This window comes from Lentilitoribacter sp. JB5-8, from assembly GCF_055693385.1.
Genome location: NZ_CM146332.1, coordinates 3447843 through 3845552 on the forward strand (window position 1 = coordinate 3447843; position 397710 = coordinate 3845552).

The window sequence follows — 397710 nt, forward strand, 5'->3', positions numbered from 1 at the left end:
TTTTTTGCAATTGACCAAAGCACCAGTGCTGGATCCAAAGAAACAGAGGCAAACGAGTTAACAGTCATGCCTATTGGCCCCTGATCTGTCTTTGCCGTAATCAAGGTCACACCAGTGCCAAAACATCCCAAAGCGTCGCGAAAAGCGCGTTCAGTTTCTGCACTCGGTTTTACATTTTCAGTTTGCAAAACATGCACATTATTCAATATTGATGGATCAATATCATGCGATTGGTCATGCATGTTTTTAGCACCTTGAGTTTCGATTTTTTGCACAAGCATTATATGCCCTTTCAACTAAGCCACTTCGCGACCCAAAGCTAGCGTATAAATTTGATACCAAGTTATACGGTCCATGTTCACCTTCATCGCATCTGAGAGATTAGCGATTCTTGAAAGGTTATTTGTTCCCATAACCGGCAGAATTTTTGACGGATGCGCCAAGATCCATGCAACGGCTACAGCAGAACGATCTGTTCCAGTTTCCGCGGCAATTTTATCTAGTGCTTGCGTCAACTCAGTATCCGCAGTCATGAGCGCACCACCACCAAGCGGTGACCACGCCATTAAGTGCTCCCCATTTTTTTGATGGAACGCAATATCACCATTGGTCAAAGCTTCATGCGCTGACACAGAAAATTCAATCTGATTGGTCACAAGCTTGTTGCTCATCGCCGATTGTAGCAATTCCCAGTCGTAAGGCTTGAAGTTTGAAACACCAATATTTCCAACCTTGCCAGATGAAACAAGCGCATCAAGCGCTGCCCCCGTTTCATGGTGATCCATAAATGGGTCAGGTCGGTGAATAAGCAAGAGATCGATGTGATCAATCGCCATATAGGACAATGACGCATCCACTGAGCTGTTAATATGCGCAGCAGAAGTGTCGTAGTATTTTACAGGCTTGTCTGAATATTTGCCCATAGGTGCAACAATATCGCACTTGGTGACAATTTCCATCTTGGCGCGGAGCGATGGATTAGCTTTTAGCGCCTCACCCAACACTGCTTCCGCAACATAACCACCATATATATCAGCCTGATCAAATGTAGTGATCCCTTGATCAAGGCAGGCATTAATTTTCGCGTCAACATGCGCAACGGACGTATCAGCATCATCAGCAATACGCCACATACCATAAACAATTCGGCTCATTTCGAGTGAGCTTGAAAGACTAACACGTTCCATTAACGACGAACTCCAGCAGCAAGGGGTGTTTCAGGTGGACTTGAAGGCACACGATTATAAGCATGTGGCAACGAGCAAGTATCGAGATGCGGCATAACAAGTTTGCCAAAATATTCAGCTTCATCAATATGCGGGTAACCTGAGAAGATAAACGCACGCATGCCCATTTTTTTGTATTCTTCGATTTTCGATAGAACCTGATCGGCAGAACCCACCAGCGCTGCACCACAGCCAGAACGCGCACGACCAACACCGGTCCACAAATTGTCTTCGATAAAGCCATATTCATCTGCGATGTCGCGATTTTTAGCCTGATGCGACACACCTAGAGATGTGGCATCGAGTGCACGCTCACGAATCATACGGCCATATTCATCATCAAGTTTTGATGTAATATATTCAGCATATTCATTGGCTTCTTGCTCAGTTTCACGAACAATCATGTGAACGCGCAAACCATAGTCCAATGTGCGGTTATATTTCTCTGCAACCGCGTTAACCGCCTTCATCCGTCCGGCAAGTTCTTCCTGCTTTTCAGGCCACATGAGATAAACATCACAATGCTCACCGCATAAATCGAGCGCTGCAGGTGAATAACCACCAAAATATAAAAGCGGACCGCCATTTTGCTGATAAGGCTTAACAGGATCAGTCGTTAGCCCTTTAGAGAAGTCATAAACTTCGCCCTTGTAGGTAATTTCGTCTTGCGTCCAAGCTTGCTTTAAGATCTCAACAACCTCGCGCGAACGCTGATAACGGTAATTGCTATCTTCTTTTTGACCCGGGAAATCGGAAGAAATGATATTAATTGTCAAACGACCTTCAAGCATATGGTCAAGCGTTGCGATTGTACGCGCCAACATAATCGGCTGCATTTCACCACAGCGCACAGCAGCAAGAAGATTGATCTTTTCGGTAATTGGCGCACAACCCGCAACAAACGACAATGTGTCCTGTCCAACTTGATAAGATGATGGACATAAAATGTTGCGAAAGCCTTGTTTTTCAGCTGTTTTAACAATGTCACTGCAATGCGCCCAGCTTGAACGCAGACTACCATCTGGCACACCTAGAAACTGATAATCATCTGAACATAGAGCTGAAAACCAAGAGACTTCTGCTTGTTTTAAATCTTGCGATGAAATAGGTACGACTGACATCGCCAACTCCCCAAAAAAATATTTACTTGGGCTGAGGTTATCACCTTGTCTAGCTAGTATCAATAGTGTATCAATTTTTTTTAGCGCAATCTAATTAGGGGGAGATTTTTGTGATAAATTTGAATTCCAGTCCAAATAAACTTCCCATGTATGTCCAGATTAGCGAGCTGCTTATCCGTGATATTAGCGCCGGACGATTGCTTGATGGAGAGCGCCTGCCGCCGGAACGCGAGATGGCGCAATCTCTCAACACAACGGTCCGCACATTGCGCAAAGCACTGGCAATTTTAGTCGAAAAAGGCCTTTTGGAACGCGTTCAGGGCTCCGGTAATTACATTCGCAACAGCGGTGAGATCAATTCTATATACTCCATGTTTCGGCTTGAGCTGCCTGAAGGTGGCGGCCTGCCGAAAGCGGATGTACTCTCAGTCGATGCATTAAAGAAGCCGGAAGATTTGCCAGAATTTGGCACGGCAGATCACGGCACACGAATAAGACGATTGCGCTATTTGGATAAGACCATCATCGCAATTGAAGAGATATGGCTCGATGGGGGCGCAGGCAAAGTCCCCAAAAGCAAATTGTCTGATTCTCTGTATGATTTTTACAAAAAACAATTGGGGTTTTGGATCAATCGAGCAGAAGATCGCGTTGGGGTGGGCCACGCACCTGACTGGACCCCATCCATGTTTACCAAACAAGTTGGCGACACCACCGGATATATCGAGCGGCTTAGCTGGGCAAATGACCCAGAACCGGTCGAGTTTTCCAAAACCTGGTTTGATACGGACCAGGCGGTTTATGTCACACGTTTAAAATAGGAAAAAACAAGAAGAATGACCAAGATAGTAAAGTACGGCGTAGTTGGCGGTGGCATGATGGGCCAAGAACACATCAAAAATATTGCGCTGTTAAAAGACACGCAGGTGGCAGGTATCTTTGAGCCAAATGAGGAAATGGCCAAGATTGTATCTCATTTAGCACCAGACGCGCGCCTGTGCAGCAGTCTTGAAGATTTGCTTTCAATCGATGATTTGGACTGCATTGTTATTGTCAGCCCAAATCATGTTCACTTGGAGCAGCTAGAGCTGATCGCAAAAACACGCCCACTGCCGTTATTGGTTGAAAAGCCACTCTTTACAGACCCCACCGCATTTGATCGTGTCCTGGAGTTTCAAAAAAACTATCCGGCTCCTGTTTGGGTGGCGATGGAATATCGCTATATGCCGCCAATTGCGGCAATGTTTGACAAGCTAAAAAGCGCCGTTGGTGATGTTAAAATGCTCAGCATCAAAGAGCACCGTTTCCCGTTCCTCGCCAAAGTGAATGACTGGAACCGCTTTAACGCAACATCAGGCGGTACATTTGTCGAAAAATGTTGCCACTTCTTTGATCTTATGCGCCTCATCACTCAGTCTGAGCCCACACGCATTATGGCAAGCGCCGGACAAGACGTTAATCATCTTAATGAAAACTATTCAAACGGTAAACCTGACATTTTAGACAATGGCTTTGTCATCGTAGAGTTTGAAAACGGCATAAGAGCCATGCTCGAATTATGCATGTTTGCCGAAGGCTCTCGTTTCCAAGAAGAAATCAGCGTTATTGGTCCGGAAGGTAAAATTGAAGCACATGTGCCTGGCCCATCACGTTTTTGGCCTGAACATTTAGGTACGCCGCCAGTGCCTGAAGTCGTTGTATCCAAGCGCGATCCGAAAGGACCAGAAACATTGCTCATCCCTGTTGATCCAACATTGCTGGATGCGGGCGATCACAATGGTTCAACATTCTACCAACATGAAGGCTTTTTAGAGCTTGTGCGCGGTGAGCGCGATACTGCGGACGTGACACTTGAAGACGGTTGGAAAGCTGTGGCAATTGGCATGGCGGCACAATCGAGCATCGCATCTGGCCAAAGCGTTGAATGGAAATCATTTTTAAGTGAACTCAACGCAGCTTAGGGCTGCTGACCACTTAATTACATATCAGGATAATGAAAGCGCGTTTCTTACGAGGCGCGTTTTTTTGTGCGCAACGAAGAAGTCGCCATCAATCGAACTAGAGTGTATAAGTTTAGAAAATTTAAGAAATGGTGCCCAGGGGTGGACTGGACACCACTTTGGTAAACTACTGGCTTAAACATTAATTTAGAGTGCTGTTTGGTTTGTGTCTCAAGTATATGTCACACTTATACAACGAATTATGTATTTACCCGCAAAATATCATAATCACAAGAAACAACCTGTTCACCTCATGCCCCAAGTTTTTAAACTTCTTTATTGAAGATGGTTTATCAATGATTGAATGTTTCTCTTCTTACTTGCAACAAATTCTTTTTCATCTGCTTCAATGCTTTATCATCTGAACGTATAAATAGCGCATAGGAAACTTTACCTATCAACTGCTCTAATGTCCCGCTTGGGGATTTTGACTTAATATGTCTGGCATGCCCATATATCCCATATTTGTTAATGAAGTAGTGCTCCTGGCGAATTGATCTTAAGAAGTTAGACTCCAAGGACAACCGCTCATTAACTATCACCCCCGTAACTTTTTGCTTATTATTATTTTTCAGAATTTTCGTTTTTTTCTTGTTGATTCGGAGTGATTTTGATTTCAGTAGCTTGGCAATTTTTTCTATGACAACAGCAAAATCTAATTCACTCCCTGAAACCGTAACGTCATCGGCATAACGTGAGTATCTAAGGTTTAGTTTTCGGCAAAACTCCAGCATTTCAATATCAAAATCATATAGATATAAGTTGCTCAAATACCCGCTAGTCGCGGCACCTTGCGGTAGCACGCCATTTAAGCAACACAGCTTGGCCAAACCAATGGCAACAGTCTTTCGATATCCAAAACCCATGAAAATCTTGGTTACTTGATATTCATCAATTGAACCAAAAAAATTCTCGACATCAGTCTTTAAAACTTTTGGCTGTTTTCGGTGCAGTCTCGCATTAGTTTTAATAGATTGCTTTTTCATATAAGCTTTGGCTGCGGGATGACATGCTTTTTTTTCGAGGATATTCTCTAATATCCATCGCTGTACAAGCAATAACGTTGGAAGAGGGGCGTCGATTTGTCTAGTCCCGCCATTTGATTTCCGCAGCTGAAAAGTTCTGTAATAAGATTTTGGGGAATTAGTCATTCCAAACACATTTTTATCGTGCATGCGCATCATCAGGGATAGGTGTTCTAGAGAAACTATAGGAGGTGCACCACCTTCTGGGAAACTCGAAATATACTCAATTACGGCTTCTGCTTCAGCTTCCGAAACATCAGGAGAGACTTTAATTTTTGGGAAGTTCATAGTAAGGAGTTCTCTTTTTGTTACCAAACATCTCTATCAATAGCCTCCTAAAAGGCTATTGAACAAGGACGAAAGGACGCATCGGTCTGCCGTCGTCGCAGCTCCGCGAGGCGATGGTAGACCGAAGGCTCGTTCTAGGTCCGATCAAGGAACGCGACTCGCGTTCCCAGCAGGTGATGATTAATCACTTGCCATTTCTAACATCACGAAAAATTTCCGCAGCAAGAGAACTCCCAACTATAAACTCCTTAATTTCATTTTTTGGCAAAATCGCTTTGGTGTCAATATCTATCATTGGAGGCTTCTTATTTCCGCACAACCTATATATGTAATCGCGACCGGATTGTGTTAATTCGAGTGTTTCTCTAGTTTTGCGAGCTAAACGTAGCTCCAATAAAGCGTTTATTTCCGAAGAAACGCGAGGTGACAATCGGCCATAAATAAGTTCTGACGGTAATTGCTGACCATAAAATAAGGACCGAAGGACAAGAAAACGAACTCGTCTTACGTCGCTTTGCGGGGAAATGGTGCGGGCCATTTATTCTCTCCTTCACACCAAAAAATTGGAAGTGTATTATCTGGTGTTTTTTTCATAGTTACAGTAGCTTGACTATTCTTATAACCCATGCTCTCGAATGCACTACATCCCGTCTCCTTTTCTATATTTATATAGGCATTCTCAACATCCTTGTATTTGCCTGCTAAGGCTATTTTCTCCAAGGCCTTGGGTCGCACATGCAATGAGATTACAGTAATACCAGCCTTTTCAATTTTTTCCTTGCCTTCCTCTTGGATGACTAATGTTGCTAATATGTCAATTTTTGGATCAATATTCTCTTTAGCTAACCAATCCAGCATATCAATAAACTGATCACCGGTTCCAACAAAATCATCCACAAACACTTTGGCATCGTTATTACGCCAAAACTCCTCTTTAGTGGGATTGTCTGTAAAGATAAGTTGTTTACCTTCAATCATTCCTTGATTTGCATCCATGTCGTAAACTAAGGCATCACCACTTTTAACACGTACCGCACCCGGAACCTTAACAGGACAAAATCGAATCTTTTCTGCTGCAACGGCGTTGCATACTTGTTCGAGCAGCTCGGATGATGGACGGGTATAGTCCTTCAAAATCATGTAGTCCGAGAGCAACTTTAGCGCCAGCTTCCGATCAGAGCCCTTCATTGGGGTCAAAAAATTTGTGAGAACTTGTTCGACGGTATCTTTTCGACCTCCAAACATTCCATCAAAAGCAGACCAACCTTTATCATTAACCAACATACTAACTTGATCAAGCTCTGATGCATCCATCTAACCATTTTCCAATTCAAATCCACCAATCCTATCACTTCAACATCTGACATATACCGATGTTAAAAAACATTAAAACAAACGTTATTACAGTTAAGTCAATAGCAATCTGGAATAGTCCAATCTTAACATGCACTTCTTAACGCCTTTAAATGCTGATACATCAACCAAATTGGATATCTGAAGTAATAAATCCAATGTCGATATAGTGATAGATAGGAGCATAGTTTCAAGCGGGAGTATCCCACATGCACAGCATACTTAACTATTTAGATCTAAGGTCTTTGGTTTATTTAAAAATGGTGCCCGGGGGCGGATTTGAACCACCGACACGCGGATTTTCAATCCGCTGCTCTACCCCTGAGCTACCCGGGCAATCAATTGGAACTGTTGCCAAATTTTAAGTTCTGACATTGAGGTTTATCGTCAGAAGCGAGCGCGTTATACCACGTTGTTCATCTAAGTCTAGTGGAGATTTGCATGAATTCGCAATCTTTTTTCATCTGGTAAACAAGATGATATTGCAAGTCAGCTTTTTACCCTCGATCATCGTCATCCTGATCAAGATTTTCTTCAATTTCAGAAACTGGAATTGCATATGAACCATTGAGCCAACGGCCTAAATCCATGTTTTTGCAGCGTTCTGAACAAAATGGATGACAATGGCGATCAGATGGTTGCCCGCATTCAGGACACGGCACTGTTTTACGCATCGGGGAAACATTATCAGCAGTCATTAGATCGCAGTGCGCCCTTTCCAGTTTCGGCTAATATTATAACCCTCGCCGATCAATAGATTTGAGGTTTCATACAGCGGCAAGCCCACAACATTGGAATAAGAACCAACAAGTTTGACGACAAAGCTGCCTGCAATACCTTGGATGGCATATGCGCCCGCTTTACCACGCCATTCCCCACTATCAAGATAATGCTCGATCTCAGCTTTTGGAATGCGTTTAAATCGTAGCCGTGTTTCAACCACTTTTTGCCGCACGGAACCATCGGGCGTAATAATGCACACACCAGAATACACACGGTGATTTCGGCCAGATAATAAATGTAGCGCGTTATTTGCTTCTTCAATCATCTCAGCTTTGGGCAAAATACGCCGCCCAACCGAGACAACAGTATCGGCAGCGAGAATAAATGAATTGCCCCATTGAGGATCATTTTTAATGGCTTTGCGAGCAGCTTTCGCCTTATCGCCAGCTAAACGGCGCGCAAGAGACTTTGGATGCTCAGATTTTCCGGGACTTTCGTCCAAATCCATCGGCATAAGACGATCAGGCTTAACGCCGATTTGCTCAAGCAGCTCAACACGTCTTGGCGATCCTGAGGCCAATATAAGCTTTACATCGTCATCCATGAAACTGCCGCCTTTTTATATCGAGCGAATTACTTATAGCGATATGTGATACGACCTTTAGTCAGGTCATAAGGTGTCATTTCAACAAGAACTTTATCACCAGCTAAAACACGAATACGGTTTTTACGCATGCGGCCAGCAGTATGCGCAATAATCTCGTGTTCATTTTCAAGCTTTACACGAAATGTTGCATTTGGGAGGAGCTCAGTCACAACGCCCGGGAACTCAAGAACTTCTTCTTTTGCCATTATATTTTGATCTTCCTTTGTAAGATTTGATGCTTGTTATGCAGCATCTCGTCATCGATTTTCTGAATTGCTGCGGAAACTACACAATTGATAGGGATTTGTGAACTGATTTGATCAATCAATTTTACATACCCTTAAATAACTTGCATTTTTTACGGTAAAAACGCTTCGCGAATGCGTTTTGTCAGTGATTCTCGCACGTTGCGATATGCACCGAGCATCTGATCACGTGTGCCTTTCACCAAGGTTGGGTCTTCTGTCGGCCAATAAATCACATCAACGGCAGATGTTTTGGTAATATCTAATGCGCGTTTATGTGCCTCAGGGGTCAATGCAACCAACACATCGAAAAAGCCATCTGCCATTTCATTATAAATGCGCGGCTGATGATGGCGCAGATCAAGATTGATCTCTGCTAAGACCGCATCAACAAAATGATCGTGTTCCCCTTCTTGCAAACCTGCGCTCTGAACAAATACATCTTTTTTCAAAATGGATTTGGCAATCGCTTCCGCCATAGGCGAACGGATCGCATTCATGCCGCAGATAAACAAAATAGAGGATGGTTTCTTCATATATTCGATTCGCCCACTAACCTTGCCAATGCAAAACGCAAATGAGCGTGAACAAGCGGCGCGATGTATCGACATCGATATTAATCTTTCCATCCAAACGATCGGTCAGAATTTGCGCGCCTTCATTGTGAATACCGCGACGCCCCATATCAACTGCTTCAATACGATTTGGCGTGGCTGATTTAATCGCCTCATAATAGCTCTCACAAATCATGAAATAGTCTTTGACAATTTGGCGGAATGGGGTCAGCGATAAGATATGGGTTATTAAATGCTCGCCATCATCATTTGAAATATCAAACGCTAACCGTGTCTCGACCACCGAAAGCTTCAACTTATAAGGCCCCTGATCAAGTCCAACGAGCTCGAAGCTATTTTCCTCAATCAGATCAAATATCGCAATGGCACGTTCGTGCTCAATATCAGGTGTTGCGCGCCCGATGGATTCATCAAGAGCAACATCACTTAGTCTATGGTTACTTTTCTCGCCCATATACCTATCCTCTTGCATTCATCCGGATAGATATTGAACGCGCATGCGCACCCAATCCTTCCGTATCCGCAAGTGTCATTGCAGCAGGCCCCAATGCTGCGAGTTGATCTGCGCCTAATTTTAGCACAGAAGTTCGTTTTATATAGTCATATACAGATAAGCCCGATGAAAAACGAGCTGATCGCGCAGTTGGTAAAACGTGGTTTGATCCGGCGACATAATCACCAATAGCTTCGGGCGTATAATGCCCGACAAAGATCGCACCTGCATTGCGCACATGCTTGATGTAATCATCAGCATTATCAAGCGCCAACTCTAAGTGTTCCGCAGCTATTCGGTTTGCTAATGGAAACGCATCCATAATACCGCTGACCATGATAATCGCGCCAAAATCATTCCAAGACTGCAGTGCAATTTCACCACGAGGTAGTGCTTTAATCTGCGATGCAACAGCAAGTTCAACTTGTTCTGCAAGATCGGAACTATCTGTAATCAAGATCGCCTGCGCGCCAACGTCGTGCTCGGCTTGCGCAAGCAAATCAGCTGCAATCCAATCAGGATTATTGTTCTTATCAGCAATGATCAGAACCTCAGATGGGCCAGCGATCATATCAATGCCGACAGTACCAAATACCTGACGTTTTGCAGCCGCAACCCAAGCATTTCCTGGGCCAACAATCTTTGCAACAGGTGCAATGCTTTCAGTACCATAGGCCAATGCAGCAACGGCTTGCGCGCCGCCAATGCGGTAAATCTCATCCACACCTGCAATCTTTGCTGCAGCAAGAACGGCCGGATTAAGCACACCTTTTTGAGAAGGGGCCACCATCACAACACGCTCAACACCTGCAACTTTTGCCGGCACCGCGTTCATCAACACGGAGCTGGGATAACTTGCCGTACCACCTGGCACATAAAGACCAACAGCATCAATTGCTGTCCAGCGCGAACCTAATTCAACACCCAGCGGGTCTGTATAAAAATCATCCCCTGGCATTTGTCGTGCATGGTGGCTTGCAATCCGATCATGGGCAAATTGAAGCGCATCACGCACATCTTGCGGGGTAGCCTCAAAAGCTTCGTCAATCTCATCAGCGCTAACCGATAACCCTTTAGCTTTCGTATCATTCCCATCAAACTTTAGTGTCAGCTCATGAAGCGCCTCATCACCCTCGGCTTGCACCTTTTCAATGATCGCATTCACATCTGAAATGACATCTGGCGATACTTCACGTTTTGTTGTCAAAAACGCAGCAAAGTCATTTTCAAAGTCTGGTTGTTGGGCTGATAACTTAAGTACCAATTTGGTCTCTCCGGAGTTCGGGCTTTAAAGTGTCGGCTTGAAAGTATGATCTGGTGATAAAATTTTAAACACTATGGTGCGGCTTGGATTTGGCTTCCCACGCAGCACCAGTATCGGTCAATTGCACCTCAATACACTCAACGTCAAGCAAAATGCCTGCATCAGCTGCCAATACCAACTCAATTTCACCCTCAGGGCCTTCACCATTTTTGCGAAACTGTATCGCTAGCAATGACATCACAATCGCATTGTCTTTCAAATTGATGCCGCGTGTTTTGACATTTCGCACGCGTTTAAAGGCAACATTCACACGTCTGCGCTCATTGGTATGCGAGCGATCATCGCCCTTGCCTTCCCAAACGAACCTATTGGCAGCCAATAAAAACTGGCTGTTTTTGTGATCAAATTCCAGACCTTCAACTTTAAAAATAGCATCCTGCATTGTTGCGGAGATCACCGTTAGGTCTTCATCATCCAATGCAATAAGTTTAAGCTCTGTCATGGCCGAATATAAATCCTAGTCGCTCACGCGCTGCACATTTGCGCCGCATCGATTGAGTTTTTCTTCCAATTGTTCAAATCCGCGATCAAGGTGATAAACGCGGTTTACTTCCGTCACACCATCGGCGACAAGTCCAGCAATAACCAGTGCAGATGACGCGCGTAAGTCAGTTGCCATCACAGGTGCACCCGTTAGTTTTTCAACACCGGTAATTGTCGCTGTTTGGCCATCAAGAGAAATATCCGCACCTAAACGTGCTAATTCCTGCACATGCATGAAGCGGTTTTCAAAAATCGTTTCAGTGATCTTTGAAACACCATTGGCGCGCGTCATAAGCCCCATAAATTGCGCTTGCAAATCTGTTGGGAAACCCGGAAACGGATCTGTTGTGACATCAACAGGTTGAATGGCCCCACCATTGCGGCGAACGCGGATACCATTTTCAACCGTTAAGACTTCAGTGCCAGTCGCACGCAGTGAATCAAGCGCTGAATTAAGCAAATCTGAGCTTGTATCTTCGAGCACCACATCGCCACCTGTCATCGCAACAGCCATGGCATAAGTGCCGGTTTCAATACGGTCAGGCAACACGCGGTGACGTGCACCAGAAAGCGATGTGACGCCTTCAATAGTGATTGTCGATGTGCCTGCACCTGAGATTTTAGCGCCCATTGCGTTCAAACATTTTGCAAGATCGGAAACTTCTGGTTCACGCGCTGCATTTGAAATCGTTGTTGTGCCCTTTGCAAGCGTTGCAGCCATCATCATAACATGTGTGGCACCCACAGAGACTTTTGCAAATTCAAATTCGCTACCAACCAAACCTTGTTTGGCGTTGGCAATCACATAACCATTATCAATTTCAATTTCCGCACCAAGTGCGCGTAATCCATCGATAAACAGATCAACAGGACGTGTACCAATTGCGCAACCGCCAGGTAGCGATACTTTTGCAGTTCCCATTCGTGCCAGCAATGGTCCAATAACCCAGAAGCTGGCACGCATTTTCGACACAAGCTCATAAGGCGCTGTGGTATCTACAATGTGCCGGGCAGTGAAACTAACAGTGCGTGCATAACCTTCGCTTTGGCGCTCGCGTCGACCACTTACGGCAACATCCACACCATGATTGCCCAAAATGCGGGTCAATTGCTCAACATCTGCCAAACGCGGCAAGTTTTCCAGTGTTAGCGTATCATCTGTTAAAAGCGAAGCGATCATAAGCGGGAGTGCAGCATTTTTAGCGCCTGAAATCGGGATAACCCCATTAAGTTCATTTCCGCCGACAATTTTAATACGATCCATGGGCAAATAAGGGGCGCACCCCATCCTTTATTACTGTTTCAGCACGGTTTATCTGAACTTTCGCTGTGCTTCAACATGCGTGTTGAAATGAAGTTAATCGGATTGGTTACCGCCAGAATTTACATCTAAATTATTGTGGCTTTCATCTTCGTGAACTGCGGGCAATCCGCTCGTTTGATCTGCTTTTCCATTACGCGTTGCACGGCTTTGTCCCTTGCGGCGTTTGAGATTCTGCCGCAATTGCTCAGCCAGGCGCTTTTTCTTCAGCTCTTGTTGTTTGGATTGGTCGCTCATGGGACCCATTTAAACCACTTTCATGGCTAGGAAAAGACCAGATTTTGGCAACAATATGTTTTTGCCAAGCTGATGTGGGTTGCGCAGAAGCAAATCCTATGGCAATAGGCAACCAGAACAGATGAAATCAACAAATCGTTCGAAACTGCTGCCGTAGCTCAGGGGTAGAGCACTCCCTTGGTAAGGGAGAGGTCGGGTGTTCAAATCACCTCGGCAGCACCATAAAACATAAATAAAATCAATAGTTTAGCTTGTTGCGCTTTGTTGGTCAACAAAATCTGAATCATGCAACGCATGATTTTTATGTCGTTAATCGTCACTTTTGGTGGAGTTTGTTGGTCAGAGTTTGCTGAAATAAGCTCCTAATTTTTAACTGATTTAGCTCTGAAACTAATAGTTTTGTTGGTCCCACAAGAGGCTTTGTCTATTTTGCAGGCGCGAGAAGACCTACAGAAAACACAAGAGTACAAACCGAAATTTTTATCAGTATTAAATCGTGATGTATTATAAGAAAATGATGCAGACATAAAACTGTCTGTAGACGTGGACGTCATTCAAAGACACAGACACGGTTGAGATGCAGACGTAGACGCAGCTAACATGGCATGATCATGCCATGTTTTTGATAGAATTTTTAGTTTTAATTATTCGTAGTACGGATACCTAGTCAGCTAGCGGCAGCGAAAACAAATGCTTGCTCGCTACAATGGTTGTTTCTGGCTTAACATCTTCAAACATATCCGCAAGACGTTCAGCTTCCGCTAACGCCATTTTTTCCTCAAGATTGAGAGATTCAAAAACTTCTGAATAGCTGTCGAGTTCGCTAACATCTTTAAGTTTTTCCTCAACATCGATCACAAGGTTAGCCATTAGTATCTCCCTAGTTTTGAACATTTGCGTTGTGCAAATAAAATTCGAATCTGTTTCTATCCACAAATCCTGTTAGTGGATCATTATAGCTTCTTATAGCACTTCGCAAATCCAAATCATCCGAATAATCATCAATCTCTATACGAAGAGCTTTCAATTTATCTATATCCAGATTGCGCCCGTGCGACCGCCAACGCTTATGATCTGAAAGTGCTGTCGCTATCTCCTTTGCCCGCTTTCGTTTCTGTTCCGGCGTAACATCGGATCCCGGATTTGTGGTCCTGTGCTTATTCCATTCCTTAAACTTATACCGTACAAGCCAATCCTGAAGCAAATCAATTGATAAATCTTTACCTTGTTCAAATAAAGCTAGTTTCGCAAGATCTATGCTTTTTAGCAACACAACATCCGCAGGGGTCAGTTTTGATTTTCTAACAATCTCAGCGACTTTATCAATGTAACCCAACGCCGGGACTAGGTCGCCGGTTTGCGGTAATTGAACCTGCGGATCGATTGGACCGAGACTGCTTGCGTAATCCATATAAATCTTATCACCGGCCATACAAAAAATGGTGCCAGCCGACATTGCTCTATCTGGTACGATAAAGAAAATTTGTTCGTAATGTTTTCTCAAAACTGCAACCATTCTTTCAGTTGTTTCTGCCGAACCACCACCTGTTCTTAAAACAACTGATATCGCCCTTTCCTTGCGTGTGCTTTTATCAACGACCTCTTCAATAAAATCTCTAAACGGTCTAAATAGTGCCGGGTGAATTGGCCCATGATAAAAAATTACATCAGTACAAAGTTTATCTTCTAAATTCCTAGCCTGCTGATCGATAAAATTGAGCATTGTTTGATCATGGTTATCAGGATTCATAAGTCTTTGACCTTGGTTCGGTTTGCCGGGCGTATTGATATAAATTTAGTACTTCTGGTTTTCGCCATCAACGTGTTAGAAATTAAACCAACGGTTGATTTTCGCAGCGAATTAAACTATTACTAGCAATAGGTTTTAAAAACAATCAAATTCTATTATTAAGTGTTGACGCTTGTGCCAAACTATTCAGAGCAGTTAAGTTCAAGCGACGCATGATTTATCACGCAAATCATGTCAGTTTTGTCTGTTTTGTTGGTTTTCTGCCAACAAATTGACAGTTAAGTTATTGATTTTCGGCTCCAGACTTTGTCTTTTGTTGTTTATGAGACAGCTAAAAAGTTTTGGTAAGGGAGAGGTCGGGTGTTCAAATCACCTCGGCAGCACCATTTTCTTCTTAAAAACTCAAGATCCCACCACCAAGCGCATAGCAATTTTAAACTAACCGCCCCTTCCCTATCCGCAATCCACTCCCACAATTCATAACAAAAATTTATCTATAAATTTTGATTTGATTTTGAATCTTGATTATAGTGCAGTTAGATTTTGTCTTGGGAGCGCGCAATGAACATCAACTTCAAGCAGCTTGAAGCTTTTATATGGGTATCTGATTTAGAAAGCTTTCGCCGTGCCGCTGAGCGTTTAAACACCACGCAGCCTAATATTTCAGCGCGGATATCCTCGCTTGAAGGGGCGCTCAATACCAAACTGATGGAACGCGATGCTGGCTCTGTTCGTTTAAATGCCAAGGGTGAGCAATTGCTGCCCGAAGCTCGAAAAATTCTGCGCAGCGTTGAAAATCTCATCGAAGCCGCGGGCCAATCCAAACGTATCGAAGGTGTCATCAAGCTTGGCGTAACCGAGATGATTGTCAATACCTGGCTTCGGCAGTTTTTAAAACAGGTGAAAGACCTTTATCCTAATTTAAGGATCGAACTTCAAGTTGATTTATCTGATAACTTACGCCCCGCGCTTTTCTCCCGCAGCTTGGATCTAACTTTTCAAAACGGGCCTTTTAGGCGCCGCACCAGCGGCTCTGTAGACCTTGGCGCCTACCCATTTGTTTGGGTAGCTTCTCCTGAGCTAGACATTGCAAAAATCAAATTCCCCACTTTGGATGAAATGAAAGCCTGCCCGATTTTAACCCACACGCGCGGCACAAGACTGTTTGAAGAAATCGAAAACCATTTTCACAGCGCAAAAGGAAAAGCACCAACAATCATCCCCTCCTCCAGCCTGGCACCATGTCAAAACATGGCGCTTGATGGATTAGGAGTTGCATGCCTCCCCGCGGCAATGGTGCATCAAGATATCATCGATGGCAATTTAACGCATATCCAATACGCTTGGCATCCCACATCTTTGGAGTTTCTCGCACGATATGATGCAGACACTGCCCCCAATGCGGTGGAAAAAGTTGCCAAACTTGCAGGTGAGATTTCAATGTCTTATCCAAAAAACCTCAATTAAGAATAAAATATCTTTATCAAATAAATATAATTATTCGATTTTTATTTATGTCAGAGCTTTGATAAAATCTTGCACAATCAGCAACAAATGCGTTCGATGTGCAAGGGTCTTGTAAATGAATAAATCTAAAATCCGATTGGGTGTAGATATCGGCGGAACATTTACCGATGTTGTGCTTGAAGTGAACGGCACGTTGCACTCAACAAAAGTGCTGACCACCTATATTGCCCCTGAAAACGCCATCATAGATGGGATGAGACAAGTTTGTGAAAAAGCAAATACCACGCCTTCAGATATTGAACAAATTATCCACGGCACGACACTTGCAACAAATGCGCTGATTGAGCGTCGTGGCGCAAAGACAGCACTCATTACAACACGAGGCTTTCGTGATGTGATTGAAATGCGTACGGAATCACGTTTTGAACAATATGATTTAAATCTCAAACTGCCCGAACCATTATTGCCGCGTCAGATGCGCTTTACGCTGGAGGAACGCGTCGATGCGAAGGGTAATATCTTAATCCCACTACAGCGCGCAGATATTGAAACTTTGGTCGATGAGATCGCGCTTGGCAGCTATGAAAGCATCGCGGTTGGTCTCATCCATTCTTATCTAAATGACGCGCATGAGAAAATGGTGCGCGAAGTTTTGGAAGAAAAACTGCCGGATGTAATGGTGTCGCTTTCATCTGAAGTTTCACCGCAATTGCGCGAATATGAGCGCTTTAATACCGTTGTTGCCAACGCATATATCAAACCATTGATGAAATCATATCTTGGTCGCCTGGAAGGTCGCCTGCGCGATGAAGGTGTGAGTTGCAATATCTTCCTTATGCATTCGGGCGGCGGGATTATTTCCATTGAGAGCGCTGCTGATTTCCCCGTGCGTTTGGTTGAATCAGGACCCGCAGGTGGCGCAGTGTTTGCCGCCAATATCGCCGCCCGTTATGGACTGGATAAGGTTTTATCCTTCGATATGGGCGGTACAACAGCCAAGATTTGTCTGATTAAAAACCAAACACCTAAAACTTCACGCGTGTTTGAAGTTGCGCGAACATACCGCTTTAAAAAAGGCTCTGGCATGCCAATTTCAATCCCTGTCATCGACATGGTGGAAATCGGCGCAGGTGGCGGATCTCTGGCCCATGTCGATACTATGAAGCAAATCAGAGTGGGGCCTGAATCTGCAGGCTCTGAACCCGGGCCTGCATGCTATAATAGAGGCGGCGAAAAACCCGCAGTTACTGACGCAGATCTTGTCTTGGGTAAATTGGATCCGGATAATTTTGCTGGCGGCACAATCAAACTGAATAAAGACAATGCAGCAACAGCGCTTGATGATGCGATTGGCACCTCACTTGATATGGATGCGCAAACGGCAGCATTTGGTCTTGCAGAGGTCGTCGATGAGAATATGTCGAATGCGGCACGCGTGCATGCGGTCGAAAACGGCGAAGACTTATCAGAATATACAATGATTGCCTTTGGCGGTGCAGCACCCCTTCATGCAGGAAGATTATGTGAAAAGCTTGGTGTGAACCGTCTACTTGTGCCTCCGGGAGCTGGCGTTGGCTCGGCAATCGGGTTCTTACGCGCGCCATTTAGTTTTGAAGCAAACCGCTCAGTTTATATGAAGCTTTCTGATTTTGATGGTGAGTTGATTAAATCATTGCTGACGGATTTAAAAACTGAAGCTGTTGGATTTGTGCGCAATTGCGATCAAGATGCTGAGATTGTGTCGGAATACAAAGTCTATATGCGCTATACAGGACAGGGTTGGGAAATTCCGATTTCTTTGACCCAAGAGCAAGCAACAAATCCAGATGCTAAAACGTTCCAAGATCTTTTCGAAAAAGACTACACCAATTTGTTTGGACGACCTGTGCACGGCATGGATGTCGAAATCACTGTTTGGGCGGTCAATGCCACCACGCGGCCAGAGCCAGTTGCCCGCGTTCACGAAGAAAGCAAGGGCAATACAGCTCCCAAACAAGGAGCGCGGGCAATCTTTGATCCCGCAATTGGTGCGCAAGTGGATGCAGCTATCGTGCTTCGAGATGACATGATTTCAGGCATGACTGTTGAAGGCCCTGCAGCGATCACTGAAGACGAAACCACAATCATTGTACCATCCAGCCGAAAGGCCATTCGCCAGCCGGATGGATGCATTGATTTGAGCATCAAGGCTTAGGATGAAAACATGACAAAGCAACATTCAAATGTTTCCTATCAGGTCATGTGGAACCGCATGATTTCAGTGGTTGAAGAACAGGCACAAGCGCTCGTTCGCACGGCATTTTCAACCTCGGTTCGTGAGGCCGGTGATTTATCTGCAGGTGTTTATAATGTCGAGGGTCAAATGCTAGCGCAAGCCGTTACTGGTACGCCCGGACATGTTAACGCCATGGCAGATGCGGTTGGTCATTTTATTCGCCGCATTGGATGCGAAAATATCTTCGAAGGCGATGTTTATATCACCAATGATCCTTGGGAAGGCACTGGCCACCTTCATGATATCACAGTGGTTACCCCATCCTTTTTTAAAGGTAGCTTGGTTGGTTTTTTTGCCTGCACCGCGCATATCGTCGATATCGGTGGTCGTGGCTTTGGTGCTGATGCAGCGAGCGTTTATGAAGAAGGGCTTTATATCCCAATCATGAAGTTTGTTGAACGAGGCGAAGTGGATAAGACGCTGATCAGCATTGTTCGCGGCAATGTGCGAGAACCCGATCAATTGGTCGGCGATATGTATGCGCTCGCAACATGCAATGAAATTGGCCACCGACGCCTTATCGATATGATGGAAGAATTCAAGCTTGAAGATTTAAGTGGCATTGCAGAATTTATTTTAGAAAATTCTCGTAGAGCAACGATTGAACGAATAGCTGCACTTCCGCGCAATACGGCGGAGGGTGAAATGACCGTTGATGGTTTTGCAAAACCAATCACCCTAAAGGTAAAATTGACCATCAATGAAGATAATATTGTTACCGATTTTACAGGTTCTTCAGGCCTAGACAAAAAAGGCATTAACTGCCCGATGGTCTATACAAAAGCCTATGCATGTTATGCATTAAAATGCGCTATCGCACCTGAAATTCCAAACAATGCAGCCTCGTTAGCCCCATTTATCACGCATGCGCCGGAAAATACCATCGTCAATGCACTTCATCCGGCACCGGTTGCTTTGCGGCATATCGTTGGTCATTTTGTGCCCGACACTGTTTATAATGCGCTGGATAAAATCTTGCCAAATGTGGTTCCGGCGGAAGGTGCGGGATGTTTATGTAACTTCCAAGTATCGCTGCGACCAAGAACAGATGCACCCGCACCTGAAGACGCTACGCGTTCTGAAGTGCTGACATTTAACTCAGGCGGTTCGGGCGCAAGACCTGAACATGATGGATTAAACGCAACGGCATTTCCATCAGGTGTTATGACCATGCCAATCGAAGCCACAGAACATGCAGGCCCGGTTATCATCTGGCGAAAAGAGCTACGTCCGGATAGCGGCGGTGCAGGCAAGCAACGCGGTGGCCTTGGGCAGTATATGGAAGTTGGCGCAATGGAAGGTCATGAATTTGATTTCCAAGCCATGTTTGATCGCGTTGACCACCCGGCAAGGGGTCGTAATGGAGGCCAAAATGGCAGCGCAACAACGATTGCGCAAGATGATGGCTCACCGATGAATGGCAAAGGAAAACAATTTGTACCCCATGGGCGCAAAGTCGTACTCGCCTTCCCTGGCGGTGCTGGTTATGGTGACCCAAGTGAACGAGACGTTGAGCTTGTAAAACGTGATTTAGCACGCGGTTACATCTCTGTTGAAACAGCAAAAAGAGACTATGGATTGGCTGAAAAAGACATCGATGATGTTTTAGATGCAGTCAAAAAAGGAGAGGCAATATAATGGTTTTGAAAACACAAGCGCCAAAACAATCTAGCTATGATGTTGTCATTGTAGGTGGCGCTATCTTTGGCTCATCGGCCGCATGGTTTTTAAGTGATGACAAGGACTTTGATGGCAGCGTCCTTATTATTGAACGAGATCCATCCTATGAATTTGCCTCAACCAGCCGCACCAATAGCTGTATGCGTCAGCAATTCTCAGCTGAGATCAACGTGAAATGCTCACAATTTGCGGCCGATTTTGTCAAAAACCTGCGCCAATATATGGGCGGTGATGAGCGCGTACCTGAACTTGAGATCCAGAATTTTGGCTATATGTATCTCGCCGACAACGAAGAATTTGCAGACGTATTGATCGAAAACCAAGCCATGCAAGTTGCAGCGGGCGCCGGTACGCGTGTTTTAACACCTGAGCAAATAAAACAGGAATACCCGTTTTATAACGTCGACGACATCATTCTAGGTAGCATCAATACCGTAGACGAAGGTTACTGGGATGGAATTACGGTATTCGATTGGTGGCGAAAATCGGCGCGTGAACGCGGGATTGAATATTGCCAAAACGAAGTCGTTGCCATGACAAAAAGTGCAAATGGTGAACGAGTTGAAAGTGTGACTTTAAATTCTGGTGAGATCATTTCCTGCGGACAGGTCGTAAACGCATCCGGACCGCGAGCTGTTCTTACATCGCGCATGGCAGGTATTGAAATCCCCGTTGAGCCGCGCAAACGTTTTACATGGATCTTCCAAGCAGAACAACCACTTGATCGTCCCCTACCCTTAACCATTGATCCATCTGGTGTTCATGTCCGTCAAGAAGGCACAGAATACTATCTAGCAGGTGGTCATGCAGATTATGACCCAGCGCCAGATTATGACGACTTTGAAATGGATCATGAACTCTGGCAGGATCATATATGGCCAGTTATGGCGAGCCGTATTCCACAATTCGAAGCCATCAAGGTAACAAATGAATGGGCGGGTCATTACGCCTATAACACTTTTGATCATAACGCGATTTTAGGCCCTCATGATGAGGTGAAAAACTTCATCTTCCTCAACGGGTTCTCTGGTCATGGATTACAACAATCACCAGCCATGGGACGCGGCATAGCTGAGATCATCGCCCATGGTGAATATCGCACATTGGACCTAAGCGATTTCGGTTACGATCGCATTGTTAAAAACAAAGAATTTATCGAGAAAGCCGTTATCTAATGAAACTGGTATTAACAGGCGCTGCCGGACGTCTCGGCTCTTATCTTCGCGAACCATTGGCTCAGCTTGCTGATGAGTTTGTCTCAACAGACATCGTTGATGACATCGGAAAACTGTATGATGGCGAAAGCTATGTAAAAGCTGACCTTGCCAAGCTTGATGATATGATGACTGTATTAAAGGGCGCTGATATGGTCGTGCATATGGGAGCCTATGCCGATGAAGGTCCTTTTGAAAAACTACTCGGACCAAATTTCGTTGGTGCCTATAATGTATGGGAATCAGCTTACCAAAATGGCTTGAAGCGCGTCATTTACGGCAGTTCCATTCATGCCGTGGGCATGCATCCCAAAAATGAATTCATTGGAACCGATGCTCCGCACAGGCCAGATACATTTTATGGATTGGCGAAATGCTTTGCTGAAGATTTGGGTCGCATGTATTGGGATAAACGCGGCGTGGAAAGCGTCCATATGCGCATCTTGTCCTGTGCACAAGTCACAGGTGCGCGCGCGCTTGGTTCATGGTTATCTTATGATGATCTCATCCAATTAGTACAGCGCTGCATTGAAACGCCGGTAACCGGTTTTTCAGTCATCTATGGTGTGTCAGACAATGATCGTGTACCCGTAGATAATTCAAAAGCCAGTTTCATCGGCTATCGTCCAAAAGACAATGCTGAGCAATTTGCTGAGGAAATATTGGCAAATGATCCGCCAATGGATCCACAAAATCCGGAGCATATGTGTCATGGTGGACCATTTGCGTCTGTCCCCTTGGGCAATAGCGGTATCGCGCAGATGGATATCATTGACGATACGAAAAAGAGCTCATAGCTAATTTATAAAAGGAAAGATCATGGCAGATAAACCAGTGGCACTTATTGTAGGCGGCGGAAGTGGTATCGGCGCGGATAGTGCAAAGAAATTACGTGAAGACGGCTTTGATGTGGCTGTGATGTCGTCATCAGGCAAAGGTGAAGCATTGGGTAAAGAGTTAGGTGGATTGGGTTTCACAGGATCCAACCTTAATGTTGAAGATTTGGAAAAGTTCGTTGCGCTCACCATGGAACGTTTTGGACGAATTGATGCTGTGGTTAACTGCGCTGGCCATGGCCCTAAAGGCGACATCATGGAGATCAGTGACGAAGACTGGCACAAAGGCATGGATTATTACATGCTCAATGTTGTGCGCACGACCCGTATTGTTTTGCCGATCATGCAAAAGCAAGGCAGCGGTTCAATTGTCAATATTTCGACCTTCGCAGTGTTTGAACCGGATCCAGATTTTCCAACATCAGCCATCTTCCGAGCAGGACTGGCTGGCTACACCAAATTATTCAGCAGCAAATATGCGCGCGAAAACATTCGCATGAATAATGTTCTACCTGGCTTTATCGATAGCTTGCCTGAAAAAGAAGATCGCGTAGCCCGTATCCCAGCAGGTCGATATGCCAAAGTGCGCGAATTATCAGAAACCGTCGCATTCCTCGCATCTGATAAATCGAGCTATATCACCGGACAAAACATCCGCGTTGATGGCGGCTTGACCGCATCCGTATAGACATGAAAAAGCCGCGTTCGTTTTGTTGAACGCGGCTAAAATTCTTGTCACTTAGCGATAATAGAGTGACTGACCTTCGTGGAAGATCTGTACTTTTTCAGGTGACGCAGATACGCGTACGGACTTGCCTCTTAAATCACCGTGAATGCCAGGCAATTTACCGATCACAGGATCAGCGCCTCCAACCTTTTCAAAATATAAAAGAGTAACCTCACCCAATGCTTCGGTGATATTGACCTTACCTTCAAAGATATGATCATCTTTGGTTTCGATCATATCTTCAGGACGCACACCAATATTGACCTTCAAGCCTTTGTCTTCAGCTTTTGTTGGCACAGCTGAAACAGCGACGCCGCCACCATCGAGTTTCACGGTTGTTTGCTTACCCGTTTCTGTTATCTCGCCAGGTAACAAATTCATCGCAGGTGATCCAATAAACTGTGCCACAAATTCATTTTCGGGACGCTCATAAAGCTCAAGCGGCGTACCAACTTGCGCAATACCTTTATTGGCCAAAACAACAATCCGAGATGCGAGTGTCATCGCTTCAACCTGATCATGCGTTACATAAATCATTGTGCTTTCCGGCATAGATTCTTTTAGCTGAGCAATCTCAATCCGCGTTGCAACACGCAATGCAGCATCAAGATTAGATAGCGGCTCATCAAAGAGATAAACTTTTGGATCGCGGACAATGGAACGACCAATCGCAACGCGCTGTCTCTGACCACCAGATAGAGCTTTCGGCAGACGATCTAGATATTCTTCGAGTTGCAAGGTCTTTGCCGTACGCGCAATTGCTTCATCAATCTCCGCTTGAGGTTTCTTAGCAAGCTTAAGCGCAAACGACATATTTTCGCGAACCGTCATATGCGGATATAGCGCATAAGACTGGAACACCATGGCGATACCGCGTTGGGCAGGCGGAATGTCATTGACGACATCACCGCCGATTTCCAACGTACCATCGGTGATCTGTTCTAGGCCCGCTATCATGCGCAACAACGTCGATTTACCGCAGCCGGAAGGACCAACAAAGACAATCAATTCCCCTTGCTTAATATCAAGATTGATATCATTGAGAACATTGACTGTGCCGCCGTAGGTTTTCTCCACACCCGTTAGTTTTACGTCGGTCATATCTCCACCCTTTCAGATTCTAATGATCTTATTTCTGCCCAATGAAGACCTGCCAAGGTCCCATATTTATTGCACCATCGCTGATTGATTGAATTCCGCCCAGTTCATCACCAATCGGCAACCAATTTCCTTCCGGTAACTTAAACTGGCATGAGCCTTCACTCACATTGAATGCACACAAAAGTGTCTGCCCTTCAAGATGTCGCTGGAACGTCACCACGTCACCAACCTGCTTAAGTTCGCTATGTTCGCCAACCGATAACGCTGGATGCGTTTGACGGAATTGAATGGCTTTGCGGTAGTAATGAATGAGCGCAGAAGGATCTTTCTCCTGCTCCTCCACAGACTTTGCCAAATGTTCAGGCGCAACAGGCAACCAAGGCTTACCTTCCGAGAAACCACCATTTTGATTATTGTTTTGCCAAGCCATGGGCGTACGACATCCATCGCGCCCCCGATATTCCGGCCAGAATTCAATGCCATATGGATCTTGCAAATCTTCAAATTTGACTTCGGCTTCCGGCAATCCAAGTTCTTCACCTTGGTAGAGGCAAACGGATCCGCGTAGACAGATTATCATCGATGCAAACAAGCGCTGTCCCGCATCATTTAAATTCCAGCGCGAAGCATGTCGGGCCACGTCATGGTTTGAAAACGCCCAGCAGGCCCATCCATCACTGGCCACCTCATCAACCTTTTGCAGAACTTCAACTATGCGGCCAGCATCAGGCTGTTCTTGCGCCAAGAACTCAAACGCATAACACATCTGCATAAGCTCATCGCCCGCTGTATATTGCCCAAGAATTTCTAAACCAAATTGAGCATCGCCAACTTCACCAACAGCGGCGGCACCGAAAGGTTCCATCTGCGCACGGAATCTACGCAAGAAAGCGAGATTCTCAGGGCGATTTTTGTCATAAAGATGGTTTTGGTGATTATACGGGTTCACCGATGGTGCAATCGTCGCATTGCGCTCCTCTGGCGGCAATGGTGGATTATCTCTAAGCTCCTGATCATGGAAATAGAAATTAATGGTATCCAATCGGAAACCATCAACACCACGATCAAGCCAAAACTTCGCAGCATCTAAAAGTGCATCTTGAACTTCAATATTATGCAGATTGAGATCGGGCTGCGATGTGAGAAAGTTATGCATATAATATTGCTCACGACGCCCATCCCATTGCCAAGCGCTACCGCCAAAGATCGATAGCCAGTTATTCGGTGGTGTGCCATCAGGCTTTGGATCAGACCAGACATACCAATCCGATTTTGCATTAGTACGATCGGCTCTGCTTTCTTTGAACCATGGGTGTTGATCACTTGTGTGGCTCATCACCAGATCAATCATCACACGAATCCCGTGGCGATGGGCTGATGCAACGATTGCATCAAAATCAGCAAGGGTGCCAAACATTGGATCGACATCGCAATAATTACTGACATCATATCCAAAGTCTTTCATCGGCGAGGTGAAAAACGGCGAAATCCAAATTGCGTCCACACCCAATGTCGCAATATATGGGATGCGCTGGACAATACCAGCAAGATCGCCGATGCCATCTCCGTTGCTATCTTGATAGCTGCGTGGATAGATTTGATAGATGATGGCACCGCGCCACCAGTCTTTATTTGTAGCGTTATCCAACAAAGGAGCTGCTGCAAGATTCATAACAATTATTCCTATTTAACAGAACCAGCTAAAAGCCCACGAACGAGGTACTTTTGCATGGCAAAGAACACAATTAACGGCACAGCAATGGACACAAATGCTGCTGTTGCCAAGATCTCCCAATTTCCTCCCCGGGTTCCAAGCAATTCGACAATCTGATTGGTCATCACCGTCGTTTCGCCTGTTGCATCAATCAAGAACACTTTGGCCACCAGCAAATCATTCCACGTCCACAAGAACTGGAAAATGGCAAAAGATGCAAGTGCTGGGAAAGACAGCGGCAATATGATTTTGGTAAAGATCTGGAAATCCGTCGCCCCATCAACACGGGCGTTTTCGATGATATCCTTTGGCAATCCAACCATATAATTTCGAAGTAAGTAAATCGCAAGCGGCAGGCCAAATCCTGTATGCGCAAGCCATACCCCCAGATAGCCTTTTCCGATGCCAATACCCAAATGCAATCGTAAAAGCGGGATCAATGCCAGTTGCAATGGCACAACCAAAAGCCCAACGACAATTGCAATTAAAATAGCGCGCCCAGGAAAATCCATCCATGCCAATGCATAGGCGGCAAATGCAGCGATTACGATCGGGATAATGGTTGCCGGGATGGTCACAGTTAGCGTGTTAAAGAACGCTTTTGCCATACTATCGGTACTGTTGCCACTAAACAAAACATTATCATAGTTTGCGAAGGTAAATTCAGGCGGTGCTGTTGCGGTCACAAATACTCGTTGCCCACGACCTGTTAATTCCTCAGGACTAGTCCAACGATAGGTGCCATCTGAAAGGACGGTCATTGTTTCACCATCCTTCATCTCAGCAGTGTCACCGGCAACATTTGCGTCAATCGCACGCGATGAAGTACCCCATACACTAATCTCAGCATCACCCGCTTCACCAAAAAGATTTCCTTCAACGATATAAAGACCATCTTTTAAGACTTGATTGCCCTCATCATCAGGATCTGCAGCACGAAGTGTGAGATTTTGTTGGGTTGGGAAAAGCGAATCCCACCAACCCGAACTTGAAATTTGATCCGCTGTTCTGAACGAAGAAACCAACAGACCAAAAGTTGGAAACAGCCACAAAGCCACAAGCAGGACAACTGAAATCTGAACAGCCCAATTAAGGCTGGATTTTTTTCCGGCAATATTATCCATCACTTCATCTCCTTGCGGGCGTTATAAACGTTCCAAACCAAGATAGGGCTGACCAGCAACATGATGATCATTGCAGATGCAGATCCCACACCCCAGTCATTGGCGCGGAACAATTTATCAAACATGTAGTTTGCCAAAACCTGTGTTTCCCATTGTCCGTTTGTCATCGCAAATACGATATCAAAGACCTTTAACACCACCAGTGTAATCGTCGTCCAGACCACAACGATTGTGCCTGAAATTTGAGGCATCTTGATCTTAAAGAACACCTGGAACGGATTAGCGCCATCAACAATTGAAGCCTCAATTGTTTCTTCAGGGATACCCCGAAGTGCCGCTGATAAAATCACCATTGCAAATCCCGTCTGGATCCAAATTAGAACGACCATGAGCAAGAAAGAATTCCAACCGGGAATAGTGAGCCAAGTTTGCGGTTCACCATATGCATGCGCTGATGTAAATGCGCCAAGCGCCAAAGATAAAAATGAATAGGTGATATAGGCCAATAAGGCGATAGCAATACCGCGCAGAACAGCACCACCTTTTTCACGAATAGTGAGAAACATGTTGTAGGCAACATAGGCTGCAACTGCTGCTGCGCAGAGCATCAAGAGTCCAGGGATTAAACGCAGGATCAGCCACGAGCCAATACCGCCATCAAACTGCAACCAAACAGCATTTAAAACACCAATTTGTGCCTGATCGACCGGACGCGTGTCATAGATCAACTTAAAGATAACCGCCGCGCCAACAAATGAGATCGCCATTGGCATAAAGATGAGAGATTTTGCAATCGATCCCCATTTAATACGGTCAGTCAGCTGCGCAGCGAGCAATCCGAATGCGGTCGAAGCTGCAGGCACAATGATGAGCCAAAGCATGTTATTGCGCATCGCTTCCCAAAATTTAGGCTCAGCCATCATCTGTTGATAGTTTGCCAATCCAACAAATGCATCACCTTGATTTCGATCTGTTAAAGAGTACCAGAAAGTCGCCACAACAGGATATGCTAGGTAAATTCCAAGCGCTGCCATTGCAGGAAAAACAAACAACCATGGTCTAATCATATTGGCGCGATTAATATTGCGGCCAGCCATGGCACCTTTCGCTGGAAATAAAACTTTATCAAGAATTTGGTTCGACAGATAAAAATATAAAAGACATCCGCCAACACCCAAGAATATAGTGAGTAACCCTTTATAAGCAGCTTCCATCAGACACTCCCAATCCCCTGTCTAAAGTTTTATACATCGCTAAAAAACGAGGTCATAAAATAGCCCCAACCGGGTTGGGACTATTCGTTTTATATCTTATGAGATTACTTCAAAGCATCCCAGCTTTTTTGGATACCTGAGGCAACTTCACCAGCGTCTTTACCGCCAACATAGTCAACCATACCAGTCCAGAATGAACCTGCACCAACACCACCAGGCATTAAGTCAGAACCATCAAAGCGGAATGTTGTTGCGCCCAAGAGGATTTCGTTCATTTTTGCAGTTGATTTATCTGAGAACTTAGACACATCAACACCTTTATGTGGTGTTAGGAAACCGCCCAACTCCATATAAATTTCGTGCGCTGCAGGGTCTTGAAGATACGCAATTAGATCATGCGCAGCTTGGTTCTCATTTGTGATCGCCCACAACGTACCAGCACCAAGTACTGGCGAGCCAAGGTCTTTTCCAGCATAGGCAGGGAAGTAGAAGAAGTCAGCGTCTTCTCCCACTTCAGTGCCTTCTGGGAAGAATGCTGGAATAAACGATGCTTGACGGTGCATATAGCACTGTGGCGGTGATGAGAACATACCTTTTGGACTATCGCGGAAATCAGTTGAAGCAACTGCACCTGAACCACCAACAACATATTTGTCGTTCAATGCAAATGCACCAAATTCGTTGATCGCAGCGATCACAGCAGGATCATCAAATTTAAGTTCGTTAGATACCCACTTGTCATACATTGCAGGTGACTGTGTGCGAAGCATCATGTCTTCAACCCAGTCAGTTGCAGGCCAACCAGTTGCACCACCGGAACCCAGACCAATACACCAAGGTGTACCACCATCTGCAACAATCTGATCTGTTAGCGCTTTAAGCTCTTCCATTGTTGTTGGAATTTCATAGCCAGCATCTTCAAAGTTTTCTGGGCTATACCAAACAAGTGATTTCACATCCACTTTGTAGAAGAAACCATAAAGGTTATCAGCGCCATTCTCATCTGCATATGTGCCTAGATCAACCCATGAAGATCCTGCTGCATAATTTGCGTTTACCCAATCGGCTGTGCCGTCTTTAAGAGGCGTCAAGAAGCCGCGTTTTGCCATATCAGCTGCAAGGCCTGGCTGTGGGAACACAGCAACGTTTGGTGCAGAACCTGCTTCTGCATCAATCATGATTTGTTGTTCAAAGCTATCTGAACCCACATAGCGTACGTCATGACCAGATTTGGACGCAAAATCGCCAAGTACCTTTTCAATCTTCTCTTGGTCAGGTCCAAGCCAAGGACCAAATACAGTTAGCTGCTCTGCATGAGCAGATGCGCCCAATGCCATTGAGGCAGCGCCAACCAACAAAAATTGCTTCATCATAAGTTTCATAAGATCTTCTCCCGGTTTATGCATCCAAGTTTAAAAACGGTGCATATTTAAATATTTTCCAAAGCGCTTTGGAAAACTCATTATAGCAGCCATTTTGGACAACTTGTCAAGCGAGATATTTTTACCAATAAATTCAGATAGATAGAAAAACGTTGTTGTACTGATACGATTCTCTCATTTAGACATATATGTGAATATGACCAAAATATTCATTGATTTTGATAGCGCTTTAAGTAAAATCCTAGCATGAATTTAAAGGAACTTTCAGAGCTACTGAATCTTAGTCAGACCACAGTAAGTAGGGCCTTAAACGGCTTTCCTGAAGTATCCGAACGCACGCGTGAACGTGTTCAAAAAGCTGCAAAACAAAATAATTATGCACCCAATAAAGCCGCCCGCGGTTTGGCAACAGGGCAAGCTTTATCAATTGGGCATGTCATTTCAACCACCAATCAAAATGAAATGGTAAACCCGGTCTTTGGTGATTTCGTTGCCGGCGTTGGAGAGGTTTATTCCAAGCACGGTTATAAAATGCTGCTCTCTATTGTTCCCCCGGGCGAAGATGAATATCAGGTGTATCGTGAGTTTAAGGCACAAAGCACTGTTGATGCAGTTGTGGTTCAAAGCCCTTCTGTTGATGATGGACGGATTGAGTTTTTAAACAAACTCGGCATCCCTTTTATCGTGCACGGACGCGCCAGTGAATGCAAAGTTCCGTACGCTTGGCTTGACGTAAACAACAGATCCGCCTTTGTTCGTGCAACAGATTTTCTGCACGATTTGGGTCATCGGCGAATTGCCCTGCTTAACGGTCGTGAACACATGGATTTTGCCCATCGTCGCCAACAAGGTTATGAAAGTTCGCTTTTATCCCATGGCATAGAAATCGATCCGAGCATCATATTTTCATCTGATATGACAGAAAGCTATGGCTATCAAAGAACCGCTGAATTACTTAAATTAGAAAACCCGCCGACAGCAATATTAACAGCTTCGATCATTGTTGCCCTTGGCGCTCGACGTGCTGTGCAACAAGCCGGATTAACGGTCGGACAGGACATATCAATCGTCACCCATGATGACCGCCTCTCCTATTTCCACAATACAGCTGATGTGCCAATGTTCACGGCGACAAAATCATCTGTCAGAGAAGCAGGTCAACGCTTAGCAGAATTGCTCATTCAAATGATTGCAGACCCATTAATGGAGCCTCCAACGGAATTGCTCGAGGTTGAACTCACCATTGGTGATTCCACAGGCCCTGCCCCCACCCGTTGATTTAAAGAATAAACTTAGAAATATATTTCGACGATGACTTTGATGAGATCAATGTGCATGTGAGAACCATCTTATAACGCTAACTTAGCGCGTAACAAATTCTAACGCATTTTCAGAAAGTTCAAGTTCAGCTGCGTTGAGGTTTCGCTCCAAAGAAGACACTTTTCCCGTACCAAGCAATACGGAGCAAGCCGCCGGATGGCGCAGACCAAATTGGATCGCAGCTTCGGCCAGCGTTAAACCAACGTCTGCAGCGTTGGCTTCCAATTCTTCAACTTGTTTTAAGATATGTTCAGGTGCCGGGGCATAATTAAACCACGCGCCTGGATTTGGTCCGGTTGCTAATATTCCTGAATTAAAAATACCACCCAGAACCAAATTGGTTTCATGCTCAGCGCACAGGCCAAGCAAACCTTCCTCAGCTTCCCGATCAAACAGTGTCAGACGGCCAGCAAGCAAAATCGTATCAAGGCGTTCATGCGCCATGATATCAAGGCACACTTTCGTCTCATTAACACCAAGACCAATTGCACCTATTTTTCCAGCGCTTTTTAAATCATGTAAAGCTTTAAATCCGGACCCTAAAAGCTGATCTAGATATTGAGCACCTTTAACAACACCATGCGTATAATCGCCAATATCATGGACAAATATAATATCGATATGGGAAGTCTCGAGCAACTTGCAGCTATGCTCAAAGCTCTCCAAAATACCATCGGCTGTATAATCATAATGCACTGCATTGGGCAAAGGGTCAACAAACCCATCTGCTTCACAAAGCGATGGGCCGGGCGATAGAACACGACCAACTTTTGTCGAGATTACATAATCGTCTCTATCTTTGCCGGATAGATACCTGCCCAATCTTTGCTCCGACAAACCCCTGCCGTAATGTGGAGCTGTGTCAAAATAACGAATGCCTGCATTCCAAGCATGATCTAAAACATCATGCACGCTTTCATCGTCCACTATGCGCCCAAGATTGCCGATGCTTGAGCAGCCGAAAGACAATTCCGTTACATGCACATCAGTCTCTCCAACGCGATTTTTCCGCATCTTGGTCATTGATCTCCCTCCATATTTCGCGACGATCATCAGGAGTATTAGTTTTGGTGATATATCGCCTTACTCCTTTGTAAACGTCAACATAGACCAATGCGTCATGCGATTTTCTCAAGATGATCTTGCGCAATATCTACGTTGCGATGGTTGAGATAAGGATTGTTATCTGGTGCACGGATGGGCCAACCATTTAGCTTTTAACGATATTCATCCATCCAATTCAAATTGTCATCTGTCAAACCAACCGGTTTATACTCAGCACCAAGAGGTTTATCCCAACCAATTTGTTCGATTGTCGTGAATATCTCTATGTAGTTTAAATCGCCATGATCAGGCGCACCACGGTCTGGCACAGATGCAAATTGAATATGACCAATGATAGGGAGTAAATCCTTTAATCTTGTACTCACATCTCCTTCTGTGCGTCCAACGTGATAGCAATCAAACATCAATTTAAGATTTGGTCGACCAACATCCTCAATGATCTCAACCGCCTGATCTGTCGTGTGAAGAAAATAGCCCGGAGCATCATATTTATTAAGCGGTTCAATCAACATTGTGAGCTCGTGCTCACTACTGCGTTCGCAGGCATATTCTAAATTATCAATAAATGTGTGTCGGCCATCGCAAGTCTCATTAAATCCAGCCATGACATGAATGTTTTGAGCTCCTATCTTCAAAGCATATTCAATCGCCTGATCGATACTCGCCTTCGCATCAGCTTTACGATCGGGCAACGCAGCTAATCCATTTTGACCTTCTTCTCCACGAATTGTATTGAGCCCAAGCATGGTAAGGCCAGTTTCTTTAAGCGCTGCATCAACAAGTTCGGCTGGAGTTTCATAAGGCCAATGACATTCAACGGCAGAAAAGCCAGCAGATTTTGCGGCTCGAATTGCATCAGGTAGAGATTTTTCGGTCCACAGAAAACCCAAATTTGCAGAAAACTTAATCAATCATTCCACTCCACATTAAATCCATTCACCAATCTTGCACACATCGTTTACAATCATTCTGACAAAATCTTATTTGCTTGGGTAAAAAAGTCTGGCTGTCCAAAATTTCCAGATTTGAGTGCAAGAACAAGATTGTCATTGGCACGAAGTGCTGGAACCCCAGGCGCAATCTCAGGGCCAATTTCAAGCTGAGAAATATTCAACGCCTCGACCACGGCACCTGATGTCTCTCCACCAGCTGTGATAATGCGAGCAACACCGTTGGACACTAATCCGCGAGCGACATCAGCGAAGAAACCTTCCAATGCTTCCGATGATTTTTTCAAACCATATTCATCTTGAATAGCTTTAACAGCATCTGGATCCGCCGAACTATACGCAAGCGGAACACCATCTTGATTTAAGAACCAGTCGATAAGTGTTTTCGCACTTAACTCACCCTCGATAACATTGCGCGCACTGATCTCAAATGTTGGGCCAACATCTTTGTGCACGTTAATTTGCTCGCGAGTTGCGATTGAACACGATCCCGAAAGCGCTGCAACTTTCCCCCTCTGGCCACGCCATTGAGGACGCGCTGGTTGGCAACCGAAATTTCTTGGCAGTCCCAGCGCAACGCCGGATCCGCCGGTAATCAACGGCAATTCTTTTGCAGCTTGACCGATCGCGGTTAGATCATCATCCATAATCGCATCAACCACAATAAGGCGTTGCCCACGATTGTGCACCTCACCAAGTTTATGCGCAATTGCCGTTGGACCACCCTGCACTGCCGCGATGTCCACATGCCCCACATCATATTTTGATTGGTAAGACAACCAGCGCCGAATATCGGCATCCGTCATGGGAGTCAGAGGATGATTTTCCATTCCAGACTCATTCAACAATTTATCTTTGACAAACAAATGCCCTTGAAAGATGGAGCGTCCGGTTCCCGGAAATGCCGGACAAACTATGACTTTGTGAGCATCAAGTGCATCTGCCAAAGCATCCGCAACGGGGCCAATATTACCCCTTTTTGTTGAATCAAATGTCGAGCAATATTTGAAGAAAAATTGTGTACAGCCTTGCGCCTTTAGCCATGCAAGAGCTTCTAGCGATTGAGCCACCGCCTCGTCTGGATCAATAGAGCGAGATTTTAACGATACAACACCGGCTTCAACCCAATCTTGCGCATCCTCATTTGGAATACCCGAATATTGCACGGTCCGCATACCGCCTTTAGCAAGTGTATTTGCTAAATCGCTTGACCCGGTAAAATCATCTCCGATGCACCCAAGTTTCATTGGGTTTCTCCGGGAAGTTTCAGGCCAACATTACGGGCATACACTTTTGCAATAGCAGCATCATCTTGACCGCCCAGCCCCATACCCACTGCCACCATATATTGTTGGAGGGCTGTTGATGTAATTGGCGCGCTAAAACCGGCCTTTTTAGCTACATCAAGCACAATGCCAAGATCTTTCGGCCAGATATTAATTTGGCTCAAAGGTGTGTAATCCCCATTTGCAATATGTGGTGCGCGATTTTCCAGCATCCAACTTGACCCTGCACATTGCGAGATAACTTCGATGAATTTATACGGTGTCACACCTTGCGTCATACCAAAGGTTAGAGCTTCTGCCATTGTTGCGATATGTACGCCTGCAAGCAGTTGATTGACAGCTTTCATTGCAGATCCTGCCCCAGCTTCATCGCCAAGTTCAAACACAGTTTGCGCGCACGCATCTAGCGCGGGTTTTGCCAGTTGGAACGCTTCTTTTGAGCCCGATGCCATGATGGATAAATCACCCGAAGCTGCCTTTGCAGATCCGCCAGAAATCGGTGCATCTAAATATCCAACACCTTGTTCTGCACATCGCTTTTCCATATCTTTTGCAAATTCAGGCGGCACTGTCGCACATGCAATAATGACAGAACCCTCTATCATCTGAGCAACAATGCCATTGTCCCCAAATATAACATCTTCAGTTTGCTCAGCATTTAAAACACATACAACAGCAATAGAGATCTCAGCGCACGCATCTTCTATTGAGCCTTTTTGACCGCCATCAGATTGAAATTTTTCCATCTGTGCCGACACAACGTCAAAACCATAAGTCTTAATACCACTCCTTAACAAAGATGAGGCCATGCCATAGCCCATCGCACCTAACCCAAATACTGCCGCCGTTTGATGACCTGGCATGAACACTCCCACAATTTTGCGTTTATAACTTGTATGTTTACGTAAACATATTGAGTTAAAAATATATGTTTGCGCAAACATATGTCAAGATGCTATTATTAGATTTGAAAAGTTGAATAACTTCCAGATAGAGATATGTCGGATAAAAACAAGAAAAATCAATACTCTAATCCACCAACAATGCACGATGTTGCGCGCGTTGCAGGCGTTAGCCAAATGACCGTTTCCCGCGTCATGCGTGGCACAGGCTATGTCTCAAATGATGTGTTACAACGTGTACAAGATGCGGCCAGAAGCATTGGTTATGTGCATAATCGATTGGCCGGCGGCATGTCAAAATATGACAACCCTTTGATTGGCGTCGTCGTTCCCAGTCTGCAAAACCGGGTATTTACCGAAGTCCTATCCGGCATTAGCGATACTTTAAACAACAACAATTTACGACCCGTATTTGGTGTTTCGGAATATTCACTGGAACGCGAGGAGGAGATTGTTTTTGATCTATTATCCTGGCGCCCACGCGGGCTAATCCTTGCAGGTCTTGAACACACAGATGGCTTAAGACGAATCATCGAGCAAACCGGGGTTAAAACCGCTGAAATAATGGACGTGGACGGCTCTGCAATTGCTGCAAGTTTTGGTATTTCCCAAAAAGCAGCGGGAGAGCAAATGGCAAAATATCTCTTAGACAAAGGGTACAAAAATTTTGCCTATATCGCTTGGCTGGACGAGCGCGCAAGAAAACGCTTTGATGCTTTTAAAGCCTATATAGAAAACCACGGTGGTGTTATTTCGCAAACGCGAATTTCACAAAAAATGCTTTCTATGAAAGAAGGACGAGAACTTACGGCGGATGTCTTATCTGGTTCGGACAAACCAGACGTTATATATTATGCAAATGATGATTTGGCAGCTGGGGGGCTCATGCATTGCATTGCTGAAGGTCTGAAAGTCCCTGATGATATCGCTCTTGCAGGCTTTAATGGATTAAGCTTTTTAGAAGCGCTTCCCGTTCAAATCACAACGACAAAAACACCGCGTTATGACATTGGAGTAGAAGCTGCGAATTGGATTTCTGACAAGAATTCTGAACAAGAGAACAATCATACACACCAGTTTGATATTGAGCTTATTGAGGGTGAAACAACCTAGTTTGCAAGACCTATAAACCGCCCCTCGAGATATCATTAATCGCATTTTGCAACGTTAAATTCGATGTTTTGCGTAAATATAAAATTATTAGTTTCATACTAGAATGTTGGGTTACCTTAGGGGGAAAGATGGCCAACGAAAAGATACAAAAAGCTTTAGAACAAAATGATCGTCGCGGGGAATATGCCATTTCAGGCATTCAACTCCTTCTAGCGATTGCAATTTTTTGTCTTCACGCTTTTTCTGCATTTCGCAATGATTGGCATTCATTTTCCCAGTTCACAGCAGTCATTACCGGCTTTCTTTTGATATCATCTCTTTTAAGAGCCAATTTCGCAAAAGAAGTACCTTTAAGAAACAGACTTGCCTACACGCTGACTGTAATTGACGGCATTTTGTTGTTCTTACTCATCATCTCCTACAGCTTCGCCTATGATTTACCGTTTGAAACTGTATTTAAAACACCGTCAGTAATATTTTTATTGGTCTATACCTGTGTACGCACAGTGAGAATTGATGTTTGGTCTATTCTAACAGCCGCGATTACTGTTGTGACAGGCTGGATACTTCTCTTAATATTTTCCATTTATTCCGGCGCACAAATCACAACGTCATACGCTGAATATGTCACCAGTACCAAACTGCTCATTGGCGCAAATATAGAGTTCATGATCGGCTATATCGCCATCGTAGGTGTGCTATGTCTGGTGGTGACCTACGCGCGACAATTGCTCATGAGTTCAGCCCATGTCGATGATTTGGCCGAAGCGGCGACCGTTGCTGAAAACAGCCTTGCAAGAATGCGCTCTATCATTCGCTCTACAAGCGATGGTGTTGTCATCGTCAATGCCGACGGGATCATTGAGCACACAAACCCAGCGCTCGAAGAAATGTTTGGATATTCACGCGATGAACTAACAAACCAAAGCGTTGCAAAATTAATGTCTGAAAGAAACGCTGATTTGCTTCGCGCCGATATTCAGCAGTTTATCCATGAGGGTAAAAGCCAGCTCGTTGGGCAACCTTTTGAATCTATCGGTGTGCACAAAAACAATGAAACCATCCCAATTGAGTTGGCGATCAATAAGTTCGATAGCAGTGACAAGTTGAGCTTTGCTGGATTTATCCGAGATATCAGCGACAGAAAGAAAGCCTTAGCACAAGAGAAAAAAGCGCTAGCACAATTTGAAGAAGCGGTTCAATCAGCGCTTGATGCAATTATTGTCATTGATTCCAAAGATAGGATAATTAGCTTCAACCCAGCAGCTGAAGAGATATTTGGTTATTCTGCAGACGAAGCCATTGGCAAGAAAATGGCTAATCTGATTGTGCCTGAGAAATACCGTGACGCGCATCTTGCAGGAATGAAGCATTATTTGGATACCGGCGAAGGTCCTGTTTTAGGCAATCGAATTGAAATTGAAGGTATGCGCAAATCAGGAGAAGAGTTTGAACTTGAATTGGCAGTGCGCAATATTGATAGTCCCCTGGGCTCGATCTTCATTGGTTACGCGCGGGATATTACCCAGCGAAAAGCCGATGAAAAAGAACTACTAACAGCAAAAGAAAACGCTGAAGTTGCCAACAAATCCAAGGCGAGTTTTCTTGCAATGATGAGCCATGAAATTCGAACACCTTTGAGCGGTGTTTTGGGCATTTTGGATTTATTGAAAGATACCAAACTCACAACAGAGCAAAAGAACCATTTAGAAGTGGCAAACCAATCTGGCATTTCGCTTATGACTATTATCAATGACATTTTGGATTTCTCTAAGCTGGATGCTGGTCGTCTTGAGATTGAGCATGGGTCTTTCCATGTTGAAAATGCTATCTCAAGCGTCACAAGCCTGGTCAAAGCCAGCGCTTACAATAAAAATGTTGAACTAATCTCATCCGTAAACAGTGACGTGCCAGAATATCTCACAGGCGATCGCCACCGTATCAATCAGGTCCTCATCAACCTTGTGAGCAACGCGATCAAATTTACCAATGCGGGCAGTGTTGAGATCTTGGTTGAAAACAAAGGTTCAGAGAAAAAGCCCAACATACGTTTTAGCGTCAAGGATTCAGGTTTGGGAATTCCTGAGGACAAACAAGATCAACTTTTCACCGAGTTTGCAACACTAGACCAAGAATATTCAACTAAGTTTGGCGGCACCGGATTAGGTCTTGCCATTAGTAAAGCGCTTGTTCAAGCGATGGATGGCTCCATAGCATTTAAAAGCACCTATGGCTTTGGTTCAGAATTTTGGTTTGATTTGCCGCTGATTGAAGTTCGAAACGCTACGAAAGAACATCATGAGGAAACAGTTCTGAACGCAGAATTACACAACAACGAGCCACTTAAAGTGCTGGTCGCGGACGATAACGAAACCAATCAAATGATTATTTCAGTAATCTTGAAGCGGTTGGGATGTTATACAGATATTGTATCTGATGGGCGACAAGCTTTGGAGGCTGTTAAAAACAATTCCTATGATCTGATTTTCATGGATGTTTCTATGCCTAATATGGACGGATTAGACGCGACACGCCACATCCGAAATCTTGTGCCTGAAAAATCAAACATAAAAATCGTAGCGCTGACTGCTTACACACAAGAAGAAGACAAACTCAAAGTGTTTGATGCTGGCATGGATGCGTTTCTTTCCAAACCCGTCTTTAGAAATGATGTCGTAGCTGTCATTAACAATGTGCTGCAAACGCAAGCAGTTACGACGGACGAGCCGAAAACTGAAACCACATTGCGTACTGAAGATGTTTTAGATCAAGAAACTCTTTCGCAAGTGACCGATGGCATGGATGACGATGATATTTCAGAACTATTTGGCATGTTCGCGCGCGATTTAAATCGACATCTGAACAACGCAAACATTGCTGTGAAATCCGAAGACTTTGCGCTGTTAGAACGCTCCAGCCACGGACTTAAAGGGCTATCTGGCACATTTGGTGCAACGCAATTATTTGTGCATGCCAGCCAGACAAATGAGCAATGTATCAACGGTCAGGTAAACCTCACACAGGCTTATAAAATGATCGAAGAATCTGAAAAAATATTAACGTGGGTTAGATCTACGCACGTCAAACAAACAGTCGAATTCCGCGACGAAAATTGAGGCCATAATTATGACCAACCAGGCATCCGATGTTTTAATTGTTGAAGACACAGGTTCAGTTGCTAAAGTCATGCAAAACTGGCTGATCAAGGCCGGGATCACTGCCGACATTGCAGAAAGCGGCGAAGAAGCGCTGGCGCATATCGAACGCGGATCCGTTAAAACGATACTGCTCGATCTGCAACTACCCGACATGAACGGCTTAGAGCTGTTGGACATTGTTCAGCAACGCGAGTTGGAGATCAGTGTTGTCGTGGTTACATCCAGCGGATCGATCACCACGGCGGTCGATGCAATGCGCCGTGGGGCCTATGATTTTATCGTCAAACCAGCATCACAAGAACGCCTTCTAACCACAACAAAAAACGCATTAGAACGCGAGGTATTGCAAAAAGCTGTCCGCGAAATCCGTTCCACATTTAAAAAAGGTGATCACCACGGATTTATTGGTTCAAGCTTACCCATGATCGCGGTTTATAAAACCATTGAAGCGGTAGCACGCTCGAAAGCCAGCGTGTTTGTCACGGGTGAAAGTGGAACAGGTAAGGAAGTTTGCGCCCAAGCTATTCATAATGCCAGCCCCAGAAACAAAGCGCCTTTTATCGCACTTAACTGTGCTGCAATTCCCAAGGAACTTATCGAATCTGAGATTTTTGGGCACATAAAAGGATCATTTACTGGTGCGACTTCCGATCGTGTAGGTGCAGCGGTATCCGCAAATGGAGGCACATTGTTTTTAGATGAGATCTGCGAAATGGATCTGGATCTGCAATCAAAGCTTTTACGCTTTTTACAAACTGGCACCGTACAAAAAGTAGGAAGTGACAAATTAGAAAAGATCGATGTTCGCATAGTTTGCGCAACCAATCGAAATCCGATCCAGGAGGTAGAAGAAGGGCGCTTTAGGGAAGATCTGTATTATCGCCTGCACGTTGTTCCAATTGAACTTCCACCCTTGAGAACCCGTGAAGGTGATGTGATAGAAATTGGCCTTAATCTTTTGACCAACTTTTCAAAAGAGGAAGAAAAAGATTTCAAGACATTTAGCGAAGATGCAGAGGATGCACTTTTAAATCACAATTGGCCTGGAAACGTTCGTGAACTTCAAAATGTCATTCGAAACGCAATCATTTTAAATGACGGAGAAGAAATCGACGCCTCAATGCTAAACTTCGCGACACGATTGCCAAAAGCTTCGCATACAGAGGACGGAATAAGTACCGCAAACGCCTCTGCGCCAGGCACGGTTTCAAAGGGAGGTTTATCACTTGCTGTTGATCTTGAGAAATCATTTGCAGATATCGAGCGCGAAATTATCGAAGCTGCGATCAACGCTTGTGATGGCAGTATTCCAAAAGCATCTGAAATGCTCCAACTCAGCCCTTCAACAATTTACCGAAAAAAGGAAAGTTGGAGCGAATAAATCAGCTTTGACACTTTTTATCCCCCAGCACTTAACAAACGCTCGATATGATGTTTGGTATGAGAAGGATTTGGGACCGAAATTACTCGATTATAGATGCTGACCTCACGCAATCGTTCTGCGAGTGGTAAATCATGACCAAACTGAGAGATCCGATCACCAAAAAAGGTGATACGCTTCACGCCATGTCGCTCAATTAAATCATCAACAATCGCAGACTTATTTTGATCGCGCGGTAACACCTCGATATTTAAGTTACCGCTCAAAAACGCATCGTAACCCAGATCACTTTCGTTTAACTGCTCTATAAATCGCGTTCTTTCATTCACAGAACGATCCCAAACCATGTAACGGATACGCTCGGGCCTTTTTGAGTTCATCCCCACAACAGAGATTGTCAACGCCCCAGGGCGACGCTGGAAATGTCCACTGGTTTTAAATCTGAAATTGCTCTCTTCAACAAAATTCTCGCAAACTGATTTCAAAAACTTAGAGAACTTATGTTCTTTGCGATAAATGTTCACTCCGTTTTCATAATATTCAGAGCCGGAACTGCTATAGATACCTTTGCAGCTTTCCATGATTTTACTTGGCAGGATCTGCCGCAAATCTTTATAGGCTTTGCTAGTTGATAAATAGCTTGGAAAATTTTCAGCGAACTTCAAAAATTCTGTCGCAACTTCACTCGTGATGGCAGAGCCCTTGGGTGTTAAAGTTCCATCGACATCAAATAAATAGATATGCGTCATGACAACCTCCTAAGCGATATGGGTTTCATCGCGTGAAAATTCCTGCAGGTTAATGCTAGGGTGATACTGAAAGCCCGATTTTCTCACGGATGCAGTTTGCTGAACTTCGATAATTTCAACTGGCTCGTCGTTCAGGTTTTGAAGACAAAAACGGGTTTCAGCATTGATCTCAATACGTTGATTTGCAGAATATTTTTCAAGCTTGTTTTCACCAGCAAAAAACACTGTGCCCGATTTGATGAACAAGCTTTTTTCGTTCATACTGTAATTTTGATCTGATAGTTCTCTGTGAGGCAAAATCTTCAATGTGGATACCTGATGGGTGCCTGTATTGTGTAAAATTGTGCGCTCGCCCCAAATGTTTGATACCTTTGCATTGCTTTCAACAAGACCCACATTTTTAACCTGCATTTGCCCTACGAGTTTTTTCACAAGTTGGGTATCTTTGCGTGAGGTCACAAGGATCGCATCATTTTGCGCAACGACAACGACATCACTCAACCCAGAAACTGCGACAGCAGGACCATCAGAAATCACGAGAGAACCGCTTGTGTTTTCACAATAAGTTTCGCCGATAATTGAATTATCGTCTTTGTCTTTCTCATTGCGCTCCCACACAGCTTCCCAACTCCCCATATCTGACCATAAAATGTCAGCTGGAACCACGGCCGCATGCAAGGTGTTCTCCATCACAGCATAGTCAAAGGAAATCGGTGTAATCCCTTCAAACAACCAGCGGTCTGGATAAAACACCTGATCTTCTTGTTGACCGTGGCAGATAGCTTTCCGAACCTGCAAATATAATTCAGGAGCGTTGTTTTTAATCTCATCCTCCACCAATCGCGGATGGAACATAAAAATACCCGCGTTCCAGTAGATATTTTCATCCTGAATTAGTTCCTCGGCAAGCTCCTTATCCGGCTTTTCCAAAAAGATATCCAAGTCGTGAATATTCAACGATCCGCGCTTCTCCCCTGCTCTGATATATCCATAACCAGTTTCAGGACGCGTCGGCTTAATGCCAAACGTAACGATAGACTTACCATCCATCGCAGCATAGTTTGCTTGTCTGACAACATTCTCAAATTCACCCTGATTATCAATATGATGATCTGAGGGAAGAACAAGCGCTACATCCTCTTCAGGATGATCAAGCAAACTAACAGCCAAACCAATTGCGGCTGCCGTATCGCGGCCAGCCGGCTCGCATACAAGCAATCGCGCCTTGATACCGACCTCAAGCATCTGCTGATCAACAATGTCTTTGTGCTCTTCATTTAAGACGATGATCGGTGCGTTAAATAACGCATCGTTTGAAACCCGCTTCACGGTTTGTTGGAACAAACTAGCCGCTGTTGAAATCTTGCAAAACTGTTTCGGCATCGCGCCGCGCGATACCGGCCAAAGGCGTGTTCCTGAACCGCCAGCTAAGATAATTGGTGTAACTTTAAACGTATTACGCATCACGCACTCCTTGAATTTGATATTTGTTCAAGTAGCTGCAATTCGCAGGCCAGAATTTTATTAAGGATTAAATTTTGTAATTTTAATGAACAAAAACAATAAGTTATTTATTTTCTGGAATTTGGCACCGATCATTTAGCCCCAACAAAACCCTGATCAATATTTGCGAATTGCAATTTGAGATTCGCAATTCGCGGCAACATTCGCTTCAATTGGCAAAAAACACCCCCTTTTCCCGCAATTTAAGTTGGCATGGAAATTGCTGACTATAGGGTGAAGGAGTAAAACCTATGAAAATCGTCAGAGAAAGACCCTGTCAAAGAAGACATCATCGCGTAACGGCACCGCTTAAGGTGACATTACCAAGCGGAGAAGTCTTAACAGCCACAAACTGGAGTTTGGGTGGGTTACGTCTTGATGGTCTTTCAAGTAAGTTGCCGAGTGTCGATGATGTGATTGCTTTGGTGCTTGAACTCCCGTTTCAAGGCTTCGACATTTCATTTGAGGTTGAGGGCAAAGTTACCCGTTCAAAAAAGAAAAAGAAAATGCTCGGTATTGAGTTCGTAGAGCTCTCCGAGCGCGCGCATGACTTGATGGAGCATTTCATAAATGATCTTGTGCGCGGTCAAATGGCAACCATAGAAGATACAATTTGTCGAATTGATATCCCAGTTACGCCAATTTCAACAAAACCTGATGTAAACCCTGCCACCGAAGTACCCGTAAAGCGCTGGCCGATCAAAACAATTGCAATGTCGGCTTTTTACATTTGTCTTGGCATTTCTGTTTTCACCTATTTGGCGATTTTGATTTACTCAACCACAATGCAGCTAGAAATCGAAACCGCAGTTGTCACCTCGCAGTTAAAAACCATCAATATGCCGGTTGATGGCAAAGTAACCCCCATCAGAATGAATGTTGGCGATATCGTCAATAAAGGTGATGAGATTGCCACGATCAAAAGCGCGAAACTTGAAGCACAACTTGAAGCAAAATTGGTTGAATATAGCGAAAGAGAACGTGAATATGATTTAGCGGTTAAACGATATGACATTGAAGCGCAGCGTCTTGGTTTTTATCAAGTGGCCAATCAAACAGATCACAAGATTGCACAGGTAAGATTGCAAGCCGCAAAAATCGCGCTCAAAGCTGCTGATCAAGACATCGATCGTCTTAACTCGCGCACGAGCAACGACCCATCGCATCAAGCCAAACTCGCAGATGCAAAAGTACGTCAATCAGAAATGGAGTTACGCCTTAAAGAAGCTGAACTTGCATTTGAAAAGTCAGCTGTAGTGAATTCCATGTCTGACCGCCGTCAATTAACTGAGGTGGGTTTTGTCGCTGATTTAGATCTTCTGACATTAGAAATAGATGCAGCCAACTCCGCAATGGCCATAGTGCACAATCAAATTAAAAAGCTCAAAAACAAGCAGAAAGAGCTAATTATCAGAGCTCCGTTTAAGAGCCGTATTATGAAGGTCGCTGATCTTGATTTGCCCTCATTATCGCAAAACCAGCTCTTAGTTTCACTAGAGAAAAAAGAACAGCCTTTGGTCCAGGCGTTCATGTCCCAATCTGAAGTATTGTCTATTGGTTTGCGTGATACAGCCAGCGTATTCTTACCTTCAACCGGGGAAAGTATTTCCGCGAAAGTTGTCAAAATTGACCGAAAAGTTGGTCATATAAATGCCGAATACTCAAATTTCGTATGGCGGGAAAACGATGCCAAATCCGCATTGGTATTTTTAGAGCTCACCCCATCTGAGGATCAAAAAATCGCAGCAGGACTACCAGCTGTCGTGGTATTTTCAAAGCGTTCAACCAACCAGATTTATAGCACAATAGGTGATGTTGTAGCTGATGTTGCGGAGGTATTTTCCAATGACAATTCAGTATGATATCGCCAGCCAATTAGATGAACCGACAAATTGGCCAAAGGGGCTTAAAAAGTGGACACCTCTGGTGCTGCTTAAAATCTCAATTTATCTGGCTATCTGCCTCATCTTGGTTCTAACTTTTCCAAATTCCCTATTTGATGAAAAGACAAAAACCATCACCTTCACTTTGGGCGCATTGGGCATATGGCGTTATGGTTGGTGGTTCACCCATGCAGTCAGAGCACTGATTTATGGTCGCATTGTTTATCCAAAACTGCGTAAGAAAGGTCAAAAAATCTGGGATAGTGGTTGGCGTCCACGCCATATGCACTTCATGATGACAACCTATAAAGAACATCGCGAAATTACCGAAATGGTGGTTCGATCTATCATCAAAGAAATCGATGATTCCGGAGTACCTGGAACAATTTGGCTTGGATCTTCAGACCGTTTTGATGAAGATATCATTCAGGATTTTTTAAAGCGCGAAGCCGCAAATATTGACGTTACGTTGCGCATCATCCGGCAAAATGTTTCGGGCAAAAGAGCAGCCATCGGTCTTGTTTTGCGCGCAATGTGTCGCCTACCCGTTCGCGATGATGATTTGGTCGTATTTATGGATGGCGATTTCGTATTGTCAAAAGGTGCAATCAGTCGCTGTATGCCATTGTTTAAAATGTATCCAGACCTACAAGCATGCACCACAGACGAGGAAGTCATTTGCATCGGTCCAAGATGGATTGAAACCTGGCTGAAAATGCGGTTTTCCCAGCGACGCTTGGCTATGCAGTCACACGCATTATCCAATCGAGTTCTTACGCTGACGGGGCGAATGTCTGTGTTCCGAGCAAAGAATTTAAAACAGCTTGAGTTTATCCGCCTTCTTGAAGCAGATCACCTTAACCACTGGTTATGGGGAAACTTCAGATTTTTATCAGGCGACGATAAAAGCACATGGTATTACATGCTGAAAAGTGGCGCCCATATGCTTTATGTGCCCGATGCCATGGGCTACACAATTGAGGTAATCGAAGGTTCGGGCATGGATCGCATGGTTCAGAACTTCCGCCGTTGGTCAGGCAACATGCTTCGCAACGGATCGCGGGCAATCGCCTTGGGACCCCGCGCAATGCCATTTTTCATCTGGTGGTGTTTGGTTGACCAAAGGCTGTCCATGTGGACAATGCTGGTAAGCCCGGCACTTGCGGTTTCGGCAGCTGTTTTAGTCGGCCTCGATTACCTAATATCCTATGTCATTTTTATTGCGTTAAGCCGTTTGTTCTTATCGCTGATATTGTGCACCTATTCGCGCAAGGTCGAGTTAAACTATTCATGGATCTTGTATCTCAACCAGCTCATCAATGCTTCGGTGAAAGTTTATTGTATCTTCCGATTATCCAAACAGCGTTGGTCTAATCGAGGCAACCAAACCGCAGGCATGGACGGTGCAAGCTTGGTCGAAACAGCAAGAAACTGGATGGCCACATGGTGCACAACAATTGCTGTCGTACTGCTGTTTTTAGCCACCATTCACTATTCAAATCTCGTTGCGATCCCATCAAAACAGCAAATCATGAGCATGCTGTTCTGACAAAAGAAGAATCGCAAATTGCAAAATGCAGCTAGCATTTCGCAAATCCAAGCGCATATGAAATACTCAAAACATTGATTTTATTGAATAATTTTAATGGCACGTAACTTGCAACACTTTCAACAACAAACAGGAGTGTAACTATGCCGGTATCCAAACCGCCTAAAATTAATGCGTTGTCTTACACAATCGCTTTATGTACTGCATTTACTGCTGGTGCGATCCCTGCTGGTCTTGTCTTTGGTGTTGATCCATACGAGATGTTCCGTGCAACCGATCGATCAACAAAAATCCAGGACATTGCCGAAAAAGCGCATTATCCATTATGGAAATTAGCAAAATACCAAAAAGGTCAGTTCGATACAATTATTCTTGGCGATAGTCGCGCACGCTCGCTGCGTGATAAGTATTGGCATGAATTGGGTGTCGATAAAGCGCTCAATCTTGCCTATGGCGGTGGAACAATCCCCGAGATCTATTCAACTTTCCAAACCATCAAAAATGACCCTGCGGTTAAAAACCTCGTCGTTGGCATTCAACTTCGCAGTTTTGATGAAGATCACAAAGGAGATATGAACCGCGTCCCCGAGGCTGAATATATTGTCAACAACCGCATTGAATATCTCAAAAACTGGAGCATTTTCAAAACCGCATGGAAAATGATGTCAGTTGAAGAAAAGCAAACCTTTGAGAACTTTGATGCGTTTGCAAAGAAATTTTCTATATCGGCCAAAGCCGATGAATTTAAAAACATGTCAGAGTTTGACCCAACTGACCCGCAAGTCGACGTGGACTGTTTTGACTGCGATTTGAAGTCTGAACTGAACCTGCTGACTGTATCGGAGCGGTATCAAATCCTTGATAAGCATAATGCATTTCGAGTAGATGCGAACGCACCAATCAAAACCTCATTCACAATCGGAAATTGGTCAGACGTTTCACATCTTTATGCAACAAGCAACAAACTTGATCCGCTTCCAAAAAAGATGGCAAACCAAGTTACTCGCAATGCCAAATCGGATTGGGTAGGCTTTGAATTTTCATCGCGATACTGGTCATATCTTGTTGAGATTTCAACATGGGCAGAACAAAACAACAAAAACTTAGTTTTCGTTATACCACCGACCATTGAAGACATGCAGCGGACCATTTCCATATATGGAATGGAAAAGTCCAGTCATGAATTTCGCATGCGATTGGCAAGGCTCGGCAATGTTGTTGATTTCGATTATTCCAACGGACTCACAAAAGAGATCAGCAATTTTTCAGACGCATATCATTTCAATTCATCCGTTGCGAGAAAGATAGTTGGCGAAATCACTGGCTTTATAGAAGTGGATCCAACAGCACGAAAACTTGCGATCAAACGCGCAAACGAAATTCAATGTACAGCGTCTGAGGGCACGAATAAACCTACGAAAATCATTGACGACGTCGCATTAACGGACGTCAACAATTGTAGAGTATGGAGGGTGTTATGACACTGAAAACACGCATAGAACTTATATTTTTAGGGGTTGTTGTCACCGCAGTTATTATCGCAATTTTCTCTTTGATGATGTCCGCTCATCAAATGCTTGCCAGCGACAAGTTGGCCGAAGGTTTAGACCCGGCAACAGAACTAAAAAGCAGCCAACTTAATGTGGAAAGGCAAAATGCATTTTCATTAAATGGCACACGCGTTGCTCTCTCAAATCAAACAGATAACATTTTGGAATATGACAAAGCACGCATTCTGCTGCAGAACTTAAATACGGAAGCTGACATACTAAAGGCGCATGATCTTTTAATCGCGGCGACAAAAAACCAAGGAGCATCGCGCGCCGAAGCTGCTTTTGAGTTGGGCACGATCTACCGCATGTTTCCGACAGAAGATTGCCAGAAAGTTGCGTTTGTCTGGTTTCGTAAATCTGCGGAATGGGGTTTTCGTAAAGGTCATCTAGAATTAGCAAAAGCCTACCTTCGCGGTCTCGGTGTTGAAATTAACTTCGAAAAATCAGCACAACATTACCGTATTGCCGCCGAACGTGGGTCAGCAGCAGGTGCACTTGAACTAATTAAACTTATCCATCAAGGCACCCAAACAATGCCAGGTAATATTCGAGAAGCAGAAGCAATCCTTGTAGAGTTTTTGCCAATGCTGGAACAATCAGCGAGCAATGGCAACGCCCGTGCAGCGCGCTCGATTGGTCGGCTTTACCTAACAGGGAACCTATTAAAACAGGATTTGAAAATTGCGGCCGATTGGCTATCGCGTGGATCTGAATTCGGTGATGCAGCGGCCATGCATGATCTTGCACTCTTAAAGCTGGATCAAAAGGAATTTAACGACGCAAAGACAATCGTTTCGTTGCTAAAGAAAAGTGCAATACTTGGCTATTCTGGGTCGATGACGGCCCTTGGTCGGCTTCATCTTAAAAATCAATTTGGTTTACCTACCCAGGGATCAATAACTTGGTTTGAACAAGGCGCAGCAGCAGGACATGCAGGCTCAATGGAAGAGCTTGCCAGAATTTATCTTAAAGGAAATTTGGTCAAAAGAGACATTTCCAAAGCACGAGACTTTGCATTGCGCGGGGTCAAACTCAAACACGAAGGTTCATCAGAAATTCTTGCTGAGATCGACGAAGTGTCTGAATTAAAAGTAGCGGTAAAGGAGTAGCATAATGGTTTTTAGTTCACTGGAATTTATCTATCTTTTCTTACCACCGGTTCTGCTTGTTTATCTCATCTTGCGGGCGCTTAAGCTCGAAACAGGAATAATCCTCTGGCTGATTACCGCTTCGCTAGCCTTTTATGCTTGGTGGAACCCCTATTATTTATTGCTGTTACTTGGATCAGTTGGGTTTAACTATCTTGTTCACAAAGCACTCGTTAAAAACCCATCCAAGATGATATTTGCGCTGGGAACAGCTGCAAACTTGGCAACGTTAGGATTGTTTAAATATGCTGATTTTCTGATCGAAAACGTCAACTCGGTTGCAGGTTTATCAATACCACATTTAAATCTGATTTTACCGCTTGCAATCTCATTTTACACGTTCCAACAGATTTCATTTTTGCATGATTCATTGACTGGTAAATTGGTGAATTGCGACTTTAAAAGATATGTCTTGTTCGTCACATTTTTCCCGCAGCTTATCGCTGGACCGATTGTGATGCAAAAGGACACTATCCCACAATTCAAATTGAGTAACTTTTCCAACAAAGTTGTTACAAACCTATTGTTGGGCGCAACCCTGTTTTCCATCGGTTTGTTTAAAAAAATCGTTTTGGCGGATAGCGTAGCACCACTAGCAAATGTCGTCTTTACAGCAGCAGATTCTGGACAAGACTTAACAATGGTCGCAGCCTGGACAGGTTCGATTGCATATACATTCCAGATTTATTTTGATTTTTCTGGTTATTGTGACATGGCATTGGGCCTTGCACTAATGTTCGGCATTCGTCTGCCTATGAATTTCAACTCGCCCTATAAAGCGCTCAGCATTGTTGATTTTTGGCGCAGATGGCACATGACCCTATCTCGTTTCTTGCGCGATTATCTTTACATCCCATTAGGTGGAAATCGTTCCGGAATTCTTGGTAGCAAAGGTAACTTAATGATCACGATGTTATTAGGTGGTCTATGGCATGGCGCTGGATGGAACTTTGTTATTTGGGGTGGCTTGCATGGCGGCTATTTGATCGCAAATCATGTCTGGACGCACTCTTCAATAAGCTCTGTGACAAAAGGTATTTTAGGCAAACATATCTATACTATGTGTGCCTGGTCTCTAACAATGTTGGCAGTCATCATCGCTTGGGTTTTCTTCAGAGCAGAAACTTTACCCGGTGCTCTTTTGGTGCTCACATCGATGGCTGGCTTTAGCTCAGATATATCGATGATTTCTGGCACATTGTTTGCTGAAGGCATGGATCAAACACTTATGATGTTTGCGGCAATGTTTATTATTATTGTTTTCCTGCCAAACAGCATTCAAATAACACGCAGCCATCGCCCAATTATATCAGCTGCTGGCGATGTGAAAAAAATTAGCGGTAAGTTCAAGTCACTACGCTGGTCCATGTCACCACAATGGGCAACATTCACAAGCGTGATTTTCTTTGTCACCGTTATACAAATTTATAGATTAAACGGTTTGACCGAATTTATTTACTTTAATTTCTAAACTGAGATCAACTCAGCATCTAGCGGGCTCCCCAGCCCGCTTTTTTTGCGCTTAAACATGCAAATTGCAAATTGCGAAATTCATCTTCCCAAACTGCGAATATCCCGTGACTTATGTCACAACTAAAAACAATTAAGCTATTGTTTTTATTAGATAAAAATAGTTGGCATGGTTCTTGAATAGATACCTACAAGATCATACTAACGAAGGTAAAGAACATGAATTTTCACATCAATAATCTCGTTGCCGAACAACAAAATATCATCGAGTTGTTCAAAGTTGTAAAACCAAAACCAGCAATTTCAATCATTGGACTTGGCTATGTCGGAGCTGTCTCCACAGCCTGTCTTGCAAAATTGGGCCATGAAGTAATTGGTGCCGATCTTGACGAAATTAAAGTGAACCAAATTGCCCAAGGCATTTCTCCAATTCACGAAGAGAACCTCCAGAACTTGCTGCAAGACGGTGTCGAAGACGAACTGATTACAGCAACTACAGATGTCACAGCCGCTGTGCGCGAGACTGATATAACCTTCGTATCGGTAGGCACCCCCACCAAAAGCGATGGCGGCTGTGACGCGTCTTACATCATCTCTGCAGCGCAAATGATTGGTGAAGGTCTTAAGCAAAAAGATAAATATCACCTCGTCGTAATGCGCTGTTCAGTGCCACCAGGAACCACTCTTGATGTCATGGTGCCAGAAATCGAAAAAGCATCCGGACTAAAAATGGGTGAAGGCTTCGGTATCTGCTTTAACCCGGAATTCCTGCGCGAAGGCACTGCAATCGCAGACTTTGATGCCCCGCCAAAAACAGTGATCGGCGCCAACGATGAGCGTGCTGCATTGGCATTGACAGAAGTCTACTACCCTGTTGATGACAACGTCATTATCACAACAATTGAAGCTGCTGAAATGGTCAAATATGTCGACAATATTTGGCACGCAACAAAGGTTTGTTTTGCCAATGAAGTTGGCCGCATCTGTAAGCCGCTTGATATCGACAGTCATGAAGTGATGAACATCTTTGTTCAGGACACAAAACTAAATCTATCTCCTTACTACCTAAAACCAGGCTTCGCATATGGTGGCTCATGCTTACCAAAAGAAGTGCGCGCCGTTGTGCATTTGGGTGAAGAACTTGGCGTAGATCTGCCGCTTGTTAACTCACTGGCAGAGACCAATAAACAACAGATTCAATCAGCAGTGGATTTGATCAAAAAGACTGGCAAAAAGAAAATTGGTTTCCTCGGTTTGGCATTTAAAGCCGGCACCGACGACATCAGAGAAAGTCCAATTCTTGAAGTCATCGCATCCCTGCTTGATGAAGGTTTTGACATTGGTGTGCACGATCCTGCGATCGGCAAAGACACCTCAATTAAAGGTCAATTCAATTATGTGCGCAATGTATGTCCGCACCTTGAGCAAGTCATCGATGAGCTTCCTGAATTGATGGCAGCAAACACAGGCGAACTCCTAGATGATTGCGATGTTGTTGTTGTCACGCAGAAGAACGCAAGTTTCCAAATGCAGGTAGGCGCACGCTTAAATAACAAAGAGGTCATCGATCTTGTGCGTCTTTTCGATGAACTCCCAAACCACCAGTCATATCAAGGAATTGGCTGGTAACCCTCTGAAAAATAATAACAAAACTAACTAGGAATATAATATGACTTTATATGATGGTATGAATATTTCCCCGGTGCTTGGTACAAATTTAGCTGATAATATGCGTGGGACAGGACGATCTGAAGTCCTGTCCGGCGCCGGCGGAGATGATATAATCCAGGCCTTAAGTGGAAATGACGAAGTTTTCGGTGGAACCGGAAACGACACCCTCTACGGACAGGGTGGCAATGACACGATGTATGGTAACGGAAAACCAAAATACGTCGACATGAGCGATTTCAAAATTTCACAATCCACGCAAGCCACAGTCACCTTCCTCGATGAAGGTGCGGGTTTTCGTAATGCATTGGGTGTCTACGAAATTAATGCAGATGGGTCGTTCTCTAACGTTCAAATTCTGTTTCCCAACGCATCCAAGGTAGGCAGTGGCGGGGATTTGATCCCAGGTCAATCCAATGTTCAGTTTGATGTCTCTGAAGGTGCTCAATTGGGCTTTTTCGTTGTATCGAATGGCTACGGTAAAGGTTATTTAAACCGTGAAGCACTGTCAGCGGAAACTGGCCACTTTGAACTACGAAATTCAAATGGTGAAATTGGCTCAACATCAGATCGCAGTGTAGAATTATTCTACCTTGATCCCAATGGCGCAGAAACAGCCATTCGCAGCCAGTACGGCTATTCTTTGTTCCACTCTATTGGTACAGCTGAAAACGATTATAAACCAAACCCAGATGAGTTTGGTCATGTTGTTGGACGTGCCAATACAGTTAGCGGCGAAGTATTGATCGGCTTTGAGGACCTTTATGGCGGCGGTGACAAAGACTTTGATGACACCGTTATCTCTGTCGAACTTGGCCAACAAAATGTGGTTGGCATGTTGCCTCAATCATCTGGAAACGGTGGCGTTTTACCAGATGACGACATCATCTATGGCGGTGATGGCGATGACACGCTTTATGGCATCAGCGGTGACGATATGCTTTCCGGTGGTAACGGCAATGATGAGTTAAATGGAAACTCCGGCGAAGACATTCTTTATGGCAATGACGGAAACGACCTACTTAACGGCAATTCAGGCAATGACCAACTCTTTGGTGGTAATGGCAATGATGAGCTGAACGGGAACTCAGGCGACGATCAACTCCACGGAAATGCCGGCGAAGACGAACTCAACGGCCATTCCGGAAATGATGAGCTGTTTGGTGGAGATAACAATGACCGCCTAAACGGCGGGTCAGGTGATGACGCCCTTAGCGGTGGTAATGGCTCTGATATCCTCATCGGTGGCTCAGGCGTCGACACAATGGATGGCGGGTCAGGTAATGATACGTTATCTGCAGGATCTGGTGATGACACATTATCAGGTGGTTCTGGTGACGACACTCTGAATGGCAATAGTGGCAATGATGTCATGAATGGCGATTCTGGTGCCGATACGCTAAATGGTCACTCAGGTGATGATGAGCTGAACGGTGGTTCAGGCCAAGACCGTCTTGTTGGCGGTGGCGGAGCAGATACCTTAAGCGGCGGTGAACATAATGACCGTCTTTATGGCGGATCTGGCAATGACACCATCCAGGGTGATGAAGGCAATGACTACATCAATGCAGGTTCCGGCAATGATGATATCGAAGGTGGTAGCGGAAATGATAAAATGATCGGCGGTGGCGGATCAGATAACTTCATTTTCACAAACTCAAGCGACAGTTTGGGCACCGACTGGATCTATGATTTTGCGCTTGATGACACCCTCACGTTCTCAGGTTTCGAAATCACAGGTTTTGATGAGCTTATGGATCTTGCAAGCCAAGATGGAAGTAATGTTTCCATTGATTACGGCGCTGATGAATGTCTTAACATCAAAGACTGTCAGTTAGATTCGTTGCAAAGCGATATGATGATCTTTATCTAATCAAATATTGGTTCGGCTGCATTGTGGCCGGACCATTTATCTTAAAACTAAATATCTACTGAGTGGTGATAAGGTGCAGTCTTGCCATCGACCATGCCGCTGCATGATGTGTAATTGCAATTTCACCTGAAAACAGAGCAGCATCAACGTCTTCCATACTCAGTTCTAATAATTCCATCTCTTCTAAATCACCAGAATCTGGTTCTTGAACTTGACGGCAGCCCGTCTGAACGAAATATGTTCCGACACAGCCCCTTTGATTTCCATTGTCTGTGAACTCACCTAACCGATGAGTATGTGTCGCTTTGACCCCGGTCTCTTCCAGCAATTCCCGATCACATGCGTGCTCAGCAGCTTCACCTTTGTCTGCGAAACCTCCCGGAAATGTCAATGATGTTTTCCCCACACCATGTTTATACTGCCGCATCATCAAAACATTGCCATTCTCCATAAATGGCACCGTAATCACAAATGGGCGAAGATGAATTTGATAAAAATCATCAATGACTAATGTCTCATCGATTTGAACTTTTTGGCGAACAACTTTTAGATAAGGTTCAGCAGCAAAGACTGTATCTTCAGAGATAGTTTTCCAATTTTTTTGCAAGTTCGCACCGCCTTTCGCTTGCCGTAATTTTAATCGCTAAATTAAAGGCGTTACAAGCACATTTTATGCATGCACCGAATAGAAAAAGCCCGAGCCCTATAAAATAAAGGGCCCGGGCGACATAATTTTATCAAACAAAATTAGTTTGCTGAACTACGCACTGTCCATGTTTGATAAGCTGCCAGCGCATCGCTGCAAGCCTCAAGGCTAAGAACCTTAATTTGGTTTGCATCGCTGCGACCAGTACGCGTGGCTTCCGCAAGTGTAAAACACATCCCCTCAGCTGAGGCCGGAGAGATAACACCCTCACCTGTAAAGGCAAACGACTGCGCATCGCTTCCATCACAAGCAGCAAGATCAATGGATGTTCCGGCATCATTTGAAGCAACAGATGCACAAACATCAAATTCTGGCATATATAAAACACCATCAGCGAATTTTGCAGAATCAAAGGCCTGATCTACACCAAGCTCACCTGATGGGCTGTAGCATGTGTGTCCCTGAAGACCATCATCTGGGTTTGCTTTGTCACCCTGGGCCCGAGCAATATCAAGGCAATACCCATTTTGTACGTTATCAAGGATATCCGCTAGATAAATTTCAACTTTCTCTGCTTGCGCAGAAGACACATTCATAAATGCAAATAGTGAAAGCACGACCATTATATATTTTCGCATATCAAAATTCCTTTCAAAATTGATTGCTAATAGCTTACAACTAGTTTCTCGGTTCAACGCATGACTAGGACAAAATACATTTTACGTTGCGACCAATTAGGTTGGTGCATTTGAAACAAAATTGTGAAGTTAATGTGAAGCATGCGCCAAAAAAGCGTTTTACATAGAACTCGAAGTTTATTTTCACAGCTAAAGAATTTTGTTTAACAACGTTAAAAATGCGACCAACCGGGTGTCTATTCTCACAAGTTTTCAAGTTCTTGCCTAATGCTCAGGCCCGAAGTTTTATACTTTTCTATCGCTTGTTCACTGTGGAAAGCCATTATAGCATCTTCAAATGATGAGCGTTGTTTAAGCCTGTCCAGCCAATTTTCCAATGCACTGAACCTTTTTTCAGACCAATCAGGTTTTAAATGCAAAAACTCAATTCTCATCACAAACGGTAAAATGGCCAGATCAGCCAAGGTGACATTATCTGAACACAAAAATTCCGAGTTTTGCAGTTGCGTTTCTAGTCTTTGGAATATGTTCTGAAGGTAAATGACAGCCGAACTTGCAGCAATCCCTTCAAGGCCATTTTGAACGACATCATATAAACGCTGAGCACGCGCCTTATCTGGCACGCGATTAAACTTCTCGGTTAGCTCTTCTGGCGACATAGCCAAAAGCTTCTCTCGATTTAATGACAAAGTCGTCAATACATGGACTGCTTGATGGAAACGTACAGATTGATCAAGCCACCATGACACGTCATTGAGTTTTTTTTGGTCAATATTAAGGTGCTTGCTGACATTCTTATTCTGAACTAAATACAACATAATATCGTTAGATTCAGTCAAACATCTATCACCATCGACAAAAGCGGGAACGGACGCTTTTGGATTCAGCGACAAATATTGCGGCAGAAATTGTTCACCCTTTTTTAGATCAAGAAAAACCCCCTGCCACTCAACATTCAGTTCGGCTAATACAAGCCGAACCTTTTGTGAGCAAACAGAGGTTTTCGAATGATACAGTATTGGAATGTCACTGTTTTTCACCATGTGACCATTCCAATATCAGTTAAGATTAAGCTGCAGAGCTTGAACGGACACCTTCAACAATTGCAGTAAATTCTGCATCATCAAGGATATCACGTTTTTGGATACCGGCTTTTTTCACTTCAGCCAACATTTCAGCAACTTGTTCATCATTAGCAGCACCGAGATTTAACTCTTCAAGTTTGTAAAGAATTGAAGCCTTGCCACTTTTCTTACCCAGAACAACTTCGCCTACACGGCCGGTAAGTGCAGGATGGGTACCAAACATAACCAACGGGTCATGCATCACAAAATTAATACCAATGCCCGATTCACGCGTGAAATTACCAGAACCCAAAATAGGTTTATTGCGTTGAATTGGGATGTTGGAAAGTTTCGATAACAAATCACCCAGTTCCGGCAATTTATCCATACGGTAACCCGTGTCATAACCATAAAGAAGATCAAGACCGAGCATCAATTCTTCCAGCGCTGCATTACCAGTTCGCTCGCCCAAACCATTTCCGCAAGAATGAACACATTCTGCGCCAGCGGTCACAGCTGCAAGTTCAGTTGCAACGCCCATACCGAAATCATTATGTGTATGGATTTCAATCGGCAGTGACGTCATTTCCTTCACCCAACGAACCATATACTTGATCGCTTCAGGTGTTGCACAACCCATTGTATCGACAATGCCAATAGAGTCCGGCGGCGATTCAGCCATAATACCTTTACAAAGATTTTCTAGATCATCCGCGCGTGCTCGTGTCGTATCATAGGGAAAGAATACGGCGTGCAGACCATTTTCCTTCGCATAACGAATGATCGGCGCACTTTTGGCCAATACATCTTTCCATGTCCAGCCAAACTGTGTGACCAATTTCGGATAACCAATTGGCACTTCAATGATAACACCATCCGCACCGCACTCCAGAGCTTTGTCGATATCGGATTTCATTGCTCGCGCAAATGTGTAAATCTTGGACTTCAAGCCGAGTTTAGAAATTTGTTTGATGGCCTCCTCATCCTGAGGTGAAACCGCGGGCATACCAGCCTCAATACGCTCAACCCCAACCTCGTCCAGTTTCCGCGCAATTGCGATTTTATCATCGACCGAGAACACAACACCAGGTGTCTGTTCACCGTCGCGAAGCGTTGCGTCGTGAATCTCTACTTTTTCCGGAAGGTCTAGGGACTTTCTAACCTCTGGCACGAAGTTATACGGACTTACCCAATATTTGCCGTCTTCAAAATGATCTTCGCGCACTTTTATCTCCAATTTATTGTTAGCGTGGACTCTCAAATTAAATTCTAGAAGCTATTTTTCACATATATTTTAGGATTTCAACCAAAAATATCAATATTTTTAAATCTTTAAAATAATCAATTTGCGGCAATTAGCGAGATAAAAAGTTAAGACTTGTATCATTAAATAGCAAATATCTTATTGTTTTTGCTGTATAAATGTGAATTTGAACGAAAATTAGGCAGTCTCATTATTCGTAAAATAGCAACTTGTAATATCCACAAAATATCGATATTATTGCCTCATGATGCCAAATTCTTTTGCCATATCTAATTTTTTATCAGCTGTCGCGCACCGCGGACGGAACATTATTGGTATGTCCCGCGAGGACAGAAAACTCGTCACAAGCGAGAAAGTTATCGAATTGTGTCACAAACTTCTCTCAAGTAAGGGTGAAGCATCGGGCATAGCCCTGTCATTTGAAATTCTCGATTGTTATCAATATCTACCGCCAGAAGAAAAATTTCTATTCTTTAAAGCCTTGCTCAGCGAGTTTTCTGCGCCGCAAGAATTGGCGGTTCACGCAGCTCAAGCTTATCTAGAAAGCCCTTCTGATAGCAATTTAGCGCTTTTGTCCGAAATCAGCGAACCGATGCGACGACGTCTTATTCTAAGACTTAATCAAGCAGATAATGCGACTTTATTGCTCATTAAAATGCGCGAAGATCTGTTAGAATTCATCAAGGATGATCCAAGCCTTAAAGATGTTGATAGAGATTTCAAAAAACTATTCACATCCTGGTTTAACGGCGGCTTCTTAAATTTAAAGCGTCTTGATTGGTCAAGTTCAGCTTCTATCTTGGAAAAGATCATACGTTATGAGGCCGTGCACAATATGGCTGGATGGGATGATTTGCGTAAACGCCTTGATCCACCAGATCGCCATATCTACGGATTTTTTCATCCTCGCCTAAAAGAAGAGCCACTGATCTTTGTCGAGGTTGCACTGACCACTGACAAACCTCAGGAAATTGGATTTATTTTAGAGGATGAGCGGGTATTTTTAGAGGCTGAAACAGCCAAAACCGCCACATTCTATTCCATCTCCAACTGCCAAAAGGGCTTAAGGGGCATCCCATTGGGAAGCTTTTTAATCAAACAAGTCGTCGAGGATCTACGCGAAACCTTCCCAGCTTTGGAAGAATTCGTCACGCTCTCTCCGATCCCTGGATTTGCAAAATGGCTCAACACCCTTTTAGATAATGAAGCAATCGACTTGCCGTCAGATGTAAAATCTTCATTGTGGGAACTCAAAACAGGCGAATGGCTCAACGATGAGAACGCGATTGCAAGAATAACCCCAATTGTGCATTCAGCGATCGCTTACTACATTACCTTAGAAAAAGATCGCCGGGATCTTCCACTTGATTCAGTTGCTAAATTTCATTTAGGCAATGGTGCACGTTTAGAACGGACCAATTGGCCTGCTGATCTGTCTCAAGCCGGCTTAAAAAATTCATTTGGTGCAATGGTCAATTATGGCTATCGCCTCAACGAAATTGAACGAAATCATGAACGATTTGTTGAAAATGGTGAGATTTCTGCCTCTTCAACCGTAGCTCGGTCGGCAAAAACCTTTCAAAACAACCTAATCTTGTTGGAAACCGCTATCAATGATATTGCGTAGACAATCAAAATGGAGCTATGCATTTGGATTAAGCCCGGCCTGAACCTTTGACGAGATGTGAGCATTGATTTGAAAAACGTAGACAGAAAAATCGAAGAGTTGGACAAACAAGCATCAGCGGCTAATAATAGCGATGTCACGTCATCGCAATCAATGACAAGCCGAGCATATTCTCGATTACGTGATGATATCATTTCAGGGGTTTTAAAACCCGGACAAAAATTGAAAGTTGAAAAACTTCGTCAGGAATATGAGGTCGGTTCAAGCCCGGTTCGCGAAGCACTTAGTCTTTTAACTTCAGATCACTTTGTTGAACGTATGGATCAACGCGGGTTCCGTGTTGCATCCGTTAGCGCATCTGAGTTTGGGGAACTACTTAAAACCCGCTGCTGGCTTGAAGAACGAGCACTTCGTGAATCCATCAAAAATGGCCAAAGCGGCTGGGAAGAGCAAGTCGTACTCGCCACCTATCGTTTATCGCGCGTTCCTCGCACAGAAGATGGTGATCATTTCATCGCAAATGTTGAATGGGAAAAGCGCCATAAACACTTTCACATGACATTGATATCCGCATGCGGCTCAAGCTTTTTGCTTAAATTCTGCGACCAGCTTTATGATCAAAATGTAAGATATCGCCAGCTCTCCGGAAAAGCAGCTTACCCAATGCGTGATGTAACTGCCGAACATGGTGCAATTTGCGATGCAGTGCTCGCACGAGATGAAGATCTAGCAGCTAAACTGCTCATCAATCACTATGATAATACCGGCAATTTCTTGAAGGAGAACATGGCTGACTAATTAGTAAGTCAGCCATATCTAAATCGATCGCTAGGCTTGTTCTTTTCCAAGCACAAAATCAAAATCAACTGTGAAGAACGGCATGGTAACATTTTCACCGATTTCCAAACCTGCCGGAATTTTTGACTTATCAGTTTGCTCAACATATTCCATGATGAGTTTTTCTCTCACACCAAAGACTGCATCATTATCAAGATAAGGATCATCGCTTGGGAACACCTCTGTTACCAATGAGCGATAACCCGGCGCTGTGATAATAAAGTGCAAATGCGATGGACGCCATGGATGGCGACCGGTGGCCTTTAACATCTCACCAACGGATCCATCAATCGGCACAGTATAAGGCGCTGGGCGAACTGTTGTAAGCTTATAAACCCCATCTTCGCCAACCACCATGTGACCACGAAGATTATATTCCGGCTGCTCGTTGTCCTGGTTTGAATAAAGACCATTATCCGCTGTTTGCCAGATTTCGATCTCAGCCCCGGCAATAGGATTGCCCTCTGGGTCAGTTACCTTACCCTCAACAATCACGGTTGCTCCGTCATTATCGCGCTTTAAATCTCCGCCAACAGCTAGATCAGGTGCGCCGAGAATATGAAACGGCCCAAGCACACTTGAAGGTGTAACGCCCTCAGGGGAATGCACCATATCAACGAGGGACGAAAGTCCTAAAACATCTGATAAAAGCACAAACTCATTGCGCTCGTCATCGGTCATCTCACCGGTAAAGCGTAAAAACTCAAGCCCTCGTCTCCATTCGTCGTGGGATAGATTTGTTTCACGAACGAAATCATGCAGATGATGCACAAGACGATCCAAAATGAATTTTAAACGTTCATCTGTTTCCGGTTCGCAATAATCCAAAAATGCTTGGGTAATTGTATCTTTTGTTACTGTGCGCATTTAAGGCCTCCAATTTTCTAGTTCAAAATCCCGATAGATAGAACTGGGTATTTAATAATGAGAATAAGAACGAGCAGCATGATCACCGCAAATGGGAAGGCTCCCATAAAGACGTCTTTGAGAGAGATCTTTGGATCATTTAGCGTTGCTTTGATTACGAAACATGAGATGCCTAGCGGCGGCGTTAACAGCCCGATCTCAGCACCGATTACGGTCACAATCCCAAACCACACTAGGCTCAGCCCCATCGATTCAATCAGTGTTAAAAACAATGGCACAACAATCAAAATGATCGAGGCTGTATCCAAGATGGTTCCCAGGAATAGCATCAATAAAACATAGATGATCATGACGGTGACAAAACCGAAATTATACTCCTGCAAGAACGCGTTCAATTCGTTGGGCAAACCAGCGTAACCAAGCATGCGACTGTAAAGCGATGCCATGAGAATAAGGAACAAAATAGAGGCTGTGATATGACCTGTTTCAATCGCTGTTTGCCACAAACCTTTCCAGGTAATCTTTTTACGCATAAGTGCGATGATTAATGCAACAAACGCACCTGCTGCACCAGATTCAACAGGTGTCAGCCAGCCTGTATATATGCCACCCAGAACGACGGTAATCAGGAATAATATCGGAACAGTTTTATCAAAGACTTCAAACCATGTTAGCTCATCAATTTCAGTACTTTTAACGTTTTGACCGATGAAAGATGGCCAAAATCTACCCGCTAACAAAATACCAATAATATATGCAGCAGTCAGCACCAAACCGGGCACAATTCCAGCGAGGAACATCTCGCCGACAGATTGCTCCGCCACAAAGGAATAGATAATTAGCATCGCACTTGGCGGTATGATCATCCCCAAAACTGACGAACCTGCAACAACGCCCACTGCAAATCGAGGATTATAGTTTAGTCTCTTCATCTCAGGCACTGAGATTTTAGTAAACACAGATGCAGATGCAATTGATGATCCAGTAACGGCCGCAAACACTGCGTTTGCACCCACGGTTGCCATACCGATACCGCCGGTAATTTTGCGAAAGCCGCGGCTCATAACCGTATAGATATCAGTGCCTAACCCCGCCCTTGAGACGAGCAAGCCCATAACAGTAAACAACGGAATTGTTGCAAAGGCATATTCTTCCACACCGTCGCCCACAGCAACTTTTAAGAAGTTAAAGGCAAGGATAGATTTGCCTGAAATCAACCAAATAGATACAAACGAAACCAACCCCAGCGCGATCGGAATATACATACCGATATAAACGAGGAAGATGATTGCGACGACTGAAAAAGCACCAATTTCTACAGGGGTCATGACAAGCTTCTTTTTTGGAGTTTATTCTTCATTAGGCTTCAACATCTTTTGCTGCATTAGCCATTGCTTTTTGATGACTGCCGAACAATTGAGCTTGTTCAGTATCAAGAAGAGCCTTCAGGATAAAAATAATAGCACAAAGCGTTACGCTGAAAGCTATTGCCAGCTTAACAGGCCAGGTTGGCGCGGTGAAAATTCCAGGCGTACCCGCATATTCACAACGACCAAATGCATCGGATAAATCCTGCATAAAATTACCCGTCAAAGGTGGGCCAAATTCCGGCGCGACGAAAAACGAGCAAGTCTCATATGATTCAACAAATTCAGGCCACACTGTCCATGCAATCAGCACCATGAAAATACCCGCAACAAAATCAATAATCCGCGAAATATTCCGTGCCAATTTTGGTTTAAAACCATTCATAAGATGCAAAAACCCATCAGACCGCGTTAAACGATTTGACCTGACAACATCGGGTAATTGCAAGAAAACGATGAGTGCCAGAGAAAATATCACAAGCTCTACAACACCATTAATGGGGTCATGGAAAATGCCTCTGGCAACTACATCAGCGTTTAAGATCGCAACGAGTGCGAAAATCAACATCGTGCCAATTGTATTTGCGACGATTGCAACATTAATTGACCCAGTGAAAAACCGGCGAAAGAACGCTGTAATCATAAATTTTTCCTCCGCCGATCAGCTTCTTAAAGTTCTGCTGCCCAGTCACGCAATGGTGTGAAACCTGCGTCTTTAAGCTTGCCAATGTATGATTTCAGCATATCAGAGCCAGGAGCACCTTCTGAATCAAGCTTCTTTGCCCAGTCAACGGCAATGTTTGGCATTGAATCAGCCCAGGCTTTACGTGCCTCGTCACTCATTTCAACCACTGTACCGCCGCCTGCTTTAAAGGCTTCAATGGATTCAGCTGCACGATCCATCGCGATACCTGCAACATGGTCACGATACTCAAGAGCTACTTGTTGAAGTACTGATTTCACATCATCTGGAAGTTTATTCCAAACATCTTTGTTGATTGTCACTGTTTTAGAATTCACAGCACCCAAATCCACTTTTAGCATGTAAGGAGCAACTTCAGCGATTTTAAATGTTTTCGCAGCTTCAGGCCACAGCATTGCAGCTTCTGTCACACCAGTTTGGATCATGTTATAAAATGTTGGAAGACCACCACGCACACCAGCTGCGCCGTTAATACCCTCAAGATATCTTAGGTTATAACCAGCACCTGCAACTTTTTTACCTTCAAGGTCAGAAAGCGAGTTGATCGGAGTTTTTGAAAACAGCTGATAGGTATCAAGCACCACACCTGTTGCCAAATAAACTTGGTTTTCAGCATCAAGTTCTTTTGCCATTTGCGGATATTCGCGCGCGATCTCGTCAACGGCTTTAGCAACGACACGCGCATCAGCTGCAATAAACGGTGTTACCGCAGAAATACCTTGGCTCGGTAGTTTTGAGTTGTGGAAAATTGTTGTCACAATGCCAATGTCGCCCAAACCAAGTTGAATGCCCTCTAGAACACCACGAGGCTTAACAATTGTACCACCGTATCCTTCTTGCCATTTGATTTCGTATTTGCCACCAGCTGCTAGCTCTTCATTTACCCGTGGTATGAAGAAACCCGAAAATTCCTTTACCCACATAGAGCGCTCTGGATAGCCGTCGATCGCGATCATATTAATCGTCTCAACAGCTGATGCCGGCGTTGTGTGAACAACAGTGTTTGCACCCAGTGCCAACGCTGCAAGCACAACACTTGTCTTACTTATTTGTTTTACGAGTTTTAACATTTTTTCCTCCCGAAATGTGTCCGAACTCAACATGGACTTCAAACTAAATATAAATTGATGAAACGGAGCCTCCTCAGACCACTTCAAAAATCTTGTGTTTCATCTAATCGTTTTTGCGCATCCAATTCTCTTCAATCTCAGTACCCGCCTGCTTGAAAAGCTTAGATAACGGGCAATATTTTGAAACTTCTTCTGCTAGTTTAGATAATTCAGCATCGGTCGCTGTACCATCAGCTTGAACCGTAAGCTTGATCTTGACAAACGGCACATCGATCTCCTCCTGAAGCGTAACACCGCGACGGTCAAAATCACAAACTGCTGAAATATCCAAATGGCCAATATCTATTAAAAGTGACTCTGCACATTTATGGGCAATGACATTGGTACATCCAATCAGTGCAGAAAGAGCTGTATCGGTTGGTGTGGGCCCTTTATTTGTACCACCACGGGCTTCCGGCTCATCAATGGCAAAATTTAAATCACGCACCGCAACATTTGATAAGGAATGCGATGGGCACTCTGCCTTCGCTCTTAATTTAACGGTCATTTGCGGTTTAATATCAACCATTAAACAACCTCACATACGTCGTCGAAATCAAAGCGCGGTAAACGTTGGAACAAAGCTGTCTCATCAGCGTAACCAATATTACAGAGGAAATTCGACTTAATTGTTGTGCCTTTGAAAAACTCTTCATCAATGATTTTATTTGAAAAACCAGACATCGCACCGATATCAAGACCAAGAGCACGTGCAGCAATCATCAAATATCCACCTTGCAATGTGGAGTTTCTAAATGCCGTTTCTTCTGAATATTCTGGCTTGTCTTTAAATAGATGTCGTCTATCTTCATGCGGGAATAGCTTTGGCAATTCTTTCCAAAACTCAGTGTCATAAGCGACAATAACTGTAAGTGGCGCTCCCATCATTTTCGGCACATTTGCAGGCTTTAAAGATGTAGCAACTCTTTCCTTGCCTTCAGGCGTTTTGACAAAAACAAAACGTGCGGGACACCCATTCATGCTTGTCGAACCCATTTTAACGATATCGTACAATTTATGAACAACATCATCGGCGATTGGTTTTTCTGTCCAAGCGTAATGGGATCGAGCACCAGATAGAATAAGCTCAATAGATGCTTCATCCAAATGACTGATTTTAGCTTTTAGATCCCGCGCATCCTGCTGGGCCGCTTCGCGCAGCTTTGACAACTCTTCACCGGTGGGTGCACTATTTGGCACATTCATATTCATTAAACGCTTCCCGAACTCATATGAAAATTAACTTTCAATTTTCTGATTTTCAAAAATACCCACATTTATACCCATTCGTCAATAAATATCGATATTTTTTATTTGACGCAGCTTCATTATAAACTATGGTTTTGAAGAGAATGTGGAGGAAATCGAAAAATGCCAAGTTGGAAAGACTACCGACAAACATCAAAAGAGCGCGGATCGCTTGCGTTTGAGTTATATATTGTAGAATCAACACCTGCCCTACCCCCTGAACAGATGCTCGCAATCCTACCAGAACATTTAGCCTATCAAGGTGAAATGGAAGCGCAAGGAAAGCTGTTTCTTGCCGGACCGCTTTCTGACCCGACAGGTGAAGAAATGAGCGGAGGCGGTATGATTGTCTACAATGCAAGTTCTTTAGAAGAAGCAACCCAAATAACGGAAAACGATCCTATGCATAAAAAAGGTGGGCGCACTTTCACAATTCGCCGTTGGTTGGTCAATGAAGGTTCGTTTTCACTGAATATAGGTCTTTCAGCACAACGTGTGTCACTCGCAAAGAACTAGCGGCAATATAAACTATACTAGCATCAGCCTTCGTCGCGTCGCCATTTCGTTTGCGGCGCTTCACCTGCGCTAAGCAAAACAGGATAGGCCACAGATGTCAGATGCGAGTTTATGCGTTTAAGATCTCTCAACACATCTAAATGCAAGCTACTTGTGGTCAGCGTATCAGTATGACCTGATCCTAACCGCTGAAAATGTGTCTCAATGGAATTGCGTTCAAGCTCGCTCACGATTGGTTTGGTTTGAACCAGTTGGCGGGCAAGATCCGCGTCATCTGATATGAACGTATTGATAGCCAACTCAAAATTGTGCGATACAGCCTCCAACAATTCTTCGATTTCTGCCCATCCCTCTTTTGAAAATTGTGAATGTTGCTTGATCTTTTTTGCCGCTAAACCCATCAAACCAGTATCGATGATATCACCAATATGTTCCATGTTTGCGGTAAAGCTTAACAAATCCATAGCTCGTTTGGTTTCATCTTCACTTAGCTCTCGCTGCAAAATTTGTGCTGTATAAAGCTTAATCGCATCAAACAAACGATCAACGTCATCATCCATTTCAGATATCGCTTTGCGCTTATCATCACTGTCAAACTTCAGAACAATATTGACCCCGCGCAACATATCTTGCGTCTTATCAGCCATAGAAAGTGCTTCACGCTTTGCACAGGCCAACGCTTCGCCCGTTGAGCTTAAAAGATTTTCATCGAGATATTTAGGACCACATTGGGCATGGTCAATCTGATCATCAGGTAAAACACGATCCGCGATAAACAGAAAGAGCTGTGATGTGATAAGCCCTATCAATGCGACCGCAACATTTAAAGCAATATGAACCGCGATCGGTATCATATTTAACGGTAATTGTTGGCTCAATTGCATTACGAATAGATCAACACAAAAATATGCAATCATCACGCCAATCGTTCTGATCATGAGGTTCGCTGTAACCGGAATACGCGCATTTTTCGATGATTGCCAATTGGCAATAACAGGCAACAAGCCGCTGCCGACATTAGCGCCCAGCACCAAATATATCCCCGCCTCAACCTTAAATGATCCTGCAGCGACCAAACCCACAGTCAACAGAACAATGGCAAGACTGGAATGCGCTAAGTAGGTCATCATTAGACCAATAATCAACAGCAGACCTGAATGAGATGATAAAATATCAAGGATAGCTACAAACTCAGCATTTCCAGTTAAGAGCGCGGCGCTGGCGGAAATTAAGGACAAAGACAATAAGATCAAACCCAAGCCCGTAAAAGCTCGAGATATACCTCGAACTTTACTGCTCTGACTTGATAAAAATCCAAACACGCCAATTATGAACAATATAGGAACAAGCTCGGTTATCTTTTGAGACGCGACCAACACAGCCAAAGCGGTTCCCACATCAGCGCCAAGCATGATCAAAAAAGCCGTTGCGGTCGCCATAACATTTTGCGCTGAAAAAGAAGCCGCGATCATTGCTGTTGCCGTGCTACTCTGTAATGCCACCGCGACAATCAAACCAGATATGAACGGAGCAAACAACTTACCCTCGGCGCGTCTTGCCCAGCGCTTAAGAACAGGTCCGTATGATCGCATCACTCCCGTGCGAACCATACGAAGCCCCCATAACAACAGCGCAACAGAGCCTAATATATTGATTAAAGTTGCCAATAAAACATGCTTTCTTTCAAAATTATTCAATATTGAAATAAGGTAATACCAAGACGAAAATCGCCAAGGCTTTCAAAAAATTATCAGCTTGAAAGCAAGGCTTTTGTTCGGGCGGGAAAATCAGTGATGATGCCGTCAACACCAAATTCTATCATTCTTAAAATGTCTGCCTCTTCGTTGACAGTCCAAACATTTACGATCAATCCAAGTTGCTGTGCCAAAGCGACATGGTCTTTTGTAATATCTTGGAAAAAGGGCGCCCAAATTTGCCCCCCAAGCCCCTTTACTATACTTGGCAAAACACTATCCCGACCAGACCAATCAGCGCCTGCCATCCAAGGAGAGTGTGGATAAATATTCGGCTGCATAGGTGGATTGGGCCGGTCGAAATAACTCAAAAATCCCAAAGTAATCTGGCCATCTAAACGACGGCATTCTGTCAAAACACGCCAGTCAAAGGACGAAATGATTGCGTGTTCACTTACATTAAATTTCTCAAGTGTATTTATTACAGTTCGTGCTAGACCTGACGGACTATCCCCCAAATCGGAGCGGTTTGCATATGATTTGATTTCAATATTTGCAACGAAGTCTGATTGCTCGCTCAACCATTCACAAAATGTCTCTAAAGTCGGAACGCTCACATCATCTAAGACAAGTTGATCTGGAAACTTTTTCTGATAATCGGTACCTGGTTTTAACGCACCTAAATCGTATCGCATTAAATCAGAATAGGTGCTTTCGATAATTTTGGGACCTGTTTGATCAAGCCATTTGCCATTTTTATCCTTGGCCAGATTGACCGAAATTTCCGGATCATGGTGGAGAATAGCAACAGAATCAGCCGTATTTTGAACATCAATTTCAACCGCATAAATTCCATTCGCTACCAGATGCCGAATACTTGGCATCGTATTTTCTGGCAACTCGCCACGCGCGCCACGATGACCGTAAATCAGCGGTTTAGCTGACGAGCCGAGTAACTTGTCACGAAGAAATTGGGAGTGGATCATCCAATCCGCTTTCCTGTTTCTGTATTAAACATATGAACATTTTGCGCATCAATTGAGAGGCGGATTTCTTCGCCAGCATTCGAAATTTTATGCACTCCCGGAGCGCTCGCAGTAAAGGGCTCATCCCCCAATTTACCGTGTAACAAAGTGTTTGCACCAAGCGGCTCTGATTGAAACACATTAACGACAAGCGACCCATTTGGATCAATTACTACATGCTCTGGACGCAACCCGACTGATACCGCACCATCAGCGGTAGTCGTGCCACAAATCTCAGCGTTTCCAACCCATACTTTGCCAGATTTTACGCTGCCTGAAACAATATTCATTGCGGGGCTACCAATGAATTGTGCAGTAAATAATGTTTGAGGCTTTTCATAAACATTAAGCGGCGATCCCACTTGTTCTGCAATCCCTGCATTCATCACAATCATACGATCGGCCATCGTCATGGCCTCCACCTGATCGTGAGTAACGTATAAAGAGGTGATACCCAAATTGGCCTGAAGTTGCTTAATTTCAAGCCGCATCTGGACCCGTAATTTTGCATCCAAATTAGAAAGCGGCTCGTCAAACAAAAACACTGCAGGCTCACGTACAATTGCACGCCCCATCGCCACACGTTGACGCTGCCCGCCTGAAAGCTCTTTTGGCTTACGATCAAGGTAAGGCTCAAGTTGTAGCAGCTTTGCAGCCTGTTGCACTTTTTGCTCAATTTCAGTGGCTGACACTTTCGCAATTTTTAAACTATAGGCCATGTTCTGGCGCACAGACATATGCGGGTAAAGCGCATAGTTTTGAAAAACCATTGCAATGTCGCGATCCATCGGTTCTTTTTCATTCACCCGATTCCCATCAATTTGGATTTCACCCTCACTGATAGTTTCAAGACCTGCAACCATGCGCAAAAGTGTTGATTTACCACATCCTGATGGCCCAACAATTACAATGAATTCACCATCTTCAATATCGACGCTGACACCATGAATAACCTCAGTTTTTCCATAGCGTTTTTTAATGTCATTTAGACTTACAGTTGCCATTTATTTCTCACTATCTACTAGTCCGCTGATGAACAATTTCTGCATAGAAATCACCACAACAACTGGAGGGATCATCGCTAAAATTGAAGTTGCCATAATGACCGGCCAATCAGCAGTATCATCGCCAGAAGGGAACATTTGCTTGATACCCATCACAATCGTGTTCATGTCAGGTTCTGTTGTGATCAACAAAGGCCACAAATATTGGTTCCAACCATAAATGAACAAAATCACAAAGAGCGCAGCGATATTGGTGCGGCTCATGGGTATAATAATATCAATGAAAAAGCGCATCGGTCGCGCGCCATCCACGCGGGCAGCCTCGGCTAATTCATCCGGAATTGTCATGAAAAACTGACGAAATAAAAATGTAGCTGTTGCTGATGCAATAAGCGGAAATATCAAGCCCGAATAACTGTTGAGCATGCCAAATCCAGCCACCACTTCATATGTGGGGACAATACGAACTTCTACTGGCAGCATCAACGTGATGAAGATCATCCAAAAGAAAGTCGTACGGCCGGGGAATTTAAAATACACGATGGCGAACGCTGACAAAAGCGAAATGATGATTTTGCCAACAGCAATACCGATAGCCATCACAAGAGAATTAAACAGCATAGTTGCAACGGGCACATTCACACCTGAAAACAACGCACGTGTGTAGTTCTCAATGAAATGATCACCCGGCAGTAGCGGCATTGGTGGTTTGACAATCTCAGGCTGCGTGACTGTGGAAGCTACAAAAGCCAACCAGATCGGGAAGAAGATAATCAAAATTCCAAAGATCATCAACGCGTGGGTAAGCCACAATGACCCACCTCTGTTTTCCACCATTCCAGGTGCTGGTTCTTTTACAATCTTGCTCATTAGTAATGCACCTTCTTCTCAACGAATTTAAATTGCAGAACAGTAAGCGTGCCAACAACAAGTAATAAGATAACAGATTGTGCAGCAGAAGAACCTAGATCCTGACCAACAAACCCATCGGAGAAGACTTTATAGACCAAGATTGTTGTTGATTGCTGCGGGCCACCTGATGTGATGGTATGAATAACCCCAAATGTTTCAAAGAAGGCATAAACGATGTTCACCACTAATAAGAAGAACGTGGTTGGAGATAAAAGTGGCAACACGATTGTGTAAAATCTGCGCCAAAATCTGGCTCCATCAATCGCCGCAGCCTCAATCACCGAGCGCGGCACTGCTTGTAGCGCTGCGAAGAAAAACAAGAAATTGTAGCTAATGCGTCCCCAAGCTGATGCAACAACCACCAGCCCCATGGCCTCCTCGCCATTTAAAACATGGTTCCAATCATAACCCAATTGCCCCAAATACCAGGACACAATACCCACACGGGTATTGAACATAAACAACCAAAGAACACCCGCAATGGCCGGCGCCACCGCATAAGGCCAAATGAGCAATGTTCGATACGTAGCTGCACCCTTAATCAATCGATCTGCTAAAACGGCAAGAAACAATGCCGGCACCATAGAAACAATAGTCACAAGGGTTGAGAAAAGTGCGGTCGTCCCAAACGACGTCAGATAATATTTATCAGTCAATAGAAATTCAAAATTACCAAACCCAACAAATTGGGATGATAGCCCGAAAGGATCGGGTATAAACATTGACTGCCAAATGGCCTGCCCTGCCGGATAAAAAAAGAAAATCCCTGAAATCAAAATCTGCGGGAACACCAGACAAAGCGGCAACAACCAGCCGTTAAAACGAACACGTTTTTCCATAAGCTTGATCCAATTTTGCGGGCTGCCGGACTAAACCAAATAATCCGGCAACCCTATGCTTGGGAGACTAGCGGTTAGCTTGCTCAAAGCGACGTAGCAATGGATTGCCACGCTCTACGGCGCTATCAAGTGCTTCTTGAGCAGTTTTGTCGCCTGACCATACGGCTTCCAACTCTTCGTCGATAATGCCACGGATCTGATCAAATGAACCTAAGCGCAAGCCTTTTGAGTTTGCAGTTGGCTCTTTTGCAGTCATCTGAATAACGGCAATGTCAGTTCCCGGGTTATCGTTGTAGAACCCATCAGCTTTGGTCTTGTCACCAGCAGCTGATGTGATCGGCAGATAACCTGTATCCTGGTGCCATTTGGCTTGGATGTCAGTTGAAGACAGGAAGTTTAAGAATGCAGCAGTTGCCTTGTATTCATCAGCATCATGTCCTTCCATGACCCATAATGATGCACCGCCGATAATTGTATTTTGCGGCGCGCCAGCAGCTTCTGACCAATATGGCAATGGACGCACTTCAAATTCAAATTCAGCTTCGCTTTTAATACCAGCGTAACCTGCTGAACTTTCAGTAAAGAGTGCACATTCGCCGGCACGGAAGTTTGCACCACCTTCATTGCGGCGACCAGCGTAGAAGAATTTACCCTCTTTAGCCCAGTCACCCATTGTTTGAATGTGCTTAACTTGTAGCGGGCTATTAAATGAAAGCTCTGTATCCAAAGCAGCAAAACCATTGTCTTTCGTAGCAAATGGAGTGTTGTGATAAGCAGAGAAATTTTCCAAATGGATCCAGCTCTGCCAAGCAGTTGTAAGTGGGCACTCAGAACCAGATGCTTTTAACGTATCGAGAACCTCACCGACTTTTTCCCAAGTAGACAAGTCAACATCGCCAGCAATACCAGCTTCTTTAAGAGCATCCTTATTGACCCAAAGAACCGGTGTTGAAGAGTTAAATGGCAAAGAGAGCATTTGCCCATCTGTTGATGTGTAATAACCTTTAACAGAACCAATAAACGCATCCTGATCAAAAGTTGCACCAGCATCGCTCATAACTTCAAACACAGGTTTAATCGCACCTTTAGCACTCATCATTGTGGCCGTTCCGACTTCAAACACCATCAAGATATTTGGCTGCTCGCTAGCGCGGAATGCAGCAATACCTGCATTGAGTGTTTCAGAGTAATTACCTTTGTGAGAAGCTGTAACTTTATAATCGCTTTGACTGCTATTGAACGTTTCAACTTGCTCGGCAACTAAATCACCAAGACGACCAGTAAACGCATGCCAGAATTGAATTTCTGTCTGAGCCACAGCCAAAGTTGGCGTGAGCGCAGTTGAACAAAGAGCCACAGCTCCCAGTACTAAATTCTTCATAAGTATCCTCCCAGATAAAAAGTTTGTCTCGAAATAAAACGCCATATTGCGGTATCGATACGTGACCATAGTTCAGAAAAATGTATAATTCAAGGGCGTTTTTATTGCATTTTATATAACATAATGTTATAAAACTACCATAATTAGACCTTGGGAGGCAGTTTTGGAAGGTCCAATCCGAATAAGACAGCTGGAAGCGCTCAATGCACTTGCAGACCATGGAAGCATGACAAAAGCAGCGGAATCGCTCAAGATTTCACAACCTGCTGTCAGCCGATTATTAGCCGATCTAACCAAAGATTTAGGCTTTAAATTGTTTCACCGCCAAGACGGCAGAATACACCTGACACAAGAAGCCAAATTCTTATTGCCCGACATCCGCCGGGTATTGGAATCCATGTCATTCATCACAGAAGCAGGGCGCAATCTATCCAACCAGAAGGCTGGCCATATTCGCATTGCTTGCCTTCCCGGCTTTGCAACAAGTCACCTACCGGCAATCATTGCAAAGTTCATGGCTGATCGCCCCGGAGTAACAATCACCGTTGAACCAGATCGACCTGAACGTATTTTGGAATGGATTGTCGGCGAACAATTTGATTGCGGCATAACCGATGGCTTTGATGGACACCCGGCAATTGAACACGAAACAATCTCGGTGCGTTCAGTCTGCATTTTCAAACAAGGGCATAAGTTGGAAAAATGCAAAGTGATTACTCCCGAAGATCTGCGCGATCAGCCGATTATTCACACAAGACGCGATAGCACCTTTTTCGGTTCAATCGATGAGGCATTTAAAGCCGCAGGGGTTCCGTTAAAACCTCATATTGAGATCAGGCAATTTACAGCCGCTTGCGAGCTGGTTAAAAATGGAGCCGGACTTTCAATTGTCAGTGAACTTGATGCGCAAAGTTATGTTGGACAGGGGGTAGATTTTCGCCCATTTGAACCAAGTATACCGCACAAATTATCACTCGTGCGTCCCATTCATCGTCACCCTTCAAAACTGACGTTGGAATTTATGGCCATGTTTGAGGAGAGCCTTGAAAACTTACGCATGGACGCGTAAAAATTATATCGTTCCAAGTTTTTCATCCGATCGCAACGTCGTAACTTTCGCGATCAATTGCCCATCATCTCGTTTTATGAATACATCACGCTCAGTTGCGAAAAGACTTAGCGAAGTGTTGTAATCAGCGTTACCTAGATAAATGACATTTCGCCGTAGCAAAGGTTTTATGTCGGCGTTGTTGTAACTTTCAGCGCGTTCGGCATATTTCGAAAAGCTAGGAAAATATAGTAGCCCCACCGCATTAAAATCCAATGATCTGCATGGAGCTACGTCAAAAACTGGTTTTGCGAGACTCATATTGCCAATTGGTTCCCTTGCAATGGACCTAGCGCGATTTGCAAGTGCCTTTAGTGAATCTGGCGCAGTTTCCAAAAACAATTGCGGCATAAACTTATTTCGGACAATCGATCTGTTAGATTTATCATTGCCATGGGAAACAAATGTGGAAATCATTTGCAACGAAGCAATAACCTTACCGCAGCAAAAAACATTATGAAGTGAGCCAATTTGATGTGCACATACTTGGTATAGATGAGAGCTGATTGTGACTTTTTTCGCGAGCAGATTAACCACTGGGGTAAGAGAAAGAGATGTTGTGCAAAACGCTGCGTAAACTGCATTCCCATTCACATCTTCAAATAAAGCCTGGGTTTGCCCCATAGCTTTTGCAATCAAAGACCAGTGAACATCGCCAGCTGTTTTTAAAAACCACTGCTCTGACAATCCATCGGGCTGCAATTGCGCCATCCCCAGCGTATATTCCATAGACTGGAATATGGCCTGATGCTTTGATTGTGCGAAGACTGCAACCTTGTTCATTCCGCAGCAACCACCGTATCTCGACGTAAACTTTTCTCAATATGGTCGGCTAAATAGCGGCCGTCTTCATCAATCGACAAGAACCTGCCTGAACCCCATTTGTTAAGCCATCCAAGACCAATGAAATAAAAGCCCGGAACATGACATACCCCGCGATCATAGACGGGACGTCCTTTTTCATCAAAAACATCGACCCCAATCCAATCGTAATTTGGTCTAAAACCAATCGACCAAATGACCGACGTAACACCCAGTTCATAAGCATTAATTTCTGTAATCTCGGTATCAGGCTGCCACAATTTCTCAAACGGCTTTTCTTCAGGTGCAGAAATATTCTCTTTTGCAATATAGCTGTCAATCGCGTCACAAATCCCAAGATAACTCTTGTCTGCGTCATCAAGGTTTTTACCAAGATCTGGTGCAAACTGAATTTTTTCTGCCTCCATATCCGATAAAGAGCCATATAAGCTGATATCACTCTCAACCACAAAGCGCCTAAGATCAATTTCCTTGCCGCCATCTCGACCTGACATGTAGTGGTTTGTTTGGCTGAGCGCTTTATGTGGATCTGGATGCTCCGCAATTGTAATATCATAATGGCCCATATCATAGAGCCAATCAGTTGCATCGCGGCCACGATATTGCCTCGGACTGCGCGGTGCGGGACCCACAGCTAAATGCACTTTTCGTCCATCGCGAACGAGATCCTCCATGATCTGTACACCCGATTGCCCAGTACCGACAATTAAACTCGCACCCTGCGGGATTTGTGCTGGGCGTCTATAATCGCGCGAATGCATCTGCATAATTTTCGAATCAAGATTTTCTGCAAAAGGTGGAATAATAGGTGCATCATATCCGCCTGTTGCGATCACGACATGCTCACACCTCCAATGATCTGAAGATGTTTGAACATCATAACCATTTTCATTTTGTCGAACGCTCTTAACTTCAACATTTTCATAGATAGGCGGATTGAAACTTTCCGCAAAACCATCAAGATATTCAACAATCTCGTCTTTAAGCATAAACCCATTCGGATCGCTTCCTTGATACGGAAAACCGGGCAGTCGACATTGCCAATTTGGTGTAACAAGGCAAAAGCTATCCCATCGATTTTCACGCCAGGAATAAAACTTTTTATTCTTCTCTAGAACAATATGCTCAATGCCTTTTTGCTGGAGATACCAACTGACAGTTAATCCGGCCTGACCACCGCCGATGATCACAACCGGAATATAGGTTTCATTCTCATTTTCACTTGCAAATGTCATTTAACACTCCCTTATGAAGACATGGTCAAACATGTGACCTTTGGGTCATCTTCATCTTTAAATTTTTTGATCTGTTCATTAACGCGCGCCAGCTGCCCCATGGCGCGACTGCAAGGATGGCCATATTTGAGCTCAACTCGATCTGATGCAGATTTTAATGCGGTGGTGATACGCAATTGAAAATCATACAGCGAATAAGTCGCTCCAATTGAAAGGTAATTGATAACAACCGTGGAAGGAGAATAGCACCGCTCCTCGCTGTCATCTGGCCATTGAACTGTAAACCAAACTTCAGGCATAACACGCCTCCTTTTTCCCAAGACCCAAATAAGGGTATAGTTGGTAATCCCAGAACTTCTCAGATTGATTTTCAAAAGACAAAGTTACCGATGCGCCTTCATTTACCGCACCAATGATCTGCGCGGTAATGGCATGCGCACCAAATCGTTTGAGGACTTTTTCGGCATGCGATGGTGAGACCGCTAATAAAAATCCAAAACTTGGAAACGAACGCATCCAACGTTCAATGTCGATATCATCGGGCGGTGAAATGAGACCTAGATCAATATCTATTCCCACACCTGAACATTCCGCTAACATCAAGGCGGTCCCTATAATGCCACCTTGGCTGATGTCTTTACCAGCCGATACCAAGCCAGCCTCTGCAAGTTGCGGCAATAATTCTAAATCTGCCCGAAGTTCAGATGATGATTTGTGCTCTGCTGCAAAAAAGTTATCGTAGTTGCGATATCTCCCATGATGATCAATGGCGGCAATTAAAACATCACCCGGCTTTGCATCGAAACTGGTAATCAAAGAATTCGCTCGACCATATATCGATACGGCCATGTTCAACTCATCTGCATTAAAATTTGTATGACCACCTAGGATCGAAACACCATATGCTTTTGCCGCATCGCGCATTCCTTTAAGAAGCGGCTTTGCGATTTCAGCATTTGGCGACCATATTTGATCAATGATGCCAACAGCCCGCCCACCCATTGCAGCAATATCCGAGATATTGACCATGACACCACACCAGCCTGCAAACCATGGGTCATCATTTACAAATTTCGGAATGAAACCCTCACCTGCAAGCAAGTCAAAACCACCGTCATTTCGCATGATAAATGCTGCATCATCACCTGGACGCCCTAAATCCTTTTGCCCAATTTCGAGCTGCCCGACGGCGTCGCAAATTGACAGTTTTGATGTGATAGAAGGGTGGGAACGCAACGCATTTGCTATCCGGATAATATCCATAATGCTACGCCGCTGTTTTATGGGGTCTGTGATACCAACCATCTTCCGGGTGATATGTCGGCGGATAATGGGAAAGATCAGCTGACATGCGCATATGGGCCACGCCATGGCAGTCAATTTGTTCAAGACTATTCCAGCGCATACGCCTAAACAAAATCACATTTTGCATTTGAACATTTGCATTAAACAATCGGCACCCACGCGCATTTGCACTGCGCACAGCAAGACTGATGAGCTCCGCACCCAAGCGACCGACATTTCTGTAAGCGGGATCAACTGCTAATCGCGACCCCCACCAAACCCCGGGTTCGGCTTGGTGAATGCGAACGGTACCAACAACCGAATGCGCTTCATGCGCCAACGTTGATATAGCGACAAGATGCGTTGCAATATCATCGATATCATCGCGATCATGATGTTCAAACAAGCCTTGCTCGTGAACAAAGACGCGCTTGCGCAGATCATAAGCACCCGATGCTTCCCAATTTGTGGATGCAGCACGGATAAAATATCCTGGCGATTGAAATGCGAATACATTTTGTCCCTGTAATTCCATTATATCCATGATCAAATCTTCAGTTTTTCATAGGTGGAAAGTGCAGAACAAGCTCCGCATCGACCGCAGCCTGCTTTGATGTCTTCAGAACGCATGCCAGACTTCGCAATCATGTCGCTCAATGGGCCCAAAATGGAAGAAATAAACTCAGCTTTCGGAGCTGGCAAACTTTCAAGCGGAGTACCAGAGATAGGTACAAACGGAACAACAAATGGGTAAACGCCCATTTTGCATAAGCGATCAGACATGTCCAATATCGCTTCCACCGTATCCCCAAGACCGGCAAGGATATAGGTTGAAACCTGTCCATGCCCAAACACTTTGACCGCAGCTTCAAATGATGAGAAATATTTCTCCAGGGGCACTGTGGCTTTTCCGGGCATTATATCAGCACGCACCTGTGGTGTTACCGCTTCTAGATGCATACCCAAACTATCAATGCCCGCATCGAACATGCGCTGATGCCAGATATCATCAGCCGGTGGTTCGCACTGCCCTTGAATTGGAATATCAACAGCCGCCTTAATTGCTCTCGCACTTTCCACCAAAACAGAGGCCCCACGATCATCCGTTGCAGGGGTACCTGTTGTCATGACCATATGCTCAATACCATCAAGCTCAACAGCGGCTTTGGCCACCTCAGCTAATTGCTGGGGCGTCTTATGTGCAATCGTTCTACCTGCCGCTAAGCTTTGACCAATCGAGCAAAATTTGCAGGTTTTCTTGCGGCTTTCGTAGCGAATGCATGTTTGCAATACCGTCGTTGCTAAAACATTGCGCGAGTGCAGAGTTGCAATTTGATTGTACGGTATACCATCAGCGGTTTTTAAATCATAGAATTTTGGACGACCGGGAAATCTAACACGCGCGACTTCTTGACCATTTTTGGTAACACGCGAAGAACCATCCTGTTCAGGTGCGTCGACCTTAAATGGGCTATTAAATGCAGGCGCTGTATGCACGGGAACCATCACCGTGGTTCCATCGATAGTGAGAGCTTTATGATCAGATGGGCCCGCACCGCCGCGGCGACTTTCATGACCCGCAGTAGGATCATCCAACCGCATGCCTTGAGTTTGTAAATCATTGATGAGTTCAGAGATTGTCATGAGCAAATTCCTTCGATGCAATATCTGCAAATTTGGGCGTATCGGTTTCTACAAATTCCGTTTCATGCAAATGATGAACGGCTGTTTGACGTTGATCGTGAACCAAATGCAAAAGCTCTGGGCGCGCATAATGCCCAACACTATCCATCATGCGCTTTCGTTTTGTGATAAGTTTCATATCCAAATCGGCGATTAAGATCCCTTCTCCATCGGTGATTGGATCAACCACATGACGCCCTTCGGGAGAAATGATGCACGTCATGCAGCCATCGCGAAGCCCCTTTTGCAGGGATGGATCTGGATGTATGGAATGGATCTGCTCTTCCGTGAGCCACCCTGTTGCATTGACCACAAAACAGGCAGCTTCCAATGCATGATGACGCATGCTGACTTCAATCTGCTCGCCAAAAATCGGTCCGACCAAACTACCTGGGAAATGGGCTGCATGAATTTCTTCGTGTTGCGCCATAAGTGCATATCGCGCAAGGGGATTATAATGCTCCCAACATGCCAAAGCTCCAACACGTCCAACTTTGGTGTCAACAACCTTTAGCCCCGAACCATCACCCTGTCCCCAGACCATTCTTTCATGGTAAGTCGGAGTAATTTTCCTGCGTTTTAGAACAATCTCACCACTCGCATCAAACACGAGCTGGGTGTTGTATAATGAACCGTGATCCCGTTCGTTTATGCCCATCACGATGACAGCATTTGCTTTGCGCGCAGCATTTGACAATGCTTTGGTTTCTGCTGAAGGCACAACAACGGCTTCATGATATAAATCAAGATGTGGCTTACCCTGTTTTAGTGGCGGCAAAACAAACGAAAAGTATGGATAATAGGGAATAAATGTTTCAGGGAACACAATGAACTCAGCACCCTTTTGTGCTGCATCATCAATTGCGTTTAACACCCGTTCCATTGTTTTATCACGACCTGAGAGATCAGGCGAGATTTGAACAGCTGCGGCTCTAACAGTATCGGTTCGCATAAACTTCACACTCTGATGAGACAAAATTAGTTAAATTGCCAAGCCGCAAGAGCACGGCCTGACAATGGCAAAGTTAGACAGTCCACGTATCCAAGATAACGGCATCAGCCTTCTTGTGGATAAGAATACAGTCCAAAACATCTTGGGGTGCAATCGGTGTAATACCAGGCAAAAGCGAAGGTTCGCCATGACCGTACAGCGCTTGCAAAGCAAAACGACATGCATACACTTTGCCTCCCTCACCCATGAACTTTTTCAAATTCACAGCAAAGTTTTGATGACCTGGAAATGCTTCATCACCCAAGGTTGGAAAACCGCGTTGAATTCCCAATGTAACACCTGGACCATACAACAAGATTGATGTCTCATAGCCTTTTCGATTTAAACGTATCGCATTGAGAATATTAACTAATCCGATAGAACCTTCAAAGGCTACCGTGTGAAAAGTCACCAATGCCTTTTCACCTTCATCGGCCTTTACATCCTCAAAAACTTTCTCTTCATAATCGACGAAATAATCGCCGTCTTTGTGAGCTTCTTTAGCTACAGCTGGCATTTTAAACTCCTTTTAAATGACAACCAAAGGCTAATTTAAGCTAATTGTATGTGTCAATAATAAGTGCAATATACATACAATAAAAAGTCAATTTAAATACAAACCGCACAATACTTATGCAAAACGACACTTTATATGCACGGCCTGATCTAATTTTGATCAAATTTTCAAGCAACAACGCCTTGAAACACTCAAAAAAATGATCCATACATTGTGCAACAATTGGCCTAAACAATATGCGCGGGGGCGACGAAATATAATGGACTGGAAACCGATTCTTCCAAATGATGGCACACCGAGATATCTTGCCATCGCCGATGCTCTTTCAGAAGATGTGAGACGCGGGGTATTAAAGGTGGGAACGCGACTACCGCCACAACGCAAATTAGCATCAAGACTTGGCATTGATTTCACCACAGTCACCCGCGCCTATGCTGAAGCGCAATCCCGCGGACTGGTAAGAAGCGAAGTCGGGCGTGGTACATTTATCGCTCGTTCATCCCGGCATGGTGCGCAGCCCGATTTAGAGCGCTCAGGTGCGGAAGATTTATCGATGAACATGCCGCCAGAACCCACGGATCCAAAATTGATTGAGGCCATGCAACAAGGCTTGGACTATATTTCAACAAATCTTCTAGGCCTTCTGCGATATCAGACAGCACTTGGGGGTGACAAAGATAAGATTGCAGCATCGAGCTGGCTGTCACTACGTGGCATGGTTCCTAAATTGGAACGCATAGCCGTCACGCCCGGCGCACATGCGACTATGACTGCAATTTTATCTATGATCGCAGATCAAGGTGATTGTATCCTGTGTGAGAAAATCACTTATCCAGGTATTCGCCATATAGCAAAGCTGCGCGGGGTATCACTAATAGGAATTGAGATGGATGAAAATGGTGTGCTGCCGGATGCATTGGAAAGCGCAATTCAACAGCACAAACCTAAGGCGCTTTATCTAAACCCGACACTTCACAATCCAACAACAATTACCATACCAACAGACAGACGCCTTGCCATCTCACAGATTATCAATAAACACGGATTGCAGCTAATAGAGGATGATGCTTACGGCTTCATTCCGGAAAAGGCCCCTGCACCTTTAGCCGTTTCTTCGCCGGATCTAACCTGGCACATAGGTGGTTTGGCAAAATGCATTGGTGCTGGTCTTCGTATTGCTTACACAGTTACACCATCTGCAAAACATACTCTTGCGCTGGCGCAGTCTCTAAAAGCGCTCACAGTGATGCCCTCGCCCATGTCTATGGCACTTGCTACTTGTTGGATTGAGGATGGAACAGCGGATCAGATCAGACGCTTTATTCGCTCGGAAACGGCTATCCGCCAACACATGGCAACCAAAGCGTTAGACGGTCTAGATTTTAATTCTGCAGAGAATGCCTTTAACATTTGGCTGCGATTACCCGAAGGTTCAGCCAGAGCGGAAATCATCGCGAATATGGCAGGCCGACATATCGGCATCATCCCATCGGACGCATTCACGGTTGGCGGTAACGCAGATGAACATGTGAGATTATGCTTGGGCGGCACGGTGGATAGAGACAGACTTCAATCAAGCCTGCACTACCTCTCTCATCTGCTGATGCCGGGAAGCTTTCTAACCGGGTAACCTTCAAGCCATTATGACATGACTTGTTCGACACCATCTAAAATGGAATACACTGGCAAATCAGTCACAGATTTTATGGCAGGTATATAAGGCGGCAGGTTCCCACATTCTATTAGGATCGCGCTGATATCGTTGCGAGCTGACGACAGTTCGATGAGCCTGCTTTTGATAAATTCTTCAATCTCATCACTGCGCAAATCTTTTAACTGGTCTTGTTTGTCTCTTAAAATCGCTTCTGAGAATGCGGTACAATTTTCCATTCCAATGATTTCAACATCCTTCAATTGTATATCCTTGGAAGAAACAATAAGAGATGTAAGATCAGTGCTAGACGCAGTTAATATCAGGACTTTCTGCGCCCCGATTTTTATCTTTATGTCTTTGTAAAGTGACAAAGATGAAACCATCACTGGCACATTAACCGCATCGGCAATTTGCGCCTGTTCCGCATACAAAAATCCGCATGTCGAGGTAATGGCGCTTACGCCTTGTTGTTCTAATGACTGAGCCGCATCGATAAACTGTTGCAGGATATTTGGCGGCATCTGCTGATCATTGACAACATCCAAGCTGCTGACATTTTCAACAATATGAATAACAACATCAGTTGTATAAGTATCAGGGTTCCCTGCATCTCCCAATATTCTGGGAAACTGCGTATCCAACATCAATATGCCAAGTTTCTGATCCATAAAATTAAAGGTCTTTTTCTTTATTGGCGTTCAGCTTTTTGGTGAAAATTGCAGGTGATATGTAAATCGGAATTTGCGCAACAGCAATGAAAACACTAAGCAATGGATTAAATGGCAATACGGCAAGATAGATCGATACATTGCGGTTTCCAAACATAAACGCCAGCGCATCCGCTTGCTCTGACTGCATTTGTTTTCGCAACAGCCAACGCATGCTGACATGACCACCTAAATTTAATAAAAGCGCGAGAATGAGAAGGTAAAAGGCCTGCAAAGGCGCGCCTCGTATTTGGGCGATCACGCCATCAAATAGCGGAAACAAAAACAGTATCATCGTAATCACTGCAACACCTGAGAAGGTGTTTTTGTTCGCAGTAATCCGATCACGACCAACTACGCTTTGGATAATCAGCGCCATGATAAATCCGCCGATGATCATCATCGCAATGTTAAAACCCATCATCCATAGCGCAACGGATATCTCAATACCTGCTATCGCAAAACAAAGCGGGCCAAGAACAGGTACGAGCAGCATGCCTAGCAATGCAACTTGCAAGGTTAGCCGCGCGCTAAACCCCATCAAAACACTTAAGCTGATCGACGAACTCAAGGGCGGCGCTGCAACAAACACGATTGCCAGCAATAAGTATTCGTCTGGTATTTCAAAGATGAAAGACAACACGCGAATAGCAACAGATGCAATCACAGTGCCTATAACGACAATTAAAAGTGTTTTGAAAAAATACCTCGGGTTTAACAACTCTAGACAAGCATGACGAAAGTCAAATTGCGCAAAACCAACAGCGAGTATAAGTGCCACGAGAAAAGGCAATGCTGGTCGCATAACCGAGGACACCTCTGGCAACAATCCAGCTACCACAACGCCAATAATCAGAAAGGCACCAGAATGCTGCCCAATATAGGATAGAAGTCGCATTCCCGTCCTTAAATGTCTATTTGGTCCGGCTATCCAGGTGTTGAACGCATATTATCCGGCAACCACGTGGCTAATTCAGGCCAAGTTACCAAGATAACAACCATCACCACCATTAACAAAACCATCGGTATTGCAGTTTTTGCAATATACGAAATTTCATGCGTGGTCATACCCTGAAGAACAAAGAGATTAAATCCAATCGGCGGGGTCACCTGAGCCATCTCAACGACAATCACGATGAAAATACCAAACCAGATAACATCAATTCCCGCTTGGCGGATCATCGGTTCAACAATCGCCATAGTCAACACGACGGATGAAATGCCGTCTAGGAACATACCCAATATGATGTAGAATACCGTTAGCATTGCAATGAGCGCAATCGGCGACAAATTAAGCCCATCAATAAAGGATGCGAGCGCGCGCGGAATACCTGTGAAACCCATCGCAAGAGATAAAAATGCAGCACCCATCAAAATTAACGCGATCATCGCAGATGTGCGTGTTGCCCCCATTAAACTTTCGTAAAATGTGCTTAAATTTAACGAGCCTTGACTGGTCGCTAATACCAGTGCACCAATAACACCAACGGCAGCAGCCTCTGTTGCTGTGGCCCAACCGAAATACATTGAACCAATCACAGCAAACACTAATACTAGAACCGGAATTAAGAAGCGACTTTCAGCGAACATCTCACCAAAGCTCATAGCTTTATCAGCTTCTGGTCGTTCGCTTTTTTTCACAAAGTGCCAAGCAACAATATAGCTCATGAAAAGAGTGGCCAAAACTAAACCTGGGATCACGCCAGCCAAGAACAATTTTGAAATAGACTCATTTATCGTCACACCATACACGATCAATGTAAGTGAAGGCGGGATCATCAGTCCAAGTGTTGCAGCACCAGCCAGTGTTCCAATGATCATATATTCTGGATAACCGCGACGTCGCAGCTCAGGAATAGACATTTTGCCCACAGTGGTCAGCGTTGCCGCCGATGAACCAGAAACCGCTGCAAAAATCGTGCAGCCAAAAATATTTGTGTGAAGCAATCCGCCCGGGAGCAATCTCATCCAGGGTGCGAGACCGCGAAACATATCTTGCGATAAGCGCGTTCTATATAAAATTTCACCCATCCAGATAAACAAAGGCAGCGCGGTTAATGTCCAGCTCGAAGCTCCGGTCCAAATGGTTGTAATCATCGCGTCACCCGCTGGGCGCGACGTAAAGAGTTCAAGCCCTACCCAGGCAACACCCATAAGCGCGAGCCCAACCCACACGGAGCTTCCCAGCAAGCCAAACAGGACGACCAAAAAGATAATAGTTGCATATATTTCTGTCATCAGACCATCTCGCCTTTAATGTTGCTCTTATCCAAAACGACAAACCGGATCAGGTTGTCCCATAGCGCAATCGCGAGCAATGTTGTGCCAATCGACATGGGGATTTGAGGGAGCCACAAAGGTGTATAAACCATCTCAGAGCTAGTTTGTGCCCATAGAGCGGACCATTGTGTCGGGCTTGTAACTAATGTTTCAAACAAAGTTAAAAGCCATTCCGGCACAGTATCTTGCCCTTGGGTTCTGTCATTTAACATTTCGGAGAAAATGTTTGCTTTGATAGCATATCGAGCAAAGTAAGTTGCGATAATTGCAGCAACAAAAAGCGCAAATATATCGACCCATCTTTTGGTAAAATTATTCATATTCAACAAAATTGAAACGCGGATATGTGCTCCGCGATTAAGTGCGTGTGCGAGCGCGAAGAATGATGTCGCTGCCATCGCATATCCGGCAAATTCAGTTGACCCATGAAATGTAATCCCTGACCAGCGCGCGATCATTTGCGCAACAATGAGCAGCAAAATAATGACCATGAATATCGCGGCAATCATGCCGCTTGTTGTGTAGAGCACATTGAGAATACGCCAAATCGGCGTCAAGATTTTCCGAGCTTTATCCTTCAGGACCCAGCTCGCGACGGTTAAAATTGTTGGCAGAACAAAGAGCCAAAACCAAAGCGGCAAACCAATGAATGGTTTCCAATCCATAATATACCCCTAAACAAGAAATGAGGCCCTTTATAAAAGGGCCTCTGTATTATTACTTCATTGCTTTGTAAGCGTCGAGAATTTCTTGACCCTCGCTACCAGCTGTCTCAAGCCATGCAGCAGTCATTTTCTCACCAATGGCTTGAAGCTCTGCCAAGAACTCAGGACCAGCATCTTCAACTTTCATCCCATTGGCTTCAAGTTGCTCGAAATACCAGCCAGCAAGCTCTGCTGATTTTGCCGAACATGCAGCACCTGTTTCATCCGCAGCTTTTTGAACACCAGCTTTGACATCATCTGCTAAACCGTCCCAAACACCTTTGTTCACAATAACAGAGTTACGTGGAAGCCATGCGTTCACTTTGTAATAATGTGTCAGGTGTTCCCAAACTTTACGGTCATAACCAGTAGAACCTGAAGAGATAAACGCTTCAGCCACACCAGTTGCGAGCGCTTGGCTCAACTCAGCGGCTTCTACTTGTACAGGTACCATGCCGAGTTCTTCAGCAAATGTTGCAGTTGCAGTGTTGTATGAGCGGAATTTAATCCCTTGCGTATCTTGTGAAGAACCCACTTCTTTTTTGAAGTAAAAACCCTGACCAGGCCATGGACATGTATAAAGTGAAACAAGATTTAGATCAGCAAGCTGCGCATTCACTTTAGGCGCTGCAGCTTTCCAAAGCATTTCGTTTTCTTCATATGTTGTTGCTAAGAAAGGAACATTGTCCCATGCAAGCAAAGGTGCTTCATTCGCATGTGCTGACATAAAGCGCTCGCCAATTGGAGCTTGTCCTGTTTGCACAGCGCGCTTAATTTCGCCACCTTTAAACAGTGAACCACCTGGGTGCACAGTAATTTCAATCGCGCCATTGGTGTATTCTTTAACTTTTTCGGCAAATACCACACCCATTTCAGAGTGAAAGTTTGTTGCAGCATATGCCATTGGCATATCCCACTTTTCTGCAGATGCAGCACTTGATAGCGCCAATGCTGCAGCCGTTGTTGCCAGTGCTAGTTTCAAGTTTCTCATGATATTGCTCCCTTTTTCTGCTCTGTAAGTTATAGTTTTCGATCCGCTGCATAAGCAGAAAGATCAGTATTTATCGGTTGATTTGATGCAAGCCTTGCCAACCATTGGCCAGTTTTTGGCCCTGCAGACAAGCCTATATGCTGATGCCCATATCCCAAAATTATATTTTTCACTTTAGGGCTCACGCCGATTACGGGTAATGAATCGACAGTAGAAGGACGATGCCCCATCCACTCTTCAATTCGGTCATATTTTAAATCTGGAAACAATTTAGCCATTTGTTTCTTCAACAGCTCAACAGGTGCTTTGGATTCACCATTTTTAAGGCCACCAAATTCAACAACACCCGCACAGCGCATGCGACCATCCATTGAATTTACGACAAATTTTCCACTTGCAACCATGATGGGCGAACGGAGCTTTATCGACGGATTATGGTATTCAACATGATATCCGCGCTCAGATTCCATCGGAACGGATATTCCAAGGGTTTGGTTCCACTGGCTGGTCCAAACACCAGTTGTTATGATGTATTTATCAGCCTTAAGCACGCCATCAGTTGTTTTTATCGCCTCGCAATGATCGTCTTTAATATCGAAGCCTGTAATCGTTGCTTGGGAAATCGTACCACCGTTTTTCTCAAATTCGGCAGCTAGCGCTTTAACATAAGCCCCGGGATCGGAAATGCGTCCATGGTTCGCACATTGAACGCCATAGCCAAAACGGCCAGCTAAATTTTCATCATATTCAGCAATCTGTTCTGCACTACGAACAGCATAGGAATACCCGCGGTTCTTTCTTACTTTCCAAACATATTTATCTGCCGCAAATGCAGCTTCATCGTCATAACCAAACCAGTAGTCTTCGGTGCTGATATATTTTTTTGCATCACTATCCCCAGCGACAGCCAGGTGCTGATCAGGGCAATCATGCAATAATTCTTGCAGCGCTGAGGATATGTGATTTACCGAGCTATCATTGGCATGTTTTAGATAGCGTCTCAGAAATGGGAATAGCTTTGGCAGGTAAGACCATTTGACGAATAATGGCTGGTTCGGATCAAACAGCATCCCAGGGGCTTTTTTCAAAATACCGGGTGTCGGAACAGGTACAACAGCAATAGATGCAAGTATGCCCGCATTGCCATATGACGTGCCCTCGCCCGGAGCCTGGCGGTCAACAAGTGTCACCTTGTTCCCTAATCTTTGCAGCCAAATGGCTGTAGAAACGCCAACAATCCCCGCACCAACGACAATTACACTTTGTTGATCTTCTTTAGTCACGCATATTCTCCTGGGGTGAGTTTGACTTGACTGAGGTATAATTACAAATACTATTATTTTATAGAAGCATCATAAAAAGTGATATCATGATATTTAGACAATTACAGGCTTTTCACGCTGTTATCGAAAAAGGCACCGTGACTTCAGCAGCCCAAAGCTTAGGAATTTCCCAGCCTGCGATTAGTAATTTGCTTGCGCAGCTTCAAGCGAAAACAAATCTAGAGCTATTTAAAAAAGATCGGGGACGACTTGTCGCCACCCCGGAAGCCAGCATTTTATTTACAGAAATTGATACGGTTGTCCGCGGGTTAAGCCGTGTTGATCATTTGATTTCCAACTTACAAAACGAACGGGTTGGATCGCTGCAAATTGCCGTTACGCACGCTGTTTCATTTGGTTTTATGACAGGCTTAGTATCAGAATTCGTGCGCGACTATCCAAATATAGACGTTCTTTATCAAACGCGTTATTCACACAATATCCAGGAATGGGTGGAATCTGGCTTGGTTGAAATCGGCGTCTCAGAAATGCCAATCATAAACGAAAACTTGATCAGTCATCCACTACGCTTTGTTTGTCAGTTGGCAATTCCTGAAAATTCACCACTTGCTGAACATAGTGAAATCTCACCAAAAGACCTTGATGACGTGCCGTTTATTGAAATGGGTGCAGATCATATTATCAGCCATAGGATCAGGCAATTGTTTTTGGATTCCAATGCACGGTTACGCATTAAATGCCAGTCTCACTTATTCAGATCACTATTGGAATTTGTAAAGACAGGATTGGGCGTTGCACTGATTGATCCATTTACACTCGCAAATGACGATGGCAAGGGATATGTCGTGCGCCCCTTCAAACCATCGATTTATTTGGACATGGCCATCATTCATCATAAATCCCGCCCTATATCGTCAGTAGGACTAAAGTTTATCGAACAGGTCAAAGCAAACATGTCCGAATATGGCGTACCGATAGCTTAGCGGATCCACTCTTTGTGCATGCGCTGGAATACATCAACACCCATTTGCTTCATCATATATATGATATCAATCGGCACCCAGTTTTCGCGGATTAAACCCTCGTGATGGTGATAAAAATCCATAACCCGCATCTGCAGTAATTTACCTGTTGCACCGGAACCTAAAAATTCACCGTCATGAGGTGAAACCACGCTTGGCCATCCCCCGGTAACTGATAAAGACCCATCACCGACGCGAATATAATGCCCCGCATTAAGCTCTTTCATTAAATCCTCGTGCCCTTCCCATAACGAACTACTCATTCGATTTGGGAACGCTAAACGAAATGGCAATTGATGATAATCAACAAATCCAGCAAGCGAACGCGTTGTGCCGATACCGCTTGGACCATACCACATCATTTTGGGATGCCAGTATTTCTTCTGCTCCATATTGATCAAACCTTCACGCGTGAAGTGCTCCGGTCCATTGTTGTCACCTAAAGATTTCTGCATCAAAAGCGTCTGTTCTAAACTCGCAGCTGATAAGTCTTTATCTCCTGCGGCAAACCGGATACCGTCTCCAGTGATAGGCCCAGCCCAGCGGCCCTCTTCACCAGAACTTGGCGGCATTGGCCAAAATCCCGCTTGGCGCATCACATCCAAAATATCCCACAAACAATTACTTTGAACGATCTTACCGTCTTTAATCTGATGGATCTCACCATAGCGGATATAAGTAGGCTTTCCTGACGCAGGAATGGTTAACCAATCCTGTTCGAAGTTACCGCAATAATGGCCCATAGTCGCAATGTATTCTCGGTCTTCATAGCTGCCTGCCATGAAGATAAGATCTCGTCTTTCTAGATCAGGGAAACTCTTTTTCAAAGGTTGCCATGCAGTTTCATAAATTGCGTCAACACCAACCATTTCATTCAATGGATACGAGCCGCGCCACTCGCAGTCTGTTGCAAACATCGACTTAATAACACTCGGAGAATCCGTTAATGTGGATTCTGTAAGGTCTTGTAATAAATGGTAAAACTTAGATCTAATCGCCTGGTCCAAAACACTTCCAATCATACTTATCCACGTAATCTATAACCAGACTTGCATTCGTATGCAAGTGGTGTTAGCTTTTATGCATACGAATGCAAAAAAGCACAAAACAACCTCAATATTAATGCAATTCGATGGTTTCATTGGGAGAAAAACATATGAATAAAATTCTAAAATCTGGTCTGCTCGTTGCAGCACTATTAGGCAGTACAGCAATTGCTCATGCAGATTGCGGCATTGAAAATGGTCGTGTTTCGATCGTTGGTAATGAGTTCCCTGCTATTCAAACAGTGGGTAAAGGCGCTGAAGCTTGTGCAACAGGTAGTGTTGAAGTTAAGACAAACCTCACAGCTGACCACCAGAAGATCAACCTTGCTGGTATGACTGGCAATCCTGCTGAATACACATCAGCAATTGTTGCAAACTCTTCTATCGTTGCTTTGATGAACGATGATGTGATCCGTCCACTTGATGATCTTGTTGCAAAACACGGTTCTGACATCAAGAAAAACCAATTGATCACAATTGGCGGCAAAGTCATGGCTGTTGCATTTATGGCCAACGCTCAACACTTGGTATATCGCGCAGACGTTTTGGAAAAAGCTGGCGTTGAAGTTCCAACAACATATGAAGAAATGTTGGCAGCAGCAGAAAAGATCCGTTCAATGGGAATTATGGAAAACCCAGTTGGCGGTGCTTACAAAGCTGGTTGGAATTTGGCTCAAGAATTTACAAACATGTTCATCGGACATGGTGGCGAGTTCTTTAAAGCTGGCACAGCTGAAGTTACAATCAACAACGAAAAGGGTATTGCAACGCTTGAGATGCTTAAAGCACTCACAGAATACATGAACCCAGACTACCTAACGCATGATTCAAATGCGACAAACGCTGAATATCGTGCAGGTAATGTTGCACTCATGAATATGTGGGGTTCTCGTGCTGCTACGCTAACTGAAGCAGATGGCGTTTCTGATGAAGTGAAGGCTGGTTTTGCGATCGCAGGTCCAATGACTGTTGCTGGTGGCGACACGCCTGCAACAACACTTTGGTGGGATGGCTGGACTGTTGCTAAAAACATTTCAGACGCTGATGCGGAAGCAACATTCCTTGCGTTGAAAAACGCAATTGCACCGGCAATCCTAAACGATGAGACAACACAACAAGCTGTATGGCTCATTGATGGTTACCAGCCAACAGATAAAGCAAAGGGCGTGTTTGCTGCTGCAGAAGCAGGCTCAACACCATACCCAATGTTGCCATTCCAGGGCCTTTTGCACACAGCTTTAGGTGCAGAAATTCCTGACTACCTACAAGGCAAAGAAGATGCTGCAAAAACACTTGCTGACATCGAAGCTGCATACAATGCAGCAGCAAAAGAAAAAGGCTACCTATAAAGCTGGCTTTCTGAAGGAGGCCTGAAAACGGGCCTCCTTCTTCAATAAATTTTAAAACGATATTCAGGCGGCCTGGCCGCAAATTCTCAATAGCGATGCTCTAAATGGTGCATCACTAAACGGGTGGATTGCGTTTAATCAGCAGCTTCGAACGCTACAGGTATTAAACGTTTCAAGGGGAAGCAAATGAAGCATAAAACGTTTTTTTGGTTTATATTGCCCACAGCAATGGCCATGCTTTTATTCATTGCGATGCCGATTGTATCGGTTGTAACGCAATCGCTTTTCACACCGCATGATCAAGTGTTCAAAGTGGTGGAAAATTGTGGCCCTTTCGGATGTAAAGAAGAAACCATCATCGACAATGAAGCGATGGCCGATCTGAATGCAGAAAAACCACTTGGAAAGTTTGCTGGTCTTGCAATTTACTTTGACCGCGGGCATTTGGCTGTCAGCGAAGTTGCAGATGCCTGGACAAGTAGCGACAGCATTGGTGAGTTTTTCTCAACCATCAATAATCTGCCGTTCTATCGGGCGATGGGCTTTACATTAAGCTACACATTTATTGTCACCCCCTTGCTCATTATCCTTGGCTTTATGATCGCGATTGCGGTTAATTCGCTCAATGGTGCGATCAAGGGTCTGGTTATATTCTTCTCTTTATTACCGATGATCATCAACCCGCTTGTTGGCTCACTCATTCTATTTTGGATGGTGGATGCCCGCGGGGTATTCGGCTCAGGCTTACAATGGTTATTTGATGACCCGACATTATCTCTAAAAGCATCAACCACCCTCACCTGGATCATGTTGATGGTCTATGGCGTGTGGCACTCTGCACCTTTTGCTTTCGTCGTGTTCTATGCAGGCCTGCAAACATTGCCGCAAGATACGTTAGAATCTGCAATGATTGATGGTGCATCAAGATGGGAGCGTATCCGCTATGTGGTGATCCCGCATATTATGCCACTCGTCACTTTTGTGGCGCTCATTCAACTGATGGATAACTTCCGAGTCTTTGAACCAATTGTCGGCTTTAATGCGGAAGCGCATGCGCAATCTTTATCGTGGATTATCTTTAACGACCTTGCCGGGGAAACCCGTCTGCTGTCATCCGCATCAACAACGTCTGTTCTTACCATTATCGGCGTTGCAATCCTACTCTCACCAGTCCTTGTTCGCACTTGGCGCGACTTTACTAGAAAGGTGTGATCTCATGTCTTCTGTTGCAATGCGCAAATCACCTACTGTTAAAATCATGTCCTATGGGTTTGTGGCCATTTGGTTGGTACTGGCAGCTTTCCCGTTTATCTGGACACTTTGGGGCTCATTTAAAGTCGAGTTGGATTTCTTCTCCATCGCCGATTGGACCGATGCAATCACCGGCACCAGAACATTAGCTGAAACCGGAAGTGCTTTTACCGGTGCAGGTTATGAAGGTGCTTGGGTTCAAGAGGAATTTTGGAAAGCTGTGATCAACACATTTATCGTGTGTTTCTTCACAGTCATCACATCCTTAACAATCGGAACACTCGGCGGCTATGCGTTATCGCGTTCAACATTTAAATATGCTTTCTGGCTTTTGATCGCAGCGCTAATCTTCCGCGCAATGCCGCCAATCACGCTTGTATCCGGCTACCTATTGCCGTTTTTTGAGTGGAACCTTTGGGGCATATTACCAACATCAATCATCGTTCTTGTTGCGATCAATCAACCCTTCACACTTTGGATGCTGCATTCATTCTTCACAAAGATTCCAAAAGATCTTGATGAGAGTGCGATGGTTGATGGCTGTACAAGATTTCAGGCTTTCCGTCACGTCATCATCCCGGTGATGTGGCCAGGCGTGATCACCACCGGTCTGTTCTCATTCTTGCTCGCATACAATGATTTTGCCGTAACAGCGATGCTACTTTCAAAGGAAAACCAGACAATGGTTCCAAAGATAGCAAGCTTCCTAGGCACAACACAAACTGAGGGTAATGTTATGTTCGCTGTTGCCGCCGTGGTCTCTGCAACAGTTCCAATTTTCATCCTCGTTATGTTCTTCCAACGTCAAATTGTTAGCGGACTAACCGCTGGCGCAGTTAAAGGTTAATGGTATGGCCAATATTACTCTAAACAAAGTCAACAAACGTTGGGGAAACTTCGTCGGCGTTCATGATTTTAATCTCGAGATTGCCGATAAGGAATTTCTAGTTCTGCTTGGGCCATCTGGTTGCGGTAAAACAACAACCATGCGCATGATCGCTGGCCTTGAAGATGTGACGAAAGGCGAAATCCACATTGGAGATCGCATGGTCAACAATCTCGAGCCAAAAGATAGAGACATTGCAATGGTGTTCCAAAGCTATGGCCTTTATCCAAACATGACGGTTTGGGAGAACATCCGTTTCCCACTCAAGGTGCGCAAAGTTGACCCTGCCCTTCATGAAGAACGTGTGCAGCGCGCTGTTGATATGGTTGAACTTAATGAGTTCACCCATCGCCGCCCAGCAGAACTTTCCGGCGGCCAACGCCAACGCGTGGCGCTAGCACGTGCAATTGTGCGTAAACCGCAAGTGTTTTTAATGGATGAGCCGCTATCAAATCTTGATGCGAAACTTCGTGTTTCCACCCGCGCACAGATAAAAAACTTACATCACGAATTAGCGGTGACGACAATTTACGTAACCCATGATCAGATTGAAGCCATGACCTTGGCTGATCGTGTTGTGGTGATGAACAAAGGTATCGTCCAACAAGTTGGAACACCGGTTGATATTTATGACAAACCGCAAAATACATTTGTTGCTAGCTTCATCGGTTCACCCGCAATGAACCTTATTGAAGGCGATTTAAAAGATGGCACTTTCACCACAAATGGGGTGAAAATTTCAGGTCTTACAAAAAAGCATAATGGCAATGTGACCTTGGGCTATCGCGCTGAAGATGCCAGCATCACAGACAAAGATGGCTCAATCAATGCGCCTGTTTATTCAATGGAATTATTGGGGGACGCGACCATGGTAACAGTGCGCATCAACGGCGTGTTGCTTTCGGTCAAAGCAGGCAAAGAATACCGCGCCAATATTGGTGATGATGTTCATTATTCCATCACACCTGAAATGTGCCACTTATTTGATACAAAATCCGGCGAACGCATAGAGGCCTAAATGTCGAACGAATTATCAGCAGAAGAACATGTTGCAAAAAGCCAAGCAACACTTGCCGCCATCAAAGCGATGGAAGAAGCATTAGCTGCAAACTCAAACACCATGGAAGACCATTTCCATGAAGGTTTTAGATGGATGGGCAACCAAGGTTGTGGCACGAAAAACAACCTAAAGGAATTTCGCAATAATTGGCAGCTGCCGCTACGTGCAGCATTCACTGATCGCGAATATAAGACCGAAAAATTTCTAGCTGATGGTGAATGGGCTTCATGCTTTGGGCATATTGAAGGCACCCATACGGGGGAGTTTATGGGTATTCCTGCAACCGGAAAACGCGTCAAAATTCCTTATATGGATTTTTGGAAAGTGACCGACGGGCGCATCGAAGACAATTGGGTTTCTGTAGACTTTGCCATGGTGCTCGCACAGCTAGGTGTCGATGCATTTAATGGCCAAGGTTGGGAGAATTTTGATAGTGGCAAGAAAACGCCAATACACCCCAAAGAACGGGCGTAGGAGGAGACGAAAGTGATCAAGTATTTAAAGCGTGGCATGGAAGAAACCGAGCGCGCAATTGAAAATGACAAGGTTGAAAAAATCGTTGGCGATGCGCTCAAGCAGATAGAAAACGAAGGTGATAAAGCCGTTCGAACCATGTCTGAAAATTTTGATAAATATTCGCCGGAAAGTTTCAAGCTGAGCCAAGATGAGATCGATGCATTAATCGCTCGCTTAACACCACGCGAACTTGAAGACATTAAGTTTGCGCAGGAGCAAGTTCGTAATTTTGCGCAAGTGCAGCGCGACTCAATGTTAGACGTTGAAGTTGAAACAATGCCGGGTGTTATTCTGGGTCACAAAAATATCCCGGTGCAATCCGTTGGCTGTTACGTTCCTGGCGGCAAGTTCCCGATGGTGGCATCTGCGCATATGTCGGTAGCAACTGCATCAGTCGCTGGCGTGCCGCGCATTGTTGCTATGACACCACCATTTAATGGTGAGCCCAACCCTGCTGTGATCGCTGCAATGCATTTAGGTGGCGCGCATGAGATCTATGTGCTTGGCGGTATTCAAGCCGTCGGTGCCATGGCAATTGGCACAGAAACAATTGAACCTGTTCATATGTTGGTCGGCCCAGGAAATGCATTTGTTGCAGAAGCAAAGCGACAATTATTTGGTCGCGTGGGAATTGATTTGTTCGCAGGCCCAACAGAAACGATGGTCATTGCGGATGAAACAGTTGATGCTGAACTATGTGCAACCGATCTATTAGGACAAGCAGAACACGGTTACAATTCACCAGCCGTTTTGTTGACCAATTCACAAAAGCTGGCAGAAGAAACACTATCTGAAATCGATAGAATTTTAAAAATCCTCCCAACAGCCGGCACCGCCAAAGTATCATGGGAAGATTATGGAGAAATCATCGTCTGTGATACCTACGATGAGATGCTTGATGTTGCCAATGACATTGCATCTGAACATGTTCAGGTGATGACGGATCGCGATGACTGGTTCTTAGAAAACATGCATTCTTATGGAGCGCTGTTCCTTGGTCCACGCACCAATGTCGCCAATGGCGATAAAGTCATCGGTACAAACCACACGCTGCCAACGAAAAAAGCCGGGCGCTACACGGGTGGTCTTTGGGTTGGTAAATTCCTCAAAACACATTCTTATCAGAAGGTCACAAGTGATGAGGCTGCAGTTACCATTGGAGAATATGGCTCACGCCTTTGCATGCTCGAAGGATTTGTGGGACATGCTGAACAATGCAACATTCGTGTTCGCAGATATGGTGGCCGCAACGTACCTTATGGTGAGGGCGCCGAGCCGCAGCAAGATAATGGAGTAGCAGCAGAATAATGCAATTACCAACCACACCTTCGTTTCGTCTTGATGGAAAACGAGCACTCGTGACAGGCGCCTCCTCCGGTATCGGATTGGGCGCTGCGGTCTCTCTGGCTGAAGCAGGAGCACATGTCGTCATGGCAGCTCGCACCTTGGGTAAACTTAATGAAGCTGTGGAGGCCGTACGCGCAAAAGGATTAAGCGCTGAAGCTTTACAATTAGACGTCTCTGACATTGCGCAAATGGGGGACATTCTAGCTCAACAAGATGCGTTTGATATTTTGGTAAATTCTGCAGGTGGCGGGCGTCACAGCCCAGCGCTTGAAACAACAGAAGATGACTTTGATTTCGTCAACGATCTTAATGTGAAATCGGCCTATTTCTTAACTCAAGCGGTCGCCAAGAAATTAAAAGAAGCTGGAAAACCAGGTTCATTGATCAACATCTCATCTCAAATGGCACATGTGGGCGGGATTGATCGCGCTGTATATTGCGCAACCAAACATGCGGTTGAAGGTTTTACCAAATCAATGGCCATGGAGTTTGGTCCATTAGGCATTCGAATTAACACAATTTGCCCGACCTTCATCAAAACTCCGATGACACAAGCGACATTTAATGATCCCGAGCGCGTTGCTTGGATTGAAGAAAAAATCAAACTCGGTCGCGTGGGTGAGGTTGAAGATATCATGGGCTCAGTTGTCTATCTTGCATCCGATGCAGCCTCTCTAGTGACAGGCACATCCTTGTTGGTCGATGGAGGTTGGACTGTTGGGTAAGGAGACGGTTACATCTTTTGACGTTGCCCAACGCGCTGGTGTCAGCCAATCCGCGGTCTCGCGCGTGTTTTCACCCGGTGCGAGCGCTTCGCCCAAAATGGCTGAAAAAGTTAGAAAAGCTGCTGACGAATTGGGCTATCGGCCAAATGTTTTGGCGCGTTCGCTGATTACCGGGAATTCAAAAATTATCGGGCTCGTGGTCGCCTATTTCGATAATCAGTTTTACCCAGAAGCAGTTGAGAAACTGTCTAAATCTCTTCAGGTTGAAGGATATCACGTTCTCGTATTCATGGCCTCAAATGGCGATGACATTGATAAACTCATGCAGGACCTTTTGGATTATCAGGTTGAAGGAATTGTGCTTGCATCCGTTGCTGTATCATCAAATCTTGCAGAACGATGTGATGCTGCAGGCGTACCTGTCGTCCTCTTTAACCGCCACCAAGATGACGACAGATTTTCGTCTGTAACATCGAATAATTATGATGGTGGCCGCAAAGCAGCTGAATTCCTCATTGCAGGTGGACACAAACGCATTGCACATATTGCAGGCTGGGAAGGCGCTTCAACGCAACGCGATCGCGAGGCAGGTTTTCTCTCTATGCTCAAAGAACAAAACGTTGAATTATTCGCGCGCGAAACTGGCAATTTCCAGTTTGATGAAACGCAAGAAGCGACGCGTTTAATGTTCAACAAAGACGTTGTTCCTGACGCCGTGTTTGTCACCAATGATCACATGGCCATCGCGGCGATGGAATGCCTACGCTACGAGTTTAAACTCAAAATCCCGGAAGACGTATCCATTATCGGTTACGATGATGTCGAAATAGCAAGCTGGCCAAGCTACTCGCTGACAACCATCCGTCAGCCAGCCAATCGAATGGTGGACGAAACCGTTAAGACGCTGATGAAGCGCATTCGCGGTGAAGATATCACCCCTCACAAAATTGAAATTGAAAGCCCCCTGATGATCCGAACTTCGGCAAGAATTCCTCAAGGTTGGGTGAATGAATGACTTTAGGAAAAGATAATGCAAGGCTTTAACAATCGTTGGAAAGACTTTCCAGATTACATCATTGGTATCACAAAAGAGATCTGGGAAGATCGCGGCATTGGCACCCTCAACCACTATTATTCTGAGGATATTCCGGTTCGCTCTCCGATGGGTATCTCTGTAGGGAACCAACCCGTCATGGCGGCAACCATGGCAACATTACATGAATTTCCTGACAGAACACTCTTTGGTGAGGATGTTATTTGGAGCGGTACGCCAGAAACAGCAATGCTCTCCTCACATCGCATTATCTCCACTGCAACACATAGCGGCGACGGTGTTTTTGGCAAAGCAACTGGCAAAAAACTAACCTACCGGATTATCGCTGATTGCGCAGCAAAAGATAACACGATTTTTGATGAATGGTTGATCCGCGATTATGGCGGCATCGTTCGTCAATTGGGTTATAGCCCGCGTAAATTTGCGAAAAAGCTGATCAAAGCTGAAGGCGGTCCTGAAAACTGTGTTAAACCCTTTACCCCCGCGATTGATGTCAAAGGCGAATATCAATCTAACGGCAATGACAATGAATGGGGCGCAAAGTATGCAGCTACATTGTCACGCATGATGGCGCATGAATTTGATATCATCCCTGATCACTACGATCGGGCGGTTCTAAGCGAATATGCCGGATCTCAATCCGGGATTTCCCATGGTTCGGTATGTGATTTTTGGATGGGTCTACGTTCGTCCTTCCCAAATGCGGAATTTAAAATCCACCATCAAATCGGCCTTGATGGTGACATGTTATCGCCACGTGCTGCGATACGCTGGTCGCTTGATGGTAAGCACGATGGATGGGGCACATTTGGAAAACCAACAGGCGCCGATGTTCATGTAATGGGCATGTGCCATGCCGAGTACGGCCCTTATGGCAAGGATGGTGCATCGATCAGACGCGAATACGCGCTTTATGACGAAGTCGCCATTTGGAAACAAATTTTAATGCAAAGTAACTGATGTGTGTGGAGAATAAAATGACACCTGCAGAAATGGAACAACGTATCGTTCGTTATGGTGAATTAAAACCATGCAAAACAGCCTTTATTGATGCACATACCCCCGGATCTGATCAGAAAGAAAATTTCACGATCATCGGAGGTGGCGTTTCAGAAAGCCCTGATCAACATGTGCATATTAAAGAAACCCCTGGGTTCAATATTGGTGCAGCAGGACAACCACCTAAATGCCGCAACTCACTTCATACGCACACAACAGCAGAAGTGTTTTTTGTTCTAAAAGGACGTTGGCGTTTCTTCTGGGGACGCTGGGGCAATGCTGGCGAAGTTGTGTTGGAAGAAGGCGATATCTTTAACATCCCAACAGGCATTTTTCGTGGGTTTGAAAACATCGGAACCGACTATGGTATGATCATGGCTGTGCTGGGTGGTGATGATGCCGGTGGTGGTGTCGACTGGGCGCCGCAAGTCATTGAAGATGCAACCGGTCACGGCTTAGTATTAGGTGAAAACGGAAAGCTTTACGATACCAAAAAGGGTCAAGCTCTTCCTGATAACATCAAACCAATGCCGCTTATGACAGCGGAAGAACTTGCAAAAATTCCGGAGCCGAACACGCAAGACGTGGTGCCAAAATTCGTCGCACGCTATTGGGATTTGATGGCGTTGTCTGACAAGCAGCCGGTCAAAGTTGTCGGTGATGGCGCAGTTCTACAAGACAAGCCGGGCTTTGATATTGAATTATTATCACGCAATTCCATTAGCGCTGATCCTTACTCATCAGACCAGCATGAAATTTTGATGGTCATGCGCGGTCACTGGAAGCTTAACTGGGATGGCGGAACAAGCGTCCTAGCGCCCGGCGATACATGCGCTGTGCCCCCAAATCTTTCACATAGTTTAGAACCTGCAATGAGCGGTGAAGCAAGTCTTTATCGCATCATGAGCAATGATGATCCAGCCGGTGCAACACAGGCCGATTGAGCGAGCGAGGAAGAAAAATGACAAAAGTAAAAACCACTCACGTTGGCTCATTGCCACGCACCCAAGACGTTGTAGATTTCATCTTCGCAAGAGAACATGAAAAACCTTTTGACCAGGCAGAATTTGATGCCTGCATGACAGCCGCTTGCTCTGAAACGGTGCGCCGTCAGGTCGAAGCAGGTGTCGATATTGTCTCTGATGGCGAGACATCAAAAATCTCATACGCGACTTATGTCAAAGATCGCTACACAGGATTTTCTGGAGACAGCGACCGTAATGCACCGGGTGATCTAAAGCTCTTTCCTGGCTTCTTAAAACGTCTTGCAGATGATGGTGGCACACCACAATATGCCCGCCCAAAATGCACTGGAGAAGTTAAATCCAAAGGGCAAGGTGAGCTGCAAAAAGACATCAGCAATCTAAAAAACGCAATGGCTGAGCACGGAGCTGAACGCGGGTTCATGAACGCAGCATCTCCGGGTGTGATCTCACTCTTTTTGCAAAATGAATATTACAAAGATCGCGCCGCATATTTGGAAGCTTTGGCCGATGCAATGAAAGCTGAATACGAAACAATCGTTGGTGCTGGTCTTGATCTACAGCTTGATTGTCCCGACCTGGCCTTGTCTCGTCACATGCTGTTTGCAGATTTATCCGACGAGGAATTTATCAAAATCGCCGATATGCATGTGGAAGCGCTCAATTATGCTTTGCGTGATGTACCGCAAGAAAATGTCCGCCTCCATATTTGTTGGGGTAATTATGAAGGCCCACATGTTTGCGATATCGATATGGAAAAAGTTTTCCCAACATTGATGAAGACGAAAGCGCGCTATGTCTTGTTTGAAACATCAAATCCTCGCCATGCACATGAATGGACGGTATTCCGCGACCGTAAATCTGAAATCCCTGAGGACAAAGTGCTTGTACCAGGCGTACTTGATACAACGACCAACTTTGTTGAACACCCAGAACTTGTCGCGCAACGCGTTGAAAGATTTGTAAACATTGTGGGTGCAGATCGTGTGATTGCCGGATCTGATTGTGGGTTTGGAACCTTCGCAGGCTTTGGCACGGTTGATCCAGACATTGCTTATGCAAAGCTTAAATCAATGTCCGACGGTGTAAAACTTTTGGACGCTTAGTTTGAGCTAAACACGATGAAAACCATTGTTATGTTGCCTGGAATGATGTGCGATGAAAGGCTCTTTGCGCCGCAAATTGCACATATTAAAGAGCACTACCATGTTAAAACCATGTCGATCCATGAACATGCAAACATGGCCGATTTAGCAAGGAATGTGCTTTCGCAGTCTCCTGATGAATTTGCACTTTTAGGGCTTTCTATGGGCGGCATCCTGGCGATGGAAATCATGGACCAAGCGCCGCAACGTATCACCCATCTTGCCTTATTGGACACAAATCCCCGGGCAGAACTGGATGTTGTTAAACAACGTCGTGGTCCGCAAATAGAGCGGGTGAAAAACGGTGGATTATCGCAAATTATGCGCGATGAGATGAAGCCCAACTACCTTGTTGATAGTCCCAACAAACTAGACATCTTAAACTTATGCATGGTGATGGCAGAAGATTTGGGAGATCAGGTTTTTATCAACCAATCCATCGCCCTGCGCGATCGCCCAGACTATCAAAACGTACTAAAAGGCATTGATGTCCCAACGCTCATCATGTGCGGGCGCGAAGATGTTTTATGTCCCATCGAACGTCATGAATTAATGCACGAACTTATCAGCGGATCGGAGCTGCATATTGTTGATAATGCTGGACATCTCCCAACTTTAGAACAACCCGAAATAGTCAATAAAGCCCTTGATAAATGGCTTGCGAAAAACCGATAAAAAATGAAATGAGATAAAGATGACACCTGAACTTTTCAAACTGCTTAAATCTGTTGATACGCCAACAGTTTGCAATGCAATTGAGGTTGCGCAGGGGAAACGCGGCTTCAGTGATTTCACACGCGGGACTATGTTATCATCAAATGCGACAGCAGGCGCAATTGTCGGCTATGCGCGCACCGCACAAATTGCGGCTCTAGCTCCGCCTGAAGAACCCAAAGATGTCATCCGCGCGCGCCGCATGGCGTATTACAAACACATGTCCACACCGAATGGTGCTGAATTTGAAATTCCAACCATAGCCGTTGTTGAAGATTTAGATTATCCAAACGCAATTGGTGCCTATTGGGGTGAAGTGAACACCAATATTCACAAAGCCTTTGGGATGGCAGGTGCATTAACAAACGGTGTCATGCGCGATCTCGATGACTTAGCCGATGACTTTACCGTCATAGCTGGTTCTATTGGTCCAAGCCATGGATTTGTGCATGTCAAAACCATCGCAGAACCTGTCGAGATTTTCTCGATGAAAGTTCATGACAACGATCTCATTCATGCAGATCGGCATGGCGCAGTTGTGATCCCAAATGAAGTGATTGATACGCTGCAAGCTGCGATCAACAAACTGCTCGAGACAGAAAACATCGTTCTAGAACCAACACGCGGCAAACGCATTACCTACCAAGAGTTTGAAGACATCTGGCAAAAATTTGAAGCTTCAAGGACGTAATATATTGCTTACCTTAAACTTTCCAACATTTGCCGAATAGCATCGCCAATATTTTCTTTTTGACGCAATAAAGATCCACCAATGAGATAAACGCTATCTTCGCCATAAGTAGCGTATAATTCATCAAGGCGATCAAGTGTCATGCCGCCGCCGGGACTTGGCAGGATTGGTTTACCAATCCCATCTGATGCGCGACAACGATCAATGATGTGTCGGCACTGAGTTTTGGTAAAACCAAAGCGACCACCATAATTGGGAAACACACTGATATCGGCGCCTGATAGCCGCATGAGATCGCCAAACAAACTGCCGTGACTAAAACCTGTATCATCAGACAAAACATAAGGGCCTAAAAATGAAGGATGCGCCATGATCGGCAGTCCAAAACTCTCGTTTCGAGCAAGGCGTTGGATCGCATCAAAACCAAACAATCCGGGAATTAGAAGTATGCCACCTGCCCCATGTTCCTTGGCATAAAATGCAAGCTCTTCAACCTCATCACCATGACCACCAATGTTTGCTAAATATATTGCTTGCCCGGGTTTACCCATCGCTCGGCGTTCTGCATTTGCTTTCGCAACGGCTTCCGCACATTCCGGAATACGTGATTTGAACAAAGAATTTTTCTGATTTGATAGCCCATGATCCTCTTTGACGATATCCGCGCCAGCGACAGCCGTCTTATAACATAAATCTGACAATTCTTGCGTTGTAGACCCTTGCGGCTTTATCACCGGACACACAAATCCACCGGTGTCTTTTCCAATAAGTGTTCGCACACCTTTTGTCCCAAATCGAGCACCGGGGAAGAGATCTCGCACATCAGAATTAAAATTAAAACCGATAACCTTCACGCCCTTGAGGATAGACGCATTGCCAAAAATCACATTAAATAATTGAGGTAATTCAGTTCCAACAGCATCGATATGATAACTAATTTCGCCAAGATATGTTTGCTCGGTTTCCTTGGCAACCGAAACAACCTGACCCAGCACCACATCTTCTATATAACCATTTGGTACAACATCACGCGGTATTTCAACCGTATTTTCCAGCGCAATCGCACCAGCAAAACTTTCAGCTTCTGAGAGAGAAGTTGCAAATAGCCGATAGATAACACTAAATCTATCCACCGTTATAGCCCTTCTGCTTTCACAGTTGAATGGACAGCCTCAACGCGAGCACCGGTTAAATCTTCCTCTGAAATATTTAGAACTTGCCCTGTCAATCGTTCAACACCTTCCACAAGTGCGATCGCATCTAGACCATAATAATTCATAAGGTAAGGACGCGATCCCCCATGGGCATAAGTGTCTTTTAGACCTAGTCGTACAAGTTTTTTACCCACACCATGATCAGCAATAATTTCAGCTAATAACGAACCAATACCACCTTCAGTCACATGGTTTTCAAGCGTAATAACTCCACCTTTGACCGAATGGATATGATCAAGCATCGCTTCTTCATCAAATGGTTTGATTGTATTCAAATGCAGGTGTCGAATTGAAATACCTGCCCCTTCAAGTGCTGATTTTGCGCGCAATGCTTCTTCGGTCGTAATACCAGATGTGACAATCAATATATCTTCACCCAAAGACAATTCACGCATTTTACCAACTTCAATGGGCGTATCAAATAGTCGCGGAACGTTTCCGCGCAACACACGACAATAAACCGGACCATCAATACTATCTGCAGCCTCGCAAATGCTTTCAACTTCTGTCGCATCGCCAGTTTCCAAAATCGTCATATTAGGGATCGACCGCATGACCGAAATATCTTCTATCGCCTGATGTGTCATTCCGCCCGGAGTGGTAATACCAGGAAGAAAGCCCATAAGACGAACTTTGCGGCGCGGATAAGCAATCGACGCCATTAATTGATCATATGGCCGTCGATATAAAAACACCCCAAAAGTATGTAAAAATGGACGATAGCCAGCAAGACCGAGCCCACCAGCAAATGAGAGCATATTTTGCTCAGCCATTCCTAAGGATAAAAACTGATCAGGATGCTTATCTCTAAACTTATCAATTTCACATGATGAGGTTAAATCTGCCGACAGGCACAAGACGTCCGGATTTTCCAACGCATATTTTTCAAACGCCCGTTCGTAAGGGCGAGCTACCATTTCAACCATTTCACTCTCCCTAGTGCTTTTGATATTCAATAGGTTCGATACCTAAAGATCTGGCAATATCTTTATTCATTTCAGCCCGCTCACGTTCAGATTTAAACCGAACATAATGCAATCTTGGAAAGCGCAATTGCAAGGAAGGCATGCCTCTGAAAGGGCTTGAATTAGCAAGAATTATAAGCGGCTTACCTCTGTGAGAGGTTTTAGCTGCCGCGCGCATTTCATCTAAATTATGCCCATCGACTTTCACGACTTTGGCACCGAAGTTTTCCATCTTTTGTGCAAGATCACCAACTTCCATGACAGAATTCATCGCACCATCACATTGTTGGCGATTAACGTCCATGATGGCTTTCACATTATCAATTTTATGATGTGCACAGGCTTGGATGGCTTCCCAAGTTTGCCCTTCCTGAACCTCACCGTCGGACATGTAAACCCACACGTTTCCCTTTTCTCCGCGGCGTTTGCGCCCCCATGCAAGCCCTGCAGCGGTTGAAAGGCCAATACCAAGTGTACCATTATGCACTTCCATCCCGGGCGAATGTTCAGCACCGATCATCTCAACGGATGAGCCGTCCTTGTTGAACATTTCAAGTCCCTCAGGCGCCATTCTTCCAACTTCTATTAGAGTCGCATAAGCAACGAGCGCATAATGCGCAGGTGCGATAAATAGGCGATCATAGTCGGGTTCAGCTGGGCCATTATAACCCGCCCCTGTGTGATATTCTTTATTCTCAGCAGACGGCACACCACCAAATGGTTTGGGGATCATCGGCAATGTTGGCTCACCAAGATTAAGCTCTTCGTTATAGAGCCAAGCTAATTGTTCTGCAGCAGAGCACGCTTGCGATAAATATCCGCCATTATTGCGCATTGAATGCTCAAAAACACGTCGACGAATGCCAAATGCAACGTCTTCAGTAGATTTTCTGTTTTGCATTATTTTTCCAGTTTTTAATTTGGTTTCAATGAGTTAATTATCAAAAACCACGCCCATTCTAAGTATGAAACAGCCAAATGGTCTCGCCTCTGAAGTTGCGATAACGCCATAGGCAGATTTAGCTTGCTCATAAAAACTTTGTCGCTCTATTGAGCCCAATTGTGCGTCTTCCGGTTTGTTAGCGCGCAATATTTCAAAGACCTCTTCATGGACATCGTTTAATTGCTCAGGTGCACCATCAACTTGCATGCGCAACGCTGCGTAATCACTAAAACCATCGAGCGGCATTAAATTTGTTATCAAATCAGCGGCAGCCGGAGCTGAAAAACCCGGCAATCTGATCGGTTCTTTAATCTTGCAATTATCGGCGGTAGACGTGCTTGGAAAATTCGTATCTGCAATTACAAGTTCATCCCCATGTCCCATCTCCATAAGACAGTTCATCAATTGCGGTGTTACATGTGGGTGAATATTTTTAAGCATCTATTCATCTTTAAATTATCAAATATGAAAAGGAGCCGACACAAAGGCGGCTCCTTAAGTGTTATAAGTTTAGCGCGCCGGAAGCGGCATCCAACCTGTCATAGCAACATCTGCATGCGCAAATTGCGGCATGTTCGCAGAGAGATCTTCCATGTTTTTGATGTCTTTATCATTCAGGAATTGTTGCGTAATCAGTGTCGGCGGTACAACAACTTGGGCGCCAGGATTTCCACCAGTAAGCATGATCGCAAGCGATCTCACTGACACTTCACCAACCACCGCGGGATTAGTCGCGACAGTTGCTTTCCATGCACTGCCAGCTTCACGCATTGCAGAAATATCAGCTGTTGAAACGTCTGCCGAGTAAATGCTGACATCACTTGAAAGACCAGCTTCATCCACTGCGATTTTTACACCTTTTGCAAATTCATCATAAGGCGCAAAGAAAACCGAGATCGTTTGGTTAGCTTGCAAAACAGAACGTGCCTGGTTCGCATTTGAGTTGGCAATCGGGTTATCCAATGTGCCCATTTGCGCAACTTCTTTAATACCCGGATTAGCAGCTTTAACTTCCTCCCAAGCAACATGACGACGGTCAAGTGGTGCGATACCCGGCACATAAACATAGCCCGCATCCCATGTGTCACCATTGTCTTTAATCGCTTGTTCAAGCGCTAACTTACCTAGAAGATAATCGGACTGTTCAATCTGCGGGATGGCTTCATTTTCAACATTGACGTCAAAAGCAACAACCTTGATACCCGCATCAACGGCACGTTGAGCGGCCTCTTTCATGGATTCAGTCAAACCGTGTTGAATGATAATTCCATTAACACCCAATGCGATAGCTTGATCGACCATGTCAGCTTGAAGTGCGGCGTCTTGACGGCTGTCGAACACTCTTAAATCAACGCCAAGCGCCTCAGCTTGTTTTTCCACCCCGGAGAGATAGGCTTGGAAAAAGTCACCTGTTGAAAGATATCGTACCAAAGCAATTTTTACATCACCTGGATTATCCAACGGCGCTGGCATCGATTCAGCAAAGCTTGATCCGACAAAAGAGGCTGACGCGGTAATGCCCGCAATGAGTCCTAATGCTAGTCTACGTGTAATTTTCATGCGTAGTTCCTCCCTGTGCATGGTCTTTAGTGGCTTCCGGAACGTTTTGCCGAAAGCGAGAATGTGAAAACAAGCGCGACAACCAAGACAGCGCCCTTCACGAAATCCTGAGTGTAATAAGGTGCATTCATCATCGTTAATCCTTGCAACAAAATCCCAACAAACAATGCACCGATTGCTGTTCCAAACGCATTTGGTTTAGCAGCTCCTAAAACGGCAAAACCGATCAATGCAGCAGCAACAGCATCAAGTAATAAATTGGTGCCAGAAGCGATATCTCCGCGACCAAGGCGTGCGGCAAGTAGCAATCCACCCACGGATGCCAACATTCCAGAAATCATATAAGCCGCGACTTTGTATTTATTCACATCGGTTCCCGTAAGAGCCGCTGCACGTTCATTTGAACCAATGGCATACATTAAGCGGCCATGACGGGTCAGTTCCAAAACAATCCAAACCAAAATGCCGATCACAATCAAAAATACGACTGAAATTGGAATGAGATTTTCAAGAAAAAAATCAAACCTATGCCGCCCCATGGCGAGAAAAATTGGTGAAAATGTTCCGTCAGCAGTCTCGCCACTTGGCAATGTCATACCCGTTGAAATGGACCGACCTTCAGTTGGAATACGCTGCAAGCCAACCAGCAGAAACATCATGCCCAACGTGGCAAGAAGATCAGGTACTTTGAACCTAACAATCAAAATGCCGTTTACCAGTCCAATCACAGCGCCCATGATGAGACAAGCGATGATGGCGACCGCAGCATTCTGCTCCATAACCACCATCACATAGGCCGATAGCATCATAGATGAGGTCGCAACTGAGCCGATTGATAAATCAAAACCACCCACAACCAAAGTAAAGGTAACACCCAGCGCCAAGATCCCTGTGAAGGCCACCGATTGGAAAATAAAAACAGCCGATCTTGGTCCCGCAAACCCGGGGGCAAATGCGGAGAAAAACACAATAAGTCCCAACAACAACGCTAAGAACCCATATCGGATCGCAGCATCAATCATTGAAAAGCCCGATGGCGCAGCAGAACTCACCACAGCTTCGTTTTCTTTTTTATGTTCAACGTCGGCTTTCATTTATGCACTTTCACTTAAAACAGATTGGCTGCCCGTGACGGCTGCCAGAATTTGATTGATGTCGACATTTTCGTTTTTAAAATCAGCAACGATGGACGCATCGTGCATAACCACAATGCGATCGGCGATCTCCAAAGCCTCATCCAATTCTGCAACAAAAACGATTGTTGCCCGATGCGTTGCTGTTTGCCGAACTTTACGCCCTATATCTCGACGCGATTTAATATCAACACCCTGAAAAGGTTCATCCAGCAAAAGCAGACGACAATCTTGCGCAAGCCATCTCGCAAGCATGACCTTTTGTTGATTGCCACCGGACAAAGTGTTGATCCCATCACCTTCAGATTGGCACACGATATCGAGCGCACTGATCGCCTCGCGTGATTGCTGGCGTTCCTTTCCACGTTGCAAGAAATGCATAATGGAAATGGACTTTAAAAATGGGACACTCATGTTACCGGCAATATCAAAATCGGCAATCACACTATTGCTTGCCCGGTCCTTGGAAGACATGAATACACCGGACTGAATAGCTTGTGATGGGCTTTGAGGCGCATAGCGTTCACCGCATAGTTTAACGTCGCCATCAAATGCCTGGAGCATCCCAAACAGAATTTGTGCAAGCGCTGTTTTACCGCTGCCGAGCAGGCCACTTATTGCTACCACTTCATTGGCACCCACACTTAAATCAAAAGGTTGGGATGCTTCCGTCAGCTTTAAAGCCTTGATCTCAACAATGTTGCCTTTGCTTGCTTGGACGTTGATATCAACATCGGTCATAGTGTGACCAAGCATTGCATTAACAGCGCCTTCATAATCTAGATTTTCACCCTCAAAGACGCCGGAAATTTCACCGTCGCGCATTGATACAATTGTATCGGCAATTCGGCGAATATCTGACATGCGGTGCGAGATATATAATATCGCTACACCACGCTCTTTTAGAGTTTCAATAAGCTGAAAAAGTCTGTCAGCTTCTGATGCTGACAATGAGGATGTGGGTTCATCCAAGATCATTAAAGAAGGTTCATGAGACATCGCACGTGCAATTGCGATCAATTGTCGATCCGCAACGCCGAGCTCAGAAACCGGCCGACGGACATCAATCTTAAGATCCATCTTATCAGCAATTTTTTGCGCTTCTTTAAACAAATGATCACGTTTGAGCATGAAGCCATACTGACTTTCAGCCAGACGATCGATCATCAAATTAGAAGCGACATCTAAGTCTGCAATCACACCATCATTGATGGATTGGTGTACTGTAACAACGCCACCCTTGATCGCCTCAGCAGGAGTTGTGGGGGTAAAAATATTTCCGTCAAGTTCAATCGATCCAGAATCACGTTGGTAAACTCCCGACAAGATTTTAACCAGCGTAGATTTCCCCGCACCATTTGCGCCCATCAGCACAGTGACCGTGCCTTTTTCAAGGTTCAGGCTCAATCGACGAAGCACCTGGTTTTCACCAAATGCTTTCGTAATATCTCTGATTTTGCACAATGTGTGAGCCATTATTGGCGTCCTCCTGATTTAATAACATCAGCAGACACGACAAATGTCAATAGTGATTGACAAATGCAATGTACGGTTCTTATTGTAGGTGAGACTGATGTCAAAAAGCTATCCAAAGCATCGGGCAGAACATTGGATCGGGAGGAAACTTTGACTGAGTATGAAGCGCTAACACCGGAATCCCTTGCGCAAAGGTTGGGTGGTTTAAATGCAATGGTTGAAAAAATCGGCGGCGATTTTGAGAGCTGGGACGTTCAGGAAGTTGGTGATGGCAACTTAAATTTGGTTTTTATTGTAAAGGGCACCCAAGGAACTGTGATTGTCAAACAAGCTCTGCCGTATGTACGCCTTGTTGGAGATTCATGGCCACTACCACTCAAACGTGCTTTCTTTGAATACCATGCGATGAGCCGACAAGCCGCGCATGATCCGGGTCGCGTACCACAAATCCTGTATTTTGATGAAACGCAAGCTTTAATCATCATGGAATTTTTAACCCCGCACATCATCCTGCGCCACCAAATGATGGCTGGTGATAAAGTTGACGAGCTGGGATCTGTGATTGGAAAATTTTGTGCGCGCACCGCATTTAGAAGCTCAGATCTATCCATGATCACTAAACAAAAAAAGGCCGATGTTGCTTTGTTCAGCGACAATGTTGAACTTTGCGACATTACTGAAAACCTTGTTTTTACTGATCCCTATTTTGACGCTGAGATGAACCAACATAACGCGCCAAGACTTGATGCTTACGTGCAAGAACTCCGCGCTGATGAAAGCTTAAAAGTTGAAGTTCAGCACATGAAAAGGGCTTTCAGCGCTAAAGCTGAGTGTTTGTGCCATGGTGATTTGCATGCTGGATCCATCATGGTCACGGGGCAGGAAGCAAAGGTCATTGATCCTGAATTTGCATTTTATGGTCCATTTGGATTCGATATTGGAATGCTAATCGGCAACTACCTGATGGCCTATCACTCAATGAGTTCGCACATCAAAGAACCGGCACAATGCGCATCTTATCAAGCATGGATACTTGATGTTATTCGCGACACATGGACCAGTTTCTGCGATGAATTTTCAAAACTTTGGCATTCAGAGCGCAATGGCATTTTATATCCAAGCAGTCTTTATGAAGATCAGGGGCATGACGCTGCAAGCGTTATGGCACTTGAGCAGCTACTGGATGAAATATTTGCAGATCTGTTGGGATTTGCAGGAATTGAAATGCATCGAAGAATTTTAGGTCTAGCACATGTAGCAGAGCTTGATTCAATTGAAGATTTAGACGAACGCGCAAAGAGCGAAACGAAAGCGTTGGCACTCGGCAGGATGCTCGTTTTAAACCGCAAATCTATTCCATGTATTGCTGAGGTCATCACTTTGGCAGCAAAATTTGAAAATGGAGATTTAACATGAAAGTCGGCGACAAACATTACCGCTCCATCTGGCTAGACACCTCAACCGATGAGGTCAATATCATCGATCAACGATGGCTACCTCATGAATTTCGTGTCGTTACGCTTAAGTCGTTAGATGATTTTGCTACGGCTATTCGTGATATGTGGGTGCGAGGCGCACCATTAATTGGCGCTACTGCTGCTTATGGTATTGCCGAGCTCATGCGCCAAGACCCTTCTGATAAAGCGCTTAACGAAGCTTATGATTTTCTGCATGCTACACGCCCAACTGCGATTAATTTGCGTTGGGCCCTTGATGCTATGAGCAGCACATTAAGCGCATTACCTGAAAATCAAAGACAGGAAGCCGCATTTAAAAAGGCGGCGGAGATTTGCGATGATGACGTGGAAACCAATCGTATGATTGGTGTGCATGGACTTGAGATCATCAAAAAAATTGCCGCTACCAAACAACCTGGAGAACCGGTCAATATACTCACCCACTGTAATGCAGGTTGGCTTGCAACAGTGGACTGGGGAACAGCCACTTCTCCGATGTATCATGCGATGGAAGCGGGTATAAACATCCATATTTGGGTCGATGAAACGCGCCCAAGAAACCAAGGTGCGCAACTCACATCATGGGAAATGGTGGGCAATGATATTCCGCACCATCTTATTGTCGATAATGCCGGTGGTCATTTAATGCAGCACGGCCAAGTGGATGCTGTGATCGTCGGCACCGATAGAACCACAGCCCATGGCGATGTCTGCAACAAGATCGGAACATATCTAAAAGCATTGGCAGCAAAGGACAACAATGTGCCATTTTATGTTGCCCTTCCCTCGTCCACCATCGATTGGACAATAGGTGATGGTTTAAAGGAAATTCCGATTGAAGAGCGCAATGGTCAAGAAGTGACCCACATCTATGGCAAGCTTGAAAACGGTGAAAATACCTTTGTTCAAATCTCTCCTGATGGCACCCCCGGTGGAAACCCGGCTTTTGATGTAACACCTGCGCATCTAGTCACTGGTTTAATCACGGAAAGAGGTGTCGCAGATGCGAGCAAAGAAGGTTTGCTTGCACTATTCCCAGAGCAAAAATCAGTCGCCTAAAGATAAAAGTTCACTCGCAAAATTTGCGCTTGTGACCAGATGTGTCACGTAGCCACCTTTCAGCGCCGCAAGCGTCGGGCGCACACGTTCCTTGCCTGTCGACACAAGTATGCCAACTTCAGGATTACGCATTTTCTCGGCAGATATTCCAAGTATGCGCCCATCTAGAGGACCAGATATTTCATAGCCATTTTTATCGATAAACCGACCGCATAAGACACCAACTGCCCCGCGATCAACATAAATTTGAAGTTCATCCCGCGTCGCAACCCCGCTAGAGACAACATGACTGTCGGACATGCAAGACCCAACAGCAAAGACGGTTTTATTAAAACTAGTAATCTCATCCAACTGATGCGCAATCAGCTCTTCTTCCTGCAAAAGTTTAGCAACTTCCTTGCTCGATAGTATCGCTGGTACATGCAGGTTAATGCAGCGTGCACTTAATTTTCTGGCAACTCGTGATGAACACACATCCGCTGAAAACCCATAAGGCGTTGCCATGGATCCAACCAATTGAAGGACGGTTAGATTATCAACAACTTTATGCTCTAAATGTTCGGCGACATCATAAATGGTTTTACCCCATGCAATGCCTAATCGATCGCCTGCATTTAACAAACTGGGGACCAAGCGCGCCGCGCCACGAGCCACACGCCATGCAGTACTTTCATCACTCACATCATCGGGCAAAACAATAACATCAGCGAGATCAAATTTGTTCTTCAAATCATGCGCTAGCTGGTGTGAGGCAAAAACTTTTGGAGAAAGACTAATCTGCACATAAGAGCGTTCCCGCGCCTCTTGCAAATAATTGACAACGGTTGCACGTGACACTGACAGCCTTTGCGCAATCTCATTTTGGTTCAGGCCCTCTTCATAATAGAGCCAGGCAGCTTCAACAATTACATCTTCGCTACTATGCTGGTCTAGATTTCGCTTTACTGCCATACAGGATACTCCTTATAAACATTTGACAACAGCCTCTGACTATTGTCAAATTAAATTGCAAAGGAGTACGAAATGCGTAAAAATAATTGGAATGAAAACGATGCGAATACTTGGGCTCAAAAAGCAGGCACCCAAGAAGCAGATGTCCAATTAGCCTTACGCGTTTATACATCCAGATTAATTGGCAATGACCCAGACCTCGTCATGCACGGGGGCGGTAATACATCAGTTAAAGTAAAGCGCAAAGATATTTTTGGCAATGATATTGATGTGTTGCATGTCAAGGGTTCTGGCTGGGATCTAGACACCATTGAAGCTGCAGGTTTGCCCGGTGTTAAAATGGAGCCACTACACGCTCTGCGAACGCTTAATGAACTCTCTGACGAAGATATGGTCAATATTCAAAGAGCAAATCTCATTGACACAACGTCACCTAATCCGTCGGTCGAGACTCTGCTACATGCTTATCTTCCCCACCGATTTGTTGATCATACACACGCAACAGCATTTCTCGCGCTCGCAAACCTGCCTGATGCACAGGCCATCATGCAAGAGATTTTTGTCGATAGCATAATAGCGATCCCCTACATCATGCCAGGTTTTGAACTAGCGAAGAAAGCAGCGGATATCTTTGATGCAAATCCCGATTGCGAAGGTATGTTGCTGTTAAATCATGGCCACTTCACGTTTGGCGACACAGCAAAAGAAAGCTATGATCGCATAATTAGCCACACCAACAAAGTCGAAGAATGGTTCAAGGCCAAAACATCCGGACGCACCTTTGCTACATCAGTTTATCAAAACAGGTCAGTCAAACCATCCGCTCCTATACCAGCATTTTTAAACAAACTGCGCGGTGAAATTGATCGCGTTAGAACAGAACATCACAATGGATCTGCAAAATCATCGGTGTTTGATATTCGATCAAGTGATCAAATAAATGAGTTCCTCGCGCGATCTGATTTAGAAGACTTACGCAGTCGTGGTGTTGGTTCACCCGACCATGTCATCAGAACAAAAGGAAAAATGCTCTATTTCAGCCAGAGTGATGTCAATTCGGATCAAGACGTTATTGGTGAAAAAATCAAGGCTTATGTTGCAGATTATAAGCAAATTTTCCAAACTCAAAACAAACGCGTGGGTGGCCATAAAGTTATGATTGAACCCCATCCGGTAATTGTTTGGGTGGAAGGATTAGGCATTATTGGGATTGGTAAGGATGCGAAAACAGCATCTGCTCATGCTGATATAGCTGAGCAAACTGTTGAGGTTATCACTTTAGGTGAAGCTACCGGAGGTTATTTTCCCATTGGAACCGATGACAATTTTGATATGGAATATTGGTCGCTTGAACAGGCAAAACTTTCCAAATCAAGTTCAAAAGCATTTACCGGGCAAGTTGTTGCGATTACCGGTGGCGCAGGTGCCATCGGTTCAGCGATCGCAAAAGCGTTTGCAAGTGAAGGTGCAAGCATCGCCTTGATCGACAAAGATATAGATGCATGTACAAAAAAAGCAGCTGAAATTAGCCCTTATACATGTGCAGTTGAAGCAGACCTTAGCCTGCCTGATGCAGCAGAAAAAGCGATAGATGCTGTAACATCACGTTTCGGGGGCCTTGATATTTTAGTTTCCAATGCAGGCTATGCCTTGCAAGGTGAAATTACAGATTTGTCAGATGAGCAAATGCGCCAATCCTTTGAGGTCAACTTCTTTGCTCATATGGCCATGGCGAAAGCCTGCGCTAAAGTGTTTGAACGACAAAACAGACCTGGCCAAATGCTGTTCAATGCCTCCAAACAAGCTGTTAATCCCGGAAAAGGTTTCGGTGCCTATGGCTTACCCAAAGCAACGACATTCTTCCTTATAAAGCAGCTTGCTTTGGAACTGGGCGCAACAGGTACCCGTGTGAACGGCATTAATGCAGACCGTATCAGATCAGGCTTGCTAACTGATGATTTCATTTCTTCCCGCGCAGAAGCGAGACAAGTATCCGAGCATGATTATATGGCTGGGAACCTCCTTAAACAGGAAGTTGAAGCGCATCATGTTGCAGACGCATTTGTTGCCCTTGCCAAATCTGAAAGAACGACTGCACATATCATGACGGTTGATGGCGGTAATATCGAAGCTTCGCTGAGATAGCGCATTCTCATCACGGTATTTTTAACGGCGGATTAGTTGACGTATTAACCCGATACCGCGATAGATAAGCGATGAACAATAAGCAGCCCAATATTGTTATGATCCTGGCAGACCATGTCGCATTTGCCGGACATTACGGAACTGACAGATACGCCTATACCTGGCCACATCTTGAGCGCATCGCAAATGAAGGTGCAAAATTCAACAAAGCCTATGCCATAACGCCTATTTGCACTCCGTCCCGGGCAAGTTTTTTAACCGGAAAACGACCTGACAAGCATGGAATGCGTTGGAACAGCGAATATCCAATTCCTTATAACAGAAAGGAATTTAGGGACGATGAAGAGCTCTATAACGCCCATTTAAAAAAGGCAGGATACGACAATTACTATTTTGGCAAATGGCATTGTGGTGTTGATAAGACGGCAGCCGATTATGGTTTAACAGGCTGGAGCCTACCAGAATATGGCAATCTTTATGCATCTGAACGCTACAAAGATTATCTTGCCGAAATAGATGAGCCACAACCTTTATGTAAAATTGAGCACCACTTACTACGACCAGAGCTTGATGGCAAAGAAGTGCTCATGAACCCAGACGAGCCATGGGATTATATGGATGGAGCAGGCGTACTTTTGGGATCTGCAGAAGCGCAAGAACAATTCTTTATTGCAAATCAGGCAATTGAACAAATCAAAAAACTAGCACAAAATCCGCAAAACAAACCGTTTTCAATGGTCATCAGCATGTGGGGTCCACATCACCCATATTATCCAAGCCAAGAATATGCCGATTTGATAAATCCAAATGATATTCCAAAATATCCCAGCTTTGATGAGACATTGGATGACAAACCCTGGCGCTTTAGAATTCAACGTGATTTACGTTGCCAGCATCGTGCTTTTGAGCGATGGCCAAACTGGGACACATGGCAAACTGTTATGGCACGTTGTTACGCTGCCGGGTTACAGACCGATGCCGCAATCGGCAGAATAAACGATGCACTCGATGCTGCGGGATTGAAAGATAATACCCTCTTTATCATCACAGCCGATCATGGTGATGGCATTGCATCCCACGGTGCAGGTTGGGATAAATATTCTTCGTTCACCGAAGAAGTCGGACGAATTCCACTCGTCATGCGTTGGCCAAAAGGTCTGTCTGAAAAAACTGAAGTTTCATCCCCGGTTAATCTCGTCGATGTGACGGCAACTATTTTAGATGCAGCTGGAGCAACGTCACAATTTGACCATCCATTAAAACCCGATGGCGAGAGTCTTTTGCCTATGATCAATGACGGAGTGGAGCGAAAGCAAATGATCTGTGATCATTTCGGTCATTCCGGTGATATTCTGTTTCAAAAAATCCTCTATCAGGATCATTGGAAATATACCTCCGTATGGGGAGATGATGATGAACTTTATAATCTTGAAGACGATCCTTACGAGTTGAATAATCTCATCAATGATAATGCAAGCCAGGATAAACTGCGTGACATGCAGAAAATTGTACTTGAGCACCTTCAAGCCCGCCGCAAAGAACGAAGTGACTGGCAAAAAGCTGAATTTTGGGAAGATGGAATTGTATTTTCCTCACCGGAATGGCCGCGAGAAGAAACTCTGCAACTTTATAAATTAAAAGTTCAGCTTGGTTTGCCGACATAAAACAAACTCAAAAATAAAGACCCATTCGTCGTTATTGCAATCAGATAGTTTTTTTAGGAACAAGCAAAGAGTATAAAAGCCCAAACGGGCCAAAAATAACGCCCAAACATGAATGCAGTTTGGCGTTTAAATTCTTCCGAAATGCAATATGCGAACACATTAAACCGCAGCCTAACGAGATAAGTAGCATCAATACCAATTTCTAGTTCTCCTAATCAACGCACTATTTTCATATGTGGGTTTAAGCAATCCAATTTCAAGCGGCTGTGCAACTGCGATGTCTTCATAATCATATTTTTCATCAAAAAACCGCTTGACCCTGACACTAATGTCAATGCGCTAGACCGCCGTTTGCATCAATTCATGCAACAATAATTTTTGGAGAAATAGCGAAATGACAAACAACAAAAATTGGCAGGATAAAGTAGCAATTGTTACCGGCGGCAGCTCAGGTATCGGACTTGCAACCGCCAATGCACTCTTAAAACAAGGTGCAAAAGTATTAATAACCGGGCGCAATAAAGAACGGCTGGACCAAGCAATAGCGGGAACAGAAAATCTTGAAGCCTTACAAATTGACAGTGCAGATCCAAGTGGGGCAAAACGCATAGTAGAAGCCGCATTAAAGCGCTGGGATCAGATAGACTTCATCGTCAATAACTCAGGAGCGGGTCAACCCATGCCATCTGAAGCCTATGACGCCGAGATCATTAGCAATATGTCTGCTGTTAACATTGTAGCACCTTCTCTGTTAGTTAAAGAGGCACATAACGCCCTTGGTAAAACCAAAGGTGCAATTGTGAATATTGGAACCGCGGTATCTCGAAACGCTGCACCTATGATGGCTCATTATGCAGCCACAAAAATAGCTTTAGAGCACCTAACCCAATCCTGGGCAGTCGAAATGGCACCAGATGGGATCCGCGTAAACACCATTGCACCAGGACCTGTTAAAAGTGGCGCGCTAACCGGCATGATGGGCTTGGCCGACGAGATGGCAAAACAGATTGAAGAGCAGGAAGCATCGCAAATACCACTTGGACGCCGCGGCACAACAGATGACATAGTTCCTTGGATTTTACGCCTGGGAGATGCAACAAATGAATGGCTCACAGGCCAAGTCATAACCATTGACGGAGGTTGGTCACTGCGCAGTTAAAAACAACGATGATGTCGGATAGTAATGGCACCCCTATCCGACATCATCTTGATTACAGCGTTTTAAACAACCACATGCGTTCTACAAAATTGATACATGCAATAGACGGGAGCTAACTATGCAAGCCAAAGAAGCGTCTGATAAGCTTGGCATTTCACAGCGCATGTTGCGCCATTATGAAAAGGTTGGATTGATGACAATCCGCCGTGGTGAAAATGGGTATCGCGTTTATACCGATGCTGATTTGCGCCGGGCACGCCGCATCCGAGATTTCATCGCGACAGGATTTTCAACACGAGAAATTCTAAGCATGAGTGCTTGCCTTGCTGATGAAGGTGACGGACCTTGTGAAGGCGGCATAGCCTTGATGATGGAAAAACTCTCTCACATCGATCAGCTAAGGCATGATCTTGAAACAAAACGAGAAGCTGTGCTCGCTCGCATTAAAACACTAAAAGAAGCCTCACAGAATAATAATATACCAACCTTGAACTAACGCTAGATTATGATCGACTAGACCTGAAGCCAAGTCGGCATCTGTTTTTTCTTCCAATCATTGAATGAGATTACTCGAATATTACGAGCAAAGGTCATTCATGTATCAACATAAAAAAATATCGATATTTTATACATTTTATTGATTTTCCCGATATTGCTGATATGTTACAGAAATGAGGGACTGTCGATAAAAAACGACAGCGACAATGAAGGAGGAACAAATGAAATTATCCAAGACAAAACTATCTGTGGCTGCACTTGCAGCATTTGCGAGCTTTGCGAGCGCATTACCAGCTGCAACAGCAGCTGAAGTTGATGGCCCAAAGGTATTTTGGAAACTATCCATGTGGGGCAATCCACGCGCTTTATCAGCTGGAATGGAAGCTATGGCTGAAAAAGTTCGAGAAGCGACAGGTGGCAACTTCAATATCAAAATTTTCTATGGTGCACAGCTTTCCAAATCGACAGAAAATTTGGATGGATTGAAAGTAAATGCTTTTGAAGGCGCTGCAATTTGTAACTTTTACCACCCGGGAAAAAATCCAGCTTGGATGGTGTTCTCACTACCATTCCTACCGCTCGGTGATCCGCAAGTTGATAAATATGTTCGCACAAAGATGATGGACCATCCTGCGATTGTTGCAGATATGGCTCAGTGGAACGCGGTGCCATATATTTCTGGCCTTCTGCCACAATACGAGATCCTAGGAAACGGCGATGCCCCGACTTCTCTTGAAGCTTGGGAAGGCAAACGCGTTCGTGCCGGTGGCGGTTTAGGTACTGCGATGGAAAAGCTGGGCGCGGTCAAAACAACTTTGCCAGCGGGTGAAACATCAACTGCCATGCAACGCGGTGCACTTGATGCAGCTGCATTCCCATACACCTATGCGCATGTTGCATTTAAGATCAATGAAGAGTCCACCTGGTTTACAGCTAATCTTGCACCAGGCACATCAGAATGCGGCTGGGTGTTTAACAAAACAGCTTATGATGCATTGCCTGATCAATATAAAAAGCTTCTTGATGACAACAAAGAACTAGCGCTTGATACGCAGCTTGCAGCTTATGCAGCAGCGGATGAAAAGAACCTTCCTATGTTCAAAGAGAAACTAACTGAAATCACTTATACAGACGACCAGCTGGCGAAGTTTAAAGAAGTTGCTGGACAGCCTGTTTGGGACGAATGGGTTGCTGCAAATAAAGACAAATTTGACGCACAAGATGTGTTAGATTCGGTCTTTAAATTTGCCGAAGAAGCCAAATAAAAACACCTTTTGCAATGCGGGCAGAAACTATAACTCTGCCCGCATTTTACTATATTTTTGCGGGGAACGGGCGTGTGAACGACACCATAAACAAAAACAATAACGGGTTTCTTGCCGCATTGGATAAGCTGGCAACGCCGATTGAAAATGTCGCAAATTTTTTGGCTGGTTTAGCCATTTTTATCTTAATGTTCATGGGCTCAGCACAAGTCATATTAAGAACTGTCTTCAACTCCCCAATCGCTGGCTATATCGATCTGGTCCAGCTTGCGATGGCCTCAATGGCATTTTTAGGCGCTGCCTATTGCCAACGGCTAAATGCGCATATCCGAATGGAGTTGTTTGTTGGCTCCCTAAATGGGCGCGCGCTCTGGGCGTTTGAAATATTTAGCACACTTGTTGCAATGTTTATTATCGCAGTTCTCATTCTTTACGGCTGGGATCATTTCGTCCGTTCTTATGAATCAGGTGATACCACAATTGATGCCGAATTTATTGTTTGGCCATCAAAACTACTCGTACCTGTTGCCTTTGCATTGTGGTTTTTCCGTTTACTGATCCAACTCATCGGCTCAATCAATATGTTTGTCGATCCAGACAAAGAACCCGTTGGAATAGCAAAAATCCAGCATGTTTCAGAAGTAGCCAGTGATGAAATCAAAGAAACATTTGGTGGCAAGATAACCGACAAGAGAGGCGTGCAATCATGAGTGAAGCAGGCTCTATTCTTGGTATCGGTTTTAACGATCCCTTCACAGTCGGCCTGATCGGCTTAGCATTTATGTTCGTCCTCGTCTTATCTGGCGTAAGGGTGGTGTTTGCCGCATCAATTACCGGACTACTTGGTCTTGTCGAGCTATTGGGCTGGGGCCCCGCAGCCGGCATTATCGGCACAATTCCGCATTCTAAATCATCAACATATGCACTCAGCGTATTGCCGATGTTTATATTCATTGGCTTTCTGGCTTTTCATGCTGGCATTACACAGCAGCTGTTTAATGCAGCACGTAAATGGCTTGCATGGTTACCAGGCGGTCTCGCTGTTGCAACAGTGATGGCAACCGCGGGCTTCGGTGCTGTATCAGGCGCGTCAACAGCAACTGCCGCCGTGTTCTCGCGTGTTGCTATTCCCGAAATGCTAAAAAATGGCTATGACCGCAAACTAGCAGCCGGTGTGGTCGCTGCAGGTGGAACACTAGCCTCACTGATCCCACCATCCGCGATATTGGTAATTTACGCTATTATTGTTGAAGAATCCGTCGGCGCGTTATTGCTCGCAGGCTTTTTGCCCGGATTTGTATCCGCATTAATTTACGGTGGCATTATTGTACTTTGGGCGCTTTATCGCCCTAAAGAAGCACCGGCAATGGAGCCATCTACCTGGCCTGAACGATTTAAATCCCTTCCCGGCATATCACCAATTATTCTGGTGATCGCAATCATCATGTCCTCGATCTATTATGGTTGGGCAACCCCAACGGAAGCCGGTGCTCTTGGTGCAACCGTAGTGTTCCTACTGGCTTTATTCAAAGGCACTAGAACAAAAACTGTTGTTCAAGCGCTCATGGAATCCGCCAAATTAACCGCAATGATCTTCTCGCTGATTTGGGGTGTCTTGATCTTTGTTCGCTTCCTTGGTTTCTCAGGACTACCGGAAGCGTTTACCAGTTGGATTACAAATCTCGACGCACCTCCAATCGTCATTATGATTTGTATTCTACTTGCCTATGCAATTTTAGGCATGTTCATGGATGCCATCGGAATGCTGTTACTCACGCTTCCGGTGGTCTATCCAGCGGTTATGGCATTGGGTTATGATTCAATTTGGTTCGGCATTATTGTCGTAAAAATGGCGGAAGTCTGCCTGATCACACCGCCAATTGGGCTTAATTGTTTTGTGGTCAACGGAGTACGACCCGATATTCCATTGGGCGACATCTTTAGAGGCGTTGGCTTATTTTTCATTGCAGATGTCGTAACGATTGCGCTTTTACTAATGTTCCCAGAAATTGTAACCTGGTTGCCAGAGTTAATGCGCGGATAAGTAAGGTTCACTCACATGCATATGAAAACAGTTCTCCCACTTCATACCGCTGCTGCTATTGTCGATGAAGCACTCGCAGTAGGCCGCAGTGAAAACATGCATCCGCTGACAGTGGTGGTCCTTGATGCGGGCGGTAAACTCATCGCCTGTAAAAGTGAGGATGGCTCAGGCAACCTGCGGTTCGAGATTGCATTTGGTAAAGCATCGGGCGCGCTTGGCATGGGGATCTCTAGCCGCCTCATTCGCGATCGATTATCCAACCGACCCGCGTTTCAAAGCGCAATTGCGAGCGCAGCTGATGGCAGGTTTATTCCGGTTCCAGGTGGTGTATTAATTGAAGATGCTGACGGCTTTACAATCGGCGCAGTCGGCATAAGTGGCGATACATCTGAAAAGGATGAGTATTGCGCCATCAAAGCCGTGCATAAATCAGGTTTTGCAACAGAGCCTGCAGAGATCGATCCAGATTGGACGCGCTCTTATTTGTCTGACCAGGACAAGCCAAAAAGCTAACTCCGATTTTAAAGCGAGATATCCTGATCAAAAAAGCGCTTAGTTGTTTGTAGCTTAGGACGCGCTTCATCATCTTTATTCAGATATTTAATTGTCGGCTTGCCTTTAAAACTCTGCGGTATAATCATCGCGCGGACAAACGAGGCTGGCTCATCATTCTGTGGTGTTGCACGAACCGGTGAATGCGCAGGTTCAAACCAAGCCTCTCCTGTTTGGATTATTTCAGAGCCGTGATCAGATGTAATTTCAAGCGCACCTTCTTTTAAATAACGAAAGCCCGCGCCATGATGAACATGCCGATACGCGCACGATCCTATCGGAAAGGATACCTGATCAAGACGAAGGATCTTTGCGCCCTCATCTAAATCTAAAACAGCTTCACTCAAAGTGGGGCCTAAGTCTCCTTGCACTGATGAATTACTGACGCATACATGTAAAACCTCAACGCCAGCTTCGATTTTTAAAACAGGCGACTGCGCCCCATCGAGATAGTATCCCTCTCCTTGGCAAACTGTTTGATCAAATAATTTAATCTCACCTTTGATGACAAAAACACCATGATGACCCGGGCCCAATGTGAGCTCTTTATCTGTATGTTTAAACAACGACATTTTAAGATCTGACATGGCTGAAAATCCTATCAATGAGCAGATGAAATAGTGAGTAAATTGGGCATTTGAGATCACCCATAAAAAACGGAAACAAGCAGGCGAAGCGCCAACAAACTCAACACAATGATGATAATCTTATCAAAAGCGGGTTTGGAAATTCTCTTTCCGAGATAACCACCAATCGACATTCCGATGAATAAAGGAATGACAGCAACGACGCCGTAGATAAAGCGTTCTAAGGTTAAAATTCCCAAAGCATATTGCGCCGGAAACTGGATCAGGGTCATTGATAAAAAGAACAGCGACATTGTGAAAATAAACTGCGCACGCTGCAGGTTCACAGCGTTCATAAATGTCACGGATATGGGTGCAGATAATCCGGTTGAACCTTGCAAAAAACCACCAACCAAACCAACCGGGACCACCAACTTATTGGCCAAATTCCAGCTCATTGCCCAATTGGGATTTGCAAGTTTAAAGGAAACATACAACAGAACGATCAATGCCACTGAGCCAATCAATATATCGCTATTAAACCCGGCTAACACCATTGTGCCGACACCCGCGCCAAGGATGCCCGTCATAGCAAACAATATTGGGAATTTACCCTCTGGCCGGTCTTTTCTAAATCGCCAGGTTTGCCAAAAATTAGAAACAATATTCGGAACAAGAAATACCGAAACAGCAAATGGCAAATCAACGAGAAGCGCCATAACTGGGATTGCAATTAAAGGTGCCCCCACTCCGGTCGCACCTTTTAAAATCCCTCCAAGGATGAAAGTAATACAGACCAATACAAGATGTTCTATGGACATTAATTCACTAGTTTCATTTATCTATGAATGCCTTTGCGCTTATCCTCGGGTGCATCGCGCTGGCTAACACCATCGATGAGAACAAAAGCAATGATGCAGGTCTCAGTCCCGCGGTTTGACCAAGCATGATTGTTACCGCGCTGGATTAGAACATCTCCCGCCTTAAGTAGCAAATCATCCTCTTCTTCATCCATCATCATCCAAATCTCACCTGTGAGCACGATGGCATAATCGAGAGAATCCGTGCGATGCATAAAGGGATGGCGCGCATTTTCAACAATATTAGAACTTGCGCCCATCTCGCCAAAAGCCGATTTCCCATCCAGCGTTTTCATCACCTCTGGATCTTCGGGTTTAAATTCCACACAACGAAATGTGCTACCCCTATGAGGCGGGTGCAGAACAAAATCACCGGTACAAGTTTCTGTTGGACCGTCAAACTCTGCCGGACTACCGCGTTCTAGCCAAAAGTTGGTTAGCCGAACACCAGGTCGATTTGGCCGCTCAAGATATTGGCTGGCGATTTCATCGCTCACCACAACAGATTTACCATTTTCATCATGACCTGTGACGACCCGTCTAAATTCTCGCGCCATTGAATATTCCTAACTTTCCGTTTTTTGTTTTGCGATCATAGGCAGCTTTGTGCCCCAAAGTATCAAACCTAAAATGATCAATCCGCAGATATCAGTGAGCCAACCTTGGTAAAGCAAAGCAATGCCAGCAATTGCTGTGATTACTCTCATTGGAATTGAAAGTCTGTCCTTAGCATAACCCACAACAGCTGCAGCAATGGCAAACACCCCAAATGCGCCTGATCCAATTGCCAAGACAATCGAACCAATATCGCCATCGAGCATCAAACCTGGTCCAAAGACAAACATGTACGGCAAGATGAAACAGGTGATACCGTAGAAAAAGGCTGTCCATCCCACGCGGTTAATATCAGCATTGGCGATCCCTGCCGCCACATAGGACGCCAATGCCACGGGCGGTGTAATTGTCGATACACAGCCATAAAAGAAAACGAATAAATGTGCCGTGAGCAGCGGTAAGCCCATATTTGCAAGTGCAGGTGCAACCACGGTTGCTAACACTAGATAAGCGGCCGTTGTCGGCAAACCCATACCCAAAATGATTGCCGTGAACATTGTTAGGATGAGCGCGGCCAACAAATATCCACCTGATGCATAAATAATAAGTCCTGATATTTTCGAACCCAATCCGGTGATGCCCAATGTGCCGGCAATAATGCCAGCTGCCGCACATGCAGCTGCAATTGGGATAACAGCTTTAGATCCTTCGGTAATTGCTTTTGCAGACTTGGTGAAGATATCCAAACCAATGCGTCGGGTCCAAATGACATGACAAACTAGTAAGACAATGATCGAATAAAATGAGGCTTTAAACGGCGAATAGCCATTGATCATCATTGCAATCAAAGTGCCAAATGGAATGATAAATTGACCACCTTTGATCAAAATCTCAAGGGTCGTTTCGTCATCATCGATTTCAACGGATTTTGGTTCAATCCCGCTTTTGGCTGCCTGAAGGTGCACGACAAAAAACAAAGATGCAAAGAACAATAATGCGGGCACCAATGCTGCCTTCATAATATTTGAATATGGCGTGCCGACGATCTCAGCCATGATAAACGCAGCTGCACCCATCACGGGCGGCATGATCTGACCACCGGTTGATACAACGGCTTCAATCGCTCCTGCCTGATGTGGCTTATAACCTTCCTTCTTCATCATTGGGATGGTTAGAGAACCCGTAACCGCAACATTACCTGCTGCTGAACCTGAAATCATGCCCAAAAGCGTTGAAAAAATAACCGCTGTCTTCGCACCAGCGGCGCGCATGCCGTACGTAATCCTTGCGGCCAGTTTGAAGAAGAAATCACCTGCGCCAAACACACTTAGAAACGCGCCGTAAATTGAAAATAAAATTATGTAGGTTGCTGAAACCCCAAGCGGAATACCGAATATTCCCTGTCCTGTTGTCGTTAAAAATTCCGACATACGCTCAAGCGAATAACCTCTGCCATTTAGAACGCCCGGCAAATACGATGAGTAAAAAGGATAAGTGAAAAATATCAGACAAATAATCGCAAGAACCAAGCCGACACCGCGACGCGCAGACTCTAAAACCAACAGCAGTACAACAACGCCAACCCAGATATCCATCGCAACGGTTTCTCCACCGCTTAACGCAATATCTTTCCATCGGGTCATAAGATAACCGCATGACCCAACACTGATCACAATCAACGCAATGCGTAAGATTTTGTCAGCCAAAGACTGTTCCAATGATTTAAATGTGGCACGCGTTAAAAACAGCAACACCAACATCATCATCAAATGAAAAATTCGAATATCACGTGTTGAAAGAACAAATATGCCTGACACGTTCAGTAGGTGGAATAATCCAATAGCAAACGCGACCAGCGCAATGCTGCGGTCAAATATTTTATCAATCATCATCATGATCATTTCTTCTATTAAAAAGCGGATTGGTAAAATCGGGGCGAATAATTCCGCCCCGACTTTAATTCGTATTAATAATTGAAATTACTCTCTATGGAATTTCTCAGCACCAGGGTGAAGTGCAATTGGAAGCTCAAGAGACTGAGCTGGCACAATTTTCGATGCCAAGGCGTTTTCTTTAATCAACGCATCCATATTGCCGTAGATCGCTTTTGCAATTGCATAAGCCAAGTCATCATCCATATCAGCTTTTGTAATCAGCAAGTTCGGAGAACCAATAACCGAGATCGCTTCGCCATTGCCATACACATCCGCTGGTACTTCAATGCTTGTGTAATATGAAAAAGTATCGACAAGCTCTGCCATTTTCTCATCACCAAGTTCAATAAAGCTCAACTCATTCGTCGCAGCAATTTGTGAAACAGCGCCTGTTGGGAAACCGGCCAAAGCAAAAGATGCATCAACATTGCCGTCTGCAAGCTGGCTCATACCATCAGCATAAGACAAAAAGCTTGGCGTAATATCATCCAAAGTCATGTCATAAAGCTTAAACAAATTGCGCATCAAGCTGAGCGTACCGCCACCTGCAGGTCCAACGGCAACTGTGCGACCCTTTAAATCTTCAATGCTGGTAATGCCTGAACCTGGCAGCGTAACCATATGCAACACACTTGAATGCAAAGCACCAATGCCGCGGATATCTAACGCTTCTTTATAAGGGCCTTTGCCGCCGGCAGCCAAAAACGACAGGCTTGCAGGCGCCAAAGCAACATCAACTTCGCCAGATGCAACAAGACGCGGATTTTCAAGACCACCACCCGTTACAATCGGAACCATAGTGTAACCATCAGCGAAATTATTAACATTGACACCAAGTGCCTGACCCATTGGGTAATATGCACCGCCCAAACTTGCAGTACCGATACGCAGTTCCTGATCAGCTTGCGCGCTTTGCAAACCAAATATGCTTGTAAGTGAAAGGGCTGCAACAGCAACCATATTTTTAATGTATTTCATATCATCCTCCCGATCTAATGATGTACCAAAAGCGCCGTAATATTCCCTGCTCGCTTCCGGTCAGAATTCAAATATATCGATATTTTTACAAAATTCAAACTTTTATCGATTTATTTTTGAATAAATTTCGTTTATCGTCCCAATCAAGTTCATCAATAAAGGGAAGTTCTGATGCTCACGCTCTATCATGCCAATCATTCAACATGCAGCCAGAAGGTAAGATTGTCGTTGGCTGAAAAGGGCTTAGAGTGGGAGAGTAGACTTATTAATCTTGCGACCAATGAGCACCTTGATCCAGAGTATCTAGCGCTCAATCCAAATGGTGTCGTCCCAACTCTTATACACAACGATGCTGTTATCACTGATTCAGGAGTTATTTGCGAATATCTCGAGGAAGTGTTTCCGAACAAACCGCTATTGCCGGAAGATCCTGCAGAACGTGCCATCGTTCGCGCTTGGATTCGATATTTAGACGAAGTCCCCACGGCAGCTGTTCGGGTGCCATCCTTTAATATGGCATTCTTACCACGCTATGATAATTTGGATGATGAAGCATTTCAAAAAGAGCAGGCCGACATCCGCCCTTTACGCAAACACTTTTACGAAAAAATGGGACGCAAAGGCTTCGATGATACCGAAGTGAATAACGCATTAGAGCAATTAAAATCCACCATCTCCAGAATGGAAGTACGCTTGGATGATAATCCGTGGCTTTCTGGAGGAGAACTCGGGCTTGCTGATTTTATCGCGGCCCCATTAATAGACCGACTGGATGATCTTGGCTTAGCGAAACTTTGGACTGAAGATGCCCCTAATGTAAGTGATTGGTTTATTAGACTAAGATCACGTCCTTCATTTTCGACAGCATTTTACACAAAGTCCCGATTGTCAGAATTTTTGCCAATCGGTGATTTACATCGCAGACCTCCCCCACAAACCAGCTGATAACGTAAGTGAAATTCGCCCCAATAGTGATAATCACCATAATACGTTAAAAATGCGGATAATTTCGCTTAAGATTTCTAAATTAGCGCCCATCCTTCATTTTTTTCACTCCATAATCTGTGTCAAAATAGAACTTGATTATACTTGGAATTAAGATTGGTACTGGTGTGAACATAAAAAACAAGGCATTCATCGTGACAGGTGGCTTATCTGGCTTGGGTCAAGCAGTTAAAGATAACCTCTTGCAAATTGGCGCAAAAATTGTTGTCGCCGACATTGCTGATACTAATCCAGATGCATTTAAAAAAGAGCATAATGGCAATGCGATATACATTAAAACGGATGTCACAAACCCCGAGGATGCAGCCAAAGCCATAGATATGGCCACAATAGAGTTTGGTCAGTTAGATGGCTTGGTCAATTGTGCTGGCATTGCTCCTGGCGAGAGAATTGTCGGCAAAAAAGGTGTCCATCGCCTTGAGAGTTTTTCAAATGCTGTATCAATCAATCTGATCGGTAGCTTTAATATGTTGCGTCTGTCTGCGGAAAAAATGTCTACCAACACCCCCGGACCTGATGGTGAGCGCGGTGTTATTATTAACACCGCATCCATTGCAGCCTTTGACGGCCAAATCGGACAGATAGCCTATGCAGCATCTAAAGGTGGCGTGTGTTCAATGACGCTTCCAGCCGCACGTGAGCTTGCTGAATTTGGTGTCCGTGTTATGGCCATCGCGCCAGGTATATTTGAAACACCAATGATGGCCGCCATGCCGGATCAAGTGCGAGCCTCGTTGAGCGAAAAAGTTCCATTTCCGTCGAGGTTGGGCAAGCCTGAAGAATATGCAAAACTTGTTGAAACAATCATCACCAATCGTATGTTAAATGGTGAGGTCATCCGTCTCGATGGCTCATTAAGAATGGCAGCAAAATAAGGTAGAAAACATGCAAGATCCGATCGTCATTGTATCCATTGCCAGAACACCAATTGGTGGTTTTCAAGGTGAGTTCAAAAATCTAACAGCGGTAGACTTAGGTACTGCTGCCATTGCCGCATCCATTGAACGTGCAGATATAAAACCCGATGACATTGATGAAGTGCTCTTTGGCTGCGTTTTGCCCGCAGGTCTAGGTCAAGCGCCGGCAAGACAGGCTGCACTTGGCGCTGGCATTCCCAAATTTGCTGGCGCAACAACAGTTAATAAGATGTGCGGTTCAGGTATGAAAACAATCATGATGGCACATGATGCAATCTTAGCCGGCAGCTCCAACATCATCGTAGCTGGTGGAATGGAAAGCATGACAAATGCTCCCTATTTAACGACCAAATCGCGCGGCGGTTTACGCATGGGGCATTCAGCTCTTATGGATCACATGTTCTTAGATGGACTTGAGGATGCCTATGACAAAGGGCAGTTGATGGGAAACTTCGCTGAAAAATGCGCGACTGACCATGACTTCACACGCACAGAACAAGATGACTATGCAATTTCTTCACTCGATCGCGCTCAAAAAGCGATTGAATCCGGCAAGTTCGACGACGAGATTGTAACACTTGGAAACAATGACAGACGTAATCCGCTTGTCATTAGCACCGACGAACAGCCCAGATTGGCAAAACGCGATAAAATCCGGAGCTTACGGCCAGCATTTACAAAAGACGGTACAGTCACCGCCGCAAATTCAAGTTCAATCTCAGATGGTGCAGCTAGTGTTGTAATGATGCGCGCATCTGAAGCGGAAAAACGGGGACTCACACCGCTTGCAAAGATCATCACGCATACAAGTTATGCTGCTGAACCATGTGATTTCCCAACAGCACCAATTGGTTCAACAAAGGCGCTGCTCGAAAAGATAAATTGGCAGGTTAGCGACATTGATCTTTTTGAAGTTAATGAAGCTTTTGCTGTTGTTGCACTGGCCGCGATGAAGGAATTGTCTATCCCGCATGAAAAGGTCAACATTCATGGCGGCGCTTGTGCGCTGGGTCACCCCGTCGGTGCATCGGGGGCTCGCATTGTGGTGACGCTGATTAATGCTCTTAAACAAAACAATTTATCAAAAGGCGTCGCTTCAATCTGTATTGGTGGTGGCGAGGCAACCTCTTTAGCCATTGAGATGATGTAGCTATTAAAAACAACTCATTAAACGAAACAACGTAGCCGAACCTCATGGAATTCGGCTGCGCTCGATAAACTTTTTTAACGCGAAACGGGATCTCATATTGCGCACATTATCCACTTGCGCCAATCGCGTTTGCAAAAAATGCTCATATTCTTCAAGGCTAGAAACAACCACCTCCAGCAAAAAATCTTGCCCGCCTGTCATCAATGCCGCAGTAACAATTTCATCGAAATGAGCAATATCTTTTTGAAATCCTGAAATGTCTTCTGCTTTGTGAGATTCAAGTTCTACATTGACGAAAGCCGTTATACCAAAGCCGCTTGCAGCGCGATCAATTTTCGCCCCATATCCAGAAATCAAACCCATTGCTTCCAATCTTTGAAGGCGGTTTTTACAGGGTGTCTGGGACAATCCAGTGGCTTCAGAAAGTTGAACAATGGACGCACGACCATTATCACAAAGGATGCGTAATATTTTACGATCAAGTTCATCTATAGTTTTTATCACTTAGTTTTCTCATTTTTGCAATAATTATCACTAAAGAAATTCAAAATAGACCCAATATTCAAATTTATCAACTGTGCAAGTCATGTCACTCTATTGATGCTCGTCAAACAAAGGAGAAAACATGCTTCCGATCATCCATGAACTGCCCACCCCACCAGGATTTGAACGTTTGATCTTTGCGGAGGATCAGAATTGTGGATTGAAAACTTATATCGCAATTCACTCAACAGCTTGCGGTCCTGCTGCGGGTGGATGCCGGATGTGGGATTACGATAGTCTCGAAGAGGCGAAAGAAGATGCTTTGCGCCTAGCTAAAGGAATGACGAGTAAAAATGCCATCGCCGGCCTTGGTCTTGGCGGCGGCAAATCTGTGATTATTGGCGATCCGAAATCAGACAAAACAGCCGAATTGCTCAGAGCATTTGGCAAAGTAGTAAATTCACTAAAGGGCAGTTATTTCACAGCCGAAGATGTCGGCATTAGTCCTCACGATATGGCAATTGTTGCACAAGAAACACCATATGCTGCCGGACTGGATGGGGGAAATTTTGCTAGCGGCGACCCCTCACCCTTTACAGCTGAAGGTGTTTTTCAATGCCTTAAAGTTGGCGCAACAAAGGTCTTTGGAACAAACAGCCTTGATGGCAAGCCCGTGCTCGTACAAGGATTGGGCCACGTTGGCATGTCGCTTGCTGAAAAACTCCATGCTGATGGTGCTGACTTAATCGTTTGCGACATTAATCCGACCTTGGTCGATCAAGCTGTGTCGAAATTCAAAGCGAAGGTTTGCGCTTTAGATGATGTGTTTGCCACACAAATGGACATTTTTGCACCATGCGCTTTGGGCGGAATTTTAACGCAGGAGACCGTTGCCAAGCTCAGTGCGAAATTAATTTGTGGCGCAGCAAACAACCAATTAGCAACACCTCAAATCGCGCAAGAAATTCAAAACCGCCGCATAACCTACCTGCCAGACTACGTAGTCAATGCTGGGGGTATCATCAACGCCGCAGGTGAGATTTTAAAGCAAGGCCATCAATACCGGGATGAGCGTATTGAGCAAATAAAAGAACGCATTCACCAAATCATTCTATTAAGTGAAAAGACTGGGAAAACGACCATCCAAATTGCCGATGAAATGGTGGATGAAATCCTTCTAAGTGCTTCACACAAAGAAGGAGCTGCATAACCATGAAAAAACAAAGTGGATTATCGCTCAATATTCCCGAACCCGGGTGCCGCCCTGGGGATGCACCAGATTTTTCAAACTTTGATATTCCGCGCGCTGGTTTCGTCAAACGCCCACCCATTGATGTGGACCCAGACACCATCCGCGACATGGCATTTTCCATTGTCCGCGTACTCAATAAGGATGGTTACGCAGTGGGTGAATGGGCGGAAGATCTTAGCGTAGAAGACCTCCGTGAAGGCTTGCAACATATGCTAACGTTGCGTGCCTTTGATACCCGTATGATGATGGCGCAACGTCAGGGCAAGACAAGTTTTTATATGCAGCATTTGGGGGAAGAAGCCATCAGCTGCGCCTTTCGAAAGGCATTGCGAAGAGGAGACATGAATTTCCCAACTTATCGCCAAGCAGGACTTTTGATTGCAGGTGATTATCCCCTAACGACCATGATGAACCAGATTTATTCAAACGCAAATGATCCATTGGTCGGGCGTCAAATGCCTATTATGTATTCGGCAAATGATCATGGTTTCTTTTCTATCTCCGGAAATTTGGGCACTCAGTATATCCAAGCAGTTGGTTGGGCTATGGCTTCGGCGTTATCGGGCGATGATAAAATATCTGTCGGCTGGATTGGTGACGGTTCAACAGCTGAAAGTGATTTTCATGCCGCAATGGTATTCGCCTCAACATACCGCCCGCCTGTGGTTTTAAATATCGTCAATAACCAGTGGGCAATTTCAACATTCCAAGGCATTGCAAGAGGCGGAGTGGGAACATTCGCAGCACGTGGGCATGGCTTTGGCATTCCAGCTTTACGCGTGGATGGCAATGACTATTTAGCCGTCTACGCCGTTGCAAAATGGGCTGCAGAACGCGCACGAAATGGTTATGGACCAACCCTTATCGAACATGTGACGTATCGCGCTGGCGGCCATTCAACAAGTGACGATCCATCCGCTTATCGTGCAAAAGAAGAGGGGCAAGCCTGGCCGCTGGGTGATCCAATTGAGCGCCTTAAGCAACATCTCATCACCTTAGATGCCTGGAGCGAAGATCGTCATAAACAGTTCGAAGCTGAGATTATGGATCATGTTCAAAAAGCGCAAAAAGAAGCAGAAGCTGTTGGCACTTTAGGAACAGGCCAAGCGCCAAGTCCGCGCGACATGTTTGAAGGGGTATATGAAAAAATGCCTCCGCATTTGGTCCGCCAACGTCAAGAAGCGGGATATTAAAATGGCTGAAATGACAATGATTGAAGCCATTCGCGATGCACATGATCAGGCAATGGCTGCAGACGACAAAGTGGTTGTCTTTGGTGAAGATGTTGGCTTCTTCGGCGGTGTTTTTCGATGCACTGCAGGCCTGCAGGAAAAATATGGTAAAAACCGTTGTTTTGACAGCCCGATTAATGAAAGTGGCATTGTCGGTGCTGCAATCGGCATGGCGGCATATGGATTAAAGCCCGTAATCGAAATTCAGTTCGCAGATTATATCTATCCCGCATTTGACCAAATAGTATCAGAAGCGGCTAGACTTAGGCATCGGTCTAACGCGGACTTCACATGTCCCATAGTAATTCGTGTTCCGACAGGTGGTGGTATTTTTGGAGGACAAACCCACAGTCAATCACCTGAGGCTCTCTTTGCTCACGTTTCAGGTTTAAAAGTGGTAATGCCTTCTAATCCGCAAGATGCCAAAGGCTTGCTGCTTGCATCAATTGCTGATCCTGATCCTGTTATCTTTTTTGAACCCAAGCGCCTCTATAATGGTCCATTTAATGGCCACCATGACAGACCGGTCGAAAGTTGGAAAAAACATCCACTCGGGATTGTTTCAGACGGCAATGAGACAATAGAAATTGGCAAAGCATCGATCTATCGTCCTGGTAATGATGTTACCATCTTAACCTATGGCACCATGGTATATGTTGCAGAAGCTGCAGTGAATGAAACGGGTATTGACGCTGAGATTGTTGATCTTAGAACACTTTCACCTATTGATCTTGAAACCATAATCGCATCCGTTCAAAAGACCGGTCGTTGTTTAGTCTTACATGAAGCCACTCGTACAAGTGGTTTTGGTGCAGAACTTATATCTCTTGTTCAGGAGACATGTTTTTATCACTTAGAAGCCCCCATGATCCGCGTAACAGGCTGGGACACCCCTTACCCTCATGCCCAGGAATGGAATTACTTTCCCGGCCCCACACGTGTCGGCGAAGCTTTAACAAAGATTATGGAGGATTAATCATGGGTGTCTATGAAATGTTATTGCCTGATGTGGGGGAAGGTATTGCGGAAGCTGAAGTCGTGGAGTGGAACGTAAGCCCGGGCGACTTGGTGCGTGAGGACGATATTCTCGCAGCTGTCATGACCGATAAAGCCGCGGTTGAAGTTCCCTCTATTGTTGATGGCAAGGTGCTCGAGCTTGGTTGTGAACTCGGCCAGATGATGCCAGTGGGCGCGGTTCTTATTAGAATTGAGATTGATGGAGATGATGTATTAGCCAGTCATTCTAATGAATCACAACAAGACAACTCAGAACCAACAATCGCAAAACCGAAAGATGTAAAAATTGCAAACAACAAAACGCCCAATGATGCGTCTGACAAGATCGCATTAGTTTCACATGATCCAACTCAAAAACCGCTGGCTGCGCCATCTGTTCGAGCACGCGCACGCGAAGAAAACATTGATTTGAAAAAAGTCTCTGGTAGCGGTCCTGCCGGGCGGATTGTTCACAAAGATATCGATAATTGGATCGGCACAAAAGATCACCCCGATCAATTAAACAATCGCAGAGCCAGTGAGCATGTTGAGCAAATCCCCGTCGTCGGGATGCGCCGCAAAATCTCAGAAAAAATGTCTCTGTCAAAACGTCAGATACCGCACATTACCATTGTTGAAGAAATCGAGATGACAGCGCTTATGGAATTGCGGACAAGTTTGAATGCAAAACATGAAGGTGAGCGACCCAAACTGACAATTATTCCCTTTATCATGCAAGCCATTATTGAAGCCGTCCGAGAGCAACCACAGTTTAATGCACGCTTTGACGATCAGGCTGAAATTATCAACCAATATGAAGGGGTGCATATTGGCATTGCAACGCAAACAACAAATGGTTTGACGGTACCAGTTGTGCGTCATGCGCAGATGCAAAACTTGTGGGACAATGCTCAAGAACTCAAACGTCTTGCAACCTCAGCAAGGGAAAGAACAATCAAACCTTCAGAGTTAAATGAAGGCACGATTACAATTTCATCCTTGGGTGAATTGGGAGCCATTGCAACAACACCCATCATCAACCATCCAGAAGTGGCTATTATCGGCGTGAACAAAATGCAGGTTCGCCCCATGTGGGATGGCCAGTCTTTTCAACCCAAATCCATGATGAATATTTCCTGCTCGTTTGATCACCGCGTCATAGATGGATGGGATGCGGCTGTTTTTGTTCGTAAATTGAAAACTCTGCTGGAAAGCCCAGCCATGTTATTTGTGGAGCGCTCATGATGGATCTCAAATGTAAACTGCTCATCATTGGCGCTGGCCCGGGTGGATATGTATGTGCAATTCGCGCCGGACAGCTTGGGATAGACACAATAATTGTTGACGAAAACGCAGCTGGTGGCACCTGCTTAAACATCGGGTGTATTCCATCAAAAGCACTCATTCACGCGGCCAATGAATTTCATAAAATTGCGCATGTTTCTCAGGGACCACTTGGCATAAAAGCAAGCATTCCTGAGATTGATTTAGAAGACACAATAAAATGGAAAGATGACATTGTAAAACGTCTGACCGGCGGTGTTGAGGGCCTTATGAAAAAGGCCAAAGTCAAATTTGTGAAGGGGCGTGCAAAATTTATCGACGGCAAACAAGTCGCCATTGAAAACAATGATGAAATTCGCTCCATTAAAGCAGACAATATTGTCATCGCCACCGGATCATCATCTGTCGAACTTCCAACGTTACCATTTGGTGGTGATATCTTATCTTCGACACAAGCCTTGTCACTTAAATCCGTTCCCAAATCACTTGCGGTTATTGGCGGTGGATATATTGGCTTGGAACTTGGCACAGTGTTTTCAAAACTAGGGACGGATGTCACACTCATAGAAGCAACAGATTCAATATTGCCACTATTTGATAAAGCCTTAAAAAAACCTGTTCAGGAACGATTGGCAGATCTAGGTGTAAAAATACTGACAAACACGCAAGCTGAAACATATTCCAACGGTATTTTAAAAACTAGCTCAGGTGAAATCGAGATCGACAAAGTACTCGTAACAGTTGGGCGCCGACCCCGCACTGAGAAAATTCAGATCGATGAATTGGCCTTGACCAAAAATGGCCCTTTCATTCAAATCGATGACGTTTGCCAAACATCCATGCGCGGTGTATTTGCCATTGGCGATATTACCGGTGAACCTATGCTCGCACATCGTGCTATGGCACAAGGCGAGTTGGTTGCAGAATATATTGCAGGTGAAAAAGTGATTTGGGATAAACAATCCATCCCTGCGGTTTGCTTCACTGACCCAGAAATCGTTGTATGTGGCGAATTGCCCGGCACAATTGAAAATACCCAATCCACCGAATTTCCATTTATGGCAAATGGCAGAGCCTTGACCACGGAAGATGAGACGGGCTTTATTCGCGTTGTGTGGCGCAAACAAGATCATGTAATTGTTGGAATACAAGCCGTTGGCGAAGGTGTTTCAGAACTCTCAGCTACATTTTCTTTAGCACTAGAAATGGGCGCCCGTCTGGAAGATATCAGCGCCACAATTCATGCCCACCCCACCCGCTCAGAAGGATTTCAAGAAGCTTGTATGCGGGCATTAGGCAAAGCAGTTCATATATAATTTGAATTATCAATGAACTTTTGAAACAAATTAGGCACCGGACTGTCCACAAAACACTCCGATGCCTGATCCCAAAGCTGGCATTTATCTTCCCAAAATATAATACCGCTTCAAAGGATCCCCCTTTCTTCGATCACGAAGCAAATACTTCCAAGTGACCTTTTTGCACTTTGACATCCACGGGAGTTTTACCTGCAGGTTCTCCATCAATGGTGTATTTTTGCTTTGGTCTGGTCACAATAGAAATAGATCGCTCGCGTGATGTCGCTACGCCCTCCAAAGTTTCGGGATCACCGAGCAACATTTTCGGTAGCAACTTTATCCAACCAATCACACCGATCGGTTTCACCGCCATGACAGAAAGCTCACCACTATTCAAAGAGTTTTCGCTATCAATGGTTAGATAACGTCCAAAGCTGTTTGAATTTACCACAGAGATTTGATCCGCTCTAAATGAATTATGTTTTTCTTTGTCCATGACAACATCTGCGGTGAACGTTTTCGAATTATGGTAAGATCGCCACCAACGATACGGGTATGACAAACTTCCAAAAATCTTTTTAGCCAAGCCACCATGGTCACGAGCAATTTGCTCAGCAAATCCGATATTAAGTGCATTGAGAAACGGTTTGCCGTCGGCATAGCCAACATCAACATTGCGGGTTGAACCAATTTTAATAAGCTCTGCTGCAACTTTAAGGTCTTCAGAAACACCAATACTGCGCGCAAAGTCATTGCCTGTTCCCAAGGGCAATATGCCCAAAGGTTTTCGTGAAGCGAGAACATCGCTTAATAGGCAGGATATTGTTCCATCGCCACCCGCTAAAATGACCATATCATGATCAGCTATGACCAACTGGAAGATAGTTTTAGCCTCTTCCTCGCTGTGCGCTATGCGTTTTGAAACATCAATATTTGAACCTTCGAACAGACCCACAAGGTATTCATCGTCCTCATCACCTTTACGTGCATTGGCGTTTATTAAAAGTAGTGCCTTCATGTATCCAGTCCTTTTCATTGACTTTAAATGACTTTCTCAAGGTATCAGTTTTTGATAAAAAATCAAATAAAATCAGATAGTTAATGGACGTAAGATAGATACATTCATGTAGTATTGGAACAACATTAACCACCACTTATGCAGTGATTTATGTTTGTTACTCAACATACGTATGTTATGTAGAAGATGATTTATTGATAAAGGTGAAAACATGGCAAGAGAAGTCAGCAAGCGCACTGAGAAGTTACAGCTGATGCTGAGCGACGAGGAAGTCAAAGCAATTGACGACTGGCGCTTTGAACATCGCTTACCTTCAAGAGCTGCAGCCATTCGCGAACTTATCAGCCGAGGCCTGCATACCGAAGAGTTCAGAGAACCAGCAAAAGACAAAGCAACTGGAGATTTTGCAGTTACAACACCACCCGACGAGACCTAATCAACCAAAATCTTTAAAACCAATATGCTTTATGCGGAAAAATCTGCTAGGTCTGTGTGATAAATTTCAGAACACCAGCCAATAGAGTTTTCAAACCAAATCATGACTTTACTGATTTTCTATCTTTTCCTAGCTGTTTTTGTGTCATTCCTTTGCTCTGTTTGCGAGGCTGTACTGTTATCTATTCGGCCTTCCTATATTGCCACATTAGAGAGCCAAAATCATAAAAGCGCGAAACTTCTAAAAGGTCTCACAGCAAATATTGATCGCCCGCTTGCAGCAATATTAACAGCTAACACAATCTCTCATACTGTTGGCGCAACGGGCGTTGGCGCGCAGGCCACCGTGGTATTCGGCAATCAATATTTGGGCGTTATTTCCGCGGTTCTCACTTTCGTTATTTTAATCTTTTCCGAGATTATCCCGAAAACACTCGGAGCTACTTACTGGCAGCAACTTGCCCCTATGACAGCGAGAGTAATTCAAGCTATGGTAACGGGCTTGCTGCCGCTAGTTTGGTTGTCTGAAAAACTCACAAAACTGATTTCCGGCGGCAAAACGAGTGCCTTTACATTCAGCCGAGATGAAGTGAAAGCCATGGTGGAAATCGGCAAAGAGGAAGGTGTATTTAACACCGAAGAGCATGCAATCTTCACCAACATGATGAAAATCCGACAAATTTCAGTTCGTGACATTATGACACCTCGTTCGGTGATTTTCTCCCTATCTGAGAACCTAACGACACAAGACTATTTCACCAAATATCCCAATTCACCCTTCTCTCGAGTTCCCATATTTAGTTCATCACAAGATGATATTGTTGGTTACGTCTTAAAGGTCGATATTTTATCAGCCAAAGCAAATAATAACGGCGATGAAAAGCTAACTGCCTTCAAACGAGATTTTGTTGCCTTGTCCGACAAATTGACTGTTTACGATGCCTATTCACAGCTGATCACCGAAAAAGCACATATCGTTTTGTTGGTTGATGAATACGGGACAGTTCAGGGACTTGTCACATTGGAAGATATCATTGAGACCATCATGGGGCTCGAGATCACGGATGAACTCGACACGGTTGAAGACATGCAAAAGCACGCACGCAATAAATGGCGTGAACGCATGGAAAGTATGGGTGTTGATCTGAAAGAACTGCCAAAAAATTTAGTGCATTCAGACGATTAAATGCGGCAAGATACTCAAACCCGACATACTCTGCGTCGGCAGATCTGCTACCTTTGATGGTTTAGATATACGCCCATATTACACACTCATTGCAACAATGCGGCTGATTTCTGTCAGCGAACGACCCGATTGTTGCATCCATGTGTTGAATGCATGTTGCACCGCTGCCATATCTTTTTTGGATGTAGGATTTTTATCAACCACCCCTTCAGCGATCAGACGCGCTGTTACATCTTTTGACAAAATAAACCCACTCACCCCCATAAAACGCAAATAATATTGACCGGTGTTACCACCAAGTCGGGTTCCTTTTTTCTTCAAAAGCTCCAACAACCCGATAAAATCAGTATGTGGCCAATTACCAAACGCTTCTCCGACCGAACCATGCTCTTTAACCAAGCTAATCATAAACTGCGCGTTTTCCTGGACTGAGCGGATTTTCGCGCCATAACGCACAATGCGCGTGTCGGACACAAGGCGATCGAAATCATCCTCATTTAACATCGCGCATTTACCAAGATCAAAACCTTCAAACGCCGCTTCAAATCCAGGCCACATGCTTTCAACAACCTTCCAATTAAAGCCGGCTTGAAAAACACACTTGGTCGCTTGCGCGAGCCAACGATCATGCGGGATATTTTTGAGTTCATCAACGGAGCGCGACGCGGGTGAAAACTCATGAATAATTAAACTTTCAAGCGCGGTAGAACCGCCCTTACGTTCGGCTGCAATCTCATAAATTTCCCGAAATTTTCGCATGTGAACTCCTGATTTATTTGAGTGTTATTCATATAGGCACAAAACTTTGCACTCAACATTAAAGCCATAAAAGGATCACACTATCGCCAAAAGAATCGAGTAAGTGCCAAATGCTATTTATTCCATCAACCGGCTCTCTTAATTAGCAACTCCATTTATCAAGCGGACCAGAATACTTTGAAAGTTAATTTATGAACCAAAACAATAAATCGCCACTAAGCTTTAGGATATTAGGACCCGACGATGGCATTCCCGTTGTCTTTTTGCATGCGGTTGGTGTTAGTTCTTGGATGTGGGAGAAATTCCTACCAAAACTACCCGATATCAAAGCATTACTCATCGACCTACCAGGGCATGGCCAAAGCCGCGATGTACCCTGGGTTTCATTAGAAAATACAGCTGAACAAGTTCACACTGTAATTGAAAATGAATTGCCAACCTGCGTGAATATAGTAGGCATTTCACTGGGCAGTTATGTTGGATTAATGCTACTTGCTCAAAATCCTGAAAGGTTCCGCACCGCATTTTTAAGCGGGATGCATGCTGGCGGCATGAAAAAGAAAGGCTTAATGAAGCTAATGTCTTTCGTTATCGCACCCATTGCAACGACATCCTTCTTCGCTAGGAAAAACGCAATTTCATTGGGTGTAGAAACCAGCCAAATTGAGGATTATGTCCAATCAGCTACGCAAACACGATCTTCAGCTTTTAAGCGAGCGACGAACGATGTTGTTGATTTTCGCACACCAGATGACGCCAAGCATATTCAGGCGAAAGTAAAGTTTGTTTCAGGTGATCGAGAACATGAATTGATTAAATCATCAACTGAAAGGTTAACCCAAATCGTACCGAATGGATCATATCTATTTGTTAAAGATGGTGGGCACGGATGGCCGGGCAAAAAACCAGACTATTTCGCAGCGCAACTATCTGAACACATCACGTAATATTTCAATTGAATATTGAATAAAAAATCATGAGGTGCGAATTAGATTACGCACCTCACAATGCATTTGCTTTCTAGTCAGCCCCGGCTGTTCCAATCATCGCACCGGGTTTTGGCTTCACAACACGCTGCACAAAGAATACCAATGCTGCGATGCCGCCCCCCATCAGATCGGTATAGATACCGCCTTCGATTAAGAATAAGGCTGCAATGATCAAACCGATACGGTTGAACCACACGACCGGTTTGCCGATAAACCAACCTTGCATGCCAGAGGATAGTAAGAACACACCTGCAACAGCTGTGATGAACGCACGCGCAATCTCAATAGTCGTGCCATCCATCAAGAGCGCTGAATTATAAAAGAACATGAACGGCACGATAAAGGCTGAAATCCCGATGCGGAACGACGTAACAGAAGTTTCCATTGGGTTTGCACCCGATATTCCCGCCGCCGCGTAGGACGCAAGCGCTACGGGGGGCGTTATCGCTGAAACAACGGCAAAGTAGAATACGAAGAAATGCGCGGTGAGTAGCGGAATACCTAAATCCACCAATCCGGGCGCAACCACAGAAGCAGCCACGGCATAAGCTGCGGTTGTTGGCATACCCATTCCAAGCAAAATTGCGATACACATAGCAAAGAACAGCGCAAGCAATTGAGATGTTTCAGCCAAACCAAGCAGCAGTGCAGAGAAACGAGCACCAACACCTGTAAGCGAGATAACACCAACGATGATACCGGCACAAGCGCAGACTGCAATGATCTGAATGGACATTAACCCGGAAAGCTCAAATGCCTTGGCAATGGATTTTGGCCCCATACGATAAGGTGTTAGCCAACTTACAACAGCAGCTGCAACTGTCGCCAATGTGCCAGCACGGATTACAGAATACCCCATAAAGAGGGCCCCAATTAAGATCACGATCGGCAGGAATAGGAAAGCCTGACGCGCCATCTCACCAAGTTTTGGCAACTCTTCGCTGCGCATGCCGCGCATCCCAAGTTTGGCCGCCTCGAAATCCACCATAAAGTAGACAGATACGTAAAACAAAACTGCTGGAATGATCGCTGCGATCGCGATTTCCTGATACGGAATCCCAGTCACCTCAGCCATGATAAAGGCACCAGCACCCATGATCGGCGGCATGATCTGCCCACCTGTTGAAGCGGCAGCTTCCACAGCACCTGATACTTTTTTGGAATAGCCGACACGCTTCATAAGCGGGATTGTCAAGGAACCAGTGGCCACAACGTTACCCGCACTTGTGCCATTGATCATCCCCATTAAACCGGATGCAAAAATCGCTACTTTTGCTGGACCACCACGTGCACGACCCGCTGCAGCAAACGCGAAATTGACGAAGTAATCTCCAACCTTTGATGCTTGCAAAAAGCCCGCAAAAATAATGAAGAGAATAATATAGGTTGAGGATACTGCTGTGGTTGGCCCTAAAATACCAGCGTCTGTATAAACTTGCGAAAAGAAGCGCTGCCAGGTCACAGCCGGTGCATTTAAAACACCCGGCATGAATTGCCCTGTGAACACATATACTAAGAAAACACCTGAAATGATCACGAGTGCTAAACCTGCAACGCGTCGTGTCAGCTCAAGAATAAGAACCGTGCCCGCAACAGCCGCAATCGACATGCCAATTGGGGCAAAAGGTGTACCTGTTGCATTACGCATTTGAGTTCCAAAAATGGTAATGAGATAGGCGGCAACGGCGAGACCACAGATTGCTAAAGTAACATCTAAACCGGATAGACTTCCCTTGGTGCGTTTATCAAACCAGGGAAGAACAACAGCACCAAAACTCGCAATTAATAACGGAACACCATAGAGCCAAGTTTCGTTAAACTTGATTTCCGGATCCAACCCGTTCCAAAGTTTGCCATTAGAAATTTGATATTGGAAGTATAGAGCAGTCGCCAAGCTTAATAGCGCAGCGGCACTTAAAGGTACGGAAATGAAATTAAAGAGTGGTGAGGATTTTCCTGCCTCACTAAATTGAGTAGCCGAAAAGAGCAAAAAGCCTAAGCCAAGTGCACCGGCAATATGTATAATTCTAAAGTTCCAGGTTTCTAATGGTAAATCTGGTAAAAACGGTATGTTTATGCCGGTTATGGCTGATATAGAAACACCGTTTAACGCGATGATGTGGAACATGACATAGATTGCCGCATAGCTTGCAACAAACAATCCAAACCGACCAGAAAAAAGGCGACGATTGCTTTCTACCGGTTCATCGTCAATACCTTCTGCTTTAATTGGTTCAACGATATCCTGATCTTTCGTTGCTTCGCTCATTGGTTTATCCCCCAAGGCATGGTCACACATTGCCTTTGCAAGTTCAATGGCACGCACGCCAATTGAAACTGTAAGTCTTGAATTAATTTTGATTATTTTTAAAAACCCCAAGACCTTTATCTAAGGCCTTGGGGTGTATTTTAGATGCGATTAGTTGCCGTAAATATTTGAGGCTTCGATGCTTGCACCATTTTCATTAAACCACTTGGCAGCACCTGGGTGCCAGCTAAGCACTGTATTTTTGTCCCAGTTTGCAGGAACTGTTGTTTTAGCTGCTTTGTGAACTTTCATCATACGATCATGATCACCCATTACAGCTTTAGTTGCTTCATAAACAAAGCTCTCTGGAAGATCACAGTTTGCAATTGCGAAGTTCCACATTGACACTGAACGAAGATCACCAGGCTGTGAAGAATATGTACCTTTTGGCACGATGAAGTTTGCCACTGGGAAAGCTTCTTGGATTTTACCCTGCTCATCTTCAGTAAACTCAACGAAGTTCACTTCTGTTTGTGCTTCAAGCTGTGACACAGCTGCAGTCGGAACACCCGCTGCAAATGCAATTGCATCCAACAATCCATCTTGCAATTGTGAACCTAAGTCATTCCATGAACCATTACGGCGTTCAAATTCAACACCCAAGTTTTCCAACATTGAAGGGAAATAAGTGTCAGATGTTGATCCAGCAGGACCAAAACCGATCTTTGAACCAGCAGGAATGTCAGCAATTGATTTAATGCCTGAAGATGTAAGAGCAGTCACGTTAAATGGTGTCTGATACATTGGGAACATTGCACATGCTTTGTCCATTTTAAGACCTGGTGCAATTGGGTTTGTTCCGTTCAAAGATTCATTTGCAGGACCCATTGTTGTCATGCCAAATGCAGCCTCGCCTGTGTGTACCAACGCCATGTTCTGCATTGGGCCACCTGTGATTTCACCACCGCCTGAAACACCAAGGTCTTCTGCGATAATGCCAGCAAAGCCAGAACCATACACAAAGTATGTTCCACCTTGTGATGCAGTCCCAACCGTAAAGCTCTCAGGCCAACCAGTTTTGTCCATTGCCATAGCTGCGCTTGTTGCCAAACCAAGGGCAACAGTTGCTGATAATAGAGTTCGAAGTTTCATAGTTCCTCCCTAGACCCTCATAAAAAGGTCAAATTGATATTCGAGCGACGTAAGTTACCACTTAAGTAAGCGTCCTCGACCTCACGCAAAAAGCATTCAGCTGAAGAAATCAAACACCATTTTGCATTTTTTGCAATTTATTGAAGTAGGCGCTGGCACGTTGAGCACAAAAGGTAACATTGATACAAAAAACTTGTACCTATCGCGTAACACTCGTCTATTTTAGCCATGTTTTACGAAATCTTCACGTCGCAGATCAAGCTTCTGCATTTTCTCATAAAGTGCCTTACGAGATATCTGCAAGGTTTCATACGTCTCTTTTAAGCTTCCATTATGCGCGGCCAATACGGATGCAATGATCGCCCGTTCCTGTTCCGCCATAATGTCAGATAAAGGCTTACCCGTTTGAATAGCAGGAAGCTCATGCCCTATATTCAAATCAATACCCAAAACATAACGTTCGGCCGCAACACTGAGTTCACGTAAATTCCCAGGCCAATGAGCAGTTGCAATCTGCGTTAAAAGTTTGGGCTGTATCTGTGGCGTCTCTTTGTCGTGCCGCAAAGCTGCTTCGACAACAAATTTTTGAAACAAGAGCGGAATGTCTTCGCGCCTTTCTTCAAGATCAGGCAATGCAAGATCAGCCTTGGCCAATCTGTAGTAAAGATCACTGCGAAACTTGTCTTGTTTAATCAACTGCTTCAAATCAAGATGAGACGCTGCAATAAACCTCACATCAAGCTCAACGGGTTGGTTTGAACCCAGCCGCGTGATCGAGCGCTTATCAATTGCGTGCAGTAGTTTAGCCTGTGTCTCAATTGGCAACATATCAATCGCATCAAGGAAAACAGTTCCCCCGCGCGCATATTCAAACTTGCCGTATCGGCTTGTTGTTGCAGACGGAAAAGCACCTGCTTCATGACCAAACAGTTCTATTTCAAGAAGATCTTTTGGAATAGCAGCACAGTTTATTGATACAAATTCCGAGTTTTTTCGCGGACTAAGATCGTGCAATAATTTAGCGACAGTGTCCTTCCCCGTCCCCGTATCGCCTGCAATCAAAATATCAGCTTCTAATCCGGCTAACATTTTTACTTTTGTCTTTAGCGTTTCAATCGCTGCAGATTTTCCCGGCAACGAACCTTCAAGTGTACTGTAACCAGAGAGCGAAGCTTTTAAAGATCTAACCTCTAATGTTAATCGGCGTTTTTCCTGCGCTCGTTTTACCGTTTCAATCAGATGTTTTTGTGAAAAAGGTTTTTCAATAAAATCATATGCACCAACCCGCATACTATCAACCGCCATTGGAATATCACCATGGCCTGTGACCAAAATCACAGGAAAATCCGGATCAACTTCGCGAATAGATTTAAGCAATTCCAAACCGCCAATGCTCGGCATTTTCACATCTGTTACAACCACAGCATCCAGTTGCTGATCAATGCGAGAAAGCACATCCAACCCACTTTCAAACAACTCCGCCTTTAAATCGTTCAGTTCAAACGCCTGCTCGGCCGCCAATCGAATATGTTCTTCATCATCAACGAATAATACAACACTCATTGAGCCGCCTCATTCAAATCGTCTTGTTTCGCCTTCAATAGCGTGACCTTGAAAATCGCGCCCCCATTTGCTGAATTCGCTGCGCTGATCTCACCGCCAAAATCTTTGATGATGTTATAAGTTATAGATAGCCCCAAACCCATGCCTTGCCCCGCCTGTTTGGTAGAGAAAAATGGGTCAAATATCTGATTAAGTGTTTCATCAGGAATACCAGAGCCGTTGTCTTCAACAACTATATCAACTTTGTTTTCGCGAACTTGAGTGCGCAACGTTATGGCTGGTTTCTCCACATGTTCAACAGCATCGAGCGAGTTGCGCAAAAGATTTACAATAACCTGCTGCAAGCGAACATCGCCACCCGTTACAAACAATCCCTCATCTGGTCTTTCAAATTTAAAATTTATCTGAGCGGCTGATAATTGCGGTCTCATCAATTCCGAAACACTGTTTAAAACCTGCGCCAGTGAAATCGGTTTCGTTCGCTCTTGTGGCATTCGTGCGAAATTGCGGAGATATTTGGCAATCGATGACATGCGATCAACCATGGAAACAATATGGCCAATATTTTTTGTCGCTTCTGCTTTGCGATCACGCTCGAGATATAAACCAGCATTTTCAGCATAAGCTTTGGTCGCGGCAAGAGGCTGATTAAATTCATGCGAAATCGCAGCTGACATCTGCCCTAAAGCTGCAAGTTTTCCTGCTTGAATAAGCTCAGTTTGCGTTTTGCGAAGGCGCAGTTCAGCATTTTTTCTCTCCTCAACCTCTGCAAGCAGCAAAGTGTTTGATTGGTTGAGTTCGCTTGTGCGTTCGGTGACTTTTTGTTCAAGCTGCATTTTCGTGCGGTTCTCTGCGGCAAGTTTTTCAGATAATCTGACTTGTCTTTGACGGATCAAAAGCGCAATGGCCGCAACTAAAAGCGCTGAAATGATAATACTACCAGCAGTTAACACCGCCAAAACAGTTGACGGACGTGTGGGAGTTAAAATTGTCACCCGCCAACCCGCACGCGCGATCAATGTTGTTGTTGCAATGAATTGTGTGAAACCTTCACTGGTTTCAATCTTGATCAGAGAGATATTTGATTGAAACTCATCTTGTTCATTGGGTAGATGTTGCAGCAAATCTAGTGGATATTGTTTTGCAGACGCAATGATTTTACGATTTTGCTCGGACAATCGGGTCAGTGATTTTAAGTTCCATTCATCACGGCTGGAAATGAAAACAATATCGTTTGAATCTCGCACAATAACTTCGGAATTGCCTTCACTTAAACTGGCTTCAAATTGATTAACGGTAAATCTCACCGCAACCACACCTTTAATACGGCCCGCTGATCGTACGGGCGCGGCATAAAAATAACCACGTTGTCCGCTTTGCGTACTCATCGCAAAATATTGTCCAATACCCCCTGCAATAACCTGATCAAAATAGGGTCGGTAATATTTGCCACTCTCAAAAGGAAGTTCTCCTTCACCCCGGTCTGATTGCGCTAAAAGCTTACCCGTTGCATCTTCCAAATAAACACCTTCAGCGCCAAGCGCATTGGCTGTTTCTGATAACAGACTTTCTGCACCTATCTTCAGCGTGTTTGAAACAGTATTATTTAGAAACGCGGAAATTTCAGGACGCGCCGCGATGAGAGCCGGGATGCGTGCATAACGATCGAGCGTTAGCCGCAACCCTTCGGTCGCCAACTCAAGTGTACCTGATTGCGCTTGTACAGTTTGCATAAGGAAATAGCGCTTTACAAATGGGTTAGAAGCGATTGCGAGTACGACAATCAACACAAGAAAAACTAACGTCACGACAATAAATCGCTGTTGTTTTAAGGTCGTTTTGAGTTGTTTTCGCATTTGGGCCTAATATTTTAACAGATCTTAGTTCAACCTCACACATAAGTTAAATCGCTAAAATACTCAAATGTGATCCACACAATACTACCTGCAAAAGCCGTTGATCCTCAAATCAAAAACGCGTTTTAAGCCCAAGCCACTCTCAAACTTGGATCGTTCTTTTTAGCACTTGCACCAGATCATGTGCAGAGGAAAACGCACCTTCGACAAGACCTTCAGAACACCAATCACCGCACACGGCAAGCTTTTGGTTCGGATCGATGAAAGACCTTGGTGTTTTATCTCTCTCAACACTATTGGCGTATCGCCAACCATGGATGACTTTGTGCTCTGCATTTGCAACGTTAAAACCAAGAATGCGCGTTGTCTGCGCAATTAAATGGCGCATCACCTCTTCACGATCACCATCGATATGCGCATCGGCATATTCTGCTGTTGAATGAACCACCAAAGTATCCGGACCAGATCTTTGCGGCTTATTACGATTGACCGCAATCCAGCTCAAGTCTTCATCCATAATATGGGCTGCATCAAATTCGAGCGATAATCCATGGTCAAATCCAAGCATTAATGCAAAACATGCATGCATTTTCCTAGCTTTGAGTTGGTCATGGTGTGCAAATGTTTCTGGCAGCAAATCCAAGGCTTGAGGCGATGGAATGGTACAAATAACCCAATCGAAATCTTTAAAATCTCGGTTTTGATCATCCGCTAGCTGCCATTTATCTTGGTAAGTCAGCGAAACAATTTTCGTATCGAAATGAATAGACAAATCTTGCGCTAAAAATTTTGCGACAGAATTCATTGAAGGAACACCGACATATCTTATCGTGTCGTTACACCAATGTTCATTTTCGGTGATTTTATCGCCTTTCATCGTTACACATTTCGCGTTCCAAGGCTGGATAACATTATGATCTAGTAAGGGTTGGATAAAGTCCTGAAACAATTTAGTTTTCGCTGTAAAATATTGCGCGCCGTGATCAAAAAAGTAAGGCTCAGCACGCCTTGTCGACATGCGGCCACCCACGCTGCGCGATTTTTCAAATATGGTGATATCGGCGTAGTCTCTTAGCAAATGCGCTGCGGTTAACCCAGATAATCCAGCACCAATAATTGCAATCTTTGTCATGCAAATATTCCAGACGCGATAAGGGTAATGATGACAATGGATGAAACGATCATGCGTGTTTTAAAGTAATCGCGTGCAATGAAACCTGCCGCATATAATCTGTGATCTACCATCAGCAAAACGCCAAAAGCGGCGACAAACATGAACATGTTTAATTTAAAGCTCAGAACTAAAAAGCCAACCCAAAGTAGAACGACTGTAACATTACTCAAAATTGGTAAAATATGCGCCCAACGATCGTTTTGGATATGAAGGTGCTGGCCCCAGTGAGCGCCAGCTAGGAACGTTGAAATAACCAATGCATAGGCACTTAGTAGGTTTTCAACTGATCCTAAAACAGGCAATTGCTTAATGCCAACAGCTAAACATATTGCACAAAAAACAAATGGAATTGCCCCACCATATGTTAGATATGGGAAAAGTTTTCTCACTACGAAATCTTCCTACTTTTTATTATTTACAAGCCGAAACTTATGGCTCCTACAGAACAGACCGCTTTTATCCTGCATCCATAACAAATGTACGCGCCAAAACCATAAATAGATGTTTTTTTTGAACGAATTTACATATTCAATAATTATTCAATCATAATATCTACGGCGACTATGAGAGAATAAAACACGCACTCCGGGGAGTTTTAAATGGATGATTGATATCGTAATTGTCGCAAACATCATCAAAATAAGTGTTTTATTTCCAATTATCTATTTAAATTTCATTGTAGAATTATGTTAGCAGCAAATAAAATTGATCCCTCGACAGGTAAAATATGGTGAACAACACTAAAGCCAATTTTCCCCATACTCGATATTAAACATACAGCATCACGAAGCATCCTTTCCTTCGAGTCAATAGCAATCATCTACATTCAAAATACTTGCTATCAGCGTTTTGGAAGAATCATGTTATCTAGACGTTAGGATATTGGCTTCTAGGTCGCTGATATTTTGCACGGGGCGTTCAATTGACAAAATTTTCGACCATTTTTGGGATTGATCTGCGCACGCTCGCATTGTTCCGGGTATTTTTATCAAGTTCGATCATTCTCGATCTGATATCACGCAGCCGAGACCTGGTCGCGCATTATACAGATTTTGGTGTTATGCCGCGCGCAGTATTGGTCGACTATCTATCTGACGCATCATTCAGTTTTCATATGATCAATGGCTCTGCGTCCTTTCAAGTGATGCTATTTTCCATCGCAGCACTGGCTGCATTTTTTCTATTAATCGGATGGAAAACAAGGTTGATGACGATCATCAGTTGGTTGTTTCTTATTTCCATTCAGAACCGAAATGTATTGATCTTATCAGGTGAAGATAACTTAGTTTTGCTGCTGACATTCTGGTCAATGTTTTTGCCTTTGGGCGCGAGATACTCGATTGATGCAGCACTTGATCCTGATAATGATCAAAAGCCAAATGCTTTCTTTAGTGTGGCGACATTTGCAATCCTGATACAGGGCATGTCGATGTATCTATTTAGTGCGATCTTAAAGTCAGATGCGCGCTGGTTTCCCGATGGCACAGCTGTATACTATGCACTTCAGCTCGACTATTTAGTCACTCCATTCGCCCATTGGTTCAGGCAGTTTGAAGCCCATTTATCCGGCCTAACCTATTATGTGCTGGCGCTGGAGTATATTGGTCCAATCTTGATCTTTTCTCCGATATTCCAAAAACAATTGCGCCTTATATTTATGGTCGCATTTATCACCATGCATATCGGATTTTACCTGTTTTTAGAGATAGGTTTGTTCCCGTTGATATCCATCACAATGAACCTTTTATTTATGCCCGGTTGGGCGTGGGATAAGCTTGCGAACCGGATCAAAACAACCGCAGAACCCATCACTATTTGGTATGATGGCACCTGCGACTTTTGCCTAAAAATATGTAATATGCTGCGTGTTTTTTTGGCCCTACCGAATGTGAGGATTAGACCAGCTCAAGACAAGACAGACAAAAAAGAAATGATGGACGTGCACAATTCTTGGATCATTGAGATACATGATCAGCAGTATTTAAAATGGTCAGCACTTTCACATCTAGTCGCACAATCCTTTGTATTTTGGCCTCTAAGCAATTTAATGGCGCTATCCGTTTTTCAAAACATAGGGGATGGGATCTACAATTTCATCGCCAATAACCGGCCGTTTTTAAGCCAAATTTCCAAAAGATATTTTCCCTTTAAAACAGTGCGGACTGAAAGCGGCCTAATTCAAACCGTTACAGTGATTTTTTTCACCTTTTTTGTCGTTGTCCAAAATATTTCAACAATCCCCGCAGCTGGCATTCAATTGCCATATGAATATCGTATGGTGCGGCAATTTTTGGGGCTTTATCAAAATTGGACGATGTTTGCGCCCTATCCAGAACTCGATAGTCCTTGGCCGATCATACCCGGGGAACTCCGCAATGGGACAATGGTGAATGTGTATAGTGGTGAAATGGCATTGCCTGATTTCATTAAGCCAGATCTCGTATCCGCGCTTTATGAAAGTTCACGATGGAGAAAATATATCGCCAATATGGAGGACGAAAGTTATACGAGTGGGCCGTATCAGATGCTACTTAACTATGGACGTTATCAATGCCGCTTGTGGAATAAAAGTGCAGATAATCCCGAGCAACTTATGTCTTTTGAAATTTACTTCAATGTCGAACGCACGCAACCACCGGGTATTCCCAAGATTTTAGATCGTCGCAAAGTATGGACGCATCAGTGTTTTAACTGATCGCTTTATGCGCTCTGTCTGGTCGTTTCTTTCGAAAATTCCAAAATATCACGTAATGGCATAGGTTTTCCGTAGAGATAACCTTGTCCCTCTTGAACACCAATATCGCGTAATATTTCGGATTGTTCGGGCGTTTCTATCCCCTCACAAATCATTTTCAACTTGAGGCCTTTAGCAAGTTCCTTGACTGATTTGACAATGGCTTCATTTTGCGACCCACGTTCTAATGTTCTTACGAACATTTGGTCGACTTTGATCTTATTGATCGGAAATTTGGCAAAATAACCCAAAGATGAAAAACCGGTGCCAAAATCATCTAGTGCAAGACAAATACCCATGCTTCTTAATTCATTGAGTGAAGATACAATGTCATCACTTGCTTCAAGAAAACCTGCTTCTGTAATTTCAATGTGCAAACGCTGTGCTGACAATTCTGTTTGCACAAGCGCATCTTTCACATCTTTCACAACATCAGTGCGCTTGAACTGAATGGGAGCAACATTAACTGCAACAGTCACATGATCGGGTAATGACAATGCATCTTCACATGCTTTACGCATCACCCAGCGCCCAAGTTGATCGATATATCCATTAGCTTCGGCAATTTCGATAAAATCTGCAGGAGAAATAAACCCAAGCGTAGGGTGTTTCCATCGCACCAAAGCTTCAACACCAATAAGGTCGCCATTTAATAAATTGACTTGAGGTTGGTAAAATATCTTAATCTCGTTGCGATCTAAAGACTGCCAAAGATCGCTTTCAATCTTTCGCGCATAATCTTGAACTGCGGTGAACACTTCTTCATACATGACAAAACCGTTGCCGCTAGTTTTGCACGCTTCATCAAGAGCAATTTCAGCATTTTCAATTAGTTGCGATGCGGATTTTGCTTGTAAATTCGAACTGCTGGCCGCGCCAACTCTAAGGCCAATGGTCAATGTGGATTTATCGATATAAAATGGCTCATTGATGGTGCTGATCATATGCTCGGCAAGCATATTTACCTCAGCATGGGATAATTCGCCAGATACCGCCAATAAATATGTATCCCCGCTGCTTCGAGAAATGTCGCAGGCGCCACCAAACATTTTCTCAAGTCGTCTTTTGACAGACTTAAGAACTTCATCGCCGATATCGCGACCCAGTGTAACGTTGATTGTTTTGAAGCGATGCAGGTTGATCGCAAATATGATGCAATAATCATCTGCTTTGAGATAATTTATTCTATCAATCACACATGCATGAAATTCGCTACGTCGCAAGGCGCCCGTCAGCTCATCATATTTAGCATGAAAAGCGATACGTTTTTCCTGTTCAAGTTTTGTCGTAATATCCCAGGCTGTGACACATGCGATGAACTTTTCAACTTCGCTTGTATCTTCAAAGTGTTTAATTTTGGATGCCGTTACTGTATATTGCAAGGTGCGGCAGACGCCGGAATGGTCAACTGATCCCAGTTCGATATTACCGTTTCTATGATCATGGATTTTGTTCAATTGCAGAGCAATGATTGCACCACGAATTTCATCTTCGATAAGCTTGGGTAAAATACCGTTGAAAATACATCCAGTCTTATCAGATTTAGATAATTCGAAATAATTGGAAAACTGCTCATTGACGGTGAGAATATTCCCATCCTCACCAACGACTAAGATCGCACTCGCATTATCACTCACCACTTGATTGAGCATTTGTTGTGTATTGCTAAGGTCAGATTTAATGAGTTTGATGAGCCAATTTTGCAAATCAAGCCTTTTGAAAGCGCTGGTTATTAGCATTGCACCCAGCAACACTTGCACCTCTGCGCTTGGTAGCATCAATGCATATTCTTGATAAAAAGTAAGACCAACGTACTCGACCGCAATACTTGTTGCGATAAGGGATAAAATCCCGAGCAGAAACACCCGCTGTTTCAGAAATAGTTTTCCAGCAACCATTCCCAAAACAATAATCAATGCAACAACAAATAAGAGGCTAATTGGATTTAAGTTCGTGACTTGCAGATCTTGCTTTAAGGTTTCAGCTGCAAGGATTTGCACGATAGCACCCGGTAATATACCATGTACTGGGACCGCAAAATTGTCTCTTAATTCAACAGCTTTAGCGCCAATGAGAACAGTTTTTCCCGCCAGCATCTGACGATCAACATGACCTGCCAACAGATCTTTAACAGATACACTTGGTATCGTTTGAGGATCTATTGAATAGTTGATATTGATCAAGGTGTTTGCCCCGCCGAATACACCACTGAGTACGGATGGCATTGAATCTATAAATTCATCACCAACTTTGACGCCAAAGGGAAAGCTTCGGACCACACCATCAGCATCTGGAACAACATTGACCGATGCAAGCCAGGCATGCTGTTCAAACTCAGCAATTGGTGTATTCACCGCAAGACTATTGTCTTCAGACGCAGCAGATCGATCCTGAACAAAAAGTGGCAAAATGACGCTGCCACCAGCCTTAGCTAAACTATCAGCTAATATTTTATCTTCAGATGGTGTTGAAGCGGCACTGAAATCAATGTCGACACCGATTTCCGCAACTTCAAGATCCATAAGTTTATCGACGATTTGAGCATATATAGACCTTGGCCACGGCCATACCCCGACCTCGTCCAGGCTTTGTTTGTCAATCCCTACGAAAATCAATTCACCTGATGCTTTGATCGCATTTGATTTCGCGCGGTATTGTTCAATCGCGTTTTGTGTGTTGATAAAAAGTCCAGCGGTGGAGGCCAGAGATAAAATAGCAGTTATCAAAAAGAGCCAAATAAAAATCCTATATTTGTCGAAAAATATCTTCATATAAGTTCTTTAAGCTTCTTTTTTATGTAAATGCTGAAAGCCGCGATCCAAACTGCCCCAGGATTAGCTACTTTTTACCATTCCCATTGGAATTGCCATTGCTGTTCCCATTGGAATTACCGTTGCTATTCCCATTGGAATTGCCGTTGCTGTTCCCATTGGAATTGCCGTTGCTATTCCCGTTGGAATTGCCATTGCTGTTCCCATTGGAATTACCGTTGCCATTCCCGTTGGAATTGCCATTGCTATTCCCGTTCGAATTGCCATTGCTATTCCCGTTCGAATTGCCGTTGCTATTCCCGTTGGAATTGCCATTACTATTTCCGTTAGAGTTTGTACTACTACTCCCAAAGAAACTACGAGTATTACTCGTGTTATTTACAGCAACTGGTTGGCCTCCGGGTCGATTTACTGCCTGTATTTTAGGTGTAGACTTTTTCACACCTATAATTCTGGCTTTTGGTCCAGGTCCCAATACGCGGATTGGACCACGTGCGTTTCCCAGGATCCTTACACGCTGATTTACACGAACATCAGTGCGCAATCCGCGGCGTTCGTCGGTGACTTCCACAACGCCTTCCTGAACAGATAGTTTGGCTGAACGACTATTCACCTTAACGGAAAATGTCGTACCTTTTACCACAGCAGCCAAAAATGGTGTTTCAACTTTCAAATGTTTGCGTCTACGCGTTTCAACATCCAGTAACAACTCACCAAATTGTTGCACAACTAAAGTTTTTGAACCTGATCTGTTTCGTTTTGCAATCGAGGCCATGGTTGACGGTTTGAACTGAATTGTTTCTGAACCGCGTTTAAGCACGAGGCGCCCTGATCGGCCTGTCATGATCCAACTCGCATTGGGGATTTTTGTACCTTGAACAATTTTAGTCCAGGTTTGGTTGTCTACTGAAAACTGTGCGGGTTGTCGCACTTTACCAGCCACCCAGTCGGATGCTGAGGCTGATGCCAAAAGTCCGAGGATCAAAAAAAATGCAGTTATGATGATACGCATGACAATTACCATATGATTTCGAGTGCGAATTATAGCTAATGGTAATGATTTATCAGCGCGGTGATAAAAAACGGTTAATACTAACCCACGGAAATTACTAGATATTTCATAACTTTATTCAATTTAAGAGCTTATCAACCTCTCTTATACCACTATGGGTAGAATATTTCTTTTGAATTTTTAGTAGCGGGAGAGGAACCTGAACCCGCGACACGCAGAAACTATTTTAACTCGGCAGAAATTATTTTAACTCGTATGTAGGTTAAGCAACTATTTCTGCAATCCTCTGATTGAAAAGCGGACTTAAGTTGAAACAAAATTGACGTCAAATTAGTGACAAAAGCAGACATCAGAACGATCTTAGTGAGAAATCATCCAAGGTCTTGCGGATGGAAAAGCTTTACTTCCATCTGGTCTATGTAGGGTTCTGGATGGCATTTTTGAACCAGAACAACAACTACATCCCGGCCCATGCGCGTCACCTTTACGCGTGCTTAAAGGGGTGTCAGCGGCTTTCTCATTTGTCGAATGTGCAACACGCAGCGAAGTGTCCATACATGCAAAATTTGGCGCAGATAAAAACACGCGTGGTGCATCCTGATCACATTCAGGGCACGCGCAAGGATCACCTGCGCGCGACATGGGACGCAATGCGGTGAACACACCGCACGCATCACATTCATAATCATATACTGGCATTATCAGCTCCTACACATCAGGTGCCAATGGCATGGACACCGAGCCATCTAAGAATTTCTTCGGCCCATCTGCGCCTGGCATAATATCAAATTCGAAGATATCCGTTGGTAGCCACAACGTTGCGCAAGAGTTTGGAATATCAACGACACCGGAGATATGCCCCTGCACAGGAGCGGTACCTAATATCGAATAGGCTTGAGCACCCGAATAGCCAAATTTCTTTAGATATTCGATCGCATTTAAACAAGCCTGACGATAAGCGACATTTACATCCAGATAATGCTGATTGTCCTGCTCATCGACAGAGATCCCTTCAAAAATTAGGTAATCATCATATTTCGGCGTGATTGGAGACGGGCGGAAAATCGGATTTTTAATTCCGTATTTTGACATACCACCTTTAATCAAGCTAACTTTAATATGCAGCCAACCAGCCATCTCGATCGCACCACAGAAAGTAATTTCTCCATCACCTTGGCTGAAGTGCAAGTCACCCATAGATAGACCGGCACCGTCAACATAAACTGGGAAATAGACCTTAGAACCGCGGCTTAGATCTTTAATATCACAATTACCGCCATGTTCACGTGGCGGGACAGTTCTGGCGCCTTCCGCTGCCGCTTTATCGCGCGCCTCACCTTTAAGCGCCCCCATATGCGCGCTTTTATCACCGTTCGGCAATGCAGCAAGTGGTGGCACACGTTGTGGATCTGTATCAAATAATGTTTTCTCACGTGAATTCCACTTATCAAGCATCGCTTGATCAGGAAGACATCCGATAAGACCTGGGTGAATAAGACCTGCATATCTCACGCCAGGCACATGGCGAGACTTGGTAAACATGCCTTCAAAATCCCAAATAGATTTTTGCGCTTCTGGGAAATGGTCGGTTAAAAATCCACCACCATTTTGCTTTGAGAAGAAACCATTAAAACCCCATAACGAATTTTCAAATGAGCCAATATCTAAAATATCGACAACAAGCAGATCACCTGCTTCTGCGCCTTTAACACCAATTGGTCCAGATAAAAAATGAACCTGATTGAGATCTACATCGCGCACGTCTGCAGCATCATCATCATTTTTAATCTGTCCACCAGTCCAGTCACATGTCTCGACCAAAAAATCGTCACCGGGTTCCACCCAGCACGCCATGGGAATATCAGGATGCCAACGATTGTGGATTTTTTCATTGTTGTAAGGGGAATCTTCTAGATCAACTTTAATCAGTGTTTCAGGCATTGCGCTCACTCCTATATGTGCAAGTAAATTCTGTTGTTAAACGGACAAGAAAGCCGAAACTTTTTCAGCATCGATATCTTCTCGGCTGGACTCATGAACAAACTCACCGTTCTCGATCACCAAAACGCGATCAGCTATATCGAGCGCAAAACTCAACACTTGCTCTGAAACGATGATTGATAAGCCGCGTTCATCGCGGATCTTGCGTAATGTGCGGGCCATTTCTTTAATAATGGAAGGTTGAATGCCTTCAGTTGGTTCATCCAACAGCAAAACCTTCGGATTAGATGCAAGCGCACGGGCAATGGCAAGCTGCTGTTGCTGTCCACCGGATAAGTTTCCACCACGTCGCGATTTCATTTCAAGAAGAACAGGAAACAACTCATATATATCGTTGGGAACTTTCGTTTTGCCCGTCACCGTAAGACCCGTTTCAATGTTCTCCTTGACGGTCATAGTTGAGAAAATCATTCGCCCTTGCGGCACAAAGGCCATGCCCTGCTCGACCCGTTGATAGCTTTCTTTTTGCTCAATTGTATCGTGATCGAGACGGATTTGGCCGTGACTTGATGGAACAATGCCCATCAAAGACTTCATGAGCGTTGTTTTACCCATGCCATTACGCCCCATCACAGCGACGATTTCGTTTGGTTTTACGTCCAAACTTACACCATGAATGGCTTCACTCTGGCCATATGACACGCGTAAATTCTCAATCGACAACATCATGTTCTCCTTAGTGACCTAGATAAACTTCAACGACTTTCGGGTCCTTTTGGACATGTTCCATTGACCCCTCAGACAACACTTTGCCTTGGTGTAAAACAGTCACGCGATGTGCAATGTCCTCGACAAATTTCATGTCGTGTTCAATTACAATCACGGAATGATCTTTGATAATCTTGTTTAGAAGTTCCGCAGTCTTGATGCGTTCTGAAACGCTCATTCCAGCCACGGGTTCGTCCAGCATAAGGAGTTCAGGACTTTGAATCAGCAGCATGCCGATCTCAAGCCATTGCTTTTGGCCGTGACTTAAAATAGCCGCGGGTGTATCGAGTAGGTCTTGTAAAAAAATCATCTCCGCGACTTCTTCGACACGGGAAATCACCTCTTGATCGCGATTAAAAAATATCGCGCCAACAACGTTCTTTCCGCGCGGAAAGGAAAGTTCAAGATTTTCAAAAACCGTTAAATCCTCGTAGATCGACGGGTTTTGAAATTTACGACCGACACCTGTGTGAACAATCTGGTGTTCCTTCATTGATGTCAGTTCTTTGCCACGGAATTTTATCGAGCCATTTGTCGCTTGTGTTCGCCCGCAGATGAGATCCAACACCGTTGTCTTGCCGGCACCGTTGGGTCCAATAATCACACGAATTTCATTTTCTTCTACATAAAAGGATAGATCGTTTACCGCTTTAAAACCGTCGAACGAAACTGTGAGGCTTTCGACCGCCAGAAGGAAATCTTTTTGGTCCGCCTGGGGTCCCTTATTTGCTAGACTTGGAGACATATTACTTTCCTATTCCGCTGGCGCTTTGGGAGTTGAATTGGCGACATTTTCAATCGGTGTCCCGGGCTTAGGTTTGCTGCCAAATTTCTTGAAAAACGGTGCAATGTAACTGGAATAAAGACCCGCAAGACCATTGGGAAACGCCATAACAACGGCGATAAACATGCCGCCCATGGCAAACAGCCAAAGTTCCGGGAAAGTTTCAGAAAACGTTGTTTTTGCGAAGTTGACCGCCAAAGCGCCAATGACTGCACCAAAGATGGAAAGGCGACCACCAACGGCTGCAAAAATCACCATTTCAATCGACGGCACGATGCCCACAAAGGACGGAGACATAAATCCAACCTGAAGGGTAAACATCGCGCCGCCAATCCCTGAAAAGGCCGCAGCAAGACAAAAGATAAAGACTTTAAAGTCTGCCACGCTATAGCCTGAAAACCGAACTCGATCCTCCTGCTCTCGCATGGCAATTAACAGCCTTCCAAATTTAGAAATTCGTACAAACTGCGCCAGCATTATGACGATCAGAAGAAGGAGCACATTCACAAAGTACAATACATATTTCGCTGAATCTGTTCTGATATCCCAACCAAGCAATGTGCGCAGATCTGTGATACCATTAATACCGCCAGTATAGCCTTGCTGGCCAACGATCAGGATAGTCAAAATCGCGGCAATCGCTTGCGTAATAATGGCGAAATACACCCCTCCCACGCGTCGCTGGAACATAGCTTGCCCAATGATAAAAGCGAGAATTGACGGAACTACAATGATGGCTATCAAAGTAAATGGAAGGGAATTAAATGGCTGCCACCACCACGGCAATTCTGTGAGCTGGTTCCAATCCATAAAATCCGGAATACCAGGTGTCGATTGAATGGATGTGTTTTCTGGCGTAGAGGCTTCAAGCTTTAGAAACATCGCCATGCAGTAGCCGCCAAGGCCAAAAAAGATGCCTTGCCCAAGGCTCAATATACCGCCCATGCCCCAACACAAAACAAGGCCGATCGCAACAAAGGCATAGGTTAAATATTTGCCCACCAAATTAAGGCGAAAAATATCTATGACAGCGGGAAAAACAATCAGAAGCACCGTTGCGATGATCGCAAAACCAACCCATTCGGATTTATCAAAAAGACGAGTAAATTTCATTTTGGGTCTCCGTTTATTTGCGAACTTTAAGTGTAAAGAGGCCTTGGGGGCGCAGCATAAGAATGCCAACGACCGTTAAGAGCGTAAGAACTTTAGCCATTGAACCACTCATGAAGAATTCCATGGTTGATTGGGCCTGCGAGATGGTAAAGGCGGACGCAATGGTACCCAGCAAGCTTGCCGCACCACCGAACACAACCACTAGGAATGTATCGACGATGTAAAGCTGTCCGGCTGTCGGGCCGGTTGAACCGATCATGGTAAAGGCCGAACCTGCCACTCCTGCGATGCCGCAACCAAGCCCGAAAGTTAAACGATCGACCATTTTCGTATTGATACCAACAGCACCAGCCATCGTCCGGTTTTGTACAACCGCTCGCACTTTCTTGCCCCAGATTGACTTATACATGATGAAGGCAACACCGAGCGTGATCGCAGTCGTGAGCGCCATCACAAACAATCCGTTAATCGGAACTTCAATAATATCTGTGAGTGCAACTGATCCTAAAAGCCAATCCGGCAGAGTAACGCCAACCTCGCGCGCGCCAAAAACGGAGCGGTAAAACTGCTGAAGAATGAGTGATAGGCCCCAAGTTGCCAACAACGTGTCGAGCGGACGCTTATAAAGATGCCGGATCATCAGCCATTCGACGGCAACGCCTAAAGCACCAGAAACAAAGAATGCGAGTATCATCGCTATAAAGAAATAGATGCCAAATAGTGAAGGCAGATATTCTTGAAAGAACAGCGAACAGAAATATGTGACATAGGCACCTAAAATCATAAACTCGCCATGGGCCATATTGATCACACCCATCTGCCCAAAAATGATCGCGAGACCAAGAGCCATGAGAACAAAGACGGAGAACAGGATTAAACCAGCAAAACCTTGCATTGCTAAAATGGATGAAAATTCAACAATAGTGTAATCACCAATCATCTTTTGGCTCCAAATTTTAATTAGATAAATTTAAGGGGGAGAACCCCCAGTGCAGTGACTGGGAGCTCGTCTGGCAGGGCCTATTGATAACCTTCAGGGAACGGATCTGGTTCGACCAGTTCTGCCGTCTCATAAACCATCTCATACTGGCCGTCCGTCTTGGCAAGGCCAACGCGGGTCTTTGACCAAAGGTGATGGTTATCGTGAATTTTCACGTAGCCCTCTGGTGCTTTGTCGAATTCGATACCAGGTGAAGCCATGCGAACCTTATCGACATCAAAGCTACCGGCTTTCTCGACAGCCATTTTCCATAACCACGGTCCGAGATACGCGGCCTGTGTCACATCACCGATAACGATTTCATCACCCCAGCGCTCTTTAAACGCCTTCACGAATTCAATGTTATTCGGATTATCGAGCGACTGGAAATATTTCATACAGGCGTAGGCACCATTGATATTCTCGCCACCAATACCAAGGATTTCATCCTCGGTTACTGAAATGGTCAGGAGAACCGGTTTTTCTTTTGTCATGTCGATACCGGCGGCTTTTAGCTGCTTGTAGAATGCAACGTTTGAACCGCCCACAACAATGGCGTAAATCACATCAGGTTTTCTCAACTTGATCTTGTTGATGACCGAGTTGAACTGTGTATGACCAAGCGGGTAATACTCTTCACCGACAACCTGGTGACCCAATTTTTCAATATGTTTGCGCGCAATTTTATTGGATGTGCGCGGCCAGATATAGTCCGAACCAAGTAGGAAGAATTTCTTCGCACCTTTGGTTTCTGTGACCCAATCAATACCAGCGATAATTTGCTGCGTAGCTTCTTGACCGGTGTAAATCACGTTGGGTGATTGCTCCAGCCCTTCATAGAAAGTTGGATAATAGAGCATGCCGTTATACTGCTCAAAAACGGGCAAAACGGCTTTTCGAGATGCTGATGTCCAGCAACCCATTACGGATGCAACTTTATCTTGAACGAGGAGCTTCTTTGCCTTCTCTGCAAAAGTTGGCCAATCAGAACCGCCATCTTCCTGGATATATTCAATCTGTCGACCAAGTACACCACCCGATGCATTGATTTGCTCAATGGCGAGCTTTTCCGCTTGCACGGAACCTGTCTCTGAAATCGCCATTGTACCAGTGACCGAGTGCAAGATACCAACAGTCACCTTGTCATCGGTCACAGCCAATCCAGTTGTGTTCACTTCTGCCGTTGGGAAATCGGATGCTAGAAGTGGTCCACCCATCATGGCTATTGCCGGAATAGACGCCATGCCCGCGAGCATATGTCGTCTTGTAATGTTTGAATTATTGTTCGAATTTTCGTCAGTCATAATAATCACCTGTTTCGCTGTTCAATGCGGTTAACTGCTATGGCTTGAAGCGAAGCATTAATTTGTGCAGTGCCACAACGGGGCATTTGACGTATTTGACCCCCTCCAATTAACTGATATGGTTACGTTGGTTGCATGTGGTACTGACACTAAGAACCGCAATTTGAGCAGATACAGTTGTTACGCTGCGTATTTTGGGAGGAGTAGTAAGTTCAACAACTTGCGGGCAAATTTGCTTGCGAGGGAACAGGGTTTTTGAATGTCATCGAGTACTCAAATCACGGGCGCAAGAAGAATCTATAATCGTTGGGTTGCAGATGAAACACTGGAAGATTTTGCTTTAAGGTTCACTGCACATGGTGCACGAAAATGGTCCGTAGCCAGAATATCCAACACTGCTATTGGAGCCGTTTCATTTCTGGCTTTAGAAGCGATAGGCGCATCGCTCATGCTCAATTATGGTTTCAACACAACCGTCTCTGCTGTTGTTACAACAAGCCTGATCATTTTTCTGTTGGGCATCCCAATTTGCTATAATTGTGCAAAATATGGTGTCGATATTGATCTGCTAACTCGTGGGTCCGGATTTGGATATCTTGGCTCAACAATCACCTCGTTGATTTATGCCTCATTCACTTTCATATTTTTTGCAATTGAAGCCGCAATTATGGCTAAGGCTTTAGAACTTTGTTTCTCGATACCCATACCCATTGGCTACCTGATCTCTACCTTAATTTTCATTCCGCTTGTTACACATGGCATTTCACTGATCAATCGATTACAGGCATGGACACAGCCCATCTGGATCGTATTGCAACTCGCTCCATTTGTTTTCATCATAATCTATGGTTCCTACTCACAAAGCAGTTGGACTGATTACACAGGTCTTTTAGGGCCTGTTGATGGGCAAATTTCTATTGCGCATTTCGGCGCCGCGTCTGCAATTTTATTCTCCCTTACGGCGCAGATTGGCGAGCAAGTTGATTACTTGCGTTTTCTACCCCGCAAAACCAAAGATAATAGTTTTCGCTGGTGGTTTGGGCTTTTGTCAGCTGGTCCTGGTTGGATTGTTTTCGGTGCGGTTAAAGTCATTGCAGGGTGCTTTTTAGCGCATTTCGCATTCCGAGCTGGCATAGCATTCAGCGATGCCTCAGAACCCGCACACATGTATCTAACCGCATTTTCAACAATGTTTTCTAGTCCCGAAGTCGCACTTGGCGTGACGGGTATTTTTGTTGTCATTTGTCAAATTAAGATTAATGTCACCAATACTTATGCTGGCTCGATTGCATGGTCGAATTTTTTCTCACGTCTAACCCATTCACACCCCGGTCGTGTCGTGTGGGTAGTGTTCAACGTAATTATCGGACTATTGCTTGTACAATTTGATGCTTATCATGCACTTGAACAGATCTTAAGCCTTTATTCGATCGTAGCTGTTGCATGGCTTGCGACTATCGTCGCCGATCTTGTCATCAACAAAACACTCGGCTTCGCACCCAAAACGATACAGTTCAAACGCGCTTATCTCTATGACATCAATCCCGTCGGATTTAGCGCGACGCTTTTAGCTTCGGTCTTCGCTTTGTTGGGCTATTTTGGCGTTTTTGGTGAAACAGCCGCAGCACTTTACGCTTATATTGCTCTTATATTACCATTTATCATCTCGCCTTTAGTTGCCTACCACACGAGGGGCAAATACTATTTGGCGCGTCATCCAGAACCACTAAAACTAGACCAGTTGGAAAATGCGCACCATTCAAATTGTGATTGCTCTATTTGTCAGCATAGTATTGAAAATGAAGACATGCTTTACTGTCCACATTATGAAGCAAATATATGCTCACTGTGTTGTACACTCGATGTAAAATGCCAGGACCAATGCAAGCCTCAAGGGCGGTTCAACCAACAACTTTCGAACTTCGTAAAACTGAATTTTTCCAATCGTTTCGCGAAAATTATTTTGTCCCGAACCGGACGCTATTTCGGCACATTGACACTGGTCTTGTTGTTGATCGGTCTCATCATGTCGGTCGTGTTTTATCAAGCCCGTCTCGACCTGGGTGGGTCAGAACAGGCGATCAATTCCATTTTCATCAACCTATTTGCAACCTCGGTAATCGTATCTGGAATTGCTGTGTGGCTATTTTTGCTATCGAGGGAAAGTAGAGTGGTGGCGCAAGAAGAGGCCAAACTTCACACATCACTTCTACTCGAAGAAATCGAGGCCCATAAAGAGACTGACCGTCAGTTACAAAATGCGAAAGAAGCGGCGGAATCCGCCAATCTGGCGAAAAGTAAATATATTATTGGATTAAGTCATGAACTTCGAACGCCACTCAATTCGATCTTAGGCTATGCACAATTATTGGAACGCCAGAACAACAAAGATGCGTTGATGACAAATGCCGCACGCACCATCAGGCGGAGCGGAGATCATTTAGCAGGATTGATCGAGGGCCTTTTAGATATTTCGAAAATAGAAGCCGGACGACTACAAATTTCACGAGAAAAAACCGCAATAAAAAAACACTTCGATCAAATCGTGGACATGATTTCTCTGCAAGCGAAAGCCAAAAAGATTGATTTCAATTTCGAGTGTTCAGAGAACTTCCCGGATTATGTCTACGCAGACGAACGCAGAGTCCGTCAAGTCTTGATCAACTTATTGTCCAATGCCGTTAAATTTACGGATCAAGGTTCGGTAACCTTAAAAGCAACTTACCGGAATCAAATTGCAACAATCGAGGTTGAAGATTCCGGCATTGGCATAGCCAATACAGATCTAGAACGCATATTTTTGCCATTTGAAAGAACCGCCGATCCCACAGCTGTCAATCAGGCACCGGGCACGGGCTTAGGCCTTACAATTACCAAGCTGCTTGTGGAAATAATGGGAGGGGAACTTCAAGTAAAAAGTTGCCCTGGCAAGGGAAGTAAATTCACGGTGCGACTTATGTTAAGCTCTATTCCGGATATTTTAAACAGCCCTAAATCTGAGGCGCAGGTAACAGGTTATAAGGGTCCTCAACGCACAATTGCTGTCGCTGATGATGATCCGCTACAAAGGCAATTAATCATGGATGCACTCACGCCTCTTGATTTTGATGTTTTAACCTATGCAGATGGTCAAGAATGTCTTGAGGAAATTCAAAAAAACAGCCCTGATTTGGTAATATTAGATATTGCCATGCCGCGCATGAATGGGTGGGAATTGTCCGAAAGAATTCGCCGTGAAGTTTCCAGTACGCTTCCCATCATCATTGTTTCAGCTGATGCGGGGCTTGAAAATCTACCCACTGATCAAGCTAATAATTACCCATATCTGTTAAAACCGATCGAAATCTCGACCCTTCTTCGGCTCATCGGAACAGAGATTGATCTAAAATGGATATATTCAAACGATCAAAACAAAGAAAAGGTATCACCAGATGGGTGACTTAGCGCAGAATATACACAATCCTACGGCGATAAATTCGAATATTGGTGAGAAAACCATAGTTATGGTCGTCGACGATGCCGAAGATACTCTCACAATGTTGACCGATGTTCTTACCTTGGAAAACCTTCATGTCTTAACAGCTAATAACGGACCATCCGCATTACAAATTGCGAGTGAAAATCGGCCCGACGTGATTCTCATGGATGCGATCATGCCGGGGATGGATGGTTTTGAAACATGTCGCATTTTAAAATCAGAAACTGATTTAGCTGAAATTCCAGTTATCTTTATGACCGGGCAAGATGACAGCGATCATGTTGTAAAAGCCTTTGCAGTTGGCGGCGTGGATTTTGTCTCCAAACCAACATCGCTGCCGGAACTCATTGCAAGAATGCGCGTGCATCTATCAAACGCAAGAAAGGCAAAATCTGCTCGCCATGCGCTTGATATAACAGGACGGAAAATTGTTGCCATCGACGAACATGGAGACATCACTTGGAGCACGCCTCAAGCTACAAAGTTACTTCGCCAAAATGGTATTCATTCAGAAAATGGAGAGAAAGTACCTTGGGCAGTGCTTGCATGGATCCTAGAAATTAAAAAACACTCCGTGATCAGCGGAGATCAACAACTTGAGTATAAGTCACCAGGCACAGTAATTATTTTCAGACATCTTGGCGTAACTCCTGAAGGTGAGTTTTTGTTAAGTGTTACAGACCATCAAAAGGGAAGCGATGAAAAACGTCTGGCTGAGTTTTTCAATCTAACCATGCGAGAGGCAGAAGTCTTGCTTTGGACTACACATGGCAAATCGAACAAAGAGGTCGCTGAAATTCTTTCTCTATCGCCAAGAACAGTAAACAAACATCTTGAACAAATTTTTGCAAAGCTCGGCGTTGAAAACCGAACCGCGGCCGCCACGCGAACCGTCAGAGTTTTGTGGCAGAACATGTGAAAAATTACTTATTCGGAAACGTGCTATAGTCAATCGATATCAATGGTTTTAAAAATACACATCAGAGATTTTACTTCTATGCTAAGTAGAATGCTAAATCTTACTATTACCGCTAACGATGTTTGTTCAATAGCAGATCAGTGCTAAAATATTGAAACCCCACTTTTAAGGAAGTTTGGTAGTGGGAGAGGGACTTGAACCCCCGACACGCGGATTATGATGTTTTTTCTAACCGATTGAATATGCTGATTTAATTATCATTATTTTTCAGTGTGCTAGATAACCGCTAGGTTTTCTACCCGGACACGAGGAAATCTTTCGAGCTTACTTCTCTGCAGGGTTTAAAAGGAACTGAGATTTTTGACAAATATATTATATATTTCAGTAAGTTGGATGTAGAAAGATCTTCTTGGACAATATTTATGCAGAAGTTAAATCTTGCTTTTGGTGAAGCCCTACCCAAACATAAACATCTATTCTGCTTCTTTTCGCTCTGCACTACGTTGTTTCAGAAACTTGAAAAAGTCGGTATTATCGGCAAATTGCCCGGTTCGTCTAATATAATTGGTAGCTTCTATTTCAGCTTCTGACATTTCCTGTTCTGGATTGAGCAGAAGGCAAAGTTGATAAAGCGAATGAGAAATTTAATCACCATTGCCTTCGATTGAAAATGATATCTTCATTGATCATTATCCTTATGAAATGGATAAGAACGCGGGCTGACGGATTTTTTTATAGCTATTTTGGGCAGCATCTTTAGAACGATGCGTAGTTGGTGCTGGTAACTATTTCTCCGAAACAGGCATCCAGACAATTAAAACTGTCAAATTAATTTAAGATAGAGCGTGAGTTGATGGTGATTAACTTGACTTCAGCGGTAAACATAGATCGGACTTGTCCATGCCCGGGTACCATCTTCCTGCGTTAAACGGATATAAATTGGATTATCCCCGGTATCCTTTAGCGCAATATTTCGCTTGAAAGATAATGACCTATGAGTATTTACGCTGGGTAACCTGGATACTTTAACAAATCGACGCAGCTCGCCAGAATTATCAAAAATGATATCTTCCAAGCCGATATCCACTATTGGAATTTCAAATTTAACGAGCGGCGTGTCGAGCTTTAGTATGCCACTATGCTCATCTTCTACCACTATATCGAAGCCTCCAAAATTTCCGGTAGTAAGGGCCTTCCACGATAGTTTATTGCCCTCTTGCTCCAATACTTTATCGCGATTTAGGAAGTTAAATGGCGCGCTGGTTAAAACGGAGTTACCTTTAACCTCTGCAGTTCCATCCCAGATCACTTCACGAAAACGGCCTCTATATTCTGCGCCTTCCCAATGCACTCTGATGCGATTTCCGAGCTCGGCCTTGCCAAAGGGATGTATAGTTTCGATCAGATCTAAACCATTAAAAATATCAATACTTTGAATTGGGGATGTCGTTTGGATGGCAACGTTTAACTCCATTTTTCCCGATTTTAGATGCACAATATCGCCCATTAAAGCCTTGCTCACAGAAATAGCTTTTGCATCTTCAAAAAGGATTGGATCATCATGGTACAGCGAAGCAATTTTGGAGAAACGTCCCAACACATCAATCACCATTCGACCATTTGTGCCACCTGTTGTTCCATAATGACGACGCTTGCGTTGACAGTCTAAAAGAGATTCACGATCTAATTCGTTCATCAAAAAGCACGTTAAGCCACCAATGGCTCCGAATTTACCTGCTCCCGGATAACTCGCACCTGGGCGGCCCTTATGCCCATCTGAATTACATACGACACCTACACGGTAGTTGAGTTTAAAAGCGTCATTTAGCAGCCATTCAAAGCTGCCCCAAGAGGAATGGACCTCAACTGATTTTTCAAACCGGCCATCATGGGAGACAGAGATATCTGCATATCGTCCGCCGCAATGGGCATACATGACCACATCCCATTCCTCATGTTTTGCAAAGGCCTCAAACAGCTCTGCGCATGTGGGCGCATCTGAACCATCTACATCACCCCCTTCTATCAGAGCACGGGATGAGCGCCGTATAATGCGGTCATCTGTGGGGAAGTAAACGTTGCGGTCACCACCCAGCGAGGTGTTTCCTGACCATTCATATCCCGGTAGACATACATATTCACCAGGCCGATCATAGATCTTGGTTAAACGGTTTAATTCCAACCAAAATTCATCGGTAATCTGGAAATCATTACCCTGGTGTGCACAGGCATCGACAAAGGCAAGCTCCCGTGCAAAAGCAAAATATTGGTCAGCCGAACCAGTTCCAATCGTTTCCTCAGATTGGCCGTGCATATCGCCCCAATAGTGCACGAGCGCCGTATCCTCGATCACAAGTGGATTTGTTTCAGCAACGATATTGCTATGATTATCTCTCAGTCGTACGGAAACGCAACCTGGCTTGGAAACCCTAAGGCCTGGAATTTCAACTTTAAAATCACCAGGCTTAAAGTGGATCTTATTTGGCAAGCCTTTGATATCTCCATCAGATTCGATGGTCAAAGTGGCCTCGCAAAGATTTGACGGATTACCCCATTTATCTTCGCCCTTCATTTTTAGAGTAAATTCCTGATCAATCCGACGACGAGTTGGCAGTACTGCTTGAAAACGTTCTGGTGCCCCAGCTACTATTGAAATTATTGGTTGATCTGGAAGCGGCTGGAAGTTGTATGTCGCTATTGGATCAACAAGCACACGGAATTCAAATGTATCTTCACAAAAGGTTTGCAGCCGCATGCCCGGTCCACCATGATCTGTTACACCAAAGCGGATCGTTATGGTTTCACCTTCAGATAGATAACCTTTGACTACTTTAATCCACAATGTGCGATCCCATGGTCGAACGTTACCTTTTGGATCCCAGCGGGTTTGCAATACCGCGCCATTCGATGCTTCAACTGTCGTGAAATTGGCACCTTTTGGGTCGTCAAATTGTGGATTACTCTGATCGGAAGCAAATCGGAAGCAAACACGCAGACTTCCGGAATCATCGACACCATAAAGGCCAGCGGTATAGGTCAGAGTAAATGATGCGTTTGATCCGGCTTCAAATTCACCAGTGGGACTAATTGTTGCGGTTCCTAGTTGCTCTAGGGGAATGGCATTAACAACCACACCGCTATTTACTATCCCGTTGGACGAGCTTGAAACATTAGAATCCATGATTTAGTCCTTTGTGTTCTGCTTGCGCGAATTAAAAAAGTTTGACGAGATGTTCAGCCAAATACCGTGACTAAAAAGGTTGAAAGCGGAGGGTAATAACTGATCAACATCAGATCGAAGATCAACACTAGAATAAACGGCCATATGTTCTTCACAATATCTTCGATTGATACTTTTGTGATGGCCGAAGCTATGAACAAATCGACACCTAATGGTGGTGTTACTGTGCCAATTGACAAGTTCACAACCATGATGATCCCAAAGACCAGCGGGTCAATGCCAAATGTCATTGCAGCGGGATATAAGATTGATGTAAAAATTACGATTGCTGCTGCTGCGTTCATCATACAGCCAACAACCAACAAGAAAATATTCACGAAAAGTATATATATGATCTGATTGCTAGCAGTTTCCGCCAAATATTGGGAAATGGTTTGCGGTATCAGGTTAATAGTCAACAACCATGCAAAAATATGGGCACTGTTCATGATGAACATGACGACCGCCGATGAAAGTACCGCTTTAAAAAATGCGTTATAAAGCGCACTCCATGTCAGCTCGCGGAATGCAGCACCTACTACCAGCCCATACGCAGCAGCCACAACCGCCGCTTCCGTTGGGGTGAATACCCCCATAAATGCCTGTTAAAATGATAACAGGCATCATTAATGGCCAGAAAGCTTGCTTGAACGATTTTATAATCTGATTCTTACCTTGAAAGTGAACTTTTTCAACATTCGGTTCACCTTTTACCAAGAACCAGTTCAGAATAAGCATACTGACACAGATCACAATGCCAGGCAGGAAACCTGCCAAGAATAAATCTGAGATGGATACACCTGTAACCACTCCATATAGAATTAGCAGGATCGAGGGGGGAATAATCATTCCAGTTACACCAGCGGCTGCAATTGTAGCGGCAATAAATGCCGGACGGTAACCCTTTTCGACCATCGGATCATTCATCACTCCACCGATTGCAGCTACCGTTGCAGCATTCGATCCTGATAGCGCTGCAAAGAAGCTCGACGCAAGAATTGCAACGGCTCCCAGGCCTCCACTGAGATGACCAACCAAAGATGAGGCAAAATTTACAAGTCGGCGCGACATACCACCGGTAGACATGATTTCTCCAGCGAGAATAAAGAAAGGGATAGCCAACAATGGAAATGAATTATTCGATGCCACGATTTTAAGCACTATGATTTCAAGGTTAATTCCACTTGCGAGAAGACCGACTACGCTAGATAGACCGAGCGCGACTGCTATTGGGACACGTAGAACCATTAATAAGATGAGAGTGGCAAAAATTGACGTAGCAACCATGACGGATTCCGATTCTTTTTCTGAAAGTGTTTACAATTTAATGATCATCAACAATCAAATCGGATGCTGATACAATGGCCTGCCGGAAGAGTGTCTCTGTTGTAAAAACAATACCAAATAGAGCCCCTGTGGGGACAGCAGCAAAAACCCATGCCATAGATATTTGCATGGCTGGAGAAATCTGACCTGTCGCACTCAGTGTGGCAGCCCAACCCGTTTTAAAAACAATGCAAAGAAACACGATCGTGCATAAAGATGCAGTTATCAGAGCTATCCTTTTTAACCTAAGCGGCAGGATCTTAACGAACATTCCTATGGCAGCATGAATGTTGCGGCGCAATCCTATGGCTGATCCCAGAGCGATTGTCCAAACAAACAAGTAACGTATTAATTCATCAGGGAATGATAGCGAGTTTTGAATAATAAATCTAAAAATGACCGTAAGTATGCCAAATACGAGCATTGTGATGAATAAAATGACGCATACTGCCGCTAGGAAAATTTCGGATTTATCTAACATTAATTTAGCTGAAATCATTTTCAATATCCTCTACAATCCCGCGGCGGTCCAATTATTTTGCGTTCGAAACAGCTTCAATTAGATCAGCACCTAAACGCTCACTGTATTCTTCCCAAACTGCCGACATTTTATCTTGGAAGGCTTTGGACTGTTCCGGAGTAAGGCGTGTAACAACCATGCCGTCGGCTTCCATTTCTGAAAGATACTGAGCTTCAACCTTATTGATCTCATCACGCTCCCAGTCCTGTGTTTCCTTGGCTGTGTTTGCCAGCAGTTCTTGAACCTCCATAGGAAATTCAGCGAACTTTCCATCGTTTATTAGGAACATAATGCCTGCCCACTGGTGATTAGAAAGAGTGATATTTCCTTGTACTTTATCAAATCCAAAGGCCTTTACATTGCCGACCGGGTTGTCCTGTCCATCAACGGTGCCTTGTTGCAATCCAGTGAAGACCTCAGATAACGGCATGGGAGTTGGATTTGCGCCAAGTGCTGTAAAAGTTGCCACGTTAAGAGGATTTCCTATCACGCGAAACTTTACACCCTCCATATCTTCGGGAGACTCAATTTTCTTGTCCCTAGTCGTAATGGTTCTAAAACCACTTTCGTACATAGCAAGTGTACGAATGCCGATTTGTTGACGCATGTCTTCAAACATCATCTGGCCAACATCACCATCTGAGACCGCATAAGCGTGATGACGGTCACGAAAGACAAATGGGAGATAAAAAACGTCAAGTTTTGGATAAAAACTTGCCACGTTTGTGGTGGGAACCAAAGCAATATCAACTACATTGATCCGCATTGCCTCAACTAGTTCCCTTGATGAACCGATGGTGCTATTTGGGAAAACTGTCACATTAATTTTGCCACCACTACGTTCGCTAACTAAGTCAGCAAACCGTTGAGCGCCGAGCGCTAGTGGGTGTGCCTCATTATACGGATGACCAAACTTTAAATCCATTTCTGGATAATCTTGAGCCGCGGCTGGGATTGTCGACATGGTGGCAACAAGTCCTGCGACAAACAGCGCACGCGTGTTACGCATTAATTTCGTGATTTTATCAAAAGGTCGGTGTTTTTCTATGAGATTCATTAGATGTCCTATCATTGTTATGAGGTTTCTAAGTCTTAAATAATGGGTGAAATGCGGGTTTGTGGAATGCTGGAAAATCCTGAAAAGAGGAAAATTCCGCTACTTTGCCTCCTCAAATGAGGTTCCCACGCAAATTTCGAGCCCTCTATCACTGGGTGGCACAAAAACACGTTGCCAGGTAATTGGAATATCGCGAAAGCTCGTACCGCAAATTGACCAAACCAGGCCGTATTGCCCCGGCTCTATCCCAATATTCCTTGTAACGCGGGGAGGAAGCGCTTGACATAATATTGTCTGTGTCGTGCTCAGAGTTGGGGCGTTAAAACGTTCTATCAGCATATCTCTGAACGAAACGCCATCGAGCCAAGATTTTCCAAGGGTAGCAATGTTGCCAAAACGTGAGGCAGGCAAATAGATTTCGCTAAATAACTCAAATTCGTTATTGACGCTCACAAGTCTATGAACCCGAACAAATTCAATTTCATTTCCACCAAAAAAGGCACTCCAGGGGCCATTATCTGAGGTTAACTCAACATCTAAAACCTTGAAATAAATCGGTAGTATCTCCGACCCGCCCTCGGCCTTAAAGCGAAAATGTTTCAAATGCTCATCTGGCGCGCGCGAGCCGGAGACAAAAGTCCCCGAACCATGCCGCCGTTCAACAACACCCATTTCCGCTAGACTGCGCAAAGCGCGTTGCACTGTCCCAAGACTAAAGGCCAATTCCGCCGCAAGTTTTCCCTCCGATGGGAGTCGATCACCGGGCGCCCAAACCCCATCCTCGATCTTGGCAAGTAACTGATCGACGATAACTTGATATTTTGCCTTTGGCGAATTTTGAAGTGATTTTGGTATGGTTTTCATGTTGGGATATCAACCTTAATTTAAAGTCCTATATATCAATACAAGCGGAAAATAAGGTAAATGTCGAGTCTTTTTTTAACTCATATATATTGAACAATTTTATAGCTATTCGGAGTCGAAAGTGTTTAAAATTTGGACAGGCCGCATGTTTTTTGGGCGTGTCTTAATGCGATTATTCTGAAGCGGTGATATTGAACCGAAATACATCTGTTGCAAGTTGATGTAATGAACTTGGAGCTAAATCCATAATCCTTTAGTGTTGTGTTGCTTCAAATGGAAATCCGAGCAAAGATAGAGAATGCGTATTGCGAGCCTTACCCGCTATATCGGCGCATGCCGAAGCTGACATCCAACTGGTTAAATTAGATAAGCCTGTAAAAGACAATTTGGATTAAATAGCTGTTGCTGGGTGCGGCGGTATTTATGTAATTGTTGTCTTTTACAATTAGGTTGTCTGCTTTGGGCCAAGAGAGGAAGTGTTTTTATCCGTCACAATGTCCGCTTTTCAAAATAAGATAATCACATTTCATAGAATAGTTTACATTCTCCCCTAACCTATTGATATCTTTAAACTTCAAAAAGTGTTCGCTCTTTGCGCCATTCCGCATCATAATTTCCTCTGTAAAACAAAGACTTAAATTATGATATTGAAGTTATAGAGCCAGATGAAACAAGCACGTGTACTAACTCAGCAACAATTGAATATAGTTTTACTGGTCGCTGAAAATATGCAAAACGGACCACGCAATAAACTGCTTACATTATTGTCCTACTATATGGGACTGCGTGCGGGTGAAATTGCCATCCTTAAATGGGATGATCTGCTAGACAAAAATTATAAGCCCAAAGACCACTTTTATCTCAAAGCTCAATACACCAAATCAAAAGAGGCACGCCAAGTTCTCGTCAATCCAAAACTATTGGGATCAGCTCCACAGATGGAAATCACTGGACCAGCCAGTCATAGAGTCTCAAAGAGGTGGTCATTTTTCCGCAAACTAATTGGTGCAGGCATTCAACCGAATTTATGATGCAGCAAGAATAGAAGGTGCTTCCTCTCATAGTGGGCACAGATGGTTTATTACTCAACTGGCACATAAAAGCGTTTCACCAAAAGTCATTATGGAATTGGCTGGTCACAAGCATTTGGGAACCACACAACGCTATATCGATGTGAATGATGAGATGAAAACAAAAGCAGTCAACCTAATTTGATGTGCTAATACTTTCCAAAAACTTTCACCGTGAATGTTTTTAAGAAAGCTACCGCAGTCAACATGGTCCGATAGAGACTCAAATGCAGAAGAATTTTGGTAGCACTAACTTGTCTCGCATGTGCCATTTTCAGACATAATTAAATTTTAAGCTATTCAGAGTTCTACGGCTTTCGGAAAAGATGCACATTTTCAAGAAACCTACTATTTTAAAATCGCAAAAAAGTTCGCAGTTAAGAGCACTTAATCAACTAAACAACTTGAAGAACTACTTTTTAAAGCATAATCTCTTTTGTAAAATGAGAATATCATCGACCTCCAATTGCCTGTGAATTGATAATCCATTTAATTCTTTTAAATGATGATTATAGGCAAACATTTGCAGTCTCGCTCATACGTTCGGCATTACTCTTACCAAATTCACGAACCGCCCAGTTAACATTGAAATCTTAACGGGTGATTTTCAACATGGAGCAAGATTTATTCAAGACGGGCCAAATCATCAGTGTTATATATAATGTGGTGAACAGAAATACCGACTTCTGAGCACCAATCATAAACTTTTTTGTTCCCGTCAGATATCATTTCTACAATGAAGATTTAAACTGCTTTTGACAGGGACAAATTTTGAACATCAAAATACCTGTTTGAAGGCAATATCAAGTTTACCTATAATCTCATCAATGTGTTGATCTTCCAAAATAAAGGGCGGCGCAAGTAAAACATGATCACCTTTGACCCCATCAATGGTGCCACCCATAGGATAACAAATTAGCCCAGCATCGAACGCAGCAGACTTTATCTTTTTGTGAATAGTTTCACTTGGGCAGAACGGTTCTTTGGTTTCACGAGATTTCACAATCTCAATGCCACGAAACAGCCCACGTCCACGGATATCACCAATATGAGGGTGCTGTCCAAACGCAAGGTTAAGCGCTTCATCCAGCACAAACCCCATTTCCATAGAGCGCTCTACAAGTTTTTGTTCCTTTAGTTTTTTAACGACAGCAAGTGATGCGGATGCGGCCGTTGGATGTCCCATGTAAGTGTGGCCATGCTGGAAAAAACCAGAGCCATCGGCAATAGCCGCATAAATTTCGTTGGAACAGAGCATTGCGCCGATGGGCTGATAACCAGCGCCCAAACCTTTCGCAATGGTGATAATATCAGGTGAAACCTGATCCTGCTCGCAGGCAAACATAGTGCCGGTTCGGCCCATACCACACATAACTTCGTCTAATATCAACAATATTCCATATTGATCACAGATGTCGCGTATGCGCTTGAAATATCCTGGCACAGCTGGCACAGCACCTGCTGTTGCCCCCACAACGGGTTCAGCAACAAAGCCTATAACATTACCAGCACCGAGACGATTAATTTCAGCTTCAAGCTCATTGGCCATGCGCAGGCCATATTGCTCAACTGTTTCGTTTTTCATTCGTCCACGATATTCATAACAGGGCGAAATATGGCTTGTTTCAATCATCAGTGGGGCAAACGGTTTTCGGCGCCATTCATTGCCGCCAGTTGATAAAGCTGCCAGTGTATTGCCGTGATAACTTTGCTTGCGTGCAATGAAGTAGCGGCGGGAATTCTCACCCTTTTCCCAAAAATATTGTCTGGCGAGTTTAAGTGCTGCTTCCACAGCCTCAGATCCGCCTGACACCAGATAAACTCGATCAATATTATTGGGTGCAAGAGACGCCAAAAGTTCGGCCAATTCTTCTGCGGGTTCGGATGTGAAAAAACCGGTATGGGCGAAAGCAACTTTTTCCAATTGTTCCTTGATGGCATCCGTAACATCGGGATCACCATGCCCCAAACAAGAAACCGCTGCACCGCCCGATCCATCAAAATATTGCTTGCCATTGTTGTCGTATAAATAAACACCCCTGCCCGATGACACGGTTGGTAATTTTGATTTTGTGTGTCTGGGAAAAACGTAAGACATAAGTCTATTCCTCGTTGAATGAATTCACGAATTGATGGCTGAAATATTCAAAACCATTTGCTTGATAAAATCGGTGTGCATTTAACCGGTTGCGGCCACTACAAAGGCAAATATTATCGCACTCCATGTCTTTTGCATGGGTCGCTAAATGAGCCAATACTGTATTGCCAATGCCATTACTGCGAGCATGTTCTGCAACGTACAGATCACCGGCACCGTAATCAAGGTCAGGCATTGCGCATTCTTTCTCCTTTGGGATCAAAGGCTGGGCCAAATTTGACTTGTCCTGAAAATAATGCGCCTGCAATATTTATCTCCACAATCGCGTTTTCAGCAACAAGCGTTGGATCCTTAATGTCTGCCAAAGCAATTGGGGCATCAATACGATAGCCGTAAGCTGCAGATGTGGTTCGTCCTATTATGTCACCGTTCATCAAAATAGGTTCATTGCCTAGCGGGACAGCGCTTTTGTCGCTTAAAATTATTGTAATAATTTTGGATTTAGCACCCTCTGCTTTTTGCTTTTCCAAAGCCGATTTTCCAATGAAATCTTTATTCCAATCAACGGCAAAACCTAGCCCGGCATCCAAGGGTGAAACATCTGTATCAAGTTCATGGCCATAGGCGAGATATTTTTTCTCAATGCGCATCGAACTCTGAGCAAATAACCCTGCTGGCTTAGCCCCTCGTGCAATCATTGCATCATAAATCTTAGTCGCATTTTCTGCCAAACATGTGATCTCCCAACCGGCTTCACCAACATAAGAAAGCCGGACAGCTCGGATATGACATCCTGCAATATGAGCTTCACCTACCTGGAAATATTTCAATTCATTGAGTTCATCAGCACCTAATTCTTTGGCGATACGACGAGCATTTGGCCCCATTAAACCAAGTACAGCATAACTTAATGTTGAGTCTATGATGTCTACGTTCTCATCAGATTTCTTATGAGCGTTTAACCAGGCAAGATCACGTTTAATTGCAGTGGTCCCAACAAATAGCCGATAATGATCTGTTGAAATGCGAAGTGCGGTCAAATCACTTTCAATACCGCCTCTTTTATTCAGGATTGATGTGTAGATTGCGCGACCTGGTTTGCGATCCATTTGATTGGCACATATCCGGTTTAAGAAATCACAAGCATCCGTGCCTTTCACTTCTATTTTGCCAAACGTGGATTGATCAAATATTGCTGCACCTTCATGCGCTATCCGCACCTCCTGTCCAACCTGATCAAACCAGTCCGGCTTGCCAAATGTCATTTTTGGCTCAAGAGTTTTGTCAAAATAGAGTGGGCGCTCCCATGCATAAAACTGGCCGAAATGGGCGTTTGCTTGTTTCCATTTCTCATCTAACGGTGTTGGTTTTAAACCTCTCCCTGTGTCCCATTGTCGGCCAGGATAGGTTATTTCATAATGTTTACCCAATATTTCTGGAACACGGGCGGTAAGCGCTTCAACTGAATTAAATTCTGCAGGGAAACGTTTTGGATCTGCCTCATGAAGATCTACTTGTGTGTGACCATGCTGTATGCAATGCGCCAAAGCCCGGCCGGCACCGCCGCCCGTTGCAACTCCAACAGAATTCATCCCACAGCCTAGAAATAGGCCTTTTGTTTCAGATGTTTCACCCAACATAAACGATCCGTCGGGGGTGAAACTTTCAGGACCATTTAACAACATCTTCACCTCAGCTGTTTCTAATGCTGGAAGTCGGTGCAGCGCGTTTATCATCATGGGTTCAAAGTGATCCCAATCTTCAGCAAGAAGTTGAAATGCAAAATCCTTCCCAATAATCTCGGGATCAATGGATTTCCCCAAAGGCTCAAAGCACCCCACAAGTAAGCCACCACTATCGTCTCGAATATAAAGGTGCCCATCGTGGTCCGACAATGTCGGCATATTGCCTGATATCCCTTCAATCGGTTTCGTCAGCAAGTAAAAATGTTCGCAGGCCCAGGCGGGAACTTCAGCATTTGCCATTGCTGCTGCTTCTCGGCTCCAAAGGCCTGTACAAAGGGCGACCGCATCGCAGCTTATCACACCGGCTTCGGTCTCAACGCCAGTTATTTTTCCGTCTTTTGTTAAAATACCAGTCACACCAGTATTTTCGAAAATTTTCGCACCATTTTTTTTGCACCTTTTACAAGTGCCGCACATAGATCCGATGGGCTCACTCTTCCGTCACCTGGAGACCAAACTGCCCCGACAACATCATCTGCGTTCATCAATGGCCAGCGCTCTATTGCCTCTTCACGACTGATAGTTTCTGCTTCAACGCCAAATAAATGAGCCAACGCTTCCTGGCGCTTAATGTGGATCATACGATCTTCATTTGTCGCAATTGAAAGCGAACCTTTGTTAATCCATCCTGTTTGCTGCCCTGTTTCCTCTTCTAAGCTGGCATAAAGATCAACTGAATAACTGATGAGATCTGTAAGGTTTTTCGTCGAGCGCAATGCACGCACTTGCGCTGCAGAATGCCAAGTTGTGCCGGAAGTTAATTCGTTGCGCTCAAGAAGAATAGCGTCAGTCACGCCATCTTTCGCAAGGTGGTAAAGTGTAGAACATCCCATCACTCCGCCGCCAATAACGATGACAGACGCGTGTGTTGGGAGGGTTTTTTGGGAGGCCATTATAAGTTTCCATGATAAAATTTTTGCTGCACATATTTGAAACATATATTTCAGTAGTTGACAATAGAAAATAGTTTTGTAACATTTGTTTCAATTACCCTTCCATCCCAGGAGTTCATTTCTTGTCAAATACAGATGATTTTCAGGATAAAATTTTCAGTCGATATTCGCAGTTGAGCGACACATTGAAGGTGGCTGCCGATTTTATTATCGCCAATCCTTTGGATGTCGCATCTCGGAGTTTGCGCTCTATTTCTGACAATGCTGGCATATCTCCTGCCTCTTTCTCACGAGCGGCAAGAGCGCTTGGCTACGAAAGTTACGAGGATTTGCGCGAAGACACGCGACGCGCTGTCAGCAAAAAATCCGAACCGATGGCAGATCGCGCGAAACGTTTGCGTGCCGAACATGATACCGAAACATTTGATATTTTTACAGAGCACGTCGAGATCACTCGCTCAAATATAAATGGCACCTTTTTTGATTTAGGGGCTGAACGCTTGGAAAGCGTTTCAAAAGAATTGATCAGTGCGAGGAAAGTACATTTGATCGGCTCTCTAGGATCCTCTGGCCTACTTGATTATTTTGCTTATATGGCGGGCTGGTTTTTGAAAAACTGGGATGTTGCTGGACGCAATGGCACTTCCTTAGCCAATACACTTTCCAACTTAACAGAAGAAGATGCCGTTGTTGTTTTGTCGATTGCACCTTTTGCGAAACGCTCAGTTCAAGCGACAAAAATTGCAATGGAAAACAAAGCTAAAGTGTTCGTTGTTACCGATAGCCATAAATTTCCGGGACTTCGCTATGCAAATGAACATTTTATAGTCCGCTCCGAGAGTTCAAACTTTTTTGCATCATATACAGGCGTCATCGCTCTTTTCGAAACGATGATAAGCATGATGGTTTCGCTATCAGGCGAAAAAGCTGATTTAGCTATCAGCAAAATGGAAGAAGCAAGTCAACGGTTGGATGAGTTCTGACTAAAACGAGTACATGTAAAAGGGAATAAAAATGATTAGAAAACTAAAAATCACAACACTATCAGTTGCTGCCATCGCCGCGATGAGCACGATGTCACTTGCAGAGCAAAAATTTATTACGATCGGTACCGGTGGTGTTACCGGGGTTTATTACCCAACTGGCGGTGCAATTTGCCGTTTGGTCAACAAGGATCGTAAAGATCACGGCATTCGCTGTTCAGTGGAATCAACAGGCGGTTCTGTCTATAACACACGTACAATTCGTCAGGGTGAACTTGATTTTGGTGTTGTTCAATCTGATGTGCAGGCAGCAGGGCTCGCGGGCACAGGTGCATTCGCAGATGATGGTCCTTTCCCTGATTTACGTGCGCTGTTTTCAGTGCATCCGGAACCTATGCATGTCATGGCGCGTGTCGATAGCGGCATCACCGATATTACGAGTATGAAAGGCAAGAAAGTTAACATCGCAAACCCTGGTTCAGGTACTCGTGTTCTTGCCGAAACTCTGCTGAAATATGAAGGTGTTGCTATTTCAGATTTCGCTCTTGCCGCAGAACTTAAATCATCAGAACAATCCGCTGCGCTTTGCGATGCTAAGATTGATGCAACCATCTGGGCGGCTGGCCTTCCAAATGGTGCAAGTCAGGAAGCAACATCTTCTTGTGATGTTAAAATCATCCCACTTGCTGGTGCTGGCATTGACAAATTGCTAGCTGAAAATTCAGCCTATGCGCCTGCAACAATTCCTGGTGGCATGTATCCAGGTAACCCTGACGACATTCCATCTTGGGGTCCGAAAGCAACATTTGTAACGTCGGCAAACACGTCTGAGGAAGTCGTCTATGCACTTGTTAAAGCCGTGTTTGATAATTTCGATGACTTTAAAAAGTTGCACCCGGCGTTTAGCCGATTGGTCGAGGAAGAAATGATCAAAGATGGTCTAACGGCGGACCTTCACCCTGGCGCGGTTAAATACTACAAAGAACGTAGCTGGATGTAATCGACAACTCATAAAGGCCATCTCACAGGAGGTGGCCTTTTCAATTTGAAGGGATTTATTATGTCCGAGCCAACGACGAATAATCAAAATGAGTTTGAAGATCTAATTGCTGAAAGTGATACAGGTGCGCGTGCGCCAACTGGAAGATTTTCGATCAGTGTGCTTTGGAGCATACCGCTGGTTTGGTCATTATTTCAATTATGGATCGCCTCTCCATTACCATTTATTTTTGGTGTTGGAGTTTGGAATGATACACAAACGCGTGCAATCCACTTAGCATTTGCCGTGTTTTTAGCATTTGTTGCGTTCCCAACGTTAAAGACATCGCCGCGACGACATATCCCAATCCAAGACTGGGTGTTGGCATTATTAGCTGCTGGATCATCTGCATATATTTGGTTGTTCTATGCCGATATTTCTGGTCGGTCTGGTGCGCCAAACACAACTGATATCGTTATTGCCGTCATTGGTATTATTTTGCTTATGGAAGCTGCCCGTCGGTCACTTGGCTTCCCTCTAATGGCGGTCGCGGCGTTTTTTCTTGCCTATGTGTTTTTCGGTTCATGGGACGGACTGCCAGATATTGTCAGATGGAAAGGCGCTTCATTACAAAAAGCAATGAGCCATATGTGGCTTACTACCGAGGGGGTCTTCGGGGTTGCGCTTGGGGTCTCTTCCGGTTTTGTGTTCCTGTTTGTCTTGTTTGGCGCATTGCTTAACCAAGCAGGTGCTGGAAATTATTTTGTTCAAATCGCATTTTCGCTTCTGGGGCATATGCGCGGTGGACCTGCAAAAGCTGCTGTTGTGTCTTCAGCAATGACAGGTCTGATTTCAGGTTCATCTATTGCGAACGTGGTGACAACTGGCACCTTTACTATTCCTTTAATGAAGCGTGTTGGTTTCTCGCCGGAAAAAGCAGGCGCCATTGAGGTTTCTTCGTCAGTCAATGGTGTTCTAACACCGCCGGTTATGGGTGCGGTGGCATTTTTGATGACAGAATATGTCGGTGTGTCTTATGTCGAGGTCGTTAAAACTGCGATATTACCAGCGGCCATTTCTTATATTGCGCTTGTATATATCGTTCACCTTGAAGCGCTAAAAAATGACATGCAGGGTCTTGAACGTCCTGAACCACTTGGTCCGATCCAAGCACGATTGATCCGCTTTGGTATCATCGCTTGCTCGGTGATAATTTTGTCCTACGCAATATTCTGGATCATTGAAGGTATGAAGATGATCTTTGGCGAGTTATCTGCTTGGCCGATACTAACCTTCTTATTCGCCTCCTATGCTTGGCTGATTTATCTATCGGCCAAGCAACCGGATCTGGAATTGGATGATCCTAACCAACCTGTGGTGAAGCTCCCGATTTTCCGCAATATCTCCAGATCCGGTCTTTATTACATCGTACCCATCATTGTGTTGATTTGGTTCTTAATTGTTGAATGGAAGTCTCCGGCATTTTCCGCCTATTGGGCAACCTTATTTATGGTAGTTATCCTTCTCACACAGAAGCCACTAAAGGCGCTGTTTAGAGGTGAAGCTAAATGGGCCAGCAAGATAAAAGAAGGAATATCTGATTTAGCTGAAGGCCTGATCATTGGTGCGCGCAACATGATCGGATTGGCCGCAGCCATGGGTGTAGCAGGGATCATTGTCGGCGCGGTTACGTTAACTGGCGTTGGTCAGGTCATGGCAGAATTCGTTGAATTTTTATCAGGCGGAAATCTACTCGCAATGTTGTTCTTTGTTGCGCTGATCTCGATCATTTTAGGCATGGGGTTGCCAACAACTGCGAACTACATTGTCGTCTCATCTCTCATGGCTGGTGTTGTTGTGGAATTGGGTGCTCAATCTGGTTTGATTGTTCCGCTTATCGCTGTTCACATGTTTGTATTCTACTACGGTATCATGGCAGATGTGACACCCCCCGTTGGCTTGGCATCTTTCGCGGCCGCCGCGATTTCAGGTGCAGATCCGCTAAAAACAGGTTTCACTGCGTTTTTCTATTCTTTACGAACCGCGTTGTTACCTTTCCTTTTCATTTTCAATACCGATCTTTTGCTCATCGATGTTGGGCCAGTCCAAGCAATATTTGTGAGTTTAATTGCACTAGCAGCGATGCTGTTATTTGCCGCGGGAACCATGGGGTACTTCATGACCCGAAGCCGGTTGTGGGAATCGTTAGCTTTGGTTCTTGTTGCTCTGACTTTATTCCGGCCTGGGCTGTTTTTGGACCAGGTTCAGCCTCAATTTATCGAGACAGATCCAGTGCAGATTTTTGAGATTGCAAAAGCGGCTGAAAACGAGAGCGACATACGTCTGTTGCTTGAAGGTGAAAACATCAATGGTGATCTAGTATCGTCAACTTTCGTGTTGCCATTGGGTGAGTTTGGTGGCGAGGGCTTTGATCGTCTTGCGCAAAATGCGGGCATCGAGTTTATCAAAAGTGACGGCAAAATAATTGTCGATCTCGTTTCATTTGGTAGTCCTGCAGAAGCTGCAGGTATTGATTTTGACTGGGAGCTTAAAACCATAAAAATCGAAAATGATCGCCTGCCGAAAGAGCTGTTTTATATCCCGGCATTCTTGTTGCTTGGACTGATAATTTTCTTACAGAGACGTCGACATCAAAGCTCTGAGGAGGAGCTAAATTCATGAGTAAGTTTATACTCGCCGCGATTGATATCGCCCACGCTGAAACGGTAGAAAACGTGCTAAAAAAAGCCGCTTCTTTATCCAAACTTGAGGATGCAAACTTAGCTGTAGTCACCGTTGTGCCTGATTTTGGCATGAGCATTGTCGGGTCTTTCTTCAAAGAAGGAACCGAGGATGGGGTGATGCAAAAAGCGAACGAGCAATTGCACGAAATTGTTTCCTCATCCCTCGGTGCGGATGTCAAAGTGAAGCATATTGTCAAACACGGAACAGCCTATGAAGGCATTTTAGAAGCTGCCCAAGACTTAGATATATCACTTATCATCATGGGTGCCCATCGACCCGATTTAAGAGACTACCTTCTGGGGCCAAATGCAGCACGTGTGGTAAGGCATGCACAAACTTCAGTTTATGTGGTCAGGGATTAGCGTTTTTGCCTCAAATATCTGCTTTTATTAGCTTTTTCTATTCGTTTGAGACAGGCAATGCCTTAACGACCTTTGGCATTGTTTAAGGAGGTGGGTGTTCATTTACCCAATGAATTCATCCACCTTTGCCCTGATTAAACCCATTGATGTCGGTTTGGCACAAATTTGCCTAGTAATGTCCAACAAAAAATTTCCGCTTTAGTCTCACTTATGGACATCTCAAATGCGCGGTAGTTTTTATAAAAACTTTCCCCGGGGAAAGTTTTTGGAATTCTACACAGTTAATCGTAGAGCTGTTTGAAAGAATACTCTTGATGTTAGACTTCGAAACAGCGCACGACCTGTCACAAAACGACCATCAGGCAAAGGGTATTGATCCGGGGAGAGATTTAGATAGGCGAGAGTATTCTCTTCCAATTCAAAGAAACCGATTTGATACCATTGCGGGACGTAGTGGTTGTTTCTAGTCGTTGACATGGCGACACGGTACTATGTCGCAGTATTCGTCAAAATAGCCAACTGCCCGGAAATTCGAGCTACTCCAACTTTTCCACACGTGACGACATTCCTACCATAAAAGGTGCCGAATTTACGCATCATACCCCATTCGAGCCCTCCCAAAAGTGATCCCATACGGGACCCGGCGCACAAAAGGCACAAAAGCAATCGTAGTCCGAAAGACCTAACCCATAATATCTTTTAAGGAATTTTGGTAGCGGGAGAGGGACTTGAACCCCCGACACGCGGATTATGATGCGGCGTTTTTACAGATTAAATAGTTGATATTATTGACGCTAAATTTGAATATGTTAACCCTATGCTAGGTTTGAAACCGGACACGCGGAAAAGCAATGAAATCAGTTTATTTCCCAGACATAACAGCATCATTGTATAACATCTACTTTGTGCCATTGGCGGACATACCAATCGGAAAGAGTTAGTATTTCAAATTTTCTTGTGAAGTTCCGCCATGCGGACGAAGCGCCATTTCGCTGAAACCGAACCAACGACCGATGCAAGAGGCAAATTTAACTAATGTTCATTCTCAAGGACTCTTCTCAGCCGCTTCAGCTTCGACAGAAGCATAAACCTCTTTCGCTGCAAACAGCCCATTTAGGGCCGCCGGAAACCCTGCGTACACTGCCATCTGCATCAAAATCTCAGTGATCTCTTCTTGCGATAGTCCCACGTTCAGTCCGGCTTCGATATGCACTTTAAGTTGCGGTTGTGCATTCCCCAGTGCAGCCAATGCGGCTATCGTCGCAATCTCTCTGTCGCGCAGGGAAATCCCTGGCCGAGAATAAATGTCACCAAATGAAAACTCGAATAGGTAAGTGGCGAAATCAGGTGCGATATCGTCTAGTGCGTCGATCACTTTCTGCCCCGCTTCACCATCGATGATGTCAAGCGCGCGTTGCCCACGTTCCAATCTGGTTTCGTTAGGTTTATGTTCAATTATCATGGTTTTGCGTCCTTTTCTTCCGCTTCGTTGTATGTCTCGATTTTGGTGTCGAGGATGAGAAGAGAGGTTTCCAATTCGGTTAATTGCTGACGCACCCTTTCGCGGTGGAGCTCTAACAGCTCCTTTCGCGCACGAGCGGTTTGCTCTCCAAGTGCGCGAAGTTCGGCGTACTGCCGCATTTCGCGTGTCGGCATCCCAGTGGCTTTCAGGCGCTTGAGGAAACTGATCCAAGCAAGGATAGCCTCATCATAGTCGCGTTGGCCGCCAGAATCACGGTCTGCACGAGGCAAAAGTGCAATACGTTCGTAATAGCGGATAGTATGAGCCGAGAGCCCCGTACGTTTTGCAAGTTCACCAATTTTCATATCATTCTCACCCAGACGCTGCCAAGCCTAAGTGTTAGAGTACACTCTAAGTCAAGGCCCTTATTTCTGGTTTCCGGACATTCGTGCCTCGAGCAGCGTTTGTAGAAATGGGCTCTAAACAGACGTTTACAATTTGCGATTTTGCACAACCTCAGAATCTAATGCAATACTCCTTTGGGCCAACAGCAGCAGTCAAAATCTAAAACCTAACTTCTGCTTTCACGCTCTTCGCGGACAAGCCTCATTCACAAAAAACGAGCTGTTGTTTTCCATTGCGGCATATTAAGTGAATCGTCATAAAGTCTTCATGGAGCATTTTCATTAGCTCAATATTAGCGGAGGTGGGAATACCCCCTAATAGTCCCACCTTCTAAGATAGTGCTCGAGTCGCACGAAAAGCACTATCTATCTGATATCAGTGCAACCAGAATAGTAACCAAATTTAGGTTAAATTAGCGAAAAGTTTCAAAATAGTTCTGCCAAAAATAGACAACTCCAATTGCCGCGACCTGCCTGATGTCATTTATCTTCGTCACCCAAACCAAATTGGGAAAACGAACAAATACGCAACCACTGCTAGAAACAGGCTTAACGCAGACGATAGTACAAAAGTCAAAATATTACGGAGTAAAGGTATTTCGTAAAACGATATGCAATCTGGATCGATTAGCATCTGTTTATTCTGGGTGGAATCGGTCACTTTGCTATATCCTTAAGCAGTGCGACCAAATGATGTTGTTTATTATTGGGATGACATATTGGGCAAAGTCATTTTTCGTCTTTGCACACTAACCAAATCGACCTCACCCACCAAGACAAAATCAAGTAACACATATATTATTTTTTAATATTTTTTTCTAGTAAATGCCTGTTTCTAAACCATTTTATTTTATTTATTAATATAATATTCAATTCTATACTGGATTATGTACTTGTTAACACGTCATACCTCGCAAGTAACTTGTTGACACATCTAACCTAGCCTCAGGCCGTCAACCATCCGGTTGGCGGCTTTCTATTTTATTATATTAAATAACCAATATTTACCCGCTAATGAGTTTTGTCTTAATATATCCTTAAACAGTTTAAACTCGATAATTCCATGCAAGTCTGAAGTACAAAAGCTTATTCAACTTCCACATGAGATTGCGTCATTATCTTCAAATGTGATGAAAAAAGATTGTATATTCAATTTCTTTATATAGCGTTCAATTAACCTTTTAATTAGATCGGAAACGGACATAGAAGAATATGATTTCAGAACTTGAATCGGCATTTATTTTAAATCAATAAAAAGGTCAAGTTGCTAAATTTCCACTTCTGGGAACAATTAGTTTTTGATCAGTAAAGTCCCTTAATAAATTTAAAAAGCATCGGCTATTTGACTTAAAAAGCTAATTCTAAATCGAATTTACAACGCAGTCCGCAATCTTTGCCAACATATTTTCATCCAGTCCAGAGATGTTGATATGCCCATCATCACCAACAATAATTCCATAGTCCAGTCTAAGAGAATTGATACTTTCTAAACTCAAGGGCAGCAGCGTAAACATACCCGTTTGATTAACGACAAAATCGAAATTTCTATTACCAAGTCTTTCACGCAATGCATAACAGATTAGAATACGTTTTTTTTGGATTTGTCGGCGCACAAATTCAAGCTCATTGATCCACAAGCTTTTCAAATAGGGATCTTTTAAAACGCATTTTACAATCGATGCACCATGACTTAGAGGGGGAGAGTAAAATTTTTGAATAACCTTCATCAAGTTATTATGAGAACCTCCTCCGGCTTTTTCATCTTTTGCTAAAAAAGCCGCCAAACCGGCACGTTCGCTATAAATGCCAAAATTTTTCGAACAAGAATATGCAAAGGCGGCTTCAGGCATATTCTTCAGAACATATCTTGCGGACCAAGAATCGGCCTCAAAACCACGACCGAGTCCATGATAAGCGGTATCAATCACCGGGAAAATACGTTTTTTAATCATTGTGTTTACAAAGCAACGCCATTCACTTTTACCAATTTCAACACCTGAAGGATTGTGACAACACCCTTGCAATAGAAAGATATCGCCAGCTTTCGCCTCTGAAAGCAAAAGCATAAGCTCCTCAAACTGCAGATCAAATGTTGATCTATCATAATATGGATACCGTCTGATTTTGAAACCTGAAGATTTAAAAATCTTATTATGGTTGACCCAAGTTGGATCAGGTATAAAAACCGTAGCATCTGGATTAATCTTTGCCAAGACATTGGAAATTAACACAAGGGCTCCAGTTGCACCCGCAGTTTGAATTGTAGTGAGGCGTTCTTTGGGTCGGTTAGAACCAAAATAAAAATCGCTCAGCAGGCTACAGAAATCGTCATCGCCTCTTGCTGAATAACCTGCCTGCGTAGTCTCTTTCATATAAATTCGCTTCTCAGCGGTTTTCACGGCTGTATAAACTGGCGATCCTCTAAATTGATCTCGATGCCTGCTAATATCTGATGGCGTATTTTCTGCTTCATTTAGGGTTTCGAGTTCCTGATTAGGCGAATTGTTAGTAACTAAATTGGTCTTCGCAAGTTTACTGAGCATCTTGGTCCCTTGCTGCAATTGAGAACGCTTGATAAGATTGCCAGATAAAACACAATCTAATTTATTTGATTTTTTTCCAATGTCCTGTGATGTTGCGAAACATACTTTATTAATTCAGACACATGAAAGTATCTGTTCAGTAACCGCGTTAATTGAAAACCGTAATCTCCAAAACACCGTTAATCATCAAAAAATCCAGTCGTATTGTTGCATTCATCTCATCGTTCCTTATAGCCGATAAATACCAATGCAGCCGCTCTAACAAACGTCTTATCAGCCAAATAAAACGAAGTATCTAGGTGATTGAAGGTAGTACTATCCGTATTGACCCGATACTGTTTGAAGTTATCAAAGGGGCGCCAAAATGCGGAGTATTGTTAGTTGAAAATAAGTATATTTTTTCCAGAAATTATGTCGTCGACCAAATCGATTGACAGAGTACTTTATAATTCACGCCATTCTTCTGTCGCACTTGATAGGCTTCTTAGACTTTACCTGTAATAAAATGCGGCATGTTACAATGAGGTTGATTTACTATTGAAGTTAGTAACTTGCATCCATTGCCAATAAAGTGTCGAATAGAATCTGGGCCCCAGATACGAGGTCGCGAGATTCCACCCATTTCTCGGATGATGAATTTTGCTCGCAATTACCGGGTACAAATACCATTGCTGTTGGAGCTATTACTGAATAAAATAACGCATCATATTCTCCGCAGGAACTTATGTGTTCCCAAGAGAATTCTCTTTTGTTTGCAGCTGTCTCCAATTTTTCAACAATGACCCCATCAAATTTGGCAGGCGAGCTTTCAGATAACACCCCAATATTAATGATCAATGCTCCCAAGTCCGTAACAAGGGTTGGTAATTCATCATTGATAAACTTCTTCACATATTTCAAACAAAGCAAACTATGTGACTGGCAATCCAACAAAAGCCTGACTTTATTAGTTTCGTCTACTGCGTTTTTCAATTCTTTGTTTTTTTCATCAGGTATAGCTATAAAATGCAACTCCCCATTCACATCTATTTTGAGTGGTTTGTTGCGTAATGTCCTAACAATCTCTGTCGCACAAGATACGGCATCAAATCGCGAGGACATGACTGTAGCTCCAGGCCGGTCAACATTGCCGTCGATGATTACCTCTACACGGACTGCACCTTTTAAAGACGTAACAATACCAATGTCCAAATTTTCTTTTCTGGACATTCGCCCGTGCTCAACATGCAACTCCAAAAATGCCTTGATGTCTTTACGAAGCTCCGCTGAATCGCAGTTTAATTGGCCTCCCATGCGCGAAATCAAATCACGTAAAGTTTCGCCTCTTGGACCGCGATAATCAAGCATCGCTTTGTCAATTTGTCCGGTCATTCCCCTAGAACCTACACAAGACAGCCCGAAATCGGATACCTTTTGAGCAAGACAATCCACAATCTCAAGATTATGCCTTAAACGAATTCCAACATCCTTAAGCGCACGCACGATTTCCAAACCAACAGCAACTCCTTCAACCCCACTAAAACATCCGTTACCAACGACAGGTTCCCGGTGAGATCCAATAATTATTGTTCCCTTTTTTGGGTCAAGACCTTCTATTCGTCCTATTAAATTTCCATATTGATCAATTGAGGTATCTAGCCTAAGTTCCATGAATTTTTCTATTAGATATTCGCGCCCATGAAGATAAGGCAAAGAAAAAGATCGCCTTGAATAGGTTTGGGTAGTTTCAGGCATCTCTTTTGTCAGAGCAATCAGATCGGACGATAGTCTTTCCAGTATTATAGTTTGGTCCTCGTTATCTAGAGCATCTTCCTGCATCAGAATACAAACTCGGTTGGTAAAGGCCGCACAAATTTGCCTACTCCGGGAGGCGCTAAAACACAATGACCGTCAAAAATTTTCACACCGCGTAAATAGGTTGGAACTGGCCGAAAGGGCAATTCAAAGCCTTCGTAAGGGCTCCACCCCACAACGTTATGTCCACTTTCTTTTGGATCATTGGCTCCTTGACTAGGTTTCATCACTATAATGTCAGCATCCTTGCCAACCTCAAGTGCTCCCTTGCAATTAGAAATGCGAAAATGTGCCGCGGGATTGTGCGCAAGTAAACCCACAGCCCAGGTAAATGGGAGGTCGCGTTCCCATAATGCTTTTAAAAAAAGGGCGTAAAACACTTCCAATCCAGGCACCCCGAGAAGAGTTTTTATCATGTCAGTATTTAACTTTAGATCTTCTGGCAAACTGATATGTGGAATCGAAAATAGATTAATATTACCAAACCCCAGATGCTTCCACAGGATCTCGGTTTCAGCCTTAGAACGAACTGGTGGGTTTACCTTAGCCATACCGCCCAAATTCGATACATGATCTTCTTCGTTAAGTATCCGGTGATGAGTACTTGCTTCAATTGATACATCGTAACCCTGCTGGCGATATAATGAACACAGCTCATATCCACGTCCAACTGAGCATTGCGACACATCGACCGGACAACTAGCAACTGCTCCAAACTCATAAGTCTCTGCCACCGAGAGAGCTTCGGCGAAGATTGGCCAAACTAACCCGTGCCAACGGTAAACGGTATCGCCCATCTCGGCAGCGAGTTTCACAAATGATGATATCATTTCATGATTAGCATTCTGAACACTTGAAATAAGCCCATTATTTCCAATTAGGTTAAGGCATTCATACAAATTGTTACGTGAGAGTTTTTTGGATTGATTTGTACCAGCTTCACTAATAGGAATTATAAATGAACAAGCGCCGGCTTCAATCAATTCGTTAATTTTCAGGGGCCCATCATCGGGGAGGCAAGTCCCATATAGCGCAACATCAACACGGCTTTCGTTAGCCGCGTTTAGTGCTTGGACAGTAAAACTTTGGCTATTGCAAATCAAAGAGTCGTGATCAAATGGTAGGTCTACTATGGTTGTTAAACCGCCAGCTGCTGCTGAGCGACTTGACCATTTAAATCCTTCCTGACCCTTTACAGCCGCACTCTGGTCATGACCGTTAATGGCACCTGTAAGATCAAGATTTTCAGATTGATCCTCCACAATTTCGGATGCAGGACCTTCGCCGCCTCCAACTCCCACAGTTTTACCATTTAAGACAGTAACACACCCATCTTTGATGATCCGGGTAGGTAAAACTACATCTCCGACGATGACCAGCGTTGATGTTTCTTTAGCGGACGATACTTGCAGCATATTTAGAAGATCCCACTATTAGATCGACTAAAGAACTATCAAAAAACGAAATGACCCAATTATTTCATTGAACAACTGATAGGTTTGAAAATCTGTTTCAATGAATTATATGCATGATTACATATTACAGCATTATCCACTCTTCCGCGTTAGGCGTAGTATAAATTGAGGGCGTTAGACCCCAGTTTACCCCCGGGGAGATACAATAAGAATTCTCACTGTGTATTTAGCAAGTCTACTCATCGAGAAGCAAACGATCGCTCTAACGTCTCTCATTTTATTAATGTTCGAATATATTGATATGTTTATCGTTAAATTTTCGACGATTTTACAAGACCGAAGTGGTAATTTAGGTCTATTTGTCGCGCTCAGCCATAATGTAATGTAAACAATGTGGATAGCATAAAGTGTAACGCCTACAGCTAATAGATAATTCAAGCGATAAAAATTTAAATCGATTTTGCAACACAATCGGCAAATTCAGTAAATCCAATCTCATTTAGTCCCGCAATGTTAATACACCCATCCTCACCAATATAGATTCCATGATTTGTTCTGAGTCTGAGAATATCGTCAGATCCAATCGGCAGAAGGGAAAACATACCTTTTTGATCCGCGATGAAATCAAACCTTTGATGTCCAAGTCGTTCACGCAAAGCATAACTTAATAAAATGCGCTTTTTTTGAATAGACCGGCGCATTCTTTCCAACTCATTTCTCCAAGAGTCTTTTAAATAGGAGTGTTCCAGAATACATCGAATTAGAGATGCTCCATGGTTAGGTGGCGCTGTATAAAGGTTTCGAGCCATCATCGATAAATGTGATTGAGCTGCTGCTGCAGATCTTTTATCCTTAGCTAGAAAAGCACCCATGCCAACTCGCTCGCGATAAACTCCAAAATTTTTAGAACAAGAATAGGCAAATGCTGCTTCAGGCATATTTTTTAAAATGTACCGTGCAGACCACGCATCATCATCGAGTCCTCCCCCGAAACCATGATAAGCGGTATCAATTATTGGGAATACCCCCTGCTTCATCATGGCAGACACAATGCTCCGCCATTCGCATTTTCTCAAGTCAACTCCAGACGGATTGTGACAACAAGCCTGAAACAAAAATACATCGCCATTATTTGCGTCAGAAACAGCTTGTAAAATCTCTTCAAATTGTAAATATCCATTTTTCAAATCAAAATATGGGTATAACTTAGTTTTAAAACCAGCAGATTTAAATATTGCGTTATGATCAACCCAAGTGGGATCAGGAATGTGAACGATTGCATCAGGATTAATTTTCCGTAAAACGCTGGCAATTAACATCAAAGCACCTGCTCCACCAACAGTTTGGACAGCACCAATCCGTTCTTTTGGACGCCTCGCCCCAAAAAATAATTCGCTTAGCTGATTGCAGAACATTTCATCCCCAATTGGCGATAAATACCCTTTCGTTGTTTCTTTAGCATGCATCCATAATTCTGCATCTTTTGCAGCCGAGAATACCGGCGTTCGCCCCGTATGATCACAATACATATCAATGCCTAAATTCAATTTCCCTAAAGCATTTGATGCTTTAAATTCTTCTGTTAATGAAAGGATGTAGTCTGAACTAAGTTGATCAAGATTTTCGAGCATTTACATATCCTGTTAGTACTTGAAACCTGTCAGAGGGTACTCGCCGCCCAAGTGAAGAACATGAAGATCGAATAGATAAACACCAAACTAATATTCTACAACTCACCAGAGCAACTCAACGGTTTAACTTTCTGAAAGAAGCAGAGTTACATGGAATTAATGAACACTCTGCGCGTACCTAAGCTGCCTAAATATCCTAAAACTCTAATTGGAGTTTTGATATTCATAAAACGAAACTACGGGTTAACTGGACTTATTGAAGGTTATAATTTCCAAAAGACTTTCAAACATCAATAGAGCTGGCTGTCCGTTGGCAGTTAACGCGTCGATCCAAGACATATAAATCGGGCGGACAGCCGCCTCCCAACGGGCTTGCTCTTCTTCTGTCAGCAAGAAAATAGTATTACCAGCTGCGGTGATTTCTGCCCTGGCAACCTCAGCCATATCATCTATAGTCTGCGCAACTGCAATTGAGTTTTCCATACCAATGCAGCCATCTATGACATCCTTCAACTCTTGTGGTAAAGCATCAAAAGATTCCGGGCGCATCAAAACCAAAATCGTGCTTTGGTAAACGGATGCATCGACATGCAAGGATGTTACCTCGCTTAACCCGTGTGACGACACCGCTGCCCAATTAGCGACAAAACCGTCTATTTTTCCGCGTTTCATCGCGCTATGAACTTCCGAAAAACTTAAGCCAACCGGGTGTGCGCCCAAGGCTTCTATTGCTTCACCAACATAGAAAGAAGACGCACGTATTCTCATACCATCAAAAGCTTCCCTTGAATCTAAGAGCGCTGAAGATGTATGAAACACAGACGCGTCAGATGCATGCATGTGAACTAATTTAAAATCTTTGAATTCAGTTTTCATTAACCATTCATCAGCAAACTGATACAGGGACCTAGTTTGCCCTTTAGCCGTGCCAGCATTTAGGAACGGCAACTGCAAACCTTCAAGTCCTAAGAAGCGCCCAGGATTAAAACTGGGAGTTGTTACTATCAGATCGACGTCACCTTCTTGTAGTTGTTCGACCAAATTGAAAACATTTCCTCCAAGCTGCATATTTGGAAAATATTTTAGTTCCAATTTTCCATCTGATTCATCAGACAATCTTTTAATGAAAGGTTGAACAAAATACTTGTACTCTGGCGCTTCTACTCCGGAAAATGAGTGCATCCTGAGTGTAACTTTTTCTACTGCAAGAGCCCCTCCAGCTATCGCAAAATGCACAACGATTGAAGCTATCGCAGCTATTTTTCTAAACATGTATTTCCCCAATTGAATGTTGTGTGACTGCAAGTTCATTATTTGAGAAGATGAAATTGATAACTGTTCCCAAGATCTCAATTACCAGATGAGCCGCTTATTTCTCAATAATTTTATCCGAAAAGATCTATATGTTTTTAAGAAATATTATTTTGTATCAGTAAGTTAGGTAATTTTTTAACATCTGATATATAATAATTTTTACTGTCTGCAATCATTTTCGAGGTGACATCAAAAAAATTAGCAACTCCTAATGATTAATATGAATTAGCGATAAAACGGATAATCAGTAATATTCAAACAATATCAGAATTAGGGACTACAATTATTTAGGTAATTATTCGGGCAGATGAGGCATCTATCGGCGATAGTTTACAATTTAGCATAGGCAATGAGGCAATTACAAAACCATGTAGGTTTACCGTTACTTTTGTCCCTTTGAAAGTTATAGTATGTCCATACCCAAGCTTTCTAAGTAAGTACAAAACTTCGCAGCCTCCCTTATTTTAACTAAGAGGTATATTTGACTTGGCTATGTGAATAAGATGGATACGCATTCCTTCTTCGATTTCGCTAATGCTACGTGGAAGTCCATTGTTATCCACAGTGCTTATAACATCTGGATATGCACTTATTCGTTGCCCGCCAGGACTATCTAATGCCATGTACATATTTTTAACATGTAAGATGTACACACCTCGAGCAGTATCAATAGTGACGGTTCCTACGTTAAAATCTTGTGTTGTATAGACAACGGCTTTCCGCAATACTTTACCTTCAAGTAGCTTAATACCCGCAGTTTTTTTACATATGACGTCGATAACTGCGTCGACTCCCGTCGATTCTGCGGCAGAGATCGCTTCCCCCAATTCTATCGCCTTTGAAACACTACCCAGTACCGCGTTCTCTCGCACATATGATGCACAGAGCGGATTACTGCAGGATGCAATAAATCCTCCGACCGTATTTGAAACATTTCGAAGAATGTGGGACAAAATCACCTCTGCCCCTTCTATCGCAATTTGCAGATAAGTGTTGTCAGCAAGATTACCCCCTACAGCAGTCTGAATAAATTCATCTGTTGAAGCAAGCATATTTAAAGAACTTATACCACCAATCGGATCTACTCTAATATCAACTACCGCATCTACAATTTTCATTCCAAGAACAGCACTTGGAAGCCAAGTATTTAACGTTGAAGATTGTCCATTCTGTCCCACCATTAATCCAAAAATTGGTTCTCCAAATTTATCTTGAAGCATCCGTACAGCTTGAACATAGTCCGCTCCTTGCATTTCCCTAGTTGTCAAAACCGAGGGAACACCAATTGTCGATACTGTCGCGATCCAAGCATCATCTGGAACTCGATCTAGACAGACTAATTCTGGTCGCCCGGCATTAATAGCCGCAGTGCCATGCATACGCTCCTCTGCAGACCGACCACCCCCTCCTGCTGCAAATACAGAACCACCTTTTATCGCAAAATCGATATCATTTTTGCCAAGAATTTTTCCCATTACAGATCACCGTTATTCAGTACATTTCAATCTACAATTCAATGGCATCAATTTCTAACAATGCATTGAACATCAACTTTGCACCTATACCCAGTTGATCAAGTTCGGCCCATTCTTCCATGCAATGACTGCGTCCATGCTTGCTTGGAACAAGAACCATTGCTGTGGGAGCTATTTTTGAAAAAAGACAGCATCGTGCTCCGCACCCGAACTCAAGTGCATCCAATCAATTTGAAGTTGCTCAGCAGCATGTTCCAACTTTTCGATCAATGCACCATCAAAGTTTGCTGGAAGGCTATTTGACAACACCCGAACACATGTTACTGATGCCCTCCAATGCATCGCTAGGGCCGGCAATTCTGAATTTAGATAATTACTGAATTCATCTAGGCTAGATTGATTTTCTGTCCGACAATCCAATACAAGTTTAATCTTGCTTGGCACAACGTTTGCTGCATTCGGTTCAACGTGCATCTCACCGGTTGTAGCAACGAAGTGCCATTTACCATATGTTTCTATTTGAAGCGCCTTATCTCGCAGAGTAGCGACGATATCCACAGCAGCAGACAAAGCATCATAACGCTGTGAAATTGGTGTAGTTCCAGCATGATCAGCCCTGCCCTCAACTGTAATTTCAAAACGCGTAACACCAACAACAGAGGTAACAATGCCAACATCCTTTTGGTTGGTTTCTAAAACTTTCCCTTGTTCGATGTGCAATTCAAGATACGCTCTAATATCGCTTCGGATGGCTTCTGGAGCATTGTCTAGTTGTCCACCCATTCGCATGATGGCATGACGAAGAGTTTCAATCCCCCCGCCTGATAATCAAGCATTGTTGGATCAATGTGACCTGTCAAACCTCGCGAACCAATGCATGACAATCCGAACTCCGAAACTTCTTGCGCAAGACAATCCATGATTTCAAGGTTATGTTTTAAGCGAATTCCATTCTCCGTTAGCGCGCGGGCAATTTCTAGCCCAGCGACAACACCAGCTACACCATCAAAGCGGCCACCCTTAGTTACTGTGTCGCTGTGAGATCCAACTATTATCGTTCCTGAATTTGGTACAAGGCCTTCTAGAAGCCCAATCAAATTTCCGTGCTTATCAATTGAGACTTCAAGTCCAATGTCCTTAAACCTTTGAGTTAAATATTTGCGCCCACACAAATATAACGTTGAAAAAGACCTCCTAGTAAAAGGTTGCTCTACTTCAGTAATATCTGCCAATGCCATTAAATCTGTCCACAACCTACCCGCATCGATAGGGTGACTGTCCAAATTTATATTATTATTCGACACGTGTTCTCCTTATCAAAAACTTTAGAATTCAAACTGGGACTGAAGTGGTCGAATAAAGTTGCCCATACCCGGCGGAGCAAGGACATTTTCTCCATTAAATACCTTTACTCCTCGTAAGAAGGTTGCTATCGGGCGGAAAGGCATCACAATCCCATTGTAGGAGCTCAACCGGGCTGCGTTATGCCCAATTTTGTCGGAATCATAAGCAAATTGGGTAGGCGCCATCACTACGATATCAGCATCTTTACCTACTTCGAGAGCTCCTTTAAGATGAGATATTCGGAAATGGTTTGCCGGACTTTGGGCAAGCAAATGAGCCGCCCAAGTAAACGATAACTTACGCTCGTACAGTCCTTTCAAAAATAAGGCATAACACACCTCCAAGCTAGGAATTTCACAGACATTCTTTGTCATCCCAGAGCTGGTTTTGTATTCTTCTGTCAAACCAATATGAGGGGTTGAGACCAGATTGACATTACCAGACACTAAATGATCCCAAAGCGTATCAACTTGCTCCCTAGAACGAATTGGTTGATTAATCCTCCCGCTTTCACCTAGATTTGACACATCATCTTCTTCACTAAAAATAAGGTGGTGAATACTCGCACCTAGCGAAACATCATACCCTTGCTGGCGATAGGCCGAGCACAACTCATATCCGCGTCCAATTGAACAATAGGCCACATGTACTGGGCAATTTGCGGCCGTGCCAAACTCATACGCTTCCCCAATTGGCAAAATTTTAGCAACCGCAGGCTCTCCAAATCCATGCGCGCCATAATTTGAGATACCTATCTGCGAAGTTTGTTCTGAAAATGACGCAATAATTTCGCAATTCTCAGCTTGAACACATGCAGTCAATCCATTTTTTCCAATGAGTTGCAAGCATTCATAGAACACTTTAGGCGAAACTCTTCCAATTCGACTGGAATCAGTTTTTAAATACGGAAACTTAAATGAGCAAGCACCAGCCTCTATCAATCCTCGAATCTTACTAGCACCATCCTTGGGGTCGCAAGTCGCATACAAAGCGAAATCAACACGACTTTTTTGTGCTGCGTTTAGTGCTTTTGCCGTGAACACACTACAATTGCTTATTGGGTTGTCACTATCAAATGGTAAGTCGACAATTGTTGTAACACCTCCCGCAGCAGCTGAATGACTTGATAAAGTGAACCCTTCGCCGCGTTTCAGATTAAGGCTTTGCACTTGAGCGCTGATAGCACCTGGTAGAATAAAACTTCCTGTATGGTCTTCCAAAACATCAGCAATTGGCCCGGCGCCTTTTCCCACACTTACTACTTTGCCATTTGAAACTGCAACGTAACCATTCCTGATTACTCCATTCGGCCGAACAATGTGTCCATTTAGTACTAGTGTGCATTGGCCTTGCATGACTCGCCCCTCTAAAGTAAACAAAATTTCCATCAATTAGTCCCAAATTTTAACTATCAAAAATCGAAATAACCCAAACATTTTTTTGAATAGATCAATTAACTATGATCGATCACATTCAAATATTAATATGTACGATTACGTTTATTAAAATTACCCAAAGCGCAACTGAGTGAGTTAACGCTTAGCCTAATAGTGCGTTCTGTGGTCTAACAACCAAAGTTTAGTTCCGTGGAACGAGAGTGGATCTGCATTACATAACAAAGTTTATGTTATCATCGACGAAGGCTCCGATTTGATAAAAAGAATAACAGCGGTATTAAAAAATAACGATGGCAACTTTGGATTAATTTTTGCACTGATGGCTCCTGTCCTGATTGTGGCAGGTGGTATTGTTTTTCAAATCATCACTGCATTAGGCTTGAAAACCCAAATGCAGGATGCAGCAGACATAGCCAACCTTTCAGCCGTTTCCAATATCGCGGCTGGCCGGTTGGATGTTGAGGATGCGGAAGAGTACGCTGTAAAAATATTCAACGCTAACATGATTGGCGCTGAAGAACGATTTTCTGTTATAGAGTTATCGCCCGAAACAAATTTCTCGGAAACAATCGAAGGAGATGAAACAACCTGGACTATGCAAATGAACGTTAGTGCTTCTATCAGCGCGATGCCACTTTTTACGTATATGGGAATTGATAGCACAGATGTATACATCACCTCCACTGCTGCTTCGGGTAGTGAAGAAGTCCAGGCTGCTGTCTCATTGGGTGTGGTTATTGATATCTCTGGCTCAATGTATTGGCCTCTTGACGGGGCTGTAGAACTACAAACGGTTTTGGATGATTCGAAGTCTGTTGCAGGGCGCGTAAGCGCCAGTTTGTATGAGGCTTATTACGTCTATGGCTTAACCGAAGATCAGATTCAATTTATCATATTAAATTACGATACTGACTACTGCGATGATGTTGAAAGTGATAGCAACACCCGAGTAGACTTTCTAAGCTCTATAGGAGAGTCCACCACCACAGGTAGTGAACTCGCTTACAATTTTTGCTATCATGCAGCATATGCGGCTGAGAAAAATGGTTCAGCTGATGAGCTAATAAGCAAATGGGACCAAATTTTTCCTAGCATAGCAGCTTCAAAATTACGTAATTTAAAGAACGCCGCGGCTGGATTATTTAGCCAACTCGATGAGGCAGACCCAGAGGGTATATACGTGCGAACAGGAGCTTCGGCATATCGCAGTTCTTTGCAAAGTACATACGATATGAATTGGGGAGTTGAAAATACAAACAACTACATCGAAGGTCTCGAAGCCAACGGTGGCACTGCTTCAACCGATGCTATCGACTATGTTTGGGAAATGCTCATGTCAAGCAACACCACAGAAAAAAATGCCCATTATGACCAAAATGGACAGTATCCAGATCGTGTCATACTGCTCATGACCGACGGATCAAACAATTATACATCAGATGATACAGCGACAAAAGGCATTTGTGACGATGCAAAAGATGACGGCATCAAAATCTATACAGTTGCTTTTGCCGCTCCGGATGCTGGACAAGAACTTATGAAGTATTGCTCATCAGGGGATGATTACTATTTCGAAGCTGAAACAGTAGAGGCACTATCGTCTGCATTTGAATACATTGGAGCCTCAACTGCTAAAATACTATCACGAGTGACACAATAAATGCAAAAAATATTGAATTAGACTTGGACAGTCTGCGGTTAAATCACGAAAATTAATAACCAACTTACCCAATATTATATCACTAAAAATTCTTAACTTGAAACTTATCACGCAATATTTTGAAAAGTACACGTTCTGCTTCTGTTAGGGATCTCTCAGCCGAAAACCTCAAAAACAACCTTTGTCGCAAGTTTGTGTTAGCAATAGGAATAAATCCTAATCGTTTTTCTTCAAGATACTTTTCGACATGTGATTTAGGCAAAATAGTAACAAGATCTGAACCAATGATCATTTCAATGGAAATCTGAAATGAATTTATGGTGAACTCAATATGATCTTTCAATTTTTTTCCAAAGTGTGCGGAAACCTTATCTCTAATTCCATTACCTAAACTAGGTAATACTAGTTTCAAATCCATCAAGTCGGTTGAAGATCCCACGCTATTGGGTAGATAGATTACACTGGGATCAAATACAAAACCCAGGTCTTCATGCAGCCCTAGTTCAAAACGAGTGCCTTGCCCGTGACCAACATCAATAATTGCTGCATCGATTTTATCCTCTTTCATCCACATTTCCAAATCGGAGCGTGGGGCCTCTATCAATTTTAGATCAGTTTTTGGGAATAATTTCCGCCATTCAATCGCCGCTTGAGCGATCGCATACTGTGACTGAGATGTGCTATCACAAATTGGAATAGTTCCGAGAACAAGGTGAGTTAAATTATTTACATTCAAGCTTTTTGCTGTATTTTTAATTCTTAAAGTTGCTGCAGCTATCGACAATGCAATTTCATAAAGAATTTTTCCTGATCCTGTCGGAAGCAACCCTTTCTGCGTTCGTTCAAATAAATCCACACCCAAGCTTTTTTCTAACTTACTTAGTTGATTTGAAAGCGCGGGCTGCGCAATAAACAATCTGTTAGACGCACCGGTAATATTACATTGCTCATAACATACTCGAAAATAAGACATTTGACGAAGTGTAATATCACGATCAAAAACTCGAGTCTTAGATGAAACATTCCGGCACTCAGAGAATAAACGACCCAATGCCTCTGCCGCGGCATGTGGAGTTTTTATACGGAACTGAACGGTTATTTGAGGGTTAAACGGAAGACTATAACGATATAGTCGACTTGCTCGAAACCTCAGTGAGATTGCACTTTCAGGAACTATAAACACCAAAGGATCAGGCATTTTAAATTTACGAGGAAGGCACCCAATTTCCATACCGGAAGAAGTCACCTCATTCAAACCAGTTTCCACGCCGTATTTCTGAGCTATTTCACATAGTATTTTAGGCAAGACTGGTATATTGATATCAGCCTTGCGAAGTACTTCTAATGATATTTCTTCAATATTACTACTCTGCTTATGGTTTAGAGGAATATTGGATACGAGTAGTAAATTATCTTTTTGAACTAAAACATTTTCTTGCGGCTCTTGATCGCAAACTGAGTAATCAATTACTATGTGTCCATGTGGATGATCTTGACCCTCATACTCCTTCAAATGAACTGGGAACCTCACCTCAGGGAATTCCATCATGACATTGAAAATCAAGCTGTTTAGCTTTTCACTCAATAACCCAAATGTAAACTCGAGAGAAAAATAAATAGGAATCTCAATTATTACTTTGTCAGAGGAATTAGGCAGCATTATGCGCGCCCGGTCGAGGTTTAGCAGAATCGTTTCAACATCTTGATAAATTGCACGCGCCATCTTTGTTGGATAAAAACCATCCGAAGTACGTTTCATTAGACAAAGTTCCAACTCTTCTTCAAGCTGGCTAAAACTTGTTGATAGGGTGGAATTCGCAATTCCAAGTTCTTTTGCTGCAGTAACGTTACTGTCACTTTCGCAAGCAGATATAAAATACCTGAGCTGTTTTGCTTCCAAAACCATTTCTCCAAATTGCGATAATTGAAAGACAAACTTCGGATTATATCGAGTTCAATTAAATCCCAATGTCTTTAATTTCACCAAAACAAAAACCAATCACAATCTTTAACTTAATAAGGTTGATGACCAATCAAATATTGAGTTCGGTCAAGAACTATTTTTGACCATTCAAAATAAATACTTGTATTTCTTTACTACACAAGAACTCCCATCTTTAATGATGGTATTCAAGAATATTCTGGGAGATAATCACCCGACATTCTAAGATAAACGGAAACAGTATCTTGACGCTTATAAACATCCTAAATTTCATCTTAAAGGTGTGTTATTTTATTGCAATACCCTTGATAACATTACATAATTTAAACACACATTTTTTCGAAATTAGTTTGCAACTTTAAAAAAAAGGGATGGGTATCAATGATCAATTGGTAATTAATTATATTTATGGAATTGGATCAATGAACGAAAAAAAAATGCAGACTTAACGTATCGATTGGTATGGTGAAGTAGTTTCATGTATGAAGTCGCAGACATCACTTTCAGACAACGGTTCTGAGTAAAAATACCCTTGAACATATTCGCCACCTAATTCACTGATCATCATTAATTCTTCAATCGATTCGACACCTTCAATAATACATCGCAATTGCATATCTTTGCTCAACGCGATCAAAGATTTCACAATTTTCATGCTTGCAGGATTTTTGTCGATCTCATTGACAAACCTCCTATCGATTTTAATTTTGGTTAATGGGAGAGCATGTAAACGGCTTAAACTAGAAAATCCTGTGCCAAAATCATCAAGTGCAATTCCGCAGCCAAGAGACTTTAAGAGTTGAATCGACAATTTCGCTTGATCAAAATCAAACATTGTCGCCGTTTCAGTTATCTCCAAATCAATACGTTTCGGATCAATTTGTGATTTATTTATGATATTGAATATTTTAGTTACAGCTATTGGTGAACAAATATCTTTTGCAGAAAGGTTAAATGATAATCGAATATCTTCGGGCCAAAGAGAAGCATCTTCAAGTGTTTTATTAAGTAAAATTTCGGTGAGATTTGTAATTAAACCCATTCTCTCAGCAATGGGTATGAAATTTGCTGGTGAAACCTTCCCCAGTATAGGACTGTCCCAACGGGCAAGAGCTTCAAATTCAACAGTTCGGGACGTAGAAATGTCGACTACTGGTTGATAAAAAACTGCTATCTCACTCTCTAAATTAGCGTTAGAAAGCGTTAATTCAATTTTAGCGGTTTTTTCTATTTCACTAACATGAGAATTACAAAATATAACCACGTTTCCACGATTATTTTTTTTACCATGATACAGCGCATAATCTGCCCGCTCATATAGTTCATTAACTGAATTTACCAATTCAGGATAAACGGCAAAGCCTATTGACCCTGAGATCCGAATGGTAGCTTCTGGTAGAATGAAAGGAGCACTTAACAAATCGCAAATTTCTTGCCCTAGACCAAGAAGATTTTCGTTTGAAACATCTTGGGTGATTATTAGTGCAAATTCATCCCCCCCAACCTTGAAATCTGAAAGTTCACACCATTTATTCCCGACAATCGCACGCCGACCTGGTTCAAAAGACTATCGCCTACGGCATGACCATAAAGATCATTCACGGGTTTAAATCCGTCTAAATCTATAATACCAACGGCCATCGGGCTTTCATTGCGCTTTGCGAAATCAAACTCTTTATTTAGAGTAGTGAAAAACAGTCTTCTGTTTGTTAAACCAGTCAGTTGGTCACAATTTGCTAACTTTTTATTTTTTTCATTCGCAATACCCAGTTCCACATGTGTATCAACCATACTCACAAAATTTCTTGATTGAACTACTGTAATTACCAACAATGCAGCGGATATAAGCACCATATTTCCCGAGATAATCATAAAGGATGGTATGCTAGTTGATGCAAAAAACACAACAAATGGTATATTTATTAAAGACGCAATTATAAACGCAGCGGAGCGAAGATGCTGTAAACATAAAATGACACCTATCCCAGTAATAGCCAGAAAAAAAGCAACATGTGCTTGCATGTAACTATCCCCGTATGGATAGAGCATTAAAGACCAACCGGTAAGTAAAATTGTAAATACACCTGATAAGGCATTTGCCCGTACCAACATTTTATGGGCATATTCAAAATTTGGTTCAAATTTTTTAGATTTCAACCAGCTTAAAATATTAATGCCGCAGATAACAGTAATAAGTTGTGGTGTAAGAAGGCTGAGCCAATTTGGTACTTTTCCTATAAAACTGATAGCAAGCGCCCACGTATTGATCAAAAGTACGGAATAAATGATTGGTATTAACTTAGAATACAACGAAAATTGTGCTTTAACGAGTTCTTTGTTTTTCGTTTCGGGTACAAATTTCGATGCAATGGATTTAACTACAGTTCTAACCATTTTATGTTACCTTTATAACTGGACAAACAGCCACTTAATATAAGTCTAATACTCATCGTAGAACTCATATTAGAATAATCATATTAAATAATGATTTAAATAACTTAGCGAGTTTTATGCTTATGAATTTTTGTCAAAAAATATCAACGGAGAATTACCTTTAAACTCAGCAAAAGTGGCACATAGATCGAGAATGTATTTTTGCTTCATTTTCCAACAAAAATTGACCAATAATTTAATGAAAACTTATCGGAAAGATACAATTTTCTGCTTTTTAAATTTTTAAAATCACATGAGAATAAAAAACAAAACTCAAATAACCAATTTGATGGATTCCCAAAAAATCTTTAAAATAAAAGCAATCTATTAGTGCAAAGCATATAATTTTGTCTCTTCACAAAGACCGGGCGATGTTTTTTCAAGAACTTCAGATATGACAATAAAATAGGTTTAATATAAAATTAGAATATTCTACAGAGTTGGCTAGATTACGAGCCTGGCTTAGAACGACTTTCATAAGCCGGGTCGTTCAATTAAACACTTATATTTGATTTTGGAAGAAGAGGCTAAGAATTCTATAAGACTTGTTGCCCAGTGATTGGGTCACACGATGGTAATTCAATTTCAACGAATTGCCTGTACAACTACTTTGGGCAGATCTATTCTTAGTTAGTTTAGTTAATGCATTCCTCACATTTACAGCGCAGCCGGATTATAACCCGATTGGCACACGTAGATGTTTTACCAAAAGTCTTCATGAAAGTTGAAAACATAAACATCTAGATACAATCCAACTACAATTTAAGCAAATGAAGACATGTTAAGCAAAACTGCGTTCTCACTTTTTATAGATAAAAGATTTCTTAGTACAAACTTTTCAAATCAGTATCTTCACTCATTGGCTGAGTTCCTCCAGACGCTTTTGATAAAATTTAAGCGCAGCTTCAGCTTCAATACTTGCGTCTGTCGCCTTAGCTATCCAGTTGGCGGTAATTGGTTTAGCTGCATCCTGAAATGCAATTTCTAAACCTAAATCTGCGTCAACAACATTGATATTTAATTCATCAAATGTAGCATAAACTTCACTGCTGACTTCGTCCCAAATCGTAGATGCAGCCATACCAATTTTTTCTTGGCTAATGCCTTTTATAGCTGCCCGATCTTCAACAGAAATATTAGCCCATTTTTCTCTGTTCATCACGAAGGAAAATGACGTTGTATAAATTGGCTTAGAAAACTTCGTCATAGACTTTGTGTACGCCATCACCTGAAATCCCTTAATAGCATCGCCGGTAAGCCCTAAATGCGCATCAACAACACCGCGAGATATGATCTCATTTGATTTAACCGCAGGAGAAGACACTACACCTGCGCCGAGTGATTTACCGATACTGGCAAGCGGTCCTGGCAAAGCCCAAACCTTACGCGATTTGAAATCTTCCAAGGAGACCACTGGGGTGTCTGTTGTTGAAAACAATCGGCCTGGTGTGATCACCCATTGGGCCAATAATTCAACTGTATCAAATTCATCAGGGTAATATTTTTCACGAGTTTCCCATGCAGCCTGTGTCATGGCTGGACCATTAAACGCACCAACAAATGGCTGCATTGCAGTAAGCGCGCCGTTTACGCGATTGCCAATTAAACCATTAAACTGAACTGCTGCATCAACCATCCCTTTTTCAACAGCACCAAGCTGATTGGCTGGTGGAGCAACAGATTTTGGAGGAATATTGCCAACTACTCGACCTTCTGTTATTTTCTCCACTTCTTTAAGCCAGTCTGGCAAAACCTTTTGACAAACAAAGTGTTGGGATGGCCAAAAACAGTTCACGATTAAGCGATTTTTCGAAAATGCGAACGTTGGTGCCGAAAAAATCGCCGCAATCATACTCAAGTTCAACACTATCTTGCGAAGTTTCATTTACGCTCTCCAATTCATGAACTACTCTAACAAAAGCAATCAGTCAGGAGCGATCATTGACCACTTCAATATATCAGTCCAATAATATTATGATACACCAATATAAGTGTTTGATATGTTACTAGACCCACGCCATTTAGAGCAGCTGTCTGTCATCGTCGAAAAAGGAACATTTCAAGCGGCAGCGACTGAGTTAAACATGACTCAACCGGCCCTTAGTCGCATGGTATCAACCTTAGAGACTCGGATTGGCATGCCTGTTTTTAAACGAACGAAACGCCCCTTAAAACTGACAGAAATTGGCATTGAATTATCAAGCCAAGGCCGCGTCATTCGCTCAGCAAGAATGCGCGCGCAAGAATTTGCTAATCTCAGCAATAGCGGCTTTACAGGCATTTTAAAGATTGGCGCGCCAGGTTTTTTATGTGAACGATTGGTGACGGACATAATTACCAGTTTTATTAAAGAGCGTCCTGAAGTACACATCACCTTGGTTGCCGATTATAATAAAGGACTCCAAGAAAAACTTTATCAGAACAAAATCGATATAATTTTAGGCCCATCAAAGATGATAAATTTTTTGGGAACAAAATTGACCATCGAACCGCTGTTTGAAAATCCAAATAGGATTGTTGTGCGAGAAGATCATCCGCTGCTTCATAAGAAGAGAATCAGCATTCAAGATTTAAACGCTGCGACTTGGATTGCCCATTCCGAAAACAGCAACTTACGTTTTGACATGGAAAACGCGCTAAAGCTTTTGGGGGTTACCGATATAAAATTAGCATTTCAAACTGAAGCCGCAAGTGCCGTTTTGGAAATGTTGCGGTTAACTGATTTCCTTACAGTTTTACCTAATTACACCATCCAAACGAAACGATACCGCGGGCTATCAACATTACCTTTGGTTCTACCTGGTCCCACAAATATAATGAAGATGGTCACCTTAAGTGATCAGCATGAAACAAAATTACTTTTTGACTTTAAAGAACATATCCGCCGCCAATTCGCACCCTCTTAAATAACTCCAAAATCTAAATATGGGGTACCCCTTTGCACGCTTTAAAATAACTACTTTGTATATTTTGAAATATAGGAAACAGTGCTAGAGTCTATTGCATGCCTTAGCTGCTATTTGTAATCTCATCTAATCTTCATTTTTCTGATGGGTCTACAATCTCTATTCTCTTATTCGAAATGAATATCAGTTTCGGTGTGCGAATATATTACTTCAATAAAATATTTGTATACTATCGTGACCAAAATAGTGCCGAATTGTCTTTCTCCTAAAACTTCCAATCCGTCCTTCATTGATCACACGCTATATGTTTTTCATTTGAAAAATTGTATAATCTGGCAGCACCAAAAGTCACCCTATCATCTTCTAATATTTTTAATTTATTTTGCTTACCATTATCGCATTTAAGAACGCCAGTTGCGTCTTTGACTGACCAGTACGAAACTACACAATTGATGGTTTTGACTTTACCAGCACCACCGATGTATACGGTGTAAATACCATTAATTTCTTCGAGAACAATACTGCAATCAATATCAGTCCATTTGTTTATCTGAGCGCTCACTGGTGATGCTGCCACTAAAGCCAAAAAGTATAAATATCTAAATAAATTATACATAGTAAACACATCCTGTGCTGAGTTAGACTTGTTAAAAAGCGAAGGTAGGAGTTACTATATGAGGCTATGGCTTACTCCTACCTTCTAAGACAACGCATGAGTATTAGCGCGGGGGCGTTGTCTAATTAAGCTTAAAATGCTTCTGTCCATCAAAAACCAAACAAAGTTTATGCAAGCTCGAATATTACGATACTGGAAGAGACCTCCCATTTCATCCAGACATAGTAAGCCGTGTAATTTGAAAAATTAATTTCACTAACTCACCTTTGAGCTAACAATCTTTAGCTGGCCATCTGCTGACAATTGCGTTCCTTCTTGTTTATCGTCTAACTCAACACTGTAACGTTTATTTGTGTTTTCGTGATCGGTCTTCAGTGTGTTACCCAAATTTATTTTAAATGTTGAAACAAGGGTGTTTAGAGAGTTTACACCATCAGCGACCTCCTGAGTGACAGCTGTATTTTCTTCAACCATTGCAGCATTTTGCTGTGTAACCTTATCCATAGAAATTACTGCATTATTGACTTCTTGGATACCGGACAATTGTTCAGATGCTCCAACTGAAATGGTATCAATTTGCTTATCTATGTCTGCAACATATTCCGAAATTGTGGTGAGAACTTCTCCGGTTTCTTTGACCAGTTGAACGCCATTTGCAACTTCAAGGCCAGACTTGCCGATAAGCTCTTTTATTTCTTTTGCAGCATCTGCAGATCGTTGCGCAAGTTCACGAACTTCCTGCGCGACAACAGCAAACCCCATACCCGCTTCCCCTGCACGAGCGGCTTCAACACCAGCATTAAGCGCAAGTAGGTTTGTTTGGAAAGCAATCTCATCAATTACATTGATTATATTTGTAATGCCATCGGAAGCTTTTTCTATTCGAACCATTGCAGCGATTGCATTTGTCACCACTTTGCTGGATTGTTGAGTATTATCTCGTGCACCCTTCGCCTTCTTTGCGGCTTCTTTAGCGCGTTCAGATGTTTCACGAACTGTTGCTGTAATTTCATCAAGAGCTGCAGATGTTTCTTCCAACGACGCAGCTTGTGTTTCAGTCCTTTGAGATAACTCTTCAGTTGAAAGGCTGATCTGGTTAGCGTTGGACCTCAATGACGATGACAGGTCCGCAATTTGCCCCATGGTATTAGATAATTTTATAACAGAGTCATTAAAATCGGTTCGCAAACTGTCAAGGTTGCCCTCAAATCGAATTGCAATACATGTATTCAAATTTCCTTCTGAAAGTTCTATCAGTCCCTTTTCAAGTGCAGAGATTGCAGATGCGAGCTTCTCACTTTCAACACCTTTAATCTCTTCTAAACGCTTACGCTCCTCATCGTGGACTAAGCGCAATTCTTTTGCTTCCAGTTCTGCCTGATTTTTTGCAATCGCGTTACGTTTAAAGATATCAATAGCCCTGGCAATATCGCCGAACTCATCAGACCGATCAATGTCCTCGACATTTAATCCAGTGTCGCCTTTTGCGATTGATTGCAATGTGTAGATTGACTTTTTTAATGGAATAGATATGGAGCGCGCAACTAAATAGATAATACCACCTATAGCAAGCAAAGTGATGAACAGACCGATGCCAAGAACAAGCATAAAATGCTGCTGACTATCTACGGATTTTGTTGTAAGTACCGCCTTTTGTTCTTTCAAAAATTCACTTAGTTCTGTAAATGCCGGCGCAGCATCTGCGTAAGATTTTGATACTTTTTCACGTAATGACCGTTCTAATTGGCTGGTAGCAGCAAACGTATTAAATGACTTTTGATAACTTAAGATCAGGTCATTGACAGATTTTTGAGTAATAGGGGAGCCAAAAAGGTTGGAATCAAATGCCAGAAACTCTTTTACACGTTTATCAATGCGGTCTATATATTTATCCGCGCCACGCATGATGAAGTCTTTTTCATGGCGACGCATCATTAGCATCTTTACACTAAGAATAGGCTGCCCAAGTTCATTTAATATAGTTTCAGCATTGTGAACATCTCTTCTTAGTTGCCCCTGCAACCCTTCATCTTCGTTCAAACCTAACTTTAAATTTACTTTATGTAATCGACTAAATGTTTGAAGGTAATTTTCGAAACCTTCTTTTATGTTCATTAGTATCTTGTTCGATCGTAAGGAAGGCTCGGCTTCCATCAATATTTCTAACGCGGTGATTTGTTCATTGACAAGTTGGGACTGTCCCAAATGCTGAGCAATATATTTTTCATCCTTTAGAAGAAGGAAACCTTTCTCACTGCGACGCATTTGCAAAAGGTTTTTTTCTATTTCACTGTTTACGAGAGTTAACTGATCGCCCTCTCGGATTTTTTGTTCAATGTGTTCTAATACATTGAACCAAGTTAAGAAAATCGCTGTTACCACCAACATTCCAACAATACTGAGTGGTGCAAGTAAAAATATTTTTGTGTTCAGCTTCATGTTTTCCCTCGTTTATCGCGGGTTTTAATGACCCTTCAAAACAACATCATGCTGTTAATTTATATTAGTAAGTGTTCGTAATCGCTCCGAGTTCCTATCTCGGGTTAATATAAAAATGAACTAACGTTATGAATCTCTCAATTGCCAAGTGAGGAGATTGATTTCCTACCAAAAAAAATAGCCAGACATTAATTAACAACTTTCCTGGGATTAAACAAAGCCGTTTCCAGACTAACTTTGACGTCAACTTGTTGGCAGCACAGTAGTTCTGTAGTGGCTGATGATCATCTACTGCTGAAAGAATGTTAAATATGTCTTTTTGAAACGCTCCATATAAAATAATGCAAACTGTAATTTATTCTCCGCCTCTATTACCTTTATCTGATTTAAATAATTGAAAAAAATCAATAATTCTTGCATAAAAAAATATAACCACAGACTAAAGAGAGATGGGATGTAAGTAAAATATTGGGCAATATTTAGAGGTGCCGCTATGAAAGGCGGCAATATTCTATTACTGATGAGGCCCTACTTTACAGCTAGGAATGCATAGGCAGGGTAAAACGCTTAAAGAGTTAGCTAGGCATTTTAATATTGTTCCAATTCTGTGACCAAACGTTTGAAGTTTCTCCGCGTTAATGCTGATATCTGAATACAAACTTACTCGCCAATCAACATGATCGTTTCTTTGTAAGTCCATCGCTTGCTGTTGTTTGCTGGAACTCAGCATGTTGTTCCTCGACGAAGAACTTACATCGTCGGGGTTCTGTTAATTATTGCTGCCAAAAGCTGGAGTTTAGAAAACATAACATTCTATACAATTACTTATCCTCTCCCCTAACCTACTGATATTATTGAGCGCCAAAAAACGGTCGCTCTTTGAGTAATCTGGCAACATAATTTCCAATACAATTCGGTATTGAAAGTTATGATATGAGAGGTTTACGCAGCAGATGAAACAGGCTCGCGTTTTAAACGACAAACAGCTCAAAGCTGTATTAGCTGTGGCTGAGAACATGCAAAACGGCCCACGCAATAAACTGCTAGTTTTACTATCCCATTATATGGGTTTGCGTGTGGGCGAGATTGCGATCCTAAAATGGTCTGATCTATTAGATCAAGATTTCAATGCTAGAGAGCAGTTCTATCTTGAGGCCCAATACACCAAATCAAAAGAAGCGCGCCAAATTCTCGTCAATCTAAAACTACAACGAGAAATCCAAAACCATTGGGATCAGCTCCATGAATGGAAGTCCTTGGATCAGCCAGTCATAGAGTCTCAACGAGGTGGACATTTTTCTGCGAACTCATTGGTGCAAGCATTCACCCGAATTTATGATGCGGCCGGAATTGAAGGTGCCTCATCTCATAGTGGACGTAGATGGTTTATCACTCAACTGGCGCATAAGGGCGTATCGCCGAAAGTCATCATGGAATTGGCAGGACATCAACACCTCGGAACAACACAACGCTATATCGATGTGAATGATGAGATGAAAACTCAGGCAGTCAGCCTGCTATAGTGTATTATTGGTTGAACCAACTTTTCGAATTCAGTTCCTATTAAAATTTGGTTTTTACTCCAAATAAAATGCCTACTTGGTTGGCGATTTGCATTAATTCGCCCTAATTCATAATCCCCATTGATAAATAAAAATGGAGTTACTTTTAAGGTAACTGAGTTGCTATTGGATTAGAAAAAGATGTGTTGCTGTTTGGTCCTGTTACAGCTCACGTTGCTTGTTACTTGTTGTTGTTACTTATGTAACTCATTTAGTAACGCAAACCGTGACTTGAAACAGATGACAAGACCGAAACAGGACAGAACAGCCAACCCGGTCTTATTTCATTGGCAAGCAACTCGCTCGTAACAAACGTGACGAATTGGGCATAAGCCCAATAAAGCGACGCTAGAAGAAACTCCAAAACTGAGCGCCTGAGATTGCGGAATGAACCGCAAGATCGAAGGCAAAGAAAAAGGCCCCTGAAATCAGCGGCCCTATTAAATGACAGAACAAGGAAAATAATAATGTCAGATAACAAATCTATTTATCAAAAAACAATCATACGTCTTTACCACAATCCAAATTTTGAAAAGAAAATTGGGGCTAAACGCAAAAACCAATTCATCTTCAATGGCTCGGTTGAGTTTCCAAATCAGAGTGAGAAGCTGTTTGTTGATCTCACAGATATCGATCACATGAAGGATGCTTGCGTTCCGCAGAAATACAATTACTTTTTAGACATCATCTGCGAAATCAGCAAAAGCGCTAAAGCTGACATCTTCCAATCAGATAGGTTCTTCTTTGGCCAACTTAAAATTGTTCATCCAGAGAGAAAATTCGTTGATGGTTTTGTTCTTTATGATTCTCAAAGAGCCGATGGAACGGTTTGCATATTTAAGGAAGATGGAGACATTCAAGTATTCGTACAATTACCAATCACAGCTTGCTTTGGTGAGAAGAAAGGTAGATCACCCGATTACTTTGGCTGCAATTTTGATTTGGAAACAAAGAGTTCGAACGCGAACAACAACAGTCCAGTAATTGCTAAATCACTTAAAGATCTGGGCATTATCTTTTAGAAAATGATTGGCAACCAATAAACAAATAGAAAAATCCATTATGGGCAGAACACTGCCCATAATTCTCACCACATGCACATCGTATTCTCCGAGCTCTTCTACTGCTCAAGCATAAATAGATGAACAGCTAAAGCATCATCTACAAGGAGAATATAATGCGATATCACGAAGTCGAACGCCAAACACTACCAAATCAAACCCGCCCCTCACCTACGCCAACAAACGGGGTGAGCGCCTCACATAGCAACAGATATATCCAATTGGTTAGTCTTGCCTTCTTTGTCTATCACAAGGTTGGCCTATCTACGGATCAAATGGACTTTTCGGTCAGAGTACTTGGTAAATCACCCAGCTATCTATCCTGCATGAAAGCGAGAGGACGGACACCAACACAATTGGTTTTACATCGCTTGCTTCATGATGTTCGTCTAAAACGAGACGGGCTTGCAGCCAGCAGGCATTTTGGAATGCCCTATGCACAATCACTTAACCGATCTCACAAAGAACTGAACGCTTTGGTAAAGGCAATCGAAGAGGTCCTTGTGGAGCCAGAAAAACAGATATTACTAGCCGATTAGTTTGATACTGACTGACATCCTATGAGGTCTGCTCTGCAAAGCAAAGCGGATCTCCTTCAAACTGATAGATTAGACTGAAAATGGCCCGAAAGAGACATTGCTGGTTTTCAGAAGGTGAGCAACAACGCCTATTATTATTTATCTATATAAAGAAGCTCATTTTTTGATTTTAGAGTATAGAACGATCATCAAACCCAACCAAGTTCGACAAAATCATCCAAAAAATTCTTGGTTCAAACACTGTGTTGCAATCCAGTAAATTTAGATGGGGCACAACATAAATGGAAACAAGAAAAGCCCAAACTTGGATGCGTGTGCACACCAAAAGAATGTGATGTTGTGAAAGTACTTTCATCTTCTTCCATGGCGCCCACAATCACAATTCCAAATATATAGGCTGCTATTGGAGCTAATGCTGTCGATGAATTCAATGACTGCCAAATGCAACACTCTACTAAAATAGTGTAACTCTTCATTGGCAGGGTAATCTCAGTTTAAGGTTTCTTTGGGTTGATATTTCTGTGGCATGATCGCATGCAGGAATGATTACTGCTCGAATACAGATTTCCTAAATGATTTGCCGTTAGCGCATTATTTGGCCCTGAGTTATAAGTACCTTCTAGGTGCTTTCGCCAACTTTAGCGACTTCTGAAAAAACATCGTATCCGAGTTGCATCAACACATGCGGAATATCAAGCATACACCAGTTTTCGAGAATTTTGCCGTCCTCACATCGCCACCAATCGCAGTCGCGCATAAAGACCCGTTTGCCAGTGGCTTCCAACCCAAGGAAGTTACCAGTTTGCACGCCGGTGATCACCGGCCAGCCACTGAGGAACGCATAGTCTCCGTCCCCAGCCTTGCAATTTGCACCAACACCCTCGATGCCGACTTCTTTTCCATCACCCCATCCATCGAAAGTCTCTTCGAACGGGCGTTGAAATTCAGAGAAGGCCTCCACTGTAGAGTAAGACCCCAAGCCGCCAGGACCGTACCAGACCATACGTTCATCCCAGAACGGGCGCCATTGTTCGTCTTCGGTGGCCAGTAGTTTCAGCATGCCTTCCACAAGATCGGCAGAGGCGCGGGAAGCCTTGGGATCACCGATTGTTGCTTGCACCCCGTCTTGCGTCGCAGGGCCAGGTACTACGCCCTCATAGCCTTTGCTTGTATCCAAGGGCCATTTGCCCAGAGCAATTATCAGCTCAGCAAAGCCAAGGAAGACCTGACTTTCTACGACCTTACCCTGTTCCATCCGGTGGAATTCACCAAAACGCAAAAAAGCCTGTTTGCCACTCGCGGGTATGCCAAATAATGGCTTGGCAAAATGGCCATAAAAATACCCGGTCGATGTGACCCATTCTGTGCCTAAATACTCGCCAGCTAATACGATGTAGTTTTGACGTTGGCACCCTTGCAAAGCTTCTGCTATAGGCTTCACCACGTCAGAGTAATATCCTGGCGCTGTATTTATAGGGTGACTGGCTTGCACATTAGCATCAGCGGCGAAAAATACTTTGTCCGCACCTTCGATGCCGGACCAATCTGCGTTGTCGAACGTTTGCAAAAACTCAAGGTATAAAATCTTGTTCTGAGCTGAAACAGCCGTAGGTACTCCCATTGGTGGCCGATTTGCACGTCCGGTTTTTGTCATTCTTTTACAATCTCTGTAATAAATTCAATATTGATTCTCAGTTGGAAGATACATTGTTCGATAACAAGCTCAAATCAATATATCACGCAATAATTCGAGCAATAATAATATAAATGTCATCCCATTATTACAGTATTACCAATTCTGTTAAATGGGCAAGATGCATAAATCAGGATATTTGTCCGCATATGGCACTTACTAGTCATCTGAAGCAGACAAACCAATGTCTGCTTCCTCGCAATGTGCCGACCCTGCTACTAGACTGTTTCCGTGATTTCAGTTGGATTACCTTTAACTGATAACAGCAGCGGCATTGTAATGGATGCTTCGAACGGCAAGCCGACACAATGAAACCGCAGTGCCGTTGCACCTTGGTGACCTTCTAGTAATTCAAACTCAAAGTGAATTCGATAATCCAATGCCAATTCTAGAAGTTGATTGACCTGTTTGATATCAAAATATCGCTCGTTGGTGATCTTGGATTGATAATTCGGTAGAGCTTTGATTGACGAAGTACCTAAGGTTCTTAGCTCCTTTTTATTGTTGGGAAATACAAGATCAATAGTATCGCTATTATCTACAACTTCCAGAATTGATTGGAATGATAGACGTGTAAATTTAGGAGTATCAGCATGTTCTGTTTTCCAACGACTTAATCGATCAAGTGTAATCTTATCCAAAGTATATCGCCCGATGGATTGAAGGGAATTATCAATTGTTCTCCAATTGGCAAGGTTTGAGTAATCCTGAATATACAACTGATCTTGGCGTTCTCTGCTTGATGATGCAACAAGACCATTTTCTTTTCGTTTTAATGACCAATCGCGGCTTTCCAAAAAACTTTTACTGAATGCCATTGCATCCATATCTTTGATCATCAGCGGCATGAGCTCTTGCAGCTTTGGTCGGGACTGATCAAATTTGAATTCCAGATATGGCGTATTAGGGTGGGTTGTGAGTGAAGCAGCGATTAAATTGCCTTGTTCTATTTTAAAGTCCAATGCATTGAGCATCATGAACTTAGTAACAGCAGAAGCTTGCCCGCTTTTTATATTCTGAATGAGATCCTTCTTGTATTTGTCTTCTGCTTTCCGCCGATTGGTCAAAGCAATGAAAAAGTCATCGATATCTTCTTGAGAGGAATCTTCTGAAAGTTCGGGAAGTTGAGCGGACTTATGTGCTTTATTCCATGATCTAAGCGTAGCAATATTTGGAATGAAGCGTTTGAACAGATCACAACAGGCGTAAAGCTGGTAGAGGTTTTTATCTTTCAGCTTCTTTCTAGCATATTTTGCCTCATCGGGGACTAGGCTAATCACCTTCGCTTGAATTTGCTTTTCTGTTTCATCTTCTAAAAAGCCAACAATATTAAAACTGGAGCCATTGAGTTTAACAATAGCAGTGGCAAATTCTGATGAGGTCTGAGGCTTTTTAATAACAGAGGTAAAATCTACGGTAGGAAGAGAAGATTGCGAAAGAAGCTCTTTACTAGCTCGTTCAAAACGCTCATCAGCATCCTCAACATAATTATCAATTGGATCAAATCGGGCTTTTGATACAGCGTCTTGATAAACTTTATCAAGTGTTTTTTCTTCTAGCAGTTTAGACAGATTTTTAGATGAAAGCTCACCCTCTTCGGCATATTTAAGCACTGCTCGATACTTTGAAAGAGTTGGTGCGGAATGAACATCAAGCCCTTTTCCATCAATCTGGTTGAATGCAACACTGACAAGCCCATGGAACATGTTGGCCTCACATTTTGCTGACCAGCGTTCTTCATGATAGATCAGAAAATCCTTGAGTAGCTGCCAGTCGTCTTTGTTTTCTTTATTGTTGATTTTAAACTCATAACCCAATTCAAGTGTGAGGCATAAAGCATCATGGATCTTCTTGTCTGAAGAATTCTTCAGTTCTTGCCCTGCGTATACAGCTTTTTCAATCTCATCCAGTGTTGCATTAAATGCTCTAAAGCGATTATCAGTATTGTGGCTTTTTGGAATGTCTTGTTGAGTGTTCATCTTCCAAAATTTCCTTCTATAGCGAGTGCGTCGAGTTCAGCTTCTATGTCGTCGATGATGTCCATTGGCTTCTCATCTTTGAAAATCAGATCAATGTACACGTTCAAAAACTGAACCGATCTCGGCCGATCCGAGTGATACCTATTATCCAGATATCGATAGGCATGTCGGAAGGCTTCAATAAGTGCCTGCGTATTGTGATGAGTAAGCAAAGCCTGTTGCAAAGACGATGGAATACGTTTGTTAGATTTCGTGTTCTTAGTACCCACGAGATCACTGAGTGCCAGGACATGCGATAGTGTTGACTGGGATGTCATCCTGTACTCACGTTGATGGGCCCAATCCACTGCCAAGCTTTTAAGCAAAATGTCGGAGTTCTGGTATTTGGTCAAATTAGTGGGTTCTGTATGAATACTCCATTTATCCCGGCTGAAATCATAACCAGCAATGGAATTATATCCATTGATTACGCTATCAATTGGACTTTTGGAATCAAATGTAATCTGCACATTTGTTGCGTCGGTATGTTTGCGTAATGCGCGTTGGATATATGTAAGGGCCACACCAACTTTCAGTGTTGATACGCCAAGGAAATGGATCCATTGATCCGGCTTCAGTAATCCATCATCGCGCATTTGAATAAGACGGCGAAGTGTCATGGAAAGCTGAACTGAATGCTTACCTGCGAATGCCCATCCCTCAAATGGATAGTGCTTGACGGATTGATACCAATGATTGCTTTCTTCTTCATTTCTGCCTTGAATGACATTGAGAAGTTTGGTCGCGCCTGCAATTCTATTTTGTTCAAAGTAATCATTGTTCTGCTGTGTGCGAATAAGACAACCCATAAACCCTGTTGAGAAGCCAGCTTGTGCTGCCGCAGCGTTTACATTGACACCTTCATCAATAAGTTTATCGACATGAGGCACCATTGCACCTGTTCCAATACCACCTGTTGGGAAGTCCAAGATCATCGACTGATCAGCAATGCGTTCCAACCATCTGAGCATCCGTTCAGGTGTTGTTTTGGGATCAAACGGAATGGTCTGTTGTTGTAGCTGAAAGCCTCCACTGTCGCCAATCACAACAACACGTGGGTCACGCGGCTTAGCTGTGACCCAGTTATCTTTCTTAGCGAGTGCTTCGGTTTTTGCACCCTGCCCCGCACTGAATAAAACCCACGGATAGAAACACAGACGTGACTTTGGATTGATGAACTTCAAATCATCAGCTTTGATGGAATACGGTGTATCTTTCAAAAGCTCATAAAACGGATCCAAACTGGGATCATCATTATCTATGGCTTCTTGCTGCTGCTTTCCAAGACGAGTGACATTGTTGATATATCCATCACTCAATGCGGGTGCGTAAAGTGCAGCATTCTGGAAGTTCATCATCTTTGAGTAATCAAGAACTTGCCATTCCTTTTTATGCTGTTGCTCGTAGTATGCAAATGCAGCACGAAGCTCTTCTTCTGTTTCATACTCGTGCAGTGGCTTGATTGGTTTGTTCACTTTAGAAGGTTTGGTGTTATTTTCTGAATAGTTCTGCATAAAGTGCACCTCCACTAAAATACCTTTTACCGATTTTAAGTGCTGCCTTATGCATGTCAGTCGGTGAATGTTGTCCAATTGCCTGTTGGATAAATTTTACAATTTGGTGAGTATGAGGTTTTGCTTTCTCAATATTCTGAGCCCATGAAGCAGGATAACAAAGTTTTCCGTAGATCTCAGTGTAAGACAGCTTATCGGGAACAATGGGAATGGCTCCACATAACATGGCCTCATATGTGCCAATACCAAGCGTTTCCTGTTTGCTAGCAGAAAAACAAATCACGCTACGAGCCAACAGATCATGGTATTCAGCTTTGCTGCGCTTCATGCTTTGGGCAAAGATAACATTATGGCTTGCAAAATATGGTGTAAGATCCCGCAGGATTTGCGGTTGTTTTTCCACTGACATTCGATGGGGGAACAAGATCACATCTTTGGGAGTGGTTTTATATCTATCCTTCAGGAGATCAGGTAGATATTCCATTGGCCAGCCAACCACCCTAGCTGATCGTTTGGTATAAGGTTTGATTTCACTCAAGAATAGTTTCTTGTGATACTCGGTTGCGAAGTAGTTTCGATCAGCAGCTTCGAACACAGATTTTTCAAATGCAAATGACCAAGCTTTGTTGGGCTTATTTCTTTGGCCAAGAAGATCATTTGCATCATAACTACCTGCATGCCACATCACGTCTATCTTTACGTCTAGATGGAGAAGGCTTGCCATATATTTGCATTGAATAACGCCAGGGTGCCAAGCGTCAGTAAATAGAATACGATCACCGTTTTTAACATCGCCGTTCTGAACCTCTAATGCAAATGCAGAGACTTGCGATGATTTGTAGACATTTGTCTCAGCAAAGTTGAGGAATGCCCCATTGAGAAGTTTACCGCTAGTTGGTGCGCTCGGTACAACTTTTACATTCCAGCGTCGCAGGTTCTTCTTTGCGAGATAATCATTGAGTTGCTGAGGCAAATAGGTTTGCCATTCGCTCGTATATCGCTGCTCGTGTGGCTCGATATCAAATATCCAAAGTGTCGGCATTATGCAGCCTCCACATCAGATGAAAAATAGTGTTGAATGAGTCTCAGAGCTATAAATATCGACAATAAGTTTGAAGCCGAAACTACAGCCCATGCAAGCCAATTAAATTGCTGTGTTAGGCCAAGATAAACAAATACAATAAATGGCACCACACAGATATAAAGATTCATGCTGTGTGTCTGAGGTTCAGACCAAAATTGTTTTAAAAGAGAATTATAAACAAGCTGCGGCATTAAAGTAACTGCGAATAAGGTCAGGTAAAGCGTCTCTCCAAATATGGTCTGAATAATCCAGAATATGAGAACATAAATCATGGGCCGATCAAACTGCTTTAAACCAGTTGGCCAGTAATACTGGGGGACAAACAACCAACCAAATAATAGGAACGCAGGGGGAAGTTTTACATTCAAAAATGCTATTGTTGGCAGCAATTCAAATAGTATTGCCATACCAATAAAGCCCAAACTAAGAATTGAGGTAGCGCGTCTAATACTAATCATACGGCCACCTCTGCATCAGCTCTTTTGCGAAGAACAATCCAAAACGTCACTGCACCAATCATTTTGGCAATTGATACGAGAATAAAGTTCACCATATCCAAGTGACCAACCATTTGAAGGAACACAGCCGTATCAATTGGGACAGCAAATGTGGAAGACAAAAGTATGCGTGTCGCGAGCGGTTTCTTGGTGAAAGTGAATACGCCCCAATCAACCGCTTCCGAAATAAAGAAAGCTGTTACGCTTGCAATTGCGACAACAGGCGCTGACATAAAGTAGCTAATGCCGCCAGCAACCAACATTGCAACAAATACCCAATGTCCAATCTCTCGTTGAGAAAAATCTCTAAACACAAAGACAAAGCCAACGACGAGCATCACTGGTGGAAACATGGTTCCAAACACTGGCACCATTGGTATAATCACAAACAAATAATTTATTAAAACGACAGCTCCGATGTAGCTGGCTGTCCAAAATCCTTTAGGCATGAGCCCCTCCTCAAATTAATAATGAGGCAGAACCTGTCAGATTATTTTTGATTTGTGTGTGCGATTATTACCGAGAAAAAACGATTATTACTGAACAGTTCGGTAATCTTACTGAGATCTTCGGTAAAATTACCGGGAACAAAACTTTCGGCACCGAAAAAACTAAAAAAACTTTCGTCACGAAACTTTTTCGAGAACTTTCGTCGCCGAAAGTTTTTCTCATTGATAATAATCGGTGCTGTTTTTGAACCGAACTCTTGCGCAATTGGGCTCTAATGAATATTCAAAATCCAGCAGTTCAGAAATCTGTCGAACAATCTCTAATCCAAACCCTGCTTGGCCAGATTGGTCTTCTCGATTGGAAACCTCATCCGTTACTGTAATGACCAGCCAATTCCGTTCATATGACGCGATCACATCAACAGATCCTGCTTTACGACTAAGACGTATAGAGTTTTGAACAAGGTTCGTAATCACTTCCCATACCAGATGTTCATCGGAGATAAGATCAAGATCAGTTGGCACAAAATTGAGTTGAATACCTCGTTGGTCTACCTCGAACTCAAAACTCTTTTCAACTTGGTCGAAAACCTTTTGGACCTTGAACCTTTTGGTAAATGTCGTGACTTGCCCAACTTCCCGCTTTGCATAATCCAGGATTTTTTGCGTAACACCCATAGCAACCTGAACCAAGTCCTTTGTTTGGCTTAGTGGTGTAATCATTTCCTTATCAGTATTCATCAATTTTAATGCAGAGACCATATTGTTAATCGCATAATGGGGTTGCTGAATATCATGCCCGATTGAACGAATAAGATGCTGCTGAAACTCATAGGCTTTTTGCAGCTTTTCTGTGCGATCTGCTATTTGACTTTCAAGTTCACTTTCATGCAACTTGATGATCTTAAGCGCATTATCTCTGTCGGTGATGGCCCCTCCAATCATAAGTGAAAAAACACCCCCGATAAGAAGAAGAAACTGTAACGAAATGCGCTCGCCATCAAAACCAAACAGTGTTGCGATTGGCGGCGTAAGTAATGCAGTGATGGCAATAGCAGTAGCAGCATTTGGAATACCACCACGTACAGCGAATATGATTGGTGGAAGAACCACTACATACCAAAGTTCTACCTGCTCAGACAATTGTGGTGACACACCAAACGCAACATACATAATCAGCAGAATAGTAAACGTCTGAAATCCAAGCATGTTGACGGATGACAAATTGCGATGATGAGCACGCTGCCCATCTGATGCAAATAACCTAATTAGCAATGGCACTAACAATGGCGGGACGATCACGGCTGCTATTCCGTCACCAATCATCCAAGGCAGGAGGATATTTCTGGCAACATCCCAGTCAAAGCTACCCATAGTAACATGCAGAGATACACCGCTAGCAGCGCCTAATAGAGATGCTATCAAAGTGACTGAAATGACTTTGAGTTGATCAGAAAGATTAGAAACGGGGAATTGAATCTGAAGTCCATATCGAAGCAAACATCCTGCCCCCGCGTAAACCAAGAATAATCTAGTCCCGTGCAGCAGATGATCGGCAACACTTGTATATTCAACATGCAGTAATGCGCTTACAATTGGGACTGCTAATAACCAATTGGCAATCAGTGGTGCGACTATAAACCGAAGCGGAACAGCTAAAGCGATTGATAGTGTTATCCCTGCAGGCAGATACCAAAGACTGGAATATGTGCCAAAGAAGCTAAACAAAGCGGAGCTTTTGAAACTCACAAGCCATAGGACAATCAGGCTCAGCATAATGGCGGCGTCAATTTTTTTATATTGAAATATGTTTCTCATTGCGCGAAGTTACTTTTAAACACACGCAAAGATCAACAAAAGAAACTTACAATATGAAACGTATTCTCATCGTCGACGATCATCTTATGGTCGGCCAGTCTCTCGCCATTCTTCTCCATAGCTTAAATGACCAAATCCAAGCCCATGCACTTGGCGGCATGAGCTATGTAATGCCTGAGTTGGAAAACAATCCTGATTACGATCTCATACTTTTGGATTACGACATGCCAGGCATAAATGGTTTGAAGGGTCTTAAAATGATTAAGGAAAAACATCCAAACCAAACCGTTGGAATGATCTCTGGATTAGATGATGGATATCTCATTCGCCAAGCTATGAAAAATGGAGCAATTGGCTGGATAACAAAATCCATGTCCGGCGAGCCGCTTGTTCATGCCATACGCTTGATGGCTGAGAATGTAGAGTTCTTTCCAACTGACATCATGATGAAAACGAAACAGCAAGATGAAAGATGGCAGCTGTTTAGTGACGTTGAAAAGCGCGTTGCTAAATTAATGACAGTTGGATTATCCGATAAGGAAATTGCTGCTGAGTTAAACCTTCCGGTTAAGACTGTCCAACATCATGTACGCTTCGTGCTTAAGAAATCTGAGAGCGACAACAGAACAAAGTTTGCGCTAAGTTATGCAGATTAGCGGCCTTATAAGCCCGTAAGAAAAACATCTTTCGTCAAATCGGTTTGTTGCTCATTTATCTGTCTCCATCAATCATAGGAGATAAGTAATGACAAACTCAGATCAACTCGATCAATCAAAAATCAACCGCCATGTTGAGATCAGTTTCCAACGAGAAATCATACACCAGTTTGAAGGATCAGATAAAGATCCAAGGTTTGCAACAGGTGGTGATGATGATGTGTCATTCCTGGCCAAACTTCATCGCCACAATGTACATTTCTTTGTGCGGGTTAACGTTCATCACACAGATCGTGAGATTGAATTCTTCCAACTCAAACGTTTTTGCCAATCTGTGTTTCCTGGCGATACTCACAATGTAGGTTCATCCAGTATGGAACAGCTCGCCGAGAAGCTTTTAACGGAGCTAATCAAACGGCACCCAAACCGCAAATGGGAAGTGCGTGTTCTTGAAGATAATGAAAATGGTGCTGTGGTGCACTATGAGGATGCTTGAAGGTAAGCCAGCTAGCTTGAAACAACGAAGCTGCCCATTCGCATGTGGCAGCTTCTATTGGGGTCTTAGAGTATGATGATTACGCAAGGCTATGTTTGGATGCTAGCAGAGATTTATCTAGGTACCAAAGATAATCCAGACGCTTGCAGCGAAGATGACGAGAACACTCGTGCTAATCATGCTGCCAGTTCTGAAATGGAAAATCATAAAGCGCGTACTGAGGCTAACAGATTTGAAAGCAAGCACGAAGACACACGTGCTTGCGATAAAGATAAGCGCCATTCCCATTAGCTGGACTTTGCAGATTTGGAAGCTGATGGCTGCATGGCGGGTTTCATGTTTTTGCCAAATGGCTTACGCTCTGCAATCAGCTTTTCTAATTGAGTATCTAACTCACCCGCGATCACAGCGGCGCGGATTGTTTCCAATGATCCTGCAAGGCTTTCAATACCACCTACTTCAACCGATGTATGCTTGTCATCCAATGGGATGATCTTATTGCCATCTTTGAGCGTGATCATCAGTGCACCGTGTTGATTGGCCCACCACCATTTTTTAACTGGGCGATTAAAAGCAACTTGTTCCCGCTTGCCTGTTTCAGCATTATCAACCCAGCGTTTGACTTCTTCTGTGTGTTCAAGTCCCTCACCTGCTGCTTCTGCAGCAAGCAGTTGTTGATCCAACTTACGAATAAGCTTGATGCGTTTACGAGCAAGCGCCGTAATGGGCTGATTAGGTGTAGTGGTTGTTAGCGTAAGCTTGGAAAGATTGGACATGTTTGACCTCATATTGTCGTTAAATATCTGTAGAGGTCACGACCATCTAAAGCCGTCTGATCAAAAGAGCGACCGTTTTATGGAAAAGAGTTGGTAATATAGGAATTGAACGAGCGATGATTACTCAGAGATCGTAATAACAAGCTGTTTAATCTGCTTGCGGAGTTTGGGATCAGCTATCTTATCCATAGCAAAGGCAACATCTGTTGCATCTTTGTTCAGTTGATAAATACCTGTCGTTTGTTTCTTATCACCACAGCCTTCAAAGAATGACGAAACACATACGCCAAAGAACTCAGCTATCTCGTATAGCTTGCTTGCAGATATGCGGTTACTGCCCTTTTCATATTTTTGAATTTGTTGGAACGTTATCCCAAGCACTTCACCCAACTCACTTTGTGTAAAGCCACGTTGCTGTCTCAGTATTCTCAAGTTGCCACCAACAGCTATGTCAACTTTATGTGGTTCATTTTGCTTCATATCATTTTCCTCTGGTTTTCGAATGCGTGACCTGTGAGTTCTGATTTTTCTACAAATATTTTTTCCAGCCACAGGGTGTTCAAATTCATATCTTCAAATGCAAAACGCGCAGCTAAATGAATAACTGCGCGTATGACCCGCATGCATAGAACGTCGTAAGAACCGACCTGCGAGTTAGAGAACTCAACCTAGTAAGAAATACTTATTGATTGGCTTTACGAGCTGCTTGATACTCAGCATATGATGGGTACTGCTTTGAGAGTTCAAACTGAGCTTCTGAACATTCCCCATGCATAGGAACGCCTGTTTGTTTCGCATCAGCATCACAGGTGTTCAACCGCTTATGCAGCATTTTAACTGCGGTCTCATCTGCCCTCGCCAGCGTAGCAGCAAACAAAATTCCCAATACAACAATTGCTAATAGTTTCATTTCAATCTCCATTTGGTCTCAGAGCAAGCGCCATCATTCGCTGAAACATCAAATCCAGCGTTGATAATCGGCTTATAATTACTAATATTGTTAGCAATACTGTCTTTCAATTACATGGTCAACCACTTTACACGGCTTTATAACTCGTTATATGAGTGATCTATTGAAACAGAACATCGGGTATCGTGTGAAAACACTCCGCCATCAACACGGCTTAACACAAGCGCAGTTGGCAGAAGCAATTGATAAGGCTTTTGAAACCATCTCCAATTTGGAGCGTGGCAAGACAGCACCCAATTTCTCAACACTCGCTGATATTGCCGAAGTTTTTAAAGTTCCCATGCGGGAATTCTTTGAGGGTATGGATGAGGATCTATCTGGTGAGCGCCAGCAGCTTCTCACACGGCTTAATCTACTTGCTGGTCAGATGGATGATCAAACGCTGGAGCTGTTCGCAAAGTTGGGTGAAGTACTATCTGATAGTAAAAACTCAGAATGAATTTACCTATCATTTAAATAAATACCATCTAAGATTGATCTACTGAACTGATTCGACGTTGACATGTAGAAGGCTTTTTTTTGGAAATAACCTATTTAACAAAAGCATTACGACGAATTTGCCTCAATAAGAATTCTGCATACAGACAACTTGGAACCGCACACGCGGAGTACCTTCATGCAAGGCTTGCAGATATTAAAGCTTCTGAAAATCTGAAAGAACTCAGCATGTTAACTAACCTTTTCAACGTTGATTTGGAGAATGGAAATATATCTTCTAACTATAACGACCAAAACCTTGTTGAAGCAATGCCAATTCTTGAACCGACATCACAAAATGATATACATAACAACGTTGACTGGAACATTGTTTTCCGAATAAAGATTATAGCGATCAGGGGAATAAAATGAGCAGAACGATGCAGGACCTTGCAGATTGGAGTTCAAGCCCAAGTGCAACTATCAGTCATATGCTTTCTGAAATGGGTAATTCTATCGATCAAATCTCAGATGAGATTGGTGCCGAAATTCTAACAGTTTATTATGAGCACTCACCGATAAGTAGTGATTTAGCCGAAAAAATATCAGAGAGAATCGGTGGTTCACCTGAGTTTTGGATGCGCCGTGATTCCCAATTTCAATCGGAAATTTCTCATGATCCAACCATTGATGAGGAACAATGGGTTAGACAGCTTCCATATGCCGAGATAGCCAAGAATGGCTGGGTACCACAAACCAGAAAAATCCATGAAAAAATAGAAAACACATTAGATTACTTCGAGTGTGATACTTTGGTCGAATGGCAACTTCGATATAAAAAGTTGATCGACGGGATTGCTTTTCGAACAACATCATCATTTGATGCGAATAGCCTAGCTACACTCGCATGGTTAAGAAGAGCAGAAATTACAACTCCAACCGAAAACCTTCCTCTATTCGACCCAAATAAATTGGAGAGTAGTATTCCTGAATTGAGAAGACTGTGCAGGACTTCTGATCCAAGTAAATTTCTACCCATAATGACAGAAATCTGTGCAAATTCAGGAGTTGGATTAGCAGTTATAAAGGCTCCAAAGGGCTGCAGAGCAAGCGGTGCAACCAGAATACTCACTAACCAGAGAGCGATCTTGCAACTCAGTTTTAGACATTTATCTGACGATCACTTCTGGTTTACTTTCTTTCATGAGGTTGCTCATTTAGTTTTACATCATGAGACGCACTTATTTCTGGAAGGAACTTCTGCTGAAAAAGATCACTTCGAAGATGAAGCCAATCAATTTGCATCAGATACATTAATCCCAAAACGATATTGGAAATTAATTCAAAGTTCAAAAATCTCTACAAAACAGATTATAAAAATGGCCTATAAAATTGGAATTTCTGCAGGCATACTAGTTGGTCAAATGCAGCATCAAAATTTGATAGACCCATCACGTATGAATTTTCTTAAGAGACGATATAAGTGGAATTAGCCTCTAAAATGAAAATATGCTGTTGGTTGTTTTTGCCAATTGCATAATGCATCTTCCAGCTCTTGCATTCCAATACCTAATTTTTGCGCAAGGCGTTTTAAAGTGTCTTCAAGCTCTCCTACTTGTTTGGACCCATTACGATTACCTTCTATAAGTAACATAGCGCCTTGCTTTGGACCTGTAGCAGTTTTTATGTATGTTGATCCTGGTTCAATTGGAGCCAGATTAAGTTTTCCCAACATACACAAAAAATCAAAAGTCCCTAACCGACCGAACCGAAGTACATTTTTATTGACTTCACCGTAAAGTTGGTCAAACAGAACTTCCGGATGTTGCCCTACTTTGTCATGCATGTTTCTAAGTAGCTTTGAGTGATCACCAAAATTACTAATCCAGTCCACATATGATTTAACTACCAAGCCGGTATGGAATCTCCTTTGAACATCTAAACTCTCATATTTTCGATGGTTGCTGAAATGATAATGATTGTTTTGTGCGAGAAACATTTGACGATTTTCATCTAACCATTGAATGAAACTATCTGGGTCAGCACTCACTTCAACCCAAGTCCATTTGCTAGGAACAGAAAAACCTCCATACAATGCTGCAGCCAAACGCCAACCATACATTTCGTGCTTGCCACAGTGAGTTGCCAAAAATGTCAGCCAAAAAGCTTCATTCAAATCCCCGTTATTTCTAAAATAAATAGCTGCGCGTAGTGGATCAAACTCTTTAAGGTTTGGATTAGTCCGAGAAACAGAAACTTCTCGCATTGAAATTTGTTTAACAAATTCAACTCTACGTAAACTATCGATAATTTGCTGACAAAGAACTAGTTCGGACTCCACCAATTTAATTCCCAAAAGTTCAGTATCGTCTCGACTGAATTGACGAAGGTTTTCCTTCAACTCATCTATTCTATTTTTGTGAAACTTCATCTTAATCCTCAAATTGAAGTTCTTCTTGCTTTGCAGGAACTCGTGCCCTTAATTCAAACTTTCTGGTATATGCTTCATAAACCGATGAGTGCATTTCTGCTTTAACTCTCACAAATGAGCGTTTGTCATGTTTTTGCTTTTGCAATGACCAAACTTCCAAAATTCTTATTAAATCTGCCCAGTATGGAGCTACCTCATTTTTCAATTCATTGGACGTCGAAAAATTACCCGACCGCAAACTTTCTTCAGCTTTTTTAAGTTTGGTAATAGCTGCCCACGGATCTATTTTTGGCATAACAGGCATTGCAAGGGGCTCCTGGAATCCTTCATTGATAAATCGATTAGCACCATCCACACTTTCTTCATAAATGTGCAAGCTACCTATAGAATGGCGATACACTCCCAATTCAACACCTAAACTTCTCGCAATGATTTCCTGTATCATAGTAAAACAAAATATATCATGAGGAAGTCCCACAAACGCATCATTTGAACGCATATATGTCACCAAATTGAGTCGATTATTTCTTAGTAAAAATTGCAGGCTACAAGTACAAGGTATGTCTTTATATTCATGCAGTAAGTCGTCAGCTTCAAACAACTGAATTACGGCTCGTCTTGTTGTGGGTTTACGTTGCAGACGTTCAATTATATTTTGAATTTGATTCAGACCGTCAGCTCGCATAAGTCGTGGGCCATAGGCTCCATGAACGGTCTTTCCATCATCAGATGCCTCATCATACCTAGATAAATAGTACTGTATCTGAGCAAGTTCTCTTGAACCCGACAAATACCATAGAAGTTCACCTAAACAAGACGCGAGTATTTGTCGAGATAATGAACGGCTCATTCTAAACCGTGGATTTTTCAATCCAAGAGTTACACCTATTTCTTCGTAATTTGCACCTTTAGTCGCTACCAAACGTTTTTTATTTTGCAATAAAAGAGAAAAAACCTTGTGCATGAGATCGTCAAGATTATTTGCTGCTAAATATGTCAATTTTATCCCGAAAGAATTTGATAGTGCATTTCAGTTCAAATGAAAGCCAATCTCTAAAACAGCATACTATCGAAGCTGAGCAACTGATTTCACGAGTCGATATTTCCTCATTCTACCATAAATCGCATTACTATCAAAATACATTAAAACGTTGAACACAATTAGAATGCCTCAACATTGATCTTAAAATCAACGTTTACTAATTCTTCGTTTCAACCAATCTGGCGTGAGTTTAGCAATCTCCTCGGTTGGAAGGATCTTATTGTAATGCTCATTGACCATTTTGCCGGATGTACCCGTGTTGCGTATCAGCATATGTGGGTTCACGCCTTCTCGAATTTGCTGAGATATGTAGAAGGGTCTGAACGATCCGCTGTCTCGTAATCGACCATCTGCAGATGTTCGTAGGTTTGCTGCTTTTAGCAGTTCGGCCAAGCCAGATTTAAAACTTTGAACTGCAATCCCATTTGGATTGGCAAAGACTGGATCATCGTTATTGGGAGCACGTCCTAATTCCATATGGAACAGGTTTCTTAGAATATTCAGGTGAGTAAGAACCTCTGGCAGCGGAACCATCTCACGTTCTTTGCCCTTGCCTCTGACTTGAATAACTGTGGCATCATAGACTTGGCCATTATCAAGCTCTAACTCACGTGCTTCAATATCACCCCATATCATTCGTTTAAGCTCTGTGGGACGCATTCCAGTAAAGCCTGCTATCATTATGTAGCAATGAAGCTTGCGACGCTTGTTGAGCAATTTATCTTGATCATTATATTGTTCAGCCTCTGCAATGCGAGAAAGACTTACACTTTCCAAACGTAAGAATTCTTTGAGTGTGAAACCTGGTTTAGCAGTGATAGAACGTTTCTTCGAATTTTGTGTTTTGATAATTGGTGCATCAAGTGTGTATTTGTGTCTACGTCCAAACTCGAATAGCTGGCGCAGCACCATGGCTTCTTTGTTCATTGTACTTTTCGAAGGCGGACCTTCTTTGACGGGTCGTCTGATTTTGATTGGGACTGATTCTCCATCAACGAGCTGATCACGTTCGTAATGAATATACTTTTGATTTCGACCAGGTCCTGTTGACCAATATGACGCTCGCCATTTCCAGTAGGCTTGAATATCAGCACTTGTTATTGCTGACAGAGCTTTCTTCTCAAAATACTCAATGAAGTATCTACGAATGATCGGAATATACTGTTTGAGCTGATATTCTTCTTTCTCACCACACTCAACTTCGAACTCGATTTCTTTGATGAATTCCTCAGCTATCATTTCAAACTTCTTGCGTGTTACGCTTAGCCCAGCTTTATGCAGTGCATTGGCTTCATGCCAAGCAGCACTTGCTAATTGCTCAGCTTCATTCTCGTCATCCGTACCAAGTGATTGACGCTGCTGCCCCTGCCCTTTTATTGAAAACCTCACCCAATATTTGCTGCTATTGCTGGGTTTGAATATTTTGTACTTTTTGTCCTCAATTAATGCGCTCATTGCTTGTCTCCTTCTCTCAAACGAAACTAAAGCCAGACCTTTAAAGGAGCAAAAACAATTACTTACGGGGAAACGATCTATTATCAAGCAATATCAATAGCTTAATCAACACACACCAAGGATTTTATTCCTATACTTAGCAGAATGTTAAATCTTATTATTGCTGTTTACTATGCTAGTTCTATGCTAGCTCAACGGCAGATCAGCGTTAAAATATTGGGATAATTGTGCTATGCTAGCGCTATGTTAGCCGAATATGCTAACTTTTAGCACGCGCTACTATGCTAGATTGTGTTTAGTATATTGTTTTTATTGAGATTTTTGGTAGCGGGAGAGGGACTTGAACCCCCGACACGCGGATTATGATTCCGCTGCTCTAACCACCTGAGCTACCCCGCCACACAGCGCGTTGAATATGCGCCACTGTTCTTAACAGATCGGCGGCATATAAGGTGGACTATGCTAAAGTGTCAAGCATTTTACGAGATTTTTCGCACAAAACATAAGGTTTTAATTTTAACGCGGTTTCAGGGCCGAAACTTATACCCCTTTGCCTGGTTTTTATTTGCTCAAATCCAGCTTATTTTGGGTATTGTGATGATAATAACACTTGTAAACTTGCGTAAATGCACTGACCGCTTTAGTGCTACAATCCGCAGATCAAAGTTGGACGAATGAATGAATAACAAGACAAACATTGCGGTTGTGGGTTGTGGCTATTGGGGGACAAATCATGCCCGCACCTTATCCGAGTTGGGCGCGCTAAGAGCCGTGAGTGATTTAAATGCTGATAGCGCCAACCAAGCGGCTGAAAAGTTTAACGTTCCTGCAAATTCACTGGACGAAATTTTAGCGAGTGATCAGATTGATGGCATTGTATTTGCGCTGCCCCCTCACCTTCATGCGCAAAATGCCATTAAGGCATTAAATGCCGGTAAGCATGTTCTAATCGAAAAGCCAATTGCCCTTAACACACAAGATGCTCAAAGCGTCGTGGATGCCGCCAAAGCCGCTGGAAAAGTTGCAATGACGGGCCATATCCTGCGCTATCATTCTGCCTTTGAAAGAATGTTATCAATGTTTCAAGCTGGCGATTTGGGTGAGTTAAAATATATCCATTCTCATCGCGTCGGCTTGGGTAAGTTTCACCCTAAAAATGATGCACTTTGGGATATCGCTCCACATGATCTCTCCCTCATTTTGGCTGTCACAGGTCAAGCACCTGATCGGATACATGGCGAAGGGGCAGCAACGCTCAATCATCTGAGTGATTTTGCACATCTTCACCTTGGATTTCCCTCAGGCGTGAAAGCGCATGTGCTCACCTCAAGGCTTAATCCTTACCGCGAGCGTCGTTTAACTTTAGTCGGTTCAAAAGCCATGATGTCATTTGACGATGCACTGCCGTGGGATCAAAAGCTTGCGCTTTACAATCACAAAGTCTGGGAAGATGACATGGGTTGGCAAAGCGAAATGGTGGAGCCTGAATATATCGCCGTTAAACAAAGCATGCCGCTCACTGCTGAACTTGAAGACTTTATCAACGCTATCAAAACCGGATCAAAACCAAGAGTTACGGTAGACGACGGCTTGGAAATTGTAAAAATTCTTGAGGCCGGAGCCGTCCAGCATTAAATGCTAATCGCAGATGAGTAACGCCCTCCTCTCCAATTTGTGAAAAGACGTCAATTGCGCATTTTTAGCGAAGTGATACATCTCTTTCCAACACTTATTGGAAGGGTAACACCATGAAAAACATTTCGATCGCACTCGCATTCTCCGCACTCACTATCTTTGCCGCCCCTTTAGCTTCAACGTCTGACAACTTCTTGGGTGCAGGCTCAGCCCAAGCAGAAATGATGTCCATTTCAACCGGTATGATTAAAGGTGTGGGCGGAAATTATATTGGCGAAGGAAATGTCAAAATTGTCAAAGATGATAGCGGCAAACACACACTTGAATTATCCGACTTCACTTCCAGCGCTGGCCCGGATCTGAAAGTTTTTCTTGTTGAAGGATCAGGCCTTAAAGACGGCAATGATGTCATCGCAGGCAAGCATCTTAATCTTGGTGTGCTTAAATCAACATCCGGCGCACAAAGTTATGAATTGCCTGAAGGCGTAGATCCTGCAGACTTTGGATCCGTCGCGATCTTCTGCGAAAAATATACAGTTCTGTTCTCATCAGCTGATTTGAAATAATTGGCAAGAATATGAACTAAAATAACAAGGTGATTGACAATTGATCTTCTGCAGGGATTACTCCTCTCTCTGCAGGAGAATATTATGCCAATTGAAAACTATATCGCCTTTGTTATCGCATCTATCATCGTTCTTATTATCCCCGGCCCCTCCATCATCATGGCGGTGGGACAAGCCATAGCACATGGACAACGTGCTGTTGCCCCAACTGTTTGGGGCGTTGTCGCAGGTGATTTAATTGCGACCACTCTGTCCATGCTTGGCGTGGGCACGATCTTACTCGCATCATCTGAAGCTTTTCAGATCATCAAATGGGCTGGTGTTGCCTATCTCATTTATATCGGCATATCGATGATCAAAAATGCTGGAAAAAGCATTGGCAGCGAAACTCAAAGCGTCAACCGTTTAAAATCGCCCCAAAAGATGTTTCGTGAAGCTTTGATTGTAACTGCTTTAAACCCCAAAGGAATTATTTTCTTCATTGCGTTTGTACCACAATTTATCAGCCCACAGTCTAGCTTTCTCCCACAAGCTGCAATTTGCATTACAACATTTCTAGTACTTGCTTTCATCAATATGTGGCTCTACACAGCCTTCGCTGCACGGGCACGAAAAGGCATGCAAAATCCAAATGTGATCAAATGGGCCGAACGAACAGGTGGAAGTCTGCTCATCAGCGCCGGGGTTTTATCCGCGGCTAAAACCTAAGAAAAAAGGCCAGCGTGTGATTGAACACGCTGGCCTTCATCAAACAAACCTGTTTAAGCTAAATTGCACTTAGCCCTCAGGATTTGCACCAATTTTATGGATCGCTAAATCAGCACCCATTTGCTGCTCTTCATCCGTTAGGCGAATACCCATCGTCGCACGCAACGCACCATAGACAATAAAGCCAATGACCAATGCATAGCCTGCGCCTGCAATTGAACCGACAAGCTGGCTCATAAAGGTCACGCCACCTAAGCCACCAAGTGCTTCTGTACCAAAGACACCGCAGGCAATACCTCCCCAAAGACCGCAAAGACCATGCAGCGGCCATACACCAAGCACATCATCGATCTGCCATTTGCTCTGACATAGATTAAAGAAGATCACGAAGATTGCCCCAGCAACACCGCCAACAACAAGCGAGCCAATTGGGTTCATAATATCAGAACCCGCACAAACGGCAACCAAACCGGCAAGCGCTCCGTTGTGGATGAAGCCAGGGTCATTCTTGCCAATAACCAGCGCAACCAAAATACCGCCAACCATAGCCATCAGTGAGTTCAGCGCTGTTAGGCCTGATACACCTTCAACAGAACCATGCGTCATGACATTGAAACCGAACCAACCAATACACAGCATCCAAGACCCCATAGCCAACCACGGAATAGATGAAGGCGCGAAGTTTGGTGTGCGCACGCCGTCTTTATAACGGCGGTAACGCGCACCAAGTAAAATCACTGCAGCAAGCGCAATCCAGCCACCAACTGCATGGACAACAATTGAACCAGCAAAATCATGGAATTCAGCACCAAATGTTTCATTCAGCCAACCTTGAAAACCATAATTACCACCCCAGATCATGCCTTCAAAGAACGGGTAGAAGAAACCAACGATGACAGCAGATGCGATCAACTGCGGATAAAATTTTGCACGTTCGGCAATACCACCAGAAATAATAGCCGGAATCGCTGCTGCAAAAGTCACCAAGAAGAACAGTTTCACAAGGTCGAGGCCTTGTGCTGCAAATCCTGTACCCTCCCCGCCTGAAAGCGTTGTCGCATCGGCGAAAAAGTTTGTGCCATAAGCAACTGAATAACCAATCACGAAATAAGCAACTGTTGAGATTGCAAAATCTGCAATAATCTTAACCAGCGCGTTGACCTGATTTTTATGTCGTACTGTGCCGACCTCTAAAAACGCAAAACCACCATGCATTGCGAAAACTAAAATCGCCCCCAATAGAACGAAAAATACGTCTGTTCCAACCACGAGAAACACCCCTTGTATTGTCATTAAAGTAATAAGCACCCATCCTCGATGCTCAATTCTTACTCACGGTGACGCAAAGCGTGTGCCAAGTGTTAATAAAAATGTTATTTATTTAATCAAAAGCTGATTTTATTAGCTATTTTATGATTACAACTTAATCAAGTAGGTGATTTTCAGGCAGATAATTCAATAAAAGACTATTAATTAGGCATATTATTGAACAAAAAATAAGCAAATGCTATTTTATAGGCGCCCCGTTGAGAGGCGCCTTGACCATATTAGGCGAGATATTGGTTGAAAAATGCAATGGTGCGTTCTTCTGCAAGCTTGGCATTCGCTTCATCATATCTGGGTGTTGTATCATTGTGGAAACCATGATTGGCATTGGGATAGATATGCGCTTCAAATGTTTTTCCAGCAGCTTTCAGTGCAGCTTCATATGGTGGCCAACCCTCATTAATGCGGGTATCAAGCTCCCCGAACTGAAACATCAATGGCGCTTTAATCGATGGCACATCCTCAACAGCCGCTTGACGACCATAAAAAGGAACACCGGCCGCTAATTCAGGATAAGCAACCGAAATGGCGTTAACCACACCGCCACCATAACAAAATCCGACAGCGCCAACTTTGCCCGTGCTATCATCACGTTTTAACAAATGCTCAAATCCAGCGAAAAAGTCGTTCAACAACTTACCACGGTCAACCGTGCGCTGCAGTTCGCGACCCTTATCATCACTGCCTGGATATCCACCAACAGAAGTCAATCCATCAGGTGCTAAAGCCATAAAGCCCGCTTTTGCCATACGGCGTGCGACATCTTCAATATATGGATTTAACCCACGGTTCTCATGAATAACCAGAACTGCTGGCAATTTGCCAGTTGCGCCAGCCGGTTTCACCAAATATCCATTTACATCACCATTTCCATTTGGTGACGGGTAGGTCATGCGCTCTGTTGTGATACCCTCATCATCAGGGGCAACCTGTTGGGCAAGCGCGTAATTGGGTGCAAGTTGACCTAAAAGAACAGAAGCGGTGATACCACCTACGGCAAATTTTCCAGCTTTGTCTAAAAACTCTCGCTTGGTCATTTTGCCATGCGCATAAAAATCATAAAGGTCTAACAGCTCTTGAGGGAAGTCTTTTGCTGTTTTACGGATGTTGGGAACATGCTCATTCATGGTGAATTTCCTTTTCGGTTTGCAAACAACTCAGCTAGCCTGCCCAAGCCAACGAACAATCTCAAGTTACAAATCTGTAACCTTGATCACATATTCGTTGGATCTGGAAATACTAATGACTATCCGCAAACGGTGAGAATCTCATCCAAAGGCTTTTTGATTTTTGCAACACTGGGAACCGTTGCATCATCCGCGGGGTGACCAACCGCTATGATCATCACTGGTTTTTCTGATTGCGGACGATCAAATTTCTCGTTGAGAAACTTCATCGGATTTGGTGTATGAGTGAGTGTTACCAAACCTGAATGATGCAAAGCTGTTAAAAGTACCCCTGTCGCAATACCAACGCTTTCAGGAACATAGTAGTTTTTAAATCGCTGCCCGTCATCAAACTCACCCCAACGTTGGGCAAAAACAATAATTAGCCAAGGCGCAATGTCCAAATGAGGTTTATCAGCTGTGGTACCGATTGGCTCGAGTGCTTTGATCCATTCATCGCCTCCGCCTCCTGCATAGAACTGTCGTTCTTCTTCTTCAGCTGCAAGCCGGATCTCATGCTTCACTTCAGGATTTGAAATCGCCACGAAATGCCAAGGCTGATGGTTTGCACCAGAGGGTGCGGTGCCGGCTGCTTGAATACATTTTTCAATTACATGTTGAGGCACTTCACGATCTGTAAAATCCCGTACAGAATGCCTACGCTTCATTTTGTTGTAAAATGCGTCTGCGGCAGTTTGCATTTCACCGTCAGACATATTCATCCGATCCGGCAAAGCCAAAGCCTCATACTTCATATCACCACGCGAAAACATAAATTACCTCATCAGTCTTGAACAAATACCATCAAACAAATTTCACCCTCATCGGTATCGTGAAGTGAATCTATCTCAAAACCAGCACCCTGATAGGCTTTGATAGCACGTTTGTTTTCATTTACCGGGTCAATAACAACCTGTTCGGCACCATTTTTTATAAGATTTGTTGCATGCTGGCGCAGATAACGTCGACCATGCCCGACATTTAACATATCTTCGCGCCCAACAAATGTATCAATTGCCCGGGTAGTATCTGGAAAGCGCGCAAAATAGCTTTGCGGCCAATCACGAATGCAATAATCCTGAATATAAGCAAAGGGTTGTTTTTCATATTCGACGATCATGAGATTGATTTTAGGATCATTCAGATCGTGTTTGATCAAGCCCAATTCGTCATTAGGATCACCCCACCATTCTTTTAGATGCGGTGCGCGCAACCATTGTGACAACATGGGAATGTCTTTATCTTCAACAACCCTAAAATGATAACTCATATATCCATCGCAAAAGATTATGCGCTTTCAGCTGAAACTTCCGTAGCAGATCGCTCATTGAGAATTTGCAACATCTGCTCTGTCTTTGGATCTCGCAAAGATTTCTTGATAAACCCGCCGCCATAAACGCGCGCGTTATCATCGGGGCTTGAATATAAAACACAAGCCTGACCAGCAGCCACACCCTCTTCGCCTTCAATCAACTCAACGCTAGTAACACCATCGACATGCATAACTCGCGCAGCCTTTGGAGGACGTGTTGAACGTACTTTAGCAAAACATTCAAACCCTTCAGGGCCGATATCTTCAAGAGGTTCGTCACCCAACCAGTTCACATCCCGCAAGGTTACAGACTTTGTTTCAAGCGCTTCTTTTGGACCAACAATCACGCGGGCTGTTCGTGCATCGATATAAACAACATATAAAGGCTCACCCGCGGAGACCCCAATCCCTCTGCGCTGACCAATTGTGTATCGCAAAATACCATCATGGGTACCAAGAACTCGGCCATCAAGATGAACAATATCGCCGGTGAGCACGGCATCCGGGCGCAATTTTTCAACAATAGACGAATATTTGCCTTGCGGCACAAAACATATGTCCTGACTATCGGCTTTTTGCGCAACAACCAGCCCCATCTCCCCTGCCAGTGCTCTGGTATCAGACTTTGGCAAATCTCCAAGTGGGAACCTGACATAGTCAAGCTGATCTTGCGTGGTTGCAAACAAGAAGTAACTTTGATCGCGATTGCTATCGACAGGGCGATAAAGCGCTCTGCGTCCGGGGTTCTCTTCGGTGGGATTTGCACGTGAACGAATATAGTGACCCGTTGCCAATGCATCTGCACCTAAATCTTTAGCAGTTGCCAATAGATCAGCAAATTTTACGGTTTGATTGCAAGCTATGCATGGCACTGGCGTCTCGCCAGCTATATAGCTCTCCGCAAACGGATTAATCACCGCTTCAGCAAATCGCTTTTCATAATCCAAAACATAGTGGGGAATTCCGATGGTTTCGCAAACTCGGCGCGCATCATCAATATCCTGCCCAGCACAGCAAGAACCTGCACGGTGCACGGCAGCACCATGATCATAAAGCTGTAATGTAATTCCTAAAACATCATATCCTTGGCGTTTTAAAATGCCCGCAACAACAGAGCTATCAACACCACCAGACATGGCGACAACCACCCGAGTGTCCTCAGGGGCTTTATTTATATCTAAACTATTCACTTTTGACCTCAATTCAACAGCGTTAAAGGCGCTGATCAATTAACATTTGCCCGCTTATAATCTCTTTGGGTCGAAACAACAAGCGACATTCAATATGTCTCTTAGCATCTCAACCCAGCTGCTTTCGAAAATATACACGATGAAACCCATCTTCAATGCGTCGGTCAGTTTCTAAATAACCAAGTCTGGGATAGATCGCTAAATTCGCGCTCATCTTCTCATTTGTATAAGGCTCAATGGCATTACAGCCCAACGCAATTGCTCGATCTTCGCAATAGTCCATCATTTGTCGGCCAATACCCATACCGTGAGCAAACGGCATCACAGCGATATTTTCCAAATGCATTACATCGCCTTGAGGGTAAAAAACAATAAATCCAGTAAGGTTCTGTTCACCATCTTTTTTGATATAGACATTTTTTTCAGAAATTAATTTTGCAAAATCTGCCACCATTGGCGCCGGTTTTCGTCCAATTACCTCAATATAGGGTTCATAGGCGAGTTCAGCACAACGCTTAATTGCGGCTAAATCATCATTTTTGGCTAAAATAATCACTTTTACGTACCCTTTTGGCATATCACGAACATTTTTCACCGATTTGCAATCGTATTTGTTCATTCGCTCCATCCTAGCACAATTCTTACCAATTCCTTACCGACGCTTTAGGCAAAAATTAAAATTGTGGCGGTAAAGTGGAGGCAGTGTTGGTCTTGAAAAGTAAGAGAGTACAATGACCGAAATGATACGACCTAGAGTTAAGTTTGTAATTGGGCCTGACGGCAGCCCCTTAACGATCGCCGATCTTCCGCCTGCAACAACACGCAGATGGGTAATTCGCAGAAAAGCTGAAGTAGTGGCTGCGGTTCGCGGTGGCCTTTTAAGTTTAGAAGAAGCTTGCGAAAAATATACCCTAACTGTTGAAGAGTTTTTGTCTTGGCAGGCATCAATCAATGATTACGGTCTTGCGGGATTGCGTACAACGCGCATTCAACAATACCGTCATTAGATTTATCTAATTTAAACAAACGCACCTGATCTATCCATTAGTTCGGGTGCGTTGTTACGTCTAGATTTTCTTAATCGCCGAATGACCAAGAATTGTGAGCAGCGCCGAAGCAGCATAAAACCACAATCCTGGTTGAGAAAACGCATTTGCCAAGCCAGATGTTTTCGCAGCAACGATTACAATTGCCACCAACAACACATCCATCATCGACCATTTAGATAATAATGGCACGAGTTTGATCAAAAAATCAGGCTGTTCTTTATTCCTGCTGAGCGCTTCGAGCAGGACAGCAAATTGTTTGACGATTGGGAACAAAATTGAAACGCAGCCAACCAATATGGCAAGCAATATATCGCCACCTTCTATTAAAGTGGAAACAATTCCAATTAACGACGGCGTCTCGTCGAAAAAATAAAAACTCTCAAACTTAACCAGTGGCAGAACAATGCCGAGTGCAAACGCAATTGGTGCCAAGGTTAGACATAAAGACGCAAAAAAACCATAAATACCGCCGCCAGTTCATCCCATCTGGGATATCTGGCACGGAATTATGGTTTATACAAGATCTTCTGATGCGCTATAAAATAGTCATCAGAATTCTAATTAGCTGGAATTTGCTAACCGGCTTTGCCCATACGCTGTGATTGATCACGCTCTTCAAGGGCTGTTGCTTTATTAAATTCAGCTTCAGCTTCTTCAAGCGCTAATTCAGCTGCATCGAGCTGAACTTTCAATTCGCGGATAGACCCTTGCAAATTTTCAGCACGCAAACGAGCCGCTTTTGCAAATGTCGGATAGGCATAATTAGATGGATCCGAAATCCCCGATTTCTTTTCCTCGGAAGCGACCTGGTACTCCAGCTCTGCCACCATTTTTTCCATCTCAGCCATCATAATCTGAATTCCATTTAGCTGACGGGTCTTTTCCGCAACTTGGAATTGTTTGAGACGTGTTTGGCTTTCACGTGACTTCATACGCATTACTCCTGGGTATTTAAACCCTGAACTCAACTCAATACTCAACGAATCACTTCGTCGAACGCCACCAAAACTATCTAATAACTGCTCCCCGCAGCACTTATTAAATAAAGTCGCGTATGATTAACAATAAGTGATAGGTTTTAAGCAGAGGTAAACAGAATGAACTTTTTTACCAGTCTCACGCAATCTTCAAACATTAATTTATCGAATCAACAGAATCGCTTAGCGCATTTCCTTCATATTTTATGGTAAACGGAAATTAAAATTAGTTAAGAAAAACAAGGTGCTGATAAAAAAATTAATATTTTAATCACACTTGCAATTAAGGATTAGAATTTGTTAACCATTTCATGGCAGCTTTCTAACACGAAACGAAGCGAACCAAACAAGCCGGAATTTCAATGGTCTGGCGGCGGTAAAGGGGAAACACATGCGTGTTTTATTAATTGAGGATGATAGTGCGACAGCTCAAAGTATAGAGCTCATGCTTAAGTCTGAAAGTTTTAACGTTTACACAACAGATCTCGGTGAAGAAGGGGTCGATTTAGGAAAGTTATATGATTACGACATCATTTTGCTTGATCTAAATTTGCCAGATATGTCTGGTTATGAAGTATTAAGAACACTTCGTCTTTCAAAAGTTCAGACTCCAATCCTCATTCTTTCCGGTATGGCAGGCATTGAAGATAAAGTTCGCGGCCTAGGATTTGGCGCTGATGATTATATGACAAAGCCATTCCACAAGGATGAGCTTGTTGCCCGCATCCAGGCAATCGTTCGTCGTTCTAAAGGTCATGCACAATCCGTGATTACAACTGGCGATCTAATCGTTAACTTAGATGCTAAGACAGTTGAAGTTGGCGGCCAGCGCGTGCACCTAACTGGTAAAGAATACCAAATGCTCGAGCTACTTTCATTGCGTAAAGGCACAACCCTTACCAAAGAAATGTTCCTTAACCACCTATATGGCGGCATGGATGAGCCAGAGCTCAAAATCATCGACGTATTTATTTGTAAGCTTCGTAAGAAACTTGCAACTGCGGCCGGCGGAACAAACTACATCGAAACCGTATGGGGTCGAGGTTATGTTCTTCGCGAGCCAGATGAAAATGAACTTCGCGACATCGCGTAAGTCATTTCAAAAACAATTACAATCAAACCCGTCTTTATGGCGGGTTTTTTTACGCTCATAAAAAATGATTAAGCAGCAACTTTCATCGAACCAAATACGTTAAACAATGATGCGCGATCAAAAGGCTTTAACAAGAAATCACTTGCGCCAGAACGGCGACCAGCCATCATTCGTTTAAGATCTGCTTCTACCAAGCTATAGACAATGCGGATGTCCTTGCCGCCTTCCATAGCTCTGATATCTGCAATGAGATCCAGTGCACCATCCAAATCTGAATCAATAACGATCACATCTGGCAATTCTGCTTCGCAATAATTACGAGCTTGGCTCAATGAGTTCGATTCAACCACAACGAAATCAAACCCTGTCAAAATCCGCTTTGCGACTTTGCAAATCACCGGAGATTCATCGACAACGATAATTCTTTGCATTTCATTCCCCTTATATATTCATCCTGACCTGCAGAATAACAAAGGCAAACAAATTTTCAGTTAGCAATCTAACTTAATAATGTCTTACGCAATCATCCATATATTTGGTAAGTAAAAACTCACGGATAAAGATATTTTGTTTATCATTCAATAACTTAAAGAAAAACGGAGATACTCCGCTACTGTCTTAAATTTGTGCAGCGCAATACAAAAAATTTCTAAAAAGCACAAAAAAACGCGGATAACTAAAGGAAATCCGCGTTTAAACCTAGAAACTAAAATTTAAGCTGATTTAGCTGTAAAGACCACATCATCGGCGTTCATCACACATCCCAATTCTAAGCCTGCTTCTTCAGCCAGCAAAATCGTATAGTATGGTTGCACTGCATGAGCATCAATTGCATCGTCCGCTTGGCCGGCATGTAATTCTAGGAATTTTGGTGGCACACGGATCATTTTACCACGTGATACCAATCTAAAGTGAGGTGCCGTTTCCAAATCTTCCAAGAAGATATCAATCTCACCGCCACGCGGAATAGCGCTAAAGGCAATGAGGAACAGGTTCATAAGCAATTTAACTTTGTTCTTTGGAACAATTGCGCGCGACCCATGCCAATTGATAACAGTCTTGCCGTCTGTCTCAACAAAATCCTTAATAGCCTGTTCAGCTTCACCTGTATCAATAGAAGCGCCAATTGAACCAGACGCACCAAAAGCAAGTCGTGCAAACTTGAGCCGAACAGAAGCATTAAGCGCACTGGATCTAATCAAATCCATTGCATCTTCGTCAGCACCGCCTTCGTCTAATAGCTCTAGTCCGTTATTAATGGCACCTACGGGCGATATAATATCATGACAAACGCGAGAACATAAAAGTGCCGCTAGGTCATGACCAGCGAGCGTAAGAACAGGATTTTTCGACATCAATCAGCTCCAATGGCAAAATGTGCTAGGATTTAAACACGAGTTTAGATCAAATTTGTTGTGCACAGTACAATGATTCACAACTTAGCCATAATGAAACCTTAATTGGTAAACTGCTTATTAACATGATTGCGCGAATATAGCTTTAAGCCAAAAAAATGTGCCCATAAGTGTATTTAGTGACGATTTTCAAGTGGAGACCCCGATGAAACAGTATTTAGCCCCTTTGAATGTATTTGGCAGATATCTGTGTGCATTCTTTCTGCTATTTTCCATTGTGACGAGCAGCGCAAAAGCGCAAAGCACTGGAGAAACCTATTACACAGCGCAAGAAATTGTAGATGCTGGACATAGTTTCTTTGGATCAACTTCAGGTGCTTTAGCAAAGCTTATAGAAAAAGCATTCTCAAGTTATGGCCAGCCTAATGGTTATGTTTTGGGCCAAGAGGCATCTGGCGCAGTTGTTGGCGGCCTAACTTATGGCGAAGGTGTTCTTTATACGAAAAACGCTGGTCAGCATTCCACATTTTGGCAAGGTCCATCCATTGGCTTTGACTATGGTGGCGAAGGCTCGCGCACAATGATGCTGGTATATAATCTTCCCAGTGTCGAAGGAATTTACGGCCGTTTTGGTGGTGTAAGTGGCTCAGCTTATGTAGTTGCAGGACTTGGTATGACCGTCATGCGCCGACAAAATGTACTGCTTGTACCAATTCGAACTGGCGTTGGTGCACGCTTAGGGATCAATGTTGGCTATCTAAAAGTCACAAGCAAACCAACTTGGAACCCTTTCTAGGACATAATAGCCCCCTTAAACCAACAGTTGCGGTGTATTTCCAACAGGATTCCCAGATCGTTCTTAACGATAATTTAAGTCAAAGCTTGCTCACGCTGACAAGCTATGTTTAATGGCCTTCACACATTATCGGAATGTGTCATTTTGAGACTTAAGCTGGGAATCGAGCACATTGATTGAGCTCATATTATTTGTCGCACTAGGATTTTTGATGGCCGCTTTACTCGGCCTGGTGGTTGCACCTGCAATTTATCGCCGTGTGGTTAAGCTCACAGAACGCAGGATGCGCGCGACCGTTCCATTAAACGCGGCTGAAATAAAAGCAGCAAAAGATATGGATCGTGCGGTTTTTGCGGCTGAGAACGCCCGCATTGCTGTCGAACTCAAAAAAGAACGCGAAATGCTGACCGAGGAAAAAGCCGGATCATCTCGCTTATCTGACACAATCATTAAAATGCGCAGCCAAAACCAAGAGCTGCAAGCCAATGTAGACAGTTTAAAGGAAGATGCAGGAAAACTGCGTTCCAATCTTCGTTCTGAGGAAAGTAAGCTCGAACAATCTCGCCAAAACCTTAAAGATGCGCAAAAAGCAAATCAGGAAAAGGAAGAGCAGATCCTGGCTCTGATTGATAAAGCAAACCGCTTATCAACGGAAGTTGGCTCTCAAAAGATCGACCTAGCAAGCAAAGACACTGAAGCAGAAAATCTTCGCTCAACGATTGATGCACTTCGAAACGAACACACAAAGCTGCGCAACAACCAATCTGATTTGGAAAATCGAGCGCAAAAGATTGAAAAAGAACTTGAGCAGGAAAAGTCTCGTGCTGATAACCTGAATAAACGTTTGACATCAGCCACGGAGAAATTAGCTAATCGCGATCAAACAATTGAGAACAAATCAAATGAGATTAAGCGATTAAAAGAGCGCGTAAACTCAGTACGTTCTGAAACAACCGAACTTAAGAAAACGCTAAAAACAAGCGAAACTGAACGACGTGCACTCGAACGACAATTAAGCAAAGTTGAAAAGCAGCTGTCAAAATTCACAGGCAAACCCGCACCTGAGCGCAAGCAGAACGATTTAACCTCCAAAGCGACAAAGCTTATTAAAAAAGCACCTATTGCTGAAGAATTAGATACAGTAGACGAGGAAGTTGCTGCTGAAACAATTGCCAACAAAGTTGAACGACTTCGCACACGCCACAATGAATTGGTAGACCAACTCAAGAAAGAAAGCGCACCATCGGATGATCCAGAATTGCGCCGTGAGCTCGCAGAGATTGCCGCAATGATGATTGACCTCACCGCAGCACGCGAAGGTCAATCTTCACCTATTCATGATATCCTGGCGGCGCATACACCTATCAAACCAAAACGCGGTTTAAAGATAAAACCAAGCCTTGCTGATCGTGCAATTCGACGCGTTGATAAAACAACCAGCGGATCAACCGCTAACTAGAATCGCTTTTTTAGGTACTGCGCTCTGACCAGCCTGCGAAGATCTTTTCCAGCACAACCACAATATAGAATAGCACGATGCCCAAAAAGGCGAGTGCGATTAGAACTGCGAACATAAGCGGGTAATCTGCGCTAATCTTGCCGCTATCAAACAAGAACCCCAGCCCTTTTCCGTGCGGTTGGATAATCTCAACCAGATTAGTACCGATAAATGCAAGCGTAACAGATACCTTCAACGCGCCAAAAAATTCAGGCAATGTTTTCGGCAAAGCAATTTTCCAAAAAATCGTAAACTTGCTGGCACCCAATGAACGCAAAATATCGCTATATTCAGGTTCCAGCGTTGAAAGACCAATAGACACAGATACTGCTATTGGGAAAAACGAAATCATAAACGCCATCAAGACTGTATTGAAGTTATCCTGACCGACAAATATCAGCGCAATAACCGGAACAACTGTTGCCTTTGGGATCGCATTAAATCCCACAAGCAGCGGATAAAGCCCTTCTCGCATGATGCGTGAGAAACCCATCACCATTCCAATAAGCACACCGAATATAACTGCAAGCATAAGCCCTGCAATGGTGCGCCAAAGCGTTTGCCAACCATATTCGAAGAACAAGCCTTTAAATTTCCAAAAGGCCGGACCTAAATCAGATGGAGATGCCATTTTGTAATTTGGCCAATCATTAAACCAAACAAGCCATTCCCAAAGCAGCAGAAACACCAAAATGGCAATGACAGGTATCAAGAATTGTCGAGAGAGTAGAATATTCATTATGCCGCCTCCCCTTCATCATTGCGGCCTTGGGCAATTTGAATTTGACGTCGCAACTCGGCCAATAGTTTGGTTGCTTCCGGTGTGTAAAGATCTTCCAAAGTGCGATCCATAGGTAGCGGCCCATCGGCTACAAATTGCGCTGTTGCTGGGCGGCCAGACAATACGACGATTTGATCTGCTAAAAACACACTCTCGCGCAAATCATGTGTAATGAGCAGTGTCGTGACATTTTCTTTCACACGGATTGAATGCATGATTTGCCATAAGTCTTCGCGCGTAAAGGCATCTAGCGCGCCAAATGGCTCATCTAAAATCAACACTTCAGGTCGATGCACAATCGACCGACAAAGAGATGCGCGTTGGCGCATACCCCCGGAAAGCTCAGACGGCTTTTTATCTTCAAAACCTTCAAGGCCAACCATTGAAAGCAGTTCGCGACCGCGGGCCTCCTTTTCAACCTTGCTTAATTTGTTTGGTACGATTTCCAGCGGCAAAAGCACATTGTCTAAGATTGTGCGCCATTCCAGAAGTACCGGATTTTGAAAGGCCATCCCAACGGTTGCACGTGGGGATTTCACTTTCTCGCCATGCAAATAAACATCGCCCTGATCCGGGATCAACAACCCAGCAATGAGGCGCGTTAATGTGGACTTGCCGCAACCAGATGGGCCAACGACAGCGGTAAACGTACCCTTTTGCATTTGCAGTGAAAGGTTATTTAGCACAGGTAATGGGCCGTCTTTTGTCTTATAAGCATGGGTAACTTGCGACAGCTCAATTTGGAAATTTGAAGAATTCATATTTTGCACTTTTGTAAAAACACATCTCCCCTCGCATTAAGCCATGCGAAGGGAGGTAAAGTCTATAGGTCGAAAACCTACTTCAGCATCAAGCTGCCATCATCTGGCAGATAAGATGCATCGAAATAAAGTGATGCATCTCCAACATTTGAAAGACCCATTGTGCTTTTCAGCTGCTCAAGTGCCTCAGCAAAACGTGCTCCATCAATGCTGCCCATACCATTTGCAGCAACATAGTCTGTCATCACATTGGCATCGATTGCCAATTGAAGACGACGTGTTTCAAGCGCAACATCAGCTGCTGGGTTGCGTGTGACCATCATTTTCACAGCACCTTCTGGATCGGCGATAGAAGCCTTCCAACCTTTTGCAACAGCGCGCAAGAAGCCTGTCACTTTCTCAGGATTAGCTTTTGCAAAATCAGTGTTCACAATAATCGCGTTACCATAAAGTTTAAGACCATAATCAGCCATCAAAATGGTTGAGATGTCATCTTCAGGCACACCCAAACGAACAAGGTTTAGATAGCTTGAAAAAGAGAAGCCTGTCACAGCATCCACTTTACCTTCAGCCAACATTGGTTCACGTGTTGGAAAGCCAACAGGCTCAACTTTGATCTTATCAACATCAAGCGAGTTTGCTGATGCAAATGCTGGGAACTGTGCCCAAGCACCATCTGGTGGCGGTGCACCAAGTGTTTTGCCTTCAAGATCTTTCGGAGCTGCAATACCCAAAGATTTACGACCAACAATGGCAAAAGGTGGTTTGTCATAAACCATCATCACTGCAGTTACTGGCGCGCCTGCATTCTCATCTAAGAATTTGGCGAGCGAGTTAATATCAGCAAAGCCAATTGGGAAAGACCCAGTCGCAACTTTTGGAATAGCATCCAGCGAACCCTGACCTGCTGTTACAGTTACATCCAGCTCTTCTTCGCCAAAATAGCCTTTATCAATCGCCACGAAATAAGGTGAGCTTGGACCTTCAAATTTCCAGTCCAGTGCAAATGGGATTTTTGTTTCCGCAAATGCTGGCGTTGTTAGTGTTGTGCCAATCGTGGCAAGTGTTAGAGCAGCGCCTAACGCAAATTTTTTGAACATTCATGTCTCCATTGAACTTATAGGATTTTATATGTTGTCGTTCAGCCAGTGAATCTAAAACATCATGAAATATGGCTATTTATTAGTCAAGCTATTCAGATGCTTATTATTTGCTCAAGTCTTTCAAGAAAAAATTGAAATAGTTTTTTGAAAGCCACGATAAAGGCCACCTTAATTCGAGATCAAATCTCGAATTTATCCGATCAATTTCATCTGCCGGGCAATTTGCCACAAAGCAATACCAGACGCGGTGGCGACATTTAAACTATCCAGCCCGCTACTTTGTGCGATTTTAGCTGTTTTAATCTGCGCCATGATCTTGTCGGGCAATCCCTCGCCTTCAGTTCCCAGAAGTAAAAGCGTTTTTTGCGAAGGTTCTAATGCGTCGATCATCTGCTTACCGCGAGGCGACAAGCCATAAATTGAATAGCCCTTTTTGGTATAGTCTTCGATCATGGACATGACATCAACATCAAGCTCGAACGGCATGGTCAGCGCAGTGCCGACAGATACGCGTATGGCTTTGCGATAGAGCGGATGGCAGCATGTCTTATCAAGGACAATTTTATCAACGCCAAACGCTGCAGCATTTCTGAAAATCGATCCCAGATTATCATGATTGGAAATACCGCAGGCTGCCAGCACCAAACTGCGCTCGTTCTCATCCAATACGGTTTTCACATCAGAATGGTATTTTCCCAGCGCTAAAATGCCCCGATGCATTTCAAACCCTGCAATATCATTCATCACGCTTTTCTCAGCGAGATAAATCGGCACGGTGTCTGGCACGGTGCTTAAAAGCTCTTCAACACCCTCAAAACGGTTTTTCAAAATCAGTATTTTACCAATCTCAAAGCGACGATCTGTGATCTGTGAATTTATAAGATGCTGAAGGACCACTTTCCCCTCAGCAATAAACTGCCCTTGGCGACGGGTCAGGTCACGCTCTTTGATATTACAAAACTCAATTATTCGCTGATCATCAGCATCGGTGATTTCTATAAACCGTGCGCCAGCCAATTCACGTTGCCTAGTTGCGCAGATTTACGGTTGATATGATTTCGCCATTGGTTAAATCGATAATCAAAATCTGAGAAACACCATTTTGGTCAACGCCATGAACGGCTCCGCGCGCACCATCAAGATTAAACCCTTGAACCTGAAAATCCGCTGGCAAAATGACATCCAAATTAGCAACAAACGCACTATTAGAAACAGATTGCACCACAGCTGTTTGCGCCTCTTCATCACCACTGGTGCGTATTTTGTAGACAACGGCGGCCAATACGGCCATAACACCGATAAACATTACACCTAATGAAACACCCAAAAGACGTATCATTTTACGTCTGACTTTTTCCATTGTTGGATCAAGTGGTTTTTCGTCATTATTATCTATGTCAGGGTTTTGCATAAAAAAGCCTATTTGGAACGAGTTGTGACACGCGAGATATCCTTTACCGAAGCTGAAGCCAATTTGAAAGCTTTCATTACTGATGAGGGCGATTCAGGCCGTTTAGATGCTTGGCTTGCACAGAAAATGGCGCCAGATTACTCCCGCAGCCGCATTAAAGCGCTCATTGAGGCTGGTGCGGTGTCTATAAATGGCGCAATTGCAAAAGAGCCCAAGAAAAAAATCGCCTCTGATATGAGTATTGAGGTCATATTGCCGGAAATCACAGACGCTGAACCGCAACCTGAAAACATTCCATTGGACATTATATATGAAGATGACGATCTAATTGTCGTCACCAAGCCAATTGGTTTGGTGGTCCACCCAGGTGCAGGTAATACTTCAGGCACGTTGGTGAACGCATTGCTTTATCATTGTGGCGCTTCTTTATCTGGGATCGGCGGGGTTAAACGACCCGGGATTGTGCACCGATTGGATAAAGACACGAGCGGTGTGATGGTAGTTGCCAAACATGACATTGCCCATCGTCACCTGTCCGAACAATTTGCTGACCATGGACGAACAGGCGAATTAGAACGCGCTTATTGGGCTCTGGTTTGGGGCACACCAAATCCTATTAAATCGACAATCAGCACGTTTCTTGGTCGTTCAAGTGATCGATTAAAGCGCGCTGTGTGCTCAGAACATGCACCCGATGCAAAACATGCCGTCACGCATTACAAGACCAAGCAGAGTTTTGGTGGCCAGGAGGGCGTAAATGCTTTTGCTTCATTGGTTGAATGCCGGTTAGAAACGGGCCGCACACACCAAATCCGGGTTCATATGGCCCATAACGGGCATCCTTTGATCGGGGATCTAACCTATGGTGCGGCATTTAAAACCAAAGCAAACAAACTACCCGATGAACAAAAAAATGCCATTAACGCCTTCACCCATCAGGCTTTACATGCATATCTGTTGCAGTTTAAACACCCTGTTTCGGGTGAAATAATGCGTTTTGAAGCAGAATTACCGGAAGATTTTGCAAATCTAACAAAGATACTTGAGCGTATAGAAATATAAGAAGTTTACGTGACAATCACGCTAGGTTCACAATTTAGTGTTCAAACTCTTGGTGTGAAAAGCTTGAAACAAGCTTATGCCATAATTAAGTTGTATTAAATCGATGCGCGATAAGCGGTCGCAACTTGCCTCAATGGAAGTTGAAACAATAGGAGGGTGCTTTATGGCCCAGAAAACTTTACCATCAATCACATCCGGTAAGGGTGGATTGGATCGTTATCTTGCTGAGATCAGGCGTTTTCCCATGCTTGAACCACAAGAAGAATATATGCTTGCTAAACGTTATGAAGAGCACGATGACCGCGATGCGGCTCAGCGCCTCGTAACGTCTCACCTTAGATTAGTTGCTAAAATTGCAATGGGTTATCGCGGCTACGGCTTGCCGATTGGCGAAGTTGTGTCTGAAGGTAATGTGGGTCTGATGCAAGCGGTTAAGAAATTTGACCCAGAACGCGGGTTCCGCCTTGCAACATATGCAATGTGGTGGATCAAAGCATCTATTCAGGAATATATCCTAAGATCATGGTCACTTGTGAAAATGGGTACGACAGCAAACCAAAAGCGTTTGTTCTTTAATCTTCGCAAAATCAAAGGCCGCATTCAGGCAATTGATGAGAATGATCTAACTCCTGATCAGGTTGAGCAGATTGCTACACAGCTTCAGGTTCCTGAAAAAGACGTGATTTCTATGAACCAACGTCTAAGTGGTGATGCTTCGCTGAACGCCCCGATTAAAACGGGTGAAGGCGAAACTGGCCAATGGCAGGACTGGCTCGTTGATGACAGCCGCAGTCAGGAAGAAATCTTGGTTGAACAGGATCAGCTTGAAACACGCCGTGACATGCTCACAGATGCGATCAGTGTGTTAAACGAACGCGAGCAGCGTATCTTTAAAGCGCGTCGTTTGAGCGAAGATCCGCTAACTCTTGAAGAGCTTTCAGGTGAGTTCTCGATCTCACGTGAGCGTGTTCGCCAGATCGAAGTACGTGCATTTGAAAAAGTTCAAGCAGCTGTTCGCAAAGCAGCGCTTGAAGCACAACAAGCTCTTGTAACAGTTGAAGCCGAAGACGCTTAAATTATCAAAAATATCATGCACTATTTCCGATAGTGCATGATACGCCCAATTGTATTCATCAAAATTTGAGCCGCAAGAACCGCCGTTGATCCGGTATGGTCATAATCTGGCGCGACCTCAACCAAGTCGAGCCCAATAATATCACCCTGTTGAGCTAAGCCATCTAAAAATTCCAAAATTTCATAATATAAAAATCCGCCGTGGCTTGGAGTGCCCGTCCCCGCCGCGATCGATGGATCAAACCCATCAATATCGATGGTGACGTAATAGCGAACACCTTTTGGAATGCGATCTAAGACACTTTCGTGCCCCAGTTTTCTAAAATGGCGAACAGAAATAATATCAGACCCCATTGCCCGCGCATCTTCGTAGCCTTCCTTAGCAGTAGACGACACATTGCGAATACCGATCTGGCTTAATCCAGTGACATAGTCTTTTTCAGCGGCGCGACGCATGGGGTTGCCATGGCCATATTTCACACCATGACGCTCATCGACAAAATCCAGATGCGCATCAATTTGCACCAAATGAATGGGCTCTTGTTCCGAAAATGCATTGATACATGGAATATTAATCGAGTGATCACCACCAAGCACAACGGGTAACGCACCTGCATCCAAAATCTTGCGAACACCATATTCGATGTTTTTATGACTGTTGATCGTATCGGTGTGAATAATATCCGCATCACCAAGATCGACGATCTTAACCTCGTCAGCGGGCAGATATGTTACATCATCTTCAAAATCGTAAGCACCGCCATGACCAAAAGAAAACAATGTCGATGCTTCTCGGATTGCCCGTGGACCAAATCGAGCGCCAGATCGCCACTGCGTACCAAAATCAAAGGGTGCACCTAAGACCGCAACATCAGCTTGGATATTATCCCAATCATCAACATAAGGATTTTTACCAAATGTTGAAATACCAACAAAGGGAAGGTCAAGCCGACCTTTTTCATAACCGTGACCTGACATTTCTACCCCTTACCTAATATGTTGATTTATTGAGCGGGATTTCTTTCCCATGCAGCTAGAACCTTGTCAAAGATCGCCACACCGCTCGCACCTTTTTCCAATGTGATCAATGCTTTACGGCCGTTGCTATATGAAATTGGAATATCGATCCAGTTTCTGCGGCTCAATAATTGCAGGTTCGTAGCAACCACATCAGCGTCATCATTTTCTAAACCCACAACAAAGAACGTCGTATCAATTTTAGCGGAAATCGCTGCTAGTCTGTCGCCAGGTTGCTCTTCGGTATTTTTCAATTTAACTTCGGTAACCTGATCAATTTCACCGCCTTCAAAGTCATCCGGCAATGAGAAATTAATATCAATCAAATGGCTGACAGGTAATGTCTGATCACCGTTTAGCTTAATAGACATATCAATCGACAAGTTACGCTCAGGCACTTGAATTTGAGCGCGAATATATGGGCGCGAAGCTGTACCATCAGATTCGACTTCTTCACTCCAAGTCACGCCACCTTCATAGCGAGCTTGTTGCTCTAAACCCAAGCTTGTTTCATAAAACAGCATCTTCTCAATGGCAGGTGCGCCATCCGTAGCTGGTTCTGTTTGCTGCGCGGTCTCAGTTGCTGTTTCATCCCCAGATAACTCGGCAACAGAACGTCCTTCTTCTCCGGGAAGCCCATTGATAAGTTCTGGCGAAGGTCCAACATCTTCTTCTGTACCATCAGCGTTTAAACGTTGGGTAAACTTCTCGGCATCTCCCGCAGGGCCTGCGTCACTTGCAGTTGGCGTTGTTTCTTCAACCTTAGTGACAACCTCACGTTCTTCGGGAGCTTCTTCATCAACCTGGCTCTGCTCAGCCTCAGCAGACGTATCGACCGCTTCCGCAATCTCGCTCTCGCCTCCACCAAAACCGCCAATACCATAACGCCAAACACCATATGCAGATCCAGCTAGAATCAACAAAATGGCGGCAACAATCATAACAATGGGCGATTTCTTGCGTTTAGGCTCAGGCGCCTCCGGCAACGCTTCCGCACCAAATCCAAAGGTAGCATCATGATCAGGAAATTCTGAATCAACGTCAGATGTGTCAGCTTGCAAGCTCGACTTAATTTCACCAACAGCCTGATCAATAATACTATCATCAGTTAAAAATGATGAATCAGCTTTGGGCATTTCTTTTGCTGGTTGAGCCGCATCAATTTTAGATGTCACATCGCTGACAATTTCAGATACTTTTTCATCAACGACAGATGCAGTTTCAACAGCACTTTCAGCGACTGGAATAGCAAGTTCATCATCAATATCATTTGAAGCAGCAACCGCTTCTTCAGGAGCTTCAACACCCTCCGTAGCAACCTGTAAAGGTTCAGCATCCAGATCTTTAGAAACTGCTTCTGGTTCAGCTTCCACAGGAGTCGATGCAGATGGTTCGGACACAACGGGTTCTGGTTCAATTGTAGTCGTCTGATCACTAACAGTTGGAGTTTTATGCTCTTCAACTTGAACCGGTTCAGGCTCAGATATAGGCTCAGGTTCGGAAACAATTGGTTCAGGTTTCTGCACCGGCTCAACCGGCTTTTCAACTGGAGCTGCGACAGGTTCTATAGCTTTTGGTTCAACCTCTACAGGCTTTGGAGCTTCCGGCTCTGATATCGGTGCCGTTGGTACTGGTTCAGGTTTAGGCGTAACCACTGGCGCAGCTTCCGATGAAACTGGTTTCTCAGGCATTGTCTCGACTGGTTTAGCAACCGGCGCTGCAGGTTGAGCAGGAGTCGATGGCGCAGGCGCAGATGGGGCAGATGTCGATGGCACTGCAGCACTTGCTGATGCAGCTGAGCTAACAGGCGCTTGCCCCTCACCATATTGCGCTTCGATTTCCTGGATAGCATCTTCAACACTTGAAAGCTGACGCTCAAAAATAGCACTGCTACTTGAGTTGGGCATCGCTTCAAGTTGACGTTGAATGGTCTGACGCGCACGATCATAGACTTTTTGTCTCGCCTCTGGCGTATTATTCGCCAGCCCTTCAACAGCTCGTCTGATAACTCCGGTAAAGTCAGCCATTTCTAACCTCGCAAAAACTTACAATCTGATACTTTTACGGCAAAATTATAACCGTAATGATCAAAAAAGACCTTAATCTTCAAATGGATCAGTCACAAGTATCGTATCGTCCCTTTCAGGACTTGTGGATAACATTGAAACAGGCGCACCGATAAGCTCTTCAACACGGCGAACATACTTGATCGCTTGTGCTGGCAGATCTGCCCATGAGCGTGCACCAACAGTTGTTTCATTCCAACCTTCCATAACCTCGTAAACTGGTACGACGCGCGCTTGAGCACCTTGACTTGCAGGAAGATAATCAATGCGTTTGCCATCAAGTTCATAGCCTACACAGATCTTAAGCTCTTTAAATCCGTCAAGAACATCAAGCTTTGTAAGCGCAATACCAGTGATACCGTTCACCGCAACTGATTGACGAACAAGCGCTGCATCAAACCAACCACAACGACGTTGACGGCCCGTAACAGTACCAAACTCGTGGCCGCGTTCACCTAGTCTTTGACCGTCATCATCATCAAGCTCCGTTGGGAAAGGCCCCTCACCCACACGTGTTGTATAGGCTTTGGTGATACCCAATATGTAACCAAGCGAACCAGGCCCCATACCGGATCCTGCCGCCGCTTGACCCGCAACAACATTAGATGATGTCACAAATGGATAAGTACCGTGGTCGATATCAAGCAAAGTACCTTGCGCGCCTTCAAACAAGATGCGCTCGCCGGCTTTACGCTTTTGATCAAGTAACAACCAAACAGATTCGATAAACGGCAACATGCGATCACGGATCGCCATCAATTCATCGATTAACGTATCGATCGCGATTTCTTCCTGTCCCAAACCGCGACGCAAAGCGTTGTGGTGTGTGAGCAAACGATCAACTTTGGCAGGGAGTGTTTCAGTATTAACAAGATCCATCATACGAATAGAACGACGACCAACTTTGTCTTCATAAGCTGGACCAATGCCGCGACGGGTCGTGCCAATTTTCGTACCAGAATTTGAAGCTGCATCTTCGCGCAATCCATCAAGCTCTCTGTGAAGCGATAGGATCAATGTCGCATTATCTGCAATTCGAAGTGTATCATGAGTAACAACAACACCTTGCTCAGCAAGACGATCAATTTCAGCAACCAGCGCATGAGGATCAATTACAACACCATTGCCAATAACAGCCAACTTACCTTTGCGCACCACACCCGATGGAAGCAAAGATAGTTTATACTTCACGCCATCAATAACCAATGTGTGGCCAGCATTGTGCCCACCTTGAAAACGCACAACAACGTCGGCACGTTCTGACAGCCAATCAACAATCTTGCCTTTACCTTCATCGCCCCATTGTGAGCCGACCACCACTACATTTGTCATATGAACCTCATGAATTTTGGAGCGACATACTCCAAAGAAATAAACAAACCCGCATCTCTATAAAGAGATGCGGGTTGAAAATCGAGCCTTAGCTCAAACTTTATTCATTAAAAACGCTAAATATCCAATGAAATACTGGCTATTACTCAGCCAGATAGGATATCTACCAGTATTTATACTATTCAACGTTGAATACGAGCGGTTTGGCAGACACAATCTCGCTGTGAGAACGAACTTTATCGAGCACGTCTTCTGCAACTGGCTCATCCACATAAAGCAGCGCAATCGCATCCCCACCAGGTTGATTACGCCCGAGTTGGAAGTTCGCAATATTCACACCCGCATCACCAAACACAGTACCTAACAAACCAATGATACCCGGAGCATCAGCATTTGTTGTGTAAACCATGTTGCGGCCCACTTCAGCGTCAAGGTTGATGCCCTTGATCTGAATGAAACGAGGCTTACCATCAGCAAAACAAGTACCTGCAACAGAACGAGTTGTATTATCAGTTTTAACCGTGAGTTTGATGTAACCATCAAACACACCAGATTTATCGCGCTTTACTTCTGACAACACGATACCGCGTTCTTTAGCCATAATTGGCGCAGACACCATGTTCACATCAGCAACTTGCTCACGGATTAGACCGGCAAGAACAGCACTTGTTAATGCCTTTGTATTCATCTCTGCCGTTGAACCTTCATAAAGAATTTCAACTTCTTTAATCGCACTTTCTGTCACCTGACCAACAAATGCACCAAGGACATCAGCCAATGAAACAAATGGTTTCAAGCGTGGTGCTTCTTCAGCAGAAATAGATGGCATGTTGATCGCATTTGTCACTGCGCCTTTAAGCAAATAATCTGACATCTGTTCAGCAACTTGCAACGCTACATTTTCCTGTGCTTCTGTCGTTGATGCACCCAAATGCGGTGTACAAACAACATTTGGCAAACCAAATAGCGGGCTGTCAGTCGCAGGCTCTGTTTCAAACACATCAAAACCAGCACCAGCCACATGTCCAGATTTCAAAGCATCAGCCAAATCAGCTTCAACAACAAGACCGCCACGTGCACAGTTTACAATGCGAACGCCTTTTTTCATTTTTGAAATTGCTTCAGCATTGATAATACCACGAGTTTTATCCGTCATTGGCACATGCAATGTGATGAAGTCAGAGCGTGAGAGCAATTCATCCAGCTCAACTTTTTCAACACCAAGCTTTTCCGCACGTTCTGGCGACAAAAATGGATCAAACGCGATCACACGCATGTTAAGTCCAATGCCGCGTGATGCAGCGATAGACCCAATATTACCACAGCCAATCACACCAAGCGTTTTACCGGTGATTTCTACACCCATAAATTTGGATTTTTCCCATTTACCAGCTTGTGTCGAAAGATCTGCTGCAGGCAATTGACGCGCAACTGCAAAGATCATCGCAATCGCATGTTCAGCAGTTGTGATTGAGTTACCAAATGGCGTATTCATCACGATAATACCGCGACGCGATGCCGCAGGAATATCGACGTTATCAACACCAATACCAGCACGACCAATCACTTTAAGATTGCTTGCGGCTGAAATGAGTTTTTCCGTTGCTTTTGTTGCTGAACGGATTGCCAAACCATCATATTGGTCAATGATTTCAAGCAGTTTTTCTTTGTCTTTGCCAAGATCCGGCATAAAATCAACTTCCAATCCACGGTCGCGGAAAATTTGGACAGCTGTTTCAGACAGTTTATCAGATACGAGTACACGAGGTGCCATTTCAGGCCTCCATTTATTTAAATATGAGGGAAAGTGGCGCATCTTAAGCGCCACATAATTTATATTATTTAGCCAGCGAAGCTTTTTGCCGTTTAAACGCCCAATCAAGCCATGGCATCAAAGCTTCTAGGTCCGATGTTTCAACCGTTGCCCCAGCCCAGATGCGTAAACCCGAAGGCGCATCGCGATAAGCGCCAATGTCAAATGCAACACCTTCGCTATCAAGCAGTGAAACCATGCCTTTCGCAAATGCAGCTTGGGCATCATCATCCAAAGCTGCAACATCAGCATCTGTGATCGTCAAACACACAGATGTATTTGAGCGCGTTGCTGGATCCTTGGCCAGATTATCAAGCCAATCTGTCTGATCGCAAAAATCATGAATGACCTGCGCATTTGCATTAGCGCGCGCAACCAGTGCATCAAGACCGCCAAGCGATTTTGCCCAATTAAGCGCATCAAGATAATCTTCAACACATAACATGGAAGGCGTATTAATCGTTGCACCTGTGAAGATGCCTTCAATCAGTTTACCACCTTTGGTCATGCGGAAAATTTTTGGCAACGGCCAAGAAGGCGTGTAGCTCTCAAGGCGTTCAACCGCGCGAGGTGATAAGATAATCACACCATGAGCACCTTCGCCGCCGAGAACTTTCTGCCAAGAGAAAGTAACAACATCAAGCTTAGAAAAATCTAGCTCCTGCGCAAATGCAGCTGAAGTCGCATCGCAAATTGTCAAGCCTGCACGATCATCAGGAATGAAATCCCCATTTGGTACGCGAACACCAGAAGTTGTTCCGTTCCATGTGAAGACAACATCATTGTCGAAATTAATTGAATTTAGGTCAGGCAATTCACCATAAGGGGCAGTGATGGTGCGAGCATTATCGAGTTTCAGTTGTTTTACAACATCTGTCACCCATCCGGCACCAAAGCTTTCCCATGCAACCATATCAACACCACGCGCACCGAGCATGGACCACATGGCCATCTCGACAGCACCAGTATCGGATGCAGGAACAATACCAATACGATAATCGTCTGGTACGTTTAAAACCTCTCGTGTGAGATCAATTGCTTCTTTGAGTTTTGATTTACCAATTTTCGCACGATGCGAACGACCCAATGGTGCGTCATTAAGTGATTGTGGGGTCCATCCCGGACGTTTGGCGCAAGGTCCAGACGAAAAACGGGCATTGTCCGGACGAAGGTCCGGTTTATTCAGTTCTGTCATATCTCTATCCTTCCAGATAGTAGCCCTTCGTTGGGGAAGGGTGTCCCACTGACCGAACTATGATGAGGCACAATAAAAGTCAAGTACGGCTTTACCGTTACCTACGAATTTTTTTAGATTTTTTACCGCGCAATAAAAAAGGCGGGCCCTGCCCGCCTATTCAGATAATAAGATGGTTGGCATTTACCAGGTCGATAAACGCACACCCAAACGCACTTCATGACGTTCAAATCCACCATCACTAGCCTGAGTGCCAATCGCACCTAAAGCAGCGGCATCAGCGTTGTAACCAAACATATCACCGGCTTCAACATTTGAGTATTTATAACCAAGATCAACTTTAAACTGATCATTCAGATCATAACTTACACCAGCCATAAGTGCCCATGTTTTGCGCCATTCTGAACTGCTGCTGTGAGATGATAACACATTTCCCGTTGCGCCACATGCACCGCCACCATCAACACAAACGCCTCTGGATGTAATTTCACCATATTTGACTTTTGTATAACCTGCACCTGCACCCACATATGGAGTAAATCCAGAAATTGTTCCAAGATCCACGTAACCATTTACCATGGCCATGTAATTATCATATTTGCCACTTGCGCTGACTGAACAAGTTGTATTTGCAGGGGACGTGCTTGCACATTCATCAAGCCCAGTTCCATTAAATGCAAATCCACCTTTGATGACATCCAATGTTAAATCACCACGAAACATATCTGAAAAACGATATCCAATACCGCCACCAATTGAAAAATCATCACCAAAACTGCTGGTCGTCAGCGTGCCCGCACGATAATCATTGGCCACTGAAAATGTGTTGAAAGAAGGTGCATCATTTTCTTGTTTAGCAGTGTAACCAATATCACCACGCAAATACCAACCATTGCCCACTTCAACAGGCTTAATTGTTGGGGCATTCATTGGCGAAATAATTTTATCAAGGTCAGCTGCAATTGCTGTAGTTGAAACACCAAGACAAAAAATACCAACAAGGGAAGAACATTTTAATACGTTACGCATGGGCGATTCTTTCTGGTCATGACCAAAAGGTCCATTCATTAAGTTTCACCCACTATCGCGCAAACAGGTTAAACCTCGGTTAACCATGTTCCTTTTCTTTTTGTTACCCATAAATTGTAAGATGACATAAAAAAACGCCGGAAAATCCGGCGTTTAATTTCAATCTATTTCCAAAAGTCTATTTATAGACAGGTGGCAATGTTGGTGGCTCATAAGGTGGGATATGCGTATCACATCCACCAAATTTATAACGAAGACCTGCACGACCTTCATGTGAGTGAATAGTTTTGTGGAAGCCCGGTCCAGTTGCTACCGAAGCGACGCGTTCAAACATTCTGCCACCTGCGATAGCGCGGTAACGATATCCAACATCTGCTGCAAGCGCACAATTGATTTCAACTGAAGCACCAGCCATAAGCGCTGCTGTTGCGCGCCAGCCAGAAGCACCTTCGTGATCAATTGACGTTGAATTACAAGTGTTTGTCAAAGATTCACATTCAGTGTTGTGAAGTGTTTTCCAATCAATATATGTCGCACCCAAACCTGCACCAACATAACCAGTCACGCGACCATAGGTGAAGACATCAACATAAGCGTTGGCCAATAGGCTCCATGCAGAGAAAGAAGTTACATCCGATGAATAACAGTTTGGTGCTGCGTAGAATGTGCTATTAATAGTACAAGGACCACCAGGACCGGTAGAGCCCTCAAAACTTGCTTTTGTTAAATAGTCAAAAGTTAGATCAGTACGCAGACGGCTGTTAATTTGATAACCAACACCAACACCTACTGAAAAACTCTTTTTCAGTTTAGCCGTTGTAAAATCAGCATATCCCGTACTTGTGAGATAGTTGACTTCTTTCAACTTGTTATAGCTTGCGCCAACATCACCGCGCAAATACCAGCCAGTTGCTGCCTTCACTTCGTGATGAACAGGTGTCACTGCTGGCGGATGATAGACAGGCGGTGTTGAAATATCCGCAGCTGTTGCTGACATTGTTGTTGCAAGACCGAGCGTTGCAGCGGTGATAGCAATCTTTTTCATTTATCACTCCATTTATGGAACGGGCTAAAAACCCAAATAATGGGCAAAGCCCCTCAAAAACTTGCGGTGATAATGAATTATAAAGGTTAATGGCTGACTAATTTCACCATTTATTGATTAAAAAAAGAGTAAACACAATCTTAACGTGGTTTACTCTTTTGATTTTCTGAACAAAAAAACTGGAAGTTTTGTGCTAAGCAGCGATGACTTTAACCAGTCCATCGACTACTTTTTCAACCTGATTAGCATCATCGCCTTCCGCCATAACGCGAATTAAAGGCTCGGTTCCCGATGCGCGGATGACAAGTCGACCCGATTGACCAAGCTCAGCCTCTGCATCCTTGATCGCTGATTGAATATGATTATCAGCTAATGGCGACGCACCCGAATAACGCACATTTTTGAGTAATTGTGGCACAGGTTCAAAGCGACGTGTCACCTCGCTCACCGGTTTGCCCATCTTTTGTGTGCAAGATAAAATCTGCAATGCTGCAACAAGACCATCGCCTGTCGTTGCAAAATCACTCATGACAATATGGCCCGATTGCTCGCCACCTAAATTGAAACCGTGCTTGCGCATATGTTCAACCACATAACGGTCTCCAACCTTTGTGCGCGCCAAAGACAAATCAAGGTTAGCCAAGTGTCGCTCCATACCAAGGTTGGACATGACAGTGGCAACGACGCCATCACCCTGCAGGCGCCCCTCTTTGGCCCAAGATTCGGCAATCAATGTCATCAATTGATCACCATCAACCACTTGACCTTTTTCATCTACGATCAATACGCGGTCAGCATCACCATCAAGTGCAATCCCTACATCAGCGCGTACTTCATGCACTTTTTTGATCAAAGCTTCAGGATGCGTCGAACCGCAATTTAAATTGATGTTTGTTCCGTTTGGCTCATTACCAAGCGTCACCACTTCTGCACCCATTTCCCAAAGCACAGACGGCGCAACCTTGTAAGCTGCACCATTGGCACAATCGACAACAATGCGCAGGCCTGTAAAGTCACGCGAACCGCGCGGCAGAGTGCGCTTAACAAATTCAATATAGCGATAGATATCACCATCAACACGCTTTGCACGGCCAATATCATCTGAGTTTACCAAAAGAGATTGGAAATCAGCGTCAACCAAGTCCTCAATCTGCGCTTCAAATTCATCCGAGAGTTTATAGCCGTCAGGACCAAATAACTTAATGCCATTATCCTGATAAGCATTGTGAGATGCAGAAATCATTACGCCAATATCAGCGCGCATTGAACGGGTGAGCATTGCAACGCCTGGTGTGGGAATAGGTCCTAGAAGTAAAACGTCCAAACCCGCCGAGGTAAAACCTGCGACCAGCGCATTTTCAATCATATAGCCGGAAAGTCTTGTATCTTTACCGATCACAACACGATGACGATGTTCACCGCGTCGGAAGAGCTTTCCAACCGCAGCACCAACACGCATAGCAAGATCCGCTGTCATAGGTGGCGTATTTGATTTGCCTCGAATGCCATCAGTTCCAAAATATCGACGAGCCATAGTATCCCCACTCAATTAGTCCGAATTGGCTTATAACGCATCTTTGTCCAAATTGCGTTAAGACCAGCTGATAAACAATTCTATGGTTAACACCAATAAAAAAAGGGCCATATAGGCCCTTTTTCGTAAGATTTTTGTGTCTACTCCGGAGTAGGCTCTGGATCAGAATCAGGCTCTTCCCCACCAGACTTCTTAGGCTTTTCAGCTTTAGCCCCAGCAGATGGTACCGCACTACCGCGACTTGGTGGTGTATCATCACCCATATCACGTGCTGGCTTTTCACCCTTAATGATCGAAGCAATCTCATCACCGCTGAGCGTTTCATATTCCAGCAAGCCTTCAGCGATAGCCACAAATTCATCTTTTTTCGTTTTGATGATTTCGTGTGCAGTTGCTGTAGCTTCATCAATCAAACGGTGAACTTCAGCATCAATTTTCTTGGCCGTCTCTTCAGACATATTTTGCGATTGTGCCACAGAATGACCCAAGAATACTTCCTGCTGATTTTCACCATAAGCTACTTGACCCAGCTCATCAGAAAAGCCCCACTGCGTGACCATCGCGCGAGCAAGTTTTGTTGCTTGTTCGATATCAGATGAAGCACCTGATGTGATGTTTTCTTTGCCGAACGTCACTTCTTCAGCAACACGTCCACCCATCATAATAGCAAGACGTGAGATCATCCATTTATAACTCATGGAATAACGATCAGCTTCTGGTAATTGCATCACCATACCAAGCGCACGTCCGCGCGGAATAATCGTTGCTTTGTGAACTGGGTCCGCAGCAGGTACATGCAATGCTAGGATTGCGTGACCAGCTTCATGATATGCAGTGAGCTTTTTCTCATCCTCAGTCATGGCTGTTGAACGACGCTCAGCACCCATCATGACCTTATCTTTCGCATCTTCAAACTCTTGCATGGTCACAAGACGTTTGTTGCGACGTGCAGCCATAAGCGCACTTTCGTTCACAAGGTTCATAAGGTCGGCACCAGAAAATCCAGGCGTACCACGTGCGATAACTTTCAGATCAACATTTGGCGCTAAAGGCACATTGCGCACGTGAACTTTCAAAATCTGCTCACGACCGCTCAAATCTGGATTAGGCACAACAACCTGACGGTCAAAACGACCCGGGCGCAGCAAGGCTGGATCAAGAACATCTGGACGGTTAGTCGCTGCGATCAAAATGATGCTTTCATTGGCTTCAAAGCCATCCATCTCAACAAGCAATTGGTTCAATGTTTGCTCACGCTCGTCATTACCGCCGCCAAGACCTGCACCACGATGTCGACCAACAGCATCAATCTCATCGATAAAGATGATACAAGGTGAATTTTTCTTCGCCTGCTCAAACATGTCACGCACACGAGATGCACCAACACCCACAAACATTTCCACAAAGTCAGAACCTGAGATTGTATAGAAAGGCACATTAGCTTCACCAGCAACAGAACGCGCAAGAAGCGTTTTACCAGTACCTGGAGGTCCAACAAGAAGTACACCACGAGGAATACGGCCGCCTAAGCGTTGAAACTTTTGAGGGTCACGTAAGAATTCCACGATCTCTTCAAGATCTTCTTTGGCTTCATCAACACCAGCGACATCTTCAAATGTAATCTTGCCCTGAGCTTCGTTGAGCAACTTTGCCTTGGATTTACCAAAGCCCATCGCTCCGCGAGAACCACCTTGCATTTGTCGCATGAAGAAAATCCACACACCCAAAATCACAAGAATTGGCAACCAGGAAATAAAATAGCCCAAGAAGCTATTTGACCCATCTGACTCAGGCTGAGCATTGATGGTTACATTGTTTGCTTCCAAACGCTGAACCAGGTCATTATCTCCCGGAGAATAAGTCTGAAATTTACCACCAGAACCGCTATAAGATCCATAAATCTGATTTCCAGATATGGTCACCTCATTAATCTGTCCGGCATCCACATCCTGCAGGAATTGTGAATAGGCTATTTTTGTCCCGCTCGCACTATCAGTAGGGCTTTGGAACATATTAAACAGAGCAATCAACAAAAGCGCTATGATTGCCCATAAAGCAAAATTACGAAAATTAGGGTTCATCGATATCCCCGACACCATTTCGGCACACAATTGTGCCCTCTGGTAACATCATATAGGGAGCTTCTTCGCAATTGCCAAGTCGGTGCGACACAAGATATCAGCCTGAATTGGCATTAATTCACCTCATTACACTTGAATTTGCACTTTAGCGTTATCATACGGCATTAAAATCTTGCTTCGACCAATGAGTAGGGCCAAAGAATTGGCCAATTCTAGATCAAATTCTGGCAGAACCTGATCATATTTATTAATGACGGGTTTAACGCTCAAAAAATCACACGTAAACGCTGAAATAATTTCAGAACAATTTTGTTGTTTAACCACCGGTGGGCAACCAGATTGATCCCCATCATGGGAGATCGTAATCCTTTGATCGCGGCTATTGTTCTTTATCAAGAACCGTCCGTCCCAATTCATCTGTTCACCAGGTTTGAGAGCACAATCTTCAAATCCTCGATTTTCCCTAAACAAGCACAAGCGATCTTCAAATTTATCTAAAATAACGCGGCCCATGGTCATACGAGCATTTTCTTGAGATAGCGCAAAATCATAAAGCGATTTAACATCCTGCCCACTTATCGAGCGCACGCGTCCACCAATTAAATGAACAAGTGCTTCAAGCACTTTTTCTAAAACGAGCTGATCATGATCTGTAATTCTAAGGTCAAAGACCAAATTGTCCTCAGTGCTACAAAATTCATAAAGATAGGAAGCCGCGTCGTGTGACAAGGATTTACGATTTGCAGCATGGTCTGCAATATCGCGCAAATCAAAATCATAATCGGCTTGATGACGTACACGCACACGTTCAAATGTTTCATCTAAATTTGATGGATCTTCCATCCACTTCAACGAAGATCGTTTTAGGTGATCTTTGAGCTGCTGTTTTCCAACCGTTAAATATGGTCTTAGCACCCACATATTATTAAAAAACAATGCCGCTGATGCCATTCCAGACAAGCCGGTTCCATCGCCATTTTTGTCGCGCTGCATACGCATATATACCGTTTCAAACTGGTCATCTAAATTATGTCCGGTTAACAACCCAACGGCGCCGATGCGATCACACGCTTGATTTAGGAGCTGATAGCGTGCCCATCTTGCAGCGTTTTGTAGACCTGTCTTCGGCTTCTCCCCATCCCAAATCAAAATTTGATGCTCGATATTTCTGTTTTTACAAAAATCGGCAACGAATTGCGCTTCTTGTTTAGCTTCTTTTCGCAAACCATGATCAACGGTAAAACAATACAGCTTTCTGTTTTGAACATTAGCCTTTGCCAGTAAATCCAAAACAGCCATAGAATCGCTCCCACCAGAAACGGCAATTGCGAGCGGCCCATCTTTTAATATTGTGAGAAAATTATCCGTTAACTTGAATAAGTCAGGATCAGCATTGTGCGCGAGATTGTTCACTGGCGACTTTATCTTTAATGGCTTTTGAGGCGGCAGGATATCTCACACCGACTTCTTTATATGTGGCACAAGCAGTTTCACGATTATCCAATGCAACGAGTGACATGCCGAGTTTAAGCAACGTATCTGGAGCTTTATTCGCATCGGGATATGCTTTATGCGCATCTAAAAACGTACGTGCAGCATCCTTAAAAGCACCTTGCGAATAATAAGCTTCACCTAACCAGAAATATGCATCTGAGACCTGCACTTCGTCTGGATACTGATTGATATAAGTTTGGAATGTGGACGCAGCATCAGCATAATCACCCGCTAGAATTTGCGAATAACCCTGCTTGTAGAGCTCTCCGGCTGCAACATCACCAACCGAGCCGACAGTTACACCTTCAACCAGATTACCATTTGAATCGAATTCCGGTGTGCCAAGTGTAATCGTAGCAGTGTCTTCAGAATTTATCCTCGGGGTTTTAGGCGCAAGGTTTGATTGATCAGAACCGCGCGCATTTTCTAAATCCTGAAAACGGAATTCATTATCTTGCTGCATTTGCCGCATTTGTTCTTGCATTTGCAACATTTGAAATCCGAGTTCTTCAAGGCGACCTGTTAACTGGCGCACTTGCTCTTCAAGTTGGCCAATCCGCAGTGATGGATCCTGAACTTGAACCTTTACAATCGGCAAAGGAGGTTCTGGTGATTGAATTTGTCCAAACAAGTTTTGCGCGTTTGCAACGCCAATAGTTAATGTCAAATAAGATAGCACGGCATAACGCAATAATTTTGCCATTAGATTGCTCCCACATAATAAATCAAAAGCTGATTTAGCAGACGACTTTTTATTCCCATTTCCCCGATGTAAACAAATGAGGAATTTATATCAATGATATTTGTCTCTCATAAGCGCACAAGACCTTGCAATAAGCTCTTCAAGCACAGAAATATCTATATCAGAAAGTTTGTTGATATAAAGGCAAGAAGCGCCCATTTTATGCTTTCCAAGCTTGCTAAACAGCAGATCTTGCTCATCAAACCCGTCATCGACATAACAACCCATTAAATAAATAACCTGATGCGCCTTTCGCGGAGAAAAACCAGTGAGCATCCACTCTCCTTCGCGCCCGGATTTATATTTATAGCGATATTGACCATATCCAATGATACTCTCACCCCACATAACGGGATCATAACCTGATGTTTGTTTAAACAGATCGGCGAGAACAAGTGCATCTTCTCTTCGGCGCTTATTTTCGACAGCATTAATAAAGTCGGCAACCGAAGCATCAGTCGGTTTGGTTTTAGCATCGGACATTGTTTCCTCCAGACATAAAAAAGGCAGCCATTGGCTGCCTGATTTTACTATATTTCAAAACGTCTAGCTACCTACACCGCCAAGCAGAGTGACCGCACGTCTGTTTTGTGACCAGCATGAAATATCATCGCACACAGCAACAGGGCGTTCTTTACCGAATGACAAAGTTTTAACACGGGAAGCGGCAAGACCGCGTGAAATCAAATACTCACGTGTCGCAGCCGCGCGTCTTGCACCCAATGCAAGGTTATATTCACGTGTGCCGCGCTCATCAGCATGACCTTCAATTGTTACAACACGGTTTGGATATTGGTTGAGCCATTGAACTTGCTTTGTCAAAATCGCAGCAGCATCAGGTCTGATAACAGCTGAGTCTGTGTTGAAGAAAATCTTATCGCCAACATTTTGCGTAAAGTCTTGCTGCGAACCTGGAACCGCACCATTAGCTGTTAGACCTAAATCAGCAGCATTGTTTGGCAATGTTTTTTTCGACGCACAGCCTGCCAGCGTTAAAACCAAAAACAATGCAACGATTGCTCTATTCCGAGATAAAAACCCGATACCGCTCATTGTCGGTCTCCTTCATGAATTTACAGTTGACAAATTCTAACCACTCTCGGTTAATTCGCCCTCAACGAACAGGGTTAATAAAACCTTATTTACCCGTAAAAAGCCCGCAATTGTGGTTGTTTGATGGCTCAATTGTGGCCATCTTTTGACTATTCGAGCAATGGTGACCAAGCAGGGTCAGATGCAAAGTTTGGTGTGGCGATACGCTGCTCGTTATATCCGGTCAAATCGATGCTTGTGAGTTGTGGACCACCCGCACCAGCTGGCTGACGGAAGAACATCAAGACACGGCCGTTTGGTGCCCAAGTTGGTCCTTCGTTGTGAAAACCGGTTGTCAAAATCCGTTCGCGAGAGCCGTCCGTTTTCATCACTCCGATTGAAAACTTGCCACCCGCACGCTTGGTAAATGCAATCAGATCGCCACGCGGTGACCAAACAGGTGTAGAATAAGAACCGCTGCCAAATGAAATCCGGCGCTGATTGCCCCCACCAGCATCCATGACATAAAGTTGCTGACGCCCGCCGCGATCAGATTCAAAAACAATCTGCGAACCATCAGGTGAATAAGATGGCGATGTATCAATAGCGGCAGTGTTTGTTAAACGCGTCGTCTGACGAGAACGCAAATCCATTGTATAAATATTAGCATTACCGCCCTCTTGAAGGCTCATGATCACCTTTTGACCATCAGGTGAAAACCTTGGAGAAAAGGTCATGCCAGGGAAATTGCCAACGAGTTCACGCTGCCCCGTTTCAAGTTGCAACAAATAAACGCGTGGCTGACCACCCTCAAACGACATATAGGTGATCTCTTGCTTACTCGGTGAAAACCGCGGCGTTAGCACAAGGTCATTGCCATTTGTGAGCGTTTTCATATTCGCGCCATCTTGATCCATAATGGCAAGCTGCTTCACACGATTGGTTTTTGGCCCGCTTTCAGAAACAAACACGACACGAGTATCGAAATAGCCTTTTTCACCTGTTAAACGCTCATAAATCGCATCAGCCACAATATGCGCAAGGCGACGCCAGTTCTCGGATTTCGCAAACAGTCTTTGGCCTGTAAGCTGCTGACCCGCAAACACATCCCATAAACGATATTCTACTTTCAAACGTCCATCTGCTTCGCGAGACACAAGCCCCGTGACCAGCGCTTGTGCATTAATAACCTGCCAATCAGAAAACCGCGGTGTCGCATTCGGATCAGTGATTTTTTGAATAAAGGCTGCTTTTTTAACAGGACTAAATAGTCCTGAGCGTGCAAGGTCAGCCTCAATCACATCGCTAATCTGTTTGCCAACTGGATCAGAGGAGATGAAGTCTATGATCGCAATCGGCAAAGGCTCGATATTTGCCTGATTAATATCAATTTCAACAACAGCCCAACTTGGCTTGATACTGCCCAATACCACCACGACCATAAGCATCGTCATCAGCTTAAATGCGTCAAAGGTTTTATTTATCAAGTACATAAACTTTATCCTGTTGTTATAATAATTGGCCATATTGTTAAAATAGTTGGCTTGGATCAAAATTCACAATGACCTGCGACCAGGTATCATATTTATCCGCGGGGAGTTCAAAAGGTTGCGCTCGCAACACAGCACGACGGGCACTGCCCGCAAGTGTTTGGCGTGTTGATTGAGAACCACCCGTTGCGCTGACATCCGGTTGACCCACAATATTTCCAGAGCGATCAAGCTGCATGGAAACGGTGATGCGAATATCACCACCATCAGCGAGACCTGGGATGATATTCCAAAAACGCTGGATCTGACCGCGCAATGCATCCATCTCGCTTTGCGATAATTTAGCTGCAGGCGACGAAGTTTGCGCGCCAAGTCCAGCTTGCTGCTGAGACGTTTTAGCGCCACCACCTTGCGCATCTTGTTTATTCAGCAATGAAGCGATCTCATCTGAATTGAAATCGCTCTCGCGTTGTGAACTGGATGCACTTTGTGTGGCTTCAACTTTTTTACGATCGGGTGTTTTAGCCGTTTTTGCTGGCGCAACATCATCTCTGAACACCGGAACAGGACCTGTTTTTGGCAATGCAACTGGCTGTTCGGCAATTGGTTCGGCTGTATTGATCGCGTCTTTAACAGGGTCTGATAATGCAGGTGCTGCTGGCTCTGGTAGAGCTGCGATTTCAGTTGCAGGCGCACTTGGTCTTTCAGGCTCCGGCTTAACTTCTTTAACAGGTTCAGGTTTTGCTTCAGGCTCTGGCGCAGGCTTTGGCTGGTCTTCAGATTTCGGCGGCGCTTTAGACACAATTTCTGTCTGGCTTGGCACGGGCACATCCAAGCTCTTTAAATCAACTTCGTTCTCGCCTGCGTTTTGCGCGTCTTCAACCTTCACCTGGCTCTCAGTTGGTGTTGGTGCGGGCTTAATTTTCGCATCCGCATCTTTCTCACCTTCAACCACCCGGGTTAGATCTTCAATCGGAACAATTGATACAGGTACAGCCTCAACATCAGCCACTTCAAGCGTTTGGGGTGCACTAAAAGATACCAGCGCCCATCCAAGGAGCCCAGCATGCACAACAGATGAAATGGAAAGGCTTAGCTGCATGGCTTAACCGTCCTGCTCCTGCTGAGTAACCAAACCAAGATTTTTAAACCCAGCAGCAGAAATGCGCGCCATGACTTTCATCACAGTGCCATAATCAGCATTTGCATCACCGCGCACATAAATGCGTTCGCTAAAACCGGTTGTTGAAATCGCTTCCAGTTTTGGCACAACTTCATTCAATGCAATCTCTGTTTCTTGTAAGAAAATACCACCTTCAGAATTAACCGACACGGTTATCGGCTGCGTATCAGAGTTCAAGGCTTTAGCTTCTGTTTCAGGCAGATCAATTGGCACCCCAACGGTCAACAAAGGTGCTGCCACCATGAAGATAATCAAAAGCACCAACATAACGTCCACAAAAGGCGTTACGTTGATCTCACTCATCGGCTGCATTTTGCGTCCGCGCCGGCGAGAGGATTGACGACCAGAGGTGCCTTGCATACTCATTCCCATAACTTACATCCCTGTCGATTGAGCATGTGGGTGAACATTTTGGCGCACAGGCTGTTGCTGGGCTTGCTGCTGGTTTTGCATTTGCTGGCGCTCATCGAGTTGGCGAGACAGGATGCCGGAGAATTCATCTGCAAATCCCTCCATGCGCCCGCTAAGTTTTGCAGCATCAGCTGAGAATTTATTATATGCAATCACTGCAGGAATAGCGGCGAGCAGACCAATAGCGGTCGCGAGCAAAGCCTCGGCAATACCCGGAGCGACAACAGCAAGGTTGGTTGATTTTGATCCAGCAATCGCCTGGAATGATGTCATAATACCGATAACCGTACCAAACAGACCAATAAACGGCGCTGCGGATCCGATTGTGGCGAGCCACCCAAGCCGCGCTTCCAAAGCATCAGATTCACGGGACAATGATACATCCATTGCTTTATCAATTCGCATTTGTAATCCCATTGGAGATTTAGCGCCCCGCTCAAAGGATTTTTTCCACTCCTGCATGGCCGCTAAAAAGATAGAACTCATGCCTGTATTCTTTTTGCGATCTGACAAGGAACGATACAACTCTTCAAGAGATTGTCCTGACCAGAACAAATCCTCAAAACGATCAAGTTGTCGTTTGAACTTATTATAAGCCATTACCTTATCGACAATGATTGCCCACGTCCAAATAGATGCAGCGACCAATCCGATCATCACCAGCTTAACAATAAGTCCGGCTTCCAGAAATAATGACAGCAGCGTAACTTCTGACGTTGCGGCCAACCCAACCTGTTCCATATCAAGTCCCTTTAAAACAGTCTCATGTGAGCTTGGGCACTCGGTCTTCCAATAACAAAATGGCCCCAGAGTGATCATAAAAGCTCAACTTCAGCTTCTTGTGTCGAAAAATTGCGTTTAAAGTTTGGCGCAATTCCCAACAACCTAAAAATCCCGCTCACTAGGCCATAATTATGGTTAATGAAGGGTTAGGATTCGATGATTTGGGGGTTATGTTCACGTGAAATTGAATGAAAACGGCTCAAAGAAGAGATTCTGGAAGGCGGCGTGGGCGCCCAAGGCCGTTGACACAGGCAACTGTCACTTGTGCTTCAATCAGTAATTCTTCACCACGATGGATCTTTTGCGATAAAACCATACGTGCGCCTTTTGCACGCAAGGGCTCTGAGGTAATGGTTAAAACGTCATCCATGCGCGCAGGTCTGCGATAATCGATCTCAATACGGCCAACCATGAAAGCGATAGCGTCCGCTGGATTATCTGTTGCGTGGCTTTCGCTTTGGATCAGCCCCTTACAACGAATAAACTCCGTTCTGGCACGCTCCATAAAATGCAAATAGCGCGCGTGATATACAGCACCTGAAAAATCTGTATCTTCATAATAAACGCGTTGAACAAGACGGTGACCGTTTTCAGTGAGTTCACCAGAAAAGTGCTCTGACATATCAATTTAATCCTCGTCTTGGAAAAGGCTCGTTTGTTGTGCGTCAAAATCTTTTGGTGGATTAAGCCCCAAATGTTTCCATGCATTTGCAGTTAACACCCGGCCACGCGGCGTGCGCTGAATAAAGCCCTGCTGAATAAGATAAGGCTCGATAATATCTTCAATCGCATCGCGCGGTTCGGATAAGCCCGCTGCAATTGTTTCAATACCAACTGGCCCACCACCAAAATTACTGGCAATCATCGTCAAATATCGGCGATCAAGTTGATCAAGCCCAACGGCATCAACTGATAAACGCGTTAATGCATTGTCGGCAATTTCTTTGGTAACAGCATCAGCCTTTGCAACTTCGGCAAAGTCTCGTACACGGCGCAACAAACGTCCAGCAATACGAGGTGTACCGCGTGCGCGACGGGCAATTTCTTCAGCGCCTTCATCAGTCATATTTAAACCCATGATCCGAGCGCCACGGCGAACAATCGCTTCCAATTCTTTAACTGTATAAAACTGCAATCGCACCGGAATACCAAAACGGTCACGCAACGGATTAGTCAGCAAACCAAGACGCGTTGTTGCTGCAACGAGCGTGAATTTCGCCAGATCAATTTTCACAGATCTAGCAGCTGGCCCCTCACCGATGATCAAATCGAGCTGAAAATCTTCCATTGCAGGATATAAAATCTCTTCAACAGCTGGATTTAACCGATGGATCTCATCGATGAACAACACATCACGCTCTTCAAGATTGGTCAGAAGTGCTGCTAAATCACCCGCTTTTGCAATCACAGGACCCGATGTTGATCTGAAATTGACCCCAAGTTCTTTGGCCATGATTTGTGACAAAGTTGTTTTACCCAATCCGGGAGGACCAACAAAAAGCACATGATCGAGCGCTTCACCGCGATTTTTCGCAGCTTCAATAAAGATCTTCAAATTCGCACGTGCTTCCGCCTGCCCGGTAAAATCATCAAGGGATTGCGGGCGCAAATTGGCTTCTAGGTCTTCGCCGCGCTTTTCAGGATCAAGAATTGGATTTTGTTCGCTCATGACTACTTACTCGCACGGGACACGTTATTTGGCTAGTTCTTTCAGACCCAAACGAATGAGTTTTGCACTATCTGCATCCTCACCTGCATCGCGGACGGCTGCGCCAACCGCGCTCGCTGCCTGCTCTCGCGAGTAGCCCAGATTGCAAAGCGCAGAAACCGCGTCTGCCACAGGCGCAGAAGCTACCCCTTCACCAATTTCTTGTTTAAGGCCCATATCCGGCGCGTCGATACCACCAAGCGCAGGCGCTTTATTTTTCAGCTCAGTCACAATGCGTTGTGCCACTTTTGGCCCAATTCCGGGCGCCCGCGCGACCATGGCTTTGTCCTGCAACGCAATTGCATTAGCCAGATCTGATGCTGATAAAGTTGATAAAATCGCCAAAGCCACTTTAGCGCCAACACCCTGAACGCTTTGTAATAATCGAAACCACTCGCGCTCTATTTCGGTTTTAAACCCAAACAATTTGAGCTGGTCTTCACGCACATAGGTTTCTATGTACAAAACAACAGCTTCGCCTTGCGACCCAACAGCGCCAAGTGTGCGGGATGAGCAAAAAGCGACGTAACAAACGCCGTGCACATCAACCAAAATATGGTCACCAGCAATCTCGTCTATGGTTCCTTTAAGTTTGCCAATCATATCTACATCGCCGCTAATTTGTGAGTTAATGCGGTGCGATTATGAGCATGACAAATTGCAATTGCCAAGGCATCTGCTGCATCATCGCTTTTAAATTCTGCTTTTGGCATCAAGACTTTCACCATCATATGGATTTGTTTTTTATCGCCGTGCCCAACACCAATCACGGACTTTTTCACAGCATTAGGCGCATATTCTGAAACGCGCAATCCCGCACGGGCCGGAACCAGCATGGCAACTCCGCGAGCTTGGCCAAGCTTTAGCGTTGATGTTGGATTGACATTAACAAAGGTGTTTTCAACCGCCGCCTCAAATGGCTGGTGGCTATGGATGATTTCTTCCAACCCATCGTGCAATTGGCAAAGTCTGGAAGCTAGATCCATTTTCGCATCTGAATGCACAACACCTGAAGCTACAAACCGCAGCGAATTGCCTAAAGAATCGATAATCCCCCAGCCGGTATTTCGTAAACCCGGATCAATCCCAATAATTCGAATCGCTTTGCTCATGTCATCACCTTATGTTCTATTTTCCGTAACATCTACGAAAAACGTGAACAAAACAAAAACAAAACACATGTTTTTAAAGGATATTGCTTTGGATGCCGTCTGAAACGCATTTCGCTTTGAAGCGAAGATGCTTCATCAACTAAAACAAACAACGCCTTTTTAGAGAAAACAACAATAGATGCCGCGAGAAACGCATTACAAGCACGCTCAAAGGTGCTTCATGAAAAAAGCCGAGCGATTGCCCGGCCTTTAAAAAATCAAATATTGTGTAGGAACTTATGAAAGTTCAGCCATCACTTCGTCTGAAATGTCGAAGTTTGAATAAACGTTTTGAACGTCATCATCATCATCTAGAACATCCATAAAGCGTAAAACTTGTTCAGCTTTTTCTTTATCAATTGGCGTTTCGTTCTGTGGCTTCCAAATTGGTTTAACGGTTTTTGGCTCGCCCAAAGCTGCTTCAAGTGCAGACGACACATCGCCAATATCTTCAAAAGCGCAATAAATTGTGTGGCCTTCTTCGTCGGTTACAACGTCATCCGCACCAGCTTCGATGCCAGCTTCCATCACAGCGTCTTCATCACCCACTTCAAGCGGATATGTGATTTCGCCAACGCGATCAAACATGAACCCGACAGAACCTGTCTCACCAAGCGCGCCGCCAGACTTTGTAAAGGCTGTACGCACGTTTGATGCAGTTCTGTTGCGGTTGTCAGTCAGTGCTTCAACGATAACTGCGATACCACCAGGGCCATAACCCTCGTAGCGCACTTCATCATAATTCTCACCATCTTTATCCGCAGCTTTATTAATCGCACGCGTGATGTTGTCTTTTGGCATAGACTGAGATTTGGCGTTTTGCACAGCAAGGCGAAGACGCGGGTTCATTGCAGGATCAGGCGCACCCATTTTCGCTGCAACCGTGATCTCACGTGCAAGCTTTGAGAACATTTTAGAACGCACTGCATCCTGACGTCCTTTACGGTGTTGAATATTCTTAAACTTGGAATGGCCTGCCATGGTATCCTCTTATCGCAATAATCGATGTTCTTAATTATCGTGCCTTATAAAAACAATCAGCACGTCCGTCTAGTGTCTGCGCACCCGTTGCGGCCAACTTGAACGCAAACAACTACCAAAAATACGGAATATTTTCTTCTAATCGTGCACCCAACCGAAGCGGTGCAATTTTTTCGGTTAACCCGGTTCTGTCTGAAACTTCCACTGAAACGCCGCAAATTGTTGCGGGTCCTTTGGCAATTTCCATACGACCACGCGGAATTTTTGTCACAAAACGATTGATCAACTCTTCCTTTTCCATACCAAGGGAAGAATTGTAATCGCCACACATCCCAGCGTCTGACATATAGCCAGTGCCAGCATCTAAGATTTGGTAATCAGCTGTCGGCATATGAGTATGCGTGCCCACAACAAGGCTTGCTCGTCCATCAACAAAATGCCCAAAGCACTGCTTTTCGCTGGTTGCTTCCGCATGAAAGTCAATCACAACGGCATCGGCGACTTCACCCATTGGGCAAGATCCTAATACTTCCTCAGCGCAGGCAAAAGGATCATCAAGATCAGGATGCATATAAACGCGACCCATTATATTGGAAACAAGAATTCTTGCACCATTGCGCGCTTCATAAAGATAAGCGCCTTTTCCTGGCGTCCCTTTTGGGTAATTTGCCGGTCGCAGGAAATTATCATGGCGCTCGCAAAAACTGAGCGCTTCTTTTTGTGCCCAAACATGATTGCCTGTGGTCACCACATCGGCGCCCGCATCAATTGTTTTGGTAAAAATCTCTTCTGTTATACCAAATCCGTGGGCTGCGTTTTCACCGTTTACAATCACAAAATCGAGATTGTAGTCGCTACGCAGACCAGGCAGACGATCCCAGACCGCATCGCGCCCTGTTGAGCCGACCATATCACCTAAAAAAAGTATCTTCATGGCGCTTCTATATGGGGCTAATCAGCTATAATCAAGCCATCCTCGGTCAAAATCATATCCAGCGGAATATCATGGTCTTCACACGGAACGTGGTCCACTTGCTGACAGGAAAATGCCACACCTATCAACAATGGCGTTTTATCTGCATCCAATAATTTTGCAATTGCACGATCATAAAACCCAGCGCCATATCCAATACGACCACCCGTTTCATCAAATGCTGAAAGCGGAACCAGCATCACATCTGGATCAACGGTTTGAGATGCAGCTGAAGGTGCCACCGTGCCAAATCCATTATCAACAAGCTCAGTCTTTTTGTCATAGGCGCGAAACTCGATGTTCTCTTTGTCCAACATAAACGGCAAACATACATCTCTCTGCTGCACCCAAAGCTCATTAATTAGAGCGTTCAAATCCACTTCGGATTTAATGGGTAGAAATGCAGATGTGATAACGTTTGGTGCGATATCCAATTCAAAAAATGTGTTTTTGATCTGATCCGAAAACTCTAAACGTTCAACTTCGCTTAAACGATCCCTTCGCGCCAACGCTTGTTTACGAATGTCTGTTTTGAGGGATTTGATATCGGCCATGTTTTCTCATTTAACAAATACGAAAAGGAAAGAAATGTGCGATCCGCATGCAGTCGATAGACGTGTTGAAATCCTAGGAACCTACAATGTAGGTGGGTGCCGTATGCCAAAGCCCACGGGCTAAGACAGGGATAGCTCCCTTAGAATTCAGTAAGGCCCGAGGAATTGTAGTCCTGTCGTAAAGAGCAGATCGCAGCTAAGATATAGTGCGGGAAAGCAGTGATTGCCAACCCATTTATCTAATTATTACCAATATCCTTGGAAAAAGCTTTTTTATGAGCATGCTGACAGTCCAAATTAGTTACTGTCATTGAGCTTTTGAGCAATGCTGGAAATTTGAGCCGCCACACCACCTAATGCTTTTGCCATATCTTCGTCTGTGCGCTCAGCATCTTGAAGCACTTTATCTCGCGTTGACTTGACCATATCCAATTCGGACTGCGTACCTTTAAGCTTGCCTTGAACTTCGCTCAACTCGTCCATAACCATAATGCCAGCCATGACAGTTAAACGTAAATCGCCAATCTCACCGAATTGCGAACGCAAATGTGTCACATAGCGATCAAACTTGGAGGCAAGCTCATTAAGATGATCTTCCTGCCCTTCCTCACATGCCATGCGATAGGACTTACCATCAATATTAACGGTGACTTGAGCCATTTATTATATTTTATCCTCGGTCCAAAACCGCGCGAATGGTTTCCATAGCAGTCACAAGACGGCGCGATACCTCTCGATTAGCTTCTTCCAACTTATTCGCTCTATGTTCGGCCTGATCCAACTCTTCAGCAAGTCTTGTACGATCCACAAGCATGGATTTAAGCTCTTCGCTGGATTGCACAGCCTCTTTTTGGTTTTCAATTCGCTGCCCCACCGCATTTTCTAAAGAATTTACAGCGTTCACTAATTGATCCAAAGCAGATTTAACTGTCACATCATCAGGCTTCATTGAACAAAGGCTCCTGTCACTCAAACGAATCAAGCTTTAAGAAAATCGCACCTAAGAACATTTTCATAAGCGTTGCACAGCGTCAACAAGACCACCTATAATCGACTTTGCAATACACATCAAATCACCTATTTGCTCTGTTTTTCTGACGAGTCCATCAATTCTCGGCGGATTTTAGAGCTATTTCCCTCCAATTGATTGACTCCTACTATCGAACTGCTATGACTGCCCGCGCTGATTACAGGCAGTTTCTGAGCCCCTCCCTAGACGGTGAAATACAGGCATAAATATGACATCCACAGTAAAACATCATCAAATGGCGAACGCTATTCGTGCGCTTTCCATGGACGCAGTGCAAAAAGCAAATTCTGGCCATCCAGGCCTTCCAATGGGCGCAGCTGATATTGCGACCGTGCTTTTTAGCCAGCACCTTAAATTCGACCCTAAAAACCCAGATTGGCCGGATCGCGATCGCTTTGTGCTGTCTGCTGGTCACGGGTCTATGCTTATCTATTCGCTGCTTTACCTAACCGGATATGATGACATCACGATGGATGATCTGAAAAACTTCCGTCAAACAGGTCATAAAACAGCTGGCCACCCGGAATACGGACATATTTCAGGTATCGAAACAACAACTGGTCCTTTGGGCCAAGGCATCGCAAATGCTGTTGGCATGGCAATCGCTGAACGCAAGCTGGCCGACGAATTTGGTTCAGACCTAGTTGAACACAATACATACGCGCTTGTTGGCGATGGTTGTTTGATGGAAGGTATTAGCCAGGAAGCAATTACTCTTGCAGGTCATTTGAAACTCAATAAGCTTATTGTTTTGTGGGATGATAATAACATCTCAATCGATGGCGCGGTTTCAGTCAGTGATTCAACAAACCAAGCAATGCGCTTCCAATCAGCAAACTGGAATACACTTGCTGTTGATGGGCATGATGCAGATGCAATTTCTGCAGCGATTGAAGAAGCAAAGAAATCTGACAAACCAACAATGATCGCTTGTAAAACGACAATCGGTTACGGCTCGCCAAACAAAGGCGGCACAGCTGGCGCACACGGTGCACCGCTGGGTGATGATGAAATTGCATTAACTCGTGAAGCTTTAGGCTGGACATCAGAGCCATTTGAAATTCCATCAGATATTTTGGATGCCTGGCGTCTTGCAGGTCTTCGTTCTGCAAAAACACGTAAAGACTGGCAAAAACGTCTTGATGAAGGCGATGCAGATATCAAATGTAAATTTGATCGTCGCATGAGCGGTGAACTACCTGGTGCTTTGGCACCGGCGCTTGATGCTTACAAAAAAGCACTTGCAGAAGACAAACCAAAAGAAGCAACACGTAAAGCTTCTCAATTGGTTCTTGAAGTGATCAATGGTGCAACACCTGAAACGCTTGGCGGTTCAGCTGATTTGACCGGTTCAAACAACACCAAAACAAGCCAAACAGCATCGATCACGCCGGATGATTTCTCTGGTCGTTACATCCACTACGGCATCCGTGAACACGGCATGGCAGCGATGATTAACGGTATCGCACTTCACGGTGGTTTGATCCCTTACTCAGGTGGCTTCTTAATCTTCTCAGATTACTGCCGCCCTTCTATCCGCCTTGCAGCATTGATGGGCATTCGCGTGATCCACGTCCTAACACACGATTCTATCGGCTTGGGTGAAGATGGCCCAACTCACCAACCTGTTGAACATATGGCAGCATTGCGTGCGATCCCGAACTTTAACATGTTCCGCCCTGCAGATATCACAGAAACACTTGAGTGTTGGGAATTAGCACTTTCATCAACAGACCGCCCTTCGGGCATTGCGCTAACTCGTCAGGGTCTACCTGCAGTTCGCACATCTTATGTTGAAGAAAACCTATGTGCGCATGGTGCCTATGAACTTGCATCTGAAAGCGATGCTAAAGTGACAATCTTCGCTTCTGGTTCAGAAGTTGAAATTGCTATGGAAGCAAAAGCTGCATTGGACGCAAAAGGACATTCAACACGTGTCGTATCTGTTCCTTGCATGGACTTGTTCGACGATCAGGATGCTGATTACAAATCAGCAATCATTGGTGACAGCCCAATTAAAGTTGCGATTGAAGCTGGCGTTCGCCAAGGCTGGGACCAGTTCATCGGCAATGATGGTATCTTTATCGGCATGAACTCCTTCGGAGCATCTGGCCCATATAAAGAGCTATACAAACATTTCGGCATCACAGCAGAAGACACAGTCGCTGCTGTTGAGGCAAAGCTATAACCATAAAAAGGTGGGGGACAAACCACCCTTTTTAATTCGAATACTCGGAGAACTAATATGACAGTAAAAGTCGCTATCAATGGTTTTGGTCGCATTGGACGTAATGTTTTGCGCGGCATCATGGAATCAGGTCGGACTGATATCGAAGTTGTAGCCATTAATGACCTTGGCCCAGTTGAAACAAACGCACACCTAATGCGTTATGACAGTGTTCACGGAAAATTCCCTGGCACAGTAACAGTCGACGGTGACACAATTGATGTTGGACAAGGTCCGATTAAAGTGACAGCCATTCGCGACCCTAAAGAACTACCTTGGGCAGATGTTGATGTTGCTCTTGAATGTACAGGTATTTTCGCAAATCGTGAAAAAGCATCTATGCACCTTGAAAACGGTTCAAGCCGCGTGTTGATCTCAGCGCCTGGCGGAAACGACGTTAAAACCATCGTTTATGGTGTGAACGAAGATAGCCTCACAGCAGATGATAAAGTTGTTTCAAACGCATCATGTACTACAAACTGTCTAACACCAGTTGCTTATGTGCTTAACAATGCATTTGGCATTGAAAAAGGCTACATGACAACAATTCACTCATATACAGGTGACCAGCCAACACTTGATACAATGCATGGTGATTTATATCGCGCGCGTGCAGCTGCAATGTCGATGATCCCAACATCAACAGGCGCTGCTAAAGCTATTGGACTTGTTCTTCCAGAACTTAAAGGCAAGCTTGACGGTTCTGCGATCCGCGTACCAACACCAAACGTGTCTGTCGTTGATCTTAAATTCATCCCATCACGCAATGTGACAGAAGACGAAATCAACAACGCAATCCGCGAAGCTGCAGATGGTCCGCTAAAAGGCATTCTTGGCTACACAGATGAGCCGTTGGTATCTATCGACTTGAACCACAACCCTCATTCATCGATCTTCCACATGGATCAAACTAAAGTTATGGAAGGCAACCTTGTTCGCATCCTAACTTGGTATGATAATGAGTGGGGCTTCTCAAACCGCATGGCAGATACTGCTGTTGCGATGGGCAAGCTCATCTAATCTCATTAAGACAAAACAATTAAAAACCGGAATGACTTGTTCCGGTTTTTTTGTATAAAGTGTTAGCAATTAGTACAGTAACAACAACATCTCAAAATTAAAGAACAGGTATAGTGCCAACGATTATCTTAGCGATTATCCCAGCGGCAATTATATCAATGCAGGTGACATATATGACATTTAAAACCATTGACGACATTCAAGATATTCATGGCAAACGCGTGCTTGTGCGGGTTGATCTTAATGTGCCGGTTAAAGACGGAAAAGTAACAGATGTCACTCGGATAGAACGTGTTGCACCAACTATTCAAGAGCTTACCAAAAAAGGTGCCAAAGTTATTCTAATGGCCCACTTCGGACGCCCAAAAGGTGAAGTTGTTCAATCCATGTCACTCTCGCCAATTGCAAATTCCGTCGAGGAAGTTTTAGACAGACACGTGCACTTTGCTGATGATTGCATCGGAGAACCTGCAAAAACGGCAATTGACGCGATGAATAGCGGCGATCTTTTACTTTTGGAAAACACCCGTTTCCACAAAGGTGAAGAAAAGAATGATCCAGAATTTGCCAAAGCCTTGGCCGAAAATGGTGATATCTATATTAATGATGCATTTTCAGCAGCGCACCGCGCGCATGCATCGACAGAGGGGTTAACCCATCACCTGCCATCATATGCTGGTCGCACAATGCAAGCCGAGCTTGAAGCCTTGGAAAAAGGTTTGGGTCAACCAATCAGACCAGTTGTTGCAATCGTTGGCGGCGCAAAAGTTTCAACAAAGATTGATCTATTGAGCAACCTGATTGAAAAAGTTGATGCACTTGTCATCGGCGGCGGCATGGCAAACACATTCCTTGCAGCACAAGGAATTGATGTCGGCAAATCTTTATGCGAGCACGATCTTGCAGATACCGCTCGCGAGATTATGGCTAAAGCCAGCACCAATACATGCGAGATTGTTCTTCCAGTTGATGCTGTGGTCGCACGCGAATTTAAAGCGAACGCAGAAAACGAAGTGGTTCCCGTCAATGCAATCCCGAATGATGCAATGATGTTGGACATTGGACCTGCATCTATTGAGGCGGTTAATGATTGGATCACCAAAGCAGATACGCTCGTGTGGAACGGTCCTTTAGGTGCGTTTGAAATCGAACCATTTGATAAGGCGACAGTGTCATGCGCAAAACATGCGGCCGTTCGCTCATCCGAAGGCTTGTTGATTTCCGTTGCTGGCGGTGGCGACACTGTTGCAGCGCTCAATCACGCCGGAGCTGCATCTGACTTTACATATATCTCAACCGCCGGCGGTGCCTTCCTTGAATGGATGGAAGGTAAACCACTACCGGGTGTGGATGCACTTTCCTAAGCAGTTCGCAATTATAATTATTGCGGCTTGATCTTTAGTTCCGTGAGCGCGTTTAATCCAACGCGTTTGCGGAATTTTATTTTATCAGTGGCTAGTTTTAGATCCGGATACTGGCTCAACAACGCCTTAATCGCATGCTTTCCCTCAAGTCTTGCAAGCTGATGCCCTAAACAAAAATGAATGCCGGAGCCAAAGGCAATGTGACGATTTGGTTTACGATCAAGCTTAAGGGTTTGCGGCTCATCAACAATGGCACCATCAAAATCAGCCGCGGTTAGCAGCGCCATGACCAATTCACCCTTCTTTATGTTAACACCGCCGACAGAACAATCTGAAAACGCATATCTTGGCTTTGACAATTGAACGGGCGTCACAAAACGTAAAAGCTCTTCAACAGCTAAATCTATCCGTCCCCAATCGTCAGTTAGCCATTGTTTTTGTTTATCATGTTGTAATAAAGCAAGCACCCCACCACTAATCAGATGAGTGGTTGTTTCGTGCCCTGCAATCAACAGTAAAAACACCATTGCGATGAGTTCATCATCCGACATATCCTGGCCTTCGTTCTTAGCTGCGACGAGTTCGGCAATCAGACCTCGACCATCTGCCGTCTGAGCATCATCTACTCTTGATTTGATATATCTAACCATGGCTTTCAGCCGTGGAATGAGTTTTAAAAAATCCAGAACTCCGTTGATGCGTGTAAATCCTTCCGCCCATCGCGCAAACTGCTCACGATCCTGTTTAGGTAATCCGAGCAATTCACAGATCACCGCAAGAGGAAAACGCCGCGCAAATGTGGAAACTAAATCAACCTCATTTTGATTGCTGAACAATTGTGAGACCATGTCATTGGCCATGTTTTCAATTTCAGGTTCAAGCGCTAAAATAGCTTCACGCCGAAAAGCATGATCAACAATATGGCGCAGACGTTTATGCTCGCCCCCATCCATGGTCAACATATTTGACGCAAGCAGCTGAATTGTCTTTGGCATCCACCATTGCAAACCAACAGCTTTTCCGTTCGGCTTCCGCACACCAAAATTTGCGCTATCTTTTAAAATGGTTGTTGCCATATCCTGATCAGTTGTCAGCCAAACCTTGCCAATAATGGGAATCTTTTGGCGCACCAGACGGCCCTCTTTTTGCAACTCGGAAACCGCATCGAAGGCATTGGACGATAATCTGTCCGAAAAAATGATGTTCATTTGTGGTCTTTAACTCCATTTTCGATGAAAGTTATCAACAGAACTGGGCTGAAATAAGCCAATCGAAAGCGGCTTGTTTACCATGTTAGAAATTAAAATGCGGATTAAATCGTTTAAATTATTTTTAAAACGATTTAGTTATTTTTAAAGCTATTTTAAAAAAATTTAATCCCTGTTATGTGTGTTTTAAATTTACCGAACGACAGTACATGAGGGATTAACAATGAGCGAACGACTAGAAGATATTGCCAAGGCGATGGTCCTGCCGGGTCAGGGTATTCTTGCGGCCGATGAATCGACAGGCACAATCAAGAAACGTCTTGATTCAATCGGAGTTGAATCAACAGCCGATACCCGCCGCGACTACCGTGAAATGTTATTCCGCGCTGATGACGCCATGAAGAATAACATCTCTGGCGTTATTTTGTATGATGAAACGCTTCGTCAATCAGCCAAAGACGGAACGCCATTGGTCGAGCTCATCAAACAATCTGGTGCTGTTCCGGGCATTAAAGTTGATACTGGTGCAAAACCTCTAGCCGGCTTTGACGGTGAAACAGTTACTGAAGGCCTTGATGGATTGCGTGAGCGTTTAGCCGAATATTATGAGCTTGGTGCTCGTTTTGCCAAATGGCGCGGAGTTATCAATATCGCTGAAAATCGCCCTTCCCGCGCATCGGTCGTTGCAAATGCCCATGCCTTGGCCCGTTATGCATCTTTATGCCAGGAAGCAGGCATTGTTCCAATTGTTGAGCCTGAAGTGCTTATGGATGGACCAGATTCGACACACGACATTAATCGTTGTTTCTCTGTCACGCTTGAAACATTGCAAACAACATTTGCAGCGCTGGATGATTTGGATGTCAATCTTGAAGGCATGATCTTAAAACCAAATATGATCGTTCCTGGTATCAATTGCCCACGTCAAGCAAGTGTTGAAGAAGTGGCTGAGAAAACAGTTCTTTGTCTTAAAACGGCTGTACCAAAAGCGGTTCCAGGCATTGCGTTCCTATCTGGTGGACAGACAGAAGAACAAGCAACAGCGCATTTGTCTGAGATGAACAAATCACCAGATCTTCCTTGGGCGCTAACATTCTCCTATGGCAGAGCGCTACAAGCTGCAGCTCTTCAAGCTTGGGGCGGCAAAACCGAAAATGTCGCTGCTGGTCAACGTGCATTTGCGCATCGTGCGAAAATGAACGGTCTTGCTGCCATTGGCACATGGACAGAAACTCAAGAGGCTGCTGCATAAGCAACAAGCACTTTATAGATCTTGAAAAGCCCGCAATCATCCCTGCGGGCTTTTTTTGATACTAATTGCTAGTCAAGCGTCAAAACAATTTTGCCCATGTGTTCGCTTGTCTCCATATAAGCATGTGCATCTGCTGCTTCCGCCAATGGGAACGTTTCATCGATTATAGGTTTCACTTTTTTAATCTCAAGCATTGGCCATACTTGCGTTCGCAATTCATCCGCCACATAAGCTTTAAAACTTATCGGTCTTGCTCTTAATGTCGAACCAGAATGGGTTAGACGTTTGGCCATCAATTGGGCAAAATCAACTTGTGCTTTGCGGCCGCGCTGAAAGGCAATTTGCACAATACGCCCCTCAATTGCTGCAGCGGCATAATTGCGATTGATGTAGTCCCCTCCAACCATATCCAATATCAGATTAACACCTAATTGTTCGGTGTTGCGTTTGATAAATTCAACGAACTCAACTTTTTTATATTCAATGGCGTAATCAGCGCCAAGATCGGCGACAAATTTAGCCTTTTCAGCATTACCAACAGTGGTGAAAACTGTTGCGCCAAAGGCTTTTGCAAGTTGAATTGCCGTTGTTCCAATACCTGAAGAGCCGCCATGAACTAAAAAAGTCTCGCCTTCTTGTAAGTGCCCACGCTGAAACACATTATGCCAAACGGTAAAATAGGTTTCAGGAAGAGCTGCAGCTTCAACCATGGAAAGTCCTAAGGGGATCGGCAGCACATTGCTCTCATGACATTTAGCATATTCAGCATAACCACCTCCGGGCAACAGTGCGCAAACTTGATCACCAACAGCAAATTTGGTGACTTTTTTACCTATGCGCTCAACAATGCCAGCAACTTCAAGCCCGGGGATATCTGTTGCGCCCTTTGGCGGAGGATAATGCCCTAAACGCTGAAGGCAATCAGGTCGGTTGACCCCTGCCGCATGCACGCGAATGAGAACTTCGTCAGGTCCATGTTTTGGATAAGACCGCTGCGCAATTTGTAAGACCTCTGGTCCACCAAACCCGTTAATCTCCACGACCCGCATAATTTACCCCTCTATTATGCCCTATATTTGGGCAGTCTTGCGAAATTATAGTCCCGTTATGAACCAATTTAATATGTTGTTAAGCCTTACAAGTTATTACTAACTTATCCGATAATTCGGATCTGGTAGAAAAAGTAACAGACTTTCTACTCGACGCCTCCCTGTTAAACTCTTGAGGGCCGCTTTGCGGCTCTTTTTTTGTCAAAATCCCAAATCCTAACACAATTTAAGACTTCCTAACGCCCGTTAACCTTTCTTTAAGATATAACTTGCGTATTTTTTAAAAAATCGGCATCTTGTCCGAGTTGCACAGAATACTATAAATTCTGGCAATATGTTGGCGTCAAGTTAGTAGAGAGTGTGAGACTTATATGTCCGAGACCAATCGTAATACAATTCGTTTTTCAGACCATATTGCAAATTCAGAGAGCTTTAAAACTCTTTATGCTGAAGGCATGGGTCTTGTTGAAGAAACAGCTGACTACCTGGACAGTACAGGTCGCGCTGCATCTAAAACTTTGCCGCGAATTGCATCCATTCTTTACTCAGCAGAATCAATGCGATTGACCACACGTCTTATGCAGCTTGCATCATGGCTCTTACTTCAACGCGCTGTGAACAATGGCGAGATGACGCGCGAACAAGCCATGACAGAAAAATCAAAAGTACGCTTGGATAGCTTTAATTGTGACCGCACTGCAGCTGGCTGGGACGAGTTGCCAGAAGCATTTAAAGACTTAGTGGAGCGTTCTTTACGCCTACAAAACCGCGTTGCGTTGCTTGATCGTGAGATTTATCGCCCAGAAGAAGCAAGCGATCAGGACACAGAAACTGAAAATTCTGTACAGGCACAGCTTTCCTTGCTTCAAACAGCTTTCATTAAATAAAGCTTCTAAAATTCATTCAATAAAAAACCCGCCAAATGGCGGGTTTTTTTGTAATATAAATTCTATCAAAATGTCTTTGATTAAAGACCAAGACCAGCAAAACGGTTTTTGAATTTAGTGATACGTCCGCCACGGTCCATAAGCTGCGCGCCGCCACCAGTCCAAGCTGGATGTGAAGTTGGATCAATTTCCAAATTCATTGTGTCGCCTTCAGAACCCCAAGTCGAGCGAGTCATATATTCTGTACCGTCAGTCATTACCACTTTGATAGTGTGGTATTCAGGATGAATATCCGCTTTCATAATAATATTCCTGTCAGTTTGGCACGAAGCCTTGATAACTCTAGTCGGTTTATTTACATCTCATTTGAGGTAAAGCTCACCGCTTCATAATCAAAGCCGTAGTCCTATCGGGCCACGGCTTCATAATTAGATAGCGAGGCTATACATCAACATAGCAATAAGCACAAGAGGTTTAGCGTGATTCTGTCTTAAAGAGTTTTCGTTATTCTTGTTAAGGGGAAAATGTCGTTGACTGATAGCAATCAAGAAGAAAAATCAAAACGCGCGTCACTCAAACCATTAAGAACGCTGCTTCCTTATCTGCTGCGTTACCCTAAGCTGATATTTGGTGCTTGTATCTTTTTACTGCTGGCCGCTGTAACAACATTGACCTTACCTATGGCCGTACGCCGCGTCATCGATAACGGGTTTTCCGGACAAGATGTTGATTTTGTTAATAGCTATTTCACCGTTCTTATGGGGATCGCCATCGTGCTCGCGATCTCTAGTGGGATGCGTTACTATTTTGTTATTCTCATCGGCGAACGCGTGATTACTGATCTCCGACGCGATGTTTTTGATCATATCGCGAATTTGTCGCCCGGATTTTATGATGTTAATCGTTCCGGCGAAATCATCTCCCGATTAACTGCGGATACCACTCAAATTAAATCTGCAGTCGGTGCAACAGCATCCATGGCATTACGTAACTCCATTCTTTGTTTGGGTGGGGTGATCATGATGTTTGTCACATCATTTAAACTCTCACTTTTTGTGATCATCGGCATTCCACTTGTTGTTTTGCCACTCGTTGGCTTTGGACGCGCAGTACGCCGTCGTTCAAGAGATGCACAAGACACGCTTGCTGAAGCTATGGCTTATGCGTCAGAAGCGATTAACGCAACACGCACATTGCAGGCCTTTAATGCTGAAAAAACAGCATCAGGCCGATTTAACAGTGCAGTTGACGATGCGTTTGCGGCTGCAAGAGCTGCTGTGACAACCCGCGCCACGCTAACAGTTTTCACCATTTCATTGGTATTTTGCGGCGTTGTTGGCATTTTATGGTCCGGCGCGCATTCAGTACTCGAAGGCAATATGTCTGCAGGCACGTTGGGGCAATTTTTGCTGTATTCTGTTTTGGCTGCCGGTAGCTTGGGCGCGTTATCTGAAGTTTATAGCGAGCTCTCGCAAGCAGCCGGTGCTGCAGAACGTTTAGGCGAATTGCTGCAAGAACAATCTGATATTCAAGATCCTGAAAACCCAGTTGCACTTCCTATCCCTTCAAGGGGAACGATTGAATTTTCAGAAGTTGATTTTGCTTATCCTTCAAGACCGGACACAAACATTTTGGATAAATTGTCCTTTACAATCAATTCAGGTGAAACAGTGGCAATTGTCGGCCCATCCGGCGCTGGTAAAAGCACGTTGTTTTCGCTCATTTTAAGGTTCTATGATCCAAGCTCAGGTGAAGTGAAAATTGATGGCGTGGATGTTAAAAAGGCAACATTAGAAGATGTGCGCAGCCGTACTGCAATTGTGCCGCAAGATGTAACCATTTTTGCAAGCTCGGTCTCTGATAACATTGCATTTAGCAGACAGGATGCAACTGACGAGGATATCAAAACGGCTTCGGTGAATGCGCTTGCGGATGAATTCGTTAAAGACATGGATGACGGCTATAACAGTATGATTGGTGAACGCGGGGTCACATTATCAGGCGGCCAGCGTCAACGCGTTGCTATTGCCAGAGGCATGCTTAAAGACGCACCGATTTTATTGCTCGATGAAGCGACATCTGCGCTTGATGCTCAAAGCGAGAAGCTAGTACAACAAGCACTTGATCGGATGATGGAAAACAGAACAACCATCGTCATCGCCCATAGGCTTTCAACGATCTTAAAAGCCGATCGTATTCTTGTGATGGATAAGGGTAAGATCGTAGAAGAAGGCACGCACCAAAGCCTGTCGTCTGCTGGCGGGATCTATGCAAATTTAGCCAAGCTGCAATTTGAGCAAGAATTAGAAAAATAACTGAATCTTAAAACGGTGTGCCTAGCGCTCCGTGAGTTTCAGCTCAATCCGGCGGTTCGTATCTCGCGCTTCTTGGCTATCGCCTTCCGCAATCGGTTGGAATTCACCAAACCCTGCCGCAACTAGTCGATTAGCCGGCACGCCCTGCTCGATCAAGAATTTAACCACAGAAGTCGCACGTGCGCTTGATAACTCCCAGTTATCGGCATAACGACCCGTCCCTGACAATGGTACGTTATCAGTATGACCATCAACGCGCAGCACCCAGTTGATTTCAGATGGAATTTCACGCGCCAGATCAAGCATAGCTTCGGCGAGTTTGGCCATTTCAACCTGACCTTCTTCGTTTAGTTCATTACCACCTGAAGGGAACAGAACTTCAGATTGGAACACAAAACGGTCTCCTACGATGCGGATATTCTCACGGTCTGATAAAATTGCCCGCAAACGACCAAAGAAATCTGAGCGATAGCGATTTAGTTCCTGAACACGTTGAGCAAGAGCAACATTTAATCGACGTCCTAAATCAGCAATCTTAACCTGTGCTTCCTCGTCTTTGTTTTCAGATACTTCCAAAGCATCCTCAAGTGCAGCCAATTGTCGACGCATAGCTGAAATTTGTTGATTTAAGAGATTAACTTGGTTCAACGCGCGTTGAGAAACTTTCTTTTCTTCATCAAGATCTTGATTGAGACTGCTAATCTGCGCATCGGCAGATTGTGACGCGCCAGCGCCATCATTAAGCAATTGCTCAAGACGCGAACGTTCGCTTTCTGCGGATGATAACGAGGCCTGAAGGTTTGCAAGCGTATCTTCCAAATCCTGGCGACCCGCTTTTTCAAGCGCCAGCAATTGGGTAAGCTCATTGATCTGGGAATTAAGGCGGGTTAGCACCTCATCACGGCCGCTAATCTCGCGACTTAAAAAGAACTGCGCCAACACAAATACGGAGAGCAAGAACATAATAGCCAGGAGCAATGTTGATAGCGCATCAACAAATCCAGGCCAGTAATCGACTGATCGATCGCGGCGACGGTTGCGAGAAAGAGCCATATCCCCGCCCTACTTATCTTTAATCCGGTCGGCTAACTTATCGAGCGTCATTCGCATAGATTTGGATTCCTCTTGCTGAGCATCAATCCAATCACGCAACATTTGCTGCTCGTTGCGCATATTTTTAACAAGCCCTTGTATACCTTCCGCCAAGTTCGCCATGGCAGCTGTCGTACGCTGGTTGGTTCCACCATCGACAGAAAGGTTTTTCAGATGCTCAGCAACCGCCTTTAGCTCTTCTGAACTATCAGCATTTGTTGTGATCGTAGGTACATTTGCTGCACCTACATCAGAGGTCACATCAGTAACCGATGCCAGCCAATTCTCAAGTTCCGCATAAAAACGCGACTGCGCCCAACCAGCTTGCAAATCAATGAACCCAAGTATGAGAGAACCTGCAAGACCAAACAGAGATGATGAAAAAGCCGTACCCATGCCATCGAGCGGCGCACCTAAACCAGTTTTAAGCGCGGCCAACACATCTTCTGTATTACCTGAACCTGCATCTAGCGAACCGATCACATCTTTAATTGAGCCGATGGTGCCAAGAAGACCCCAGAACGTACCCAACAGACCCAAAAACACTAAAAGACCAATTAGGTATCTCGTCGTGTCACGAGATTCATCCAATCGGTTAGCAATGGAATCCAAGATTGATCGAAGTGAAGATGTTGAAAGAGCCTTCTCGCGCTGTCCGCTGAATAGAACACGCATAGGCGCAAGCAAAATAGGATCGCGGCTAACTTTATCAGCATCGCCCGCCGCTCTAAAAGAATTAACCCACTTAACTTCTGGCCTTAACTGCGTGATTTGACGAATGGCAAGAAATACACCTGCAAGCAAAACAAAGATAATTAGGCCGTTCAACCCAGGATTTGCAAGAAATGCTGTCTGCACCTGCCGGAATAATACAGCAACAGCAAACCCAACAAAAACCAATGATATCAATACACTAAATAGAAATACAATTGGACTAGAAAGCTTGTTTGGCGCTTTACCATTTTCAGAAACTTGGTCCCACGTCGAATTAGCCATACCCTAATATCCGCCTAAATTTTTATACACTTATCCCCGTATAGGAACTCTAAGCAAAAAAATGGCGAAAATAAAAGCGTTTCCGAGAAACTTCGTTAAAAAAGATAGTTAATTGGTAAAAGCTTATTAAGCCTTTTTCGGCGCAGGACGCGAAACAACTTCGCTCAATGACTTTTGAATATATTCATTACCAGCAACAAGCGAACCTTTTTCAAGCAATTTCGTCCCGCCATCAGCATCATAAATAAATCCACCAGCTTCACGAATAAGCACGATGCCAGCAGCTATATCCCAGGGTGCTAACCCCTCTTCCCAATAGCCATCAACGTGACCTGCTGCTAAATAAGCCAGATCAATGGATGCAGCACCTGTGCGACGCACACCAGAAACTTCACCCATCACGTTAGCAAGTTGCACAAGGAACTTACCGTGATTACCACGGCCCAAATGCGGAACACCACATGTGACAATAGAATCGGTAAGTTTTTTGCGACCCGCAACACGTAGGCGGCGATCATTCATATAAGCGCCACCACCTTTTTCTGCCGTAAACAACTCATCTGTCGCAGGATTAAAAATAACGCCAGCAACCAATTCACCACCGCGTTCTAGTGCGATGGAAACAGAGAACATCGGAAAACCATGCAGGAAATTTGTTGTGCCATCCAAAGGATCGACAATCCAACGGTGGGTTCCGTCGGTTCCTTTAATCTCTTCACCCTCTTCACCCAAAAATCCATAGGTTGGGCGGGCTTTTAATAGCTCCTCGCGCACAATTTTTTCAGATTTTAGATCCGCTTGGCTAACATAATCAGATGGGCCTTTAACCGACACCTGAAGCTGCTGCACTTCACCGAAATCTCGAGAGAGTGAGCGACCTGCCTTCATAGCGGCTTGAACCATGACGTTGAGTAATGCTGAACGTGCCATTTTAAAATCTCTATTTTGTTTTAGCGCAAAGGTGAAAAGTCCAAAGACTATTCAGAGCGACGAACGTAAGTTAACTCGTTAGTGTCAACGATCACTTTTTCACCCGCTGAAATAAACGGCGGCACAAGAATACGCACACCATTTTCCAATACTGCTGGTTTGTAAGATGATGCAGCTGTTTGACCTTTTACAACAGGGTCAGCTTCCGCAATTTCCAAAGTAACTTGATCTGGCAACCGGACACCAATGGCTTTTTCTTCAAACAACTCAACAGTCACCATCATGCCATCCTGCAAGAACGCGGAACGATCACCGACAAATTCCGCTTGAAGTTCAAGCTGCTCATAGCTTTCAGTATCCATGAAAACAAGCATGTCATCTTGAGCGTATAGATATTGAAAATCTTTTTGCTCTAAACGAACGCGCTCAACAGTTTCGTTGGCACGAAAACGCTCATTAAGTTTTGTACCGTCAATGAGGTTTTTCAATTCAACCTGATTAAATGCACCGCCTTTACCTGGCTTAACAGCGTTTGTTTTCACAGCTGCCCATAGGCCACCATTGTGCTGAATAACATTTCCAGGGCGGATTTCATTACCGTTAATTTTCATGGACAAATTCCAATTTATTGAGGGAAGCCCAAACAGAATTGGGGCAATTGCCGCTTCAAGAACATAAAACGTGCTGTTTTTCAAGCCTTAGTCGATATGAATGGTTAAAAACGCAGCTCATTTGCAGCAGCCAACGCTTCTTTTTGCTCTTCAACTGTTAACCCCTGATAAAAATCCTCAAGGCTTGCATCTTCAAGACCGGCCCGCCGAGAAATGATATACCACTTCCCCGCCTCAATCGGATTCCCACGGGTGCCAATCGCTTGAATATAAAGATGCGCCAGTCGATTTTGTGCAATGACATTACCTTTAAGCGCCGCAAGGCTCATCCATTCGAAACCAGCCTCAAAATCACGATCACCGCCAACACCATCAATCAGCCAAATCGCAAGATCCAAACGTGCCGTATCATACCCAGCGCGCGCGGCAGAAATGAGGTGACGCCGGGCAATTGCACGCTTGGCATCATCAACATCAAGCGCATTGATATAGATTTGCGATAAGGCGTATTGCGCATCAGGGACCCCGCGCGCCGCTGACTTTTCAAAAAACGGAAGCGCTTCACGGATACCAACGGTGCCCGGTTTATCGGCTACAAGCAATTGCGCGTAATTAAACTGGGCTTTTGGGTTTCCAGCCTCAGCAGATTGCTTCATCAACGCGCGGGCACGTTCGTCATTGCGCTCAACATATTTACCATCTGTCAGCAAAAGTGCGAGTTTATACTGTGCCGCAGGATCACCATTTTTAGCCGCTTGATCATACCAAAAAACCGCATCATCCATGCTCCGACCAACACCAAACCCTTCGGCAAACAATTCAGCCAATAGCGTTTGCGCAGCAGGATCACCGAGCTGTGCGCGAGGCAGTGCAAGTTCCATCGCCTTTAAATATTGCCCACGCTGGAAAGCACCAAATGGTAGCCACGCTGCTTCATCAATTTCTTTTGCAATCACACGATCCGTTTTACCTGATTGCTGTTGCTCAGGCACTTGAAATGCGCTCAAATCTTCAAATGGTGCACTGGGGATCGTCTTAAGAACTTTCAAATTTGGCGGTTTCGGTGCTGCATCTGAATTTTCATCGCTCGGAACAGGCACAAACTGAGCCTGGGCATTTGAAAAACTCATAAATATAAGCATGGCAAACGGCACCAATCTATATTTTGACATTAAGTTCTCCAGTGTTTGCGACAAATCTAAGGTATGTGGTTGCGATACGATTTTATTTAATCTTCAAATCGTGGCGCTTTTTCGTCAAGAATAGCATTTATCTCAGATACCTTTAACGCAGCCTCATCGGGCTTGGCAAAAACAGCCTTTCCAAGTGCAATAAAATCACATCCAGTTTCCGCAACTTGCGCAACGCAGTCGATATGACTTCCCCCGGCAACAATACATGGAATTTCAACAAACTCTGCCCACCATTGTCCAAGTGCTAAATTTTTTGGATGCGCTTCTGGCTTAATATCACCGTCAATTTTTCCAAAGAACAGATAGTCCGGTTGTGTATCACCGATAGATAAAGCCGCATGACGATCTTTAGCGTTCCCGCCCCCGACAATTTTTTGCGGTGTAAAATCGTGAACTGCATTATAGACATCCTCCGCATTTCCCAACACATGAACACCATCCGCTTTTGAACGTCCCATAACGCGTGTATCACCTGCAATCAGCGCTGCAGCATCCGCATTTTGAATAATAGGCACCAGGCTCTCTGCAACAGATTGAAAAGTTTGCTCATCCAAATTTCGTTGAGGAATGATAACAGAGGCAACATCGCCTCCGCGCAACGCGTTCTCAACGCATTCTTTTAAATCTGAGATGACATCTAAATCTGGTGTGATGAGGACAAGTCTGCAGCGATTTGGTGTCAAAGTCATTTCAGTTACATTCTGTTGAGTTGTTTATATGTTCAATCAATAGCGCATTAGCCATTGAAGCAATCTTTGTTTTCCTCTACCCGATAAACCTTAGGACCAAGGAGTTCAAGGATGTTCCTCACGAGTGACCCATTAGTTTTAACAACAGCGATCATTGCTGTGGTATTAACCGGGCTTTCCAAAGGTGGTCTTGGCGGCGTTATGGGCATGTTAGGAGTGCCCATCATGGCCATAGCTATGCCACCCGTTCAAGCAGCTGCGATTTTGTTGCCGATCCTTATTATCATGGATATTTTTTCTCTTTGGTCTTGGCGCAAGGACTTTGATCTAAAACTATTAAAGCTCATGCTGCCCGGTGCAATTGTGGGTATTGCAATTGGCGGCTTAACCGCAGCCTATATCGACGAAAACTTAGTTCGCCTGATTGTCGGCTTTATTTCCGTGATGTTCGTTGTGTATTTTTTGGTGGTCAAATTCGCTAATCGAAAAAAACAACCAAGCCCAAAACCAGCAAGCCCATTAGCAGGGAAATTTTGGGGTGCAGTTGCAGGATATACAAGCTTTGTCTCCCATGCCGGTGGGCCACCTTATCAAGTTTACACACTACCATTGGGGCAAACACCACGCATCTATACCGGCACCAGCGTTAGATTCTTTTTCATTGTAAATGTAATCAAGCTGGTTCCTTATTTCGCTCTCGGGCAATTTGATACGACAAATCTGCACTCTTCATTTGTGCTCATGCCAATAGCCGTTGTTGCAACCTTATGCGGTGCATGGGTAATTAAACGCATGTCAGCCAATATTTTCTTCCCATTCATGTATGCGCTCATGTTCATAACGGGTGTAAAACTGATTTATGACGGATTGGTTGGATAGTCCCATAATTAGTAATTATTGCGACGCACAATCCTCTTGCATCGCACAATAAATTAAATTAGCTTGTTGATATGCAAAAGATAGATCCATTTTCCGCAATAGCTGATGCGAATCGCAGATACCTTCTTGAAGAGCTTTTAAGAGGACCACAAACTGTGAATGAGTTGGCAAAAGGATTGCCGATCAGCAGACCAGCAGTTTCTCAACATTTAAAAGCACTACTTGATAGTGGCTTAGTTGAAGTAAAAAATAAGGGAACCCGCCGATTTTATTCAATCAGCCATGACGGGTTTAATAAGCTGAATATTTGGCTCGACCAGTTCTGGGCCGAGCCAGCTTAATTAAATTAAAAACAAAGGGTTAAACGACTAATTATTCGTTCGAAGCATCTCCATTTTGTCTTTAATTTTGAGTTTTTTGCGCTTTAAATCAATGACGAGTTCTTCCTGCGGCTGAGGTCGGCTTAGCTGTGCAGCTAGCTCATTTTCCAAAGCAGAATGTTTGGCCTCAAGTGATGCAAGATGTGTTTCAAATGACATATTTTTCTCCTTGATTAAAAGTCTGACTTTAGCCGAAATAAAGAGAAACTAGATTTGGCCTAAGAAGTGTGCCATGTGTCAGCGCAATTGTCGAAGGGAATTTCTTATCGATAATAATTTATTATTAAATTATATTGTTCAAAAAATACGTCTATTCAAAATTGGGACATATGGGTGTTTAAATGGCCGACCAAGACCAAGTTGAGTTAAAAATGCAAATGGCTAAACTCAAACACGAGCATGCAGACTATGATATTGCCATCACAGCGATGATTGAAACCGGTTCTGACGCTCTTTCAATTCAGCGTATGAAGAAGAAAAAACTCGCAATAAAAGACAAAATTAGCAATCTCGAAGACCAAATTATCCCAGATATCATCGCCTAAACAGGACCAATACATTGACCAACACTAAATCTGCCCCCATTGCCATTATCATGGGGAGCCAATCTGATTGGCCAACTATGAAACATGCAGCCGACATACTTGATGCATTAAAGCTTGACTATGATGCGCGCATTGTCTCAGCCCATAGAACCCCTGATCGCATGTATGATTTTGCAAAATCGGCTCGCGAGGAAGGCTTCAAAGTTATTATCGCAGGCGCAGGAGGCGCCGCACACCTTCCGGGCATGGTCGCTTCATTAACGCCACTACCAGTATTTGGCGTGCCTGTGGAAAGCAAAGCATTATCGGGTCAAGATAGCTTGTTATCAATTGTGCAAATGCCAGGTGGCATACCCGTTGGTACATTAGCAATCGGTAAAGCTGGTGCAAAGAATGCAGGACTAATGGCGGCGGCTGTCATTGCTTTAAGCGATGAAAAAATTGCCAAAAACCTTGATGCATGGCGTGCTGCAAATTCAGCATCTATTGCAGAAAAACCAACGGACGACGCATAAGAATGACTGCACTTGCTCCTAACTCGACAATAGGCATTATCGGCGGCGGTCAGCTGGGCCGGATGCTTGCCATGGCGGCCGCTCAACTGGGCTATCAAACCGTGATATTGGAACCTGATCCCAATGCGCCAGCTGCACAAGTTGCCAATGATCAGATTATTGCCGCCTATGATGATGAAATTGCCCTTGAGAGCCTCGCAGATCAATGTGATGTCGTTACTTACGAATTTGAAAACGTGCCAAGCGCTGCGATTGAAGCATTAGAAAAAGTCGTTCCAGTTTATCCAGGTGCGCAGGCGTTGAAAATCTCACAGGATCGCCTTTTAGAAAAACAAATGGCCCAGGGTATTGGTGCAAAAACCGCTGGGTTTTATGCTGTCAATTCGCTTGAGGATTTGCAAGATGGTGTTGCGCAAACCGGATTACCAGCAATCTTAAAAACCAGACGCTTGGGTTATGACGGCAAGGGTCAGGTTAAAATTGATACAGATGCAGACCTTCAAGCAGCGTTTGATGCCATGGCTGGTCAGGATGCGATCCTAGAAGCTTTTGTGAACTTTGATTGCGAAGTCTCTGTCATTGCAGCACGTGGCATTGATGGATCATTTCAAGCATTTGATATAGCAGAAAACGTTCATAAAAATCATATCCTGCACACCTCAACTATACCAGCAAACGTCCATGGTAATGTTGTGAAAACTGCAATTGAATATGCTCAAAAAATTGCTGAACACCTCAATTATATTGGTGTATTTGCAGTTGAGTTCTTTGTTGAAAATGCAAACAGCGATGACTTTAACATCTGCGTCAACGAGATCGCGCCGCGTGTTCATAATTCTGGTCACTGGACAGAGGCCGCTTGTGTTACCTCTCAGTTCGAGCAACATATTCGCGCAATTGTTGGGCTTCCTCTATCAACAGCAGAACGTCATAGCGATTGCGTAATGCTGAACTTAATTGGTGATGACGTGAACGATCTGGAAAAACATGCATCCGATGATAGTGCCAAAGTGCATCTTTACGGAAAACTTGAGGCGCGGCCGGGTCGAAAAATGGGCCATGTCACTTTTTTAAAGTCATAAATATTACGGGACGGTTATAAAAATTTTGAACACTTGCTGGCTTTGATGTTGACAAATACGTTCGAAAAAGTTACCTCCTGCCCAACAAATGGCGCGCCTCGTCTGGCGCGCTTTGATTATTTAGGAGCAACGCCTTCAAGTGGCGTGGAAAAAAAGATGAAAATTAAAAATTCTCTTAAGTCACTTAAAAACCGTCACCGCGAAAACCGTTTGGTTCGTCGTAAAGGTCGTGTCTACATCATCAACAAATCAAACCCACGTTTTAAAGCTCGCCAAGGCTAATTAGCAGCTAAGAACGACAGCGATTTGTCATTCACATTTTGTTAAATATTTCCTAAACATGGTTAACGAATAGTTATCCGTGTTTATTAGGGTTTGACGTTTGGCGCAAACTAGGTAACCATGACACCTATTATGCGCCATTTTAATTTGATTCATACTCTGATTTTTGTTGCGTCGCTGACCATAGCCGGGACGGCCAAGTCTGAAGTGGCAGATCCGGTAACTACGTCATCAATACCCAAAGCAACAACATCATCAGCAACCAAGCAGAAAAAGCTCAGTCTTGCACGTGCGGAAAAGCTGGATGAATTATTTGGCGAACTTAAACGCGAACCAAATTTCGGCAAAGCAAAACGTTTAGCATCCCGGATCACAATCAGATGGGCCAGTTCAGGCAGCGCCACAGCTAATGCGCTGATGGTTTGGGCACAGCAGGCCATGCGTGATGGACGAAATTCCGATGCAATGGAACTACTTGACCAGGTTATTGTTTTACTTCCTGACTATGCGGAAGGTTGGAACCGCCGAGCAACACTTCATTATGTGATGCGCAACTACGTTAAATCCATGGCTGATATTGAGCAAACTTTGGCACTCGAACCACGACATTTTGGAGCGCTTGTTGGCATGGCGACAATTCTGTCAGCCATCGGCGAAGATGACAAAGCATTAGAAGTTTACGAACGCGTATTATCAATCTATCCTGCGAACAGAAATGCTCAGGCGAGCATGATTAAACTCATGCAAAAGCTTGAAAAAGCGAAATCTGATCTCGGAATTTATAATTGGACATATTGTTATTGTGTGTATTGGGGCTACTTGCCCTCTTCATCATTTTGTTTTCCTATACGCAGTTTAAATCAATCCAAATCGGCAAGATATATCCGCCAATTGGTGAGTTCTACGATATTGATGGCGTAAAAATTCACGCCAAATTCATCAAAGCAAAGCGAGAAAACAACAATCCACCGATTGTGTTTATTCACGGCGCCAGTGGAAATTTACTGGATCAGATAGCCCCTTTTGAGGACAAAATAGATTTCAACGCAGATGTTTTATTTATCGACAGACCCGGTCATGGGTGGTCAGAACGGGGTGAAGAAGACAACAAATACCCTAACAAGCAAGCAGCTATCATCGCAAAGCTCATGGAGCACTTGGGAATGGAAACAGCAACCATGGTGGGGCATTCATTTGGTGGAGCCGTGCTTGCAAGTTTTGCCGTTTATCATCCATCAAAAGTTCACTCACTTTTGTTTTTATCGCCCGTGGCTTACCCCTGGCCCGGGGGCGTTAGATGGTATTACACGCTCACTAGTCTGCCATTTATCGGTTGGATATTTGCAAATACGCTTGCCCTAATTGCAGGTCTGCAACGCATTGAAAGTGGTTCAAAATGTGTGTTCTGGCCGAATAAAATGCCAGACAATTATATCTTAAAAACAGGACCAGAGCTCGTTTTAAGACCCAATACGTTTCGAGATAATGCCAAAGATATCGTTAGTCTCTTCGATTATCTTTGCAAAACCTGGCCTAAATATAAACAGATATCGGCACCAACTATTATCATTTCCGGCAACAGAGATACGGTCGTTTTTCCCTATATTCATTCCGATGGTTTACACCAGCATATTAAAGGCTCTGAACTTCTCGATTTAGAAAATCTTGGTCATAAACCCGACCATATCGCAACAAAACTAACCATTGCAGCCATTGAAAAGCTGCAGGGTGACACCTCAATAGATCTCATAAAAATGGCGGAAGAGCTTGATCAAAAGCTTTCCCGCCAACTTGTTTCTCAAAAAACTGAAATTAGTATTTAGCGCACATCACCGATGTGAGCGATACGCAACATGTTCGTTGCACCTGTGGTTCCAAGCGGAACACCAGCTGTGATAATGATGCGATCACCAGTTTTGGCAAATTCTTCTTCCGCAGCAATCTTACAAGCGCGATCCACCATATCATCAAGATCAGTCGCATCGCCTGTAATCACGCTATGCAGTCCCCAAACAATTGAAAGCTTTCTCGCAGTGTCTAGCACAGGAGACAGCGCAATGATCGGAACATTTGGACGTTCACGCGATGCACGAATACCAGTTGCACCAGATGCGGTGTAACAAACAATCACTGGCAGATCCAAAGTCTCCGCTGTTTGACGCGCAGCAAGTGAAATTGCATCGGCAATGGTTGGATCGGGTTCTGCACGTTGTGCATGCGCAATACCTGTATATGTCGGATCAAGCTCAACACTACGTGCAATGGAAGCCATAGTGCCAACAGCTTCAATCGGGAACTGGCCCGCCGCTGATTCAGCGGACAGCATCACAGCATCGGCGCCTTCAAACACAGCTGTTGCAACATCGGATACTTCAGCACGTGTCGGAACAGGTGCTGTGATCATAGATTCAAGCATCTGTGTGGCCACAACAACGGGTTTACCAGCTCTGCGGCATGCACGTGTCAGCTGCTTTTGAATACCAGGTACGGATTCAATTGGCATCTCAACACCCAAGTCACCACGAGCAACCATGATCGCATCAGACAATTCAATAATTTCGTCAATTTTCTCAAGCGCTTGAGGTTTTTCGATTTTTGACATAAGCGCTGCGCGATCGCCAACAATCTCGCGAACTTCAATCAAATCTTCCGGGCGCTGAATAAATGAAAGCGCAATCCAGTCAACCGAACCATTTGCAATAACAGCATCAAGATCTGAACGATCTTTCGGCGTCAACGCGCTCACCGCAAGATCAGTATCAGGAAGGCTCACACCTTTTTTGTTTGAGATCTTAGTGCCATTAATCACTTCAGTGACAATCGACTTTCCATCACATTTTGTGGCTTTAAGCTGCAGACGACCATCATCAATGAGCAGTCGATCACCAACTTTAACAGAAGCTAAAATTTCAGGATGCGGAAGATAAACACGAGTTTTATCGCCCAATGTTTCATCGCCATCTAGAGTAAACGTCTGACCAATTTCAAGTGCAGCTTCATTTCCTTCAAACATACCAACACGCAGTTTCGGGCCTTGAATATCGGCTAAAATACCAATCGGGCGCTTGCAAACTTTTTCAACATTTCGAATTTTTTGTACGAGGTCATTCAGAACTTCATGGCTTGAATGGCTCATATTAATTCTAAATACATCAGCACCCGCTTCGTAAAGCTTTTGAATTGTTGTTTCATCCGATGAAGCTGGGCCAAGAGTTGCTAAAATTTTGACCTTACGTTTTCTTCTCATTGCGTTGGCGTTCCCTGTTGTTCCTGACCATCGGTGAGCTGAACCATCCAACTCCCCTGACGACCAGTGTCATATTCCTTAAAACCCATGCGTTGGAACCCACGTGCAAAACAATCTTCAACACCGACTATTTTGAACTCTGTATCCGACACACACATATTAATGTCTCCGCCCCATCGACCGCCACCGGCGGCATCTTCGGCGTAGACATAATAAAATCTGGATTCAATCTTTCCTTTAATCAGCGTTTCACACGATGTTGGCTGGACTTGCCACCAACCTTCAGAAACCCATCCTTCAGCTGTTCTATATCCAATTGCGACCCCGACAAGTGATTGTGTGCCATTACAGACTCTGAAATCAGCACGCGCTTCATCACTCCATATTGGGTTAGATAATACAATGAAGGTCAGCAGTGAAAGTTTTATGACAGGGGATAGCGGTCTGCTGAATGAAGACAAACCATGAGCTAACGATGACACAATACGCACGAATGAACTCGATTTTAGTTGATTGAAAACCTTGGGTGTCCTTTTGCGCTGCATAGCCTGCAAAGTCAACGTTTCATGCTTAAAACGATTATATTTTGTACTACTAGACGTCAAAATAGGATAATCCTTTCACAAAAATGGCCCTGTACTATTTGTATAGCTTATTTTCATCCATCGCAGATAAATTTTCTGTCAGCTATCGATTTCAACATTACGAATCATTATTTGTAAAGTATTACGGCAATAAGGCGATGAAGGAATTTGGCCCATGAATAATGAACAACGTGTCCAATTAGAAGCGGCAGCCTTTCGTCGGCTAGTCAGCCACTTGCAAAACAGAACCGACGTACAAAACATAGATTTGATGAATTTATCAGGTTTCTGCAGAAACTGCCTTTCAAAATGGTACAAAGAAGAAGCTGATTTAAAGGGCCTTGATATTGATAAAGAAGCCGCAAGAGAAATTATCTATGGCATGCCATACTCAGAATGGAAATCCAAATATCAAACTGAGGCCACACCCGATCAACAGCAGTCTTTTGAGGAAAACAAACCAAAAGATGCCTAAGCGAGCCATATTTGCTTGACCAATTGAAGAATGGCGGTCAGGTATTGCACAAATTAAAATAAGTATTCGCGGTTCCAGCAACCATGTTGCAAATCGCGCTGGAAAGAGGATGACCCATGTCAGATGATGTAGTCGGCGGTGTAGCCAGCAATCAATTACGAGCTTTCATCGAGCGCATTGAGCGCCTGGAAGAAGAAAAGAAAACAATCGCAGACGACATTAAAGACGTTTACGGCGAAGCAAAAGCAATGGGCTATGACACCAAAGTTTTGCGTAAAGTGGTTTCAATTCGCAAACTTGATCAAAATGAAAGAATGGAACAAGAAGCTGTTCTGGATACATATCTTGCTGCATTAGGCATGCTTCCGCAAGACAATAGACAAGACGACGAATAGCATCTAGGACCAGTTCGTCAGTTTTAAAGATAATGGCTTTTCTTAGCCCTCATATCTCACAACAGGTAAAAAGTTGACGGCATTACCGGTAAATGTCGTCTGACCTTGCTGGGTAGTATTATCTTTGGAAAATCCATTCGCATAAACCACCGCAGGTGCTTTTCGCATAAAGCGATTTACAAAACGCGGTGCTTTGGCAGGTGGTTGCATATTTAAAATGCTATCCTGAGAGAACACACGCTTTGATATTGTGATCTGTTCAAAAGTCGGTGTGGATGGATTTGCTTTATATTTAGCCGCAATCGCATCGCGCAAGTTGGGACGCCCACTTTTGCGGGAATCCTCAAGCGCCTGCGAAACACTTGCACCCAAGTCTGTACGATCTATCCGGTTATGCGCGCGCAATTCCGGTGTTTCAAGAGACGCAAAATCAATGCGTTTTTCTTCAGGAGCAGTAATAGAAGCAACAACCGGTGTTGGTATCTCACCATTTTCCTTCCGTTTACGATCTGTCTCAACGGCTGCAGCAATAATTGCAGTTAACGTCGGCAATGTAGGCTTAGTGTCAGTTTGATCGTAAGCAAGCGGTTGCACTTCGCTCACGACGCTATTTTCAGGCCGTTCTTGCGGCTGAGGAATGAGAGAAGCAATTTGAACACGCTCTTCTTGAGCAGTAATTTCTGGCTTAACATCAACTTCGAAAGTTTCCGGTTCCGGAGCTGTCACCAACAAGGTTGGAATAGGGATATTCTCACGCGGCAATCTGGCCAGATTTTCTGCAAATGTAGGCTCTGGCGCTTGCGCAGCAACCGGCGCTGCTGATGCAATTTGCTGCGTAGGTGTAGGCGCAGGTTTTGGCTTATCGTTGTTTCTGCGTCCAAACAGATTACCTAATAGTCCCCCTGACGCATTGGCGTTATTATTGGTATTCGTTTCCGCTTTTGCAACAACTGTGCGAGCTGGCGCTGTCTTTTCCTTCGTAACTGGTGAGCTCTTTGTATCAATGCCACCACCACGGCGCTTATATTCGCGCAAAGCAACATTGTAGCCAGGCAGCGGTTTACCATCGGAAGGTAAGTGAAGTGTTTTCCCGTCTGGGAATAATTTTACCAATTCTCTGCGGCTCATTCGTGGCCATGCTCGAACACCGGCAACATCCAAATGCACATATGGAGAAGATGATCTTGGATAATAACCAACACCACCACCTTGTAACTTCATTGCGATAGCGCGCAACTTACTGGATTTTACACCAGGGATATAAAAATCCATTGCCTTTCCATAAAGGTGTTGGCTGTTCTTCGCTTGACCACCACGTGTACGTCTGAGCAACTCGTTCGATTCAGGAGAACGATAAGACGACACCACATGTATATAGTTTTTCGCACCGGAGCGACGATACACTTCCCACACCAGATCAAATAATTTCGGATCAAAAGCGATAACTTTGTTATTTCGCCAATCTCGAAGCAGTCGATTGAGTTTTCTCAATCCAGCCTTGTCATAGCGTCCATTTTTTTGAACACGATTTTCTCGCGTTCTTTGGTATGGGTGTAATATATCTTTAAAGATTTTGTTTGAGCAGAGGCTTTGTCAGCGCCCACAAATGGCATAGCAATATTGAGCGTAAATGCCATGGCAAAAAGCGCGATCGCAAACGCAATTTTCCCCATAAGACGCGCGCAATCCTGCTGCAGATCCATATGTGATAGCTTAATTAGCAAACTCGCCCTCGTCTATGCTATGCTGTTGAGCTGATTTCTATTTACAAAATGAGGTAACACCATGGCAATTTTTAGCTTATCTGCCACTTGTTGTCATTATAGTAAATGAATTGCTAAAAAGTCCTTAAGGAAACACCTGCGACGCGTTTTCCAGACTTAAACTCAACCAAACCCTACCATCACAAAATATATAATGATTTAGCTCACTAATTCCAAGGGGCGTTCGGGATCAATGTCATACTCTTTTAGTTTGCGGTACAACGTAGAACGACCAATGCCGAGTTGCTTGGCAACAAAGCTCATTTTACCGTCGTAAAAAGCGATCGCCCGTCTGATAAGCTCTTCTTCCACCTCACCAATTGAACGCATATCACCATACTTGTCGAACAAATTTAGATATTGCGAAGGTTCAACGCGATGTGGGCTATTTACAATGGTTTCTTCATCAACTGTGTGAGACAAAAGGTCAGCCATATCAGGTTCAAGACTGTGCTCAGGCTTTCCGGTCGAGGTGCTAATTTCGCTTGGATTTAAGAAATGCGGCAAGGCATTTGATGAAATAAGACGGTCTTTTGATTGACTGATAATCCATGCGAGGACTTGGAAAAACTGCGTGTGGTTACCTGGCCAATCAAATTCACCAAGAACTTTGAGCGTATCATAATCAATTTCAACATCTGGATGATGGAATTTCGGTTTGAGTGTCTTTACATATTCACCAATCCAAACAGACATATCCTCTGCAATTGTATTAAATTTATTCATTATGATCGGCGAAACACTAATGCGATAGTAAAATGCTTCCTGAAACGTGCCAGTTTTAATCTCACTAATGAGATCTAAATCCGTCGAGATTATCAACCTTACATCGCGTTTGATTTTAGCTTTCTCGGTTGAAGAATAGACCAATCCATTGTCTAAAAAATCAGAGATTTTATTCTGAATGTCAGTCGTAAAATTGTTGAGGTTATTGATAAATAACGTTCCGCGATCTGCCTCAGCAAGCAAGCCCTTTGATGTGTCATTACCAAAAATAACATCGATCAATTCTTGTGCTGTATAAAGCTCCGCATCAACAATTTTTAAGGTATGTCGATAGCGATTACTCAATTTGTGAGTGGCAACGGCCATCTCTGCTTTTGGGGTACCAACGCCACCTTCAATGAGAACAGGTAAATCGTTTTTCGAGGCTTTGATGGCAGATTGAAACACCAGTTCATCATTGCCATCGCGCACATCCACCCATTCCAATATATCATGTTCAGCTCCCATGAAACCAGCATAAAGATCTAATCTATTTAGGGACTTAGCAAGTTCATTAACCGCTCTTTGTTCAACAACCTGATAGCTGATATTAGCAAGTTGGCTTAAACATTTATATCTATCGGTTTGCGCCATTGAATAGAGCATAACCGGCATGTGGCTTGCGTAGGAAACAAGCAAATTCGCTGTGCTGTCGATGTCTAATGGCTGAGTTGCGACATCAAAGTGAACCGCAATGAAATTACTCTTTGACCAACTAAGTTGAACTTGCAATTGCTCAAGAGAATTGACAAAAACAAACTCAAAATGAGTGACCTTTGCCATACGTCGTGCGATCTCGTAACTATCGACGTCGGAGCTGATAACTAATACCTTTTTTGACATAACGGCCTCATAATTGATGGTCTCGATACGTCCCCATAAACATCATTGCACCAAAAACTTGAAAAATGACTTTCCAAATTGCACCGCAATTGATTAAAGTCGTAGCTAACTTATGCGACATGCGAAATCGGACGATTAAATTGCCTCTATCTCCTCATCAAAATCAAATGCTTTGGTCAAACAATTCAGCCACTCAGCACGCCGAGCTTGGAGATTTACCCAGCTGGGATCTCAATGATCTGTATGAAAGTAAAGATTCTGCTGCGTTCGAAAAAGATCGCGATTGGAGCAAGTCTGCTTCGGAAAAATTTGAGGTACGCTGGAAGGGCAAACTACAGGATGCCACTCACAAAACTGGTGATGATGGTTTAGGCGCTGCGATACGTGAATATGAGCAAATTGAAGAGGTAATGGGCCGCATGGCGTCCTTTGCCGGCTTGCTTTATTTCTCAAATACACTCGATGTTCAAAATGCCAAATTTTACGGCGACATGCAGGCGCACATTACCGATGCCAGCGCTCACCTCATTTTCTTCACGCTCGAGCTCAACCGTATTGATGAAAAAGACATCGCACATGGGATCAACAATGATCAGCTTACAGCGCATTATCAATCCTGGATTTTGGATTTAAGAAAAGACAAGCCACATCAGCTGGAAGAAAATGTCGAGCAGCTTTTCCATGAAAAATCAATCACTGGGCATGGTGCATGGAACAGATTGTTTGATGAAACAATGGCAGATCTGCGTTTTGTTCTAGATGGGGAAGAATTGCCGCTAGAAGCAACGCTAAACCTTTTGCAGGAGGCTGATCCTGCTATCCGTGAAAAGGCGGCCAAAGCACTTGTTGAAACTTTTTCTAATAATTTGCGCGTCTTTACACTGATCACAAATACACTCGCAAAAGACAAAGAAATATCAGATCGCTGGCGTGGTTTTGAAGATATTGCCGACAGTCGCCATCTTGCGAACCGCGTAGAGCTTGAAGTTGTCGATGCGTTAATGACCTCGGTTAAAGAGGCATATCCGCGGCTTTCACATCGCTATTACAAACTAAAAGCTAAATGGCTTGGCGTTGAAGAGCTCAATTATTGGGATCGCAATGCACCGCTTCCTGAAACATCTAAATCACTTGTATCTTGGGAAGATGCCAAAGAGATTGTCCTCTCAGCCTATAATGATTTTGCGCCTGAAATGGCGAACACAGCAAGAGACTTTTTTGACAAAGGCTGGATTGATGCAGCCAATCGTGAAGGTAAGGCACCTGGGGCATTTGCCCATCCAACAGTTCCATCAGCGCACCCGTATGTGCTGATTAATTACATGGGTAAAGCGCGAGATGTCATGACATTAGCTCATGAACTGGGCCATGGCGTGCACCAAGTACTTGCCGGCAGTCAGGGGGCATTAATGGCCTCAACACCCTTAACTCTTGCAGAAACTGCGTCCGTATTTGGGGAAATGCTAACTTTCCGCGCAATTTTAAACAAAACTGACGATGCGCGCGAGCGCAAAGCTATTTTGGCGCAAAAAGTCGAAGATATGATCAATACAGTTGTTCGTCAGATCGCTTTTTATGACTTTGAGCGCAAATTGCACACAGCCCGGCGTCAAGGTGAGCTAACCAGCGATCAGATAGGTGATTTATGGATGTCAGTTCAAGCAGAGAGTTTGGGACCAGCCATTAAACTGGATGAAGGCTATAAAACCTTTTGGACATATATCCCTCATTTCATCCATTCGCCTTTTTATGTTTACGCCTATGCATTTGGCGATTGCTTGGTGAACTCCCTTTATGCAGTTTACCAAAATGCAGATAATGATTTTCAGGCGCGATATTTTGAAATGTTAAAGGCTGGTGGCACCAAACATCACAGCGAATTATTGGCGCCATTTGGGCTTGATGCGACACAATCTGACTTCTGGGATAAGGGGCTTTCCATGATTGAAGGCCTCATAAACGAATTGGAAGAACTGGACAAACACCTAGGATAATGGGTATTTTGCCTTGTTTTCGCCATGTGTTCGGCGCAAAAAGGTAAATGTTAATAGGGGTAAAACATGATGCATATTCAAAAAATCTGGCTTATTGGTGCTCTTTCTCTTGGATTGGCGGCTTGCCAAACACAACCATTTGTCCCTGCATCTGCACCCGTGTCTGGCTTTGAAGGTGAGTGGGTTGACCAAAATGGCATTTCCTCAACCTTCAACAATGGTCAGTTTCAAACCAAAACAACTGACGGTACAAATACTCTTCTCGCTGTTGGCAGCTATACACAAGTCTCTTCGACTTTAGCTGAGATTGAACTGCGTTCACTCGTAAGACGCACCGTGTCACAAGTGAATTGTGCTTTGGCGACGTCAACGCGTATGAACTGCACATCTAGCTCTGGTTCACAGTTCACACTCACACGACGTTCTTAAAATTAATAAATAAGCAGCGTGCATATTTCTTGATGATTATGCACGTTTTAGGCTTGCACTTTTGCAGCTATAGTGGAACGATTGTTGTTAAGTGATTGTCATCATTTGATGGTAGATCGCCGTTACAACACCCGAGACAATACAACAATATTGCGGGTTATATTTCACTTATACTGGGAGTGCATACATGCATAAAATCAAAACAAAACTCTGGCTCAGTGCTGCAACACTGGCGCTTTCAACGGTCGTAGCGCAAGCTGATTTTTCCCTAAATATTCTACATATCAACGATCTACACAGCCGTGTAGAGCCCATTAACAAATATGATTCTACCTGTGGTTCGGAAGATAATGCTGAAGGCAAATGCTTTGGCGGTTATGCACGCGTTAAAACCATGATTGATAAATTGCGTGGCGAATTGGCAGACGAAAACACAATCGTTCTGGACGCCGGAGACCAGTATCAGGGCTCATTGATGTACACCACTTATAAAGGTGATGTGGAAGCAGAGCTTGCAGAAAAAGTCGGCTTTGACGTCATGGCGGTCGGTAATCACGAATTTGATGATGGTGATGAAGGGCTCGCAAAACTTGCTGATGCTGTCTCATTCCCAATCATTTCTGGCAACATTGATGTAAGCCAGTCAAACATCTTGAAAGGCAAAGTGGAAAATCACGTTGTTCTGGAAGTAGGTGGCAAAAAGATCGGCATTATTTCAGCGCTAGCGGCTGATACTGTTGAAACATCCTCACCGTCAGATGCGGTCATCTTTACAGATGAGATTGAAAGCCTGAAAGCTGACGTTGCGGCACTGGAAGGCGAAGGTGTAGATATCATTATCGCACTTAATCACGTTGGACTGGCAAAAGACCTTGAAATCGCTGAAGCGGTTGAAGGTATCGATGTTGTTGTTGGCGGCCACTCACATACCCTTATGTCAAACACTGTTGAAGGTGCCATGGCTTACCCAACAATGGTTGGTGATGTTCCTGTAGTGCAGGCCTATGCTTATTCAAAATATGTTGGACATCTGAAAGTAGATTTCGATGATGAAGGCAATGTAAAATCAGCCACCGGTGATACAATTCTTCTTGATGCTTCAGTGGCAGAAGACGAAGCAATTGTTGCTCGTGTTTCAGAGCTTGCAGGTCCAATCGATGAAATGAAAAACCGCGTTGTCGCCAGCGCTGATGCAGCTATTGAAGGTGATCGCAGCTTCTGCCGCACACAAGAGTGCCAGATGGGTAACTTGGTTGCCGAAGCGATGCTTGATCGCGTGCGTGATCAGGGTGTTTCGATCGCCATCCAAAATGGCGGTGGTCTGCGTGCGTCAATTGATGCGGGCGAGATTACAATGGGTGAAGTGCTAACTGTATTGCCTTTCCAAAACACGCTTTCAACATTTGAACTAAAAGGTGCTGATGTTGTTGCTGCATTGGAAAATGGTGTTAGCCAGGTTGAAGAAGTCAAAGGTCGTTTCCCGCAAGTCGCCGGATTGAAATATACATTTGATGGTTCAAAACCTGCTGGCGAACGTATCAGCGATGTCATGGTTGTTGACGCTGATGGAAATGCATCTGCAATTGACACCTCTGCAACATATGGCGTTGTGTCAAATAACTATATGCGCAGTGGTGGCGATGGATACAAAATCTTCAACACTGGCGGCATGAATGCCTATGACTACGGTCCTGATTTGGCTGATGTTGTGGCAGAATACTTGGCAGAAAACCAGCCATACAAACCGTTCACTGACGGGCGTATTTCAGCTAAATAATTTTTAGCAATTCAAAAACTCGTTTTAAGAAGGCCCTTTGCATTGCATGGGGCCTTTTTTGTTTTGGCACTTATATAATTTGCCGCAGGTAATAATTCAGTTTTTTTGGACCAATTTGTAATTTAGCGCGTATATAGATCAAATGCATTAAACAAACGGTTGCCTAGTTATGAAATTTTCACCAGTTCCCATGAAACTACCTCAAGAACACCCTCCAGTAAAAATCGGAAAAGTTGGCGTTTTGCTCGTCAATTTGGGAACGCCAGACGGAACCGATTACACATCAATGCGACGCTACCTGAAAGAATTTTTAACAGACGCGCGCGTGATTGAATGGCCAAAAGCCCTTTGGTATCCAATTCTGTTTGGAATTGTCTTGAACAAGCGCCCCCAAAAAGTTGGCGAGGCTTATAAGTCAATCTGGAACAACGATTTGGATGAGAGCTATCTCCGCACATACACAAGAAGCCAATCCGACAAACTGGCTGAAATGATGGCTTCACACGAGCATATTATGGTTGATTGGGCCATGCGGTATGGCCAACCATCTATTCCGGATAAATTGCTAGGTTTGAAAAACGCTGGTTGTGACCGGATTGTTATCTTCCCGCTTTACCCTCAATATGCTGCTGCAACGACTGCAACAGTTAATGATAAAACCTTTAAGACTTTGCTTGATATGCGTTGGCAGCCTGCGATCCGCACAGTTCCTGCCTATCATGACGATCCTGTTTACATTGAAGCACTTGCAACATCGATCGAAAAACATCTTGCAAGCCTAGATTTTGAACCTGAAAAGGTCATTGCATCATATCACGGCATACCACAGTCATACTTCAAAAAAGGTGATCCATATCACTGTCATTGTTATAAGACATCACGCTTGTTAAACGACAGATTAGGCTGGGAAGAGGGTCGATTAATGACAACCTTCCAGTCGCGCTTTGGCCCTGAAGAATGGCTGCAACCATATACCGATGTTACAGTCGAAGAACTAGCCAAATCAGGCACTAAAAACATAGCTGTTTTCAATCCCGGATTTGTTTCTGATTGTCTAGAAACCCTTGAAGAAATGGGGGAGGAAGCGCAAGAAATTTTCCACGAGCATGGTGGCGAAAACTTTAGTCACATCCCATGTTTGAATGACAGCGATGAAGGTATGGATGTTATCAAATCTGTCGTAATGCGCGAACTTGGCGGTTGGCTTTAGCCTCCGCTACTGGAGCAAAATACACGTTGATCATCTGATCCAAACGCTTGAAATACTGATGTTATACTCCTATCTTAAAAGAGAATTCAATTTTTTGGGGAGTTGTCATCGTGTTGATCGAAGGTTTGGATATTACCGTTATCGTGATCGTTTTTGTGGCGATCATATTTTTGGCCTCCAGTGTTAAAACCGTACCACAAGGTTTTTCCTATACCGTCGAACGTTTTGGCAGATATACAACAACCTTAATGCCTGGCCTTCGTCTTATCGTTCCATTTGTTGACCGTATTGGCGCAAAAATGAACATGATGGAGCAAGTGCTTGATATTCCAACCCAGGAAGTCATCACCCGAGACAATGCGTCTGTCGCGGCGGATGCGGTTGCGTTTTACCAAGTTTTAAACGCAGCGGAAGCAGCTTATCAGGTTAATAATTTAGAAAATGCGTTGGTAAACTTGGCGATGACAAATATTCGTTCGGTCATGGGTTCTATGGATCTAGATGATCTTTTGTCAAACCGCGATGCGATCAACGAACGTTTGTTGAAGGTGGTTGATGAAGCCGCGGCGCCTTGGGGCATTAAAATCACCCGAGTTGAGATTAAAGACATTGCGCCACCGCGTGATCTGATTGAATCCATGGGGCGCCAGATGAAAGCAGAGCGGGAAAAGCGTGCAGAAATCTTGGAAGCTGAAGGTACCCGAAACTCTCAAATTCTTCGTGCGGAAGGTGAAAAGCAGGCAGCGGTTTTGCAAGCTGAAGGTCGCCGTGATGCAGCTTTCCGTGATGCGGAAGCGCGCGAGCGGCTAGCGGAAGCTGAAGCGAAGGCAACCACAATGGTATCGACCGCGATTTCAGAAGGTAACATGCAAGCAATTAACTATTTCGTGGCACAAAAATACACCGAAGCGCTTACAAATATTGGCTCTGCGAAAAACTCAAAGATTGTGCTCATGCCGATGGAAGCTTCATCTTTAATTGGCTCATTAGGTGGTATTGGCTCAATTGCGAAGGAAGTTTTTGGCGGGGGCGATGACGACAGCACAACCAGCAAACCATCGCGCTCAGTGCGCACAACACCGCGCTCAGGTCCAAGCGCATGATCAATACAATCGTCACGGAGCTTGGCCCATGGATCTGGTGGGTTGTAGGCCTTATCCTTCTTGGTCTTGAAATTATAATTCCAGGCATTTTCCTGTTATGGATTGGCATAGCCGCAATGATTGTCGGGCTTTTGTCATTTGCACTTTGGGAAACGGGCATTTGGCCATGGCAGGTGCAACTCACAATCTTTGCAATACTGGCAGTAGCATCCTCGTATATCGGCAAAAAATACGTCGCTGATCGCAATCAGGAAAGCGATGAACCGCTTTTAAACCAACGCACCCAGCGTCTCATTGGTCGTAAAGCGACATTAGAAGAGCCAATTGAAAATGGTCGTGGGCGTATCAAATTAGATGATACTTTGTGGGTTATCGAAGGACCCGAGCTCAGCGCTGGCGATACGATTGAAATCGTTTCTGCAAGCTCAAACCGATTGACCGTAAAGCAAGCCTAACTAGGCTTTACCAGGCCAAAAGATCTCACGTTTATAAACGAAACGTTAACCATAAAGATTTACTAATTGCTAATAATTCCGACGCGCGAAAGTTCGGCTAGATATGCATATTGGTAAAGCCAAGACAAAAACACAAACAAACATCTACCAACCCATAACTTCAGTTAAGGGTGGATTGTTTGTTTTTGTTTGCACTCTTTTCGCCTCAACATCGGCTTATGCGCAAAGCTTGCCCACAGAATTGGGTGCGGAGACCGATGCAATAATTTCAGATACCAGCGCCTCAGCCGTCAACCAATTGACGGATATTGATCGTTCACAACAAAATTTAGCAACCGGATCAATTGATGGCACGCGTAATCTAACCAATGCTGATGATGGCGCAGCGCCGGGCATCCGCTTGGGTACATTGACCTTAAGGCCAACGCTGCAAAACCAAATCATTTATGAGAGTGAGAAAACAGCAACTGGAAAATCAACACGGACGTATAACCAAACCAATTTAGGTGCAACGTTAGAATCCGATTGGTCGCGCCATTCTTTAAATATAACCGGATCGGCTATTATTCAAAAAAACATTCGCGGCACAATTGATGAAGACCCATCAGTCAATCTCTCAAGTGACTTTGAGTTTAATATCAATGATTTGCTGTCCGCAAATTTGATAAGCAGCTACAACTTTTCTAAAGAAAGCCGAAATGATCCTAATGCTGTTTCCAATGCAACAAGTCAGGCAGATATACATACATTCTCATCTTCGCTAGGGCTGACCAAAGAAATTGGAATTTTAAGAGGTTCGGTAACCGGCAGTCTAACGCGCGTCTTAAATGGCGATGCAACATTACCCGGCAATATCGTTGTATCTGGCGATGATCGTGATCGTCTTAATATGGGTCTAGCTTTGCGGCTGCAATATGCTGGTAATCCGGTGCTCATGCCATTTATTGAAGGTGAGATTGGCAAAACTAATTATGACCAAAATGTCGACGGCACTGGCACAAACAGAGAGTTTTCAAGCTATGGATTACGCACAGGTGTCATCGCAGATTTAGGTGATAAACTCTCCGGCGAAGCGTCAATAGGCTATCTTACAAACCGCTTTAAGGACGCAAGCCTTGCTGACATCGATGCTGTCACATTTGATGCTGAGCTGAATTGGTCACCGCGGCGCGGCACAACAGCTATTATTGGGCTTTCAACAAGCGTTGAACCTTCAACAACTGCTGGACAAAGCGGCTCCATCTTATATGCAAGCACATTCGATGTTAGCCAGGAAATCACCAATCGTCTGAATGCGACTGTCGGCTTTGATTATTCGGTCAGGGACTTCCGTGGATCAACCGCAATCCCGAATGAGAGCATCTATGGTGCAAGCCTTGCATTTGACTGGGCAATCAACCGCTATCTCAGCATGAACAGCGATTTAAGCTTTAGCCGAACCGACCGTTTTGGCAGCGCGGAAGATGTTGATGATACATCAATTGGTATTGGCTTAACGCTTACACGTTAATCGTCTTCAGGCTTGGTAAAAAACGCAATCGTAGCTGCAAGTGTTGGTTCGCGATAAATATCAATTTCAGTCATAAGTTCGTGCCGAGCACCATCAAATGGAATTAGCTGCCCAGCACGAAACTTCGTGCTGATGTCTTCAAACGCCTCAAACGGAACAATACCATCGTGACTGCCACCCATGATGATCGTTGGGATCGTTATGCGTTCAAGATGCTCTTGTTTATTAACCCGCTTCATGGCTTTAAACATTAAGTGCAACCATCTGATTGAAGGAACACCTGTTTCAAATTCAGGATAGGTTTCAAATATCTTGTCATTGCGAACAAAGCGTTTTTCATCAGATGTGAGAATATTCAAACGTGCTTCTGCTGATTGGCGACGCCGTATGATGGGAAATGAGCCAAACCCAAACGCATTGAGAAAACCAAGTAAAAACTTGGTCACAAATAACTTCAACCCGGTTAGATATGTTCCGATAAAAGGTGCAAGGACAACTATTCGATCAATACGATTGGCAATATTTGGAGCCGCTGACAATAAAATTAAACCACCCATGGAATGGGCAATCGCGTAAAATGGATAGCGTGTATCCGGCAAGACCACCTGTTCTAAGAAAATTTTTAAATCGTCCTCAAAATGTCGGAAAAATCTTACGAACCCTCGTTTGGTATTTCGCAGAATACGCTCAGATCCACCCTGACCCCGCCAATCAAATGTCGCCACCCAGAAACCAGCCTCTGTAAGACTGCGGATCGTTTCAAAATACTTTTCAATACACTCATTTCGCCCATGCAAAAGAATAATTGTACCCTTTGCATTCTGACCTGTTGATCTGAATATCGCATAACGTATTTGACGCCCATCACAACCGGTAAAATAACCCGCTTTGTGATCTTCAGGGACCGGATTACCGGGCGATGAAAATAGTATTGTACTCATTATATTTTTCCAACCTATAGCGGGTCTTAATCACTGCATGAGTGAAGGTCAAAAGAAAAAGCAGATTTTGAAAGAATATCAACGATTTCCGTACAAAAACGATAATTATCAAAAAATGAATATATCTCTTGAAATGCTAAATTCTGCTCCCCATCTATATTCTACAGGCGCCAATAATGGGCCTGATATAACCGCAAATTGATCGCCAGATTTGGGATCAAGTTTGCTAACGCAAAACACTAGTTGCTCAATGGAGAACACACATGCGTCACGTAGATTTTTCACCTTTTTATCGTTCAACAGTTGGTTTCGACCGTCTATTTACAATGTTAGATAGCCTCGGCCAGCCCGAACAAACCAAATCATATCCACCATACAACATCGAGCGCACCGCTGACGATGCTTACACCATCACAATGGCTGTCGCAGGTTTCGCTGAAGATGAACTTGATGTTGAAGCGCGCGAGAACACGCTTACAATTCGCGGCGAGAAGGCAACATCAGATGAACAAGATGAGGCAACTTATCTGCATCGCGGCATAGCCACTCGCGCCTTTGAGCGTCGTTTTCAGCTTGCAGAGCATATGCACATCCATGGTGCAAACCTGAAAAATGGTCTGCTCTATATCGATCTTGTTCGTGAAGTACCTGAAGAAAAGAAGCTGCGTAAAATCGCGATTTCTGCAAGCCCAAATGTCGCTTCAGAAACAAAGCAGATCGAAGAAGCTAAGGCATAGTTTCTAATCATGATTTGATCTTCGGCCTTCCTCCCTCCTCCTCCCCAAAAAAGGTCGAAGCTCAAAACGGAAAATGGCGCCCAATCGGACGCCATTTTTTATTTGTTATGAGATTAGATTGTTAGGCTAACGCGCGCTTTGACAGCAAATGATCGACCGAAACCTTGCCAGCGCCTTTAAGCACGATAACAGCAAGCACAAAGATCCAAAGTAAACGCTGATCTAGGATCAATGAATCTGGGAAGCGATCAAACAACGCGCCAGTGCTTTCCGCACCAATATTGTGCACGAACACATCTGTAAGCGATTGCACGATGATAAAGCCAATCATGCCGGCAGCTGCAACACGTGAGAATAAGCCGATGACAATCAACGCAGGAAGAATAAATTCAGCATAAGTTCCCAAGAAAACGATGAGGCCATGTGGGAAAAATGCGACCGCTGAAGGATCAAACCCGGCGGCTTCAACCGCAGGCATTGCGATCTGAAAATACGCGCCATCTGAGATTTGGAAAAACCCGAGAATGCCAAGTTCGTCAATTTTAACTTTCGTCAGCGCGGAATTGAAATAATACCCATACAAGACGGCAACAAAAGTGAAGCGAGCAAAAAGCCCGAGAAACCAACCCTCAGTGATGCGTGTGATAAAGTTAAAAACGCCATCGTGTAGATTGCGTATAAGTTTGATTAGTCCATTCATTTTGTCGCCCTTACTTTGTATTATCGTCCAGTTTGATCTGGCTCTTCGTTAATTATTTTACAGCTTGAAAAGATACCTGCTTCAAGCATGGTTGAAATCGCCATTGAAATATCAAACTCAGGATCAACGCCACTGGCTGCATTAGCAGCCTCTCCTAAAGTATGACCATCAAATAGCGTTTGGAAAAATAGTGTTGCTGCCTGCGGTATTTGCCGGACATCAACTTGCGCATCTGGTCTTGCAATCAAACAATCTTCCCCTGCGGCAGGATCAATTCCGTCCATCGCTGCACCTTGACGATTGGCAGAAAAGATTGAAACAGCTGCAAACTGGCTGGAAAAAAGCCGCACAGCAGGATGTTTTTCAAACACCACATCGCCTAGTTTCTCTGAAGGGAATGCGGCCAGCGCATCTGCTGCAATTGGCGCTGCATCTGCTGCATGAAAACAATCAAGCCACATACGTTCAATACGCGCCACATCACCTAAATAAGGATAATTTTGTAGCGGTTCAAAGCCTTCAATAAATTCGGCAAATCCGTTTCCATATTTAAACATTAAAGGTGAAGTTGGTGGGTTCTCGGCAACAAACAACCGCGCAAGGGACATAAATGCCTCCTCACCTAACAGTCTTTGTATAGCTGGGAAAATATCCGCTAATGCGCCGGTTAAACCGACAACCACATTGTTACGATAAACTGAAAACCTTTTGGCATCCGCTTTGCCGGACGGGCTAACCAAACCTTTTGGGCACGGTATTTCAGGATCAAGCAAAAGAGATGAAAACGTGTCTTGAGTAACGTTGTATTCGTCAGACAACTCACTCAGCCGCGCTGGCATGACGCTCTCCTAGTAAAGGATGTTCTGGCACCGCGTCCAAAATGGCTTCAGCTATTTTCGCTTCGCGCCGCAAAATATGCCATTCCGGCACATCGTTATCCCATTCAATTAATGTTGGTATTGGTCCCATTTGCGTGACGACATCTTTGTAAAGCTTCCAAACCTCGTCAGCAACGGGGCGATCGTGCGCATCAATGAGCAATGTTTCGCCATCATCGTCTTTATCTTCCGCATGCCCTGCAAGGTGAATTTCACCGACATGCCCAAGCGGAAATTCAGATAGATATTTCTCAGGGCTATATTTGTGGTTTGTCGCAGATACAAAGACATTGTTAATGTCGAGCAGCAGGCCACAGCCCGCCCGTCGAGCAATTTCTGTTATAAAATCTGTCTCACTCATGGTTGATTGTTCAAACGCAACATAAGTGGATGGATTTTCAAGTAATATTGGACGTTTTAACCTATCCTGCACTTGCCCGATATGACTAACAACGCGATCCAAAGTCACTTGATCATAAGGTACCGGCAACAGATCATTATAGTAATGATTATCATGGGTGGACCAGGCCAAGTGTTCAGACACTATGCCAGGTTGATAGCGATCCACAACCTTTGCCAAACGTTCAATATGATCATGATCAAGACCACGCTCTGAACCAATGGAAAGACCAACGCCATGCACAGTTATAGGGAAATTATTTCGAATTTGTGTGAGCGCCTGATGCGGTAAACCGCCCTCGCCCATGTAGTTTTCAGCATGGACTTCAAAGAACCCCATCTTGTAATCGTCTGACAAGATGTCGTCGATATGCTGACCTTTGAGTCCGGCTCCCGCTCTTGCAGGAACCGAACACTCTGCCAGATATTCATGATCAGCTGGGATAGGCCGGGGGTGGCATTCAACATCTCATCACTCCTATCTGACAAACAATGAGCCTAATTATTAAGCTGGAAGGTCACGTGTTAGAGGCTCAAGTGAACCTTTACGATCGCCAGGTACTGCCATTGATACACATGTACCAGCTTCTACTGATTTCCAAGCGTTGCCTTGGTAGTCAACTGTAGAAGTACCTGCACATGAAGTACCTGGACCAGCAGCACAATCGTTTTTACCAGCTAGTGAAACGCCGTAGCATTTTTCTTTAGCTGCAGATGCGCCAGTTGTAGAAGCAACCAAAGTTGCACCTGAAAGAGCCATAGCTACTGCGCCAGCAAGTGCAGATGCACCAACAATTTTCTTAGACATTTAAATTCTCCTTAGGATGACCATTCATCGTTTTGGGTCGTTAGTGACCCGACACAAACATTACTAACGAAATCACAGATCAATTGGAAATCAACGACGCGTTAGATTTGATCAACTGAATGTGAACAATTCGCGAGAATTAGTTTATCGCCGGAGAACTCAATAAACTTCATTAAGCTTACCCATATCTTACCACAAGATAGCCTATGCACAAAGAATGGACACGCTTTGGCTGACATTATATATTGAGTAGCAATAGAATTTAGGCGACGATATTCACACAGATGCTGTTAATTACTGGGAAATTTGTCACAGCCAGCCAATAAAATGCCAGCCTGACCTTGCGAAACGTCATATGTTCTGGCATAGAACCACAAGAATAGGACAGACATGCTGTCCTATTTCGACGTAAGCTTACAAATTTACGTAACACGTGATCAATGCCAGCGCAGATTACCGCAAGTCTTGAGAGAAAGCGGAAGCTGAAAAATTGGTGCATCACAAAATCTTAAATGCAATGTCCGCGTATTTTCATACGTGTCATAAAACTTGGATTTTGAGATGACACAAACACGATCGGAGTATTCTTCGCGCTTATTATAAGCCGGAGCAGATTAAATGCCCTTAGGGCCAGAAGGAGACGAGACGATGACGAAACATTCGCCATCCGCGCCACAACAGCAAAACGTAACAGCAAATCATGCTGATACGCGAAAACCTGTTCATACTTTTGGTTTACCTCATAAACAGGGCATGTACGATCCACGCAATGAACATGATGCATGTGGTGTGGGCTTTGTCGCGCATATGAAAGGCGAGAAATCCCACCAGATCGTTAAAGACGGTTTGTTCATGCTCGAAAACCTAACGCACCGTGGTGCTGTGGGGGCTGATCCGCTTATGGGTGACGGCGCGGGTATGCTTATGCAAATTCCGCACACATTCTTTAAAGAAGAATTGGCCAAAGACGATGTCGCGTTGCCCGAAGAAGGCGATTATGGCGTTGGATATTTCTTCCTTACCCAAGACGAAGACATCCGTCAGAAAATCTTGGATGCAATTACAGATACAATCATCGACGAAGGTTTTGAGCTTATCACGATCCGTGATGTACCAGTTGACAATTCATCTTTGTCTAAAGACCCAGAAATCGCAGCGACTGAACCAGTGCATTACCAAATTTTCATCGGCCGCGATGAAAGTATGGGTGATGATGACGAATATGAGCGCGCGATCTATACACTTCGCAAAGTGATTTCTAACCGCTTGTTGGATACGCATAAATTTGACAGTGAAACTTTTTATCCAGTTTCATTCTCAGCTAGAACTATTGTTTATAAAGGCATGTTCCTCGCCTATCAGGTTGGCGCCTACTATAAAGACCTAGCTGATCCACGTTTTGAATCAGCTGTTGCACTAGTTCACCAGCGTTTTTCAACCAACACGTTCCCATCATGGCGTTTGTCACACCCTTATCGCATGGTGGCGCATAATGGTGAGATCAACACATTGCGCGGTAACGTGAACTGGATGGCAGCCCGTCAAGCATCAATCACATCACCATTATTTGGCGATGACATTGAGAAAATGTGGCCAATTTCCTATGAAGGCCAATCAGATACAGCATGTTTTGATAATGCTTTGGAATTCTTGATCCAAGGCGGATATTCAATGGCGCATGCAGTTATGATGCTGATCCCAGAAGCATGGGCTGGCAACAAGCTAATGTCTGAAGATCGCAAAGCGTTCTACAACTATCATGCAGCATTGATGGAGCCATGGGATGGCCCGGCAGCTGTTGCCTTTACAGATGGCCGTCAAATCGGTGCTACACTTGATCGTAACGGTTTGCGCCCTGCCCGCTACATCGTCACCAAAGATAATCGCATTATCATGGCGTCTGAAGCAGGCGTATTACCAGTTGAAGAGAAAAACATCGTCCAGAAATGGCGTTTGCAACCTGGTAAAATGCTTCTCATTGATATGGACGAAGGTCGCATCATTTCCGACGACGAGATTAAATCTCAGTTGGCAGATAGCCACCCATATCGTGAATGGCTGGATAACACACAGCTTATCTTGGAAGACTTAGATCCTGTTGAGCCGCGTGAAGTGCGTCATGATGTAAGCTTGCTCGATCGTCAGCAAGCATTTGGTTACACGCAAGAAGATACAAAAATCTTGATGTCTCCAATGGCAACCACTGGCCAAGAGGCTATTGGCTCCATGGGTACTGACACGCCGATTTCGGCAATGTCTGAAAAATCAAAGCTGCTTTATACATATTTCAAGCAAAACTTTGCGCAGGTGACAAACCCACCGATTGATCCAATTCGTGAAGAATTGGTCATGAGCTTGGTGTCATTTATTGGACCACGTCCGAACCTTCTTGATCATGAAGGTGCATCAAAGCTGAAACGTCTTGAAGTGCGTCAGCCGATTTTGACCAATGGCGATTTGGAGAAAATTCGTTCTATCAGCCAAATGGATGATCGCTTTGACACCAAAACACTAGGCATGAGCTATGATAGTTCAGAAGGCCCTGAGGGTATGGATGCAGCGCTGACTAATCTTTGTGAGCGCGCTGAAGCAGCGGTGAGAGGCAATTACAACATTATCATCTTGTCAGATCGTCGCATCGGACCAGATCGTTTGGCAATCCCAGCACTTCTCGCAACCGCAGCTGTACACCATCACCTTATTCGCAAAGGGTTGCGCACATCTGTGGGTCTTGTGGTTGAATCAGGTGAACCACGCGAAGTACATCACTTCTGCTGTTTGGCTGGATTTGGTGCGGAAGCGATCAACCCATACTTGGCCTTTGATACATTGATCGACATGCATGAAAACACTGCATTCCCACCGGAAGTTGATCGTCATGAAGTTGTAACACGTTACATCAAAGCAATCGGCAAAGGTATTTTGAAAGTTATGTCTAAAATGGGCATTTCAACTTACCAATCTTATTGTGGTGCACAGATCTTTGACGCAGTTGGTTTAGCGACTGAGTTTGTTGATAAGTATTTCACAGGCACGGCTACAAAAATTGAAGGTGTAGGCCTCAAAGAAGTTGCAGCTGAAACTGCAGAACGTCACACGGCTGCATTTAGCAAAGATCCTGTTCTTCGCAACTTCCTCGAAGTGGGTGGCGAATATGGCTATAGAACACGTGGTGAAGATCACGCCTGGGCACCTGGTGCTGTTGTGGCGCTTCAACATGCGGTGCGCGGCAATGCGCAGGACCGCTACAATGAGTTTGCCAAATTGGTCAACGAATCTTCACTGCGTTTGAACACAATCCGCGGATTGTTCAAAATCAAAACTGCAGAAGAAGACGGCCGTAAACCAGTTTCAATCGATGAAGTTGAATCTGCAAGCGATATTGTAAAACGCTTCTCAACAGGCGCCATGTCATTTGGCTCAATCAGCCGCGAAGCACATACGACTTTGGCGATTGCTATGAACGAAATTGGCGGCAAATCAAACACTGGTGAAGGTGGTGAAGAGCCTGATCGCTTTAACCCGCTTCCTGATGGCACTGCAAACCCAGAGCGTTCTGCGATCAAGCAGGTTGCTTCCGGTCGTTTTGGTGTGACTACTGAATATCTTGTCAATTCCGACATGATTCAGATTAAAGTTGCCCAAGGTGCAAAGCCTGGCGAAGGTGGACAATTGCCTGGCCACAAAGTGGACGCGACAATTGCTAAAACACGTCACTCAACACCAGGTGTTGGTCTTATTTCTCCACCACCGCACCACGACATTTATTCAATCGAAGATCTCGCTCAGCTGATCTACGATCTTAAAAACGTGAACCCTGTTTCAGATATCTCAGTGAAACTTGTGTCTGAAGTGGGTGTTGGAACTGTTGCAGCTGGTGTTGCAAAAGCACGTGCGGACCACATCACAATCTCAGGATTTGATGGCGGTACTGGTGCATCACCTTTGACATCGCTTAAACATGCAGGCTCTTCATGGGAGCTTGGTCTGGCAGAAACACATCAGACGCTTGTACTTAATGGTCTGCGCTCACGTATTGCATTGCAAGTCGACGGCGGTTTGAAAACTGGTCGCGACGTGATTGTCGGCGCATTGCTTGGTGCTGATGAATTTGGTTTTTCAACAGCTCCATTGATTGCAGCTGGCTGTATCATGATGCGTAAGTGTCACCTGAATACTTGTCCTGTTGGCGTTGCAACACAAGACCCTGTCTTGCGCAAACGCTTTAAAGGTACACCTGAGCATGTGATTAATTACTTCTTCTTTGTTGCTGAAGAAATCAGAGCATTGATGGCCGAAATGGGCTTTACAAAATTCGATGATTTGATCGGCCAATCTCAACTTCTTGAAAAAGAAAAATTGGTTGAACGTTGGAAAGCTGAAGGTTTGGATTTCACAAATGTGTTCTACAAACCAGAAGCTGCAAAAGAAGATATCTACTGGACAATGCGTCAGGACCATCCAATTGATGATATCCTAGATCGCAAATTGATCGAACAAGCGATGCCTGCACTTGAAAAAGGCGAAGCGGTTAAGATCATGACTGAGATCAAGAATGTTGATCGCTCTACAGGCGCTATGCTGTCTGGTGAAGTTGCAAGACGCTACGGTTACAAAGGCCTTCCAACGGATACTATCTCTGTTGAGCTGGAGGGAACCGCTGGCCAATCATTTGGTGCTTTCTTGACCAAAGGCGTAAGCTTTACGCTAACAGGCGATGGCAATGATTATGTCGGTAAAGGTCTTTCCGGTGGCCGCATCGTGATCAAGCCTCCGCAAGATACAAATATCATCGCTGAAGAATCCATCATTGTCGGCAACACGGTTCTTTATGGTGCGATCGGCGGCGAATGTTATTTCCGCGGTGTGGCAGGTGAGCGTTTTGCTGTGCGTAACTCAGGTGCTATCGCCGTTGTTGAAGGTGTTGGCGATCACGGTTGCGAATATATGACTGGCGGTCTTGTCGTCGTGATTGGTAAAACAGGCAGAAACTTTGCCGCAGGGATGTCCGGCGGGGTTGCTTATGTGCTTGATGAAACCAATGACTTTGCCGAGCGCTGCAATATGGCCATGGTTGAACTTGAGCCAGTTCCAGAAGAAGATGACATCTTGGAAAAACTTCATCACCACGGCGGAGATCTCATGCATAAGGGTCGCGTTGATGTCAAATCTGATATGACGAAAAATGATGAAGAGCGTTTGTATAAGCTTATTGCAAATCACGTTCATCATACCGGATCAACACGTGGTCAAGACATCTTGGATAATTGGTCAGATTACCGCCCGAAATTCCGTAAAGTGATGCCGGTAGAATATCGCCGCGCGTTGGAAGAGATGGAAAATGCTAAGGTAGCTGCGGAGTAGTTTAATGATCGTATCAACGACTAACAGTATCGAAGGTAAAACGATCACGCGTTACCACGGAATTGTCACAGGTGAAGCCATTTTAGGCACGAATATCTTTAAAGATTTTCTTGCTGGCATTCGTGACATTGTTGGTGGCAGATCAGGCGCTTATGAAAAGTCACTTCGCGAAGCGCGCGAAATTGCCCTTGATGAACTTCGTGCCGAAGCTGCTTCGCTTGGCGCCAATGCAATTATTGGCGTCGACATTGACTATGAAAATATTTCAGCTGGAGGAAACTCCTCAATGCTGATGGTATCTGCTTCAGGTACCGCAGTCCAATTGGATTAAGGATTTGTATTATGGGTAAAGTTACAGGATTTTTGGAAATAGATCGCCGTACAGCGAAATATCAGCCAGCTTCAGATCGAATTCGCCACTTTAAAGAATTCACCATTCCCATGAGCGATGAATCACTTCGTGATCAAGCAGCGCGTTGCATGGATTGTGGTGTACCTTATTGCCATGACGAAACTGGTTGTCCTATCAACAACCAAATCCCTGACTGGAACGATCTTGTCTATAACAATGACTGGGATTCAGCGATTAAGAATCTGCATTCTACAAATAACTTCCCTGATTTCACTGGCCGTATCTGCCCTGCACCATGTGAAGAAGCATGTACGCTGAATTTGGAAGATATTCCGGTTACCATCAAAACTATCGAAAACGCTATTGCGGATAAAGCCTATGAAAAAGGCTATTATGCATCACAACCAGCTAAAGAAAAAACTGGCAAAAAAGTTGCGATCATCGGTTCCGGTCCCGCAGGTCTCGCAGCTGCTCAACAATTAGGTCGCGTTGGCCATGAAGTGCACATCTTCGAGCGTGAATCAAAAGCAGGCGGTCTTCTCCGCTTTGGCATTCCAGACTTTAAAATGGAAAAACACCACATCGATCGCCGCGTTAAACAGATGGAAGGCGAAGGCGTTACCTTCTTCTACAATGTAAACATCGGTGTTGATAAAACGGTTGAAGACTTAAAATCAGAATATGACGCTGTGCTCTATGCAGGTGGCTCTGAAACACCACGTGAATCTGGCCTAGATGGCACAGAGCTTGATGGTGTACACGATGCAATGCCTTATCTTGTTCAGCAGAACAAACGCGTTGGCGGCGAAGACATCCAAAGTGTTGGTTGGGAAGCTGAAGAAATCACAGCAGGCGGCAAACACGTTGTTGTTGTTGGTGGTGGTGACACAGCATCTGACTGTGTGGGCACTGCATTCCGCCAGGGTGCTGTGAAGGTTACGCAGCTCGATATTCGCCCGCAACCGCCGGAAGTTGAGGACAAGCTTGCAGTATGGCCATTCTGGGCGACTAAAATGCGCGTATCATCTTCGCAAGCTGAAGGCGTAGAGCGCGAGTTCCAAATCGGAACGCTTGAATTTGTTGGCGAAGATGGTGTTCTAACCGGCGTTAAATGTTGCAAAGTTGACGAACAACGTAAGCCAATTGCTGGAACAGAATTTATCATTCAAGCTGATCTGGCATTTATCGCTATCGGTTTCCGCGGTCCTTACGAAGATAGCGTTGTTGCAGAACTTGGTGATGCGCTTTCAATTTCAACGGATCGCCGCGGTTCTAAATCGGTTGTTGCCAATGACCAGGATTACAAATCAAGCGTTGATAATGTATGGGTCGCAGGTGACGTGCGCCGCGGTCAATCACTTGTTGTCTGGGCCATTCGTGAAGGGCGTCAGGCAGCACGCGCTATTGATCTCGAACTCATGGGCGAAACAGTTCTCCCACGATAAAAATATCAAATTAGCTGGAGCAATATCCAGCTAATTGAACTTATTCGATTAAATATAAAACCTAGTTTGTCGCTGTAATTGGGTTTGTCAATGCAACAGGCTGGATAGATGCGCTCTTATCTTCAACCTTCACATCTTCAACAGCTGGTTTTTTAACGCCAACAGCTGCCTTCCAAGTAAAGTCATCAACACGACCGGTCTGTGTCGCAGGCAATTGACCCGTTTCAATCAGCTTATCTAATGGAGATTTTTCCTTAAAGACACGCGCTTGGTTATCACCGCCAAGCAGGTAATCACCGCCATCCAATTCAGGGTCTGTAAATGAGTAAACGCGGGTTTTCGTCAGCAATCTCGGATCCTGTAATGGACGGTTGGCAAAGGCTGACTGCTGCGCATCACGATAAAGATCTGCTAGAACGCTGTTTCCGAAAGATAAAAATCGGCTTGCGGGTTTTTCAACATAAAAGGCAAGCTTACGCTTTCCAGCCTTTGTCAGGTTGATACCATCTGATGAACGAAGGCGGACCTGCTGGCCGTTAATGTCAGAGCCAGTGTAGATGAACTTACCATTTTCATCGACAAAACCTTCCCAGATATCAACGAACGTACCACCGGCCTTTTCAATCGCATCACGATAAATACCATTGAAAGCAAGAATATCACGCGTCATTTTAGTATATTTAAATGATGGCACACCTACCCATAAAACTGGTACATTTTGTGAACGCAGAACCTGCGCTAGATTATCAACGCGCTTGCGATATTCTGCCCACCACTCTTCGCTATCAAAACTAAGCCAACTGCCATCAACTTTCATATCCTGACGGTCACTGGATCCGATATTAAACACGATTAGTGACGGTTTAACCTCTTCCACCACAACAGGTGTTTGGCTAATCCAATCATAATTGTCAGGACGAGCGATAGTTGAAGATCCACGAGATTTTTTAACAATCGCAACATCTGGTTTTTTAGCATAGGCAACCTTCAATCCATCGGCCAAGCCTGACGCAATGAAATCTCCCATGACCAGCACGGTTTGCGCATTTTCTACCTTTTCCACACTTGCAACAGCGGTTTTGGTTTTTGTAGTACGCTTGCGCTTCACGGTTTTTTTTGTGGTCTTTTTGGTTGTCTTTTTTCGGTTGCCAAAGATGACTTGAAAAATGTTCCGCTTTTTCTTTTTAACTTTTACAATTTTGGTTTCCGCATATGCAGAAGTGACAAAAAAATTAGGCGCAACAGATGGTGCCACCATTGAAAGTGCGACAACACATGCGAGGATAAAAGCGAATGTTTTTAATCCGAATTTCACAACCAAATTTCCAAATATTTTGCAGCTATCTAATTTTAGCAGCTTTCTTAACAGCTTTTAACAAATTTTGCGATGGTTTTTCGTCAACAGTCAGACCGTATTTTTTCTGAAATTGTGCGATAGAAGCGCGAGAGCCGGATCCAATGTTCCCATCAAACTCGCCTTTATAATAACCAAGTTTGGCTAACCCCTTCTGTAGCAACACTTTTTCATCAACATTAAGTGCGCCAGGCGGCAATGGCCAGCGCTGAACCATGCCAGGATAACCCGCCAGACGATCCGCAAGCAAACCAACCGATAGAGCATATGAATTCGCATTGTTGTATTTTTTGATCACAAAAAAGTTTCGCATCATCAAAAATGCGGGTCCATTTGCACCGGCCAAGAACTTTAATTCGGCACGGCGTCCTGTACCTCTAAAATTTCGACCATTTGGCCGCTTAAAACCCAACTTAGCCCATTGCGCCAGTGTATTTGTCTGGCCATTATATTTATACCCAGATCTTGGTGCTTTCGCTTCATATCCCCAAGTCTCCCCGCGGCGCCATCCATTTTTGACCAACAAATTTGCTGCTGTCGCCAAAGCATCCGGAATTGATCGCCAGATATCTTTCTTACCATCTCCATCGGCATCAACTGCATATAAATCATAGCTTGTTGGAATGAACTGTGTATGACCAAGGGCACCTGCCCAAGATCCATACATATCGCTCGCTTGCACATCTCCGTGTTGGATAATTTTTAATGCAGAGATCAATTGCGCGCGCGCATATTTTGAACGTTTCCGATCAGCATATGCAAGCGTTGCCAAAGCATGCGGTGCATTAAACAGCTTGGAACGATCCTGAAAAATCGCACCATAATTACTTTCAACTGACCAAAGGGCCAATAAAACATGCTGATCAACCCCAAAATGGTCTTCAAGCGCTTTTAAAACCGCAGCATGTTGGCGCTTTTTCTTTGCCCCCTCGCCGAGGGTATAAGGGTTAACTTTAGCATCGATGTAATCCCAAATTTTGGTGCGAAATTCTGGCTGATAACGCGCACGTTCCAGCACGCGTGGATCGGGCGCCGTAACCCCTTTAAATGCACGATTATAGGTAGCTTTTGAAATCCCATGTTTTGCCGCTGTTGCGTAAAAACCATTGATCCAATTACGAAATTTAGTATCCGCTGAGACAGATCCGATGGTGATCGCAAAAGTAGCGAATACATAAATGAGCGTTTTTGAGATATGTTGAAGTGTCATTGTCTTACATCTCGCCGTATTGAAGTTCGTTTCGTTAAGTTCAATTTGTACTGGCAAAAGAATCAAATTAAGTTAATTTTTACCATAAATGTGAGCAAAACAAGGGCATTGCGAAATCATTAGGATTTAGCGGTTATCAATCTGCCACCAAACAATAATCCCATTCATGAAGAGTAGGACAGGAAGATGACAAGTTCCAAAAAAGTAAGAAAAGCCGTTTTACCCGTGGCAGGTCTCGGCACAAGATTTCTCCCAGGTACAAAAGCTGTACCCAAAGAAATGCTTAATATCGTTGATAAGCCCGTGGTTCAATACGTGGTTGAAGAAGCGATGGCAGCAGGTATTGAACACGTTGTGTTTGTAACTGGGCGCAACAAAGCCGTAATTGAAGATCATTTTGACATTCAATATGAGTTGAACGACACGCTTAAAAACCGCGGTAAAAATGCTGAACTTGAAAATCTAACATCCATGCTACCAAAAGCGGGCGCCACAAGTTTTACGCGCCAACAAGAACCTCTTGGCCTTGGTCATGCGGTCTGGTGTGCACGTGATATCATCGGCGATGAACCATTTGCACTCTTGCTCCCAGATATGGTGATGCAAGATAAGCAAGGATGTTTGTCGGGCATGATGGACCTTTATAACAACACTGGCGGCAACGTAATTTCAGTTGAAGAAGTGGCCATGGAAGATGCCCATAAATATGGCGTTGTCGGTGTTGGCGAAGAACTTGATGGTGGGTTTGAAATCACCGGGATGGTCGAAAAACCGCCACGTGGGTCCGAGCCTTCAAATCTTTTCATCAATGGCAGATACATTCTACAGCCAGAAATTTTTGATATCTTGGAAACCCAAGAACGCGGCGCTGGTAATGAAATCCAGATTACAGATGCCATGCTTAAACTCGCAAATGAGCAAAAGTTTTCAGGCTACCGCTTTAACGGCAACACATATGATTGTGGTACCAAGCAAGGGTTCATCCTCGCAAATGTTGCCTATGCAATGGAGCGCGATGATATCCGCGGTTTGGTTGAAGACGACATTAAAAAGCTCGTTGGCTAAAGGCAAATCTACAATACAAAGCCAGGGGTTATGCCCTGGCTTACTTATTTAAGATCTCAAGTGCTTTTGCATGCAATTCAGGTGTGGCAGCGGCAAGACAATCTCCGCCCATTTCCGGTCGACCGCCATCCCACTTAGTTACCACCCCACCTGCATTTTCAACCACTGCAATCAAGCCACCAATATCATATGGCTGTAAGGCGGATTCGCAAACCAGGTCAGCATGACCCATTGAGAGCATGCCATAGGCATAACAATCAACGCCATAACGCGGCAGGTTTATCTCGTTTTCGAGCGCAAAATAACGTTTTGAGTTATCACCTTTGTGCAACTCAGGTGTGGTTGTGAACATACTTGCTTTGGACAAATCCGTGACGTTGCTTGTTTTTAAAACTTGCGGCTCGCCACCACGAAACTTCATAAAAGAAGACTGTCCGTCAGATAAATACCTTTCACCGGTAAAAGGCTGATCCATCATGCCCATAACGGCGCGACCATTTTGATAAAGACCAATTAATGTGCCCCAAACTGGAAGACCTGTAATAAAAGCGCGCGTTCCATCAATGGGATCAATCACCCAAACAAATTCACTGTCTAAGTTTTTATTTTCTTCTTCTTCCCCCAAAATACCATGATCAGGATATTCAGCTTCGATGACGGCTCGGATTGCACGTTCTGCACCTTTATCTGCTGCAGTAACAGGGTCAAAACCGCCATCTAACTTGTTCTCAATCTCAATTTTGCTGCGAAACCTAGACATTGTCTCAGTAGCGGCAGCAGCGGCCAGCTTGTCAAAAAAGCTTACATCAGGCAGCATTAAGTGCTCCAATCATATTTGGAATAGCTGCGTGAGAAAGAGTAAGTCTATTCAGCAGCGCTTTGTAGGTCGGATAATTCGTGTTCAACATATTGCATAAACTGGCCAACAAACAAGCGCAAATCATCCGCTAATTTGTCAAATCCTGGTTTTAATTCCAGAGTTTTTTCATTGATATAAAGACCGCGATTTATTTCTATCTGCAAAGCATGAAGGCTCCTATGCGGACGGCCATAATGCTCAGTAATAAATCCGCCAGCATAAGGTTTATTGTGCACAGCGTGATAACCCATACTTTGCAAGAGCAACAACGCAATTTGTGTCAATCGCGTATCTGCACTGGTACCATAGCGATCACCGATGATAAAATCAGGTCGGCGGAACCCGGCAGATGCGCGTACGTTTGATGGCATTGAATGGCAATCAATTAATACCGCATATCCAAACATAGCATGTGTTTTTGAAATCAGTTTTCGCAGTTTCTCATGATAAGGTCGGTAGACATGTTCTACACGATCAAGCCCCTCACCTACCGACAGACGCGTATGATAAATCTCACAATTTTCTGCGACAATTTTGGGAACGGTACCCAGTCCGCCGGACACACGAATTGAACTGATATTTGTATGAGGTGGCAATGGCCCATTAAACATTTTAGGGTCAAGCTCATACGGCTCGCGGTTGACATCGAGCCACGCTCTTGGAAAGTTCGCCCTTAATAGTGGCACACCAAAATGTGGAACACATGCATATAGCTGATCAACATAGTGATCTTCAGAAGTACGAATCAAATGATCGTTTAGGCGAGATTGATCTAAAAACTGCTGAGGGTAAACGCGACCTGAATGTGGAGAATTAAAAACAAATGCCCTGCTTTGACGCAAAGGTTCGACCACCTCAAATGGGTCGCAGCCAAAAATGTCTGCAAAGTCAAAGTCTTCCGCCAAACTTCATCCTCGTCCTCGTTTACGATTTGAAAACCATGTTGCCAGTTACTTACAATGCTGTCTAGCATTTATGGCCAGATTATTGAACAAAACGCCTCACATTCACCGCTTATTTACCGCCTGTAACTATTGTGGTTATATATTTAAATGCTAGATATCTGATAGAATTTGGAATTGGGACAAACATGAATCCGAAAATACTTCTCGCTGAAGATGACAATGATATGCGCCGTTTTCTGGTCAAAGCACTAGAAAAAGCCGGTTATGACGTTTTATCTTATGACAACGGTGCGAGTGCCTATGATCGCTTGCGCGAAGAGCCATTTTCACTCTTGCTTACAGATATTGTCATGCCTGAAATGGATGGTATTGAACTTGCGCGTCGCGCAACGGAACTCGATCCTGATCTAAAAGTTATGTTCATCACAGGCTTTGCTGCTGTTGCACTAAATCCTGATTCAAAAGCTCCCAAAGATGCAAAGGTTTTATCAAAACCATTCCATTTGCGCGATTTGGTCGATGAAGTTGAAAAGATGTTAAACGCGGCCTAGTCCTGCGTTTGAGCGATATTTGAGAAATCGGAAAGATTAGTATTGACGCGACCCTAGATTTTGTGGTGTATGCGGCAAATCGGATGGGCGTATAGCTCAGCGGGAGAGCGCCTCGTTGACATCGAGGAGGTCACAAGTTCAATCCTTGTTACGCCCACCATCCTTTTTCCCTCCTAAGTCGCATTAAAGATTGAACTGGTGATGTAACCAGTTAAACTCAATAAATATTGTCATCACGACTTTATGAGGCAAACATGTTCCAAACCATTTCAACAACACCCTACACAGACCAAAAACCAGGCACGTCTGGTTTACGTAAAAAAGTCCCTGTTTTTCAGCAAAAAAATTATGCTGAAAACTTCATCCAAGCGATCTTTGATAGTTTACAAGGATTTGCGGGTGAAAGCCTCGTGATTGGTGGAGACGGACGTTTTTACAATCGCGAAGTTATCCAGATCGCGATCAAAATGGCAGCCGCAAACGGATTTGGCCGCATCATCATTGGCCAAGGCGGTATTTTATCCACCCCAGCGGCCTCGCATGTTATTCGAAAATATAAAGCTTTCGGCGGTATTATCTTATCCGCAAGCCACAATCCAGGTGGCCCAAAAGAAGACTTTGGAATCAAATATAATATTGGCAATGGTGGCCCGGCACCAGAGCGCATCACCGATGCAATCTTTGCTCGCACATTGGAAATCGATAGTTATAAAATCGCTGAATATTCTGACATCGATCTTGATAAAATCGGTGAGAGCAAACTTGGCGATATGATTGTTCAAGTGATCGATCCAGTTACCGACTACGCAGATCTGATGGAAGAGCTGTTTGACTTTTCCGCAATCAAACAAATGTTCGCAGGTGGTTTTAAGTTTGCATTTGACGCTATGAGTGCTGTGACAGGTCCTTATGCTTTGGAGATATTTGAGAACCGTCTTGGCGCCGGTGATGGTTGTGTCATGAACGGCACCCCTCTTCCAGATTTTGGTGGGCATCATCCTGATCCAAATCTCGTTCACGCCAAAAAACTTTATGATATGATGATGGCCGATGATGCACCAGATTTTGGCGCAGCATCTGATGGTGATGGCGACCGCAATCTAATTATCGGCAAGCATATCTATGTTACGCCATCAGATTCATTAGCGATCTTGGCAGCGAATGCCCATCATGCACCGGCCTATAAAGACGGAATTGCAGGTATTGCGCGCTCCATGCCGACCTCAATGGCATCTGATCGCGTAGCCGAAAAACTTGGCATTCCGCTTTATGAAACCCCAACCGGCTGGAAATTCTTCGGCAATTTGCTTGATGAAGGCAAAGTCACCATTTGCGGTGAAGAAAGCGCCGGCACAGGATCAGATCATGTGCGCGAAAAAGATGGCCTTTGGGCGGTATTATTATGGCTCAACATTCTCGCAAGCCGAAATGTAAGCGCGAAAGAGATTGTTGAAGATCACTGGAAGACATTTGGCAGAACATATTATTCACGTCACGACTATGAAGGCTTGGATACTGATATCGCCAACACATTAATGTCTGATCTGCGCAGTTCGCTTGACGATCTTGCAGGGACATCTGCGGGCATTCATAAAATCGAAAATGCAGATGATTTTTCCTATCTTGATCCAGTTGATGGTTCGACGAGTTCTAATCAAGGCATTCGCATTTTCTTTAAAGGTGGGGCAAGACTTGTATTACGCCTGTCTGGCACGGGTACAACAGGTGCAACATTGCGCGTCTATATGGAATATTTCGAAGCTGATCCTGCCCATCACGAACTTGATCCGCAAGACGCGTTAAAGGATGTGATTGACGCTGCAGGAATTATCACCGAATTAAAAAATCGTACTGGCCGAGATGCGCCAACGGTGATCACATAAGTTAAAAGGGCTCTTATGAGAGCCCTTTTGATGCCTGCGCCATAAACTTAAACGCATAGTCTGAAAACGAACGCCAGCATTCAACATGATAGCTCTGTTCACTTGTCCGCCAGATAACGACTTCAGCCTTACCCAAAATCGTCCGTGAACATGCACCGACCGGGAACACATCATCATTTAAGTTTTGCGGACATCCAGAGCGCAGAACTTCAACCGCTTTTGGACCTTCAAGCAGAATAGCGGTATTGCGATGAGAAATATCAACGACCGAAATTACGGCTTTGGTTTTTGTCAAAACGCCGCTGAGATCTGCAGTCTCATCATCAAGGATAAGCCATTCATCAGGACCAATCCAAAGCGCGGATCGCCCAGTATTAGCCTTATCGCTAGAAGTAGATGATGTCTTTGGTTTCACGGGCAACGCAACACCAAGCGCCTTGCCCACTGCTTTGACATCCTTTTCCTTAACGCGCAGAGATATGCGCGACATTGGATTTGCCGGTGTGATCGACACACCTGCACCACCTCCAAGACGGCCATCAAGTGGTAATTTTCGCAAAGCTTGAGTTGGATTAGCCATTTAAACGCCCTCCATCTTGATCAACAAAGACCGTATCGACAACTTCAACCTCAATCGTTCGATCAAGCATTGGTACGTAAAGTGTTTCACCGATCTTCGAGCGCCCACCTTCGACAATCGCCAAAGCAATTGAGTGGCCACAATTCTCAGACCAATAAGATGATGTCACATGACCCAACATCTTCATCGGGATCGGTTGATTAGGGTCTGCAACAATCTGCGCACCTTCTTCGAGCACAACTTTTGGATCTTTGGTTTTCAATCCAACCAATTGCTTACGGCCGTCAGCGACCAGATCATCACGCATCAATCCGCGGATACCGACAAAGTCCGTTTTCTTTTTTGAAACGGCCCAAGATAATCCAGCATCATGCGGCGTAATAGAACCATCGGTTTCCTGACCGACGATAATATAGCCTTTTTCAGCGCGAAGAACGTGCATGGCTTCAGTACCATATGCGCAAGCATCGTGTTTTTGAGCTTCCACCCAAACGGCTTCTAAAACGCTTTGCGCATAATCGGCAGGAACATTAATCTCATATCCCATCTCACCGGTAAACGACATGCGGAACAAACGTGTCGGTACGCCGCAAATTTTGCCTTCGCGAACTGACATATGCGGCATGTTCTCTGTTGAGAGATCAATATCTTCAACCAATGGCGCAATAATATCACGCGCTTTTGGCCCTTGAACGGCAATCACACCCCATTGTTCGGAAACAGATGTGAGCCATACATCAAGCTCAGGGAACTCCGTTTGAAGATAATCTTCCATGTGATTGAGAACGCCAGCAGCTCCGCCAGTGGTCGTTGTCACATGGAAACGATCTTCGGCCAAACGTCCGACAACACCATCATCAAAGATGAAGCCATCTTCATGGGTCATTATACCGTAACGGCAACGACCAACTTTCAGAGTGCTCCATGCATTGGTGTAGATGATATCCAAAAACTTAGCAGCATCAGGGCCAACGACTTCGATCTTCCCGAGCGTTGACGCGTCAAATACGCCTGCGCTTTCGCGCACTGTTTTACATTCTCGATTAACAGAAGCATGCATATCTTCGCCCGATTGCGGAAAATACCATCCGCGTTTCCACTGTCCGACATCTTCAAACACCGCGCCTTGGTCTACTGCCCAATCATGCATGGGCGTGCGGCGAACAGGATCGAACAAATCACCTGTGCCATGGTTGACGATCGTACCGAAGCTGACTGGGGTAAATGGTGAACGGAAGGTCGTCAGGCCCACTTGTGGGATCTCTTTGCCCAGGCCATCAGCGGCAATTGCCAAACCATGCAAATTAGATGTCTTGCCCTGATCGGTTGCCATACCCGTTGTCGTAAAGCGCTTGACATGTTCGATCGAGCGCATACCCTCACGCACCGCCAAACGGATATCATTGGCAACGACATCATGTTGATAATCAACAAATGCTTTCACCGCATCATCAGCACCTGCGCCATGGGATGAACCGATGTGATCGCCTTCATGGCCGTAGGTTGTTACAACATCTTTTGGTGTGGAAACTTTCTTTAGTTTTTTAACACCCAATGCACTTGCCGCTTCCAGTGCAGCTGATTGTGCCTCGGCCATCAATTCAGACAAGTCGTTAGTTCCATTACATGCACCAACTGAGACCTGATCCTGAACAGGATTTTCTGGCAAGAAACGTTTCACATCGCTATCCCAAGATGGTTTTGCCCGCGACTGAGAATATAGATGCAATGACGGTGTCCAACCACCGGATATCAACAAGGCATCAACGTCATATTTCGTATTGGCCATCTGACCATTTTTTGCAACTTTAATGCCAGAGATACGCAGCTTTCCCGTAGTATCTATCACACTATGCCCGGTTTGCACGGTCAAACCAAGCTCGCGCGCACGCTCTAATAGTGCAGGATCGACCTCGCTTCGACTATCCACGATAATTGGGATATCAACACCAGCCTCTTTGAGATCAAAGGCGGCAGCATATGCACTGTCGCAAGCCGTATAGACCCCAATTTTACTGCCAACAGCGACACCATATTTATTCAGATATGAGCGCGCCGCAGATGCCATCATAATGCCGGGACGATCATTATTAGCAAAGACAAGATGACGTTCAATCGCGCCTTGCGCAATGATCACTTTCTTGGCGCGGATTTGCCACAAACGCTCACGTGGACTATCAGCTTCCGGCATCGCAAGATGATCCGTAATGCGTTCGCAAAGACCAATCATATTATGCGCGTAATAACCAAAAGCAGTTGTGCGCGGTAGAATGGTAACATTGTCCATACCATTGAGTTGAGCGATTACATCCTGTGTCCAATCGTAACCAGACTTGCCATCAATTTGCACATCTGTCTCATATAAAAGCGCACCGCCAAACTCAGCATTTTCATCGCAAATAATGACTGAAACACCTTGCTTAGCAGCTGCAAGTGCAGCAGATAATCCCGCAGCTCCCCCGCCAATAATGACAACATCAGCATAGGCAAATTTGTTGGCATAGTGATCCGGATCTTGCTCAGTTGGAGACAAGCCCAATCCGGCAGCTGCACGAATATTTGGCTCGTAAATCTTCTCCCATGCTGCTCGCGGCCACATAAAGGTTTTGTAATAAAAACCAGCAACAAAGAGCGGTGACAATAGTGAATTTACCGAGCCAATATCAAAAGCAAGTGATGGCCATCTGTTTTGCGAAACAGCATTAAAACCATCATAAATTTCCTGCATGGTAGCACGTACATTTGGCTGTTGGCGGGCCGTATCACGACGAACGCCAATCAACGAATTTGGCTCTTCGCTGCCTTCAGTCATCGTGCCGCGCGGGCGATGATATTTGAATGAACGCGCAGTTAGCACAACACCATTTGCCAACAATGCAGAGGCTAGCGTGTCGCCTTCAAGCCCTTCATAAGATTTACCATCGAATGTAAATGCAACAGTTTTTGCGGGCGTTAAGCGGCCTTTGCCGGAGATCCGATATAATCCACTCATGACATTTGCTCCTCTTTAAGAGCAGCAATGGCTTTTGCAATCTCGTCTTCAGTTGGCTTTGGTTCACCTGATTTATACGTCATGATGATTTGGTCAGTGACAGTGTCGCGAACACAATTAAAGAACCGGCCACATCCATGGATATGGCGCCATCTTTCAAAGATAATGCCGCGCTTATTTTCGCGAATGAACAAGAATTTTTCCATATCATCGGCAGAAATTTCAGCCAAATTGCTAGGGCGCTCGATATGTGCTTCGCCAGCGTGGCGAAATTCAATCTCAGGCCGATATTCTTCGCAATAAGGACATCTAATATAAAGCATCTAACTCTCCCTAATGCGCCACAGCAGCAGCTGCAGATTCATCAACCAATCGACCAGTTTTAAACCGCTCGAGCGTGAAGAATTCATTGATCTTATGTGGTGCATCATTGGCAATCGTATGCGCAAAGACATGCGCCGAACCAGGCGTTGCTTTAAAGCCACCCGTTCCCCAGCCACAATTTACATATAGCCCTTTAACCGGAGTTTTGGCCAAAATAGGCGAACGATCAGGCGTAACGTCAACCGTTCCTGCCCATGTACGCATCATTTTCACACGGCTGAATGTCGGGAAAAGTTCGCAAATTGCTTCAAGATTATGATTGGTAATATGCAAGCTACCATTGGGAGCATAAGAGGTATACTGATCCGTGCCAGCGCCTATAACCAACTCACCCTTATCGGATTGGGAGATATATGTGTGCACACTATTGGACATCACGACACATGGGAAAATTGGTTTCAGAGGCTCAGATACCAATGCCTGAAGGGGAAAACTCTCAAGCGGCATGCGCACATCAGCCATTTGCATAATGTGAGATGTGTTACCCGCAGCGACCACACCTACTTTTTTCGCACCGATAAAGCCTTTACCCGTTTCAACACCTGTGACAGAACCATCAGCCGCGCGACGAATTCCAGTAACCTCACAATTTTGAATGACATCAACACCAAGAGCAGACGCTGCACGCGCATATCCCCATGCAACAGCATCGTGGCGCGCAGTACCACCTTTTCGCTGCAACGCCGCGCCCATGATGGGATATCGGCAAGATTTTGAGATATTAAGCGGCGGGCAAAACTCCTTGGCTTCCTGCGGAGACATCCACTCATTTTGCACACCATTAAGTCGGTTGGCATGAACATGTCGCTTGAGCACTTGAACATCATGCACATTATGCGCAAGCATCATCACACCGCGCGCTGAATACATGACGTTGTAATTGATGTCCTGGCTTAAATTGTCCCACATATTTAAGGCATGATTATATAGGCCAGCACTTTCGTCATAAAGATAATTTGAACGAATAACGGTGGTATTCCGCCCTGTATTACCACCACCGAGCCAACCTTTTTCCAAGACCGCTATATTTCGGATACCATGCTCTTTGGCAAGGTAATATGCTGTTCCTAAACCATGGCCACCAGCACCAATAATAATCACATCATATGAAGATTTAGGTTCTGGAGAACCCCATTGTTCTTCCCAACCCTTGTGCTGGCGCATAGCTTCGCGGGCAAGTGCAAATATTGAATATTTACGCATATGCAGGCTCGTCCTTTAAATGCTCTTGACAGTTTTTGTTCAGCTCAAGCCAAACCATTGATTATTCATAACAAACAAATACCAAATCCAAATGTCTCGCAAGTGAAATTTGAAGACGTTTTTAGAACACTTGGCAATCTATAGGAATTTTGAAGATATTTTCATCAATTTCGTTCCGCTTTAGTCTGGACATAAAACGCTAAACCTGTTATCCAACCCTCAATCGTGACGCCCTGCGCCGAACGAATGAGATTTTATTTGCTGTTTACAACGAGCAGCCTTTTTGAAAATTTAAGGAATTAACGTGCAAGTACTTGTCCGCGACAACAATGTCGATCAGGCTCTAAGAGCGCTTAAGAAAAAAATGCAGCGCGAAGGTATTTTTCGTGAAATGAAAATGCGTGACTTTTACGAGAAACCATCTCAAAAGCGCGCTCGTGAAAAAGCTGAAGCTGTGCGTCGTGTGCGCAAATTGGCACGTAAACGTGCTCAGCGCGAAGGTTTAATTGGCGGACGCAGCGGTCGCTAAGCAACTGCCGTTTTTTCGTCGATTTCACGACTTATGACTATTGGCGGAGACGAGTTGATCGTCCCCGCTTTTTTTGTGTATGATATGTGCTAAGTTATTGTACTTTCAGCGAGATGTGAGACTTATAAATGAATGTGAAATCTGACCGAATCGAACACCATTCGACGACTTCTAAATTTCGCCAAGCACTTTTAGGGTGCGTTTTGATCTCAACACTTGCGCTAGTGGCCTGTGAAACGACCACAACAAGCTCCGATGTCATTCGTATTGACCGCGAACAAGGTTCTGAACAAAATATCGCTTCACTCACATCTGTTATTGCAGCCAACCCAAATGATCCGGAAGGCTATAACGTACGTGGCTCTGCCTATGGTAAAGCTGGTCAGTTTAATTCTGCATTGGACGATTTTAACAAAGCAATATCAATTAATCCTCGTTTTCATCAGGCTTATGCCAATAGAGCCTTGATTTACCGTAATATCAATCAACCAGTCAAAGCCGCCAATGATTATAATCAGGCGATCCGCATCAACCCGCAATATGATGCGGCTTATATTGGGCGCGGCAATCTATATCGCCAGGCGGGACGAACATCTGAAGCTTTTGCAGACTTCAACAAAGCCATCGACTTAGGAACAGTTGATCCTCGCGCATTTCACAATCGCGGTTTGATTTATCAAATCCGTGGCGAGCATCTCAAGGCCATTGGTGATTTTGCAAGATCAATCGCACTTGCACCTGATTCTCCAGAGCCATTTAATGGCCGCGGTATATCTCAACTTGTTCTTGGTAAAGAAGATGAAGCGCTTGAAGATTTCAATCGCGCTATTAATTTAGATAAAACAGTTGCTGAATCTTGGTCAAACCAAGCATTGGTTTATGAACAACGTGGCGATAAATCACGTGCGAGAAAATCCTACATTCGCGCCATTGCACTAAACCCAAATTATCAGCCTGCCAAAGATGGCTTAGCGCGCGTACGAAACTAATTTCATATTAGTTTTAACCGACAATAAAAAACGCGCGAGCTATCTAGCCCGCACGTTTGAAAAATCTATTTGACTTAAATGTCTAGATTAAAAGATCTTGTTCATAATGTAACGCCCAATAACGAGCAAAACAAAGAACGAGATAAAGCCAGTCAGAAGGCCACCAGAGGTGAAAAACCCAATCGCCATTGCGATCAACAAAGCCACACAAATCAAAGTGCCGTATTTTGTTCCGACCATAAACACGTTATATGTTTTATCGTGCTCAGAGTAATCCATTTCAGCGCCAAGCTCGACTGGACCTGTCTCTTGTTTAGCCATTTCTCGTCTCCAGATTAAATAATATTTGCCAGAGATTTACACAATTCATCTTTACGAGGCAATGCGAAATCGATTGATTTTCACCCATAAAATGATTGAACTTGCGGAATAATCGACAATGGCGGCAATTTTATTTCCGATAAAGGCGCAAACATACGCTTTTGTTCAAATGGTGTTGAGTTAAAAAATGGGTATCGCTTTTTAATCGAAGGTAGTGTTTGCTTGATATGCCCACCATAAATATCAAGATCACAACTTAAATAATCATTCCATTTAGGCTCCGCCAACGGTGTGAAATTCAAAAAGCGCCGATAAAATGCACGATGATTTGCTCTAATAATGGCTAGCAAATGATCAGCTTTATAATATTCAGAAGCCATAAGCGCAGTTCGAATGGTTAGATATGCAAGACCCGGGAATTCCTTAATCAAAACCGGGTCCGCGGCAAATTTAAGTGGATCAATAACGCTCATCCCTGCATCAAGCATCGGCCCCACAACTTCCGGAAACTGCTTCATAGCCAATCCGTCTTGATGTCTTGAAGTCACATGGTGGATCCGCATCGTCACAACCAACTGCTCAAGGTAATAAACACCGATGACATGTGCATTTTCAGCAAAATCTTCGTCATCTATCATGATTGAGTGTTTATCAGGTGCCAGCCCCACAGGCTCATAAGCACGTCGCCTTAACGCGGCCACTTCTTCTAAGTCTTCAATGGATTCAACTCGCCGATATTCAACATCTTCCATCAACGCCATAAGTTTTTGATTAAAACTGCCAACCCGCTGCACGTTTGTCATCACACTACTCCACAAACCAATTTCTGCGGTGGAATATAATGTTAAAATTTTATTAATGATATGATTCAATTGAAAACTATCGATTAAGTTTTCATTAAGGTTAACAAAAGGTTAACGACAAAAGCTCTGACACTAAAATAAGCACATAATTCGCCTATTTATATTAATGATTGTTAGATTATGAGACTATTTTGCCTGTTTAGACTGCGCTGCAGACACATCGCTATTTGTGCGATCAAGCTTTCGCGAGAGCTCACGGATTGCAGATCTTGGCATCGGCATACCAAAAATAAAGCCTTGAATGATGTCCGCGCAATCATTTTCTCGGATAACATTAAGCTGTTCATTTGTCTCGACACCTTCGGTGACAATCTCAAGACCAAGCTCACGAGACATATGAATAATACCACGCAGAAGTTTGAGCTTTTGCTCATCCTCCACAATGTCACGAACAAAAGAGCGATCGATTTTAACTTTGTTCAGCGGCAACTTATCCAAGTAACTTAAGCTTGAATATCCAGTACCAAAATCATCGATTGCGATCGACATTCCCATTTGGCGCATTTCGCGCAACAACATCGCAGCCTTATCTGCTTCATCAACCACCGCACTTTCCGTCACTTCTAAATGCAAGCGTTGCGGCGCCAACCCTGATGCCATTAGTGCTTCAGAGATCACATTAATAATTTGATTATCAACTAGATCATGCGCTGACAGATTGACCGATACAAACATATGTTCAGGCCAATCGGTGCAATCCTGCACAGCGTGTCGGATCATGCTTTGCGTTAATTCACGAACAACGCCAATTTCTTCAGCTAGCGGGATGTAAACACCAGGTGAAATCGGCCCAAGTTTCGGATGATTCCAACGCGACAACGCTTCAGCGCCCACGATTTTTCTGCCATCTGGGGTAAACATCGGTTGATATGCGGCTGAAAGAGAGTTGGTTTTCAAAGCTTCCCGCAGGTCAATCTTTAATTGCTGACGTTCTGCATGCTTCTCATCCATAGTCAGGGCAAACTGAGACCAGTTATTATTACCGTGCTTACGTGCATCACGTTTTGCAATATCGGCACAAACCTGCATTTCTTCCAGCTTAAAGTCCGTTTTATCGCGAACAACTAAACCACCACAGAAACTTACATTTATCTCCATGCCGTCAATTTCATAAACACGGCAAATGTCCTCAAACATGCGTTTCATATGCGATTGAATGACGTCTTCTTTATGGTGCGGGAAAAGCGCTACGAATTCATCGCCGCCAAATCTGGACACCAGAATGCCATGCTGCTTGGCAATATCATTTATCCGACCGGCAACTTTTTGCAACAATGCATCACCAACCAGATACCCTTTTGTTTCATTGATATGTTTGAAATCAATAATATCAAATACTGCAAAACCAACTTTTGATTTCGATGCCGTATTAAGCAATTTATCATGGATAAGCTGGCGAAACCATTCACGGTTTGGTGTATTGGTCAAACCATCATAACGGGCCATGTGCAGGATTTTCTGATCAGCGCGAACTTTATTCGTCACATCCTGGAAAATAATAACGACGCCATCATCATTTTGATGGCGAGCAGTAAACTCAAACAGCTGGTGCGTGTCGATCTCAAGCGTCATACGCGATTTACGACCTGCAATTAAACTTAAAATATCCGATTGAAGAGCTTTACGTTTACCATCAGAAACATTGCCACCCCTTAAAACATAGCGAAGGACGACATCGATTGGCTTGCCTTCAAGCACTGCCGCTTGCGGAATGCCAAGCATTGATTTCGCTTTGTAATTCACAACACGCAATCTCTTGTCTGAATCAATCATAATCAAACCATGAGACATATTATTAATTGCACCGTCTAAACGATCGGCAAGAACAGTACTTCGCTTTTGCGCCATAACACTTGAGTAAAGCACTTCACGCACCCCGTTTGCCAACGAGCGCGTCGATAAGAACACCGGCAACAACAGCAAAGCCAAAACACGCACATAAACATCATCAGATGCAACAAACCCAATCAATACAGGGATACAAACGGCCAAAACCATCATATCAACATTTATTTTTGAGCCAAAATTGCGACCCACAACAGCAACCAAAGTCGCAAATGTGACAGATACGGTGGCCAGCTGCGCAAAACCTGACGTTGTTTGAATAAACGTATAGGCAGTCATGACGCCAAGCAATAAGGTGATGGACACAGCGCCAATAACATAACGCCGTTCCCAACGCTGCGTTTCTGCCAGCGTGATCATTCCTTCATCGGCCTGATCGAACTTATTCATATCAAGCACACGAGCCGCCCAAATAGCGACGATACCTACGGCGAAAAGTAAAAATGCAAACTGGTGTGTATTGAGATAAACGACAAGTGCAACAACGACATGCGAAAGCATTCCGATGAACAGAGTACTTCTTTTTGTGTACAGCGACCTAACAAATGATAGCCGGACATCTGATGTCACATCATTGTTATCATTTACTTGCATTAGCTAGTTTCCAACTCAACTAAATGCAAATTAAAACAACTGGACTAAAAAAAGGGTTAAAATTCCAGAGATTTAGCTAATATTTTACACCATTATAATCTACTATTTTATACTGATGTGTAGGGTTTCAGGCACCGGTGATATAGGTGCGTTACCAGCAAACCAATTGACTAAGTTGTCAACTTGCAAGTCGCCCATCGCATTGCGCGTATGCACTGATGCAGAGGCAACATGCGGCAACATTGAAACATTGTCGAGCGCAAAAAACTCACTGCGCGGGTCAGGTTCATTTTCAAACACGTCTAAGCCCGCTGCCGCTATGGTCTTGTCCTTAAGAGCTTTGATTAAGGCGTCTTCATCAGCGACAGACCCGCGACCAACATTAATAAATACCCCATTTGACCCCAAAGCCTGTAATATCTCAGCATTAATGGATTTTGTTGTCGCTTGAGTTCCCGGCACAATCGAAACCAACGTATCAACGGCTTTCGCCATACCCAACAATGATGCATGATACTGGTAAGAAAACCCATTTTTCTCGGATCGGGTATGATAATGAATTTCAACGCCAAAGCCTTCAAGACGCTTGGCAATTTCTTGACCAATTCGCCCCAAACCATAAATCCCAACGATACGATTACGCATCGTAAGTGGGGTGAGCGGATAATTACCCTTAGCCACCCAATCACCCTTGCGAATATGTTCTTCTGCTTTTGGAAGCTCACGCAAGGTATTCAACAAAAGACCAATCGTAGTATCTGCAACTTCTTCACTTAAAACATCGGGTGTATTACAAACCATTACATTGTTCTGTCCTGCAAATTGAGCATCGATCACATCATACCCAACACCGAAATGTGCAATGATCTCCAATGATGGCAAACCTTTAATAAAGTCATTTGGCAAATGAATTGCAGAGGCGATACCCCGGATTTGCTTTTTTTGTTCATCGCTTAACAAGCCCAGCTCTGCACCTTCAATCCGCAGCATTTGAAAATCAGCACTGACACGCTGAACCACATGTTCATAAATTGAACCTGGAATAAGAACTACAGGCTTTGTCATTTTACACCCCAATGAGACTTGTTAGATAATAAGTAAATTATGTGCGCGGCACCATCGGCGCGGTAGATTGGCGGATACGCATTTCTGGCTTAATCAGATGCAGTCCGTTCACCTCATCAGAACCTGACAGACGATCCAACAATGCGCGCGGCGGCGCCGCCCTACCATTGATTGGCCATTCCAAACAGTAGTAAGCGCTGGCATAGAAATCGACGCCTCTATCAAATCATCATAACCGGTAACTGAAATGTCTTTGCCCGGAATAAGTCCAGCACGGTATATCCCGTTGATCAATCCGATTGCGACAAGATCATTCCAACAAACAGCCGCCGTAGGTTTTTGAGGCATGGAAAGAAAGTTCACCGCGGCTTCAAAACCTTCCTGCTTTGTGCGGGGTCCAGATACTCGCAATTGTGGGTCGACATCCAAACCGGCTTTTTTAAGTGCCTCAACATAGCCTCTATACCTATCTCGACCTGTTGAGGTATTGTCAGCACCACCAACAAAGGCAATGGATTTATGCCCAAGCCCGATCAAATGGTTGGTCGCAAGCGCGATTCCATACGCATCATCACCTCGATATGTGGGAACATCAAGATCCGGCACCGAACGTGCAATTAAAACTGCTGGCATGCCATTATCTTCTGCAAGTTTGATATCACGCGAAGGCGTATCGATTGCAGGTGACATGATCACACCATCTGCACCTAATTGCAGCAGAGTTTCCAGAAAATCACGCTGTTTTTGCACTGAATCATAGTGGTTTGATAAAATGAAAGTCTGACGACTGCGATCAAGTTCACTTTCAATCGCCTTCAAAATCTCAGCGTAAAACGGGTTCATGATATCATGCACCACAACGCCAACGATCCCAGATCGCGAGGTTCTTAAGCTTGCAGCTCGGCGGTTGTAGATATAGCCCATATCCAAGGCTGCATCTTTAATCTTTTGTCGCGTGTCTTCCGCAACAAGCGGGCTGTCCCTTAACGCCAATGAAACGGTCGCAGTTGATACGCCTAATTGATCCGCGATCGTCGATAGTTTTACTTTTTGCGCCAACTCAGACCCTTCCCCCAAAACACTAAATTTTCAACGATTTGAAAATTCTAGCGCTCTGCTTTCAATAATTTAGAAAAATATTTAAATTATTTAAATTGCTTTTGCAAATTTTCTCTAATCAATTTGATCGAAATTGCTCAGAATACGGTTCAATTGCTTGGAAAGCTCTGCTTTTTCAGCTTTTGAGAAGGACTTCAGGACTTTTTTCTGCCATTTGCGCTGTTCCTTTTTAATGCTCTTGACCATTGAATAGCCGACATTGGAAAGGAAAATATTGGCACGGCGTCGATCAGATTTATCGACCCTGCGCACCAAAACACCACGTGCAGTGAGCCTGGCGATAGATTTGGCGACAGTTGGCGGCGACACGTTCAATTTTTCAGCAATCTGCGAGGGAGTTAATCCATCCTGATCACGGAGCAACAAAATGATCCGTTCTTGGCCACCGAACAACCCCAGCTTCTGAAGTTTTTCCGATAAGGAAGCGCGAGAGGATCTGTGGATATCACCAAGTAGATGAATAATGGTTGCATTAGAGCCGGGTTTTTTTGCCTTGTTTTTCTTGCCAACTGCTTTTTGGCTTTTTGGCTTTTTCATTTCAGTTTGAACCAATTGAAACTCCACAAGACTAACAAACTACATTACAATCCCAGCTTGATCATAACATCCATTTCATGGCAGGACAAAGCATGAATAATGAACCTGACCAAACTATTGCAGTGTTACCCTTGGGCGCATGGGAACAACATGGACCCCACCTACCACTGCAAACCGATACGATCATAGCATCGGAATTCGCTTCAAGGCTAGAGAAGCATGCATTCTCGGTTAAGATTAACGTTTTACCCACCGAGGAAGTTGGCTATTCGGTTGAGCATTTAGACTTCGATGGTTCAAAATCCCTCACCTATGATGAAGCAATTTCAAACTGGCTCGCGATCATCGAAGAACAAATTGACCTCGGCCATCGCAAATTTCTGTTGCTCAATGCCCATGGCGGCAACTCTCCTCTTTTAACCATTGTCGCAACAGAAGCTCGAGTAAGATGGAATGTTCTGGTCGTTGTAACGCATTGGACGAGGTTCGGACTTCCTGAACATCTTCAATCAACCATCGACAAATCTATTGATATTCATGCAGGTGAAATTGAAACATCAATCATGATGGCCATCGCACCAGATTTGGTCGACATGAAAAAAGCTCATGACTATGGATCAAACCAAAGTGCATATATCGAAAAATTCAAACATCTACGGGCTTATGGACAGCATTCATTCGGTTGGAAAATGCAGGATCTTAACGAGCAAGGGGTTGTTGGTTTTGTAACAAGGGCAAAACCCGAAAAGGGGCAACAAATCCTTGATCACGCATTTTTAGGTATCTGCGAATTGATTGAGGATATGATTAGGTTCGATATCAACAAACTTAATTAGAAATTCCAACAGATTTTAAATTTCTTTTATAGAAAAACAGCGCCAACTTACTTATATCCATGCGATACGCATTTGATCGAGGCCATCATGAATATCCAAGCGACAACACCAATCCCAGTAACTGTTCTAACAGGTTACCTTGGTGCGGGAAAAACTACATTGTTAAACCGTATCCTAACTGAGGATCACGGCAAGAAATACGCCGTCATCGTTAATGAGTTTGGTGAAATTGGCATCGATAATGATCTGATCGTTGAATCTGACGAAGAAATTTACGAAATGAACAATGGCTGTGTTTGCTGCACCGTTCGCGGCGATCTTATCAGAGTTGTTCAGGGGTTGACGCGTCGCGCAGGTCGCTTTGATGCAATCATTGTGGAAACAACAGGATTGGCAGATCCTGTGCCTGTTGCACAGACTTTTTTCATGGATGATGATGTAAGAGCGAAAACACAGCTCGATGCGGTGATCGCACTTGTTGACGCAAAACACCTCCCACTGCGTTTAAAAGATTCCCCAGAAGCAGAAGATCAAATTGCCTTTGCTGACGTTGTATTGGTCAACAAATCAGACTTGGTATCGGAAGACGAACTCTCAGCAATTGAAACAACTGTTCGCAAGATCAATCCATCTGCGCATATCCATCGCACAGAAAGATCAGGCGTTGATCTTGATAAAATTCTCGACCGTGGTGCCTTTGATCTTGCTCGTGCGATTGAAACAGATCCGCATTTTCTAGACCATGGACATCCAGACCACGAATGCGGACCAGATTGCGATCATCATGATCATAGTCACGAACACGGGCATGAGTGCGGTCCTGATTGCGATCATGACCACCATCACCATCATGATCATCATGACCATGGGGATCATAAATTATCCGCCGATAAACATGACACCAGCGTGAAATCTATATCCTTACGTGCGGGGTTGCTTGATCCTAAAAAGTTTTTCCCGTGGATCCAGAAAACCACACAAATTGACGGACCGAATATCCTTCGTCTTAAAGGCATCATCGCGTTAGAGGATGATGATGATCGTTATGTGGTACAAGGCATTCATATGATCGTTGAAGGTGACCACAATCGCCCATGGAAAGAAGATGAAAAACGTGAAAGCCGCATTGTTTTCATCGGACGCGACTTAGATGCTGAAAAGCTTGAAAGAACTTTCAAAGCCTGTGAGGCTTAATTTATGCCGACACTTGCACCATTAAATCTTGATGATCATTGCGTCTCAGCACGTTTTATCAATGATGTGCCGTTTTTCGCGCTTGCATCTGGTGAAGTTCACCGTCTGGATCACGGACATCATAAAGCTGGGCAACATGATGGATTATTATGCGCAACAATCTCACAAGATGGTCAATCACTCATCTCAGCGGGTGAAGATGGAACCGTTATGTCGCTTGCGCCAGACGGCACATCCAATGAGCTTGCGACAATGGGCAATAAATGGATCAACGCGCTTGGCACTGGTCCTCAAAATGCAGTTGGTTTTGCTTCCGGAAGAAAAGCTCAAATCCGCCTGAAAGATGGCACCATCCGCGAGTTTGAAGAGGAACGAAGTATTGAAGGCATTGCTTTTGCACCCAAAGGCATGCGTGTTGCATTTGCGCGTTATAATGGCGTTTCACTTCATTGGGTCAACAATCAAACACCAGCAGTGAACCTTGTTTGGAACGGCGCGCATATCGATGTGACATTTTCCCCCGATGGGCGATTTTTGGTAACCTCTATGCAAGAAAATGCGCTGCACGGATGGAAACTCGATGGCAAGGCCGGCGATGAAGATCGCCACATGCGTATGACAGGTTATCCTGCAAAAGTGAAATCCATGTCTTGGTCAGCAAAAGGCAAATGGCTTGCATCATCGGGTGCATCCGCTGCGATCATCTGGCCATTTTCCGGCAAAGATGGCCCCATGGGCAAAGCACCTTTGGAACTTGGTACACGCGGCGATGTAATGGTAACATCTGTTGACTGCCACCCAACTGAAGATGTTGTTGCAATTGGATATTCCGATGGCATGATCATCGCAGCACGCTTTGCTGACAACAAAGAAGCATTGTTAAGACGCGGTGGAAGCTCGGCAATATCCAGCATGGGATGGAATAAAGATGGACGATTACTTGCATTCGGATCCGAAAGTGGCGAATGTGGTGTAATTGATATTGCTGGCTAACAAACGTCAGAATTTTGACTCATTCTTATGAGACTTATTTCGAATATAAAAAGGGCTATTTGTAAATCATGTTCTCAAAGCGAATTCTAAATTTGTTGTTAGCCGCTGGTTTATGCTCAACCGGTCCATTTCTCAGCGCCAATTCAGCTAAAGCCCACCCGCATGTGTTTGCAGAAGCAAATTTGGAGCTACTCTCAAACGATGACGGCGGCCTTGAAGAAATACGGCATGTCTGGCGCTTTGATGAGTTCTTTTCCGCCAGCGTATTGATCGATTTTGATGCAAACAGCAATTTAAAACTCGACCCTGAAGAGTTGAAAGAAATTGGCGATGTCGTCCACAAATCTTTGGCAGAATTTGGCTATTACACCGAACTCGTTGTGGATGGACAATCTGTCAGCGTAGCTCCGCCTGATGCAATTATCGCTGATTATGTCGATGACCAATTGTTGATGTTTTTTGCAATGTCACCTGCACATCCGCTAAAGCTTGAGGGCAAAATATCCGTCGGTGTTTTTGATCCTACCTTTTACGCTTCAATAGACTTTCTTAACGACACAGATTTGAAGTTCACCGGTCCATTTGCTGATCAGTGCCAAAAATCAGTATTACGCCCAGACCCAGATGAAGTGCTCGCGCAAAATCAGGGAAGTTTGACTGACGCATTTTATGACGATCAGGAAGATAACGACATTTCAAAATTGTTCGCCACTCGCCTTGAGGTATCATGTTAAAGCTTCCACAAAAGCTAATTCTCGCTAGTATCTTTATCGCAGTTCTCATCTCCACAGCTCTTGCACAATCCTCGCTCGGGATTGGTACGAACGAAACTCAAATTGTTGTGCAAGGCCCTTTTGCAAAACTTTGGGCAACAATTAACACCTATCAGCAACAGTTTTATCGTGCGCTAACCACAGCACTAAGCGAGATGAAAACCGAACCCACAAAGCTCTGGCTTCTTGTTGGAATGTCTTTTGCGTATGGGGTATTTCATGCGGCAGGTCCAGGTCATGGTAAGGCCGTGATTTCCTCTTACATGATTGCAAATGAAGTTGAGCTAAAACGCGGCGTCACCCTCTCCTTCATGTCTGCTTTTATGCAAGGTTTAACAGCCATAATCGTGGTGGGAGCAGTTTATTTTGTCCTACGCGGAACTGCAATTTCGATGAACGATGCAACTTGGGTGCTCGAAGCTGCAAGCTATGTGCTCATCATATTGTTTGGTTGCTGGCTTTTGTGGAAGAAACTCAAAGCCTGGTTTGCACCGAAATCCCGTGAGCATCACGATCATGGACATGATAGCGGGCACGATCACCACAATCATAATCATGTGCACGACCACGAGCATGGGTACGATCACGGGCATACGCATAGCCATGATCATAGTCATGATCATTTATCCCCGGGTGAAACCTGTTCGTCTTGCGGGCATGCACATATGCCAGATCCTAAGTCCTTATCGGGTGATCTAACGCTCAAACAAGCATGGTCAGCGGTTATAGCGGTTGGGCTAAGACCATGTTCGGGTGCGGTTATCGTGTTGTCATTTGCTTTGCTGCATAATCTTTATCTCGGCGGCATATTATCAGTTTTCGCAATGTCTATTGGGACCGCGATCACAGTATCAATTCTGGCGACACTCGCCGTGACCGCAAAAAACACAGCCGTACGATTTGCCAATAGCGATCGTGCCGCCATGCGCATTGGCAGCATCATCGAAGTGTTTGGCGCAGTTTTAATAATTATACTTGGTGTTTTGCTTTTGGGAGCAGTTCTTAGCTAAAACTATTGTGATTGATTTTGCTGATCACGCTTTTTCTGAAACTTGCTGCGTACCCAGAATATTCCGAAAAACGCCAGCACAAATAATGCGGCCACGATGTAAGCCAACCACACAGAAATATCTGAGAGCCAACCAAGCAGCGGTGGCATGAAGAAATAACTGGACGCAACGAACAACATAATAACGGCAGCTGCAATTGCTGCAGATTTTGTTTCAGATTTCTCACTCATGTTGATCATGCCTTATTTAGCAGTTTGAATAGTCTCTCTCATATCTTCTAGCCGCTTAATCTGCAAATCATTTTCGTCAAAATTCTCATCTGATAACCATGCCTGCATCGCGGAGCTAATCATCGGCCAATCCTGATCAATCATCGCATACCAGGCCGTATCCCTATTCTTACCTTTCGCAACGATGTGCTGACGGAAAACACCCTCGAAGGTAAATCCATATCGCTGTGCTGCTTTGTGAGAAGGCATGTTTTCATTATTAAGCTTCCACTCATAACGGCGATACCCCAGATCATCAAAAACATGTTTTGCCATTAGATAATGAACCTCTGTCGCAATTTTACTTCGCGCCATTTGAGGTCCGTGGGCTACCGCACCCACCTCCGCAACACCATTGTTTTGATCAATACGCATATAACTTGCCATACCGAGTATTTCACTATTCTCCGCATCGCAAAAAACCATGGTTCGATAAGCACCATTATCATTCATCTCACCCAGCCAAGCACCAAATTGATCTGCGCGTTCATAAGGGCCATTTGGGAAATACGTCATGAGCTCGTTCGCTAAAGGATATCCGCCCAAGGCCTGCCATAACGCCTCTTGATGTTCTTCACGAGAAAAAGGGACGACCTTTGAAAACCTGCCTTGCAAAACACAAACACCTGGACGTTTTCTTGGAGTCCAATTAGATAAATCACTCATTTTGGGAATACTCATTTGTTTTAAGTGTAAAATTTAGGCATAACGTAAAAATGATTGATGCGAAATTTGCGGGAGAATGGCAAGGTGTTAAAAACAGTTTCTGGGTTTGATCGAATTGGTGAAGAAAATGCATTTGCGGTGTTGGCACGTGCGACCAAACTCGCACAAGGCGGCATGGATGTTATCAATTTAGGAATTGGACAACCGGACTTTAAAACACCCGACCATATTGTCGAAGCGGCGATTAAAGCGCTCAAGGACGGTCACCACGGCTATACCCCTGCCAACGGCATTTTAGAAACTCGCGAGGCTGTGGTTCGCCGCACATTGTCACTCACTGGCACCGAGGTTTCCCCCGAAAACGTCATGATCATGCCAGGCGGCAAGCCAACGATGTTTGCAGCCATTACAATGTTTGGTGAGCCTGGCACAGAAATTATGTATCCAGATCCCGGCTTTCCGATCTATCGTTCAATGATTGAATATACAGGCGCTACACCCATTCCTGTTCCAATCCGCGAAGAAAACGGCTTTGCATTTTCTGCTGAAGAAACGTTAGCGTTAATCACGCCAAAAACACGGCTTTTAATCATCAATTCACCAGCTAATCCCACTGGTGGTGTGACGCCAAAATCTGAGATTGAAAAACTCGTTAAAGGGTTAGAAGCCCATCCGCATGTCGCGATCATGTCAGATGAGATCTACGATGTGATGACGTATGATGGTGAGACGCACACTTCGATGCTGCAATACCCTGAAATTCGAGACCGATTGATCGTCCTCAACGGCTGGTCAAAAACATGGGCAATGACAGGATGGCGCATGGGTTGGTCCATTTGGCCCGATGGTTTGATCGAATTGGTGCGCAAACTTGCGGTTAACTGCTGGTCTTGCGTTAATGCACCTAGCCAATTTGCCGGCATTGCCGCAATCGATGGCCCGCAAGATGATGTCGCGCATATGATGAAAGCTTTTGATCAGCGCAGGACCCGCGTTGTCGAGTTAGCTAACGCATTACCAAATGTAAGCTGTACCGTACCAAAGGGCGCGTTCTATGCATTTCCAAATGTGAAAAATACTGGCCGCAAAGCCAAGGAACTCGCATCTGATCTTTTAGAAAAAGAGGGTGTTGCGCTCATTGGAGGCCCGGATTTCGGTATTCTTGGTGAAGGTTATATCCGCATATCCTACGCAAACTCGCTTGAAAACATTGAAAATGCGATGAAACGCGTTGATAGATATCTGTCAGAAAATAGCTAAAAAAAACGGGCGACTTCATCAAAGTCGCCCAAGGATACATGCTTAATCTGGGAGGAGAAAATCAACATGATGGGTTTAGTATGTGGAAATATAGTTAACAGTTTGTTAACTTCTTAAGCCAAGAACACCCCTGTAAGTTTTCACTAACAAATCACGCCAGCGCAACCGACTTAATAAGCGCAAAAATCGACTTTCCGCGTTCAAGTTTTAACTCATCAAAGGATTTTTTGGTAATCCGTGAGAAAAGCGTTTGTCCTGACATATCGCATTTGATTAACATATGTGCGTTATCGCTTACACTTATGTCTTCCACGATAACGGGCAGGCAATTCTGCAGGCTGGTGCCAAGGGGTTGCTTAAGAGCTAGTGCAACGTCTCGTGCATGCACCATCAATCGCAGCTCTCCCACATCTACACTATCCTCTAGATGAATTCGGATAGATATTCCTGATGCTTTTTGGTCAACAGAAAGAACGGTAAGCCCATATTCATGCTCAAATCCGGTGACTTTTGCATCTATAATGGCAGATTGGTTTCTTTCACCCAGCATATCCTGCATCAAATTGCCGGCAAAAACATTACGAACATTGCCCGCTTCAACCACACGCCCCTTATCAATCAAGACCAGATGTTCTGCGAGTTGGTGCACATCTAGAGGATCATGTGAGACGAGGATCATTGGAATGTTAAACTCATCCCGAATGGCTTTCAAAAATGGCAAAAGCGCTCGTTTTCGTTCGAGATCAAGCGAAGCCAATGGTTCATCGAGTAATAGAAGACTTGGATTGGACAAAAGCGCCCGACCAATTGCAACGCGCTGTCTTTCCCCGCCTGAGAGATTTAGCGGTTTACGCTCCAATAGATGTGCCAATCCGAGCAAATCAACCACGCGTGAGAACTCAAGTTTAGCTTTCCGACCACCTGCCCAATTGGCATAGGTTAGGTTTGCTTTCACATCATAGTGCGGGAATAAACGCGCGTCTTGAAAGACCATCCCAAGCTCGCGTTTATGTGCAGGCAAATCGATGTGAGAAGCAGAGTTAAACAGGGTGTGATCATTAAGAATAATTGTACCGCTGTCTGGTTTTTCAAGTCCAGCGATGAGCTTAAGCACTGTAGATTTACCAGCGCCCGATCTGCCAAATAATGCGATGACCGATGCATCCGATTGAAAGCTCACATCCAGATCAAAGCCCTGGAACTGCTTTTTAACATCAACATCTAACATCACAATCGCGCCTTTTTAATAAGGTGCGCAGAAACCATTTCCGATAACAACACCGCTCCCAGCGCTATGGCAATAGAAATGAGCATCAGCGTGAACGCTGCATGATCACCATTTGGGCTTTGCAAGAAAGAATAAATCGCCAAAGACAGTGTCTGGGTTTCATCTGGAATGTTGGAGACAAAGGTGATGGTCGCGCCAAATTCACCCAATGATTTCGCAAATCCTAACACACCCCCCGCGATAATCCCTGGCAATGATAATGGCAGATAAACAGTCCGAAATCTTATCCATTTTGAAGCACCTAATGTGCTGGCAGCATCGACAATACCTTGATCAATTGCCTCTATAGAAAGCCGCATGGGGCGCACCAACAAGGGGAACGCCATTAAGCCGGCGGCAAGCGCAGCACCGCTCCATTTAAACGCAAATTCAATCCCGATGCCTGACAGAAATTGACCAACTTCGCCTTTACTGCCAAAAACCAATAAAAGCAGATAGCCCGTAACAACAGGGGGCATAACAAGTGGCGTCATCACAAGGGCTTGCAATAGCGCTTTGCCAGTAAATTCATATCGAGCGAGCAGAAACGCGACACCATAAGCAAGCGGTACGGCAAATAACATTGCAACGAGTGCCACCTGTAGTGACAACCAAATGATCGGCCATAAGCTGGGGTTCGGGAAATCAGATTTTTCATCCAACTCACTTTCCGAAACTAAATCCGCGCTTGCACGATCAAATCCATATTCCGCGAGAGTTGATTGCGCGCTTTGGGTAAAAAGAAATTCATAAAACGCCCCGGCTGCATCATTTGATTTACTCAATTGAACAATGGGGTAAGATATATTCGCGTGATCTGTTTGCGAAAATATATGAATAATCTGGAGCGTATCTGAAAGCTGTGCATCTGATTTATAAAGGACAGCGGCACCGACCTCCCCGCGCTCAACCAAACCAAGTGCTATGCGAACATTTTCGGTAAAAACCGCGTTTTGCGATAAATTATCCCAAAGCGATAGGGCCTCAAAAGCCTGTTTGGCATAGATACCCGCAGGCACATGAGACGGATCACCCATAGCGAAGCGATTTCCCGACAAAAGCTGGGACCAATCCTGATTTTGGGGCAGTGTTTGTGACGCCACAACAACAAGTTTATTTGCAGCTAAAGCTTTGATATCGCTCGTTTTAATCTGCCCTTGCAATACCAGATAATCCATCCAGTCGGCGCTTGCGGATAAGAAAATATCAGCAGGAGCATCATTGGCGATCTGACGCGCTAACACGCCTGATGAGGCATAAGATAAAACAATATCGATGTCGGGGTTTTCAGCTTCGAAATCTGCCGAGATCTTATCCAGCGCATCTTTCATACTGCTGGCTGCAAAAACAACAACACGTTCTTGAGCAAGCGATGGCATTGTAAACGCTGGCGTGATTAAAAATACGCTGATCAAAAACCAAATATATTTTAATAAACAACGCATAACAGATCCAAGCCTAAACTATCTCTAGCATAGGCTTGGCGATTATAGTTTTCAATCTCATTATATTAGCGCAAAACGCTAGATATTACTTGGCAAGTTCAAACGCTTCAGATGCAAGCTTGGTAATGCCATCCCAATCACCAGCATCCACCAGCGCTTTTGGAGCAACCCATGAGCCACCAACGCAAACCACATTTGGAAGCGATAAATAGTCATTTGCATTTTTCAGGTTAATACCACCTGTTGGGCAAAACATCATGTCAGCCAATGGAGACGACAATGATTTAAGATAGCTTGCGCCGCCTGCCTGTTCAGCTGGGAAGAATTTTAAGACCTTATAGCCCTCTTCGCGCAATGCCATAACTTCACTTGAAGTGGCCGCGCCGGGCAACATCGGTATTGATGAGGTTTTGGCATGATCTAGCAATTCAAGCGTTGTGCCAGGAGACACAATAAACTGTGAACCAGCTTCAACGGCCTGATCATATTGTGCAGCGTCAAGAACAGTTCCAGCGCCTGGGACAGCACCTTCTACTTGATCAGCAACTGCGCGGATTGCATCCAACCCTGCAGGCGTTCTTAAAGTCACCTCAATGGCTCTTAATCCACCAGCTACAAGAGCACGTGCGAGCAAAACTGCTGAATTAACATCATCAACCACCAATACTGGTACAACGGGTTGAAGCTTCAAAACTTCCAAAAGACTTTGTGTTTTTTCAGCCATGTTTACTTTATTCGGCATGTTTTATCCTTTTAAATCGATTTTATCGCACCAATTAGATGCGTTAGGTCAAAATGTCCACCCTGTGGCCCTATCTTGAGCATGATTTCTTGTGATAGACAATGTTGCACTTTGCGTTATTAAAGACTATTTCCAAACACATCATGACCAAACTATCATCTACCCAAACGAACCTGCCAATCGTCGTTGCAGCGCTATATCATTTTGCTTCATTTCCAAAATTCGAAGAATTTCGGGAACCTCTTTTGGAATTTTGCGTACAAAACAACATCAAAGGCACGCTGCTTTTAGCACATGAAGGCATAAATGGAACCGTCGCGGGATCACGAGAGGGCATTGATGCACTGTTAAAATTCATTCGCACCAAGGATATCTTCAAAAATCTCGAACACAAAGAGAGTTTTACCGACGAGATGCCTTTTTACCGCATGAAGGTTCGGCTTAAAAAAGAAATCGTGACAATGGGTGTTGAAAATATCGATCCCAACGAGATTGTAGGAACATATATTGAGCCGGAAGACTGGAACGAACTTATTTCCGATCCAAATACGATTGTCATCGATACACGCAATGATTACGAAGTGGCGATCGGCACATTTGAAGGCGCTGTTGATCCCCAAACGAAGACATTTCGCGAATTCCCAGATTGGGTACGTGCGCAAAAGGATCTGAACAAAGATGCCAAGATTGCCATGTTTTGTACCGGGGGCATTCGCTGCGAAAAATCTACAGCCTTTATGAAACAAGAAGGTTTCGATGAGGTTTTCCATCTCAAAGGCGGGATATTGAAGTATCTTGAAACCGTGGAACCAGAAGACAGCAAATGGCAAGGCGATTGTTTTGTTTTTGACGAACGCGTCTCCGTTGGCCATGGATTGGCTCAGGGCGACTATGATCAATGCCACGCTTGCCGCATGCCGCTATCAGAAGAAGAGAAGCTTCTTGATAGCTATGAAAAAGGCATTTCATGCTTGCATTGCATAGATGAAAAAACTGACGAAGATCGTGCCCGCTTTCGCGATCGACAAAAACAGGTTGAATTAGCTAAAAAACGTGGTCAAACGCATATCGGCAGCTAATTCCCACCGAATTAACCCAACAGCGACAATCATACGCGCAACACTTGACGTATCGTCGGTAATATGGCCTAACGCGGCACATATATTATCCGACGTTTTCGTCCGAATTGAGTGATCATCAAAATGACTAATACAGATGTCAGGGTACGCCTCGCCCCCTCCCCAACTGGCGAGCCACATATCGGCACAGCTTATACTGCGCTTTACAACTATCTTTTTGCCAAAAAGATGGGCGGCACGCTCATCTTGCGCATCGAAGATACGGACGCGACGCGTTCAAAACCAGAATTCGAGCAAACAGTTTATGACAGCTTGCGCTGGATGGGTCTTGATTGGTCTGAAGGTCCCGATGTTGGTGGTGATTTCGGCCCTTATCGCCAAAGCGAGCGAAAAGGCATTTATGGCCAATATGTTGACCAAATCTTAGAAGCAGGTCACGGATTTAAATGTTTCTGTTCAGCAGAAGAGCTGGATGAAATGCGCGAATTCCAACGCTCGCAAGGTAAAGCTCCACGTTATAGTGGCCGCTGCCTACGCTTGAGCGCAGAAGAAATTAAAGCGCGTGAAGACGAAGGTATCGTCCCAGTTATTCGCATGAAAATTCCAAGCGAAGGCTCATGCAAATATGTCGACGGCGGTTATGGCGAAGTTGAAATCCCGTGGGATGCTGTGGATATGCAAGTCATTCAAAAAAGTGATGGCATGCCGACATATCACATGGCGAATGTGGTTGATGACCACTTGATGAAAATCACCCATGTGGCACGCGGCGAGGAATGGATTTCATCCACGCCTAAGCATATTTTGCTTTATCAATATCTGGGTTGGGAAGCGCCAGAGTTTACTCACCTTCCATTGATGCGCGGTGCTGATAAATCAAAACTGTCAAAACGCAAAAACCCGACATCCATGTCATATTATGCGGGTCTTGGGCACTTACCAGAAGCATTGACCAACTTCTTAGGTCTATTCTTCATCCAAATCTCAGAGGGTGATGAATTGATGGATTTAGATGAGTTAGTTGAACGCTTTGATCCTGAGAAATTATCAAAGGCTGGTGCTGTGTTTGATGTGCAAAAGCTGGATTGGCTCAATGCTCGCTGGTTGCGCGAAAAACTCTCTCAAGAAGAGTTCCTGGCACGGGTTTTAGAATGGGCAAGCGAAAACGACAAACTCAAACAAGGTTTGTTGCTCGCACAAACGCGCATTCAAACATTCTCAGAATTGCCAGATCTTGCGGGCTTCTTGCTCAAAGGTGATGTTGGTGTAACTGCTGAATCTTTCGCAAACATCAAGAAGAACCCACCGGAAAAATGCCTTGAGGTGATTGATGCCGTGCGTCCCGCTCTTGATGAAATGGATGAATGGAACCGTGAAAGCATTGAAGAAACATTGCGTGTTGTTGCAGAAGGCCTTGAAACAAAACTTGGTAAATTAACACCGCCTCTTTTCGTTGCGGTCAGCGGTTCATCACGTTCTCTTCCATTGTTTGATGCAATGGTATTGTTGGGACGTGCAATGGTGCGCCAACGATTAAAAGTAGCAAGTGATGCACTACATGCGTCCCTCGATACATCTGATCAATCTTCTGACGCGTAGAATAGCGTAAAATAGCGACACATATTAGAGATCACTATGACTGATAATAAAAACGAAGAAGCCCTATCAACCGACGCAAGCGAAGTGCGTTTGCAAAAACGTGAGCGTATGGAAGAAATTGCAGGCAATCTATTTCCTACAAACTTCCACCGCACCATTACCAACGGCGAGTTGATGGAAAAATATGCTGACATTGAAGATGGTCATCTAACAGGTGATATCGTCACGGTCGCAGGCCGCATTTATTCATCTCGTAACAACGGCATGTTTATGGACATGCGCGATGCAAACGGCAAAGTGCAGATCTTCACGCACAAGAACAACGCCTCTGAAGACGTTCGCGAATTGCTTCAATTCATCGACATTGGCGACATCATTGGTGTGACGGGTGAAGTGCGACGCACTCCTCGTGGAGAATTAACTGTCAATGCGACAGAAATCACCATGCTTTGCAAAACGCTCAAGCCAATGCCTGAAAAATATCATGGGCTTACTGATATCGAAACTCGTTATCGCAAACGCTATCTTGATCTTATGTCGAATGAAGAGTCTAAAGCACGTCTTCAGCAACGCGCGAAAATCGTATCCGGTATTCGCCGTTTCATGGAAGATGATGGTTTTATGGAAATTGAAACGCCTATGCTTCACCCAGTTTATGGTGGTGCAACGGCCGATCCATTTATGACCCATCACAACACGCTTGATATGGATATGTATCTGCGAATTGCGCCAGAGCTTTATCTCAAACGTGCGCTTGTTGGTGGCATTAGCGACAAGGTTTTTGAAATCAACAGAAACTTCAGAAATGAAGGGGTCTCAACCCGCCACAATCCAGAATTCACGATGATGGAAGCCTATTGGTCCTATCATGATTACACAGATGCAATGGATCTGGTTGAACGAATGTTCGCGCGTGTAGCTGAAGACATTTACGGCACAACAGATGTCGAATTTGGCGATAAAACGATTTCGTTTGCCGCTCCGTTTAAACGCGTTCCAATGCCAGATGCGGTCAAAGACGCGACCGGCATCGACTTCCTTGCCATCGACAATGATGCTGATGCACGTGAAGCTGCAAAGAAAGCTTTACCAGGTATTGATATCGATGAAGATGGAACTTGGGGTGAGATGCTTGCGCTTGTATTCGAAGAAAAAGCTGAGCATCTGTTAATCCAACCATCGCATGTTACGCATATGCCAAAAGACATCTCTCCATTTGCGAAAGAAGTGCCGGGCGAGCCTCGTCTTGTTGAACGTTTTGAAACATTCATCAATGGCTGGGAAATTGCAAATGCGTTCTCTGAACTCAATGATCCTGTTGAGCAACGTGCGCGCATGGTTGAGCAAGTTGAACAAGCCCAATCACGTGGTGAAAAAGAACGTGTACTAGATGAAGAATTCCTAGATGCGATGGATCACGGCATGCCGCCAGCAGCGGGTATAGGCATCGGAATTGACCGCGCAATCATGCTACTGACCAATGCACAATCTATTCGTGACGTGATCTTGTTCCCGGCACAAAAAACAAAAGCTTAAATGCAATTAGAGGCGTGTAAGATCACGCCTCTGATAATTCTTCTGACAAAACATCTTCCCAATCGTCGGGGAGATGTTTTGTATATCCCTGCTCTACAAGTTCTTTAAACGCTTCTTCAGCTAATTCATCAGCGTCTTGTTTGGTTTGATAACCAAGCTTTGCATAAGCACGCGTGCGCCAATGCGTACCGACCAATTCGTGTACGACTTTTTCCAAGTCCATATCACCAACAGGCTGGGAAACAATTGTATGATGAGGCGCTGTCACCACGGCTTTGATATCGGGCCATTGTTTTTCAACAGTTGCACGACAACGTCTTTGCATTTGTGGCTTAGTGACAAACACCACGGTCTTTGCTTTGGGGAACATTGCTTTGACATTCGTGATGTTTTCACCCGTGTTTGTGGCTTTATCCTCAAGAACGATATCGTCTTCAGGCACCCCATGGCCCATGGCAACATCGGCGAAGGTTTCCGCTTCTGTTTTATCAAAATGATCTTTTGTCCAATTGCCGAAAGCACCGGTGAACACAATCTTATCTGAGATCGCATTTTGATAAAGTTCGGCACAACGTTCGGCCACCCGCGTATCGTAACTTCCAAGACCAACAATTAAATCAAAGGTCGGAATATCACGCGGTATGTTTTCATCCAAGCAATGATATCGCCAAATGGAGAGCGCTGCGTCTAATACTTTGGGTTCAGGCAAATTTTGCAAAATTATCTCCTACAAACTTCACATCTGATTATCGCATCAGTTTCAAGATGAAGAAAATCAATTCAGTTTACATAAAGATATAATCTTGGAGCTTAATTGTAGCGGATTTTTGTTCCCAACACGTCAACTTTTTGTTCATTTTGTGCCGAGTTATCATCCGAACCCAAACCAACCATTTGCAAGATACCATCGAAGAATCCGGCTTCATCTTCTTGTTGAGCTTCTTCCATCTCAACTTTATCACCTGGATAAATGTTGGCGTTTTCTTCCATGACTTCGCCTTCAGGTGCCATTTCTTCGTCATCTGAACCACCCAGACCAACAAGCGCTAGAACATCATCGATCATTCCTGGTTCCGCATTTTTCTCCGCTTCAGCATCCAATGCTGCCTGCGCAGCCTCTTCCGCCGCCAGAGCTTCCGCTTCAAGGCGTTCTTTCTCAGCTAATTCCTCTTCAGACATTTCTTCTTCAGGAACGTAACAACCTGCAGGCTCGATAATCTCTTCACTGAGCGTCATTATTTCTTCAGGAGACAATTCATAACGGTCACCAATAAACTTCCCGCCATAGGCCTTGTCCGTGTTGACATAACGCACTTCCCACTGCTTTTTAGTCGCTTGTGTCAATAATGGGTCCGGCGCAAATACCACCTGCGCACCAATATTACTACCGCGAAAATCTGGACGGCTCGTTGGTCCATCGGCATCAAGCAATGAGACAGTCACAAGCTGACTATCGGGATATTCGCCAATCAAGAATTTCGTATAGTTAAGAACCATAAGAACACGCTCTTTGGTCGGCATCGCGTTAGCCCGAATATAAGATGTGACACGATTTTCTTTCATGAGTTCAAACTGGACTTCATGCACCAGATCACATGCCAAACCAGTAATGTTCTTGTCCATAAAGCCAGGTTTCACAAAAACCACAGCAGCAGCACCAGATGTTGCTGTAAGTGCAAAACCGCTTAAAATAATAATCAAAAACTTTTTGGTGAAGATGCCTTTTTTAACCGGCAACCCCTCATCATCATCGATCTCAGTGTCAATCATTCCTGTGCCAACAGGAATATCGCCTGATACATCAATCTCTAATGGTTCTTCTGCGACAGCATCTGTCTTTTTCTTCCGCTTTAAAAACCCAAAGAGCTTTTTCTTTTGCTTTGGTTCTAAGGGCTGATCATCAGCCGCATCCTTTGCGACAACCTGCTCGTCGGAGGAGGCCTTCGCTTTTTCTTTCGCTTTAGAAAACCAAAAAGTGCACGCCTTTTCTCGGAAGCTGCCTCTTCTTCGACCTCTTCAATTGCCGCAGCAATTTGCGGCTCTTCAACCTTTTTCTTTGGCCTACCGGGTTTGCGCTTAGGAGCATTTTCACCCTTTGCAGTCTTTGCAGATGTATTTCTTGCAGTCGTTTTTTTAGCGGCTACGGGTTCTTTCTTTGCCGTTGTTTTACGCGCAGGCTTTGATGACTTCTTCTTTGCTGGCTCTTTTTCAGCTTTAACAGCGTCTTGATCGGCTACCTGGGCTTCATCAGCCGCTTGAACCTTGCCACCTTCTTGATTTTTCGTGTTATTTTTCTTTTTACGTCGCAAAAAGCTGAACAACCCCTTTTTAGGGGCTTGCTCTAAATCGCCATCTTTGGGCGTCGTTTTCGACGGTTTCTTGGCCATAATACGCTAGCACACAATACAAAATACAAAACACTACTGGCTCATAAGATACGACAAGGACCTTTCCGTTCTATTAACCCTATTTCTAAACTTTATGGGGAAGTGCCCCATTCTTAGAACGCATATTGAGCCGGTGCATCATGTCATCAGCTTGTCATCTCAATAGGATTAAAGGGGTGCAAATTCTCTGGAGCTAAGAAACTTGTCACAGAATTTTCACCACCGCGCATTGTTTTTGTCCGATATTCATTTGGGCACAAAAGGCTGTCAGGCAGAAATGCTTCTCAGCTTTTTAAAAGTACATGATGCGGAATATATCTATCTTATCGGAGATATATTTGACGGGTGGCGCTTGAGAAAAGGTTGGTATTGGCCGCAAACCCATAATGATGTTGTCCAAAAAATTCTGCGAAAAGCACGAAAAGGCAGCAAGATTATCTATATCCCGGGTAACCACGATGAAGTGATGCGAAATTACTTCGGCACGCATTTTGGTGGAATTGAAGTTAAAGAAACAGACATATTTGAAAGTTCAACGGGCAAGAAATTCCTCATCATTCATGGCGACCAGTTTGACGTTGTTATCAAAAACGCCAAATGGCTCGCCCATATTGGGGACTGGGCTTATGAAACAGTGCTTAGCCTAAGCACCCTATTAAATAAGTTTCGTAGGTTATGGGGCGGGCAATATTGGTCTTTGTCCCGCTGGGCAAAATATAAAGTCAAAAGTGCGGTTAACTTTATCGGCGATTATGAAGACATCCTCTCACACGAAGCTAAAAAACATGGTGCGGATGGCATCATCTGCGGCCACATCCATCATCCAACAATCAAACAAGTCGATGACGTCTTTTACTTAAATACCGGCGACTGGGTGGAAAGCTGCACGGCAATCGTTGAGGATTTTAACGGGAAATTTGAGCTCATTTATTGGGCGGAAACAGGCGCTTTGCCCGACCAGGTTAGCAAAGACAGTCATCAACAAATCAAACTAAGTCAAAGGGATCTGAGCCATTAGAAGCTTAAATGGCTTGAACTCATACGGAAAGGTTTTGCAATCATGGAACAGGTAGGCGGTTATCGACAGCAGGTCATTCAATCCGTATCGCGCCATTCATTTATGTCCAAAACAGGACTATTAGAACGTTTGTTTGCGCATAATTTCACCAAACTCGTCTACCCCCAAATATGGGAAGACCCTGAAGTGGACATGAGAGCGCTTAATATTCAGCCAGATGATAATTTGGTTTGTATTGCGTCCGGTGGCTGCAACGTGCTGTCCTATATGACGAGGGAACCTGCCAATATTACGGCATTGGATTTATCTCCTGCACATATCGCTTTGAATAAACTGAAATTGGTTGGCATCCGGCATTCTCCGAATTATAGAACGTTTTTCGATTTTTTTGGTGTGGGCGATGATGCGTCAAACATCAATTTTTACGAGGTTTATTACAAACCTCATTTGGATGCACAGACTATCAAATATTGGGAATCGCGCCACGGTCTAATCCAGCGTAAGATTGATATGTTCACCAATGGGTTTTATCAAAATGGTGTTTTAGGACGTTTCATCAAAGCTGTTCATATTTTCGCAAAATTAAACGGCGTTGATCTGCGTGAGTTCATCGATTGTAGAAACCTTGACGAGCAAAAAAGGTACTACAAGCAACATGTGGAACCATTGTTTGACGGAAAAGTCATCAAATTTTTGACGAACCGGAAGCTAAGCCTTTTTGGTCTTGGCATTCCGCCCCAGCAATATGAAGAATTAGCCAGTGCTGCAAATGGTGACATGCTTGCAGTTTTAAAAGAACGCACCCGAGCATTAATGTGTGATTTTCCGCTGACTGAAAATTACTTCGCGTGGCAGGCATTTAACCGTGGATATAAAGACGACAGCACCGGGCCATTACCGCCCTACCTTCGGTTCGAGAATTTACGTACGCTTAGATCCGCAAAAACAAATGTCGAGTACCAAAACAAAACCTTCACAGAATATCTGAAGTCTCAAAAAGATAAATCCAAAAACGCCTATGTGTTGCTGGATGCGCAGGACTGGATGACAGATGATCAGCTTGAAGAACTTTGGCAAGAAATAAACAGAACGGCAGCTCCTGGTGCACGCGTTATCTTTAGAACAGCTAGTATCCCATCAATATTGGAAGGTCGTGTCACAGATAAGACTATGTCCTACTGGCATTATCACGCGGATCAATCGAAAGAACTCACCAAACAAGATCGATCGGCCATTTATGGTGGTTTCCATCTTTACGAACGTAAAGGCTGATCACATGACGGAAAGTGCAATATCTCATAAGCTGCAGATGGACAGTATTTACGCATTTCAGCGGCATATATATGATGTGAGCCGAAAACATTATCTGCTGGGTCGAGACCGATTGATAAATGATCTTGCACCTCCACATGATGGACGCGTGTTGGAGCTAGGTTGCGGAACCGGACGAAATCTTGTCATCGCAGCGAACAACCATAAAAGCGCAACTTTTTATGGACTGGACATTTCCAATGAAATGCTAAAATCCGCACAAAAACTCATCAACAAGCATCGCCTTACAAATCGCATTTCCATCCATCAAGGTGATGCAACCAGTTTTGCTCCGGTAGAACTTTTTGGCGTTGAAAAGTTTGATCGGATTTACATATCCTACAGCCTATCAATGATCCCTGATTGGCAAGGTACATTGGAACAAGCATTTCTACATCTGTCGGACAAGGGCTCAATTCACATCGTAGACTTTGGCCAACAAACTGAACTGCCTAAAATATTCAAATCAATATTGACCAAATGGCTAAAGCTATTTCACGTCACTCCCCGCGCAGACTTGTTTGATTATGTCAGTGCGTTGGCCAAAACTCACAACCGAAATCTTGAATTCAAGCAACTCTACAAAGACTACACCCATTACTGCGTAATTGGACCACAGCGCCTCCAACAACTCTCTATTAGCTAGACACAAAAAAGGCGACCTAAGCCGCCAATTTCATATTAGTAGTATAGCGAAACCGCATGTTTGGCTTCCGCGAAGAACAACCAGCGTTCAGCGAACAGTCCAGCCAACATGGATAAGAATGCTAAGAACATAAAGACGCCATATACTCCGGTCAAAAATGCCAAAGCAGCAAAAATAAACGGAACAATCAAACCAAGACCAACCGAAATAGAACGCAATTTTTTAGCATGTTTACGACCAATCTGGTGCATCATCTCTTTGGTGAGATAGTTTTCGCCGGAATGCGGTTTTTCAAATAATTTGACTTTACCAAGGTGACCAAGACCTGTTGCTGTTCCAGTATCAGAACCCGTATCTGAAAAACCAACACCATCGGCACGGCGCCACCACAAAAGCTTCAGCCCCCATGCAGCAATCAGCGCCAATCCAGCCAATACACTAACTGAAATGCCCGCTACATATGATGCAGTTCCAAATGTCGCTGCAAGCACGATGCCAGACGCCAAACCAAATGCAACATAGCAGATAGACGTGAGCACATTATGCCAGCTTGGAACGGTCTTCAGCGATGCATAAATCATCGATGTTGCATAAATTGTTACAATCGCAAGAACGGCAATGATAAACCCAAGCACGCCAATGCGTTCACCCGTTACCATCCAAACCAGAGCGTAAATTGCAAACAAAGTAAGCGTTAGCACGGATAACACACCCTCGCGAGATAGCCATGATGAGCGCCATTGAGAAAATGCGCGCCAAAAACGCTCAGGATGCCCTAAGTGAAAGAGGGAAGACAAAAGTCCAATCACGCAAAGACCACCTGCAAGCAACGAAATTAAAAACGCTGCAACTGCACTGTTTGGCATCGCCCATCCAAGCCCGATAAGCGCCATAAAACCAAATCCGGCACCTGAAATAACTGTAAAGAATATAACTGAAACTGCTGGATGCATGACTTATCCCAACTTGTCTAATGATGTGAGAGCTCGATCGAGCCAACCAAGAACGCCTTTATCCGCAACTGCTGGTGCAACAGATGCGCTGCCACAGCCTGTGCTTTCTGGGCGTGTTTTTGGACGCGGTGGCAAGTATTTATTCACCGGCGAAGTTTCCATTTCTGGCATGAGGTTTATACCGCCGCGGTCAGCAACCATTTTGGAAACATCTGAATTTGGATCCGCAAAGTCTCCGAAATGACGTGCACTTGCAGGACAAGTTTTCACACATGCCGGCACGCGATCAACTTCTTCAAGGTTTTCGTTGTAAATTCGGTCTACGCACAAAGTACATTTCTTCATGACGTTTTCCGTAGGGTCCATTTCGCGTGCACCATAAGGACACGACCAAGCACAAAGACCGCAACCGATACACATATCCTCATCAACGAGCACGATGCCATCTTCGCTGCGCTTATAACTTGCACCAGTTGGGCAAACCGTCACACAAGGCGCATCATCACAATGCAAGCATGATTTTGGGAAGTGAACGATAGATGCTGGTGCATCTTCCGGCGTAACCTCATATGTGTGGATACGGTTGAGCCAAGCACCTGTTGGGCTATCGCCATAAGGATCGGTATCAGACAAAGCTGCACCATACCCACCAGTGTTCCACTCTTTACAGTTCACCGCGCAAGCATGACAGCCAACGCAAATATCTAGATCAATGACGAGCCCAAGTTTCTTCTGGGTTGTTTGAGGAAGCATGGTCATTATTTCGTCCACTCCTTACCGTAACTTAAGCCCTCTGGAGCGATGTGCCCCGAATTGCTTTGCTGATCAAATTGCGGCTGTGATAGCTCGGGACCATCACTTGCTTTTTCAACACGCACACGTAGATCAAACCAGGCGGCCTGCCCTGTAATCGGATCAGAATTGGACCATCTGTAGCCATCTTCTTTTGCTGGTAGAAGCTCATTGATCAAGTGGTTGAGCAAGAAGCCTTTGGTCGTCTCAGGTGCATTTGGTGATAAAGACCATGCCCCTTTACGTTTACCAATCGCGTTCCATGTCCAAAGGGTTTTCTGATTAACCGCATTCATCCGTCGTACAGGTACTTTGATCTTGCCGTGATAGGAAATGATCCAAGCCCAATCCCCATCTTCAAGCCCCGCCTCATCGCAAATCTCAGATGGAATATACATCGGATTATCGCCATGGATCTGACGTAACCACGCATTTTGCGATCCCCATGAGTGATACATTGCCGCAGGTCTTTGCGTTAATGCATGATATGGATATTCGCTGGTATCGATACCTGTGCCTTCAAATGGTGCATACCAATCTGGCAACGGATCAAAACAATCTTTAATGCGCGATGCATGACTTTGTGGTGCCTTTGGCTCCATCTTACCTTCTGCACACAATTGGAATTTCGCCATTGGCTCACAATAAATCTGGAAGACGTTTTCAACGGGCGCATCTTGAAGCCCCATTTCAACAGCCCAGTTCTGCCAAGCCATATTGGCATGTTTATAATAGAGCGCTTCTGTTGGCACGTGGTTTTCCGAAAAACCACCATTTTCGATATAGCGTTTGATCTGATCAGGGTTTGGTTCACCGCGACCCGTCTTATCACCGTTTTCACCGCGCCAGCCGGCAAGCGGGCCAACACCTGGTTTACGCTGGTGATTGGTAATGTAATCAGCGTAATCTTTAAACTTCGCAGATCCATCTTCATTGGTCATTCCGGGCAAACCAAGACGACCACCTAAATCAATCAAAACCGATTGGAACCCACGCACATCACGGTCAGGCTCAAACACTGGCCAGCGGATGGCATCGCACATCGCTTCAGGTTCACTGATCGGACGATCAAGCAGCGAAATCGCATCGTGACGTTCAAGATAAGTCGTATCCGGTAATACCAGATCAGCGTAGGCCACCATCTCAGATGAATAGGCATCTGAATAGATAAGTTTTGGAATAATATATTCACCGTTCTCATCCTTGTCGGTGAGCATCTTCATAACGCCCGATGAATTCATCGAGGAGTTCCAAGACATATTGGCCATATACATGAACAAAACATCGATACCATACGGATCACGCGCATGCGCATTTGGAATAACCATGTGCATCAAACCATGTGATGACATTGGCGCATCCCAAGAATAAGCTTTATCAATACGCTGTGGCGTCACACCATCTTCTTCAAGCAACAGACCTTCCGGACCACGCATGAAACCAAGCTGCGGACCTGCAAGCGGCGTATTTGGTTTTGAACCGCCATGCGGCGCAGGTTGCGCGCTAACTGGACGCGGATATGGCGGCTTAAATCTAAACCCACCAGGGCAATCAATTGAACCCAGCAAAATCTGCAGAACGTGAATTGCGCGACAGGTTTGGAATCCATTTGAGTGCGCTGAAATTCCGCGCATCGCATGGAAAGATACAGGACGCCCGATCATCTTATCGTGCTTCTCGCCCTTCATATCAGTCCAAGGCTGATCAAGCGTGATCTCTTTATCAAACGCAGCTTCAGCAATTTCACCAGCGATACGAACGATCTGATTTTCGCTAATACCAGTTGCTTCACTTACATTTGCAGGCGCGTATTTCTCGTCCATATATTTGTCTGCAAGAAGCGCAAATGCAGGACGAGCATTCACCCCTTTTTTCACCGCAATTTCACCCTGAAGATCAGGTTTCACACCCTTTTTATTATAAGCAACAGCTTTACCTGTTTTACGATCCAGCACCAGCGCATTGCCGTCTTTGTCGCGTGCAAATGTACCGTGATCATTACCGCCAGGATTATTAATTACGAGCCATGGCGCATTGGTATAACGAATTAGATAATCAACATCGATACGGCCAGCTTTTAGCAATTCGTGGATGAGGGATAATACAAATAATCCATCAGTACCTGGCGTAATGCCAACCCATTCGTCGGCAATCGCGTTATATCCAGTCCGAACCGGATTAACACCGATGGTTTTTACACCACGAGATTTAAGCTTAGACAAGCCGATTTTAATCGGGTTGGAATCGTGATCTTCTGCAACACCGAAAATCACAAACAATTCTGTTTTGTCCCAATCAGGTGAACCAAATTCCCAGAACGCACCACCGAATGTGTAAATGCCGCCAGCGGCCATATTCACGGAACAAAAACCACCGTGAGCGGCAAAGTTTGGCGTCCCATATTGCTGTGCCCACCAACCGGTGAAGGATTGCGATTGATCACGCCCTGTAAAGAAAGCAAGTTTCTTTGGATCCTTGTTGCGTACTTCTGACAACCAACCTGTTGCCATCTCCAATGCTTCTTCCCATTCGATCGGCTCAAACTTACCTTCACCACGTTCGCCCACGCGTTTTAAGGGCTTGGACAAACGAGCCGGTGAATAGTGCTGCATAATGCCCGCAGAACCTTTGGCACACAAAACACCTTTGTTAATCGGATGGTCTTTATTACCCTCAATATAGCGGATTTTGTCCTCGCCGTTCTCATCCTTACGGACATGAACATTAATGCCGCAACGGCAAGCACACATGTAACATGTTGTCTGGCGAATTTCATCCGACACATGCGGTGATTTATCAACCACGTGAGAAGTTTCTGACAAAATCTACATCCTCCAAATAAAATTAAACCCGCCTGATAAGGACAAATATACTCAACCCCTTATCGCAACAAAGCGCCCATAATGTCTAGTAATCCAATTATGAATATTTTGCAAATTCTGGTTATTTATGAGATAATTAGTCTCATTATTTAATATTTTTGATCAATATTGATAAAGCCAGTCTGAATAAATTATTGGCACCAGATTGAGATGATCTTTGATCTTATTCAAAACAAAAGCGCCGTGTCGGAATTTAATCAGACACGGCGCTTCAAAGTTTAATAATGCAAAGACCGAGGCGGTTAGCCGCGTCCTTTCCAAGGCACAAGTTTATCTTCTGCCATACGCATGAGAACGTCGATACCGTAGCCGATAACACCAATAATAATGATACCGATAATAACGATGTCAGTCAGCTGGAATTTAGAAGCAGCGATAATCATTTTACCTGCACCTTTTTCCGCAGCCACAAGTTCAGCAGCCACAACCGTACCCCAACAAACACCCATAGCAACGCGGGCACCTGTAAAGATCTCAGGTAATGAGTTTGGTAAAATAACCTTCATCAGCAATTGGCGTTTTGTAGCACCTAATGAATATGCAGCGTGAACTTTAGAAATATTCACCCCGGATACACCCGCGCGTGCACCAATTGTCATGATCCACAAGGCCGCCAAGAAGAGAAGGCTAATTTTACCTTGCTCGCCAATACCAAACCAAATGATGATCAGCGGGATAAGCGCAAGAGGTGGAACTGGACGCATGAACTCTACAATTGGATCAAACCAACCGCGCAGCCATGAGTTAAGCCCCATTGCAAATCCCAGCGGGATACCAAAAAGACAACCCAATGCAAAACCAACAACAACACGGATAAGAGACCAGAAAACGTTTTCCCAAAGGCCAACGCCTTGGTAACCGTCAGCATTTAATTGCCAGAAACGATCCCAGACCTGCTCAGGAGGCGGCAAGAACAATGCCTCCATTGTGTGACCTTGCGAAGGACGGACCGACAAAGAACCCTTAGATGTCATAAAGATGTCACCATCTCCAAATGAAACGATGTCATTTGGCGCGATTGCTTGCCCGTTAATGGCCGTAACGCGGTAACCTTCTTCTTTGCCACCAACATCATTATCTTGAGCTCTCAAGATTTTATTACGACGTTCTGGCACAAGCACAGCATCATCGACGGCAAACCCTGTTGCAGCATTGGCAACTTCAGGGGCCTTTGCACCCTCTTCACCTTGCTTTGACACATAAACAAAAACAGTCGCTTCAGCTGTTTCACCCGCAGCATTAGTTGCTGTGTATTGGAACGAAGTTTCACCGGTAAATGGCGGAGGCAAGATTGTAAACGGAAGAAGCTTACTACCTGTCGCAATCCCCCATAACAAGAAGATGGTAATCACCGCAGCAATAGAAGCGGCTCGATTAGCAGTCACGGCACTTTCGTCACCAAAAGTAACCGTTTTTAAGCTGGCAAATCCTGTTGCTTTCTCCTTACCACGGGCATATGCCGCATAAACCAAGGAGCACAAGCCAGATACAGCCAAATATATTCCAAAGATTGCGGCAATGCCGAGAACCATCCAGAACGTTGTCGAAATTAGATCGCCGATTTCACCCAACATTATGCACTCTCCGTCCGGCCCATAATTTCTTCTTCCATATCCCAAATCATATTCAGGATTTCGTCACGTGTGGGGCCAAAGTCTTTGTGACGTTTCACTTCACGCAAATCAGCACCAACGCCAATTTCCGCAAATGGAAGTTGATATTCTTTGTGAACTCGGCCGGGGCGCGGTGCCATAACAAGCAAACGTTCACCGAGAAGAAGAGCTTCTTCCACCGAGTGAGTAATCAAGATGATTGTTTTGCCCGTCTCTTTCCAAATGTCCAAAACAAGGCTCTGCATTTTCTCTCGTGTTAGCGCATCAAGCGCACCGAGCGGCTCATCCATCAGGATCACGTCGGGATCATTGGCCAAACAACGCGCTAGAGCAACACGTTGTTGCATACCGCCTGAAAGCTCATAGATCATTTTGTTTTCAAATTCTTGGAGACCCACAATTTCAAGAAGTTCCTTCGTCCTCTTGCTGATCTCATCTTTCGGACGACCCGCCATGCGAGGACCAAATCCAATATTTTCAGATACGTTCATCCACTCAAACAGCGCACCTTTTTGGAACACCATTCCGCGTTCAGAATGAGGTCCAGTTACACGGTCACCATTTAGGGAAATTTCACCGGCAGTGGGAGCTAAAAAGCCAGCGAGGATGTTCAAAAGCGTTGTCTTGCCACAACCAGATGGACCAAGAACGGCCATCAGCTCGCCTTTTTTAATATTAAGATTGATGTTTTTTAAAGCCTCAACAGAGCCGCCGTCCGGCAAAGAAAAGGTCATGGAAACATCGTTAATGATCAAACCAGACATTGGCGCCACCTCCGATTTTTGGGAAAAGGGTTGCGCGGCGCTCTAAGCGCCACGCGAGGTAATTTTAAGAGCTTAGGCTCAAATTACATTTTTGAAGCAGCTTCAAGATAGCTTGCATCAACAACTGCTGAATAGTCGGGCAATGCTTTGATTTTGCCTGATGATTCTAGGCTAGCTGCAGCATTTGTGAAGAACTCAGCAACGCCACCGCCCATCCAGTCTGCAGAAAGCTGTGTTTCAACAGAAGGGAACACAAATGTACCGATCACAGCTGTTGTACCTTCAGCATCCATACCAGCTGCTTTTGCAATTGAATCCATCATTGGAGCTGGATCAGCTGCATATTGCGCATTCATGTCAGCAGTAACTTTCAAGAACTTAGCAAGTACATCTGGGTTTTCTTCACCGAATGAAGTTGGGATAGAAGTGATATCAAACACTTTACCAACAACTGCTTCTTTTTCAGCACCTTCGATGATTGGGCTACCGTGTTGCTTCATTGCACGCAATGAACCACCCCAACCGCAAGCCATAGCAAGATCAGTGTTTGGCTGTGCAAATGCAGCAGCGGAATCTGATGGAGCCATATCCACGATTTCAAGATCGCTTTCGGCAATGCCGAAATGCGCCATTTGAGCTAGGAAGCCAGAATGCGCAGCAGTACCAAGTGGCACAGCAACTTTTTTGCCTTTAAGCTCAGCAACATTGTCTTTTGTGATTTCAAGTTCAGAACGAACAACGCAGTTGTCGTTATCTGAGTATGAAACAGCAATATCAACAGCTGTTAGATCTTGACCAGCAGCAGTTGCCACCAAGAACGGTGTTACACCTTGTGAAAATGAGATATGCACATCGCCTGAAGCCATTGCCGCTGACATAGCTGTACCAGCGTCAAAAGATACCCATTTTACTGGAATACCGAGCTCTTTAGCATAAAGTTCATTTGCTTGCGCATATTGGTTTGGTGTTGGCCATTCTAGGAAGTAACCTACAACAAGCTCATCAAGCGCATAACCCGGTGCAGTTGCCATCAAAGTCATTGCACCACCGGCCAAAACGCCAGCTAGTTTTTTCAATCCCATATTGTTCTCTCCTATTTTAAAACTTGTATCGCTCAGATTTCTTATGAGGCCGTCTGAAAGCCTTATTATTTGAGCGCTATCATCAGTCTAATGATAAAACACACACTGATGCAATCACAATTTTGCCAATAGGTCCAGTTCTCTGACATTCATGTGACAGATAGCTTTTTATGCATCCAACTGATTTGCCTATTTTTTAACCCCAAAGAGAAGCCAAGCCGGGATTAAAGCACTTCTTCCACGCATTGTGCTAAAAGATTAATCCCGGGCTCTATCTTATCATCTGATATCGACGAAAAACCTAGGCGAAAATAGTTCTTATTTTTATCCGGATTAGAAAAGAAAACATCGCCAGGCTCGATCAAAACACCCTTTTCTTTTGCAACTTTAACAAGTTGACGCGAATCAAGCTCACTCGGACCTTTTATCCAATACGAGCTGCCACCAAATTTCGGCACTTCATACCAACCATGAAAATTATTAGCCAATGCCAATCCTAGGATTTCAGATCGCTTTTGATAATTCTGGCTAAGTTTGTTTATCAATGCATTGTGTATGCCAAGCGATAAAAATAGCGCGACGACTCTTTGATTATTCCCAGGTGGGTGCCGCAAGATGAGCCGCCGCAATGCTCGAATTTCTTTAATGAACTCAGCAGGAGCAACAAGAAATCCAACACGCAATCCCGGCATCAGGGACTTCGACAAACTACCGATATATAAGACCCGCCCATTACGATCGAGTGATTTGAGCGCCGGTGTAGGCTCCTGTCGAAAATTCGTTTCATACTCATAATCATCTTCGACAATCAGACTATCATTTTCATTGGCCCATTCGAGCAATTCATGACGGCGCTGAACGCTCATTGTCACATTGGTCGGATATTGGTGACTTGGGGTTACAAACGCCATCTTCGCATCGCTTAACTGATCGACACGCATCCCTTCTTGGTCGACCGGGATATTAACCACATCATCTGTACGCAATCTGAACATGTTGCGAATATCAGGATAACCAGGATCTTCAACAGCGACTTTGGTATCCTTGCGCACCAATAAATGCGCCAACATAAACAGAGCGTTTTGCGCGCCCATTGTCACCAAAATTTCTTCACGCTTTGCCATGACGCCACGGCGGGTTAAAACGCGCTGCTGAATTTGCTCAATCAGCATCGGATCATCCGCGCTGAAACGATCGTCTGTCCATGCATCCAACCATTTCAAACTTAGTGTCTGACGAATACAATCGCGCCACGCGCTAATCGGAAAAAGCTTTGGATCAACCTGCCCATATATGAATGGGTAAGGATAATTGTTCCAATCATTAGGTTTGATAATGTTTAACTGCTGCGACGGCTTTAGACGTAGTTTTTTGTTCCAATCAACCGATGATAAGGACACTTGCGTATCCTGACTTGCTTGTTCGGATTGGAATAAATCATTGCGCACATCTGCGGAAACATAAAAACCCGAGCGTTCACGCGACACCAAATATCCATCAGATGCCAATGCCTGATACGCCAACATTACAGTATTACGTGAAACTTTTAATCGTTTGGCCATCGCGCGAGTTGAGGGAACAGGAGCATCCGCAGGCAATTGCCCTGCCAGCATTGCTGACACCAACATTTCTCTAATTTGTGTTTGCAGAGATTTCTGCTGCTCACGTTCAACATGAAATAGGCTGTAACGCATTTTCTAATATCCATCCAACTCGCTGATTTATTAAACGACAAACTGGCACTATTGGCAATCTCTTTTGGCACTAACAGTATCAGAAATTTCTCACTACACAAATAAATCTCTTGCACAGATGCAAAATAAATGAAATTAATTTACTAAATTTCATTATTAGGATCATTAAGTTTGGATAATTCAAATACAGCATTTTCAGAATCCGAGGCTAGCGTTGGCTCCGATATTCGCGCATTGCGCAAATCGCGAGATATTCGTCTTATCGAGTTGGCAAGCAGCTTAAACCGATCGACAGGATGGCTAAGCCAAATCGAACGCGGACAAACAGAACCATCGATTTCAGATCTTCGCAACATTGCGCTATTTTTCGAAATCCCGATCAGTTTCTTTTTCCGCAACGAGCAAGCGCCCGAGGGTGAACAGGGTTTAATCGTACGCAAAGCTGCGCGCGCAGAATTAGGTTCGCGCCATGCCGGATTGGTGGAAGAGTTATTATCGCCACACCTCTCCGGTGATTTTGAAATGATCCGCTCTGAATTTGCGCCAAACTCAATCAGCGAATGGGTGGATGCAAGACCGACGGAAGAAGGTGGGTATTTGATTTCTGGTCGCATGAATTTATGGCTCGATGAGCGGATGTTTGAAATCAACGCCGGTGACAGCTTTCAATTCCAGAACGAAAAATACCGTTGGGAAAACCCAACAGATGAAATTGCCGAGGCGATATGGGTTATCTCGCCGCCGGTTTACTAAAAAAATAAAACATACTCAAACAATAATATTCGAGGGTAATATGTCAGACTTTCCAACTACAGCACGTGTCGTCATTATCGGGGGTGGCGCAGTCGGCGTATCAAGCCTTTACCATTTAGGTAAAGCGGGATGGACCGATTGTGTTCTATTAGAAAAGAATGAACTCACGGCGGGTTCAACATGGCACGCAGCCGGCAACTGTCCAAACTTTGCAGCATCTTGGGCTGTAATGAATATGCAGCGCTACGGGCTTAAGATGTATCGCAGCCTTGCGGAAGAAGTTGATTACCCAATGAACTACCATGTGACAGGCGCAATCCGCCTTGCACATAACAAGGAGCGTATGCAAGAATTTGAACGTGTTGCTGGCATGGCCCGCCACCAGGGTCTGGAAATGGATATCTGCACACCTGAAGAGCTGCGCGAGTTCAACCCATTTATGGAAACGCACGATCTCGCTGGTGGTCTTTGGGACAAACTTGATGGCGATATTGATCCAGCACAATTAACACAAGCGCTTGCAAAAGGTGCGCGTGATATGGGGCAATCCATTTTGCGCTTCACGCCAGCCACAGGCGTATCACGTGACGGCGACGAGTGGATTGTTCACACTGAAAAAGGTGACATCCGCTGCGAATATGTTGTCAATGCATGTGGCTATTATGCTCAGCGCGTCGGTGAATGGTTTAAGCCTTATGGTGGCCGCACGGTACCGATGATTGTTATGAGCCACCAATATTTCCTAACAGGTGAAATTCCTGAACTTGAAGCATGGACAAAAGAGCAAGGGCATAAAATGCCAATGATCCGTGATGTAGATATCTCTTACTATCTTCGTCAGGACAAACATGGCTTGAACCTCGGGCCTTATGAGCGCAATTGTAAAGCACATTGGGTGACCCCTGATGATCCAATGCCGGATGATTTCTCATTCCAGCTTTACCCTGATGATCTTGATCGCTTGGAATTCTACATCGAAGATGCCATGGAGCGCCTACCAATTTTGGGCACACAAGGCGTTGAGCGTGTAATCAACGGTCCAATTCCATATGCACCAGATGGTCTTCCAATGATTGGCCCAATGCCCGGCGTGAAAAACGCATTTGAAGCGCACTCATTTACATTTGGTATCGCGCAAGCAGGTGGTGCGGGTAAAGTCTTGGCTGAATGGATCACTGAAGGTGAAACAGAATGGGATATGTGGGCTGTGGACCCGCGTCGTTATACAGACCATGCTGATCATGACTTCTGCTACCAAAAAGCTATGGAAACCTATGGTCACGAATATGCCATGCATTTCCCCCATCATGAATGGCCTGCAGGACGTAATAAGAAGCTATCTCCTAACCAAGAACGTCTTTTAGCCGATGGTGCACAAATGGGTGCATATAACGGTTGGGAACGCGCCAATTGGTTCGCCAAAGATGGTGATGATACATCCGAAGAATCCACGCAATCATGGGATCGTAATGGTCCCTGGGCCGCGCGCGTTAAAGAAGAAGTTGAAGCTGTTCGCGACAATGTTGGTGTTTTGGATATGCCAGGTTTCTCTCGCTACACATTAACAGGTGAAGGCGCGGCAGAATGGTTGCGCAATCAAATCGCAGGTGCATTGCCAAAAGCTGGGCGTATGAACCTGGGTTACTTTGCAGATAGCCGCGGCCGAATTATCACAGAAGTAACAATCATTCGCTGGGGCGAAGACGATTTCTGGCTAATGACAGCAGCTGTTGCCCAATGGCACGATTTTGAATTCTTGAAAAAATCATTGCCTGAAGATGGATCTCTAACATTAACTGACATCACCAAAGAATGGTCAACGCATCTTGTAACCGGTCCGAAGTCTCGTGATCTTATTGAAAAAATTGCACCTGATGCTGATCTTTCAACAGGTTGGCTCACCATTCAAGATGCAGTTGTTGCCGGCAAACCAGCTAAATTATTCCGAATTTCATTTGCTGGTGAATTGGGCTGGGAAGTCCACACATCATTTGAAGACAGTGCAAATGCCTATTCAGCAATTCGCGATGCTGGTGCAACACCATTTGGCATGTATGCTTTAGATTCCATGAGAATTGAAAAAGGTTACCGCACTTGGAAAGGTGATCTATCAACAGATTACACACTTCTTGAAGGTGGTTTGGAACGCTTTGTTCGTCTCAACAAAGAGCAAAACTTCCCAGGTAAACAAGCGCTACAGTCTGAAAAACAGCAGGGTGCGAAAAAAGGTTTTGTTACTCTTGTTGTTGAAGCAGGTGACAGCGATGCACCTTATATGTCAACCGTTTGGAACAACGGTGAAGTTGTTGGTGAAACAACTTCAGGCAATTGGGGTTACCGCATCAATAAGTCAGTCGCGCTCGGCGTTGTTAAAAGCGAATTTGCTGCGCCTGGCACTGAGCTGGAAGTAGAAATCTTTGGTAAACGCTGCAAAGCGGTTGTGCAAGAAGACCTTCCATTGTGGGACGCAGACAACGAAAGAATTCGTGCCTGATGCTAAACGCTTTTGCCAAGGATATTATCGAGACTTTCCGTTTGGGGTTTGTGGCAACAGTCACCCCAGACGGACGTCCAAACGTCTCCCCCAAAGGCACATTTTTAGTGTTGAGCGAAAACCAAATCGGCTTTGCTGACATTCGCTCACCACAGACAATAAAAAACATAAAATATAATCCAGAAATAGAAGTAAATTTCGTCAACCAATTTTCTCGAAAAGGTATTCGGATTAGAGGCCAAGCGACGACTTCAACAAAGGGAACGGATGAGTTTGAAAGCCTCATCACTCATTGGAAAAACGAATGGCCATCATTGGCCCATCGGATCAACGCAATTGTAACAATTGAAATCTCACACCTAAAGCCACTCACAACACCGCCCTACGATGACGGCGTTACAGAAGAAGAAATGGTTGAGATTTACAAACAAAAATTTAGGGAGATTTACCCATGAGCCTGCCGGAAAAAGCACGCGTCGTCATCATCGGTGGTGGTGTCATTGGTTGTTCAGTGGCATACCATCTGGCAAAAATTGGTTGGAAAGACATTGTTCTGTTGGAGCGTAAACAGCTCACTTCCGGAACGACCTGGCACGCAGCGGGCCTGATTGCCCAGCTTCGTTCCTCAAAGAACATGACCAAACTGGCAAAATATAGCCAAGAGCTTTACGGAACCCTTGAAGCCGAAACGGAAGTTGCAACGGGTTTTCGTCGTTGCGGATCAATCACTGTTGCACTAACAGAAGCACGTAAAGAAGAAATTCTCCGCCAAGCTGCTATGGCACGTGCATTTGGTGTTGAGGTTGAGGAAATCTCACCCACAGAAGTGCAGCAGCGCTATGAACATATCAATATCGATGGGGTCACAGCCGGGGTTTACTTGCCAAAAGACGGACAGGGTGATCCAGCTAACATTGCACTAGCTCTTGCAAAAGGTGCGCGTTTAAAAGGTGCTTTGATCAAGGAAAACGTCAAAGTGACCAAGATCAACAAGGACGGAAAACGCATCACAGGTGTTGAATGGCAACAGGGCGAGGAAACAGGTCTAATTGAGGCAGACCACGTTGTTAACTGTGCTGGCATGTGGGGCCATGAGGTTGGCAAAATGGCCGGAGTAAATGTACCGCTCCATGCTTGCGAACATTTTTACATCGTCACCGAAAACATCCCCAATCTACAACAACTCCCCGTTCTGCGTGTTCCAGATGAATGCGCATATTATAAAGAAGATGCGGGCAAATTTCTTCTCGGTGCTTTTGAGCCAAATGCAAAACCATGGGGCATGGATGGCATCCCTGAGAACTTTGAATTTGATCAATTGCCAGAAGACTTCGATCATTTTGAACCAATTCTTGAGCAAGCAATCAACCGTTTACCTATGTTAGCTGAAGCAGGTATTCACACCTTCTTCAACGGGCCCGAGAGCTTTACGCCTGATGATGCTTACCATCTCGGTCTTGCACCCGAATGTGATAATTTCTGGGTTGCAGCTGGTTTCAACTCTATCGGCATTCAATCCGCTGGGGGTGCCGGCATGGCCCTTGCTTCTTGGATGGATACGGGTGAAAAACCATTTGACTTAGGTGATGTTGACATCTCGCGCATGCAACCATTCCAAGGCAACAAAACCTATCTATACGAACGCTCGAAAGAGACCTTGGGTCTCCTATATGCAGACCATTATCCTTTCCGCCAAAAAGAAACAGCTCGCGGTATTCGCCGAAGCGCCCTGCACTATCACTTAAAGGAAAATGGTGCGGTATTTGGCGAACTTGCAGGTTGGGAACGTGCGAACTGGTTTGCCGACAAAGGCCAGAAAGCTGAATATGAATACAGCTGGGAACGGCCCAACTGGTTTGAAAATTCAGCGCGCGAACATCACGCTATTCGCACAAATGTTGGTCTTTATGACATGTCATCATTCGGCAAAATTCGCGTCGAAGGACCGGATGCTGAAAAGTTCCTCAACTATGTGTGCGGAAACAATATGTCTGTTCCTGTTGGCAAGTTGGTCTATACCCAATTCCTCAACAATGCCGGTGGTATTGAAGCCGATGTGACCGCAACTCGTTTATCTGAAACCTCCTATGTTGTGGTCACTCCAGCGGCGACACGTCTTGCCGATCAAACCTGGCTCGAACGTCATAAAGGCGACTTCAATGTCGTCATTATTGACATGACGGCAGCTGAATCAGTGCTTGCGGTCATGGGTCCAAATTCTCGTAAACTGTTGCAAATGGTTTCACCAAACGATTTTTCTAACGCAGTGAACCCGTTTGGCACATCGCAAGACATTGAGATCGGCATGGGTCAAGCACGGGTAAACCGCGTGACATATGTCGGCGAATTGGGTTGGGAGGTCTATGTATCAAACGACCAAGCAGCATATGTATTTGAAACTCTACATACAGCTGGCCAAGAGCTTGATCTTAAATTGTGCGGATTGCACATGATGGATTCATGCCGCATTGAAAAAGGTTATCGACATTTTGGTCACGATATCACCTCTGAAGATCATATTTTAGAAGCAGGTCTTGGCTTTGCTGCAAAAACTGACAAACCGAATTTCATTGGCCGTGAAGCAGTGCTTGCTAAAAAAGAAAGTGGCCTAGAAAACAGAATGTTGCAGTTTAAACTAAAAGACCCTGAACCGCTGCTCTACCACCACGAACCAATCTTGCGTGATGGCGAAGTAGTGGGCTATCTCACATCTGGCGGCTATGGTCACACTTTAGGTGCAGCTGTTGGTCTTGGATATGTACCATGTAAGGGTGAAAAAGCAGCTGAAGTACTCGGTTCAAAATACGAAATTGACGTAGCAGGAACAAAGGTTGAAGCAGAAGTATCGCTCAAACCAATGTATGACCCAACTTCAGAACGTGTGAAAGCAGATTAGTCGAATTATCTGACGACCAAAACGCGTAATTTAAATAAATTTTTATGGCTAGAACGAACGTTTTAGCCATAAACAGATAGTAGATTCTGGCATCAGAAAAATAGCTTTTATTAATAGTTTTTTGCTTAAAATGAGGCTAGCCAATTAAAAGTGCAGATTTCTGCCCGTAAATGAACAGAACTTTCTACTAATGACATCAAAATCAGCCGGTCGACCGCAAACTCCAAGAACAAACCAAGCTTCAAACGCTATGGCCAAGGTTGCTGCCTTTATGCAACGCATGAAGATTGAATGCACACCTGCAAATTTTGAGCTACTATTTGCAGTCGTAGGCGGCCAGAACGAAGAGCTTCGGACAGAGTTCAGCAAGCTTGATCGCAATATCCGTCAGCAAGATCTTGACGTTTTAATTCGAAAGCACATTCCTCATCACGTGGAAGATGATGTTGCCTCGGAATCCATCGACACCGTGGGCGATGAACTTCACAAGTTTATGGACCTGGTTAAATCTGAAAGTTCATCACTTGAAAAGTTTGATAAGGTTCTCCAGCAACAAACAAAAACATTAGCTAATCCTGAGAATGTTTCACCTGAAAAACTAAAAAGTACGATCTCTAATATTTCGGCAGCAACTGCGCAGAAGATGGAAGAAGGTCGAAAGATCAAGGAAGCAGTTAGTGCGCAGGTTCAGCGACTTGATGAAGTTGCATCAGAACTTAATACCTACAAGCAGCAGAAATTTACAGATCCACTAACAGGTCTACCAAACCGCCGCGCATTTAATAAAGAGATGCTGACTATTTACGCCAATGAACAGCCAAAAGCTTGTACAATGGTGATGATCGAGATTGATGCGTTTACACATATAAAAGACAACCTTGGGCCATTGATTGCAGATAAATTTGTAGTCCATGTTGGCAATATAATAAAAGAATCTTGCTCTGCGAAAGACTATTTAGCGCGCGCATCTGACACGCAATTTGCCTTCATTTTCGATAGCATTTCAGAGAAATCCGTTGAAAGCATCGTCAACAAATTTAGACACACAATCGCAAAAACACCGCTTATGAACGCAACAAATGGCAAACCGATTGGAAATGTTACTATTTCCGGCGGCGTGTGTGGTTCAAACACGGCTTCAGGCACTGGTGATATCTTAGCTAAAACAGAAGCTGCACTTGATTTATCCAAAAAGAAAAAGGGTAACCAAGTCACGCTTTTTGAAGAGCGCAGAAGCGGTGATACTGACCTAGAACGCAATGCTTGGTCGCTTTATAACGAAGCTGGCTAAGGTTTTATCTCAAAGTTAGAAGAGCAAAAACCCGCAAAAAGCGGGTTTGAATTGTCTAATTATTGCCGTGAGCTTGCAGTGCGGTAATCGCAATGCAATCGCAAACATCTTGTGCACTACACCCACGCGATAAATCATTTGCAGGTTTAGCCAACCCTTGCAAAATTGGGCCTATGGCTTTTGCCCCACCGATACGCTGTGCGATTTTATAGCCAATGTTACCCGCTTCTAAATCAGGGAATACAAATACGTTTGCATCACCTTTAATGGCAGAGCCTGGAATTTTGGACTTTCCGACAGACGGCACAAATGCGGCATCAAACTGCACTTCGCCCTCAACAATCAGCTCAGGGTTTTGATCACGAACAATGCGCGTAGCATTTTCAACCTTTGTCACATTAGGATGCGATGCACTGCCAAGTGATGAAAAGCTCAACATTGCAACACGCGGCTCCTCATTGGTAAATCGCGCTAAAGATTTCGATGAAGCAATAGCAATATCAGCAAGATCATCTTCCGACGGATCAATGGTAATCGCACAATCGGCAAAAACAACTGTTTCTTGTCGCGGATGATGTTCTTGGTCCATTACCATTAAGAAGAAACTGGAAATAAGCTTTGCGCCTTTTGCTTTACCGATAAGTCTAAATGCAGCACGAACAGTATCTGCAGTGGTTGCAACAGCGCCGGCAACTGAACCATCTGCATCGCCCAAACGAACCATCATCGCCGCAAAATTCAGCGGATCCATCATCGCTTCAACTGCGGCGTCTTTTGAGTAAACCCGAGGCTTTTTGTGATTTTTATAATAGTTAATATAATGATCGGCGTAATCAGAAACACGATCACTTGTTTTAAGATCAATGATATCGATGCCATCAATCGAAAGATTTTTGTCTTTTGCCATCGATGAAATCGTATCTTGATCACCAATCAAAATAGGCTTGGCAAGGCCCAGCTCGTTCGCACGAGCTGCGCCTTCCAAAATGCGCGGGTCTTCACCCTCAGCCAACACAATGCGATATGTGTTGGCCTTTGCTTTTTCGTAGATTAAATCTAACGGATTGATCATGATACGATCTGTGGACGCATGTCTTCTTTATTGATGCCAGCAACAACAACTGGTTTTTTCATAGCATCACGACGGAATGGTTCACCAAGTTCTTGGTTCAACACAACTTCGATAAATGTTGTCTCGTTGCGTTTCATCTGCCCCTCAACAGCATTGTTCAATGCTTCAGTCAATTGATCCATAGAACGAACCTGAACACCTTTAAGGCCACAACCTTCAGCAACTTTAGCATATTCAACACCAAGGTTAAGCTCTGTGCCCACGAAGTTATCTTCGAACCACAATGTGGTGTTACGCTTCTCAGCACCCCACTGGTAGTTACGGAAGATGATCATTGTGATCGGAGGCCAGTCGTTACGACCAATCGCTGTCATTTCGTTCATTGAGATACCAAATGCGCCGTCACCTGCAAAACCAACAACTGGTGTTTCAGGACATGCGATTTTAGCACCAACAATTGCTGGAAGACCGTAACCACAAGGACCAAACAGGCCAGGAGCAAGATATTTGCGAGGCTCATCAAATGATGGGTAAGCATTACCAATCGCACAGTTGTTACCAATGTCAGATGAAATGATTGCATCTTTTGGAAGTGCAGATTGAATTGCGCGCCATGCCATACGAGGAGACATACGCTCAGGCTCACGATCGCGTGCACGCTCGTTCCAGTTTGTACCTGGATCATCATCTTCGTGATCAAGAGATGTTAGCTCTTGAGCCCATGCAGATTTTGTTTTGTGGATCAAAGCTTCACGATCTGCGCGACCTTTATCACCAGCATCATCTGTTAGACCTTCAAGGATTTGCTCAGCAACAAGTTTCGCATCACCTTGGATCGCAACAGATACTTTCTTGGTCAAACCAATACGATCTGAGTTCATATCAACCTGAATGATCTTCGCGTCTTTTGGCCAGTAATCAATGCCGTAACCAGGCAGAGTTGAGAACGGGTTCAAACGTGTACCCAAAGCCAAAACAACATCAGCTTTTGCAATCATTTCCATCGCAGCTTTTGAACCATTATAGCCCAAAGGACCAACATGCATTGGGTGTGAACCTGGGAACGCATCATTGTGCTGGTAACCACAGCATACAGGTGCTGATAGCTTTTCAGCCAATGCAGCAGATGCAGGGATCGCACCAGCAAGAATAACGCCAGCACCATTGAGGATCACTGGATATTCAGCTTTTGAAAGCAAGTCTGCAGCTTCTGCAATTGCATCTGCACCACCACGAGGACGCTCAAGACGAACGATTTGTGGTAGTTCGATGTCAATCACTTGTGTCCACATATCGCGAGGAACGTTGATCTGTGCAGGAGCAGAACCACGCCATGCTTTTTCAATCACTCGGTTAAGAACTTCCGCAACACGTGAAGGGTCGCGAACTTCTTCCTGGTAGCAAACCATGTCTTCAAACAATTTCATTTGTTCGATTTCTTGGAAACCGCCTTGACCGATTGTTTTGTTTGCGGCTTGTGGTGTGACCAACAATAGTGGTGTGTGGTTCCAGTAAGCTGTTTTCACAGGTGTTACAAAGTTTGTGATGCCTGGGCCGTTTTGCGCAATCATCATAGACATTTTGCCTGAAGCACGTGTGAAGCCGTCAGCGATCATGCCGCCTGATGTTTCGTGGGCACAATCCCAAAACTTAATGCCAGCTGCTGGGAAAATATCAGAAATCGCCATCATAGCAGATCCGATAATACCAAATGCATGTTCAATACCGTGCATCTGTAGCGTTTTTACAAACGCTTCTTCTGTTGTCATTTTCATAACTGGTAATCCTCTCACCGATGTTAAAATTACGTTCGACGTTTTAAAAGTTAGGGTGCGCTCGTTTTTCTTCTATTATACGTCTGCACCCATTCGCATTGATAACTTGACGGCAATATCGGTTAAGTTATCGACGATTTGCTTACCCTTTTCAGGGGTGGCATCTTCTTTGAGCAAGCTCACCGCAATTCCGGCGATAGGCTTGTTCTTTGAATCAAGAACCGGGGCGCCATAGCAAACCAGCCCTTCACTCACATCTTCATTATCAAATGAATATCCACGCGCTTTCTCCTCACTTAGAGTTTGGATCAACGCGTCGATTTTATTGTCATCCGCCACAGCAGTGAAAAGTTGGCGCACATCAAACTCGTTCATGTGGCTCAACATAGCTTTACCCGCTGCAGTGATGCTCGCTGGAAGTCTCATACCGGCGCGGAACTCAAAACGGCCTTCTGTGGCGTCAGAATTTCGAGCGGCTAAATATGTAATGTCTGTGTTTTCTAAAACTGAGAGCGTAATTGTAGCGCCCGGTAGATCCGTGCCATCATCCCAGATAGATGCAAATTCGTTGGCCACATCACTGCGCGCTGTGAAAGCATTTGCCCAGCGCATAACATGTGGCCCCATTTGATAAGATTGATCAGCCCGGCGAACCAATAGGTTTAAAGAAACCAATGTGCCACAAAGACCATGTACCGTGCTTTTTGCTAAATTTAACTCGTCTGCAATTTCTTTTGCCATCATCCCGGAAGGATGGCGCGCAATTATATCTAAGATATGCGCCCCGCGTGCGAGAGCAGGTACAAGTTTTATCTGATTATCTTGATCCGACACTTGACGTTCCTCCCTTGTTTGCAGTCAAATCTGTCCCTTGACGACGTTCTATAAATGAACTAGCAATCAAAATCAAGAACTAAGTTCGATATATCGAACTATTTTTAATAAACGGAATTTGGTAGGAATATATAATGCTGAAATTAAATGATCCAACGCTGCTGGAAACACGCAGTTATATTAATGGAGAATGGGCAGAGGCAGATAAAACCTATGACGTTGTTAATCCTGCCACGGGAGAAACAGTCGCAAGTGTTGCAGATTTTGGTCGTGACGGCGTGAAACGTGCGATCGACGCTGCATATGCTGTTCAAAAAGACTGGGCAGCGCTAACAGCCAAGGAACGTGCCGATATACTTTTAAAGTGGCATGACTTGATATTAGAAAATCAGGAAGATCTTGCGCAAATTCTGACTGCGGAAATGGGTAAGCCAATTACCGAAGCGCGCGGCGAAATTGGTTATGGTGCAAGCTTTATTCGCTGGTTTGCTGAAGAATGCCGCAGAATTGATGGTGATATCATCCCAGGTCATCAACGCGACAAACGCATCCTAGTGCTTAAACAGCCAATTGGTGTTGTTGGTTCCATCACTCCTTGGAACTTTCCAAATGCGATGATCGCACGAAAAGTTGCCCCTGCCCTTGCATCTGGCTGTACATTTGTTGGCCGTCCTGCAGAACTTACACCATTGTCAGCAACCGTTATGGCTGTGCTGGGCGAACGCGCCGGCATTCCAAAAGGCGTATTAAATATTGTCACCGGTTCTGATGCTGCAGAGATGGGTAAAGAATTGTGCGAAAATACCAAAGTGCGCAAATTGACTTTCACCGGATCCACCCGAGTTGGTTCAATCCTCATGCAGCAATGTGCAGGCGACATTAAAAAACTATCACTTGAACTTGGCGGCAATGCACCCTTTATCGTCTTTAATGACGCTGATATCGACAAAGCCATTGAAGGCTGCATGATTTCAAAATTCCGCAATGCCGGTCAAACGTGTGTCTGCGCAAACCGAATTTATGTTCAGTCTGAAGTCTATGACGAGTTTGCAAAAAAGCTAGCCGCTGCAATGGCAGGCCTTTCAATCGGAAATGGTGCGGATGAAACAACAAAAATTGGACCGCTCATCAATGCAAATGGTTTGGCCAAGGTCGAAGACCATTTGGGAGATGCAACACGCAAAGGTGCAAAAGTTATCTCAGGTGGTAAGCGCAGCGACGCAGGTGATCTATTCTTCGAACCAACAGTTTTAACCGGTGTGACGAACGATATGAAAGTCACACGCGAAGAAACCTTCGGCCCGCTCGCACCGCTGTTTAAGTTCGAAACAGACGATGAAGTGATCGCACGCGCGAACGACACTGAATTTGGCCTTGCATGCTACTTCTATTCAAATGACCTCAGCCGAGTTTGGAAAGTAACTGAGGAATTGGAATACGGAATTGTGGGCGTCAATACCGGAATTATCTCTTCAGCAGAAGGTCCATTTGGTGGCGTGAAACAATCAGGCCTTGGCCGTGAAGGTTCTAAATATGGTATCGATGACTTCTTGGAGCTTAAATACGTTTGTATGAGCGTCTAATTAAAAAGCACATAAAAAAAGCGGCGTGAGAAAATTCACGCCGCTTTTTATTTTGACTGCATTTGCAGCGAAACGATTAAAGAGCTTTCAAATCTGAAGCAGCTTCTTTGCCGTTACGACCAGTTTCAAGTTCGTATGAAACTTTTTGGTTCTCATCAAGACCTGAAAGACCTGCGCGCTCAACAGCTGAAATGTGTACAAACACATCAGAACCGCCTGCATCAGGTTGAATAAAGCCGAAGCCTTTAGTTGAGTTAAACCATTTAACGGTGCCAGTTGCCATCCGTCGATCTCCTGTAGTGTGTCCGCCCACTTTATTGTGACGGTTTGGTGCAGCGTGGGTCTACTAAAATCCGTTCATCTGCATATCGAGTGTCAGGAAACCGTAAATTTTTGCCTTACACTACAACACATGGGACAGTTATGGTAAAATGGCAAGAGAGAAAAAAACTAAAATTCGAATTAAATCGAATTTCAGTCGATATGGTATCTTTTTTGTTACTCAGCAGGCCCTCATTGACACATTACTGCCATAAATCGTGATGAATCATAGCTTTAGCTAAGCCATTCAGGATTGGCTTTTATCAGGTCTTCGATGAAACTTGTAAAGGCTTCTACTTTTGCAGGTATTTGCTCATAGGGTGGGTAATATGCCGTCAGCCAAATCTCCGGCGGCGACCAATCGGTTAAAATTTCAATCAATCTGCCCTGTTGCAAATGCTCGGTGATCATAAATTTTGGTACTGAAAACACCCCATGGCCGCGCACAGCCAATTCTGCGTTTAATTCGCCACTGTTGCACATAAAACGATGGACAAGCGGGATATGCTCAACAGACCCATCTTTATTGGATGTGACGGTAAATGTTTGTCCCGACGCAAAATGAGAATATCCCAATTGCATATGTTCGGTAAGTTCAGATGGATGCTGTGGTATTCCGCTGCGCTTTAAATAGTCAGGACTTGCAACAATCACCCGCGGCACTATCGCAATTTTGCGCCAAATCGTTGAAACATCAGAAGGCGGCCCTGAAATGCGTAAGGACATATCAAACCCGCCTGCAACAATATCGATAAACTCATCTGAAAGTTCAATATCAATCGCCAGGTCTGGATATGTGCCTAAAAGTGGGCCCAATGCTTCCGGTAACAATTTGCGCCCAAGCGAAAATGGCGCACTAACGCGCAACTTACCTTGCAATGTAGCACTTTGCTGCCTGACAAGTTCATCCGCTCGCGATAATTCATCCAGCAAGTGTTGCGTACGTTCGAGATAGATTTGCCCTGCAATCGTAAGCGAAACCTTACGTGTGGTTCGCACAAGCAGTTGGACGCCCAGACTTGCTTCCAATTCCCCCACATAACGCGTTGCAATTGAGCGCGTGGTCCCTAATTGTCGAGCGGCTTCCGCAAAACTCTTTAATTCTGCAACTTTTGCAAAAACGCGAATGCGCTCAATCTGTCCTGCCATAACGCCTCAACCAAATTCGAATTCTCGTTAAACTGTTGCATAAAGTGCAACAACTAACAATGCAATGATACTGCGATCAAAGGTATATGAGTTGCCGAACAAATCCAAAATTACACATATGACGTAAAAAACTGTAGGATTTGAAAATTGGAGACGGTTATGAGAACGATATTTACGACAATGATCACTGTGTTTTTCATGAGTTTTGCAACATTGATTTTCCCGGCAAATGCACAAGGCACCTCTGATAACCAAGCACTGCAGGCGCAATCTGTTATATCTGATCAGCTGTCCGCATTTATTGCGGGCGATGGCGACCGCGCGTTTTCTCATGCAGCACCAACCATCAAACAACGCTTTCAAACGCCAGAGCGTTTCATGAATATGGTCGAACAAGGATACGGCCCGATCTATAGATCATCTACCTACGACTTTGGACGCAACTCGATCCAAGGAAATCAGGTCATGCAGGAGTTAATTCTGACCGATCAAAAGGGCAACACATGGCAGTCAATTTATGTATTGATGAAGCAATCTGACGGTAGCCTAAAAATTATGGGCGTTCAGATGCGCAGGAGTGAAAATAGTATTTTGTGAATCACGACAGTGCATCAGGATTGCGCGAAAGCCAATCCTCCCACGCACGCGGTGTATCCAGATCTATCGTAATAGCTTCATCCATTTCAACATCATAAACCTGGTCAGCAGCACCTTGAACCACGGTTTTTGCACCTGTGTCCCCCTCGATAGAGGTCATGTCCTCATAGAACTTTCCATCAAACAAAACAGGATGGCCAAATTTACCTGACGATGTTTTAGGACGAATAATAAAGCGATCTTGGTCAGGGGCATGCGCATCTAGTATTTTATTAATATGCGCATGCGTTATATCTGGCATATCTGCCAAACAAATTAGAAATCCGCGAACATTTGGACCCGCGGCCAAGACACCTGCACGCATGGAAGCCGACATTCCAAGGGATGCCTCTGGCGCTTCTATCAATTGAACGTCAAGCCCTTCAAGCGCATCATGATGTGCTTGCGTTATTTTGCGCACCACAACTAAACATGAATTCACATCAGCTTTTGTAACTTGAGTTACGGAACGTCGCAAAAGCGTTTGCCCATTGATTAGTCTAAATAATTTATCGTCATTGCCCATACGCAAGGATGCACCAGCTGCAAGAACAATCGCTGCAACACCTTGCGAACGCGTTTTAGGCGTTGCTCTTGGCAAGGGCCTCTGAGAGATCTCTTTTAGCAATCCACCAACACCCATTTTAGCAATATCATTGGATGTGATGTCCAGATCAGCCGCCAACCGTTCAAGCACCCAGTCAGCTCCATTTAAGGCAGGTGAACGCACACATCCCGGCATTCCTACAATCTTTTGGGCACCTTTTTGTGCAAGCAGCAACAAATTCCCCGGATCAACTGGCATACCAAAACGAATGATATCACCTCCTGATTGCACAATTGCGGAAGGGATGACGTCTTTACGATCCGATGTTGCTGATGCGCCTAAGATAAAGATCTTATCTGTGTTACATTTCGCCATTGCATTCACAACACCCTCCACATCATGCGAAACGATCTGAACCGATTGCACATTCATATTTAAAGGGCGCAAGCGCTCGATTAATACGGTCTCACCTTTCTGTAAAAGGCTCGGTTTAAAACCAGGTGTTTTCGTTAATATGACATCACATTGCGTCGGTTTAAATTCTGAAATTTCAATTGTATTGTCAGAAATGCAGTTTAATACCGCCGTCAAATTACTTTGAGCAACACCATATGGAATGATCTTTATGGTCGCCAATAACATACCTTTTTGAACACGGCAAAAAGGTGCTAGCGTTGCTATCGTGATAGTCTCATCAATATTATTAAAAGCTGAAATGTCATTTTGATCTACGTTAAAAATGCCATCAGTTTCAGCGATCAAATTAACGCGTCCGGCAACAGGTGCAGTTACTTTCACATGGGGAATATTAAATTCAGATCCTATGCGTTGGGCTGCTTCGTCTTCAAATAGGTCATTATCTTCAATTATCGCTATAGTAAGTTTTTGCTGACCTTTTTCGGACAACGCGACGACATGTTCACCGGAGATGGTCGTACCTTTGCCTAAACGTAGATCATCAATTTTGATAGAATGTGCTAATATATGCCCGATTGCTTCCTCGATCGGGTATTCTCCGAATTTCATGAATGGTCTCGCACTCTGCTTTTTTGCAATACTTGCGTGATCTCAGCCATAATAGAAATCGCGATTTCGGGTGGTGTTTTAGATCCAATATTCAAACCTATAGGCGAGTGAATGCGACCAATCTCTTCACTTGAAAATCCAAGCCCCTCCAGTTGCGCAACCCGTTTCCCATGGGTCTTTTTAGAACCAAGAGAACCGATATAAAATGCATCTGATTTAAGAGCAATTTCCAAAGCTGGCGTATCGATCTTCGGGTCATGCGAAAGCGTTACTATCGCGGTATTTGCATCTATACCTAAATCTTTGAGCGCTTCATCAGACCACCCTTCCAAAAAAGTATCATCTGGAAACCTTTCCGCTGAAGCAAAGCTTTCTCGCGGATCTACGATATAGACATCATATCCCGCCATTTTAGCAATCGATGACAAAGTTTTGGTAATATGAACTGCACCAATAATTACCATGCGAGGGCTTGGACTATAGGTAAGTGTAAACGTATTATCTTTAATCCCAGTCCGGACATAAGTGCTAACTAAATCACTGCGTGAAAAACCTGCAAGATCTACGGAATATCCTATGGTTTGACGCTCGCCAAATGAAGATACAATTTGCTTAAGGTCAGAAGAAGTTAATCCTTGACCGATATCTACGGGTTCAACCAGAATTTTAATATCGCCACCACAGGCAAGACCAACAGCAAAGGCGTCTTCATCAGCTACACCATACTCGAGCAATTTGCATTGACCGTCAGTCATAGCGTCCAATGCTTCGACAATAACCGCGCCTTCAACACATCCGCCCGAGACAGAACCTTCAAAATCTCCATCTTCAGAAATAGCTAATTGGGAACCAATGCCCCGCGGCGCAGAGCCCCAGGTGGAAACAACGGTAGCCATAGCCGCCTTTTTACCCTGAGATAGATATTTCAAAGCCACGTTTGGCATAAACTCTTCCAGATTTTGAATGGGGCCTCTCCTCTAAAACGCCATAGGACAAAAATAGAGGAAGGAAATTCTTATGGCAACGACAAATGAATTATCAGAACATACTGTGTATCATTATCCATACACATATAACGCTCAGCATTTACATCAAGATATACACACGCACAAAAAAGGCCCTGCTTTTTGCGAGGCCTGAACTTTTACGCACGTAACGTTTTCGCTTTGCGAAGAACGTCTGTTGCTTTGCAAAGATACATTGCTCTCGGCGTTTTTACGTTTGTAAAAAGCGCCTGCCGCTACGGGCACAGTGTATGATTTGCGGTATGTAACGCTTCCGTTTTACGGAAGCTTTTTATGTGGGGAGATTTTTACGCACGTATCGTTTTCGCGTTTTGAAGAACGTCTGTTGCTTTGCAAAGATACATTGCTCTCGGCGTTTTTACATTTGTAAAAATCGCCTGCCGCTACGGGCACAGTGTATAATTTGTGGTATGTAACGCTTCCGTTTTACGGAAGCTTTTTGGTTGCGGGAGTAGGATTTGAACCTACGACCTTCAGGTTATGAGCCTGACGAGCTACCGGGCTGCTCCACTCCAAGCAATTCGCATAAAGCGAATGCGCTGCACGACCAGACTATTCTGCGCAGAAGAATGACAAGTCGTGACGCGTTGAAGTATTTAATGAGCTATGAGAACGCACAAAAAAACACCCTACTCAAAAGAGAGGGTGCTGATTTG

The 397710-nt window shown here is 44.2% G+C and carries 361 protein-coding genes, 5 tRNA genes, 1 other RNA gene and 5 pseudogenes (1 of these 372 cut by a window edge); 140 read left to right on the forward strand and 232 right to left on the reverse strand.

All coding sequences use genetic code 11. The features are described 5' to 3' along the window. The 3 genes in view from ACZ1GZ_RS16730 to ACZ1GZ_RS16740 are tightly spaced (at most 15 nt apart) and all read right to left on the reverse strand, a layout consistent with a single transcriptional unit that may run on beyond the window. On the reverse strand, positions 1-281 hold the start of the coding sequence (locus ACZ1GZ_RS16730) for a flavin reductase family protein (protein WP_472666005.1). Its footprint begins 319 nt before the window's first position; only the first 281 of its 600 coding nucleotides appear in the window; its start codon is at positions 279-281; the stop codon falls past the left edge of the window. A gap of 15 nt (positions 282-296) precedes the next feature. Then, positions 297-1187, reverse strand: a complete 891-nt coding sequence (locus tag ACZ1GZ_RS16735) for an aldo/keto reductase (protein ID WP_472666006.1) — start codon at positions 1185-1187, stop codon at positions 297-299. Further along, positions 1187-2347, reverse strand: a complete 1161-nt coding sequence (locus tag ACZ1GZ_RS16740) for an LLM class flavin-dependent oxidoreductase (RefSeq protein ID WP_472666007.1) — start codon at positions 2345-2347, stop codon at positions 1187-1189. Before ACZ1GZ_RS16740 ends, ACZ1GZ_RS16735 begins: the two co-directional genes overlap by 1 nt. A 119-nt stretch (positions 2348-2466) precedes the next feature. Between ACZ1GZ_RS16740 and ACZ1GZ_RS16745 the strand changes: the two genes are divergently transcribed. Together ACZ1GZ_RS16745 and ACZ1GZ_RS16750 are read left to right on the forward strand one after the other, a co-directional pair. Further along, positions 2467-3168 (forward strand): GntR family transcriptional regulator, encoded by a 702-nt coding sequence (locus ACZ1GZ_RS16745; RefSeq protein ID WP_472668342.1) that lies wholly within the window; start codon positions 2467-2469, stop codon positions 3166-3168. A 15-nt stretch (positions 3169-3183) separates the two neighbouring features. After that, entirely contained in the window at positions 3184-4308 is a 1125-nt protein-coding gene (locus tag ACZ1GZ_RS16750) for a Gfo/Idh/MocA family protein (protein WP_472666008.1), read from the forward strand. Positions 4309-4640: 332 nt separating this feature from the next. Here ACZ1GZ_RS16750 and ACZ1GZ_RS16755 read toward each other — a convergent pair whose 3' ends face one another. The 13 genes from ACZ1GZ_RS16755 to ACZ1GZ_RS16815 form a co-directional block, all read right to left on the reverse strand. Further along, positions 4641-5660: a reverse transcriptase family protein gene (locus ACZ1GZ_RS16755; RefSeq protein WP_472666009.1), complete on the reverse strand. Its 1020-nt coding sequence runs from the start codon at positions 5658-5660 to the stop codon at positions 4641-4643. A 184-nt stretch (positions 5661-5844) separates the two neighbouring features. Continuing rightward, a complete protein-coding gene (locus ACZ1GZ_RS16760; RefSeq protein WP_472666010.1) occupies positions 5845-6198 on the reverse strand; it encodes a hypothetical protein in 354 nt (117 codons plus the stop codon). Continuing rightward, on the reverse strand, positions 6165-6974 hold the full coding sequence (locus ACZ1GZ_RS16765) for a phosphoribosyltransferase-like protein (RefSeq protein WP_472666011.1): 810 nt from the start codon (positions 6972-6974) through the stop codon (positions 6165-6167). The genes ACZ1GZ_RS16760 and ACZ1GZ_RS16765 overlap by 34 nt, the downstream gene beginning before the upstream one ends. Positions 6975-7274: 300 nt before the next feature. Continuing rightward, positions 7275-7349 (reverse strand) — tRNA-Phe (locus tag ACZ1GZ_RS16770). Positions 7350-7510: 161 nt separating this feature from the next. After that, complete coding sequence (gene yacG / locus ACZ1GZ_RS16775) at positions 7511-7711, reverse strand: DNA gyrase inhibitor YacG (protein WP_472666012.1); 201 nt, start codon at positions 7709-7711, stop codon at positions 7511-7513. Continuing rightward, complete coding sequence (locus ACZ1GZ_RS16780) at positions 7711-8340, reverse strand: Maf-like protein (RefSeq protein WP_472666013.1); 630 nt, start codon at positions 8338-8340, stop codon at positions 7711-7713. Before ACZ1GZ_RS16780 ends, yacG begins: the two co-directional genes overlap by 1 nt. Before the next feature lie 29 nt (positions 8341-8369). Beyond that, the gene (gene infA / locus ACZ1GZ_RS16785) at positions 8370-8588 is read right to left on the reverse strand and encodes a translation initiation factor IF-1 (RefSeq protein ID WP_472666014.1); all 219 of its coding nucleotides are present in this window, start codon (positions 8586-8588) and stop codon (positions 8370-8372) included. A 152-nt stretch (positions 8589-8740) separates the two neighbouring features. Beyond that, positions 8741-9163, reverse strand: coding sequence for an arsenate-mycothiol transferase ArsC (locus ACZ1GZ_RS16790; RefSeq protein WP_472666015.1), 423 nt, complete (start codon positions 9161-9163; stop codon positions 8741-8743). Positions 9164-9179: 16 nt separating this feature from the next. Next, positions 9180-9674: a UPF0262 family protein gene (locus ACZ1GZ_RS16795; protein ID WP_472666016.1), complete on the reverse strand. Its 495-nt coding sequence runs from the start codon at positions 9672-9674 to the stop codon at positions 9180-9182. Then, positions 9661-10959: a histidinol dehydrogenase gene (hisD, locus tag ACZ1GZ_RS16800; protein WP_472666017.1), complete on the reverse strand. Its 1299-nt coding sequence runs from the start codon at positions 10957-10959 to the stop codon at positions 9661-9663. Before hisD (ACZ1GZ_RS16800) ends, ACZ1GZ_RS16795 begins: the two co-directional genes overlap by 14 nt. Positions 10960-11023: 64 nt before the next feature. Beyond that, positions 11024-11461 carry a DUF2948 family protein gene (locus ACZ1GZ_RS16805; protein WP_472666018.1) on the reverse strand — a complete coding sequence of 146 codons (438 nt, stop codon included), beginning with the start codon at positions 11459-11461 and terminating at the stop codon, positions 11024-11026. Between the two features lie 15 nt (positions 11462-11476). Next, the gene (murA, locus tag ACZ1GZ_RS16810; RefSeq protein ID WP_472666019.1) at positions 11477-12766 is read right to left on the reverse strand and encodes a UDP-N-acetylglucosamine 1-carboxyvinyltransferase; all 1290 of its coding nucleotides are present in this window, start codon (positions 12764-12766) and stop codon (positions 11477-11479) included. Between the two features lie 93 nt (positions 12767-12859). Beyond that, positions 12860-13060: a hypothetical protein gene (locus tag ACZ1GZ_RS16815; RefSeq protein WP_472666020.1), complete on the reverse strand. Its 201-nt coding sequence runs from the start codon at positions 13058-13060 to the stop codon at positions 12860-12862. Between the two features lie 147 nt (positions 13061-13207). Between ACZ1GZ_RS16815 and ACZ1GZ_RS16820 the strand changes: the two genes are divergently transcribed. After that, positions 13208-13282, forward strand: a tRNA-Thr gene (locus ACZ1GZ_RS16820). A gap of 441 nt (positions 13283-13723) precedes the next feature. Here ACZ1GZ_RS16820 and ACZ1GZ_RS16825 read toward each other — a convergent pair. Both ACZ1GZ_RS16825 and ACZ1GZ_RS16830 read right to left on the reverse strand, forming a co-directional pair. Next, on the reverse strand, positions 13724-13930 hold the full coding sequence (locus ACZ1GZ_RS16825) for a hypothetical protein (protein WP_472666021.1): 207 nt from the start codon (positions 13928-13930) through the stop codon (positions 13724-13726). A gap of 10 nt (positions 13931-13940) precedes the next feature. Further along, positions 13941-14810, reverse strand: a complete 870-nt coding sequence (locus ACZ1GZ_RS16830; RefSeq protein ID WP_472666022.1) for an SDH family Clp fold serine proteinase — start codon at positions 14808-14810, stop codon at positions 13941-13943. Between the two features lie 561 nt (positions 14811-15371). Between ACZ1GZ_RS16830 and ACZ1GZ_RS16835 the strand changes: the two genes are divergently transcribed. The 6 genes from ACZ1GZ_RS16835 (at position 15372) to ACZ1GZ_RS16860 (ending at position 22970) form a co-directional block, all read left to right on the forward strand. Beyond that, positions 15372-16277 (forward strand): LysR family transcriptional regulator, encoded by a 906-nt coding sequence (locus ACZ1GZ_RS16835; RefSeq protein ID WP_472666023.1) that lies wholly within the window; start codon positions 15372-15374, stop codon positions 16275-16277. Positions 16278-16392: 115 nt separating this feature from the next. Next, complete coding sequence (locus ACZ1GZ_RS16840) at positions 16393-18471, forward strand: hydantoinase/oxoprolinase family protein (protein ID WP_472666024.1); 2079 nt, start codon at positions 16393-16395, stop codon at positions 18469-18471. Between the two features lie 9 nt (positions 18472-18480). Beyond that, positions 18481-20190 (forward strand): hydantoinase B/oxoprolinase family protein, encoded by a 1710-nt coding sequence (locus tag ACZ1GZ_RS16845; protein ID WP_472666025.1) that lies wholly within the window; start codon positions 18481-18483, stop codon positions 20188-20190. Next, positions 20190-21407 (forward strand): NAD(P)/FAD-dependent oxidoreductase, encoded by a 1218-nt coding sequence (locus ACZ1GZ_RS16850; RefSeq protein ID WP_472666026.1) that lies wholly within the window; start codon positions 20190-20192, stop codon positions 21405-21407. The genes ACZ1GZ_RS16845 and ACZ1GZ_RS16850 overlap by 1 nt, the downstream gene beginning before the upstream one ends. Then, positions 21407-22243 carry an NAD-dependent epimerase/dehydratase family protein gene (locus ACZ1GZ_RS16855; RefSeq protein ID WP_472666027.1) on the forward strand — a complete coding sequence of 279 codons (837 nt, stop codon included), beginning with the start codon at positions 21407-21409 and terminating at the stop codon, positions 22241-22243. The genes ACZ1GZ_RS16850 and ACZ1GZ_RS16855 overlap by 1 nt, the downstream gene beginning before the upstream one ends. Positions 22244-22265: 22 nt before the next feature. Then, positions 22266-22970 carry an SDR family oxidoreductase gene (locus tag ACZ1GZ_RS16860; protein WP_472666028.1) on the forward strand — a complete coding sequence of 235 codons (705 nt, stop codon included), beginning with the start codon at positions 22266-22268 and terminating at the stop codon, positions 22968-22970. 51 nt (positions 22971-23021) lie between these two features. Here ACZ1GZ_RS16860 and ACZ1GZ_RS16865 read toward each other — a convergent pair whose 3' ends face one another. From ACZ1GZ_RS16865 to ACZ1GZ_RS16885, 5 genes are all read right to left on the reverse strand, one after another. After that, a complete protein-coding gene (locus ACZ1GZ_RS16865) occupies positions 23022-24110 on the reverse strand; it encodes an ABC transporter ATP-binding protein (RefSeq protein ID WP_472666029.1) in 1089 nt (362 codons plus the stop codon). 28 nt (positions 24111-24138) lie between these two features. Beyond that, complete coding sequence (locus ACZ1GZ_RS16870) at positions 24139-25782, reverse strand: alpha-amylase family glycosyl hydrolase (RefSeq protein WP_472666030.1); 1644 nt, start codon at positions 25780-25782, stop codon at positions 24139-24141. An 11-nt stretch (positions 25783-25793) separates the two neighbouring features. After that, positions 25794-26948 (reverse strand): carbohydrate ABC transporter permease, encoded by a 1155-nt coding sequence (locus ACZ1GZ_RS16875; RefSeq protein WP_472666031.1) that lies wholly within the window; start codon positions 26946-26948, stop codon positions 25794-25796. Further along, on the reverse strand, positions 26948-28162 hold the full coding sequence (locus tag ACZ1GZ_RS16880; RefSeq protein ID WP_472666032.1) for a carbohydrate ABC transporter permease: 1215 nt from the start codon (positions 28160-28162) through the stop codon (positions 26948-26950). Before ACZ1GZ_RS16880 ends, ACZ1GZ_RS16875 begins: the two co-directional genes overlap by 1 nt. A gap of 104 nt (positions 28163-28266) precedes the next feature. Further along, complete coding sequence (locus tag ACZ1GZ_RS16885; protein ID WP_472668343.1) at positions 28267-29532, reverse strand: ABC transporter substrate-binding protein; 1266 nt, start codon at positions 29530-29532, stop codon at positions 28267-28269. Between the two features lie 258 nt (positions 29533-29790). Between ACZ1GZ_RS16885 and ACZ1GZ_RS16890 the strand changes: the two genes are divergently transcribed. After that, the gene (locus ACZ1GZ_RS16890) at positions 29791-30822 is read left to right on the forward strand and encodes a substrate-binding domain-containing protein (protein ID WP_472666033.1); all 1032 of its coding nucleotides are present in this window, start codon (positions 29791-29793) and stop codon (positions 30820-30822) included. Positions 30823-30906: 84 nt separating this feature from the next. Here ACZ1GZ_RS16890 and ACZ1GZ_RS16895 read toward each other — a convergent pair whose 3' ends face one another. The 4 genes from ACZ1GZ_RS16895 to ltnD all read right to left on the reverse strand — a co-directional run bounded on the left by ACZ1GZ_RS16895 (position 30907) and on the right by ltnD (position 35028). Then, positions 30907-31887, reverse strand: a complete 981-nt coding sequence (locus ACZ1GZ_RS16895) for an aldo/keto reductase (protein WP_472666034.1) — start codon at positions 31885-31887, stop codon at positions 30907-30909. Positions 31888-32081: 194 nt separating this feature from the next. Beyond that, positions 32082-32840: a hydroxypyruvate isomerase family protein gene (locus ACZ1GZ_RS16900; RefSeq protein WP_472666035.1), complete on the reverse strand. Its 759-nt coding sequence runs from the start codon at positions 32838-32840 to the stop codon at positions 32082-32084. 53 nt (positions 32841-32893) lie between these two features. After that, complete coding sequence (gene otnK, locus ACZ1GZ_RS16905; RefSeq protein WP_472666036.1) at positions 32894-34126, reverse strand: 3-oxo-tetronate kinase; 1233 nt, start codon at positions 34124-34126, stop codon at positions 32894-32896. Then, positions 34123-35028, reverse strand: a complete 906-nt coding sequence (ltnD, locus tag ACZ1GZ_RS16910; protein WP_472666037.1) for an L-threonate dehydrogenase — start codon at positions 35026-35028, stop codon at positions 34123-34125. Before ltnD ends, otnK begins: the two co-directional genes overlap by 4 nt. A 135-nt stretch (positions 35029-35163) precedes the next feature. Here ltnD and ACZ1GZ_RS16915 point away from each other — a divergent pair, with 135 nt between their 5' ends. From ACZ1GZ_RS16915 to ACZ1GZ_RS16925, 3 genes are all read left to right on the forward strand, one after another. Next, positions 35164-36180 (forward strand): LacI family DNA-binding transcriptional regulator, encoded by a 1017-nt coding sequence (locus tag ACZ1GZ_RS16915; protein WP_472666038.1) that lies wholly within the window; start codon positions 35164-35166, stop codon positions 36178-36180. A gap of 128 nt (positions 36181-36308) precedes the next feature. Then, positions 36309-39296 (forward strand): PAS domain S-box protein, encoded by a 2988-nt coding sequence (locus ACZ1GZ_RS16920; protein WP_472666039.1) that lies wholly within the window; start codon positions 36309-36311, stop codon positions 39294-39296. 10 nt (positions 39297-39306) lie between these two features. After that, a complete protein-coding gene (locus tag ACZ1GZ_RS16925) occupies positions 39307-40719 on the forward strand; it encodes a sigma-54-dependent transcriptional regulator (RefSeq protein ID WP_472666040.1) in 1413 nt (470 codons plus the stop codon). Between the two features lie 17 nt (positions 40720-40736). On the opposite strand, the gene ACZ1GZ_RS16930 is transcribed toward ACZ1GZ_RS16925, so the two are convergent. Together ACZ1GZ_RS16930 and ACZ1GZ_RS16935 are read right to left on the reverse strand one after the other, a co-directional pair. Continuing rightward, positions 40737-41468 carry an HAD-IIB family hydrolase gene (locus ACZ1GZ_RS16930; RefSeq protein ID WP_472666041.1) on the reverse strand — a complete coding sequence of 244 codons (732 nt, stop codon included), beginning with the start codon at positions 41466-41468 and terminating at the stop codon, positions 40737-40739. A 9-nt stretch (positions 41469-41477) separates the two neighbouring features. Beyond that, positions 41478-42932 (reverse strand): mannose-1-phosphate guanylyltransferase/mannose-6-phosphate isomerase, encoded by a 1455-nt coding sequence (locus ACZ1GZ_RS16935; protein WP_472666042.1) that lies wholly within the window; start codon positions 42930-42932, stop codon positions 41478-41480. A 290-nt stretch (positions 42933-43222) separates the two neighbouring features. Between ACZ1GZ_RS16935 and ACZ1GZ_RS16940 the strand changes: the two genes are divergently transcribed. The 7 genes from ACZ1GZ_RS16940 (at position 43223) to ACZ1GZ_RS16970 (ending at position 54115) form a co-directional block, all read left to right on the forward strand. Beyond that, on the forward strand, positions 43223-44833 hold the full coding sequence (locus ACZ1GZ_RS16940; protein WP_472666043.1) for a PilZ domain-containing protein: 1611 nt from the start codon (positions 43223-43225) through the stop codon (positions 44831-44833). Continuing rightward, complete coding sequence (locus tag ACZ1GZ_RS16945; RefSeq protein WP_472666044.1) at positions 44817-46403, forward strand: glycosyltransferase; 1587 nt, start codon at positions 44817-44819, stop codon at positions 46401-46403. The genes ACZ1GZ_RS16940 and ACZ1GZ_RS16945 overlap by 17 nt, the downstream gene beginning before the upstream one ends. Positions 46404-46546: 143 nt before the next feature. Further along, a complete protein-coding gene (locus tag ACZ1GZ_RS16950) occupies positions 46547-47884 on the forward strand; it encodes a hypothetical protein (protein ID WP_472666045.1) in 1338 nt (445 codons plus the stop codon). Further along, entirely contained in the window at positions 47881-49065 is a 1185-nt protein-coding gene (locus ACZ1GZ_RS16955; protein WP_472666046.1) for a tetratricopeptide repeat protein, read from the forward strand. Before ACZ1GZ_RS16950 ends, ACZ1GZ_RS16955 begins: the two co-directional genes overlap by 4 nt. A gap of 4 nt (positions 49066-49069) precedes the next feature. Then, positions 49070-50575 (forward strand): MBOAT family O-acyltransferase, encoded by a 1506-nt coding sequence (locus ACZ1GZ_RS16960; protein ID WP_472666047.1) that lies wholly within the window; start codon positions 49070-49072, stop codon positions 50573-50575. Between the two features lie 218 nt (positions 50576-50793). After that, entirely contained in the window at positions 50794-52203 is a 1410-nt protein-coding gene (locus tag ACZ1GZ_RS16965; RefSeq protein WP_472666048.1) for a nucleotide sugar dehydrogenase, read from the forward strand. Between the two features lie 40 nt (positions 52204-52243). Next, the gene (locus ACZ1GZ_RS16970; RefSeq protein ID WP_472666049.1) at positions 52244-54115 is read left to right on the forward strand and encodes a DUF4114 domain-containing protein; all 1872 of its coding nucleotides are present in this window, start codon (positions 52244-52246) and stop codon (positions 54113-54115) included. A 55-nt stretch (positions 54116-54170) separates the two neighbouring features. Here the strand turns inward: ACZ1GZ_RS16970 and ACZ1GZ_RS16975 are convergent, their stop codons facing one another. The 4 genes from ACZ1GZ_RS16975 to ACZ1GZ_RS16990 form a co-directional block, all read right to left on the reverse strand. Beyond that, complete coding sequence (locus tag ACZ1GZ_RS16975) at positions 54171-54722, reverse strand: NUDIX hydrolase (RefSeq protein ID WP_472666050.1); 552 nt, start codon at positions 54720-54722, stop codon at positions 54171-54173. Between the two features lie 140 nt (positions 54723-54862). Continuing rightward, a complete protein-coding gene (locus ACZ1GZ_RS16980) occupies positions 54863-55399 on the reverse strand; it encodes a ricin-type beta-trefoil lectin domain protein (protein ID WP_472666051.1) in 537 nt (178 codons plus the stop codon). Between the two features lie 242 nt (positions 55400-55641). Beyond that, entirely contained in the window at positions 55642-56439 is a 798-nt protein-coding gene (locus ACZ1GZ_RS16985) for a glutathione S-transferase family protein (protein ID WP_472666052.1), read from the reverse strand. A gap of 28 nt (positions 56440-56467) precedes the next feature. Further along, positions 56468-57688: a LeuA family protein gene (locus ACZ1GZ_RS16990; RefSeq protein ID WP_472666053.1), complete on the reverse strand. Its 1221-nt coding sequence runs from the start codon at positions 57686-57688 to the stop codon at positions 56468-56470. A gap of 355 nt (positions 57689-58043) precedes the next feature. Between ACZ1GZ_RS16990 and ACZ1GZ_RS16995 the strand changes: the two genes are divergently transcribed. Next, positions 58044-59354, forward strand: a complete 1311-nt coding sequence (locus tag ACZ1GZ_RS16995) for a malonyl-CoA decarboxylase domain-containing protein (protein WP_472666054.1) — start codon at positions 58044-58046, stop codon at positions 59352-59354. Between the two features lie 69 nt (positions 59355-59423). Continuing rightward, the gene (locus tag ACZ1GZ_RS17000) at positions 59424-60152 is read left to right on the forward strand and encodes a GntR family transcriptional regulator (RefSeq protein ID WP_472666055.1); all 729 of its coding nucleotides are present in this window, start codon (positions 59424-59426) and stop codon (positions 60150-60152) included. A 30-nt stretch (positions 60153-60182) separates the two neighbouring features. On the opposite strand, the gene ACZ1GZ_RS17005 is transcribed toward ACZ1GZ_RS17000, so the two are convergent. From ACZ1GZ_RS17005 to ACZ1GZ_RS17030, 6 genes are all read right to left on the reverse strand, one after another. Beyond that, the gene (locus ACZ1GZ_RS17005; protein ID WP_472666056.1) at positions 60183-61058 is read right to left on the reverse strand and encodes a dioxygenase family protein; all 876 of its coding nucleotides are present in this window, start codon (positions 61056-61058) and stop codon (positions 60183-60185) included. Between the two features lie 17 nt (positions 61059-61075). Then, complete coding sequence (locus ACZ1GZ_RS17010; protein WP_472666057.1) at positions 61076-62386, reverse strand: TRAP transporter large permease; 1311 nt, start codon at positions 62384-62386, stop codon at positions 61076-61078. A 31-nt stretch (positions 62387-62417) separates the two neighbouring features. Then, positions 62418-63068 (reverse strand): TRAP transporter small permease subunit, encoded by a 651-nt coding sequence (locus ACZ1GZ_RS17015; RefSeq protein ID WP_472666058.1) that lies wholly within the window; start codon positions 63066-63068, stop codon positions 62418-62420. 26 nt (positions 63069-63094) lie between these two features. Beyond that, positions 63095-64198: a C4-dicarboxylate TRAP transporter substrate-binding protein gene (locus ACZ1GZ_RS17020; RefSeq protein WP_472666059.1), complete on the reverse strand. Its 1104-nt coding sequence runs from the start codon at positions 64196-64198 to the stop codon at positions 63095-63097. Between the two features lie 103 nt (positions 64199-64301). Further along, the gene (locus tag ACZ1GZ_RS17025; protein WP_472666060.1) at positions 64302-64766 is read right to left on the reverse strand and encodes an OsmC family protein; all 465 of its coding nucleotides are present in this window, start codon (positions 64764-64766) and stop codon (positions 64302-64304) included. Next, on the reverse strand, positions 64766-65449 hold the full coding sequence (locus ACZ1GZ_RS17030; RefSeq protein ID WP_472666061.1) for a malonic semialdehyde reductase: 684 nt from the start codon (positions 65447-65449) through the stop codon (positions 64766-64768). Before ACZ1GZ_RS17030 ends, ACZ1GZ_RS17025 begins: the two co-directional genes overlap by 1 nt. A gap of 159 nt (positions 65450-65608) precedes the next feature. Here ACZ1GZ_RS17030 and ACZ1GZ_RS17035 point away from each other — a divergent pair, with 159 nt between their 5' ends. Next, entirely contained in the window at positions 65609-66001 is a 393-nt protein-coding gene (locus ACZ1GZ_RS17035; protein WP_472666062.1) for a YciI family protein, read from the forward strand. 23 nt (positions 66002-66024) lie between these two features. Here the strand turns inward: ACZ1GZ_RS17035 and ACZ1GZ_RS17040 are convergent, their stop codons facing one another. The 6 genes from ACZ1GZ_RS17040 to ugpB all read right to left on the reverse strand — a co-directional run bounded on the left by ACZ1GZ_RS17040 (position 66025) and on the right by ugpB (position 72856). After that, entirely contained in the window at positions 66025-67698 is a 1674-nt protein-coding gene (locus tag ACZ1GZ_RS17040; RefSeq protein WP_472666063.1) for a Na/Pi cotransporter family protein, read from the reverse strand. Between the two features lie 53 nt (positions 67699-67751). Continuing rightward, complete coding sequence (locus ACZ1GZ_RS17045; protein WP_472666064.1) at positions 67752-68681, reverse strand: glycerophosphodiester phosphodiesterase family protein; 930 nt, start codon at positions 68679-68681, stop codon at positions 67752-67754. Beyond that, the gene (locus ACZ1GZ_RS17050) at positions 68678-69724 is read right to left on the reverse strand and encodes an ABC transporter ATP-binding protein (protein WP_472666065.1); all 1047 of its coding nucleotides are present in this window, start codon (positions 69722-69724) and stop codon (positions 68678-68680) included. The genes ACZ1GZ_RS17045 and ACZ1GZ_RS17050 overlap by 4 nt, the downstream gene beginning before the upstream one ends. Further along, positions 69725-70561: a sn-glycerol-3-phosphate ABC transporter permease UgpE gene (gene ugpE, locus ACZ1GZ_RS17055; protein ID WP_472668344.1), complete on the reverse strand. Its 837-nt coding sequence runs from the start codon at positions 70559-70561 to the stop codon at positions 69725-69727. Between the two features lie 32 nt (positions 70562-70593). Beyond that, positions 70594-71475 carry a sn-glycerol-3-phosphate ABC transporter permease UgpA gene (ugpA, locus tag ACZ1GZ_RS17060; RefSeq protein ID WP_472666066.1) on the reverse strand — a complete coding sequence of 294 codons (882 nt, stop codon included), beginning with the start codon at positions 71473-71475 and terminating at the stop codon, positions 70594-70596. 67 nt (positions 71476-71542) lie between these two features. Next, on the reverse strand, positions 71543-72856 hold the full coding sequence (ugpB, locus tag ACZ1GZ_RS17065) for a sn-glycerol-3-phosphate ABC transporter substrate-binding protein UgpB (protein WP_472666067.1): 1314 nt from the start codon (positions 72854-72856) through the stop codon (positions 71543-71545). A 163-nt stretch (positions 72857-73019) separates the two neighbouring features. Here ugpB and ACZ1GZ_RS17070 point away from each other — a divergent pair, with 163 nt between their 5' ends. After that, positions 73020-73925 carry a LysR substrate-binding domain-containing protein gene (locus ACZ1GZ_RS17070; protein ID WP_472666068.1) on the forward strand — a complete coding sequence of 302 codons (906 nt, stop codon included), beginning with the start codon at positions 73020-73022 and terminating at the stop codon, positions 73923-73925. A gap of 3 nt (positions 73926-73928) precedes the next feature. On the opposite strand, the gene ACZ1GZ_RS17075 is transcribed toward ACZ1GZ_RS17070, so the two are convergent. The 8 genes from ACZ1GZ_RS17075 to ACZ1GZ_RS17110 form a co-directional block, all read right to left on the reverse strand. Beyond that, the gene (locus ACZ1GZ_RS17075) at positions 73929-74747 is read right to left on the reverse strand and encodes a Pnap_2097 family protein (protein WP_472666069.1); all 819 of its coding nucleotides are present in this window, start codon (positions 74745-74747) and stop codon (positions 73929-73931) included. Further along, positions 74744-76021, reverse strand: a complete 1278-nt coding sequence (locus tag ACZ1GZ_RS17080; RefSeq protein ID WP_472666070.1) for an MSMEG_0569 family flavin-dependent oxidoreductase — start codon at positions 76019-76021, stop codon at positions 74744-74746. Before ACZ1GZ_RS17080 ends, ACZ1GZ_RS17075 begins: the two co-directional genes overlap by 4 nt. Positions 76022-76032: 11 nt before the next feature. Then, on the reverse strand, positions 76033-76320 hold the full coding sequence (locus tag ACZ1GZ_RS17085; protein ID WP_472666071.1) for an MSMEG_0570 family nitrogen starvation response protein: 288 nt from the start codon (positions 76318-76320) through the stop codon (positions 76033-76035). Then, positions 76313-77284, reverse strand: a complete 972-nt coding sequence (locus tag ACZ1GZ_RS17090) for a sll0787 family AIR synthase-like protein (protein WP_472666072.1) — start codon at positions 77282-77284, stop codon at positions 76313-76315. Before ACZ1GZ_RS17090 ends, ACZ1GZ_RS17085 begins: the two co-directional genes overlap by 8 nt. 4 nt (positions 77285-77288) lie before the next feature. Further along, positions 77289-77849 (reverse strand): MSMEG_0567/Sll0786 family nitrogen starvation N-acetyltransferase, encoded by a 561-nt coding sequence (locus tag ACZ1GZ_RS17095; RefSeq protein WP_472666073.1) that lies wholly within the window; start codon positions 77847-77849, stop codon positions 77289-77291. Positions 77850-77851: 2 nt separating this feature from the next. Beyond that, on the reverse strand, positions 77852-78949 hold the full coding sequence (locus tag ACZ1GZ_RS17100; protein ID WP_472666074.1) for an MSMEG_0568 family radical SAM protein: 1098 nt from the start codon (positions 78947-78949) through the stop codon (positions 77852-77854). After that, on the reverse strand, positions 78936-79940 hold the full coding sequence (locus ACZ1GZ_RS17105; protein ID WP_472666075.1) for a Nit6803 family nitrilase: 1005 nt from the start codon (positions 79938-79940) through the stop codon (positions 78936-78938). The genes ACZ1GZ_RS17100 and ACZ1GZ_RS17105 overlap by 14 nt, the downstream gene beginning before the upstream one ends. Before the next feature lie 73 nt (positions 79941-80013). After that, a complete protein-coding gene (locus ACZ1GZ_RS17110; RefSeq protein WP_472666076.1) occupies positions 80014-80496 on the reverse strand; it encodes an MSMEG_0572/Sll0783 family nitrogen starvation response protein in 483 nt (160 codons plus the stop codon). 259 nt (positions 80497-80755) lie between these two features. Between ACZ1GZ_RS17110 and ACZ1GZ_RS17115 the strand changes: the two genes are divergently transcribed. Beyond that, positions 80756-82126, forward strand: coding sequence for an aminotransferase-like domain-containing protein (locus tag ACZ1GZ_RS17115; protein WP_472666077.1), 1371 nt, complete (start codon positions 80756-80758; stop codon positions 82124-82126). Between the two features lie 11 nt (positions 82127-82137). Here the strand turns inward: ACZ1GZ_RS17115 and ACZ1GZ_RS17120 are convergent, their stop codons facing one another. The 6 genes from ACZ1GZ_RS17120 to ACZ1GZ_RS17145 are packed head-to-tail and all read right to left on the reverse strand — an operon-like array spanning position 82138 to position 88115. Beyond that, a complete protein-coding gene (locus ACZ1GZ_RS17120; RefSeq protein ID WP_472666078.1) occupies positions 82138-82818 on the reverse strand; it encodes an aspartate/glutamate racemase family protein in 681 nt (226 codons plus the stop codon). A 4-nt stretch (positions 82819-82822) separates the two neighbouring features. Continuing rightward, positions 82823-83755, reverse strand: coding sequence for a hypothetical protein (locus tag ACZ1GZ_RS17125; protein WP_472666079.1), 933 nt, complete (start codon positions 83753-83755; stop codon positions 82823-82825). Between the two features lie 29 nt (positions 83756-83784). After that, positions 83785-85095 (reverse strand): TRAP transporter large permease, encoded by a 1311-nt coding sequence (locus ACZ1GZ_RS17130; protein WP_472666080.1) that lies wholly within the window; start codon positions 85093-85095, stop codon positions 83785-83787. Beyond that, entirely contained in the window at positions 85095-85802 is a 708-nt protein-coding gene (locus ACZ1GZ_RS17135) for a TRAP transporter small permease (RefSeq protein WP_472666081.1), read from the reverse strand. Before ACZ1GZ_RS17135 ends, ACZ1GZ_RS17130 begins: the two co-directional genes overlap by 1 nt. A gap of 52 nt (positions 85803-85854) precedes the next feature. Then, the gene (locus tag ACZ1GZ_RS17140; protein WP_472666082.1) at positions 85855-86832 is read right to left on the reverse strand and encodes a TRAP transporter substrate-binding protein; all 978 of its coding nucleotides are present in this window, start codon (positions 86830-86832) and stop codon (positions 85855-85857) included. Between the two features lie 29 nt (positions 86833-86861). After that, on the reverse strand, positions 86862-88115 hold the full coding sequence (locus ACZ1GZ_RS17145; protein ID WP_472666083.1) for an NAD(P)/FAD-dependent oxidoreductase: 1254 nt from the start codon (positions 88113-88115) through the stop codon (positions 86862-86864). Positions 88116-88201: 86 nt separating this feature from the next. Between ACZ1GZ_RS17145 and ACZ1GZ_RS17150 the strand changes: the two genes are divergently transcribed. Next, positions 88202-89098, forward strand: a complete 897-nt coding sequence (locus tag ACZ1GZ_RS17150) for a LysR family transcriptional regulator (RefSeq protein ID WP_472666084.1) — start codon at positions 88202-88204, stop codon at positions 89096-89098. Here the strand turns inward: ACZ1GZ_RS17150 and ACZ1GZ_RS17155 are convergent. Beyond that, positions 89095-90159, reverse strand: coding sequence for a nuclear transport factor 2 family protein (locus ACZ1GZ_RS17155; protein WP_472666085.1), 1065 nt, complete (start codon positions 90157-90159; stop codon positions 89095-89097). The genes ACZ1GZ_RS17150 and ACZ1GZ_RS17155 overlap by 4 nt on opposite strands. Positions 90160-90293: 134 nt before the next feature. Here ACZ1GZ_RS17155 and ACZ1GZ_RS17160 point away from each other — a divergent pair, with 134 nt between their 5' ends. The 13 genes from ACZ1GZ_RS17160 to ACZ1GZ_RS17220 all read left to right on the forward strand — a co-directional run bounded on the left by ACZ1GZ_RS17160 (position 90294) and on the right by ACZ1GZ_RS17220 (position 102903). Next, on the forward strand, positions 90294-91532 hold the full coding sequence (locus ACZ1GZ_RS17160; RefSeq protein WP_472666086.1) for an ABC transporter substrate-binding protein: 1239 nt from the start codon (positions 90294-90296) through the stop codon (positions 91530-91532). Between the two features lie 186 nt (positions 91533-91718). Next, positions 91719-92744: a carbohydrate ABC transporter permease gene (locus ACZ1GZ_RS17165; protein ID WP_472666087.1), complete on the forward strand. Its 1026-nt coding sequence runs from the start codon at positions 91719-91721 to the stop codon at positions 92742-92744. Between the two features lie 4 nt (positions 92745-92748). After that, positions 92749-93630 carry a carbohydrate ABC transporter permease gene (locus tag ACZ1GZ_RS17170; RefSeq protein WP_472666088.1) on the forward strand — a complete coding sequence of 294 codons (882 nt, stop codon included), beginning with the start codon at positions 92749-92751 and terminating at the stop codon, positions 93628-93630. Between the two features lie 4 nt (positions 93631-93634). Then, complete coding sequence (locus ACZ1GZ_RS17175) at positions 93635-94687, forward strand: ABC transporter ATP-binding protein (RefSeq protein ID WP_472666089.1); 1053 nt, start codon at positions 93635-93637, stop codon at positions 94685-94687. Continuing rightward, positions 94688-95203, forward strand: coding sequence for an ester cyclase (locus tag ACZ1GZ_RS17180; protein WP_472666090.1), 516 nt, complete (start codon positions 94688-94690; stop codon positions 95201-95203). A 36-nt stretch (positions 95204-95239) separates the two neighbouring features. Further along, positions 95240-96553: a histidinol dehydrogenase gene (gene hisD / locus ACZ1GZ_RS17185; RefSeq protein WP_472668345.1), complete on the forward strand. Its 1314-nt coding sequence runs from the start codon at positions 95240-95242 to the stop codon at positions 96551-96553. Further along, positions 96553-97317: an SDR family NAD(P)-dependent oxidoreductase gene (locus tag ACZ1GZ_RS17190; RefSeq protein ID WP_472666091.1), complete on the forward strand. Its 765-nt coding sequence runs from the start codon at positions 96553-96555 to the stop codon at positions 97315-97317. The genes hisD (ACZ1GZ_RS17185) and ACZ1GZ_RS17190 overlap by 1 nt, the downstream gene beginning before the upstream one ends. Next, the gene (locus ACZ1GZ_RS17195) at positions 97310-98332 is read left to right on the forward strand and encodes a LacI family DNA-binding transcriptional regulator (RefSeq protein WP_472666092.1); all 1023 of its coding nucleotides are present in this window, start codon (positions 97310-97312) and stop codon (positions 98330-98332) included. The genes ACZ1GZ_RS17190 and ACZ1GZ_RS17195 overlap by 8 nt, the downstream gene beginning before the upstream one ends. 15 nt (positions 98333-98347) lie before the next feature. After that, positions 98348-99331, forward strand: a complete 984-nt coding sequence (locus tag ACZ1GZ_RS17200) for a nuclear transport factor 2 family protein (protein ID WP_472666093.1) — start codon at positions 98348-98350, stop codon at positions 99329-99331. 17 nt (positions 99332-99348) lie between these two features. Beyond that, a complete protein-coding gene (locus ACZ1GZ_RS17205; RefSeq protein ID WP_472666094.1) occupies positions 99349-100314 on the forward strand; it encodes a cupin domain-containing protein in 966 nt (321 codons plus the stop codon). A 17-nt stretch (positions 100315-100331) separates the two neighbouring features. Continuing rightward, a complete protein-coding gene (locus tag ACZ1GZ_RS17210) occupies positions 100332-101459 on the forward strand; it encodes a cobalamin-independent methionine synthase II family protein (RefSeq protein WP_472666095.1) in 1128 nt (375 codons plus the stop codon). 15 nt (positions 101460-101474) lie between these two features. Next, entirely contained in the window at positions 101475-102173 is a 699-nt protein-coding gene (locus tag ACZ1GZ_RS17215; protein WP_472666096.1) for an alpha/beta fold hydrolase, read from the forward strand. Positions 102174-102192: 19 nt separating this feature from the next. Further along, complete coding sequence (locus tag ACZ1GZ_RS17220) at positions 102193-102903, forward strand: RraA family protein (RefSeq protein WP_472666097.1); 711 nt, start codon at positions 102193-102195, stop codon at positions 102901-102903. An 8-nt stretch (positions 102904-102911) separates the two neighbouring features. Here the strand turns inward: ACZ1GZ_RS17220 and ACZ1GZ_RS17225 are convergent, their stop codons facing one another. The 7 genes from ACZ1GZ_RS17225 to ACZ1GZ_RS17255 all read right to left on the reverse strand — a co-directional run bounded on the left by ACZ1GZ_RS17225 (position 102912) and on the right by ACZ1GZ_RS17255 (position 110194). Beyond that, positions 102912-104036 (reverse strand): RuBisCO large subunit C-terminal-like domain-containing protein, encoded by a 1125-nt coding sequence (locus ACZ1GZ_RS17225; protein WP_472666098.1) that lies wholly within the window; start codon positions 104034-104036, stop codon positions 102912-102914. A 2-nt stretch (positions 104037-104038) separates the two neighbouring features. Continuing rightward, positions 104039-105043 (reverse strand): transketolase family protein, encoded by a 1005-nt coding sequence (locus tag ACZ1GZ_RS17230; RefSeq protein WP_472666099.1) that lies wholly within the window; start codon positions 105041-105043, stop codon positions 104039-104041. Positions 105044-105053: 10 nt separating this feature from the next. Next, on the reverse strand, positions 105054-105983 hold the full coding sequence (locus tag ACZ1GZ_RS17235; protein WP_472666100.1) for a transketolase: 930 nt from the start codon (positions 105981-105983) through the stop codon (positions 105054-105056). Between the two features lie 33 nt (positions 105984-106016). Beyond that, positions 106017-106466, reverse strand: coding sequence for an RbsD/FucU family protein (locus ACZ1GZ_RS17240; protein ID WP_472666101.1), 450 nt, complete (start codon positions 106464-106466; stop codon positions 106017-106019). Between the two features lie 69 nt (positions 106467-106535). Further along, positions 106536-107585 carry a substrate-binding domain-containing protein gene (locus tag ACZ1GZ_RS17245; protein ID WP_472666102.1) on the reverse strand — a complete coding sequence of 350 codons (1050 nt, stop codon included), beginning with the start codon at positions 107583-107585 and terminating at the stop codon, positions 106536-106538. A gap of 26 nt (positions 107586-107611) precedes the next feature. Further along, on the reverse strand, positions 107612-108607 hold the full coding sequence (locus ACZ1GZ_RS17250) for an ABC transporter permease (RefSeq protein WP_472668346.1): 996 nt from the start codon (positions 108605-108607) through the stop codon (positions 107612-107614). A gap of 72 nt (positions 108608-108679) precedes the next feature. Further along, on the reverse strand, positions 108680-110194 hold the full coding sequence (locus ACZ1GZ_RS17255; protein ID WP_472666103.1) for a sugar ABC transporter ATP-binding protein: 1515 nt from the start codon (positions 110192-110194) through the stop codon (positions 108680-108682). Positions 110195-110344: 150 nt separating this feature from the next. On the opposite strand from ACZ1GZ_RS17255, the gene mtnK reads away from it, so the two are divergent. Together mtnK and mtnA are read left to right on the forward strand one after the other, a co-directional pair. Then, entirely contained in the window at positions 110345-111610 is a 1266-nt protein-coding gene (gene mtnK / locus ACZ1GZ_RS17260; protein WP_472666104.1) for an S-methyl-5-thioribose kinase, read from the forward strand. Next, positions 111607-112710, forward strand: a complete 1104-nt coding sequence (gene mtnA / locus ACZ1GZ_RS17265; protein ID WP_472666105.1) for an S-methyl-5-thioribose-1-phosphate isomerase — start codon at positions 111607-111609, stop codon at positions 112708-112710. Before mtnK ends, mtnA begins: the two co-directional genes overlap by 4 nt. On the opposite strand, the gene ACZ1GZ_RS17270 is transcribed toward mtnA, so the two are convergent. After that, positions 112699-113661 carry a sugar-binding transcriptional regulator gene (locus ACZ1GZ_RS17270; RefSeq protein WP_472666106.1) on the reverse strand — a complete coding sequence of 321 codons (963 nt, stop codon included), beginning with the start codon at positions 113659-113661 and terminating at the stop codon, positions 112699-112701. The genes mtnA and ACZ1GZ_RS17270 overlap by 12 nt on opposite strands. Positions 113662-113733: 72 nt before the next feature. Between ACZ1GZ_RS17270 and ACZ1GZ_RS17275 the strand changes: the two genes are divergently transcribed. The 8 genes from ACZ1GZ_RS17275 to ACZ1GZ_RS17310 all read left to right on the forward strand — a co-directional run bounded on the left by ACZ1GZ_RS17275 (position 113734) and on the right by ACZ1GZ_RS17310 (position 122949). After that, positions 113734-115806: a bifunctional aldolase/short-chain dehydrogenase gene (locus ACZ1GZ_RS17275; protein ID WP_472666107.1), complete on the forward strand. Its 2073-nt coding sequence runs from the start codon at positions 113734-113736 to the stop codon at positions 115804-115806. Between the two features lie 71 nt (positions 115807-115877). Then, positions 115878-117470, forward strand: coding sequence for a sulfatase-like hydrolase/transferase (locus ACZ1GZ_RS17280; protein WP_472666108.1), 1593 nt, complete (start codon positions 115878-115880; stop codon positions 117468-117470). 394 nt (positions 117471-117864) lie between these two features. Beyond that, positions 117865-118629, forward strand: coding sequence for an SDR family NAD(P)-dependent oxidoreductase (locus ACZ1GZ_RS17285; protein ID WP_472666109.1), 765 nt, complete (start codon positions 117865-117867; stop codon positions 118627-118629). Positions 118630-118747: 118 nt separating this feature from the next. Beyond that, positions 118748-119125 carry a MerR family transcriptional regulator gene (locus ACZ1GZ_RS17290; protein WP_472666110.1) on the forward strand — a complete coding sequence of 126 codons (378 nt, stop codon included), beginning with the start codon at positions 118748-118750 and terminating at the stop codon, positions 119123-119125. A 223-nt stretch (positions 119126-119348) separates the two neighbouring features. Continuing rightward, entirely contained in the window at positions 119349-120392 is a 1044-nt protein-coding gene (locus tag ACZ1GZ_RS17295) for a type 2 periplasmic-binding domain-containing protein (RefSeq protein WP_472666111.1), read from the forward strand. A gap of 74 nt (positions 120393-120466) precedes the next feature. After that, positions 120467-121102: a TRAP transporter small permease subunit gene (locus ACZ1GZ_RS17300; protein WP_472666112.1), complete on the forward strand. Its 636-nt coding sequence runs from the start codon at positions 120467-120469 to the stop codon at positions 121100-121102. Further along, positions 121099-122436: a TRAP transporter large permease gene (locus tag ACZ1GZ_RS17305; RefSeq protein ID WP_472666113.1), complete on the forward strand. Its 1338-nt coding sequence runs from the start codon at positions 121099-121101 to the stop codon at positions 122434-122436. The genes ACZ1GZ_RS17300 and ACZ1GZ_RS17305 overlap by 4 nt, the downstream gene beginning before the upstream one ends. A gap of 15 nt (positions 122437-122451) precedes the next feature. Then, positions 122452-122949 carry a GlcG/HbpS family heme-binding protein gene (locus ACZ1GZ_RS17310; RefSeq protein ID WP_472666114.1) on the forward strand — a complete coding sequence of 166 codons (498 nt, stop codon included), beginning with the start codon at positions 122452-122454 and terminating at the stop codon, positions 122947-122949. 8 nt (positions 122950-122957) lie between these two features. Here ACZ1GZ_RS17310 and ACZ1GZ_RS17315 read toward each other — a convergent pair whose 3' ends face one another. From ACZ1GZ_RS17315 to ACZ1GZ_RS17335, 5 genes are all read right to left on the reverse strand, one after another. Next, on the reverse strand, positions 122958-123575 hold the full coding sequence (locus ACZ1GZ_RS17315; protein WP_472666115.1) for a cupin domain-containing protein: 618 nt from the start codon (positions 123573-123575) through the stop codon (positions 122958-122960). Positions 123576-123631: 56 nt separating this feature from the next. Then, complete coding sequence (locus tag ACZ1GZ_RS17320) at positions 123632-124375, reverse strand: sulfite exporter TauE/SafE family protein (protein WP_472666116.1); 744 nt, start codon at positions 124373-124375, stop codon at positions 123632-123634. 17 nt (positions 124376-124392) lie between these two features. Next, positions 124393-124971, reverse strand: coding sequence for a cupin domain-containing protein (locus tag ACZ1GZ_RS17325; RefSeq protein ID WP_472666117.1), 579 nt, complete (start codon positions 124969-124971; stop codon positions 124393-124395). 9 nt (positions 124972-124980) lie between these two features. Then, positions 124981-126864 (reverse strand): TRAP transporter permease, encoded by a 1884-nt coding sequence (locus ACZ1GZ_RS17330; protein WP_472666118.1) that lies wholly within the window; start codon positions 126862-126864, stop codon positions 124981-124983. Positions 126865-126948: 84 nt separating this feature from the next. Continuing rightward, complete coding sequence (locus ACZ1GZ_RS17335; protein ID WP_472666119.1) at positions 126949-127881, reverse strand: TAXI family TRAP transporter solute-binding subunit; 933 nt, start codon at positions 127879-127881, stop codon at positions 126949-126951. Between the two features lie 171 nt (positions 127882-128052). Here ACZ1GZ_RS17335 and ACZ1GZ_RS17340 point away from each other — a divergent pair, with 171 nt between their 5' ends. From ACZ1GZ_RS17340 to ACZ1GZ_RS17350, 3 genes are all read left to right on the forward strand, one after another. Continuing rightward, on the forward strand, positions 128053-128826 hold the full coding sequence (locus ACZ1GZ_RS17340) for a glutathione S-transferase family protein (protein ID WP_472666120.1): 774 nt from the start codon (positions 128053-128055) through the stop codon (positions 128824-128826). 167 nt (positions 128827-128993) lie between these two features. Beyond that, positions 128994-129761, forward strand: a complete 768-nt coding sequence (locus ACZ1GZ_RS17345; RefSeq protein WP_472666121.1) for an SDR family NAD(P)-dependent oxidoreductase — start codon at positions 128994-128996, stop codon at positions 129759-129761. Between the two features lie 10 nt (positions 129762-129771). Continuing rightward, the gene (locus ACZ1GZ_RS17350; RefSeq protein ID WP_472666122.1) at positions 129772-130953 is read left to right on the forward strand and encodes an acetyl-CoA C-acyltransferase; all 1182 of its coding nucleotides are present in this window, start codon (positions 129772-129774) and stop codon (positions 130951-130953) included. 42 nt (positions 130954-130995) lie between these two features. On the opposite strand, the gene ACZ1GZ_RS17355 is transcribed toward ACZ1GZ_RS17350, so the two are convergent. Beyond that, complete coding sequence (locus tag ACZ1GZ_RS17355; RefSeq protein WP_472666123.1) at positions 130996-131457, reverse strand: Lrp/AsnC family transcriptional regulator; 462 nt, start codon at positions 131455-131457, stop codon at positions 130996-130998. A gap of 121 nt (positions 131458-131578) precedes the next feature. Between ACZ1GZ_RS17355 and ACZ1GZ_RS17360 the strand changes: the two genes are divergently transcribed. The 5 genes from ACZ1GZ_RS17360 to lpdA are packed head-to-tail and all read left to right on the forward strand — an operon-like array spanning position 131579 to position 137516. Continuing rightward, entirely contained in the window at positions 131579-132646 is a 1068-nt protein-coding gene (locus ACZ1GZ_RS17360) for a Leu/Phe/Val dehydrogenase (protein ID WP_472666124.1), read from the forward strand. Positions 132647-132648: 2 nt separating this feature from the next. Further along, positions 132649-133881, forward strand: a complete 1233-nt coding sequence (locus ACZ1GZ_RS17365; RefSeq protein WP_472666125.1) for a thiamine pyrophosphate-dependent enzyme — start codon at positions 132649-132651, stop codon at positions 133879-133881. A 1-nt stretch (position 133882) separates the two neighbouring features. Next, entirely contained in the window at positions 133883-134896 is a 1014-nt protein-coding gene (locus ACZ1GZ_RS17370) for an alpha-ketoacid dehydrogenase subunit beta (RefSeq protein ID WP_472666126.1), read from the forward strand. A 2-nt stretch (positions 134897-134898) separates the two neighbouring features. Further along, the gene (locus tag ACZ1GZ_RS17375; protein ID WP_472666127.1) at positions 134899-136161 is read left to right on the forward strand and encodes a dihydrolipoamide acetyltransferase family protein; all 1263 of its coding nucleotides are present in this window, start codon (positions 134899-134901) and stop codon (positions 136159-136161) included. After that, complete coding sequence (gene lpdA, locus ACZ1GZ_RS17380) at positions 136158-137516, forward strand: dihydrolipoyl dehydrogenase (RefSeq protein ID WP_472666128.1); 1359 nt, start codon at positions 136158-136160, stop codon at positions 137514-137516. The genes ACZ1GZ_RS17375 and lpdA overlap by 4 nt, the downstream gene beginning before the upstream one ends. 133 nt (positions 137517-137649) lie before the next feature. On the opposite strand, the gene ACZ1GZ_RS17385 is transcribed toward lpdA, so the two are convergent. Beyond that, positions 137650-138516, reverse strand: a complete 867-nt coding sequence (locus ACZ1GZ_RS17385) for a diacylglycerol/lipid kinase family protein (protein WP_472666129.1) — start codon at positions 138514-138516, stop codon at positions 137650-137652. 211 nt (positions 138517-138727) lie between these two features. Here ACZ1GZ_RS17385 and ACZ1GZ_RS17390 point away from each other — a divergent pair, with 211 nt between their 5' ends. Next, positions 138728-138952, forward strand: coding sequence for a hypothetical protein (locus tag ACZ1GZ_RS17390; protein WP_472666130.1), 225 nt, complete (start codon positions 138728-138730; stop codon positions 138950-138952). Positions 138953-139054: 102 nt separating this feature from the next. Next, a complete protein-coding gene (locus tag ACZ1GZ_RS17395) occupies positions 139055-140137 on the forward strand; it encodes a CNNM domain-containing protein (RefSeq protein ID WP_472666131.1) in 1083 nt (360 codons plus the stop codon). 78 nt (positions 140138-140215) lie between these two features. Here the strand turns inward: ACZ1GZ_RS17395 and ACZ1GZ_RS17400 are convergent, their stop codons facing one another. After that, positions 140216-140896 carry a DNA-3-methyladenine glycosylase I gene (locus ACZ1GZ_RS17400; RefSeq protein ID WP_472666132.1) on the reverse strand — a complete coding sequence of 227 codons (681 nt, stop codon included), beginning with the start codon at positions 140894-140896 and terminating at the stop codon, positions 140216-140218. Between the two features lie 191 nt (positions 140897-141087). On the opposite strand from ACZ1GZ_RS17400, the gene ACZ1GZ_RS17405 reads away from it, so the two are divergent. Further along, on the forward strand, positions 141088-141843 hold the full coding sequence (locus ACZ1GZ_RS17405; RefSeq protein ID WP_472666133.1) for an alpha/beta fold hydrolase: 756 nt from the start codon (positions 141088-141090) through the stop codon (positions 141841-141843). A gap of 73 nt (positions 141844-141916) precedes the next feature. Here ACZ1GZ_RS17405 and ACZ1GZ_RS17410 read toward each other — a convergent pair whose 3' ends face one another. The 6 genes from ACZ1GZ_RS17410 to ACZ1GZ_RS17435 form a co-directional block, all read right to left on the reverse strand. After that, the gene (locus ACZ1GZ_RS17410) at positions 141917-144154 is read right to left on the reverse strand and encodes a TRAP transporter permease (protein WP_472666134.1); all 2238 of its coding nucleotides are present in this window, start codon (positions 144152-144154) and stop codon (positions 141917-141919) included. A gap of 150 nt (positions 144155-144304) precedes the next feature. Then, positions 144305-145285, reverse strand: coding sequence for a TAXI family TRAP transporter solute-binding subunit (locus ACZ1GZ_RS17415; RefSeq protein ID WP_472666135.1), 981 nt, complete (start codon positions 145283-145285; stop codon positions 144305-144307). Between the two features lie 222 nt (positions 145286-145507). Continuing rightward, positions 145508-146848, reverse strand: coding sequence for a sigma-54-dependent transcriptional regulator (locus ACZ1GZ_RS17420; RefSeq protein WP_472666136.1), 1341 nt, complete (start codon positions 146846-146848; stop codon positions 145508-145510). After that, a complete protein-coding gene (locus ACZ1GZ_RS17425) occupies positions 146845-148656 on the reverse strand; it encodes a sensor histidine kinase (RefSeq protein WP_472666137.1) in 1812 nt (603 codons plus the stop codon). Before ACZ1GZ_RS17425 ends, ACZ1GZ_RS17420 begins: the two co-directional genes overlap by 4 nt. A gap of 190 nt (positions 148657-148846) precedes the next feature. Then, complete coding sequence (locus ACZ1GZ_RS17430) at positions 148847-149836, reverse strand: NAD(P)/FAD-dependent oxidoreductase (RefSeq protein ID WP_472666138.1); 990 nt, start codon at positions 149834-149836, stop codon at positions 148847-148849. Next, positions 149833-150267, reverse strand: a complete 435-nt coding sequence (locus tag ACZ1GZ_RS17435) for a DUF3429 domain-containing protein (RefSeq protein WP_472666139.1) — start codon at positions 150265-150267, stop codon at positions 149833-149835. The genes ACZ1GZ_RS17430 and ACZ1GZ_RS17435 overlap by 4 nt, the downstream gene beginning before the upstream one ends. 533 nt (positions 150268-150800) lie before the next feature. On the opposite strand from ACZ1GZ_RS17435, the gene ACZ1GZ_RS17440 reads away from it, so the two are divergent. Further along, complete coding sequence (locus ACZ1GZ_RS17440; protein ID WP_472666140.1) at positions 150801-152573, forward strand: DCC1-like thiol-disulfide oxidoreductase family protein; 1773 nt, start codon at positions 150801-150803, stop codon at positions 152571-152573. A 5-nt stretch (positions 152574-152578) separates the two neighbouring features. Here the strand turns inward: ACZ1GZ_RS17440 and ACZ1GZ_RS17445 are convergent, their stop codons facing one another. The 9 genes from ACZ1GZ_RS17445 to urtA form a co-directional block, all read right to left on the reverse strand. Next, a complete protein-coding gene (locus tag ACZ1GZ_RS17445) occupies positions 152579-155338 on the reverse strand; it encodes an EAL domain-containing protein (protein WP_472666141.1) in 2760 nt (919 codons plus the stop codon). A gap of 112 nt (positions 155339-155450) precedes the next feature. After that, positions 155451-156395 (reverse strand): FecR domain-containing protein, encoded by a 945-nt coding sequence (locus ACZ1GZ_RS17450; RefSeq protein WP_472666142.1) that lies wholly within the window; start codon positions 156393-156395, stop codon positions 155451-155453. Positions 156396-156755: 360 nt separating this feature from the next. After that, complete coding sequence (locus tag ACZ1GZ_RS17455; protein WP_472666143.1) at positions 156756-157094, reverse strand: FmdB family zinc ribbon protein; 339 nt, start codon at positions 157092-157094, stop codon at positions 156756-156758. A 9-nt stretch (positions 157095-157103) separates the two neighbouring features. Continuing rightward, positions 157104-158336 carry a formamidase gene (gene fmdA / locus ACZ1GZ_RS17460; protein ID WP_472666144.1) on the reverse strand — a complete coding sequence of 411 codons (1233 nt, stop codon included), beginning with the start codon at positions 158334-158336 and terminating at the stop codon, positions 157104-157106. 36 nt (positions 158337-158372) lie between these two features. Further along, positions 158373-159062: an urea ABC transporter ATP-binding subunit UrtE gene (gene urtE, locus ACZ1GZ_RS17465; protein WP_472666145.1), complete on the reverse strand. Its 690-nt coding sequence runs from the start codon at positions 159060-159062 to the stop codon at positions 158373-158375. A 10-nt stretch (positions 159063-159072) separates the two neighbouring features. Beyond that, a complete protein-coding gene (gene urtD, locus ACZ1GZ_RS17470; protein WP_472666146.1) occupies positions 159073-159849 on the reverse strand; it encodes an urea ABC transporter ATP-binding protein UrtD in 777 nt (258 codons plus the stop codon). Between the two features lie 9 nt (positions 159850-159858). Further along, the gene (urtC, locus tag ACZ1GZ_RS17475) at positions 159859-161001 is read right to left on the reverse strand and encodes an urea ABC transporter permease subunit UrtC (RefSeq protein ID WP_472666147.1); all 1143 of its coding nucleotides are present in this window, start codon (positions 160999-161001) and stop codon (positions 159859-159861) included. A gap of 13 nt (positions 161002-161014) precedes the next feature. Next, the gene (urtB, locus tag ACZ1GZ_RS17480; protein ID WP_472666148.1) at positions 161015-161941 is read right to left on the reverse strand and encodes an urea ABC transporter permease subunit UrtB; all 927 of its coding nucleotides are present in this window, start codon (positions 161939-161941) and stop codon (positions 161015-161017) included. A gap of 80 nt (positions 161942-162021) precedes the next feature. Next, positions 162022-163284: an urea ABC transporter substrate-binding protein gene (urtA, locus tag ACZ1GZ_RS17485; RefSeq protein WP_472666149.1), complete on the reverse strand. Its 1263-nt coding sequence runs from the start codon at positions 163282-163284 to the stop codon at positions 162022-162024. Positions 163285-163543: 259 nt separating this feature from the next. Between urtA and ACZ1GZ_RS17490 the strand changes: the two genes are divergently transcribed. Both ACZ1GZ_RS17490 and ACZ1GZ_RS17495 read left to right on the forward strand, forming a co-directional pair. Further along, on the forward strand, positions 163544-166723 hold the full coding sequence (locus tag ACZ1GZ_RS17490; RefSeq protein ID WP_472666150.1) for an ATP-binding protein: 3180 nt from the start codon (positions 163544-163546) through the stop codon (positions 166721-166723). Further along, complete coding sequence (locus ACZ1GZ_RS17495; protein WP_472666151.1) at positions 166716-167681, forward strand: DNA-binding response regulator; 966 nt, start codon at positions 166716-166718, stop codon at positions 167679-167681. Before ACZ1GZ_RS17490 ends, ACZ1GZ_RS17495 begins: the two co-directional genes overlap by 8 nt. Positions 167682-168552: 871 nt before the next feature. Here the strand turns inward: ACZ1GZ_RS17495 and ACZ1GZ_RS17500 are convergent. The 5 genes and pseudogenes from ACZ1GZ_RS17500 to ACZ1GZ_RS17520 all read right to left on the reverse strand — a co-directional run bounded on the left by ACZ1GZ_RS17500 (position 168553) and on the right by ACZ1GZ_RS17520 (position 174668). After that, positions 168553-170862, reverse strand: a complete 2310-nt coding sequence (locus tag ACZ1GZ_RS17500; protein ID WP_472666152.1) for a DUF3604 domain-containing protein — start codon at positions 170860-170862, stop codon at positions 168553-168555. A 53-nt stretch (positions 170863-170915) separates the two neighbouring features. Continuing rightward, positions 170916-172188: pseudogene (locus ACZ1GZ_RS17505) on the reverse strand (TRAP transporter large permease). Between the two features lie 37 nt (positions 172189-172225). After that, a complete protein-coding gene (locus tag ACZ1GZ_RS17510; protein ID WP_472668347.1) occupies positions 172226-172726 on the reverse strand; it encodes a TRAP transporter small permease in 501 nt (166 codons plus the stop codon). Positions 172727-172760: 34 nt separating this feature from the next. Continuing rightward, the gene (locus tag ACZ1GZ_RS17515; RefSeq protein WP_472666153.1) at positions 172761-173804 is read right to left on the reverse strand and encodes a TRAP transporter substrate-binding protein; all 1044 of its coding nucleotides are present in this window, start codon (positions 173802-173804) and stop codon (positions 172761-172763) included. Between the two features lie 99 nt (positions 173805-173903). Next, positions 173904-174668 (reverse strand): GntR family transcriptional regulator, encoded by a 765-nt coding sequence (locus ACZ1GZ_RS17520; protein ID WP_472666154.1) that lies wholly within the window; start codon positions 174666-174668, stop codon positions 173904-173906. 665 nt (positions 174669-175333) lie between these two features. Here ACZ1GZ_RS17520 and ACZ1GZ_RS17525 point away from each other — a divergent pair. Together ACZ1GZ_RS17525 and ACZ1GZ_RS17530 are read left to right on the forward strand one after the other, a co-directional pair. Further along, positions 175334-175699, forward strand: a complete 366-nt coding sequence (locus ACZ1GZ_RS17525; protein ID WP_472666155.1) for a tyrosine-type recombinase/integrase — start codon at positions 175334-175336, stop codon at positions 175697-175699. Then, a complete protein-coding gene (locus tag ACZ1GZ_RS17530) occupies positions 175674-175883 on the forward strand; it encodes a tyrosine-type recombinase/integrase (protein ID WP_472666156.1) in 210 nt (69 codons plus the stop codon). Before ACZ1GZ_RS17525 ends, ACZ1GZ_RS17530 begins: the two co-directional genes overlap by 26 nt. Before the next feature lie 633 nt (positions 175884-176516). Here ACZ1GZ_RS17530 and ACZ1GZ_RS17535 read toward each other — a convergent pair. The 4 genes and pseudogenes from ACZ1GZ_RS17535 to ACZ1GZ_RS17550 all read right to left on the reverse strand — a co-directional run. Then, complete coding sequence (locus tag ACZ1GZ_RS17535; protein ID WP_472666157.1) at positions 176517-177836, reverse strand: aspartate aminotransferase family protein; 1320 nt, start codon at positions 177834-177836, stop codon at positions 176517-176519. Between the two features lie 4 nt (positions 177837-177840). After that, positions 177841-178071: a GNAT family N-acetyltransferase gene (locus ACZ1GZ_RS17540; RefSeq protein ID WP_472666158.1), complete on the reverse strand. Its 231-nt coding sequence runs from the start codon at positions 178069-178071 to the stop codon at positions 177841-177843. Then, positions 178064-179428: a glycine cleavage T C-terminal barrel domain-containing protein gene (locus tag ACZ1GZ_RS17545; RefSeq protein ID WP_472668348.1), complete on the reverse strand. Its 1365-nt coding sequence runs from the start codon at positions 179426-179428 to the stop codon at positions 178064-178066. Before ACZ1GZ_RS17545 ends, ACZ1GZ_RS17540 begins: the two co-directional genes overlap by 8 nt. 6 nt (positions 179429-179434) lie before the next feature. Further along, positions 179435-180519 (reverse strand): annotated as a pseudogene (locus tag ACZ1GZ_RS17550) (NAD(P)/FAD-dependent oxidoreductase); the annotation flags it as partial. Positions 180520-180596: 77 nt separating this feature from the next. On the opposite strand from ACZ1GZ_RS17550, the gene ACZ1GZ_RS17555 reads away from it, so the two are divergent. From ACZ1GZ_RS17555 to ACZ1GZ_RS17570, 4 genes are read left to right on the forward strand one after another with little or no spacing between them, the layout of a single operon-like run. Further along, entirely contained in the window at positions 180597-181457 is an 861-nt protein-coding gene (locus ACZ1GZ_RS17555; RefSeq protein WP_472666159.1) for a MurR/RpiR family transcriptional regulator, read from the forward strand. A gap of 31 nt (positions 181458-181488) precedes the next feature. After that, complete coding sequence (locus tag ACZ1GZ_RS17560) at positions 181489-182457, forward strand: TAXI family TRAP transporter solute-binding subunit (protein ID WP_472666160.1); 969 nt, start codon at positions 181489-181491, stop codon at positions 182455-182457. Positions 182458-182517: 60 nt separating this feature from the next. Continuing rightward, on the forward strand, positions 182518-185118 hold the full coding sequence (locus tag ACZ1GZ_RS17565) for a TRAP transporter permease (protein ID WP_472666161.1): 2601 nt from the start codon (positions 182518-182520) through the stop codon (positions 185116-185118). Beyond that, the gene (locus ACZ1GZ_RS17570) at positions 185115-185543 is read left to right on the forward strand and encodes a universal stress protein (protein WP_472666162.1); all 429 of its coding nucleotides are present in this window, start codon (positions 185115-185117) and stop codon (positions 185541-185543) included. Before ACZ1GZ_RS17565 ends, ACZ1GZ_RS17570 begins: the two co-directional genes overlap by 4 nt. 273 nt (positions 185544-185816) lie before the next feature. Here ACZ1GZ_RS17570 and ACZ1GZ_RS17575 read toward each other — a convergent pair whose 3' ends face one another. From ACZ1GZ_RS17575 to ACZ1GZ_RS17630, 12 genes are all read right to left on the reverse strand, one after another. Further along, complete coding sequence (locus ACZ1GZ_RS17575) at positions 185817-186020, reverse strand: hypothetical protein (RefSeq protein ID WP_472666163.1); 204 nt, start codon at positions 186018-186020, stop codon at positions 185817-185819. Between the two features lie 568 nt (positions 186021-186588). Next, complete coding sequence (locus ACZ1GZ_RS17580) at positions 186589-187005, reverse strand: carboxymuconolactone decarboxylase family protein (RefSeq protein WP_472666164.1); 417 nt, start codon at positions 187003-187005, stop codon at positions 186589-186591. After that, a complete protein-coding gene (locus ACZ1GZ_RS17585; protein ID WP_472666165.1) occupies positions 187002-187370 on the reverse strand; it encodes a MerR family transcriptional regulator in 369 nt (122 codons plus the stop codon). The genes ACZ1GZ_RS17580 and ACZ1GZ_RS17585 overlap by 4 nt, the downstream gene beginning before the upstream one ends. A gap of 1400 nt (positions 187371-188770) precedes the next feature. After that, positions 188771-189952, reverse strand: coding sequence for an aminotransferase class I/II-fold pyridoxal phosphate-dependent enzyme (locus ACZ1GZ_RS17590; protein ID WP_472666166.1), 1182 nt, complete (start codon positions 189950-189952; stop codon positions 188771-188773). A 543-nt stretch (positions 189953-190495) separates the two neighbouring features. Further along, positions 190496-191770, reverse strand: a complete 1275-nt coding sequence (locus tag ACZ1GZ_RS17595) for a M20/M25/M40 family metallo-hydrolase (protein WP_472666167.1) — start codon at positions 191768-191770, stop codon at positions 190496-190498. Further along, positions 191770-193161 (reverse strand): dihydroorotase, encoded by a 1392-nt coding sequence (locus tag ACZ1GZ_RS17600; RefSeq protein ID WP_472666168.1) that lies wholly within the window; start codon positions 193159-193161, stop codon positions 191770-191772. The genes ACZ1GZ_RS17595 and ACZ1GZ_RS17600 overlap by 1 nt, the downstream gene beginning before the upstream one ends. Positions 193162-193610: 449 nt before the next feature. Beyond that, positions 193611-194792, reverse strand: a complete 1182-nt coding sequence (locus ACZ1GZ_RS17605; RefSeq protein WP_472666169.1) for an aromatic amino acid transaminase — start codon at positions 194790-194792, stop codon at positions 193611-193613. A gap of 243 nt (positions 194793-195035) precedes the next feature. Further along, on the reverse strand, positions 195036-196064 hold the full coding sequence (gene dctP / locus ACZ1GZ_RS17610) for a TRAP transporter substrate-binding protein DctP (RefSeq protein ID WP_472666170.1): 1029 nt from the start codon (positions 196062-196064) through the stop codon (positions 195036-195038). Positions 196065-196570: 506 nt separating this feature from the next. Continuing rightward, entirely contained in the window at positions 196571-197581 is a 1011-nt protein-coding gene (locus tag ACZ1GZ_RS17615) for a DUF917 domain-containing protein (RefSeq protein WP_472666171.1), read from the reverse strand. Positions 197582-197752: 171 nt separating this feature from the next. Further along, a complete protein-coding gene (locus tag ACZ1GZ_RS17620) occupies positions 197753-198364 on the reverse strand; it encodes a M20/M25/M40 family metallo-hydrolase (protein WP_472666172.1) in 612 nt (203 codons plus the stop codon). Then, positions 198349-198885, reverse strand: a complete 537-nt coding sequence (locus ACZ1GZ_RS17625; protein ID WP_472666173.1) for a M28 family peptidase — start codon at positions 198883-198885, stop codon at positions 198349-198351. The genes ACZ1GZ_RS17620 and ACZ1GZ_RS17625 overlap by 16 nt, the downstream gene beginning before the upstream one ends. 21 nt (positions 198886-198906) lie before the next feature. Next, on the reverse strand, positions 198907-200313 hold the full coding sequence (locus ACZ1GZ_RS17630) for a dihydroorotase (protein ID WP_472666174.1): 1407 nt from the start codon (positions 200311-200313) through the stop codon (positions 198907-198909). Positions 200314-200575: 262 nt separating this feature from the next. Here ACZ1GZ_RS17630 and ACZ1GZ_RS17635 point away from each other — a divergent pair, with 262 nt between their 5' ends. Further along, positions 200576-201982: a vWA domain-containing protein gene (locus ACZ1GZ_RS17635; RefSeq protein ID WP_472666175.1), complete on the forward strand. Its 1407-nt coding sequence runs from the start codon at positions 200576-200578 to the stop codon at positions 201980-201982. Between the two features lie 82 nt (positions 201983-202064). On the opposite strand, the gene ACZ1GZ_RS17640 is transcribed toward ACZ1GZ_RS17635, so the two are convergent. The 4 genes and pseudogenes from ACZ1GZ_RS17640 to ACZ1GZ_RS17655 form a co-directional block, all read right to left on the reverse strand. Then, complete coding sequence (locus tag ACZ1GZ_RS17640) at positions 202065-203882, reverse strand: LysR family transcriptional regulator (RefSeq protein ID WP_472666176.1); 1818 nt, start codon at positions 203880-203882, stop codon at positions 202065-202067. 487 nt (positions 203883-204369) lie between these two features. Continuing rightward, positions 204370-205188 (reverse strand): EAL domain-containing protein, encoded by an 819-nt coding sequence (locus ACZ1GZ_RS17645; protein ID WP_472668349.1) that lies wholly within the window; start codon positions 205186-205188, stop codon positions 204370-204372. A gap of 63 nt (positions 205189-205251) precedes the next feature. Further along, positions 205252-206318 (reverse strand): annotated as a pseudogene (locus tag ACZ1GZ_RS17650) (diguanylate cyclase domain-containing protein); the annotation flags it as partial. An 895-nt stretch (positions 206319-207213) separates the two neighbouring features. Then, a complete protein-coding gene (locus ACZ1GZ_RS17655; RefSeq protein ID WP_472666177.1) occupies positions 207214-208242 on the reverse strand; it encodes a type 2 periplasmic-binding domain-containing protein in 1029 nt (342 codons plus the stop codon). A gap of 115 nt (positions 208243-208357) precedes the next feature. Here ACZ1GZ_RS17655 and ACZ1GZ_RS17660 point away from each other — a divergent pair, with 115 nt between their 5' ends. Next, positions 208358-209263: a LysR family transcriptional regulator gene (locus ACZ1GZ_RS17660; protein ID WP_472666178.1), complete on the forward strand. Its 906-nt coding sequence runs from the start codon at positions 208358-208360 to the stop codon at positions 209261-209263. A 286-nt stretch (positions 209264-209549) separates the two neighbouring features. Here the strand turns inward: ACZ1GZ_RS17660 and ACZ1GZ_RS17665 are convergent, their stop codons facing one another. Together ACZ1GZ_RS17665 and ACZ1GZ_RS17670 are read right to left on the reverse strand one after the other, a co-directional pair. Then, positions 209550-209879 carry a hypothetical protein gene (locus ACZ1GZ_RS17665; RefSeq protein ID WP_472666179.1) on the reverse strand — a complete coding sequence of 110 codons (330 nt, stop codon included), beginning with the start codon at positions 209877-209879 and terminating at the stop codon, positions 209550-209552. Between the two features lie 255 nt (positions 209880-210134). Next, positions 210135-212318: a methyl-accepting chemotaxis protein gene (locus ACZ1GZ_RS17670; protein WP_472666180.1), complete on the reverse strand. Its 2184-nt coding sequence runs from the start codon at positions 212316-212318 to the stop codon at positions 210135-210137. A gap of 953 nt (positions 212319-213271) precedes the next feature. On the opposite strand from ACZ1GZ_RS17670, the gene ACZ1GZ_RS17675 reads away from it, so the two are divergent. From ACZ1GZ_RS17675 to ACZ1GZ_RS17685, 3 genes are all read left to right on the forward strand, one after another. Further along, positions 213272-213841, forward strand: a complete 570-nt coding sequence (locus ACZ1GZ_RS17675) for a tyrosine-type recombinase/integrase (RefSeq protein ID WP_472666182.1) — start codon at positions 213272-213274, stop codon at positions 213839-213841. Between the two features lie 506 nt (positions 213842-214347). Continuing rightward, positions 214348-214902 (forward strand): hypothetical protein, encoded by a 555-nt coding sequence (locus tag ACZ1GZ_RS17680; RefSeq protein ID WP_472666183.1) that lies wholly within the window; start codon positions 214348-214350, stop codon positions 214900-214902. A 155-nt stretch (positions 214903-215057) separates the two neighbouring features. Then, positions 215058-215480 carry a hypothetical protein gene (locus tag ACZ1GZ_RS17685; protein ID WP_472666184.1) on the forward strand — a complete coding sequence of 141 codons (423 nt, stop codon included), beginning with the start codon at positions 215058-215060 and terminating at the stop codon, positions 215478-215480. 619 nt (positions 215481-216099) lie between these two features. Here ACZ1GZ_RS17685 and ACZ1GZ_RS17690 read toward each other — a convergent pair. The 7 genes from ACZ1GZ_RS17690 to ACZ1GZ_RS17720 all read right to left on the reverse strand — a co-directional run bounded on the left by ACZ1GZ_RS17690 (position 216100) and on the right by ACZ1GZ_RS17720 (position 224553). Beyond that, positions 216100-217101, reverse strand: coding sequence for a nuclear transport factor 2 family protein (locus ACZ1GZ_RS17690; protein WP_472666185.1), 1002 nt, complete (start codon positions 217099-217101; stop codon positions 216100-216102). Between the two features lie 290 nt (positions 217102-217391). Then, positions 217392-219152 carry a hypothetical protein gene (locus ACZ1GZ_RS17695; RefSeq protein WP_472666186.1) on the reverse strand — a complete coding sequence of 587 codons (1761 nt, stop codon included), beginning with the start codon at positions 219150-219152 and terminating at the stop codon, positions 217392-217394. Next, positions 219149-220705: a hypothetical protein gene (locus ACZ1GZ_RS17700; protein WP_472666187.1), complete on the reverse strand. Its 1557-nt coding sequence runs from the start codon at positions 220703-220705 to the stop codon at positions 219149-219151. The genes ACZ1GZ_RS17695 and ACZ1GZ_RS17700 overlap by 4 nt, the downstream gene beginning before the upstream one ends. Then, positions 220683-221747, reverse strand: coding sequence for a glycosyltransferase family protein (locus tag ACZ1GZ_RS17705; protein ID WP_472666188.1), 1065 nt, complete (start codon positions 221745-221747; stop codon positions 220683-220685). The genes ACZ1GZ_RS17700 and ACZ1GZ_RS17705 overlap by 23 nt, the downstream gene beginning before the upstream one ends. Continuing rightward, positions 221747-222247, reverse strand: a complete 501-nt coding sequence (locus tag ACZ1GZ_RS17710) for a hypothetical protein (protein ID WP_472666189.1) — start codon at positions 222245-222247, stop codon at positions 221747-221749. Before ACZ1GZ_RS17710 ends, ACZ1GZ_RS17705 begins: the two co-directional genes overlap by 1 nt. Further along, positions 222244-222735, reverse strand: coding sequence for a hypothetical protein (locus tag ACZ1GZ_RS17715; RefSeq protein ID WP_472666190.1), 492 nt, complete (start codon positions 222733-222735; stop codon positions 222244-222246). The genes ACZ1GZ_RS17710 and ACZ1GZ_RS17715 overlap by 4 nt, the downstream gene beginning before the upstream one ends. 219 nt (positions 222736-222954) lie before the next feature. Further along, positions 222955-224553, reverse strand: a complete 1599-nt coding sequence (locus ACZ1GZ_RS17720) for a sensor histidine kinase (protein ID WP_472666191.1) — start codon at positions 224551-224553, stop codon at positions 222955-222957. Between the two features lie 53 nt (positions 224554-224606). Between ACZ1GZ_RS17720 and ACZ1GZ_RS17725 the strand changes: the two genes are divergently transcribed. The 3 genes from ACZ1GZ_RS17725 (at position 224607) to ACZ1GZ_RS17735 (ending at position 225996) form a co-directional block, all read left to right on the forward strand. Continuing rightward, positions 224607-225209: a response regulator gene (locus tag ACZ1GZ_RS17725; RefSeq protein WP_472666192.1), complete on the forward strand. Its 603-nt coding sequence runs from the start codon at positions 224607-224609 to the stop codon at positions 225207-225209. An 88-nt stretch (positions 225210-225297) separates the two neighbouring features. Further along, positions 225298-225705: a hypothetical protein gene (locus ACZ1GZ_RS17730; RefSeq protein WP_472666193.1), complete on the forward strand. Its 408-nt coding sequence runs from the start codon at positions 225298-225300 to the stop codon at positions 225703-225705. Positions 225706-225777: 72 nt separating this feature from the next. After that, entirely contained in the window at positions 225778-225996 is a 219-nt protein-coding gene (locus ACZ1GZ_RS17735) for a hypothetical protein (protein WP_472666194.1), read from the forward strand. On the opposite strand, the gene ACZ1GZ_RS17740 is transcribed toward ACZ1GZ_RS17735, so the two are convergent. The 3 genes from ACZ1GZ_RS17740 to ACZ1GZ_RS17750 form a co-directional block, all read right to left on the reverse strand. Then, positions 225993-226481 carry a hypothetical protein gene (locus ACZ1GZ_RS17740; protein ID WP_472666195.1) on the reverse strand — a complete coding sequence of 163 codons (489 nt, stop codon included), beginning with the start codon at positions 226479-226481 and terminating at the stop codon, positions 225993-225995. The genes ACZ1GZ_RS17735 and ACZ1GZ_RS17740 overlap by 4 nt on opposite strands. A gap of 120 nt (positions 226482-226601) precedes the next feature. After that, positions 226602-226961 carry a helix-turn-helix domain-containing protein gene (locus ACZ1GZ_RS17745; RefSeq protein ID WP_472666196.1) on the reverse strand — a complete coding sequence of 120 codons (360 nt, stop codon included), beginning with the start codon at positions 226959-226961 and terminating at the stop codon, positions 226602-226604. A 202-nt stretch (positions 226962-227163) separates the two neighbouring features. Next, positions 227164-227391 (reverse strand): hypothetical protein, encoded by a 228-nt coding sequence (locus tag ACZ1GZ_RS17750; RefSeq protein ID WP_472666197.1) that lies wholly within the window; start codon positions 227389-227391, stop codon positions 227164-227166. 163 nt (positions 227392-227554) lie between these two features. Between ACZ1GZ_RS17750 and ACZ1GZ_RS17755 the strand changes: the two genes are divergently transcribed. Next, complete coding sequence (locus ACZ1GZ_RS17755; RefSeq protein ID WP_472666198.1) at positions 227555-227890, forward strand: helix-turn-helix domain-containing protein; 336 nt, start codon at positions 227555-227557, stop codon at positions 227888-227890. A 406-nt stretch (positions 227891-228296) separates the two neighbouring features. Continuing rightward, positions 228297-229361 (forward strand): XRE family transcriptional regulator, encoded by a 1065-nt coding sequence (locus tag ACZ1GZ_RS17760; protein ID WP_472666200.1) that lies wholly within the window; start codon positions 228297-228299, stop codon positions 229359-229361. Here the strand turns inward: ACZ1GZ_RS17760 and ACZ1GZ_RS17765 are convergent. From ACZ1GZ_RS17765 to ACZ1GZ_RS17780, 4 genes are all read right to left on the reverse strand, one after another. Continuing rightward, positions 229358-230299, reverse strand: a complete 942-nt coding sequence (locus ACZ1GZ_RS17765) for an alpha-glutamyl/putrescinyl thymine pyrophosphorylase clade 3 protein (RefSeq protein ID WP_472666201.1) — start codon at positions 230297-230299, stop codon at positions 229358-229360. The two genes, ACZ1GZ_RS17760 and ACZ1GZ_RS17765, sit on opposite strands and share 4 nt — an antisense overlap. A gap of 1 nt (position 230300) precedes the next feature. After that, on the reverse strand, positions 230301-231299 hold the full coding sequence (locus ACZ1GZ_RS17770) for a thymidylate synthase (RefSeq protein ID WP_472666202.1): 999 nt from the start codon (positions 231297-231299) through the stop codon (positions 230301-230303). A 189-nt stretch (positions 231300-231488) separates the two neighbouring features. Further along, positions 231489-232796, reverse strand: a complete 1308-nt coding sequence (locus ACZ1GZ_RS17775; RefSeq protein WP_472666203.1) for a hypothetical protein — start codon at positions 232794-232796, stop codon at positions 231489-231491. Between the two features lie 322 nt (positions 232797-233118). Further along, positions 233119-233195: transfer RNA gene (locus tag ACZ1GZ_RS17780), tRNA-Met, on the reverse strand. A 279-nt stretch (positions 233196-233474) separates the two neighbouring features. Here ACZ1GZ_RS17780 and ACZ1GZ_RS17785 point away from each other — a divergent pair. From ACZ1GZ_RS17785 to ACZ1GZ_RS17795, 3 genes are all read left to right on the forward strand, one after another. Continuing rightward, positions 233475-234431, forward strand: coding sequence for a Gfo/Idh/MocA family protein (locus tag ACZ1GZ_RS17785; RefSeq protein WP_472666205.1), 957 nt, complete (start codon positions 233475-233477; stop codon positions 234429-234431). A 113-nt stretch (positions 234432-234544) separates the two neighbouring features. After that, positions 234545-234997, forward strand: a complete 453-nt coding sequence (locus ACZ1GZ_RS17790) for a DM13 domain-containing protein (RefSeq protein WP_472666206.1) — start codon at positions 234545-234547, stop codon at positions 234995-234997. An 84-nt stretch (positions 234998-235081) separates the two neighbouring features. Then, positions 235082-235705: a LysE family translocator gene (locus ACZ1GZ_RS17795; protein WP_472666207.1), complete on the forward strand. Its 624-nt coding sequence runs from the start codon at positions 235082-235084 to the stop codon at positions 235703-235705. Positions 235706-235774: 69 nt separating this feature from the next. Here the strand turns inward: ACZ1GZ_RS17795 and ACZ1GZ_RS17800 are convergent, their stop codons facing one another. The 6 genes from ACZ1GZ_RS17800 to ACZ1GZ_RS17825 form a co-directional block, all read right to left on the reverse strand. After that, on the reverse strand, positions 235775-236974 hold the full coding sequence (locus tag ACZ1GZ_RS17800; protein WP_472666208.1) for an ammonium transporter: 1200 nt from the start codon (positions 236972-236974) through the stop codon (positions 235775-235777). A gap of 278 nt (positions 236975-237252) precedes the next feature. Beyond that, positions 237253-238158 (reverse strand): YghX family hydrolase, encoded by a 906-nt coding sequence (yghX, locus tag ACZ1GZ_RS17805; RefSeq protein ID WP_472666209.1) that lies wholly within the window; start codon positions 238156-238158, stop codon positions 237253-237255. A gap of 119 nt (positions 238159-238277) precedes the next feature. Further along, entirely contained in the window at positions 238278-238970 is a 693-nt protein-coding gene (locus ACZ1GZ_RS17810; RefSeq protein WP_472666210.1) for a nitroreductase family protein, read from the reverse strand. 11 nt (positions 238971-238981) lie between these two features. Then, positions 238982-239467 (reverse strand): GNAT family N-acetyltransferase, encoded by a 486-nt coding sequence (locus ACZ1GZ_RS17815; protein WP_472666211.1) that lies wholly within the window; start codon positions 239465-239467, stop codon positions 238982-238984. Positions 239468-239484: 17 nt separating this feature from the next. Then, a complete protein-coding gene (gene mnmA / locus ACZ1GZ_RS17820) occupies positions 239485-240699 on the reverse strand; it encodes a tRNA 2-thiouridine(34) synthase MnmA (RefSeq protein WP_472666213.1) in 1215 nt (404 codons plus the stop codon). Positions 240700-240808: 109 nt separating this feature from the next. Continuing rightward, positions 240809-241318 carry a GNAT family N-acetyltransferase gene (locus tag ACZ1GZ_RS17825; protein ID WP_472666214.1) on the reverse strand — a complete coding sequence of 170 codons (510 nt, stop codon included), beginning with the start codon at positions 241316-241318 and terminating at the stop codon, positions 240809-240811. A 112-nt stretch (positions 241319-241430) separates the two neighbouring features. On the opposite strand from ACZ1GZ_RS17825, the gene sciP reads away from it, so the two are divergent. Further along, positions 241431-241706 (forward strand): CtrA inhibitor SciP, encoded by a 276-nt coding sequence (gene sciP / locus ACZ1GZ_RS17830; protein ID WP_472666216.1) that lies wholly within the window; start codon positions 241431-241433, stop codon positions 241704-241706. A 60-nt stretch (positions 241707-241766) separates the two neighbouring features. Here the strand turns inward: sciP and ACZ1GZ_RS17835 are convergent, their stop codons facing one another. Then, complete coding sequence (locus ACZ1GZ_RS17835) at positions 241767-242180, reverse strand: paraquat-inducible protein A (RefSeq protein WP_472666217.1); 414 nt, start codon at positions 242178-242180, stop codon at positions 241767-241769. Positions 242181-242323: 143 nt separating this feature from the next. Next, complete coding sequence (locus tag ACZ1GZ_RS17840) at positions 242324-242680, reverse strand: flagellar export protein FliJ (protein ID WP_472666219.1); 357 nt, start codon at positions 242678-242680, stop codon at positions 242324-242326. 436 nt (positions 242681-243116) lie between these two features. Between ACZ1GZ_RS17840 and ctrA the strand changes: the two genes are divergently transcribed. Beyond that, positions 243117-243818, forward strand: a complete 702-nt coding sequence (ctrA, locus tag ACZ1GZ_RS17845) for a response regulator transcription factor CtrA (protein WP_472666220.1) — start codon at positions 243117-243119, stop codon at positions 243816-243818. A 68-nt stretch (positions 243819-243886) separates the two neighbouring features. Here ctrA and ACZ1GZ_RS17850 read toward each other — a convergent pair whose 3' ends face one another. Beyond that, complete coding sequence (locus ACZ1GZ_RS17850; protein ID WP_472666221.1) at positions 243887-244249, reverse strand: response regulator; 363 nt, start codon at positions 244247-244249, stop codon at positions 243887-243889. Between the two features lie 282 nt (positions 244250-244531). Continuing rightward, complete coding sequence (gene chpT, locus ACZ1GZ_RS17855) at positions 244532-245173, reverse strand: histidine phosphotransferase ChpT (RefSeq protein WP_472666223.1); 642 nt, start codon at positions 245171-245173, stop codon at positions 244532-244534. 205 nt (positions 245174-245378) lie between these two features. Between chpT and ACZ1GZ_RS17860 the strand changes: the two genes are divergently transcribed. Beyond that, complete coding sequence (locus ACZ1GZ_RS17860) at positions 245379-245969, forward strand: DUF1134 domain-containing protein (RefSeq protein WP_472666224.1); 591 nt, start codon at positions 245379-245381, stop codon at positions 245967-245969. A gap of 211 nt (positions 245970-246180) precedes the next feature. Beyond that, on the forward strand, positions 246181-247428 hold the full coding sequence (locus ACZ1GZ_RS17865) for a hypothetical protein (protein WP_472666226.1): 1248 nt from the start codon (positions 246181-246183) through the stop codon (positions 247426-247428). 10 nt (positions 247429-247438) lie between these two features. Here the strand turns inward: ACZ1GZ_RS17865 and ACZ1GZ_RS17870 are convergent, their stop codons facing one another. From ACZ1GZ_RS17870 to ACZ1GZ_RS17890, 5 genes are all read right to left on the reverse strand, one after another. Continuing rightward, a complete protein-coding gene (locus ACZ1GZ_RS17870) occupies positions 247439-248206 on the reverse strand; it encodes an ABC transporter permease (protein ID WP_472666228.1) in 768 nt (255 codons plus the stop codon). Further along, positions 248206-249009 (reverse strand): ABC transporter ATP-binding protein, encoded by an 804-nt coding sequence (locus ACZ1GZ_RS17875; RefSeq protein WP_472666229.1) that lies wholly within the window; start codon positions 249007-249009, stop codon positions 248206-248208. Before ACZ1GZ_RS17875 ends, ACZ1GZ_RS17870 begins: the two co-directional genes overlap by 1 nt. Before the next feature lie 77 nt (positions 249010-249086). Beyond that, positions 249087-250109 (reverse strand): ABC transporter substrate-binding protein, encoded by a 1023-nt coding sequence (locus ACZ1GZ_RS17880; protein WP_472666231.1) that lies wholly within the window; start codon positions 250107-250109, stop codon positions 249087-249089. A gap of 195 nt (positions 250110-250304) precedes the next feature. Continuing rightward, on the reverse strand, positions 250305-251129 hold the full coding sequence (locus tag ACZ1GZ_RS17885) for a TrmH family RNA methyltransferase (protein ID WP_472666232.1): 825 nt from the start codon (positions 251127-251129) through the stop codon (positions 250305-250307). A 10-nt stretch (positions 251130-251139) separates the two neighbouring features. Beyond that, a complete protein-coding gene (locus ACZ1GZ_RS17890; RefSeq protein ID WP_472666233.1) occupies positions 251140-251523 on the reverse strand; it encodes a hypothetical protein in 384 nt (127 codons plus the stop codon). Positions 251524-251586: 63 nt separating this feature from the next. Here ACZ1GZ_RS17890 and ACZ1GZ_RS17895 point away from each other — a divergent pair, with 63 nt between their 5' ends. After that, positions 251587-252585 (forward strand): RluA family pseudouridine synthase, encoded by a 999-nt coding sequence (locus ACZ1GZ_RS17895; RefSeq protein WP_472668350.1) that lies wholly within the window; start codon positions 251587-251589, stop codon positions 252583-252585. A gap of 163 nt (positions 252586-252748) precedes the next feature. Then, positions 252749-253660 (forward strand): RNA polymerase sigma factor RpoH, encoded by a 912-nt coding sequence (gene rpoH / locus ACZ1GZ_RS17900; RefSeq protein ID WP_472666234.1) that lies wholly within the window; start codon positions 252749-252751, stop codon positions 253658-253660. A gap of 20 nt (positions 253661-253680) precedes the next feature. Here rpoH and speB read toward each other — a convergent pair whose 3' ends face one another. The 27 genes from speB to ACZ1GZ_RS18035 form a co-directional block, all read right to left on the reverse strand. Beyond that, positions 253681-254637 carry an agmatinase gene (gene speB / locus ACZ1GZ_RS17905; protein WP_472666236.1) on the reverse strand — a complete coding sequence of 319 codons (957 nt, stop codon included), beginning with the start codon at positions 254635-254637 and terminating at the stop codon, positions 253681-253683. 26 nt (positions 254638-254663) lie between these two features. Next, positions 254664-256703 carry a hypothetical protein gene (locus ACZ1GZ_RS17910; RefSeq protein ID WP_472666238.1) on the reverse strand — a complete coding sequence of 680 codons (2040 nt, stop codon included), beginning with the start codon at positions 256701-256703 and terminating at the stop codon, positions 254664-254666. Positions 256704-256775: 72 nt separating this feature from the next. Next, complete coding sequence (locus tag ACZ1GZ_RS17915) at positions 256776-258074, reverse strand: adenylosuccinate synthase (protein ID WP_472666240.1); 1299 nt, start codon at positions 258072-258074, stop codon at positions 256776-256778. A gap of 178 nt (positions 258075-258252) precedes the next feature. After that, positions 258253-259848, reverse strand: coding sequence for a phosphoglycerate dehydrogenase (serA, locus tag ACZ1GZ_RS17920; protein ID WP_472666242.1), 1596 nt, complete (start codon positions 259846-259848; stop codon positions 258253-258255). Positions 259849-259912: 64 nt separating this feature from the next. Next, complete coding sequence (locus ACZ1GZ_RS17925) at positions 259913-261082, reverse strand: phosphoserine transaminase (RefSeq protein WP_472666244.1); 1170 nt, start codon at positions 261080-261082, stop codon at positions 259913-259915. Positions 261083-261265: 183 nt separating this feature from the next. Beyond that, positions 261266-262150, reverse strand: coding sequence for an outer membrane protein (locus tag ACZ1GZ_RS17930; protein WP_472666245.1), 885 nt, complete (start codon positions 262148-262150; stop codon positions 261266-261268). A gap of 139 nt (positions 262151-262289) precedes the next feature. Then, entirely contained in the window at positions 262290-263156 is an 867-nt protein-coding gene (locus ACZ1GZ_RS17935; protein WP_472666246.1) for an outer membrane protein, read from the reverse strand. A 193-nt stretch (positions 263157-263349) separates the two neighbouring features. After that, positions 263350-264690, reverse strand: a complete 1341-nt coding sequence (gene glmM, locus ACZ1GZ_RS17940; protein WP_472666247.1) for a phosphoglucosamine mutase — start codon at positions 264688-264690, stop codon at positions 263350-263352. Between the two features lie 140 nt (positions 264691-264830). Then, the gene (gene ftsH, locus ACZ1GZ_RS17945) at positions 264831-266771 is read right to left on the reverse strand and encodes an ATP-dependent zinc metalloprotease FtsH (protein WP_472666249.1); all 1941 of its coding nucleotides are present in this window, start codon (positions 266769-266771) and stop codon (positions 264831-264833) included. Positions 266772-266897: 126 nt separating this feature from the next. After that, positions 266898-268184 (reverse strand): tRNA lysidine(34) synthetase TilS, encoded by a 1287-nt coding sequence (gene tilS, locus ACZ1GZ_RS17950; protein ID WP_472666251.1) that lies wholly within the window; start codon positions 268182-268184, stop codon positions 266898-266900. After that, complete coding sequence (gene ybgF, locus ACZ1GZ_RS17955) at positions 268159-268968, reverse strand: tol-pal system protein YbgF (RefSeq protein ID WP_472666253.1); 810 nt, start codon at positions 268966-268968, stop codon at positions 268159-268161. The genes tilS and ybgF overlap by 26 nt, the downstream gene beginning before the upstream one ends. 90 nt (positions 268969-269058) lie before the next feature. Beyond that, entirely contained in the window at positions 269059-269490 is a 432-nt protein-coding gene (locus ACZ1GZ_RS17960; protein WP_472666254.1) for a DUF1801 domain-containing protein, read from the reverse strand. Between the two features lie 63 nt (positions 269491-269553). Then, entirely contained in the window at positions 269554-270060 is a 507-nt protein-coding gene (gene pal, locus ACZ1GZ_RS17965) for a peptidoglycan-associated lipoprotein Pal (RefSeq protein ID WP_472666256.1), read from the reverse strand. A 149-nt stretch (positions 270061-270209) separates the two neighbouring features. Continuing rightward, positions 270210-271493 (reverse strand): Tol-Pal system beta propeller repeat protein TolB, encoded by a 1284-nt coding sequence (tolB, locus tag ACZ1GZ_RS17970; RefSeq protein ID WP_472668351.1) that lies wholly within the window; start codon positions 271491-271493, stop codon positions 270210-270212. A gap of 76 nt (positions 271494-271569) precedes the next feature. Next, positions 271570-272631 carry a cell envelope integrity TolA family protein gene (locus tag ACZ1GZ_RS17975; protein WP_472666258.1) on the reverse strand — a complete coding sequence of 354 codons (1062 nt, stop codon included), beginning with the start codon at positions 272629-272631 and terminating at the stop codon, positions 271570-271572. A gap of 3 nt (positions 272632-272634) precedes the next feature. Then, positions 272635-273084, reverse strand: coding sequence for a protein TolR (gene tolR / locus ACZ1GZ_RS17980; protein WP_472666260.1), 450 nt, complete (start codon positions 273082-273084; stop codon positions 272635-272637). A gap of 3 nt (positions 273085-273087) precedes the next feature. Next, a complete protein-coding gene (gene tolQ / locus ACZ1GZ_RS17985) occupies positions 273088-273864 on the reverse strand; it encodes a protein TolQ (protein WP_472666262.1) in 777 nt (258 codons plus the stop codon). Between the two features lie 241 nt (positions 273865-274105). After that, a complete protein-coding gene (gene ybgC / locus ACZ1GZ_RS17990; RefSeq protein ID WP_472666264.1) occupies positions 274106-274528 on the reverse strand; it encodes a tol-pal system-associated acyl-CoA thioesterase in 423 nt (140 codons plus the stop codon). Positions 274529-274534: 6 nt separating this feature from the next. After that, positions 274535-275575: a Holliday junction branch migration DNA helicase RuvB gene (gene ruvB / locus ACZ1GZ_RS17995; protein WP_472666266.1), complete on the reverse strand. Its 1041-nt coding sequence runs from the start codon at positions 275573-275575 to the stop codon at positions 274535-274537. A gap of 24 nt (positions 275576-275599) precedes the next feature. Next, positions 275600-276217 carry a Holliday junction branch migration protein RuvA gene (ruvA, locus tag ACZ1GZ_RS18000; RefSeq protein WP_472666268.1) on the reverse strand — a complete coding sequence of 206 codons (618 nt, stop codon included), beginning with the start codon at positions 276215-276217 and terminating at the stop codon, positions 275600-275602. 2 nt (positions 276218-276219) lie between these two features. After that, complete coding sequence (gene ruvC, locus ACZ1GZ_RS18005) at positions 276220-276726, reverse strand: crossover junction endodeoxyribonuclease RuvC (RefSeq protein WP_472666270.1); 507 nt, start codon at positions 276724-276726, stop codon at positions 276220-276222. Positions 276727-277002: 276 nt separating this feature from the next. Continuing rightward, positions 277003-277746 (reverse strand): YebC/PmpR family DNA-binding transcriptional regulator, encoded by a 744-nt coding sequence (locus ACZ1GZ_RS18010; protein ID WP_472666272.1) that lies wholly within the window; start codon positions 277744-277746, stop codon positions 277003-277005. Positions 277747-277858: 112 nt separating this feature from the next. Continuing rightward, positions 277859-278680 (reverse strand): TIGR00282 family metallophosphoesterase, encoded by an 822-nt coding sequence (locus tag ACZ1GZ_RS18015; protein WP_472666274.1) that lies wholly within the window; start codon positions 278678-278680, stop codon positions 277859-277861. 17 nt (positions 278681-278697) lie between these two features. Beyond that, complete coding sequence (locus ACZ1GZ_RS18020) at positions 278698-279273, reverse strand: 5-formyltetrahydrofolate cyclo-ligase (protein ID WP_472666276.1); 576 nt, start codon at positions 279271-279273, stop codon at positions 278698-278700. Positions 279274-279309: 36 nt separating this feature from the next. After that, a non-coding RNA gene (gene ssrS, locus ACZ1GZ_RS18025) (6S RNA) lies at positions 279310-279468 on the reverse strand. Between the two features lie 102 nt (positions 279469-279570). Beyond that, complete coding sequence (locus ACZ1GZ_RS18030; protein ID WP_472666278.1) at positions 279571-279933, reverse strand: cell division protein ZapA; 363 nt, start codon at positions 279931-279933, stop codon at positions 279571-279573. Positions 279934-279943: 10 nt separating this feature from the next. After that, positions 279944-280222, reverse strand: a complete 279-nt coding sequence (locus ACZ1GZ_RS18035) for a DUF4164 domain-containing protein (protein ID WP_472666280.1) — start codon at positions 280220-280222, stop codon at positions 279944-279946. Positions 280223-280511: 289 nt separating this feature from the next. Here ACZ1GZ_RS18035 and tkt point away from each other — a divergent pair, with 289 nt between their 5' ends. The 3 genes from tkt to ACZ1GZ_RS18050 all read left to right on the forward strand — a co-directional run bounded on the left by tkt (position 280512) and on the right by ACZ1GZ_RS18050 (position 284914). After that, the gene (gene tkt / locus ACZ1GZ_RS18040) at positions 280512-282491 is read left to right on the forward strand and encodes a transketolase (protein WP_472666282.1); all 1980 of its coding nucleotides are present in this window, start codon (positions 280512-280514) and stop codon (positions 282489-282491) included. A gap of 57 nt (positions 282492-282548) precedes the next feature. Continuing rightward, positions 282549-283550 (forward strand): type I glyceraldehyde-3-phosphate dehydrogenase, encoded by a 1002-nt coding sequence (gene gap / locus ACZ1GZ_RS18045; RefSeq protein ID WP_472666284.1) that lies wholly within the window; start codon positions 282549-282551, stop codon positions 283548-283550. 173 nt (positions 283551-283723) lie between these two features. Continuing rightward, entirely contained in the window at positions 283724-284914 is a 1191-nt protein-coding gene (locus ACZ1GZ_RS18050) for a phosphoglycerate kinase (protein WP_472668352.1), read from the forward strand. A 17-nt stretch (positions 284915-284931) separates the two neighbouring features. On the opposite strand, the gene ACZ1GZ_RS18055 is transcribed toward ACZ1GZ_RS18050, so the two are convergent. Beyond that, on the reverse strand, positions 284932-286122 hold the full coding sequence (locus ACZ1GZ_RS18055; RefSeq protein ID WP_472666286.1) for a cytochrome P450: 1191 nt from the start codon (positions 286120-286122) through the stop codon (positions 284932-284934). Between the two features lie 223 nt (positions 286123-286345). Between ACZ1GZ_RS18055 and ACZ1GZ_RS18060 the strand changes: the two genes are divergently transcribed. Next, positions 286346-287374: a class I fructose-bisphosphate aldolase gene (locus tag ACZ1GZ_RS18060; protein WP_472666288.1), complete on the forward strand. Its 1029-nt coding sequence runs from the start codon at positions 286346-286348 to the stop codon at positions 287372-287374. 68 nt (positions 287375-287442) lie between these two features. On the opposite strand, the gene ACZ1GZ_RS18065 is transcribed toward ACZ1GZ_RS18060, so the two are convergent. Then, entirely contained in the window at positions 287443-288423 is a 981-nt protein-coding gene (locus ACZ1GZ_RS18065; RefSeq protein WP_472666290.1) for an NAD(P)H-quinone oxidoreductase, read from the reverse strand. 371 nt (positions 288424-288794) lie between these two features. Between ACZ1GZ_RS18065 and rcdA the strand changes: the two genes are divergently transcribed. Then, complete coding sequence (gene rcdA, locus ACZ1GZ_RS18070) at positions 288795-289310, forward strand: protease adaptor protein RcdA (protein ID WP_472666292.1); 516 nt, start codon at positions 288795-288797, stop codon at positions 289308-289310. Positions 289311-289390: 80 nt separating this feature from the next. Here rcdA and rpmE read toward each other — a convergent pair whose 3' ends face one another. Continuing rightward, a complete protein-coding gene (gene rpmE, locus ACZ1GZ_RS18075) occupies positions 289391-289612 on the reverse strand; it encodes a 50S ribosomal protein L31 (protein WP_472666294.1) in 222 nt (73 codons plus the stop codon). Positions 289613-289840: 228 nt separating this feature from the next. Here rpmE and ACZ1GZ_RS18080 point away from each other — a divergent pair, with 228 nt between their 5' ends. Then, entirely contained in the window at positions 289841-291625 is a 1785-nt protein-coding gene (locus ACZ1GZ_RS18080; protein ID WP_472666296.1) for an ABC transporter transmembrane domain-containing protein, read from the forward strand. 21 nt (positions 291626-291646) lie between these two features. On the opposite strand, the gene ACZ1GZ_RS18085 is transcribed toward ACZ1GZ_RS18080, so the two are convergent. From ACZ1GZ_RS18085 to ACZ1GZ_RS18110, 6 genes are all read right to left on the reverse strand, one after another. Then, complete coding sequence (locus ACZ1GZ_RS18085; protein WP_472666298.1) at positions 291647-292678, reverse strand: peptidoglycan -binding protein; 1032 nt, start codon at positions 292676-292678, stop codon at positions 291647-291649. A 9-nt stretch (positions 292679-292687) separates the two neighbouring features. Next, positions 292688-293713 (reverse strand): flagellar motor protein MotA, encoded by a 1026-nt coding sequence (locus ACZ1GZ_RS18090; RefSeq protein WP_472666300.1) that lies wholly within the window; start codon positions 293711-293713, stop codon positions 292688-292690. 126 nt (positions 293714-293839) lie between these two features. Next, on the reverse strand, positions 293840-294643 hold the full coding sequence (locus tag ACZ1GZ_RS18095; RefSeq protein WP_472666302.1) for an inositol monophosphatase family protein: 804 nt from the start codon (positions 294641-294643) through the stop codon (positions 293840-293842). Between the two features lie 47 nt (positions 294644-294690). After that, positions 294691-295254, reverse strand: coding sequence for an elongation factor P (efp, locus tag ACZ1GZ_RS18100; protein WP_472666304.1), 564 nt, complete (start codon positions 295252-295254; stop codon positions 294691-294693). Between the two features lie 104 nt (positions 295255-295358). Further along, complete coding sequence (locus ACZ1GZ_RS18105) at positions 295359-296426, reverse strand: tetratricopeptide repeat protein (RefSeq protein WP_472666305.1); 1068 nt, start codon at positions 296424-296426, stop codon at positions 295359-295361. A 56-nt stretch (positions 296427-296482) separates the two neighbouring features. Continuing rightward, the gene (locus tag ACZ1GZ_RS18110) at positions 296483-297136 is read right to left on the reverse strand and encodes a thiamine phosphate synthase (protein ID WP_472666306.1); all 654 of its coding nucleotides are present in this window, start codon (positions 297134-297136) and stop codon (positions 296483-296485) included. A gap of 111 nt (positions 297137-297247) precedes the next feature. On the opposite strand from ACZ1GZ_RS18110, the gene ACZ1GZ_RS18115 reads away from it, so the two are divergent. Then, a complete protein-coding gene (locus ACZ1GZ_RS18115; RefSeq protein WP_472666307.1) occupies positions 297248-298015 on the forward strand; it encodes a sulfite exporter TauE/SafE family protein in 768 nt (255 codons plus the stop codon). A gap of 71 nt (positions 298016-298086) precedes the next feature. Then, on the forward strand, positions 298087-298356 hold the full coding sequence (locus tag ACZ1GZ_RS18120; protein WP_472666308.1) for an ArsR/SmtB family transcription factor: 270 nt from the start codon (positions 298087-298089) through the stop codon (positions 298354-298356). Between the two features lie 27 nt (positions 298357-298383). On the opposite strand, the gene ACZ1GZ_RS18125 is transcribed toward ACZ1GZ_RS18120, so the two are convergent. Then, entirely contained in the window at positions 298384-298554 is a 171-nt protein-coding gene (locus tag ACZ1GZ_RS18125) for a DUF465 domain-containing protein (RefSeq protein WP_472666309.1), read from the reverse strand. A 182-nt stretch (positions 298555-298736) separates the two neighbouring features. Between ACZ1GZ_RS18125 and ACZ1GZ_RS18130 the strand changes: the two genes are divergently transcribed. From ACZ1GZ_RS18130 to ACZ1GZ_RS18155, 6 genes are all read left to right on the forward strand, one after another. Continuing rightward, complete coding sequence (locus ACZ1GZ_RS18130; protein WP_472666310.1) at positions 298737-298940, forward strand: YdcH family protein; 204 nt, start codon at positions 298737-298739, stop codon at positions 298938-298940. Between the two features lie 50 nt (positions 298941-298990). Further along, complete coding sequence (purE, locus tag ACZ1GZ_RS18135; RefSeq protein ID WP_472668353.1) at positions 298991-299455, forward strand: 5-(carboxyamino)imidazole ribonucleotide mutase; 465 nt, start codon at positions 298991-298993, stop codon at positions 299453-299455. A gap of 2 nt (positions 299456-299457) precedes the next feature. Beyond that, positions 299458-300537, forward strand: a complete 1080-nt coding sequence (locus ACZ1GZ_RS18140) for a 5-(carboxyamino)imidazole ribonucleotide synthase (RefSeq protein ID WP_472666311.1) — start codon at positions 299458-299460, stop codon at positions 300535-300537. Positions 300538-300693: 156 nt separating this feature from the next. Beyond that, positions 300694-300819 carry a type B 50S ribosomal protein L36 gene (gene ykgO / locus ACZ1GZ_RS18145; protein WP_472666312.1) on the forward strand — a complete coding sequence of 42 codons (126 nt, stop codon included), beginning with the start codon at positions 300694-300696 and terminating at the stop codon, positions 300817-300819. A gap of 120 nt (positions 300820-300939) precedes the next feature. Then, positions 300940-301740 (forward strand): tetratricopeptide repeat protein, encoded by an 801-nt coding sequence (locus ACZ1GZ_RS18150; protein WP_472666313.1) that lies wholly within the window; start codon positions 300940-300942, stop codon positions 301738-301740. Continuing rightward, positions 301656-302642 (forward strand): alpha/beta fold hydrolase, encoded by a 987-nt coding sequence (locus tag ACZ1GZ_RS18155; protein WP_472668354.1) that lies wholly within the window; start codon positions 301656-301658, stop codon positions 302640-302642. The genes ACZ1GZ_RS18150 and ACZ1GZ_RS18155 overlap by 85 nt, the downstream gene beginning before the upstream one ends. Here ACZ1GZ_RS18155 and pyk read toward each other — a convergent pair. Further along, positions 302639-304066, reverse strand: a complete 1428-nt coding sequence (gene pyk / locus ACZ1GZ_RS18160; protein ID WP_472666314.1) for a pyruvate kinase — start codon at positions 304064-304066, stop codon at positions 302639-302641. The two genes, ACZ1GZ_RS18155 and pyk, sit on opposite strands and share 4 nt — an antisense overlap. Beyond that, positions 304063-304494, reverse strand: coding sequence for a DUF1036 domain-containing protein (locus ACZ1GZ_RS18165; RefSeq protein ID WP_472668355.1), 432 nt, complete (start codon positions 304492-304494; stop codon positions 304063-304065). The genes pyk and ACZ1GZ_RS18165 overlap by 4 nt, the downstream gene beginning before the upstream one ends. A gap of 331 nt (positions 304495-304825) precedes the next feature. Here ACZ1GZ_RS18165 and ACZ1GZ_RS18170 point away from each other — a divergent pair, with 331 nt between their 5' ends. Together ACZ1GZ_RS18170 and ACZ1GZ_RS18175 are read left to right on the forward strand one after the other, a co-directional pair. Continuing rightward, positions 304826-305125 carry a DUF1244 domain-containing protein gene (locus ACZ1GZ_RS18170; protein ID WP_472666315.1) on the forward strand — a complete coding sequence of 100 codons (300 nt, stop codon included), beginning with the start codon at positions 304826-304828 and terminating at the stop codon, positions 305123-305125. Between the two features lie 116 nt (positions 305126-305241). Next, positions 305242-305520: a DUF2312 domain-containing protein gene (locus ACZ1GZ_RS18175; protein ID WP_472666316.1), complete on the forward strand. Its 279-nt coding sequence runs from the start codon at positions 305242-305244 to the stop codon at positions 305518-305520. A 42-nt stretch (positions 305521-305562) separates the two neighbouring features. On the opposite strand, the gene ACZ1GZ_RS18180 is transcribed toward ACZ1GZ_RS18175, so the two are convergent. The 3 genes from ACZ1GZ_RS18180 to ACZ1GZ_RS18190 form a co-directional block, all read right to left on the reverse strand. After that, the gene (locus ACZ1GZ_RS18180; protein WP_472666317.1) at positions 305563-307011 is read right to left on the reverse strand and encodes a peptidoglycan L,D-endopeptidase MepK; all 1449 of its coding nucleotides are present in this window, start codon (positions 307009-307011) and stop codon (positions 305563-305565) included. Further along, positions 307008-307244, reverse strand: a complete 237-nt coding sequence (locus ACZ1GZ_RS18185; RefSeq protein ID WP_472666318.1) for a hypothetical protein — start codon at positions 307242-307244, stop codon at positions 307008-307010. Before ACZ1GZ_RS18185 ends, ACZ1GZ_RS18180 begins: the two co-directional genes overlap by 4 nt. 198 nt (positions 307245-307442) lie before the next feature. Beyond that, positions 307443-308891: a sigma 54-interacting transcriptional regulator gene (locus tag ACZ1GZ_RS18190; RefSeq protein WP_472666319.1), complete on the reverse strand. Its 1449-nt coding sequence runs from the start codon at positions 308889-308891 to the stop codon at positions 307443-307445. 167 nt (positions 308892-309058) lie between these two features. On the opposite strand from ACZ1GZ_RS18190, the gene ACZ1GZ_RS18195 reads away from it, so the two are divergent. The 7 genes from ACZ1GZ_RS18195 to ACZ1GZ_RS18225 all read left to right on the forward strand — a co-directional run bounded on the left by ACZ1GZ_RS18195 (position 309059) and on the right by ACZ1GZ_RS18225 (position 317369). Then, the gene (locus ACZ1GZ_RS18195) at positions 309059-310885 is read left to right on the forward strand and encodes a M3 family oligoendopeptidase (protein WP_472668356.1); all 1827 of its coding nucleotides are present in this window, start codon (positions 309059-309061) and stop codon (positions 310883-310885) included. 66 nt (positions 310886-310951) lie between these two features. Then, on the forward strand, positions 310952-311314 hold the full coding sequence (gene omp10, locus ACZ1GZ_RS18200) for an outer membrane lipoprotein Omp10 (RefSeq protein WP_472666320.1): 363 nt from the start codon (positions 310952-310954) through the stop codon (positions 311312-311314). A gap of 187 nt (positions 311315-311501) precedes the next feature. Further along, positions 311502-313091 carry a bifunctional metallophosphatase/5'-nucleotidase gene (locus tag ACZ1GZ_RS18205; RefSeq protein WP_472666321.1) on the forward strand — a complete coding sequence of 530 codons (1590 nt, stop codon included), beginning with the start codon at positions 311502-311504 and terminating at the stop codon, positions 313089-313091. Positions 313092-313260: 169 nt separating this feature from the next. After that, positions 313261-314301: a ferrochelatase gene (gene hemH, locus ACZ1GZ_RS18210; RefSeq protein ID WP_472666322.1), complete on the forward strand. Its 1041-nt coding sequence runs from the start codon at positions 313261-313263 to the stop codon at positions 314299-314301. Positions 314302-314417: 116 nt separating this feature from the next. Then, on the forward strand, positions 314418-315404 hold the full coding sequence (locus ACZ1GZ_RS18215; protein ID WP_472668357.1) for an SPFH domain-containing protein: 987 nt from the start codon (positions 314418-314420) through the stop codon (positions 315402-315404). Beyond that, on the forward strand, positions 315401-315859 hold the full coding sequence (locus tag ACZ1GZ_RS18220) for an NfeD family protein (protein ID WP_472666323.1): 459 nt from the start codon (positions 315401-315403) through the stop codon (positions 315857-315859). Before ACZ1GZ_RS18215 ends, ACZ1GZ_RS18220 begins: the two co-directional genes overlap by 4 nt. Positions 315860-315962: 103 nt before the next feature. Next, on the forward strand, positions 315963-317369 hold the full coding sequence (locus ACZ1GZ_RS18225) for an outer membrane beta-barrel protein (protein WP_472666324.1): 1407 nt from the start codon (positions 315963-315965) through the stop codon (positions 317367-317369). Here the strand turns inward: ACZ1GZ_RS18225 and ACZ1GZ_RS18230 are convergent. Beyond that, complete coding sequence (locus ACZ1GZ_RS18230) at positions 317366-318310, reverse strand: alpha/beta fold hydrolase (RefSeq protein WP_472666325.1); 945 nt, start codon at positions 318308-318310, stop codon at positions 317366-317368. The genes ACZ1GZ_RS18225 and ACZ1GZ_RS18230 overlap by 4 nt on opposite strands. A gap of 263 nt (positions 318311-318573) precedes the next feature. Here ACZ1GZ_RS18230 and ACZ1GZ_RS18235 point away from each other — a divergent pair, with 263 nt between their 5' ends. Continuing rightward, the gene (locus ACZ1GZ_RS18235; RefSeq protein WP_472666326.1) at positions 318574-319047 is read left to right on the forward strand and encodes an Hsp20 family protein; all 474 of its coding nucleotides are present in this window, start codon (positions 318574-318576) and stop codon (positions 319045-319047) included. A 121-nt stretch (positions 319048-319168) separates the two neighbouring features. Here the strand turns inward: ACZ1GZ_RS18235 and ACZ1GZ_RS18240 are convergent, their stop codons facing one another. Genes ACZ1GZ_RS18240 through ACZ1GZ_RS18255 form a run of 4 tightly spaced genes read right to left on the reverse strand, consistent with a single transcriptional unit; the run spans position 319169 to position 321832 of the window. Next, positions 319169-319747, reverse strand: coding sequence for a DoxX family protein (locus ACZ1GZ_RS18240; RefSeq protein WP_472666327.1), 579 nt, complete (start codon positions 319745-319747; stop codon positions 319169-319171). A 20-nt stretch (positions 319748-319767) separates the two neighbouring features. After that, a complete protein-coding gene (locus tag ACZ1GZ_RS18245) occupies positions 319768-320586 on the reverse strand; it encodes an HvfC/BufC N-terminal domain-containing protein (RefSeq protein WP_472666328.1) in 819 nt (272 codons plus the stop codon). Further along, positions 320567-321469, reverse strand: a complete 903-nt coding sequence (gene bufB / locus ACZ1GZ_RS18250; RefSeq protein ID WP_472668358.1) for an MNIO family bufferin maturase — start codon at positions 321467-321469, stop codon at positions 320567-320569. Before bufB ends, ACZ1GZ_RS18245 begins: the two co-directional genes overlap by 20 nt. A 60-nt stretch (positions 321470-321529) precedes the next feature. Beyond that, positions 321530-321832 (reverse strand): BufA1 family periplasmic bufferin-type metallophore, encoded by a 303-nt coding sequence (locus ACZ1GZ_RS18255; protein ID WP_472666329.1) that lies wholly within the window; start codon positions 321830-321832, stop codon positions 321530-321532. Between the two features lie 648 nt (positions 321833-322480). Here ACZ1GZ_RS18255 and gltB point away from each other — a divergent pair. Genes gltB through ACZ1GZ_RS18270 form a run of 3 tightly spaced genes read left to right on the forward strand, consistent with a single transcriptional unit; the run spans position 322481 to position 328993 of the window. Beyond that, complete coding sequence (gene gltB / locus ACZ1GZ_RS18260; protein WP_472666330.1) at positions 322481-327196, forward strand: glutamate synthase large subunit; 4716 nt, start codon at positions 322481-322483, stop codon at positions 327194-327196. 4 nt (positions 327197-327200) lie between these two features. Beyond that, on the forward strand, positions 327201-327527 hold the full coding sequence (locus tag ACZ1GZ_RS18265) for a heavy metal-binding domain-containing protein (protein WP_472666331.1): 327 nt from the start codon (positions 327201-327203) through the stop codon (positions 327525-327527). A gap of 11 nt (positions 327528-327538) precedes the next feature. Beyond that, positions 327539-328993 carry a glutamate synthase subunit beta gene (locus tag ACZ1GZ_RS18270; RefSeq protein WP_472666332.1) on the forward strand — a complete coding sequence of 485 codons (1455 nt, stop codon included), beginning with the start codon at positions 327539-327541 and terminating at the stop codon, positions 328991-328993. 61 nt (positions 328994-329054) lie between these two features. On the opposite strand, the gene ACZ1GZ_RS18275 is transcribed toward ACZ1GZ_RS18270, so the two are convergent. After that, complete coding sequence (locus tag ACZ1GZ_RS18275) at positions 329055-330308, reverse strand: SGNH/GDSL hydrolase family protein (RefSeq protein WP_472666333.1); 1254 nt, start codon at positions 330306-330308, stop codon at positions 329055-329057. A 25-nt stretch (positions 330309-330333) separates the two neighbouring features. Next, positions 330334-331557: a lytic murein transglycosylase gene (locus tag ACZ1GZ_RS18280; protein WP_472666334.1), complete on the reverse strand. Its 1224-nt coding sequence runs from the start codon at positions 331555-331557 to the stop codon at positions 330334-330336. 186 nt (positions 331558-331743) lie between these two features. Between ACZ1GZ_RS18280 and galU the strand changes: the two genes are divergently transcribed. Next, the gene (galU, locus tag ACZ1GZ_RS18285) at positions 331744-332622 is read left to right on the forward strand and encodes a UTP--glucose-1-phosphate uridylyltransferase GalU (RefSeq protein WP_472666335.1); all 879 of its coding nucleotides are present in this window, start codon (positions 331744-331746) and stop codon (positions 332620-332622) included. Between the two features lie 40 nt (positions 332623-332662). On the opposite strand, the gene hisN is transcribed toward galU, so the two are convergent. Both hisN and ACZ1GZ_RS18295 read right to left on the reverse strand, forming a co-directional pair. Next, positions 332663-333439, reverse strand: a complete 777-nt coding sequence (hisN, locus tag ACZ1GZ_RS18290) for a histidinol-phosphatase (RefSeq protein ID WP_472666336.1) — start codon at positions 333437-333439, stop codon at positions 332663-332665. 47 nt (positions 333440-333486) lie between these two features. Next, positions 333487-334386, reverse strand: coding sequence for an N-formylglutamate amidohydrolase (locus ACZ1GZ_RS18295; RefSeq protein WP_472666337.1), 900 nt, complete (start codon positions 334384-334386; stop codon positions 333487-333489). Between the two features lie 185 nt (positions 334387-334571). On the opposite strand from ACZ1GZ_RS18295, the gene cpdR1 reads away from it, so the two are divergent. The 3 genes from cpdR1 to ACZ1GZ_RS18310 all read left to right on the forward strand — a co-directional run bounded on the left by cpdR1 (position 334572) and on the right by ACZ1GZ_RS18310 (position 336820). Next, positions 334572-334937 (forward strand): response regulator CpdR1, encoded by a 366-nt coding sequence (gene cpdR1 / locus ACZ1GZ_RS18300; RefSeq protein ID WP_472666338.1) that lies wholly within the window; start codon positions 334572-334574, stop codon positions 334935-334937. An 85-nt stretch (positions 334938-335022) separates the two neighbouring features. Next, positions 335023-335097 (forward strand) — tRNA-Val (locus tag ACZ1GZ_RS18305). 94 nt (positions 335098-335191) lie between these two features. Continuing rightward, the gene (locus ACZ1GZ_RS18310; protein WP_472666339.1) at positions 335192-336820 is read left to right on the forward strand and encodes an alpha-D-glucose phosphate-specific phosphoglucomutase; all 1629 of its coding nucleotides are present in this window, start codon (positions 335192-335194) and stop codon (positions 336818-336820) included. Positions 336821-336833: 13 nt separating this feature from the next. Here ACZ1GZ_RS18310 and ACZ1GZ_RS18315 read toward each other — a convergent pair whose 3' ends face one another. The 4 genes from ACZ1GZ_RS18315 to ACZ1GZ_RS18330 are packed head-to-tail and all read right to left on the reverse strand — an operon-like array spanning position 336834 to position 341979. After that, positions 336834-337400, reverse strand: a complete 567-nt coding sequence (locus ACZ1GZ_RS18315; RefSeq protein ID WP_472666340.1) for a sarcosine oxidase subunit gamma — start codon at positions 337398-337400, stop codon at positions 336834-336836. After that, entirely contained in the window at positions 337393-340392 is a 3000-nt protein-coding gene (locus tag ACZ1GZ_RS18320) for a sarcosine oxidase subunit alpha (protein ID WP_472666341.1), read from the reverse strand. The genes ACZ1GZ_RS18315 and ACZ1GZ_RS18320 overlap by 8 nt, the downstream gene beginning before the upstream one ends. Continuing rightward, the gene (locus ACZ1GZ_RS18325; protein WP_472666342.1) at positions 340389-340715 is read right to left on the reverse strand and encodes a sarcosine oxidase subunit delta; all 327 of its coding nucleotides are present in this window, start codon (positions 340713-340715) and stop codon (positions 340389-340391) included. The genes ACZ1GZ_RS18320 and ACZ1GZ_RS18325 overlap by 4 nt, the downstream gene beginning before the upstream one ends. Positions 340716-340725: 10 nt before the next feature. Next, positions 340726-341979, reverse strand: coding sequence for a sarcosine oxidase subunit beta family protein (locus ACZ1GZ_RS18330; RefSeq protein WP_472666343.1), 1254 nt, complete (start codon positions 341977-341979; stop codon positions 340726-340728). A gap of 304 nt (positions 341980-342283) precedes the next feature. On the opposite strand from ACZ1GZ_RS18330, the gene rpsU reads away from it, so the two are divergent. Together rpsU and ACZ1GZ_RS18340 are read left to right on the forward strand one after the other, a co-directional pair. Next, positions 342284-342508 (forward strand): 30S ribosomal protein S21, encoded by a 225-nt coding sequence (rpsU, locus tag ACZ1GZ_RS18335; protein ID WP_162653110.1) that lies wholly within the window; start codon positions 342284-342286, stop codon positions 342506-342508. Positions 342509-342636: 128 nt separating this feature from the next. Further along, positions 342637-343497 carry a tetratricopeptide repeat protein gene (locus ACZ1GZ_RS18340; protein WP_472666344.1) on the forward strand — a complete coding sequence of 287 codons (861 nt, stop codon included), beginning with the start codon at positions 342637-342639 and terminating at the stop codon, positions 343495-343497. An 87-nt stretch (positions 343498-343584) separates the two neighbouring features. On the opposite strand, the gene ACZ1GZ_RS18345 is transcribed toward ACZ1GZ_RS18340, so the two are convergent. The 6 genes and pseudogenes from ACZ1GZ_RS18345 to ACZ1GZ_RS18370 all read right to left on the reverse strand — a co-directional run bounded on the left by ACZ1GZ_RS18345 (position 343585) and on the right by ACZ1GZ_RS18370 (position 349856). Further along, positions 343585-343818 (reverse strand): aa3-type cytochrome c oxidase subunit IV, encoded by a 234-nt coding sequence (locus ACZ1GZ_RS18345; protein ID WP_472666345.1) that lies wholly within the window; start codon positions 343816-343818, stop codon positions 343585-343587. Positions 343819-343898: 80 nt separating this feature from the next. Beyond that, the gene (locus ACZ1GZ_RS18350) at positions 343899-344621 is read right to left on the reverse strand and encodes an N-acyl amino acid synthase FeeM domain-containing protein (RefSeq protein ID WP_472666346.1); all 723 of its coding nucleotides are present in this window, start codon (positions 344619-344621) and stop codon (positions 343899-343901) included. 186 nt (positions 344622-344807) lie between these two features. Further along, positions 344808-347120, reverse strand: a complete 2313-nt coding sequence (locus ACZ1GZ_RS18355) for a putative bifunctional diguanylate cyclase/phosphodiesterase (RefSeq protein ID WP_472666347.1) — start codon at positions 347118-347120, stop codon at positions 344808-344810. A gap of 102 nt (positions 347121-347222) precedes the next feature. Then, complete coding sequence (locus tag ACZ1GZ_RS18360) at positions 347223-348185, reverse strand: 2-hydroxyacid dehydrogenase (RefSeq protein ID WP_472666348.1); 963 nt, start codon at positions 348183-348185, stop codon at positions 347223-347225. Positions 348186-348222: 37 nt separating this feature from the next. Next, positions 348223-349244: pseudogene (locus ACZ1GZ_RS18365) on the reverse strand (LacI family DNA-binding transcriptional regulator). Between the two features lie 114 nt (positions 349245-349358). Beyond that, complete coding sequence (locus ACZ1GZ_RS18370; protein ID WP_472666349.1) at positions 349359-349856, reverse strand: MarR family winged helix-turn-helix transcriptional regulator; 498 nt, start codon at positions 349854-349856, stop codon at positions 349359-349361. Positions 349857-349933: 77 nt separating this feature from the next. Between ACZ1GZ_RS18370 and ACZ1GZ_RS18375 the strand changes: the two genes are divergently transcribed. The 5 genes from ACZ1GZ_RS18375 (at position 349934) to ACZ1GZ_RS18395 (ending at position 354647) form a co-directional block, all read left to right on the forward strand. After that, the gene (locus tag ACZ1GZ_RS18375) at positions 349934-350677 is read left to right on the forward strand and encodes a creatininase family protein (protein WP_472666350.1); all 744 of its coding nucleotides are present in this window, start codon (positions 349934-349936) and stop codon (positions 350675-350677) included. Between the two features lie 87 nt (positions 350678-350764). Beyond that, positions 350765-351871, forward strand: a complete 1107-nt coding sequence (locus tag ACZ1GZ_RS18380) for a CobW family GTP-binding protein (RefSeq protein WP_472666351.1) — start codon at positions 350765-350767, stop codon at positions 351869-351871. A 3-nt stretch (positions 351872-351874) separates the two neighbouring features. Next, the gene (locus ACZ1GZ_RS18385; protein WP_472666352.1) at positions 351875-352864 is read left to right on the forward strand and encodes a WD40 repeat domain-containing protein; all 990 of its coding nucleotides are present in this window, start codon (positions 351875-351877) and stop codon (positions 352862-352864) included. Between the two features lie 68 nt (positions 352865-352932). After that, a complete protein-coding gene (locus ACZ1GZ_RS18390) occupies positions 352933-353598 on the forward strand; it encodes a DUF1007 family protein (protein WP_472666353.1) in 666 nt (221 codons plus the stop codon). After that, a complete protein-coding gene (locus tag ACZ1GZ_RS18395; protein WP_472666354.1) occupies positions 353592-354647 on the forward strand; it encodes a nickel/cobalt transporter in 1056 nt (351 codons plus the stop codon). The genes ACZ1GZ_RS18390 and ACZ1GZ_RS18395 overlap by 7 nt, the downstream gene beginning before the upstream one ends. A gap of 2 nt (positions 354648-354649) precedes the next feature. On the opposite strand, the gene ACZ1GZ_RS18400 is transcribed toward ACZ1GZ_RS18395, so the two are convergent. Beyond that, positions 354650-354877 (reverse strand): hypothetical protein, encoded by a 228-nt coding sequence (locus ACZ1GZ_RS18400; protein WP_472666355.1) that lies wholly within the window; start codon positions 354875-354877, stop codon positions 354650-354652. 12 nt (positions 354878-354889) lie between these two features. Beyond that, positions 354890-355582, reverse strand: coding sequence for a GNAT family N-acetyltransferase (locus ACZ1GZ_RS18405; protein ID WP_472666356.1), 693 nt, complete (start codon positions 355580-355582; stop codon positions 354890-354892). A gap of 84 nt (positions 355583-355666) precedes the next feature. Here ACZ1GZ_RS18405 and ACZ1GZ_RS18410 point away from each other — a divergent pair, with 84 nt between their 5' ends. After that, positions 355667-356842 (forward strand): pyridoxal phosphate-dependent aminotransferase, encoded by a 1176-nt coding sequence (locus ACZ1GZ_RS18410; RefSeq protein ID WP_472666357.1) that lies wholly within the window; start codon positions 355667-355669, stop codon positions 356840-356842. A gap of 151 nt (positions 356843-356993) precedes the next feature. On the opposite strand, the gene modC is transcribed toward ACZ1GZ_RS18410, so the two are convergent. The 4 genes and pseudogenes from modC to ACZ1GZ_RS18430 all read right to left on the reverse strand — a co-directional run bounded on the left by modC (position 356994) and on the right by ACZ1GZ_RS18430 (position 360278). Continuing rightward, entirely contained in the window at positions 356994-358070 is a 1077-nt protein-coding gene (gene modC, locus ACZ1GZ_RS18415; protein ID WP_472666358.1) for a molybdenum ABC transporter ATP-binding protein, read from the reverse strand. Further along, positions 358070-358771 carry a molybdate ABC transporter permease subunit gene (gene modB / locus ACZ1GZ_RS18420; protein WP_472668359.1) on the reverse strand — a complete coding sequence of 234 codons (702 nt, stop codon included), beginning with the start codon at positions 358769-358771 and terminating at the stop codon, positions 358070-358072. The genes modC and modB overlap by 1 nt, the downstream gene beginning before the upstream one ends. A 48-nt stretch (positions 358772-358819) precedes the next feature. Next, positions 358820-359554: pseudogene (gene modA, locus ACZ1GZ_RS18425) on the reverse strand (molybdate ABC transporter substrate-binding protein); the annotation flags it as partial. Positions 359555-359639: 85 nt separating this feature from the next. Beyond that, positions 359640-360278 carry a 2-dehydro-3-deoxy-phosphogluconate aldolase gene (locus ACZ1GZ_RS18430; protein WP_472668360.1) on the reverse strand — a complete coding sequence of 213 codons (639 nt, stop codon included), beginning with the start codon at positions 360276-360278 and terminating at the stop codon, positions 359640-359642. Positions 360279-360439: 161 nt separating this feature from the next. Here ACZ1GZ_RS18430 and trhO point away from each other — a divergent pair, with 161 nt between their 5' ends. The 3 genes from trhO to lysS all read left to right on the forward strand — a co-directional run bounded on the left by trhO (position 360440) and on the right by lysS (position 364510). Beyond that, entirely contained in the window at positions 360440-361375 is a 936-nt protein-coding gene (gene trhO / locus ACZ1GZ_RS18435) for an oxygen-dependent tRNA uridine(34) hydroxylase TrhO (RefSeq protein WP_472668361.1), read from the forward strand. Between the two features lie 123 nt (positions 361376-361498). Next, the gene (gene gltX, locus ACZ1GZ_RS18440) at positions 361499-362974 is read left to right on the forward strand and encodes a glutamate--tRNA ligase (protein WP_472666359.1); all 1476 of its coding nucleotides are present in this window, start codon (positions 361499-361501) and stop codon (positions 362972-362974) included. Positions 362975-363010: 36 nt separating this feature from the next. Further along, positions 363011-364510 carry a lysine--tRNA ligase gene (lysS, locus tag ACZ1GZ_RS18445; protein WP_472666360.1) on the forward strand — a complete coding sequence of 500 codons (1500 nt, stop codon included), beginning with the start codon at positions 363011-363013 and terminating at the stop codon, positions 364508-364510. A gap of 22 nt (positions 364511-364532) precedes the next feature. Here lysS and ACZ1GZ_RS18450 read toward each other — a convergent pair whose 3' ends face one another. The 3 genes from ACZ1GZ_RS18450 to ACZ1GZ_RS18460 all read right to left on the reverse strand — a co-directional run bounded on the left by ACZ1GZ_RS18450 (position 364533) and on the right by ACZ1GZ_RS18460 (position 366897). Next, a complete protein-coding gene (locus ACZ1GZ_RS18450; RefSeq protein ID WP_472666361.1) occupies positions 364533-365228 on the reverse strand; it encodes a YdcF family protein in 696 nt (231 codons plus the stop codon). A 92-nt stretch (positions 365229-365320) separates the two neighbouring features. Further along, positions 365321-366280, reverse strand: a complete 960-nt coding sequence (locus ACZ1GZ_RS18455) for a hypothetical protein (RefSeq protein ID WP_472666362.1) — start codon at positions 366278-366280, stop codon at positions 365321-365323. A gap of 116 nt (positions 366281-366396) precedes the next feature. Further along, a complete protein-coding gene (locus ACZ1GZ_RS18460; RefSeq protein WP_472666363.1) occupies positions 366397-366897 on the reverse strand; it encodes a hypothetical protein in 501 nt (166 codons plus the stop codon). Between the two features lie 202 nt (positions 366898-367099). Between ACZ1GZ_RS18460 and ACZ1GZ_RS18465 the strand changes: the two genes are divergently transcribed. Genes ACZ1GZ_RS18465 through ACZ1GZ_RS18475 form a run of 3 tightly spaced genes read left to right on the forward strand, consistent with a single transcriptional unit; the run spans position 367100 to position 369872 of the window. Continuing rightward, positions 367100-367915, forward strand: a complete 816-nt coding sequence (locus tag ACZ1GZ_RS18465; protein WP_472666364.1) for a UDP-2,3-diacylglucosamine diphosphatase — start codon at positions 367100-367102, stop codon at positions 367913-367915. A gap of 42 nt (positions 367916-367957) precedes the next feature. Continuing rightward, a complete protein-coding gene (locus ACZ1GZ_RS18470) occupies positions 367958-369187 on the forward strand; it encodes a BtaA family protein (RefSeq protein WP_472666365.1) in 1230 nt (409 codons plus the stop codon). 4 nt (positions 369188-369191) lie between these two features. Then, on the forward strand, positions 369192-369872 hold the full coding sequence (locus ACZ1GZ_RS18475; RefSeq protein ID WP_472666366.1) for a class I SAM-dependent methyltransferase: 681 nt from the start codon (positions 369192-369194) through the stop codon (positions 369870-369872). A gap of 35 nt (positions 369873-369907) precedes the next feature. Here the strand turns inward: ACZ1GZ_RS18475 and ACZ1GZ_RS18480 are convergent, their stop codons facing one another. The 7 genes from ACZ1GZ_RS18480 to pdxR form a co-directional block, all read right to left on the reverse strand. Then, the gene (locus tag ACZ1GZ_RS18480) at positions 369908-370825 is read right to left on the reverse strand and encodes a dimethyl sulfoxide reductase anchor subunit family protein (RefSeq protein WP_472666367.1); all 918 of its coding nucleotides are present in this window, start codon (positions 370823-370825) and stop codon (positions 369908-369910) included. Positions 370826-370828: 3 nt separating this feature from the next. Beyond that, complete coding sequence (locus ACZ1GZ_RS18485) at positions 370829-371584, reverse strand: 4Fe-4S dicluster domain-containing protein (protein WP_472666368.1); 756 nt, start codon at positions 371582-371584, stop codon at positions 370829-370831. Continuing rightward, a complete protein-coding gene (locus ACZ1GZ_RS18490; protein ID WP_472666369.1) occupies positions 371584-374439 on the reverse strand; it encodes a molybdopterin oxidoreductase family protein in 2856 nt (951 codons plus the stop codon). The genes ACZ1GZ_RS18485 and ACZ1GZ_RS18490 overlap by 1 nt, the downstream gene beginning before the upstream one ends. A 302-nt stretch (positions 374440-374741) precedes the next feature. Then, positions 374742-376073, reverse strand: a complete 1332-nt coding sequence (locus ACZ1GZ_RS18495; protein ID WP_472666370.1) for an ABC transporter permease subunit — start codon at positions 376071-376073, stop codon at positions 374742-374744. Continuing rightward, positions 376073-376876: a taurine ABC transporter ATP-binding protein gene (locus ACZ1GZ_RS18500; RefSeq protein ID WP_472666371.1), complete on the reverse strand. Its 804-nt coding sequence runs from the start codon at positions 376874-376876 to the stop codon at positions 376073-376075. Before ACZ1GZ_RS18500 ends, ACZ1GZ_RS18495 begins: the two co-directional genes overlap by 1 nt. Before the next feature lie 83 nt (positions 376877-376959). Beyond that, positions 376960-377958: a taurine ABC transporter substrate-binding protein gene (locus tag ACZ1GZ_RS18505; RefSeq protein WP_472666372.1), complete on the reverse strand. Its 999-nt coding sequence runs from the start codon at positions 377956-377958 to the stop codon at positions 376960-376962. Positions 377959-378182: 224 nt separating this feature from the next. Next, the gene (gene pdxR / locus ACZ1GZ_RS18510) at positions 378183-379652 is read right to left on the reverse strand and encodes a MocR-like pyridoxine biosynthesis transcription factor PdxR (protein ID WP_472666373.1); all 1470 of its coding nucleotides are present in this window, start codon (positions 379650-379652) and stop codon (positions 378183-378185) included. A 171-nt stretch (positions 379653-379823) separates the two neighbouring features. Between pdxR and ACZ1GZ_RS18515 the strand changes: the two genes are divergently transcribed. From ACZ1GZ_RS18515 to ACZ1GZ_RS18535, 5 genes are all read left to right on the forward strand, one after another. After that, positions 379824-380405: a helix-turn-helix domain-containing protein gene (locus ACZ1GZ_RS18515; protein ID WP_472666374.1), complete on the forward strand. Its 582-nt coding sequence runs from the start codon at positions 379824-379826 to the stop codon at positions 380403-380405. Positions 380406-380445: 40 nt separating this feature from the next. Beyond that, complete coding sequence (locus ACZ1GZ_RS18520) at positions 380446-382899, forward strand: GcvT family protein (protein WP_472666375.1); 2454 nt, start codon at positions 380446-380448, stop codon at positions 382897-382899. Beyond that, positions 382899-383354, forward strand: a complete 456-nt coding sequence (locus tag ACZ1GZ_RS18525) for a pyridoxamine 5'-phosphate oxidase family protein (RefSeq protein ID WP_472666376.1) — start codon at positions 382899-382901, stop codon at positions 383352-383354. Before ACZ1GZ_RS18520 ends, ACZ1GZ_RS18525 begins: the two co-directional genes overlap by 1 nt. Then, on the forward strand, positions 383351-385795 hold the full coding sequence (locus tag ACZ1GZ_RS18530; protein WP_472666377.1) for a GcvT family protein: 2445 nt from the start codon (positions 383351-383353) through the stop codon (positions 385793-385795). The genes ACZ1GZ_RS18525 and ACZ1GZ_RS18530 overlap by 4 nt, the downstream gene beginning before the upstream one ends. 190 nt (positions 385796-385985) lie before the next feature. Then, on the forward strand, positions 385986-387086 hold the full coding sequence (locus ACZ1GZ_RS18535) for a GGDEF domain-containing protein (RefSeq protein WP_472666378.1): 1101 nt from the start codon (positions 385986-385988) through the stop codon (positions 387084-387086). Positions 387087-387141: 55 nt separating this feature from the next. On the opposite strand, the gene pta is transcribed toward ACZ1GZ_RS18535, so the two are convergent. From pta to ACZ1GZ_RS18550, 3 genes are all read right to left on the reverse strand, one after another. Continuing rightward, complete coding sequence (gene pta, locus ACZ1GZ_RS18540; protein WP_472668362.1) at positions 387142-388155, reverse strand: phosphate acetyltransferase; 1014 nt, start codon at positions 388153-388155, stop codon at positions 387142-387144. Next, the gene (gene xsc, locus ACZ1GZ_RS18545) at positions 388155-389933 is read right to left on the reverse strand and encodes a sulfoacetaldehyde acetyltransferase (protein ID WP_472666379.1); all 1779 of its coding nucleotides are present in this window, start codon (positions 389931-389933) and stop codon (positions 388155-388157) included. The genes pta and xsc overlap by 1 nt, the downstream gene beginning before the upstream one ends. Positions 389934-390008: 75 nt before the next feature. Continuing rightward, positions 390009-390767, reverse strand: a complete 759-nt coding sequence (locus ACZ1GZ_RS18550; protein WP_472666380.1) for an IclR family transcriptional regulator — start codon at positions 390765-390767, stop codon at positions 390009-390011. A gap of 134 nt (positions 390768-390901) precedes the next feature. Between ACZ1GZ_RS18550 and ACZ1GZ_RS18555 the strand changes: the two genes are divergently transcribed. After that, on the forward strand, positions 390902-392350 hold the full coding sequence (locus ACZ1GZ_RS18555; protein WP_472666381.1) for an NAD-dependent succinate-semialdehyde dehydrogenase: 1449 nt from the start codon (positions 390902-390904) through the stop codon (positions 392348-392350). A gap of 76 nt (positions 392351-392426) precedes the next feature. Here the strand turns inward: ACZ1GZ_RS18555 and ACZ1GZ_RS18560 are convergent, their stop codons facing one another. Further along, the gene (locus ACZ1GZ_RS18560) at positions 392427-392633 is read right to left on the reverse strand and encodes a cold-shock protein (RefSeq protein ID WP_472666382.1); all 207 of its coding nucleotides are present in this window, start codon (positions 392631-392633) and stop codon (positions 392427-392429) included. A 272-nt stretch (positions 392634-392905) separates the two neighbouring features. Continuing rightward, positions 392906-393820, reverse strand: coding sequence for a LysR family transcriptional regulator (locus tag ACZ1GZ_RS18565; RefSeq protein WP_472666383.1), 915 nt, complete (start codon positions 393818-393820; stop codon positions 392906-392908). Positions 393821-393979: 159 nt separating this feature from the next. Here ACZ1GZ_RS18565 and ACZ1GZ_RS18570 point away from each other — a divergent pair, with 159 nt between their 5' ends. Further along, positions 393980-394417: a DUF4864 domain-containing protein gene (locus ACZ1GZ_RS18570; RefSeq protein ID WP_472666384.1), complete on the forward strand. Its 438-nt coding sequence runs from the start codon at positions 393980-393982 to the stop codon at positions 394415-394417. Position 394418: 1 nt separating this feature from the next. Here the strand turns inward: ACZ1GZ_RS18570 and ACZ1GZ_RS18575 are convergent, their stop codons facing one another. From ACZ1GZ_RS18575 to ACZ1GZ_RS18585, 3 genes are all read right to left on the reverse strand, one after another. Continuing rightward, positions 394419-396029 carry an NTP transferase domain-containing protein gene (locus tag ACZ1GZ_RS18575; RefSeq protein ID WP_472666385.1) on the reverse strand — a complete coding sequence of 537 codons (1611 nt, stop codon included), beginning with the start codon at positions 396027-396029 and terminating at the stop codon, positions 394419-394421. After that, entirely contained in the window at positions 396026-396973 is a 948-nt protein-coding gene (locus tag ACZ1GZ_RS18580) for an XdhC family protein (RefSeq protein WP_472666386.1), read from the reverse strand. The genes ACZ1GZ_RS18575 and ACZ1GZ_RS18580 overlap by 4 nt, the downstream gene beginning before the upstream one ends. Positions 396974-397494: 521 nt before the next feature. Beyond that, positions 397495-397573: transfer RNA gene (locus ACZ1GZ_RS18585), tRNA-Met, on the reverse strand. Between the last annotated feature and the right edge of the window lie 137 nt (positions 397574-397710).

Coding starts and splice junctions, on each gene's coding strand:
- ACZ1GZ_RS17025 (WP_472666060.1), bottom strand. CDS start 64,766: ATGGTTGATATTAAACCGCAAATGACCGTTAAATTAAGAGCGAAGGCA.
- otnK (WP_472666036.1), bottom strand. CDS start 34,126: ATGAAACTTGGGTGCATCGGAGATGATTTTACCGGGTCAAGCGATTTA.
- ACZ1GZ_RS18560 (WP_472666382.1), bottom strand. CDS start 392,633: ATGGCAACTGGCACCGTTAAATGGTTTAACTCAACTAAAGGCTTCGGC.
- ACZ1GZ_RS17415 (WP_472666135.1), bottom strand. CDS start 145,285: ATGAAACTTCGAACTCTATTATCAGCAACTGTTGCCCTTGGTTTGGCA.
- ACZ1GZ_RS17765 (WP_472666201.1), bottom strand. CDS start 230,299: ATGAAGTTTCACAAAAATAGAATAGATGAGTTGAAGGAAAACCTTCGT.
- ACZ1GZ_RS18575 (WP_472666385.1), bottom strand. CDS start 396,029: ATGAAATTCGGAGAATACCCGATCGAGGAAGCAATCGGGCATATATTA.
- ACZ1GZ_RS17810 (WP_472666210.1), bottom strand. CDS start 238,970: ATGTTTTCGCGTGGTGATATGAAGTATGAGGCTTTGGCTTTGCCGGAT.
- ACZ1GZ_RS18480 (WP_472666367.1), bottom strand. CDS start 370,825: ATGCATCCAGCAGTTTCAGTTATATTCTTTACAGTTATTTCAGGTGCC.
- glmM (WP_472666247.1), bottom strand. CDS start 264,690: ATGGCTCGTCGATATTTTGGAACTGATGGCATTCGAGGCAAATCAAAT.
- mtnA (WP_472666105.1), top strand. CDS start 111,607: ATGAAAGTCGGCGACAAACATTACCGCTCCATCTGGCTAGACACCTCA.
- ACZ1GZ_RS17420 (WP_472666136.1), bottom strand. CDS start 146,848: ATGAGTGTTGTATTATTCGTTGATGATGAAGAACATATTCGATTGGCG.
- ACZ1GZ_RS18195 (WP_472668356.1), top strand. CDS start 309,059: ATGCTTTGGTCAAACAATTCAGCCACTCAGCACGCCGAGCTTGGAGAT.
- ACZ1GZ_RS18580 (WP_472666386.1), bottom strand. CDS start 396,973: ATGCCAAACGTGGCTTTGAAATATCTATCTCAGGGTAAAAAGGCGGCT.
- ACZ1GZ_RS17200 (WP_472666093.1), top strand. CDS start 98,348: ATGCAAGGCTTTAACAATCGTTGGAAAGACTTTCCAGATTACATCATT.
- ACZ1GZ_RS17240 (WP_472666101.1), bottom strand. CDS start 106,466: ATGCTTAAAAATATTCACCCACATGTAACACCGCAATTGATGAACTGT.
- ACZ1GZ_RS18395 (WP_472666354.1), top strand. CDS start 353,592: ATGTTAAAGCTTCCACAAAAGCTAATTCTCGCTAGTATCTTTATCGCA.
- ACZ1GZ_RS18240 (WP_472666327.1), bottom strand. CDS start 319,747: ATGAATGGACTAATCAAACTTATACGCAATCTACACGATGGCGTTTTT.
- fmdA (WP_472666144.1), bottom strand. CDS start 158,336: ATGCCTGAAACACTGATTAAAGTTGATCTAGAAGATTCCCCTTACAAC.
- ACZ1GZ_RS18225 (WP_472666324.1), top strand. CDS start 315,963: ATGCATATTGGTAAAGCCAAGACAAAAACACAAACAAACATCTACCAA.
- ACZ1GZ_RS18525 (WP_472666376.1), top strand. CDS start 382,899: ATGCTAAACGCTTTTGCCAAGGATATTATCGAGACTTTCCGTTTGGGG.
- ACZ1GZ_RS16940 (WP_472666043.1), top strand. CDS start 43,223: ATGAAAATCGTCAGAGAAAGACCCTGTCAAAGAAGACATCATCGCGTA.
- ACZ1GZ_RS17785 (WP_472666205.1), top strand. CDS start 233,475: ATGAATAACAAGACAAACATTGCGGTTGTGGGTTGTGGCTATTGGGGG.
- ACZ1GZ_RS17210 (WP_472666095.1), top strand. CDS start 100,332: ATGACAAAAGTAAAAACCACTCACGTTGGCTCATTGCCACGCACCCAA.
- ACZ1GZ_RS17720 (WP_472666191.1), bottom strand. CDS start 224,553: ATGAGAAACATATTTCAATATAAAAAAATTGACGCCGCCATTATGCTG.
- ACZ1GZ_RS18565 (WP_472666383.1), bottom strand. CDS start 393,820: ATGGCAGGACAGATTGAGCGCATTCGCGTTTTTGCAAAAGTTGCAGAA.
- ACZ1GZ_RS16935 (WP_472666042.1), bottom strand. CDS start 42,932: ATGCGTAATACGTTTAAAGTTACACCAATTATCTTAGCTGGCGGTTCA.
- ACZ1GZ_RS16765 (WP_472666011.1), bottom strand. CDS start 6,974: ATGGATGCATCAGAGCTTGATCAAGTTAGTATGTTGGTTAATGATAAA.
- ACZ1GZ_RS17090 (WP_472666072.1), bottom strand. CDS start 77,284: ATGGATATTATCCGGATAGCAAATGCGTTGCGTTCCCACCCTTCTATC.
- ACZ1GZ_RS17360 (WP_472666124.1), top strand. CDS start 131,579: ATGCTTCCGATCATCCATGAACTGCCCACCCCACCAGGATTTGAACGT.
- ACZ1GZ_RS17540 (WP_472666158.1), bottom strand. CDS start 178,071: ATGCCTGACCTTGATTACGGTGCCGGTGATCTGTACGTTGCAGAACAT.
- ACZ1GZ_RS16840 (WP_472666024.1), top strand. CDS start 16,393: ATGAATAAATCTAAAATCCGATTGGGTGTAGATATCGGCGGAACATTT.
- ACZ1GZ_RS16805 (WP_472666018.1), bottom strand. CDS start 11,461: ATGACAGAGCTTAAACTTATTGCATTGGATGATGAAGACCTAACGGTG.
- ruvC (WP_472666270.1), bottom strand. CDS start 276,726: ATGAGCAAAGCGATTCGAATTATTGGGATTGATCCGGGTTTACGAAAT.
- ACZ1GZ_RS18495 (WP_472666370.1), bottom strand. CDS start 376,073: ATGTTGGGTGAAATCGGCGATCTAATTTCGACAACGTTCTGGATGGTT.
- ACZ1GZ_RS17325 (WP_472666117.1), bottom strand. CDS start 124,971: ATGGCGCGAGAATTTAGACGGGTCGTCACAGGTCATGATGAAAATGGT.
- ACZ1GZ_RS17335 (WP_472666119.1), bottom strand. CDS start 127,881: ATGAAATACATTAAAAATATGGTTGCTGTTGCAGCCCTTTCACTTACA.
- ACZ1GZ_RS18520 (WP_472666375.1), top strand. CDS start 380,446: ATGTCAGACTTTCCAACTACAGCACGTGTCGTCATTATCGGGGGTGGC.
- ACZ1GZ_RS16825 (WP_472666021.1), bottom strand. CDS start 13,930: ATGGCTAACCTTGTGATCGATGTTGAGGAAAAACTTAAAGATGTTAGC.
- ACZ1GZ_RS17370 (WP_472666126.1), top strand. CDS start 133,883: ATGGCTGAAATGACAATGATTGAAGCCATTCGCGATGCACATGATCAG.
- ACZ1GZ_RS18090 (WP_472666300.1), bottom strand. CDS start 293,713: ATGGCTAATTCGACGTGGGACCAAGTTTCTGAAAATGGTAAAGCGCCA.
- ACZ1GZ_RS17745 (WP_472666196.1), bottom strand. CDS start 226,961: ATGAAGCAAAATGAACCACATAAAGTTGACATAGCTGTTGGTGGCAAC.
- ACZ1GZ_RS18340 (WP_472666344.1), top strand. CDS start 342,637: ATGAATGTGAAATCTGACCGAATCGAACACCATTCGACGACTTCTAAA.
- ACZ1GZ_RS17430 (WP_472666138.1), bottom strand. CDS start 149,836: ATGACAAAGATTGCAATTATTGGTGCTGGATTATCTGGGTTAACCGCA.
- ACZ1GZ_RS18170 (WP_472666315.1), top strand. CDS start 304,826: ATGAATAATGAACAACGTGTCCAATTAGAAGCGGCAGCCTTTCGTCGG.
- ACZ1GZ_RS17235 (WP_472666100.1), bottom strand. CDS start 105,983: ATGCAAAACAGAAAATCTACTGAAGACGTTGCATTTGGCATTCGTCGA.
- ACZ1GZ_RS17230 (WP_472666099.1), bottom strand. CDS start 105,043: ATGGTTGAAATGGTAGCTCGCCCTTACGAACGGGCGTTTGAAAAATAT.
- ACZ1GZ_RS17005 (WP_472666056.1), bottom strand. CDS start 61,058: ATGCGCACAGTAACAAAAGATACAATTACCCAAGCATTTTTGGATTAT.
- urtE (WP_472666145.1), bottom strand. CDS start 159,062: ATGTTGTCGATTGAGAATTTACGCGTGTCATATGGCCAGAGTGAAGCC.
- tkt (WP_472666282.1), top strand. CDS start 280,512: ATGACATCCACAGTAAAACATCATCAAATGGCGAACGCTATTCGTGCG.
- ACZ1GZ_RS17795 (WP_472666207.1), top strand. CDS start 235,082: ATGCCAATTGAAAACTATATCGCCTTTGTTATCGCATCTATCATCGTT.
- ACZ1GZ_RS18270 (WP_472666332.1), top strand. CDS start 327,539: ATGGGTAAAGTTACAGGATTTTTGGAAATAGATCGCCGTACAGCGAAA.
- ACZ1GZ_RS18220 (WP_472666323.1), top strand. CDS start 315,401: ATGATCAATACAATCGTCACGGAGCTTGGCCCATGGATCTGGTGGGTT.
- ACZ1GZ_RS17035 (WP_472666062.1), top strand. CDS start 65,609: ATGCCAAGTTGGAAAGACTACCGACAAACATCAAAAGAGCGCGGATCG.
- ACZ1GZ_RS18245 (WP_472666328.1), bottom strand. CDS start 320,586: ATGCCAGCGCGGCTGAGTGAGTTGTCTGACGAATACAACGTTACTCAA.
- ruvB (WP_472666266.1), bottom strand. CDS start 275,575: ATGAGCGAACAAAATCCAATTCTTGATCCTGAAAAGCGCGGCGAAGAC.
- ACZ1GZ_RS18105 (WP_472666305.1), bottom strand. CDS start 296,426: ATGTCAAAATATAGATTGGTGCCGTTTGCCATGCTTATATTTATGAGT.
- ACZ1GZ_RS17595 (WP_472666167.1), bottom strand. CDS start 191,770: ATGCAGGAAGATGCTCTAGATAACGAGGACCAAACTATAATACTGGAA.
- ACZ1GZ_RS17375 (WP_472666127.1), top strand. CDS start 134,899: ATGGGTGTCTATGAAATGTTATTGCCTGATGTGGGGGAAGGTATTGCG.
- murA (WP_472666019.1), bottom strand. CDS start 12,766: ATGGATCGTATTAAAATTGTCGGCGGAAATGAACTTAATGGGGTTATC.
- ACZ1GZ_RS17850 (WP_472666221.1), bottom strand. CDS start 244,249: ATGCAAAGAATTATCGTTGTCGATGAATCTCCGGTGATTTGCAAAGTC.
- ACZ1GZ_RS18535 (WP_472666378.1), top strand. CDS start 385,986: ATGACATCAAAATCAGCCGGTCGACCGCAAACTCCAAGAACAAACCAA.
- ACZ1GZ_RS17870 (WP_472666228.1), bottom strand. CDS start 248,206: ATGAATATTCTACTCTCTCGACAATTCTTGATACCTGTCATTGCCATT.
- ACZ1GZ_RS17385 (WP_472666129.1), bottom strand. CDS start 138,516: ATGAAGGCACTACTTTTAATAAACGCCAATGCACGTAAAGGTGATGAG.
- ACZ1GZ_RS18315 (WP_472666340.1), bottom strand. CDS start 337,400: ATGGCTAATCCAACTCAAGCTTTGCGAAAATTACCACTTGATGGCCGT.
- ACZ1GZ_RS16945 (WP_472666044.1), top strand. CDS start 44,817: ATGACAATTCAGTATGATATCGCCAGCCAATTAGATGAACCGACAAAT.
- ugpE (WP_472668344.1), bottom strand. CDS start 70,561: ATGGTGGAAAACAGAGGTGGGTCATTGTGGCTTACCCACGCGTTGATG.
- ACZ1GZ_RS18230 (WP_472666325.1), bottom strand. CDS start 318,310: ATGAGTACAATACTATTTTCATCGCCCGGTAATCCGGTCCCTGAAGAT.
- ACZ1GZ_RS18320 (WP_472666341.1), bottom strand. CDS start 340,392: ATGAGTGGATTATATCGGATCTCCGGCAAAGGCCGCTTAACGCCCGCA.
- chpT (WP_472666223.1), bottom strand. CDS start 245,173: ATGTCGAAAAATCCTGTTCTTACGCTCGCTGGTCATGACCTAGCGGCA.
- ACZ1GZ_RS17095 (WP_472666073.1), bottom strand. CDS start 77,849: ATGGATATAATGGAATTACAGGGACAAAATGTATTCGCATTTCAATCG.
- ACZ1GZ_RS18150 (WP_472666313.1), top strand. CDS start 300,940: ATGACACCTATTATGCGCCATTTTAATTTGATTCATACTCTGATTTTT.
- ACZ1GZ_RS16950 (WP_472666045.1), top strand. CDS start 46,547: ATGCCGGTATCCAAACCGCCTAAAATTAATGCGTTGTCTTACACAATC.
- ugpA (WP_472666066.1), bottom strand. CDS start 71,475: ATGGAAAAACGTGTTCGTTTTAACGGCTGGTTGTTGCCGCTTTGTCTG.
- xsc (WP_472666379.1), bottom strand. CDS start 389,933: ATGAAAATGACAACAGAAGAAGCGTTTGTAAAAACGCTACAGATGCAC.
- ACZ1GZ_RS16870 (WP_472666030.1), bottom strand. CDS start 25,782: ATGAATCTTGCAGCAGCTCCTTTGTTGGATAACGCTACAAATAAAGAC.
- tolQ (WP_472666262.1), bottom strand. CDS start 273,864: ATGGAACAGGTTGGGTTGGCCGCAACGTCAGAAGTTACGCTGCTGTCA.
- ACZ1GZ_RS18110 (WP_472666306.1), bottom strand. CDS start 297,136: ATGACTTTGACACCAAATCGCTGCAGACTTGTCCTCATCACACCAGAT.
- ACZ1GZ_RS17685 (WP_472666184.1), top strand. CDS start 215,058: ATGCGATATCACGAAGTCGAACGCCAAACACTACCAAATCAAACCCGC.
- ACZ1GZ_RS17815 (WP_472666211.1), bottom strand. CDS start 239,467: ATGAGTTATCATTTTAGGGTTGTTGAAGATAAAGACATTCCCATGTTG.
- ACZ1GZ_RS18350 (WP_472666346.1), bottom strand. CDS start 344,621: ATGACAAACGTGCAGCGGGTTGGCAGTTTTAATCAAAAACTTATGGCG.
- ACZ1GZ_RS16995 (WP_472666054.1), top strand. CDS start 58,044: ATGTCCCGCGAGGACAGAAAACTCGTCACAAGCGAGAAAGTTATCGAA.
- ACZ1GZ_RS17100 (WP_472666074.1), bottom strand. CDS start 78,949: ATGACAATCTCTGAACTCATCAATGATTTACAAACTCAAGGCATGCGG.
- ACZ1GZ_RS17400 (WP_472666132.1), bottom strand. CDS start 140,896: ATGCGAAAATTTCGGGAAATTTATGAGATTGCAGCCGAACGTAAGGGC.
- ACZ1GZ_RS17960 (WP_472666254.1), bottom strand. CDS start 269,490: ATGTCCGATGCTAAAACCAAACCGACTGATGCTTCGGTTGCCGACTTT.
- ACZ1GZ_RS17155 (WP_472666085.1), bottom strand. CDS start 90,159: ATGATTGGAAGTGTTTTGGACCAGGCGATTAGATCTAAGTTTTACCAT.
- ACZ1GZ_RS18355 (WP_472666347.1), bottom strand. CDS start 347,120: ATGCAAGTAAATGATAACAATGATGTGACATCAGATGTCCGGCTATCA.
- ACZ1GZ_RS16860 (WP_472666028.1), top strand. CDS start 22,266: ATGGCAGATAAACCAGTGGCACTTATTGTAGGCGGCGGAAGTGGTATC.
- ACZ1GZ_RS16955 (WP_472666046.1), top strand. CDS start 47,881: ATGACACTGAAAACACGCATAGAACTTATATTTTTAGGGGTTGTTGTC.
- ACZ1GZ_RS17365 (WP_472666125.1), top strand. CDS start 132,649: ATGAAAAAACAAAGTGGATTATCGCTCAATATTCCCGAACCCGGGTGC.
- ACZ1GZ_RS17075 (WP_472666069.1), bottom strand. CDS start 74,747: ATGAACAAGGTTGCAGTCTTCGCACAATCAAAGCATCAGGCCATATTC.
- ACZ1GZ_RS17175 (WP_472666089.1), top strand. CDS start 93,635: ATGGCCAATATTACTCTAAACAAAGTCAACAAACGTTGGGGAAACTTC.
- ACZ1GZ_RS16750 (WP_472666008.1), top strand. CDS start 3,184: ATGACCAAGATAGTAAAGTACGGCGTAGTTGGCGGTGGCATGATGGGC.
- ACZ1GZ_RS17825 (WP_472666214.1), bottom strand. CDS start 241,318: ATGAACAAATACGATTGCAAATCGGTGAAAAATGTTCGTGATATGCCA.
- ctrA (WP_472666220.1), top strand. CDS start 243,117: ATGCGTGTTTTATTAATTGAGGATGATAGTGCGACAGCTCAAAGTATA.
- ACZ1GZ_RS17890 (WP_472666233.1), bottom strand. CDS start 251,523: ATGCAAAACCCTGACATAGATAATAATGACGAAAAACCACTTGATCCA.
- ACZ1GZ_RS17585 (WP_472666165.1), bottom strand. CDS start 187,370: ATGAAAATTGGTGAACTTGCAAAACGTACGGGGCTCTCGGCTCATACT.
- ACZ1GZ_RS16980 (WP_472666051.1), bottom strand. CDS start 55,399: ATGCGAAAATATATAATGGTCGTGCTTTCACTATTTGCATTTATGAAT.
- ACZ1GZ_RS17140 (WP_472666082.1), bottom strand. CDS start 86,832: ATGAGAAACTTGAAACTAGCACTGGCAACAACGGCTGCAGCATTGGCG.
- ACZ1GZ_RS16925 (WP_472666040.1), top strand. CDS start 39,307: ATGACCAACCAGGCATCCGATGTTTTAATTGTTGAAGACACAGGTTCA.
- rcdA (WP_472666292.1), top strand. CDS start 288,795: ATGTCCGAGACCAATCGTAATACAATTCGTTTTTCAGACCATATTGCA.
- ACZ1GZ_RS17515 (WP_472666153.1), bottom strand. CDS start 173,804: ATGAATCTCATAGAAAAACACCGACCTTTTGATAAAATCACGAAATTA.
- ACZ1GZ_RS17280 (WP_472666108.1), top strand. CDS start 115,878: ATGAACAATAAGCAGCCCAATATTGTTATGATCCTGGCAGACCATGTC.
- ACZ1GZ_RS17130 (WP_472666080.1), bottom strand. CDS start 85,095: ATGACAGAAATATATGCAACTATTATCTTTTTGGTCGTCCTGTTTGGC.
- ACZ1GZ_RS17245 (WP_472666102.1), bottom strand. CDS start 107,585: ATGAAAATTACACGTAGACTAGCATTAGGACTCATTGCGGGCATTACC.
- ACZ1GZ_RS16960 (WP_472666047.1), top strand. CDS start 49,070: ATGGTTTTTAGTTCACTGGAATTTATCTATCTTTTCTTACCACCGGTT.
- ACZ1GZ_RS17875 (WP_472666229.1), bottom strand. CDS start 249,009: ATGAATTCTTCAAATTTCCAAATTGAGCTGTCGCAAGTTACCCATGCT.
- ACZ1GZ_RS17655 (WP_472666177.1), bottom strand. CDS start 208,242: ATGAAACTTCGCAAGATAGTGTTGAACTTGAGTATGATTGCGGCGATT.
- ACZ1GZ_RS17180 (WP_472666090.1), top strand. CDS start 94,688: ATGTCGAACGAATTATCAGCAGAAGAACATGTTGCAAAAAGCCAAGCA.
- ACZ1GZ_RS18310 (WP_472666339.1), top strand. CDS start 335,192: ATGTTCCAAACCATTTCAACAACACCCTACACAGACCAAAAACCAGGC.
- ACZ1GZ_RS18325 (WP_472666342.1), bottom strand. CDS start 340,715: ATGCTTTATATTAGATGTCCTTATTGCGAAGAATATCGGCCTGAGATT.
- ACZ1GZ_RS16970 (WP_472666049.1), top strand. CDS start 52,244: ATGACTTTATATGATGGTATGAATATTTCCCCGGTGCTTGGTACAAAT.
- ACZ1GZ_RS16855 (WP_472666027.1), top strand. CDS start 21,407: ATGAAACTGGTATTAACAGGCGCTGCCGGACGTCTCGGCTCTTATCTT.
- galU (WP_472666335.1), top strand. CDS start 331,744: ATGACAAGTTCCAAAAAAGTAAGAAAAGCCGTTTTACCCGTGGCAGGT.
- ACZ1GZ_RS18470 (WP_472666365.1), top strand. CDS start 367,958: ATGGAACAGGTAGGCGGTTATCGACAGCAGGTCATTCAATCCGTATCG.
- pyk (WP_472666314.1), bottom strand. CDS start 304,066: ATGAGAAGAAAACGTAAGGTCAAAATTTTAGCAACTCTTGGCCCAGCT.
- ruvA (WP_472666268.1), bottom strand. CDS start 276,217: ATGATTGGCAAACTTAAAGGAACCATAGACGAGATTGCTGGTGACCAT.
- ACZ1GZ_RS17630 (WP_472666174.1), bottom strand. CDS start 200,313: ATGGAAATTTTGTTTACTTTAGAGGGGCGAGTCATGCAAGGCCAATGC.
- ACZ1GZ_RS16815 (WP_472666020.1), bottom strand. CDS start 13,060: ATGAGCGACCAATCCAAACAACAAGAGCTGAAGAAAAAGCGCCTGGCT.
- ACZ1GZ_RS17305 (WP_472666113.1), top strand. CDS start 121,099: ATGAGTGAAGCAGGCTCTATTCTTGGTATCGGTTTTAACGATCCCTTC.
- ACZ1GZ_RS16735 (WP_472666006.1), bottom strand. CDS start 1,187: ATGGAACGTGTTAGTCTTTCAAGCTCACTCGAAATGAGCCGAATTGTT.
- trhO (WP_472668361.1), top strand. CDS start 360,440: ATGACCAAACTATCATCTACCCAAACGAACCTGCCAATCGTCGTTGCA.
- ACZ1GZ_RS17500 (WP_472666152.1), bottom strand. CDS start 170,862: ATGGATTCTAATGTTTCAAGCTCGTCCAACGGGATAGTAAATAGCGGT.
- ACZ1GZ_RS17600 (WP_472666168.1), bottom strand. CDS start 193,161: ATGCTGCAAGTATCGTCCGCTAAAGAAACATCAACGCTGGTCATCGTC.
- ACZ1GZ_RS17340 (WP_472666120.1), top strand. CDS start 128,053: ATGCTCACGCTCTATCATGCCAATCATTCAACATGCAGCCAGAAGGTA.
- ACZ1GZ_RS17170 (WP_472666088.1), top strand. CDS start 92,749: ATGTCTTCTGTTGCAATGCGCAAATCACCTACTGTTAAAATCATGTCC.
- yghX (WP_472666209.1), bottom strand. CDS start 238,158: ATGAATGAGCATGTTCCCAACATCCGTAAAACAGCAAAAGACTTCCCT.
- infA (WP_472666014.1), bottom strand. CDS start 8,588: ATGGCAAAAGAAGAAGTTCTTGAGTTCCCGGGCGTTGTGACTGAGCTC.
- ACZ1GZ_RS17975 (WP_472666258.1), bottom strand. CDS start 272,631: ATGCAGCTAAGCCTTTCCATTTCATCTGTTGTGCATGCTGGGCTCCTT.
- ACZ1GZ_RS17570 (WP_472666162.1), top strand. CDS start 185,115: ATGAGTAAGTTTATACTCGCCGCGATTGATATCGCCCACGCTGAAACG.
- ACZ1GZ_RS17290 (WP_472666110.1), top strand. CDS start 118,748: ATGCAAGCCAAAGAAGCGTCTGATAAGCTTGGCATTTCACAGCGCATG.
- ACZ1GZ_RS16895 (WP_472666034.1), bottom strand. CDS start 31,887: ATGACCAAGATGCGGAAAAATCGCGTTGGAGAGACTGATGTGCATGTA.
- ACZ1GZ_RS17670 (WP_472666180.1), bottom strand. CDS start 212,318: ATGAAGCTGAACACAAAAATATTTTTACTTGCACCACTCAGTATTGTT.
- ACZ1GZ_RS16740 (WP_472666007.1), bottom strand. CDS start 2,347: ATGTCAGTCGTACCTATTTCATCGCAAGATTTAAAACAAGCAGAAGTC.
- ACZ1GZ_RS18020 (WP_472666276.1), bottom strand. CDS start 279,273: ATGGCCGATATCAAATCCCTCAAAACAGACATTCGTAAACAAGCGTTG.
- ACZ1GZ_RS17840 (WP_472666219.1), bottom strand. CDS start 242,680: ATGAAGTCACGTGAAAGCCAAACACGTCTCAAACAATTCCAAGTTGCG.
- ACZ1GZ_RS18010 (WP_472666272.1), bottom strand. CDS start 277,746: ATGGCAGGCCATTCCAAGTTTAAGAATATTCAACACCGTAAAGGACGT.
- pdxR (WP_472666373.1), bottom strand. CDS start 379,652: ATGCGTTACAGCCTATTTCATGTTGAACGTGAGCAGCAGAAATCTCTG.
- rpmE (WP_472666294.1), bottom strand. CDS start 289,612: ATGAAAGCGGATATTCATCCTGAATACCACACTATCAAAGTGGTAATG.
- ACZ1GZ_RS17255 (WP_472666103.1), bottom strand. CDS start 110,194: ATGGCTCACACATTGTGCAAAATCAGAGATATTACGAAAGCATTTGGT.
- ACZ1GZ_RS16875 (WP_472666031.1), bottom strand. CDS start 26,948: ATGGATAATATTGCCGGAAAAAAATCCAGCCTTAATTGGGCTGTTCAG.
- ACZ1GZ_RS17725 (WP_472666192.1), top strand. CDS start 224,607: ATGAAACGTATTCTCATCGTCGACGATCATCTTATGGTCGGCCAGTCT.
- ugpB (WP_472666067.1), bottom strand. CDS start 72,856: ATGAAGAATTTAGTACTGGGAGCTGTGGCTCTTTGTTCAACTGCGCTC.
- ACZ1GZ_RS17455 (WP_472666143.1), bottom strand. CDS start 157,094: ATGCCAGTATATGATTATGAATGTGATGCGTGCGGTGTGTTCACCGCA.
- urtC (WP_472666147.1), bottom strand. CDS start 161,001: ATGAAATTTACTCGTCTTTTTGATAAATCCGAATGGGTTGGTTTTGCG.
- ACZ1GZ_RS17105 (WP_472666075.1), bottom strand. CDS start 79,940: ATGCGAACCGATACTGTTAGAGCCGCAGCTGTTCAAATCTCGCCTGAT.
- ACZ1GZ_RS17405 (WP_472666133.1), top strand. CDS start 141,088: ATGAACCAAAACAATAAATCGCCACTAAGCTTTAGGATATTAGGACCC.
- ACZ1GZ_RS18115 (WP_472666307.1), top strand. CDS start 297,248: ATGTTCCTCACGAGTGACCCATTAGTTTTAACAACAGCGATCATTGCT.
- ACZ1GZ_RS16890 (WP_472666033.1), top strand. CDS start 29,791: ATGAATTTAAAGGAACTTTCAGAGCTACTGAATCTTAGTCAGACCACA.
- ACZ1GZ_RS17695 (WP_472666186.1), bottom strand. CDS start 219,152: ATGAACACTCAACAAGACATTCCAAAAAGCCACAATACTGATAATCGC.
- ACZ1GZ_RS17620 (WP_472666172.1), bottom strand. CDS start 198,364: ATGGGTGGACAACTAGACAATGCTCCAGAAGCCATCCGAAGCGATATT.
- ACZ1GZ_RS18065 (WP_472666290.1), bottom strand. CDS start 288,423: ATGCGGGTCGTGGAGATTAACGGGTTTGGTGGACCAGAGGTCTTACAA.
- ACZ1GZ_RS17750 (WP_472666197.1), bottom strand. CDS start 227,391: ATGAAACTATTAGCAATTGTTGTATTGGGAATTTTGTTTGCTGCTACG.
- ACZ1GZ_RS17680 (WP_472666183.1), top strand. CDS start 214,348: ATGTCAGATAACAAATCTATTTATCAAAAAACAATCATACGTCTTTAC.
- ACZ1GZ_RS18205 (WP_472666321.1), top strand. CDS start 311,502: ATGCATAAAATCAAAACAAAACTCTGGCTCAGTGCTGCAACACTGGCG.
- ACZ1GZ_RS16880 (WP_472666032.1), bottom strand. CDS start 28,162: ATGGAAGCTGCTTATAAAGGGTTACTCACTATATTCTTGGGTGTTGGC.
- ACZ1GZ_RS17930 (WP_472666245.1), bottom strand. CDS start 262,150: ATGAATGGACCTTTTGGTCATGACCAGAAAGAATCGCCCATGCGTAAC.
- ACZ1GZ_RS18055 (WP_472666286.1), bottom strand. CDS start 286,122: ATGAACATCATTTTTTCGGACAGATTATCGTCCAATGCCTTCGATGCG.
- ACZ1GZ_RS18095 (WP_472666302.1), bottom strand. CDS start 294,643: ATGGCACGTTCAGCATTACTCAACGTCATGGTTCAAGCCGCTATGAAG.
- ACZ1GZ_RS18530 (WP_472666377.1), top strand. CDS start 383,351: ATGAGCCTGCCGGAAAAAGCACGCGTCGTCATCATCGGTGGTGGTGTC.
- ACZ1GZ_RS17285 (WP_472666109.1), top strand. CDS start 117,865: ATGACAAACAACAAAAATTGGCAGGATAAAGTAGCAATTGTTACCGGC.
- ACZ1GZ_RS18035 (WP_472666280.1), bottom strand. CDS start 280,222: ATGAAGCCTGATGATGTGACAGTTAAATCTGCTTTGGATCAATTAGTG.
- ACZ1GZ_RS17085 (WP_472666071.1), bottom strand. CDS start 76,320: ATGCCTGAAGTTTGGTTTACAGTTCAATGGCCAGATGACAGCGAGGAG.
- ACZ1GZ_RS16915 (WP_472666038.1), top strand. CDS start 35,164: ATGTCGGATAAAAACAAGAAAAATCAATACTCTAATCCACCAACAATG.
- ACZ1GZ_RS18460 (WP_472666363.1), bottom strand. CDS start 366,897: ATGGCCAAGAAACCGTCGAAAACGACGCCCAAAGATGGCGATTTAGAG.
- ACZ1GZ_RS18015 (WP_472666274.1), bottom strand. CDS start 278,680: ATGAAGATACTTTTTTTAGGTGATATGGTCGGCTCAACAGGGCGCGAT.
- ybgC (WP_472666264.1), bottom strand. CDS start 274,528: ATGTCAGAGCACTTTTCTGGTGAACTCACTGAAAACGGTCACCGTCTT.
- lysS (WP_472666360.1), top strand. CDS start 363,011: ATGACTGATAATAAAAACGAAGAAGCCCTATCAACCGACGCAAGCGAA.
- ACZ1GZ_RS17295 (WP_472666111.1), top strand. CDS start 119,349: ATGAAATTATCCAAGACAAAACTATCTGTGGCTGCACTTGCAGCATTT.
- ACZ1GZ_RS17050 (WP_472666065.1), bottom strand. CDS start 69,724: ATGGCAACTGTAAGTCTAAATGACATTAAAAAACGCTATGGAAAAACT.
- ACZ1GZ_RS17915 (WP_472666240.1), bottom strand. CDS start 258,074: ATGACAAATGTAGTGGTGGTCGGCTCACAATGGGGCGATGAAGGTAAA.
- ACZ1GZ_RS18030 (WP_472666278.1), bottom strand. CDS start 279,933: ATGGCTCAAGTCACCGTTAATATTGATGGTAAGTCCTATCGCATGGCA.
- hemH (WP_472666322.1), top strand. CDS start 313,261: ATGAAATTTTCACCAGTTCCCATGAAACTACCTCAAGAACACCCTCCA.
- ACZ1GZ_RS18380 (WP_472666351.1), top strand. CDS start 350,765: ATGAATATCCAAGCGACAACACCAATCCCAGTAACTGTTCTAACAGGT.
- ACZ1GZ_RS17675 (WP_472666182.1), top strand. CDS start 213,272: ATGAAACAGGCTCGCGTTTTAAACGACAAACAGCTCAAAGCTGTATTA.
- ACZ1GZ_RS16790 (WP_472666015.1), bottom strand. CDS start 9,163: ATGAAGAAACCATCCTCTATTTTGTTTATCTGCGGCATGAATGCGATC.
- ACZ1GZ_RS18345 (WP_472666345.1), bottom strand. CDS start 343,818: ATGGCTAAACAAGAGACAGGTCCAGTCGAGCTTGGCGCTGAAATGGAT.
- ACZ1GZ_RS16760 (WP_472666010.1), bottom strand. CDS start 6,198: ATGGCCCGCACCATTTCCCCGCAAAGCGACGTAAGACGAGTTCGTTTT.
- ACZ1GZ_RS17580 (WP_472666164.1), bottom strand. CDS start 187,005: ATGATAATTGAACATAAACCTAACGAAACCAGATTGGAACGTGGGCAA.
- ACZ1GZ_RS18125 (WP_472666309.1), bottom strand. CDS start 298,554: ATGTCATTTGAAACACATCTTGCATCACTTGAGGCCAAACATTCTGCT.
- tolR (WP_472666260.1), bottom strand. CDS start 273,084: ATGGGAATGAGTATGCAAGGCACCTCTGGTCGTCAATCCTCTCGCCGG.
- ACZ1GZ_RS18330 (WP_472666343.1), bottom strand. CDS start 341,979: ATGCGTAAATATTCAATATTTGCACTTGCCCGCGAAGCTATGCGCCAG.
- modC (WP_472666358.1), bottom strand. CDS start 358,070: ATGTTAGATGTTGATGTTAAAAAGCAGTTCCAGGGCTTTGATCTGGAT.
- ACZ1GZ_RS18390 (WP_472666353.1), top strand. CDS start 352,933: ATGTTCTCAAAGCGAATTCTAAATTTGTTGTTAGCCGCTGGTTTATGC.
- ACZ1GZ_RS18485 (WP_472666368.1), bottom strand. CDS start 371,584: ATGACCATGCTTCCTCAAACAACCCAGAAGAAACTTGGGCTCGTCATT.
- ybgF (WP_472666253.1), bottom strand. CDS start 268,968: ATGGCAAAATTATTGCGTTATGCCGTGCTATCTTATTTGACATTAACT.
- ACZ1GZ_RS18190 (WP_472666319.1), bottom strand. CDS start 308,891: ATGTCAAAAAAGGTATTAGTTATCAGCTCCGACGTCGATAGTTACGAG.
- ACZ1GZ_RS18555 (WP_472666381.1), top strand. CDS start 390,902: ATGCTGAAATTAAATGATCCAACGCTGCTGGAAACACGCAGTTATATT.
- ACZ1GZ_RS17270 (WP_472666106.1), bottom strand. CDS start 113,661: ATGGCAGTAAAGCGAAATCTAGACCAGCATAGTAGCGAAGATGTAATT.
- ACZ1GZ_RS17015 (WP_472666058.1), bottom strand. CDS start 63,068: ATGATTACAGCGTTCTTTCGCCGGTTTTTCACTGGGTCAATTAATGTT.
- ACZ1GZ_RS17715 (WP_472666190.1), bottom strand. CDS start 222,735: ATGCCTAAAGGATTTTGGACAGCCAGCTACATCGGAGCTGTCGTTTTA.
- ACZ1GZ_RS17160 (WP_472666086.1), top strand. CDS start 90,294: ATGAATAAAATTCTAAAATCTGGTCTGCTCGTTGCAGCACTATTAGGC.
- ACZ1GZ_RS17190 (WP_472666091.1), top strand. CDS start 96,553: ATGCAATTACCAACCACACCTTCGTTTCGTCTTGATGGAAAACGAGCA.
- ACZ1GZ_RS16865 (WP_472666029.1), bottom strand. CDS start 24,110: ATGACCGACGTAAAACTAACGGGTGTGGAGAAAACCTACGGCGGCACA.
- ACZ1GZ_RS17110 (WP_472666076.1), bottom strand. CDS start 80,496: ATGCCAGCTGTAGCTAAAGAAGCTCACAAAGACGGCGATTATTTCGTC.
- ACZ1GZ_RS17545 (WP_472668348.1), bottom strand. CDS start 179,428: ATGAATTCTGTTGGAGTTGCAACGGGCGGCGGTGCCGGCCGGGCTTTG.
- ACZ1GZ_RS18130 (WP_472666310.1), top strand. CDS start 298,737: ATGGCCGACCAAGACCAAGTTGAGTTAAAAATGCAAATGGCTAAACTC.
- ACZ1GZ_RS17560 (WP_472666160.1), top strand. CDS start 181,489: ATGATTAGAAAACTAAAAATCACAACACTATCAGTTGCTGCCATCGCC.
- ACZ1GZ_RS17705 (WP_472666188.1), bottom strand. CDS start 221,747: ATGCCGACACTTTGGATATTTGATATCGAGCCACACGAGCAGCGATAT.
- ACZ1GZ_RS17030 (WP_472666061.1), bottom strand. CDS start 65,449: ATGAATATGAATGTGCCAAATAGTGCACCCACCGGTGAAGAGTTGTCA.
- ACZ1GZ_RS17220 (WP_472666097.1), top strand. CDS start 102,193: ATGACACCTGAACTTTTCAAACTGCTTAAATCTGTTGATACGCCAACA.
- ACZ1GZ_RS16830 (WP_472666022.1), bottom strand. CDS start 14,810: ATGAATCCTGATAACCATGATCAAACAATGCTCAATTTTATCGATCAG.
- ACZ1GZ_RS18475 (WP_472666366.1), top strand. CDS start 369,192: ATGACGGAAAGTGCAATATCTCATAAGCTGCAGATGGACAGTATTTAC.
- ACZ1GZ_RS18235 (WP_472666326.1), top strand. CDS start 318,574: ATGCGTCACGTAGATTTTTCACCTTTTTATCGTTCAACAGTTGGTTTC.
- rpoH (WP_472666234.1), top strand. CDS start 252,749: ATGGCCCAGAAAACTTTACCATCAATCACATCCGGTAAGGGTGGATTG.
- ACZ1GZ_RS17410 (WP_472666134.1), bottom strand. CDS start 144,154: ATGAGCGAAGCAACGAAAGATCAGGATATCGTTGAACCAATTAAAGCA.
- ACZ1GZ_RS17615 (WP_472666171.1), bottom strand. CDS start 197,581: ATGGGAAAAATTCTTGGCAAAAATGATATCGATTTTGCGATAAAAGGT.
- ACZ1GZ_RS17935 (WP_472666246.1), bottom strand. CDS start 263,156: ATGAAAAAGATTGCTATCACCGCTGCAACGCTCGGTCTTGCAACAACA.
- ACZ1GZ_RS18500 (WP_472666371.1), bottom strand. CDS start 376,876: ATGTCTGGTTTGATCATTAACGATGTTTCCATGACCTTTTCTTTGCCG.
- ACZ1GZ_RS17605 (WP_472666169.1), bottom strand. CDS start 194,792: ATGCTCGAAAATCTTGATCAACTTAGTTCAGACTACATCCTTTCATTA.
- ACZ1GZ_RS16930 (WP_472666041.1), bottom strand. CDS start 41,468: ATGACGCATATCTATTTATTTGATGTCGATGGAACTTTAACACCCAAG.
- ACZ1GZ_RS17390 (WP_472666130.1), top strand. CDS start 138,728: ATGGCAAGAGAAGTCAGCAAGCGCACTGAGAAGTTACAGCTGATGCTG.
- ACZ1GZ_RS18255 (WP_472666329.1), bottom strand. CDS start 321,832: ATGTCTAAGAAAATTGTTGGTGCATCTGCACTTGCTGGCGCAGTAGCT.
- ACZ1GZ_RS17740 (WP_472666195.1), bottom strand. CDS start 226,481: ATGTCCAATCTTTCCAAGCTTACGCTAACAACCACTACACCTAATCAG.
- ACZ1GZ_RS17730 (WP_472666193.1), top strand. CDS start 225,298: ATGACAAACTCAGATCAACTCGATCAATCAAAAATCAACCGCCATGTT.
- ACZ1GZ_RS17490 (WP_472666150.1), top strand. CDS start 163,544: ATGTCATCGAGTACTCAAATCACGGGCGCAAGAAGAATCTATAATCGT.
- ACZ1GZ_RS16845 (WP_472666025.1), top strand. CDS start 18,481: ATGACAAAGCAACATTCAAATGTTTCCTATCAGGTCATGTGGAACCGC.
- gltX (WP_472666359.1), top strand. CDS start 361,499: ATGACTAATACAGATGTCAGGGTACGCCTCGCCCCCTCCCCAACTGGC.
- tolB (WP_472668351.1), bottom strand. CDS start 271,493: ATGACGATGCTTATGGTCGTGGTGGTATTGGGCAGTATCAAGCCAAGT.
- ACZ1GZ_RS18375 (WP_472666350.1), top strand. CDS start 349,934: ATGAATAATGAACCTGACCAAACTATTGCAGTGTTACCCTTGGGCGCA.
- ACZ1GZ_RS17700 (WP_472666187.1), bottom strand. CDS start 220,705: ATGCAGAACTATTCAGAAAATAACACCAAACCTTCTAAAGTGAACAAA.
- ACZ1GZ_RS17275 (WP_472666107.1), top strand. CDS start 113,734: ATGCGTAAAAATAATTGGAATGAAAACGATGCGAATACTTGGGCTCAA.
- ACZ1GZ_RS16835 (WP_472666023.1), top strand. CDS start 15,372: ATGAACATCAACTTCAAGCAGCTTGAAGCTTTTATATGGGTATCTGAT.
- ACZ1GZ_RS17925 (WP_472666244.1), bottom strand. CDS start 261,082: ATGACAGAACTGAATAAACCGGACCTTCGTCCGGACAATGCCCGTTTT.
- ACZ1GZ_RS17045 (WP_472666064.1), bottom strand. CDS start 68,681: ATGATCCACTCCCAATTTCTTCGTGACAAGTTACTCGGCTCGTCAGCT.
- ACZ1GZ_RS17205 (WP_472666094.1), top strand. CDS start 99,349: ATGACACCTGCAGAAATGGAACAACGTATCGTTCGTTATGGTGAATTA.
- ACZ1GZ_RS18050 (WP_472668352.1), top strand. CDS start 283,724: ATGACATTTAAAACCATTGACGACATTCAAGATATTCATGGCAAACGC.
- ACZ1GZ_RS17790 (WP_472666206.1), top strand. CDS start 234,545: ATGAAAAACATTTCGATCGCACTCGCATTCTCCGCACTCACTATCTTT.
- ACZ1GZ_RS17330 (WP_472666118.1), bottom strand. CDS start 126,864: ATGATGATGATTGATAAAATATTTGACCGCAGCATTGCGCTGGTCGCG.
- ACZ1GZ_RS18140 (WP_472666311.1), top strand. CDS start 299,458: ATGACTGCACTTGCTCCTAACTCGACAATAGGCATTATCGGCGGCGGT.
- urtA (WP_472666149.1), bottom strand. CDS start 163,284: ATGACTGACGAAAATTCGAACAATAATTCAAACATTACAAGACGACAT.
- ftsH (WP_472666249.1), bottom strand. CDS start 266,771: ATGAACCCTAATTTTCGTAATTTTGCTTTATGGGCAATCATAGCGCTT.
- ACZ1GZ_RS16850 (WP_472666026.1), top strand. CDS start 20,190: ATGGTTTTGAAAACACAAGCGCCAAAACAATCTAGCTATGATGTTGTC.
- ACZ1GZ_RS16920 (WP_472666039.1), top strand. CDS start 36,309: ATGGCCAACGAAAAGATACAAAAAGCTTTAGAACAAAATGATCGTCGC.
- ACZ1GZ_RS17250 (WP_472668346.1), bottom strand. CDS start 108,607: ATGATTGATGCTGCGATCCGATATGGGTTCTTAGCGTTGTTGTTGGGA.
- ACZ1GZ_RS18385 (WP_472666352.1), top strand. CDS start 351,875: ATGCCGACACTTGCACCATTAAATCTTGATGATCATTGCGTCTCAGCA.
- efp (WP_472666304.1), bottom strand. CDS start 295,254: ATGAAAATTAACGGTAATGAAATCCGCCCTGGAAATGTTATTCAGCAC.
- hisN (WP_472666336.1), bottom strand. CDS start 333,439: ATGCTGCCTGATGTAAGCTTTTTTGACAAGCTGGCCGCTGCTGCCGCT.
- ACZ1GZ_RS17315 (WP_472666115.1), bottom strand. CDS start 123,575: ATGTCAGATCTTAAAATGTCGTTGTTTAAACATACAGATAAAGAGCTC.
- ACZ1GZ_RS17215 (WP_472666096.1), top strand. CDS start 101,475: ATGAAAACCATTGTTATGTTGCCTGGAATGATGTGCGATGAAAGGCTC.
- ACZ1GZ_RS17690 (WP_472666185.1), bottom strand. CDS start 217,101: ATGGGAGTACCTACGGCTGTTTCAGCTCAGAACAAGATTTTATACCTT.
- ACZ1GZ_RS17120 (WP_472666078.1), bottom strand. CDS start 82,818: ATGGATCAGAAACTTGGCATATTGATGTTGGATACGCAGTTTCCCAGA.
- ACZ1GZ_RS17535 (WP_472666157.1), bottom strand. CDS start 177,836: ATGTCTTACGTTTTTCCCAGACACACAAAATCAAAATTACCAACCGTG.
- urtB (WP_472666148.1), bottom strand. CDS start 161,941: ATGATTGGTGATTACACTATTGTTGAATTTTCATCCATTTTAGCAATG.
- ACZ1GZ_RS17525 (WP_472666155.1), top strand. CDS start 175,334: ATGAAACAAGCACGTGTACTAACTCAGCAACAATTGAATATAGTTTTA.
- ACZ1GZ_RS16780 (WP_472666013.1), bottom strand. CDS start 8,340: ATGGATGACGATGTAAAGCTTATATTGGCCTCAGGATCGCCAAGACGT.
- ACZ1GZ_RS17760 (WP_472666200.1), top strand. CDS start 228,297: ATGAGCAGAACGATGCAGGACCTTGCAGATTGGAGTTCAAGCCCAAGT.
- ACZ1GZ_RS18280 (WP_472666334.1), bottom strand. CDS start 331,557: ATGACACTTCAACATATCTCAAAAACGCTCATTTATGTATTCGCTACT.
- ACZ1GZ_RS18120 (WP_472666308.1), top strand. CDS start 298,087: ATGCAAAAGATAGATCCATTTTCCGCAATAGCTGATGCGAATCGCAGA.
- ACZ1GZ_RS18085 (WP_472666298.1), bottom strand. CDS start 292,678: ATGGCTCTTTCTCGCAACCGTCGCCGCGATCGATCAGTCGATTACTGG.
- ACZ1GZ_RS18405 (WP_472666356.1), bottom strand. CDS start 355,582: ATGAGTGATTTATCTAATTGGACTCCAAGAAAACGTCCAGGTGTTTGT.
- ACZ1GZ_RS17665 (WP_472666179.1), bottom strand. CDS start 209,879: ATGTATAATTTATTTAGATATTTATACTTTTTGGCTTTAGTGGCAGCA.
- ACZ1GZ_RS17910 (WP_472666238.1), bottom strand. CDS start 256,703: ATGGCTGACTTTACCGGAGTTATCAGACGAGCTGTTGAAGGGCTGGCG.
- purE (WP_472668353.1), top strand. CDS start 298,991: ATGGGGAGCCAATCTGATTGGCCAACTATGAAACATGCAGCCGACATA.
- ACZ1GZ_RS17080 (WP_472666070.1), bottom strand. CDS start 76,021: ATGACATTTGCAAGTGAAAATGAGAATGAAACCTATATTCCGGTTGTG.
- ykgO (WP_472666312.1), top strand. CDS start 300,694: ATGAAAATTAAAAATTCTCTTAAGTCACTTAAAAACCGTCACCGCGAA.
- ACZ1GZ_RS16965 (WP_472666048.1), top strand. CDS start 50,794: ATGAATTTTCACATCAATAATCTCGTTGCCGAACAACAAAATATCATC.
- ACZ1GZ_RS18060 (WP_472666288.1), top strand. CDS start 286,346: ATGAGCGAACGACTAGAAGATATTGCCAAGGCGATGGTCCTGCCGGGT.
- ACZ1GZ_RS17880 (WP_472666231.1), bottom strand. CDS start 250,109: ATGTTCAAAAAATTTGCGTTAGGCGCTGCTCTAACACTTGCCACGATT.
- yacG (WP_472666012.1), bottom strand. CDS start 7,711: ATGACTGCTGATAATGTTTCCCCGATGCGTAAAACAGTGCCGTGTCCT.
- ACZ1GZ_RS17395 (WP_472666131.1), top strand. CDS start 139,055: ATGACTTTACTGATTTTCTATCTTTTCCTAGCTGTTTTTGTGTCATTC.
- ACZ1GZ_RS17135 (WP_472666081.1), bottom strand. CDS start 85,802: ATGGATTGGAAACCATTCATTGGTTTGCCGCTTTGGTTTTGGCTCTTT.
- ACZ1GZ_RS17310 (WP_472666114.1), top strand. CDS start 122,452: ATGCATATGAAAACAGTTCTCCCACTTCATACCGCTGCTGCTATTGTC.
- cpdR1 (WP_472666338.1), top strand. CDS start 334,572: ATGAATCCGAAAATACTTCTCGCTGAAGATGACAATGATATGCGCCGT.
- ACZ1GZ_RS17520 (WP_472666154.1), bottom strand. CDS start 174,668: ATGAAAACCATACCAAAATCACTTCAAAATTCGCCAAAGGCAAAATAT.
- ACZ1GZ_RS17350 (WP_472666122.1), top strand. CDS start 129,772: ATGCAAGATCCGATCGTCATTGTATCCATTGCCAGAACACCAATTGGT.
- hisD (WP_472668345.1), top strand. CDS start 95,240: ATGGAAGAAACCGAGCGCGCAATTGAAAATGACAAGGTTGAAAAAATC.
- ACZ1GZ_RS17565 (WP_472666161.1), top strand. CDS start 182,518: ATGTCCGAGCCAACGACGAATAATCAAAATGAGTTTGAAGATCTAATT.
- ACZ1GZ_RS17865 (WP_472666226.1), top strand. CDS start 246,181: ATGGCCGCTTTACTCGGCCTGGTGGTTGCACCTGCAATTTATCGCCGT.
- ACZ1GZ_RS17860 (WP_472666224.1), top strand. CDS start 245,379: ATGAAACAGTATTTAGCCCCTTTGAATGTATTTGGCAGATATCTGTGT.
- ACZ1GZ_RS17010 (WP_472666057.1), bottom strand. CDS start 62,386: ATGACCCCTGTAGAAATTGGTGCTTTTTCAGTCGTCGCAATCATCTTC.
- ACZ1GZ_RS18175 (WP_472666316.1), top strand. CDS start 305,242: ATGTCAGATGATGTAGTCGGCGGTGTAGCCAGCAATCAATTACGAGCT.
- urtD (WP_472666146.1), bottom strand. CDS start 159,849: ATGTCTCCAAGTCTAGCAAATAAGGGACCCCAGGCGGACCAAAAAGAT.
- ACZ1GZ_RS17735 (WP_472666194.1), top strand. CDS start 225,778: ATGATGATTACGCAAGGCTATGTTTGGATGCTAGCAGAGATTTATCTA.
- ACZ1GZ_RS17710 (WP_472666189.1), bottom strand. CDS start 222,247: ATGATTAGTATTAGACGCGCTACCTCAATTCTTAGTTTGGGCTTTATT.
- ACZ1GZ_RS16795 (WP_472666016.1), bottom strand. CDS start 9,674: ATGCAAGAGGATAGGTATATGGGCGAGAAAAGTAACCATAGACTAAGT.
- serA (WP_472666242.1), bottom strand. CDS start 259,848: ATGGCACCTCGTGTACTCGTATCTGATAAACTGTCTGAAACAGCTGTC.
- ACZ1GZ_RS17590 (WP_472666166.1), bottom strand. CDS start 189,952: ATGCTCAGTAAACTTGCGAAGACCAATTTAGTTACTAACAATTCGCCT.
- ACZ1GZ_RS17165 (WP_472666087.1), top strand. CDS start 91,719: ATGAAGCATAAAACGTTTTTTTGGTTTATATTGCCCACAGCAATGGCC.
- ltnD (WP_472666037.1), bottom strand. CDS start 35,028: ATGCCAGGTCATCAAACGGCGGCAGTATTTGGGTTAGGTGCGATGGGC.
- omp10 (WP_472666320.1), top strand. CDS start 310,952: ATGATGCATATTCAAAAAATCTGGCTTATTGGTGCTCTTTCTCTTGGA.
- lpdA (WP_472666128.1), top strand. CDS start 136,158: ATGATGGATCTCAAATGTAAACTGCTCATCATTGGCGCTGGCCCGGGT.
- ACZ1GZ_RS17660 (WP_472666178.1), top strand. CDS start 208,358: ATGTTACTAGACCCACGCCATTTAGAGCAGCTGTCTGTCATCGTCGAA.
- ACZ1GZ_RS16755 (WP_472666009.1), bottom strand. CDS start 5,660: ATGAACTTCCCAAAAATTAAAGTCTCTCCTGATGTTTCGGAAGCTGAA.
- ACZ1GZ_RS17450 (WP_472666142.1), bottom strand. CDS start 156,395: ATGCGTATCATCATAACTGCATTTTTTTTGATCCTCGGACTTTTGGCA.
- ACZ1GZ_RS17320 (WP_472666116.1), bottom strand. CDS start 124,375: ATGTCCATAGAACATCTTGTATTGGTCTGTATTACTTTCATCCTTGGA.
- ACZ1GZ_RS18455 (WP_472666362.1), bottom strand. CDS start 366,280: ATGATTGACACTGAGATCGATGATGATGAGGGGTTGCCGGTTAAAAAA.
- ACZ1GZ_RS18505 (WP_472666372.1), bottom strand. CDS start 377,958: ATGGGATTGAAAAAACTAGCTGGCGTTTTGGCCGGTGGTGCAATGACT.
- speB (WP_472666236.1), bottom strand. CDS start 254,637: ATGTCAGGTCACGGTTATGAAAAAGGTCGGCTTGACCTTCCCTTTGTT.
- ACZ1GZ_RS17020 (WP_472666059.1), bottom strand. CDS start 64,198: ATGTTAAAACTCGTAAAACAAATAAGTAAGACAAGTGTTGTGCTTGCA.
- ACZ1GZ_RS17775 (WP_472666203.1), bottom strand. CDS start 232,796: ATGAGCGCATTAATTGAGGACAAAAAGTACAAAATATTCAAACCCAGC.
- ACZ1GZ_RS17125 (WP_472666079.1), bottom strand. CDS start 83,755: ATGCGACTTCTATCCTATATTGGGCAGCATTCTGGTGCCTTTCTGATT.
- ACZ1GZ_RS17510 (WP_472668347.1), bottom strand. CDS start 172,726: ATGATTTCAGCTAAATTAATGTTAGATAAATCCGAAATTTTCCTAGCG.
- ACZ1GZ_RS18265 (WP_472666331.1), top strand. CDS start 327,201: ATGATCGTATCAACGACTAACAGTATCGAAGGTAAAACGATCACGCGT.
- ACZ1GZ_RS18570 (WP_472666384.1), top strand. CDS start 393,980: ATGAGAACGATATTTACGACAATGATCACTGTGTTTTTCATGAGTTTT.
- pal (WP_472666256.1), bottom strand. CDS start 270,060: ATGAGCGGTATCGGGTTTTTATCTCGGAATAGAGCAATCGTTGCATTG.
- ACZ1GZ_RS17575 (WP_472666163.1), bottom strand. CDS start 186,020: ATGTCAACGACTAGAAACAACCACTACGTCCCGCAATGGTATCAAATC.
- dctP (WP_472666170.1), bottom strand. CDS start 196,064: ATGTTTAGAAAAATAGCTGCGATAGCTTCAATCGTTGTGCATTTTGCG.
- gltB (WP_472666330.1), top strand. CDS start 322,481: ATGACGAAACATTCGCCATCCGCGCCACAACAGCAAAACGTAACAGCA.
- ACZ1GZ_RS17150 (WP_472666084.1), top strand. CDS start 88,202: ATGATATTTAGACAATTACAGGCTTTTCACGCTGTTATCGAAAAAGGC.
- ACZ1GZ_RS18360 (WP_472666348.1), bottom strand. CDS start 348,185: ATGACAAAGCCTGTAGTTCTTATTCCAGGTTCAATTTATGAACATGTG.
- ACZ1GZ_RS16885 (WP_472668343.1), bottom strand. CDS start 29,532: ATGAAGCAATTTTTGTTGGTTGGCGCTGCCTCAATGGCATTGGGCGCA.
- ACZ1GZ_RS18430 (WP_472668360.1), bottom strand. CDS start 360,278: ATGGCTGAAAAAACACAAAGTCTTTTGGAAGTTTTGAAGCTTCAACCC.
- ACZ1GZ_RS17115 (WP_472666077.1), top strand. CDS start 80,756: ATGGACTGGAAACCGATTCTTCCAAATGATGGCACACCGAGATATCTT.
- ACZ1GZ_RS18400 (WP_472666355.1), bottom strand. CDS start 354,877: ATGAGTGAGAAATCTGAAACAAAATCTGCAGCAATTGCAGCTGCCGTT.
- sciP (WP_472666216.1), top strand. CDS start 241,431: ATGACCGAAATGATACGACCTAGAGTTAAGTTTGTAATTGGGCCTGAC.
- ACZ1GZ_RS17495 (WP_472666151.1), top strand. CDS start 166,716: ATGGGTGACTTAGCGCAGAATATACACAATCCTACGGCGATAAATTCG.
- gap (WP_472666284.1), top strand. CDS start 282,549: ATGACAGTAAAAGTCGCTATCAATGGTTTTGGTCGCATTGGACGTAAT.